The 413,070-nt window shown below is 57.8% G+C and carries 404 protein-coding genes, 3 tRNA genes, 6 pseudogenes and 1 riboswitch; of the genes and pseudogenes, 229 read left to right on the forward strand and 184 right to left on the reverse strand.

Annotated elements, in window-relative coordinates; translation table 11 throughout:
* The first annotated feature begins 525 nt into the window (after positions 1 to 525).
* Positions 526 to 936, forward strand: a complete 411-nt coding sequence (locus IE151_RS17675) for an abortive infection family protein (RefSeq protein WP_487343531.1) — start codon at positions 526 to 528, stop codon at positions 934 to 936.
* Between the two features lie 32 nt (positions 937 to 968).
* On the opposite strand, the gene IE151_RS02545 is transcribed toward IE151_RS17675, so the two are convergent.
* Positions 969 to 1,184 (reverse strand): hypothetical protein, encoded by a 216-nt coding sequence (locus IE151_RS02545; RefSeq protein ID WP_189487635.1) that lies wholly within the window; start codon positions 1,182 to 1,184, stop codon positions 969 to 971.
* Between the two features lie 15 nt (positions 1,185 to 1,199).
* On the opposite strand from IE151_RS02545, the pseudogene IE151_RS02550 reads away from it, so the two are divergent.
* Positions 1,200 to 1,314, forward strand: a pseudogene (locus IE151_RS02550) (transposase); the annotation flags it as partial.
* Between the two features lie 297 nt (positions 1,315 to 1,611).
* Positions 1,612 to 2,521 (forward strand): annotated as a pseudogene (locus IE151_RS02555) (HNH endonuclease).
* A gap of 1,033 nt (positions 2,522 to 3,554) precedes the next feature.
* Here the strand turns inward: IE151_RS02555 and IE151_RS02560 are convergent.
* A complete protein-coding gene (locus IE151_RS02560) occupies positions 3,555 to 4,598 on the reverse strand; it encodes an extracellular solute-binding protein (protein WP_189487637.1) in 1,044 nt (347 codons plus the stop codon).
* A 104-nt stretch (positions 4,599 to 4,702) separates the two neighbouring features.
* Between IE151_RS02560 and IE151_RS02565 the strand changes: the two genes are divergently transcribed.
* The 9 genes from IE151_RS02565 to IE151_RS02605 all read left to right on the forward strand — a co-directional run bounded on the left by IE151_RS02565 (position 4,703) and on the right by IE151_RS02605 (position 12,987).
* Positions 4,703 to 5,620, forward strand: a complete 918-nt coding sequence (locus IE151_RS02565; protein WP_189487639.1) for a LysR substrate-binding domain-containing protein — start codon at positions 4,703 to 4,705, stop codon at positions 5,618 to 5,620.
* A 159-nt stretch (positions 5,621 to 5,779) separates the two neighbouring features.
* Complete coding sequence (locus tag IE151_RS02570) at positions 5,780 to 7,135, forward strand: acyclic terpene utilization AtuA family protein (RefSeq protein ID WP_189487641.1); 1,356 nt, start codon at positions 5,780 to 5,782, stop codon at positions 7,133 to 7,135.
* Positions 7,132 to 7,452, forward strand: a complete 321-nt coding sequence (locus tag IE151_RS02575) for a DUF4387 domain-containing protein (protein WP_189487643.1) — start codon at positions 7,132 to 7,134, stop codon at positions 7,450 to 7,452. The genes IE151_RS02570 and IE151_RS02575 overlap by 4 nt, the downstream gene beginning before the upstream one ends.
* A gap of 14 nt (positions 7,453 to 7,466) precedes the next feature.
* Complete coding sequence (locus IE151_RS02580; RefSeq protein ID WP_189487646.1) at positions 7,467 to 8,531, forward strand: ABC transporter ATP-binding protein; 1,065 nt, start codon at positions 7,467 to 7,469, stop codon at positions 8,529 to 8,531.
* Complete coding sequence (locus IE151_RS02585; protein WP_189487648.1) at positions 8,528 to 9,382, forward strand: ABC transporter permease; 855 nt, start codon at positions 8,528 to 8,530, stop codon at positions 9,380 to 9,382. Before IE151_RS02580 ends, IE151_RS02585 begins: the two co-directional genes overlap by 4 nt.
* On the forward strand, positions 9,379 to 10,185 hold the full coding sequence (locus IE151_RS02590) for an ABC transporter permease (protein WP_189487650.1): 807 nt from the start codon (positions 9,379 to 9,381) through the stop codon (positions 10,183 to 10,185). Before IE151_RS02585 ends, IE151_RS02590 begins: the two co-directional genes overlap by 4 nt.
* Before the next feature lie 9 nt (positions 10,186 to 10,194).
* Positions 10,195 to 11,412 carry a CaiB/BaiF CoA transferase family protein gene (locus IE151_RS02595; protein WP_189487652.1) on the forward strand — a complete coding sequence of 406 codons (1,218 nt, stop codon included), beginning with the start codon at positions 10,195 to 10,197 and terminating at the stop codon, positions 11,410 to 11,412.
* Positions 11,413 to 11,419: 7 nt separating this feature from the next.
* Positions 11,420 to 12,574 (forward strand): thiolase family protein, encoded by a 1,155-nt coding sequence (locus tag IE151_RS02600; protein WP_189487654.1) that lies wholly within the window; start codon positions 11,420 to 11,422, stop codon positions 12,572 to 12,574.
* Complete coding sequence (locus IE151_RS02605; RefSeq protein WP_189487657.1) at positions 12,571 to 12,987, forward strand: Zn-ribbon domain-containing OB-fold protein; 417 nt, start codon at positions 12,571 to 12,573, stop codon at positions 12,985 to 12,987. The genes IE151_RS02600 and IE151_RS02605 overlap by 4 nt, the downstream gene beginning before the upstream one ends.
* Positions 12,988 to 13,217: 230 nt before the next feature.
* Here IE151_RS02605 and IE151_RS02610 read toward each other — a convergent pair whose 3' ends face one another.
* Together IE151_RS02610 and IE151_RS02615 are read right to left on the reverse strand one after the other, a co-directional pair.
* Positions 13,218 to 14,186 carry a TIGR03885 family FMN-dependent LLM class oxidoreductase gene (locus IE151_RS02610; protein ID WP_189487659.1) on the reverse strand — a complete coding sequence of 323 codons (969 nt, stop codon included), beginning with the start codon at positions 14,184 to 14,186 and terminating at the stop codon, positions 13,218 to 13,220.
* Between the two features lie 3 nt (positions 14,187 to 14,189).
* Complete coding sequence (locus IE151_RS02615; protein WP_189487661.1) at positions 14,190 to 14,564, reverse strand: sensory rhodopsin transducer; 375 nt, start codon at positions 14,562 to 14,564, stop codon at positions 14,190 to 14,192.
* A gap of 114 nt (positions 14,565 to 14,678) precedes the next feature.
* Between IE151_RS02615 and IE151_RS02620 the strand changes: the two genes are divergently transcribed.
* Together IE151_RS02620 and fucP are read left to right on the forward strand one after the other, a co-directional pair.
* Positions 14,679 to 16,277 carry an alpha-amylase family protein gene (locus tag IE151_RS02620; RefSeq protein ID WP_244636582.1) on the forward strand — a complete coding sequence of 533 codons (1,599 nt, stop codon included), beginning with the start codon at positions 14,679 to 14,681 and terminating at the stop codon, positions 16,275 to 16,277.
* A 127-nt stretch (positions 16,278 to 16,404) separates the two neighbouring features.
* Entirely contained in the window at positions 16,405 to 17,691 is a 1,287-nt protein-coding gene (fucP, locus tag IE151_RS02625; protein ID WP_189487666.1) for an L-fucose:H+ symporter permease, read from the forward strand.
* Positions 17,692 to 17,787: 96 nt separating this feature from the next.
* Here the strand turns inward: fucP and aztB are convergent, their stop codons facing one another.
* The 3 genes from aztB to IE151_RS02640 all read right to left on the reverse strand — a co-directional run bounded on the left by aztB (position 17,788) and on the right by IE151_RS02640 (position 20,299).
* Positions 17,788 to 18,663, reverse strand: a complete 876-nt coding sequence (gene aztB / locus IE151_RS02630; protein WP_189487668.1) for a zinc ABC transporter permease AztB — start codon at positions 18,661 to 18,663, stop codon at positions 17,788 to 17,790.
* Positions 18,664 to 19,476 carry a zinc ABC transporter ATP-binding protein AztA gene (gene aztA, locus IE151_RS02635; protein WP_189487670.1) on the reverse strand — a complete coding sequence of 271 codons (813 nt, stop codon included), beginning with the start codon at positions 19,474 to 19,476 and terminating at the stop codon, positions 18,664 to 18,666.
* Positions 19,477 to 19,546: 70 nt separating this feature from the next.
* The gene (locus IE151_RS02640; protein ID WP_189487671.1) at positions 19,547 to 20,299 is read right to left on the reverse strand and encodes an SDR family oxidoreductase; all 753 of its coding nucleotides are present in this window, start codon (positions 20,297 to 20,299) and stop codon (positions 19,547 to 19,549) included.
* Positions 20,300 to 20,426: 127 nt separating this feature from the next.
* Here IE151_RS02640 and IE151_RS02645 point away from each other — a divergent pair, with 127 nt between their 5' ends.
* Positions 20,427 to 20,588 carry a hypothetical protein gene (locus tag IE151_RS02645; protein WP_189487673.1) on the forward strand — a complete coding sequence of 54 codons (162 nt, stop codon included), beginning with the start codon at positions 20,427 to 20,429 and terminating at the stop codon, positions 20,586 to 20,588.
* Here IE151_RS02645 and IE151_RS02650 read toward each other — a convergent pair.
* Positions 20,585 to 21,301: a metallophosphoesterase family protein gene (locus IE151_RS02650; RefSeq protein WP_189487675.1), complete on the reverse strand. Its 717-nt coding sequence runs from the start codon at positions 21,299 to 21,301 to the stop codon at positions 20,585 to 20,587. The two genes, IE151_RS02645 and IE151_RS02650, sit on opposite strands and share 4 nt — an antisense overlap.
* Before the next feature lie 3 nt (positions 21,302 to 21,304).
* Entirely contained in the window at positions 21,305 to 22,138 is an 834-nt protein-coding gene (locus tag IE151_RS02655) for a nucleotidyltransferase family protein (RefSeq protein ID WP_244636583.1), read from the reverse strand.
* A 145-nt stretch (positions 22,139 to 22,283) separates the two neighbouring features.
* On the opposite strand from IE151_RS02655, the gene IE151_RS02660 reads away from it, so the two are divergent.
* Together IE151_RS02660 and tenA are read left to right on the forward strand one after the other, a co-directional pair.
* Entirely contained in the window at positions 22,284 to 23,315 is a 1,032-nt protein-coding gene (locus tag IE151_RS02660) for a serine hydrolase domain-containing protein (protein WP_189487677.1), read from the forward strand.
* A gap of 45 nt (positions 23,316 to 23,360) precedes the next feature.
* A riboswitch (TPP riboswitch) is annotated at positions 23,361 to 23,469 on the forward strand.
* Positions 23,470 to 23,508: 39 nt separating this feature from the next.
* The gene (gene tenA / locus IE151_RS02665; protein WP_189487679.1) at positions 23,509 to 24,177 is read left to right on the forward strand and encodes a thiaminase II; all 669 of its coding nucleotides are present in this window, start codon (positions 23,509 to 23,511) and stop codon (positions 24,175 to 24,177) included.
* Positions 24,178 to 24,238: 61 nt separating this feature from the next.
* Here tenA and IE151_RS02670 read toward each other — a convergent pair whose 3' ends face one another.
* The 6 genes from IE151_RS02670 to IE151_RS02695 all read right to left on the reverse strand — a co-directional run bounded on the left by IE151_RS02670 (position 24,239) and on the right by IE151_RS02695 (position 30,135).
* Positions 24,239 to 25,474 carry a saccharopine dehydrogenase family protein gene (locus IE151_RS02670; RefSeq protein WP_189487681.1) on the reverse strand — a complete coding sequence of 412 codons (1,236 nt, stop codon included), beginning with the start codon at positions 25,472 to 25,474 and terminating at the stop codon, positions 24,239 to 24,241.
* A gap of 49 nt (positions 25,475 to 25,523) precedes the next feature.
* Positions 25,524 to 26,621, reverse strand: coding sequence for a carboxynorspermidine decarboxylase (gene nspC / locus IE151_RS02675; RefSeq protein WP_189487683.1), 1,098 nt, complete (start codon positions 26,619 to 26,621; stop codon positions 25,524 to 25,526).
* Between the two features lie 278 nt (positions 26,622 to 26,899).
* Positions 26,900 to 27,421 carry a pyridoxamine 5'-phosphate oxidase family protein gene (locus IE151_RS02680; protein WP_189487685.1) on the reverse strand — a complete coding sequence of 174 codons (522 nt, stop codon included), beginning with the start codon at positions 27,419 to 27,421 and terminating at the stop codon, positions 26,900 to 26,902.
* Positions 27,422 to 27,441: 20 nt separating this feature from the next.
* Complete coding sequence (locus tag IE151_RS02685; RefSeq protein ID WP_189487687.1) at positions 27,442 to 28,002, reverse strand: DJ-1/PfpI/YhbO family deglycase/protease; 561 nt, start codon at positions 28,000 to 28,002, stop codon at positions 27,442 to 27,444.
* A 175-nt stretch (positions 28,003 to 28,177) separates the two neighbouring features.
* Positions 28,178 to 29,218: a dipeptidase gene (locus tag IE151_RS02690; RefSeq protein ID WP_189487689.1), complete on the reverse strand. Its 1,041-nt coding sequence runs from the start codon at positions 29,216 to 29,218 to the stop codon at positions 28,178 to 28,180.
* Between the two features lie 50 nt (positions 29,219 to 29,268).
* Positions 29,269 to 30,135, reverse strand: a complete 867-nt coding sequence (locus IE151_RS02695) for a D-amino-acid transaminase (RefSeq protein WP_189487691.1) — start codon at positions 30,133 to 30,135, stop codon at positions 29,269 to 29,271.
* Positions 30,136 to 30,597: 462 nt separating this feature from the next.
* Between IE151_RS02695 and IE151_RS02700 the strand changes: the two genes are divergently transcribed.
* From IE151_RS02700 to IE151_RS02725, 6 genes and pseudogenes are all read left to right on the forward strand, one after another.
* Entirely contained in the window at positions 30,598 to 30,912 is a 315-nt protein-coding gene (locus IE151_RS02700; protein ID WP_189487693.1) for a hypothetical protein, read from the forward strand.
* A gap of 110 nt (positions 30,913 to 31,022) precedes the next feature.
* Positions 31,023 to 34,796, forward strand: a complete 3,774-nt coding sequence (gene metH, locus IE151_RS02705; protein WP_189487702.1) for a methionine synthase — start codon at positions 31,023 to 31,025, stop codon at positions 34,794 to 34,796.
* A gap of 126 nt (positions 34,797 to 34,922) precedes the next feature.
* Positions 34,923 to 35,645: a DUF1428 domain-containing protein gene (locus IE151_RS02710; RefSeq protein WP_308430485.1), complete on the forward strand. Its 723-nt coding sequence runs from the start codon at positions 34,923 to 34,925 to the stop codon at positions 35,643 to 35,645.
* A gap of 142 nt (positions 35,646 to 35,787) precedes the next feature.
* Entirely contained in the window at positions 35,788 to 36,762 is a 975-nt protein-coding gene (locus IE151_RS02715; protein ID WP_189487704.1) for an ABC transporter substrate-binding protein, read from the forward strand.
* A 131-nt stretch (positions 36,763 to 36,893) separates the two neighbouring features.
* Positions 36,894 to 38,615: an ABC transporter permease gene (locus tag IE151_RS02720; RefSeq protein WP_189488318.1), complete on the forward strand. Its 1,722-nt coding sequence runs from the start codon at positions 36,894 to 36,896 to the stop codon at positions 38,613 to 38,615.
* 150 nt (positions 38,616 to 38,765) lie between these two features.
* Positions 38,766 to 39,149 (forward strand): annotated as a pseudogene (locus tag IE151_RS02725) (GNAT family N-acetyltransferase); the annotation flags it as partial.
* Here the strand turns inward: IE151_RS02725 and IE151_RS02730 are convergent.
* The 3 genes from IE151_RS02730 to IE151_RS02740 form a co-directional block, all read right to left on the reverse strand.
* The gene (locus IE151_RS02730) at positions 39,121 to 40,161 is read right to left on the reverse strand and encodes an ABC transporter ATP-binding protein (RefSeq protein ID WP_189487706.1); all 1,041 of its coding nucleotides are present in this window, start codon (positions 40,159 to 40,161) and stop codon (positions 39,121 to 39,123) included. The pseudogene IE151_RS02725 and the gene IE151_RS02730 overlap by 29 nt on opposite strands.
* 102 nt (positions 40,162 to 40,263) lie before the next feature.
* On the reverse strand, positions 40,264 to 41,037 hold the full coding sequence (locus tag IE151_RS02735; RefSeq protein WP_189487708.1) for a L,D-transpeptidase: 774 nt from the start codon (positions 41,035 to 41,037) through the stop codon (positions 40,264 to 40,266).
* 194 nt (positions 41,038 to 41,231) lie between these two features.
* Positions 41,232 to 43,889 (reverse strand): autotransporter family protein, encoded by a 2,658-nt coding sequence (locus tag IE151_RS02740; RefSeq protein ID WP_189487710.1) that lies wholly within the window; start codon positions 43,887 to 43,889, stop codon positions 41,232 to 41,234.
* A 214-nt stretch (positions 43,890 to 44,103) separates the two neighbouring features.
* On the opposite strand from IE151_RS02740, the gene guaD reads away from it, so the two are divergent.
* The gene (gene guaD, locus IE151_RS02745; protein WP_189487712.1) at positions 44,104 to 45,405 is read left to right on the forward strand and encodes a guanine deaminase; all 1,302 of its coding nucleotides are present in this window, start codon (positions 44,104 to 44,106) and stop codon (positions 45,403 to 45,405) included.
* Positions 45,406 to 45,443: 38 nt separating this feature from the next.
* On the opposite strand, the gene IE151_RS02750 is transcribed toward guaD, so the two are convergent.
* Together IE151_RS02750 and IE151_RS02755 are read right to left on the reverse strand one after the other, a co-directional pair.
* Positions 45,444 to 46,418: a WD40 repeat domain-containing protein gene (locus IE151_RS02750; protein ID WP_189487714.1), complete on the reverse strand. Its 975-nt coding sequence runs from the start codon at positions 46,416 to 46,418 to the stop codon at positions 45,444 to 45,446.
* Between the two features lie 6 nt (positions 46,419 to 46,424).
* On the reverse strand, positions 46,425 to 47,531 hold the full coding sequence (locus tag IE151_RS02755; protein ID WP_189487716.1) for a CobW family GTP-binding protein: 1,107 nt from the start codon (positions 47,529 to 47,531) through the stop codon (positions 46,425 to 46,427).
* Between the two features lie 230 nt (positions 47,532 to 47,761).
* On the opposite strand from IE151_RS02755, the gene IE151_RS02760 reads away from it, so the two are divergent.
* The 3 genes from IE151_RS02760 (at position 47,762) to IE151_RS02770 (ending at position 50,455) form a co-directional block, all read left to right on the forward strand.
* Positions 47,762 to 48,274, forward strand: coding sequence for a MarR family winged helix-turn-helix transcriptional regulator (locus tag IE151_RS02760; RefSeq protein WP_189487718.1), 513 nt, complete (start codon positions 47,762 to 47,764; stop codon positions 48,272 to 48,274).
* Positions 48,275 to 48,413: 139 nt separating this feature from the next.
* Positions 48,414 to 49,436, forward strand: coding sequence for a LacI family DNA-binding transcriptional regulator (locus tag IE151_RS02765; protein WP_189488319.1), 1,023 nt, complete (start codon positions 48,414 to 48,416; stop codon positions 49,434 to 49,436).
* A gap of 41 nt (positions 49,437 to 49,477) precedes the next feature.
* Complete coding sequence (locus IE151_RS02770; protein WP_189487720.1) at positions 49,478 to 50,455, forward strand: 2-hydroxyacid dehydrogenase; 978 nt, start codon at positions 49,478 to 49,480, stop codon at positions 50,453 to 50,455.
* Between the two features lie 301 nt (positions 50,456 to 50,756).
* Here the strand turns inward: IE151_RS02770 and IE151_RS02775 are convergent, their stop codons facing one another.
* Complete coding sequence (locus IE151_RS02775) at positions 50,757 to 51,533, reverse strand: gamma-glutamyl-gamma-aminobutyrate hydrolase family protein (RefSeq protein WP_189487722.1); 777 nt, start codon at positions 51,531 to 51,533, stop codon at positions 50,757 to 50,759.
* Positions 51,534 to 51,953: 420 nt separating this feature from the next.
* On the opposite strand from IE151_RS02775, the gene IE151_RS02780 reads away from it, so the two are divergent.
* The gene (locus IE151_RS02780; RefSeq protein WP_189487724.1) at positions 51,954 to 53,096 is read left to right on the forward strand and encodes a TRAP transporter substrate-binding protein; all 1,143 of its coding nucleotides are present in this window, start codon (positions 51,954 to 51,956) and stop codon (positions 53,094 to 53,096) included.
* Positions 53,097 to 53,172: 76 nt separating this feature from the next.
* On the opposite strand, the gene nhaA is transcribed toward IE151_RS02780, so the two are convergent.
* From nhaA to IE151_RS02795, 3 genes are all read right to left on the reverse strand, one after another.
* On the reverse strand, positions 53,173 to 54,384 hold the full coding sequence (gene nhaA, locus IE151_RS02785) for a Na+/H+ antiporter NhaA (protein ID WP_189487726.1): 1,212 nt from the start codon (positions 54,382 to 54,384) through the stop codon (positions 53,173 to 53,175).
* A 187-nt stretch (positions 54,385 to 54,571) separates the two neighbouring features.
* Positions 54,572 to 56,323 (reverse strand): TRAP transporter large permease, encoded by a 1,752-nt coding sequence (locus IE151_RS02790; protein ID WP_189487728.1) that lies wholly within the window; start codon positions 56,321 to 56,323, stop codon positions 54,572 to 54,574.
* Positions 56,320 to 56,892: a TRAP transporter small permease subunit gene (locus IE151_RS02795; RefSeq protein WP_189487730.1), complete on the reverse strand. Its 573-nt coding sequence runs from the start codon at positions 56,890 to 56,892 to the stop codon at positions 56,320 to 56,322. The genes IE151_RS02790 and IE151_RS02795 overlap by 4 nt, the downstream gene beginning before the upstream one ends.
* A 253-nt stretch (positions 56,893 to 57,145) precedes the next feature.
* On the opposite strand from IE151_RS02795, the gene IE151_RS02800 reads away from it, so the two are divergent.
* From IE151_RS02800 to IE151_RS02845, 10 genes are all read left to right on the forward strand, one after another.
* The gene (locus tag IE151_RS02800; RefSeq protein ID WP_189487732.1) at positions 57,146 to 59,458 is read left to right on the forward strand and encodes a putative bifunctional diguanylate cyclase/phosphodiesterase; all 2,313 of its coding nucleotides are present in this window, start codon (positions 57,146 to 57,148) and stop codon (positions 59,456 to 59,458) included.
* A gap of 118 nt (positions 59,459 to 59,576) precedes the next feature.
* A complete protein-coding gene (locus IE151_RS02805; RefSeq protein ID WP_189487734.1) occupies positions 59,577 to 60,311 on the forward strand; it encodes an N-acyl amino acid synthase FeeM domain-containing protein in 735 nt (244 codons plus the stop codon).
* 159 nt (positions 60,312 to 60,470) lie between these two features.
* Positions 60,471 to 60,698: an aa3-type cytochrome c oxidase subunit IV gene (locus IE151_RS02810; RefSeq protein WP_189487736.1), complete on the forward strand. Its 228-nt coding sequence runs from the start codon at positions 60,471 to 60,473 to the stop codon at positions 60,696 to 60,698.
* Between the two features lie 142 nt (positions 60,699 to 60,840).
* Complete coding sequence (locus IE151_RS02815; RefSeq protein ID WP_189487738.1) at positions 60,841 to 62,076, forward strand: Re/Si-specific NAD(P)(+) transhydrogenase subunit alpha; 1,236 nt, start codon at positions 60,841 to 60,843, stop codon at positions 62,074 to 62,076.
* Positions 62,076 to 62,492 carry a proton-translocating transhydrogenase family protein gene (locus tag IE151_RS02820; protein WP_189487740.1) on the forward strand — a complete coding sequence of 139 codons (417 nt, stop codon included), beginning with the start codon at positions 62,076 to 62,078 and terminating at the stop codon, positions 62,490 to 62,492. Before IE151_RS02815 ends, IE151_RS02820 begins: the two co-directional genes overlap by 1 nt.
* Before the next feature lie 6 nt (positions 62,493 to 62,498).
* Positions 62,499 to 63,899 (forward strand): NAD(P)(+) transhydrogenase (Re/Si-specific) subunit beta, encoded by a 1,401-nt coding sequence (locus IE151_RS02825; RefSeq protein ID WP_189487742.1) that lies wholly within the window; start codon positions 62,499 to 62,501, stop codon positions 63,897 to 63,899.
* 525 nt (positions 63,900 to 64,424) lie between these two features.
* Positions 64,425 to 65,582, forward strand: a complete 1,158-nt coding sequence (locus IE151_RS02830) for an efflux RND transporter periplasmic adaptor subunit (protein ID WP_189487744.1) — start codon at positions 64,425 to 64,427, stop codon at positions 65,580 to 65,582.
* A complete protein-coding gene (locus IE151_RS02835; protein WP_189487746.1) occupies positions 65,579 to 68,710 on the forward strand; it encodes an efflux RND transporter permease subunit in 3,132 nt (1,043 codons plus the stop codon). Before IE151_RS02830 ends, IE151_RS02835 begins: the two co-directional genes overlap by 4 nt.
* Positions 68,711 to 68,793: 83 nt before the next feature.
* Positions 68,794 to 69,282, forward strand: a complete 489-nt coding sequence (locus IE151_RS02840) for a MaoC family dehydratase (RefSeq protein ID WP_189487749.1) — start codon at positions 68,794 to 68,796, stop codon at positions 69,280 to 69,282.
* Between the two features lie 16 nt (positions 69,283 to 69,298).
* On the forward strand, positions 69,299 to 70,075 hold the full coding sequence (locus IE151_RS02845) for an SDR family NAD(P)-dependent oxidoreductase (protein WP_189487751.1): 777 nt from the start codon (positions 69,299 to 69,301) through the stop codon (positions 70,073 to 70,075).
* On the opposite strand, the gene IE151_RS02850 is transcribed toward IE151_RS02845, so the two are convergent.
* Complete coding sequence (locus IE151_RS02850; protein WP_189487753.1) at positions 70,076 to 70,246, reverse strand: hypothetical protein; 171 nt, start codon at positions 70,244 to 70,246, stop codon at positions 70,076 to 70,078.
* A 244-nt stretch (positions 70,247 to 70,490) separates the two neighbouring features.
* Here IE151_RS02850 and rpsU point away from each other — a divergent pair, with 244 nt between their 5' ends.
* Positions 70,491 to 70,727, forward strand: coding sequence for a 30S ribosomal protein S21 (rpsU, locus tag IE151_RS02855; protein WP_189487755.1), 237 nt, complete (start codon positions 70,491 to 70,493; stop codon positions 70,725 to 70,727).
* 227 nt (positions 70,728 to 70,954) lie between these two features.
* On the forward strand, positions 70,955 to 71,797 hold the full coding sequence (locus IE151_RS02860) for a tetratricopeptide repeat protein (RefSeq protein ID WP_382344732.1): 843 nt from the start codon (positions 70,955 to 70,957) through the stop codon (positions 71,795 to 71,797).
* 728 nt (positions 71,798 to 72,525) lie between these two features.
* Here the strand turns inward: IE151_RS02860 and IE151_RS02865 are convergent.
* Both IE151_RS02865 and deoC read right to left on the reverse strand, forming a co-directional pair.
* Positions 72,526 to 74,898, reverse strand: coding sequence for an aldehyde dehydrogenase family protein (locus IE151_RS02865; protein ID WP_189487757.1), 2,373 nt, complete (start codon positions 74,896 to 74,898; stop codon positions 72,526 to 72,528).
* Between the two features lie 4 nt (positions 74,899 to 74,902).
* Entirely contained in the window at positions 74,903 to 75,919 is a 1,017-nt protein-coding gene (deoC, locus tag IE151_RS02870) for a deoxyribose-phosphate aldolase (protein WP_189487759.1), read from the reverse strand.
* A 103-nt stretch (positions 75,920 to 76,022) separates the two neighbouring features.
* Here deoC and IE151_RS02875 point away from each other — a divergent pair, with 103 nt between their 5' ends.
* Entirely contained in the window at positions 76,023 to 77,006 is a 984-nt protein-coding gene (locus IE151_RS02875; RefSeq protein ID WP_189487761.1) for an aldo/keto reductase, read from the forward strand.
* Here IE151_RS02875 and IE151_RS02880 read toward each other — a convergent pair.
* The 7 genes from IE151_RS02880 to IE151_RS02910 form a co-directional block, all read right to left on the reverse strand.
* Entirely contained in the window at positions 77,003 to 77,758 is a 756-nt protein-coding gene (locus tag IE151_RS02880; protein ID WP_189487763.1) for an iron ABC transporter ATP-binding protein, read from the reverse strand. The two genes, IE151_RS02875 and IE151_RS02880, sit on opposite strands and share 4 nt — an antisense overlap.
* Entirely contained in the window at positions 77,755 to 78,681 is a 927-nt protein-coding gene (locus tag IE151_RS02885; RefSeq protein ID WP_189488321.1) for an iron chelate uptake ABC transporter family permease subunit, read from the reverse strand. The genes IE151_RS02880 and IE151_RS02885 overlap by 4 nt, the downstream gene beginning before the upstream one ends.
* Positions 78,682 to 78,715: 34 nt before the next feature.
* Complete coding sequence (locus IE151_RS02890; protein WP_189487766.1) at positions 78,716 to 79,678, reverse strand: ABC transporter permease; 963 nt, start codon at positions 79,676 to 79,678, stop codon at positions 78,716 to 78,718.
* Between the two features lie 71 nt (positions 79,679 to 79,749).
* The gene (locus tag IE151_RS02895; RefSeq protein ID WP_189487768.1) at positions 79,750 to 80,682 is read right to left on the reverse strand and encodes a siderophore ABC transporter substrate-binding protein; all 933 of its coding nucleotides are present in this window, start codon (positions 80,680 to 80,682) and stop codon (positions 79,750 to 79,752) included.
* Between the two features lie 115 nt (positions 80,683 to 80,797).
* Positions 80,798 to 81,556 carry a siderophore-interacting protein gene (locus tag IE151_RS02900; protein WP_189487770.1) on the reverse strand — a complete coding sequence of 253 codons (759 nt, stop codon included), beginning with the start codon at positions 81,554 to 81,556 and terminating at the stop codon, positions 80,798 to 80,800.
* A gap of 121 nt (positions 81,557 to 81,677) precedes the next feature.
* Positions 81,678 to 82,907: a lytic murein transglycosylase gene (locus tag IE151_RS02905; protein ID WP_189487772.1), complete on the reverse strand. Its 1,230-nt coding sequence runs from the start codon at positions 82,905 to 82,907 to the stop codon at positions 81,678 to 81,680.
* A 292-nt stretch (positions 82,908 to 83,199) separates the two neighbouring features.
* The gene (locus IE151_RS02910) at positions 83,200 to 83,667 is read right to left on the reverse strand and encodes an Hsp20 family protein (protein ID WP_189487774.1); all 468 of its coding nucleotides are present in this window, start codon (positions 83,665 to 83,667) and stop codon (positions 83,200 to 83,202) included.
* Between the two features lie 244 nt (positions 83,668 to 83,911).
* Between IE151_RS02910 and IE151_RS02915 the strand changes: the two genes are divergently transcribed.
* Complete coding sequence (locus IE151_RS02915) at positions 83,912 to 84,979, forward strand: alpha/beta hydrolase (RefSeq protein ID WP_189487776.1); 1,068 nt, start codon at positions 83,912 to 83,914, stop codon at positions 84,977 to 84,979.
* A 135-nt stretch (positions 84,980 to 85,114) separates the two neighbouring features.
* On the opposite strand, the gene hisN is transcribed toward IE151_RS02915, so the two are convergent.
* Both hisN and IE151_RS02925 read right to left on the reverse strand, forming a co-directional pair.
* Positions 85,115 to 85,888, reverse strand: coding sequence for a histidinol-phosphatase (gene hisN, locus IE151_RS02920; RefSeq protein WP_189488323.1), 774 nt, complete (start codon positions 85,886 to 85,888; stop codon positions 85,115 to 85,117).
* 260 nt (positions 85,889 to 86,148) lie between these two features.
* The gene (locus tag IE151_RS02925; RefSeq protein ID WP_189487778.1) at positions 86,149 to 87,039 is read right to left on the reverse strand and encodes an N-formylglutamate amidohydrolase; all 891 of its coding nucleotides are present in this window, start codon (positions 87,037 to 87,039) and stop codon (positions 86,149 to 86,151) included.
* A 232-nt stretch (positions 87,040 to 87,271) separates the two neighbouring features.
* Between IE151_RS02925 and cpdR the strand changes: the two genes are divergently transcribed.
* Positions 87,272 to 87,634, forward strand: a complete 363-nt coding sequence (gene cpdR, locus IE151_RS02930; protein ID WP_189487780.1) for a cell cycle two-component system response regulator CpdR — start codon at positions 87,272 to 87,274, stop codon at positions 87,632 to 87,634.
* A gap of 193 nt (positions 87,635 to 87,827) precedes the next feature.
* Positions 87,828 to 87,902, forward strand: a tRNA-Val gene (locus tag IE151_RS02935).
* 69 nt (positions 87,903 to 87,971) lie between these two features.
* On the opposite strand, the gene IE151_RS02940 is transcribed toward IE151_RS02935, so the two are convergent.
* The gene (locus IE151_RS02940; protein ID WP_244636585.1) at positions 87,972 to 89,651 is read right to left on the reverse strand and encodes an alpha/beta hydrolase; all 1,680 of its coding nucleotides are present in this window, start codon (positions 89,649 to 89,651) and stop codon (positions 87,972 to 87,974) included.
* Positions 89,652 to 89,755: 104 nt separating this feature from the next.
* On the opposite strand from IE151_RS02940, the gene IE151_RS02945 reads away from it, so the two are divergent.
* The 9 genes from IE151_RS02945 to IE151_RS02985 all read left to right on the forward strand — a co-directional run bounded on the left by IE151_RS02945 (position 89,756) and on the right by IE151_RS02985 (position 101,841).
* On the forward strand, positions 89,756 to 91,240 hold the full coding sequence (locus IE151_RS02945) for a protein adenylyltransferase SelO (protein ID WP_382344723.1): 1,485 nt from the start codon (positions 89,756 to 89,758) through the stop codon (positions 91,238 to 91,240).
* Between the two features lie 94 nt (positions 91,241 to 91,334).
* The gene (locus IE151_RS02950) at positions 91,335 to 92,813 is read left to right on the forward strand and encodes a phospholipase D-like domain-containing protein (protein ID WP_244636586.1); all 1,479 of its coding nucleotides are present in this window, start codon (positions 91,335 to 91,337) and stop codon (positions 92,811 to 92,813) included.
* Between the two features lie 38 nt (positions 92,814 to 92,851).
* On the forward strand, positions 92,852 to 93,175 hold the full coding sequence (locus IE151_RS02955) for a YnfA family protein (protein ID WP_189487787.1): 324 nt from the start codon (positions 92,852 to 92,854) through the stop codon (positions 93,173 to 93,175).
* A 181-nt stretch (positions 93,176 to 93,356) separates the two neighbouring features.
* Positions 93,357 to 95,591, forward strand: a complete 2,235-nt coding sequence (locus tag IE151_RS02960; RefSeq protein ID WP_189487789.1) for a FepA family TonB-dependent siderophore receptor — start codon at positions 93,357 to 93,359, stop codon at positions 95,589 to 95,591.
* Between the two features lie 156 nt (positions 95,592 to 95,747).
* Complete coding sequence (locus IE151_RS02965) at positions 95,748 to 96,914, forward strand: SGNH/GDSL hydrolase family protein (RefSeq protein ID WP_189487791.1); 1,167 nt, start codon at positions 95,748 to 95,750, stop codon at positions 96,912 to 96,914.
* A gap of 193 nt (positions 96,915 to 97,107) precedes the next feature.
* Positions 97,108 to 99,072, forward strand: a complete 1,965-nt coding sequence (locus IE151_RS02970; protein WP_189487793.1) for a 5'-nucleotidase C-terminal domain-containing protein — start codon at positions 97,108 to 97,110, stop codon at positions 99,070 to 99,072.
* A gap of 165 nt (positions 99,073 to 99,237) precedes the next feature.
* On the forward strand, positions 99,238 to 100,293 hold the full coding sequence (gene hemH, locus IE151_RS02975; protein ID WP_189487795.1) for a ferrochelatase: 1,056 nt from the start codon (positions 99,238 to 99,240) through the stop codon (positions 100,291 to 100,293).
* A 97-nt stretch (positions 100,294 to 100,390) separates the two neighbouring features.
* On the forward strand, positions 100,391 to 101,359 hold the full coding sequence (locus IE151_RS02980) for an SPFH domain-containing protein (protein ID WP_189487797.1): 969 nt from the start codon (positions 100,391 to 100,393) through the stop codon (positions 101,357 to 101,359).
* 8 nt (positions 101,360 to 101,367) lie between these two features.
* On the forward strand, positions 101,368 to 101,841 hold the full coding sequence (locus tag IE151_RS02985) for an NfeD family protein (protein ID WP_189487799.1): 474 nt from the start codon (positions 101,368 to 101,370) through the stop codon (positions 101,839 to 101,841).
* Here the strand turns inward: IE151_RS02985 and IE151_RS02990 are convergent.
* The 4 genes from IE151_RS02990 to IE151_RS03005 form a co-directional block, all read right to left on the reverse strand.
* On the reverse strand, positions 101,838 to 102,548 hold the full coding sequence (locus IE151_RS02990) for a DarT1-associated NADAR antitoxin family protein (protein ID WP_189487801.1): 711 nt from the start codon (positions 102,546 to 102,548) through the stop codon (positions 101,838 to 101,840). The two genes, IE151_RS02985 and IE151_RS02990, sit on opposite strands and share 4 nt — an antisense overlap.
* Positions 102,541 to 103,053 carry a DarT ssDNA thymidine ADP-ribosyltransferase family protein gene (locus IE151_RS02995; RefSeq protein ID WP_189487803.1) on the reverse strand — a complete coding sequence of 171 codons (513 nt, stop codon included), beginning with the start codon at positions 103,051 to 103,053 and terminating at the stop codon, positions 102,541 to 102,543. Before IE151_RS02995 ends, IE151_RS02990 begins: the two co-directional genes overlap by 8 nt.
* 136 nt (positions 103,054 to 103,189) lie before the next feature.
* On the reverse strand, positions 103,190 to 103,567 hold the full coding sequence (locus IE151_RS03000) for a DUF930 domain-containing protein (RefSeq protein ID WP_189487805.1): 378 nt from the start codon (positions 103,565 to 103,567) through the stop codon (positions 103,190 to 103,192).
* Between the two features lie 146 nt (positions 103,568 to 103,713).
* Positions 103,714 to 104,121 carry an RrF2 family transcriptional regulator gene (locus IE151_RS03005; protein WP_189487807.1) on the reverse strand — a complete coding sequence of 136 codons (408 nt, stop codon included), beginning with the start codon at positions 104,119 to 104,121 and terminating at the stop codon, positions 103,714 to 103,716.
* Between the two features lie 92 nt (positions 104,122 to 104,213).
* On the opposite strand from IE151_RS03005, the gene IE151_RS03010 reads away from it, so the two are divergent.
* Positions 104,214 to 105,146, forward strand: coding sequence for a DMT family transporter (locus IE151_RS03010; RefSeq protein WP_189487809.1), 933 nt, complete (start codon positions 104,214 to 104,216; stop codon positions 105,144 to 105,146).
* Between the two features lie 16 nt (positions 105,147 to 105,162).
* On the opposite strand, the gene IE151_RS03015 is transcribed toward IE151_RS03010, so the two are convergent.
* On the reverse strand, positions 105,163 to 106,146 hold the full coding sequence (locus IE151_RS03015) for a KpsF/GutQ family sugar-phosphate isomerase (protein ID WP_189487811.1): 984 nt from the start codon (positions 106,144 to 106,146) through the stop codon (positions 105,163 to 105,165).
* Between the two features lie 358 nt (positions 106,147 to 106,504).
* Between IE151_RS03015 and IE151_RS03020 the strand changes: the two genes are divergently transcribed.
* Positions 106,505 to 108,010 carry an outer membrane beta-barrel protein gene (locus IE151_RS03020; RefSeq protein ID WP_210310853.1) on the forward strand — a complete coding sequence of 502 codons (1,506 nt, stop codon included), beginning with the start codon at positions 106,505 to 106,507 and terminating at the stop codon, positions 108,008 to 108,010.
* On the opposite strand, the gene IE151_RS03025 is transcribed toward IE151_RS03020, so the two are convergent.
* Positions 107,994 to 109,064: a threonine aldolase family protein gene (locus IE151_RS03025; RefSeq protein ID WP_189487815.1), complete on the reverse strand. Its 1,071-nt coding sequence runs from the start codon at positions 109,062 to 109,064 to the stop codon at positions 107,994 to 107,996. The two genes, IE151_RS03020 and IE151_RS03025, sit on opposite strands and share 17 nt — an antisense overlap.
* Positions 109,065 to 109,476: 412 nt before the next feature.
* Between IE151_RS03025 and gltB the strand changes: the two genes are divergently transcribed.
* From gltB to IE151_RS03050, 5 genes are all read left to right on the forward strand, one after another.
* Positions 109,477 to 114,189 (forward strand): glutamate synthase large subunit, encoded by a 4,713-nt coding sequence (gltB, locus tag IE151_RS03030; RefSeq protein ID WP_189487817.1) that lies wholly within the window; start codon positions 109,477 to 109,479, stop codon positions 114,187 to 114,189.
* 85 nt (positions 114,190 to 114,274) lie between these two features.
* Positions 114,275 to 114,892 (forward strand): glutathione S-transferase family protein, encoded by a 618-nt coding sequence (locus tag IE151_RS03035; RefSeq protein ID WP_189487819.1) that lies wholly within the window; start codon positions 114,275 to 114,277, stop codon positions 114,890 to 114,892.
* On the forward strand, positions 114,885 to 116,339 hold the full coding sequence (locus IE151_RS03040) for a glutamate synthase subunit beta (RefSeq protein WP_189487822.1): 1,455 nt from the start codon (positions 114,885 to 114,887) through the stop codon (positions 116,337 to 116,339). Before IE151_RS03035 ends, IE151_RS03040 begins: the two co-directional genes overlap by 8 nt.
* 213 nt (positions 116,340 to 116,552) lie before the next feature.
* Entirely contained in the window at positions 116,553 to 118,007 is a 1,455-nt protein-coding gene (locus IE151_RS03045; protein WP_189487824.1) for an alanine/glycine:cation symporter family protein, read from the forward strand.
* Positions 118,008 to 118,125: 118 nt separating this feature from the next.
* Positions 118,126 to 119,373, forward strand: coding sequence for a mechanosensitive ion channel family protein (locus tag IE151_RS03050; RefSeq protein WP_189488325.1), 1,248 nt, complete (start codon positions 118,126 to 118,128; stop codon positions 119,371 to 119,373).
* Here the strand turns inward: IE151_RS03050 and IE151_RS03055 are convergent.
* Complete coding sequence (locus IE151_RS03055) at positions 119,336 to 119,701, reverse strand: PPC domain-containing DNA-binding protein (protein ID WP_189488326.1); 366 nt, start codon at positions 119,699 to 119,701, stop codon at positions 119,336 to 119,338. The two genes, IE151_RS03050 and IE151_RS03055, sit on opposite strands and share 38 nt — an antisense overlap.
* Before the next feature lie 37 nt (positions 119,702 to 119,738).
* Positions 119,739 to 120,248 (reverse strand): PPC domain-containing DNA-binding protein, encoded by a 510-nt coding sequence (locus IE151_RS03060; RefSeq protein WP_189488327.1) that lies wholly within the window; start codon positions 120,246 to 120,248, stop codon positions 119,739 to 119,741.
* Positions 120,249 to 120,561: 313 nt separating this feature from the next.
* Here IE151_RS03060 and IE151_RS03065 point away from each other — a divergent pair, with 313 nt between their 5' ends.
* Positions 120,562 to 121,032: an Lrp/AsnC family transcriptional regulator gene (locus tag IE151_RS03065; protein WP_189487826.1), complete on the forward strand. Its 471-nt coding sequence runs from the start codon at positions 120,562 to 120,564 to the stop codon at positions 121,030 to 121,032.
* A 121-nt stretch (positions 121,033 to 121,153) separates the two neighbouring features.
* Complete coding sequence (locus IE151_RS03070) at positions 121,154 to 121,858, forward strand: SDR family oxidoreductase (RefSeq protein ID WP_189487828.1); 705 nt, start codon at positions 121,154 to 121,156, stop codon at positions 121,856 to 121,858.
* A gap of 53 nt (positions 121,859 to 121,911) precedes the next feature.
* On the opposite strand, the gene IE151_RS03075 is transcribed toward IE151_RS03070, so the two are convergent.
* Positions 121,912 to 122,292, reverse strand: coding sequence for an Omp10 family outer membrane lipoprotein (locus IE151_RS03075; protein WP_244636587.1), 381 nt, complete (start codon positions 122,290 to 122,292; stop codon positions 121,912 to 121,914).
* Positions 122,293 to 122,807: 515 nt separating this feature from the next.
* On the opposite strand from IE151_RS03075, the gene IE151_RS03080 reads away from it, so the two are divergent.
* The 3 genes from IE151_RS03080 to IE151_RS03090 all read left to right on the forward strand — a co-directional run bounded on the left by IE151_RS03080 (position 122,808) and on the right by IE151_RS03090 (position 125,127).
* The gene (locus IE151_RS03080; RefSeq protein WP_189487830.1) at positions 122,808 to 124,220 is read left to right on the forward strand and encodes a PTS galactitol transporter subunit IIC; all 1,413 of its coding nucleotides are present in this window, start codon (positions 122,808 to 122,810) and stop codon (positions 124,218 to 124,220) included.
* A gap of 62 nt (positions 124,221 to 124,282) precedes the next feature.
* Positions 124,283 to 124,747, forward strand: a complete 465-nt coding sequence (locus tag IE151_RS03085) for a PTS sugar transporter subunit IIA (protein WP_189487832.1) — start codon at positions 124,283 to 124,285, stop codon at positions 124,745 to 124,747.
* Between the two features lie 92 nt (positions 124,748 to 124,839).
* On the forward strand, positions 124,840 to 125,127 hold the full coding sequence (locus tag IE151_RS03090; RefSeq protein WP_189487833.1) for a PTS sugar transporter subunit IIB: 288 nt from the start codon (positions 124,840 to 124,842) through the stop codon (positions 125,125 to 125,127).
* Between the two features lie 66 nt (positions 125,128 to 125,193).
* On the opposite strand, the gene IE151_RS03095 is transcribed toward IE151_RS03090, so the two are convergent.
* The 3 genes from IE151_RS03095 to IE151_RS03105 form a co-directional block, all read right to left on the reverse strand.
* Positions 125,194 to 126,642: a homospermidine synthase gene (locus tag IE151_RS03095; protein ID WP_189487835.1), complete on the reverse strand. Its 1,449-nt coding sequence runs from the start codon at positions 126,640 to 126,642 to the stop codon at positions 125,194 to 125,196.
* 84 nt (positions 126,643 to 126,726) lie between these two features.
* Positions 126,727 to 127,896 carry an aminodeoxychorismate synthase component I gene (locus IE151_RS03100; protein WP_189487837.1) on the reverse strand — a complete coding sequence of 390 codons (1,170 nt, stop codon included), beginning with the start codon at positions 127,894 to 127,896 and terminating at the stop codon, positions 126,727 to 126,729.
* The gene (locus IE151_RS03105) at positions 127,889 to 129,760 is read right to left on the reverse strand and encodes a M3 family oligoendopeptidase (protein WP_189487839.1); all 1,872 of its coding nucleotides are present in this window, start codon (positions 129,758 to 129,760) and stop codon (positions 127,889 to 127,891) included. Before IE151_RS03105 ends, IE151_RS03100 begins: the two co-directional genes overlap by 8 nt.
* A gap of 367 nt (positions 129,761 to 130,127) precedes the next feature.
* On the opposite strand from IE151_RS03105, the gene IE151_RS03110 reads away from it, so the two are divergent.
* Positions 130,128 to 131,918: a peptidoglycan L,D-endopeptidase MepK gene (locus IE151_RS03110; RefSeq protein WP_244636588.1), complete on the forward strand. Its 1,791-nt coding sequence runs from the start codon at positions 130,128 to 130,130 to the stop codon at positions 131,916 to 131,918.
* A 134-nt stretch (positions 131,919 to 132,052) separates the two neighbouring features.
* On the opposite strand, the gene IE151_RS03115 is transcribed toward IE151_RS03110, so the two are convergent.
* The 3 genes from IE151_RS03115 to IE151_RS03125 form a co-directional block, all read right to left on the reverse strand.
* Positions 132,053 to 132,853: a D-alanyl-D-alanine carboxypeptidase family protein gene (locus IE151_RS03115; RefSeq protein ID WP_189487840.1), complete on the reverse strand. Its 801-nt coding sequence runs from the start codon at positions 132,851 to 132,853 to the stop codon at positions 132,053 to 132,055.
* Between the two features lie 64 nt (positions 132,854 to 132,917).
* The gene (locus tag IE151_RS03120) at positions 132,918 to 133,550 is read right to left on the reverse strand and encodes a 2-dehydro-3-deoxy-phosphogluconate aldolase (RefSeq protein ID WP_189487842.1); all 633 of its coding nucleotides are present in this window, start codon (positions 133,548 to 133,550) and stop codon (positions 132,918 to 132,920) included.
* Between the two features lie 66 nt (positions 133,551 to 133,616).
* Entirely contained in the window at positions 133,617 to 134,222 is a 606-nt protein-coding gene (locus IE151_RS03125; protein WP_189487844.1) for an N-acetylmuramidase family protein, read from the reverse strand.
* A 160-nt stretch (positions 134,223 to 134,382) separates the two neighbouring features.
* Between IE151_RS03125 and trhO the strand changes: the two genes are divergently transcribed.
* The 4 genes from trhO (at position 134,383) to IE151_RS03145 (ending at position 137,361) form a co-directional block, all read left to right on the forward strand.
* Positions 134,383 to 135,309, forward strand: a complete 927-nt coding sequence (gene trhO / locus IE151_RS03130; RefSeq protein WP_189487846.1) for an oxygen-dependent tRNA uridine(34) hydroxylase TrhO — start codon at positions 134,383 to 134,385, stop codon at positions 135,307 to 135,309.
* A 160-nt stretch (positions 135,310 to 135,469) separates the two neighbouring features.
* On the forward strand, positions 135,470 to 136,186 hold the full coding sequence (locus tag IE151_RS03135) for a tellurite resistance TerB family protein (protein ID WP_189487848.1): 717 nt from the start codon (positions 135,470 to 135,472) through the stop codon (positions 136,184 to 136,186).
* Between the two features lie 264 nt (positions 136,187 to 136,450).
* Positions 136,451 to 137,134: a GNAT family N-acetyltransferase gene (locus tag IE151_RS03140; protein WP_189487851.1), complete on the forward strand. Its 684-nt coding sequence runs from the start codon at positions 136,451 to 136,453 to the stop codon at positions 137,132 to 137,134.
* Between the two features lie 38 nt (positions 137,135 to 137,172).
* Entirely contained in the window at positions 137,173 to 137,361 is a 189-nt protein-coding gene (locus tag IE151_RS03145) for a hypothetical protein (RefSeq protein ID WP_189487853.1), read from the forward strand.
* A 3-nt stretch (positions 137,362 to 137,364) separates the two neighbouring features.
* On the opposite strand, the gene IE151_RS03150 is transcribed toward IE151_RS03145, so the two are convergent.
* The 3 genes from IE151_RS03150 to IE151_RS03160 all read right to left on the reverse strand — a co-directional run bounded on the left by IE151_RS03150 (position 137,365) and on the right by IE151_RS03160 (position 140,087).
* Positions 137,365 to 138,447: a nickel/cobalt transporter gene (locus IE151_RS03150; RefSeq protein ID WP_244636589.1), complete on the reverse strand. Its 1,083-nt coding sequence runs from the start codon at positions 138,445 to 138,447 to the stop codon at positions 137,365 to 137,367.
* Complete coding sequence (locus IE151_RS03155) at positions 138,448 to 139,098, reverse strand: DUF1007 family protein (RefSeq protein WP_189487855.1); 651 nt, start codon at positions 139,096 to 139,098, stop codon at positions 138,448 to 138,450.
* A gap of 71 nt (positions 139,099 to 139,169) precedes the next feature.
* Positions 139,170 to 140,087 (reverse strand): LysR family transcriptional regulator, encoded by a 918-nt coding sequence (locus IE151_RS03160; protein ID WP_189487857.1) that lies wholly within the window; start codon positions 140,085 to 140,087, stop codon positions 139,170 to 139,172.
* Between the two features lie 695 nt (positions 140,088 to 140,782).
* On the opposite strand from IE151_RS03160, the gene IE151_RS03165 reads away from it, so the two are divergent.
* Complete coding sequence (locus tag IE151_RS03165) at positions 140,783 to 141,916, forward strand: type III PLP-dependent enzyme (RefSeq protein WP_189487858.1); 1,134 nt, start codon at positions 140,783 to 140,785, stop codon at positions 141,914 to 141,916.
* A 139-nt stretch (positions 141,917 to 142,055) separates the two neighbouring features.
* Positions 142,056 to 142,649: a GNAT family N-acetyltransferase gene (locus IE151_RS03170; RefSeq protein WP_189487859.1), complete on the forward strand. Its 594-nt coding sequence runs from the start codon at positions 142,056 to 142,058 to the stop codon at positions 142,647 to 142,649.
* A gap of 81 nt (positions 142,650 to 142,730) precedes the next feature.
* Here the strand turns inward: IE151_RS03170 and IE151_RS03175 are convergent, their stop codons facing one another.
* The 7 genes from IE151_RS03175 to flhA all read right to left on the reverse strand — a co-directional run bounded on the left by IE151_RS03175 (position 142,731) and on the right by flhA (position 147,903).
* A complete protein-coding gene (locus tag IE151_RS03175; protein WP_189487860.1) occupies positions 142,731 to 143,012 on the reverse strand; it encodes an SCP2 sterol-binding domain-containing protein in 282 nt (93 codons plus the stop codon).
* Positions 143,013 to 143,146: 134 nt separating this feature from the next.
* Positions 143,147 to 143,668, reverse strand: coding sequence for a hypothetical protein (locus tag IE151_RS03180; protein WP_189487861.1), 522 nt, complete (start codon positions 143,666 to 143,668; stop codon positions 143,147 to 143,149).
* Complete coding sequence (locus IE151_RS03185; RefSeq protein ID WP_244636590.1) at positions 143,665 to 144,081, reverse strand: hypothetical protein; 417 nt, start codon at positions 144,079 to 144,081, stop codon at positions 143,665 to 143,667. The genes IE151_RS03180 and IE151_RS03185 overlap by 4 nt, the downstream gene beginning before the upstream one ends.
* The gene (locus IE151_RS03190) at positions 144,078 to 144,623 is read right to left on the reverse strand and encodes a rod-binding protein (protein WP_189487862.1); all 546 of its coding nucleotides are present in this window, start codon (positions 144,621 to 144,623) and stop codon (positions 144,078 to 144,080) included. Before IE151_RS03190 ends, IE151_RS03185 begins: the two co-directional genes overlap by 4 nt.
* 39 nt (positions 144,624 to 144,662) lie before the next feature.
* Entirely contained in the window at positions 144,663 to 145,067 is a 405-nt protein-coding gene (locus IE151_RS03195) for a hypothetical protein (RefSeq protein ID WP_189487863.1), read from the reverse strand.
* The gene (fliR, locus tag IE151_RS03200; protein ID WP_189487865.1) at positions 145,067 to 145,819 is read right to left on the reverse strand and encodes a flagellar biosynthetic protein FliR; all 753 of its coding nucleotides are present in this window, start codon (positions 145,817 to 145,819) and stop codon (positions 145,067 to 145,069) included. The genes IE151_RS03195 and fliR overlap by 1 nt, the downstream gene beginning before the upstream one ends.
* Positions 145,816 to 147,903, reverse strand: a complete 2,088-nt coding sequence (gene flhA, locus IE151_RS03205; RefSeq protein WP_189487867.1) for a flagellar biosynthesis protein FlhA — start codon at positions 147,901 to 147,903, stop codon at positions 145,816 to 145,818. The genes fliR and flhA overlap by 4 nt, the downstream gene beginning before the upstream one ends.
* A 195-nt stretch (positions 147,904 to 148,098) precedes the next feature.
* Here flhA and IE151_RS03210 point away from each other — a divergent pair, with 195 nt between their 5' ends.
* Complete coding sequence (locus tag IE151_RS03210) at positions 148,099 to 148,806, forward strand: hypothetical protein (protein ID WP_189487869.1); 708 nt, start codon at positions 148,099 to 148,101, stop codon at positions 148,804 to 148,806.
* A 49-nt stretch (positions 148,807 to 148,855) separates the two neighbouring features.
* Here the strand turns inward: IE151_RS03210 and fliQ are convergent, their stop codons facing one another.
* The 28 genes from fliQ to IE151_RS03350 form a co-directional block, all read right to left on the reverse strand.
* Positions 148,856 to 149,122 (reverse strand): flagellar biosynthesis protein FliQ, encoded by a 267-nt coding sequence (fliQ, locus tag IE151_RS03215; RefSeq protein ID WP_189487871.1) that lies wholly within the window; start codon positions 149,120 to 149,122, stop codon positions 148,856 to 148,858.
* Positions 149,123 to 149,134: 12 nt separating this feature from the next.
* Entirely contained in the window at positions 149,135 to 149,557 is a 423-nt protein-coding gene (gene flgD, locus IE151_RS03220; RefSeq protein ID WP_189487873.1) for a flagellar hook assembly protein FlgD, read from the reverse strand.
* Between the two features lies 1 nt (position 149,558).
* Complete coding sequence (flbT, locus tag IE151_RS03225) at positions 149,559 to 149,990, reverse strand: flagellar biosynthesis repressor FlbT (RefSeq protein WP_189487876.1); 432 nt, start codon at positions 149,988 to 149,990, stop codon at positions 149,559 to 149,561.
* Positions 149,987 to 150,334, reverse strand: coding sequence for a flagellar biosynthesis regulator FlaF (gene flaF / locus IE151_RS03230; protein WP_189487878.1), 348 nt, complete (start codon positions 150,332 to 150,334; stop codon positions 149,987 to 149,989). Before flaF ends, flbT begins: the two co-directional genes overlap by 4 nt.
* Before the next feature lie 38 nt (positions 150,335 to 150,372).
* Positions 150,373 to 151,422, reverse strand: a complete 1,050-nt coding sequence (locus IE151_RS03235; RefSeq protein WP_189487880.1) for a flagellar hook-associated family protein — start codon at positions 151,420 to 151,422, stop codon at positions 150,373 to 150,375.
* 4 nt (positions 151,423 to 151,426) lie between these two features.
* On the reverse strand, positions 151,427 to 152,875 hold the full coding sequence (gene flgK / locus IE151_RS03240; RefSeq protein ID WP_189487882.1) for a flagellar hook-associated protein FlgK: 1,449 nt from the start codon (positions 152,873 to 152,875) through the stop codon (positions 151,427 to 151,429).
* A 36-nt stretch (positions 152,876 to 152,911) separates the two neighbouring features.
* Positions 152,912 to 154,081, reverse strand: a complete 1,170-nt coding sequence (locus tag IE151_RS03245) for a flagellar hook protein FlgE (protein WP_189487884.1) — start codon at positions 154,079 to 154,081, stop codon at positions 152,912 to 152,914.
* Positions 154,082 to 154,179: 98 nt separating this feature from the next.
* Entirely contained in the window at positions 154,180 to 154,857 is a 678-nt protein-coding gene (locus IE151_RS03250; RefSeq protein WP_189487886.1) for a response regulator transcription factor, read from the reverse strand.
* A gap of 197 nt (positions 154,858 to 155,054) precedes the next feature.
* A complete protein-coding gene (locus IE151_RS03255) occupies positions 155,055 to 155,615 on the reverse strand; it encodes a lytic transglycosylase domain-containing protein (protein WP_189487888.1) in 561 nt (186 codons plus the stop codon).
* A complete protein-coding gene (locus IE151_RS03260; protein WP_189487890.1) occupies positions 155,569 to 156,945 on the reverse strand; it encodes a flagellar hook-length control protein FliK in 1,377 nt (458 codons plus the stop codon). The genes IE151_RS03255 and IE151_RS03260 overlap by 47 nt, the downstream gene beginning before the upstream one ends.
* 1 nt (position 156,946) lies before the next feature.
* On the reverse strand, positions 156,947 to 158,131 hold the full coding sequence (locus tag IE151_RS03265; protein WP_189487892.1) for a chemotaxis protein: 1,185 nt from the start codon (positions 158,129 to 158,131) through the stop codon (positions 156,947 to 156,949).
* Positions 158,128 to 159,399 (reverse strand): MotB family protein, encoded by a 1,272-nt coding sequence (locus tag IE151_RS03270; RefSeq protein WP_189487893.1) that lies wholly within the window; start codon positions 159,397 to 159,399, stop codon positions 158,128 to 158,130. Before IE151_RS03270 ends, IE151_RS03265 begins: the two co-directional genes overlap by 4 nt.
* On the reverse strand, positions 159,396 to 160,043 hold the full coding sequence (locus IE151_RS03275) for a hypothetical protein (RefSeq protein WP_189487894.1): 648 nt from the start codon (positions 160,041 to 160,043) through the stop codon (positions 159,396 to 159,398). The genes IE151_RS03270 and IE151_RS03275 overlap by 4 nt, the downstream gene beginning before the upstream one ends.
* On the reverse strand, positions 160,040 to 161,692 hold the full coding sequence (fliF, locus tag IE151_RS03280) for a flagellar basal-body MS-ring/collar protein FliF (RefSeq protein ID WP_189487895.1): 1,653 nt from the start codon (positions 161,690 to 161,692) through the stop codon (positions 160,040 to 160,042). Before fliF ends, IE151_RS03275 begins: the two co-directional genes overlap by 4 nt.
* Positions 161,693 to 162,014: 322 nt before the next feature.
* Positions 162,015 to 162,770: a flagellar type III secretion system pore protein FliP gene (gene fliP / locus IE151_RS03285; RefSeq protein WP_189487896.1), complete on the reverse strand. Its 756-nt coding sequence runs from the start codon at positions 162,768 to 162,770 to the stop codon at positions 162,015 to 162,017.
* Positions 162,767 to 163,252, reverse strand: coding sequence for a flagellar basal body-associated FliL family protein (locus IE151_RS03290; RefSeq protein ID WP_189487898.1), 486 nt, complete (start codon positions 163,250 to 163,252; stop codon positions 162,767 to 162,769). Before IE151_RS03290 ends, fliP begins: the two co-directional genes overlap by 4 nt.
* Positions 163,253 to 163,266: 14 nt before the next feature.
* The gene (flgH, locus tag IE151_RS03295) at positions 163,267 to 163,971 is read right to left on the reverse strand and encodes a flagellar basal body L-ring protein FlgH (RefSeq protein WP_189487900.1); all 705 of its coding nucleotides are present in this window, start codon (positions 163,969 to 163,971) and stop codon (positions 163,267 to 163,269) included.
* Positions 163,968 to 164,474 (reverse strand): MotE family protein, encoded by a 507-nt coding sequence (locus IE151_RS03300; protein ID WP_189487902.1) that lies wholly within the window; start codon positions 164,472 to 164,474, stop codon positions 163,968 to 163,970. The genes flgH and IE151_RS03300 overlap by 4 nt, the downstream gene beginning before the upstream one ends.
* Before the next feature lie 15 nt (positions 164,475 to 164,489).
* Entirely contained in the window at positions 164,490 to 165,617 is a 1,128-nt protein-coding gene (locus IE151_RS03305) for a flagellar basal body P-ring protein FlgI (RefSeq protein ID WP_189487904.1), read from the reverse strand.
* Complete coding sequence (gene flgA, locus IE151_RS03310; RefSeq protein ID WP_189487906.1) at positions 165,614 to 166,069, reverse strand: flagellar basal body P-ring formation chaperone FlgA; 456 nt, start codon at positions 166,067 to 166,069, stop codon at positions 165,614 to 165,616. The genes IE151_RS03305 and flgA overlap by 4 nt, the downstream gene beginning before the upstream one ends.
* Before the next feature lie 4 nt (positions 166,070 to 166,073).
* On the reverse strand, positions 166,074 to 166,859 hold the full coding sequence (gene flgG / locus IE151_RS03315) for a flagellar basal-body rod protein FlgG (protein WP_189487908.1): 786 nt from the start codon (positions 166,857 to 166,859) through the stop codon (positions 166,074 to 166,076).
* Positions 166,860 to 166,871: 12 nt separating this feature from the next.
* The gene (gene fliE, locus IE151_RS03320) at positions 166,872 to 167,186 is read right to left on the reverse strand and encodes a flagellar hook-basal body complex protein FliE (protein ID WP_189487910.1); all 315 of its coding nucleotides are present in this window, start codon (positions 167,184 to 167,186) and stop codon (positions 166,872 to 166,874) included.
* A 2-nt stretch (positions 167,187 to 167,188) separates the two neighbouring features.
* Entirely contained in the window at positions 167,189 to 167,602 is a 414-nt protein-coding gene (gene flgC / locus IE151_RS03325) for a flagellar basal body rod protein FlgC (RefSeq protein WP_189487912.1), read from the reverse strand.
* Between the two features lie 3 nt (positions 167,603 to 167,605).
* Positions 167,606 to 167,989: a flagellar basal body rod protein FlgB gene (gene flgB, locus IE151_RS03330; protein WP_189487914.1), complete on the reverse strand. Its 384-nt coding sequence runs from the start codon at positions 167,987 to 167,989 to the stop codon at positions 167,606 to 167,608.
* Positions 167,990 to 168,083: 94 nt separating this feature from the next.
* Positions 168,084 to 168,671, reverse strand: a complete 588-nt coding sequence (locus IE151_RS03335; RefSeq protein WP_189487916.1) for an FAD-binding oxidoreductase/lyase — start codon at positions 168,669 to 168,671, stop codon at positions 168,084 to 168,086.
* Entirely contained in the window at positions 168,658 to 170,052 is a 1,395-nt protein-coding gene (fliI, locus tag IE151_RS03340) for a flagellar protein export ATPase FliI (protein WP_189487918.1), read from the reverse strand. The genes IE151_RS03335 and fliI overlap by 14 nt, the downstream gene beginning before the upstream one ends.
* Before the next feature lie 10 nt (positions 170,053 to 170,062).
* Positions 170,063 to 170,782, reverse strand: coding sequence for a flagellar basal-body rod protein FlgF (flgF, locus tag IE151_RS03345; protein WP_189487920.1), 720 nt, complete (start codon positions 170,780 to 170,782; stop codon positions 170,063 to 170,065).
* Between the two features lie 9 nt (positions 170,783 to 170,791).
* Positions 170,792 to 171,568 carry a DUF1217 domain-containing protein gene (locus IE151_RS03350; protein WP_189487921.1) on the reverse strand — a complete coding sequence of 259 codons (777 nt, stop codon included), beginning with the start codon at positions 171,566 to 171,568 and terminating at the stop codon, positions 170,792 to 170,794.
* A 147-nt stretch (positions 171,569 to 171,715) separates the two neighbouring features.
* Between IE151_RS03350 and motA the strand changes: the two genes are divergently transcribed.
* From motA to IE151_RS03380, 6 genes are all read left to right on the forward strand, one after another.
* The gene (gene motA, locus IE151_RS03355) at positions 171,716 to 172,600 is read left to right on the forward strand and encodes a flagellar motor stator protein MotA (RefSeq protein WP_189487924.1); all 885 of its coding nucleotides are present in this window, start codon (positions 171,716 to 171,718) and stop codon (positions 172,598 to 172,600) included.
* Entirely contained in the window at positions 172,597 to 173,556 is a 960-nt protein-coding gene (locus tag IE151_RS03360; RefSeq protein ID WP_189487925.1) for a FliM/FliN family flagellar motor switch protein, read from the forward strand. The genes motA and IE151_RS03360 overlap by 4 nt, the downstream gene beginning before the upstream one ends.
* A gap of 80 nt (positions 173,557 to 173,636) precedes the next feature.
* Positions 173,637 to 174,035 (forward strand): flagellar motor switch protein FliN, encoded by a 399-nt coding sequence (gene fliN, locus IE151_RS03365; RefSeq protein ID WP_189487927.1) that lies wholly within the window; start codon positions 173,637 to 173,639, stop codon positions 174,033 to 174,035.
* A 22-nt stretch (positions 174,036 to 174,057) separates the two neighbouring features.
* Complete coding sequence (locus IE151_RS03370) at positions 174,058 to 175,068, forward strand: FliG C-terminal domain-containing protein (RefSeq protein ID WP_189487929.1); 1,011 nt, start codon at positions 174,058 to 174,060, stop codon at positions 175,066 to 175,068.
* 78 nt (positions 175,069 to 175,146) lie between these two features.
* The gene (gene flhB / locus IE151_RS03375) at positions 175,147 to 176,226 is read left to right on the forward strand and encodes a flagellar biosynthesis protein FlhB (RefSeq protein ID WP_189487931.1); all 1,080 of its coding nucleotides are present in this window, start codon (positions 175,147 to 175,149) and stop codon (positions 176,224 to 176,226) included.
* Positions 176,227 to 176,235: 9 nt separating this feature from the next.
* Positions 176,236 to 176,694, forward strand: a complete 459-nt coding sequence (locus tag IE151_RS03380; RefSeq protein WP_189487933.1) for a hypothetical protein — start codon at positions 176,236 to 176,238, stop codon at positions 176,692 to 176,694.
* Positions 176,695 to 177,106: 412 nt separating this feature from the next.
* Here the strand turns inward: IE151_RS03380 and IE151_RS03385 are convergent, their stop codons facing one another.
* Complete coding sequence (locus IE151_RS03385) at positions 177,107 to 177,814, reverse strand: helix-turn-helix transcriptional regulator (RefSeq protein ID WP_244636591.1); 708 nt, start codon at positions 177,812 to 177,814, stop codon at positions 177,107 to 177,109.
* A gap of 11 nt (positions 177,815 to 177,825) precedes the next feature.
* Positions 177,826 to 178,488, reverse strand: a complete 663-nt coding sequence (locus tag IE151_RS03390; RefSeq protein ID WP_189487935.1) for a helix-turn-helix transcriptional regulator — start codon at positions 178,486 to 178,488, stop codon at positions 177,826 to 177,828.
* 412 nt (positions 178,489 to 178,900) lie between these two features.
* Between IE151_RS03390 and IE151_RS03395 the strand changes: the two genes are divergently transcribed.
* Positions 178,901 to 179,908 carry a zinc-binding alcohol dehydrogenase family protein gene (locus tag IE151_RS03395; RefSeq protein ID WP_189487937.1) on the forward strand — a complete coding sequence of 336 codons (1,008 nt, stop codon included), beginning with the start codon at positions 178,901 to 178,903 and terminating at the stop codon, positions 179,906 to 179,908.
* Positions 179,909 to 180,032: 124 nt separating this feature from the next.
* On the opposite strand, the gene IE151_RS03400 is transcribed toward IE151_RS03395, so the two are convergent.
* On the reverse strand, positions 180,033 to 180,599 hold the full coding sequence (locus IE151_RS03400; protein ID WP_189487939.1) for an NADPH-dependent FMN reductase: 567 nt from the start codon (positions 180,597 to 180,599) through the stop codon (positions 180,033 to 180,035).
* 93 nt (positions 180,600 to 180,692) lie between these two features.
* Between IE151_RS03400 and IE151_RS03405 the strand changes: the two genes are divergently transcribed.
* From IE151_RS03405 to IE151_RS03425, 5 genes are all read left to right on the forward strand, one after another.
* A complete protein-coding gene (locus tag IE151_RS03405; protein ID WP_189487941.1) occupies positions 180,693 to 181,079 on the forward strand; it encodes a winged helix-turn-helix transcriptional regulator in 387 nt (128 codons plus the stop codon).
* A gap of 110 nt (positions 181,080 to 181,189) precedes the next feature.
* The gene (locus tag IE151_RS03410) at positions 181,190 to 182,422 is read left to right on the forward strand and encodes a putative DNA modification/repair radical SAM protein (RefSeq protein WP_189487944.1); all 1,233 of its coding nucleotides are present in this window, start codon (positions 181,190 to 181,192) and stop codon (positions 182,420 to 182,422) included.
* On the forward strand, positions 182,419 to 183,897 hold the full coding sequence (locus tag IE151_RS03415) for a UdgX family uracil-DNA binding protein (protein WP_308430486.1): 1,479 nt from the start codon (positions 182,419 to 182,421) through the stop codon (positions 183,895 to 183,897). Before IE151_RS03410 ends, IE151_RS03415 begins: the two co-directional genes overlap by 4 nt.
* A 123-nt stretch (positions 183,898 to 184,020) precedes the next feature.
* On the forward strand, positions 184,021 to 185,196 hold the full coding sequence (locus IE151_RS03420; protein ID WP_189487946.1) for a M20 aminoacylase family protein: 1,176 nt from the start codon (positions 184,021 to 184,023) through the stop codon (positions 185,194 to 185,196).
* Between the two features lie 14 nt (positions 185,197 to 185,210).
* Positions 185,211 to 186,233 carry an Ldh family oxidoreductase gene (locus IE151_RS03425; RefSeq protein WP_189487951.1) on the forward strand — a complete coding sequence of 341 codons (1,023 nt, stop codon included), beginning with the start codon at positions 185,211 to 185,213 and terminating at the stop codon, positions 186,231 to 186,233.
* Positions 186,234 to 186,277: 44 nt separating this feature from the next.
* On the opposite strand, the gene IE151_RS03430 is transcribed toward IE151_RS03425, so the two are convergent.
* Positions 186,278 to 186,706, reverse strand: coding sequence for a DUF3597 domain-containing protein (locus tag IE151_RS03430; protein ID WP_189487953.1), 429 nt, complete (start codon positions 186,704 to 186,706; stop codon positions 186,278 to 186,280).
* A 438-nt stretch (positions 186,707 to 187,144) separates the two neighbouring features.
* Here IE151_RS03430 and IE151_RS03435 point away from each other — a divergent pair, with 438 nt between their 5' ends.
* Both IE151_RS03435 and IE151_RS03440 read left to right on the forward strand, forming a co-directional pair.
* On the forward strand, positions 187,145 to 187,342 hold the full coding sequence (locus IE151_RS03435; protein ID WP_189487955.1) for a hypothetical protein: 198 nt from the start codon (positions 187,145 to 187,147) through the stop codon (positions 187,340 to 187,342).
* A 145-nt stretch (positions 187,343 to 187,487) separates the two neighbouring features.
* Positions 187,488 to 188,102: a glycosyltransferase family 29 protein gene (locus IE151_RS03440; protein ID WP_189487956.1), complete on the forward strand. Its 615-nt coding sequence runs from the start codon at positions 187,488 to 187,490 to the stop codon at positions 188,100 to 188,102.
* A gap of 735 nt (positions 188,103 to 188,837) precedes the next feature.
* Here the strand turns inward: IE151_RS03440 and IE151_RS03445 are convergent.
* From IE151_RS03445 to IE151_RS03455, 3 genes are read right to left on the reverse strand one after another with little or no spacing between them, the layout of a single operon-like run.
* Positions 188,838 to 190,226: a CBASS cGAMP synthase gene (locus IE151_RS03445; RefSeq protein WP_189487958.1), complete on the reverse strand. Its 1,389-nt coding sequence runs from the start codon at positions 190,224 to 190,226 to the stop codon at positions 188,838 to 188,840.
* Positions 190,227 to 190,230: 4 nt separating this feature from the next.
* Positions 190,231 to 191,244, reverse strand: a complete 1,014-nt coding sequence (locus tag IE151_RS03450; protein WP_189487959.1) for a CBASS cGAMP-activated phospholipase — start codon at positions 191,242 to 191,244, stop codon at positions 190,231 to 190,233.
* Positions 191,245 to 191,273: 29 nt separating this feature from the next.
* Entirely contained in the window at positions 191,274 to 191,516 is a 243-nt protein-coding gene (locus tag IE151_RS03455; RefSeq protein ID WP_189487960.1) for a DUF2188 domain-containing protein, read from the reverse strand.
* A 101-nt stretch (positions 191,517 to 191,617) separates the two neighbouring features.
* Between IE151_RS03455 and IE151_RS03460 the strand changes: the two genes are divergently transcribed.
* From IE151_RS03460 to IE151_RS03490, 7 genes are read left to right on the forward strand one after another with little or no spacing between them, the layout of a single operon-like run.
* Positions 191,618 to 192,496, forward strand: a complete 879-nt coding sequence (locus tag IE151_RS03460) for a helix-turn-helix transcriptional regulator (protein ID WP_189487961.1) — start codon at positions 191,618 to 191,620, stop codon at positions 192,494 to 192,496.
* A gap of 55 nt (positions 192,497 to 192,551) precedes the next feature.
* Positions 192,552 to 194,090: a type I restriction-modification system subunit M gene (locus IE151_RS03465; RefSeq protein ID WP_189487962.1), complete on the forward strand. Its 1,539-nt coding sequence runs from the start codon at positions 192,552 to 192,554 to the stop codon at positions 194,088 to 194,090.
* Positions 194,087 to 195,268 (forward strand): restriction endonuclease subunit S, encoded by a 1,182-nt coding sequence (locus IE151_RS03470; RefSeq protein ID WP_189487963.1) that lies wholly within the window; start codon positions 194,087 to 194,089, stop codon positions 195,266 to 195,268. Before IE151_RS03465 ends, IE151_RS03470 begins: the two co-directional genes overlap by 4 nt.
* Before the next feature lie 2 nt (positions 195,269 to 195,270).
* On the forward strand, positions 195,271 to 196,077 hold the full coding sequence (locus IE151_RS03475) for a TIGR02391 family protein (RefSeq protein WP_189487964.1): 807 nt from the start codon (positions 195,271 to 195,273) through the stop codon (positions 196,075 to 196,077).
* Positions 196,074 to 196,904: a hypothetical protein gene (locus IE151_RS03480; protein WP_189487965.1), complete on the forward strand. Its 831-nt coding sequence runs from the start codon at positions 196,074 to 196,076 to the stop codon at positions 196,902 to 196,904. The genes IE151_RS03475 and IE151_RS03480 overlap by 4 nt, the downstream gene beginning before the upstream one ends.
* Positions 196,905 to 196,915: 11 nt before the next feature.
* Complete coding sequence (locus IE151_RS03485) at positions 196,916 to 199,015, forward strand: GmrSD restriction endonuclease domain-containing protein (RefSeq protein WP_189487966.1); 2,100 nt, start codon at positions 196,916 to 196,918, stop codon at positions 199,013 to 199,015.
* A complete protein-coding gene (locus tag IE151_RS03490; RefSeq protein WP_189487967.1) occupies positions 199,012 to 202,404 on the forward strand; it encodes a DEAD/DEAH box helicase family protein in 3,393 nt (1,130 codons plus the stop codon). The genes IE151_RS03485 and IE151_RS03490 overlap by 4 nt, the downstream gene beginning before the upstream one ends.
* A 224-nt stretch (positions 202,405 to 202,628) precedes the next feature.
* Here IE151_RS03490 and IE151_RS03495 read toward each other — a convergent pair whose 3' ends face one another.
* Positions 202,629 to 203,717 (reverse strand): hypothetical protein, encoded by a 1,089-nt coding sequence (locus IE151_RS03495; protein ID WP_189488386.1) that lies wholly within the window; start codon positions 203,715 to 203,717, stop codon positions 202,629 to 202,631.
* A gap of 634 nt (positions 203,718 to 204,351) precedes the next feature.
* On the opposite strand from IE151_RS03495, the gene IE151_RS03500 reads away from it, so the two are divergent.
* The 3 genes from IE151_RS03500 (at position 204,352) to IE151_RS03505 (ending at position 205,859) form a co-directional block, all read left to right on the forward strand.
* A complete protein-coding gene (locus IE151_RS03500; protein ID WP_189487968.1) occupies positions 204,352 to 204,882 on the forward strand; it encodes an antirestriction protein ArdA in 531 nt (176 codons plus the stop codon).
* Positions 204,883 to 205,075: 193 nt separating this feature from the next.
* On the forward strand, positions 205,076 to 205,291 hold the full coding sequence (locus IE151_RS17680; protein ID WP_244636592.1) for a transcriptional regulator domain-containing protein: 216 nt from the start codon (positions 205,076 to 205,078) through the stop codon (positions 205,289 to 205,291).
* Positions 205,230 to 205,859 carry a DUF2285 domain-containing protein gene (locus IE151_RS03505; protein ID WP_428978137.1) on the forward strand — a complete coding sequence of 210 codons (630 nt, stop codon included), beginning with the start codon at positions 205,230 to 205,232 and terminating at the stop codon, positions 205,857 to 205,859. Before IE151_RS17680 ends, IE151_RS03505 begins: the two co-directional genes overlap by 62 nt.
* A gap of 18 nt (positions 205,860 to 205,877) precedes the next feature.
* On the opposite strand, the gene IE151_RS03510 is transcribed toward IE151_RS03505, so the two are convergent.
* Positions 205,878 to 206,165 carry a DNA -binding domain-containing protein gene (locus tag IE151_RS03510; protein ID WP_189488339.1) on the reverse strand — a complete coding sequence of 96 codons (288 nt, stop codon included), beginning with the start codon at positions 206,163 to 206,165 and terminating at the stop codon, positions 205,878 to 205,880.
* A 465-nt stretch (positions 206,166 to 206,630) separates the two neighbouring features.
* Here IE151_RS03510 and IE151_RS03515 point away from each other — a divergent pair, with 465 nt between their 5' ends.
* The 8 genes and pseudogenes from IE151_RS03515 (at position 206,631) to IE151_RS03545 (ending at position 212,762) form a co-directional block, all read left to right on the forward strand.
* Complete coding sequence (locus IE151_RS03515; RefSeq protein ID WP_189487969.1) at positions 206,631 to 206,900, forward strand: helix-turn-helix transcriptional regulator; 270 nt, start codon at positions 206,631 to 206,633, stop codon at positions 206,898 to 206,900.
* Entirely contained in the window at positions 206,900 to 207,976 is a 1,077-nt protein-coding gene (locus IE151_RS03520) for a replication initiator protein A (protein WP_189487970.1), read from the forward strand. Before IE151_RS03515 ends, IE151_RS03520 begins: the two co-directional genes overlap by 1 nt.
* A gap of 58 nt (positions 207,977 to 208,034) precedes the next feature.
* Positions 208,035 to 208,553: a DUF2840 domain-containing protein gene (locus IE151_RS03525; protein WP_189487971.1), complete on the forward strand. Its 519-nt coding sequence runs from the start codon at positions 208,035 to 208,037 to the stop codon at positions 208,551 to 208,553.
* Positions 208,550 to 209,095 carry a S26 family signal peptidase gene (locus IE151_RS03530; RefSeq protein WP_189487973.1) on the forward strand — a complete coding sequence of 182 codons (546 nt, stop codon included), beginning with the start codon at positions 208,550 to 208,552 and terminating at the stop codon, positions 209,093 to 209,095. The genes IE151_RS03525 and IE151_RS03530 overlap by 4 nt, the downstream gene beginning before the upstream one ends.
* A gap of 34 nt (positions 209,096 to 209,129) precedes the next feature.
* Positions 209,130 to 209,465, forward strand: coding sequence for a DUF736 domain-containing protein (locus IE151_RS03535; RefSeq protein ID WP_189487975.1), 336 nt, complete (start codon positions 209,130 to 209,132; stop codon positions 209,463 to 209,465).
* Positions 209,462 to 210,394, forward strand: coding sequence for a lytic transglycosylase domain-containing protein (locus tag IE151_RS03540; protein WP_189487977.1), 933 nt, complete (start codon positions 209,462 to 209,464; stop codon positions 210,392 to 210,394). Before IE151_RS03535 ends, IE151_RS03540 begins: the two co-directional genes overlap by 4 nt.
* A 460-nt stretch (positions 210,395 to 210,854) precedes the next feature.
* Positions 210,855 to 211,355, forward strand: a pseudogene (locus IE151_RS17920) (relaxase/mobilization nuclease domain-containing protein); the annotation flags it as partial.
* 174 nt (positions 211,356 to 211,529) lie between these two features.
* On the forward strand, positions 211,530 to 212,762 hold the full coding sequence (locus IE151_RS03545; protein ID WP_280517234.1) for a DUF3363 domain-containing protein: 1,233 nt from the start codon (positions 211,530 to 211,532) through the stop codon (positions 212,760 to 212,762).
* A 112-nt stretch (positions 212,763 to 212,874) separates the two neighbouring features.
* Here IE151_RS03545 and IE151_RS03550 read toward each other — a convergent pair whose 3' ends face one another.
* From IE151_RS03550 to IE151_RS03560, 3 genes are read right to left on the reverse strand one after another with little or no spacing between them, the layout of a single operon-like run.
* Positions 212,875 to 213,396, reverse strand: coding sequence for a DUF5946 family protein (locus IE151_RS03550; protein ID WP_189487979.1), 522 nt, complete (start codon positions 213,394 to 213,396; stop codon positions 212,875 to 212,877).
* A gap of 32 nt (positions 213,397 to 213,428) precedes the next feature.
* Complete coding sequence (locus tag IE151_RS03555) at positions 213,429 to 214,139, reverse strand: DNA alkylation repair protein (protein WP_189487980.1); 711 nt, start codon at positions 214,137 to 214,139, stop codon at positions 213,429 to 213,431.
* 51 nt (positions 214,140 to 214,190) lie between these two features.
* Positions 214,191 to 215,054: a class D beta-lactamase gene (locus tag IE151_RS03560; protein WP_189487981.1), complete on the reverse strand. Its 864-nt coding sequence runs from the start codon at positions 215,052 to 215,054 to the stop codon at positions 214,191 to 214,193.
* 77 nt (positions 215,055 to 215,131) lie between these two features.
* Between IE151_RS03560 and IE151_RS17860 the strand changes: the two genes are divergently transcribed.
* The 6 genes from IE151_RS17860 to IE151_RS03580 all read left to right on the forward strand — a co-directional run bounded on the left by IE151_RS17860 (position 215,132) and on the right by IE151_RS03580 (position 217,825).
* Positions 215,132 to 215,308: a helix-turn-helix domain-containing protein gene (locus IE151_RS17860; protein ID WP_308430487.1), complete on the forward strand. Its 177-nt coding sequence runs from the start codon at positions 215,132 to 215,134 to the stop codon at positions 215,306 to 215,308.
* Positions 215,309 to 215,358: 50 nt separating this feature from the next.
* Positions 215,359 to 215,514: a hypothetical protein gene (locus IE151_RS17865; RefSeq protein ID WP_308430488.1), complete on the forward strand. Its 156-nt coding sequence runs from the start codon at positions 215,359 to 215,361 to the stop codon at positions 215,512 to 215,514.
* Positions 215,511 to 215,696 (forward strand): hypothetical protein, encoded by a 186-nt coding sequence (locus tag IE151_RS17870; RefSeq protein WP_308430489.1) that lies wholly within the window; start codon positions 215,511 to 215,513, stop codon positions 215,694 to 215,696. Before IE151_RS17865 ends, IE151_RS17870 begins: the two co-directional genes overlap by 4 nt.
* 114 nt (positions 215,697 to 215,810) lie before the next feature.
* Positions 215,811 to 216,758, forward strand: a complete 948-nt coding sequence (locus IE151_RS03570) for an aldo/keto reductase (protein ID WP_189487982.1) — start codon at positions 215,811 to 215,813, stop codon at positions 216,756 to 216,758.
* Positions 216,759 to 216,808: 50 nt separating this feature from the next.
* Positions 216,809 to 217,435, forward strand: coding sequence for a pyridoxamine 5'-phosphate oxidase family protein (locus IE151_RS03575; RefSeq protein WP_189487983.1), 627 nt, complete (start codon positions 216,809 to 216,811; stop codon positions 217,433 to 217,435).
* A gap of 63 nt (positions 217,436 to 217,498) precedes the next feature.
* Positions 217,499 to 217,825 (forward strand): hypothetical protein, encoded by a 327-nt coding sequence (locus tag IE151_RS03580; protein ID WP_189487984.1) that lies wholly within the window; start codon positions 217,499 to 217,501, stop codon positions 217,823 to 217,825.
* Positions 217,826 to 218,056: 231 nt separating this feature from the next.
* Here IE151_RS03580 and IE151_RS17685 read toward each other — a convergent pair whose 3' ends face one another.
* Complete coding sequence (locus IE151_RS17685; protein ID WP_244636613.1) at positions 218,057 to 218,389, reverse strand: hypothetical protein; 333 nt, start codon at positions 218,387 to 218,389, stop codon at positions 218,057 to 218,059.
* On the opposite strand from IE151_RS17685, the gene IE151_RS03585 reads away from it, so the two are divergent.
* Genes IE151_RS03585 through IE151_RS03610 form a run of 6 tightly spaced genes read left to right on the forward strand, consistent with a single transcriptional unit; the run spans position 218,309 to position 224,744 of the window.
* The gene (locus IE151_RS03585) at positions 218,309 to 219,820 is read left to right on the forward strand and encodes an ABC transporter ATP-binding protein (protein ID WP_244636608.1); all 1,512 of its coding nucleotides are present in this window, start codon (positions 218,309 to 218,311) and stop codon (positions 219,818 to 219,820) included. The genes IE151_RS17685 and IE151_RS03585 overlap by 81 nt on opposite strands.
* Positions 219,817 to 221,568 carry an ABC transporter ATP-binding protein gene (locus tag IE151_RS03590; protein WP_189487987.1) on the forward strand — a complete coding sequence of 584 codons (1,752 nt, stop codon included), beginning with the start codon at positions 219,817 to 219,819 and terminating at the stop codon, positions 221,566 to 221,568. Before IE151_RS03585 ends, IE151_RS03590 begins: the two co-directional genes overlap by 4 nt.
* Entirely contained in the window at positions 221,565 to 221,753 is a 189-nt protein-coding gene (locus IE151_RS03595) for a hypothetical protein (protein WP_189487988.1), read from the forward strand. The genes IE151_RS03590 and IE151_RS03595 overlap by 4 nt, the downstream gene beginning before the upstream one ends.
* Positions 221,750 to 222,883, forward strand: a complete 1,134-nt coding sequence (locus IE151_RS03600; RefSeq protein WP_189487990.1) for a FecCD family ABC transporter permease — start codon at positions 221,750 to 221,752, stop codon at positions 222,881 to 222,883. Before IE151_RS03595 ends, IE151_RS03600 begins: the two co-directional genes overlap by 4 nt.
* Positions 222,883 to 223,614, forward strand: coding sequence for an ABC transporter ATP-binding protein (locus tag IE151_RS03605; RefSeq protein WP_189487992.1), 732 nt, complete (start codon positions 222,883 to 222,885; stop codon positions 223,612 to 223,614). The genes IE151_RS03600 and IE151_RS03605 overlap by 1 nt, the downstream gene beginning before the upstream one ends.
* Positions 223,615 to 223,631: 17 nt before the next feature.
* On the forward strand, positions 223,632 to 224,744 hold the full coding sequence (locus IE151_RS03610) for an ABC transporter substrate-binding protein (protein WP_189487994.1): 1,113 nt from the start codon (positions 223,632 to 223,634) through the stop codon (positions 224,742 to 224,744).
* 63 nt (positions 224,745 to 224,807) lie between these two features.
* On the opposite strand, the gene IE151_RS03615 is transcribed toward IE151_RS03610, so the two are convergent.
* Positions 224,808 to 225,419 carry a TetR/AcrR family transcriptional regulator gene (locus tag IE151_RS03615; RefSeq protein WP_189487996.1) on the reverse strand — a complete coding sequence of 204 codons (612 nt, stop codon included), beginning with the start codon at positions 225,417 to 225,419 and terminating at the stop codon, positions 224,808 to 224,810.
* A 307-nt stretch (positions 225,420 to 225,726) separates the two neighbouring features.
* Here IE151_RS03615 and IE151_RS03620 point away from each other — a divergent pair, with 307 nt between their 5' ends.
* The 3 genes from IE151_RS03620 (at position 225,727) to IE151_RS03630 (ending at position 229,235) form a co-directional block, all read left to right on the forward strand.
* Positions 225,727 to 226,632: a LysR family transcriptional regulator gene (locus tag IE151_RS03620; RefSeq protein ID WP_244636609.1), complete on the forward strand. Its 906-nt coding sequence runs from the start codon at positions 225,727 to 225,729 to the stop codon at positions 226,630 to 226,632.
* Positions 226,633 to 226,762: 130 nt separating this feature from the next.
* On the forward strand, positions 226,763 to 228,751 hold the full coding sequence (locus IE151_RS03625) for a conjugal transfer protein TraG (protein ID WP_189487999.1): 1,989 nt from the start codon (positions 226,763 to 226,765) through the stop codon (positions 228,749 to 228,751).
* Between the two features lie 10 nt (positions 228,752 to 228,761).
* Complete coding sequence (locus tag IE151_RS03630; protein ID WP_189488001.1) at positions 228,762 to 229,235, forward strand: ribbon-helix-helix domain-containing protein; 474 nt, start codon at positions 228,762 to 228,764, stop codon at positions 229,233 to 229,235.
* Positions 229,236 to 229,297: 62 nt separating this feature from the next.
* Here IE151_RS03630 and IE151_RS03635 read toward each other — a convergent pair whose 3' ends face one another.
* Together IE151_RS03635 and IE151_RS03640 are read right to left on the reverse strand one after the other, a co-directional pair.
* A complete protein-coding gene (locus IE151_RS03635; protein WP_189488003.1) occupies positions 229,298 to 229,900 on the reverse strand; it encodes an NADPH-dependent FMN reductase in 603 nt (200 codons plus the stop codon).
* A gap of 28 nt (positions 229,901 to 229,928) precedes the next feature.
* Positions 229,929 to 231,125, reverse strand: a complete 1,197-nt coding sequence (locus IE151_RS03640) for an MFS transporter (RefSeq protein ID WP_189488005.1) — start codon at positions 231,123 to 231,125, stop codon at positions 229,929 to 229,931.
* Positions 231,126 to 231,231: 106 nt separating this feature from the next.
* On the opposite strand from IE151_RS03640, the gene IE151_RS03645 reads away from it, so the two are divergent.
* A complete protein-coding gene (locus IE151_RS03645; RefSeq protein ID WP_189488007.1) occupies positions 231,232 to 232,149 on the forward strand; it encodes a LysR substrate-binding domain-containing protein in 918 nt (305 codons plus the stop codon).
* Between the two features lie 116 nt (positions 232,150 to 232,265).
* On the opposite strand, the gene IE151_RS03650 is transcribed toward IE151_RS03645, so the two are convergent.
* Together IE151_RS03650 and IE151_RS03655 are read right to left on the reverse strand one after the other, a co-directional pair.
* Positions 232,266 to 232,610, reverse strand: coding sequence for a nuclear transport factor 2 family protein (locus IE151_RS03650; protein WP_189488009.1), 345 nt, complete (start codon positions 232,608 to 232,610; stop codon positions 232,266 to 232,268).
* Between the two features lie 91 nt (positions 232,611 to 232,701).
* A complete protein-coding gene (locus IE151_RS03655; RefSeq protein WP_189488011.1) occupies positions 232,702 to 233,007 on the reverse strand; it encodes an antibiotic biosynthesis monooxygenase family protein in 306 nt (101 codons plus the stop codon).
* 218 nt (positions 233,008 to 233,225) lie between these two features.
* On the opposite strand from IE151_RS03655, the gene sigJ reads away from it, so the two are divergent.
* Positions 233,226 to 234,161: an RNA polymerase sigma factor SigJ gene (gene sigJ, locus IE151_RS03660; protein ID WP_210310854.1), complete on the forward strand. Its 936-nt coding sequence runs from the start codon at positions 233,226 to 233,228 to the stop codon at positions 234,159 to 234,161.
* 47 nt (positions 234,162 to 234,208) lie between these two features.
* Here sigJ and IE151_RS03665 read toward each other — a convergent pair whose 3' ends face one another.
* Positions 234,209 to 234,442, reverse strand: a complete 234-nt coding sequence (locus IE151_RS03665; RefSeq protein ID WP_189488013.1) for a hypothetical protein — start codon at positions 234,440 to 234,442, stop codon at positions 234,209 to 234,211.
* Between the two features lie 133 nt (positions 234,443 to 234,575).
* On the opposite strand from IE151_RS03665, the gene trbB reads away from it, so the two are divergent.
* Genes trbB through IE151_RS03720 form a run of 11 tightly spaced genes read left to right on the forward strand, consistent with a single transcriptional unit; the run spans position 234,576 to position 244,134 of the window.
* Entirely contained in the window at positions 234,576 to 235,559 is a 984-nt protein-coding gene (trbB, locus tag IE151_RS03670) for a P-type conjugative transfer ATPase TrbB (RefSeq protein ID WP_189488015.1), read from the forward strand.
* The gene (locus IE151_RS03675; protein WP_189488017.1) at positions 235,556 to 235,888 is read left to right on the forward strand and encodes a TrbC/VirB2 family type IV secretion system protein; all 333 of its coding nucleotides are present in this window, start codon (positions 235,556 to 235,558) and stop codon (positions 235,886 to 235,888) included. The genes trbB and IE151_RS03675 overlap by 4 nt, the downstream gene beginning before the upstream one ends.
* Positions 235,888 to 236,169 (forward strand): VirB3 family type IV secretion system protein, encoded by a 282-nt coding sequence (locus IE151_RS03680; protein WP_189488020.1) that lies wholly within the window; start codon positions 235,888 to 235,890, stop codon positions 236,167 to 236,169. Before IE151_RS03675 ends, IE151_RS03680 begins: the two co-directional genes overlap by 1 nt.
* Positions 236,170 to 236,179: 10 nt before the next feature.
* Positions 236,180 to 238,672, forward strand: coding sequence for a conjugal transfer protein TrbE (gene trbE / locus IE151_RS03685; RefSeq protein WP_189488022.1), 2,493 nt, complete (start codon positions 236,180 to 236,182; stop codon positions 238,670 to 238,672).
* Positions 238,669 to 239,445 (forward strand): P-type conjugative transfer protein TrbJ, encoded by a 777-nt coding sequence (gene trbJ, locus IE151_RS03690; protein ID WP_189488024.1) that lies wholly within the window; start codon positions 238,669 to 238,671, stop codon positions 239,443 to 239,445. The genes trbE and trbJ overlap by 4 nt, the downstream gene beginning before the upstream one ends.
* A gap of 14 nt (positions 239,446 to 239,459) precedes the next feature.
* Positions 239,460 to 239,726 carry a putative entry exclusion protein TrbK-alt gene (gene trbK-alt, locus IE151_RS03695; RefSeq protein WP_189488026.1) on the forward strand — a complete coding sequence of 89 codons (267 nt, stop codon included), beginning with the start codon at positions 239,460 to 239,462 and terminating at the stop codon, positions 239,724 to 239,726.
* 2 nt (positions 239,727 to 239,728) lie between these two features.
* Complete coding sequence (gene trbL, locus IE151_RS03700) at positions 239,729 to 241,087, forward strand: P-type conjugative transfer protein TrbL (RefSeq protein ID WP_189488028.1); 1,359 nt, start codon at positions 239,729 to 239,731, stop codon at positions 241,085 to 241,087.
* A complete protein-coding gene (trbF, locus tag IE151_RS03705) occupies positions 241,084 to 241,773 on the forward strand; it encodes a conjugal transfer protein TrbF (RefSeq protein WP_147427848.1) in 690 nt (229 codons plus the stop codon). The genes trbL and trbF overlap by 4 nt, the downstream gene beginning before the upstream one ends.
* Positions 241,770 to 242,771 carry a P-type conjugative transfer protein TrbG gene (gene trbG, locus IE151_RS03710; protein ID WP_189488030.1) on the forward strand — a complete coding sequence of 334 codons (1,002 nt, stop codon included), beginning with the start codon at positions 241,770 to 241,772 and terminating at the stop codon, positions 242,769 to 242,771. The genes trbF and trbG overlap by 4 nt, the downstream gene beginning before the upstream one ends.
* Positions 242,768 to 243,904: a TraB/TrbI/VirB10 family type IV secretion system protein gene (locus IE151_RS03715; RefSeq protein WP_189488032.1), complete on the forward strand. Its 1,137-nt coding sequence runs from the start codon at positions 242,768 to 242,770 to the stop codon at positions 243,902 to 243,904. The genes trbG and IE151_RS03715 overlap by 4 nt, the downstream gene beginning before the upstream one ends.
* Positions 243,905 to 243,906: 2 nt before the next feature.
* Entirely contained in the window at positions 243,907 to 244,134 is a 228-nt protein-coding gene (locus IE151_RS03720; protein WP_189488034.1) for a DUF2274 domain-containing protein, read from the forward strand.
* Positions 244,135 to 244,390: 256 nt separating this feature from the next.
* Here the strand turns inward: IE151_RS03720 and IE151_RS03725 are convergent, their stop codons facing one another.
* Positions 244,391 to 244,720, reverse strand: coding sequence for a DMT family transporter (locus tag IE151_RS03725; RefSeq protein WP_189488036.1), 330 nt, complete (start codon positions 244,718 to 244,720; stop codon positions 244,391 to 244,393).
* Positions 244,721 to 244,771: 51 nt separating this feature from the next.
* Complete coding sequence (gstA, locus tag IE151_RS03730) at positions 244,772 to 245,398, reverse strand: glutathione transferase GstA (protein WP_189488038.1); 627 nt, start codon at positions 245,396 to 245,398, stop codon at positions 244,772 to 244,774.
* Between the two features lie 135 nt (positions 245,399 to 245,533).
* Between gstA and IE151_RS03735 the strand changes: the two genes are divergently transcribed.
* Positions 245,534 to 246,499 (forward strand): LysR family transcriptional regulator, encoded by a 966-nt coding sequence (locus tag IE151_RS03735; protein ID WP_244636593.1) that lies wholly within the window; start codon positions 245,534 to 245,536, stop codon positions 246,497 to 246,499.
* Positions 246,500 to 246,589: 90 nt separating this feature from the next.
* Here the strand turns inward: IE151_RS03735 and IE151_RS03740 are convergent, their stop codons facing one another.
* Positions 246,590 to 247,033, reverse strand: coding sequence for a MarR family winged helix-turn-helix transcriptional regulator (locus tag IE151_RS03740; protein ID WP_189488040.1), 444 nt, complete (start codon positions 247,031 to 247,033; stop codon positions 246,590 to 246,592).
* 81 nt (positions 247,034 to 247,114) lie between these two features.
* Between IE151_RS03740 and IE151_RS03745 the strand changes: the two genes are divergently transcribed.
* The gene (locus tag IE151_RS03745) at positions 247,115 to 247,426 is read left to right on the forward strand and encodes an antibiotic biosynthesis monooxygenase family protein (protein ID WP_189488042.1); all 312 of its coding nucleotides are present in this window, start codon (positions 247,115 to 247,117) and stop codon (positions 247,424 to 247,426) included.
* Between the two features lie 97 nt (positions 247,427 to 247,523).
* Complete coding sequence (locus IE151_RS03750) at positions 247,524 to 248,621, forward strand: hypothetical protein (protein ID WP_189488044.1); 1,098 nt, start codon at positions 247,524 to 247,526, stop codon at positions 248,619 to 248,621.
* Between the two features lie 168 nt (positions 248,622 to 248,789).
* Here IE151_RS03750 and IE151_RS17690 read toward each other — a convergent pair whose 3' ends face one another.
* A complete protein-coding gene (locus IE151_RS17690; RefSeq protein ID WP_244636594.1) occupies positions 248,790 to 249,104 on the reverse strand; it encodes a winged helix-turn-helix transcriptional regulator in 315 nt (104 codons plus the stop codon).
* A 142-nt stretch (positions 249,105 to 249,246) separates the two neighbouring features.
* Between IE151_RS17690 and IE151_RS03760 the strand changes: the two genes are divergently transcribed.
* Positions 249,247 to 249,963, forward strand: coding sequence for an SDR family NAD(P)-dependent oxidoreductase (locus IE151_RS03760; RefSeq protein ID WP_189488048.1), 717 nt, complete (start codon positions 249,247 to 249,249; stop codon positions 249,961 to 249,963).
* A gap of 242 nt (positions 249,964 to 250,205) precedes the next feature.
* Here the strand turns inward: IE151_RS03760 and IE151_RS03765 are convergent, their stop codons facing one another.
* The gene (locus IE151_RS03765) at positions 250,206 to 250,961 is read right to left on the reverse strand and encodes an SDR family NAD(P)-dependent oxidoreductase (protein WP_189488050.1); all 756 of its coding nucleotides are present in this window, start codon (positions 250,959 to 250,961) and stop codon (positions 250,206 to 250,208) included.
* A gap of 19 nt (positions 250,962 to 250,980) precedes the next feature.
* Here IE151_RS03765 and IE151_RS03770 point away from each other — a divergent pair, with 19 nt between their 5' ends.
* The 5 genes from IE151_RS03770 to IE151_RS03790 all read left to right on the forward strand — a co-directional run bounded on the left by IE151_RS03770 (position 250,981) and on the right by IE151_RS03790 (position 254,944).
* Positions 250,981 to 252,006 (forward strand): cupin domain-containing protein, encoded by a 1,026-nt coding sequence (locus tag IE151_RS03770; protein ID WP_308430490.1) that lies wholly within the window; start codon positions 250,981 to 250,983, stop codon positions 252,004 to 252,006.
* A gap of 220 nt (positions 252,007 to 252,226) precedes the next feature.
* Positions 252,227 to 252,544, forward strand: coding sequence for a hypothetical protein (locus IE151_RS03775; RefSeq protein ID WP_189488388.1), 318 nt, complete (start codon positions 252,227 to 252,229; stop codon positions 252,542 to 252,544).
* Positions 252,541 to 252,894 carry a toxin-antitoxin system TumE family protein gene (locus IE151_RS03780; protein WP_189488052.1) on the forward strand — a complete coding sequence of 118 codons (354 nt, stop codon included), beginning with the start codon at positions 252,541 to 252,543 and terminating at the stop codon, positions 252,892 to 252,894. Before IE151_RS03775 ends, IE151_RS03780 begins: the two co-directional genes overlap by 4 nt.
* Positions 252,891 to 253,289, forward strand: a complete 399-nt coding sequence (locus tag IE151_RS03785; RefSeq protein ID WP_189488054.1) for an HVO_A0114 family putative DNA-binding protein — start codon at positions 252,891 to 252,893, stop codon at positions 253,287 to 253,289. The genes IE151_RS03780 and IE151_RS03785 overlap by 4 nt, the downstream gene beginning before the upstream one ends.
* Entirely contained in the window at positions 253,286 to 254,944 is a 1,659-nt protein-coding gene (locus tag IE151_RS03790; RefSeq protein ID WP_189488057.1) for a recombinase family protein, read from the forward strand. The genes IE151_RS03785 and IE151_RS03790 overlap by 4 nt, the downstream gene beginning before the upstream one ends.
* Here the strand turns inward: IE151_RS03790 and IE151_RS03795 are convergent.
* Positions 254,915 to 254,991: transfer RNA gene (locus tag IE151_RS03795), tRNA-Arg, on the reverse strand. The two genes, IE151_RS03790 and IE151_RS03795, sit on opposite strands and share 30 nt — an antisense overlap.
* A 208-nt stretch (positions 254,992 to 255,199) precedes the next feature.
* The gene (locus tag IE151_RS03800) at positions 255,200 to 255,337 is read right to left on the reverse strand and encodes a hypothetical protein (protein WP_189488059.1); all 138 of its coding nucleotides are present in this window, start codon (positions 255,335 to 255,337) and stop codon (positions 255,200 to 255,202) included.
* Between the two features lie 119 nt (positions 255,338 to 255,456).
* On the opposite strand from IE151_RS03800, the gene IE151_RS03805 reads away from it, so the two are divergent.
* The 4 genes from IE151_RS03805 to IE151_RS03820 all read left to right on the forward strand — a co-directional run bounded on the left by IE151_RS03805 (position 255,457) and on the right by IE151_RS03820 (position 258,039).
* On the forward strand, positions 255,457 to 255,882 hold the full coding sequence (locus IE151_RS03805) for an organic hydroperoxide resistance protein (protein WP_189488061.1): 426 nt from the start codon (positions 255,457 to 255,459) through the stop codon (positions 255,880 to 255,882).
* 49 nt (positions 255,883 to 255,931) lie between these two features.
* A complete protein-coding gene (locus IE151_RS03810) occupies positions 255,932 to 256,423 on the forward strand; it encodes a MarR family winged helix-turn-helix transcriptional regulator (protein WP_189488063.1) in 492 nt (163 codons plus the stop codon).
* Positions 256,424 to 256,451: 28 nt separating this feature from the next.
* The gene (locus tag IE151_RS03815; RefSeq protein ID WP_189488065.1) at positions 256,452 to 257,168 is read left to right on the forward strand and encodes a nitroreductase; all 717 of its coding nucleotides are present in this window, start codon (positions 256,452 to 256,454) and stop codon (positions 257,166 to 257,168) included.
* A gap of 124 nt (positions 257,169 to 257,292) precedes the next feature.
* Positions 257,293 to 258,039 carry an NADPH-dependent F420 reductase gene (locus IE151_RS03820; protein ID WP_189488067.1) on the forward strand — a complete coding sequence of 249 codons (747 nt, stop codon included), beginning with the start codon at positions 257,293 to 257,295 and terminating at the stop codon, positions 258,037 to 258,039.
* A 99-nt stretch (positions 258,040 to 258,138) separates the two neighbouring features.
* On the opposite strand, the gene IE151_RS03825 is transcribed toward IE151_RS03820, so the two are convergent.
* The 3 genes from IE151_RS03825 to IE151_RS03835 form a co-directional block, all read right to left on the reverse strand.
* Complete coding sequence (locus IE151_RS03825; RefSeq protein WP_189488349.1) at positions 258,139 to 259,407, reverse strand: glycerate kinase type-2 family protein; 1,269 nt, start codon at positions 259,405 to 259,407, stop codon at positions 258,139 to 258,141.
* A gap of 132 nt (positions 259,408 to 259,539) precedes the next feature.
* Positions 259,540 to 260,124, reverse strand: a complete 585-nt coding sequence (locus IE151_RS03830) for an outer membrane protein (protein ID WP_189488068.1) — start codon at positions 260,122 to 260,124, stop codon at positions 259,540 to 259,542.
* Between the two features lie 129 nt (positions 260,125 to 260,253).
* On the reverse strand, positions 260,254 to 261,183 hold the full coding sequence (locus IE151_RS03835; protein ID WP_189488070.1) for a LysR family transcriptional regulator: 930 nt from the start codon (positions 261,181 to 261,183) through the stop codon (positions 260,254 to 260,256).
* Between the two features lie 320 nt (positions 261,184 to 261,503).
* On the opposite strand from IE151_RS03835, the gene ugpB reads away from it, so the two are divergent.
* The 5 genes from ugpB to blaOXA all read left to right on the forward strand — a co-directional run bounded on the left by ugpB (position 261,504) and on the right by blaOXA (position 266,607).
* On the forward strand, positions 261,504 to 262,826 hold the full coding sequence (ugpB, locus tag IE151_RS03840; protein WP_189488072.1) for a sn-glycerol-3-phosphate ABC transporter substrate-binding protein UgpB: 1,323 nt from the start codon (positions 261,504 to 261,506) through the stop codon (positions 262,824 to 262,826).
* 73 nt (positions 262,827 to 262,899) lie between these two features.
* Complete coding sequence (gene ugpA / locus IE151_RS03845) at positions 262,900 to 263,781, forward strand: sn-glycerol-3-phosphate ABC transporter permease UgpA (RefSeq protein WP_189488074.1); 882 nt, start codon at positions 262,900 to 262,902, stop codon at positions 263,779 to 263,781.
* Between the two features lie 8 nt (positions 263,782 to 263,789).
* Positions 263,790 to 264,626: a sn-glycerol-3-phosphate ABC transporter permease UgpE gene (gene ugpE, locus IE151_RS03850; RefSeq protein WP_189488351.1), complete on the forward strand. Its 837-nt coding sequence runs from the start codon at positions 263,790 to 263,792 to the stop codon at positions 264,624 to 264,626.
* A gap of 10 nt (positions 264,627 to 264,636) precedes the next feature.
* Complete coding sequence (gene ugpC / locus IE151_RS03855; protein ID WP_189488076.1) at positions 264,637 to 265,734, forward strand: sn-glycerol-3-phosphate ABC transporter ATP-binding protein UgpC; 1,098 nt, start codon at positions 264,637 to 264,639, stop codon at positions 265,732 to 265,734.
* Positions 265,735 to 265,806: 72 nt separating this feature from the next.
* Positions 265,807 to 266,607 (forward strand): class D beta-lactamase, encoded by an 801-nt coding sequence (blaOXA, locus tag IE151_RS03860; protein WP_189488078.1) that lies wholly within the window; start codon positions 265,807 to 265,809, stop codon positions 266,605 to 266,607.
* Between the two features lie 42 nt (positions 266,608 to 266,649).
* On the opposite strand, the gene galU is transcribed toward blaOXA, so the two are convergent.
* A complete protein-coding gene (gene galU / locus IE151_RS03865; RefSeq protein ID WP_189488353.1) occupies positions 266,650 to 267,537 on the reverse strand; it encodes a UTP--glucose-1-phosphate uridylyltransferase GalU in 888 nt (295 codons plus the stop codon).
* Between the two features lie 185 nt (positions 267,538 to 267,722).
* Between galU and aroA the strand changes: the two genes are divergently transcribed.
* Complete coding sequence (aroA, locus tag IE151_RS03870; RefSeq protein ID WP_189488080.1) at positions 267,723 to 268,982, forward strand: 3-phosphoshikimate 1-carboxyvinyltransferase; 1,260 nt, start codon at positions 267,723 to 267,725, stop codon at positions 268,980 to 268,982.
* A 3-nt stretch (positions 268,983 to 268,985) separates the two neighbouring features.
* On the opposite strand, the gene IE151_RS03875 is transcribed toward aroA, so the two are convergent.
* Both IE151_RS03875 and IE151_RS17925 read right to left on the reverse strand, forming a co-directional pair.
* Positions 268,986 to 269,234, reverse strand: coding sequence for a hypothetical protein (locus IE151_RS03875; protein WP_189488082.1), 249 nt, complete (start codon positions 269,232 to 269,234; stop codon positions 268,986 to 268,988).
* A gap of 66 nt (positions 269,235 to 269,300) precedes the next feature.
* Positions 269,301 to 269,555, reverse strand: a complete 255-nt coding sequence (locus tag IE151_RS17925; protein WP_382344733.1) for a DUF6894 family protein — start codon at positions 269,553 to 269,555, stop codon at positions 269,301 to 269,303.
* 253 nt (positions 269,556 to 269,808) lie between these two features.
* Between IE151_RS17925 and IE151_RS03880 the strand changes: the two genes are divergently transcribed.
* Positions 269,809 to 270,528 carry a Crp/Fnr family transcriptional regulator gene (locus IE151_RS03880; RefSeq protein ID WP_244636595.1) on the forward strand — a complete coding sequence of 240 codons (720 nt, stop codon included), beginning with the start codon at positions 269,809 to 269,811 and terminating at the stop codon, positions 270,526 to 270,528.
* A gap of 32 nt (positions 270,529 to 270,560) precedes the next feature.
* Here IE151_RS03880 and IE151_RS03885 read toward each other — a convergent pair whose 3' ends face one another.
* The 3 genes from IE151_RS03885 to IE151_RS03895 are packed head-to-tail and all read right to left on the reverse strand — an operon-like array spanning position 270,561 to position 273,525.
* Positions 270,561 to 271,331: an ABC transporter ATP-binding protein gene (locus IE151_RS03885; RefSeq protein WP_189488086.1), complete on the reverse strand. Its 771-nt coding sequence runs from the start codon at positions 271,329 to 271,331 to the stop codon at positions 270,561 to 270,563.
* Positions 271,325 to 272,392 carry a FecCD family ABC transporter permease gene (locus IE151_RS03890; protein ID WP_189488089.1) on the reverse strand — a complete coding sequence of 356 codons (1,068 nt, stop codon included), beginning with the start codon at positions 272,390 to 272,392 and terminating at the stop codon, positions 271,325 to 271,327. Before IE151_RS03890 ends, IE151_RS03885 begins: the two co-directional genes overlap by 7 nt.
* Before the next feature lie 5 nt (positions 272,393 to 272,397).
* Positions 272,398 to 273,525 carry an ABC transporter substrate-binding protein gene (locus tag IE151_RS03895; protein ID WP_189488091.1) on the reverse strand — a complete coding sequence of 376 codons (1,128 nt, stop codon included), beginning with the start codon at positions 273,523 to 273,525 and terminating at the stop codon, positions 272,398 to 272,400.
* A gap of 96 nt (positions 273,526 to 273,621) precedes the next feature.
* On the opposite strand from IE151_RS03895, the gene IE151_RS03900 reads away from it, so the two are divergent.
* Positions 273,622 to 274,416, forward strand: coding sequence for a class I SAM-dependent methyltransferase (locus IE151_RS03900; protein WP_189488093.1), 795 nt, complete (start codon positions 273,622 to 273,624; stop codon positions 274,414 to 274,416).
* A gap of 37 nt (positions 274,417 to 274,453) precedes the next feature.
* Here the strand turns inward: IE151_RS03900 and IE151_RS03905 are convergent, their stop codons facing one another.
* Both IE151_RS03905 and IE151_RS03910 read right to left on the reverse strand, forming a co-directional pair.
* Positions 274,454 to 275,656, reverse strand: a complete 1,203-nt coding sequence (locus IE151_RS03905) for an ABC transporter substrate-binding protein (RefSeq protein ID WP_210310855.1) — start codon at positions 275,654 to 275,656, stop codon at positions 274,454 to 274,456.
* A gap of 82 nt (positions 275,657 to 275,738) precedes the next feature.
* Positions 275,739 to 276,863 carry an anhydro-N-acetylmuramic acid kinase gene (locus IE151_RS03910; RefSeq protein WP_189488098.1) on the reverse strand — a complete coding sequence of 375 codons (1,125 nt, stop codon included), beginning with the start codon at positions 276,861 to 276,863 and terminating at the stop codon, positions 275,739 to 275,741.
* A gap of 134 nt (positions 276,864 to 276,997) precedes the next feature.
* Between IE151_RS03910 and IE151_RS03915 the strand changes: the two genes are divergently transcribed.
* On the forward strand, positions 276,998 to 277,189 hold the full coding sequence (locus tag IE151_RS03915; protein ID WP_189488100.1) for a hypothetical protein: 192 nt from the start codon (positions 276,998 to 277,000) through the stop codon (positions 277,187 to 277,189).
* 87 nt (positions 277,190 to 277,276) lie between these two features.
* Here IE151_RS03915 and IE151_RS03920 read toward each other — a convergent pair.
* Positions 277,277 to 277,353 (reverse strand) — tRNA-Met (locus IE151_RS03920).
* Between the two features lie 219 nt (positions 277,354 to 277,572).
* Between IE151_RS03920 and IE151_RS03925 the strand changes: the two genes are divergently transcribed.
* On the forward strand, positions 277,573 to 278,526 hold the full coding sequence (locus IE151_RS03925; protein ID WP_189488102.1) for a Gfo/Idh/MocA family protein: 954 nt from the start codon (positions 277,573 to 277,575) through the stop codon (positions 278,524 to 278,526).
* A gap of 16 nt (positions 278,527 to 278,542) precedes the next feature.
* Complete coding sequence (locus tag IE151_RS03930) at positions 278,543 to 279,181, forward strand: VOC family protein (protein ID WP_189488104.1); 639 nt, start codon at positions 278,543 to 278,545, stop codon at positions 279,179 to 279,181.
* A 45-nt stretch (positions 279,182 to 279,226) separates the two neighbouring features.
* Here IE151_RS03930 and mnmA read toward each other — a convergent pair whose 3' ends face one another.
* Positions 279,227 to 280,411 (reverse strand): tRNA 2-thiouridine(34) synthase MnmA, encoded by a 1,185-nt coding sequence (gene mnmA, locus IE151_RS03935; RefSeq protein WP_189488106.1) that lies wholly within the window; start codon positions 280,409 to 280,411, stop codon positions 279,227 to 279,229.
* Between the two features lie 372 nt (positions 280,412 to 280,783).
* Between mnmA and sciP the strand changes: the two genes are divergently transcribed.
* The gene (sciP, locus tag IE151_RS03940; protein ID WP_189488108.1) at positions 280,784 to 281,059 is read left to right on the forward strand and encodes a CtrA inhibitor SciP; all 276 of its coding nucleotides are present in this window, start codon (positions 280,784 to 280,786) and stop codon (positions 281,057 to 281,059) included.
* Between the two features lie 140 nt (positions 281,060 to 281,199).
* On the opposite strand, the gene IE151_RS03945 is transcribed toward sciP, so the two are convergent.
* Positions 281,200 to 281,577, reverse strand: coding sequence for a flagellar export protein FliJ (locus IE151_RS03945; RefSeq protein WP_189488110.1), 378 nt, complete (start codon positions 281,575 to 281,577; stop codon positions 281,200 to 281,202).
* A gap of 636 nt (positions 281,578 to 282,213) precedes the next feature.
* Between IE151_RS03945 and ctrA the strand changes: the two genes are divergently transcribed.
* Complete coding sequence (ctrA, locus tag IE151_RS03950) at positions 282,214 to 282,909, forward strand: response regulator transcription factor CtrA (protein ID WP_189488112.1); 696 nt, start codon at positions 282,214 to 282,216, stop codon at positions 282,907 to 282,909.
* A gap of 134 nt (positions 282,910 to 283,043) precedes the next feature.
* On the opposite strand, the gene chpT is transcribed toward ctrA, so the two are convergent.
* Positions 283,044 to 283,673 carry a histidine phosphotransferase ChpT gene (chpT, locus tag IE151_RS03955; RefSeq protein ID WP_189488114.1) on the reverse strand — a complete coding sequence of 210 codons (630 nt, stop codon included), beginning with the start codon at positions 283,671 to 283,673 and terminating at the stop codon, positions 283,044 to 283,046.
* A 349-nt stretch (positions 283,674 to 284,022) separates the two neighbouring features.
* Here chpT and IE151_RS03960 point away from each other — a divergent pair, with 349 nt between their 5' ends.
* Both IE151_RS03960 and IE151_RS03965 read left to right on the forward strand, forming a co-directional pair.
* Positions 284,023 to 284,544 carry a DUF1134 domain-containing protein gene (locus tag IE151_RS03960; RefSeq protein ID WP_244636610.1) on the forward strand — a complete coding sequence of 174 codons (522 nt, stop codon included), beginning with the start codon at positions 284,023 to 284,025 and terminating at the stop codon, positions 284,542 to 284,544.
* A 97-nt stretch (positions 284,545 to 284,641) separates the two neighbouring features.
* Positions 284,642 to 285,700: a coiled-coil domain-containing protein gene (locus IE151_RS03965; protein ID WP_189488118.1), complete on the forward strand. Its 1,059-nt coding sequence runs from the start codon at positions 284,642 to 284,644 to the stop codon at positions 285,698 to 285,700.
* 1 nt (position 285,701) lies between these two features.
* Here the strand turns inward: IE151_RS03965 and IE151_RS03970 are convergent, their stop codons facing one another.
* From IE151_RS03970 to IE151_RS03995, 6 genes are all read right to left on the reverse strand, one after another.
* Positions 285,702 to 286,496 carry a TrmH family RNA methyltransferase gene (locus tag IE151_RS03970; RefSeq protein WP_189488120.1) on the reverse strand — a complete coding sequence of 265 codons (795 nt, stop codon included), beginning with the start codon at positions 286,494 to 286,496 and terminating at the stop codon, positions 285,702 to 285,704.
* A gap of 120 nt (positions 286,497 to 286,616) precedes the next feature.
* The gene (locus IE151_RS03975) at positions 286,617 to 287,012 is read right to left on the reverse strand and encodes an ArsR/SmtB family transcription factor (RefSeq protein WP_189488122.1); all 396 of its coding nucleotides are present in this window, start codon (positions 287,010 to 287,012) and stop codon (positions 286,617 to 286,619) included.
* Between the two features lie 514 nt (positions 287,013 to 287,526).
* Entirely contained in the window at positions 287,527 to 288,288 is a 762-nt protein-coding gene (locus IE151_RS03980; protein WP_189488124.1) for a 3-hydroxyacyl-CoA dehydrogenase, read from the reverse strand.
* 25 nt (positions 288,289 to 288,313) lie between these two features.
* Positions 288,314 to 289,507, reverse strand: coding sequence for a choline ABC transporter ATP-binding protein (choV, locus tag IE151_RS03985; protein WP_189488126.1), 1,194 nt, complete (start codon positions 289,505 to 289,507; stop codon positions 288,314 to 288,316).
* Positions 289,504 to 290,361, reverse strand: a complete 858-nt coding sequence (gene choW / locus IE151_RS03990) for a choline ABC transporter permease subunit (protein ID WP_189488129.1) — start codon at positions 290,359 to 290,361, stop codon at positions 289,504 to 289,506. Before choW ends, choV begins: the two co-directional genes overlap by 4 nt.
* A 6-nt stretch (positions 290,362 to 290,367) precedes the next feature.
* Entirely contained in the window at positions 290,368 to 291,306 is a 939-nt protein-coding gene (locus tag IE151_RS03995) for a choline ABC transporter substrate-binding protein (protein ID WP_189488131.1), read from the reverse strand.
* A gap of 230 nt (positions 291,307 to 291,536) precedes the next feature.
* Between IE151_RS03995 and IE151_RS04000 the strand changes: the two genes are divergently transcribed.
* The 14 genes from IE151_RS04000 to IE151_RS04065 all read left to right on the forward strand — a co-directional run bounded on the left by IE151_RS04000 (position 291,537) and on the right by IE151_RS04065 (position 309,971).
* The gene (locus IE151_RS04000) at positions 291,537 to 292,649 is read left to right on the forward strand and encodes a DUF2333 family protein (RefSeq protein ID WP_189488133.1); all 1,113 of its coding nucleotides are present in this window, start codon (positions 291,537 to 291,539) and stop codon (positions 292,647 to 292,649) included.
* A 32-nt stretch (positions 292,650 to 292,681) separates the two neighbouring features.
* On the forward strand, positions 292,682 to 294,361 hold the full coding sequence (locus tag IE151_RS04005; protein ID WP_189488135.1) for a formate--tetrahydrofolate ligase: 1,680 nt from the start codon (positions 292,682 to 292,684) through the stop codon (positions 294,359 to 294,361).
* A 150-nt stretch (positions 294,362 to 294,511) separates the two neighbouring features.
* On the forward strand, positions 294,512 to 294,940 hold the full coding sequence (locus IE151_RS04010; RefSeq protein ID WP_189488136.1) for a MarR family winged helix-turn-helix transcriptional regulator: 429 nt from the start codon (positions 294,512 to 294,514) through the stop codon (positions 294,938 to 294,940).
* A 33-nt stretch (positions 294,941 to 294,973) separates the two neighbouring features.
* Positions 294,974 to 296,065: an HlyD family secretion protein gene (locus IE151_RS04015; RefSeq protein ID WP_189488139.1), complete on the forward strand. Its 1,092-nt coding sequence runs from the start codon at positions 294,974 to 294,976 to the stop codon at positions 296,063 to 296,065.
* 68 nt (positions 296,066 to 296,133) lie between these two features.
* A complete protein-coding gene (locus tag IE151_RS04020; RefSeq protein WP_189488141.1) occupies positions 296,134 to 297,672 on the forward strand; it encodes a DHA2 family efflux MFS transporter permease subunit in 1,539 nt (512 codons plus the stop codon).
* 268 nt (positions 297,673 to 297,940) lie between these two features.
* A complete protein-coding gene (locus tag IE151_RS04025; RefSeq protein ID WP_189488143.1) occupies positions 297,941 to 300,130 on the forward strand; it encodes an anthranilate synthase in 2,190 nt (729 codons plus the stop codon).
* 250 nt (positions 300,131 to 300,380) lie between these two features.
* The gene (locus tag IE151_RS04030) at positions 300,381 to 301,295 is read left to right on the forward strand and encodes a cation diffusion facilitator family transporter (protein WP_189488145.1); all 915 of its coding nucleotides are present in this window, start codon (positions 300,381 to 300,383) and stop codon (positions 301,293 to 301,295) included.
* Complete coding sequence (locus IE151_RS04035) at positions 301,295 to 302,371, forward strand: AbrB family transcriptional regulator (protein WP_189488147.1); 1,077 nt, start codon at positions 301,295 to 301,297, stop codon at positions 302,369 to 302,371. Before IE151_RS04030 ends, IE151_RS04035 begins: the two co-directional genes overlap by 1 nt.
* 106 nt (positions 302,372 to 302,477) lie before the next feature.
* On the forward strand, positions 302,478 to 303,059 hold the full coding sequence (locus IE151_RS04040) for an ATP-dependent Clp protease proteolytic subunit (RefSeq protein ID WP_189488149.1): 582 nt from the start codon (positions 302,478 to 302,480) through the stop codon (positions 303,057 to 303,059).
* 222 nt (positions 303,060 to 303,281) lie between these two features.
* Complete coding sequence (locus IE151_RS04045) at positions 303,282 to 304,478, forward strand: benzoate/H(+) symporter BenE family transporter (RefSeq protein ID WP_189488151.1); 1,197 nt, start codon at positions 303,282 to 303,284, stop codon at positions 304,476 to 304,478.
* Positions 304,479 to 304,780: 302 nt separating this feature from the next.
* Positions 304,781 to 306,469: a 2-isopropylmalate synthase gene (gene leuA / locus IE151_RS04050; RefSeq protein ID WP_244636611.1), complete on the forward strand. Its 1,689-nt coding sequence runs from the start codon at positions 304,781 to 304,783 to the stop codon at positions 306,467 to 306,469.
* Between the two features lie 268 nt (positions 306,470 to 306,737).
* The gene (locus IE151_RS04055; protein ID WP_189488153.1) at positions 306,738 to 308,483 is read left to right on the forward strand and encodes a tetratricopeptide repeat protein; all 1,746 of its coding nucleotides are present in this window, start codon (positions 306,738 to 306,740) and stop codon (positions 308,481 to 308,483) included.
* A 57-nt stretch (positions 308,484 to 308,540) separates the two neighbouring features.
* Positions 308,541 to 309,296 carry an alpha/beta fold hydrolase gene (locus tag IE151_RS04060; protein WP_189488155.1) on the forward strand — a complete coding sequence of 252 codons (756 nt, stop codon included), beginning with the start codon at positions 308,541 to 308,543 and terminating at the stop codon, positions 309,294 to 309,296.
* Positions 309,297 to 309,365: 69 nt separating this feature from the next.
* The gene (locus IE151_RS04065; protein WP_244636597.1) at positions 309,366 to 309,971 is read left to right on the forward strand and encodes a hypothetical protein; all 606 of its coding nucleotides are present in this window, start codon (positions 309,366 to 309,368) and stop codon (positions 309,969 to 309,971) included.
* Here IE151_RS04065 and IE151_RS04070 read toward each other — a convergent pair.
* Positions 309,963 to 310,868, reverse strand: coding sequence for a metallophosphoesterase family protein (locus tag IE151_RS04070; protein WP_189488157.1), 906 nt, complete (start codon positions 310,866 to 310,868; stop codon positions 309,963 to 309,965). The genes IE151_RS04065 and IE151_RS04070 overlap by 9 nt on opposite strands.
* A 117-nt stretch (positions 310,869 to 310,985) precedes the next feature.
* Between IE151_RS04070 and IE151_RS04075 the strand changes: the two genes are divergently transcribed.
* Entirely contained in the window at positions 310,986 to 311,444 is a 459-nt protein-coding gene (locus IE151_RS04075; RefSeq protein WP_189488159.1) for an NUDIX domain-containing protein, read from the forward strand.
* An 11-nt stretch (positions 311,445 to 311,455) separates the two neighbouring features.
* On the opposite strand, the gene IE151_RS04080 is transcribed toward IE151_RS04075, so the two are convergent.
* Positions 311,456 to 312,439, reverse strand: a complete 984-nt coding sequence (locus IE151_RS04080; RefSeq protein ID WP_189488161.1) for a glutathione S-transferase family protein — start codon at positions 312,437 to 312,439, stop codon at positions 311,456 to 311,458.
* A gap of 280 nt (positions 312,440 to 312,719) precedes the next feature.
* On the opposite strand from IE151_RS04080, the gene IE151_RS04085 reads away from it, so the two are divergent.
* Positions 312,720 to 313,232, forward strand: coding sequence for a GNAT family N-acetyltransferase (locus tag IE151_RS04085; RefSeq protein WP_189488163.1), 513 nt, complete (start codon positions 312,720 to 312,722; stop codon positions 313,230 to 313,232).
* 472 nt (positions 313,233 to 313,704) lie between these two features.
* On the opposite strand, the gene IE151_RS04090 is transcribed toward IE151_RS04085, so the two are convergent.
* From IE151_RS04090 to IE151_RS04105, 4 genes are read right to left on the reverse strand one after another with little or no spacing between them, the layout of a single operon-like run.
* Complete coding sequence (locus tag IE151_RS04090) at positions 313,705 to 315,753, reverse strand: hypothetical protein (RefSeq protein WP_189488165.1); 2,049 nt, start codon at positions 315,751 to 315,753, stop codon at positions 313,705 to 313,707.
* Positions 315,754 to 315,765: 12 nt separating this feature from the next.
* On the reverse strand, positions 315,766 to 318,588 hold the full coding sequence (locus IE151_RS04095) for a DUF4159 domain-containing protein (protein WP_189488361.1): 2,823 nt from the start codon (positions 318,586 to 318,588) through the stop codon (positions 315,766 to 315,768).
* Positions 318,588 to 319,490, reverse strand: coding sequence for a DUF58 domain-containing protein (locus IE151_RS04100; RefSeq protein WP_189488167.1), 903 nt, complete (start codon positions 319,488 to 319,490; stop codon positions 318,588 to 318,590). Before IE151_RS04100 ends, IE151_RS04095 begins: the two co-directional genes overlap by 1 nt.
* A gap of 10 nt (positions 319,491 to 319,500) precedes the next feature.
* Complete coding sequence (locus tag IE151_RS04105) at positions 319,501 to 320,508, reverse strand: AAA family ATPase (protein ID WP_189488169.1); 1,008 nt, start codon at positions 320,506 to 320,508, stop codon at positions 319,501 to 319,503.
* Between the two features lie 130 nt (positions 320,509 to 320,638).
* On the opposite strand from IE151_RS04105, the gene IE151_RS04110 reads away from it, so the two are divergent.
* From IE151_RS04110 to IE151_RS04125, 4 genes are all read left to right on the forward strand, one after another.
* Entirely contained in the window at positions 320,639 to 321,262 is a 624-nt protein-coding gene (locus tag IE151_RS04110) for a DUF1285 domain-containing protein (protein ID WP_189488369.1), read from the forward strand.
* Positions 321,259 to 321,894, forward strand: a complete 636-nt coding sequence (locus IE151_RS04115) for a CoA pyrophosphatase (protein WP_189488170.1) — start codon at positions 321,259 to 321,261, stop codon at positions 321,892 to 321,894. The genes IE151_RS04110 and IE151_RS04115 overlap by 4 nt, the downstream gene beginning before the upstream one ends.
* Entirely contained in the window at positions 321,891 to 323,150 is a 1,260-nt protein-coding gene (locus IE151_RS04120) for a CCA tRNA nucleotidyltransferase (protein ID WP_244636598.1), read from the forward strand. The genes IE151_RS04115 and IE151_RS04120 overlap by 4 nt, the downstream gene beginning before the upstream one ends.
* A 181-nt stretch (positions 323,151 to 323,331) precedes the next feature.
* The gene (locus IE151_RS04125) at positions 323,332 to 323,523 is read left to right on the forward strand and encodes a hypothetical protein (protein WP_189488171.1); all 192 of its coding nucleotides are present in this window, start codon (positions 323,332 to 323,334) and stop codon (positions 323,521 to 323,523) included.
* A gap of 69 nt (positions 323,524 to 323,592) precedes the next feature.
* Here IE151_RS04125 and IE151_RS04130 read toward each other — a convergent pair whose 3' ends face one another.
* Both IE151_RS04130 and hemF read right to left on the reverse strand, forming a co-directional pair.
* A complete protein-coding gene (locus tag IE151_RS04130) occupies positions 323,593 to 323,778 on the reverse strand; it encodes a DUF1059 domain-containing protein (RefSeq protein ID WP_189488172.1) in 186 nt (61 codons plus the stop codon).
* A 119-nt stretch (positions 323,779 to 323,897) separates the two neighbouring features.
* Positions 323,898 to 324,812 carry an oxygen-dependent coproporphyrinogen oxidase gene (gene hemF, locus IE151_RS04135; protein ID WP_189488173.1) on the reverse strand — a complete coding sequence of 305 codons (915 nt, stop codon included), beginning with the start codon at positions 324,810 to 324,812 and terminating at the stop codon, positions 323,898 to 323,900.
* 121 nt (positions 324,813 to 324,933) lie between these two features.
* Between hemF and IE151_RS04140 the strand changes: the two genes are divergently transcribed.
* Positions 324,934 to 325,191, forward strand: coding sequence for a hypothetical protein (locus IE151_RS04140; protein ID WP_189488174.1), 258 nt, complete (start codon positions 324,934 to 324,936; stop codon positions 325,189 to 325,191).
* A gap of 41 nt (positions 325,192 to 325,232) precedes the next feature.
* On the opposite strand, the gene IE151_RS04145 is transcribed toward IE151_RS04140, so the two are convergent.
* On the reverse strand, positions 325,233 to 325,721 hold the full coding sequence (locus tag IE151_RS04145; RefSeq protein WP_189488175.1) for a tRNA (cytidine(34)-2'-O)-methyltransferase: 489 nt from the start codon (positions 325,719 to 325,721) through the stop codon (positions 325,233 to 325,235).
* 394 nt (positions 325,722 to 326,115) lie between these two features.
* Here IE151_RS04145 and IE151_RS04150 point away from each other — a divergent pair, with 394 nt between their 5' ends.
* From IE151_RS04150 to IE151_RS04175, 6 genes are all read left to right on the forward strand, one after another.
* On the forward strand, positions 326,116 to 326,472 hold the full coding sequence (locus tag IE151_RS04150) for a hypothetical protein (protein ID WP_189488176.1): 357 nt from the start codon (positions 326,116 to 326,118) through the stop codon (positions 326,470 to 326,472).
* Between the two features lie 5 nt (positions 326,473 to 326,477).
* The gene (locus tag IE151_RS04155; RefSeq protein ID WP_189488177.1) at positions 326,478 to 328,328 is read left to right on the forward strand and encodes an ABC transporter ATP-binding protein; all 1,851 of its coding nucleotides are present in this window, start codon (positions 326,478 to 326,480) and stop codon (positions 328,326 to 328,328) included.
* 61 nt (positions 328,329 to 328,389) lie between these two features.
* On the forward strand, positions 328,390 to 330,258 hold the full coding sequence (locus IE151_RS04160) for an ABC transporter ATP-binding protein (protein ID WP_189488178.1): 1,869 nt from the start codon (positions 328,390 to 328,392) through the stop codon (positions 330,256 to 330,258).
* Positions 330,259 to 330,578: 320 nt separating this feature from the next.
* On the forward strand, positions 330,579 to 331,142 hold the full coding sequence (petA, locus tag IE151_RS04165) for a ubiquinol-cytochrome c reductase iron-sulfur subunit (protein WP_189488180.1): 564 nt from the start codon (positions 330,579 to 330,581) through the stop codon (positions 331,140 to 331,142).
* A gap of 114 nt (positions 331,143 to 331,256) precedes the next feature.
* A complete protein-coding gene (locus tag IE151_RS04170) occupies positions 331,257 to 332,546 on the forward strand; it encodes a cytochrome b (RefSeq protein WP_189488182.1) in 1,290 nt (429 codons plus the stop codon).
* Entirely contained in the window at positions 332,543 to 333,406 is an 864-nt protein-coding gene (locus IE151_RS04175; protein WP_382344724.1) for a cytochrome c1, read from the forward strand. The genes IE151_RS04170 and IE151_RS04175 overlap by 4 nt, the downstream gene beginning before the upstream one ends.
* Positions 333,407 to 333,447: 41 nt before the next feature.
* On the opposite strand, the gene IE151_RS17930 is transcribed toward IE151_RS04175, so the two are convergent.
* Entirely contained in the window at positions 333,448 to 333,726 is a 279-nt protein-coding gene (locus IE151_RS17930) for an FAD-binding protein (protein WP_189488375.1), read from the reverse strand.
* A gap of 259 nt (positions 333,727 to 333,985) precedes the next feature.
* Here IE151_RS17930 and ychF point away from each other — a divergent pair, with 259 nt between their 5' ends.
* Together ychF and IE151_RS04190 are read left to right on the forward strand one after the other, a co-directional pair.
* The gene (gene ychF, locus IE151_RS04185; protein WP_189488184.1) at positions 333,986 to 335,089 is read left to right on the forward strand and encodes a redox-regulated ATPase YchF; all 1,104 of its coding nucleotides are present in this window, start codon (positions 333,986 to 333,988) and stop codon (positions 335,087 to 335,089) included.
* Between the two features lie 111 nt (positions 335,090 to 335,200).
* A complete protein-coding gene (locus IE151_RS04190; protein ID WP_189488186.1) occupies positions 335,201 to 336,163 on the forward strand; it encodes a magnesium transporter CorA family protein in 963 nt (320 codons plus the stop codon).
* 18 nt (positions 336,164 to 336,181) lie between these two features.
* Here IE151_RS04190 and IE151_RS04195 read toward each other — a convergent pair whose 3' ends face one another.
* On the reverse strand, positions 336,182 to 337,273 hold the full coding sequence (locus IE151_RS04195) for a hypothetical protein (protein WP_189488188.1): 1,092 nt from the start codon (positions 337,271 to 337,273) through the stop codon (positions 336,182 to 336,184).
* Between the two features lie 185 nt (positions 337,274 to 337,458).
* Here IE151_RS04195 and IE151_RS04200 point away from each other — a divergent pair, with 185 nt between their 5' ends.
* Positions 337,459 to 337,920 carry a MaoC family dehydratase gene (locus IE151_RS04200; RefSeq protein WP_244636599.1) on the forward strand — a complete coding sequence of 154 codons (462 nt, stop codon included), beginning with the start codon at positions 337,459 to 337,461 and terminating at the stop codon, positions 337,918 to 337,920.
* A complete protein-coding gene (locus IE151_RS04205) occupies positions 337,917 to 338,357 on the forward strand; it encodes a MaoC family dehydratase (RefSeq protein ID WP_382344725.1) in 441 nt (146 codons plus the stop codon). The genes IE151_RS04200 and IE151_RS04205 overlap by 4 nt, the downstream gene beginning before the upstream one ends.
* A 198-nt stretch (positions 338,358 to 338,555) precedes the next feature.
* Here the strand turns inward: IE151_RS04205 and IE151_RS04210 are convergent, their stop codons facing one another.
* From IE151_RS04210 to IE151_RS04230, 5 genes are all read right to left on the reverse strand, one after another.
* Entirely contained in the window at positions 338,556 to 339,101 is a 546-nt protein-coding gene (locus IE151_RS04210; RefSeq protein WP_189488192.1) for an adenine phosphoribosyltransferase, read from the reverse strand.
* Positions 339,102 to 339,194: 93 nt separating this feature from the next.
* Positions 339,195 to 339,896, reverse strand: a complete 702-nt coding sequence (gene pth, locus IE151_RS04215; RefSeq protein ID WP_189488194.1) for an aminoacyl-tRNA hydrolase — start codon at positions 339,894 to 339,896, stop codon at positions 339,195 to 339,197.
* Positions 339,897 to 339,924: 28 nt separating this feature from the next.
* Positions 339,925 to 340,554 carry a 50S ribosomal protein L25/general stress protein Ctc gene (locus IE151_RS04220; protein ID WP_189488195.1) on the reverse strand — a complete coding sequence of 210 codons (630 nt, stop codon included), beginning with the start codon at positions 340,552 to 340,554 and terminating at the stop codon, positions 339,925 to 339,927.
* 190 nt (positions 340,555 to 340,744) lie between these two features.
* Positions 340,745 to 341,548: a ChbG/HpnK family deacetylase gene (locus IE151_RS04225; protein WP_189488196.1), complete on the reverse strand. Its 804-nt coding sequence runs from the start codon at positions 341,546 to 341,548 to the stop codon at positions 340,745 to 340,747.
* Positions 341,541 to 342,494 carry a glycosyltransferase family 2 protein gene (locus tag IE151_RS04230; protein WP_189488197.1) on the reverse strand — a complete coding sequence of 318 codons (954 nt, stop codon included), beginning with the start codon at positions 342,492 to 342,494 and terminating at the stop codon, positions 341,541 to 341,543. Before IE151_RS04230 ends, IE151_RS04225 begins: the two co-directional genes overlap by 8 nt.
* 251 nt (positions 342,495 to 342,745) lie before the next feature.
* Between IE151_RS04230 and IE151_RS04235 the strand changes: the two genes are divergently transcribed.
* Positions 342,746 to 343,144, forward strand: coding sequence for a GtrA family protein (locus tag IE151_RS04235; protein ID WP_189488198.1), 399 nt, complete (start codon positions 342,746 to 342,748; stop codon positions 343,142 to 343,144).
* Here IE151_RS04235 and IE151_RS04240 read toward each other — a convergent pair.
* From IE151_RS04240 to lgt, 7 genes are all read right to left on the reverse strand, one after another.
* Positions 343,141 to 344,781, reverse strand: a complete 1,641-nt coding sequence (locus IE151_RS04240) for a glycosyltransferase family 39 protein (RefSeq protein ID WP_189488199.1) — start codon at positions 344,779 to 344,781, stop codon at positions 343,141 to 343,143. The genes IE151_RS04235 and IE151_RS04240 overlap by 4 nt on opposite strands.
* Before the next feature lie 38 nt (positions 344,782 to 344,819).
* The gene (locus tag IE151_RS04245) at positions 344,820 to 345,752 is read right to left on the reverse strand and encodes a ribose-phosphate pyrophosphokinase (protein WP_189488200.1); all 933 of its coding nucleotides are present in this window, start codon (positions 345,750 to 345,752) and stop codon (positions 344,820 to 344,822) included.
* A gap of 189 nt (positions 345,753 to 345,941) precedes the next feature.
* Positions 345,942 to 346,592, reverse strand: a complete 651-nt coding sequence (locus IE151_RS04250) for a hypothetical protein (RefSeq protein WP_189488202.1) — start codon at positions 346,590 to 346,592, stop codon at positions 345,942 to 345,944.
* A gap of 26 nt (positions 346,593 to 346,618) precedes the next feature.
* Positions 346,619 to 347,770 carry a M24 family metallopeptidase gene (locus IE151_RS04255; protein ID WP_189488204.1) on the reverse strand — a complete coding sequence of 384 codons (1,152 nt, stop codon included), beginning with the start codon at positions 347,768 to 347,770 and terminating at the stop codon, positions 346,619 to 346,621.
* A gap of 25 nt (positions 347,771 to 347,795) precedes the next feature.
* Positions 347,796 to 348,587 (reverse strand): peptidoglycan editing factor PgeF, encoded by a 792-nt coding sequence (gene pgeF, locus IE151_RS04260; protein ID WP_189488206.1) that lies wholly within the window; start codon positions 348,585 to 348,587, stop codon positions 347,796 to 347,798.
* An 83-nt stretch (positions 348,588 to 348,670) separates the two neighbouring features.
* Positions 348,671 to 349,723: a class I SAM-dependent methyltransferase gene (locus IE151_RS04265; RefSeq protein ID WP_189488208.1), complete on the reverse strand. Its 1,053-nt coding sequence runs from the start codon at positions 349,721 to 349,723 to the stop codon at positions 348,671 to 348,673.
* Positions 349,720 to 350,544 carry a prolipoprotein diacylglyceryl transferase gene (gene lgt, locus IE151_RS04270; protein ID WP_189488377.1) on the reverse strand — a complete coding sequence of 275 codons (825 nt, stop codon included), beginning with the start codon at positions 350,542 to 350,544 and terminating at the stop codon, positions 349,720 to 349,722. Before lgt ends, IE151_RS04265 begins: the two co-directional genes overlap by 4 nt.
* Before the next feature lie 132 nt (positions 350,545 to 350,676).
* On the opposite strand from lgt, the gene IE151_RS04275 reads away from it, so the two are divergent.
* The 3 genes from IE151_RS04275 to IE151_RS04285 all read left to right on the forward strand — a co-directional run bounded on the left by IE151_RS04275 (position 350,677) and on the right by IE151_RS04285 (position 352,222).
* Positions 350,677 to 350,937: an accessory factor UbiK family protein gene (locus IE151_RS04275; protein ID WP_189488210.1), complete on the forward strand. Its 261-nt coding sequence runs from the start codon at positions 350,677 to 350,679 to the stop codon at positions 350,935 to 350,937.
* A gap of 422 nt (positions 350,938 to 351,359) precedes the next feature.
* The gene (locus tag IE151_RS04280) at positions 351,360 to 351,860 is read left to right on the forward strand and encodes a type III secretion system chaperone family protein (protein WP_189488212.1); all 501 of its coding nucleotides are present in this window, start codon (positions 351,360 to 351,362) and stop codon (positions 351,858 to 351,860) included.
* Positions 351,860 to 352,222 carry a tRNA-binding protein gene (locus tag IE151_RS04285; RefSeq protein WP_189488214.1) on the forward strand — a complete coding sequence of 121 codons (363 nt, stop codon included), beginning with the start codon at positions 351,860 to 351,862 and terminating at the stop codon, positions 352,220 to 352,222. The genes IE151_RS04280 and IE151_RS04285 overlap by 1 nt, the downstream gene beginning before the upstream one ends.
* A gap of 40 nt (positions 352,223 to 352,262) precedes the next feature.
* Here the strand turns inward: IE151_RS04285 and IE151_RS04290 are convergent, their stop codons facing one another.
* Positions 352,263 to 352,400 carry a hypothetical protein gene (locus tag IE151_RS04290; protein WP_189488216.1) on the reverse strand — a complete coding sequence of 46 codons (138 nt, stop codon included), beginning with the start codon at positions 352,398 to 352,400 and terminating at the stop codon, positions 352,263 to 352,265.
* A gap of 147 nt (positions 352,401 to 352,547) precedes the next feature.
* On the opposite strand from IE151_RS04290, the gene IE151_RS04295 reads away from it, so the two are divergent.
* Both IE151_RS04295 and copM read left to right on the forward strand, forming a co-directional pair.
* Positions 352,548 to 354,935: a heavy metal translocating P-type ATPase gene (locus IE151_RS04295; protein ID WP_189488217.1), complete on the forward strand. Its 2,388-nt coding sequence runs from the start codon at positions 352,548 to 352,550 to the stop codon at positions 354,933 to 354,935.
* A 12-nt stretch (positions 354,936 to 354,947) separates the two neighbouring features.
* Positions 354,948 to 355,307 carry a CopM family metallochaperone gene (gene copM / locus IE151_RS04300; protein ID WP_189488218.1) on the forward strand — a complete coding sequence of 120 codons (360 nt, stop codon included), beginning with the start codon at positions 354,948 to 354,950 and terminating at the stop codon, positions 355,305 to 355,307.
* A gap of 120 nt (positions 355,308 to 355,427) precedes the next feature.
* Here the strand turns inward: copM and IE151_RS04305 are convergent, their stop codons facing one another.
* The 3 genes from IE151_RS04305 to IE151_RS04315 all read right to left on the reverse strand — a co-directional run bounded on the left by IE151_RS04305 (position 355,428) and on the right by IE151_RS04315 (position 358,061).
* Positions 355,428 to 356,735, reverse strand: coding sequence for an ATP-binding protein (locus IE151_RS04305; RefSeq protein ID WP_189488378.1), 1,308 nt, complete (start codon positions 356,733 to 356,735; stop codon positions 355,428 to 355,430).
* Between the two features lie 103 nt (positions 356,736 to 356,838).
* The gene (locus IE151_RS04310; RefSeq protein ID WP_189488219.1) at positions 356,839 to 357,543 is read right to left on the reverse strand and encodes a response regulator; all 705 of its coding nucleotides are present in this window, start codon (positions 357,541 to 357,543) and stop codon (positions 356,839 to 356,841) included.
* A gap of 2 nt (positions 357,544 to 357,545) precedes the next feature.
* Positions 357,546 to 358,061: a MarR family winged helix-turn-helix transcriptional regulator gene (locus IE151_RS04315; protein WP_189488220.1), complete on the reverse strand. Its 516-nt coding sequence runs from the start codon at positions 358,059 to 358,061 to the stop codon at positions 357,546 to 357,548.
* A gap of 285 nt (positions 358,062 to 358,346) precedes the next feature.
* Here IE151_RS04315 and IE151_RS04320 point away from each other — a divergent pair, with 285 nt between their 5' ends.
* The 3 genes from IE151_RS04320 to IE151_RS04330 all read left to right on the forward strand — a co-directional run bounded on the left by IE151_RS04320 (position 358,347) and on the right by IE151_RS04330 (position 360,828).
* Complete coding sequence (locus IE151_RS04320) at positions 358,347 to 359,240, forward strand: branched-chain amino acid aminotransferase (RefSeq protein ID WP_189488221.1); 894 nt, start codon at positions 358,347 to 358,349, stop codon at positions 359,238 to 359,240.
* A 347-nt stretch (positions 359,241 to 359,587) separates the two neighbouring features.
* Positions 359,588 to 360,232: an MBL fold metallo-hydrolase gene (locus IE151_RS04325; RefSeq protein WP_189488222.1), complete on the forward strand. Its 645-nt coding sequence runs from the start codon at positions 359,588 to 359,590 to the stop codon at positions 360,230 to 360,232.
* Between the two features lie 116 nt (positions 360,233 to 360,348).
* Positions 360,349 to 360,828, forward strand: coding sequence for a Kazal-type serine protease inhibitor family protein (locus tag IE151_RS04330; protein ID WP_189488223.1), 480 nt, complete (start codon positions 360,349 to 360,351; stop codon positions 360,826 to 360,828).
* 81 nt (positions 360,829 to 360,909) lie between these two features.
* On the opposite strand, the gene IE151_RS04335 is transcribed toward IE151_RS04330, so the two are convergent.
* Positions 360,910 to 361,440 carry a penta-EF hand family protein gene (locus IE151_RS04335; RefSeq protein ID WP_189488226.1) on the reverse strand — a complete coding sequence of 177 codons (531 nt, stop codon included), beginning with the start codon at positions 361,438 to 361,440 and terminating at the stop codon, positions 360,910 to 360,912.
* Between the two features lie 130 nt (positions 361,441 to 361,570).
* Here IE151_RS04335 and IE151_RS04340 point away from each other — a divergent pair, with 130 nt between their 5' ends.
* Positions 361,571 to 361,969 (forward strand): DNA breaking-rejoining protein, encoded by a 399-nt coding sequence (locus IE151_RS04340; RefSeq protein WP_189488228.1) that lies wholly within the window; start codon positions 361,571 to 361,573, stop codon positions 361,967 to 361,969.
* Positions 361,970 to 361,972: 3 nt separating this feature from the next.
* On the opposite strand, the gene IE151_RS04345 is transcribed toward IE151_RS04340, so the two are convergent.
* Together IE151_RS04345 and uvrB are read right to left on the reverse strand one after the other, a co-directional pair.
* Positions 361,973 to 362,554, reverse strand: coding sequence for a DUF922 domain-containing Zn-dependent protease (locus IE151_RS04345; protein ID WP_189488230.1), 582 nt, complete (start codon positions 362,552 to 362,554; stop codon positions 361,973 to 361,975).
* Positions 362,555 to 363,048: 494 nt separating this feature from the next.
* Positions 363,049 to 365,802 (reverse strand): annotated as a pseudogene (gene uvrB / locus IE151_RS04350) (excinuclease ABC subunit UvrB); the annotation flags it as partial.
* Between the two features lie 220 nt (positions 365,803 to 366,022).
* On the opposite strand from uvrB, the gene IE151_RS04355 reads away from it, so the two are divergent.
* Both IE151_RS04355 and IE151_RS04360 read left to right on the forward strand, forming a co-directional pair.
* On the forward strand, positions 366,023 to 366,556 hold the full coding sequence (locus IE151_RS04355) for a hypothetical protein (protein ID WP_189488234.1): 534 nt from the start codon (positions 366,023 to 366,025) through the stop codon (positions 366,554 to 366,556).
* Between the two features lie 391 nt (positions 366,557 to 366,947).
* On the forward strand, positions 366,948 to 367,163 hold the full coding sequence (locus IE151_RS04360) for a cold-shock protein (RefSeq protein ID WP_189488236.1): 216 nt from the start codon (positions 366,948 to 366,950) through the stop codon (positions 367,161 to 367,163).
* Between the two features lie 362 nt (positions 367,164 to 367,525).
* On the opposite strand, the pseudogene IE151_RS04365 reads toward IE151_RS04360, so the two are convergent.
* Together IE151_RS04365 and IE151_RS04370 are read right to left on the reverse strand one after the other, a co-directional pair.
* Positions 367,526 to 368,661, reverse strand: a pseudogene (locus tag IE151_RS04365) (IS3 family transposase).
* A gap of 768 nt (positions 368,662 to 369,429) precedes the next feature.
* Positions 369,430 to 370,029 (reverse strand): TetR/AcrR family transcriptional regulator, encoded by a 600-nt coding sequence (locus IE151_RS04370; protein WP_189488238.1) that lies wholly within the window; start codon positions 370,027 to 370,029, stop codon positions 369,430 to 369,432.
* A gap of 404 nt (positions 370,030 to 370,433) precedes the next feature.
* On the opposite strand from IE151_RS04370, the gene IE151_RS04375 reads away from it, so the two are divergent.
* The 4 genes from IE151_RS04375 to IE151_RS04390 all read left to right on the forward strand — a co-directional run bounded on the left by IE151_RS04375 (position 370,434) and on the right by IE151_RS04390 (position 373,924).
* Positions 370,434 to 370,826 (forward strand): BA14K family protein, encoded by a 393-nt coding sequence (locus IE151_RS04375; RefSeq protein ID WP_189488239.1) that lies wholly within the window; start codon positions 370,434 to 370,436, stop codon positions 370,824 to 370,826.
* A 181-nt stretch (positions 370,827 to 371,007) separates the two neighbouring features.
* Complete coding sequence (locus IE151_RS04380; protein WP_189488241.1) at positions 371,008 to 372,228, forward strand: NAD-dependent epimerase/dehydratase family protein; 1,221 nt, start codon at positions 371,008 to 371,010, stop codon at positions 372,226 to 372,228.
* On the forward strand, positions 372,225 to 373,028 hold the full coding sequence (locus tag IE151_RS04385; protein WP_189488243.1) for a glycosyltransferase: 804 nt from the start codon (positions 372,225 to 372,227) through the stop codon (positions 373,026 to 373,028). The genes IE151_RS04380 and IE151_RS04385 overlap by 4 nt, the downstream gene beginning before the upstream one ends.
* Positions 373,025 to 373,924: an NAD-dependent epimerase/dehydratase family protein gene (locus IE151_RS04390; RefSeq protein WP_189488245.1), complete on the forward strand. Its 900-nt coding sequence runs from the start codon at positions 373,025 to 373,027 to the stop codon at positions 373,922 to 373,924. Before IE151_RS04385 ends, IE151_RS04390 begins: the two co-directional genes overlap by 4 nt.
* A gap of 61 nt (positions 373,925 to 373,985) precedes the next feature.
* Here the strand turns inward: IE151_RS04390 and nhaC are convergent, their stop codons facing one another.
* From nhaC to IE151_RS04410, 4 genes are all read right to left on the reverse strand, one after another.
* The gene (gene nhaC, locus IE151_RS04395; RefSeq protein WP_189488247.1) at positions 373,986 to 375,455 is read right to left on the reverse strand and encodes a Na+/H+ antiporter NhaC; all 1,470 of its coding nucleotides are present in this window, start codon (positions 375,453 to 375,455) and stop codon (positions 373,986 to 373,988) included.
* A 259-nt stretch (positions 375,456 to 375,714) separates the two neighbouring features.
* Positions 375,715 to 377,034, reverse strand: coding sequence for a hemolysin family protein (locus IE151_RS04400; protein ID WP_189488249.1), 1,320 nt, complete (start codon positions 377,032 to 377,034; stop codon positions 375,715 to 375,717).
* Between the two features lie 177 nt (positions 377,035 to 377,211).
* Positions 377,212 to 378,057: an extensin-like domain-containing protein gene (locus tag IE151_RS04405; protein WP_189488379.1), complete on the reverse strand. Its 846-nt coding sequence runs from the start codon at positions 378,055 to 378,057 to the stop codon at positions 377,212 to 377,214.
* Between the two features lie 361 nt (positions 378,058 to 378,418).
* Entirely contained in the window at positions 378,419 to 378,841 is a 423-nt protein-coding gene (locus tag IE151_RS04410; RefSeq protein WP_189488251.1) for a DUF3775 domain-containing protein, read from the reverse strand.
* Positions 378,842 to 379,104: 263 nt separating this feature from the next.
* Between IE151_RS04410 and greA the strand changes: the two genes are divergently transcribed.
* Genes greA through IE151_RS04425 form a run of 3 tightly spaced genes read left to right on the forward strand, consistent with a single transcriptional unit; the run spans position 379,105 to position 381,437 of the window.
* Entirely contained in the window at positions 379,105 to 379,578 is a 474-nt protein-coding gene (greA, locus tag IE151_RS04415) for a transcription elongation factor GreA (RefSeq protein WP_189488253.1), read from the forward strand.
* Positions 379,579 to 379,602: 24 nt separating this feature from the next.
* Positions 379,603 to 380,715, forward strand: a complete 1,113-nt coding sequence (locus IE151_RS04420) for a glycosyltransferase family 4 protein (protein ID WP_189488380.1) — start codon at positions 379,603 to 379,605, stop codon at positions 380,713 to 380,715.
* Positions 380,691 to 381,437, forward strand: coding sequence for a glycosyltransferase family 25 protein (locus tag IE151_RS04425; protein ID WP_244636601.1), 747 nt, complete (start codon positions 380,691 to 380,693; stop codon positions 381,435 to 381,437). Before IE151_RS04420 ends, IE151_RS04425 begins: the two co-directional genes overlap by 25 nt.
* 10 nt (positions 381,438 to 381,447) lie before the next feature.
* Here the strand turns inward: IE151_RS04425 and IE151_RS04430 are convergent, their stop codons facing one another.
* Positions 381,448 to 381,927 carry an Lrp/AsnC family transcriptional regulator gene (locus tag IE151_RS04430; RefSeq protein WP_189488257.1) on the reverse strand — a complete coding sequence of 160 codons (480 nt, stop codon included), beginning with the start codon at positions 381,925 to 381,927 and terminating at the stop codon, positions 381,448 to 381,450.
* 253 nt (positions 381,928 to 382,180) lie between these two features.
* On the opposite strand from IE151_RS04430, the gene trxB reads away from it, so the two are divergent.
* Both trxB and IE151_RS04440 read left to right on the forward strand, forming a co-directional pair.
* Complete coding sequence (trxB, locus tag IE151_RS04435; protein WP_189488259.1) at positions 382,181 to 383,155, forward strand: thioredoxin-disulfide reductase; 975 nt, start codon at positions 382,181 to 382,183, stop codon at positions 383,153 to 383,155.
* 150 nt (positions 383,156 to 383,305) lie between these two features.
* Positions 383,306 to 384,202, forward strand: a complete 897-nt coding sequence (locus IE151_RS04440) for a LysR family transcriptional regulator (protein ID WP_189488262.1) — start codon at positions 383,306 to 383,308, stop codon at positions 384,200 to 384,202.
* 726 nt (positions 384,203 to 384,928) lie between these two features.
* Here the strand turns inward: IE151_RS04440 and IE151_RS04445 are convergent.
* Positions 384,929 to 386,131 carry a pyridoxal phosphate-dependent aminotransferase gene (locus tag IE151_RS04445; RefSeq protein ID WP_189488263.1) on the reverse strand — a complete coding sequence of 401 codons (1,203 nt, stop codon included), beginning with the start codon at positions 386,129 to 386,131 and terminating at the stop codon, positions 384,929 to 384,931.
* 211 nt (positions 386,132 to 386,342) lie between these two features.
* On the opposite strand from IE151_RS04445, the gene IE151_RS04450 reads away from it, so the two are divergent.
* The 4 genes from IE151_RS04450 (at position 386,343) to IE151_RS04465 (ending at position 389,878) form a co-directional block, all read left to right on the forward strand.
* Positions 386,343 to 387,224, forward strand: a complete 882-nt coding sequence (locus tag IE151_RS04450) for an EAL domain-containing protein (protein WP_189488264.1) — start codon at positions 386,343 to 386,345, stop codon at positions 387,222 to 387,224.
* Positions 387,191 to 388,063 carry an EAL domain-containing protein gene (locus tag IE151_RS04455; RefSeq protein WP_189488265.1) on the forward strand — a complete coding sequence of 291 codons (873 nt, stop codon included), beginning with the start codon at positions 387,191 to 387,193 and terminating at the stop codon, positions 388,061 to 388,063. Before IE151_RS04450 ends, IE151_RS04455 begins: the two co-directional genes overlap by 34 nt.
* Before the next feature lie 239 nt (positions 388,064 to 388,302).
* Complete coding sequence (locus IE151_RS04460; protein WP_244636602.1) at positions 388,303 to 389,034, forward strand: lytic transglycosylase domain-containing protein; 732 nt, start codon at positions 388,303 to 388,305, stop codon at positions 389,032 to 389,034.
* A gap of 100 nt (positions 389,035 to 389,134) precedes the next feature.
* Complete coding sequence (locus IE151_RS04465) at positions 389,135 to 389,878, forward strand: glycosyltransferase family 25 protein (protein ID WP_189488266.1); 744 nt, start codon at positions 389,135 to 389,137, stop codon at positions 389,876 to 389,878.
* A gap of 80 nt (positions 389,879 to 389,958) precedes the next feature.
* Here the strand turns inward: IE151_RS04465 and carB are convergent, their stop codons facing one another.
* On the reverse strand, positions 389,959 to 393,441 hold the full coding sequence (gene carB, locus IE151_RS04470; RefSeq protein WP_189488271.1) for a carbamoyl-phosphate synthase large subunit: 3,483 nt from the start codon (positions 393,439 to 393,441) through the stop codon (positions 389,959 to 389,961).
* A gap of 409 nt (positions 393,442 to 393,850) precedes the next feature.
* Here carB and IE151_RS04475 point away from each other — a divergent pair, with 409 nt between their 5' ends.
* From IE151_RS04475 to ypfJ, 3 genes are all read left to right on the forward strand, one after another.
* Positions 393,851 to 394,813 (forward strand): phosphatase PAP2 family protein, encoded by a 963-nt coding sequence (locus tag IE151_RS04475; RefSeq protein WP_189488273.1) that lies wholly within the window; start codon positions 393,851 to 393,853, stop codon positions 394,811 to 394,813.
* Positions 394,814 to 394,920: 107 nt separating this feature from the next.
* Positions 394,921 to 396,126 (forward strand): MFS transporter, encoded by a 1,206-nt coding sequence (locus IE151_RS04480; RefSeq protein WP_189488275.1) that lies wholly within the window; start codon positions 394,921 to 394,923, stop codon positions 396,124 to 396,126.
* Between the two features lie 100 nt (positions 396,127 to 396,226).
* Positions 396,227 to 397,156 (forward strand): KPN_02809 family neutral zinc metallopeptidase, encoded by a 930-nt coding sequence (gene ypfJ, locus IE151_RS04485; protein ID WP_189488277.1) that lies wholly within the window; start codon positions 396,227 to 396,229, stop codon positions 397,154 to 397,156.
* A gap of 64 nt (positions 397,157 to 397,220) precedes the next feature.
* Here the strand turns inward: ypfJ and IE151_RS04490 are convergent, their stop codons facing one another.
* Together IE151_RS04490 and IE151_RS04495 are read right to left on the reverse strand one after the other, a co-directional pair.
* Positions 397,221 to 397,547, reverse strand: coding sequence for an Atu4866 domain-containing protein (locus IE151_RS04490; RefSeq protein ID WP_189488279.1), 327 nt, complete (start codon positions 397,545 to 397,547; stop codon positions 397,221 to 397,223).
* Entirely contained in the window at positions 397,547 to 398,275 is a 729-nt protein-coding gene (locus IE151_RS04495) for an SDR family oxidoreductase (RefSeq protein ID WP_189488281.1), read from the reverse strand. Before IE151_RS04495 ends, IE151_RS04490 begins: the two co-directional genes overlap by 1 nt.
* Before the next feature lie 97 nt (positions 398,276 to 398,372).
* On the opposite strand from IE151_RS04495, the gene IE151_RS04500 reads away from it, so the two are divergent.
* Entirely contained in the window at positions 398,373 to 399,296 is a 924-nt protein-coding gene (locus IE151_RS04500; protein WP_189488283.1) for a LysR family transcriptional regulator, read from the forward strand.
* 25 nt (positions 399,297 to 399,321) lie between these two features.
* Here IE151_RS04500 and carA read toward each other — a convergent pair whose 3' ends face one another.
* The gene (gene carA / locus IE151_RS04505; RefSeq protein WP_189488292.1) at positions 399,322 to 400,524 is read right to left on the reverse strand and encodes a glutamine-hydrolyzing carbamoyl-phosphate synthase small subunit; all 1,203 of its coding nucleotides are present in this window, start codon (positions 400,522 to 400,524) and stop codon (positions 399,322 to 399,324) included.
* 288 nt (positions 400,525 to 400,812) lie between these two features.
* Between carA and IE151_RS04510 the strand changes: the two genes are divergently transcribed.
* A complete protein-coding gene (locus IE151_RS04510; protein WP_189488294.1) occupies positions 400,813 to 401,262 on the forward strand; it encodes a GatB/YqeY domain-containing protein in 450 nt (149 codons plus the stop codon).
* A 59-nt stretch (positions 401,263 to 401,321) separates the two neighbouring features.
* Here the strand turns inward: IE151_RS04510 and IE151_RS04515 are convergent, their stop codons facing one another.
* The 3 genes from IE151_RS04515 to IE151_RS04525 form a co-directional block, all read right to left on the reverse strand.
* On the reverse strand, positions 401,322 to 401,606 hold the full coding sequence (locus IE151_RS04515) for a hypothetical protein (RefSeq protein WP_189488296.1): 285 nt from the start codon (positions 401,604 to 401,606) through the stop codon (positions 401,322 to 401,324).
* Positions 401,607 to 401,680: 74 nt separating this feature from the next.
* Positions 401,681 to 402,166: a sigma-70 family RNA polymerase sigma factor gene (locus IE151_RS04520; RefSeq protein WP_189488298.1), complete on the reverse strand. Its 486-nt coding sequence runs from the start codon at positions 402,164 to 402,166 to the stop codon at positions 401,681 to 401,683.
* 151 nt (positions 402,167 to 402,317) lie between these two features.
* Positions 402,318 to 403,049 carry a Crp/Fnr family transcriptional regulator gene (locus tag IE151_RS04525; protein WP_189488300.1) on the reverse strand — a complete coding sequence of 244 codons (732 nt, stop codon included), beginning with the start codon at positions 403,047 to 403,049 and terminating at the stop codon, positions 402,318 to 402,320.
* 576 nt (positions 403,050 to 403,625) lie between these two features.
* On the opposite strand from IE151_RS04525, the gene IE151_RS04530 reads away from it, so the two are divergent.
* Entirely contained in the window at positions 403,626 to 403,982 is a 357-nt protein-coding gene (locus IE151_RS04530) for a hypothetical protein (RefSeq protein WP_189488302.1), read from the forward strand.
* A gap of 322 nt (positions 403,983 to 404,304) precedes the next feature.
* Positions 404,305 to 405,480, forward strand: a complete 1,176-nt coding sequence (locus tag IE151_RS04535; RefSeq protein WP_189488304.1) for a zinc-dependent alcohol dehydrogenase — start codon at positions 404,305 to 404,307, stop codon at positions 405,478 to 405,480.
* A gap of 53 nt (positions 405,481 to 405,533) precedes the next feature.
* Here IE151_RS04535 and IE151_RS04540 read toward each other — a convergent pair whose 3' ends face one another.
* Positions 405,534 to 405,788 (reverse strand): hypothetical protein, encoded by a 255-nt coding sequence (locus IE151_RS04540; RefSeq protein ID WP_189488306.1) that lies wholly within the window; start codon positions 405,786 to 405,788, stop codon positions 405,534 to 405,536.
* A 180-nt stretch (positions 405,789 to 405,968) separates the two neighbouring features.
* Here IE151_RS04540 and IE151_RS04545 point away from each other — a divergent pair, with 180 nt between their 5' ends.
* The 5 genes from IE151_RS04545 (at position 405,969) to IE151_RS04565 (ending at position 412,256) form a co-directional block, all read left to right on the forward strand.
* Entirely contained in the window at positions 405,969 to 406,466 is a 498-nt protein-coding gene (locus tag IE151_RS04545) for a YciE/YciF ferroxidase family protein (protein ID WP_189488308.1), read from the forward strand.
* 192 nt (positions 406,467 to 406,658) lie between these two features.
* Positions 406,659 to 408,587, forward strand: coding sequence for a DNA primase (gene dnaG, locus IE151_RS04550; RefSeq protein ID WP_189488310.1), 1,929 nt, complete (start codon positions 406,659 to 406,661; stop codon positions 408,585 to 408,587).
* A gap of 297 nt (positions 408,588 to 408,884) precedes the next feature.
* Positions 408,885 to 410,900, forward strand: a complete 2,016-nt coding sequence (gene rpoD / locus IE151_RS04555) for an RNA polymerase sigma factor RpoD (RefSeq protein ID WP_189488312.1) — start codon at positions 408,885 to 408,887, stop codon at positions 410,898 to 410,900.
* 83 nt (positions 410,901 to 410,983) lie between these two features.
* Positions 410,984 to 411,274, forward strand: coding sequence for an HlyU family transcriptional regulator (locus IE151_RS04560; RefSeq protein WP_189488314.1), 291 nt, complete (start codon positions 410,984 to 410,986; stop codon positions 411,272 to 411,274).
* A 109-nt stretch (positions 411,275 to 411,383) separates the two neighbouring features.
* Positions 411,384 to 412,256: a lipid kinase gene (locus tag IE151_RS04565; protein WP_189488384.1), complete on the forward strand. Its 873-nt coding sequence runs from the start codon at positions 411,384 to 411,386 to the stop codon at positions 412,254 to 412,256.
* A gap of 55 nt (positions 412,257 to 412,311) precedes the next feature.
* Here IE151_RS04565 and IE151_RS04570 read toward each other — a convergent pair.
* A partial coding sequence (locus IE151_RS04570; RefSeq protein ID WP_210310856.1) for a hypothetical protein occupies positions 412,312 to 413,070 on the reverse strand: 759 nt, incomplete at its 5' end.

The raw sequence follows: 413,070 nt of genomic DNA on the forward strand, positions 1-413,070 counted from the left end.
CGGACGCAACAGCGCCGGGGCTTTTGTCGTGGGGAAGCCGTGCGCTCCTAGTGCGCCACCGCGACGGGAAATGCGACGCTTGGGAATAAGTCTCGGCCGAATAGCGCCCTACCCCACTGGCCGAAGGCCGGAGCGGCTTGCTACATGGATTATGGAGAGCGTGGCGAGGAAGCGACAATGGACCTAGACGACATACCAAGTTCGATACTGGACCAGGTAACCATGATGGAGGGCATCCTTATTGCCTCCGCAACGGGCGGTTCCGCCGACAATTGCATTTATGAACCTGCGTCGAGAATTCATGAGCACTACGGCAATCCGTGACCTGCTTCCGGCGTTTGTGCGTACGTACCGAAACTTGGATGCGTTCTGGACCTTTATCAAGAATGAGGCAGGCACCTATGCCGAACGCCGTCTGATCATCAGCGCCGCGTTCACGCCGGTCATCGACTACCTCGAAGGCAAAAATCTGCTCCCAGCGATCAGATTACATCGGACGCGTTGCAAACCTTTGACGCTGACGGTGTGCACGCAGTTTGGGGAAAAGCCATTGCTCGTAGAAACACTGATCCCGAAGGTGCAATCACAGTGGCCCGAACGTTGCTTGAGACTGTTTCCAAGCGCATTCTCGTTGAGACAGGCAAATCATATTCGGAAAAGGATGATCTGCCGAAGCTCTACAGCAACGCCGCGAAGGCGCTCAACCTTGCTCCCGATCAGCACACCGAGGAACCGATCAAGGCGATCTTAGGCGGTGCTATGAACCTCGTAAACGGGATTGGCACATTGCGAAATCGCTTATCCGATGCGCACGGTCGCGGAGGAAAACTGCCAGTGCGTCCGTCTCCTCGTCATGCCAGCCTCGCGGTTAACACGGCAGGGGCAATCGCTACCTTTCTGGTGGAGACACACTTAGATCGGCAGGAAAGGAAGTGAGGATGGGCGGCAGTTTGCCCGCCGCCGCATCGTCACTCGACGCCTACGTCGGCGTGGACACCGGAAATACCGGACATATCCAGCTTTGGCCGGATCGTCGGAGCCATCACGGTTGAGGCCATACCCTGAATATCAGCCATCAGCTTCGCCATGGTGGCGCGGGCTTTGTCGGCCTCCGCCTGCATGGTCTGGTTGAAGCTGACCTTGCCCCGTTGAAATAATCCATTTTGAAGTAAGCTCTGGCCCATTGAGAGGACCAGGCAATGAAGCGCAACCGTTTCTCGGACGAACAAAATCATCGGCATTCTGAAGGAGCACGAGGCAGGCACGCCGGTCTCGGAGCTTTGCCGCAAGCACGGCGTCAGCCAGTCGCATCTGCCTGATCCAGTATCAGGCGAGACGGCTCGTAGTTCCTGAAACCGTCGGTAGTGCGATCAGGCGATCTGCCTTACTAGTAGCGCCACGCGTACATCGCAGAACTCCGAAATCTTGCGCTGGAAATCGAGAGAGGAAGCAGCTTGATTTTCAGGATAGATTCGCATTCTTCGCCGACACCAGCGCCGGGGCGTGGCCTGCTAAGGCCACGTGGTAAACGAATTCTAAATTGTCGAACGATTTCATTTCGAAAGATGAAACGGATATTCCGCGGAGGCGTCGCTGTGCTAAGTGTCAAGCATGGGATTCGGAGTCTTTATTCATCGCTCAGATTCGATTTACGACGATAGCCCAGCGGAACAATCAGTTCCCGCGGCAATATCTCGGTCGCGTCCAAGCCTGTGTCGGGGATTGGATCGTCTATTATGAGCCACGCAAGGTCGTGGCAACGCGCGGCTATTTTGCTGTGGCTAAAATCGCCCAGGTTATCCCAGACCCGAAGGCATCCGGGATGTATCTGGCGCTGATCGAGCCAAACACTTATCTCGATTTCATCAATGCCGTTCCTTTCAGCGGGCCGGATGGTGTTATTGAGCGCGGTGTTTTGAATGAGGAGGGCCGGCTCTCCGGTAGAGCACAGGCGGCGGTGCGACCAATTTCCGTGGCAGATTTCAATCGCATTGTGTCGATTGGACTGGACGAGCGTGAACTCGAACTGCCTCGACTAGATGAAACGGTCGCGACGTTCTCAGGGGATGGGTTTGAAGAGGCAGCACAAGCCCCATTTATGTTTGAACAAGAGCGTGATCGCGTCATGCGACTTTCGTCGCGGATCGTTCGTAATAGGCTATTTCGCCGGCTCGTTCTGCAGGCCTATGATAAACGGTGTGCAATCACCGGCCTGAAGCTCATCAACGGCGGCGGGCGTGCTGAAGTTGATGCCGCGCATATCAGGCCTGTGGAGGCAAACGGGCCCGATATCCTTGCCAACGGCATCGCTCTCTCAGGCACTGCGCACTGGATGTTTGATCGGGGGCTTATCAGTTTGTCCGACGAGCTTGAAATCCTGATTTCGCGACAAGCGAACGACGCCGAAAGTATTCAAGGTCTGCTCAACAAGACCGGCAAAGCCATCGTGCCATCTCGACCATTCGAAAGGCCCCATCCACATTTTCTTCAATGGCACCGTGAAAATTGTTTCAAGCATTAAATTGGGCAGGAAAGACAAAAATTGGAGTTGGGTAAGTTCGTTCAGTTCAAAAATGGAGCGTACGATAACCGTGGTATTGTGGATGGTCGCTTCGTTGTTCGTTATCGAAACCGAGTAACTGGCAAAGAGAGTTACAAGGTGTGGACCGAAGAGGAACGTGCGAAATTCGATCGTAGCCAATATCGATGGCGATTGCAGGACCGGAGCAGTCAAATATACGAGCGAAATTATACGAGCGAAATCTCGCGGGAGAAACATTCAAAAGCTCGAGCCGAGAATTCGGGTTAAGCAGCGCGACGATTAGCCAGCTTTGCTAGGAGCAAGCCCGAAAAGAGAAGTTCGGCTCCAAGCGTTGAATATCGCTTTACACGCGGGACGGTTAAATAGGGCTACGCTACCGCATGAATAACCCTTTATTGTGCACCGGGGGCGGGGCGAGATGATCAAACCGAAACCCGCCTGATCAACCAGATGCGGGCCTTCTGCCTTGAGAGCCGGATCGCACTCCGCCGGGGCGAAGCTCTGTCCAAACTCGACCTGCTGCGACAGGTTCGTAAAGACTCGATCCAAATGACCTTTCGTCGGCGATGTAAGTCGCTCGCAGATACGGTTGCCGATCCACACCAATTGGAGCAACCTATGGGTGACATCTCCCGTGAGACCGATGCTATTGCTGGCCGAGCGAATAGGGTTCGGCGGCTCATGACGATCATCGGAGCATTGGGTGCGACCGCACTCGCGCCGCGATAGGCAACGGTCAGCAATTTCAAACAGCTCGCGATCCGGCTACGTCCCGTGCCGCGGGAATATCGATCGGCGGCCCGCAAAAAACTTTCCGGCATCACGGCTTATTCTTGAGTCGGGCAGCAACCTCTCGGCAAGAGGCGGGAATTATGCTGAGACGGACTGGCTCCCGAGTTGGGAAGATACGGGTCAAGTCCCGAAGAAACCCTCCTTGAAATAGAATGATCGACCAGGGGCTACGATTGCTGAGGGCGGAATTTTACATCCGCCATCAATAAAGTTTCGACGCTTATCTACGCGCAACGTTACGATTGAACGCCTCAATGACGGCGGCACGATTCTCGTTTATGTTGTTCCAGTCGGGCAGTGCAAGATCTTTGATTGTTCCTGTCGCTCCCCATGGCATCCGGGCTTTTGCGTTCTCGTTTAACTCAACGCCCTGCGTGGCTGGTCCAACAAAGATCCGCTCAGACATGCACTGAGCGGCATCTTCGCTGACTGCGAAATCGACAAATTGTTCTGCTGCTTCCTGATGAGGCGTGTTGGCGACAAGATGAATGCGAATATCTCCCCCGATTGCACCCCCTTCAGGAATGGCAAAATCAACCGAAAGCCCCTGGTCACGCATCGCGTAGACTGAGTTTGCGTAATGCGCTCCAATGATCGCTTCACCGCTCTGGAATAAGTTCGTTCCAGAGCCAGCAGTGTCAAAATATGCAGCCACCTGAAGGGTTCTCAACTCTTCGAGAACTGGATCAAGATCTGTAAGGTCGGCGTTTTTCTGCTTTGCCAGCTGTGCAAGAAAAGGCACCCCCATTGCGTTGGCGGGGCTGGGGAAGGTTACGGCGCCGGCGTAGTCGTCATTCCATAGGTCGGACCATTTTGTAGGGGCATTTTCCACTTCGTCGGTATTGTAGGCCAGGCCGACAGAGTAAAAGCCCGTGCTGAGGGCGAAAATCTTTCCTTCGCCATCCTTGTAGATCCCTTCATCAATCATCGCTTCAATGCCGGTGATCTTGGCAGGGTCGAGCGCAGCTACAACCTTTTGTGCCGCAGCTTGTTCTGAAACGCCGCCATCGAGCCATGCAACGTCGATCGCGGGCGCATTTTGTTGCTGGAGCAGCTTGCTGAGGGTGACACCCGATACGCCGGGTTCAGGGGTAACGCGGATCCCTGTTTTTTCTGTGAATGGCCCGATGATACAGGTTTGCATTGCGGCTCCCCACTCGCCGCCATATGTGGCGACGGTGATGGCTTCCTGTGCACTCGCTGGCATTGCCGCTGCGCATGACATCGCTCCAATTGAAGCAAACGCGATAGTACGAATTCCCATTATTTTACTCCCTTCGTTCTTTATTTTTATTAATCTGGAAATAGGTTACTTACAGGAGCGGGAACATCAAATAGCAATCTAGATAGCTGAGATAAAAAAAAGTTATGAACGTCAGGCAGCTCGAAGCATTTAGGACCATCATGGAGTTTGGCAGCTTCACCAGGGCTGCCGAGAAGTTAAATCTCACGCAGCCAGCAGTGAGCAAGCTGATCATGATATTGGAGGACAAGTGCGGCTTCCAATTGTTTCATCGACAAAAGAATGGTGTCGTGCCCACGGCAGAGGGTGAAATGCTCTTTGCCGAAGTCGAGCGTGTCTTCATGGGCATCGAGAGCATTTCTGCCCGCGCCAAAGCAATTCGAAGCTTCGACTATGGCGAAATCGACCTCGTAACATTTCCGTCGTTGGGAACCCGGGTTTTGCCGCCGATTTTGGCGAGCTTTCTAACGGGGAAGCATATGAAAGTGAACCTGTCGAGCAGAAACTCATGGCTTCTGGTCGACCGAGTAGCTTCGCAGGGTGTCGACGTCGGGTTTGGCATGGCCAAAATAGACCGGCCTGGAGTTCAGTTCTCCCTTATGTGTTCGATGAGCGCTGTTTGCATATTGCCAGTGGGTCATCGGCTGGCGGGCAAGAAATCTGTTTCCATACGTGACCTGGAAAATGAAAAACTCATTACTCTCGCGGACGAAGATGGGGCGCAGGTCGATATTGATCGCGCTTTTACAGAGAACGGAATTGCCCGGGAGGTCGTGCTTAAAGCGCAGCTTTCAGAAGCGATCTGTTCATTTGTGGCTTCGGGGCTGGGATGCGCCATCGTTGACCCTATTAGCACCGTCGGATTCCGGAAAGACGAACTTGTCGTTAAGCCACTGGCTGAGAATATCCGCCAGGATATCTGGATCGTCACGCCAAGCTTTAGAGAAGTATCCCTAAGCGCAAAGGCGTTGATTGGCCACGTACAGAAAGAGCTCCATTCGACGATCGCCACACTGGAGCAGTCTTTAAAAGCGGATCAGTGAGATCCAGAACGAGCAGACATATCAAAAAGTTATGTCTGAGATTTGAATCGGAATTTGACTTCGTAAGCTGATCGCGTTCTCTTTGCAGGAACAGTTGTCCGCAAACCTTAAGAAAAATGGTAATCTCAAGGTTTGATTTGCTTAAGAGGTTTCATCTCGATGAATAGTGAAGTGTCAATCACAGTATTGACTCCAACTGGTACTTTAGGCTACGGATTTGGCGCAGAGGCGCTCTCGCGCGGAATGTCACTGAATCCTGCGGTTATTGCCGTCGATGCAGGCTCGACCGATCCTGGACCTTCGTATCTTGGCTCGAACAAGCCACTGGTTTCGGACTACAGCATCCGCAAGGAGCTGAAGCAGCTGATATCTGAGGCGAAGAAAGCGGGAATCCCGCTTATTGTCGGGAGTGCCGGCGGCGCGGGAACCGGGCCTCAGGTCGATAGGACGGTCGCCCTGGTTCGGAGTATCGTGTCAGAGCTCGGCATCGAGCTTAAACTTGCCTGGATCTATGCGGACATTCCAATCGAACGAGCAAAGCAGGCCCTGAAACGCGGCGAGGTTCATGATTTCGAAGCGGGAACGCCGCTAACAGAAGCGCTGTTGGACCAAACCTGCAGCCTCGTTGCGCAAATGGGCCATGAGCCAATCTGCGATGCGCTCGAGAAAGGTGCGGAAGTTATTATCGCTGGCCGCGCTTGTGATGATTCTGTAATCGCGTCGTTTCCAATTTGGCGGGGAGCCGATCCAGCTCTTGCGATTCACATGGGTAAGATTCTCGAATGCGGTGCTTTTTCTGCCGAGCCCTTTGCAATGGATGTCATGCTGGGGACGCTGAAGAAAGACCACTTCATTCTCGAGCCTGGCAGCATTAACCGTCGCGCCTCGATTAAGTCCGTAGCCGCGCATTCGCTATATGAGAGAGAGAATCCTTTTCACCAAGGTGGTCCAGGTCACGTGATGGATCTTTCCAACTGTCAGTTCGAACAGGTTGGAGATCGGCAGGTGAAGGTGACCGGTGCTCGTATAGATGAGACTGAAGAGTACTTCGTAAAGCTGGAAGGTGCGCGCCTTGCTGGTTATCGCTCGATAGCAATTGCCGGAATGCGTTGCCCAACGCTGGTAGAAAACGTTGATACTATCCTCGAGGAAATTCGCGCGAGGGCAGTCGAGTATTTTGCTCCCGAGACCCCAATGATCACTTTCCACGTCTATGGACGGGACGGTGTAATGAAAGAACTCGAGACTGGGAAGCTCGAAGCTCGCGAGCTGGGATTGGTCATCGATATTGTCGCTGATAACCAGGAACTTGCTCACGCTGTCTGCCATCAGATCAGTGGCGGCCTCCTCCATTTCCATTATCCAGACGTGATTAATCCGTCCGGGAATCTCGCCTTTCCATACTCCCCGTCGGATATCGATGTCGGTCCGCACTATGAGTTTAGCGCTTATCACCTGATGAAGGTGTCATCGCCCTTAGAAATGTTTCCAGTACACATCGAGGACCTGAAATGAGTACAAGCGCACTCTTCGAAGTTGCCGATATCGTACGCAGTAAGAATGCAGGTCCCTACAGGATAACATTCGATGTCATGTTTACTGATCGTGCGAGATATGAACGCGTCCGCGACAGCGGCGGCTTGACCCCTGAGACGGTTGCCAAAGCCTACGGATTAGCAGCTTCACAAATATCGTCGTTCTTCCACGTCGAGCAGGCAATGGCGATAAAAGTCACCATCGTGCGGCCGCGTGCACAGGGGGCTGCCGGGGATGGTGATATGTATGGTTGCCAGCACCACGTCCCCCTAATGAAAATTCAGATCCCCGCTTAACCCAGGATTGTCCTATGGCCAGTTTCATCAGTGTAAGAAATTTGCGGAAACGTTATGGCGACTTCACAGCGCTGAAGGATGTATCGCTCGACGTTCACGAAGGCGAATTTCTAGCGCTTTTGGGACCCAGTGGCTGTGGGAAGACGACGCTTCTGAGATCTATTGCCGGTTTCATTGACGGGTTGCAGGGTGAAATCCTGCTCGACGGGAAATCGATGCGATATCTGCAGCCCAATCAAAGGCCTGTGAATACTGTCTTTCAAAATTACGCGCTTTTCCCCCATCTGACCGTGGGAGAAAATGTTGCCTATGGACCGAGACGAAATGGCCAGAAGAAAGCAGCTGCGGCTAAACTAGCAGATGAAAGTCTTGCCACTGTTGGCATGAAAGACTTCAAAGACAGGTATCCGTCACAACTTTCTGGCGGCCAGCAGCAGCGGGTGGCACTAGCGCGGGCGATTGCAAACAGGCCCAAGGTTCTGCTGCTTGACGAACCGCTTGGCGCACTTGACCTCAAGCTTCGAAAGCGAATGCAGATTGAGCTCAAGACCCTTCAACAGTCCCTGGGAATGACCTTCATCTTCGTCACTCATGATCAGGAGGAGGCGTTGGTCATGGCGGATCGGATCGCGGTGATGGAAGCTGGTGAGATCGTTCAGATTGGTACGGGCAGGGAGATTTATCATAATCCCGCTAGCCGCTACGTCGCCGATTTCATCGGCGACGCCAATCTTCTGGAGTGCAGGGAGATCGACGGGCATCTCGTTGCCGCTGGTGGCGCAGTCAAGGTAGAACGTTCCGAGGCCGACAGGACAGCGGCAAAAGCGATCTACCTGCTCCGCCCCGAGGCCATTCGTGTCTCACCCTATGAATCTTCAAGTGACAGCGAGAGTTTAAGCGTCGCCGGCCTTATACGAGACGTCGTCTTCGTAGGTAATTCCACGCGGCTGATCGTGAATGTGAACGATACCGAGTTCGTTTGCCAATTTCCTTCCGCTGCAACGGGCACACAATATGCCCCGGGGCAAAATGTGTTTCTCACATGGGCGAAAGATGCTGGTCAGGTGCTGTCACGATGAGGATCAGATCGTTCTGGGCAGCAATTCTCATAGCTCTGCCGCTGGCCTTTATGGCGGCGTTCTTTCTGGTGCCATTTTTGGTTACAGCCGTTACCAGCCTGCAGAATTCGGAGGGCGCGTGGACGCTCGATCATTATCGCAAGATCGTGGCTGATGGATATTACCCCGGCATCCTCTTTACGACGTTCAAGCTCTCGCTGATCTCCACGATCATATCGTTTTTGGTCGGTTATCCCATCGCCTATTACATTGTCTTCTACGTCAAAAGCAGAGGCATGCGCCGCCTTTGTTATCTTTTGGTGATCATGCCCCTTTTCACGAGCAATATCGTTCGTTCATTCGGCTGGCTCATTCTCCTGGGCCGACAGGGATTGGTAAATGATCTGTTGGTGGGGACTGGCGTCCTCGCCCGACCCATGCCGCTCTTGTTCAACGAGTTGGCCGTTGTGATCGGCCTGACCTACATTCTTGTGCCATTTATGGTGCTCACCGTATCAAGCGTTCTTCAGACCATAGACCGCTCGCTTTTCGAGGCCTCGCTCGATCTGGGCAGCACGCGCATATCCACCTTTTTTCACATTACGCTCCCGCTCAGTCTGCCAGGAGTAATCGCTGGTTCACTGATCGTATTCACGCTCGCAGTAAGCGCCTACGTCGTTCCGGCGATCATGAGTGGTGGTCGAGTTGCGGTCTTTGCGATGCCTATCTTCGACAATTACGCAACGCTGTTTAATTACAATTTTGGCGCAGCACTCGCGATAGCTCTCCTGGTCGTGACACTACTTCTTATCGCGCTCTATCTTCTCTTTATTGAGCGACGCTCAGCCGCAGGTACTGGAGGACGGTCATGAGATTTTTGGATCGTGCAGCACGTGCAGCGGTAATCATCATTGCCTGGCTAGGACTCGCGTTTCTGACTATCCCGCTGGCAATTATTGTTGGCGCGTCTTTCACCGAAACGGAGTTTCTCCAATTCCCACCGAGCGGGTTTACGCTCCGTTGGTACGCGCAGTTCCTGGAAGATTTCTCTTATCTGACGTCGATCGGGACAAGTGTCGCGATCGCTTCGGTCGCAACGGTTCTGTCTCTTCTGATCGGTGTCCTGACGGCGCTTGTTATCTCCAGGAGCAGCATCAAGGGTAGGCGAGCCCTCAATGCGATATTCATCGCGCCTTTGATCTTGCCAACGATCGTCATCGGGGCAGCGCTCCTGCAATATGCGAACGCTCTTGGCTTCGCCCGGACCTTCTTCGCACTGGCGGTTGGGCACACAGTGATCGTCGTGCCGTATGTATTGCGGACGGTGCTTGCCTCTCTCGAACGTTTTGACCAGTCGCTAGAGGAAGCCAGCTACGACCTGGGCGGCAATGCGGTTGATACGTTTTTCCTGATCACCTTGCCGATCATTAAGCCAGGCTTGGTGGCTGGTGGACTGTTCGCCTTCATCATTTCCTGGATCAATGTTGAACTCTCGATATTCAACGTCACTGCCGAACTGCAGCCAATTCCGGTGAAGCTGTTCAACTACGTCCAATACGCCGTCGATCCAATGCTCGCGGCAATTTCTGCTGCCACGATCTACGTGGCCATTATCGCAGTCCTGATACTCGATTGGTTCGTCGGCCTGGATCGTGTCGCTGAATCGCAAAAGTAAAAGTGGGGAATGATGTCTCAGAGACACAATGAAACGGAGCAATCCGCTCTCGGCGATCTTAAGGTGCTAGAGCTTGGCTCAATGCTTGCAGGCCCTTTTATCGGATCGATGCTTGGTGATTTTGGTGCGCAGGTCATCAAGGTCGAAAAACCCGGCAAACCGGATGCTCTGCGTGAATGGCCTCCCCATAAGGAAGAGGTCCCCTTGTGGTGGAAGACGATGGCGCGCAATAAACACGCCGTCACGCTCGATATCTCCCGTTCCGAAGGTCGAGAAATCGCGCTTCGTCTTATTGGCGAAAGCGATATTGTAATCGAGAATTTCCGTCCCGGAACACTGGAACGGTGGGGTCTGTCGCCGCTGGAACTTCGTGAATTATTTCCTAGGGTCATATGGGTTCGCGTAAGCGGTTGGGGGCAGAACGGACCTAAAAGCCAGGAAGGCGGATATGCCACGATTGCCGAAGCATTCTCCGGCCTCTCTTCGTTCACGGGACATCCAGATAAGGGACCTATGGTGTCGGCCTTTCCAATGGGCGACTATCTCGCAGGTATTTTTGGCGCATTTGGTGCACTGGCCGCCCTTCATCAGCGTGAAAAGACGGGTTCAGGTCAGATCATCGATGTTGCGCTTTATGAGCCCATTCTCCGCATCATCGAATCTCTCGTAGTCCGGTTCGATCAGACGGGCGTTGGAAAACCGCTTCTCGGCAATCAGATGGAAGAAGATGTTCCTCGCAACGTCTACCCTACGGCGGACGGAGGCGCGATTGCGATCAGTTGTGGCTCACAGAGCATCTATGAAGGGTTGGCGAATGCCATGGGGCGTCCTGATCTGATTGCGGATCCGCGTTTCAAAACTATGGCTCTCCGGGTTGAGAACCGTGACCTAATAGACAAGGAAGTCGCGGATTGGATGGTGGAACAATCGACTGCTGAAGCGCTCGAGCTATTGCGTGCGCACCGTGTCGTGGCCGGCAAGGTCAATCAGATACAGGATGTATTTTCAGATGCTCACGTCGCCGCGCGTGAGGCTATCGCCACGGTTGTCGACGCGCATCTCGGCAAAATACGGATGCCGGCGCCAACGCCAAAACTATCAGACACGCCTGGAAGCATACGATGGGCTGGACAAACTCCCGGAGAAGCGAACGAGGAAATTTTTTGCCAGCAATTGGGGCTGAATGTCGCCGAGTTGGAGCGGCTGCGGGAACTGAGGATAATTTGAGGATACGATGCAAAAGAATAGTCAAATCGGTATTGTTGGCTACGGTGCGACACAATACGAGAAAAAAACCAACCGGACCTTGTTCTCTTTCCTATCTGAGGCAGCACGTCACGCACTTGATAATGCAGGGCTGAAATTCTCTGATGTGGATGGGCTTGCGATTAGCTCGTTCGAGCTTCCGCCGGACAATACTGTCACAGCAGCGGAGCAGATGGGCCTGTCGATTTCCTGGGCCTATCTAGGTACTGCGGGCAGTGCCGGCCCCGTTGCCAGCATCATTAACGCGGTTCATGCTATCGAAAGCGGCCAGGCCACCACGGTTCTCTGTATCGCAGGCGACAATTACGATGTTGGTGGCCATTTCAAACTCATGGACAATTTTAGCCGCGGGTTGAAAAACTACGGTACGCCGCTGGGTTTCGGGGGAGCGAACGGACTTTTCGGCATCATTCAGCGTAAGCATATGGAAACCTACGGCACACGCGTTGAGGACCTTGGTCGAATTTCTGTCGGACAACGTCAGAGCGCGCAAAAGAACGATAGAGCTCTTTTACGTGGGGACATGACGATCGAGGATTACATAAACTCCCGGATGATCGCGGATCCTATTCGTCTTTACGACTGCGTTCTTCCCTGTGCGGGCGCGGAAGCGGTCATCGTTTCCAGTCTGGACCGGAGCAAGCCCGGGAAAGGCGTCAAGATCGTCACAGGATACGAGCAACACAACTATCCGCCGATGGAAATCGCTCCACTTGAAGGAGGCTGGTCACGGTTTGCAAAACGTTTGTATGACGATGCCGGCTACGGTCCGGAAGACATGGACTTTGTGCAGCTCTATGACGATTACCCGATCATGGTCGCGATCCAGCTGGAAGATCTGGGATTCTGCAAAAAAGGAGAAGTGAGCCAGTATCTGGCTGAAAACTCGTTCAATTGGGAAGGGTCTGTGCCTCTGAATACTGGGGGCGGGCAATTGTCTTGCGGCCAAGCTGGCATAGCCGGGGGGCTGCTCAGCGTCACTGAAGCCGTTCGCCAGCTTCGTGGTGAGGGTGAGGGCAGGCAGGTCAAGAATGCTTCGCGAGGTTTGGTCGCGGGCTATGGCATGGTTGGTTATGGGCATGGTCTTTCGGCAAGCACAATTGTACTGGAGAGCGTTCAATGACTGAATTTTTAGACCATCCACGCCCCTATGAGGACGAAGATAATCGTGCTTTCCTGACTGCCTGGCGAGACGAAGGCAAAATTCTTCTCCAGCGGGCCGTTGGCAGTAACAGGCCGTTCTTCTATCCACGCCCTATCTGTCCGTACACCGGCTCTTCTGAATTGGAATCATTCGAGGCCGAGGGAAAAGGGACAGTTGTTTCTTTCTCTCTCGTCAGGCGACCAAATCATCCGGCCTTCAATGACGAGGTTCCGATCGTTCTTGCGGAAATCGAGTTGCTCGAGGGTGCTACTATGCTTGCGCGGATCCTTACACATGACCCTGAATCCCTGATTTCGGGGGCGTCGGTCAGGACCATTAAGCAAGAAAGCGCGTCGAAATATCCCCTGCCTACGTTCGAGCTGATCTCATAAAAACTGAACGCCTCTATTGCTGGGGGGCAGATCTACCTGCTCCCCGCAGACTTCTGAATGGCCTGCATAGGTTCATCCACGTAGGTGCCCTTCGAGAGAACGCGGTTCATCTGCCGGTACTACAGCGGGCAGACAACGAGGCGAAGGATTGATCGCCCCGCTGCCATGACCGGGAACAAGTCGCTACCAGGGGGCACGTGGGCCAACTTGCGCACGGTTGAGCTGGAAAGCTAGATGCCCTTGAACTGTGGCAAAACCTTTTCGGCGAATGCCTTGATGAATTCCTGCTGATTGCGACCGACATTGTGCAGGAGCGCGCAATCGGCGCCCAGTTCGAATATCTGCTGAACCCAGTCCGCATGCTGTGACGGAGAAGGAGAGATAAGAACGCTTTCCTCCAGGTCTTCGATGCGTAGATGCTGCGTGGCGTCGTCGAACATCTGGGGCGAGTACAGTTCCGCCGCGATCGGAGCGGGTAGCGCATTGGTCTTCCATTGCTCGAGCGTATTGTGCTGCGCCTTTTCCAGATCATCGGCATAGGAAAGATGCACCTGGACGTGGATCGGTTTTTCTTCCCCTGCCCCTTCACGGAAAGCGTCGATAATGGCACGCAAACGGCTGGAAGGCATGTTGATAGTCGCCAGGCCATCCGCCCATCCACTTGCGCGATGCGCAGTTCCCAGACTGAGCGCTGCCGCGTAAATCGCCGGAGCCTGAGCCGGCAAAGTATAGAGGCGGGCATTTTCAAGCCGGTGAAAGCCTCGGGTCGTAACCTCTTCCCCGCGAAACAGCGCCCTGATAATCGCGACGCTTTCCTCCAGTCGCGCCACGCGCTCATCCTTCGCTGGCCAGCCAATACCAAAAGGCCGCTCATTCAACGCCTCGCCACTGCCCAGGATAATGGTCAGCCGGTCAGGATACATCGCTGCCAGGGTTGCGACCGCCTGTGCAATCAGAAGCGGATGATAGCGAATACCAATGGGCGTGGTGACAATTGAGAAGGGCAGGCGGCTTGCCTGCATTGCGGCACCAAGCCAAGACCATGCGAAGCCCGATTGGCCCTGTTTTGCGCCCCAGGGAGCAAGATGGTCAGACGACATTATGGCATCAAACCCTGCGGCTTCGGCCAATCGAACCAGATCGAGCAGCTCGGACGGAGCGAATTGCTCGTGAGAAGCGTGATAACCGATCTGCCTCATTGCTCAACCCTCGGAGTAGGCAATGGTTGTCATCAGTGCATTCTCAGCCTGGCGGCTGTCGAGGCGGGTGTGTTGGACCACGATCGGCTGGTCCGAGCGGAGGACGCAGGCATAGGGGGTATCGCGGGGAATGGGTTCGGGATCCTCCAGATCATTGAAGCGTAGATGCAGCGTGCGCCGGGCCGGAATTTCAACCTCGTAAGGCCCGGCAGGTTCGCGATCCGTGAAATAGATCATTAAATTTGCCTTGGCCGGAGTGTCGGCGCAGTTCAACAGGCAAGCAGCTTCATGGCTAGTAAGTTCGGGCGCGGGGCCGTGGCTCGTCGAAGGAATATAGCCTTCGGCAATGGCCCATATATGTTTTCCGAGCGGTTGCATTCCTGTCTCCCACAATGGTCGAAGAGGAACCGAGCTTGCCATTCGTTTGTTCCCAGGCAGGTGCAGCATTGTCGAAAGAGGCCGAACGTGCAGGAATATTGGTGGAAGCATGCCGTGATCTACGGCGTAGACGTGGAACGATTTTTTGATTCCAACAAGGACGGCGTGGGCGACTTTCCGGGTTTAACCGCCAAGCTGCCTTATCTTTCACGTCTGGGGGTGAATTGTATTTGGCTTTTACCTTTCTATGCGTCGTCGGACCAGGACAATGGCTATGATATTACCGATTACTATCGGATTGCGGAGAAATACGGCCAGCTTTCTGAGTTTCTCGAATTTATCCATCGTGCAGGAGAGCTGGGTATCCGTGTGGTCCTCGACCTTGTGGCACATCATACCTCCTCGGATCATCCGTGGTTTCAGGCGTCACGACACGATTCGGAATCCGTCTATCGTGATTACTATGTCTGGAGTGAGCATCCTCCCAGACCGGCGCCAGGAAAGGCGGCAATGTTCCCCGGCGAGGAGAACAGCATCTGGACTTTCGACAATGTTGCCGGCGCTTTTTACTACCACCGTTTCTACAGCTTCCAGCCCACCCTGAACCACCGAAATCCGCAAGTCCTGGAAGAATTGAAGCGGGTGGCGGATTTCTGGCTCAGCTTCGGCATTGCTGGCTTCCGCATTGATGCTGCATCCCATCTGGTCGAGAATCCGCTGGATCCGGCGGGGCAGGGAGATCCGTCGCACGCGGCGTTGCGCGAACTCTATGCGCACATAACGCGGCGCAAGCCGGACGCCATGGTGCTGGGGGAGGTGGATGAAGACGAAAACAAGCTCGCCAGCTTTTTCGACGGCGCTCAGTTGAACATGATGTTCAACTTCTTCCTGAACAATTACCTGATGCTTGCGCTTGCGACAGAAGATGCCCTCTCGTTACGGGAGGCGCTGTCGCGTCTGCCACCTGCGCCAGAGAACGGTCAATGGGCCAATTTCCTGCGCAATCTGGACGAGGCGGACCTCGAGCGGCTCGATGAGGAACAGAGGAACCGCGTTCTCGACCTGTTTGCGCCGCGTGACGAGATGCGGATTTACGGGCGCGGCATACGTCGACGTCTGGCGCCAATGTTAGAAGACGCGGCTCGGTTGCGCATGGCCTATAGTCTTCTCTTTGCCCTGCCGGGCGCGCCTATCGTGTGTTATGGCGATGAAATAGGTATGGGTGAAGATCTGCGGATCGAAGGGCGCAATGCGGTACGCTCGCCAATGCAATGGACGGCTGGGCGCAATGGCGGCTTTTCGGCGGCACCCAAGGCAGCCCTGGTCCAGCCGATGATCGAGGCAGGTCCTTACGGCTTTAACAATATCAATGCGGAGGCGCAGGACGGCGGCGAGGGTTCGCTGCTGGAACATCTGCGTATGCTTTCGGAAGTACGGCAGAAACATTCGCAGATTGGGCAGCGAGATTGGCAGGTCCTGGAGTGCGGGCAAGAAGCTGTGCTGGGGCTTGCTTGGCGCTCAGCGGAGGAGGACGTTCTGACGATCCACAACCTGTCTGGAAAAACCATGCAGGCTCGGGTCGAATTGAACGGCATAGGCAATAGTAAAGGGCTCCTGCCCCTATTGGGAGAAGAGGTGGAGGCTCCGCAGAATGGCGTGCTCCCCGTTACATTGAAGCCTTATGATTTTCGATGGCTGCGCTGGCCGCATTGATGTTCTTGCAATAGTGCATAGCAGGCATGCGCGCAGAATAGTATCTCGGTAGATGCCGAAAGCAATTCTTTCTGATTAAACCGGTTTGAAAATCGCGCCGCGGCACTTTGCGGCATCCACCCAATTTATGCCAAGAGGGTTTTCAGTTGGCAATTCCTCAAGCCAGGCCGCGGCGGCGCGCGGCAGCGGAGCAAATTATCGTTTCGCGCTCGTAGCACTGACGTCGCTGTTTTTCATGTGGGGCTTTATCACCTGCCTCAACGATATCCTCATCCCGCATCTGCGTAATGTCTTCCAACTCAACTACACGCAGTCAATGTTGATCCAGCTGTGCTTCTTCGGTGCGTATTTCCTTGTGTCGCTGCCGGCAGGTGCGCTGGTCAAGCGCATCAGCTATAAATGGGGCATCGTGGTTGGCCTCGCCATCGCCGCACTCGGCTGCCTCCTGTTTATCCCAGCGGCGAGCATACGCGTCTACGCGCTCTTCCTTGGCGCATTGTTCGTTCTGGCGACCGGCATCACCATTCTTCAGGTGGCTGCAAACCCTTATGTGACGGAACTCGGTTCACCGGAGACGGCAGCAAGTCGCCTCACCATGACACAAGCGTTCAATTCACTGGGAACGACGCTGGCGCCGATGTTCGGTTCGATGCTCATCCTCTCGGCGGCAGTATCGGGGATGGAAGGGGCGTCGCCTGACCAACTCGAAGCGCTGCGTGTAACGGAAGCCGACGCCGTCAAGTTTCCCTATCTCATTCTTGCTGCGGCCCTTCTGGTGCTGGCAGCAATTTTCGCAGCGTTGAAGCTGCCGCATGTCGAAGAGGAAGAAAACCACCAGACGACCGGGCAGGAGCGCTCTTCGGCTTTCGCGTATCCGCATCTCATCCTTGGCGCGATCGGCATTTTCGTCTATGTGGGCGCAGAGGTTGCCATTGGCAGTTTTCTCGTCAACTTTCTGGCCGAGCCGACAATTGCCGGTCTTTCAGAAGCGCAGGCAGCGAACTACGTTACCTATTACTGGGGTGGCGCGATGGTTGGTCGCTTCATCGGTGCTGTCGCCATGCGTTATATCGATGATGGCAAGGCGCTCGCATTTAACGCCGTCGTCGCCATTATCCTGCTGCTACTGACGATCTCGCTCTCCGGGCAGGTGGCAATGGGAACGATCCTGGCCATAGGTTTGTTCAACTCGATCATGTTCCCGACGATCTTCAGTCTGGCATTGCGCGGACTTGGCCGCCATACAAGCCAGGGCTCGGGTATCCTCTGCCTTGCTATTGTGGGCGGCGCGCTCCTGCCGGTCCTGCAGGGTCTTCTGGCCGATACCATAGGCATTCAGCATGCGTTCATCCTGCCGGTCGTCTGCTACCTTTACATAGCCTTCTACGGGCTGAAGGGGCATCGCCTTTCCTGACACAGGAGGAAGAGTTGAAAATAGACGAAGGCCCGGTGTTATGCCGGGCCTTTTTGTTTGCTGACGGAATAGGCGCTGAGCGCTTGACGGTTTCGTTCAGGCGGCCCGGTGATGGCGATTTGCGTTGCGGCTGCGGATGAGGCCCCGTGGCGCAACGATGATCGAGGCAAGATAGATCGCGCCAGCCGTCAGCACGATCGCCGGGCCGGATGGTAGCGCGATGTGATATGACAGAAGCAGACCTGCGATGCAGGAGATCATGCCGAAGCCGATGGCCAGCGCACACAACGGCGCTACTCTATTGACCCAGAAGCGGGCGCCAGCAGCAGGCAGCATCATCAGTCCGACCGAAAGTAATGTCCCGAGCGCTTGAAAGCCGCCGACGAGATTGAGCACGACGAGGGCAAGGAAGACGAAATGCACGGGCGTGCCGAGCCGCGAGACAGAGCGCAGGAAGAGCGGGTCCATGCATTCCGCGACGAGGGCGCGCCAGAATATGCCGAGCGCGACGATGGTGACGACGGTGATCAGGGTGATCAGAAACAGCGCGTCATCATTGAGTGCAAGCACTGTACCGAAAAGCACATGCATGAGATCGACGCTCGATCCGCGCAAAGAGATGATCATGACGCCTAATGCCAATGAAATCAGGTAGAAGGCTGCGAGCGAGGCATCCTCACGTTGGCTGGTGAGACGGGAAACGAGCCCGGAGCCGAGAGCCACGACCATGCCGGCGATCAACCCCCCGATGGTCATGGGTATGATTTGCAGGCCATAGAGCAGGAAGCCCGTAGCGGCACCCGGCAGAATGGCATGTGACATGGCATCGCCAGTCAGGCTCATGCGCCGCAGCATCAGAAAGACGCCCACCGGACAAGCGCTGATACAAAGCAGGAGCGAACCGAAGAGTGCACGCTGCATGAAAACATAGTCGGCAAAAGGCGCGACGAGAAAAGCGTGGAGCATGTTCATTCAGGCAGCGTCATGATGATGGTGATGCGCGGACCCATGTCCATGATCGTCGCGCGCATGTGCATGCTTTGACTCGGCTTCGCACCAGGGAGCATCTTCGTCCCATGCTTCGTGCAACGTGGAAGCGCGGAAGAGATTGTCCGGGGTCAGCGCGTCTGCTGTCTTTCCCCAGCTTACGAGGCTACGCGCCAAAAGCAGCGTTTCGGGAAAATGGCGCCGGACGAGTTCCAGATCGTGCACCACGACCATAACAGTACGACCACCGCGGTGCCAGCTCTGGATCAGTTCGATGAGATGCTGCAGCGTGCGCGCATCGACCGCGTTGAAGGGCTCGTCAAGAAGAATGATGGGCGCATCCTGCACGATAACACGAGCAAAGAGTGCGCGTTGCAGCTGACCTCCGGACAGCGTATCGAGATCGCGCTCCTCGAAGCCCTCAAGGCCAACCTCGCGGATGGCTCTGAGAATGGTGTCGTGATCTTCTCCGCTGAAACGGCGCAGAAGTCCTCGCTTGGGCCATAGACCCATCATTACAAGATCAACGACGCGGGCCGGAAACGAGCGATCCAGCTCCGATTGCTGCGGTAGATAGGCAACGTCGCGGCGAGCATGGCGGATGCAGGTACCCGACATTGGCTTCAGTACGCCGACAATGCCTTTGAGCAATGTCGACTTGCCCGAACCATTGCCACCAACGATGGCCGTCAACGAACCCTCGCGAACGACACCCGATAGATGATGAACTGCCGCCCGACTTTGATAGCCGAGCGTCAGATTGTCGAAGCGGATGCAATGTTGTTCTGCGGAAGTCACGCTGGTCTCACCAATGAATTTGTAATGTTGTTACATTACTTGGACGGTAGGCGCAATGGGAGGTGGATTGTCAATGTCCGCTGACCAGCCCGCCATCCACACGGATTGCGGAGCCGGTGAGATAGGAAGCCTGCTGACTGGCGAGGAAGGCAGCGACAGCACCGAATTCTTCCGGTTTACCGAAACGGCCTGCCGGAATTTGCGCGGCCGAGTTCTTTTCGATCGTTTCCAATGTTTCGTTAACGCGTTCGGCCCTGCCTTGATTGAGTTCGCGCAGGCGATCGGTTGCGATGCGACCGGGAAGGATCATGTTGACGGTAATGCCGCTTGCTGCAACCTCCGTCGCAAGGGTTTTCGACCAGCCTGCAATGGCGGCGCGCACGCCGTTCGAAAGCGCAAGCCCCGGAATGGGCTGCACCACGCCGGATGATGCTACGGTGATGATACGCCCCCATCTCCTTTCCAGCATTCGGGGAAGGGCCGCTTCGGTGATGGCAAAAAGCGACAAAGCCATGGTTTCGAAAGCTGACGCCCAAGCTTCCGTGTCTTGCCCCAGGGCCGGGCCAGCTTTAGGGCCGCCGGAGTTGTTGACGAGAATATCGATATCGAGTGTTTTCACCTCTTCGATGAGTGCCGCGACCGAGGCCTTGTCAGACAGATCGACGCTCACTGCCTTGGAAAAGATAGTCTGGATTTCGCCAATATTGCGTGCGGCACCGATGACTTCGACCCCCTCGGCGTGCAGCGCATTCGCGATGGCGCGCCCGAGGCCACGGCTTGCGCCGAGTACGAGTGCTTTCTTACCTTTGATCCCGAAATCCATCTTTATCTCCGTTCATCAGCTCTCTGCTTTTCGCATTGATGGCCTGCAAGCTTGTTTATTGCAACATGGCAGGGGAGAGCGCATCTAATGGGTCAGGGAGGCCAGTATAATTTCGGAGCTAGACACGATGTCTTACATTCGCAATTCGGGCCGTTTTTTCACGGAAGCTTTCGCGGTTCTGCGCGCGGCCACCGCGGCATCCGCTGCCGTTGAAGGACATCGGCGGCCCAAGGCCGCAGATCTCAAGACGCTCGGCATACGCGGCGACGCCTTCGACCATCTGCGTTAAAGCTCAAGAATAGCATAAGCGAGCCCCTCCGGCTTTTCGATATGTGCGGCGACATTGTAAACCGCCGCGCCTCCGGGCGTCTTGCCTCTGAACGCACCTCGGTGGGCGTGTCCATGCACAACGGCGGAGACCTTGAAACGGTCGATCGTTTCAGCAAGACGCGATGAGCCAAGGAACGGATAAATCTCCTTCGGTTCGCCTTCCACGGTTTCTGCGATTGGCGCGTAATGCAAGATCACCAAGGCGCGATCGCTGCGCACCTGGCGCATTGCGTTCTCCAGCCGCATGGTTTCGGCAACGCCTTCGGAGACCATGGCCTTGATGGCCGGTTCTCCGAACGAGCCAAGCATGAAACGTCCAAAACCGCCGGCAAAACCTTTAGCACCAACAAAGCCGACGCCGTTGATCTCAACCTGGCTGCCATCCAGGAGATTGACGCCTGCGCCTTTCAGCACCTTCACGACCTCCTCGACCTGTCCGCACTCATAATCATGATTGCCGAGAACAGCGACTTTAGGAATGGTACAGGTACGTAATTGCTCCGCGAGAAGCCTGGCCTCCTCTGGCTTGCCCAGATCGGTTAGATCGCCTGCCATCACGAGCACATCGGCTTTTGAGGAGACTTCCGCGAAAATGTCGCGATAATCCTTGCTGCCATCCTCCTTGATATGCAGATCGGCAATGGCAGCGACTTTCATCTTCGGTTTGGGCATAGATCAGATAGCCTCCCGGCTTTTCATCTTGTCGAGTTCCACCTCGGCACCGACATCGGCGAAGCCCCATTCCTTCACGTCAATATCGTAGTCGATGCGTGAGAACATGCGCCCGCGACAGACCTTCATCTGTGGCGGCGGCAATTCGCGTTGTGCCCTGACGCGGTCCAACAATTCATCGAGCAGCCAGGCGGGAACGCGGTCGCGCTCGGTTGGATATATCCAGCGGAAGTTCATGAGATGCATGAGCAGCACTTCCCAATGCACTTCCATGTGCGCGAGCAGGCGCTCCCAGTCGATCTGGTCGTGCGCTTTCAGGATCACGTGCACGATGTCAGCGCCGTCATAACGATGACGCAGCTGGATAAAGGCCTTCGACCAGATGAGTTCGGTAGGGCCGACGATCCAGAGCTTGTGGCCATACATTTCTATTTCGCGCGCATGGGTGAACCATTCGTCTCCGACCGGCATGGTGCCATTGGAGGAGGCAAAGATCACGTCGAAGAAATGCGGACCTTTGAACACCTTGCCCAACCAGCGGTCGTCCTCGATCTCGATCGAGTAACCCTTTTCCTTGAAATAAGCGAGAATGCGGGCGTAGTCGCCGGCCTTGCAGAATATGTCCAGATCTTTCGTTGGGCGTACAATCCCGGTATAGGCGCTGACGGCATAGGTGCCGGCGAGAAGATGCGGAATTTCGGAACGCGACAGTTCGGCGATCGCCTCCTGTACGAAGATTTTTGCCTCTTCGCCCTTCAGCGTCGGCTCTGCCTTCGCTTCCATGTGCGGTACGTCCGGTCGCTTGTCATTGTGAGCAGCCCTTGGTGCTGACGGCATCGACATTTCCTCGTTTCTGGTGAGAAGACAACCCTTGGTGCGCGGGAACGGTTCCGCTCTCTCAGCTGGTCACGCTTGCGTGAGATGGCATCGAAGTGAAGGCTCCGACGTTCTCTCGACGCAATCTGTCCTTTACGTTTCCGACATGGCACATTTGTTCACACGACGCGCATTCAGCGCAGCTCTTCTGACGGCACCGTTTCTGCCCCTCGCGGGGAGGACACTGGCGCAGGAGAATGCGGCGGCGTTCGAACCAGTGATCGAACGCGCCGAAGCGCTCGATCCTTTGAAGGTGATAATCGTCGCACGCCATGGGGAAACCATCGCGGAGCGCGGCTATCGCGGCCATACGGCCACCGAGTTGACCAATATCAAATCTGCGTCGAAATCCATCATGTCGGCATTGGTAGGCATCGCGATCCATAAGGGCGTGCTCGAAAGCCCCGACCAGAAGATAGCGCCCTTGCTCCCGGGCGATCTTCCTGACGATCCCGATCCGCGCATTCATGAAATAACGATCGGAAACCTGCTCTCGATGCAGGCGGGACTTGGACGTCTATCAGGGCCAAATTACGGACGCTGGGTTTCCAGTCGCAACTGGGTGCGTTTTGCACTCGAACAACCGTTCGATGACGAGCCGGGCGGCGACATGCTCTACTCGACGGCCTCGACACACCTGCTTTCGGCAATCCTGACAAAGCAGACGCAAAAATCCACCCTGGTGCTCGCGCGGGAATGGCTGGGCCGCCAGGAGGGCTTTCGCATCGGTTCCTGGGATCGCGATCCGCAGGGCATCTATCTCGGCGGTAACCAGATGGCCATGAGCGCTCGCTCGCTTCTCGCGTTCGGAGAAATTTATCGTAATGGAGGCAAAGCAAAAGATGGGACGCAGATCGTTTCGGCGGAGTGGATCGTAGAATCCTGGACCCGGCGCACCAATTCGCGTTTCACTGGCGATGGTTATGGCTATGGCTGGTTTTTGCGGGAGATGGCCGGACATGCCGTGCGTTATGGTTGGGGCTATGGCGGACAGATGCTCTATATCGTGCCCGGCCTGGATCTGGTGATTGTGATGACATCGGATGAGAACAATGCGTCTGCCCGGACCGGTCACCGCGACAGCCTGCATGCGCTTGCATCCGACATTATCAAGGCAGCAGAAGGCGCTAGATCGTGACTTCGCTGGCTGATTGACACGCCGCCCGAAATCCGGTTCCTTGCGCTTGTCTTGACGGGGAGCCGGTCATACTGGCTGAGATGGCATTGGAAATGCCGGACCCGCTGAACCTGATCCGGCTTGCACCGGCGTAGGAATCAAGCCGGTCGTTCAATGACCAGTTCCTCGCGTGCAGCCTTTTGCGAGGAATGAAATGCCCCAGCCCAGTTTCCAGACGTTAACGCAAGCTTGTTCCGCCGAATGGCGAGCCTACTGCCAACACTCCTTCGTTCAGCAATTGGCTGATGGTTCGTTACCCAAGGAAAGCTTTCAGCACTATCTGAAGCAGGATTATCTCTTCCTGATCCACTTTTCCCGTGCCTGGGCGCTCGCGATCTACAAGAGCCGCTCGCTTGCCGAGATGCGTGCTGCTCTCGATAGTTTGAAAACGATCATGGACGTCGAGCTGGGGCTGCATGTCGGTTATTGTCAAGCATGGGGCATTGCTGAGGATGCGCTGGAGACACTACCGGAAGCACGAGCGACCACGGCTTATACGCGTTACGTACTGGATACCGGACTGCGCGGCGATCTTCTCGATTTACACGTTGCGCTGGCGCCGTGCATCATCGGCTATGGCGTGATTGCCAAGTGGGTCGAAGCGCAGCCCGGTTTCGATGCTTCAAGCAATCCTTACGCATCGTGGGCTGCGATGTATGCGGGCGAGGATTATCAGAAGGCTATGAATGCCGAGCTCACGTGGCTGGACGGCCGGCTGGCCCATATATCTGACCAGCGGCTTGCGGAGCTTGCCAGGATTTTTGCCGAAGCTTCGCGGCTGGAGGCCGACTTCTGGCAGATGGGACTGGATCTGGCGGCCTGATTTTCAGACGAGAACGGCGCGGGATGAACCGCGCCGTTCTTTTTTCCGAGATAGTGGGAAATCAAAAGACGAGTGCTTCGTCTGTATCGCCATCCCTGATACGATTGGGCAGCCCCATCTCGTTCAGAAGGCCGAGGAATGGCTCGGGAGGCAGCTCCTCAACATTGGCCATCTTCTTGACGTCCCACAGGCCGTTGGCGATCAGCAGGGCGGCTGCTACCGGAGGCACGCCCGCCGTGTAGGAAATGCCCTGGCTGCCAACTTCGTTGTAGGCGTCCTTATGGTCCGCAACATTGTAGATGAAAATTTCCCGTGGCTTGCCGTCTTTCACGCCCTTCACCAGATCGCCGATGCAGGTTTTGCCGGTATAGTCGGGTGCAAGCGTGGACGGGTCCGGCAGCACGGCCTTGACGACCTTGAGCGGGACGACCTCCTGGCCTTCCGCCGTTTTGACTGGCTGCTCGGAAAGAAGGCCCAGATTCTTCAGAACGGTGAAAACGGTAATATAGCGTTCGCCAAAGCCCATCCAGAAGCGGATGTTGGGCACGCCCATGTTTTTCGACAGTGAGTGGATTTCGTCATGACCCGTCATGTAGGTCGTGCTCTTGCCGACGACGGGCAGGTCCCACTCCTGCCTGACCTCGAACATTTGGTTCGTGGCCCATTCGTTGTTCTGCCAGGAGTAGACCTGACCGGTGAACTCGCGGAAATTGATCTCAGGATCGAAGTTCGTCGCGAACCAGCGGCCGTGGCTGCCGGCGTTGACGTCGATGATGTCGATCGAATGGATCTCGTCGAAATAATTGCGTGACAGCGCAGCATAGGCATTGACGACGCCCGGGTCGAAGCCCGCGCCCAGAATGGCGGTGACGCCGGCCTTCTCACAGGCCTCGGCGCGCTTCCATTCATAATTGCCGTACCAGGGCGGTGTTTCACAAATCTTCAACGGGTCTTCGTGAATTGCCGTGTCGATATAAGCGGCGCCGGTCTCAATGCAGGACTGCAAAACAGACATATTGACGAAGGCCGAGCCGACGTTAATGACGATCTGCGCGCCGGTCTTTTCGATGAGGGCCTTGGTGGCTGCAATATCCATCGCATCCAGCGCGTGCGCTTCCAGAACGCCCTCTACCTTCATCGCTTTTTTCTCACGAACGGAAGCAATGATTTCGTGGCACTTCGCGACAGTGCGCGACGCGATATGGATATCGCCGAGCACGTCGTTATTCTGTGCTGCCTTGTGTACGACGACCTGCGCCACGCCACCTGCACCAATGATAAGGATATTGCGTTTCATTTAGCCATCAGCCCCCTTTGTGCTGCTTCCGTTTGTGTCCTCGTCCGCCTTAGGAAAGGCTGGAAACGAAGTCCTCGAATGGGAATTCGCGCACGACGCGCTCCGTCCCGTTCAGTTCCTTGACGACGATCGACGGCATCTGCACGCCGTTGAACCAGTTCTTCTTGACCATCGTATAGCCAGCAGTGTCCTGGAAGGAGAGGCGGTCGCCCACCTTCAACTCGCGGTCGAACTTGAACTCGCCGAATATGTCGCCAGCCAGACATGATTTGCCGCAGATCATGTAGCTCTCGTCCCCTTCGTTGGGCGCGAGCTTCGCAGTCTCGCGATAAATCAGAAGGTCGAGCAGATGTGCCTCTATGGAGGAATCGACGATTGCCAGCTTCTTGCCGTTGTAGAGCGTGTCCAGAACGGTGACTTCGAGTGTGGTAGACTGGGTAATCGATGCTTCACCGGGCTCCAGATAGACCTGCACGCCATACTTGTCTGCAAAGGCTTTGAGGCGGTCACAGAAGGCGTCGAGCGGATAGCCCTCGCCGGTGAAATGGATGCCGCCGCCAAGGCTTACCCATTTGACGCGTGACAGAAGCCCGCCGAATTTTTCCTCGATCTGAGAAAGCATTTGGTCGAACAGCGCGAAATCGCTGTTCTCGCAATTATTGTGGATCATGAAGCCGGAAATCTTGTCCAGAACCGCTTCGATCTCATCGGCATTCCACTCGCCGAGACGGGAGAAGGGACGCGCCGGATCTGCCAGATCGAAGGTCGAGGAAGAAACGCCCGGATTGAGACGCAGGCCACGCGCGATGCCGTTCGCCTTATCAGCAAAGCGGTTTAGCTGGCCGATGGAATTGAAGATGATCTTGTCGGCATGCGCAATGACCTCGTCGATTTCCGCGTCGGAATAGGCGACGCTGTAGGCGTGGGTTTCGCCGCCGAACTTGATCTTGCCAAGTTTGACCTCGTTGAGCGAGGAAGAGGTCGTGCCATCCATGTACTGCGACATAAGGTCAAAGACCGACCAGGTCGCGAAACATTTCAGCGCCAGCAGGGTCCGTGCGCCGGAGCGCTCCCGGACGTATTGCATTTTCTCCATGTTTTTCAGGAGTTTTTGCTTGTCGATCAGATAGTAAGGGGTCTGGATCATTCTGCCTTGCGCCACGTAAGATTACATTCTCTCTTGTCCGCGCCATTGCTGGCGCAGAGCTCAAGCGGCTGACGATGCCGGGAAATTTGCCCTTATCTATAAGTCATGACGTTGAAAAACAAGGGCTTGGGCAGGAGTTTCCCGATTGCTTGTCGCAGAGAAGCTAAGCTTATTCCATGAGAGCTTTATGAATACGCGCTGCAAACATTTCAAAAAGCTTCAGAAATGCGAAAACCGGGCAGCATTGCCCGGTTCCCTGATCCCCGCGTGGCTATGGGTCACATAACCGTGCGATTCTCTGCGAAATTGATATGGGTATGCACACCGACATCCGGCTCGTGATCATCGTCAAGATTTGCCTTGGCCATTTCCCACCCGAATTTCAACGTGGAGGATGAGGATGCCCAGATGGCCGCGTCGTCCAGCTTGAGCTGGATCATCGTCAGTTGAGGGTCATCCTTGCCGCCGTGGAACCAGGCGGCCACTATCGAGGACCAATATTTGTCGATATGCGACTGCGATTTGTTCTCGGCCAGGACGCCGGAAAGACATGCATGGTAATCATGATCCTTGCCGACAACGCAGAAATGGGCGCGATCCACCCCGCTCAGATGTCGCACGAGATCGCTGTCGCGTCGCGTGTAGAACCAGATCGATCCGGTCTCCTTTTCAATGAAGGGGGCCATGGGCTGCATGTGCATATGCGAACCTTCAATTCCAAGCATGCCGGCATGGACGTCCTCGATTTCATCCCAAAGCTGCTGTAGCGGGTCGTCGCGCGTTTCGCTCAGATTAACCATTGCTTCCTCCTTGAATAAAGTTAAGCCGCGTGGCGCTGGTGACGCCCTTCGCGCAGTTCCTCCACGATCTTGGCTACGAACGCCGGAAGATCCTTCGGATTGCGCGAGGTGATGATGCCTTGATCCGTGACGACTTCCTGATCGGTCCATTTCGCACCGGCGTTCACTAGATCGGTCTTGATCGAGGGGAAGGAAGTCATCTTGCGGTCACGCACGGCGTCGGCCTCGGCAAGAAGCCAGGGACCGTGGCAGATCGCGGCGATAACTTTTCCAGACTGCACGAATTCGTTGACGACGCGCATCGCATCCTTATCCATGCGCAACTTATCTGGATTGATCTGGCCGCCAGGAAGAACGAGCGCGTCATAATCGGTTATGTTCACATCGGATGCCTTAATATCGACACCCACCGTATCGCCCCAGTCGGTTTCGTCCCAACTCTTGATAGGATCGGTTTTCGGTGATGCGATGTGGACGGTCGCGCCCCTGTTTTTCAGTTCATCGAGCGGCACACGCAATTCGGAGCGCTCATAACCGTCGGTCGCGAGAATAAGAATCTTGGACTGCTCAATGAGGGGCATGGCATTTCCTTTCCGTTTCCGGTTGGTTGCGACACGCAGGACCCTTCTTCCTTCCGGTAGCTGAAGGGTTGCAAGGTCATCGATGTCGCGTCGTAACGGAGAGGCTGGGGTGGCCTCACCTATGCCGAACTAACGGAAGCCCGAAGCATTTCGTTCCTGAGGAAAAGCTTGGAACTTACTGCCCCCAGGTGCGGGCAAGAACCTTGATCCAGTTCTCATGGCCCAGCTTGCGCAGTTCCGCCTCGTTATAGCCGGAATCGCGAAGTGCCTCGATTAACTTCGGCAGATCGCTCGCGTTGCGCATGGCAGCGGGAATGGTCGTGCCATCGAAGTCGGAACCGAGGGCGACATGATCGATGCCGACGCGGTCGACGAGATAGTCGACGTGACGCACCAGCATTTCCAGCGGTGTATTGGCATCCTTGCGCCCGTCCTGGCGTAGAAAAAGCACCCCGAAATTGACGCCGACGAGGCCACCGGTCGCCTTGATGGCGTCCAGCTGGTCGTCGGTTAGATTGCGGCTGTGCGGGGTCAGGGCATGGACGTTTGAATGCGAGGCGACAAGCGGCGCATCGGAAAGGCGGGCGATATCCCAGAAACCCTGTTCGTTCATATGAGAAAGATCAATCATGATCTTAAGTTCGTTGCAGGTGCGTACAAGCGCACGGCCAATATCGGTCAGGCCGGGGCCGATCTGGGGTGTTGAAGGAAAGCGGAAAGGTACGCCGTAGGCGAAGATGTTCGGGCGGCTCCAGACGGGTCCGAGCGTGCGTAAACCGGCGCGGTGCAGGATATGGAGCGCGTCAAGATCGGGATCAATCGCTTCGGCACCTTCAATATGCATCACCGCTGCGAATGAGCCTGCTGCGATACAATTGCGGATGTCAGCGGCAGTAAGGCAGATTTTCAGCGCACCGAGCGAGCGCTTTTCGATACGCGCCAGGGTAGCCGCCATCGCCATCGTCGTGTTGAGTGCATCGCTCTGAAGCGGAGGCAGAAAGTCACCGTTATCGTCCGCCTTGCTGGTGGGAGACGGGACAAACATGGCGCAGAGGCCGCCGACCAGGCCGCCTTGTTTGGCCTTCGGCAAGTCAATGTGATAATCGGTCTTGCCGTTAATGAAGGCGATATCCTCATCCTGCTGACTGGATAGATGCATGCGCAGCAAAACGTCATTGTGACCGTCAAAAACGGGAATGATGGATTTGGTGCTCATGCTTTTTGTCCAATGCAGCTAGGGATGTTTCAGGAAGCTAACGCTCCGGCTCAGACGGCGGTTCGCTTGGCAAAGTCGATATAGAGTTCGCGAAGGCGCATTGCCAGCGGCCCGGGCTCTCCGTTGCCGATGGATTTTTCGTCGATCCTGACCACCGGCATGACGAAACTCGAGGCGCTGGTGACAAAGGCTTCCTTGGCCGCGAATGCTTCTTCCAGCGAAAAGGGCCGTTCTTCTATGGCAAGATTTTCTTCCGTGGCCAGTTCAAGCAATGCCAGACGCGTACAGCCGGGAAGCGTCTTTTGGCTATTGGCACGGGTGATGATCTTGTCGTCCGCGGTTACAATATAGGCGGTAGATGAACCCCCTTCGGTCACGAGTCCGTCGTCCTCAACCATCCACGCCTCCTGGCAACCGGCTTCTTTGGCAATCTGCTTGGCCAGGACCTGTGCAAGCAGGCAGGTGCTTTTGATATCACGGCGCGTCCAGCGCAGATCCGGCACGGACTTGACGGCGTAGCCGGTCTTGATAGCGACGTTCGAAACCATTTTCTCTTGAGTAAACATAGTCAGATTGGGTTTCATGTCGTCGGGATAGGTGAAATCGCGATCAGCGGTGCCGCGAGTGACCTGGAGATAGACCAGGCCTTCCTTCAACTTGTTCTTCTCGATAAGCTTGCGCTGGAGGTTTTCAATTTCTTCTTCGGAAAGATGAAGCTTGATGTTGATTTCGCCAGTCGAACGTTTGAGACGGGCCAGGTGCGATGCGCTGTCCACCAGTTTGCCGTCGATTACCGCCGCCACCTCATAAATTCCATCGCCGAACAGGTAGCCGCGATCGAAGATCGAGACGGATGCTTCGGATGCGGGGAGAAATGCGCCGTTGACATAGGCGATGCGAGTGTCGGCTTGCGGCATTTTGGACGAGGCTCCTGTCGGTTCTTTCACTGAAATGAGTATCGGTTCAAACCAGGACGATCAACATGAATGCTTTAATCTGGATGGATAAGCGGCGGGATAAGGATCCACGTAGATATCGCAGCTAGTCAGTTCGGCTGGATTTCGATGATATCCTGCGACCAAGGGGCGGGTACTGAAGCACGGATATTACAAGGGTAACGCCGGCTTCGGCACCGTGACGATGCCGGGGTCGCAGTGACGACCAAGAAAAAGGGCTTCGGCCAGAAGCTCGTCTTGCGTAACGACAAGGGGATTTCATGTTTTCTGGACGGAACGTGTTCAGTTCGAAGACGGAGGAACATGCCCGTCTCTCTTTTTTAAAACCCTGGATAGCGACAGTATCGCCTAGCAGGCTGCCGCTTCAGCGAGCGGATACCGTGGGACTGCCCAGTTGAGTAGAAGGTAATGGAAAAATAATCGATGAACAAAGATGAGACGTTTTATCACCATCCGTCACGACTTTTTGTTGATGGAGGTGCTGGAAACGACACTTATATTTTCAGGAATTATAGCAAGCACTATGAGTGGCATGCGGATGGACATGGGATCTCCTTCACGCACGGAGTGTCCAGAAAGAGTGTACATCTGATCAATGTCGAAAGCGTCAAGTTCAGCGATGATGGCCTTATATTGTCTCCCATTTGTGCGCTCGACACCGGCGAAGCAGGCGACGGTTCTGATGTCCATGCGAGCGCAGCTTCCATAGAAATAGGTGGGGCTTTGCCGTTCTGCTAAAGTGTGCCTCGTTGGATTGAGCGACCGTCGATGATGGAAGCTTGCATGAACTTGACATAAAGATATCTTTATGTGATTTTGCTGCTTTCTCATGAGAGTGGCGAATTCCTGTGTCTGCATCTGTCGATACCCTGTTTGGTCCCGTTGGCGAAAAATCCGACGGCAGTGAAATCCGCGCTGCTTTGGAAAAGGCCGCGCGGGAGCGCATCCTTATTCTCGACGGCGCGATGGGTACGCAGATTCAAGGCCTGCAATTCGGAGAAGAGGAATATAGGGGCTCCCGTTTTGAGAGCTGCGATTGCCACCAGAAGGGTAATAATGACCTTCTGACCCTGACCCAACCCAAGGCGATCGAGGAGATCCATTTCCGTTACGCGATGGCGGGGGCGGATATTCTGGAGACGAATACTTTTTCCTCCACGACTATCGCCCAGGCAGATTATGGCATGGAGGAGGCCGTCTACGACTTGAATCGTGACGGCGCACGTCTTGCCAAGCGTGCGGCGCGCCGGGCGGAAGACATTGACGGGAAGCGTCGTTTTGTTGCGGGTGCACTTGGGCCGACAAATCGTACCGCCTCTATTTCGCCGGACGTCAATAATCCGGGCTTTCGTGCCGTTACCTTCGACGAATTGCGTGTTGCCTATGCGGAGCAGATACGTGGTCTGATGGATGGTGGCGCCGATATCATCCTTATCGAGACGATTTTCGATACGTTGAACGCCAAAGCCGCAATCTTTGCTTGCCGTGAAATGTTCGCCGCCACCGGTGTCGAACTGCCGATCATGATTTCCGGTACGATCACTGACCTTTCCGGACGCACGCTGTCGGGCCAGACACCGTCTGCCTTCTGGTATTCCGTTGCGCATGCCAAGCCCTTCACAGTTGGTCTCAACTGTGCGCTGGGCGCTGCCGCGATGCGCGACCATCTGGCAGAAATCTCCGGTGTTGCCGGTACTTTCGTCTGTGCCTATCCGAACGCCGGTCTGCCGAACGAATTCGGCCAGTATGACGAAACGCCGCGCATGATGGCCGAGCAGGTGAAGGAATTCGCCAGGGACGGCCTCATCAACATCGTCGGCGGATGTTGCGGCTCAACGCCGGAACATATCGAAGCGCTCGCGAAGGTCGTTTCGCAATACAAGCCGCGCGAGGTGCCGAAGTTCAAGCCGCGCCTGCGTCTGGCTGGTCTCGAGCCTTTTGTGCTGACCGACGATATTCCCTTCGTCAATGTTGGCGAGCGTACGAACGTCACCGGATCGGCCAAATTCCGCAAGCTGGTAACCGCCAATGATTATGCCGCCGCGCTCGACGTGGCGCGTGATCAGGTGGAGAATGGCGCTCAGGTTATCGACATCAACATGGATGAGGGCCTGATCGATTCAAAGCAGGCGATGGTCGAGTATCTCAATCTCATCGCCGCGGAACCGGACATTGCCCGCGTGCCGATCATGATCGATTCTTCCAAGTGGGAGGTGATCGAGGCCGGCCTGAAATGCGTACAGGGCAAAGCGATCGTCAACTCTATCTCGCTGAAAGAAGGCGAGGACGCGTTCATTCATCAGGCCGAACTTGTGCGTGACTATGGCGCTGCCGTCGTGGTGATGGCCTTCGATGAAGCAGGACAGGCCGACACCGAAGATCGTAAGGTCGAAATTTGTACGCGGGCTTATGAAATTCTGACCGAGCGTGTCGGCATTCCGCCACAGGACATAATCTTCGACCCGAATATCTTCGCCGTGGCGACCGGTATTGAAGAACATAATAATTATGGCGTCGATTTCATCCAGGCGACGAAGCGCATCATCGACACGTTGCCTCACGTGCACGTTTCAGGCGGCGTTTCGAACCTGTCCTTCTCGTTCCGCGGCAATGAGCCGGTACGAGAGGCAATGCACGCCGTCTTCCTCTACCATGCCATCCAGGCCGGCATGGATATGGGCATCGTCAATGCAGGTCAGCTCGCCGTCTACGATTCCATCGAATCGGATCTACGCGAGGCCTGCGAGGATGTCGTTCTCAATCGCACGCCGGAAGCAACCGAGCGGATGCTGGAAATAGCCGAGCGCTTCCGCGGCAAGGGTGGTGGACAGGCGCGCGAAAAAGACCTCTCCTGGCGTGAGAAGCCCGTCAACGAGCGACTTTCGCATGCGCTGGTCAATGGCATTACTGAATATATCGAAGCCGATACTGAAGAGGCGCGCGCGGCGGCCGCCCGACCGCTGCATGTCATCGAAGGCCCGCTGATGGAGGGTATGAACATTGTCGGCGACCTGTTCGGTTCCGGCAAGATGTTCCTCCCACAGGTGGTGAAGTCTGCCCGCGTGATGAAGCAGGCAGTGGCCTATCTGTTGCCCTTCATGGAAGAAGAAAAACGCCTGATGGGCGGCACCGGAGAACGCAAGACTGCCGGCACCGTGTTGCTCGCAACGGTGAAGGGTGACGTGCACGACATTGGCAAGAATATTGTCGGCGTCGTTCTGGCCTGCAACAATTATGAGATCATCGATCTCGGCGTCATGGTGCCGAGCGCCAGGATTCTCGAAGTTGCACGTGAGCGAAATGTCGATATCATCGGACTTTCCGGTCTGATTACACCCTCGCTAGATGAGATGGTACATGTCGCTGCTGAAATGGAGCGCGAAAGTTTCGACGTTCCGCTTCTGATCGGCGGTGCAACAACCAGTCGCGTGCATACAGCGGTGAAGATCCATCCTAAATATGCGCGTTCACAGGCGGTCTATGTGCCGGATGCAAGTCGCGCAGTGAATGTCGTCTCGCAGCTTCTGTCGAACGATAATAAGGCTAGCTATGTACAGAGTGTTCGCGATGAATATGCAAAGGTAGCCGAAGGCCATGCCCGCAAGGAGGCTGACAAGCTGCGCCTTTCGCTCGAAAAGGCTCGGGAGAATGCGCATAAGTCGAACTGGGACGCCTATAAGCCGCATACGCCTTCCTTCCTTGGTACGCGTGTATTCCAGAATTGGGATCTGGAAGAGCTTTCCCGTTATATCGACTGGACGCCGTTCTTCCAGGCCTGGGAACTGAAGGGCCGCTATCCGGATTTGCTCGAGCACGAAACGCAAGGCGAGGCAGCCCGCGCGCTGTTTGCCGATGCGCAGGCAATGCTCAAGAAGATCGTCGATGAAAAATGGTTTGTGCCGAAGGCAGTTGTAGGCTTCTGGCCGGCCAATGCCATAGGCGACGATATCCGTCTCTTCGCGGACGATAATCGCAAGGAGGAGATCGCGACCTTCTTCACCCTGCGCCAGCAATTGTCGAAACGCGATGGCCGTCCGAACGTTGCGCTCTCCGATTTCGTCGCGCCGCTTGGCACCAAACCCGACTACGTTGGTGGCTTTGTCGTGACTGCCGGCATCGAGGAAGTGGCGATTGCCGAGAGGTTCGAGCGGGCCAATGATGATTACTCCTCGATTATGGTCAAGGCGTTGGCCGATCGTTTTGCGGAAGCTTTTGCCGAGCGTATGCATGAATATGTACGCAAGGAACTTTGGGGCTATGCGTCGGCTGAAGATCTGACGAATGAGGACCTTATCCGTGAACGCTACGATGGTATCCGCCCGGCGCCAGGTTATCCGGCGCAGCCCGATCACACTGAAAAAGTCACGCTCTTCAAGCTTCTGGGCGCCGAGAATGCGATCAATGTAACGCTAACGGAATCCTATGCCATGTGGCCCGGTTCGTCAGTGTCGGGCATCTATATTGCCGATCCCGAAAGCTATTATTTCGGCGTCGCAAAGGTCGAACGCGATCAGGTCGAAGATTATGCCTTGCGCAAAGGCATGGATATCTCAGAGGTTGAGCGCTGGCTCGGGCCGGTCCTTAATTATGACCCGGCGCAATACACTGAAGCGGCTGAGTAGCAGGGGTTGAGGGGGCGTGAAGGCGCCCCTTCTTTGTATTCTGAGCATAGTTATAAAAAATAACTATGCTATTGCAAAAGATAACCATGTGAGTCATTCTCCCGGCAGTTAAAGGGAGGAATGATAATGCTGGGATATGTAGAAGGGTTCGTGGCCGCAGTGCCGACGAGCAACAAGGATGCGTATATTGCGCATGCGACCAAGGCCGCTGGCTTTTTCAAGGAGTACGGCGTGACGCGAATGGTGGAATGCTGGGGCGACGACGTTCCGCATGGCAAGGTCACGGATTTTTATGACGCCGTGAAAGCCGAGGAGAATGAGACGATCATCTTCTCCTGGTTCGAGTATCCATCGAAACAGGCACGCGACGCAGCCATGAAGCAGATGATGGAAGATCCGCGCATGCAGGAGCTGAGTGACATGCCTTTCGATGGCAAGCGGATGATCTATGGCGGGTTTGCGCCTATCTTCGACAAACCTGCGGCCAATGGCGGGATGGGCTATGTCGACGGGTTTCTGCTCGCGGTTCCGGAAAAAAACAAGCAGGCCTATATCGACATGGCGGCAACCGCCGCCCAGGTGTTCTACGACCATGGCGCTACACGCATGGTCGAGAACTGGGGAGATGACGTACCAGACGGTGAAGTCACCTGGTACCGACGCGCAGTAAAGGCAGAGGAGGGTGAGAGCGTTCTGTTTTCGTGGATCGAGTGGCCGTCAAAAGAGGTGCGCGACAAGGGGCAGCAGGCTGTCATGCAGGACGAACGCATGAAGGATATGCCCCAAGAGATGCCTTTTGATGGCATGCGCATGATGTGGGGTGGTTTCAAGCCCGTACTCGACCTTTGATGCACGCATAAAATACCCCTGTTTTGCGCAATTGTTTCGAAGACGGAACTTTTGTCACAGAACCGTAACGTGCTAGGGCTAAGCGGAGGTCGATCCGGCGTCCGCTTAACCTGTGCGCCGAACGTTCATGGGGATGAAATTAATGCGTTCAGTCATTCTTGCTTCAGCTGTCCTTTTGGCCAGCACCGCTCTTTCGCAGGCTCAGGAAGGCAAGCTGCTGCTTTACACGAGCCAGCCCAACACCGATGCCCAGCAGACCATTGATGCTTTCAAGAAGGCTTATCCGAAGGTCGATGTCGAATTCGTGCGTGACGGTACGCCGAAGATCATGGCAAAGCTTCAGGCCGAAATTGCAGCTGGCCAGCCGCAGCCGGACGTCCTGTTGATCGCTGACAGCGTGACGATGGAGGGCCTCAAGAAGGACGACCGTCTCCTTGCTTATGCTGAAGCCAAGGTAGATGGTCTTGATGCTGCTCTCTACGACAAGGACAAGAGCTACTTCTCGACCAAGCTGATCACCACCGGCATCATCTATAACACCTCGGCTCCGATGAAGCCGGAAAGCTGGCTTGATCTTGCCAAGCCGGAAGCCAAGGGGCAGGTCACCATGCCGTCACCGCTCACCTCGGGTGCGGCGCTGATCCACACGGTGACTCTCACCAGCAACCTTTCCGAAGGCTGGGATTATTACAAGTCGCTCGCCGACAATGGTGCTCAGGCGGCAGGTGGCAATGGCGGCATTCTGACGGAAGTCGCTGGTGGCACGAAGCTGTACGGAATGATCGTTGATTACATGGCGATCCGCGAAAAAGCCAAGGGCGCACCCGTTGAGTTCGTGTTCCCGAAGGAAGGCGTTTCGGCGGTTACCGAGCCGGTTGCGATTCTCAAAACCGCGAAAAATCCAGAGGCTGCAAAGGCTTTCGTCGACTTCATCCTCTCCAAGGAAGGTCAGGAGCTTGCGGTTTCGCAGGGCTATATTCCAGCGCGCGCCGATGCTGGCCTGCCAGCTGGCTATCCGGAGCGTTCTGCCATCAAGGTTCTCTCCTACGATGCCGCAAAGGCTCTGACGGACGAAATGGCGAACAAGGAAAAGTTCGCCGAGACGATGGGCCAGTAAGCCGAATCGCCATTTAATAAACGAGCGGCGGTGCGAAAAGCATCGCCGCTCGTTGTTGCATCTGAACTGGACAAGCCTTTGCGCGCCTCGGGGCGATGGCTTCAAATATGCGGACCTTTACCGTGACGACTATGCCAAGCGAGCTTACCACTTTCGTTCCACAATCGCGCGCGCGACAACATCTGCGGCTGCGCAAGGCATGGGCGCTTCTTTTCGTCGTGGCGGTTGTGTTCGTGCTGTCGCTTATGCCGGTTTTGCGCCTGATACAGGAAGCTTTCTTTTCCGGCGGCACATGGAACCCCGACAATTTCACCGCGCAGCTTCAGCGTAATGCGACGCTGATTGCCGGGCTGCATACACTGGAAACATCGCTGTTTGGCGCATTGCTTTCTATGGTTATCGGCATGCCGCTGGCGGTCGCCACCACGATGACCGATATTCCGTGGCGACGGTCGCTGGGCTTTCTTCTGCTTCTCCCGCTGATGATCGCGCCGCAGGTGACGGCGTTGTCATGGATGCACGCCTTCGGACCGTCCAGCCCCTTGCTCAACATGCTGGGCATCGCGCCGCCCCCGGGGACGCCCAATCCGATAGCCGGACGCAATGGCATCATCCTGCTCTTCGGTGTTCAGCATGCCCCTATCGTCTTTATCACCATGCGGGCGGGGCTTGCCCGCATTCCTCGCGATCTGATTGAGGCGGCGCGCGTATCCGGAGCGCATCCGATCCGCGCACTTGCCACGATCACCTTTCCGCTGATCAGGCCCTATATGGTAGCAGCGTGTGCGCTTGCCTTCGTTTCGGGCGTCGGCAATTTCGGCATCCCCGCACTGCTCGGCATGCCGGTTAATTATTTCACGCTGCCGACGCTCGTTTATCAGCGCCTTGCGAGCTTCGGCCCCACTGTCTTGCCGCAGGTCGCCTCGCTTTCGGTGATGATTGGTGTGATCGCGCTGATGGGCGTGTTGCTGCAGTCGTTGGCCATGTCGAAGGCATCCTACCGTTTCACCATTGGTTCGCCCGTAAGGATCGCGCTCGGACGCTGGCGTTGGCCATTGGCTCTTCTTGCCTGGGCGGTTCTGGCGATAACGTTAATCGTGCCAGCTGTTGCGCTATTTGCGACATCGCTCGTTCCCTCCTTCGGCGTGCCGCTCAATGCGCAAACCGTAACGCTGTCGAACTATACCGAAATTCTGTTCAATCAGGCTTCGACACAACGGGCGCTGATTAATTCCACTATGCTGGCGGGAGGTGCCGCGATCGTGCTTGCCATCGGCGTCATTCCGCTGGTGCTGGCGATGGAAGGCTTGCCGAAGAAGCTTCTGCGCTTCATCGACGCTTCGGTTGAACTTCCTTATGCGCTGCCAGGTATCGTGCTGGCGCTCGCCTGCATTCTGCTTTTCCTGGCACCATTGCCGTTGATCGGAAGCCTTTATGCAACTGCCGCCATCATCTTCGTCGCCTATCTGATGCGCTTTTTCCCTTTGGCGCTGAAGCCGGTCGCAACCGCCATCAACCAGATGGCCAAGGATCTGGAAGAGGCGGCGGCGGTATCGGGAGCAGGACGAACGCGCCGCATCCTCACCATCGTGCTGCCCATCGTCGCCCCTTCTGCGATGGCTGCCGCGCTTCTCGTCTTCATGAGCGCGTTCAATGAGTTGACAGTTTCGGCCTTGCTCTGGTCAAGCCGAAACGAAACACTCGGTGTCATCCTGTTCAGCCTGGAGGAGGCAGGTCTTTCCCCACAGGCCGCAGCGCTTGGCATCGTCACCGTGATTGCGGTCGTCATCATTCTGATTGTTATTGATCGGCTGGGGCGCAAACTGCCGGACGGCATCCTCCCGTGGCGATAAGACCTGCACGCGAAGATGATCTGAACGCAATTTGCGATATTGAGGCCTCCGCTGCGGAGCTTTTCCGGCAGGTGCCCGCGCTTGCCTGGCTGGTTAACCAGGTTCAATCCACTGATCGTCACCTCGAGTTGATAAAGGCAGGGACGAACTTGGGTGATCGTCAATCAGGTCGATCAGCCGCTGGGCTTCCTCAGCGCCGAGTTCATCAACCGGGACCTGCACGTATGGGAACTATCTGTTGGTCTTGAGAACCAGCGCAGAGGATTGGGGCGTGCGCTCATGGAGCATGCCATTGCCGAGGCCGGAAAAAGACGCGTCGACGCCCTGACTCTCACAACTTTTCGCGACGTTCCGTGGAACGCGCCGTTCTATCAGCGGCTTGGATTTCACATTCTTGAAAATGATCAGTTGGATGCGAGACTACGCGCGACGCTTGAAGGCGAGGTGGCACATGGATTCCTCGCCGACACACGGTGCGCAATGCACCTGGCGCTGAATGCTCCGTCTATCGGGGCAGAATCCACCCATCCTTAACGGCAACGTATACCGCCGAGCCGGGGATGATGTTGGAGCGATTATCAATCAGCACTTCGGCATCCGTGCCGTCGATGCGCAGACGCAATTCGTGTACCGGGCCGCGATAGATCGATTGCACGACCGTTGCCGGTACGCCCGCCTCGGCGATGGAAAGGTCTTCGGGACGCAAAAGCACACGCACTTCGCCTTGACCTCCATAACCGCGGACGTCGAGTTCCTGTCCGGCTACCAGGATGCGCGCAGGCTTGTCACCGCCGCCTGCAATCTGCCTGGCAGGGACAAGACCGCCCCGACCGACGAAACGAGCCACGCTTTCGCGCCCTGGCGTCGTGTAGATTTCCTCAGGCGTGCCGAACTGAATGATCTCGCCCTTTTCCATGACGGCAATCTTGTCGGCCAGCGCCAGTGCCTCGGTCTGGTCGTGCGTGACATAGACCATAGTGGCGCCGGTGCGCTCGCGAATATCCCGCAGAGCCTCGACCATGGAGGCACGCAAATGCATGTCGAGATTGGCAAGGGGTTCGTCGAAGAGAATGATTCTGCTGTCGGCGATAAGACAGCGCGCCAACGCCACGCGCTGTCGCTGTCCGCCGGACAATTGTTCGATATTGCGACCTTCGAGGCCCTTGAGGCCAACGACGCCGAGCACTTCTTCGAGTTTGGCGGCTATCTTTTCGGCTGGCACTTTGCGGGTCTTGAGCGGGTAGACGATGTTTTCCGCAGCGTTCATGTGCGGCCAAAGCGCATAGGACTGAAAGACCACGCCTATGTGGCGCGCTTCCGGAGCGACGTGTTCCCGCTCGCTTGCCACGCAGCGATCGCCAAAATGGATGCTTCCTTCATCCGGCTGCTCAAACCCGGCGAGCAAACGTAGCAACGTCGTCTTTCCGCAGCCGGAAGGGCCGAGCAGTGCCGTGAACGAGCCCTGAGGCAGGTCGAGATTGATATGATCCAGCGCAACGGTTTTACCGAAGATCTTGGTCAGTTCGTGTACGCGGATATTGCTCATTGGCACTCGGTCTTGTCTACAATGGGAAATGCTCCGCCCGCTGCTAGCAGATGAAGTGCCGCCTGACTATCGATCATTTGTCACAGGATCATGACAAATGTATCATCCAACCACGATGGGGACCCGCTGTCCGTTGACGCGATTATAGAGATCAATGATGTCCTGGTTGATAAGGCGTACGCAGCCGGACGAGACGGCAGTGCCGATCGACCACCACTCCGGCGAGCCATGGACACGGTAGAGCGTGTCGCGTCCGTCCTTGAAGATATAGAGTGCGCGTGCACCCAACGGATTGGTGAGGCCGCCGGGCTGACCGCTGGCGAATTTCACGAGTTCAGGCTTGCGTGCGACCATTTCCGCTGGCGGAGTCCAGGTTGGCCAGATTTTCGAATATTGGATCTGCGCGCGTCCGTTCCAGGAGAAGCCGTCCTTGCCGATTCCGACGCCATAACGCACGGCTTCCCCGCCCGGCATCACCCAGTAGAGGAATTTCTCCTGCAAACGCACTACGATGGTGCCGGGGGCCTCGCCTGTTGGATCAACAACGATCTGCCTGCGCCATTTCGGGTCGATCTTCTGATAGGGGATCTCCGGCAAGGCAAAACCATTATCCGTCATTGCGGCGTACATGACATCGCTGCGCGTTACGTTCTTGTCGATGGAGATACGGGGACGGATCGAGCTTGTGCTCATCGTATCGACACGCTGCGGCGCAAGACCCGGCATGTCGGTGGGTTGCGACATCGCTGTCTGGAAATTGTGGAGGGCATCGGTGGGCGTGGTGCATCCCGCAAGGCTTGCCCCTGCAAGCCCCGCCAGAAAGTTACGGCGGGAGAGAAGAGCGGAAGGTGCTGCTTCAGACTCTGGATGCTGCATGACAAACCTCGAAAACCAACGCCGACGACCTTGCGCTCATGCATAAAGCGACATGAACACGGTAAACAGACATGGTTAAAAAGGTCTGAATCCTGAGGGCACGGCGGGGATGTGACCGGCGCATTCACCTTCGGCGTCACCACCCGCCCTCCTTGCGAGGGCGGGGGAAAGCGGGCGTTACGCGTTTCGGCGGATTACCACTTGAAGCTTAAACCCAGATTGCCACCGAAGGAGTCGCGATCTGAGCCATCCACGTCGAAGGTGTAGTCGACCTTGCCGAACAGTGAGGTTTTCTCGTTGAGATCGGCGGCAAAGCCGGCACCGATTTCAAGCGAGGTGCCTGAGAGATCGGTGAAAATGCGATCGGCATCCATCCTGACTTCGGCCCGGTCTTCGAAACTATGCCACAGGTTGAGCTCGAGATTGGGGCGGATGTGCGCGCCGCTCCAGAGCCGATCTCCCTCAAGTCGCAGGCCCAGACGGCCGGTAAAGCCATTATTATCGGGGAAGGCGATGGTCGAGATACGGTCGCTGGCACTATCGATCGACAAGTCCTGCCAGATCAGCTGTGCGTTCGGCAGCAATGCCCAATTCTCGTTCAACGAGAAGCGGTGTCCGCCTTCAAGCGACAACATCACACCACCGCCGTCAATATCGATACCTATGTCGCGTCGCGAATTCACCTCTCCGCCAAACCAGCTGTACATGGCAACCGCGTCGACATACCAGCCCTGCGGCGTAAAATGGGTAAAGGTCAGACCGAGGGAAGTAGCGTCGATGTCGAGCGTCCCGACGTCTAGATTGTTCCAGCCCATGGCGAAACCCTTGAGGTCGCCATCAAGCTTGGCATAGCCGCCGAAAAGACCAAGCTGGCTGCGCTGGCCGTTTTGCCATTCCCAACCCATAAGGTCGAGGCCGGCCTGGATACCGAAGAGGTCACCGTTGAGCGACGGCGAAGCCCCACCACTCCACGACGCATCAGTGGATTGACCGAAGACGCGACTCCACGCGACCGGTGCATGTCCGCTCGCCAGGAAGTCGCTCGAGCCGCGGCGCTCGTGAAAAGTGCCCAGTGTCGCCAAGGCCAGCTCATATGCGGCAGGCGGAATGGCTGCATAGGTAGGCGCTTCCACGCGATAGAGCGGGATGGGCTCGTAATGGGGTGCGGGTGCTTCCGGAGCAGGATTGTCAGGCGTTGGTGGCGGGGCAGGTGGTACCACCAGAACCGGTGCTGCGACCGATGCACCCGGGGTGGGCGGAGGCATGGTCACCGAGGCCACCGGAACAGGTGGGTTTACAACGCCAGGTGCCGGTGGGGGCGGAGGAGCCGGTTCAGGGGTCGGAACGACGGGATCGGTAGGGGCAACCGGAGGCGGTGGCGTGACAATACTGGAACGAAGATACCAGTTCTCAACGCTATCCGTTGTAACGCCGCCACGAAACAAGGCATAATCATAGGCGCCTGCCGAGACTGAACCGGAAAGGCCAAAGGCACCGGTCGCGGTGGTTCCTCCATTGATCGCCTCGACGACTAAAATGCCGTTGCCCGTTGTGAGGCCACCCGCACCGCCGACGTTCTGGACCGTGATCGCAGTCGAGCCTGTGGCAGCGCCATTGCTGATGACCAGCTTGTCCGAGGGCGAGGTATCATTACCCAGCACTGTCTGGAGAAGCAGTGACGCGCCATTGCCGACATAGTTGCCGGCGATAGTAAAGACATCACTGCTGCCAGAGCCGTTTCGCGTCAGATCGATGGTGCCGCTATTATTGATGGTGGCAAGTGCACCAGCCGTGAAGCTGGTGATGCCGCCTACGGTGCTTTCTGAGCCTACGAGGGTCGACCCTGCATCGATCGTCATCGTACCCGTTTGCGTGCCGGCGTCGCCGAGAACGAGCGTACCGTCAAAACCAAGCGTGGAACTATTCGTTACAACGACCGTCTCGAACTGTGAGAAGATGCTGGCGCGCGACAAGGTCACGTTGTTCAGGATCAAAGAGTCATCGCCGACATCGCCCGTCAGGGAGCTCAGGTTAGGCATGTTGGCGTCGGTCAAGCCAGTTAATCTTGCCGTATCATTGTCTGGCCCGAGCGTAATCGAGCCACCAACCGTGCCACCGCTCCAGTTCAACACATCGTCCTGATTTCCCATCAGGATACCATTGGCGACGGAACCGCCGGACAGATTGATAATATCGTTGCCGTTACTCAAGCTGATCCTGTTGCCGATCGAGCCACCGCTTATGGTGATCGTGTCATGGCCGAAACCTGCCGACAAGGTGCCGTCAATGATGCCGTCAGTCATGATATAGACGTTGTTGGCTGCCAGCAGCGATACCGACCCGATCTGTCCTCCGTGCTGTTCGCCATAATCACCGGATGAGAAATTGCCGACGATCCGCCCGCCATACATGTAGAACTCGTCCAGCGCCTCGCTCTGATTAAGCGAGCCGATGCTACCCCCATACATGATGAAAACGTCGATCCCGTCGCCCTGGTTGACCGCGCCTGTAATAGTACCGGAGTATATGATGATACTGTCCGCGCCGGGGCCGGAGGTGACATTACCCTCGATCGTGCCCGTGCTGCCTTCGGGAAATAGCAGCGTATTATTGCCGGAAGGCATGTTGAGATTGCCGGTCAAAATCCCGCTATCGCAGACATAGGAGTTGGGCACCCCCGGAACCGGGCCACAGGCCGCACTGGCTGCGGTCATCGCGGCCGGCGATACGAGCGCGCTCGCCGAGAGAAGCGCGAGCAACCGGGCTCTACTGGCGGATTGCCAAGAGGAAGGTATGCGGCACAAGGGCGCAGCGTAGGTGGTGCGCGCGCTATTTTCTATAGGCACTGTCATTCCTATCCCCCCTTGAGCTTACGGCTGACGGATGAAGACAAGTTTTGTCCCGGTACGCCTCTCCGATCCCGCCAGACCGCAACTACGCTCTTGCGCGAGGATGAAATCACGAAGTTAAAATGCAATCAACAAGTAGCTTTCGGATATAGCTAATATTGTAGGCTTGCGCTGCCTGTATTGCTATGCGAACCACGGAAGATCATTGGAAAGCCTCATGAACGACACCGTTATTCGCGGCAGGCTGCTGGCCTTTCACCGCCGTCCTGAACATGCGCAGGATCACGACGCCTATGTTTATGAAGAGAATGGCGCGATCCGCATACGCGATGGCCGCGTCATGTCGACCGGCAGTTTCGAGGCTCTTGGCCCGTTGCCGGACGGTATCCTCGTGCAGGATCACCGTCCCTATCTCCTCATGCCGGGCTTCATCGATTGTCACGCACATTTTCCGCAGGTGCAGATTATAGGATCATTCGGCGCCGAATTGCTCGACTGGTTGAACGAGTATACTTTCCCGGCCGAACTGGCTTATGGCGATCCGGTGCACGCCAGGACTATGGCGGCCGCCTTTCTCGATTCATTGATCCGCAATGGCACGACTAGTGTCGCGGCCTTCTGTTCGGTGCATCCGCAGTCGGTGCAAGCGTTCTTCGAAGCTGCGCATACACGCAATATGGCGACTGTCGCCGGCAAGGTGATGATGGATCGTAACGCGCCGGCTGGGCTGCTGGATACGGCGCAACGCGGTTATGACGAGACGCTTGCCCTGATTGAGGACTGGCATGGCAGGGGGCGGCAGAGTGTTGCGATCACGCCTCGTTTTGCGATTACTTCGACGCCCGCGCAACTGGAAGCGGCGTCGGCGCTGAAGGAACTCTACCCGGAGTGTCCCGTGCAGACGCATCTTTCGGAAAATCTGGACGAGATCCGACTTGCCGCAAATCTCTATCCACAGGATGAGGACTATCTCGGCGTTTACCAACGCTACGGCCTGCTCGGTGAGCGCACGCTTCTGGGACACTCGATCCATTTGTCGCCGCGCGAGATCGCTACGCTCGTGGAAAGCCGGTCGGTAGCAGTGTTCTGCCCGACGTCGAACCTGTTTCTTGGCTCCGGCCTGTTCGATTACAAGCGCAATCAGGCTCGCAACATGCGCATTGCCACGGCAACCGACATTGGCGGCGGGACGAGTTATTCCATGTTGAAGACGATGGATGAGGCTTACAAGATTGTCGCGCTACAAGGGCCGAAACTGTCGCCTCTGGAGAGTTTCTGGCAGATAACGCGCGGCAATGCCGAAGCGCTCTCTCTCGATAGCGAGCTTGGCACCCTGGAGACAGGAACCTACGCCGATATTGTCGTGCTGAATGCATCTGCAACGCCGGAAATGGCGTTGCGGATGCAAAGGGCGCAAACTTTGTCGGAAGAGCTTTTCGTGCTCCAAACCATGGGGGACGACCGTGCCGTCGCCGAGGTTTATCTAGCAGGCAGTGCCGCTAAATCTGCTATGTCCTAACCGCAGCAAACAAGTCCCCGTGCCGCTTTAACAGCGACTCAGGATGTTATATCGATCAGCCCGCAATCGCCTTCGGCGGAGCCGAAAACCAGTCGCATGCCTTTGGCATCCCAGGCCAGTGACGAAATTGCTCCCTTACCTTCGCGGCGAAGGAGGATTTCTTTTTGATCGGCGAAGCGTGCCGCAAGAATCATCCCGTCATCATAGCCAATTGCCACGACCTCCTCGGTCGGATGACATGCAACGGTGGTGACCATGCTGTTGCCGCGCGTGCCAAGCTCTAGCGGTGCTTTGCCCATTGGGCCGTCCTTCGTCAGGAACGGCCAGACAATAGCCGCAGGTGCGCCCGAGGTCGCCAGCCATTTACCTTTGTGGCTCCAGGACCAGGATTTTATCTTGGCCGGATAGCCGGACATGCGCATGTGCTTGCTGTCGGAAAGACGCCAGCCATGCAAGGCATTTTCCTGCATCGAGGTAACGAGGAAGGCGCCATCGGGAGAGAAGGTCGCGTTGGTATGCGCGCCCGCCCACTCGAGCTCGACTGGCTTGCTCTCCGTGCCCGGAAAATGCAGCGTTGTGCCATTATAGCGAGCAACGGCGAGACGCAGGCCCTTAGGCGCAAAGGCAATGCCCTCTGCCGTGCGCGGATGTGTAAGCTCCGTCGGGTTCTTGCCGGGAGCGAGCACATAGGCGTTGCGACCCGAAGCATAGCCGATGATCTTCTGCGGACCTGCTGCCACTGCCGAGATCCACTTGCGACCCAGTTCGGCAAGAGTGCTAGCCTCACCATCGGCTGCAACGGCGCAGACCTTGCCGTCTTCGCCACCGGTCAGCAGGCGGCTGCTGGCTGCATCGACGGTAGCGCAAAGCATCCCATCATGCACCGGCGTCGTCTTATGACCTCCAGCGAGACGGTGCACGGCACCGTCTGCCATGGCGAAGAAGGCATTGTTGGAAATAAAGCCAGCAGTCAGGCAATGGCCGTCGAGATCAAGGGGAGCAACTGTCGACATGAGAAATCAGGCGAGTTCGGTCGTTGCTTGGCAGGCTTCGAAGCCTTCCTTCAGTTTCTCGACGGGAAGGTCGCGGCCAATGAAGACGAGGCGGCTCTCGCGTTTCTCGTCATCCTTCCAGGCGCGCTGATGATCGCCCTCGATAATCATGTGCACGCCCTGTACCACATAGCGATCCGGGTCGTTTGCCAGCGCAATGATGCCTTTGAGGCGCAGAATATTGGGCCCGTGCAATTGCGTGATCTGCTGAATCCAGGGGAAGAACACGTTCGGAGCCAGTGCACCGGCCCGCAACGAAACCGATTTCACCGTTACATCGTGAATGTCGGAAGCATGGTGATGATGATCGTGGTCACAGTCAGGGCCGCAGACATGCTCATGGTGATGGTGCGTATGATCATGATGATCGTGATCGCAATCCGGTCCGCAAACATGATCATGGTCATGGTCATGGTCATGCGCATCCAGGAAATGCGGATCGTCCTCAAGCACGCGCTTCAGGTCGAATGCGCCGCGGTCCAGCACTTCGCCCAGGTCAATACCGGCGCGTTCTGTACGGTGAATGCGGGCCGATGGGTTAATCGCCCGCACCGTGGCTTCCACCTTCCGCAATTCTTCCTCGGTTACGAGATCGGTCTTGTTGATGACGACGACATCGGCGAAAGCGATCTGGTCTTCGGCTTCGCGGCTGTCCTTCAACCGCAGGGGCAGGTGCTTGGCATCCACCATTGCGACGACAGCGTCCAGCCGGGTTTTCGCCTTCACGTCATCATCCATGAAAAACGTCTGCGCGACAGGGACGGGATCGGCAAGCCCCGTGGTTTCCACGAGGATGGCGTCGAAACGGCCCGGGCGGCGCATCAGCCCTTCAACGACGCGGACCAGATCGCCCCGTACCGTACAGCAGATGCAGCCATTGTTCATTTCGTAGATTTCTTCGTCCGACTCGACGATCAGATCATTGTCGATACCGATTTCGCCGAACTCGTTGACGATCACCGCATAGCGCTTGCCATGGTTCTCACTCAGGATACGGTTGAGAAGCGTTGTCTTGCCGGTTCCGAGATAACCGGTCAAAACGGTGACCGGGATTTGTTCCTGCGAGGCGCTCATGATGTCATCCATTCGGAAAGTTTCGTTCTTTGCGCCTATATAGGCCGCCAGCTTCCAAAATGCACCAGCGTGAGACTCAGGAATTTTGAAGCGTCGTCAAATCGTGCGAACGTCATTCTGCTTGTGTGTCATCTCTCTGAAATGCAAGTCTGCCATTGGGATGCCGGCAAAGGGCTGTTTCCGGCAGTGGGACAAGGCCCCAAAAGGCGGCAAGAGAGGGAGTTTAGCGAATGGCGAAGTTCGAAAAAGGCATGGCGATGATCCGGCTGCAATCGGCGGCCCGCTTGTCGCGCACCGTTCTGGCAACGCGTCTTCTGGCGCATGGCTTCTATGCGGGACAGGATCAGATCATGCTGGCGCTCTTCGCCGAAAACGGTCAAACGCCCGGTCAACTGGCTGCGCGTCTCGGGGTTCGTCCGCCGACGATCACCAAGACCATCAATCGCCTGCAAAGCCAAGGTTTTCTCGAAAAGCGCGCCTCCGAGATCGATGCGCGGCAGGCCCACATCTTCCTGACCGAACGCGGCGCTGATGCGATCCGTGCCATTGAGAAATCTGTCTCGAAGACGGAAAAGCAGGCGCTGAAAGGCCTTGACAAGAAAGAGCTTAAGACGCTCGTCAAACTGCTCAGCCGTATCGAAAATAATCTCGTGCCGGACCGTAATCTGATCGTAGATGCGGGAGATGAGGTCGAGGAAGAAGCCCCTGTCGAAGAGCGTGAGCCGGAAGAAGTCGCCGGCTAAGGCCTTTTACCTCCGAAAGGCTGGGAAACGCCTTGATTCGGCTTGCATACTTGCCGTAACGCTGGAATTCATGTCTGATCGCCGCGCGTTTGATTTGCGCGGATGATTCAGACGAGTTGCAGATGGCGGGGAGGGCGAGCTGGCTCAGAAAATCAAGCTTTCGACGATTGCCGACACGCTCGGTGTCTCGACCGCGACGGTTTCGCTCGCCCTGAGGGATAGCCCGCTTGTCGCTGAATCCACACGTTTGCGTATCAAGGAGCACGCGCGCGCTATCGGCTATATTTATAATCGTCGCGCCGCCAGCCTGCGGACCTCGCGATCGGGAATTATTGGTGTCGTGGTTCATGATATTATGAACCCGTTCTTTGCCGAGATTCTGCGCTCCATTGAAACCGAACTGGATCGTAGCGGCCAGACTTTCCTGCTTTCCAACCATTATGACCAGCTGGAAAAGCAGCGCAATTTCCTTGACACGCTTTTGCAACTTGGCGCCGACGGCGTCATCATGTCTCCGGCCATAGGAACGCCTCCTGAAGATATTCAGATGGCGGAAGATAACGGTCTCCCGGCTGTACTGATCGCGCGTTCGGTGCCTGGCGTCGATGTACCTGTTTTTCGTGGCGATGACGCGTTTGGCACCGCGCTTGCAACCAATCATCTGATATCGCTTGGACATAGGCGCATTGCCATGATCGGGGGCACCGACCAGACCTCGACTGGCCGCGACCGGTATCAGGGTTATCTTTCGGCCATGAACTCGGCCGGGCTGCCGGTTGCGGCGCACTGGCGTATTCCAGGCCCCCGCACGAAGCAGGCCGGTTTCGAGGCGGCGACGCAGTTCCTGGCCTTCAAGGATCGTCCGACGGCGGTTGTGTGCTGGAACGATCTGGTGGCTATCGGTCTGATGAACGGGATTGCCCGAGCTGGCCTTGTGCCCGGCAAGGATATCGCTGTCACCGGCTATGACGATCTTGAGGAAGCCGCGATTGCAACACCGGCCCTGACTACCGTGTGGAACGGCCAACGCGAGGTCGGACGGCGGGCAGCGCGTGTGCTGCTTGATCGGCTCAACGGTGCGGTCGTCGAGACACATCAGGAACTAATCAAGCCGGAATTACATATCCGGCAATCCACCGCACGGCCCGTCAGCGACCGCTGAATCGACCGGGTCTTCTTCGAGAATCCCGAAAGGAACTAGCCTTGAGCCAAGACGCCCGCTCCACCGCTATCCTCGTTCCAGGCAAGCTGCACCCGCATGTGATCGATCGCCTTTCGCATGAATTTGAGCTCGTGCGTATAGACAGGTCCGACAAGGCGCTTATCACGCCCGAACTGGCGGCAAAGGTGCAAGGCATCGCCTCGGCAACGCTGATCTCGGCAGAGTTCATCGACGCGCTTCCCAAACTTGAAATCATTGCTCATTTCGGTGTCGGATACGATCCGGTCGATGCCGGACATGCGGCATCCAAAAATATCTGCGTGACGCATACGCCGGACGTGCTGAGCGACGAAGTTGCCGACACGGCGATAGGACTTCTACTCAACACGCTGCGTGAACTGCCGCAGGCGGAGGCATATTTGCGTGCGGGCCGGTGGGAGAAAGAGGGACCGTATCGCCTGACGGCGGGCAGTCTGCGAGGGCGCCGCGTCGGCATCTATGGTATGGGACGCATCGGGCTTGCGGTCGCCAGGCGTCTTGAGGGCTTCGGCGTGGAGATCAGTTATCACAATCGCCGTCAGGTTCCGGGCGTGGCCTATCTCTATCATCCGACCTTGCTGGATATGGCCCGTGCTGTCGACACGCTGATATGCGTTGTGCCGTCGACACCCGAGACAGAAAAAACGGTAGGAACTGAAATATTCACGGCACTTGGCCCGCAGGGTGTCTTCGTCAATGTCGGGCGCGGGGCGACCGTCGATGAAACTGCTCTGATTGAAGCGTTGAAGACCAGGACTATCCTGGCCGCCGGCCTCGACGTCTTTACGAATGAGCCGCATGTGCCGGAAGAACTTTTGGCTCTGGAGAATGCCAGCCTGTTGCCGCACGTCGCTTCGGCCTCCGTCAAGACGCGGACCATGATGGCCGATCTTGTCGTGGACAATCTCCTTAACTGGTTCACTGCCGGGCAGGCAATTACCGCCGTACCAGAAGCAAGAGATATTGGTCGCCGCAGATAATTCTACCTGCTCGGAAAATAGTGGTCTCGACATTGAGCCACCGGGTCCCGGGACATTTATATCCAAAGTGAAACGGATGATCGAGTTTTGCTCGATCACCGATGATGCCATCTGCGCTGCTCGGTTCATGCTGCCCTGACCATCCGCTCCGTCAGCGTGCCGAAGGCATACACGCTCACTCGCCGTATGCCAGCTATGTGGCGCAATCCTGATCGGTTCTCCCTTGCAAGCAGGAGTAACGTAAAGGGCTGGATGGAATGACCGGAAGCTAGAAGTGAGTGGCTGGCCTCCTGGTTCTAGCTCAGGCGAGCAGCCGTTCGGCTACTGTGGCGTTCTTGCGGGTGGCATAATCGCGTACTGCTGCGCCGAAAGCTTCAAAGATCTTGCGAGAAGCGTTGTCGCTTTCCGCCCAATATTCGGGATGCCATTGCACGCCGACAGCAAAACCCTTGGCGCCGACCACCGAAATTGCTTCGATCGTCCCGTCATCGGCCACAGCTTCCACTTGTAGGCGCTCTCCCAAGCGGCTGATCGCCTGACGATGTAATGAGTTGATCTTGATCGCGCCAGCACCGAAAATGCCGGCGAGGCAGCCGCCTTGTTTGATAATAACCTTCTGGCGAATAGAAAAACGTTCGTCCTGCGTCTCGCCTTCGGGCGCGCGATGGTCCCACATATCAGGGCCGTCCTGGATTTCGGTGGCCAGAGTCCCACCGAGCGCCACATTCATTTCCTGAATACCGCGGCAAATGGCAAGGAGCGGAATGCCGCGCTCGATCGCTCCCTTGATGAGCGGGAGGCTGGTCGCATCGCGTGCCGGATCATATGGGCCGTTTTCCTCGCTCGCATCGCCACCATATAGAGAGGGATGGACGTTGGACTTCGCCCCGGTGATCATGACACCTTGCACACATGAGAAGAGCGCATCGAAATCGACTTGTGCACCGAAGGACGGGATCAGGAGAGGCATGACGCCCGCGACATTCACGGCTGCCGCGAGATACTGGTTCGGCGAGGCATGCCAATCGTAATTTCCTGATTGAACGGTATCGGTCGGTACGGCGATGAAATTTTGCATGGTTGATACTCGGCAAGGGTCACTGCGATTGAATAGCGTAATGGGAACCGGCTGAAAATGACTTTCGGACAGTTCCGCGCCAAGAATTACTCCCTGCTGTCTCATACTAAAGTGCTAGAAGAGCCCGTCCCCGCATGCGCGTACGCAACGTATTAAAATATCTCGCCAATTAGCGTTGCGGAATCAAGCGCGACACCGGTCCGTCACGCGTATTGGAACAAAGCCTACTAGACGATCCAGTCGAAAAGCTCTTAATACTTCGAATGCCGAAGGTGCAGTGGAGGAGATTCTGCACGGCGGCTGTCGATGGCTTGGCGCCGAAAGGCACGGCATCGATGAAAGACGCTGGATCATCAAACCGCGCAGGCATGTTCTTCAAGGTGGGGCAGCAGGCGCATGGTTTCCGGAGGAGGGAAACACATGGATCGTCGTTCATTCTTCAAAAAGGCAGGCGTTGTTGGTGCTGGTGCCGTTGCTACGACTGCACTCGCCGCGCCCGCCATTGCGCAGGCCAATCCAAAAATCACCTGGCGCATCGCCTCATCCTTCCCCAAATCGCTCGACACGATCTATGGCGGCGGGGAAACCTTGTCCAAGATGGTTTCGGAAGCGACCGAGGGAAACTTTACCTTGCAGGTCTTTGCCGCCGGCGAACTTGTTCCAGGTTTGCAGGCGCTTGATGCTGCCCAGAACGGAACGGTGGAAGCCTGTCATACCGTTGCCTATTACTATACGGGCAAGGCCAAAACCTGGGCACTGGGCGCAGCCGTGCCTTTCGCGCTCAATCCCCGCGGCATGAATGCCTGGCTCTATCATGGCGATCGCGGCGGTGAAGGTTCACAACGCGGCATCGACGTGCTCAATGAATTCTATCACAAGAACGGCGTTCATGGGCTGCCTTGCGGCAATACGGGTACGCAGATGGGCGGCTGGTTCCGCAAGGAAATCAAGACGGTCGCTGATCTTCAGGGGCTCAAGATGCGTATTGCCGGTGTGGCAGGCGATATCATGGGCAAGCTGGGCGTAGTTCCTCAGCAGCTTGCGGGCGGCGACGTCTATCCCGCACTCGAACGTGGAACCATTGATGCAGCGGAATGGGTCGGTCCCTACGATGACGAGAAGCTCGGCTTCGTCAAGGTTGCGCCGAATTATTATTATCCCGGTTTCTGGGAAGGCGGCCCAACCGTCAACATGTTCTTCAACCAGGCCAAGTGGGACAGCCTGCCCGAGCATTACAAGTCTCTGCTTCAGACAGCCTGTCAGGCTGCCGATGCAGACATGCTCCAGAAATACGATTATCTGAATACCCGTGCGATCCGCACTCTGGTCAGCCAAGGCGCCAAGTTGCAGCCGTTCTCAAAGGAAATCATGGATGCTGCGTTCAAGGCATCGAATGAGTATTATGCCGAGCAGAGCGCGCAGAGCGAGGATTTCAAGAAGATCTGGGACGCGATCATCAAGTTCCGTGCGGAGTACTTCCTTTGGACGCAGATTGCTGACAGCCAGTTTGATACATATATGATGCAGCAACAGCGCGCCGGCACGTTGAAGGTTGACGGCTAAGCAGAAAATCCCGCTGAGAAGCTAAAAACCGCCCGGACTATCCGGGCGGTTTTTCATTGGAGGCATATCGAACCGATCAGGCCGAAACGGGACGTGGGGCTTCGCGCTTGGCGATGCGCAAGACGACATAGCCCAGAATGCCGGCGACGAAGGACCCCATCAGAATGCCAAGCTTGGCTTCGTCTTGCAGCAACGCGTCGTTGAAGGCGAGCAGGCTGATAAAGAGACTCATGGTGAAACCTATGCCGCAAAGAAGCGACACGCCCAACACCTGTGTCCAACTTGCGCCGGCAGGAAGGTCGGTGAAACCGGTCTTTACCATAAGCAATACGGCACCGAAGACGCCTATGACCTTGCCGATGAGCAATCCCATGGCGACACCCATCGTTACGGGAGCGACGAATGCTTCGCCCGTGAGGCCCGCAAAGGAAATGCCGGCATTGGCAAAGCCGAAGATCGGTATGATGATGAAGGCGACCGGTATGTGCAGCGCGTGTTCCAGCTTGTGCAGCGGAGAGACATCCTGAGAGGCTTCCGGCGCACCTGGGGTCAAGGTGATCGGAATTGTAAGTGCCAGGATCACGCCAGCAAGCGTCGCATGAACGCCGGAAAGCAGTACGAAAACCCAAAGGACCAGACCGCATGCAATATAGGGCAGGAGGGATTTTACGCCGCTTTTGTTGAGCGCGACAAGGGCTGCGATGGTTGCGGCAGCGCCCCCAAGCATGAGGAAGTTGAGGTCGCTCGTGTAGAAAACTGCAATAACGACAACGGCACCAAGATCATCGATGATGGCAAGGGCAGCCAAAAATACCTTGAGCGAGGCAGGTACGCGTGGGCCAAGCAGCGACAGCACACCTAGCGCGAATGCAATGTCAGTCGCAGCAGGAATAGCCCAGCCGTGTAGCGTACCTGGGTTATCATAGTTGAAAGCTACATATATCAGCGCCGGAATTGCCATGCCGCCCGCGGCCGCGGCGCCTGGCAGGAGCCGTCTTGTCCAGCTGGACAGTTGGCCGTCTAGCATCTCGCGCTTGATTTCAAGGCCGACGAGCAGAAAGAAGACGGCCATCAACGCGTCGTTGATCCAGTGGTGGAGGCTCAATGGCCCGACATAGGCATGCAGGGCCGAAAAATAGGCTTCTGCAAACGGAGAATTCGCCGTGATGATAGCGAGCGCGGCGACGGCCATCAGCAAAATGCCGCCGGACGCTTCGTTGTCGAGAAAGCGGCGAAGAGTAGAATTGATACGGCCTTTGCCTTGGCCGGGAGTCTGTGTCGAAGACATGCGTCTGCGCCCTCTTGGATAAAAGGTTTCGTTATTCTCCGTAAATTTGGGAAGCCCAAGGCGCACGCAGCACACGCCCATCAATCCTTTATAGAAACTAATCGGATGAAGGCCAACAAAAAACGGAGGAACTTGGCTCCCTTTTGCAAGGAAAACCCGCCTTCAGAACGTGAAGGCGGGTTCTCGTTTAATCGAAACTCGGCGGCTGCGAAAGGTCGGCAGGTGGCGTTCCCTGCTGCCCGCCATTATCGTTTGGCTGTGGTTCGCCGCCAAAGCTGGGCGGGCCCTCGAGTGGCGGTATGCCGAAGCTGGGTGCTTCTTCCGATCCGCCGCCGAAACCGGGGATCTGGATTTGGACGTCGCCCTCGTCGATAACCGGCCCCTTGTAATGCGTGACGATCTGGGGGAAGGCGATCGTGATTGCGACCATGAAAAGCTGTATGAACAGGAACGGCACCGCCCCCCAGTAGATGTCCGAAGACTTGACCGGTTCGATACGCTTCTTCGTGACGCGGTCGAGATAGGGAATTCTCGGCGCCACTGATCGGAGATAGAACAATGCAAAGCCGAATGGCGGGTGCATAAAGCTCGTTTGCATATTGATCGACAGAATGACGCCGAGCCAGATGAGGTCGATACCCATCGCATTTGCCGCCGGAACCAGCAGCGGCACGATGATGAAGGCCAGCTCGAAATAATCGAGGAAGAAGGCCAGGAAGAAGACCAATATGTTGACGATGATCAGGAAGCCGAGTTCGCCGCCGGGCAAGGAGGTCAGAAGATGCTCCACCCAGATATGGCCGTTCACGCCGTAGAAGGTGAGCGAGAATACGCGTGCGCCGATCAGAATGAACATGACGAAGGAGGAGAGCTTCACCGTGGTGATGAGCGCCGACTTTACCGATTCCAGACTAAGGCGACGCTTGGCTGCTGCCATCACCAGCGCGCCGACCGCGCCCATCGCACCGCCTTCTGTGGGGGTCGCAACGCCGAGGAAAATAGTGCCGAGCACGAGGAATACGAGCGCCAGCGGCGGTATCAGCACGATGATGACGCGTTGTGCCAATCTCGACATGATGCCTAAGTTGAACCATTCGTTCAGGACAGCCGCCAGATAGACGAAAAGGACGCCGATGAAGAAGCCCCAGACGTCAGCGCTGTCTCCCATCGTGCTATAGAAGAAATAGATGAAGCCCGTTATGACGAGCGCGCCGGCCAGGAGCCATAGAAGCAGCGACGTTACGCCGGAGCCTAGTGTACGGGCCTCGGGCGGCAGGGCTGGCAGGTGTTCCGGCTTGATCAGCGTCATGATGAAGACGTAGGTCATGTAGCACGCCACCAGCAGCAGAGCTGGGTAGAGCGCGCCCGCATACATATCGCCGACGGATCGTCCAAGCTGGTCGGCCATGACTATGAGAACGAGGGATGGCGGCATGATCTGCGCCAGCGTACCCGAGGCGGCAATGACACCCGTGGCTGTGCGTCTATTATAGCCGTAACGCATCATGATCGGCAGCGAGATGAGACCCATGGCGATCACCGATGCCGCCACCACTCCGGTGGTCGCGGCCAGAAGTGCTCCGACGAGCACAACCGCGTAGGCAAGACCGCCGCGGATCGGTCCGAAAAGCTGGCCGATCGTGTCGAGCAGGTCTTCGGCCATACCGGAACGTTCGAGAATGATGCCCATGAAGGTGAAGAACGGGATGGCGAGCATCGTCTCGTTCGACATTGTGCCCCATAAGCGTTCCGGCATCGCGTTGAGCAGGGGCCAGGACAGGTTGATATTGTCCGAAAGGGGGGCAAGCTCCACACCGATCAAGAAGAACAGCAATCCATTTGCCGCCAGTGCAAAGGCGACCGGATAGCCGAACAGCAAAAATATGATCAGCGAAGCGAACATGATCGGAGCCATGTTGTCGGCAATAAGCTGGATCATGCGCCCTTCTCCTCGGCGAGGAGCTCCGTACTGTCATCCAGGCTCTGCTCTTGCAGCGGATCCGGGAGATGGCCGCCCATGATGGCGATCTTTTTGATAATCTCGGAAACGCCTTGGGCGGTAAGCTGAATGAAGCCGAAGGCAAGGGCGAAACGCGCGGGCCACAGGATGAGGCCGCCGGTATTATTGGAGCGTTCGCCGGAATAATAGGCCTGCAGGAACCACGGCCATAGATAGTAGATCATCAGAAGACAGAATGGCATCAGGAAGAAAATATGGCCCAGAAGATCGATCCAGTGCTGGGTACGGCGTGTGCGGCTGCCATAAAACAGATCAATGCGAATATGTTCATTTTTCTTCAACGTATAGGCGGCCGCCAGCAGGAAGGCTGCGCCGAACAGATACCACTGAAGCTCTAGCCAGCCATTGGATGACATGTTGAAAGTCTTGCGGATGATCGCGTTGCCGGCGCTGACGAGCACGGCGACAAGAATGAGCCACGCGACAATCTTGCCTATAAAGGCGTTGATCCTGTCGATGGCATTGGACACGGCCAGCAAAGCTGTCACGTCTTACCTCCCCTTTATCTCCTTAACCTCGCGTTTTCGCACGAAGCCTCCATCGCTTGGCATAGCATCTCGGAGAACAAGGTCAAACGCGACTTTCGGCGAGGGGGAACGCAGGATCTGCAATCCTTCGTGAAGCATCGTATTTAAGGCGATTTTTACGAAAGCGCTTTACAGAATGCATGATGCGCAGTCTATTTATATAAGCTTTTCTTAATGAAAGGTTTGACGCTGGGCGCGTTAACTCGGGGATGGAATGGAAGCAAAAGAAAAGCGGGAATTGCCTCTCGACATCTACATACCCTTCGTCGAGTCGCTTTTCCGGGATGGAGCCTCCCTCATCATAGGCGTGTTTGCTCAGGCGATCACGGCGGCAATACTGTATCATAAGACCGGCCACCCAATCTACCTCGTCATTGGCGCGCTTCTGCTTGTCATCGGGGGCGCGCGTTATATTAGCGTCGTGCGTGTGCGCCGCCGTCCGCCGATGGAGGATCGTGTCGAGGCAACGCGACGCGAGGCCGTATATATAGTCGGCGGCGTTCTTCATGCCTTCATGCTCGGCATGTTGTGTTTCATCAGCGTCTACATCGTCAACGACGCATTTGCCGAAGTCGCGTCGATCGCCATCACCCTTGCATCTCTGAGCTCCGTTGCCGGACGGAACTATGGCTCGCAGGCGCTGGTCATGTTGCAGATCATCGCGGCATCTGGTCCGCTTTCGCTCGCTCTCATCATATCGGGCGATATATATAATATCGTGCTGGGTCTATTGTCTCTGCCGTTCCTCATCGCCGTCCGGCGTTTCGCAGCCGTGGCGCGCGGCGTACTGCTGACCGCACTTCTGGAAAAGCGCAAGGTGGGACGCTTGGCGGAGCGGTTCAACCGCGCCTTGAATACCATGTCCTATGGGCTGGTCATGATCGCGCCTGACGGGAAAGTCATAGTGGCCAATGCCGAGGCGGCTCGTCTTCTGGCATTCGCGAATCCCGAGGCTGCGGTCGGTCGCTCCCTGCATTCCCTTCTGACCCGTGGCGTTGCTGCGGGTTCACTGTCTTTGAAGAGCAGCCGAAAGCTTGAGCGTCACCTGGTCCAATCCCTTGCAAGCGGCAGCGATGAACGTATCGTCGTCACCTTTTCCGATGGACGCTGTCTCGAATTCGCGGCCCGCTCAGGCAATGGCGAGCTTGCGGTGATCACCTTCGAAGATGTTACGCAGCGGGTGCAGGCCGAAGAAAAAATACGTACGATCGCCCGCATCGATGGGCTTACCGGCTTGCCGAATCGGACCTATTTCCAGGAAATTGTCGGGACGGCGCTCAAGGCAGGCGATCCGAAACGGCTATGCGGACTGGTCCTCTTCGACCTCGACGATTTCAAAGGCGTGAACGACACACTCGGTCATCCGGTCGGCGACGGACTCATCCAGGCCGTCGGCAAGAGACTTTCAGCATTTTCCGGCAAGACGATCCGCATCAGTCGCTTTGGCGGCGACGAGTTCATGATCTACTTTGACGAGATTGAAAATCGCGAGCTCTTCGTTCAGACCGTCGACAGCATTTTCGGTCAGTTGCAAGGGGGCATCGACGCCTCCGGCCACTTCATCCATCTCCAGGCCAGCGCAGGCGCGGTGTGCCTGCCGGTGGATGGCGTCGATTTCGATAGCCTCGTTGTTAAGGCAGACCTCGCCCTGCACCGTGCCAAAACCGTAGGTAAAGGCAGCTGGCAGATGTTCGAAACGGATATGGACGAAGCCTTCCGTAATCGCCAGATCCGCAAAGCTGAGCTGCGCACAGCGGTAGAGACGGGCAGCTTGCGTGTCGTCTATCAGCCGATTGTATCTATCGAAAGTATGCGTATCGCGGGCTGTGAGGCGCTTTGCCGTTGGGATCATCCGGTGCACGGCGCTATTTCGCCTGCCGAGTTCATTCCGATGGCCGAGGAGATGGGTATCATTTCCGACATTACCGCCTTCATGCTGGATACCGCCTGTCGCGACTGCGTCAACTGGCCTTCCGAGCTTAATGTTTCGGTCAATCTGTCGGCACGCGACTTGCGCTCCTTCGAAATTGTCGGACGTGTGCGCGAAGTTCTGAAGAATACGCGTCTGGCGCCGGAGCGTCTGGAGCTGGAAGTTACCGAAACTGCCTTCATCGCGGACAAGAAGCTCAGCGACGAAGTCATCTCCCGGCTCAAGGAGCTGGGCGTCAAGATCGCGCTCGACGATTTCGGCACCGGCTATTCCAGCTTGAGCTATATTCACAAGCTGCCATTCGACAAGATCAAGATCGACCGCAGCTTCATCAGCGATATTCATAATAGCCGTCGATCGCTGGAACTGGTTCGGGGTATTATCACACTTTCGCGCAGTCTGGGTATGGAAGTGACGGTTGAAGGGGTGGAGACTTTCGAGCAGTTGAAGATTCTGCAAGCTCGCTCCCGTCCGGATTTGCTACAGGGCTTTCTGTTTGGTGCCGCCCTCACGGCAACCGGTATTTCCGCCATGTCACAAACACGTTGGTCGTTTGCGGATGACAGACGCAAAAAGTCGCTTGCGCTTAATAAGTGAGGCGTGAATAACTGGCGCAGCGAATCGGTGCGGTGCTGTGCGAATCTACGGATTTCAATGGGTTGGGGCTTGGCCTCGCCGTGCTCGATCATGAATCGATCAAGCCGGATGAGGGGTCATGAGGGGCGAGATCAAGCCAGTCACGGACGGTGCGATGTCGAACTTCGCACGCAACGTTTTCAGCGTGCTGGAGCGCACGGAATACCGTCGGTGCGAGCGTGGCGACGATCTCCACGATATTTATCGGCTCCGTTATAATTCCTACAAGAACGCTGATCTCGTTTCGGAATCGTCCGATCGCATGGTCTATGACGAATATGACGAAAAGCCCAACTGCTATAAGTTGGGCGTGTATATCGACGCGAACCTCGTTGGCACGATCCGGCTCCATGTCGTCAGCAAGGAACAGCCCTGGTCACCCTCCGTATCGGTGTATCCTGACATTTTAATTCCGCGTCTGGAGGCGGGCGAACGCTTCATTGACCCGAGCCGTTTTGCCGCTGATCTCGAATGGGCTCGCATCTATCCGCAAATTCCCTATCTCATATTGCGGCTCGCCGGCATGGCCTGTTTCTATTTCAACGCTCCTTATGTGATCTCCATGATCCGCGGCGATCATGTGGCTTTTTACAAGCGTATCTACAATTCGCGTCCCATAGGCACACCACGCAATTATGATGGCGTCATTAACACTGTCGCGCTTCTCTATGAAGCGGATGTGTTGGCGATTCAGCACGAGACGTTCAGCCGGTTTCCCTTTTTCCAATCGTCGGCGCGTGAGCAACGTATGCTTTTTTCGGCTCCGCCCGGAAGTCTGACCGGGCCACTGACAGTGATGCCGTCCTTGCCGTGACGGCGGTAGCGGCGTGCCCATATGCCGCATTTTCTCGATCCCCGTCTTGTGTTGCTCTGGAAGCCTGTCACAATCGACCGGCAATTCCAGGAAACTGGATATAATTGCTCGCGCCAGATGCGGCAGGGCAGAGTGAAACAGTAGGCCAAGGAGGATGGCATGGTGGATGATCGGCACGAGGGGCCGCTCGAACTTGGCGCAGAGATGGATTATTCCGAGCACGAGAAAACCTACAACATGTTTCTCGCCTTGGCGAAATGGGGCACGCTTTCAATTATCGCCCTTCTCGTCGCCATGGCTTTCGGCTTCTTCACTTCGGCAGGCTTTCTTTCTTCTCTGATCCTGTTTCTGCTCGTCATGGCGGTTGGCATGTCCCTGTTGCGCTAAGCCAGCGGCCGTCCGCCATGCCTTAAAGCGCGGCCAAACGTAGCAGCCTACGCCCTTGCGTTAGGACGACGATTCGATAAGTTGTCACCCCGCGCGCCTGCCGGGCTGGTTCGGCGCGTCCGCATGTTGAGGGGTTAGTTCATTGACACAGATCATTTTCGTCCCGCGCGAGACGGATATCGCAGAGGCGCGCGTTGCTGCGTCGGCAGATACCGTCAAGCGTCTGGCGGGACACGGGTTCGATATTATCGTAGAAAGCGGGGCTGGCACCCGTTCGCGCATTCCCGATGCAGAGTTTGAAAAAGCCGGTGCCAAAATCGGTGCCGCTGCCGATGCCGCCAAAGCCGATATTATTCTCAAGGTGCGCCGCCCCTCAGCCGCCGAAATAAAATCGTACAAATCGGGTGTCAGCGTCTTTGCGATCATGGACCCCTATGGCAACGAGGCCGAGCTTGCCGCGATAGCCAGGGGCGGGATCACCAGCTTTGGCATGGAGCTGATGCCGCGCATCACGCGCGCCCAGGTCATGGACGTGCTCTCCAGTCAGGCGAATCTTGCCGGTTATCGTGCCGTCATTGATGCGGCTGCCGAATATGACCGTGCCTTCCCCATGATGATGACGGCTGCCGGAACCGTGCCTGCCGCCAAAATCTTCATCATGGGTGCAGGTGTCGCGGGCTTGCAGGCCATCGCAACCGCCCGTCGTCTGGGTGCTGTTGTCACGGCGACAGACGTTCGCCCGGCAGCCAAGGAACAGGTTGCTTCGCTTGGCGCGAAGTTCATCGCCGTCGAGGACGAAGAGTTCAAGGCCGCCGAAACGGCAGGCGGTTATGCCAAGGAGATGTCCGCCGAGTATCAGGCGAAGCAGGCAGCACTCGTTGCCGAGCACATTGCCAAGCAGGACATCGTCATCACCACGGCACTCATTCCTGGCCGTCCCGCACCCAAGCTCGTGTCAGCCGCCATGGTCGCTTCGATGCGCGCTGGCTCCGTGCTTGTAGACCTCGCTGTCGAACGTGGGGGTAATGTCGAGGGCGTCGTTGCTGAGCAGGTCGCAACGACTGAAAACGGCGTCAAGATCGTCGGCCATGTCAATGTTGCCGGTCGCATTGCCGCGTCCGCCTCGCAGCTCTACGCGAAGAACCTGCTCGCCTTCCTTGAAACGATGATCGACAAGGAGGCGAAGAGTTTCGCCATCAACCGCGAGGACGAACTCGTCAAGGCCACGATGCTCACCGACGGTGGCGCTGTCGTCCATGAGCGCTTCGCGTCTGCCGCTGCTGCAAGTGCCAGCCCTGCCGTCGAGACGCCGGAGTTCGTATCTGAGCCGAAGGCAACCGCCCGAAAGAAGAAGACCAACGAGGGGAGCGCCAGCTAATGGACAAGTCCGTCATCCAACAGACGCTCGACCAGCTTGAGCTTTCCGTCGAGGCAGTCCGCACCGCCGTCGACAATGCCGTCATCGTAGATGGTGCAGCCGGTGCGGCGCACGCGCTGACTGGCGGAGCGGTCGACCCGTTCATCTTTCGTTTTGCGATTTTCGTGCTGGCGATTTTTGTCGGCTATTATGTCGTCTGGTCGGTCACACCCGCCTTGCATACGCCATTGATGGCCGTCACTAACGCCATTTCCTCGGTCATCGTCGTCGGCGCGCTCCTTGCCGTCGGTATCTCGGCGTCGGGCATGGCGACCGGCTTCGGCTTCGTCGCGCTGGTGCTCGCTGCGGTCAATATCTTCGGCGGGTTTCTCGTCACCCAGCGCATGCTGGCCATGTACAAGAAGAAGGACAAGTAAGATCCCATGAGCATGAACCTTGCTTCCTTCCTCTATCTCGTGTCGGGGATACTCTTCATCCTCGCCTTGCGTGGCCTCTCGCACCCGACCACCAGCCGCCAGGGCAATATTTATGGCATGGTTGGTATGGGTATCGCCATAATCACTACGCTGGCGCTCGCCCGTCCGAGCATTAGTGGTCTTGGCCTGATCATTCTCGGTCTCGCCATCGGCGGCGGTGCCGGTGCGCTGATAGCCAAGCGTATTGCAATGACGGCGATGCCGCAGCTTGTCGCGGCCTTCCATAGTCTTGTCGGCCTTGCTGCCGTTATGGTTGCGGCTGCTGCCGTCTACGCCCCGGAAAGCTTCGGCATCGGTGAGATCGGCAATATACATGCGCAGGCGCTGATCGAAATGTCGCTCGGCGTGGCCATTGGCGCCATCACCTTTACCGGCTCGGTCATTGCGTTCTTGAAGCTCGACGGACGCATGTCCGGCAAGCCGATCCTTCTGCCGGCTCGCCATCTGGTCAATGCCGTGCTGGGTGTTCTGCTCGTGGTCCTGATCGTGATGCTGGTCATGACACAAAGTACTACCGTCTTCTGGCTGATCGTCGCGGCATCGCTGCTTTTGGGTGTTCTGCTCATCATTCCGATCGGCGGCGCAGACATGCCGGTCGTCGTGTCCATGCTCAACTCCTATTCGGGCTGGGCCGCGGCAGCGCTTGGTTTCACGCTCGGTAATCTCGCGCTCATTATTACCGGGGCACTGGTCGGTTCCTCGGGTGCAATCCTGTCCTACATTATGTGTAAGGGCATGAATCGCTCCTTCATTTCCGTCATTCTCGGTGGCTTTGGCGGCGATGCTGCCGCTGCCGCGTCGGACGATGGTATCGAGCGTTCGGTTAAGCAGGGTTCGGCGGACGATGCAGCCTTTCTGATGAAGAACGCCTCGAAGGTCATCATCGTGCCAGGCTACGGCATGGCGGTTGCCCAGGCGCAGCATGCGCTGCGCGAAATGGCGGACACGCTTAAAGCGCACGGCGTCGAGGTGAAATATGCGATTCATCCGGTTGCAGGCCGTATGCCGGGCCATATGAACGTTCTTCTGGCGGAGGCAAACGTGCCGTATGACGAGGTTTTCGAACTCGAAGATATTAATTCGGAGTTCGCGCAAGCTGACGTGGCCTATGTCATTGGTGCCAATGACGTTACCAATCCCTCGGCCCGCGATGACAAGTCCTCGCCGATTTATGGTATGCCGATCCTTGACGTGGACAAGGCGCGCACCTGCCTCTTTGTGAAACGTTCTTTGGGTTCGGGTTACGCTGGCATCGATAACACGCTGTTCTACAAGGATGGTACGATGATGCTGCTCGGCGATGCCAAGAAAATGACGGAAGAGATCGTCAAGGCGCTGGCCGACTGATCTTTGTGCTAGCCAGCAAAAAAAAGCCCGGTCGCGGAAGCGCCGGGCTTTTTGACGTGAACGGTAACCAGTTCGGGGGATGAGGGGGCAGGTCACCGTTCACGCTGGTAGTTTCAAGGCCGGCGCGGCGAGAGGGGGAAGCCGCGGGCCTCTTGCGGGAGGTTGGTGCTTTCCTCGTCTCCCACATTGCCTCAAAAGTTATTTCCAAGCGTTTCGTTCCGGCGGGTCGCATAAAAATTTTATTTTTCTAATATTTTTTGCCCGTACGTCCCGCTTAGGGGATGATTTCGCAACCTTACAGAGATTTAATGATAAAGTGCGTGCCAGGGTGACGAGCCTTTGGCATAACGCAAAGACGTGATTTGTGCAGCACATCGCGCTGCGCCATTTGTGGGTGAGAATACTGAATTCGGCGACATTGGATGCACCGGATACTCCCCCCGGAAACGCGTTCAGCTCGCATTCAGGTAGATACGGATTGAATGCTTTGGCAAAAAGCATTCTGACGAAAGAACCGGAGCGGATATGACTGGCTCTAAAGCCACTGTTTTAAGCGTGATCACGGTGCTGTCCATGGCTGCCGCGGCGTATTTTGCCTACGAGGCGCGTGTTGCACCAGAGGCTGCTCCTGCTGTCCAGCGTGCCGGCGGTGGCAGCGCGGGGCCGGTCGCGGCCCGTGTCGTCGTGGCTCCCGTCCAGACAGGCCGCGTGGATAGTCGTTTGAGCGCTATCGGAACAGGCAGGGCGCTCAGCGCGGTTTCTCTCACGCCATTCTCTCCGGGTCGCATTACCGAGATCGTGGTCAAAGCTGGTGATAAAGTCGAGGCTGGCGACGTCATCGCGCGCCTGGACTCCGAAGTCGAGGAGATCGCGGTCGAAAAAGCGCAGGTCGTGCTGGACGATGCACAGGCAAAGGTGGAACGTGTCACACGCCTTCGCGCCAGTAATGCCATTTCTGCCGTCGAACTGACGACAGCCGAGCTTGAGCGGGCCAATGCTCGCCTTGCGCTTCAAGATGCGCAACTAGCGCTATCGCGTCGCACCGTGGTGGCTCCCGTGTCGGGTATTATCGGGATATTGCCTATCAACGCAGGCAATTATGTCACCAATTCTACCGAAATCGCCACGATTGACGATCGCTCCAAGGTCCTCGTTGATTTCTGGGTGGCGGAGCGCTTCGCCAATCAGATAGCACCTGGAGCCAAGGTCACAGCCACGCTGGTTGCGGACCCGACCGTCTCCGTCGATGGGTTCGTCAGCGCGGTCGATAGCAAACTCGATGAGCAAAGCCGTACGCTGCGCGTTCGTGCCGAACTCGATAATGCGGATGATCGCTTGCGCGCCGGTATGTCCTTTCGCATGGGTATGAGCTTTCCGGGCCAGGATTACCCTGCTGTGCCGCCGCTTGCCGTGCAATGGGGCGCAGAAGGCTCTTACGTCTGGGCGGTGCGCGATGAAAAAGCGACCCGCATCCCCGTCACGCTGGTGCAGCGCAATGCCGAGGCTGTTCTGGTGGCAGCTGAATTCCAGGACAACGAAATCATCGTGTCCGAAGGCGTTCAGTCCGTGCGCGAAGGTGGAGCCGTTAATATTATCGGCCGCGAGCAGCCAGTCGCGCCAGCTGCAACACCTGACGAAACGACTGCGGCCATCGAGGGTGTGCGGGAAGGGGTCCGCCAGTGAGCGTGGATCACAATCCGTCTGAGGCCGGCAAAGGCATTACAGCGCTTTTCGTTCGACGGCCGGTTCTGGCCTTTGTGATCAACGCACTGATCGTGGTAGCGGGCCTTGCCGCCTTTGCCGGCATCGAAATTCGCGAGCTGCCGGATGTGGATCGTCCCGTCGTGACCGTCAACACGACCTTCAACGGTGCCGCCGCTGAAACCGTCGACCGTGAAATAACGGCGCAGATCGAAGGCGCCGTCGCTCGTGTGCCGGGTTTGCAGTCTATTTCCTCGAGCTCTTCCTTTGGGCGTTCGCGCGTCACCATCGAGATGAGTGAGAGCGTCGATCTCGACGTCGCCGCTTCCGATATTCGGGATGCTGTGAGCCGTATCGTCAATCAGTTGCCGGAAGATGCCGATGAGGCGCGCATCGTCAAGGCGGATGCCAATGCCGACGCCATCATGCGTTTGGCCGTCACCGCCGATGACATGGCCATTGAGGATCTTTCCCTGCTCGTCGATGACGAGATTGTCGACGCGCTCTCCGCTGTGCCCGGCGTCGCCGATGTACAGATCTATGGCGATCGCGAAAAACTCTTTAACGTCGACATTGATCAGAACAAGCTGGCAAGCCTCGGCCTCACGGTGGCGGACCTGTCGGGCGTGCTGAATACCGTTTCGTTCGAACGGCCTGCTGGTGAGCTCGAAACGCGCGACCAGGCATTGGTCGTGCGCGCTATTTCTCCGGTGCAGACGCCGGAGGATTTCGAAAATCTGATCATCAAGGACAATGTGCGCCTGCGTGACGTCGCCACCGTCATCTTCAGTGGAGACCCGGGTTCTTCGTCGTTGCGGACAAACGGCAAAACCGGCGTGGGCCTTGGCATTATCCGCCAGGCGCAATCCAATACGCTCGACATCTCGGAAGGTGTTCGTGCCACTGTTGCGCAATTGCAGGAAACGCTGCCGGAAGGCATCCAGATAGGCGTATCCAGCGATGATGCGGTATTCATTCAGGGCGCGATTCACGAAGTCGAGATCGCTCTTGTTCTTGCCGTTTCGCTCGTTCTCGTCATCATCTACATTTTCTTGAGGGACTGGCGTGCAACTCTCATTCCTGGTCTGGCCATGCCGGTGTCGCTTATCGGTACGCTGGCGACCATCTATCTGACCGGCTTCTCCCTTAATATCCTGACGCTGCTTGCGCTGGTGCTTGCGACCGGTCTTGTCGTTGACGACGCCATCGTCGTGCTTGAAAACGTGGTGCGCCGTCGCAATGAGGGTATGGGGCCGCGTGCTGCTGCCGTCCTAGGTACGCAGGAAGTGTTCTTTGCCGTGCTCGCAACGACCGCAACCTTGGCTGCCGTGTTCATTCCGATTTCCTTTTTGCCAGGACAGACGGGCGGCCTGTTTCGCGAGTTCGGTTTCGTGCTCGCTATGTCGGTGCTCATCTCGTCCATCGTCGCGCTGTCGCTTTGTCCGATGCTTGCCTCGCGCTTCATGAAAGAAGCGCCGAAGGAGCATAGGGGTGGTGCCCTTGGCACAATTGGCGGCAAACTCGGCTCGTTTTACGCCCGCACGCTGCGTTTCGCGCTCAACATGCCCTGGCTAATCGTTGCTATTGCAGCCATTGTCGCCGTCGTGGCTTTCATGTCCTTCGGTCTCATCCGCCAGGAGCTGACGCCGACTGAGGATCGCTCCATGATCCTCATGCGCCTCAATGCGCCGCAGGGTGTTTCACTCGACTATACGACGGATCAGATCCGCAAGGTGGAAGCGATTCTGCAGCCCTATCGCGATAGCGGCGAGATTGTCTCGATCTTCGCCAATGGCGGTTCGGGCGGCAACAATAACAGCGCCTTCATGGTACTGGGCCTTGCCCCGTGGGGCGAGCGCGAACGCTCGCAACAGGAAATCGCGCAGGAAATCAATCGCAGGGTAAGTGCTGCACTTCCCGGAATTCGTGCTTTCACCATGCAGCCGAATTCGCTGGGCATTCGCGGGGCCGGTTCCGGCTTGCAATTTGCCATTGTCGGAGCAAGCTACGATCGTCTCAATGAAATCGCCACTGCGGTGCTGGCGGAGATGGAGAAGGACAATCGCTTCGATCGCCCGCGCCGTTCAGTCGACCCGACGCAGCCGCAGCTGTCCGTTACTGTCGACCGGGAGCGCGCCTCCGATCTTGGCATCAACATTACGAATTTCGCCGAATCGCTGCAATCGCTGCTGGATGGGCGCGAGGTGGTCGATGTCTATATCGGGGATCGTTCCTATCCGGTGAAGCTGGTTTCCACCAGCCATCCGATCAATGATCCGACTGATCTGGAAAACATCTTCCTGCTGGCAAAGGACGGGCGTTTCGTTCCAGTCTCTTCCATTGCGACGCTACGCGAGATCGCAGTGCCGCCGCAGCTCGCCCGCGAGGAGCAAGTGCGTGCCGTCGCTATCACGGCCGGTCTTTCGGGAGATTTTGCGCTCGGCGAGGCGCTAGCTACGGCGCGCTCGATTGCCGACGAGCATATGGGCCCCGGCTATCGTATCATCCCGCTTGCAGAGGCCAAGACGCTGGGCGAAACCAATTCTGCCATGTTTGCAGTCTTCGGTTTTGCGCTCATCATCATCCTTCTGGTTCTGGCCGCTCAGTTTGAAAGCTTCATCAGCGCCCTCATCATCATGGTGACCGTGCCGCTCGGTCTCGCCTGCGCCGTCTTCGCACTGCTCTGGACCAATACGAGCCTGAATGCCTATTCGCAGATCGGCCTCGTCCTGCTTATTGGCGTCATGTCGAAAAACGGCATTCTTATCGTAGAGTTCGCCAATCAGCTGCGTGACAAGGGTGCCAGTGTGCGCGAAGCGATCGAGCAGGCTGCCACGATCCGCCTGCGACCGGTCATGATGACAATGATCTGCACGATTTTGGGCGGTCTGCCGCTCATTCTGGCGACCGGTGCCGGGGCCGAAGCCCGCATTGCGCTTGGCTGGGTCATCGTCGGCGGCCTTGGTCTTGCGACGATCTCGACGCTCTACCTCACGCCGGTTGCCTATCTCCTGATCGCGCGGTTTGCAAAGCCGGCCGTCGAGGAGGAAGCGCGCCTCAAGCGAGAGATGCAGGAGGCTGCCTATCTCAACGTCGAACCGGCGGAGTAGGTTTGTCGGCCATTGGTCGAGGGTGACAAGCTGCTTCGGAAACGTTATGCGTCCCGGAGCAAGAAATCTTGGGGCGCATTTTCATGTCGATCAACAGTCTTCCTCCCGTCAGCCGCGAACAGATGCGCGCCAATCTGGGCCAGGAGGTCGGAGTTTCGTCCTGGCGCGCCGTCAGCCAGCAGATTATCGATCTTTTCGCCGATGCTACCGATGATCATCAGTTCATTCATGTCGATCCGGAGCGTGCGGCTGCCGAGACACCTTTCGGCGGAACGATCGCGCACGGGTTTCTAACGCTGTCACTTCTCTCCACGATGACCTATGAGACCTTGCCGCCGCTTGAAGGCTGTGAGGTCGGCATCAATTACGGTTTTGAACAGATACGTTTCGTTGCACCGGTCAAGGCGGGTGCGCGCATTCGGACCCGCTTCGTTCTTGCCAGCCTGAAGGAGCGCCCATCCGGTCTGGTCGAAATGACTTATGATGTCACAATTGAGATTGAAGGCTCTGCTAAACCCGCGCTCACGGCGCGTTGGATGACTATTGCCGCACCGCGTCGCGACGAGGGTTAAGGCGTTGAGTGACAGCATGAAGCGTTTCGAAAATCGGATTGTGATGATCACAGGTGCAAGCGGTGGAATTGGCTCTGTCGTTGCCGAACGCTTTGCTGCCGAAGGAGCTCGACTGGTTCTAAGTGGCACCGATGTTGAAACGCTCCAGGCCCTTGCTGACAGCCTGGATACGGAGGTTGCCTGCCTCGACGGCGATATTCGCGATCCGCAGACGGCCAAGCGTCTGTGCGAAACCGCGCTGAATCGCTTTGGTGGCTTGGATATCGCCATCAACAATGCCGGTATCGCCCATAGTTTCGTGCGCTTGCAGAATATCCCCGATGATGAAGCGGAGGCCGTCGTTGCTACTAATCTGATGGGCATTTTCTACTGCTTGCGTCACCAGATACCGCTCCTGTCAAAGGGGGTAAAGGCTGACGGCGAGGCAAGGGCCATCGTCAATATAGCTTCTGTTGCGGGGTTGCGCGGCATTCCGCGTCTGGCGCTCTACACGGCCGCCAAACATGGCGTCGTGGGACTGACCAAGGCCGTGGCTGCCGAAAATGCCGAGAAGAAAATCCGTATCAACGCAGTCTGCCCGGGCTTCACGCGCACACCAATGCTGAATTCCTATGTGGCGATGGCGGGCGCCACCTGTCCGAACGACATGCCGCTTCTTGCCGGTAAGCTGCCGATGAAGCGCGTTGCGGAAGTGGAGGAGGTCGTTGCAGCAATCTTGTTTGCCGCCGATCCCGCCAATGGCTTCATGACGGGACAGGCAATCGCGATTGATGGCGGCCTGACCGCCGTATGATCATTTCTTGGACGGCTTGTTGTCGTCCGGGCTCCCGGGAATCGATGTGATCACGTTGGATGCCGGATCGCTTGCAGGAAAGGTTTCCTCAAGCGCTTCGTCAAGATCGCTGTCCTGTTCAGCCTTGCTCTTCTTGTGTTCTTCATGTTTCTCGTCTTCGCGTCCTGACATGGTGAGTCTCCTGTGTTGAACTCGGAAGCAAAACGCGGAAGCGGCGGCAAAAGTTGCCGATGGGTGTCAGCCAATTGTGGGATAAGCACTGTGTGCCGGGAAATGCGGCGCTTTCGCATTTTCTATGATAGACAAGCGGGTCTGGTTCTGGTAATGGCAGCCAATTCGCAATGGCAGGTCCATTGCCTTTGCGGTCGAGTTGGCCGCGCAAGAGGTCCAACCTTTCTGAAAGACAGGAACGAACGTGCAGGTACTCGTCCGCGATAACAACGTTGATCAGGCGCTCCGCGCTCTCAAGAAGAAGATGCAGCGTGAAGGCATTTTCCGTGAAATGAAGCTGCGTGGTCATTATGAGAAGCCGTCTGTGAAGCGTGCTCGCGAAAAGGCTGAAGCTGTTCGCCGCGCTCGCAAGCTGGCTCGCAAGCGCGCACAGCGCGAAGGTCTCGTTGTCGGCCGCACCGCGACGGTTGCAGCGCGCTAAAAAACATGAGCGGGATGCTGCTGTGGCAGTTCCGGCCCGCTTTTGTCCATAGTTTGGTGCTTACAAGAGGTGGGGCGATTCGATTCGCGCCGCCTTTTGTTTTGTATAAGCGGTTTTCATGGTGCTCCATGCAACCGCTTCGACCTTGATCCGTTGGGACAAGCCGCCGTTGAGGGGTGATGGATCGGGGATCGGCATGTGGGGAAGTTGCTGACATGACAATGACGATGAATGGCATGAGTGTTTCTTATCGCCGCGGGCTCATGGGAGCGGTACTTCTTGGCTTTTTGCCCCTAGCTGCGTGCCAGAGCACCGGCCCGGTCGCCGATGTGGCCGCCATTGACACGGCTCAGGGCTCGCCGGAAAATATCGCTTCTCTCACCGCCGTCATCGATCGCGCTCCCGGTCAGCCGGAAGGCTACAATATTCGCGGCACAGCCTATGGTCGCGGCGGGCAGTACAAACAGGCGCTTGCCGATTTCGACAAGGCCTTGCAGCTCAATCCCAACTATTACCAGGCCTATGCCAATCGCGGTTTGATCCACCGCTACATGAACAACCAGAGCCAGGCCATCGCGGACTATACGCGCGCCATTCAGCTCAATCCAAACTATGATGTCGCTTATATAGGTCGCGGCAATGTTTACCGCCTTGCCGGGCAGATCGATCAGGCCTATGCAGATTTCCAGAAGGCGATCGAACTCGACACGACCGATCCGCGCGCCTATCACAATCGCGGTCTCATTCTGCAGCAGCGAGGCCAGCACGCGCAGGCGATCGACGATTTTTCCAAGGCTATTTCGCTGCGCCCGACTGCCCCGGAACCTTATAATGGCCGCGGCCTGTCCTATGCTGCACAAGGCGATGATGATAACGCCTTCACCGATTTCAACACCTCTATCCGGTTGAATGGCAGTATTGCCGAAAGTTGGGCTAATCAAGCGCTGATCTACGAACGCAAGGGCGATCGTGCCAAGGCGCAGAAATCCTATGCGCGCGCCGTGCAACTTGATCCGCAATATCAGCCTGCCAAGGATGGCCTGGCGCGAACAGGCGGCTCTGCCGGCTGATCGTTTAGTTTCAGCCTCTTGTCTGAGTGAAAATCGTGGATGGATTTCTCGCCCTTGCCGAAGCGGGCGAAAATATTTCGCAATAGTTTCAATGGAAAAGGCGGGGAGATCCTGCCTTCATCCCGTCGTTCATGCGCCGATTTATCCCACACCCCGCAGCCTGGCTTATTATCGTCCTCAGCACTTCTCGAGGGGCTCTGGTCTGCGCAGACGGATCTTGAGGGAAGGGCCGCTGGCGTACGCCGCTACTGCATGGGCTTCACGCACCCATGCCTTGAGCGGGACCAACGTACGGGACGCAAGCGGGTGACCGCGTCCGGCACCTTTTCCCAGGTCAGAGCGGGGAAAGGAAACGCTTCATCGTTCAGGCATGAGCGAAAGGGGGCAGCCGGATGAATAAAAGCGGCGCCGTCGGGCACGAGAGGTGCTTGCTCCCTTGCAGCGAACATGAGGCCTGTCTCACGACTTCCTCATTCATCCGCATACCGAGACGGGCTTCATGTCCCCCTCGCATTCATCGCCAAACACGGGAAGCCCGATGCTTTCCAGGGATTGGCGATCACCTTCCGGCCTTTCTCCCTCGCGCGGAAATCCGCTGCGGGGCAAAGCTGCTGCTTTCGGTGCAGCAATAAGGAACTCGTTTTCCTGTTCGCCGCCGCTCTCTCCTGGAGTGGGGTCGGTGCCGGTTCGAGGTAACGTAAAGCCGCAACCACGCAGGCAACAGCCGATCACGCTCCATAAGGTACCCAGATGCTCTTGCGCTTTACCGCGCGGCGCAGAAACTCCTCTCCTTCGGACGAACCGTCCAGCCAGTCGATCTGCATGCCGTAATCGGTGAAGATGCGCTTCAGATTTCCCGCCGACCTATTTTCCACCAGAGTGGCGAGGTCGGCGTCGCCGAATGCCCAGAGGCCATCGACATCGTCATGGTCGGCCAGGGTCTGTGCAAGAGCGGCACTCTTGCCTGTCACGATGTTGACCACGCCCGCAGGCACATCGGATGTTTCCAGCAGCGGGTAAAGATCGGTGGCGATGAGAGCGCTTTCTTCATGCGGCACGAGCACGACGCGATTACCCATCGCAAGGAGCGGTGTCATAAGGCTTACCGTCGAAAGCAACGGTGCTTCCGGCGGGCAGACGATGCCGGCCACGCCCAGCGCCTCCGGTTGAGAATAGACCAGCCCGCGCACTGGCGCTGCATGCACGTTACCTTCGAATTTGTCGGCGTAGGCCGCATAGGTGAAGAGGCGGGAAATTGCCGTCGCGATCTCGATATCCGCACTTTTGCGATTGCCGGAGAGTGCTTTCAGTCGCCGTGCAAATTCCTCGCCGCGGGCGGCAAGATTTTCTGCAAGATAGTAAAGCACCTGCGCGCGATTATGTGCGCTGGCCTTCGTCCAGGACTCGGCTTTTCGTGCAGCAGCCACCGCGTCGCGAATATCCTTGCGGCTTCCTTCTCCCACCTCTCCAGCCCGCTTGCCATCGGCATTGAGGATGGCGAAGGAAAGACCGGAATCGGGTCGCGTCTGTTTCCCGCCGATAAAGAGCTTCGGCGTACGGTCGATGGGCGGTAGCCCGTCGAACGCTTCCGGTTCAGCGGATTTTCGTCCGGGTGGAGCCTTGCGCGGTTTTGCGTTGATCCATGCTCTGGGTTTCAAATATTCAAAGCATCCCTCGCGTCCGCCTTCCACGCCGAAACCCGACTCCTTTTGCCCGCCAAAGCCGACTGCCGCGTCGAAACTATTGGCGCTGTTGATCCACACGACGCCTGCCTCGACGCGATTCGCCATGTCGAGAGCAACGTCGAGTGTCTGGCTCCAGATCGAGGCCGCCAGACCGTAGCGTGTATGATTGGCAAGCTGCGCTGCCTCGTCCGGCGTGCGGAAGGTCGTTGAAACGACAACCGGGCCGAAAATTTCCTCTGCCATCAGCGACGATGCGGGCGAGATGCCGCTCAATAGCGTCGGCGCGACATAAGCGTCGCCCGCGGCCTGGGGGGCTTGATGGAGCATCGCGCCTTCTCTTACCCCTTGCGCTATTAGTTCTTCGACGCGAACCTTGTCCCGGGCGGAAATCATGGCGCCAATATCGATGGACTTGTCGAGACTGTCGCCGGTACGCAAGGTCGCGAGGCGCTTTGCCAGCATACGGGTGAAGCGTTCTGCAATGGCTTCATGCATCAGCAGGCGTGAACCTGCGCAGCAGACCTCACCCTGGTTGAACCAGATTGAATCGACCACACCCTCTACGGCTGCATCGAGATCGGCATCGTCGAACACTATGAAGGGTGATTTTCCGCCTAGCTCCAGCGTCAGGGACTTTCCTGAACCCGCCGTTACCTCGCGGATCAGCCGCCCAACCGCCGTCGATCCGGTAAAGGCAATCTTATGAACGTCTGCATGTCGTACCAGTGCCTCGCCGGTCGTGCCATCGCCGGTGACGATATTGAGAACACCCCTTGGCAATCCCGCAGTTCGTGCCAGTCCGGCAAAGAACATAGCGGTCAATGACGTCTGCTCCGCAGGCTTCAGAACAACCGTGTTGCCGAGAGCAAGGGCAGGGGCGACCTTCCAGGCCAGCATCAGGAACGGAAAATTCCAGGGTACGATCTGGCCCACTACGCCAACTGGTGCGTGATCGGGGAACTCCTTGTCCTGAAGCTGGGCCCACCCGGCATGATGATAGAAATGACGTACGGCGAGCGGCACATCGATATCCCGTGCCTCACGAATCGGTTTGCCATTGTCTAGCGCCTCGATAATGGCAATCAACCGCGCGTGTCGCTGGATCGACCGCGCCAGTGCATAGAGATGGCGGGCGCGAGCGTGGCCGGAAAGGGCAGCCCATTTCTTCTGTGCCTTGTTTGCGGCCTTCACGGCCGCATCTATGTCAGCTGCCGTTCCCTGATTGATCGACGCGAGCACCTTTCCGCTAGCGGGTGCGACCGTGCCGAAGGCCGTCGCGCGTTCGTGGGCGGTGAAGCGGCCATCAATGAAATGACCGAAAGCATGGCCGTTCTTTTCCAGCCACTCGCGAGCCGGTTTTTCGCTCTCAGGAGCGGCAGCGTAATCCATGGTCTCGAAATATTCTTTGACGCTCATGGCCTCATCCGATCGCGTGGTGATGGAAGGTGGCATAACGGCCGGTGACATAATGCTCGAGCTGCCGCTCGATATCTGCAAGCAGGCTGGACGCGCCGATCCTGAAGAGATCCGGCTCGAGCCATTCGCGACCGAGTTCCTCCTTCATCAACACTTGCTGCGCCAATGCATCCTTTGCTGTGGAGATGCCGCCTGCTGGCTTATAGCCCACATATTGGCCGGTGCGCTCGAAATGCTGGCGGATGGCGCGCGCCATGACGAGCGTGACAGCCGGCGTGGCGTTCACGGCCTCCTTGCCTGTCGATGTCTTGATGAAATCGGCTCCGGCCATCATGCAGACATGTGAGGCTCTGGCGACGTTGGTCAATGTCTTCAGGTCGCCGGTCGCGAGAATAGCTTTTACATGCGCATCGCCGCACGCCTCGCGGAAGCCGCGCATTTCGTCGTAAAGCGCCTGCCAGTTCCCGGTCAGAACGTGCTCGCGGGTGATAACGATGTCGATCTCTCCAGCTCCATCCTTCACAGAGGATTCGATTTCCTTCAGCTTGATATCATACGACACGAGTCCGGCTGGAAACCCGGTCGAAACGGCGGCAACCGGCACCCCCGTTCCTTTCAACGCATCCACGGCGATTGCCACGAAACGATGATAGACGCACACGGCACCGGTTGTTACGCGCTCGCCCGCGAACCCAAGCATCTCGCGAATATCGGCGCGCAGCGGAGCGGCTGCCTTATCGCACAGACGCTTGACACGTTCGGCAGTGTCGTCGCCGTTCAGTGTCGTCAGATCGATGCAGGTCAGAGCCTTGAGAAGCCATGCAGCCTGAGCCTCGCCCTTTACCGACCGACGTCCGGCCAGACCTGCGACGCGCCGCTCTACGGCGGAACGATTGATATTCGTCGAGCGGACGAGACCTGGATCGAACGGCTCGATCCCGTTGCGCGGTCGGTGATTGTGCTTGCCAAGCGAAATTTTTTCGGCGGAAACGTCGTTCAAGAGGCTGTCCTCGTTGACCATCTTGCGCAGGATCCTATCATGTGGGCGACTTTGCGGTCATGTCCAGACCGACTTTTCCACCGCGCGCCGTCCGGCTGCGCAGCGTCACCCATGGAGAACTTATATGCAGTACAAGAAGCTCGGTTCCACCGGTCTGGATATTTCGGCCCTTTGCCTGGGCTGCATGACCTACGGTGTGCCTGAACGGGGAAATCACGAGTGGACGCTTGATGAGGAAAAGAGCCGCCCGCTCATCATCGAGGCGCTGGAAGCCGGCATCAACTTTCTCGATACGGCAAACATGTATTCAGACGGCACGTCCGAGGAGATTGTCGGCAAGGTGCTGAAGGAGGTCGCACGGCGTGACGAGATTGTGCTCGCCACCAAAGTCTACATGCGAATGCATGAGGGACCGAACGGTCAGGGCCTTTCGCGCAAGGCGATCCTTTCGGAGATCGATAATTCGCTTCGCCGCCTCGGTACGGATTATGTCGATCTCTACCAGATCCATCGCTGGGACTACGGGACGCCGGTCGAGGAGACGATGGAGGCGCTTCATGATGTGGTGAAGGCGGGCAAGGCGCGTTATATCGGCGCGTCTTCCATGTTCGCCTGGCAGTTTGCAAAGGCGCAGCATGTCGCCGAGCGCCATGGATGGACGAAGTTCATTTCGATGCAGAACCATGTCAGCTTGCTTTACCGTGAGGAAGAACGGGAAATGATCCCGCTTTGCATCGATCAGGGCGTCGGCATCATCCCATGGAGTCCGTTGGCGCGCGGCAAACTTGCGCGGGCATGGGAGGAGGAGGATACGGTCCGCAACAAGACTGACAAGGTCATCGCCAGCATGTATGACGCGACAAAGGACGCCGACAAGGCGGTGGTCGACGCAGTTGGAGCGGTCGCAGCGGCGCGAAATGTGCCGCGGGCGCAGGTTGCGCTGGCCTGGGTCATTCAGAAGAAGGGCATTTCCGCGCCAATCGTCGGAGCTTCCAAGCCAGGCCAGTTGGACGATGCGCTGGCTGCCGTTGAGCTTAAGCTTACCGATGACGAGATTGCAGCGCTTGAAGCGCCGTACGTGCCGCACGCAGTCGTGGGAATCAATTAGAAATAATTGACGATGCGCTTGCCGTCGAGTTCATGCACCGTCGTATCCACGCCGTAGATGGCGGCGAGAACCTCGGGGCAGATGATCTCGGCGGCTGTGCCGACATGAGCGAGCTTACCGTCCTTCATGGCCACGATTCGGTCGGCATAGGCCGAGGCAAAATTTATATCATGCAAAACCAGAATGATGGTCTTGTTCAGACTGTCGGCGGCATTGCGCAGCATCTTCATCATGCCGACGGCATGACGCATATCCAGATTGTTGAGCGGCTCGTCGAGCAGGATGTAATCAGTGTTCTGGCACAAGACCATTGCAATGAATGCGCGCTGGCGCTGTCCGCCGGATAATTCGTCGATGAAGCGATCCGCGAGCGGCTCGAGATCGAGCCAGCGCAAGGCCTCCTCTATGTGTTTGCCGTCTTCCTTGGTCAGGTGACCCTTTGAATAGGGATAGCGTCCGAAGGCAATGAGATCGCGTACGGAGAGCCTCGACAGGACCTGATTATCCTGCCGCAGTATGGAGATGTGGCGGGCGAGCTTGTCGCCGGGTGTTCTGGTCACATCCATCCCGGCAATCGTCACCGTGCCGGCCGTCATGGGCATGAGACGGGAAATCATTGACAGGAAAGTAGATTTGCCCGCGCCATTGGGACCGACGATGGCTGTTATGCCACCTGCGGGCAGTGTGAGATCGACACTATCGACCACCAGCGTATTGCCATAGGTTTTGCTTAGCGCTTTCGCTTCGATCATCGTGCATATCCCCGGACGAGCAGGAAGAGGAAGAACAGGCCGCCGACGAATTCAATCACCACGGCAAGCGCGGTATCGAAGGCGAGCAGTCTTTCGAGAATGAGTTGCCCGCCAACCAGCGTGATCGCCGCTATCATCGCTGCGGCTGGCAGCGTGTAGGCGTGCCTATGTGTGGGCATCGCCATGTAGGCGAGGTTGGCGACCAGCAAGCCGAAAAAGGTGACAGGGCCGACGAGGGCCGTGGAGACGGAAACGAGAATGGCGATCAGCGCCAGCGTGACGAGGGTGACGCGGCGGTGATTGAGACCCAGGTTGATAGCCGTGTCGCGTCCCAGTGCCATCACGTCATATACTCGGATATTGCGCCAGATGATAATCGAAACCGCCAGAACGATAAGGGCCGAAATCAGCAGCAAGTGCGTATTGCCCTTGTTGAAGCTGGCGAACAGGCGATCCTGCAGCACCACGAAGTCGTTCGGGTCAATGATGCGCGCCACCAACGCGGAAAGTGAGCGAAACAGGATGCCGAAGACGATGCCGACCAGCATCAACAGGTGCAGGCTGCGATTGCCGAAGCCAAGCAGCCAGGAATAGAGCAGGCCTGAAAAGGCGACCATGACGACCAGTTCGACAAGAAAACGCACGTTAGGATCAATGCTGGACGTGGCCGCAGCTCCCAGCTGGAAGACCAGCGCTGTTTGCAAGAGCGCGTAAAGTGCGTCGAAACCCATGATGGACGGGGTCAGTATACGGTTGTTGCTCAATGTTTGAAAAAGCACTGTCGAGAGGGCGATGGCATAGCCGACCAGGAGCATGGTGGCGATTTTGAGCCCGCGAAAAGGAAGAATGAAGCCCCAGCTGCCGCGTGCGTTCAGCGTCATGAAGAGCGCGATGACGAGAACGCAGCCGATGGCAAGCAGCATCAGGATGCGCGCCGGCGAGAAGAAGGAAGCGCGATCAGGCTGCACGAGGAGTGCTCCGCAATAGCATGAACAGGAAGATTGCGGCACCGACTACGCCCATCATTGTCCCGATGGGAATTTCGTATGGGTGAATGACGAGCCGTCCGGCGATGTCGCAGGCAAGGACGAGGGCGGCGCCGAAGATCGCTACCCAAGGTAGAGACCGGCGCATATTATCGCCGAAGAGCAGGCTTACGAGATTAGGCACGATCAGGCCGAGGAAAGGTACGACGCCGCAGGTGACGACGACGCAGGCCGTTACCATGGAGACGATGAAGAGTCCGAAAGCAGTTACGCGGCGATAGTTCAAGCCAAGATTGGTCGCAAAGGCTTCGCCCATTCCGGCCACTGTGAAGCGATCTGCGGCGAAATAGGCAAGACCGGTCAACGCAAAACCGATCCAGAGCAACTCATAGCGTCCCCGCAGAACACTGGAAAAATCGCCCATGGTCCAGGCAGCAATCGACTGCATCATGTCGAAGCGATAGGCGAAAAAGGTGGTTATGGCCGAGATCACGCCGCCCAGCATCAGGCCGACGAGCGGCACGATCAGTGGGGAGCGCAGCGGGATCTGGCGCAGAATGAAGAGGAAGAGCGAGGTTCCTGCGAGTGCGAAAGCACCGGCAACAAGCATGCGAGCGAAGACCGGCAGGTCGGGCATGACGAGCAGCACGAAAAGAATACCTAAGGATGCCGATTCGGTCGTTCCGGCCGTCGATGGTTCGACGAACTTGTTGCGCGCCAGCATCTGCATCAGGAGGCCGCAACAGGCCATTCCGGCTCCGGCCAGCACAAGCGCCAGGGTGCGCGGAACGCGGCTGATGACGAAGACGTCAAGCGCCTGGCTATTCGCGTTTCCGCTCAGGATTGCCCAAGGCGACACATCGCTCACGCCAACGAACAAGCTGATGAAAGCCAGAACAACGAGGACGGCGATGGCGGCAAGAATCTTGGGCATGAGGCTTTTCAATTGGCGAAACGGGCAAGTGCTCATCGCGCTCGCCCGTCGGCTTTAAAGCGGGTGCAGGGTCAGTTAGCAGCCTGCTTCTTGGCGACTGCTTCGCTCAGCTGGTCGACATTCTGCTGCAGCGCCTGAACGCCACCATTGACCGTGTACCAATTGGCGCTTTTTAGGTAGACGACATTGCCTTCCTGCCAGGCCTTTGTCTTGTGCACGATCTCGTTGTCGAGCATCTGCTGGGCAGACTGACCTTCGCGACCGATGGCGGCATCGCGATCAATGACGAGCAACCAGTCGGGATTGGTTTCAAGAATGAACTCGTTGGAGATAGCCTGGCCGTGATTGGCCTTTTCGTCCGTCTTGGCCGCGGGCTTGAAGCCATAATCTGAGTAGGCAACCCCGAAGCGCGAACCTTCGCCATAGGCACTCATCTTGCCGCCTGTGGTGAGAATGACAAGAGCCGTACCGGCATTTGCAGCGGAAGCCTTCAGATCGGCCGTGGTTTTCTCGAGCTTCTCGACCAGTTCTTTGGCTTCAGCCTGCTTGCCGAAGATTTCGCCGAGCTTTTGGACGTTGGCAACCGAACTGGCCAGGTAGTTCTTCGCATCGACCGTCAGATCGATCGTGGGAGCGATCTTGGCGAGATCATCATATTTTGCCGACGAGCGGCCTGCGACGACGATCAGGTCCGGCTCGGCAGCGTTGACCGCCTCATAGTCCGGTTCGAAGAAAGTGCCGATCTTCTCGTATTTCTTATCTTCATACTTCGCCAGATAGTCCGGCTTTGCGCCGCCCGGAACGCCCGCAACCTCGACGCCGAGTGCATCGAGCGTGTCGAGCGTTGCGAGGTCGAAGGTCAGCACCTTTGCTGGCTTGGCGGTCAGCTTGGTTTCACCCTTTGTATGAGTGACGACGAGTTCCTGAGCAAAGGTAGGAACGCTTGCACCAAGCGCGAGAGCGAGTGCACCGGCAAGGGCAAGGCTGTGACGATTGATTATCATGTAACTCTCCATTCGTTGTCTGAGCAACCATTGCCGACGAGGTAGGTCGTTGCTGTGCACTCATAAAAAGATGAGTAGCTATGTCAATTTAAAATGCGCGTCTAAGAGATTTCTCTTAGTCTTCCACGTGGTCGTGACCGCCAATGCGGCCGGGACGCCAGTAGCCTTCCGACGAAATCGCCGATTTTTCCATGCCCCGCGCCACGAGATTTTGCCGCTGGCGGCGAACATTACTGGTTTCGCCGATAATGTAGGCGTGCCCATTACCGGCAGGCAGTTCAAAATGGGCGATCGCATCGGCCATCAACTCGCTCGGGCGCGGCGCCGTGCCGCGATGCAGCCAGCGAATATTCGCGCTGGCCTTCGATGGCAGATCGATCTCGCCACTCTTGTCAGCCGTTTCAACAAAAACATGGAATTTGGCTGAGACAGGCGCGGTCTCAAGAATATGCGCGATGGCGGGAAGGCAGGTTTCGTCGCCTGTCATCAGGTGCCAGTCCGCACCTTCGCGCAGCCAGCAGTTGCCGCGTGGTCCTTTGGCCTCGATGGTTTCGCCTGACTTGACGTTGCTCGCCCATACCGGTGCTGGCGTGTCCCCATGCAGGAAGAAGTCGATGCTGATCTGGCCTTTTGCGGAATCGTAACCGCGGATTGTATAATCACGGCGGCCCGATGCGCCGTCGCCGAGAGGAAGAAACAGAACCAATGCCTGGCCAGGTTTGTAGCTTTCGCCTAGTTCGGTAATGTCGCGTGCCGTGAAAACCACGCGACGCATACTCGGTTCGACATTGAAACTCTCAACGACTTCCAATGTCCAACTACGAAGATTCGGGCGCCCTGATGGGCGGGTCGTTGGGGCTGGCATGTCAGTCATGGCTCTTCTTTCGGGTTTATATTTTAATCCTGAATAGAAGCATCATATTTTGAGCGCAAGCAAAACTTCCGCGCAAAAAGCCGGCTTTGCGAGCCGGCTTTCTTCATTCTCTGTTGGCAGATCAATTGGAACGCAATCGCTTCAGAACATCTTGGCTCGGGTGGCCGTTCGTATCCAGGCCTGTCCGGTTCTGGAAAGCCTTGATGGCCTCTCGAGAGGCGCTGCCAATCTTGCCGTCTACCGCTCCGTCATAATAGCCGAAGACCTTCAGACGCTGTTGCAATTCCTGCTTTTCGGCAAAGGACAGTTTGTCGAATGGACGGTTCCAATCATTGACCAAACCGCCGACGCCGGCAATTTCATCTGCCAGCAGGCCGACCGCAAGCGCGTAGGTATCGGCATTGTTATAGCGCTTCAAAACGAAGAAGTTCTTCGTCATCAGGAAGGCTGGGCCAGAACGGCCGTCCGGAACTTTCAGCTCCGCATTGCGATTGGCCGCAGGAAAAGCCTTGCCGGAGCGCGCACGCACCACACCCATGTTCTGCCATTGTGCGAGCGTGAGCGAACCTCCGGGGAACTTGCGCCCGCCTGGAAGCGAAACCTCGTAGCCCCAGCCTTCGCCGGAACGCCAACCATTCCTGGCAAGCAGATTGGCGGCCGTTGCAAGTGCATCGGGAACCGAGTTCCAGATGTCGCGGCGCCCGTCGCCGTCGGCGTCCACGGCATAAAGCTGATAGCTTGTGGGAATGAACTGCGTATGCCCCATGGCTCCGGCCCAGGAGCCGGTCAGGTGCGATTCGTCAATGTCCCCGGATTGAAGGATCTTCAACGCCGCGATCAGCTGTGTGCGACCGAACTTGGCGCGACGATTATCAGCGTAGGCAAGTGTCGCCAGCGAACGGACAACATTGCGCATCACGTCCTGTCTCTTGAGGATTTCGCCGTAATTGCTTTCCATCGACCAGATGGCGAGCAGGATGTGACGGTCCACGCCGTATTGACGCTCGATGCGATCGAGCCAGGGTTTGTACTGGCGAGCCATCTGACGGCCGATGGCGATGGAATGCTCGTTGATGCGATTGTCGAAATATTCCCAAGGCTCGGATCTGAATTCCGGCTGGTAGCGCGCCTTTTGCAGCACTTCCGGATCCGGGGCATCGACGCCGCGAAAAGCGCGATCAAACGTCCCACTGCTGATCCCGTTCTTGGCGGCAACCGATTTGAATTGGCCTACCCAGTTGCGGAAATTGGCATCGGCGAAGGCAGGAGCGGCCGAAAGCGCCATGCCCAGCGACAGTCCGGCGGCAATGAGATGACGGGCGGAGCGTCGGATGAGCGAACGAAGCTGCATGCATTCCTCCTTTTGCGCGCCGTGCCGATGGGGGCTGAACACGGAGAACCGACGCGCTCAAACGAATATTGCCACCGGATTTCGTCGAGAGCAGGGCTCCGTCCGGTGATTGCGAACCTCCAATGTGCCTGCAACGGGTTAGCAATTGGTTTACCATCACAAGCATGTGACTAAATTAACGTGCACCTGTGATGAGAATGCCAGAGTCTTGCCGGATGACAAGACGGAAATTCGGACGCAAAAACGCCCGCAAGTTGCGCTTGCGAGCGTTCGAGATCACGCGAAGACGGGCTTAGTGAGCGGTCTTGGCCTCGATCTGCTTGGTCTCTTCGGTTGAGTTGGTGCCGATCTCGATACGGCGCGGCTTCATTTCTTCCGGCACGTTGCGCGTCAGATCAATGTGAAGCAGTCCGTTACGGATGGTGGCGCCCGAAACCTCCACATGGTCGGCGAGCTGGAACCGGCGCTCGAAGGAGCGCGAAGCGATGCCGCGGTAGAGCAGTTCGCTTGTCTCGCTCGTTTCCTCGCTGCGTTCACCACGAATGGTCAATACATTGCGGTGCGCTTCGATGGAAAGATCGCTTTCGGCAAATCCAGCGACAGCCATGGAGATGCGATAGGCATCTTCACCCGTGCGCTCGATATTGTAGGGCGGGTAGCTCTGACCGTTCTCGGGCTGAGTCAGGTTGTCAAACATCGAGAAAAGACGATCGAAACCGACGGTGGAACGATAGAGGGGGGCAAAATCAACGTGACGCATTGGATTGTTCTCCACTTGAGCAACAGGTTAAGCGTTTGGCCTTCTGCGAAAACCCGACTGGGGCGTTTTCGTCTGGCCAGCAGTCCCGCCAAGGGCGACTGCAATCCTGATATGGTAGGAATTTTACAGGCTTCAAGAGGTGCGCATTAAGAGTGATATGTTTCTGGATAAGCGCCCGTTTCGGGTTTCTCTTCCACAGGCAAAGGCCTAGTTTGCCTCGGAAACGATGAGGATGATGACGGGAATGAGCGACGATAAGCAGGAATCGATTCTTCGTGAAATTCCGGAAAATCCTGTGCCGGAGGGTGGGGTCGCGGGATTCATCGAGACCGGGGACGGGACGCGGCTGCGGTTTGCGCGTTTTCGTGCCGCGGGCGAACCGTTCAAGGGAACGATCCTGCTTCTTCAGGGGCGCAACGAAGCGATCGAGAAATATTTCGAAACCATCGGCGATTTCTCCAAAGCTGGCTACGGCGTCATCGCCTTCGACTGGCGAGGGCAGGGCGGTTCCACCCGGCTGGTGACGAGCAGGCAAGGCTATGTAAGGCGCTTCGAGCATTTTGGCGACGATCTCGACGCCATCATTTCGCAGGTCGCACTTCCCGACGGACGCGGGCCGTTCTTCATCGTCGCGCATTCCAGCGGCGCGTTGGCCGCTATTCTTGCGTCGCCACGGCTGGCCAACCGGATCGAGCGCATGGTGCTGCTGGCGCCATTTCTCGAGCCGGTTGGATTGCCCGTCTCCAATGTTCTGGCGCGCCGTATCGCGCGCTTGGCGTGCTGGCTCGGCCTGGGTAAAATGGCGCTTACGCCAGCGGCGCCCGCTGGAACAGCCTTTCCTTTCGAGATCAACCGGGTGTCGCGCGATCCGAAACGCTATGAACGCAACAGCAAGCTGATGCGGGAATTCCCCGAGTTGTTCCTTGGCGGGGCTTCCGCCGCATGGGTCAACGCGGCTTTTAGGGCCATCGGAACGGTGAAATCGGAGAAATTCCTGAGGAATAATCGCATCCCGATGCTGATGCTTGCGCCGACCGAAGATAAGGTTGTCTCGGCGACTGCCATAGAGGCATATGCACGAACGTTGCGTTGCGCTTCATTCATCAGCATTGACGGTGCCTATCATGAGCTTGCGCAGGAAAGAAACGTCATGCGTGAACAGATGCTGGCGGCGGTCAAGGCCTTTTTGCCTGGAAGCCAATATGAGCCCGCGCAAAGCATGGAGCCGGACGATCTGCTCTATGCGGAGGCAGGAAAAATACAGAAAAAAGCCAAGAGATTCGGCAATCTTCACAGGTATATTTTCCGCTGAGGAAAATATCCTGATCGCTCCGAGTGATCAAAGTGCGCGCCTGGATTATGGTGGGTATAGGGGACATGCAAGCGTCAGCTAACCCACGAAAATCCCGTTGGTTGACTAAGCCGATGTCAGGTAGATCGACGCACGCTAACCCTTCAGCGCCTTCATTGCTGCTTCGTGCAATTGCGGCGTAGCGGCTGCGAGAATATCGCCGGCCTGTTCTGCTGGCGCTCCGTCCCAGGTCGTGATAACGCCGCCAGCCTGCTCAATGATCGGGATCATGGCAACAATATCATAAGGCTTGAGATCGGATTCCACGACGAGGTCGATCTGGCCGGCGGCAAGCATTGCATAGGCGTAGCAATCCGTTCCATAGCGAGCCAGCCGCACCTGCTTTTCAAGTGCCTGATAGCGGCCAATCTTGCCGTCGGCAAAAATGAACGGGGAGGTAGTGCACAGGGTTGCCTGAGCAAGGGCGGTCGTGCCGCGCGTTTTCAGGGTACGCCTGCCATGCGGGCCATAAAGTGCCGCGTCGGTATGGTCGGCGTGGAAGAACTCGCCAATATAGGGCTGAGTCATCATGCCGGCGATGGCGTCGCCCTTGTGGGTCAGGCCGATGAGCGTTCCCCACAGCGGCAGTCCGGAGATGAAGGCGCGCGTGCCATCGATCGGATCGATGACCCACATATGGTCAGCACCATCATTCACCATGCCATGCTCTTCGCCGAGGATGCCATGATCGGGAAATTCCTTGCGGATGATCGACACGATGGCGCGTTCCGCCTCGCGATCAGCTTCCGTAACTGGGTCGAACCCGCCTTCGAGCTTGTTCACGACGTTCAAGCTGTTGCGGAAACGCGGCAGGGTTTCCTTGCGCGCTGCGTCGGCCAGGCGTTGGAAAAAGGCGCGGTCGGGGAGCATGGAAGCTGTCACGATCGATCTCGCTATTGCATCGTTCAAGGTCGGTGCCGTTCTACACGAAGTTTCGCATGCTGCAACCGGGCAACAGGGTTCACGATGCTTCATTAGAAACTGCGCAAGTGCTTGACAATTAGGCGCTGCCTAATAAGGTGACAGGTGAGCGGCCTTGCCGTTCGTGCCCTTTGCGGGGCGTTTCCTCCTGACTTGACGCCGCCTTGCGCTTGGTTGCAGGGCGGTTTTTTTGTCCGGGTGGAACAATGTTACTCCGCGGCGAGAGGCAGGCCGTCGAGATAATCAAGCGGCAAGCTGACCAGTTCGCGAACGAACCAGGCAAGGTCCCTTTCCAGCCGCGTAAAATCGGCTGTCTTCTCGAAAGTCGTTTCGTTCAGATAGAGGCCACGGCTCATCTCGATCTGAAGCGCATGATATGCCTTTGAAGGCCTGCCATAATGCTCGGTGATGAAGCCGCCTGCATATGGCCGGTTGTAAGCCACGACATAGCCGAGTGACGAAAGCAGTGCGATGGCATGCTCGCGCAGCGCAGCCGAACAGGATGCGCCGAAACGGTCGCCGATGATAAAATCCGGCTTGGGAGCGTTATCGCCCGACTTGATCGTCGTCGGCATGGAATGGCAATCAATCAGGACGGCCGTGCCGTGCAGGGTGCGGGCCTCGGATAGAAGCGTCTTCAGTGTCTCGTGATAGGGGCGATAGATCGTGTCGATCCGGTCGAGTGCTTCGGAGAGCGGCAAGCGCGTATGATAGATGTCCTGCCCCTCGCCGACGAGACGGGGAACGGTGCCGAGACCGCTGGCAACCCGCATCGAGCGGATATTGGCGAAGGGCGGCACCGGCTCGTTGAACATGCGCGGGTCGAGTTCGAACGGCTCGCGGTTCACGTCGAGATAAGCGCGGGGAAAGTTGGCCACCACCAGCGGAGCGCCGGCCAGTTTTGCAGAAGCGTAAAGCTCGTCCACATAACAATCTTCGGATCGCCTGATCTGGCGAGCGTCGAGGCGGGCGAGGTCAAGGAAACGCTGCGGATAATGACGACCGCTATGGGGTGAACTGAACACGAAGGCGCTGCGCCGTCCACGAGGGAGAAGCACAGTAAAAGGCTCGATTGTGCGGAAATCGTCCTTGACGCTCATTCAATAAGTCAGCCGGTGCCTGAAACATGTCGCTTGGATCATTAGCCTGCCACTGCAAAGCGCATCTGTCCAGCAACAGATAGCCTAAATATGGGGGCGCATCGTTTCCTTGGGATGACGTTCACTTGATGTTTACCCTCGCTTTTACATATAAGAACAAATTAGCATCTTAATCCTGTTTCAGGACGTGTCGTGGGTAGCGCACGGTACAAGAAGATTCGGAACGGCAATCATGGCAAGAATTCTCCTGGCTGAAGACGACGAGGACATGCGTCGCTTTCTGGTCAAGGCCCTCGAAAGAGCCGGGCACGACGTCAGCGATTTCGACAATGGCGCGAGCGCCTATGGCAGGTTGCAGGAAGAGCCTTTCTCTCTTCTGCTGACCGATATCGTCATGCCGGAAATGGACGGCATCGAACTGGCGCGCCGCGCAACGGAGATCGACCCTGATCTCAAGGTCATGTTCATCACCGGCTTTGCCGCGGTCGCGCTTAATCCGGACTCGAAGGCGCCAGCGGACGCAAAGGTGCTTTCCAAGCCCTTCCATCTCCGCGATCTCGTCAACGAGGTCGAGAAGATGCTCCAGGCCGCCTGATCGTTCTTCGCCAGGATTTTTTGAAACCCGTTTGCGAGAAATCGCGACGGGTTTTTGTTTTCAACAGATGGCTTGGCGCGGAAAATCCACCTTTTCCGACAAGGTCGTTCGCCGACTGAAAGTTTTCTGGAATTTCATCATATTGGCTATTGACGGGAGAGCAGGGAATATGGTGTAAGCCCGTCCATCGAATGGGCGTGTAGCTCAGCGGGAGAGCACTACGTTGACATCGTAGGGGTCACAGGTTCAATCCCTGTCACGCCCACCATTCGGTCGCCCTTAAAAAATATACTAGCCTCGGGTATTTCCGTTCGCAGTATGGACGCAACTCCTGTTCCTATTCGGGCATGTCGTGGGCGAGTTTTTCCTTCAATGCCATGATCTGCGCCGGGTTCCAGCCTTGCGGGTCGGTGACGGCGATCCATGCATCGACATAGTGGGCAGGGGCATAGATGTGGCCGTAGCCGATAGGCGTGGTCGTGGCGGTGGCCATGTCGAGCAGCAATTGCAGGAAAGTGACGATCGGAAACCAGCGAACATTGGGCGAAACGTCCGGTCCGCGCGGTTCGCTCAGCCATGGTGGCGGTTGCCAGGCGTAGCTCGTGTTGAAGAAGACGATAGGGTCGCTGGCATATTGCAGATAGACCAGCCGCATGCGACCCCAATGGGTATCGGCGATCTCGGTCTGGTCCCGCTGATTGGTAAACCTGATGACCGCTCCGTCCCGGAAGCGCGGCAGCCAGGCCGGCGTTCCGGGCATTCGTTCCGAGGTTGCCATGTTCCAGGTCTTGCTGGTGAAGGGCGGGCCGCTCCACAGCGCGCCGTCGAACGGATCGGAGATCACGTCGAAGAGATCCGTCGAGAGATCGGAATTCATGGCGCCGAGGCTGAGACCATGCAGATAGAGCTTCGGACGCGTTTCCTGCGGCAAGGCCGTCCAATGCGTGTAAATCTTCGAAAAGAGCGCGCGGGCCTGCTCGGAGCCATAGGTCGGCTCGACAAGGAGGGCAAGCCAACTCGTGAGATAGGAATATTGTACGGAAACGGTCGCAACATCGCCGCGATGCAGATATTCGAGCGCCATATGACTGGCCGGATCCAGCCAGCCGGTGCCGGTTGGCGTGGCGATGACGAGAATGGAGCGCTCGAAACCGCCGATACGGATGAGCTCATCGAGGGCCAGTTGCGCGCGTTCGTCGACCGTGTCGCCTGAGCGCAGGCCGACATAGACGCGTAGCGGTTCCATGGCCGGTTGGCCGGTAAAGGCTTGCATCTCCTGCCGGGTGGGGCGCGAAGCGATGGCTGCGCGACCGGCCCGGCCAAGCTCGCTCCATTGCAGAAGGGACGCGGCACTGCCGGATTTGAGTGGATCGGTCGGCATGGCGATGTCGTCTTCTATCAGTGCATCAAAGCCGCGATAGGAAGAATCCAGCGCGCGCAGCGCTCCCTGCACCAGAACGCCGCTGCCGATCAGCCAGAAGAAGAGCAGCGTCAGGGCGGTACCTGCGAGAACCGCGACTTTGCGCGGGAGAATGGCCTTCAACCGAGTAGTATTGAAGCGCGCGACGAGCCTGAAGGCGCGCGCCAGCATGATGAGGACAAAGGCGACGAGAAGCGAGATCAGGCCGACAAGGAAGGGCCTGGCGCTTTCAACCGGTGCAAGTTCCATGCGGGCCCGCACGGAGTTCTGCCAGTCGGATGCAGCGTAAAGCAGGAGAATGGCCGCAAAAGCGCAAGTGATCAGGGTGAAAAGGTTGAGCCAGGGCACCAGCCATTGACGCCGCAGCGGCGGGATTTCCAGAAAGCGCCAGAGGGCGCGCAGAAAGACGCCAAGGCCGTAGCCACAGGCGAAAGCAACCCCGGAAAGAACGCCTTGGAATATGGCGTCTCGCGGCAGCAGGCTAGGCGTAAGCGAAGCCGCAAAGAATAACGCTCCGAACCAGATGCCCGCGCCGCACAGCGAGTTGCCGTACGCGAGAAACAGATCCCGTATCATGGTGACTATGCGCGTCGACATGCTGCTCCGAAGTCTTTTGATATATTTGCGCGCATTTGAAAACCGGTGGCTGGTAAAAGGCAAGGGAGGCAAGCCAATAAACTCGGGCCGGTCCTGACACTGCCGTGACGATACACTATATCAGAAGTATGAAACTCGATCTCTCGCATAGCTATGCCGCGCTTCCCGAGCGCTTCCACCGACCGGCCGTGTTGCAACCGGTTCCGGCGCCGCGGCTGATTGCGCTCAATGCACGGCTGGCGGAGCAACTGGGGCTGGATGCCGGATGGCTCTCCTCGGAGGAGGGCGTTGCCATGCTTGCAGGTTCGCGCATGCCAGCGGGGGTACAGCCGATCGCCGGCGCCTATGCCGGCCATCAGTTCGGAAATTTCGTGCCTCAGTTGGGCGACGGTCGAGCCATGCTTCTTGGCGAGGCGGTGACTAAGGATGGCAAGCGTTTCGATATTCAATTGAAGGGTGCGGGGCGCACGGCCTTCTCTCGCGGTGGCGACGGACGAGCTGCGCTCGGACCGGTGCTGCGCGAATATATCGTTTCGGAAGCGATGGCGCGGCTGGGTGTCCCGACCACACGTGCACTGGCGGCCGTGCTGTCGGGCGAAACGGTGGCGCGAGAACGTTTCCTGCCGGGTGCGATCTTCACCCGCGTAGCCGCCAGTCATATCCGCGTCGGCACGTTTCAGTTCTTCGCGGCGCGAGGGGATGTCGAGGCCATTCGGCTTCTGGCCGATCACGCAATCGAACGGCACTATCCGCTGGTGAAGACTGCGGAGCGGCCGTATCTCGCCTTTTTCGAGGCAGTGCGCGACGCGCAGGCAAGGCTGATCGCGCAGTGGATGCAGATCGGCTTCATTCATGGCGTGATGAACACCGACAATATGACCATTTCAGGCGAAACGATCGACTACGGTCCCTGCGCCTTCATGGACGAGTACCATCCCAGGAAGGTCTTTTCCTCCATCGACACACAGGGACGTTACGCCTTCGGCAATCAGCCACTGATCGGGCAGTGGAATCTGGCACGGCTTGCAGAAACCCTGCTGCCGCTGATCGATGACAATGAGGACGAGGCCCTGGAACTGGCACAGGGCGCGCTGTCGGGCTTCAATGCGGTTTTCCAGGAAGCTTACAATCGGGGTATGGCGCAAAAGATCGGGATAGCAGAGGTGCAGGAAGGCGATATGGATCTGCTGGGCGATCTGCTTGGCATCATGGCGGCTGAGGAAAGCGATTTCACGCTGTCTTTTCGGGGGCTGGCTGATGTGCTGGAAGACGAGAGCGGGGCGATCGCGCAAGGACTGTTCGGCGGACATTTTGCCGGGTGGGAAGTGCGCTGGCGCGACAGGCTCTCCAGGCAGGGAACGCCGGTTGAGGAAATCGCCATAGGGATGCGCGCGGCGAATCCGCTCTATATTCCGCGAAATCACCAGATTCAGGCGGTCATCGATGCAGCCGAGAACAATGATTTTGCGCCGTTCCACGCCTTGAATTCCGTTTTGCAAAAACCGTTCGAACGGCAAGAGGGCGCGGAGGCTTTCGCCGTGCCGCCGCAAAGACATGAGCGCGTCCTTCGCACGTTTTGCGGGACTTAAAATTTATCTGCATCCCTAACTGGTTCCGTGCATCCTATTGAGGCGTTTTATCGTTTATATGCGGCGCAACTCTTCGGGACGACAGGGGACTAAATTGAGCGAGCAGGACGAGCCGGCCTTCTCTGCCATTGAGGGAGAAAGCTGCTGGCGCTACGCACGCGCCGACAAAATGACCGTCATCGTCGATGCAGAAGATTATTTTGCTGCCGCCAAACATGCGATGTTGAGGGCAAAGCATAGTATAATGCTGATTGGCTGGGACTTCGACGCACGGGTCAAACTCGAACCCGAGAAGAAGACGATGAGGGGTCCGAACCGGATCGGGCAGCTTCTCAACTGGCTGGCGAAGCGCAAGCCAAACCTCGATATCTACTTGTTGAAATGGGATATAGGTACGCTGCTTGCGTTGGGGCGTGGGCAGACGCCACTCTTTATTCTCGACTGGATGACGAGCCGCAGTGTCCACCTGCGGCTCGATCATGCGCACCCGGCGCTGGCGGCGCATCACATGAAGCTTCTGGTAATCGACGACGTCATTGCGTTCTGCGGTGGCATCGACATGACGGAAGGACGGTGGGATACGCGGTTGCATCGCGAGCAGGAAGAGCAGCGCCGCACCATGTTCCGCGGCAAGCAGTTGATGCCCTGGCATGATGCTACCAGCTGCGTGACCGGCGAGGCGGCGAGTGCGCTGGGTGATCTGGCACGGGAACGCTGGCGCAGGGCAACCGGGGAGAATCTGACACCGCCGCCGACCGTGGCGCCGATCTGGTGCGACAATCTGGAAATGGATTTCGAGAATGTCGATATCGCAATCGCACGAACGATAGCGAGCTTCGATGATTACGAGCAGGTCAGCGAAATCGAATCGTTGAAGCTGCGGATGATCAAGTCGGCGCAAAAGACGCTTTATATCGAAAGCCAATATTTTGCCGCGCGCAAAATCGCCTACGCGCTTGCCGACAGGTTGCGCGAAGACAATCCGCCGGAAATCGTGCTGATCAATCCCTTGGGGGCGGATGGCTGGCTTGAAGCCAAAGTGATGGACTCGGCGAGACAGCGGCTCCTGAACATGCTGCGCGAGGCTGACCACAAGAAACGCTTCCGTGTATATTATCCGGTCAATGAGGCCCGCTCGCCGATCTATGTGCATGCCAAGATCATGATCGCAGATGATTGCTCGATGAAGATCGGTTCGGCCAATCTCAATAATCGCTCGATGGGTTATGATACTGAGTGTGATTTGATGATCTCTGCAAACCGGCAGGATGACGAGGCGGCCGTGCGCGAGGCTATTGCCAGATGTCGCAATGACCTGCTGGCCGAGCATCTTGGCAGCGATGAGGAAACCATTGCTGCTGCCATAACGCAGAAAGGACTGATCGGCGCGATCGAGGCGCTCCGGCAGGGCGCCAGGCGGCTTGAACCCTTGCCGGAAAGGGAGTTGAGCGACGATGAGAGGGCGATCGCCGAAACCGATCTGGTCGATCCGGAGCGACCGGTTACAGTTGGAATGCAGTTGTGGGATGTTGGGCGACGCATCATGCATCTGTCACGAAAAGGCAGTGCATGACCGCTTGCGCGCACTGCGCGTAGCTGCAATCTGAGACTATGAAGATCGCTGTCATCTATTTCTTTGCCGCCCTGGCTGAAATTGCCGGATGCTTTGCATTCTGGGCATGGTTACGTATGCATAAAACTGCGTTTTGGGTGGTTCCTGGGTTGGGATCGCTTATTGTTTTTGCATGGCTTCTTACGCTTGTTCCGACCGAGCATGCGGGCCGGGCTTATGCCGCCTACGGCGGTGTCTACATCACGGCGTCTCTGTTATGGCTTTGGTTTGCGGAAGGTTTTCGCCCGGATCGCTGGGATTTGACCGGTGGCGCAGTTGCGCTCTTGGGCGCGGCAATCATTCTTTTTGGGCCTCGTTCCTGAAAATGTGGCACATTGGCAACAAACTTGTGTGAAATGTTCATGTTTAAACACCTCGACCTGCATCTTCCCTTGCGGAAGTCTGCCTGAAAGCCTTAAGGCGGGTCACGATCATTGCGTGACCAACAGTAAGCCAAATCGCCGCTGAGCACGCTTCCTGAGTATCTAGAGGCGGGGGCTCTCAATGTCTGATTTCAAGTTCTATCTACGTCGTGCAACGGCGCTGTCTCTCTTGCTGGCTGCCACCGCGGGACCAATATCGGCTCAGGAAATGGCGGAGACGGACGATGAAGGGGAAATCACCCTTGATCGCATCATCGTTCTTTCGGCTGAAGAACAGCTGAAGCAGGCACCTGGCGTCTCGACCATCACGTCCGAGGATCTCGAAAAGCAGCCTGTCGCCAACGACCTGTCCGAAATCATCCGCAAGATGCCCGGTGTCAATCTGACCGGAACGACATCAAGCGGCCAACGAGGCAATCAACGTCAGATCGACATTCGCGGCATGGGGCCCGAAAACACACTCATCCTGATCGACGGCAAGCCGGTTCTGTCGCGCAACTCCGTTCGCATGGGACGAGCCGGTGAACGCGATTCGCGTGGGGATTCCAACTGGGTTCCTGCCGAAATGGTGGAGCGCATCGAGGTGCTGCGCGGTCCGGCGGCGGCGCGCTACGGATCAGGAGCATCAGGGGGTGTTGTCAATATCATCACCAAGCGTCCTGAAACGACCACCGGTCAGTTCTCGGTTTTCGGCTCCATGCCGCAGCATTCCGAGGAAGGCTATTCCATCAGGGCCAACGCGATGGTGGGCGGGCCAATCACGGACGTTCTTTCCTATCGCATCATCGCCAGCATCGCCAAGACGGATGCCGACGATCCTGATATCAACGCGGGTGCGACGCTCGATCCGACTGCGACACCTGCTGCCGGTCGCGAAGGCGTCGTCAACAAGGATTTGCGCGGTCTTCTGACATACGAGTTCGACGATCAGAACGTTTTCGACTTCGAGGCGGCATATAGCCGTCAGGGCAATATTTTCGCCGGTGACAGGCAATTGGCGAGCGTTACGGATTTGCTCGAAGAATTGGCCAATCAAGGTGCGGAAACCAATACGATGACGCGTACCACGCTGTCAGCGACGCATCGAGGTTTCTACGATTTCGCCGAGAGCAACAGTTATATTCAGTGGGAGCAAACCCGTAACACGCGCTTCGGTGAAGGGACGGCGGGGCGGTATGAGGGTGCCATTACGGATGATGCCAAAAAAGGCACGATAACACTCGACAACCTGACAGCGAAGAGCGAGTGGGACATTCCGTTGACGATGGGCTATGAGCAGAAGCTGACCCTTGGCGGCGAGTTTCGCGGCGAGTGGATGGAGGATGGCGTTTCGAACCAACTTGGCCTTGAGGAAAACGTCGTTATTCCGGGAACTGATACAGATCCCGAAAATCGCGACCCTAACACCAACGCCTGGATGTTCGGTCTCTATGCGGAAGATAATATTTATATCAACGACCGCCTCATTCTAACGCCTGGCCTGCGTGGCGATTATCATAGCGAATTCGGCGGCAATCTCAGCCCGAGCCTTAACGCTTCCTACCAGTTGAGCGAAAACCTTACACTCAAGGCAGGCATAGCAAGGGCATTCAAGGCGCCGAACCTGTTCCAGCTCAATCCGAATTACGTTTATTATACGCGGGGGAACGGTTGTCCCATCCCATATCCCACACAAGGCGGAGTGGGTTGCTATGTTGTCGGTAATCCGAATCTCGATCCTGAAACGTCGATCAACAAGGAAATCGGCCTCAATTATCACGACGATCTGGGCTGGAACGCAGGGGTCACCTATTTCCACAATGATTACAAGGATCGCATTGCCTCGGGATTGACACCGATAGACACGGCTGTTCCCGGTGCGCCCACAGGTTGGGTCTTTCGCTGGGAAAACGTGCCGGAAGCAGTGGTCTCGGGTCTTGAAGGCAATCTGAGCATCCCGGTTCTGGAAACTCTGACCTGGTCGACCAACGCGACCTATATGATTGAGTCGGAAAACAAGCAGAACGGCCAACCGCTTTCGCTGGTACCGGAGTACACGATCAACACTGCGCTCGACTGGCAGGCGCGCGAGGATCTGACGCTGACCCTTTCGGCAACCCATTACGGCAAGACACCATCGCCGACACTGACCGGAACCACGGGTGCAGCGGTAGAAAATCCGCTCGATCGCGACCCGTACACGGTCGTCAATGTGGGCTTGAAATATGATTACAACGACAATTTCCGCGTTTCGGCGGGTGTGACTAATGTGTTTGACGAGCGTCTATTCCGTGAAGGCAGCGGCAATGCCGCGGGCGCCAACACCTATAATGAACCGGGGCGCGCCTTCTATCTATCGGTGACAGGCTCTTTCTAGCCTCTGTCCGTTCGGGAGAAACGAAAAAGCCGCGGGCAAAACCGGTGGCTTTTTCGTTTCGAAACGAGATGATTTCGGATAGGCTTCGCACCGGTTGACAGAAAGGCGAAGCGTTCGATGGGCGGAGCGGGGATTCTGACGAAGGCAATGATGCGAATGGCGAAGATTTTTCTCGTCACGTTCGTCGCTCTGACGATTGCTGCAATGGCGGATATCGCAGCCCCCGTACTTGGAACCGCGCCTGCCTATGCGCAGGACGGATCCGGCCCGCGCAATTTTTTTCGCCGCCTGTTTGGCGGTCCGGGACGCGAACCGATCTACCGCGAAGATTTTGCGCCGCAAAGGCCCCAACGTGCGCAGCCGCGCCAGCGAACGCAACCGCCGCGCAATCGAAGCGCGCCGCGCTCTGCCGCCCCACGCCCGCCCGCCACGCCGGTGGTGGAGAAGCGAGAGGATGCCAAGAAAGTCCTTGTGATCGGTGATTTCATGGCCGGTGGCCTCGTCAGCGGCTTGAATGCGCTCTATGCGGAGAATCCGGGCGTGCGGATTGTCGGTTCCACGCAAGGCTCTTCCGGATTGGTGCGCGACGACTATTACGACTGGCCCAAGGAGTTGCAGACGATCGTCGAACACGAGAAGCCTGCCGCTCTCGTTATCATGCTGGGCGCCAATGATCGGCAGGATATGCAAGGACCGGGTGGCAGCCATGCGCGCGGCACCGAGGGTTGGACACGCGCCTATGAGCAGCGCGCCGAGCGCATTGGTCAAATAGCTCGTACGACCAATGTGCCGCTGGTCTGGGTCGGGCTGCCTTCCTTCCGGATCAGCGGGGCCAATCCCGATATTCTTGCACTGAACGACCTCTATCGTGACGCGGCGGCGGAAACCGGCGCCGAATTCGTGGACATATGGGAAGGCTTCGTCGACGAAAATGGCTCCTTTGTCATGGAGGGGCCGGACATGAACGGTCAGCCAGCTCGCTTGCGCGGTGCGGACGGCATCAATCTGACAGAAGCGGGCAAACGCAAGGTGGCGTTTTATGCCAAGGCGCCGCTTGACCGACTTCTGGGTAATGGCGTTGGAACTGGCGTTTCCGCACCCGTCGCTGCCGCGCAACCTGCCCGGCCCCAGAATCGGGCCATCGAACGTCTTGCACCGGTCTCGCTTTACGATCCTGCTTTCGAAGCCAAAGAGCTGATGGGCGAGACCGTGACGATCGGGCCAGAGATCCGCGGCGAGAGTGCGACGGAAAAGTTCCTGTTCGACGGTATTGCCGCCGATGCCCCCGAAGGGCGCGCGGATCATTTTCAGCGAAGGGGTTGATGCCGCACAAGTTGATGCCGCACAAATTGTGCGAAAGTGACGATCCTTGCTTGCCCCAACGTAACGAGAGTGAAACTCTCTGGCTTGAGATACAACCGACATGGAACACGGTTAGACAAATCTCTCGCGCCTCGGCAACGAGGATGAGGCGTGAGGATTCAGTATCCGGATGTGTGAAACAGGGGACAGATCGATGAAAACACTTCTTGCGGCAACCATGCTCGCAGTGTCCGGACTGGCGCTTTCGACTGCGCCGTCGCTTGCAGATTATGAACTGAGCATTCTGCATATCAATGATCTGCATTCGCGCATCGAGCAGATCAACAAGTATGATTCGACCTGTACGCCGAAGGAAAACGACGCTGGTGAATGCTTTGGCGGTATTGCACGAGTCGCGGCCAAGATCGCCGAGCGTAAGGCTGCACTCGAGGGAGAAGAGCGCAATGTCCTGGTGCTCGATGCGGGCGACCAGTTTCAAGGCTCGCTGTTCTACACGACCTACAAGGGCAAGGATGCTGCCGAGTTCATGAACGCGATCCAGCCCGACGCCATGGCGGTCGGCAATCATGAATTCGACGACGGTCCGCAGGGGCTTGCAGATTTCATTGCGGAGATCAAATTCCCGATCGTTTCCGGTAACACGAAGGTTGCGGATGCCGAAACGGAATTGGCAGGCAAGGTCAAGGAATGGGTGATCGCAGATAAGGGCGGCGAGAGGGTGGGCATTCTTTCGGTGCTGACCCCCGACACCGCCAATGTCGCGTCGCCCGGTCCGAATGTGACTTTTGAAGATGAGATCGATTATCTGAAAGGCGCTGTGGAGCGTATCCAGGCGGAAGGCGTCAACAAGATCGTGCTTCTGTCGCATGTGGGTTTCGTGCGCGATCAGCAGATTGCGGCGGCCGTGGATGGGATAGACGTCATCGTTGGCGGACATAGCCACACGTTGCTTTCCAACACGGAAGAAGGCGCGCCGAGCTATCCGACCAATGTGAAGAACCCTTCCGGCAAGGACGTGCCGATCGTGCAGGCTTATGCCTATTCGAAATATCTAGGCGAGCTGAACGTGACCTTCGATGACGAAGGTAATGTAACGCAGGCGGCCGGCGACACGATCCTGCTCGACAAGTCGGTGGAGCCGGATCAGACGATTGCTGCACGCGTGGCGGAACTTGCCAAGCCGATTGAAGAACTGAAAGGGCGTGTCGTGGCCAATTCGACTGCGCCAATCGATGGCAGCCGCGAAACCTGCCGTGCGCAGGAATGCGAGATGGGCAATCTCGTAGCCGACGCGCTGCTTGATCGCGTCAAGGACCAGGGAATTTCCATTGCCTTCCAGAACGGTGGCGGCTTGCGCGCCTCGATCGATGCTGGCGACGTGACGATGGGAGAAGTGCTGACCGTGCTGCCCTTCCAGAACACGCTCGCGACGTTCCAGCTCAAGGGCAAGGACATTGTCGCTTCGCTGGAATCAGGTGTCAGTGAAGTTGAAGAGGGCAAGGGGCGCTTTCCGCAAGTCGCGGGTCTGCAATACACCTTCGACATGAACAAGGCCCCCAATGAGGGCCGGATCAGCGACGTGAAGGTTAACGAGGGCGGCGAGTGGATCGCTATCGATCCTGAAAAATCCTATGGCGTCGTGACGAATAATTTCAATCGCAATGGCGGCGACGGCTACACGCTTTTCCGCGACAATGCGGAGAATGCTTACGATTACGGCCCGAACCTGGAAGAAGCCGTAGCAGCCTATCTGGCCAATAACACGCCTTACGCACCGAAGATCGACGGCCGCATCACCAAGATAGCTGCGGGCGAGCAGGCGCAAGCAGAAGCAGAAGCAGAAGCAGAAGCAGAAGCAGAAACGTCTCAGCCTTCCGCCGCACCGGCTGGAGAGCAATCTGAGTCCAGCGCTCCGGTTGCCACGCAAGAGCAGGCGACGGAAGCCGTAACGCAGGTCCAGGCCGATAGCGCTTCTGCTGAAGCCACGCCCGCCGCTGGCCAGAGCTACACGGTAAAGCCGGGCGATACGCTTTGGGATATCGCCGAAGCCACTTATGGCAATGGCGCCCTCTGGACGAAGATCCGTTCGGCTAATCCGCGGGTTTCGCCACGTCGTCTGCTTGTTGGTACCACGCTCGATATTCCATCCGCGAACTGACGCTATTCTCGATGAAAAGAAAATGCCGCCAGATGCGTCTGGCGGCATTTTCGCGCCCGTACCTGCGACAAAACATCCTCATCTTATGTTTTAAACCTGCGCTTCCGACATTGGAATCGGGCGCGCGGGTGATTAGATTGCGATTGTGAAATCGAGAGAAAATACATGCAGATGAAGACAGCCATAACCCGTACCGGCCTGGGGCCTGCACCGGTCGGCCATCCACACGTCAAGCCTGCCAAGGTGGGTATACTTCTGGCCAATCTGGGAACCCCCGACGGCACGGATTACTGGTCGATGTGGCGTTATCTGCGGGAATTTCTTTCCGACAAGCGCGTGATCGAGTTGCCTCGCCTTGTCTGGCAGCCGATCCTGCACACATTCGTGCTGACGACGCGACCGCAGAAATCGGGCGCCAATTACAGGACGATCTGGAACAACGAGAAAGACGAATCGCCGCTGCGCACCATCACGCGTGAGCAGGTCGAGGCGCTTCGCGAACGGCTCGCCGATCAGCCGGAGGTCGTTGTGGAATATGGCATGCGCTACGGCAGTCCCTCTATCGCCACAGCTGTAGCGCAATTGCAGGAGCAAGGCGCAGATCGCATCGTCTACTTCCCCCTCTATCCGCAATATTCCGCCACGACCACGGCGACGGCCAATGACCAGTTGTTCCGCGCGCTCATGAAGCTGCGCAATATGCCGGCCACGCGCACCGTTCCTGCCTATTATGACGAGCCTGCCTATATTGAGGCGCTGGCACATTCGGTGGAAGCCCATCTTGCGGCGCTTGATTTCGAGCCGGAGATGATCCTTGCCTCCTATCACGGTATTCCCAAGCGCTATTTCGAGGCGGGCGATCCTTATCATTGCCATTGCCACAAAACGACACGGCTTCTGCGCGAGCGATTGGGCTATGACGACAAGCGCCTGATCACGACCTTTCAGTCGCTGTTCGGCAAGGCGGAATGGATCAAGCCTTATACGGCTGCGACTGTTGAGAAGCTTGCACATGAAGGTGTGAAACGCATCGCGATCATCAACCCGGGATTTTCTGCCGATTGTATCGAGACGCTGGAGGAGATTGCGGGCGAAGTGCGGGATGAGTTTATTGAGGCAGGCGGCGAGAAGTTCGCGCATATTCCCTGTCTCAACGCCAGCGAAGGCGGCATGAACCTCATTGAGGCGCTGGTGCGTCGCGAGATGGCCGGGTGGGCTTAGAAAAACTAGGAATTTGAGCAAAACGAAGTGCTCTTTGCCTGAAAACATGCCATTACTGATGCTGATTTAAAGTCAATCGCATTTTGAGAGGGCAGGTATGTTTTCAGGTATCGATATTGGCATCTGGCTATTGGTGCTTCTGGCGGTCGTTCTGCTTTTTGCTGCCATCAAGACGGTGCCGCAGGGTCAGAATTACACAATTGAGCGTTTTGGACGTTACACAAAGACCTTGCAGCCGGGCCTCAATATCATCGTGCCGTTCTTCGATCGCGTGGGCGCCAAGCTCAACATGATGGAGCAGGTGCTGGATGTTCCGACGCAGGAGGTCATCACCCGCGACAATGCGACGGTCGAAGTCAACGGCGTTGCGTTCTATCAAATCCTGAACGCGCCCCAGGCTGCTTATCAGGTTACCAACCTGAACCACGCCATTCTCAACCTGACCATGACGAATATTCGTTCAGTCATGGGTTCCATGGATCTCGACGATCTCCTTTCCAACCGCGATGCAATCAACGAGCGTCTGTTGCGGGTCGTCGATGAGGCCTCGAACAGCTGGGGCATCAAGATCACCCGAGTCGAGATCAAGGATATCAATCCTCCGAAGAACCTCGTGGATTCCATGGCGCGTCAGATGATGGCCGAGCGTGAAAAGCGTGCGCAAATCCTGGAAGCGGAAGGTTTGAAGCAAGCGGAAATCCTGAAGGCGGAAGGCCGCCGCGAGGCAGCGTTCCGAGACGCTGAAGCGCGCGAACGTGCGGCGGAGGCCGAAGCACGCGCGACCGAAGTGGTGTCGCAGGCGATTTCCAGCGGAGATGCACAGGCCCTGAACTATTTCGTTGCCCAACAATACACCGAAGCGCTGGCAAAGATCGGCTCTGCGGGAAACAGTAAAATCGTACTGATGCCCCTGGAAGCTTCGTCGATTATCGGTTCCATCGGTGGCATCGGCGCACTCGCGCGCGAAGTATTCGGCGAGAATGCGCCAAGCGGCTCACCGGCTCCGCGTCCGTCGAGTAATCGTCCGCCGCGGGTGAAAAATACCTTTCCGCCGACAACGGAATAGGGTCAGTCATGATAACAAGCTGGATCGCAAGCCTCGGGGCCTGGAGCTGGATCACCTTTGGTCTGGTTCTTCTGGTGCTTGAAATTCTGGCGCCGGGTGTCTTCCTGCTCTGGATTGGTATCGCTGCGCTCATCGTAGGGATGGCATCATTGCTCTTGTGGGACATGGCCTTCTGGGTGTGGCAGGTACAGACGATCGTTTTTCTGGCCCTGACCTTCGTCTGTGTCTATGTCGGCAATCGCTATTTTCGCAGCTCCAGCCAAAAGAGCGACACACCTTATCTCAATGAACGCGTACGCCAGCTTGTGGGACGAACCGCTACGCTCGCGGAGCCGATTGAAAACGGAACGGGGCGTATACACATAGGCGACACGCTTTGGCGCGTGACTGGTCCCGATTTGCCGGAGGGTACGCGAGTGCGGGTAAAGGGTGTGGATGCCGATGGCACGACGCTGGTGGTGGAGGCGGAAGGTTCGTTCTAGCCGACACGCAGGCGCGCTTGCGCTATGTGGCGCTGTTCCGGTTCTGATGCCGCGTTTGTCTTCATGGCGGCGATGAAGGTCTGTGGCGTATGCATATACGCTTCGAGTTTTCCTTCGCGCATCAGTGAAACGAAGAGCGCGCATGACCGCGCCTGGCAATTGAAGGATTTGGCCGGATTGAACTCGATATCGGTGAAGCCGGCATATTGATAACGGCCGTCGATGCGCTCCTTGATCCAGTCCCGATGCTGGAAGATTGCCGTGAGATAGAGCCAGTCATAGAACACGGTTCTCGGTACCAACGGAAAATCATATCCATCGAACGTGAAGCTGGTGAGCTGACCTGACTCTTGCAGGCGCGGGTCGCGTTTCGCCTGCCGCGGTTCGACGTTGTACAGGTCGGTGAACGGGCCGCCTCGGGCGAACACCTTGCTTCCCTGAAAGGCGTTTTCGAGCGTCAACTCCCCAAAAGTGCTTTGGACGCGGAGATTGAACGCGCTGAGCTTTTGTCCGGCGCGCGTATCCGATTTGGACGAAATCTCCAGGAGGGGAGCGTAGCCGGCTCGTTCTGCTGCTGCGTGGAGAGAGGTGATATTCTTCCACTTCTGTGATTCCGCAAACCCCCCGGCCCATGGAATTTCGAAGCTGATCTGCCGGACGTAACCTTCCTGCTCCGGCACCGGAACGAATATCGGTCTCTCAGCCATCAGGCATCCCTATTAAATTCAACGGAATTATCGCCGGAACGAGGACCTCATATTTTTCAGCCTGAGCCAGCCGTGCCTTTATAGCAGGATCGCTCCAATCTGTCTTTGTGTACAGCACCTCGAAATCAACCATCGAATTGGCTTGATCGATTGAAACGGCTTCGACGCCATTTTTGTTCGCGACGTCATTGGTGAAAAGAACCCCTGGAATACTCAGAACGTCTCGCTTGATCTCCAGAAAGACTGACTGCGAGATGCGACTATCCTGCTTGGCCACATATTCCATCGGATGATTTTTGCGGAAGCAGAGATGGACATACTTGTCCATGTTTTTCCAACCGTCCGCGCTAATGCTCCACTCATTGCCGCCCGGCGCGGGAATTTTGATATCACGTTTTTCCAGCTCTGCACGCGGTAGCAGTCCACCAAGCTCACGGATTAGAGGGAGATTTTTCTTGTCGGTAAAATGGTAAAGGCGCGGGATTTCGTCAATGGTACTGATCATGTCGGGTGCTCCATACTGTTTTGAGGCACCCAACGTAAGAATAGGTAGATATACCTGCGATAGGTATATTTTACAGTTTACTTTTAATATTGCTAATAGGGAAGTTGCTCGATCGGCAGTGCAAGCGCTGACTATCTCAAGGATAGAGAAACAGGTTCGACCATTCCTCATGGGGAATGCGGCTGCCGATCCTGTAATTGAACGAGATCACATTCATGCGGTCCTCGCTCGTCTTGCACTCGTAGGAAAGGCGGTACCACTCGCCATTGCGGCGAAACACAGCTCCGGCTGCCATGACCTCGGTGGCAGTGCGTACCGGATTGGAGAAAGTGTAGGCGATAACCTTGTCGGCTTTTAAACGCTCCATGCCTTCAAGATCGCATCGCTGATCGAGTTGGTCCGTCTCGGTGAGATTTCGCAACTGCGTGATAGCTTTGGAATCAGCGGCGTGCAGGGGAGGTAGATGTATTGCGGCTAGAGCGAGGATAGTTAGAATAAGCTTATCGTACCGCATGTTTTTCAATCACAAATGGAAATAATTCGGATGGCCAGCGGTGGCCTGTCTGCCGGGTGATCTTTCTCTTATATGAGTTGGTCACCAATGGGGCAATGCCGCATTGTTGCTTATAAGGTGCATTACCTGTCCTGTTCGAGAAGCAATCAGATGAGTTTGGCGATTGTTGTTTTGCCCAACCGGCTGACGAGAAGCGCTTCTGCATCATTCAGGGCGCTGTCGACCTGGCCAAGCAATGCAATCTCGATCTTGCAGGTGGGCGGGTTCTCGTCGCCTTCGACCTCCAGCCGCAGGAAACGTTCGCCCAGCGCCTGATATACATCGGCCAGGGTGATTTCTTCCGGGGGACGCGTGAGCCGCCAACCTCCGGCATGTCCTTTTTCGGAGGTGACGAGGCCGTGCTCGCGCAGGGCGCCCAGTGTGCGCCGTACGACGACGGCATTTGTTCCGCTGTGGCTGGCAATGTCGCCGGAGGTGAGTGGTCGCGTCGGTGCCATGGCGGCGATATGAGCCAGCGCATGAAGAGCGAGGGAAAAGCGGCTATTTCGTTTCATCTAACTCCCGTTCAGATATTTTGTAACTTTAATTGTTGCGTGAAATATGTAACTACGATAGTTACATTATAGCACCGCTTGGAGATTTTGCCATGACTGATCGTGTCGCTCACACCGGGGCGTCCGCACCTACGCTTGCGGCCATTTTTTGCTTTAGTGCCGGTCCTGTCGGTTTTGCCGTGCAGAAATATCTGGCTATCTCGTTGAGCCCGGTTGTCGTTATTGCTGTACAAATGACTATAGGCGCCATCATTCTATGGACCATAGCCTTCATGCGCACCACGCAGGCCGTTCCACTGAAAACGAAATTGAAGGCGGTTGGCGTTGGCGCGCTGCATCCCGGCATTTTCATGATCATTTTTACGACGGCAAGCCGCCAGATGGATGGCGTAACGGCCAATCTTCTGGCCGCCCTGATGCCAGCGATTGTGGGCTTTCTTGCACGGATTTTCCTCGCAGAGCCGCTCAAGCTTTCCACCCTTGCAGGCATGGCTGTGAGCTTTGCCGGTCTTGTACTGGTGATCTCCGAAAGGAAGATGACGGGTGAGAGCACGCTCTATGGCTTTTTGCTTGCAGCACTCGGGTTCAGTTTCGCGGCCGCCGGGCAGATCGCCGGACGCGCGCTGCACACCCGGGTGCAGGTGCCGTGGCAGGTGGTGGCGACAATGCAGGTATCGGGCGCGGCTGGTATCGCGTGGCTCAGTGTGTTCGCCATCGGCGCGCAATTGGATCTTGCGGCAATTGCATCCGAATGGATTGCGTTTTCCTACATTGGCGCGGTCGTCATGGCAGCGGGTTATGCGGCGTATAATTTCGCGCTGTCGAGATTGCCGATTTTGCAACTCGGACTTCTCGCTGCGATCGGACCTGCGGTTGGCGCAATCTCTGCTGCAATCATCTTCGACAGCCCCATGGGGCTGCCCACGATGGCAGGCATTCTTGTCATCGTGACGGGGACAGCCTTGCCGAGCCTGCTTGGCTTCGCGCGGCATCGACAATCGGTCGCTCACGGTCGCAAACCGTGAGCGAATAGCCAGGATATCAGGCGACGCCGATGCGCAGAAGGTCGTGAAAGTGGACGACGCCGACCGGCTTGCCCTCTTCGACCACGACGAGCGCGCTGATCGACTTTTCGTTCAGCATGGCGAGGGCCGGACCTGCCAGAGTATCGGGTGTTGCTGTGCGGGGGTCGCGTGTCATCATCTCTTCGACCGTGAGCTTGGACATGTCGCGATGCAGGTTGCGGGTCAGATCACCATCGGTGACGATGCCGGCCAACTCACCATCTTCGCCCACCACCAGAATGCAGCCGAGCTTCTTCTTGGCAAGCACGAGGGCTGCTTCCGGCATCAGTGTTCCGGGCTTGACGATAGGCATCTCGTCGCCGACATGCATGATTTCGCCGATCTTGGTAAGATTGGCGCCGAGCTGGCCCCCCGGATGGAAAGTGCGGAAGTGATCGGCAGTAAAACCACGCGCTTCAAGAAGCGCGACGGCAAGCGCATCGCCCATCGCGAGCTGTAGCAGGGTAGAGGTCGTGGGCGCCAGGCCATTCGGGCAGGCTTCGGTTGCCTTGGGCAGCGCAAGAACGACATCCGCTGCGCGGCCAAGGGCAGATTCACGGCCCGAGGTGATGGCAATCAGTGGAATGGCAAAGCGACGCGAATAGGCCACGATGCCTTTGAGTTCCGCGGTTTCGCCCGACCACGACATGGCGACAATAACATCATCACGCGCAATCATACCGAGATCGCCGTGATTGGCTTCGGCAGGATGGACAAAGAAGGCGGGCGTGCCAGTGGAGGCGAGTGTCGCGGCGATCTTTGCGCCGACATGGCCGCTCTTGCCCACGCCGGTAATGATGACACGCCCGCGCACTTTGGAGAGCGCATCAAATGCCTGGCCGAAGCTATCGCCTAGTTCGTTATTGAAGGCTTCCATCATCTGCACGAGGCCAGCCTGTTCGGTGGAAAGGGTGCGGAGGGCAGAGGAAACGGCTGCCTGTTTTTCGTCGATTGTTGTCATGTGAATAGAATGCAATGCCTATGGGCATGGTCCGCACACGCAATGGGGGCCATGCATGGGGGTTCACAAGAAGACCGGGTTCGATCCGACGTAGTGAACCGCGTCTAGACCTTTTGCGACATTCTGTCCATTGCTCATTCGGATGAGCTGGGCTGCATAGACTAAGAGGCTGTTAACCACTCCCGTTTACATATCGGTAATCATAAACGGTGGTTGGGTTGCCGTGTCGCGTTGCGTTTCGATTTCCAGACGAGCATCTGTCTGCGTGCTGGCGTTGGCTTGCGCGGCATCATTTGCCTTGTCGGATGCACCTGCGGCTTTCTCTCAGCAACAGCAGACGCAGGATACGCGGTCCCAGATGCTGCGCGCTGAGCCATTGCCCGGCATAATCGCCGACCCGACATTGCCGCCAAAGGATTCGCTGCTGCGCGGTAGCATCGACCCGATCGTACCCGACACGACAATCGATCCGTTGACCGGCAGGACGCTCGGTGCGGATGCAGAGCGGCCGTTTCGACGCTCTGCCCAGAAGGAGGTAGCGGAAGAGGTTGCTGCCTCCCCCGGGAAGAGCGCGCAGAATGATGAAAATCCCGCCTCTGACATTGTGACCGGTGCGCTGCCGCCACGCGGGCCGGACGCCGCAGCGCGTGCAAGTCGTGTCCCGGCCGTCGGCCAGGACGAAAGCATGGAACAGGCACGTCGCGTGGGCGGTGACGATATCGCGCATGAGGAAAACCCTTTCGACCCGCTGGGTATTCGTGCCGGAAAATTCATTTTCTATCCTTCGATGGAGACGGGGATAGAAGCCTCGACCAATCCGTATCGCAACGCCGGAGGAGAAAGTGGCTCGCGTTCGATTTCAACCCTGCGCCTTCGTGCGCAATCCGACTGGGGCGAGCATGAAGCGCGTGCGGAAGGGTTCGCGACCTTCGAAAAGGATCTCTCAAGGGGGCGTGACGATATTCTGCGAGGCGGCTTTGATGCCTCGCTGCGCTACGATTTTATCGACGGATATGCGTTGAATGCCGGCGTAAACTGGCGCGCCGAACGCGAAACAGGCTCATCCGCAGCCGGACCGGCCGATATTGCAAACGATCCCTTGCGCCATGACATTACCGGTACGCTCGGCGTGAGCCGCGAGGTTGGTCATTTGCGGCTGGAAACTGAAGGCAAGGTCTTCCGCCAGATCTACGGCGATGCCGAATTGGGGGACGGCACGGTGCGCAGTCAGAAAGAGCGCAATTCCACGCTTGCGACCGCGCGTATCCGCGTCGGTTACGAGATTTCGCCAGCGCTTGTTCCGTTCGTGGAAGGGGAATTCGGAAAGCGCTATTATGACGAGCAAGGCGGAGACGATATGGACCGCGATGCCGATCGCTATGCGCTGCGCGGTGGAATCGCGGTCGATCTGGGTGAGAAGACCAAGGGCGAGATCGCGCTTGGCTGGCTGACAGAGCGCCCTGAAGATGACCGCTTGAGCGACGTTTCGGGCTTTTCGGTCGATGGACGGCTGGACTGGTCGCCGATGCGTGGGACGCTGGTTGGTCTTACGGGTTCGACGACCGTGGAATCCACGACGGCCTTCGGTGAAAGTGGATCGCTGCTTTATGCGTTGCGGCTCAATATCGAGCGGGAAGTACGCCATAATATCACGGCCGGGCTGACGCTTGGGGCCGACTGGCGCGATTATATCACGCAAGACGCGGGCGAGCAGAAGCTGCTCGCCGAACTGAGTGCAACTTGGTGGTTCAATCGCCAGCTCGGCCTGACCTCACGCCTGAGTCACGAGCGCTTCACCAGCGACCTTCCGGGGCGCGATTACGATTCGAACTCAATCTTTGTCGGCATCACTGCGCGGCGATAGCTTCAGCCCCGATCACCGCCGCAAACCGATCGATATCGTCCTGTGTCGTGGCAAAACTGGTGACGAAGCGGCAGACTGTTTCATCAGTAGAAACATTACCCTTGAGCTCCGGCGGCGTTTCCCAATCATAGAAGAACGCGCCGGCATTACGCAGGCGCTGGGCGAGGCTGTTTTCAAGGACGGCGAAAATCTCGTTTGCTTGCGGCTGGACGGTCAGGCGCATGCCGGGAGCGGCTTCGATGGCGCGCGCGAGGGCCTGACCCATCGCATTGGCGTGCCTTGCATTCTTGAGCCAAAGGTCATTGGCCAGATAGGCGTCGAACTGAGCGGCGATAAACCGGGTCTTGGAGAAGAGCTGTGCGGAGCGCTTCTGCAGCCAGCGTAGTTCTTCCGTGTGCGAGCGATCGAAAACCACGATAGCTTCAGCGCACCAGCAGCCATTCTTCGTCGCGCCGAAGGAAAGCAAGTCCACGCCACGCTTCCAGGTCATCTCGGCAGGCGAAACGTCAAGCGCGACCAGTGCATTGGCAAAGCGCGCGCCGTCCATATGTAGAGGCAGATTGTGCGACCGCGCGATAGCGGCGATGGCATCAAGCTCGTAAAGGCTGTAAACCGTGCCGGTTTCGCTGGATTGGGTAATGGTGATGCCTGCGGGGCGGCCCTGGTGAACAGAGGCGTTGGCAAGAGCGCTTACCGAGTCGGCCAGCATCTTGATATCCATCTTGCCGTTCTTGCCGGAAATCGGCGAAAGGCGCATCGAACCGGAGAGAAAATGCGGCGCGCCACATTCGTCAACGATGACGTGTGCTTCGTTATATGCGAAAATCACACCGCCAGGACGCTGGAATGAGGCGAGGGAAAGCGAATTGGCAGCCGTTCCGGTAGAGACAAAAAAAACGTCAAGGTCGCATTCGAAAATTTCACGCAGGCGGTCCGTGACTTTCAGATCAAGCTCGCCATTGCCATAACCTGCGGAAAACCCGCCGGCATGGCGGTTCAGATTTTCGGCGATGGCCGGATGACATCCAGCCCAGTTGTCGGAGGAAAAATGCATGGAAACGACCTCGATATTGGTATTTTTGGCAAGCTTTAAAGCAAAATGCAGTTCGAAGAAACTGTTTTAAGAAGTTGCGATTTGATTGCTAAACCGTCGAAAATGCGGTCCCCGATAAGGAAAAATCGTAGATCTGGCTCCAGACGAAATTATAATACGTTTAACTCGGACATTTTTAGCGTTTCGGTCTTGTGTGCAGAAGATTAATCTGTCATAGACGATTTAGGACAGCAAGGCTGTCTTAATTTGCCTCGTCGGGGAGCGTCGCAAGATTGGCCGCGCGCATTCAAGCAGCGTGAGGGTCGTTTTCCTTCCAGCACGGGGCTTTCGCAAGTTAAGATTATGACAGGCAGGAGCCTAACGGACCTGCCTGAATTGAGGTGCCTGACGGCAGAAAACAGGAGGAAAGGCGATGACGCACGTAACGCCATCTTTGACCCACGCAACCAATCTGGATGCAGTGGCCAAAACCGCCAAACCTCATACAGGTCTGCCGCCGCGACAAGGTCTCTATGATCCCCGCAACGAACATGACGGCTGCGGCGTAGGCTTCATTGCGCAACTCAAAAATATAAAGACGCACAAGATCATCGAAGATGGTCTGCAGATGCTGGAAAACCTGACGCATCGTGGAGCGGTGGGTGCTGATCCGCTGATGGGCGACGGTGCCGGCATGATGGTGCAGATCCCGCACCGCTTCTTCAAAGAAGAAATGGCGGAGCAGGGCGTTGGACTGCCCGAGCCGGGCCAGTATGGCGTCGGTTATCTCTTCATGCCGCGCGAGAAGGCGTTGTGCGAGCAGATCGAGACGATGATCGCCGAAGCCGTGCAGGCCGAAGGTCTGGTTCTGCTCGGCTTCCGCGATGTTCCGGTTGACAATTCGTCGCTGTCCAAAGCCCCCCACATCGCTGCTTCGGAACCTGTCCACCGCCAGGTGTTTATCGGTCGGGGTGCCGGCATCGAGACAGATGACGATTTCGAGCGTCGCCTGTTCATCCTGCGCAAGGTTATCTCGAACCGGGTCTATACAGAAAATAACGGCCAGGATAACGGCTTCTATACCGTCTCCATGTCGTGTCGTACGGTCGTCTACAAGGGCATGTTCCTGGCCTATCAGGTTGGTGCGTATTACAAAGACCTGAAGGATTCGCGTTTTGAAAGCGCCATCGCACTCGTGCACCAGCGCTTCTCGACCAATACTTTTCCTTCGTGGCGATTGGCTCATCCGTATCGCATGGTCGCGCATAATGGCGAGATCAACACGCTGCGCGGCAACGTCAACTGGATGGCGGCCCGCCAGGCGTCGGTCGATTCCGAACTGTTCGGCAATGACATCGCCAAGCTCTGGCCGATCTCCTACGAGGGCCAATCGGATACGGCCTGCTTCGACAATGCGCTCGAATTCCTTGTGCAGGGCGGCTATAGCCTCGCTCATGCGATGATGATGCTGATCCCGGAAGCCTGGGCTGGCAACAAACTCATGAGCGACGACCGCAGGGCATTCTACGAGTATCATGCGGCTCTCATGGAGCCGTGGGACGGTCCCGCAGCTGTCGTCTTTACCGATGGCCGCCAACTGGGCGCAACACTCGACCGCAACGGCCTGCGCCCCACGCGCTATGTCATCACCGATGATGATTATGTGATCGGTGCATCGGAAGCGGGCGTCGTGGTGGTTCCGGAAGAAAAGGTCGTGCGCAAGTGGCGCTTGCAGCCTGGTCGCATGCTTTTGCTCGATCTGGAGGAAGGTCGCATCATTTCCGATGATGAGATCAAGGCTGATATTGCGTCGCAGCATCCTTACAAGGACTGGCTCAACCGCACCCAGCTTATCCTGGAGGAACTGAACCCGGTAGAGCCGCGGGCACTGCGTCGCGACGTATCGCTGCTCGATCGCCAGCAGGCATTCGGCTATACTCAGGAGGATATCAAGTTCCTGCTGCCGCCTATGGCAACGACGGGTCAAGAAGCGTTAGGTTCGATGGGCACCGACACGCCGATTTCGGCAATGTCAGACAAGTCGAAGCTGCTCTACACCTATTTCAAGCAGAACTTCGCGCAGGTGACGAACCCGCCGATCGATCCAATCCGCGAAGAACTGGTGATGAGCCTTGTCTCCTTCATCGGCCCGCGCCCCAACATTTTCGACCTCGAAGGCTCGTCGCGCAAGAAGCGCCTGGAGGTGCGTCAACCGATCCTGACCAACGGCGATCTGGAAAAGATCCGTTCCATCGGGCATACGGAAGATCGTTTCGACACGAAGACGATCGATATCACCTATGCTGCTGCGGAGGGTGCGGCCGGTATGGCCGGTGCGCTTGAGCGTCTTTCCGAGCGTGCAGAAGCAGCCGTTGCCGGTGGCTATAATATCATCATCCTTTCCGATCGCCAGATGGGGCCTGACCGTATTGCTCTTCCGGCGCTGCTTGCCACCGCTGCCGTACATCACCACCTGATCCGTAAAGGGCTGCGCACTTCGGTTGGCCTCGTTGTGGAATCGGCGGAACCCCGCGAAATACATCACTTCGCCTGCCTTGCCGGTTATGGCGCGGAAGCCATCAACCCGTATCTCGCGTTCGACACGTTGCTTGATCTGCACGCCCGCAACCAGTTTCCGGAAGAGGTGCAGGCTGACGAGGTCGTACATCGCTATATCAAGGCGGTTGGCAAGGGGTTGCTGAAGGTCATGTCCAAGATGGGCATATCGACTTACCAGTCCTATTGCGGTGCGCAGATTTTTGATGCCGTTGGTCTGAGCTCGGAATTTGTCGAGAAATACTTCTTTGGCACGGCGACGACGATCGAAGGTGTGGGACTGGCGGAAATCGCGGAAGAAACCGTGGTGCGTCACATTGCTGCCTTCAGCCTCGACCCGGTGCTGCGCAATTCGCTCGAAATCGGCGGCGAATACATGTACCGCATTCGCGGCGAGGCGCATCTATGGACGCCGGACAATATCGCGAAGCTCCAGCATGCTGTGCGCAAGGGCTCATGGGAGACCTACAAGGAGTTTTCCGCCGAGGTTAACGACAAGAACGCCCGCGCGCAGGCGATCCGCGGTCTGTTCAAGATCAGAACGGCAGATGAAACCGGTCGCAAGCCTGTGTCGATTGATGAAGTCGAACCGGCAGCCGATATCGTCAAGCGCTTTGTGACCGGCGCAATGAGCTTCGGTTCGATCAGCCGTGAAGCGCATTCGACGCTGGCCATTGCGATGAACCAGATCGGCGGCAAGTCGAACACGGGTGAGGGAGGCGAGGAGCCGGACCGCTACCTGCCGCTGCGCGACGGCTCGCGCAATCCCGAACGTTCGGCAATCAAGCAGGTCGCCTCGGGCCGTTTCGGCGTGACGACGGAATATCTCGTCAATGCCGACATGATCCAGATCAAGGTGGCGCAAGGGGCAAAGCCCGGTGAGGGCGGACAGTTGCCGGGCCACAAGGTCGATGCGACCATTGCCAAGACGCGGCATTCAACGCCCGGTGTTGGCCTGATTTCACCACCCCCGCACCATGATATTTATTCGATCGAAGACCTGGCTCAGCTGATCTACGACCTGAAGAACGTCAACCCGGCCTCCGACATTTCCGTCAAGCTTGTCTCGGAAGTGGGGGTGGGGACGGTTGCGGCTGGCGTTGCCAAGGCGCGCGCCGACCATATCACGATCTCAGGCTTCGACGGTGGTACGGGCGCGAGCCCCCTGACTTCCATCAAGCATGCCGGTTCGCCATGGGAGATGGGCCTCGCCGAAACACACCAGACGCTCGTTCTGAACGGTCTGCGCTCACGTGTCGCGCTACAGGTCGATGGCGGTCTTCGTACCGGCCGCGACGTCATTATCGGTGCACTGCTTGGCGCCGACGAGTTCGGCTTCTCCACCGCGCCGCTGATTGCCGCCGGCTGCATCATGATGCGCAAGTGTCATCTCAATACTTGTCCCGTCGGCATTGCTACGCAGGACCCGGTGCTGCGCAAGCGTTTCAAGGGCGCGCCGGAGCACGTCGTGAACTATTTCTTCTATATAGCCGAAGAAGTGCGTGAAATCCTTGCCTCCATGGGCTTCACGCGTCTCGATGACATTATCGGCCAATCCGAATATCTCGCCAAGGAAGAGATGATTTCGATCTGGAAGGCAAAGGGTCTCGATTTCACGCGCATATTCCACAAGGTGGATGCACCGCGCGAAGCAGCTCGCTGGACCGAGCGCCAGCAACATCCGATTGATGACGTGCTCGATCGGAAATTGATCGAGCTCGCCAAGCCTGCGCTGGAATCGCGGCAGGCCGTGAAGATCGATCTGCCCATCACCAATGTCGACCGTTCCGCCGGGACCATGCTGTCGGGTGAGGTCGCCAAGCGTTTCGGCCACAAGGGGCTGCCCGAAGATACAATCTCGATCACCCTGCGCGGCACTGCCGGGCAATCCTTCGCCGCCTTCCTGGCGCGTGGCGTTTCTGTCGATCTGATCGGCGACGGCAATGATTATGTCGGCAAGGGACAATGCGGCGGTCGTATCGTCGTTCGTCCGCCGGAAAATACCCGCATCGAGCCGCACAACTCGATCATTGTCGGCAACACGGTCATGTACGGCGCTATTGCCGGTGAGAGCTACTTCCGTGGCGTTGCCGGTGAACGCTTCGCCGTGCGTAACTCCGGTGCCATTGCTGTCGTCGAGGGCGTCGGCGATCATGGCTGCGAATATATGACGGGCGGGATCGTGGTCGTCATCGGCCAGACGGGCCGCAACTTCGCAGCCGGCATGTCGGGCGGCGTCGCCTATGTGCTGGATGAGGCTGGCGATTTTGCTAATCGCTGCAACATGGCAATGGTCGAGCTGGAGCCGGTGCCGGAAGAAGATGACATTCTGGAAAAGCTGCATCACCATGGCGGCGATCTCATGCACAAGGGGCGCGTAGATGTGTCTGGAGACATGACCCGTCACGACGAGGAACGTCTGGTGCAACTGATCTCCAACCATCTCAAATATACGGGCTCCACCCGTGCAAAGGAGATTCTCGACGACTGGGCCAATTACCGCCCGAAATTCCGAAAAGTGATGCCGGTCGAATACCGTCGGGCGCTCGAGGAAATGGAACGCATGAAAATGGGACTGGCAGCGGAGTAGTTCCGCGACGTCGAACCGTTTCATCGTTCAGTCGGCCGCAGGGACCGGTGTTTCAATCACCGGTCGGCGGCGCGAGGAGAAAAGAATGGAAATCTTCGGAGACAAGATTTCGGGCAACTGCCTGAAGATCAAATATGCCGCCGATTATCTGGGACTCGACTATACCTGGATTGACGTCGATATCACCAGGGGCGAAAGCCGTACTGACGAGTTTCTGGCGCTGTCGCCGAATGGTCAGGTACCGGTGGTACGTTTGGCCGACGGCCGGGTATTGTCGCAGTCGAACGCTATTCTGCGCTATATTGCACATGGAACAGTGCTTTTACCGGACGAGCTTTTTGGCCAGGCGCTGATCGATCAGTGGCTTTTCTGGGAACAGTATAATCATGAGCCCAACGTTGCCGTTTGCCGCTTCGACATGATCTACAGGGGAAAGCGTGCGGATGAGCGCGACCCGGTGAAAGTGGCGAAGGGTGAGAAGGCACTAGATCTGATGGACAGACATCTGGAGAGCCGCGATTACTTCGTCTGCCAGCGGCTCACCATCGCCGATATCGCGCTGCTCGCCTACACGCGGCTGGCGCATGAAGGAGGCTTTCAGCTTGAGGGGAGGAATGCCCTGACGCGCTGGATTACCCGTTGCGAGCAAGACCTGCGGATTGCCTCGCATCACGAACAGAACAGGATCGCATCCCATGGGTAAGGTTACAGGTTTTCTCGAAATCGATCGTCAGGTGGCGAAGTATCAACCCGCCTCCGACCGCATTCGCCATTTCCGTGAATTCGCTCTGCCCATGTCGGAGAAAGAGGTCGAGAAACAGGCGGCGCGCTGCATGGATTGCGGCATCCCCTATTGCCATGGTCCCACAGGGTGTCCTGTTCACAACCAGATACCGGACTGGAACGATCTCGTTTATTCCAATGATTGGGAAGGAGCGATCCAGAATCTGCACTCGACGAACAATTTCCCCGAGTGGACCGGGCGCGTCTGCCCCGCTCCCTGCGAGGAAGCCTGTACGCTGAACCTTGAGGATGCACCGGTCGCAATCAAGACGATCGAGCAGGCGATTGCCGACAAGGCCTACCAGCTCGGCCTCATCCGGCCGCAACCTGCCGATCACAAGACCGGCAAGAAAGTTGCCGTTATTGGTTCGGGGCCTGCCGGCATGGCGGGTGCGCAGCAGCTTGCGCGCGCAGGTCACGAGGTGCATGTTTATGAACGCGAGAGCCGCCCCGGTGGGCTGCTGCGCTATGGCATTCCCGATTTCAAGATGGAGAAACATTTCATCGACCGCCGCGTCGAGCAGATGCAGGGAGAGGGCGTGACCTTCTTCTGCGGTGTCAACATCGGCGTCGACAAGAATACCGAGGACCTGCTCGCCGAATATGACGCTGTGCTTTACTGCGGCGGATCCGAGCGGCCGCGCCCCGCGGGCATTCCAGGCGTCGAACTGGACGGCGTTTATGATGCAATGCCTTATCTCGTGCAGCAGAACCGTCGTGTGGGTGGCGAAAACACCGATTCTGTTGCGTGGGCCATGGAGCCAATCTGGGCTGCCGGGAAGCATGTCGTGGTCGTGGGCGGTGGCGATACGGCGTCAGACTGCGTCGGGACGGCATTCCGCCAGGGGGCTGTGCGCGTGACGCAGCTCGATATTCGTCCGCAGCCTCCGGAAAAGGAGGACAAGCTGATGGTCTGGCCCTATTGGGCAACCAAGATGCGCGTTTCCTCAAGTCAGGCTGAGGGGGCGCATCGCGAGTTTCAGGTCGCAACGCTTGAGTTCATCGGTGACGACGGCGTGCTGACAGGCGTAAAATGCTGCGAGGTGGACGAGCGCCGCCGCCCGGTCCCCGGCACGGAATTCATCATCCGCGCGGACCTGGCTTTCGTGGCCATTGGTTTCCAGGGTGTGATGGAGACTGGCGTTCCGGCCGAAATGGCAGGCAAGCTGGAGATTGCGACGGATTCGCGCAAATCGATCAACGTCAAGGCCGATACCAAGAGCTACAAGACCAATGTGGAAAAACTCTTTGCCGCCGGGGACGTTCGCCGCGGGCAGTCGCTGGTGGTCTGGGCAATTCGCGAGGGCCGTCAGGCCGCCCGCGCCATCGATGAATTCATGATGGGGAGCTCGGTTCTGCCGCGTTGATAGAATAAACGTAATCAACATGTAAAACGCGCAGAATGGAAATATTCTGCGCGTTTTACATGGAATGAAGCCGGTTCTCCCTGTCGTTCCGAAGGCTATAGGCAGAGAATCCGGGTGAAGATATTTCATTTATTTTTCTTTGATTTATAAATTTCGGGATGCGAGGGATTATCCGTCCCATTCGCTCGGCCCGTCACACTGAAAGGATCCCCAATGGAGATGGTTTATTCCCTGTTCGGACTTGTCGACAGCTTCACCTGGGGCTGGTCGCTCATCCCGATACTCATTATTTTCGGTGTTTTCATAACCCTTATGACGGGTTTCGTTCAGTTCGAGTTCTTCGGTCGGATGTTCCGGGTTCTTTCGTCCAAGAACCAGAGCGCGGATCCGAACGCGATCAGCTCGCGGGCAGCCCTTTTAGTATCGGTTGGCGGTCGCGTTGGCGGGGGTAACATTGCGGGCGTCGCCGTCGCAATCACGTTGGGCGGACCGGGGGCTCTGTTCTGGATGTGGGCGGTTGCGCTGCTCGGCATGGCGACGAGCCTGGTCGAGGCTTCGCTGGCGCAGCTCTACAAGCGCTCCAACGGTGACGGAACATATCGCGGCGGCCCGGCGGCGTATATTATTCACGGGCTGGGTGTTGAATATAAATGGTTGGCGGTCTTCTATGCCATCTGCCTGATGGCGGCCTTCGCCTTTGGCTTCAACGCCTTCCAGGGTAACACCTTTGCAGGCGCCATTGATGAGAGCATGGGCGTTGACCGCCTGTGGAGCGGGGTGCTTCTCGCTATCCTCACCTGTTTCATCGTCTATGGCGGCATTCGACGCATCGCAAAGGCCGCCGACGTCATCATCCCGATCATGGCATTCATCTATATTGGTCTCGCACTTTTCGTGATCGCCGTGAATATTACCGCCGTTCCCGGCGTCCTGTGGAGCATCGTTGCGAATGCTTTCGGCCTGGAGCAGGCAGTTGGCGGAGGCGTTGGTGCGGCTCTTGCACAAGGGCTGCGTCGCGGTCTGTTTTCGAACGAGGCCGGCTTGGGCTCCACCCCCAATGTCGCGGCGACAGCCGATGTCCGCCATCCTATCAGCCAGGGCATCACGCAGTCCTTTTCCGTCTTCATCGATACAATGATCATCTGCTCCTGCACGGCCTTCATCATCTTGCTCAGCCCGGTCTATCAGCCCGGCGCGGAAGGTATAGACGGTATCGTGCTGACGCAGCAGTCACTCGTTGCATCGGTAGGTAACTGGTCTCAGTATTTCCTCACCTTCGCCATTCTTCTCTTCGCGTTCAGTTCCATTATCTATAATTATTATCTCGGCGAAACGGCATTGAAAGTCCTGACCAAAAACGTAACAGCGCTACACCTGCTGCGTCTGGCGGTTGTCGCAGTCGTCTTCCTTGGCGCCACCGCGCCGGGCGCCACCGCCGTCTTCTTCTTCTCGGATCCGTTGATGGGCGTCTTGGCCCTCGTCAATCTTATGGCGATCATGATGCTCTTTCCGACTGCGCTTCGTCTATTGCGGGATTTCCGTGCTCAGCTCAAAGCTGGTGTCGCGCGTCCCGTCTTCGATCCGGCTCGTTTTGCAGATCTCGACGTCGATACGTCGGCTTGGCCTTTCGCAACAAGCGAGGAGCATAAGGCGTCGATACAAAAATAGGGTGTCCCCTGACTATCAAAGGCGGCGAGGTTTGAATCTCGCCGTCTTTTTGCTAGGCATGGGCCGCAACAAAATGGCCCATGGCTACAGGAAATAACCCCGCTACATGATTTCGATGATAGAAGAGTTTTTAGCCAATCACCCGTGGGTGCTTACGATCATATCGCTTTGCGTCCTCGTTCTCGCAGCGCTCTTCGCCAATAATGTTTTCAAATCCGTTCTGCTTCGCGTACTGCATCGTCTGCTTGGACGTACCGCCTATGGGCGTGACGAGGAAATCCGTAAGCACGGGCTGATCGAGCGGTTGGCCAATATCGTGCCGGCCTTCGTCATCTTTACCGGTATCGCCATCGTTCCCGGCTTGCCGGAAGCGGTGGTGACGATCGTTCGCAATGTCGCGAATGCGTTTATCATTCTGACGCTCGCCATGGCGATCGGGGCGATGCTCAATATTGTCGATACGATCTATCATCGTCGCCCGGACGCCAGACTGAAGCCGATCAAGGGATATCTGCAGGTGGTGTCGATCGCGATCTACGTGATCGCGGCGTTGCTCATTATCGCCACGTTGATAGACCGTTCGCCGCTCATCCTGCTCTCCGGGCTAGGCGCCATGGCGGCAGTGCTCATTCTGGTTTTTCAGGACACGCTTCTTTCGCTGGTCGCAGGTATCCAGATATCCTCGACTGACATGGTACGGGTCGGCGACTGGATCGAGATGCCCGCCATGAATGCGGATGGCGATGTAATCGAGATCGCGCTGCATACGGTGAAGGTTCAGAACTTCGACAAGACGATCACCACGATCCCGATCCGCAAGCTGGTGACGGATTCCTTCAAGAATATGCGCGGCATGCAGGAATCGGGGGGGCGGCGTATCAAGCGCTCGATCCATATTGATCAATCATCCATCCGTTTTCTGGAGAAGGAGGATATGGAGAGGCTGACAGAGCTTGATCTGTTGCGCCCTTATCTCGAAACGAAGGTGGAAGAGATCACCCGCTGGAACGGCAAGTTGAACGGGAGCAGTGCGGCGCGTCTGGCCAATACCCGTCGGCTCACGAATATCGGTTGCTTCCGGGCTTATGTGCAGGCCTATCTGTCCTCGAACGCGGGGCTGCATAAGGGGATGATGCAGATGGTGCGCCAATTGCCGCCCGGCCCGGAAGGTCTGCCGATAGAGATCTATTGCTTTGCCAACACGATCGTCTGGACGCAATATGAAGCAGTCCAGGCGGATATGTTCGATCACCTGCTGGCCGTGCTTTCGGAGTTTGACCTGACCGTTTTTCAGAATCCGAGCGGGTCGGATTTCCGTAGCACTGTCTTCAGAGAACGGATTCAGGCAACCACTCTTCCAGCGTGACTTCGAAAGTCATGCAGATCGGATTGGATCCGGCAATGAAGGGACCGCCATAGACGTGGCCGTTCGTGTCGGCAACAACGCCGGTGAGAGAGGCCTTGAGCGAGCCATCCGGACGCTGGCGCACCTCGCCGGCAAGGCTGACGATTTCGACGGCTGGCCCCTCGATCTGGATGCAGCCGCCATCGGCACTCCCGATGCAAGCATCAACCAGACTGCCGAGGGCACCGCGCACGAAGGCATTCTTGAAGCCTTGCGCGAGGCAGAGCTTTTCCACGCCCTGCACCAGATCTTCGTTGGGGGCGATGCGGGCATAAGCCACGCGCCCCATGGCGCCGGATTCGACCGCCGTAAAGCTGCTTGCATTTTCAATGTTCATCACAGACTCCGTGCGGCTGGAGAAGCGGGATATTGGTTTCCGGGTCGTAGGCCTGGCGCAATTCAAATCCGTCGAGCGATGTGACCAGAGCGGAGATCGGGGCCGATCCGACAATGCAGCTCTCCGTCAGAATATGCCCGCCGCGAATATCACCGCGTTCCGTGCGAAGAACCGCGTGGCAGTGCACGAGTGGCGTGTTCTTCATGCTTTTGCCGAGCGTGGCGTTGCCGAAGATCATGTAGGCTCGCCCCGCATGAATGGGCCTGGTATAGGCAATGACTGCCTGGCCGGATGGATCAGGCGGCGCCACGCAATAATCAAGCGTCTCGAAAAGACCGCCGAGGATCGTCATGGACGCATTTCGGACGCCGGCCTCTGCCAATGGTCTCACCAACCCCTCGTAGAGTGACTGGCCCGGCAGCAGCGACAGGCGAATGTGCCGACTTGCCGTGGCGCTCATGCTCTGGATGCGAACAGGGTTGAACTGGCCTGGATGCATCAATGTGCGAGGACGTGGCAGTTGGGAACCCTTCTGCACGCGGACCTTGGGCAGCGGTGTCCGAGCGGGTTCGGCAAGATGGGCCGGAGATGGTGAAACCTCCGCGATGAGGCTTGAAGCGTGCACGCGATCCTCCCAGACGTATGAGCTTTCAATGTGAACCGTACCGTAGCGTACGGCCTTCAGAATTTCTTTCTGATCTCGCTGGGCGGCGCGGTGAGAGGCAGATAATAATTTTGAACTTCATATATTTGGCGATAAGATTTTCTTGAAAACGTTTCAGTGGAAAAATGATCGGGAGGAGAGTGGCCGAATGGGCAAAGCACTGGATCAGATCGATCGCAAAATCTTGAAGGAACTTGCCGCAGACGGTCGAATCACCAGCGGACAGCTCGCGGAACGCGTCGGTCTCTCGGCCAGCCCTTGCTGGCAGCGGGTGCGGCGGTTGGAAGAGGAGGGATATATCCGGGGTTATGCGGCACTTCTCGACCAGACGAAGCTGGGCCTGACAGAAACCGTGCTGATCGAGGTGACGCTTGAAAAGCACGATGACGACATTCTGCGAAAATTCGGCGAGGCGATGGCTTCCTACCCGGAAGTGCTGGAAGCCTATTTGACCACCGGCGAATATGATTATTTCATCAAGGTCGCGGTCGATGGCACTGCGGGGTACGAGGAATTCCTACGCAAGAAACTTTACAAGGTACCGGGCATTCGCCACTCACGCTCGGTATTCGCTCTCAAGTGCCTCAAGCAGAAGCCGTTCTACGTGCCGCAGAACTGAGCAGCTTTGGCAAATGTGCCGGTGGAATTCGAAATTTCTGCGCCGCTTGGCGGGATTTTACGGTTTCCAGGCCTCCCGCATTTGATTAGCGTGGCCGAAACAGCCTTGTGCGGAGAACATGATGCCAGCAGAGAAGGTAGCAATCATTACAGCCGGTGGGAGCGGCATGGGCGCCGCCACGGCGCGGCGTCTTGCCGCCGACGGGTTCAAGGTCGCTATCCTGTCCTCTTCCGGAAAAGGTGAAGCATTGGCCGGAGAGCTTAATGGCATCGGCGTCACGGGTTCAAATCAGTCGGTGGATGATCTGCAACGGCTCGTCAACCTTACGCTGGAGAAATGGGGGCGCGTGGATGCGCTGGTCAACAGTGCGGGGCACGGCCCTCGTGGGCCGGTTCTCGATATATCCGATGAGGAATGGCATAAGGGAATGGATACGTATTTCCTCAACGCCATCCGGCCGACCCGCCTCGTCGTGCCTGCAATGCAGGCACAGAAATCCGGTGTCATCGTCAATATATCGAGCGCATGGGCGTTCGAGCCAAGCGCAATGTTTCCGACCTCGGCCGTGTTTCGCGCGGGGCTTGCCTCTTTCACCAAGATATTTTCCGATGCTTACGCCGCAGACAATATTCGCATGAACAATGTGCTGCCCGGCTGGATAGACAGCCTGCCTGCAACCGAGGAACGCCGAGGGTCCGTTCCCTTGCAGCGCTATGGCAAGTCTGCGGAAATTGCGGCCACCGTGGCATTTCTCGTTTCCGAGGGGGCTGCCTATATTACGGGCCAGAATATCCGCGTCGATGGTGGCCTGACGCGCTCCGTTTGAAAAAAATGCCTGCGCCGCTTTCAGACGCAGGCATTCATTGATCGGCTACAATATCAGGCGCGACGGGTGAGAACGAAATTGTTGCCGTTGGCCAGTGTGCAGTTCATCTGACTATCGGAGACGAGAGCGCATGTTGCCTGCGTGTTCTGCTGGCTCTTGATCGAGTAGAAGGACAGGTCAATGGTGCGCGGATCACGCGGAGTATAATTGCCGGTGGTTAGAAGCTCGCCGGTTCCCTGCGTCCGCGATTCAAAGCGGCCATTGTTCAAAGTAGAGACCGCGACGCCATCTGCGCCCATCCAATTCCCGTCAAAAGGCGAGCGTTGCGGGGCAGGGTTGGCGCCCGGGCCCATGGAGACAGGACGCGAGGGGCCATCGCCCACACAGCCTGCAAGAGCCAGCGCAATAATTCCAAGCGGGATCAGTTTCTTCATCGGTTCGACTTCTCGTTTTCTTCGCGAGGCGCAGAGCGGGCATCGCTCGATTGGATGATTGCGTTTCGCACCTACTCGTTATCCAAGTCATTGCGCGGATTGCATCAAATTTCAAGCCGGAACGAAATGCTGTTGTTTGACGGAGTCGCTCTGACAAGGCGTGTATCAGCGAATTGTTCCGCGATTTCTGCTCAGTCCGCTCGTCCTCCTTCTACACGGATGGTCGGCAGGCCTGAATGCAAATTTAGGGGGAGGGATCTGTCCCCCGTTCTCTTCGCCACTGAAATGTGAGACGATGATGCTTCTCTAAAGCATTTACGATTTTGCTGTCTGCAATCGTTGCGTCGGCGGTTGACAAGTGCCGCAAGAGAGATATTAGACTTTCGTTCGTGAAGCGCAACAAATGTTCTGGGTGGAGCAGTTGCGCGGATTATGACGATTTTCGCAGTTCGCCGGGATATGAGTGGTGGCGTCTGCATCGGGATGAGGCGCGTCTTGCGCTTCGGGGGGGAAATATGGACGTCTTTTTGACTGGCCTGAAATCGGCCATTGATACACTCGGCGCAACTGTTCTGTTGCCGATCGTCATCTTTTTCATTGCACTGGTTCTGGGAGCAAAGGCGGGCAAGGCATTCCGCGCAGCGCTGACCGTCGGTGTTGCCTTCATAGGTATCAATCTGGTGCTTGGCCTCATGCTGACTTCGATCGGCGAAGTGGCTCAGGCTATTGTCACCAATACCGGCATTCAGCGTGACATTGTTGATGTTGGCTGGCCTTCGGCCGCAGCCATTGCCTTCGGCTCATCGGTCGGTCTCTGGGTTATCCCGGTTGGCATAGCCGTCAACGTGCTGCTGCTCGTCACGCGCATGACACGCACGCTCAATGTAGACGTCTGGAATTTCTGGCACTTCGCCTTCGTGGGTTCGCTGGCCGTTGCTGCAACCGACAGCCTGATCTACGGCATCGCGATTGCTGCGCTGGTTGCTGCCTTGTCGCTGCTCTTCGCCGATTGGTCGTCACGCGCGGTACAGCAGTTCTATGGTATTCCGGGCGTGTCTGTGCCGCATCTGGCATCGGCACAAATCCTGCCGATCGCCATCGTGCTGAACTGGATCATGGATCGCATTCCCGGCATCAACAAGATCAATATCAGCACCGAGACCATTGAGCGCCGCTTCGGCGTCTTCGGCGAGCCGGTCGTTCTGGGCCTGATCATCGGTCTGGTCCTCGGCGTCATCGCGTTCTACAATGCTGGCGATTTCGGCACGGTTCTCGCCAAGGTGCTCGGCACCGGCATGACGCTTGCTGCTGTCATGCTGCTTCTGCCACGCATGGTGAAGATTCTGATGGAAGGCCTTATGCCGGTTTCGGATGCGGCGCAGGAATTCGTGCGCAAGCGCGCTGGCGACCGCGAACTTCTCGTTGGTCTGGACTCCGCCATTCTCATAGGCCATCCAGCGGCAATCTCGTCGTCGCTGATCCTCGTTCCGATCGCCATCATTCTGTCGGTGATTCTGCCAGGTAACCGTGTCATCCTGTTTGCCGATCTCGCGGTCATTCCCTTCATCGTGGCGCTGACGGCTCCGCTCCTGAAGGGCAACGTATTCCGCATGGTCATCGTCGGCACCGTGACGCTGGCCGTCGGTTTCTATGTGGCAAATGCTCTTGCTCCGTTGTTCACGTCGGCTGCGGTTTCGTCCGGCTTCCAGATGCCTGCCAATGCGGTCCAGATCACCTCGGTAGTCGATGGTTTCCTCTGGATCCCGTATGTCATCATCAAGGCCCTGCAATGGCTCGGCGTCATCGGTATCGTCGTTCTGTTCGCTGTTCTTGCCGTTCTCTTCGGTCTCTACCGCGCCAATACGTTGGCCTGGGAACGTGCCGCAGGTGCGGAAGACGAACCCGCAGACGAAGCGACGAAGGCCTGAGGCCAGACAAACTTGCGCCGCCGTTCGTCGCGGCGGCGCATTCTTTTTGATGGAGAATGCATATGGCAACGAGCCTGATGGACTATCTCGACAAGGGTGCCGTGGTTGCAAAACTCGATGCCGGGAGCAGCGAAGAGGTCATTCGCGCGCTCGCAGCAAAGCTGGAAGCGCTCGGCTATGTGAAGCCCTCTTATGTGGAGGCAGTCCTCAAGCGCGAAGCTACCATGCCGACCGGTTTGCCTATGGGTGATGCGAAGCGAAATGTTGCCGTGCCACACACTGATCCGGAGCATGTTCTGAAGCCGGGCATCGCCCTTGCTACCCTCACCACGCCCGTGAATTTTGCGAATATGGAAGATCCGGACGAAGCCGTGCCGGTGTCGACTATCGTCATGCTGGCGCTGAATGACAAGGATGCACAGGTAGAGATGCTATCGACTATCATCGCCACCATTCAGGACGAGGCAATTATCGAGGCCTTTGCGGCCGCTCAAACGACGGAAGATGTTATCGCAGCCCTGAGCTAAAAACGTTGCTTATGGTCATAACGCTTTGTTTGATTGACCCAGCGACAGGGAATGCGTAACCGTTTCATGAAGATAACAAGGGAGCCATTTCCGTGGCAAAGCAAAAGACCATTCTCTTCGTCTGCGGGACGGGAGTAGCAACATCGACGGTTGCGAATACGAAGACCACCGAGGAAATGAAGAAGCGCGGCCTGACCTTCGAAGCCAAGCAGTGCAAGGCGAGTGAAGTGGCATCCCAGGCCGATGGTGCCGACTTGATCGTCGCCACGACCTTTTTGCCATCGACACCTTCTATCCCCGTGATCAAGGGTCTGGGCTTCCTGACAGGCATCGGTCTGGACAAGATTTACGACGACATCGAAGCGGAATTGCGCAAATAATTCTCTGATTCAGATGAAATGAAAAAGGCCGCGCGGTTTTCCGCCGCGGCCTTTTCATTGGCTCAATCAGAACTGGACAAGGACGTTCTTGAACTGCCAGGCGTCCCTCGTGTCGATGCGCTCCTTGAAGAGCTTGGCGCGATCGTCAAGCGGCGTCCAGTCCGTATAGTATCCTTTCAGCGTACCGAGATAGGGCCTCTGGATTTCCAGGCAACGGCGGAAGTCCATCTCGTCGGTCTCCACGATGCCGGCCTGGGGATTCTCCAACGCCCAGACCATGCCCGCGAGTACGGCGGATGAAACCTGAAGACCGGTCGCGTTCTGGTAGGGAGCGAGCTTTCTCGCCTCGGCAATCGTCAGCTGGGACCCATACCAGTAGGCATTCTTGTCGTGGCCGTAGAGCAGGACGCCAAGCTCATCCGATCCATCGACAATGTCCTTTTCGTCGAGCACACGTTGCGTTTTCTGAGCTTGGCCGCCATTGCCGAACATTTCGTGCAGGGAGAGAACGGCGTCGTTGCATGGATGATAGGCGTAGTGGCAGGTAGGGCGGTAGACTGTCTTTCCGGCCTGGTCCTTCACCGTGAAGAAATCCACGATCGAGATTGCTTCATTATGGGTAACCAGGAAGCCGTATTGCGCGCCATGCGTCGGACACCATGTGCGCACGCGCGTGTTCGCCCCGGGTTGCTCCAGATAGATCGCGTTTTTTGCGCCCTTTTTGAAGCTTTTGGCGTTTTTCGGCATCCATTTTTCATGCGTGCCCCAGCCGAGTTCGGCGGGCTGGAGACCTTCCGAGATGAAGCCCTCTACCGACCAGGTGTTCCAGAAGGTGTCGAAGGGCTTCGGCTTCCTGGTGCGCTGGGTGTCACGCTCGGCGATGTGAATTCCCTTCACGCCAACCGATTGCATCAGCGCGGCCCAACCTTCGCGATCGCCGACCGCGGGCACCTCGTGCTTAATCTCCAATTCCGTCGCGAGATCGAGCAGAGCCTGCTTGACGAACCAGGAGACCATGCCGGGATTGGCGCCACAGCACGAAACGGCCGTCGTGCCACCCGGGTTCTTGCGCTTTTCCTTGCGCACCGTTTCGCGCAAGGCATAATTCGTGCGGCTGGCATTATCGGCGCTTTCGTCGAAATAGAAGCCGGCCCATGGTTCGACGACCGTGTCGACATAAAGCACGTCCAGTTTGCGGCAGAGCTTCATCAGGTCGAGTGAAGAAGTGTCCACCGAGAGGTTGACGCAAAAGCCCTGACCCCGGCCGTCCTTCAGAAATGGTGTGAGCAGCGCCTTGTAATTGTCCTTGGTCACATGTTCCTGAACATAGGCGATGCCGCGTTCATCCAGCAGCGCACGGTCCTCATCGCGCGGGTCGATGACCACCATACGTTTCTTGTCGAACTTGAAATGACGCTCCAGCAAGGGGAGGGTGCCGCGCCCGATCGAGCCGAAGCCGATCATCACAAGAGGACCCATTATTTCGCCATAGATCGGCCATTTGCCTTGCGCCATTCTCAGGATTCTCCAGACTATTTCCTTCGCGGCCAAGAGTATCGAAGCCGCGTGAACATGAAAGAGCAATTTTACAGAAAAGATTTATGACAAGTCGGATTTATAACGGGCTGGAAAGAGTTCCACACCGGAAAACCGAGATTTGAGTAAACATTCGCGGTATTCGGCAGAACAGTCGGAATCGAAAACGATACCACCACCAACATTGAAGATGGCCCTGCCCGATTTATGCAGGGTGATGGTGCGTATGGCAACGTTGAAGCGCATCGGGCCATGTGGCGCGATCCAGCCGATTGCTCCACAATAGACATCGCGGGGGGCTGTTTCCAGTTCCCGCAGGATTTCCATTGCGCGGATTTTCGGCGCGCCAGTGACAGAGCCGCAGGGAAAAAGCGCGCGAAAGACATCTTCGATGGAAAGTCCTGGCAGGAGTTTCGCCCGTATGCGGCTGACCATCGTATGTATGGTGGGATATGTTTCGACCGTGAAGAGTTCAGGCACACAGAGCGTGCCAACCTCGGAAATGCGCGAGATGTCGTTGCGCAGGAGGTCGACGATCATCAGGTTCTCGGCCCGGTTCTTTTCGTCATTGCGCAGGGTTTCTTTTAGCGCAGCGTCCTCCGCTGTCGATTGTCCGCGCGAGATGGTACCCTTCATGGGCGAGGTCTCGATAAATCCGCTTTCGTCGATCTCGAAGAAAAGTTCGGGTGAGCGAGAGACGATCGCCGGGCCGCCAAGTTCCACGAGGGCACCGTAGCGGACGGGCTGGGGAGCAATAAGTGTTTCAAAAAGTGCTTCCGGTGCAAGATCGCACCGCGCATCAATCTGGAAAGCGAGATTGCCTTGATAGCAATTTCCAAGCGCGAGATGCCGGTGCAGCTTTGCAAACCGAGGAGCGTAGTCGGTTTCCGTCCAGGCGGGTGTCGCATCATAGAGGGTGCGATTGCTGGAGACCGAAACGGGTTCCGCTGGAGAATCGGCAGGGGCATCAAAAACGCCGAAGGAAAACAGCGGCACTTTCCGCTCACGCGGTAGAAGCGGCGCCAGCTTTGGTTCAAGAAGATAGCCCGCCTCATAGGAAAAATAGCCTGCCAGCCATTTTCCGTCTTTTCGCGCAGCATCCAGCCGGGCAAGTTCCGGAAAGAATTCTTCCGCGCTTCCGGCCTCGATCAGATCGAGCGGGGATGCAAAAAGGCGCGTCGTTTGCGCGATGTCATCCCGGAAAAGGACGCGCCTCAAAGGATTATCAGCCATTCGCTCCGCCGGAAATCTGCCGGTCGAGCTCTTCCAATTCATCGATCAGACCAGCGATCATGCCAAGACCGATCTGCCAGAAGCCGGGATCGGAGGCATCCAGCCCGAATGGCTCGAGCAATTCGGAGTGGTGCTTTGTGCCGCCCGCCCTGAGAAGTTCGAAATATTTGTCCTGGAAGCCGGCTTCGGCATTCTGGTAGACGCCATAAAGCGAGTTCACCAGGCAGTCGCCAAAGGCGTAGGCGTAGACATAGAACGGGGAGTGAATGAAGTGCGGGACGTAGGTCCAGAAAGTTTCATAGCCTTCGCCCAGATGGATTGAAGGACCAAGCGCTGCCTTCTGGGTCTCGAGCCAGAAACTCCCGATCTGCTCGGAAGTCAATTCACCCTCTCGGCGAGCGGTGTGGACTTTGCGTTCGAACTGGTAGAAGGCGATCTGGCGTACTACGGTGTTGAGCATGTCCTCCACCTTCTGCGCCAGCATGGCCTTCTTCTCGCGCGGGCTGGAAGCTTTGGCCAGCAGAGAACGGAAGGTGAGCATTTCACCAAATACAGAAGCAGTTTCGGCTAGCGTCAGCGGTGTAGAGGCCATCAGCGCACCCTGTTTGCCGGCCAGTACCTGGTGCACGCCATGACCCAGTTCGTGTGCGAGCGTCATCACGTCGCGCGGCTTTCCAAGATAGTTGAGCAACACATATGGGTGCGCGCTTGGAACGGTTGGATGAGCGAAAGCGCCGGGAGCCTTGCCGGTGCGGGTAGGTGCGTCGATCCAGTTCTCGTCGAAGAAGCGACGCGCAATATCTGCCATTTCGGGTGCAAAGCCCGCATAGGCCGACAAGACGGTCTCGCGTGCTTCATCCCAGCCGATGACACTGGTTGGCGTTTCCGGTAGCGGAGCGTTGCGATCCCAGAACTCCATGGTTTCCAAGCCGAGCCACTTGGCTTTCAGTGCGTAATAGCGGTGCGACAAGCGCGGGTAAGCCTCTTCGACAGCGTTTGCCAGCGCGTCAACGACTTCGCGCTCGACGCGATTGGCCAGATGGCGGGAATCAGCGATATCCTGGAAGCCTCTCCAGCGGTCCGAGATTTCCTTATCCTTGGCCAGCGTATTCGTAATATGAGTGAAGCTGCGCAGGTTCTTTTGGAAGGTTGCGATCAACGCCTTCGCCGCCGCCTCCCGTGCCTCGCGCTTCTCGGATTGCAGCTTGTTCAGTGTCGGCTCAAGAGGCAACTCCTGACCATCGACGTTGAAGCGCAGCTCCGCGAGATTTTCGTCGAACATGCGGTTCCAGGCACCGGAGCTCGTTACCGACTTGTCGAGAAAAAGCTGCTCCGTCCTGTCATCGAGCTGGTAGGGCTTGTCCTTGCGCAGATCGACAATCCAGGGCCGATAATGTCCGAAAGTCCGATCAATATCCATGGCGTCGTCGACAAGCGCATCATCGATGCGGTTGAGCTCGAGCGTAAAGAACAGGAGATGGCTTGATGCATCGGTCAGCTTTTCCTGGACATCGCCGTAGAGCTTGGCATGGCTGGGATTGCTGGTGTCGCCGAAATAGAGGAGGCCTGCGAAGGAGACGATGCGACCGAGCCGGTCTTCGATGGCCTCGTACGCCTTCATGGCGCGGCCAGGAGCACCGCTTTGAGCATTACGCATCGCGGCTTCCAGCTTGCCCTTCCATTCGATCTCGAAGTCGCTGCAGAGTTTACGGGCTGCGCCTAAATCCTCGACAAGCTTCGGGTCGTCGATGCCCGCATAGAGCGCGCTCAGGTCCCAGCTTGGTAGATCGCCCATCTCCGCGGCGTTCGCCAAGGCGGCTTCTGCAGGTGCATGAATAAAACGGCTTTCGGGTGGGCGGCGCATGAAAACTCCTTAAGTCCAATTGCTTTCGCTATAGCATGAGCATGGCGACTTGCCACAGGCGGCCATGCTCTTTGTGGCAGAAATAGGTTTGAATATGTAAGGTGCAAGCAGGGTTCTGAACGGTACGCCAGCGTCCAGAAAACCCTGTAATTATCACTATTAACTTGGTATTTACCTTAATAAGTACAAAATGACTCGATGGGTCTCACGTCATCGTGTTGGCGCATTTGGCCTTCAAATAACGGTCGTTGACCATTAAAACTTTAGTCGGGAAGATGCTTGCCCGCATGAAGATGTATGGGGACGCTTCGTTAAGGGTCTGAATTGTTTGCGTTTTGTATCTGACAACGACCAGCGGGAGAAGAGAATGTCCGCATGGACCTCTCGAATAGTGTGCTGGATGCTCGCAGCCGGCGCCTTGTTTTTCATGATTTCGGCCAGTCATGCCGAAACCCGCAGTCTCAAGCTCTACTTCATTCACACGAAGGAGAAAGCGGAGATTGTTTACAAGCGTAATGGTCGCGTCGATCCTGCGGGAATGCGTCAGATCAACCGTTTCCTGCGCGACTGGCGTCAGAACGAAAATGCCAATATGGACCCGCGCGTTCTGGATATTATCTGGAACGTCTATCGCGAGGTTGGCGCGCGCGATTATATTCATATTGTTTCCGCTTATCGTTCGCCAAAGACCAATGCCATGTTACGTTCGCGTTCCAGTGGCGTGGCAAAGAAGAGCCAGCACATGCTTGGTCACGCCATCGACTTCTTCATTCCAGGCGTTCCTTTGAAGAAGTTGCGTGACGCTGGCCTCAAATATGGCGGTGGCGGCGTCGGCTACTACCCCCGCTCCGGATCGCCCTTCGTTCACATGGATATCGGTAATGTGCGGCATTGGCCACGCATGAGCCGCAGTGAACTGGTTGCCGTGTTTCCCAAAGGCGGCACTTTGCACGTTCCCTCTGACGGCAAGCCCTTGCCCGGCTACGATGTCGCCATGGCGAATTACAAGAAGTATCAGAACAGCGGAACCATGATGGCCTCTGCCTCCTCATCGTCCGGCAGGGGGCGTGGCCTTCTTGCATCGCTCTTTGGCAGCGGCGGCGAGGAAGAAGAGGATATGGCCGAAACCGCGGTTGCAGCAGCTGCACCCAGTCGCGCTCGCTCTGCGCCTGCTCCGTCCGCGCCTGTTCCGGCTGAAGAAGTTGCAACGACTGTTCCTAACGTTGCGCCAACTCCGCTGGCGCGTCCGCAAATGCCGGGTGTTCCTGCTGCAACTCCGGCACCGGTTGCAGTTCCACCGGCCGATATTCCGGGTAATCAGCCTGCGCCTGTTGCTGAACAGCCCGCTTTGGTTGCTTCTTTGCCTGCCGCTGGCCCGATGCCGCTTGCTGCACCACGCGCCGCGCTGGCTGCCGTCAATGACGAGCAACAGGAGGCCGGTGGGGGCATGCTCGCTTTTGCCGGGGACAATGCGCGTATTCCACTCCCATCGCCGCGCCCCGAACTCGCGCGCCCTTCTCCAGAGGGCGGTACTGCGCGTGACGAGATTTCGCAGTTGCTTGCCATGGCCCAGACGGAAGTCGATGACGCGCCGGTTCCTGCCCAGCGTCCGGCACCTGCTCTGACCGTTCAGGCTCCACGCTCTGACGAGAAGGCCGAAAAGGGCGACAGCGTCGTCCTGGCGGCACTTTCACGGGATGTCGTTGGAGCTTCGCCGGCACCCAAGAACGAACCGCTCCAGCCTGCGAAAATGCTAGCCGGCGTTCCCAGCCGGGAAGCACCACCGACCTTGCCGGAAAGCACGCCGCAGCAAGTGGCTGCCTTGCGTGAGGAGCCTCGTCTCATTGCCAAACCTGCCAGCGCGCGGCCGGCGATCCGCAGCACGGCGAAGGGTGCACGCCCTGTCGCTGGCGAAAGCCGCCATGCCGCGAAACCGATCGTTGTCCCCGCTGATGGTTCCGATGCTCGCTGGGTGCTGGAAGGCAAACATGACGAGATGGTGAGCCAGCCTCCGGCAGACGCCCGTCGTGCCCGCGAAATAGTTCGTACCGCACCCAAGCAAGTCTACACGGCGGGCTTCCAGGCACCGAAGGACATCGACACTGCCCGCTTCAGTGGCAAGGCCGTGAATTTCATGTCCGTGGCGCGCTTCCAGTAGGTTAGCAAGCAATCCAGCCGCGCTGACCAAGATCCCGGCTGCGGCAACGCAACCGGGATCTTTTGTTTTATGCGAATGAGTTCCTTTGTGAGCTGCGCTTTGGCAGGTCGCGCGCGGAGCTGGATCGAAAACCGTTAAAACCGCACCGCGAGATAGCGATCAAGCAAGGCCCGCGTCAGCACTTCACGGGCCTTGACGCTTCTTTCCCCCATCACCACGACGATCAACCGGCGGCCATAGGCTCGTACAGAGGTGACGACATGGTAACCGGAGGCAGCCGTATAACCGGTCTTGATGCCGTTGACGCCGGGGTAGCCGCCAATGAGATCATTATGTCCCTCGATGCCGCGGCCTCGGAAGGTGAAGCTCTTCGTCGAGAAAAGACTGAAGCGGCTGGGAAAATCGCGCATGAGGGCGATTCCAAGTCGCGCCATGTCGCGCGCGGTCGTCACCTGGCCTGCCGCCGTCAGGCCGTTCGAGGTGGCAAAGATCGTGTTCCGCAACCCGAGCAGCTTGGCCCGGTTGGTCATGTAGCGGGCGAAACGGGCCTCATCTCCTGCAAGTGCCTCAGCAATTACGACGGTTGCATCATTGGCCGAGCGGATGGCAGTTGCCGTTACCGCCTCGCGGACGGAGATCGTGTCTCCAGGCGTCAGCCCCAGCTTGTATGAGGGGCGGCGTGCTGCTTCGGACGAAACGGGCAGACGATCTTCCCATCCGATGACGCCTTCGCGCAACGCCTCGAAGGTCATGTAGAGGGTCATCATCTTGGTGAGCGACGCCGGCCCGATCGGCGCATCGGCATTGCTCTCTTCCAGGACACGTCCGCTGGCTACGTCGATGACGATATGCGCTTGTTGGGCATGCGCCGGGCCTGTGGCGATGATGAGCAGAAGGAAGAAGGCAGCGTAGAACGGGCGAAGCAGTGACGACATTTCAAACTCCCGAGATGGCTGAGGACGGGCGCGCGAACGGCTATCTGGCCCTCTGGAACAGAAATCAGAGCTTGGCCGCGTCGCGGGCCAGCTGCGTAATCGCCTCCCAGTCCTTGGCAGCAACCAGCTTGTCAGGGGCAACCCAGGACCCGCCGACACAGACGACGTTCGGTAAAGACAGGTAGCTCGAAGCATTGGCGAGACTGACGCCACCGGTGGGGCAAAAGGAGATACCCGCGAAGGGCGAGGCGAGCGACTTGATGAAATCGGCGCCACCGGCTTGCTCCGCGGGAAAGAATTTCAGGAAGTCGAGACCTGCCTCGCGCGCCAACATGATTTCGCCCGGCGTGATCGCGCCCGGAAGCAGAGGCACGTCGTTGCCTTCAGCAGCCTTGAGGAGGGAAACGGTGACGCCGGGGCTCACGATGAATTTCGAACCCGCGCTGACAGCTTCGTCGAATTGCGACGGGGACAGGATCGTTCCGGCGCCTACGACGGCTTCCGGCACCTCGGCCGCAATCTTGCGGATGCAGTCCAGCGCGGCCTTCGTGCGCAGAGTTACTTCGATCAGTGGCAAGCCGCCGCTCGCCAGAGCGCGTGCCAGAGGCACGGCGTTTTCCAGGTCGTCGATCTTGATGACCGGCACGACCTTTTGCTGGCCGAGCAGAGATTTCATGCGGGCAGATCCGGATGTCATGCGTCGTTTTTCCTGTTCCTGATGCTGATTTTAATGAACTAGCAGATCATAACGACATCCCCAAGTCTATCGCGGGGCTCCTGTTGCGCGCTTCGCAAATCGCTCATGCGCGCGGGCCAGACGCAGATGGTAACTGTTCTTGCGATAGGCCGGACCGTTATAGGCGCGCGCAAAACCTTCCCAGTCGCGCCGTAAAAGCACCTTGTCCAGGTCATTGAAGGACAGGAAGCGCAGCATCAATCGCATCTGTCCTTCGAAGTTCTCGCATGCCTGATCCCGCAATTCCTGCACGCTGACAAAGCCAAGAACCTTCCAGTGAAATCCCATAACCTGTCCAACTCCCCAGGAGGTGGCGCTCAGCGCCGCAGTCTCGTTAAGGGCGCAGGCGCGTGCCAGCATACGCCAGCGGTCTTTCTGCTCCCTCGGATTGCGGATTGCGCCCGGACGGCTGGCGCTGAGGAACGCCGCGCGCGCAACCTGGCGATCTTCTGGTGCCAGCAGCCGGTCGAACCAATGCCCTTCGAAACGGATCAGCGGCTTCTTTCCGCCGTCGACCAATACATGTGTGCGGCCGCCGCTTTCTATGTCGATGATCGCGCGAAGCGTCTGCGCCTCATAGCCATATTCCGCTGCCAGCGTCTCGACCATTGCGATTTCTTCTTGAGTGAGCATTTCCTGTCTCCGTTATGATGGAGACATTGTCGCCGGAGGCTGAAAGGCGTGGATGAAATTCGTTCATGCGGAGACGCAAGGCGGGCCTGCCGAGGGATGAAAAACGCCTATTTCCGGGAAGCCTTGCGAAAAACAGAATTCGGGATTACACGCATGCGCCATGAACCAGTCCACGTCAAACGCCGATTTTCTCGTCGCCGCGCTCTATCGTTTTGCGGGTTTTTCCCGCTTTTCCGAGTTGCGCGAACCTCTTGCCGCCTTCTGTGAAGAAAAAGGTATCAAGGGCACGCTTCTGCTTGCGCACGAGGGGATCAACGGCACTGTGGCGGGTGCGGATGCGGCCATTCACGCGCTGGTCGACTGGTTGAATGCCGTGCCGGAGCTGAGCGGGATAGAGGTCAAGTATAGTCGCGCCGAGCTCATGCCTTTCTATCGGATGAAGGTGCGGCTCAAGAAAGAGATCGTCACGATGGGTGTCGAAGATATCGATCCAAGCAAGGACGTTGGCACCTACGTCGAAGCGCGTGACTGGAATGCGCTGCTTGCAGACCCCGATACGGTGGTGATCGACACCCGTAACGACTACGAAGTCGCCATAGGCACCTTCAAGAACGCCCTCAATCCAGACACTGAAACCTTCCGCGAGTTTCCCGACTGGGCAAAGGCGCGCAAGGAGGATTTCGAAGGCAAGAAGCTCGCCATGTTCTGTACGGGCGGAATTCGTTGCGAGAAGGCAACCGCTTTCATGCACAGGCTGGGGCTGAAAGAGGTGTATCATCTGAAGGGCGGCATCCTGAAATATCTTGAAGATGTGCCGCAGGAAGAAAGTTTGTGGCAGGGCGAGTGCTTCGTGTTTGACGAACGCGTCTCGCTCAAGCACGGCCTTGAGACAGGGGAGGCTACGCTCTGTCGTGCCTGCCGCCATCCACTGATGCCGGAGGAGAAGCTGTCGGCCCTCTTCGTGGAGGGCATATCATGCCCGCATTGCCATGATGAGCGTTCGGAAGAGGATCGCAGGCGTTTCGCAGAGCGCCAGAAGCAGGTAGAGCTCGCCGAAAAAGCCGGCAAGGCCCATATTGGCAGCTAAGCCAAGCTCCAGAAAAAGCGAACAGGTTTCAGCCCCGAAGCAGTATCTCATTTGCTTTCCTTGAAAGCGGCGTCCGCGAGGGTCATCTAAATGTCGCTTTCAACTGGTTCAAACGTGTCGGATTTTCCGGCTCGTAGAGCCTTCTAACCTGGAGATGCGGATGTTCGATCCTAAAAAGCTGCTCGGTGATTTTCTCGGTTCAAAGGTGCCCGGAATGCAGGGATCCGTTGGATCGAAAGCGGGGGATTTGACACAGCTGGCAAGGAATAATCCGTTGGCGACAGGTGCGATCGCTGCTGTATTACTGGGCACTAAAACGGGGCGTTCGCTGGGTGGGTCGGCGCTGAAACTGGGTGGTCTGGCCGCCGTTGCCGGTTTGGCTTACAAGGCCTACCAGCATTATCAGGCGGGCGAGAGACCGCAGACGCAGCCTAATCCGGCACAGGCTGAGCCTGAGCTTCTGCCGCCGCCAGCTGATACAAGTTTTCATCCGTCCATGGCCCCACAGGGCGAGGATGAATTTGCACTTTCTCTCGTGCGCGTGATGATTGCTGCTGCTAATGCTGATGGTCATATCGACGATGCAGAACGGGTGCATATCATGGGCAAGCTCGATGCGTCGGGCGTGGATGCAGAAGACAAGCAATTCATCGATGCAGAGATCGCCAAACCGCTCGATATCCATCAACTCGCGGCACAGGCTCAGACGGATGCGCAGAAAGTCGAGATTTACACTGCTGCCCGCCTGACAATCGACCCGGACGCACGCGCCGAACGCCGCTTTCTCGACGAATTGGCAACAGCGCTTAATCTTCCGGATGCGCTGACCGATCATGTCGATACGGCAGTAAAAGAACAACAAGAGATTGCTGTATAAATAAAATATAAGAACATTTTATTCTATGCACAATTCGATTTTATTCTGAGATGAAAAGTAACGACGAGTTAATCTGGCAATAGTACATTGGTGTTTCGAATCAGCTCTTCTCCTCCCAAGCGGATTCGACCCCTGACTTGAGCGGCCCCCTAAAGGCCGCTCATTTTTTATGCCGATTGCGCTAATCTTTTGGTCCAATACAGTTGATGCATTCTCATTTCACCTCGCTCAGTCATACAAGGAGGCGAACGACTGGAGGAACGAATGGCATCGCTTGAGGATAAGATTTTCGGGAAACCGCAGCGTCTGGTGCTGGCAGGACATTACGTGCGGCTCGAGCCGCTTGCTGCCCAGCATGGGGACGATCTCTTTGCCGCTTCGAGTGTCGCGGATGCGTCGGAGCGTTTTCGCTGGCTTTTCGAGGCAGCTTCAGATGACCGTGCGGTTTTCGACAAGTGGTTTGGCGGTGCGCTTGAATCCGTCGATCCTCTGTTCTTCGCCATTGTCGATGAGAAAAGCGGCAAGGCGCTGGGGCGTCAGGCGATCATGCGTATCGATGCCAAGAACGGCGTAGGTGAGATCGGCAATATCTACTGGGGGCCAGACCTGTCGCGCACGCGAGGCGCGACCGAGGCGCTTTATCTGACGGCACGCTATCTGTTCGATGACCTTGGCTACCGGCGCTTCGAGTGGAAGTGCAATAATCGCAACGAACCGTCCAAGCGCGCTGCGCAGCGTTTCGGTTTCACCTTCGAGGGCCTGTTCCGCCAACATCTGATAGTCAAGGGAGAGAATCGCGACACAGCCTGGTTCTCGATCATCGATAGCGAGTGGCCGGCGTTGAAGCAGGCCTATGAGGCATGGCTTTCTCCTGCCAATTTCGATGCAGAGGGAAAGCAGATTACGCGCCTGGAGGACTTGCGAAAGAAATTTCTCCAGTCAGAATAGACGGTGCAGCTATCTGGAGCTGCGGGAGGGATGCTGGCATGGATGAGAACAGCCGGAAAAGCGTGCTAGGCGCCGCCGTCGTTCTGGGCGGTTTCGGGAGCGTAGCCTATTTCCTGCCATCAATCATTCTGGGGCTTGGCGATGTGTCGCCCTTTCTCGGTGGCGCCGTTGCTCTTATCTTCGTCGCGGCCTTCTTTGGTATCTTCTGGCTGCGGGGGCGATACTAGGCTTCAGGCCGAAAGTGACGCGCTCAGAAGCAGCAAGCCAATAATCAGGACGAATGCAGCGCCGCCGATTTCGATTGTATGGTGGATCGCGGTGGAGATGTGGGGATTTGACGCTCGCGACAAGGCAAAACCTTTCACGCCGACGGCCATCATTGCCAGAGCTGCGACCGTGATGGCGGTGCCGAGCGACATGGCAAGCACCGAGAGCAGCCCACCGAGCCATAAGCCGTTCATGAAAGAAAAGGTCAGTACGATCAAGGCGCCGGAACAGGGTCGCAGGCCGACTGCCAGAAGCGCAGAGCCAGCTGCCCTCCAGTCCATCTTTTCGGAAGCGAATCGCGCGGGATCGATAGCATGTGCGACCCCGCAGGTAGTGCAGATCTCGCTCGCTTCACTTGTTGGCGCATCGCAGACAAAGCTGTTTGCCGAACGGGGAGTATTGGCGCAGGCGCGAAGCTGTGTGGCGGGCTGAAACGCGACTGCTGCGGAAAGAGAATGCGGGGCAGGGCGTCTTACCTCCCTCGTCAACAGCCAGTGGCGTACGAGCGGCGTTATTTTCTTGTAGAGCAGCCAGGCTCCGAAAAGCGTCACCATAGCGTAGCTGCAAACCTCGACGGCCCACGTTGCCTGTGTCATTCCGATGGAGAGCTTACGCAGGAAGAGGAAAGCTGCGCCGACCAACAGAACTGCGGTAAGACCCTGCAAAATTGCGGATATCACCGAGAGCAGGATACCCCGGCGCAAGGCGATTTCATTGGCCAGCATGTAAGATGATATCACTGCCTTGCCGTGGCCAGGGCCAGCGGCGTGGAATATGCCGTAGACGAAGGAGAGGCCGATCAGCGGCAGCAGCGCTGAATTGTCCTGACGCATCGCAGAGAGCGTCTGGCGCAGCATTCCGTAAAAGCTTTGCTGCTGCGTGTTGATCCAGTTGAGCAGCGGCGCGAACCAGCCGGTTGAAGGCAGCGTCGCTTCGTTGGAGCCGATGCCGAGCGAGCTCTGCGCATGCGCCATATGAGCGATTGCCGGAAGCATCATGGCAACTGCTATTAAAACCAGGAAACAGCGAATCGCGGCCGTCTTCATCTATTGCGTATCCTTGCAATCGAATTGGAACTTGGTGGCGAAAAGCTTCGACAGATCGTTGCCATTAGGATCGTTGAAAAACGCTTCCGTCAAGGAGCCCTGGTTCTGTGCGATAGCTTCATCCGGGTCCGGACGGACGACGGAGGTCGTGCAACGCGAAGGGAGGTCCTTCACCGCCATATTCGCGTCTTCAACGAAGTCGATGGCCGTATAGAAGGTAGGGTCGTAGACACCAAATTGCATCGTACCCTTCAGCGGCAAGATGTCTTGCGGCATGGATTCATACATGATGATAAGCTGGCCGTCCTGATAGAGCGCCTTCAAATCGTCGGGCGGGGCCATCTTTATTTCTTTGCCATCAACCGTGACGAACTGGAAATAGTCGAAGTCGCCGATGGAATCGTAGATCACTTTGGAGACTTCCGCCATCTCCTCCGGATCCAGCACATTGTCGCCGTTCTTGTCGAATTCGAGTATCACCGTTGAAGAGAAGAGGTCATCGAAGCGCCACAGGTGACGCAGCGAGCGGACGTTTTCACCCTCGAGCATCACGTCGAGACGCGCCTCCGCGAAGACATGCGGATGCGCGAAGGCAGGAGCTGGCGCGATCAGCACGGCAAGAAGCGCGACAAGGCGAAGGGCATGTCTCATGACGAGGGAAATTCTCCCGAACGGTTCACTGCTTCATTTCCCATGATGGGGGCGAAATTGGGACGCTGCCCTCAAAGCCCCGGTGGACATTGCTCTATTGGCTTGTTCTTGAACCAGTGCGCAAGGTAATCGACGAAGGTGCGAATCTTGGCCGGTAGATAGCGGCGATGCGGATAAACTGCGTATATCGCCGCCTCAGATTGGATGAATTCATCGAGCACGCTAACCAGAACGCCACTCTTGATCGCCGGAAAGGCAATGAAATCGGGCAGGTAGACAAATCCCAGGCCGGCAATGGCCGCCGATCGCGCGGCAAGCGGACTGTTAACCTCGATCGGGCCTGAAACGTTGACGGAGATCGGATCACCGTTTTCGTTGATGAAGGGCCAGTTGCCGAGCGTGCGGGCATTCGTGTCGATGATGCAGGGACGACCGGCGAGATCGCGCGGTTGTCGGGGCATTCCCGCTTGCTCGATCAGAGCCGGAGAAGCGCAGAGAACGCTGGAAAAGGGCGCCAGCTTCTTCGCGATCATCGAAGAGTCCTGGAGCCGGCTCAGACGAATCGCCACGTCGAATCCCTCCTCGACCAGATCCACGAAGCGATCGTCCAGCCGGATGTCGAGCACGATATCGGGATGGGCCAGGGCAAAATCGATAAGCGACTGGCCGATTGGCGCATCGGCGAAACTGCGCGAGGCGGAAACCTTGATGCGTCCGCCAATGCCGCCCGAGGTATCGCGCACGGCTTCCTGCAAACTATCGACCTCGCGGATAATCTCGGAGGCGCGCGCATAATATGTATGGCCTGCCTCCGTCAGAGAAAATTGTCTCGTCGTACGATTGAGGAGCAGGGCGCCCAATTCATCCTCCAGTTCACGCACATATTTGGAGAGCAGGGCCTTGGAACGTCCGATCTTGCGTGCGGCAGCGGAGAAGCCTTCCGCTTCGACGACGTCGATAAAGGCTCGCATGCGGGTGAGTGTGTCCATCGCAAGGTCTCCGTTCCGGGTCTTGGGGGCGCTGCGGCGGGCAGGACCGAATCATTACCGACACATTAGCGAGTGCAGCGCGGCAAGGCGATTAAATTGACCTGAACTCGCGTTCCATAAATAGGCCGAGAGCGTCATAAAATGGCGCAGAAATGACGCTGCCATGTCGCCGCCGTGACAGTGAGCAAGTTGCGCATTTTTTTTGCAGAATCCCGCAAAAACCTATTGATTCCGGTGAGCGTTTTTATTAAATCCCGGCTTGCCCAAAGTCGCACGTGCCTGTGGGTGTCCCCCGAGCTCCGGAATGGCGGAGAAATCGGGACGGTACCTGGGAGCTAACACGCCCAGTTGCTATATCGGCCAACCGACATAGCAAGGACATCTTGAAGCAACGACGGTGCGGGCCTTTCTAGTGTCTACCGGTTGTCCACAAACCGGGAATGCTGAAGAGGCACACCTTCATTGCCGTAGAGTGCGGTGGGAAATCCCCTCCAATATCTAGGCAGACAAAAGCGAACGCAGACCAGTTTCTGGCCTGGTTCAATCGCAACGCAGCATTGCATCCGCTTCGGTTTCTCCAACGGCCGTCTCGTGTGTTCTTGCAGCGTCATTGTCCACAAACGGAACGTACGTGATGCATGCCTTGCACCGTGCGGCCGGCCTATTGCACGCTCTTGCGGCAGATGGAGACTATGATGGCCACGCAGCGCATTCTTGATTTCATCGCAACCCGACGCCCTGACGGTCCCTGCATGGTTCTGGACCTCGATGTCGTGCGCGAAAATTACCGTGCCTTCGAAAAGGCACTGCCGGATTCGCGCATTTTTTATGCCGTCAAAGCCAATCCTGCGCCGGAAGTGCTGAAGCTGCTTGCCGATATGGGGTCTTCCTTCGATACAGCCTCGGTGGCGGAAATTGAAATGGCGCTGGATGCTGGTGCAACGCCGTCGCGTATTTCGTTTGGCAACACAATCAAGAAGGAGCGCGATATCGCGCGCGCCTATCAGCTCGGTATTCGCCTTTTTGCGGTGGACTGTGAAGCCGAAGTCGAGAAGGTTGCACGTTCCGCTCCCGGTTCTCGCGTATTCTGCCGCGTTCTGACCGATGGCGAAGGCGCTGAGTGGCCGCTGTCGCGCAAGTTCGGCTGTGTGCCGTCCATGGCTGTGGGCGTTCTGCGTCATGCCTACTCGCTGGGCCTCGACGCCTATGGCGTGTCATTCCATGTAGGCTCCCAGCAGACCGATCTTTCCGCCTGGGACCGTGCGCTAGGTGATGCCGAAATGGTCTTCAAGACCTTGGCGGACGAAGGTATCGTACTCAAGATGGTCAATATGGGCGGCGGATTCCCGACCCGTTATCTGAAGGATGTTCCTCAGGCGGAAGCCTATGGTCAGGCGATCTTCGGCTATCTGCGCAAGCACTTCGGCAATACGCTGCCGGAGACCATCATCGAGCCGGGGCGCGGCATGGTTGGGAATGCGGGGGTGGTGAAGACCGAGGTCGTGCTGATCTCGAAGAAGTCCGAGGACGATGACAAGCGCTGGATCTATCTCGATATCGGCAAATTCGGTGGTCTCGCCGAAACCATGGACGAGGCGATCCGCTACAAGATCGTTACGCCGCGCGATGGTGACGAACTGGCGCCATGCGTGCTTGCAGGCCCGACCTGCGATAGCGCGGACGTGCTCTATGAAAAGACGCCTTACCCGCTTCCACTTTCGCTCACCATTGGTGACGAAATCCTGATCGAAGGCACGGGCGCATATACCACGACTTATTCGGCCGTGGCGTTCAACGGTTTCGAACCGCTCCGATCCTACGTCATCTGAAGATGGTGCGCCGGCGAGGATACTGACCTCTCCAACCTGGCGCATCGCCTTCAGCACAGAGCAGGCCTGGCGCGCGTCGCGCGCGCCGGTGCTTCTGCCTGCGATTTTTACAACCCTTCGGCTAGTGGGAATTCATGCCATGACCACGCTTACCGAGCAGACCGCGCCGGTCAATTTCAACAATGATGCCGTCCTGATCCGTCAGGAAACAGCCGGCGATGTCGATGCGCGTGAGGCGCTGCTCGATCGCGCCATGGGTGCGAAGCGCACACGCAAATCATCTGAAAAGCTGCGCCGTGGGCGCTTGCCTGCCGAAGGCCTTGCACTTTCCGCGGTCAACGGCGCGGGGCGCCTGGTTGGCACGGTGCGCCTATGGCACGTCACCGCGAAGGGCGCGCATGGTCGTTCGCTCCTGTTGCTCGGGCCCCTGGCTGTCGAAGCGGAGGTAAAGGGCGCTGGCATCGGGTCATTGCTCATGCGCCATGCCATTACTCTTGCCGCACAGTTTGGTCATGACGCGATCATACTCGTAGGCGATGCTTCTTATTATTCTCGCTTCGGTTTTTCGGCCGAGTTGACTGGCAACCTTGCCATGCCGGGTCCGTTTGAGCGTTCACGCTTTCAGGCCCTTGAACTGACGAAAGACGCTCTTTCGGGCGTGCATGGCGTGTTGCGCGCCTGCGGCCATCGCAGCCAATCCCTGAAGCCAATGGCAGGCCGGAGGGCCGCCTGAGCTTTTCAAGCTTCTTTCGGGTCTGGAGATGCAGAAAGGGGGCCCATAGGCCACCTTTCTGTGTTTTCGTAGATGATGGAATCAGAGAACGCCGGCAAGCGCCATGGCAGCGGACATGTCGCCCTTGATCTTCATCTTTCCGGTCATAGCCGCGGTGGTAGGGTTCAAATCTCCAGCGACGATCTTTTCCAGATTGTCCTTCGAAACCTCGATCAGGCAGTCGGCATCGCTGTTTTCCGTGGACACGACTTCGCCGTCCAACACGATGACGCCATCGCTGCCGAGGTCCAGCTTGACATTCCTGGAAAAGCCACTGCCGTCGAGTTTCGACTGAATCTGGCTTGCAAGCGTTTCGATGCTCATTGTCGCTCCCTGTAATTCTTCGTCTGCCGATTATCCGGCTCAGCCAAAATAATGCATGAAGCCAATTGCCGCTCCATCACCGCAGCGGCATAATATTGACGTTTACGTCGATGTAAATTGAAAACGATATGTACTCAGTGAGATGCTGACGTGCTCGTCTCTGTCTGCGTCGAACGTGGCTTGTCACGCGCCATGCGATCGGCGCGCTGGTTGCGAATGTCGCCGCGTGCGAGATAGTCCACCTGCTCGACCAGCACATCGGCAATGAGTTCCGAATTGGTGCGGGCGTTGATCGATTCTTTCAAGCCGTTGCGCAGTGCATCGAGATCGACCGTCTTCGTTTGTTCGAAGTCGATCTGCGGGTTCGCGAATAGATAAGTGTGCAATTGATCCAGCAGCAAGGTATCGACCGGAATCGGCAATGCGCTTTTTGCCGTCTTGTCGACGATATAGGTGAAACGAGCCAGAAAATAGCCATTGATGCGGCCGTCACGTACGACTGGTACTGACATGATCTCCGTCTTCGCCGCCTCTCGTGCGCCGTGGGACGCGGGGGCGCTGGCACTTGCTGATGATCCCGCCGACCCGTAGGAATAGAACACAGCCCCCGCGGTGACGGCGCAGATCCAGACGGCGGCGATCAGGAGGCGGATCATGCCTCCTTCACCGCGCCGAATTCGTTGGCCGAGTAGGTGCCGTCGGCTTCGCTCCTCTCGATCGTGTCACGCAACAGCACCGCCACCTCGGTTACGGCCGTGATATGGGCGCGGATAACAGTCTCGTTTTCCTCGAGCTTGCGCTTGAGGCGCACGAGACCCGTTTCCAGCGCACCGTCAAGGTCGCTGGTTCCCATGTCTTTGATCGCGCGGTTGAGTTCGTAAAGGCAGCGGCTCTTGCGGGCATTGAAGGCACCGATATCGAAGTCGCGATTGGTGCGAAATGCATTGGTTTCTTCCTCGATCGTCCGCTCGACGCGCGCAAGGATCGAAAACAGTGCGCCATTGGCCTTCTCCGAGGAGGACCCGGCTGCTGCGACCGTTAGCTGATTGGAAGATGCGATCTCGTTCATGTCGCTTGCCTGCTGGTTTTGTTTATCGTTTCGGCATTACGCGGCTCGTCCAGCCCGCGCATGATTTCTGTCTGAATTTTGCTCACGAGCGCGTCAGAGCGAAGCGCCTCGCGGTCCTTATCGCCGATCGCGGAATCAACAATACCCATGACGGCGGTTTTGTTGCCTTCTTCATCGACCGTGTGGCCGTTGAGTACCTTCTCGGCGATGCCGATGCCGCCACCCCTGGCTATCGCATCGGCGATGTGCTCGGCCATCATGCCTTTCCACATATCGCCGGCAATTCCGCTGCCGTAGACCTGCTCGGCGTCCTTTGGCAGCATCGCCTGGACAAAGCTCTGCAGCACCATGGCTTCGAATTTCACGAAGCTTTCCGGGGCGGTCTTCTTCTCAGCGAGGCGTCCGACATTAAATGAGACCGAATTGCCGGAGGTGGCGGAGGATCGTGCCAGCGTCAGCTGTTCGCGTGCCTGTGCAGCCTTCGTCGGATCGGCGGCGCGCACCACATCCATCACGATGTCGCCGGGAGGGGAAATAGCCAAGACGCACGTCTCCTTGTTCGATGAAGCCATTATGACAGGTCAAACTTGTTTGAACCTTGCCGCGATTTTGACGCTCGTATTCTGGATGCGCTCAAGATTCTCGCACTCCTCGCGCTGTCGCTCCTCATTACGCCTTGCCTCGACCAGTTTTTCTTCCAGTCGTTCGGCACGACGTCGCACCGTTGCTCGTGTCTCGCCTTCAATGGCCGCAGCCTCGCCTTTCTGTACGCCACGCGCCGCGCATTCGTTAATGTGGCGGTAGTAGAGTTCCGGAAACAGCTGTGCGGTCGTGCCGCCTCGGTTTGCCTGTTCGATAAGCTGTCCTGCTTCCTTCTCCGCAGCCAGCTTTTGCGCAAGAAGTTGCCCCTGTCTTGCCGCATGCAGTTGTTCCACCTGACGCTGCAATTTGACGAGCCGGGCGAGCTTTCTGGGATCGTTGCGCATCACCGGCCTATCGTCGTCGGAATAAATGAATCGGCAGCAAGGGAGAGGAAAGTCGGAACTGCAAAATAAAGCAGCACAAGACCGCCCGCGATGACGAAGGGCAGGGAGATGAAGTAGATCGGGATTTGGGGTGTCAGCTTATTGATGAAGCCAATGGCGAGATTGACCAGCAGCCCATAGGCGATGAACGGACTGCCAAGACGCAGGGCCACCATGAAACTCTCCCCGAGCGTATCAGTAAGATCGATAAGCGACGCCCGTGTCGGGAAAATGCCCTGAAGCGGCGCGACGTCATAGGATGCAATCAGCGCACGAATGACTTCATGGTGGAAGTCGAAGGTAAAGAGAACGAGCAGAACGGAAAAGCTGATCAGCGTCGTTATGGCTGCTTGTGGCTCCGGTTCTTCGATCGCTGTGCCGACCATATTGTTGAAGCCCATGGTCATGGCAATTGCTGATCCCATGAACTGGATCGCCAGCAAATAGACGCGCGTCAGCAGACCGATCAGGCCCCCTATCATGATTTCAGATGCCATCAGAGGCAGGAGGATTGCGGGGCGCGAGTCAACAAAGGGCAGGATGCGGTTGGATAGCATCATGAGAATGGTCAGGCTTGCTGCCACCGCGATGAACAAGCGGATTTGCGCAGGCAGACGGATGCTTGAGAAGCCTGGCATCAGAAGAAAGCAGCTGCCGACGCGACAAAAAGCAATCATTGCCGCGAGAACGAGCTGCTCCAGGCTCGCATTCACGCGATCGATCCCATTACGGAGATTTCGACTCCCTTCGCGATTTCGACGTGGCTCAGCACCGGCAATGTCGGGAACATGCGCTCGATGATCATCCGGACATAGGGGCGCGCTTCCGGGGCGGTCACGATGGCGAAACGTTCGCCGGCATCCAGATGCGCGCGGATCGTCTGGTTCGCCTGCTGCCCGAATTCCTCGAGTTGACGCGGATCGATGTCGAATTCGCGCACTTCTCCCTTTGCATCGCGCTTGAGGCTTTGGTGAAAGGCAAGATCCCATCGATTACCGAGGCGCAGGACTTTGAGCACATTGTTCTCGGTGAGATCGCCGCAAATCTGCTGCGCCATGCGCATGCGTACATGTTCAACGATTTGCTCGGTGCGGCGCACGTGCGGGGCAATTTCTGCAATGGCTTCGATGATGAGGTGCAGATTTCGGATCGATACTCGCTCGGCCAGCAGCATTTTCAGAACGGCTTGCAGACCCGGATAAGAGATGTGGCTGGAGCAGATCTCGTCTGTCAGCTTGCGATATTCCGGATCGAGACGGTCGATCAGCGCCTTCATGTCCTTGTAGGAAAGAAGCTGCGGCAGGTTGTTGCGAATGACTTCCGAGAGATGTGTCAGCAGCACCGAAAGATTGTCTGCATAGGCGAATTGTTCGCGCTTCAGGTCTTCGATGAAGGCTTCCGGTACCGAATAGGCGCGCATGCCGAAGGCCGGTTCGCGTACTTCCTCGCCAGGGATTTGTGGGGTAGGGCGATTACCGAGCAAGACCATTACTTCCCCGACGCGCATTTGATATTCCGAGACCACCGAACCATGAATCTTGATGCGGTAGCCTTTTCCCGGAATGGCGAAATCGTCGGTCAGCTTCACCTCCGGCACGACGAATCCATATGCCACGGCGAACTTCTTGCGCATGCGGCCCATGCGATAGGTCAGCTCCTGATGCGAGGTCGAAAGACGCATGGAGAGCTGCTTGCCAATAACGAGTTCGACTTCCGGCGTCTTGAGCGAGGTCCTGATGGAGTTTTGCTCTTCATCGACTTTCTCGAGATTTTTCTGTCGAGCAATCTTGTCTTCTTCGGCTTTCGCGCGGGCAAGGCGTAGCGGCACGATATAGCCGATGAAGCCCATGATAACAGCCAGCGTCGCGAAGGGCAGAAAGGGCAGGCCAGGCATCAGTGCGAGGAATGTCAGCAGGGTTGCTGCGACGAAAAGCGCGCGTGGATAGGCGCCGAGCTGGCCAAAGACGGCCTTGTCGGCTGAGCCGCGGGTGCCGCCTTTGGAAACGAGCAGGCCTGAAGCCAATGAGATGATGAGCGCCGGAATCTGCGTCACAAGACCGTCGCCAACCGAAAGACGGACGTAGGCGTCAGCAGCTTGGCTCAGTTCCATGCCGTGGCGAAAATAGCCGATGATGATGCCGCCTACGATGTTGATCGCCGTGATGATGAGGCCGGCGATCGCATCGCCGCGTACGAATTTCGATGCGCCGTCCATCGAGCCGAAGAAGGAGCTTTCTTCTTCCAGTTCGCTGCGGCGTTTTTGCGCCTGCTTCTCGTCGATCAAGCCCGCAGAAAGATCAGCGTCGATCGACATCTGTTTTCCGGGAATGGCATCAAGGGTGAAGCGCGCGCCCACTTCAGCGATACGCGTGGCACCTTTGGTGATGACGATGAAATTGACGATGATCAGGATCATGAAGACGACGAGGCCGATTACGAAGTCGCCGCTCATCACGAGATTGGCAAAACCCGAGATCACATAGCCTGCCGCATGCGTGCCCTCCGCACCATGCGAAAGGATTACGCGGGTGGTGGCAATGTTGAGTGCCAGGCGCAGCATCGTGGCAATGAGCAAGACTGTTGGGAAGGACGAGAAGTCCAGCGGCCGGTCAATCCACAATGCGACCATTAGAATCAACACAGAGACGGCAATCGAGAAGGCCAGCCCCATATCGATCAGGAATGCTGGTATAGGCAGAAAAAGAACAGCCAGAATGACCACGATACCCAAGGCAAAGCCGATGTCGCGGCCGCTTTGTTGCGACTTGGGTGCGGTCAGAATATCGGCGATCGCCATGAGCCAGTCCTGTCATCTCGACGGAATTCCGCCTTTGGACCAGATTTCTAGCGACTCAAGCTTGCGCGAAGCGGGTGTGCCTCGATCGTAAAGATCGAGGGAATATCAGTATTAAAATCCAGATCAATAAATTTTCTGAAAATGAATAAATCAGGGATAAATGAAGGTATTTTTTTATTTCAGGTGGTAGACTAGATGTCTAAAAATAAATTTAATTCGATTTATAAGGGCGATATTCTTGTAAAATGTCATGACGGAAAGGTAACAAGCAGGGTCATCGCATTTGCTCAAAGCTTCGGCACTGGACCGTCAAAATACACGCATGCAGGAATTGCAAGCTCTTCCACAAGCATCATTGAAATGAGTGGCGCTGGCATCGGTGAAAATGGCTTGATGGAGCGGAATGCTCAGTATGTTTACGATGTTTTCCGGTGCAAGGATACTGAGGTTGCTGCTGGTGCAGCTGAAGCAGCCAGAATGATGATGGATAGGGCCAGATTTTGGAAGACCGGAACCGATGGAAGCCTGCTTAACGTCACCGGAAGCTTTAAAGATGGCCGCAGCAAACTCAGCGGCCCTGTTTCGTACAATATGTTTGGTGCGAAAGGGGCGGCCCGTGCCATTTTCTCAAGAGCAAAACTGAAAGATCGCGATAACACGAATCGTATTATTGATCGCTTGTATGATGGTGGATACTCATTCTTTTGTTCCGGCCACGTGGTTCTTTGCTATCAGATGGTTGCAGAACAGCTTGCCATACAAGGAGTTGTGAATTCAGAACTCAGAAATACGTTCAAGCTTGAAAGTCACGCCTATCAACCCGCTTATTTGTGGCACCGCCTCAAGAAAAGCCAAGCTTTTGATTTTGTCGGAACGTTTCAGAACGGTAAGAAAATCGCCTGATCGCTGGACGCGGATCCCTTAGTACATCGCTTCGTGAACGCGATCTTTATCAGAATCCGTTTTCGATCCGTTCGAAGATCAGATTCGTAAACGTGGATATTTGCGCGCCCATGAACGGTGCTGTCACGGCGATCATGAGGAAGATTGCTATGATCTTGGGAACGAAGGTTAGGGTAATTTCCTGCACCTGCGTCAAAGCCTGAATAAGTGCGATGCCTATGCCGACGAGCATTGCAGCGGCAACGGCAGGACCGGAGGCGGTGATGACGGTCCAGATTGCATATTGGACGATATCGAGCGCATCCGCCTCGTTCATGGATCAAGTGCCTCAGGCTTGTGCAGGCGAAATGGTGACGCCTGGCCCCACCGCGAGTTCGGCGCCTGTATCCAGGGTCGCGATCATGCCGTCGGAATAGAGTTTCACCGACTTGACGATGCCGGAGGTTTCTCCGTCAGCCGATGTCACCTTGAGACCGATGATGCTGCCAGCCTGCGACAACATCGATGACTGCATGATCTGATCGAGCTTGTTATTGGTCTGGATGGTCTGCTCAACCTGAGAAAAAGTGGCAAGCTGGGAGACGTATTGCGTAGCGTCCATCGGTGCTGTCGGATCCTGATTCTGCATCTGCGCGATGAGCAGTTTCAGAAAGGACTGGTAATCTACACTGGCAGCGGAAGCAGCTGACGTCGCATTGGCGGAACTTGTACTGTGGGTGCTGACGCCGGACGTCTGGGATACTGTCGTCATCTTACTCTCCAGCAACGGCGCGAAGGGCCGGTGTTTCATCGGTTTCGGTCACGACAGGCTCTTCGAAGCGATAGAGTGTACGAATTTGCTTCAACGCCTCATAGACATCGCCCTGTGCGACAAGAGCGTCTATATGCTTAAGACCAGCAAGGATTTCCGGCACCTTGATGGTGTGGAGAAGAACCGGAATGGACCGCTGGAACAGAGCTTTTGCCTGCTCACAATCATGCGGACTCATCATCATCACCTGCACGATGAAATAGAGCTGCTTGAGCGGTGTCGTTGCCTGCTCGGGCTGCATGACGTGATTTTCAAGCAGGAACTGGACATCGTTAAGAAATTCAAGCGAGGTCTTGCGATCCACGCGGATCACGGCACCGTTAACGTAGATTTTTTCGCCGGGTTTCAGCGATATCTTGATGCTTTTCTTCATTGGATGCCGTCGCGAATGATGCGTGAAATCTCGATGACGCCATCGTAATCTTCCGATCTGCCGGCACGAATGTCTTCAAGCGTCCGCACGACCCAGATGCCGATCGAAATCAGGTTGGCGCGAAGCTCCTTGGGCAGCGAATTGTCGCTCGTGCCGAGGTCTTCGATGAAGGTTGTCCAGAGTCGCATGGTGAAATGTGCGGCCTCTATTGTCGGCCGCGATGTGGCGCCCGTGCCCTTTGCATCCTGCAGCATTTCGATAGAGCGGTCGAGCAACTGGCGCTCACGCTCACGCGCATCAACCATGGAATCGGTCTGAACGTCGGCGTAGGAAAACTGATACAAGGGAGCGTCTCCGGTTCGGACGGGTGCGTGGATACGCATTATCTCAGGTGGTTGAGCAGGCTTAGATTTTGGATGCGCGCAGTAAGCGCATAAGCGACATCGATCTGTGTCAGGAGGTCATTTACCTTCGTGGCTGCCTCGTAAGGATCAACGGATTCCAGATCGAGGGTCATGGCTTGAAAGACCTGAACCTGGCTTTCAACGCGCGTTGATGCCGAGTTGACGCGATTCTGGATAATACCGGTGCGTGACTGCAGCTGGCCGATCTCGCCAACAACCCCGCCGAATTGCTCAAGACTGCGATCGGTGACTGCTTTCATCGCATCGGTCGAGAGAGGCGTGTCCGCCAGCAGAGTTATCGTGACCACACCCATCATCATCTGCCGAATGGCATCTTCATTGGCACTGACCGAAACATCCGCGGTTTCGTTCAGGCTGATTCGAGCGGAAATCAACTGGTCGCTGGCGCTCGATACATGCTCGCCCCAGCCATCGCCCATGAACAATTCGTTCACTTCCGTATCGACGAACGACACGATGTCTTCCGCTGGAATGGTGGCAACCTGAGGGTCATCCATTGCAAAACCGAAGCGGGTTTCAAAGGCCGTCTCGAAAGCTTGGCGTGCTTGCGAGTTTGGGTCATTGAAATCGGCGACCGGTTTGGCGTCGGTATTGATGCCCGCGAAGATAAACTGGCCATTAATGGAGGTGTTGAGGGCGTCCGTGAGCTGGGCGAGCGTGCTTTTCGCTTCGGCGGCAAGAACGGAGCGATGGACATTGCCGCCGGTCGCTGCCGTCAGCGTCGTCAGAAACTTTGTTGAGGCTTCCTGCGCAACGGTGAGGGAAGCCTGGGTTGCCTCAAGTCGATTGGTTGCCTGACTATTGGCATTCAGCAGACTATTCAGCCTGTCCGTATCACGTCGAAGCGAAACGGCCTGTCCGGTAGAGGCGCCAAGGGCCAGACCGACATCGGCGTGCCGGCCGAGCGTTGCTTCCTGCTGGTTCTGCACCAAGTCCTTTTGCATGCGCGACAGCGAGTAACGCAGGGCTTCGGAAATGGCGGATGAGGAGACGTAGGAAGCTTTCACGGGCTTATCTCACTGCTGCTAGGAGTTCGGCCAACATGGCATCGACGGTAGATATGATACGGGCGGTTGCGGAGTAGGAGTGTTCCAGATCGAGCAGTGTGGACATTTCCTGATCGATATTGACGCCGGTGGCAGAGGACAATGCGCTTGAGGCGTAATTGAGATAAGCGGCCTTGGTTTCTGCGGCGCTGTTTGCGCTTTTCCGGGCGCTTTCCAACCAGCCTACCGAAGAGCTGGCAAAATCTTCCAATCGCGTGCTGCTTTCGAGACCTGCGTCGGATGAAAATGCCCTCGGCTCATCAAGTGCATCGGACAAGGCGATCAAACGGTCGCTGAAGGAAGCTGCTCCAGTGTCGTTTTGCGTATGGTCCGCGCCATTCGCGCCGCCATCGCGTAATAATTCCGAATTGGCTTTATAGGCATCGTTGACCTTGATCTGACGTGAAAGGCCGGCGATCAAGGTTCCATCCGCCGGCAATTCTGGCGCGCCGTCCCACGTGAAGAGGCCGGTCAGGGCAGGATTACCGCTATTGGACGTTTCGGCGAATGCCGTAATGAGGCCGCGCGTGATCTCGTCAAGCTGGTTTTGCAAGGTAGGCGCCACCGTATCGCGCAACTGCAGCAGCCCCGCAATCGACCCTTGGGCGGTTGTGTTCGCGCCGGTGCCGGCGTCAAGCGCCACACCGTCGATATAGACGGCGTTTCCATCGACACCGGCGGCCAGTGTTTCGGAGCGCTCGAACGTCACACTGCGCGGGTTCGTTTCAAAAAGCATAGCGCCGCCGGATGTCATCACGACGAGATCGTTATCACCCCGCGTAATGGTCGAGACCGGCACGATATTGGCGATCTGCTTCAGCAGACCGTCGCGCTGATCCAGCGAATCCGACACATCTCGACCAGCGCGCGTCCCGTTGACGACCGCAGTATTCGCGTCCTTGAACTGCGTCAGCAATTCGTTGAGCGTGTCTACCTGATTTGCAATGTCGGCGTCGGCCTGTGTGCGCGTTGCCTGAACCGACGTGTTGGCATTGTTCAACGATTGGGCAAGTTGCGAAGCAGTTTCGACAACGGTGTCGCCCAATGTCTTATTGGAGGGCGTTGCGCCGTATAGGTCCAGCGCTTCGCGCAACTTGCCAATCAAGGCGCTGGCAGAGCTTGCATTATCTATGCCGTTGACACCGCTCATGAGCTTGTCGAGACCGGTCATCAACGCTTTCTGTCCCTCGTAGGACGATTGCGCCGTCAGATTTTGGCGCATCAGCTGCTCGTTGGCGGCGCGCTGGATCTGTATCAGGCGTGCACCGCCTGTTCCCTGACTGACGAGAACGCCGGAGCGACGCGCATAGTCTGCGTTTCCCTGGTTGGCAACATTCGTAGAAATGACCGAGGTCTGCCGAGAATTATTCAGCAGGGCCGATTGCGCGATGGAAAGTGCCGAGGAAAGGGACATATCTATATGCGTTCCGCTGAAAAGTTGCTCAGCCGGTTATCTCTTCAGATTGACGAGGACGTCCATCAGATCGGAGCCGGTCTGGAATACCTTGGAATTTGCCGTGTAGCTACGCTGCGATTCAATCATGTTGGTAAGTTCCTCGGCGATATCGACATTGGAATTTTCCAATGCGCCCGACTGGATCTGGCCGAAGGCGCCATCGCCGGGGATGCCAAAGCGGTACTCGCCTGAGTCCGTACCCTGCGTGAAGACATTACCGCTCTGCACCGAGAGCTGGTCCGGACTGTTCACGGTCGCAAGCTGGATCTGGTAGATCGCTTTGAAGGCACCGCTGGCGTAGTTGGCGTAGATCGTACCGTCCTTGCCGATCTCAATGGATTCTATCGCACTTGGCGCGTTGCCATCCGTGCTGAGATTCTGCACCTGAAAATCGGCCGCAAGCGTTGTCGATCCCGAAAGATCAATGGCGACGAGGTTGCCGCCGGGAACGTCAAACTCGATTGTCGCGCCATCCGCGATCCTGTGGGTTGTCGGGTCGAAGGTCAATGTCTGCGTTACTGCCGCGCCACCCTCGGGTGTTGCCGTCATCGTCCATTCGTCGACGCCAGCCGTCTTGGTGAATTCGACTGCGACCTTCACCTCGTTGCCGTAGCTGTCATACGTGGTCATCGAGGTGGAGTGCGTATCGCCGGCCACCGCATTGGATGGCAGGTTGAAAGACAGCTTGCCCTTCGTGCTCGCCGTCGCTTCCATGCCGTCGGTGGAAATCTTGACCTGGGTGAAATCATCGAGACTCGAGGCAATGCCGGTACCGGGCACGACGCCCATCAGGTAGTAACCCGCAGCGTTCACCAGGCGGCCTTCCGAATCCGGCACGAACGAACCGGCACGAGTCAGGAATTTCTGCTGTCCCGCAGCATCGGACACAACGAAGAAGCCATCGCCATTGACCGCAAGGTCCGTGGTTTGGGAGGTGAACCTGAGATCGCCTTGTTGTGCTATGGAGGTGCGAACCGTCGTATTGACGCCGCCAGATGTGTAGTCGCCACCTGCGCGCGGCATCAGCAAGGTAGAGAATTCGGTCGAGGCGCGCTTGTAGCCAGTCGTGCTGGAATTGGCGATGTTGTCTGCTACGGTTGAAAGGCGATTGGCCTGCGCGTTCATACCCGAAACGCCGGTCCGCATCATTCCGTAAAGGCTCATCGCCTATCTCCTGTCATCAACATATTCGGGCGTCATGCCCATCTCTCTGCGGAAAAGCTTATGCCAGCTGGCTTGCGCGAGGCTGGCGGAAAGCGGTTTCATTCCGCGCCGGTGGCAAGGCGATAGCCAAGGAAACGCTTCGAATCCACGGGGTCATAGCCCAGCTTCTGGCGCAGTTTCTTGCGCAGTTTGGAGATGTGGCTCTCCACCACATTTTCCTCGACCTCGTCGTCGAAGATGCCATAGATCGCGTTGAAAACCTGGGTCTTGGTAACGCGTCTGCCATTATTGGTGGCCAGATATTCAAGGATGCGACGTTCGCGGCGGGGAAGCGGCAGAACCTCACCGGAAATTTCCGGGTCGCGGCCATCCATGAAAACCCGTAATTCGCCGATGTCGAGAAAGTTCGTTTCTTCCTGCGCCCGGCGGCGTATCGCGGCAATGCGAGCGAGAATTTCTCGAACATGGACCGGTTTGCGCACAACGTCGTCCACGCCTGCCTCGAAAAGCTGCAGCGTGTTCTCCAGAGAGTTGCGATCGGACAACGCAATCATCGGAACCGAAATGCGATTTCGGATGGTGTGCGGATGAAGGTTCGCAACCGCGTCCTCACCCATCAGAATGGCACGTACCGAACGCAGATCGTCCGGAGCCACACTTTGGACCCATTCGCTGAATTCATTCGCCTTAAAACCGGCGCTTGCAACGCCTTCACTATCTAAAAGAGCGCCATAGCCCTCTTTGACGAGCTCGCGCTCCTCTACGATCACAATCATCAACTCGCCCCGAATCAGATGCCTTGTGGAATTAACGATTGGGTAACTCTCGACCCGAATCGGGGATACTGCGATTTTTCATATGTGTAATTTAGTGAGTCATGAATCGCTTAAGTTGCGTTGTGTCACAATCTGTGAATTGAAGCGGATTTCCGGGCGACGAGCGCGAAATGGCAGATTGACTCTTTTATGACTTTTCATGTGTCGCAAAAATTTTTTGCCTGCGCAGTCCATTCACCGAAGCCGCTCGCAACGAGATTGGTAATGACGCGACAGACATAACGTTTCTGAGCAGGGTCGTTGTCGGGTCCAGCATGGTAACGCGCTACCGCCATGGTCCAGTTGCCGTGACGCCCCACGAGCTCTTTCAGGAAGCGGGCTGCGTAGTCGACATTCAATGCAGGATCAAGCATGTCAGCAACCGAAGTGAAATGCTGAGAATGGTAGCGATGATTGATCTGCATGCAGCCGAGATCAATCAGGGTCTGGCCGCTTTCGCGCGCCGCATTGAAGGTCGAGATTGCGTCTGCCCTGCTTTTTGCAAATACCGCTTTTCCGTGGATATTCAGTGTGTTAGCTTGAAGGGACCCTCTGTTTCCTGTCTCAGTCAGACCCACGGCATAAAGAATCCCGGTTGGCACGCCGTAGCGTTTCGCAGCCCGTTCGATCTCACGTTCGCACGCGTTTCCGGCACTGTTTGCGGCAATAGAGTTAGATGTAGCGAGTGCTGTCAGACAGGCCAGAGCGCTCAGGACCATCGCCAGTTTGCGCAGTCTGCTCAGACGATGCGGCGATATTGCGCTCAACGCCCGATCTGTTTTCATGCTGCGACTGCTCATCGGAGCGCCCCTGTTGCGAGGTGAACTGCGTGTCATCATGGTTGGCGAAACCAGGGTGGCCCGCCTGTGATCCATCTGCCCTTGCCTGGCTTTGCTGCATGGCCTGCGGTGGCTGAACAGTTACGCCATCGACGTCGTAGCCCATTGATTGGAGTGCCTTTACCAGCGCATCGGAGTCCATGCTGAGCTGGCGGTAGGCCTCGACTGATTCGGTTTGAATTGCAACCTTTAGGTGAGAACCGCTCAGGTGAAGACTGGCTACCACTGCCCCGAGTTCGGCAGGATTTAGATTGACCTTGAGTAGGTGTGTCGCGGAAGACACGGTTGCCTGCCCCTGATGGACTTGCTGCGCGGGAACTGAGGCTGCGACAGGCTGGGTCAGCTGTGCCGAAAGCTGCTGGAGAAGGCCCGATGCAGTGTCGCCAAGGCGCTGCGGTGTGGGGATAGATTGGTTCGAAACGACCTCGATCTTGATCGGATCGCGCGGCGCTGGATCGTTCTTGAGGCTGCTGTCGAACGATAGACCGGTCGCTTGTCGCTGATTCTTCGCGAAATTTGGGCCGTTTCCGATTGCAGCGTTCGTGGCTTCACCGGTCTTGCCTGGCATTGCCAGCGTTTGCTGTGCGTCATTTGAGGCGGTCTGGTTCAATAGCGACGACAGGAAAATTCGGTCCTTCGATTCTGCGGTGTCCTTCCGTAATTCACGGATTGTGATGCGGAGACCGGGCATCTCGGAATTGCTGATGATGAGCGGAATCCGCGCTGACGCGTCAGCCCCGGCATCCACCGGAACATTCTGTTGCTCCGCGGTTATGGCGGCCGCGCTGCTTTGAATAGCGGATGGTTCTAGCTTCGCTGACTCAACCAGAAGGGAGTCGTTCAACTCGTCCTCGGCCTTTGTGTTCCCGGGCGTGATTTCGGCCTTGCCGAGAGGGGCGGCATTATGATCCGGTATCTCGAAACCTTGCGCATCACCCTTTTCTTTTTCGGTGCCATTTCCGCGCTCGGCAAAGCTGCGAGAGAGGCGCTCGACAAGAGAGGTCTTCGCGCCAAAGGTCGTTTCGCTCATCGTATCCTGCGCTGCGGTTTCGGTTGGAACGACATGTAACGAAGCGCGGCTTGCCGCATCTTGCCCTTTTTCCTTAAGAGCTTCCGCAAAGCCTTCGTCTGACCTCCGTTCGCCAGAACCTGATTTTGCGGGCACGGTAAACGCCGACAAGAGGTCCGTATTTCTGGTTACTGTCGGCATGTCATCTCCCCTCCAGCAGGCGGTCTATATCTGCCAGCATGGCGCGGCTTCGTTCGAGACGGGAATCGGGGGGCACGTCCCGAAGCGGGCGCGCTGGAGTCGTGTCCTCGACGATTACGGCGTCTAGCTGATCGGCTGGTTTGGCTGCCAGCGGCGGTGCGAGCATGGTTGCCGCAACATTGAGAGCCGCGTCCAGGAGGTGCCTATCATCGCGATTAAGTTTGTCGCGGTCGATAGCGTGCAGCCGCTCCATCGTCTCCTCGACATTCTCCATCGCTACCGAACTGACGGACGAATAAAGCTGCGCGCGCATGGCATCATGCTCGCCCGGTTCTTGTCCCGTCGTCTGCGCCTTTTCCGAGGCCATACGGGCAAGTTCGTTTTTCCCTTCTATGGCCGCGAACCGCGCCAGTTCCAGGAAGATATACTGGCGCCGCTCGAGACCCATTTCATTTGCCAGCTCGGCTATTTCAGAGAAGGCGATCTGGTCATCGAATTTCAGTACGCCATTGATAAAGCCGGAGGCGAACTGTCCAGCATAAGGTGAAAGAATGAAACGTCGTACATACTCGCTGGCGGCGTTGCGAAAACGCTCCGGGTCGTCCATCTGCAAGGAAAGATCAAGCGTGCGGCGCAAGGCGGCCTCTTCGATCAGCGTACCTGGAGCCAGTAACCTCGCCATATCAAGGTAGCGGGCGGCGTGCGCCTTATCGACCGAACTGACCAGGTTTCCCAGAAGGAGCGCCAGCGGTGCGCCGATTTCGGGCGCCAGCGACATCGGGTTGAATTTTAGCAGTGCCGGCAAAGCCGCCCCCGGGCGCCCCTCAGCATGGGCGCGAATGCCTTCTATAAGTGCTGGCGAAGCGATTGTCGGGTCGACCATCGGCAACAGCTCCGAGGCAGTTCGCGGATTGCCGCCGCTCATCGCGTAGACGAGAAGCGCGTACACGTTGCGCCGGTCCTTGAACTCTTGCGCTGTTGTTGCACGTAGCCGCGTATCTATCATTGCGAGCAGCTTGTTCTGCATCGGCATGACAGCATGGTCGCCATCTGCGATCCGGTCCTGCAGGTTCTGCAGCGACCGTACCATCTGATAAGGCTGGAGATCGTCATCGAGGCTCTCACTCGCCGCCAGCGGGAAGAGTGCGTATCCTAGAAGAAGGAGTGCAAGCGAAGCGGCCTTCATCCAGCGGGCTCCAGCAAAATCTCTATCCGGCGGTTGGCGGCGGCATAAGTGTCTTCGGGGATCTTGGGCTTGCGATCGGCGAAGCCGCGGATTTCCTTCACGCGCTGTTCACCCAGTCCGCCACGCACCAGCATGTAATAGGCCGATTGCGCGCGTGCGCTGGAAAGACGCCAATTATCGTAGGTCTCATTGCGGAAGGGGCGGGCATCGGTGTGGCCGCCGACCAGAATGTTTCCTGGATGGTTGACGAGCGTGGCCGCGATCTTTTCCATCGCCAGCACCAGTTCACGGCGTGGCACGGCCGAACCGATCTCGAACATGCCAAAATTCATCTGGTCGGTCAGCGAGATGGCGACGCCTTCTTCCGTGGCAACCACCGAGAGGCTCGATTTCAGTGCTTCCGAGTCCGACAGCGCAGCACTGAGTTCGGCGGCGATTTCCTGAGCAAGGGTTTCGGCCGAAATGAGACGTTGATTGAGAGCCGACGTTGGCTCCAGTGCGTTCTTGTCGATCGCGGCTTCGGCCTGTTCGATAGATGGAGCCGCGGCAGAAGCGATGTATTGCGTTTCCTCCTCTTCAGCTTTCACCTGTGCGGAGGTGTCCTGCCTTTCCAGCTCGGTAGGGGGGGTAGTCGTACCTTGCGTTGCAGCGCTTTCCACCGGAAACGTCTCTTCGATCTGCGCGTGGTTCATCTCGCGTGACCAGAAATCGGGTGCAAAGGGATCACGATAGCTTTCTCCGCCCGCAGCCCCGGTTGCAGGACCGGCAATCGAAGCGCCGCCATCGCCTTTGTCGGAAAGATTCTGCCGCATGCCGGTTTCGGCAGCGATTTCCGCCAGAACGGCATAGGGGTTGGAGAACAGATTGCCATCCGTGAACTGTTCGCTCGGTGAAAGATCTCCCACTGCTTCGGTGCCGGCGTCGCGGCGCAGACTGCTGCCCTTGGTCTGGAAGTTGTCAGTGCGCTCGGTCTTTGGCGTGCCTTCTTCCTCGTTTCCGTCGGTATTGTGCTTGAGCGTTTCCACGCCCTTGGTCCCGGCGGTTGGGTCCACGAGGCGCACCGGATTGAAATAGCTTGCTACCGAAGTCTTCGTCTCGTCGCTGGCGGCATTGATGAGCCACATGACGAGAAAGAAACACATCATCGCCGTCATGAAGTCGGCAAAGGCGATTTTCCACACCCCGCCATGATGCTCATGTTCGTCGTCATGTCCTCGACGAACGATGATGATTTCCTGATGATCGCGGTCCGGGTTTGGAAAGCTCATGAAAAAAGTCCCGAAAGCGTTTTCGACCACTCGCCAAGGCGTGTGCCGATAACTTGTCCATTGCAGGAAGCGGTAACGTCGAGGGTATCGGTTTCGCGCCAGACGATGGACCAGCCTTGGTTGGAAAGACGCATTTTGAGCACGGCTATCATATTGGCTGGCCCGCTGATCTCGATTCGCAGGGCGTTTTCATCGGCCATCAGCGTTTTCAAGGCAGGTATGAAAGCATTGAGGGCCTGTGCGTGTAGCGGTTCGGAAAGGGCCTGCACCAGCACTTGTCCGACCGCTCCACTTACGGTGTCGACGATGTGCTTTTCAAGAAAGCCGAGCTTGACGGCGATAAGATCCGCCTCCCGCTGCGCCGCTTCCAGTCGCAGCGCTTCGATCGCGGCTTCGTGCTCCTGCTGCCGGCCTGCAATTTGCGCCTGATATTCAGCCTCCAGTCGCTCATGCAGTAAGCTTTCTGCCTGGGTTACGGCATCGGCGATCAATGTCGCAATGTCTGGCTGCTTTGGCTTTGCAACTGTGTTCGGCTGGGCGGCGGCGCGGATGACATGGGACGAAGCTGGCGTGGAAGGCGTTACAGCGCCGGGTGTTCCAAAATCCGGAAGGAGTGCTGCCAGGCGTTGAGCGGCGGCGGTCATGCTACCTCCGTTGCGGCCCATTTGCGCAGGATCATCGCTGTGCGTTCTTCATTCAGCGTCACCATCTTGGTCAGTCGCTCCTGCGGATTGGGGCGAATTTTTGCCTTCAGATCGGCAACTTCCTTCGCTTCCTTCCTTGCCTCGGCGGCGGCAGCATCGGCAGGCGAGAGCGCAACCGCCGTACCAGGCGTCGCGCCATCGAGCGGATTGCTTTCAGCCTCGAAGGCGTCCGTCGAAGCCGCGATCTGAGCCGCTGGTTGCTGCGACAACGCCTTGATGACCGGGCGCACCCCCATGAACGTCACCAGGCCCGCAACGGCAATGAAGGCAAGCGCATTGATCATGGTGCTCAGATTATTATTGAGCATTGTCATCACGGTCGATGTTGCGGCAGAAGCTGTTTCGAACTCGTCGATGAAGGCGACCGAAGAAACGTTGACGACGTCACCGCGCTGTTCATTGAAGCCGGTGGCCGACGTAACAACTGCACGGATTTCATCCAGACGCTGCTGGCGCTGTTCCGGCGTTGCACTCTCGCCGAGGATTTCGTTCAAACGCGCTTCGTTGATGACAACCGCGATTGACATATTTTCCAGGGCATAGCCGTTGGAAACGGTCGCGACCCGCTTCGAGCTAAGTTCATAATTCGTGGTTTCTTCGCGGCGTTCGTTCTGTTCGCTGGTTTCCGGGCCTGCTCCGCCAGCCGGATCGGCCTCGGGCAGGTTCTGTTCGACGGTCGTGGGCGATGCGCCTTGGCGCTGATTGCTGTTTTCGTTGATGCGGGCCGTCTGGATCGAGCGCTCGACGCGCGATTCCGGATCGTAGATCATTTCTTCGATCTGGCGCTGATCAGTGTTGACGTTGGCGGCAACCGAGGCGCGGAAGTTTTCGGATCCCAGGTAGGGAAGGAGCGCGCGGCGGATGTTATCCTGGATCTGGTTTTCGACTTCCTTTTGCACGATCAGCGATCGTGCCGCGCCCGAGTTGGTCGGATCATCGCCTGATGCCAGCAAGGTGCCGGCGGAATCCAGCACCGTAACGTTCTCGGAGTTCAGACCCGGAACAGCGGCGGCGACCAGATGACGGATCGACATGGCGCTCTGCACCCCATTTACGCCTGTAGTGCGAATGACGACGGACGCGGTGGGCTGTTGGGCATCGCGGCGGAAGCTCGCGCGCTCCGGCATGACAAGATGCACGCGCGCGGCTTTTATTCCGCTGATCGATTGTAGCGTGCGAGCGATCTCGCCTTCCAGCGCTCGAACCCGAGTCACCTGCTGCATGAAGGAGGTCAGACCGAGCGAGCCGACATTGTCGAACAATTCGTAGCCCGCATTCGTGCTGGTGGGCAGTCCCTTTTCAGCTAGCAGCATGCGCGCCTGCGCGGTCTTGCCAACTGGAACCATAACGGTGGTGCCGCTGGAATCGACGTCGAAGCCGATGCCCGACTCCGAGAGCACCATCCCGATCTGGCTCACATCCGAGCGCTCCAGCCCGACGTAAAGGGTTTCATAGGCCGGTCGATTGAGAAACCAGGCTCCGAAGCCAATCACCAGAAATACGAAAGCGGCCACGCCGCCCATTATGGCGAGGCGCTGCGGACCGAAACTCTTCAGGTTCTCGGCTATCGTTTTCAACTGCTCGGGCACGGACGCAAATCTCCCCGTCTTCATTCCTGCATTGGCCCGATAGTCGAGATCGATTTTCGGATAGTACGATGCAGCAAGTCAAAGTCGTAGCGCGTCCTTGTGCAGCCGAATGGATACACGGCACGCGCCATGAAATGACATTAGGCTGCGAAGCTTGTGCGAGGGTGGTTTGGGAATGGGCTGTATACGCTAATCAGTGTACATTCTCTGTCAGAAGTGCAGACTTCAGCCGTTGAAACGTGCTTCGGGAAGAAGGCAGCAGGTCGTAGCCTGACCACGTGAATGCCCGAGAACGCCTGATTTCGTAAGTCCTGCGATCCGTCTAGCTGAAAGATCGGACCAAGGCCCCGACCAGCAGGTTCCAGCCGTCAATCAGTACGAAAAACAATATCTTGAATGGTAGAGAGACAACCGTGGGGGGCAGCATCATCATGCCCATTGCCATGGTGATCGTCGCAACGATCAGATCAATGATCAGGAAAGGTAGCACGACGAGAAAGCCGATTTCGAAACCGCGTCGGATTTCAGAGATCATGAAGGCCGGCACCAGCACGCGCAATTCGACAATTTCGCTTTCGGCTTGCGGCTGTGGCGCTGCCTCGTTGGCGTTGTCGCGTTCGGCGGCCAGATCGGCGAACAGGGCGAGGTCCTTTTCGCGTACATGCTGAAGCATGAAAGCGCGGAATGGCTCTGTGATCCGCTGAACGGCTTCGTCCTCCTGAATTTCATTGTTCATCAAGGGGCGTACCCCCTCCGTCCACGCGCGATCGAAGGTCGGCCCCATGACGTAAAAGGTCATGAAGAGGGAAAGGCTGATAAGAATGAGATTCGCAGGTGTTGATTGCAGGCCAATGCCAGCGCGCAAGATAGAAAAGGCAATGATGAAGCGCGTAAAGCTTGTCACCATGATGAGGATGCCGGGTGCCACCGAAAGCACGGTGAGCAGGCCGAACATTTGAATGATATAGCTGACGGTGGTGCCGTCAGTCTGACCGAAGGCCTGTCCGAGGTTCAGCTGAGCCTGGGCGCTGACAACGCTGAACCCGAGGACGGCAATGGAAAGGAAAAGCTTTTTCATTCGAGAATAAAGACCCGGATAAGCACGTCATTGATCGCGCCGTTGGAGCGTATGCGCACGCGCTCACGCAGCTCTGAGCGCATGTGCTGGAAGCCGCTCGCGCCCGAAATCTGGTGGAGCTTCAGGGTCCGAACAAAAGCAAGAAGATCCTGATGAGCGGTCGAAGCCGTTTCCACCGAGATCGTCTGTGGGCTGATAAGGGAAAGTTCGAGCCTGATCAGAACATTTGTCGGATCGGACAGATTGGTAATAATCGCTTCGAGCGGTGTGACCACCGAGGTCAACACAGGTGAAACAGCAGCCTGGGTGTTTTCCCCGCCAATCGCGTTCTCCGGGGGTGATACAGCATTGCGACCGAGGTAGTTGCCTGAGAGAAAACCGACGCCGACGGCAATTGCCGTCGCGGCAGTAAGTGCGGCGAGCTGCATGATTATGGATGGCGCGGATTTCTTCGGTGCTTCGACATTGTCTGCTGCCGGCATGGTTTTTCGATCCTTTAGAACGGCAGGACGTTGTCGAGGAACTGCTGGCCATAGGGTGGTTGCTGCACCTCGGTCAGCCGGCCGGTGCCGCCATAGGAGATGCGGGCTTCGGCAATCCGTTCATAGGCGATCGTATTGCGACCGCCAATATCGGTGGGCCGTACGATGCCTGCAATCGTCAGGACGCGCATTTCGGCATTGACCCGCACTTCCTGCGATCCCTGTATCAGAAGGTTGCCGTTTGGCAGGACTTCCGTCACGACGGCTGCGACCTGAAGATCAAGCGTTTCTGAACGCTTGATCTCGCCGGTTCCCTTGGAGGCGGTATCCGATGACATGTCCGCATCAAGCGATCCGGCAATGCCCGACCCGATCCAGGACCCCCCGAGACCCAAGCCGAGATTCTTGCTCGACATACGGTCGCGTTCGCTCTCGTTCTTGAAATTGGCGCGATCGTTGATCGAGATCAGAACCGTGAGGATATCGCCGACTTCCAGCGCGCGCGCATCGGTAAAGAAACGGCTCTGCTTGTCGGTCCAGAGAGAGAAGTTGTTGCTACGCGGAGCAGGCGGCTTTGGATAGGAATAGACCGAATTGACCGTTGGAACGGCACCTGACCCCACGGGCGACAGGGCCGGTGTGCGGCCGATTTCACGGTTCGGCGTCGTGCACCCCGCAAGGGCCGTGCAGGCGAGGGCGGCGATCAGAACACGGTTCATGACGGGTCTTTCTTGCTGGCAACAGAAGCCATTACGGTCGTGAGCCGCGCGGCGGCTTTCGCTTCCATCTCACTGAGTATCTGACCTGCCTGCTGCTCCTTCAGTTGCATCAAGATCGCAGCGGCCAGTTCATTGGGCAGTTCGGTCAGCTTGGCGGCAGCCGCATCGGCGCGCATTCTGGAATAGATGCCGACCACGCTCTGCTCCGCACGTGCGAGGAAAACTTCCCGACGCTTCAGCCATTGTTCGTATTCGGCGCGACGATCTTCCAGAAGCTTGATGCGGCTATCGATATCGGCACGCAGTTTCGTCAACTCTTCTTCCTGCAAGGCATAGCGCCGATCCCGTGCGGCATCGGCAATATTGCCGCAGAACCGGTCGATTTCAGATTGCTCCAGCGCATTGGCGACGGGCGTTTCCTCTATGAGGGCTTGCGCTGCGGCAGGAGAGAGTGCGAGCGCCAGGGCGGTGCCAAGAACTGCCATATTGATTTTCTTGTTCATGCCGTCTTCCTCCGGTTACTGCACGACAAGGTCGGCTTGCAGCGCGCCGGCCGTCTTGATGCCCTGGAGGATCGAGATGATGCCGTCCGGCTTGACACCGAGGCGGTTCAACCCGTCGACCAGTTCGTTGAGATTGGGGCCTTCGATGATCGCCATGTTGGCGTCATCCTGATCGACCTGGATGTCGGTGCTGGGTTCGATTACCGTTTCACCGAAAGAGAAGGCTTCCGGTTGGACCGCGCGCGGCATTTCGTTGATGCGAACGGTGAGCGCGCCATGGCTGACGGCAACGCGGGCAATCTTCACATTCTCGCCCATGACGATGGTGCCGCTGCGTTCATCGATGACGACGCGGGCGGGTGTATCCGTCTCGACCACGAGACCTTCCAGTTCGGCCCAGAAGCGTGCAGGGGAAACGCCGGATGGCTTCTTTACCTGAACGGTCCGCGCATCCTTCTCGCTTGCCACATTGCGACCGTAGCGACGCTTTGCATAGGCATTGATGGTGTCGGCTACCGAAACAGCGGTCGAAAAATCCGGATTACGTAGTTGCAACACGAGTGTGTCGAGGTTGCCGAAGCTGTCCGGGATCTTGCGCTCGACAATGGCGCCATTCGGCACGCGCCCGGTTGTTGGCACGCCCTGTGTGATTGTCTGGGCCGCGCCCTGTGCATTGAAGCCTGAGACGGAGACAGGTCCCTGCGCGACCGCGTATATGTCGCCATTCGCCGCCTTGAGAGGCGTCATCACCAGGACGCCGCCTTGTAGCGAGGTCGAATCGCCCATCGAGGCGACGGACACGTCGATGCGGGTTCCTGTCTCGACGAAAGGGGGCAACGTCGCCGTGACGATGACGGCCGCGACATTGCGCGCGCGCGCCCTGCCGCCTTCGGTTGCGACACCCAGATTCTCCAGCATGGCACGGATGGATTGTTCGGTGAATGGGGCGTTGCGAAGAGAATCGCCGCTGCCGTTGAGACCGATGACCAGGCCGTATCCGACGAGCTGGTTGTCACGGCCACTCTGGAGCATCGCAATATCCTTGATATGCGCACGCATACCCGAATTGAGATCGCCGCCCGCGGCAGACGGCACGACCAATGATAGCGAGACCACGAGGATGCTCAGAAGGCGGGCGATCATGCGCCGACCCTCACGGTGCCGTCGGCAAGCACCACGCCGTTGAAGGTTTGGCCGCTATCGGCGTTGCGCAACGTCACCATGTCGCCCGGCGATCCGTCCTGAAGCGCGACTGCCATGATGGTGATTGACAAAGCACCCCGCTCGTAGGTGACCTGAACCGGCCGGCCCTTGTTGACGGCATAGGCCTCGCGCAACATTGCCGGCACGATGAAACGGTTCGGCAGGATGGTCTTGTCGGCGATCTTGCCGGCAATCTGCGTAGCCTTAGTTACATAGGCGCGTACGTCGCGGTTCTGCTTGAGCTGAACGACGCGAATGTCGTTGGCCGTCACGGTCTGGCCTGGATAAATGACGCGATTAGTGACGATGACGCTTTCCTGCGCGATCGCGGAAGACGTGAAGCAAGCGGCTGCGATTGCCGCGATGAATGCGATTTTCGACAGCCGCTTCATGAGCTTACCTGATACCCTTGGAAACGACGGAAGCCATTTCGTCCGCCGCCTGGATGACCTTGGAATTCATTTCATAGGCGCGTTGCGCCGAAATCAGATCGGTGATTTCCTTTACCGGATCGACATTGGAATTTTCGAGATAGCCCTGGTTGATCGTGGCAAAGCCAACATCGCCGGGATCGCCGATAACCGCCGGACCCGAGGCCTCCGTTTCCCTGAAGAGGTTGTCGCCCATCGGTTGAAGGCCGGCCTCGTTGGCGAAGTTTGCTAGTTGCAACGTACCGATCTGCGTAAGCACTTCGTCTGCGCCCCGCGCATAGACGCCGCCGGTCTTGTTGAACACGACTTCGACGGTATTCTCCGGCACAGTTATGCCCGGCACGACGATGTTGCCGTCGAGCGTCACCAACTGGCCCGTCGCGTTGGTGTTGAAGGCGCCGGAACGGGTGTAGAACTCCTGGCCATCGGCTCCCTCAATCAGGAACCAGCCTTTGCCGGAAAGCGCAAGATCGAACTCGTTGCCGGTCGACGTGAGGGAACCCTGTGTGTGCACGTTGCGGATTGCGGCCGTCTTGACGCCGAGACCGATATGCGCACCTTCCGGAACGACATTGCCGTCACCGCGGTTCGGTACACCCTGAAGGCGCTCGGTCTGATAAAGCAGGTCCGAAAACTCAGCACGGGCGCGCTTGTAGCCGGTCGTGTTGATATTGGCGATGTTGTTGGCGATGACTTCCAGATTGGTCTGCTGAGCATTCATGCCGGTGGCGGCGATGGCGAGTGCTTTCATGGGTCAGGTCCTTCAGATCGCCATACGGCTGATTTCGAGATAAGCGTTCACGATCTTGTCGCGGATAGCGACGGCAGATTGCAGGGACTGCTCTGCGCTCATGATCGCATCGACGACCTGGCGTGTATCGGCGTCGCCCTGTAGCGCCTTAATCGACGTGGCCTCTGCCGCTTCGAGATTATTCACCGTCTTCATGGCGGTTTCGCTGAGCAATTGCCCGAAGCTGATGCCGCCTGACGGAGCAGAAACGTTGACGCTGTCGCGGGCCGAAACGATCGATTCCGACTTGAGCATGTCCGCGGTCAATGGTGCGATGGAAGAGATCATGCCTATGTCCTCAGGAGATCGATGGTCATGCTGATGAGTTCACGCGCAGTTTTGATGGTCTGCAGATTGGCCTCGTAGCCACGATTGGCTTCGCGCATGTCTGCCATCTCGACCAGCACGTTGACGTTCGGCACCTTCACGTAACCGCTCTCATCGGCGGCTGGATTGCCCGGGTCGTACTCGGTACGGAACGGCGCCATGTCGGGAGAAATATTGCTGACCTGAACAGGCGACCCGCCCATTGCGCGGTCTAGTTCCGCTGCAAAAGTTATGGTCTTGCGGCGATATGGATCGGAGCCGGGCGTCTCGCCGGTCGATTGCGCATTCGCAAGATTTTCCGAGACGATGCGCAGGCGTTCGGATTGCGCGGTCATGCCGGAAGCAGCGATCTTGGAGGCGGCGGTAATCGGATCCATCTATCAGCCCTTTGCCGTCGTCATCATCATCATGCGGTGGAAGGATTTCACGATCGCCGTGTTGAGTTGATATTCGCGGCGCACTTCGCCGGCCTTCATCAACTCGTTTTCGATCGAGACATTATTTCCGGAGGGCATCATCACCGGGTCGTCGGTCGGATGGGTCCGATAGTTCGCATCCGTCTGCCCGACGGGCAAAAGATGATTCGCGTTGGTCGTGCGCATCGAGACAGACGTATTATTGACGATGTTTTCGAACGGCTCGATATCGGTCGCGCGGTATTCGGGCGTATGGACATTGGCGATGTTGCTGGCCGTGGAGGCCTGCCGCACTGCCAGCCAGCGCGCCTGCTGTGAGGCGAGATCGAACAGATTGACCGGTTGCATGGAATATCCCTCTCAGTCTTGGTGGAGACTTTAGGGAGGTTGTCTTGCGCGAGCCTTGCGGGATGGTCAGCATCTGTGCCGGGAGGCCTACCGATCAATCGCCAGCCTTGATGCGTTCCCCATCGGTGGTGACCATGACCCAGCCCTTGCCATCATGCTCGAAATTGACCACTCGCCGGTCATCGGGCAGGCGCGAGCCACGGGCGACGAGGAAAAAGCCGGCATTGTCGCGCAAAAGTGCCCGCCCATTGGCAATGTCGACCAGGCGATAGGGGCGCGCTTGACCTTTACCGGGGAAAGGCTGCGTGGCCGCTTCCTGCTTCTGAGCATCGGTTAGCGCAGGCGCTATGCTTGCTGTCGCCATGGGATCGACAGCCGTCGTCAGTTGCTCGAAGGCCAGCGGGGAAAGATTGTGGATATCGGGGTCGGTAACCGGTGCCGGAATTTGCTGCTGGTGACCACTGAAGGCGATGATCCTGGCGCCGAAATCGTCCTGATTCAAGAAAATATACCATGGAAAGACGAAGGACCCGACGGCAAGCGCCAATCCTACGCCTTGAAGGGCCATGTCACCGCTGAACAATGCCGTTTTCTCGTCCATCGGCGTCGCTGCCATTCGGCGCTCGTCCAGCCAGGCCTGCAACTCATCGCTGCGTACGCGCAGTTCCTCATTGTTGGACATTGGAGGGCTCCGGGACACGTAGATAACGGGCAAGATCATTAAAAGGGTCGCGCGATGGAGGGTCTTGTGGAGACTGAACCAAGGCCTTGTAGATTTGCGGTACCTGGCGCACCGCCTGATCGAGGTCGGGATCGGCACCGGCCTGATAGGCGCCCATCAGGCGAATGTCGCGCGTTTCCTCGAACCGCGCGACCATTGCCTTGAGCTTGCCCACAAGGATGCGCTCCTCGTTTGACCAAGCCTTGTTGGCAAGGCGCGAGATGGAGGCGAGTGTGTCAATCGCCGGGAACCGGCCTTCCGAGGCGATGGCGCGGTCGAGGACCACGTGACCGTCGAGAATCCCCCGCACGGCGTCGGCGACCGGATCATTATGGTCGTCGCCATCGACCAGAACGGAAATGACAGCGGTAATCGAGCCTTTGCCTTCTTCGCCGGGGCCGGCACGTTCCAACAGTTGCGGCAATGCTGTGAAAACGGAGGCAGGATAACCACGTGCAACGGGCGGTTCGCCGGTAGCTGTTGCAACTTCCCGCAGCGCATGGGCAAATCGGGTAATTGAATCCAGGATGAGCAGCACACGTTCACCACGGTCACGGAAATATTCGGCAATCCGCATCGCCGTGTCAGGTGCGCGCCGCCGCATCATCGCGGCCTCGTCGCTGGTGGCGACAACGGCTACGGTCTTGCGCAAGTTCTTTGCCCCAAGCGTGTCTTCGAGAAATTCGCGCACTTCACGGCCACGTTCACCGACCATTCCGACCACGACCGTGTCAAACGCGTCGGCTGCCGCCAGCATGGCGAGCAGCGTGGATTTGCCGACACCGGAGCCAGCGAAGACGCCTATGCGTTGCCCGTAGCAGAGAGGCGTGAAGATATCGATCGCCCGTACGCCGGTACGAAAGCCCCGTTCGACACGTGCCCGTGCCAAGGCCGGCGGAGTGCCGTTGTTGGCGACGGCCTCGAGGTGAGGAACAAGCGGTGCGCCGCTGTCGACCGGACGTCCGAGAGCGTTGATGACCCGGCCTTTCCATTCGGGCGAAACCGGCAGCGCCAACGTGCCGCGTCGGAAGACCGGATCGCCAATGCGCGCGCAGCTTGCGCCATCATACGGCGCTATGGTCACGCGGTCGCGTTCGATGCCGACGACTTCGCCAATATGGCTGTCATCTTTCGAAATGTGCTCCACCAGATCGCCGATACTGACATTGGCAGGCATCCGGGAGAGTTCGTAATGGGTGGGTGAGATCGAGGAGATAGCCGCACCGAAGCGCAGCGGCTCGGATGCCTTGATTTCGGCAAACGCGCGTGCCAGCAAGGCAACGCGGCTTTCGCTTCCACCGGCGTCCTGAGCTTGCGGCAAGTCGGGCGACATTGCGTTCATTCAGCCAGCCTCAACCGCCCAGCGTCTTGATGGCATCGTCGAGCCGCGCTTCCGAATCGCGGTTCAGCGCGGCCGAGTTGTCGAAGGTGCGTTGCAGTGTGATAAGGCGAGTCAGTTCCAGTATCGGATTGACGTTTGCCTGCTCGAGATAGCCTTGCACAACGCCGGCATCTGCTTGATCGACAACCGGTTGCGGCGGGGTCTTCGGCACGATGCCGGAATTGCCGAAGCGCTCGAAATTGACGCCAGGTTCGAACTCCCAGACGCCGATTGCTCCGACTGCCACACCATTCTGACGGATCATGCCATCGGGTCCGACTTCGGGTGGCCCTCCAGCGGGGTTGAGCTGCAGCGGAGCACCACCTGCGTCCAATACCGGGTAGCCTTCTATGCTGACCAATTCGCCTTCCTGTAGCATGGAAAAGCGACCATCGCGGGTCATGACCATGCCAGCAGGTGTTTCGATGGCAAACCAGCCTTCGCCACGCACCGCGAAATCGAACGGATTATTGGTCTGTTCCAACGCGCCTTTCTGCATAGAAAGGAAGGTTTCGCCGGATGACGCAAATGCGACTTCCTGCTTGCCGAAGCCGACGACGAGATCCTCGAAGCGTACCTCGGTGGCGCGAAAGCCGGTTGTACTCATATTGGCAATGTTGTCGGCTATCGTCGATAGACGTTTGTCGAGCGCCAACTGCGAGGAAAGAGATACGTAAAGTCCGTTTTGCACTGGCTCGCCTCAGCGTCGCATGGATTGTAGTGCGAGAAGCACGTTGGTGGAAACGCCGAATTCCGCCGGCTGGCTGAAGAGGACTGCAACTGAACTGGCCGCGCTCGCGGTGCTCGGATTTGCCATTTCGTACATCGCGGTGAAGCGCTGGAGAAATTTCTCGAGTTTGACCGGATCTTTGAAATCATCGAGATCGATATGTTTTTTGAGATGGGCTGCCTGCTTGTCGATGTCGGTGGTGGCAAAGCTTTCGGGAAGCCCCAGTGCGGTACGCACGACCGTAGCCAGTACCCGATCCGCCAATATTTCGTAGTGGCTGGAGAGATCGGCTACATTGCGCTCGAAATAGAGCGCCAGGCGTACGCCCTCATTGCTATTGCCTGCATCCTGCTCGAGCGTCTGGCGCAGATACATGTCCACCGTGCCCTGACGCACTGTTGCGTCCTTCGTAACGTCGGCCCCGAACTGCTCGAAATTGAAGACTTTGACAAAATCCTTGAAACGCTTGTCAGTGAGCTGGTTGGCGAAAGCGTCGTTTTCCTGGATGCCCTCGGTTAGCGCCTTCCTGATGAACGCTTTCGCATAGGCCATATCTTCGAGGCCATGCGCCTTCATGGCGTACTGGTAGATGCGGTCATCCTCGAAGAAGTCATCGATGGATTTTATATTTTCAATGTTCTCAAGGTAGTAGGCAGTCTCTCGCTCGACCACAGGCTGACTCTGGATGCGCTCGATCGAGCGCGTCATGTTGCGCGAAATGATCTGGTAGCTGAGATAGGTGTCCATGCCGACGACCTTTTGCCTGGTTGCGTTGCGGGTAACCTAGAAAACCATGCTTGCGCGAAGCTGTCTGATCAACCGCTAATAGGTTTAAGGTTCACACAAGCCTCGACGCCTATGGTTCCGATCGAGATGTGAGGAAAGGGCAGTTTCGTGGGTATCATTATCGGACTTGTAGTGACGCTCGGTTGCGTCCTCGGCGGCTTCATGGCCATGGGCGGCCATCTGGAAGTGCTGATGCAGCCTTGGGAACTCGTCATCATCGGCGGCGCGGCACTCGGTACGTTCCTCGTCGCAAACGCTTTCTCGACCATCAAAGATACCGGCAGGGCCTGCATGGAGGCCTTGAAGTATGCGGTGCCGAAGCAAGGGGACTATCTTCAGACGCTCGGCGTTCTGCATTCGCTCGTGCGCGAAATGAAGAGCAAGACCAAATCCGAAGTCGAAGTACATATCGACAATCCGACAGAATCTCCGATTTTTCAGAACTACCCATACGTGATCAGGAACGGGGCGCTGACGCAGTTCATCTGTGACTATTGCCGCATCATCATGATGGGTAATGCCCGTCCGTATGAGGTTGAGGCGCTGATGGATGAGGAGATACACACGATCAAGGCCGATAAGCTGAAGCCGTATCACGCGCTTCAGGCGGTTGCCGACGGCTTGCCGGCGCTGGGCATCGTTGCCGCCGTTCTTGGTATAGTCAAGGCGATGGGTGCGCTCGATCAGTCGCCTGAACTGCTCGGCGGTCTGATCGGCGCTGCGCTCGTCGGCACCTTTCTCGGCATATTTCTTTCCTATTCTATTGTTGGCCCGATCGCCACGCAGGTCAAAACGGTACGTGAAAAGCAAAGCCGCATGTTCATCGTTGTGAAGCAGACGCTGATCGCGCACATGAACGGTGCATTGCCGCAGATCGCGATCGAGTTTGGCCGCAAGACGATCTCGGCATACGACCGCCCCTCCTTCGACGCGGTCGAGGAAAGCACGATGAACTCCGGTCCGCGTGAAGTCGAAATAGCGAAGGCCGCATGACAAGGAAGCAGGACAACGCCATCGCGCCACGCAGCGAAGCCGAGAAGCGGGCGCTTATCATCGAGCGACTTATCGGGGACACCGGCGAGCCAGGACAAATCGTGCGCGCGGCCCGCAAGATGGGGGAACGTGTTTTACCAAGTGTCTCGAAGACATTAGCCGAACTTTTGCCAGCTCCCGTTGAAATCGAGATTTCCGCGGTGGAAGTCACGCGTTTTTCAGAAGCACTTCGCGGTCTCAGCCAGTCAAGCGCGCTGTTGATCGCGGCGTCATCCTCTTCTCCCGATGCGCTCGTCATGCATCTGGAAGCGCAGGGCGTGGCCATTCTCGTTAACGCGCTGTTTGGCGGTGCGGTCGATGACGAAGTGGAGGTGCATGACAAGGCCCTGTCACCAACGGAGCTGGACGTCGCCTCGCTCATTTTCAAGCCTTTTGCCGAAGCGTTGAACGGCTCGGGCAAGCGAGCACTCGATCTCAAGATGCCGCTTCCCGAACCTATCAACGGGCAGGGCTTGAAAAAGCAGAGCTTACGCGACGGCCCAGCAGTGCATCTGGCATTAACGTTGACGCTCGGCGCCAATTCCGGCGTGCTGCACCTCTACATGCCGCAGCGTGTATTTCTGCAACATCGCGGCAACGCGATTGCCGACGAAGCTGGCAACGAGCCTAAGGAAGACTGGAGCGAAAAGTTTTCCGGCGAGATCAAACGCTCCAAGGTTTCGATGGAAGCACAGATCATGCTCGGTAGGCTGACATTGGCCCAGATCGCCGATTTTCACGCCGGGCAGGTCCTCCCACTGGATATTGGTGCGATGGAGAGCGTGCTGCTTAAGGCGGGATCCAGCAAGCTGTTTTCCTGCGAATTCGGCAAGCTGGGTGATCAATACACGGTACGTGTCCGTGAACCTTTCGATGCCGAACGCGACTTGATGAACGAGATTCTGACGCAGGACTGAGCCTTCGGCGTCGTTGATTTTAACGCAATTCCGCAACCCGTGTCCTTTTGCTGGAATTGCTCTGAATGGAGAATGAGAGGATGAGCAAGGCAACCGCCAAGCTGGCCCCAGAGGCAGCGGAAGAAACTGTTATTGCCTCTTCCGAAGAGAGCAAACAGGTCAACGCGGAAACCATCGAGGAATTGCAGGGCGTACTGCTCGAACAGCAGAAGCGCAGCGGTCGCGAGGAGCCACCGAAGAACGACCTGATCATGAATATTCCGGTCGAGGTGCAGATCGTGCTGGGCTCCACGACGATGTCAGTCTCTGAGCTCATGTCTTTGCAGAAGGGGGCAACCATCGCGCTCGACCGCCGCATAGGCGAACCCGTCGATGTTGTCGTCAATGGGCGTCGCATCGCACGCGGCGAGATTACGGTGCTCGAAAATGATCCGTCACGCTTCGGCATCCAGCTGATCGAAATTATCAGCGGTAATTAATTCTGGTTTGGAGACCCCCTCGATGACCGAGCAGACCCTTTCGCTGACGCGTTCGCAGAAGGCAGCCGTCGTGCTGGTCGCGATGGGCAAGCCCAATGCCAGCAAGCTTCTCAAATTCTTCAAACAGGACGAATTGAAATCGCTGGTCGATGCTGCGCGCGTGCTGCGCACCATTCCGCAGGCCGATCTCGAACGTATTGTTGCAGAGTTCGAGGAAGAGTTCGCGCAAGGGGCGGGATTGCTCGATTCGGCGGAACACATGGACAAGCTGCTCACCGACAATATGAGCAGCGAGGAAATGGACACGCTCATGGGGCGTGCTCGCCAACACACGACCGACCCGTCGCTCCTGTGGCGCGATGTAGAGCGTCTTCCTGCCGAACGTATTGGCGTTTTCTTGACCGGAGAGCATCCGCAGACCGCTGCACTGATCCTATCCAAGCTATCATCGTCAGTTGCGGCGAAGGTGCTGCTCACGATTGAAAAGCAGGTGCGTGGCGAAATCATGAAACGCATGGTTTCGCTCGCAGCCATTCCCGATGCGGCGCTGCGCATCGTCGAGAGTCAGTTGCGCAAGCGTCTCCTGGAACAGAAGGTACGCGATATTTCCGCGGGCCAGACCAAGCTTGCGAACCTGCTCAACGAACTGGAGAAGAATGAGCTCGACGAGATCATGGCCGATCTCGAGGCTGCCGGTGTCGATGATCTCGATGCGATCCGTTCGCGTCTCTTCTCGTTCGAAGATATTGGCAGCCTGACACAAAAAGCACGTGCGCTCCTTTTCGACAGCATCACGCCGGATCGTATCGCGCTTGCTCTTCGTGGCACGACGGTCGAGTTGGCGGACAGCGTATTGACGGCGATCAGTCAGCGTGCCCGCCGCATGGTGGAATCCGAACTGGGCGAGGATGCCGATTCCATTCGCGCAGAGGATGTAATGGCTGCACGCAAGGAAATCGCCTCACGCGCCATTTCGCTGTCGACGCAAGGGCTGATCGAGTTGCCTACCGCAGACGCGGAAGTTGCTGCTTGAGCGGCTGCTTCAAGCTGACAAGGGCCTCTCGCCCTTCAAAGGGCGGCTGCGCGCCATATCCCGGTTGCAGGAAATCTCATGTCGGATAGTGCCGATAAGGACAGCAAGACAGAAGAAGCGTCCGAGAAGAAGATTGGCGACGCGCTGGAGAAGGGGCAAACACCGTTCTCCAAGGAACTGCCTGCGTTTGCATCGCTTCTGGCGATTCTCGTCTTTTTCGTGTTTTTCATGTCCGGCAACGTGTTTTCACTGACCGAGTTCATGCAGAGTCTCATCGAGCGGCCCGAGGAATGGAGCCTGGCGACTGATCAGGATGCGGAGGCTCTCTATCGCGGTGTCGTCATGCAGATTGCCGCCGCTGTTGCCGCCCCCCTTATTCTTCTAGCATCCTTCAGTCTGTGTGCATCGCTGCTGCAAAACATGCCGAGCATGGTTCTGGAGCGTATCCGCCCGCAATGGTCACGCATTTCACTGACGAAGGGCCTGGGCCGCATGTTCGGCATGCAGGGCTTCGTCGAGTTTCTGAAATCGCTGGGCAAGATATTCGTCGCCGGTGCGGCCGTCTTTTTCGTGACGCGTGAAACGTGGCGCGAGCTTCTGCTAGGCATGATCACCAGTCCGATTGCATTTGTCGAAGTCATTCGCTCCAACGCAATCAGCATCATTGTCGCAATCCTGCTGGTCATGACGCTGATTGCCGGTGCCGATTTCTTCTGGTCCCGCTTCCACTGGCGCGCCGAACTGCGCATGACCAAGCAGGAGGTGAAGGACGAGCACAAGCTGGCCGAGGGGGACCCGATCATCAAGGCCCGGCTGCGTTCACTGGCTCGAGACCGGGCGCGCAATCGCATGATAAGCGCTGTGCCTAAGGCAACACTTATAATCGCCAACCCGACGCATTTTGCCATTGCGCTTCGCTATAAGCGCGAGGAGAACACAGCCCCGATGGTGGTTGCCAAGGGGCAGGACCTGGTTGCGCTGAAGATTCGCGAGATTGCGGAAGCCAATGACATTCCGGTTTTCGAGAACGTGGAGCTCGCGCGCTCCATGTACAAGCAGGTTTCGATTGATAAAGCTATCCCGACGCAGTTCTACCACGCCGTCGCAGAGCTGGTTCGCATTGTATACGCGGTCAAGCCGCAGTCAGTCGTTCGATAGGGGGAAGGGATGAGAGTTCAGGATTTTTCAGCGCCGCGCGAGGTCATCGTCGCCGAAGCGATCCGCCCCGTCGTCAGCGAACTGCGCATGGTCGAAGCGAGCGACTACATAGCCTTCATTCGCATGGAGCTGTTCGGCAATGTTGCCGATCTGATCGAGACGGCTGCCGAGCAATATTTCATGCCGGGTGTGCTTCGGATGGGGATCGGCGGCCAGGCACGAGCCGGCTGGGGGGCCGAACCGGAGATCGAGCTTGATCTTGAACTGCATCCCGGTGGCGTTTCGGTCTATTTCACGCTCGGCATGCGCGCCGATAGCGCCTTTGTCCGCATCAGCTATATCACTTTCGAAAACAACGAAGCTACACCGGAAGAGAACACGCGCTTTCTGGAGAGCGCATTGCTCCGCAGTCGCTTTGCACGCGCTTCGGGTGCGCCTGCGGTGCACATTGTGTCCCAGGCATTATGAGCCGAGTCCAGCTCGAAATGCCGTCACGGCTCGCGCCGCACGGTTGATAGGTGTGAGGGGCGTCAGTTCCGGGGAAGCCGGTTTTTACTTCCCCCGGAACTGACGCATTTCATGAGGGGAAGAGCGCATGTGGCCCGTAATCTCATGATTATGCGATGCTTCCACACGCGCTCGGGCATTGAAGCGGGGTTTGTCACGTCCCGCTCGAGCTGCGCACTGACTCGACCAGTGTGCAACCTGCCCTTTGCGTCTTCGATGTCACGGGAGCTCACCTGACCCCTCAACGCATGAGACGGATTATCCGCCGACGCGGGAGGGTGTGGAAAGTCTGGCGCGTTCTGGTCTGAAAAAAAAGAGAAATACCTGATTTCAAATAAAAAAATTATCTGAACCTGCGATTTTTATCCACGCCTTAATCTATCAGGCCAAGCCTCAAGGCTTTCGCCACTGCGTGTACACGGCTGACTGCATTGAGCTTGACCGTCGAATTGACGAGATACTGGTTTGCCGTGTGAACCGAAAGGCCAAGTTTCTTGGCGATATCCTCGCTGGTCTGGCCGTTGGCGGTAAGCTTCAGGCATTCGAGTTCGCGCTTCGACAGGCCAGGATGCTCGACCAGATCCTGGACAGGAAGGGAAGCGATAACCCGGAAGAGCGCGAAGCACTGCATGTGCAGGTCGCAGATGGCCTCGCGCGATAATTGCCATTGCGGGTCGAGAAACAGAAAATAACCGGTACGTCCGCGTTCGGCCTGAACGGGAAAAGCAAAGCCTGCACGACTTTCGACCAGCGAAGCTGCATGTATGCACACATCTGCACAGGGCAGGCCATCGCCCCAGCACAAAGGCAGCACCGATTCCAGACTATGCTGGATCATACGTTCCAGACCATGGGTTCCCAGGTTTTGCGGCGCCTTCTTCTCCCAACCATCGGTATCGAACAGCTGATCTGCCGCTTCCTTGCCATTGCTGGCGAACATGGAGAGGCACGCGAAACGGCGGATGCCGTGCTCCTGCGCAATCTCGCGGCAATGGCGATAGGCATCTGCGATCGTATGCAGATTGAACGCAGGTCCACTCTGACGTCGTCGGGTAGGGGTGGATTGCATGACTTGAGGCATTGTCAGCTCCCTCAGATCAAATTCGCGCGGATCGCCGTGGCGATAGCCATGGCGCGGTTGCTGGCAGAGAGCTTCTGCATGGCGTTCGACAAATAATTATTCACGGTATTGGCCGATACGGAAACGATAAGCGCTATGTCCTCGGTGGTCTTGCCCTCGGAAACCCAACGCAGACATTCGCGTTCGCGCTCCGAAAGAGCGGTGCTGCGATCTTGTGGCAAAGTCGCCTTGATGGACGACAGGATATAGGAACATTTCATCTGGGCGATCCGTATAAGATAATCGTCCATCGCGCCTGCATCTGAAGAAAACAACAGCAAATAGCGCTCCTTACCAGCCAGCAGCTGCAAGCAGCAATAATCGCCAACATGGCGATAGAGTGCGGGCGTAGCCTGGATCAGAGACGCATGAGGGCCGGTTTCGGCCGAATAAATCAGCGGCGCCTCGCCGGGCAGGGTAAGCTGATCCTGTTCGATAAGTGCCGGCAGAAAGCGCGCCTGCGCATGAAGCACGGCATCGTAGACCCAGCTTGCGGAAAGCACTTCGAGCATTGTGCGGCGACCATGCATGTGTGCGGAAAACAGCAGGTGGTGAACCGCTCCGCATTCTCTCGCGTGCTGGCTCAATGTTTCGCCAAGGTCGATTTGCGCCTGCTGGCCGGTTGCCGGACTCAAAAGACCTCGCTCCCGCTTGCAGCTGAGCAAAGCGACGTAGACGAATTATGCCAAATGGATAGCGATGTCAGTCCGGAAAATCCGCACTTTCGCCTTTCTTGATTAAACAAAACCTGAACTCCGACGGTCAAAAAAGACTGTCTCCCCTCGCCCTCAACCGGCGATTCCCTCACGAAATGTAACGCGCCTTATCAAACGAGGAAACCCACTCGCACGTTTCCACAGCGGCATGCACAGCCATTTCGCGACCCGCCGCATGAAGACGTGGAATTGCTGCCTTCGGCCAACGGGTATAATTCTCCTGAATGACCTTTTGACGAAATACCATTCAGAAAAATTGGATACGCAAACCCTACCATATTACGGGGCCCATAGGTTAGCGTTGCGAAAATCAAACGGGATGGAGACGATCATGAAAGCAGTCGGATACTACGAGAGCCTGCCGATAACAGATGACAAAGCGCTGATCGATGTCGAACTGGACAAACCGGAAGCCCGGGGGCGCGACCTGTTGGTCAAGGTCCATTCGGTTTCGGTCAATCCGGTCGATACGAAGGTGCGCAAGCGCGCGGCAGGCGAAGCGGGCAAGCCGAAAATTCTCGGTTTTGATGCAAGCGGCACGATCGAGGCGGTTGGGGAGGGCGTGACTGGCTATAGGGTCGGCGAGGAGGTTTTCTATGCCGGATCGATCGCCCGGTCCGGCACCAACGTGGAATATCATCTGGTGGATGAACGGATCGCGGGCAAAAAACCTGCATCGCTTTCCTTCCCGCAGGCTGCCGCAATGCCGCTGACGACGATCACCGCCTACGAGATGCTTTTTGAACGGCTCAAGATAAAAGACTCCGACAAGGGTAAAACGCTTCTCATAATCGGTGGGGCGGGTGGCGTGGGTTCCATGGCAATCCAGCTCGCAAGGAAACTGACCGACCTGACGATCATCGCAACCGCGTCACGCGATCAAAGCCGCAATTGGTGTAGGGAATTGGGTGCGCATCACGTCGTCGATCATGGGGAAAACATTGCCACTGGCGTAAAGGCGCTTGGGATCAATACAGTAGATTATATCTTCTCGATCACCCACACGGATAGACATTTCCCGGCCATCATCGAGTTGATTGCGCCACAGGGATGTTTCGGCCTGATCGATGACCCGGACGCGTTCGATGTGCGTCTGCTCAAGGGCAAATCCGTATCGCTTCATTGGGAATCGATGTTCACCCGTTCAGTATTCGGCACGCCTGACATGGAGCGTCAGCGCGAATTGCTCGATCAAGTATCCAAGATGGTCGATGCCGGCGAAATACGCACAACACTTTCCGAGGAGTATGGCAAGATCAGCGCAGCCAATCTCAAGCGCGCGCATGCTCAGCTTGAGAGCGGGCACTCTACGGGCAAGATCGTGTTGTCGGGTTTCTAAGCGAATGCTCGACCTTCCGGAAGCGAAGGACCGATGCGTGAAGCGGGCTGAAGAGTGCTCAGTTTGTCGTTGGTCTGCGGACCGAACCCTCCCCTGAGCGGGGAGGGCGGAACTCGGGCTGAAATCAGCTGCGAAGGCCCTTGAGAGCGTCCGACCAGCGATAGAGTTCCTTGATCGTGTCGGTTGCGCCCTGTGTGTTGAACTCGTTCGGCACGAACTCGCCGCCTTCATTGATGGACGCCGGGAAGTTCGGCACCATGATGCCTTCCGGAATTGGCATGAGCTTCAGTGCGGTGAGAATAGGCTTCGTGAGATGAGAAGCGCGCGCACCTGCCGTGCCGAAACCATAGCTCATGAAAGCGGCTGGCTTATAGTTCCACTCATTGTAGACGAGGTTCAGCGCGTTGATGAGCGCCGGCGTTGGGCCGCCATTATACTCAGGCGTGATGAAGATATAGGCATCGCCGCTCGCAACGCTCTTCGACCAGGCCTTGGTCGACTCATTTTCATATTGCGCCATACGTGGATGCTGCGGCTCATCATACATAGGCAGATTGAAATCGGCGAGGTCGACCAATTCCGGGCGGAATGTGCCGTCCTGCTTGGCGAAATCATAAAGCCACTTGCCAAAAACCGGGCCGACGCGGCCGGGACGGGTGCTGGCGACGATGATATTAAGCTGCAAAGTCACGGGAGTGCTCTTTTCTCGTTTGGGAGGATGCGGTATCAAACTGATACTGAGCTACCTAGGGGAAGACGCGAGAAGCTGCAAGAAGGCACATTGATGAAACCAGGTGACACAAATGTTCCCGAAGTCATGTCGGGTGGATGCGAGCGATTGGCTCCGGTTCTCTCGCGGATAGGCGATAAATGGACGGTGCTGGTCATCATCCTGCTGGGACGTCGTTCAATGCGTTTCAACGAATTGAAACGGCAGATCGGCAGCATCTCGCAACGCATGTTAACCTTTACATTACGGGGACTTGAGCGCGATGGGCTGGTAAAACGCACGGTGCAGGCGAGCGTACCTCCGCGTGTTGACTATGAACTCACTCCTCTTGGATTTTCACTGCTGGAACCGCTGCAACATCTCGGTAGCTGGGCGGTTGCCAATATGCCGGAGATCGAGGCATCGCAGGAAAGGTACGATGCGGAGGTTGAAGCCGCTTAACGGTGTGTAGCTAATGCGTTGACGCGCAATCAGCGGGGAAAGGTCTCCAGGCCCACTGATCGTGCTTGCCGATTGACATGGCTTGTTCCGGAACATAAAAGGAACAAACCATGAAAAAGACGCTCAAGGAAAGATTGGCGATCCTCTCGGATGCCGCGAAATACGATGCGTCGTGTGCATCGAGCAGCACAGCGAAGCGAGACTCGTCGCGCACTGGCGGGCTAGGTTCGACGGAGGGGTCAGGTATCTGCCATGCTTATGCGCCGGATGGCCGGTGCATCTCGCTTCTGAAAATACTGCTCACGAATTTCTGTATCTATGATTGCGCCTATTGCATTAACCGGTCTTCGAGCAATGTCGAGCGGGCTCGGTTTTCGGTCGAGGAAGTCGTCTGGCTTACGCTGGAATTCTATCGCCGCAATTATATTGAAGGGCTGTTCCTGTCTTCCGGCATCATCCGTTCGTCGGATCACACGATGGAGGAGATGGTGCGTGTCGCGCGTGATTTGCGCAATCGGCATAATTTCCGGGGCTATATCCACCTGAAGACCATTCCTGACGCCTCCGCCCATCTGATCGAGGAGGCGGGGCTTTATGCCGACCGTCTATCGATCAATATAGAGCTTGCGACCGACCAGGGCATCGGCCGATTCGCGCCGGAAAAGAAGCCGGCCAATATTCGTCGTTCCATGGCCGATCTGCGCTTGAAGATAGAAGAGGCGGGCGAGAAGACCCTGCGCACGAAGACGACGAAAAAGTTCGCGCCGGCTGGGCAAAGCACACAGATGATCGTGGGCGCTGACGACGCAGATGACAGGACCATTCTTTCGACCAGTTCACGTCTTTATGGTAGCTACGGGCTGAAACGCGTCTATTACTCGGCTTTCAGCCCGATCCCCGATTCTTCCGCCGCACTCCCGCTGATCAAGCCACCACTAATGCGCGAGCACCGGCTTTATCAGGCGGACTGGCTTTATCGTTTCTATGGCTTCGCCATCGACGAAATTGTCGCCGACCGTGGCGACGGCATGCTGGATCTGGACCTTGATCCGAAGCTTGCCTGGGCTCTCTCCAATCGCAGCCGTTTTCCGGTCGATATCAATCGCGCGGAAAAGGAGATGCTTTTGCGTGTGCCGGGCTTCGGGACGAAGAGCGTGCAGTCAATCCTTTCCAGCCGCCGTTTGCGTCGGTTGAGGCTCGACGACCTGGGGCGGCTGGGTGTCTCGATCAGAAAGGTGAAGGCCTTCATCACGTGCGAGGGGTGGTCACCGCACCGCGTGCTGGATCGCAGCGATCTTCGCGCCATGTTCGCGCCTGAGCCAAAACAGCTGGCACTGCTGTGAGGGAATGGGTTGAAATCCGCATCGGGAAAGATTGCTTCACGCAGTGGCGAACCGCAGCGCGCAGGCTCTTCATCCAGAACGTCGCGCCACATGAAATAGATTGGCGGTGCGCGCCGGGCGGGTTCGCCAGCGGATTGTTTGAGGAAGTTGCGCAGCAGTCACACGACCGGGGGCCTTCGCTATCGGGGCGGGAAGCACCGCATGTGCCATCTGCCTTTCTGGACCTGGCGGAGGTGATTTGTTGCCACTCAAGTCCCCTACGGCTTTCGCTGCTTTACCGGCTGCTCTGGCGTTTGCAGGAAGAAAAGAGGCTCTTGTCACTGATAACAGACCCCGATGTGCATGAGGCGCGGATGATGGCAAAGTCCGTTCGGCGCGACTGTCACAAAATGAAGGCCTTCTTACGCTTCAAGGAGGTGGGTGCTCCCGATCGTCGGCCGCGGCGCAGCTTCTTTGCATGGTTTGAACCGGATCATCATGTCGTGGCGCGCACGGCTCCGTTCTTTCAGCGCCGGTTCACCGATATGGACTGGGTGATCGCCACGCCCAAAGGGTCTGCGATCTGGAACGGGAAGGAGTTGAAACTTTCCGACGCGCCTCAGGCAAACCCCGGCATTGTCGATGAAACCGATGATCTATGGCGCACCTATTTCCGCAATATCTTCAATCCGGCCCGTCTCAAGATAAAGGCCATGCAAGCAGAGATGCCCAGGAAATACTGGAAGAACATGCCGGAGGCCGAGCTCATTCCGGAACTGATTTCGGGTGCAGAAGTTCGCGTCAGGGAGATGGCGCAAGCAATGGCGACGCAGCCGCCATTGCTTCACCACCGGATCAAGGAGGCTCAGGCCATGGCAACACCAAAGGCCAATGTTCTGAATGAGGGGCTTGAAGGCGTGCGGCAGGCGGCGGAGACGTGCACGCGTTGCCCGCTCTATTGCAACGCGACACAGACCGTTTTTGGTGAAGGACCGGAGAATGCCGGGACAATGTTGGTCGGGGAACAACCGGGTGATCAGGAGGATCTAACAGGCCGTCCCTTTGTCGGACCCGCGGGCAAGTTGCTCGAGGGAGTTCTGTCCGATGTCGGATTGAAGCGCGATAGACTCTATGTGACCAATGCCGTCAAACATTTCAAGTTTGAACCGCGCGGCAAGCGCCGTATTCATCAGAAGCCGAACATGAGCGAAATCAAGGCTTGCCGTTGGTGGCTGACGCAGGAACTTGAGTTGGTGCGGCCCAAGATCGTCGTTGCCATGGGGGCCACGGCTTTGTCTTCCTTGGTCGAGAAACGCTACAAACTTTCCGATCTGCGCGGCGAGGCGATGGAACGGGAAGATGGAGGGCAGCTTTTCGTCACCGTGCATCCGTCCTATCTTCTGCGGATTCCGGATCAAGGGAAAAAGCGCGAGGAGATGCAGCGGTTTCGGGATGATCTGGCCAAAATACGCGCTCTGGGTGAACGGGCGCCGTGAGTTTCTTTGGTCTATGGAACGTGGTGCTCAAGCGCCATTGATCGCAGCGTCAATCGTTCTATGCTTAGACGATTCTGAATTCGGACAAATCTCCTGCCCGCTGATCCCAAGGACCTGTTTGAAATGACCCTCTCCGCATTGCCGCTTGCCGATATCGCCGCCGAGGCGAAGGAATGGCGGCGCGATATTCATGCCAATCCCGAACTTCTCTTCGATCTACCCCGCACGGCGTCCCTGGTCGCCGAAAATCTCAAGGCTTTCGGTTGCGACGAAGTCGCCACCGGCGTGGCGACATCGGGCGTGGTCGGCGTCGTTCGCGGCCGAGGGGGAGCTGGCAAGACAATAGCGTTGCGCTGCGATATGGATGCGCTTCCAATCCATGAGCAGACGAACCTGCCATATGCGTCGAAGCGCCCTGGCTTCATGCATGCCTGCGGTCATGATGGGCACACAGCCATCCTGCTTGGCGCGGCAAAGGCACTGACGGCCAGTCGTGCTTTTTCCGGCACTGTCGTGCTGGTATTCCAGCCGGCGGAAGAAGGCGGCGCCGGTAGTCGCGTGATGCTGGAAGAGGGGCTGCTCGAACGTTTCGGCATCGAGGAAGTATATGGCATGCATAATCTTCCGGGTCTCGATGTCGGTTCCTTTTCCATTCGTCCCGGCGCGCTCATGGCTGCGGCGGACCGTTTCGTCGTCACTGTCGATGGTAAGGGAGGGCACGCGGCGTTTCCGCATCTTTGTGTCGATCCGGTACTGATCTCTTCGGAAATCACGGTCGCGGCACAGTCCATCGCGTCGCGTCTCGTCGATCCGCTGGATTCAGCAGTGCTTTCCATCACCTATTTCGAAACAGGCGGGGAGAATGCGCTGAACGTCATTCCGGCCACGGCGCGTTTCGGCGGAACGCTACGCACGCTCAGCCCCAGGACGCGCAAGGATGCGGAGCAACGCTTCCGTGATATCGTGGAAAAAACAGCGGCAATGCACGGCGCGCGTGCGACCGTGGACTGGCGCCCCGGCTATCCGGTAACGATCAACGATCCGGAGAAGACGAAGGTGGCGAGCGCTGCTGCCGCAAGAATAGCGACGGATGGCACAATCGGTGAATGCCCGCCCATGATGGGCGCCGAGGATTTCTCCTTCATGCTGGAAAAGCGCCCGGGTGCGATGATCTGGCTCGGAAATGGCCCTTCCGCCGACCTGCACAATCCGGGCTACGATTTCAACGACGACGCGATTCTGCCCGGCATCTCCTACTGGCTGAGCCTCGTCGCACAGGAAATGAAACCAGCAGCTTGATGCTCGAGGGAACAATGACAAGTACGACTGAAATCACACATCTCACCTTCGATGTGCTGGTCGATCTGCTGCGGAAAATTTTCGTGCGGCATGGCGTCAGTGAAACGACCGCGGCTATTCTGGCCGATAATTGCGCGCGTGCTGAACGCGACGGCTCCTTCAGTCACGGCATTTTCCGTGTACCCGGTTATATATCGACACTGAAGAGTGGCTGGGTAGACGGCAAGGCCCAGCCTGTGATCGAAGATGATGGAGCGGCGTTGATCCGGGTCGACGCAAGGAACGGCTTTACGCTGGCTGCCTCCGCGCTTGCTCGGCCCACACTATTGGAACGGGCGCGCGAGCAGGGGGTGGGCGTTCTCGCCATTCGCAATTCGCATCATTTCTCGGCACTGTGGCCGGATGTCGAACCTTTTGCCGATGAAGGGCTCGTGGCGCTTTCCTTCGTCAACTCCATGGCGGTGGTCGTGCCTCCAGGCGGAAAGAAAGCGATCTTCGGCACGAACCCCGTGGCGTTTGCAGCACCGCGAGCCGGCCAACCGCCATATGTCTTTGACCAGTCTTCGAGCGCGATTGCCAACGGCGATGTGCAAATCGCTGCGCGTGAGGGGCACAGCCTGCGCGAAGGCGCTGGCGTAGATCGCGATGGAAATCCGACCACCGATCCGAGAGCGGTGCTTGATGGCGGTGCTCTTTTGCCTTTCGGTGGCTACAAGGGCGCATCGATTGCGCTGATGGTGGAAATTCTGGCGGCGGCGCTGACAGGCGGAAACTTCTCTCGCGAAGTCGACTGGTCGCAGCATCCGGGAGCTCAGACGCCCTGTACCGGGCAGCTCTTCATCGTCATCGATCCCGCCCGTGGAGGTAACGGGCATTTTGCCGAGCGCGTTGCCGAGATCTGCGACCTGACCCGCGAGGCCGGTCAGGAACGCCTGCCGTCTGACCGGCGGTTCAGGACACGCGCCGAAACGGCAAGAACAGGTATCCCGATCAAGGCCAAGGATATGGCACTCTTGCAGGAATTGGTGAGCGAATAAGGAAAAGGCCGGGCAAACCCGGCCTTTTTTGTGTGTATAGAAACTTAGTCGAGCAGATTGGCAGGCACCTTGCCGCCATTTTCCGAAAGCTTTTTCAGAAGCTGCTTGTGCAGCCAGATATTCATCGTGGCGCTGTCGCTCTTGTCGCCGGTATAACCAAGTTCGTCAGCCAGCTCCTTGCGTTCTGCCAGGCTGGACTCCATGCCCAGTGCCTTCATCAGATCGACGATGGATTCACGCCAGTTGAGCTTCTGGCCTTTCGCCTTGACGGCGGCATCAAGGATGGCTTCCACATCTACCGGGGCACCAGCCGGTGCCGCGGACGGCGCAGACGTTGGGGCTGCGGACGGTGCAGAAGATGGTGCCGGCGCAGCGGTTGTCGTGCCGGCGGCAGACGTTCCTGCTTCCGCAGGTGCGGGGGCTGCATGTGCCTTGCCGAAGATCGCGCCCTTGATGCGGTCGAAAATACCCATGTTCTTTCCTCTCCTGTGTGCAGAGCTACCGCCATGGCAGACTCTGCGCTTTGCCAATCCTGACGGGGAAGCCTAACATCCGAATGAATGCCTAACAAGGTACTGGCATCGCTCCAAGAAAGCCGGGTTTGCTGGCCAGTCCCGCCCGTAGAAAGCATCTTTTTCCTGATATTGTGTAACGAAGATGACGGCTCGGCTGGCGGCCCGCCATGTGCGGGATGGCAACGATTTATCTAGGGCCGGCCATAGTCGGGTGACTCTTGAAATATAGAGGTTTTTCAAGCACGATGCGTAAGGGCAGACACGGATGCTTTGGGAGAGCCTCGTGTCGGTCGCTCGGAATGGAAGCGTGTGTTTTTCTTCTCGAGCAATGTTTCAGTCGTGAACTTTTTTCGCGCCGGCGCATTTTGCGCCAAGGCGAATGTGAGGAGAGACGCCATGACCATCTGGACGAGCTTGAAGGATTGGCTGCATATGCCGTCGACGGACTCCTTCGAGGCAGAGATGAACGCGCTGGACGGCGACCGGGACATTCTGCAGCCGGATTCTGCGCAGCAGGCAACCGCTCTACCCATGGGGATTTACCAGCCCTCTTCGACCGGCGAGCCGCAGTCGTCGTCCAGTAGCTTCGTCTGAGAACGCCTGGTCTTTGTCTCTCCTTTTGAGGGGCGAGCTTTCGCTTTCCATTTACTCTGGTAACGCTTTCGTGATATTGTCTGGCGGAAGAACGGGGGGATTCCCCCCCCCTTACATCCACCTACTGAAGGCCGTAATCGCCCCCATGACGCAAACTCTGCTGATCGTTGGAAACGGCGCTCTATCGCGCGACCTTTCCGCGATCGCGGAAGATGCTCAATATGTTATCCGGTTCAATGACGCCCGTCTGGATGACGGACGCAGCGGAACACGATGCGATCTCCTCATCCTGGCCAATGCCAACAAGCCCATGCAGCGGCGGTTGACCGATCCGGATTTTTTCGGCTCACCCGCCTTCAGTAACGCGCGCGAGATCATGCTGGTATACCATCCCGAGATCATCCGCCGCTATCACTGGCGCTCCAGCTTGCTCTCGCGCCTGAAGGGCAGGCGGGCCGACTGGACGATGCAGACGATCCAGGTGATCGGCAAAGCGGGTAAGGAAATCCGCATCATGCCGCCGCAATTCTATCTCGATAGCTGCCAGGAGCTCGGGCTGGATGAAAAAGCTATGCACTCCGTTGTTCCCAGCACGGGGTTTCTGGGCATCCGCTATGCCATCGACCGTTTTCCCGCGCAGGAATGGAGAATTCGGCTCTGCGGCTTTACCTGGGAAGGCTGGAAGCGCCACGCCTGGGATGGTGAACGCGCCTGGGTTCAGGCGCAGGCGGAAGCCGGGCGGGTGGAAATCATCTGTTGAACGTGCTTCGTCTTTGATGCGTTGACGCGCAGCCGCACCGGCCGCAGGAACAGATCCGCGTCGCGATTGAACAGAACCAGCGCGAAGCAGTTCCCCGGCATGAGAACGATCTGCCGCATCGCCGTCACGCACTCCGTTCCAGCGGCGGAACGTTACGAGGTTGGAGCCATCGCGTGATTCCAGAATAGCGTCTTGTAGAGGGCAAACGGCGGTATTTGGCGCGCCGCACCGGGTGATGATGACAACTTTGTCTACTCTATAGCCCTCTAAGGCATGGTTTGGTTGGAGGTCTGAGGTCGCGGCTCTGTATAGGAACTCACTGGTCAGGAGATTTCTTCGCTCATGTCAAAAGAGGAGCGATCCCCTGCGTTCGAATCCCTCCCGTTCCGCCAAACACCGCCGATTGCGCGATATTGCCGCCCATAGCCGCCGATCACCGCACAAGAATTTTCAGGTTTGCGGAAGTTGCCCCGCCGATAGCCCTCTATGGCACGATAAAAGGCAGGTTCTCACATTCCCACCGTGTGAGAACCTCTCACAGCAATCGCAGCCGATTGTCCGATAATATCCGCATATACGCACGGGCGTTCCACTATGCCTCCTCTGGAGGCAGCCCCAGGGCTCTCATGCGTTTGCTCTGTCCAGGTAAGAATAAAGAAAGAGGCTGATTTTGCTCATGCCATCCTTTGTTCAAGCCGATGCTTGCGATTATCGGTACAGCCGATCGGATTCTTGCTACCTTCTGCCGCGAAGGCGGACGTAGTCGGGCCTGGTGCCCGGGTTCCGGCGGGGCATGGTGATGCCCGCGATAGTGACAGGCACGCGTCGCATGGCGACGGTCTGGCTGCCGACCTTCACGACGCAGTCCATGTAGTGGGTGCCGCGGTAGGCCGAGCGTTCATTGGCCGTGAGGCCGAGCCCGGCAAAATGGCCAAGATCGTTCGTGTTCTCAGCCTCGCCGCCCTCATTGCGCACCATCCATGCGACGGAGCTGTTCGCCGGAAGCTGTCCCGGGTTCACGACCTCGAAATAGATGTCACAGTCCTTCGGTATCGGTCCGATCCGGTTCATGTCAGTGAACCGCCCGCCCTGCGGGTTGTTGCGAGAAACCGCCGTAACCCTGATCTCGGGCATCACCGACCTTACCGGCAGCCTCTTTGCCATTTCGACCAGCGCCTGCTGTCCCTCCGGCATAGGAAACAGATGCTCAAACGCCTCCTGCCAGATGTCGGCCGCGGCGAAGTCGGTTTCCGCCTCGCAGGCGCGGCTGGCAACGTCCAGCAGGTCAGATAGCGCACGGGTGAAGACTTGCATCTGCTGCGAGGACATCCGGACAAGGTTTTCATCAGGATCAACGGGATTAGGTACCTGCCAATCGTCCTCAAGGCGCTCGGTGATATGTTCGACGAGATCGCGCATAGCTTCATCATCGGCCAGAAGTTGGCCCAAGTCCCGCGCCGCTTCCGCAATCAGGACGGTTAGAAGGATTGACGAAGGCCGGTCGGTTTCAGCGAATTTGAGGGCGGCCCATGCCTTCAGATATCTGATCTGGCGTCGCACCTTGGCGCGCTCGATGTCATCGAACGAGTCGCGGAACCAGATATAGATGGCCTTCGGATCGCTGTCCTCCCAGCCATCACGGGTCGCAAGCGACCGCGCGTCCAAATCAGGTTCAAGATGATATGCAGGCACGTCGATATGGAAGTCGCCCTTGAACCGGATGCGCTCGCACCGGGGCTTGGACGGGGCGACCTCCAGAACGTCGTCCGGATTGTCCGCGGCATAGGCGACAAGACTGTCCCTGACGAAACCCTTCAGCGTTTGGGGATCGTGGTCTCCGTCGTCGCGCGTACCCTTCCACACATAATAGATACCGAGGTCGATATCGAACTCTTCGCCAAGGCGGACAGGGCGCGTCTGCGTTCCGAACTTATATGACCCCTGAAGCCAGGTGCGGATCGAATAGCCGCCCCTTTCGCGCAGGTCGGTCGTAAGGTGATCGGCTAAGGCGTTCCAGCGTTCCTGCTGTTCCTCGAACTGCTCGCTAGATGGCGTAATCCGCCGATGCAGCGTCTGCTTCTCCTTGTCGTTCGAGCTGTAAAAAAGTGATGATGCGGAACCCATAAAATCATCCCTTCAATGTATCGAGATTGTAGAAAGCAGGTGCTGGGGCTTGCCCTGACATTATTTCCTTCAGGAGGGGTGCGTTAAGCGCGGTCTGGACAGTGGCTTGCGCCAGACCCTTGATGGTTTTCTGGGCATCGGGTGTTGCCACGTCGAGCGCCAGATGGCGCTCCTGTTCTTTCGACTGCACCGCGTCAAGCCGCAGGTAGCGCTCGCCCAAACGGTGTCTCATCATAAAGTCGACGGAATGTTGCTGCGCAGCGATGATGACGCTGACAAGCCGCTGCTCGCGCATCCACCCGAAGGCGCCAAGCTCTCGGCCGTGCGCGTGGGCAAAAGAAAACTGCGCGGTAGTCGTGCCGATACTTAGCAGCCGAACTTGGCCAGCCGGTCTCTGAAAGAAGTGCTCGGCCTCATGTACGGCGAGCAAGTCGGGGGAGTTCGCGTAGAGCCCGCCGTCGGTGAACAGCGCGTCCCCGACTTCGGCGATAGGGAAGTAGGTGGGTGCCGCAGCGGTCGCCAAGGCGACATCGACGGCTTTCAGGTGCAGATCCCTGCGGAAATCCTCGTGATGCGGGGTCTTGAACATCTGCGGCCCGCCCTTAGTCAGGTTGACGGCCGGGACAATGACCGGATGTTTCAAATGACCAATGAGCGTATCGGCGCCCACGATACGGACGATGGTGTTCCTCAGGGCATCGGGTCGGTATTTCGGCTTCCACCAATAGCGGCACAGGTCAACAAGCGAGCCGGCAATACCTTGCGGCGCCGGACGGTCGGAAAAGATCGTGGTGCCGTCGTCCTCGAACGCTTTTTTGATGTCTTGGGCGGGTACTTCATTCGCCAGACCTAAGGCGATAATTCCTCCGACCGATGTGCCAGCGATCAGGTCAAAATGGCGGGCGATAGGGGCACCGTAGCTCTCTTCGAGTGCTGCGAGGACCGACGCCGTGTAAAGGCCGAGGTAGCCACCGCCGCTCAAGGAGAGGATCGTGAAGCGATCAGTTTGCGCGCTCATATCTGTTCTCCCCGTCCGGCGGCCGCTTCCTAATGTTTCTTGTCGCGCGGCGGGTTCGGGTCATGGCCAGGTGCAACCGTATCGGAATCCCGCCAACGGCCGTTGCGCCCTTGAATCCTCACTTCGCCGCCGCCCGCGTTTTCCACGACCTGCTTGGCCGCCCGTTCGGCATCCGCTTGCCGCTGATGGACGCTACTGGCCCGCTCCGCGCCGGCACCTTTCACGGCCCATCCCTTCGGATGTTTGACCACGTATCGGTCGTTCTTCGACATCACTCTCTCCAAATGCGTTGACGGCGATTCCCCCATGGGATAAGAAAGTATACGGGCAGCGTTTCACTGTCAATATAGTTACTATACGGATCGGAGCGCGCATGTCGGCTGGTAGCTCAGAGCTACGGTGGGGGGTCGAGCAACGGCTTGAGTTTATTGAGTTCCGCCTCTTCTGGGAGGGCGGCATCAACCGCTCAGACATCACCGGATTTTTCGGCGTATCGGTGCCGCAGGCGTCGAAGGACCTGACCCAGTACCAGGAGCTTGCGCCCGACAATGTGCGGTATGACCGCAGCGAGAAGCGCTACTTCGCGACCGAGTCGTTCAGGCCGCGCTTCCTGAAACCGGACGCGGATCGCTACCTTGCGCAACTTCTGTTTGCGGCTGACCCCGCTCTTCATGGCGACCGCACATGGCTGACCAATCCCCCGAGCGTGGATACCATGCCCGTGCCGCATCGCCGGGTGGACATCGCTGTCCTCCGTATGATCCTGGCTGCGGTCCGGGGCCAAGCCTCGGTTGAGGTTCTTTATCAGTCGATGAACGAGCAGCGGCCGGAGCCCCTTTGGCGGCGTATCAGCCCTCATGCCTTCGGCAGCGATGGCTTTCGCTGGCATGTCCGCGCGTTCTGTCACATCGACAACAGGTTCAAGGATTTCCTTCTGTCGCGATGCCTTGAGGCCCGATCGCTCGGGGAGTCTGCCGTGCGGCCTGAAGATGATAGGCAGTGGACGGATTTTTTTGACGTAGAACTTTCGCCGAATCCGAAGATCGGAGTGAACCAACGAAAGATAATCGCGCAAGATTACGGCATGCGCGGCGACAGTATTGCGATCCCGGTCAGGCGGGCGTTGCTCTACTACTTCAGAAAGCGGTTACGTCTGGACGTGGCGGATGTTCTCGATAATCCACACGAGACGCCCGTCGTCATCACCAATCGCGCGGAATTTGATGCAGCCTTGGCTGAGGCTATGAAGTGAAACGAGGAGACGTCGGCTTGAGGGGCAAGAACAATATTATGAAGTGGGACAAGTCATGCTGACCGGCGAAATCCGCAGCCAGATCGACAGCATCTGGAGCGACTTCTGGGCAGGCGGGGTCGCCAATCCGCTCTCCGTTATCGAGCAGATGACCTATCTGCTATTTATCAAGCGCTTGGACGACCTGCACACTCTCGAAGAGCGCAAGAGCCAGACGCTCAAGATTCCGATGGAGCGACGCATCTTCCCGGAAGGGCGGGACGACAAGGGCCGCCCCTACGAGGATCTTCGCTGGTCGTGGTTCAAGAACTTCGAGCCACGTGAGATGATGGACGTGGTCGACGAGCACGTCTTCCCGTTCCTGCGCGCTCTCAACGGCAGTCAGTCCAGCTACGGCAAGCTGATGCGCGACGCCCGGCTTGGGTTCTCCAATCCGGCACTTCTCGCGAAGGTGGTTGAGAAGCTCGATCGCATCCCGATGGAGGATCGCGACACCAAGGGCGATGTCTACGAGTACATGCTCGCGAAGATCGCGAGCGCTGGCCAGAACGGCCAGTTCCGCACGCCACGGCATATCATCCGGCTGATGGTCGAGATGACCGCGCCGAAGCCGACCGACGTGATCTGCGATCCTGCCGCTGGTACCTGCGGCTTCCTTGTTACCGCTGGTGAGTATCTTCGCGAAAAGCATCCTGAGTTAATGCGCGACCCCGCATTGCGGAAGCATTTCCACGAGGGTCTGTTTCACGGGTTTGATTTTGACACGACGATGTTGCGCATCGGCGCGATGAATATGACGCTGCACGGTGTCGAGAACCCAAATGTCACCTATCGCGACAGCCTGGCCGAGGACCATGCCGAGGACGCGGGTGCCTATTCCCTTGTGCTGGCGAATCCACCTTTCGCCGGGTCGCTCGATTACGAGGCGACCGCGAAGGATCTCCAGAAGATCGTCAAGACGAGAAAGACGGAGCTTCTGTTCATCGCGCTCTTCCTGCGTCTCCTGAAAACCGGCGGCAGGGCGGCGGTGATTGTGCCTGACGGCGTCCTGTTCGGTTCGTCCGGTGCGCACAAGGACATCCGCCGCATGCTTGTCGAGGACCACAAGCTCGATGCGGTCATCAAGCTGCCCTCGGGCGTGTTCCGTCCTTACGCGGGTGTGTCCACCGCAATCCTTCTCTTCACCAAGACGGGCGTCGGTGGCACCGAGAATGTCTGGTTCTATGACGTGGCGGCCGACGGTCTCAGCCTCGATGACAAGCGTGCGGAACTCTTACCGCCCGAAAAGCAGGGCCCGACACCTGCCCAGCCGCTAACCGAGGCAGAACACGAAAAGAACAATCTACCCGACGTCCTAGCCCGGTGGAGAAATATCGCCGCCGAGGCTGAGCGCCCCCGCACCGCGCAGAGCTTCTTGGTGCCGGTGGAGGATATCCGGGCTACGGGGTCATGGGACTTATCGCTCAACCGCTACAAGGAGGTGCAGCACGAAGAGGTCATCCACCAGTCTCCGCGTGAAATCATCGCAGATCTGCGTGCGATTGAGGCAGAAATCACCGCAGGTCTGGATCGGCTTGAGGAGATGCTGGGATGAATTGGCCGACGGTCCCGATTACTAAAGTTGCGCGGGTCGTAGGCGGCGCCACGCCCAAGACCGACAATCCCAACTTCTGGGACGGATGCATCGACTGGGCGACCCCGAAGGACTTGAGCAACCTTGGGCAAAAGTTCATTTCGTCGACGCCTCGTAAGATCACCGATGCAGGATTGAGGGGGTGTGCCGCAGAAGTCCTTCCCGCGGGATCGGTCCTTTTCTCGTCGCGGGCGCCAATCGGTCACATCGCAATCAACACTGTGCCGATGGCGACTAATCAGGGCTTCAAGAGCTTCGTTCCTGGTCCGGAATTGGACGCCAGTTTTCTGTATTGGTGGCTGGACACGAACCGAGAACGCTTGCAAGCCATGGGAACGGGCGCGACCTTCAAGGAGGTCTCGAAGGCAGTCGTCGAGCGCATAGAAATCCCCCTCCCGCCCTTGGACGAGCAGAGGCGGATTGCGGCGATACTGGATCAAGCGGATGTACTCCGTCGCCTCCGCGCTCGCGCCGTCGACAAGCTGAACACTCTCGGCCAAGCGATCTTTCATGAGATGTTCGAGGAAGCCCTGCAGGGCGATTTCTTCGAGTTCGGTCAGGCCGTCGAAGAGTTCCGCTACGGCACCTCCAACAAGTCCGGGGAAGCGGGCCTACCAACCCTGCGCATTCCGAATGTGATCGGCGGCGGCATCGACACAGCCGAGATCAAGACCGTCGAAGTGACCGGCGCCGAATTAGTACGACTTCGCCTGAGGGATGGCGATGTGCTTTTCGTCCGCACCAACGGGAACCCAGATTATGTGGGCCGATGTGCGGCGTTCTCGTTCGCAGCTGTTGCGGACTATGACGCTGACGCCGATTGGATTTTTGCCTCTTACCTAATCCGCGCGCGCCTGTCCGACCGCATCAACCCCGCATTTGCTAAGACCTTTTTTGCTTCACACGTGGGGCGTTCGGCCGTTCGCGAGCGATGCAAGACATCTGCCGGTCAATACAACATCAACACAGAGGGCTTGGCGTCATTACCCTTCCCTGACGTGCCAAGGCCGGATCAGGATAAATTCGCTGAGGTCCTTGCTGCCATTGAGCAAAACAGCGCTCCTATGAAGCGGTCGGCCGCGAAGATGAACGAGAAATTTGCCTCCCTCCAGCACCGCGCCTTCATGGGGGAGCTATAGCTATGTCCAATGTGCCGGCGCTCACAGATGCCCAGCTTGAGCAGGTTTCCCGCCTACTGGGTGACTGTGCGACCGGTTCGGAGATCACCCGTGTCCTGAACAGCCTGGGGTTGAACGACGTTTCAGGGGAAAGCACAAAGTGGCGGCGCCTCTATGGCACTTTCCTCCACTACCAGCGGCAGGACAGGGCAGCCAGCAAGCTGATCGATTTCATCCGCACCTTACTTGACCCTGCCGGATTCGTGGGGCGACCGGATGAGTTCGAGGCTGTGCGCCAGCAGCTGAACGCGGTCCTCGCCTTCGCCGGCTTGCAGTATGGCGAGGATGGAACATTCCGGCGGGCTACGGCGGCGCAGACCATCGAGCAGGCCCACCAGCGTGCCAAAACGCTGCAAGCCAAGTTCAGGGGCCGTCGCATCCACTCCGAGGTCGTCAAGTACTGCAAGCCCGAACTGCTACAGGATAACTATTTCCACGCCGTGTTCGAGGCTTCCAAGGGGCTCGCGCAGAGGATCAGGGAGCTGTCAGGTGAGGACGGCGACGGCGCGGCGCTGGTGGATAGAGTGTTCTCCATCGAGCGTCCAATGCTAGCCATCAACACGCTTCAGACGGAAACCGAACGGTCGGAGCACAATGGTTTTGCGTCGCTCCTGAAGGGATGCTTTGCGGCGGTGCGCAACCCCTTGGCGCATGAGCCAAAACTCCTGTGGAAAGGCGAAGACGACGCTGCTGATTATCTATCGTTGATATCTCTTCTGCATCGGAAGCTGGACGACTGCGCAAAGACCGGACTCGGGGGGATGCGATGAGAGGAGAAATTATCGGGGTTTGGTCGGAGACTTGGCGTGAAATCTGGTCGAAGCTGGCAAAACACCCGGACGCGCCGGAGGATTTGTTCTGCGAACTTTATCGGGAACTCGTCGGAGCTTTCGAAGTAGTCCCCGATGTAACAACGCTTGCTGATATTGTTGATCAATCCGACCAAGCCAGTTCAGCGTTTCGCAAGACGAAAGCCACTGCCTTCCGGGGCGAGCTTGCGCTCCTGGAGTTCATGGAGCGAGCGCATGGCATCGCTGCCGACCTTGGTGGCGATCCACTTGCCAACCGTTACTTCCTGCTGATCGATGCCTTTCTCGAAAAGTACAGCTTGCGCTACGACCTGCGCCGCCCGTTCAGTCTCAACCCGACGCTGAGCGGCGTGTTCGCTCGATTGATCCGCGACCTGAAGGAAGCGACCTCCCGCGACGCGGATCTCCATCCGCTTATGGTCGAGTTTGAGGAGTCCGTCCGCGACCTTCGCGCAGATCGCTCTCCGGGGCGGATAAAAACCTGTATCCAGAAACAGGTAAACTTGTTGGAGGCTATTGGTCAGCGCTGCCCTGGTGTCAGTGCCAACACGCTCGGCCAGATTTGTGACCAAGTTGGGACATGGCCTCATAACAAGGTCAAGGAGGCGATGAAGGGAATGTATGGCTTTGCTTCCGATTATCCTGGCATTCGACATGGCGGAAATGCAAACAATCGTCTTCGTGAAATAGAGATGCGTGATCTTGTAAGCGTTACCGTATTGCTTGCTGGCTTCACACCGTATCTGACCGATCTGCTAAATTCGGACAACATCTATCGGGGTGTGTAGGGGGCACGGAAATGAAGGCAACAGAAGCAGGGCTCCTCGCGTTTCTCAAGAAATCACCACAGTTCGTGATCCCGATCTACCAGAGGACCTATTCCTGGACCGAGCGTGAATGCCGCCAGCTCTGGGATGACATCATCCGCGCTGGAAGCGACGACGCGATATCCGTCCACTTCATCGGTTCCATCGTCTACATTGAGGCTGGGCTATCCCAAGTTTCGCATCAAGCGCCCCTGCTTGTCATAGACGGGCAGCAACGTCTGACAACCGTCACACTCCTGCTCGCGGCGCTTGCCGAGGCGTTGAGCGACGCTGAGCCGATTGATGGCTTCTCCGCCCGGAAGTTGCGCAACTATTACCTTCTGAACCCCGAGGAATCCGGAGAGCGGCACCACAAGCTTCTTCTGTCTCAGACCGACAAGGCGACACTTATGTCGATCGTTGGACAGAATGAGCCGCCGGTCGAACGCTCCCTTCGGGTCATGCAAAATCACGCGCTATTCAGGGATCTGATAGCGGCGCGCCAAGATAGCGTGACCGCAGTGTGCAAGGGCCTCGCTAAGCTCGTGGTTGTCGATATCGCGCTCAGTCGCGATCAGGACAATCCACAGCTCATTTTCGAGAGCATGAACTCCACGGGTCGCGAACTCAGCCAGGCCGACCTTATCCGAAATTTCATCCTTATGGGGTTGGAGCCCACTCTGCAGACCCGCCTCTATGAACAGTTTTGGCGGCCGATGGAGGTCTCGTTCGGGCAAGAGGCCTACAACACGCATTTTGACAGTTTCATGCGTCATTACCTGACCGTAAAGACCGGGGAGATTCCGCGGCTGGATGATGTTTACGAGGCTTTCAAAGGGCATGCTCGGTCGCCGAAGGTGGCTGATGCCGGCGTTGAGGTGCTCGTAAAGGATATCCGGGACTTCGCACGGTACTATTGCGCCATGGCCCTTGGAGCGGAAAGCGACAACGCCCTGAAGACAGCCTTCCACGACCTCCGGGAGCTCAAGGTCGATGTTGCGTATCCGTTCCTGCTGGAACTGTATCAGGATTATTCAACCGGACTGCTTGCCAAAGATGAGTTCCTGGAGGCTGTGCGGTTGATCGAAGCCTATGTATTTAGGCGCGCGATCTGCGCAATACCAACAAATTCTCTTAACAAGACGTTTGCTACGTTCACCAAGGCACTGAAGAAGGACCGGTATCTTGAAAGCATCAAAGCGCATTTCCTTCTAATGCCTTCTTATCGTCGCTTTCCAAGTGACGACGAGTTCAAGCGCGATATCCAGACGCGGGACCTATACAATTTCCGCAGCCGCAGCTACTGGCTGCGTCGATTCGAAAACCATGACCGGAAGGAACGGGTTCCCGTTGACGAGTACACGATTGAGCACATCATGCCTCAGAGCGAGCAGCTGTCGAGTGCATGGAAAGCCGCACTCGGTGACGAATGGGAGCGTGTTCATCAGACTTACCTTCATACGCTCGGCAATCTGACCCTCACGGGCTACAACTCTGAGTACAGCAATCGCTCGTTTAAGGAAAAGCGAGACATGCAAGGGGGCTTCAAGCAAAGCCCGCTTCGGGTCAACTCGGGGCTCGGTGAGCTGGAGGCATGGAACGAAGACACTATTCTGTCGCGCGCTTCGCAGCTGGCGGTGCAGGCGTCAGACGTTTGGCGGGCGCCACTGATTGCGGCCGATGTTCTCGCCGCATACCAACCAGAAACGGCGAAAGCCGCCGGATACTCCATCGAAGATCACCCTCATCTTCTGAATGCGCCCACGCGCGGTCTGTTCGATGCGTTCCGTACTGAGGTGTTGAAGCTTGATCCATGCGTAAGCGAAGAGTTTCTGAAGCTGTACGTCGCATACAAGGCGGAGACAAACTTCGTTGACGTTGTCCCTCAAGCGAAGCAACTACGCCTTTCCCTGAATATGGGCTTTGCCGAGATAAGCGATCCCCGAGGCATGTGCAAAGATGTCTCTGGCCTTGGCCGGTGGGGAAATGGCGATGTTGAAGTGCGTTTCAGTACACTCGACGAGCTCCCCTATATAATCGGCCTTGTTCGGCAATCCCTTGAGCGCCAGCTTGGAAATGGAGGCGATGCATGAGCCAATTCGCATTCCTTCAAGCTGAATTCGCTGAGGTGCACGAGCACGCCGTAAAAGCGGAAAAACTGGCGCTTTCGGACCCCCGCAGCGCCTGCTTCTACGCGCGGCTGGCGTTGGAGGTGGCGGTCAAGTGGATGTACCGTCATGATCGCGCGCTTCGGTCGCCCTATGAGACGACACTGTCCGCGCTGATCCACGAGCCGACCTTCAGGAAGCTTGTCGGTGACGCCCTGGTGGCCAAAGGGAAGGTGGTCAAAGACCTGGGTAACGCAGCCGTGCATGAAGCTAAACCCGTTGCACCCGCACGCGCCATCACTGCCGTTAGAGAGTTGTTCCATATCGCCTATTGGCTGGTCCGCACCTACGCGAAGGGCGCGAAACCGGCCGCCGCAGTCGCATTTTCGGCTGATGCGTTGCCGCATACCACTCAGGTGGAGGCGTCCACTCTCGGGAAGCTCAAGGAAATCGCGAGACGCTTCGAGGAGGCAGCCAGGGAACGAGAACGCGCCGAGCGACTGCGCCTGAAAAGCGACGGCGATCGGTTGAAGCTGGAGACCGAGATCAAGCGGCTTCAGGACGAGATCGCCAAGATCAAAAAGGCCAACCAGGCCGTGCCCGACAGGCACGACTACAATGAGGTGCAGACGCGGGACGCTTTCATCGACTTGCTGCTGGCGGAAGCTGGTTGGACGTTCACCAGACCAGGCCACGACACCGAGTGCCCCGTCACCGCCATGCCGAATGCCACGGGCGAGGGCTTCGTTGATTATGTGCTCTGGGGGGACGACGGACGACCGCTCGGCTTGGTCGAGGCGAAGCGCACCCGCCGAGATGCACGGGAAGGGCAGCGTCAGGCCGAACTGTACGCCGACGCGCTGGAGCGCCAGTTTGGGCAGCGGCCGATCATCTTCTATACCAACGGCTATGAGCACTGGATCTGGGATGACCGCCGCTATCCGCCGCGCCCTATCCAGGGTTTTCTCAAGAAGGATGAGCTGGAGCTTGCGATCCAGCGGCGTGCGACACGCAAGCCGCTGGCACCGGAGGATATCAACTCAAAGATTGTCGAGCGCTACTACCAGACCCGTGCCATTCGCCGGGTTGCGGAGGCTTTCGAGAAGGACAATCTGCGCAAGGCGTTGTTGGTCATGGCGACGGGCTCGGGCAAGACGCGCACTGTCATCGCACTTTCCGACCTGTTGATGCGCGCCAACTGGGCGAGACGCATCCTTTTCCTTGCTGATCGCGTCGCGCTCGTCAATCAGGCGTCGAACGCTTTCAAGGCGTTTCTGCCGCAGGCTTCTCCCGTGAACCTGGTCACCGACAAGGCTGCCCACGGACGGGTCTATGTTTCGACCTATCCGACCATGATGGGGCTGATTGACGAGACGAAAAGCGGAGTAAGGCGTTTCGGGCCGGGGCATTTCGACCTGATCGTTATCGATGAGGCGCATCGCTCGGTCTACCGGAAGTACAAGGCGATCTTCGACTACTTCGACAGCCTTCTGGTCGGCCTTACGGCGACTCCGAAGGATGAGGTCGACCGGGACACCTACGCGCTCTTCGATCTGGAACGCGGTATCCCCACTGACGCCTATGGGTTGGACGAGGCCGTCAGTGACGGCTTCCTCGTACCGCCCAAGGCTGTCTCCGTGCCGCTCAAGTTCCAGCGAGAGGGCATCAAATACGACGACCTCTCTGAAGAAGAGAAGGAGGCGTGGGACGCCATCGAATGGGACGAGGACGGTGCGATCCCGGACCGCGTTGAAGCGGCGGCCGTCAACAAGTGGCTGTTCAACGAGGACACCGTTGACAAGGTGCTTGAGCACGTCATGACCCATGGGCTGAAGGTCGCTGACGGCGACCGGCTGGGGAAGACCATCATCTTCGCCAAGAACCATGACCATGCCCAGTTCATCGCTGAACGCTTCGATGTGAACTATCCCCATCTCCAAGGGCGTTTTGCCCGCGTCATCGACTTCAAGACAGAATATGCCCAATCGCTGATTGACGATTTTTCGTCTGCGGACAAGGAACCTCACATCGCCATTTCGGTGGACATGCTCGATACCGGTATCGACGTCCCCGAGGTGGTCAACCTCGTCTTTTTCAAGATTGTTCGTTCGAAAACCAAGTTCTGGCAGATGATCGGGAGGGGAACGCGGCTGTGTCCTGACCTGTTCGGCATTGGTCAGCATAAGGAATATTTCTACGTCTTCGATTTCTGCCAGAATTTTGAATTCTTCAACCAGAACCCCGACTTATCCGAAGGATCATCTGGCGCTTCACTGAGCGAGCGCCTGTTTGCGACACGCGTCGACCTGATCGGCGAACTCGACAGACAACGGCATCCGGACGGCAATGATCCGGCCGCGGTGCTGCGGCGCGATGTTGTCGCCCAGCTTCGTGCCGAGGTAGACGGCATGAACGTCGAGAACTTCATCGTTCGACCCAAGCGGCGGATTGTTGAGAAGTACAGGGCCGACGAAGTCTGGTCGAAGCTGGGTCTGGACGAGCGCGCCGAGCTCATCGACCACATCGCCGGGCTTCCGTCTGCCGTAGTCGATGACGACATTTCCGCCAAGCAGTTCGATTACCTCATCCTGCAAACCCAGTTGGCGGTACTGCGGGCGCAGAAGGCATTTGCTGGCTATAAGAAGCGCATTGTCGATTTGGCGGCGGCGCTTGAAGAACTCGGCAATGTCCCGATGGTCGCGGTTGAGATGGCGTTTATCCTAGAGATTCAGACCGACGAGTTCTGGCAGGACGTGACGCCACCAATGTTGGAAACCATCCGCCGCCGTCTGCGGAGCCTTATCAAGCTCATCGAGCTGAGGAAGCGCCCGCACGTCTACACCGACTTCGAGGACGAAATCGGAGGTCCGACCGAGGTCGAGCTTCAAAGCGTCGCCGTCGGGACCGATATGCACCGTTTTCGTATGAAGGCCAGACACTTCCTGAAGGAGCATGAGAACCATATCGCGATTCAAAAGGTTCGCCGAAACGAGCCCCTGACAGCACAAGACCTGGCGGAGCTGGAACGCATCTTCATCGAAGCCGCTGTGGCGGCTCCCGAGGACTTGGAGCGGGTCCGCAATGATGGCGGGCTTGGGATTTTCGTCCGCTCTCTGGTCGGCCTCGACCGCGAGGCGGCAAAACACGCGTTCGATCGGTTCCAGTGCAAGCGAAAGCTGTCGGCCAATCAGATCGAATTTCTTAACATGATAATTGATTACCTTACGGACCGAGGCGTGATGGATCCGCGGCTCCTCTATGAGAGTCCTTTCACCGATTTCGATGCGATGGGGGTGGAAGGTGTTTTTGATAATGTGGGTGTTTCTGAGCTTATCAGTATCTTGGAGGAGGTTCGGCAGCGTGCGGCTGCTTGACGTATAATTGGCTCTGATAACTGAATGTGGTTGCGCTTCCATGCTTTCATGATGACCAAGCTGCCCTGTGTGACTTGTTCCGCGAGCGTGAAGGAGGTGGGATGAGCACATACGCCGAAATCTTCAGTTGGCCTCGGATACATCATAAGGAAGGCCTGCTTTCGAAAATTGCCAGCGCGCATTTGATGGCCGGCATGCGGCGAGAAGCGGACATCTGGTGGCTGTCAGCCAGCTCTGCCTTTGATTATGTCTCCTTTGGAGGGGTATAGAGGGTTATGGAGTAGGTATCGTGCCCATCGGTATCTCGCATGGCCCGGCAGACTACTTGGTGCCACCTGCCGGGCTGTGCGGATCCTGATGAGAACTATATCTTCCTTCTTCCAATCCGCAGGTGTCACCATCGCGTCGATGATCGGGTCGATTGCCTCATGGATCGAGCCGTAGGACAGCTTGGCGTCGGAGAACATATCGCCGGTCGGGATGTCCTCGGGGATGTTGTCGAAATCGTCCCGCTGTTCATTGACGTGCCCGTCGAGGAAATCACTCTCGATCAGAACGATATGATGGAAGCCGCCCACCGGATTGTTCTGTTCGGTCCGGGTCCGCAGATACCGGGCGGTGATGTTTTTGACGGGAGAGGACTTCGCACAGAACGCGATGGCGCTTTTGGGAAGATCGTAAACGGCGGCATCCAGCTGGTAGTGGGACAGCTTGAAGGTTTGAAATGTTCCCAGCGTGTCGCCCGAATGCGGATCGCGCTCTTCGACCTGAACAACCGGGGCAGCCGTAACGGTAGGCAGGTCTGAACGCTTCAGCGTTTCGACCTGATCTTCCGACTTCCAGTGGGATGTCAGAAACTCGAACTCGAAATCTCCCAGACGGCTTTCGAGGCCTACCAGTCTCTGGAGAAAGGCGACCAGCATCTGTTTCTTCAGAATAGGCGCCGAAAACAGATGGCTCAGTGTTTCGCCATGAGCGATTCGTGAGCGAGCCGTGTCCTTGAACTGCTCAAGCTGGATTAGCGTTCCGATGTCGCCCTCATTGCCGACAGACGATTTGAAATCGTCATAGTCGATCTGCTTTTGCGGCTCGGAATAGTGCATCTGGCGCCGAACGATGTCCGTTCCTTGACGAAAGGTGCTGTCGATCGACAAGGCAGCAAAATGATGAAAATACTGGATACGGCCGGCACCCTTGCACTGCCCGATCCCTGAGATCGGAAGGTCATCCTTATAGGATGTATCCTTCGTCAGAAACGCCTTGAGCTGATCGTCGCCAAGCCCACATCCGTTGTCCTTGCAGGACACCGCCATGGTCTCCCCATCCCCGAAAATATCGCTGGCTGAGAACTCGACCCGAATTTTAACACTCAGGTTTGGAGCCGATCCATCCCGGTGAGTTCGGATAAGAAAAGAGTCTATGGCGTTAGATATTATCTCTTCAAAAACGACATAGGGATTAGAACTTAATTTGGTATTTTTGATGCTTCCCCTGATGTCCAGCGTCATGTCAGTTTCAATCAATGCCCTGGGTGCCTTTGGAGGACACTTCTGGCCGCCACCTGGCTAGCAAGTCAAGCCGGTCCTCAGAAAACGCGACACTTCCTTTGGCGTGTCATGCAAGCGGCCTAGTGGTCAAGACTAAGCGATTTTGCTGATCATCCACTTTGCTTCACAACGCAATGTAGAAGCGCGTTCGCCTCCGGGCGGGCGTGGCTGCTGCCGCATGATCCTCAACAGGTTCGCTAAGGGCTTTGCCCTCGCGCCAGCAAGGTAAGTGAAACCGTCCGGGGCGGTATCCCCGGCCTTCCGCGCTTCGCTTGTGCAGGCCGGGTGATCCCCCTCCGCCCCGGCCGCCCTTGCTCGTTACTACCCCAGTCTCGGCGACGGCCAGAAGGACTGGCGCGGCGTTCCGCTTCGCTGACCTTCAGACCTGAGGATCAGAGACATGACCAACGTATGCGATAGCAGCACCCCCCGCATCTATGTTGCCTGCCTTGCAGCTTACAATAACGGCTTTCTGCATGGAGTTTGGATCGACGCGGATCAGAACGCTGACCAAATCCGGGACGAGATTGCCGCGATGCTTGCCCGTTCCCCTGTCGAGGACGCGGAGGAATACGCCATTCACGACTATGAGGGCTTCGAGGGCGGCAGCATCTCCGAATATGCCGGCATCGACAGCGTGGCGCGGATGGCCGCTTTCATTGCAGAGCATGGCGCACTCGGCGCGGGCCTTCTGGAGCAGTTCGGCGGCGACATGGACCAAGCCGAATCCACCTTGGAGGACTGCTATCATGGTCAGTTCGCCAGCCTTGCCGACTACATGGAGGAGCTGACCACCGAAAGCGTCACGGTCCCCGAGGCGCTGCGCTACTATGTCGATTGGGACGCGATGGCACGCGACGCCGAGATGGGCGGCGACCTGTTCACAATCGAGGCCGCGCACGGCGAAGTGCATGTGTTTTCCAACAGTTGAAAGCATGACTGCCTGTCGTCCTCATACGGACAGGCATCTCGAAAGCACCGGCTGTTTCCAAGCAAAAAACACCAAAGAATGATCGGGTTAGTCGCTCAAGGTATCTGCTTTTAGCTGCTTCTATATTCACAGTGATCCTTGAACCTCTCTTTGCCGGGCGCTGCCCAGCGTCCCGGCTTGGGGAGGTGACGCCATGCTCAGCATCGATTGGCGATCACCGGCGGCATACGGGTATGCGAAGCACATCCCTGCCGCTGGTTTCGCTTGGGAATACCTGCGCCGCAACGACGAATATCGTCAGGACTGCCAGACCATCGCATTGACCGGAGGGACAGCTGCCCGCGAACTTGAAGCGTTCGCGCATCGCTGGGGTTTGCGATTTCCCGTGCGATCCCGACGCGCCGCATGATCGGCAATTGCCGATCTGGAGTCCGCGCCTTCAACCGCAAGCCGTGATGTTGTCGCCGGTCGATCACAAGGACGACGACACCGAACCAGTATTGACGCTCGCGCATCTCGACGGCCTTGACCTGCGCCGCGCCGCCGATGGCTGGCACGGCATCTGGCAGGTGGATGGCGTCGCGCACCAATTCTGGCTGCCCGAGGCCGCGCCGGACGCTGCCGCTTTCTATGCCGTCACGCTGCCGATGGATGCTTTTTTGGAGCTTCGCGCTCACGCTGTCCGCCGTTTCTGGCGGTCTCTCAACCGCCGCGCGCCCGGTCCCGATTTCCGGGCGGTCCCCGCCCAGCTCCGGCAATGGCATATCCTCTCGCTGCGCGCGCTCGACGCCCGGCTGTATGGCGAGAGCTATCGCACCATTGCCGAAGTCTTGCTCGGCTTTCGAGGCACCAAAGAGGATTTTGAGAACGACCCACGCAAGAACAAGGCCCGCCGCCTGGTCGCGCATGGCATCAAGATGATGCGAGGCGATTATCGCCTGCTACTTCACTACCCGATCAAGCCCGGCAAGCGTTGATCCTGCTGGGCGTGGTCCTCACGCCTTATTGGCTGCGGCCTGCTCCAAAATCTTCCGATAACCTTCACGCGATAGCCATTGCGCGCGTTGGAGATGGCTTTGCCAGCAACGGCGAGTCCGAAGTTCCTCAGCGGCCGGATCACGGTGCAGCACGATCCGCGCGACTTCCTTCCAGTCCGCGCCCTCGGCCTTCGCATCCAGCAAACGCAGATAGGTGACGTAATGCCGTTCGTCATAGACGGTTATGGTGTCGCCGGTCGGCGCTTCATCGTCCACATCTGGATCGAGTTCGACGGGAACCCGCATAGTCATTCCCCGTATCCGAGAGAGCTTTGTCTGCGGTGCGCCCCCGCAAACGATTCTCTCTGACTCTTGGTGATCGGGGAGTTAGTAACCGTCACGAAACGGCCCCATGGCCTTTAGCTCGGAAAGCCTGTTGTATACGCCACAGGCTCCCCGACCATAGGTCAAGGAGTTGGTGCCGTTCTGGCTGGCACCGGCCATTCGTGAGGGGTTACTACGCCCCAGAGCAGCGCGTCTGCTCCGTTGCGATTCTTAACCTAACCGCGAGGGAATGTCTTCGCCTATTCAGCGCGGCAGGCGATGAGCCGCTGAAATCCCACACCAATTAGCCGCGCGACGACACCCCAAAGGGGGTGCCGCCAGCGCATAGACGCAAATGCGGCACGCTACGCGCCGCCAATCCCTCGCCATGGTTCGCCACAGTCCGCTGCCGCCCCCCGGCAGCCCAATCCCGACTGGAGGTGTTCCATGCCAAACCCGCTTGCGGGCCTGCCGCCGCGCCTGTTGCGCACCAAGGAAGCCGCGCGCTTCCTCGGCATATCCATCCGAACTCTTGAGAAACATCGCACTTATGGCACCGGTCCGACCTATCGAAAGGTCGGCGGGCGCGTCCTCTACACCGTCCGCGATCTGGAAGACTGGAGCGCGACCGGCGAGCGCAAATCCACTCGCGACAAGACCGCCGGCACCGTCTTTCCCGCGCGTCCGCTTACGCCCGAAGAACGGGGCGACTGCTGATGCTGCGCGAGGACGATCACGCCCCCGCGCAGCCGACCGAGGACAGCGAGCGCAGCCGCCTAGACCCCTTCGTGGTCGCAACGGGCGACGCGCCGCCGCGCGACCAGCGCGACTTGATGGAACGGCCGTTTTTCTCGCTGGCGAAGACCCCGCGCACCAAGTCGATTCTCTACAAGGCGGCCGACATAGAGGTGCAGGTGTTCGGAATGCCCGAGCACGGCATGGCGACCATATGGGACGCCGATGTGCTGATATGGGCGGCCTCGCAGATCGTTGCGGCCGAGAACAACGGCCTCACCACGTCGCGTTTTGTCCGGTTTACGCCCTACCATCTGTTGCGCGCCATCGGGCGGCCGACCGGCAATCATCAATACCGGCTTTTGAAAGCCGCGCTGGCGCGGCTGCAATCGACCGTCATCGCCACCTCCATTCGCAACGGCCCGCATTGGCGTCGCCGGCAATTCTCATGGATCAACGAGTGGGAGGAAATGACGACGCACGCCGGCCGCGTCGAGGGCATGGAGTTCGTTCTGCCCGAATGGTTCTACAACAGCGTCATCGACCGTTCGCTGGTCCTGACCATCGACCCGGCCTATTTCCGGCTGACTGGCGGCATCGAGCGATGGCTTTACCGCGTCGCCCGAAAGCACGCCGGGCACCAGCGCCATGGCTGGATTTTCGAGGTCGCGCACCTTCATCAGAAATCCGGCAGCCTCGCGCGGCCGTCCGACTTCGCGCTCGACCTGCGCCGGATCGCGGCCCGCCAGCAACTCCCCGGTTATCGGCTCCAGATCGAGCGGGAAGACAGCCGCGAGATGCTGCGCATCCGCCCCGATAATTCATCAACAGGCACTGTTGATAACCCTGTTAATGCCATCGGCAGATCAGGCGCACGGGGTATCGGCACATCAGGCGCACCACTATCGGCAGAACAGGCGCATGAGCCGCAGCTAACCCTCTGGCCTGAAAAGCGGAATCCGACCGCTAACTTATCTAACAGAGAATCTAACTCTTTTTCTTTGACGCGCGCGCAGGCGAAGCGTGGTGCGGGTTCTGCCCGAAGGGGCGAGCCATGACGGCCGCGCTCGACGCGCTGCGCCCGCGCAGCCCCCAGCACATCCCCGGAGACGAACAATGACCCGTCGCGCCCACCGCAGCGCGCACGGCCGTCCGCTGCCGGACGGGCCTGCGCCCTTCACCACATTGGTCGAGCTGACCTTCGACAAGCGCAAGGTCGAGCACTGGATACGGTTCGGGCGCAAGAGCTACGAGCAGATCATCGACCGCCGCCGCAGCGTCGTCGGCTTCGCGCCGGGCAGCGTCTTCGCTTTCGTGCGATGGGCGAAGGGCGAGCACGGCACTGTCGTTTCGCGCATCGACATTGTGCGCGCCATCGGTCGCGGCGAGCCGTTCCAGACATTGTCGTTCGTGCGCCCCGGCGGCGAAATCCTGCTGCGCCTCGATAACTGGGCGAAGGTGCAGCGCGCGCTTGCCGCTATCGACGCCGTGGAATCGCTCGGCCTCGATCCAGCCGACGCTTCGCCGGAGCATTGGCGGCACGTCCACAACCGGCTGACCGCCAATCTGGAGCCGCACGCCTACACCCCCGAGCGACATGCCGCGTGGCTTCACCGCCGAAGGATCGAGCCATGACGCGCCGCCGCACCCTCACGGTGACGGCGCTCGCCGTCCTCGGCATCGCCGCCGCCAGCGCCGTCGATTGGCCCATGAAACTCATCTGGAACGCGACGGCCAGCGCACCCATCGGCTTCTACACGGTCGAGCCGACCGACGCGCTCGACGTGCCCGAGCTGGTCGCCGTCATGCCGCCCGAACCGCTCGCCGTCTTCATGGCCGAGCGCGGTTATATCGCGCGCAGCGTCCCGCTGTTGAAGCGCGTCTTGGGCCTGCCGGGACAGCGGGTTTGCCGCACCGGCCGCACGATCACGGTGAACGGGATCGAGATGGGCGAGGCGCTGGAGCGCGACAGCCTCGGCCGCAATCTGCCCATCTGGCAGGGCTGCCGCGTCATCGGTGACGACCAGCTTTTCCTCATGAATTGGGAAGTCCGCGACAGCCTCGACGGCCGCTACTTCGGCCCAATTCCCGCAAGTTCCGTCATCGGCCGGGCGGTCCCGCTCTGGACCGATGAGGAAGGCGTCGGCCGCTACGAGTGGCGCGCGCCAACGCACTGAAATCACCCCCGAGAACCAACCACAGGAGATTTCCATGGCACTGATCGGCCAGTTCATCCGCACCGAAACCGGCTATTCCGGGCAGCTTCGTTCGTTCGGCCTCCAGGAGCAGCTTGTCATTGTTCCCGCCGAGCCGAGCGCCCTAAAGAACGCGCCCGACTACCGCGTGCATCTCGACAGCGAGGACGGCCCGGACGTTGGTCCCGCATGGAAAGACTCCAGCGAGAACGCTGGCGAGTTCCTATCCCTCAAACTGGACGGACCCATCTTCCCGTTTCCGATCCGCGCCAGATTGTTCCAGTCCAACGACGACCCTTCGTCTTGGGGCCTGCATTGGAAGCGCCCCCGCAAACGCGAGGATCAGGAATGAAGGCCGCGCGCGTCCGGCCAGCCATCCGGTCAAAGATCGGCATCCCTTTGTTCGCGGAAAAGCCGTCTCATCCCTCCGTCCCGCTTGGCGACCGGACGGCCGGCGCGCGCAGCGAAGGTCAGGGGCGGCCATCGGCCGGCGCTTGCGCCTTGCCCTTGACCGCAGCGAGCACGCTGGCAGGCTGGTGTCGAAGCGGACACAGGACTGCATGGCATTATGCCGTCCTGATACTGACCGGCGTGCTTTCCGTCTGCGCAGGATCGGGCGTCGCGGTCGCGCAACCCACGCCCGTCGAGCGCCCGGCCGCCGTCCATCCCCATGCGGCCCACATTGCAGAGGCGTCGCAGCGTTTCGGCATCCCCGAGCACTGGATTCGCGCTGTGCTGCGCGCTGAAAGCGCGGGCGACATGCACGCGATTTCGTCGGCCGGCGCGATGGGATTGATGCAGGTGATGCCCGCAACATGGGCCGAGCTACGTGGCCGCTACGGCCTCGGCCGCGATCCCTACGACCCGCGCGACAACATCCTCGCCGGCACGGCCTATCTGCGCGAAATGTTCGACCGCTATGGCAATGTCGCGGCGATGTTGGCAGCCTACAATGCCGGTCCCGGCCGCTATGACGAATACCTTGCAACCGGCCGCACTCTGCCGGCCGAGACGCGGGCCTACGTCGCCGCGCTCGCCCCGATCCTTGGCGGCGCGGCTCCATCGGGTGCGCCGTTGCAACCACCGGCACCGCTGCCCGATTGGCGCGAGGCTCCGCTGTTCGTCATGCGCCCGGACGACACGCGAGTTGCCGCCGCACCGCCGTCCGAGGTGCAAACAGGCGACGGCCGCGCTGCCGTTCCGGCGCGCGACCCCGCCCGTGCGGAGCCGCAGGACGGCAGCATTTTCGTGGCGAGCGCCAGCGACGGGGGAACGCCATGAGGGCGGCGTTCCCGCGCTCGGCGGCGCTGGTTTCGGCATCCGGTCGGGTAGGTTTGCGCCCGGCAGGATTCCCGGCAGGAGGGGCAGAAACGACAGAAAGGGCGGAGGGCAAGATTAAAGAAGACGGCACCATATCGGGCCGCTTCTGGAAATTATTGTTGTCTGCACACTGGTTAGGTGGCCGGTTCCGGCACCATGGTTTTGAGGGGTCGCGTGCCGCGATTTCGCGCAAAGCCTTGGGTTTGCAGGGTTTCGAGCGGCACCATAGGCCCATATCGGCCTGTTTTCGCCGACTTTGTCCGGAGTTGCGCCCTTGAGCGCCGACGACGAAAACCGCTTCCGACCGAAGCCCGGCCGCATCCGATCCGACACGCCAAAGGCCGGCAAGACCAAGAGCTTTTTCACGCAGGTCAAGAAGATCACCCGCCAGCATCAGGCGGCAGCCTCCCGCGATCCTTCCATGCCGCCATCCCCCCGCCAGTCATCGCCGGGCCGTTCCCGCGCCGTTGTCGCCAGCAGCAAGGGGGTAAAGCGCGGCCGGGGCGCGAGCTTCGTGCGCGCCCGGAATATCTCCGGCCATTGGCATCATCGCCAGCCCGGCAGCCGCCGCGTGATCGTCAAGCAGAGCAGCGTCCGGGCCGCGTGGAAGGGTGGACGCGCCCGCGCGCATCTGCGCTATGTCCAGCGCGACGGCACCTCGCGCGACGGCGAGCGGGGCCAGCTCTATTCGGCGACCGAGGACCGCGCCGATGGCGATGCCTTCCTTGATCGCGGCAAGGACGACCGCCACCAATTCAGATTCATCGTCTCGCCCGAGGATGGCGCGGAGCTATCGGACCTCACGGCCTACACCCGCGATTTCATGAAACAGGTGGAAGCCGACCTCGGCACGAAACTCGATTGGGTTGCGGTGAACCACTACAACACCGGCCATCCCCATGTGCATGTCATCGTCAACGGCCACGATGATATGGGCGGAGATCTGGTCATCAACGGCGACTATCTTTCCGCCGGCCTGCGCGAGCGCGCCAGCGAGCTTGCCAGTCTGGAACTCGGCCCCGTCACCGAGATCGAGCAGACCCGCAAGCTGTCGGCCGAAATCGACCAGGACCGTTTCACCCGGATCGACCGCGCCATGGTCGAGGAAGCCGACGCCCGTTTCCTCGACCTTCGCCATGAACCGGCAGAGCCGAGGCGGCAGTTCGAGCGCACCTTGCGCCTGCGCCGCCTTACCATGCTGGAGAAGATGGGGCTGGCGACCGCGCACGCGCCCGGCGTTTGGGAATTGAGCAAGGACATGGAGCCGGCCCTGCGCGAGCTAGGCGAGCGCGGCGACATTATCCGCACCATGCAGAAGGCGCTCGGCCCGGAGAGCGGCGAGCGCGATCCCATGAGCTTCCAAATCCATGACGGAGCGCCCGAGACGCCCATCGTCGGCCGCGTCGTGGACAAGCACCTGTCCGACGAGTTGGGGGAGAACCTGACAATCGTGGTGGACGGGATCGACGGGCGGACGCACCACATCGCCGGTATCGCGCCCGAGCGGCTGGAGGAAGCCCGCATCGGCAGCGTCATCCAGATCGGCCCGGCAGAGGTGACGGTCCGGCCGTCCGACCGCAGCATCACCGAAATCGCCGAGGACGGAATCTATCGGCCGAGCCGTCATCTGGAGCAGGCGAAATTCGAGGGCCGCGTCCCCGGCGGCGACTATGAGGGCCATGTCGATGCTCATGTCCGCCGGCTGGAGTCGCTGCGCCGGGCCGGGATCGTCGAGCGCATCGACGCCGATCAATGGCGCATCCCCGATGATCTGGTCAGCCGCGCCGCCGCCTATGACGCCGGCCGCGACCGGCAGGCCAGGGTTCGCGTCCTTTCTTCCGTCAATCTGGAGAGGCAGATCGGATCGGACGGCGCGACCTGGCTAGATCGACGATTGATCCATGGCGAGACGGCCGACCTTGCCCCGACCGGCTTCGGCCAGCAGGTGCGCGAGGCGATGGAGCAGCGCCGCGAGCATCACATTGAACAGGGCGACGCCACCCGCAGCCGGGATGGCCGCCTCTTCTACCGCCGGAATCTACTCGCCACGTTACGGGAGCGCGAGGTAGCGCGGGTCGGTTCGGAGATGGCGGAGAGCAAAGGGCTACCGTTTCGTGCCGCCACGGATGGCGAGAGCGTCAGTGGCAAGTTCACCGGCACGGTGCAGCTATCGAGCGGCAAGTTCGCAGTGGTTGAAAAGAGTTATGGATTCACCCTTGTCCCTTGGCGGCCAGTCATCGACCGCAAGCTGGGCCAGGAGGTGACAGGCATCGTCCAAGGCGGAGCGGTTTCGTGGCAGTTGGGACGTCAGAGGGGATTGAACATTTAGGATAGAAACCATTCACGCAACGCTCGAAGGCGGGAACGGATGGCACCGTTGGGAGCCTCGCACGCCGGAATCGCTCAACGCACCCGTGAAATGCGCACGCGCCAGGGCTAACCTATTCGCAGCCTTTTGAGCTCCTGCCTTCATCCGGCCCATCATCGATCCATCGCCGAATGTATTCATGATGCTCGGCGTAACCCTCCCAAGTCGTTTCCGCCCACTGGCGCACCTTATCGGCATGGCTTGGGGTTCCGGCAAAATCAACCACCTCGGCCACGGTGACGCGGAAGGCTTCGGGGGGCGCCAGTCGCCGAAGCGTTCCCTTATAGTGGGAGAAATCCAGCATTACGGCATTGGTCTGCATGGGTGAACCAGGCCGCTCAAGCTGCAGCATCAACCGTGCCAGATGGAGGCCAACGGACTGGATGGCACGCCGATCTTCTGCCGAACCCGGATGCTGGACGGCCCATGTATCGACCGTAAGGCGATGGACTGACCTCAAAGCTGCAGAACTGTACTCCGCCGCCAGCAGCTTGGTGAAGGCGGCGAAACATGCAGGTGAAGATTGCATATAGGCGTGGGTGGGGCCTTCCATATCGGGGAAGACTGCACCGCATCCAGCACAGCGTGTAGGCATGAAATGTTCTCGAAATACTGTCAAAGGCTGCGCTAGCGCTTATTTTTCTCCATGTATTGCGCGCGCTCATCTTTTGGCAGTTTTTCGGTTGCCATGCGCAGGCTGATGCGCGGCATGTGTTCCGCATGCTCGTCCAGAAACGCTATCAGTCTGGGCCGGTCGACCTGGCCTGCGGTCCGGAGCCATGATCCGATGGCTTTCTGAACATACTCATGCGGCTCATTGAGCAGCATTGCGCAGATTCGGAACGTGTCGCCGGTATCGCCGGCGCGAATGAAGAACCAAGTGGCCACGATCGCCGTGCGGCGCCGCCATGGATCAGGCGAGGCCGCCAACTCATTGAGAACATCCCTGGGTTTGTCCGCGAGCCAGCCGCCAATCACGTGTGGCGCTGCGCGATCGACGAGATCCCAGTTGTTTATCCGGTCGTGTCTGCGCAGATAGAGGTCGAACAATGCTTCGCGTGTGGCCGCATCTGTCTTTTTCGCGCGAGCCTGGAAATCCATGATGGCTACCGCCCCCATGCGTACCTCGTAATGGGGATCGTCCAGAAGCTGTTCGATCTCCGTGAGCGGCATGGCGGCGAACTTTTTTGCCACCGGAAATATCTTGCCGATGCTTACGCCCATCACTGACGTGTTCTCCAAACCGTCGGCGAAGAACCTCGAGACATCAGCAACCTGACCGGAATCGCTGATGCCTCGGAGAGCCCGTATGAACTCGGCTGCGGTTGGTTCGCTCATCTTGGACTCTCCCTGTTCACTTGTGCGGCTTATTCCGTTCCTGGTTCGAAATCAGATGTCGTTCGTCAACCCCGCATCCTGCAAAAGGCGGGTTGCGAAATCCTTCCGGAAGTCGCGGATCGAGCTGAAGGAAGGACCTGCGACATGCAGGGCAAATACCACCGGGGCGGCGTCCTCCCGGCTCAGATAGCCTGTGTACCAGCCAGAGAACGACCCGCTCGTGTCTTCCGGGTTATCGGGTCCCGAGCCGGTCTTGCCGTGAAGGGTGACGCTACCGAAGCTCCCCTCTTCGCTTGCGCCATCGAGCGCGTCGAGCGATGATTGCGCCACACCCAGATTGCCCGAGACCAGGGCCTGCAGAAAATCAACCTGCTCATTGACCGAGATCAGCAGCTCGCCCGTCAGCCAGAAATCGTCCGAGCCGTCCGGGGCTTCCGCGTTGCCGTAACCCCAATCCGAGAGCTGCTGGCGGTAGGCGACGCCACCGATTTCCAACGCCAGATCCTGGAAGTACCAGACCGATGACCGTGCAAACGCCGTGCCGAGGTCCTGGCTTTCCTGCCAGACATCGGGCCAGTGGCTGGCGGCCGGGCGTTCGAAGGCATCCCATTCGCGCCATGCATCCAGCGAGGGGGCAACGCCTGTCTCCAGGGCGATCACAAGGTTGGGGATCTTGAACGTCGAAAACGGCGTATGCCGGGTATCGAGATCACTCCCTTCAAGAACGTATTTCTCCCCGGTTTCCAGATCGTGCGCCAGAAATGACAGTGTCAGATGGTCGGTATCCGCTCTGTAGGGCGTCAGTTCGATTTGGTGTGTATCGGCAGCGGCATAGCTGGCGCTTGCCAGAACGAGTGTCGCAGCGGCCAGAGATGAAATGCCTGCGCGCAGGAAGCTGGAAAGGAGAGCAGTCATTGTTGTCGTCCAGTGATTGAAGGTTGATCGGAAGGGTGTAGGAGCACACGCAAAGGCATCTGGCCCGGCATGGTTTTGTGCCAAGACAAAAGTCGCGCCCTGACAGCGAAATTCTGGAGTCCGCCCTGGCCCTCATGCACGAGCGAGGACCGGAAGGACTGACCTTCGCCTCGCTGGCCGAGCGCACGGGCCTGTCGGCTGCCACCCTCGTGCAGCGGTTCGGCAGCAAGCCTGCCATGGTAAAGCGGCGCTGACGCAGTCGTGGGATCGGCTGCTGGAGGCGACTGAAGCGGCCATTGCGACAGTGGACAAGTCTCCAAAGGGGGCCGTGGAGCTGCTTGTTGCCCTCTCGGCAGATTATGGCGCAATCGACAGTTACGCCGACGGTCTCCTGATCCTGCGCGAGGACTTGCGCGACCCGGATCTACGGGCGCGCGGTAAAGCCTGGGAGACAGATTGAGCGCAGCACTTGGTGAGTGTCTTGCTGGTGCAGATCATCCGAACCCAACGCTGGGCAGGCTGATGGCTTCGCACTGGCAAGGTGCCTTGCTGTGGTGGAATTTCGACCAGGCGGTCGATGTCTCCATGTTCGTTGAAGAGAGCCTTTCCAGCTTCCTGGGGGCCTTGCGGCAGGGGGAATAGAGAGCATGGGTGCACGATTTTAGTTGAGGCTCGCGCCCGAAAGGGTAGACGCGACTCAGAAAATGACCAATAGTCAGTGACTATCCGTCACTTATGACTGAATTGAGGCGTTCAATGGAAACAGTTTCAATCGGCACCGTTCTGCGCACTTCAGCCTTAGGTCTTGGATGCATGGAATTTGGGACCCGGATTCCGGCCAATCGCGCTTTTGCCGTGCTGGACGCCTACTATGACGAAGGTGGTCGGTTCATCGACACCTCAAACAATTATGCTTTCTGGGCCCTCGGCGGAAAGGGCGGGGAAAGTGAGGAGGTTATTGGCGCGTGGCTTCGTGAGCGCGGGTGCCGAGACGAAATGGTCATCGCGACAAAGGTTGGCGCTCAACCGACTGAGCCAGGTGCCGGCCTGGAAAAGGCAGAGGGGCTTGGTGCCGTCACAATAGCGGCAGCCTGTGAGGCGAGTCTCTCGCGACTGGGGCTGGATGAAATTGATCTCTACTATGCGCACATAGACGATGAAGCCACGCCCCTGGAGGAAACACTGTTTGCGTTTGAGCAGCTTCGCCAGCGCGGTCTCGTTCGTGAAACCGCCTGCTCCAATTACTCTGTGGATCGTTTCAAGGCAGCTAGAGCCACATCTCTGGCCAAGGGTTGGCAACCCTATGCTGCGATCCAGCAGCGTCATTCGCTTCTGACGCCAAATGCTGATCACGATCTTGGGCTGCAAAGGACACTCGACGAGCGCCTGCGAGCCGAGCTCCGCACATCGGGCATTCCGCTCATAGCGTATTCGGCATTGCTCGGCGGCAGTTACGACAATGGCGTTTTGCCTCCGGGCTACCAAAGCGAACGTAATGCTCAAGTGCTCAGTGCGGTCCGCGAAACGGCCATCGAGATGGAAACCACACCCAATGAAATCGTTCTTGCAGCGTTGCTAGACTCGTCGTTTCCAATCGTTCCTCTGATTGCCAGTAGCGACCCGGACCGGATTCGAAAGCTGATGAAAGCTGCGGTCCTGAAATTATCAGAAGACAAGGTCAGGGTGTTGACGGCCGGCTGCTAGGGAGAGCCTTCAAGGCCAAACTTTGCCACCGGATTGAAGAGAGGAAAACCATGCACTCGAAGAAATTCCGACTTGTATCGGAAGAGCAGTTGCATGCCGTGTATGGTGTACCCGCTCCAGCTTCGTTGGCGAAGGAGGCCGATCATGTCCATGAGATCTATCGGCCATTCATCGAGCACGCGCCTTATGCTGTTCTGGCGACGTCAGGACCAAGTGGACTTGAAACCTCGCCGAGGGGCGATCCCGCCGGCCATCTGGTCGAGGTACTGGATCCCAATACGCTTCTCATGCCGGACCGGCGAGGCAACAACCGGATCGACAGCCTCCGGAATATCATTTCTGACCCTCGCATATCACTCTTGTTCCTGATCCCAGGCATAGGAGAGACCATACGTGTAAAAGGTCGTGCTGAGGTGATGATTGACCCAGAACTACTGGACCGCTTCGCCTTAGATGGTCGGAAGCCTCGGACCGTTCTGCGTATTCTCGTTGAGCGCGTGTTTTTTCAGTGTAGTCGAGCGCTGTTGCGCTCGAAATTATGGGATCCAGGAACGCATGTGGATCGAACCGCGCTTCCAAGCCCCGGCGCAATCCTGAGCGCGCTGTCTGCAGACGAGATCGACGGAGCGCGGTACGATATCGAGCTGCCAGATCGTCTGAAATCTACATTGTACTAAATCAAACAATAACTTGTCAGGCGCCGTCATTTCACAGGCGTGCGAAGCATTTGGACACGGATCATGATCCTGCGATCCCTACTGTGCGCTGCGTTGATCGTAGGGTTGAAACCAGAGTTGGTTAGGGCGAGCGAGACGCCCACAGCATGGCAGCTGGCGAAATGTCGGTTCTACGAAGAGACCTGGCGCGACATGCTCACGCATTTTGGGCCTGGTGCGCTGAGCGATGGGTTTATCGATCAGAACGAGCGCTTCATCGCCGCCCATTGCCTCGAACGGATCGAGGTCTGCCCGAAGTCAGAACACGATCTCGCCGTCGCCAACGCGTTGACGCTCGGCACGATGAACGGTGACGTTGGCGGTACGTTCCTACCATTCCGCTGCGACTGATCACGACCTCCCCTTTGCGAAGTCCATTCTCGGAAACGGGATATCTGCGATCATTAAATGACTAATAGTCATTGACTCTTGGTCATTATTCCGAGTACCAGAACTTGACGACGATGGTCAGGTTATCGGTATTGACGGTTTGCCCGTCAGATTCATGTGCTCGGCCACCTCGTCGCGAAATGCGAAGAGGAAACGAATATGACGGACGTGGCGGTTGCAACAACGGGCCCCTCAAACGAGACACATTTGTATCAGCAGTTGATACAGACGGGGCCGCTCAGCCGGCTGTTTCGACCCGTCATCCCAAAGCTTGCCATCTGCGCGACGTTGTCTGCCTTCGGCGCTGCGGCGGGGCTGCTGCCATACATCGCGATAGCGGAGATTGGACGGGCTGCACTGTCTGCGCCGAATTTGTCGCATGCCGCCATAACAGTTTGGGTCTGGGTCGGGATCGGAGTTGCCGGAGCGATCGCCCGGCTGATCTTGCTGTTCGCGTCCTCTCGCCTTGGCCACTACGCGGATGCACAGCTTCTGCATGATATTCGCGGCAAGCTTATCGCTCATCTCGCCGTCCTGCCGATCGGTTGGTTCCGTGCCTCGGGTTCGGGTGCGATCAAGAAGGTGATGACCGACGATCTGGAGGCCATGCACCAAATCATCGCTCATGCGCTCGGCGAGATCATCGGCGCCACTACGGCAATCCTCGTTGGTCTCGCCTACCTTGCCTGGGTGGACTGGCGCATGGCACTGGTCGTCGCGGCGACGCTGCTGCTGCTTTACGTGGCCTATCGTGCCGCGATGCGGTCGATGACTACGCACATGGCGCGGCTGTTCGAGACCGAGCAGAAGGTCAGCGCCGCCAGTGTCGAATATGCTGACGGCATTACGGTCGTGAAAACCTTCGGAACCGGCGGGCGGATTCTGAAGCGCTTTAACGATGCCGTTAGCGAAAACTCCGCCGCCATGAGCGCCTGGTTCGGCGAAACCCGCTACAGCTCCGCCTTCGCGCGCATCCTTTCCTCCGAAATGACGCTTTTGGGGGTCGTCGCGGCCTCCGGTCTCTGGATGATTCAGCATGACATGCTGGCGATGGCTGACCTGCTGCCGTTTCTCGTCGTGGGCATTGGTCTGCCCACCGCCGTTTCTCCTGCTATTCAAGGTTCGCAGGGTCTGAGAAAGGGGCGCATGGCGGCCGGAAATGTGGAGGCGATCCTGAAACGTGACGGTTTGCCGGAAGCGCGGCAGCCACGACTCCCCTCGGCATTCGATATCGAGTTCTCCGGCGTGAGTTTTTCGTATGACGGCTGCAACAACGTGATCGAAGATCTCTCGGCAGTCTGCCGGCCGGGGACCGTCACGGCGCTGGTCGGCCCATCGGGGGCGGGCAAGAGCACGCTCGCCAACTTAGTCCCGCGCTTCCATGACGTGACGAAAGGCGCAATTCGTATCGGTGGCATCGACATCCGCTCGATATCGAGCTCCACGCTGCTGTCATCGATGTCGCTGGTGTTCCAGGACGTCATCCTGCTGCGCGATACGGTCCTTGAAAACATCCGGGTCGCTCGTCCGCAAGCCGGTCTTGATGAAGTCATGGTCGCTGCCAAAGCCGCGCGTATTCATGATGTTATCGAGCGCATGGCGCAAGGATACGATACCTATCTCGGCGATGGTGCGGGGCTTTCTGGTGGTGAACGGCAGAGGCTGACGATTGCGCGTGCGATACTCTCCGGCGCGCCGATCGTAATCCTCGACGAAGCGACGTCCGCCCTCGATCCAGACAGTGAAACGGCCGTGCAGGAAGCCTTAGCCGAACTTGCGCGAGGCAAAACGGTGCTGGTGATCGCCCACCGTCTGCACACGATCAGGAGCGCCGATCAAATCCTGGTTCTGCAAAGTGGCCGCCTGGTTGAACAGGGCGATCATGACCAGCTTATCGCAAAAGGAGGGCTCTACGCCCGGATGTGGCTGGCTCAGGAGAAAGGAGCACCCCAATGATCCTCAATCTTTTCCGTCTCGGCTCCAATCCTGCCCTAGTTTATCGACTGGGAATACTCACGGCTCTACGTGCGCTCGTGCAGGGCATCCTGCTTGCCCTCCTGATTCCGATCTTTCACGCTCTTCTACAACCGCAGCCTGATTTTGCAGCCGCGGGACCTTGGCTCACCGGCGCTGCAGTTTGCCTGATCATCTATTGGCTGTTGAGTGCGATCGCGACGCCCGCTGGCTTCGCAGCGAGCATCGAACTGGGCGACAGCCTGCGTCATCGCGTTATGGAACATGTGACGCGCCTGCCACTCGGATGGTTCACGCCCGATCAGAAGGCTCGCTTGTCGCGAGCTGCTACCGTGGACACGACGGCGATCGGCCACCTCGCCGTCGAACTCGGCTCGCCCGCAATCACAGCGACCATCGTTCCGCTTTCAATCATTGTCATCAGTTTCTTCATCGACTGGCGGATGGCGCTCGTTTTTGCCGCGATCGCGCCGCTGGCCTTACTCACGCTGAAGCGTGCGGGAGACATTGCGTCCAAGGCCGACGAAGAACTCGACGCGGCATCAACGGAGTTGGCCGGACGCGCTATCGAACTGGGACAGGCCCAAATCGTGCTGCGCGCAGCGGGGCAAGCGGAAAGCGGCAGCGCCCGCATGCAAAGCGCCCTCGATGCGCACCGCGACGTCTATCGTGAAGGTCTCCGTCAATCGATGGTGCCGGATCTGACTTATACCGGGACCGTCACGCTGGGTTTCACCGCCATTTTGCTGCTCGGTGCCTGGCTGCTGACTTCGGGCGAGATCGGCTTAGCCGATGCGGTTGTCCTGCTGATCCTCGCCGTGCGGTTCATGGAGCCGCTGGGTGTCCAGATCGAGTTGATTGGTGCCCTTCGGGCCATGGATAATGCCGTTGCGCGTGTCCGGTCGATACTCGACACCAAGCCGCTTCCAGAAGCCCCGAAGCCTGTTCGTCATATCGAAGATGCTTCGATCAGCTTTGAGGATGTGACGTTCGGCTATAGCGATGCTCCCGCACTCGAAAAGGTCTCGTTCGACTGCGCGCCGGGCACGATGACAGCTCTTGTCGGACCTTCCGGTTCGGGCAAGACGACGGTCACGCGGCTTATCGCACGTTTCCATGACGTCGATAGTGGCACGATCCGCATTGGCGGGCATGATCTGCGCCAACTCGACAGCGTGGCTCTGATGGAAGAGATCGCTATCGTTTTCCAGGACGTCTACCTGTTCGACACGACGATCGAGGAGAACCTCCGCATCGCTCACCCCGAGGCGACGGAGGAGGAGTTCGCAGCTGCTGCTCGCGCAGCGCGGCTCAACGAAGTCGTCTCGCGCCTTCCGCATGGTTGGCAGACACGCGTTGGCGAAGGCGGCGCCCAGCTGTCAGGCGGGGAGCGCCAACGCGTATCGATCGCTCGAGCCTTCCTCAAGCAGGCAAGAATCGTCCTCATAGACGAGGCCAGTTCGGCGCTGGACCCGGAAAACGAGCGTGCCGTGGCCGAGGCGATAGCTAACCTGTCTAGCGACGGCCGTAGAACGGTGATCGTGATCGCTCACCGGCCGGTCACACTGGCGGCGGCCGACCAGGTGATCACGCTCGACAAGGGACGTGTCGTCGAAATCGGCTCGCCGGAGCATTTGCGCCAATCAGGCGGCGTGTTTGCCCGGCTCTTCTCCCAATATGAGTGTGCCCGTTCCTGGCGCATCGAAGCCACGGAAGGAGCCAGCCAATGACGATTTTCAAGGAAATGCGCGCACGCGTCACAATGAAGTCCGACCGCAACAACCTTGCCATCTCTGACACTAGCTTGCTGGTGCGCATAGCCGATGTGCCGCATGATTATGAGATCGCCGCGGTCGATGTGGTGGTTCATCTGCGTCCCGCCGATGAAGATTATCAGACGGTGGACCCAATATGAGTCGCGTCGATGATATTCCTGACGCTCAACACATTGCGTATGCTGGCGCCTCGGCCGAGGCCTTGGACGATGGGCGCTTGGTGGCTATCGAAAAGTGGACCGCTGCTGTCTTGGCCTTTCTGGGTGTGACGCTTTTTGCCGTTATTTTGGTGGGTATTTGCGCCGGACAATATTCTATCGCGCCTGCGACCGCTCTTGGTACCTTAACCGATAAATTGGGCGGAGGGGATCTGCTCGCTTCCGTCATGGGGGGTAGCGTGGCGCGGACAGAAATGGACGCGCGGATAGTTACGCTCGTGCGCGGCCCGCGCGTTTTGCTGGCTGCAGCTTGCGGTGCAGGCCTTGCAGTCGCGGGGGCCTCGTTGCAGGGCGTGTTCCGGAATCCGCTGGCAGCGCCGGAAATGCTGGGAGTCTCTGCAGGCGCGGCTCTGGGCGGAGCGGCGGCTATCCTACTAAGCCTTCCTGGTTTGCTGATGATCGGAAGTGCATTCACCTCCGGCATGATTGCGCTCCTCATCGTCGGGTCGATTGCTCGCGTCGAAGGGGGGACCGCCCCGACGAGCGTGATTCTCGCGGGCGTCATCGTAGGCGCGTTTTTCATGGCGCTCGTGTCGGTGACCCAGCTCTTTGCCGATCCTCATAACTCGCTTCCCGCAATCACGTTCTGGCTAATGGGTAGCTTTGCTTCAGCAAGCTGGGACCAGGTGGGAATAGCTTTGCCCGCCGTGTTCCTCGGGTGCGTTGTCCTTTGGCTGATGCGGTTTCGCATCAACGCTCTTTGTCTGGGCGAAGAAGAGGCCCGCACGCTCGGCATTCCCGTCGAACGCGACCGGTGGCTGGTTTTCATCTCGGTTGCGCTGATCGCCGCAGCGGTCGTTTCCGTCGCTGGAATTGTCGGCTGGGTTGGGATCGTCATTCCCCATGCTGCGCGGTTCCTCGTGGGGCACGATCACCGCATCCTTCTCCCAGCGTCCTGCCTCTTAGGTGCGAGCTATCTCTGCGCCGTGGACACGGTGGCACGCAGCGCAACGCCCGGTGAGATTCCGGTGGGAGTGCTGACTGCCCTCATTGGCGCTCCATTCATAGCCTGGATGCTTCGCAAAGCCCTGATGGGCAGGGGAATTGGCTAATGTTGCGGCTGAGCGATGCCGGCGTCCGCTTTGGCCAAAGATGGATATTCCGCAATCTGACCTTGAAGATCGATGACCTCACCTGCATCGCGCTTCTGGGGCCGAACGGGCGCGGCAAGACGACATTGCTGCGGGCGATTGCCGGATTTCAATTGTTGTCCGAAGGGGAGCGTTCAGGTCCTTTGGATGTGGGATATGTCCCGCAACTCGGCGGAAATCTGCTTTCATTTTCGGCCATCGAGATGGTCGTGATGGGGCGTTCCAGCGCCCTCGGTGTGTTCGGATCACCTCGAAAACAGGACTATCAGATCGCCCATGACGCTCTCGCTGAAGTCGGTCTGTTGAGCCTTGCATACCAGTCATTCGACAGGCTTTCGGGCGGAGAGCGTCAACTCGTGTTGGTCGCCCGGGCTCTGGCGAGCGGAGCCACAACGATCATTCTCGATGAACCCGCTTCCGCCCTCGATCTCGCCAATCAGAGCCGCCTACTGGGCATTATCCGCGATCTTAAGAAGCGTTCGCGTTTCACGCTCATCTTCAGCACGCACGTTCCCCAGCATGCTCTGCAAGTCGCCGACGAAACTGTGCTGATGCTTCCACAGGGGCAGACAGTTCAAGGTCGCAGCGCTGCGGTCCTGACTGAAACCAACATGACCGAGTTGTACGGAATCCCGGTATGCCGTGTACCGATGCCCGGTCAGGTTGACGCCGTCGTACCGATCTTCCGTTAAACTTGTCTGGTGACCATATGAAACTTTGGGCATTAAATCGCCGCGACCTGATGAAGTCGCTTGCGCTTGGCGTTGCCGGCTGTTTGGCAGGCGGTAAAGCACTGGCGAACGGCAATGAGTTATGTTTTGTCGATCTGGCCGGAACAGAACATATCCTAGACGCACCGGCGACGCGCATTGTCGATCTCGTCGTGCTGTCGGCATTCGTAATTGCGGCGCATGGAAATCCAGATCGTCTAGTCGCAGTGCATCCCCGTAACCGGGATGAGTTTGAACGCGGATTCCTGCACCGGATTTTTCCCTGTGTTCTGGACATCGATACCAGCATCATCGTCGGCTCCGACTTCAATCCCAATGTCGAGGCCGTGGCAAACTATGCGCCGGATGTCGTTCTGCAATGGGGAGACATGGGGACCAATTTGTTCGGGCCGCTTGAGAACGCCGGTCTCCGGGTAGCGAAATACCAGGAGGTCCCAGAGGGAGCCGATAAAACCATTGAGCGGCTTTTGTTAATGCTTGGGGCGATGATTGGAGATACGTCCCGTGCCGAAAGGCTGATCGCCTATCGACGGTCCGTTGCAGATAGGCTGGGGACGCTGACTGAAAGGCTCGCATCGGATGAGCGTCCTTCCACCATGATCTTAACGATTGCCGGCAGCAGCTTCTATGCATCCGGAGGCGGGGCTGACGGTACCTATTCGTTCTACCTCTATCAGGCTGGGGGAGTGAATGCCGCCGCAGACCTTCCGAACTTTGCCCAGGTCAGCGCGGAGCAGATCGCGGCCATGGAGCCTGACTACATTTTTCTGTTCAATGTCCCAGGCGTTTCTCCATCGAATGTTCTGGAGCATCCAATTCTGAGCTTGACGCCTGCGGCTCTCAACGATCGCGTTTATCTGATGCCGACAGGTTCACATCATTGGGGATCAGTAGGACCAGAAGATCCGCTGACGTCACTTTGGATGGCTGAGCTGCTGCATCCAAACCGTTCAGATTGGAATCTACGAAACGAGCTGGCAGTCACGTATCGCTCCATGTTCGGCCAAGCTTTTAGCGATGATGATCTTGACGAGGTTCTCCACGTCGCGGTCAATCGTAATAGCGCGGAATATGGGCGCTTCTTACCTTAGATAAGACCCTTTGGTTGCGCTCTTTTGGCCTCGATCCTCGACAGGACACGTAGCTTCGCATGCCTATGCAGCTAGTCCGACAACCCGCCAGCTTAACATCTCTATCTCGTTGATCAGTTTTCTCTTCGTGATCGGATTTGAGCTAAATATGAGATCATCAATCACGCCATGCAGCGCCGAATAAAGGTAGACGGCAACAAAACGGGGGCTACGGATAGACCATGCGCCGGACTGTTGACCTGAAGACAACAGCTCTTCCAAGGGGGATACTATTTTGCTGGTGAGGTTTCCGTTTGGTATTTGCGGATGCTTGTGGAACAACATATCCACCAAAGGCGGGTCATTCAGATAGCCATCCACGCTGGCCCCTACCCACGCCGCCAACCTCCCTGCGAAATCATCTTCGCTTTCGTTATTTATCTCAGCGCGAACCTTCCGAACATAATCCTCGACGAACCGCGATGCCAGCGCCGCATGAATATCTTCTTTCGAGTTGAAATAGATGTAAAAGGTACCTTTGGCGACTTTCGCGGCGTTGGTGATCTGGTCGACAGTAGTATGGTTCACGCCATGCTCGATGAACATGCGCTGAGCCGCATTCATAAGATCATCGCGTCGTTCTTCGGGGGGCTTTGTTCTTGGGCGCTTTGGACGCTGGGTATCGGCGGACGTCATCTGGAGCTTCTCCTGAAATGACTGGGGCACAGTCACCTTCAGTTCTATCTCACGGATCTGCGAGCGCATCAACGCGTAACACCGGAGCGACCTCGGACCGGTCCAAGAGGAATCTTCACGGATAGTTTAATGACTAACCGTCAGTCATAGTGTATGTTGGTTTGACAATTGGTCTCAGGCGCAGCGGCAACCTGCACGAAAACGACGACGGTATCGAACTATGAGGCGGCGTGTAAGGAAGCGCGGATATGAGGGCTCGTCAGCTTCTACGCTCGGAGAGCGCTCCTCCTTAGGAGGCCGCATACCGCTGGCGGCGCTGATTCAGACTGTCGCCGTCGCCGAACACCTAAACTTCCGCCACGCCGCTAACGCTCTTGGTGTGGCGCAATCCAGCGTTAGTGCGCGTGTAAAGGCACTGGAGGAAGAAATTGGCATACTCCTATTCGAGCGACACGCACGAGGTGTGCGGCTCACCGAAGCCGGTCGGCATTTCGTCAAGCAGATAGCGGCCGGCGTGGATCAACTGGACCATGCGGTGAAGACCGCAGGCATGGCGGCATCGGGAAAATCCGGTCGGCTTCGCATCGGCGTACCTGCCTTGATCCCGTGCAGCTTCCTTGCTGAGCTGATCGCGCGGTATCGCAACGACTACCCCGGCATCAACTTAGAGATAATCGAGGGTACGGCCCGCGATGCGGTGATGCGGCTCCGTGCCAACCGGTTGGACGTGGCATTTGTTGCCGGCACGCCCTATCTGTCCGATTGCCATACACGACCAATCTGGAGCGAACCACTGGTCGCCGTTTTGTCGGATGATCATCGTCTCGCCGGGCAGTCCACGATCACCTGGAACAGTCTTGTTGGCGAGACCTTCCTTGTCCGCCACGGCGGTACGGGACCGCAGATCCACGACCACATCATGTTGCGCTTTGCTGGACGCTGGCCTGCGCCGTCCATCCTGCGTTTCGATGTGGAGCGGGGCACACTGTTATCCATGGTCGGACAGGACTTCGGCATCACCATCGCCGGAGGGGCCACGGCGCTACAACCGATGAGCGGCATCGTGTTCCTGCCGATCGCGGATGAGCCGAAGCCCTTTACCTTTACCGGTGTCTGGTCACCGTTCAATCGCAGCGCCACGCTGAAAAATCTGCTCGATCTCGCGAGCAAGATGAGCCGTTCCGGGCGTGACGGCGATCGCTCGGCAGGATAGCGGTGAAGATAATCCATCCTATTTGCCGCCGATAGTGTCCGGCAGCCCTCCCGCAGCCTCTTCCCTGTTGCTTGTACCATTTTGCCTACTCTCTAATCGGCTCCGTCTCTTTTGCCGACTGGAGCCTGCATTGCGCGGAGGCCGAATCCTCTGGGGTCAGATCGCCGTAGTCTTCACCATCGTTCTGGTGATGACGTGCGCGGCGACACAATGGGTCGCCTTCCGTCTTGGTTTTCAGCCGCAGCTTGGAGCGCCATGGTTCGAGCTGGCGGGCCTGCCGGTCTATTATCCGCAGTCCTTCTTCTGGTGGTGGTTCTCGTTTGACGCCTATGCGCCCGCGATCTTCGTCGAGGGCGCGATCATCGCAGCCTCGGGCGGTTTGCTTGCCATTGCCGCCGCCATCCTCATGTCGATCATCCGAGCACGCGAGGCGCGCAACGTCGCTACCTATGGCTCGGCCCGATGGGCCGAGAACAGAGAAATCCGCGCGGCCGGATTGCTTGGCCCCGATGGCGTCGTGCTAGGCCGTCATGCCCAAGACTATCTGCGCCATGACGGTCCCGAGCATGTCCTATGCTTCGCCCCAACTCGCAGCGGCAAAGGCGTCGGGCTGGTGGTGCCGACCCTGCTGACATGGCCGGGAAGCTGCATCGTCCACGATATCAAGGGCGAGAACTGGACGCTGACGGCTGGCTTCCGTGCAAAGCACGGCCGCGTCCTGCTGTTCGATCCCACCAATGCCAGATCGTCCGCCTACAATCCGTTGCTGGAGGTGCGGCAAGGGGAATGGGAAGTCCGTGACGTGCAGAACATCGCGGATATTCTAGTCGATCCCGAAGGGAGCCTCGACAAGCGCAACCATTGGGAAAAGACCAGCCACAGCCTGCTCGTCGGCGCGATCCTGCATGTCCTCTATGCCGAGAAGGACAAGACTCTGGCGGGCGTCGCCAACTTCCTGTCCGACCCCCGCCGTCCGGTCGAAGTAACGCTTCGCGCGATGATGGACACGCCGCATCTCGCCGATGCCGGCGTTCATCCGGTCGTAGCGTCGGCAGCTCGGGAGTTGCTGAATAAAGCTGACAATGAACGATCCGGCGTGCTCAGCACCGCCATGTCGTTTCTCGGCCTCTACCGCGATCCTGTCGTGGCGCAGGTGACGGCGCGCTGCGACTGGCGGATTGCCGATCTGGTCGCCAGCGAAACGCCGGTGACACTCTACCTCGTCGTGCCGCCATCCGACATCAACCGCACAAAGCCGCTCATCCGCCTGATCCTCAACCAGATCGGCCGCAGGCTGACCGAGGAACTGAACACGTGCGGCGAGCGCCACCGCCTGCTGTTGATGTTGGACGAGTTTCCTGCGCTCGGCCGTCTCGACTTCTTCGAGAGCGCCCTAGCTTTTATGGCCGGCTACGGCCTCAAGTCTTTCTTGATCGCGCAGTCGCTCAATCAGATCGAACGCGCCTATGGGCCGAACAACGCCATTCTCGACAACTGCCATGTGCGTGTGAGCTTTGCCACTAACGACGAGCGCACGGCCAAGCGGGTGAGCGATGCGCTAGGAACCGCCACCGAACTGCGCGATTCCACTAACTATGCCGGGCATAGATTGGCCCCGTGGCTGGGGCATTTGATGGTTTCGCGACAAGAGACGGCCCGCCCGTTGATGACGCCGGGCGAGATCATGCAGCTCCCACCCACCGACGAGATCGTCATGGTGGCGGGCACGCCGCCTATTCGCGCCACCAAGGCCCGCTACTTCGAGGATGCTAGGTTTCAGGAACGCATCCTCACCCCGCCCGATCTGGTCTTCGCTCCGCTGGCGCCCAGCGCATCCGCCGATGACTGGTCCAGCCGCGTGGTCGCGGCGATGAGCTGTTCCACGGCCGACGCCGCAGACGCGGCCGAGAGCGATCCGGCCAATGCCGGTATCCGTCGCGAGCCGGAGCTGCCCGAGCATGAGGAAATCGTTGCCCTGCTGCCATCGCCCGAACAGGAGTTCAAGTTTCTGGACGACGAGCTGAACGTTGACGCGGCCAAGGCACGCGCCATGCGCCAGCGCATGAGGATGGTGGCGCGGCACGTGGCGATGAACCCCGATGACGAAATCGACCTTTGAGGATACCTCCATGGCAACCAGAACCCGTATGAACGTCTATTTCGATCCGGAGCTGCTGAAGCAGGTCGAAGCCTTGGCGCTGCGCCGCTCGCAGGCGCTTCGTCGCAATGTCTCGAAATCCGCCATCGTGGAAGCGGCGGTCATGTCTTATCTATCCGGCGAGTCCGCCGATCGACTTGAAGCGGCCATGTCGCGCCGCCTGGACAAGCTCGGCCGCCAGATCGACACGCTCGACCTGGACCTGGCCGTGCTCGGCGAGACGGTCGCGCTGTTCATCCATTTCTGGATGGCGATCACGCCGCCGCTTGCGGGAGCCACGCAATCCGCTGCCCGCGCCAAAGGCGCGGAGCGGTTCGAGGGCTTCATGCAGAATCTCGGCCGGCGTCTGGCGACCGGCGACAGGTTCCTCAAGGAGCTTTCGCGCGACATGATGCCCTTTACGCAAACTGCGACAGACTTTGGGGAGAACAGTAACAGGCGATGACGGCTTTGACCCCATTGCGGTCGTTCCGAACATCCGTGCACTTGCTGAAGAGCAGACGCTTCCTACGCCACCTGCTCGTGACGCATGGGCTGTTCTTGCCGAGCTGCCCCCAACGCGCGCATCCACCAGATGAGGTCGCCGATCATTGAGGTGGCGCTGACGTTCAGAAATTCGAAATCCTCAAGCCGCCGGTTACCGCTCGTAGTCGCCAGATACTGTTCCATGCCGATGTGGACGGCATTGCGAAGGGGGGCGAGTTGGAGCTCCACGCAGATGAGACGGAGTTGCTCGATGGCGCGTGCTGCGCCGACACCGCCATAGCCGAGAAACGCGGCAGGCTTACGGTTGAATTCGTGATAGGCATAGTCGAGTGCGTTCTTGAGCACGCCCGGGATGCTCCGGTTGTATTCCGCCGTGACGAAGATGAAGCCATCCATTTCGGCCACCTTTGCTGCCCATGCGCGGGCTTGGGCGCAGTGAGGTGGTGCATAGGCGGGAGAGGTTTCCTCTTCGAAGAACGGCATGGGGAAATCCCGTAGGTCGAGAGTTTCTGCATCGATCTCGGGGAACGCTTCGAGATGCTTGAGCAGCCACCGGGTCGGTTCGTCGGCATAACGTCCTTGGCGCGTGCTGCTGATGACGATGCCAATGCGAAGCTTTTTCATGTGGGAGTCCTTTCTGAATTGATACGCCTCATCCTTGGCGGGACAGCAGGCGGCCAAGGAGAAGGCAAAGCGCGACGAAGGCTGCCACGGCCGCGGTTCCGAGGAGGGTGGTGCCGGCCAGAAAGTCGGCCAGTCCCGCACTAAGCGGAGCGACGAACTGGCCAAGAAAGAGAGCGGTAGCGACACCACCGGTAAATCGCCCGTGCTTGGACCCAGGCGTCGAGGCAAGCACCAGTCCATTGACTGTAGGCAGCAGTAATCCTGTTGAGCATCCGGCGATGGCCATGCCGGCCAGAACCATGGAGTATTGACCGCCCACTGCGAGGAACTGCCCCACCGCGATCAGGACGAACGCAAGTGCCAGGATCGAGACTGGCCGCATTACCCGGCGAACGCGGCTGTAGAATGCAGCGGCAGTGCCCCCGGCAAACGTGCAGAGCGACAATGCATATCCGGCAAGAGTAGGATCGGCGACACCATTCGCGGCCAGATGAAACGGCAAGTGAACAGGGATGACGTAAAACAAGATCATCCCAACGAACGCGCTGACATAGGCGAGTACAACCTGCGGCCAAGCGACGGGAAAGGTGTCAGTACCGCCAGTGCGGGCGTCTCGTTGTCGACGAACCTTCGGCAGGAAGATAAAGAAGAGTGGCAGCAATAGCAGGGCGAGAAGGTAGGTGGCGAATGGCAGCCGCCAACTGATCGCGGCCAAAAGCCCGCCGAGCAAAAGAAAGATCATGCCGCCGAAGGATGACGCTGCTCCTTGAAGCCCGACTACACGATGTCGTTGGTCACCGGCATATAACGAGCCGATCAGCGTCAGCGTGCCGGTGCTAAAGCCAGCGATGGCCAATCCGAGGATCGCGCGGCTGATCAAGAGGACAGGCAGGCTCCACGCGTAGAGCCCGACCGAACCGGCAAGGGCAAAAAGCAGCGCCGAGCCAATCAGGACCTTGCGAGCCCCCAGGCTGTCCACGAGAGCACCCACCGGTGCGGCGGTCAACGCGATCACGAGCGCGGGCAAGGTCAGAGCGAATTGGGAAAGCAATCGTGCGTTTGGGATCTCACCGAAAGCGATCGACATGGCGGGCATGGATGGCGTGATCGCCGTAGCGGCCATGGCGGTGAGGCAACTGGCACCGAGAAGCCCGGCAAGCCTACCGATGCTATCGGGTTGGCCGAAAAAACCGGAAGGAACGTCCATCGCAGCTTTGGTGGTCATTGGTAGGTCCGCCGACGTTTGACTTGCCCATTGGTTAACCCACAGACACAATGGCGAGGTAGATGGCCAAAGGTGGCTTCTATGTTTCCGTATGTGGACGATGGCGATGATGAAGCTCAACGACCTGTTTTTCCTTGTTCAGGTGGTGGATCACGGCGGCTTTGCCGCGGCGTCGCGCGCGTTGGGTATCCCGAAGTCGAGCATCAGCAAACGTATCGCTGCGCTTGAGAACGATCTCGGCATTCGGCTCATCCATCGCACGACAAGGCGATTTGCCGTGACAGAAGCAGGGATAGGCTTTTATCGGCATGCCAAAGCGGCGCTGATCGAGGCGGAAGCGGCCGAGGAATTTGTTCGTGAGCAATTGGGCGAGCCGCGTGGGCTCGTCCGACTGACGGCGTCTGCAGCCATGGTTCAGATGGCACTTGCCGATCTGATACCAGAGGTCGCGGCGCTTTATCCCAGGATCCAGATCAGCCTGGTTACCACCAACCGCTACGTCGATCTGGTCCAGGAGAATTTTGATATAGCGATCCGTGCCCATCGGACCGATTTGCCGGATTCGGAATACGTTCAGAGGCGACTGGGTTTTTCACCAAACTATCTTGTGGCGTCGCCGGAGTATCTGTCGAAGCATGGCACGCCGCACGAGCCGGAGGACCTTCGCGGTCATCAGGGTATTCTCATCGACGGTACGCGTACGCATCAGCCGACCTGGCGACTGCGCCGGCAAGATGATGCCAGCGTCGACGTTTCGCTTATACCGAGGCTTTTCTCAGATGACCCCCTAGTGACCCTTAATGCGTCGCTCGCCGGTACTGCGATCGCGAACCTGCCGCATGGGTTGTGCTGGCCCTATATTCAAAATGGCAGGCTCGTCCGGCTTATGCCGGATTGGAGTGCAGGCGGCACGACAACGACGATCCTCATACCGCATCGTCGGGGTCAACTGCCCGCGGTCCGAGCCGTTGTCGATTACCTGGCGAAGGGCCTTGCGCAGAGAATGACCTTGAGCGCGTCCTGACGCCGGAGCGATACCGAATCAAGAAAGCAGTCCGCCTTCGTTATTCGCTTGCCGAAAGCTGACAGTCACCCTCCCACCCCATTTTGGCCCTGAGCCTTTAATGCAATTCTCAATGCCTAGTTTGCGAGAGTTTGCTGGTGCTGCACCAGCTTCCAGCTCTGTCCCTCCGCTCGATAGGTCGACGTGCAGAAACAGCGGTAAGGATCCGCGTTCCCGCGCCGGCCTTCCGCTGTATAGCCCAAGACAATGACGGTATCACCGGCTCGGCTAACCACGCGATCGCTCATCTTCACATCCGCCCAGCGCGGCGCGCCCTTGAGCCCTTCAATGATCGCGGAAACGTCCAGAACGCCCATGCCGGGGAAGACCATGAGGCAGGAGGGATCAAGCAGTTCATCGTAGGCGGAGATGCCCTCCAGCCACAAACGCTGCTCGGTTTTCCAGGCGATCTCATCGTCCATCTTGATGTCCTTGATTTCCGGTTTGCCATTTCAAATGGGGTTGGCGCACCTTGGGGCGTGCCAACCACCTTCAGAACTTCGTCCGTATTTCCTAGGCGCTATATTCACCGACGACATCATAAATGCCCGGAACCGGCTTGGCCAACCCTGCCAGTTTCTTGCCGAACTCGGCGGCAGCGGGATCGTTCTGGGTGGCTTGAACGTCCGCCGCGCTCGCCCATTTGGCGACGTTGACGATGCGTTTTCCGTCTTTGCTGGCCAGTAGCGTCACCGAGACAAAGCCCGGGCGCTTGCTGATCACCATATCGGTGGCGTCCTGAAGAATTTTCGCAACCTCGTCCTGCTTTCCTTCCTCAACCTCAAGGATGTTGACGAAGGTCACTTCACCGTTCGACATAACTAAGTCTCCATCTCCATGGCGCGGCACGGTTTGCGCCAGTTAAAAGCCGGGCTTACCAATCGAGCCCACACCTATGACGAGTGCGAGCAGGGAAATGTCAGTCGAGGCGGCCTGCACACGCAAAGTTTCCCCTGCTGACATTTGAGCTGCCTGGATCGTCATAGGCTTAAAGGGTGGCCCGGTGGGGCCGGGTCCGAATTGATAAGGCAGAAACAGTGACGTCGACCAATCGCGAGCTCATCGGGCATCCCAGCGATGATCCCGAGTTCCGAAAAGATGAAGCCGCTCTGATGGCGTTGGGGTACCGGCTGCTCGGAACCGTCGCCGATGCACAGGACGCAGTGCAGGAAACCTATGTGCGCTGGTACTCGCTCGGTCGCGAGGAGCGACAGGGCATTTCCGTTCCACTGGCCTGGAAACGGACGACGCTGACCCGCATCTGCTTTGACCGCCTCAAATCCTCTCAATACAAGCGGGAGGTCTATGTCGGCGAATGGTTGCCCGAACCGGTCCAAGGCGGTGAGTTCTGGGGCCTTGCCTCCAATCCCGCAGCGAATGCAGGATTGGGAACCTCAGAGAGCATCAGCGAGTCCATTTCAATGGCGCTGATGATCGTGCTCGACAAGATGACCCCACCTGAGCGGGTCAGCTTCATCCTGCACGACGTTTTCCAGTACACCTTCGAGGAAATCGCCGAAATCATCGGACGCACCCCACAGGCGTGCCGGCAATTGGCGTTCGCGGCGCGCAAGCGCTTGGGTGACCGGGCGCGAAGGCAATCGACATGGGAAGAGCATGCAAGACTCAACGAAGCGTTCAGAGCCGCCTGGCAGACGGGAAATGTCACAGCGCTGATCGCCCTCCTGGATGGCGACGCCGAGGCCATCACAGACGGCGGAGGGAAAACCGCGGCAGCAACCGAGCCATTGATCGGGTCTCATGCCATTGCCGAATTCTTTGCTGGAATTTTGGCACGTCAGCCCGATCTCCAGGTCGAGATCGCGACAGTCAATGGTGAGCCTGGCTTGATCGGCATGGCCGGCGACCAGATCATCTCGGTGATCTCGACTTCCGTGCGGAACGGGGTGATCCACAACATCTGGGCCATGCGCAATCCGGACAAATTGCGCGCCTGGTTCAAAGGCGACTAAGCCGCCCTTGTCCCCACACTGCCTGCTATCGGCCCATTAGCTCGCTATTATTCTCGCGGCGCCCTTGGAGCAAGGCTCAGGAGCCCGAGGAGTGCCAACGCCAATCCGATCCGGGGCGGCGCTGTGAGGCCATATCCGGCATCGATGCCCAGCCCTCCCGCCCAGGTGCCGACTGCAAGCCCAGTCGTGATGACCGAGGAATGAATCGCAATCACCATCGGGTCGGGGTGAGCGGCACGCATCACCCGCGCGGCCATGGCCGGGTTCCCAATATCACCCATCCTATTTACCGCCGTTCGCCGCCGATCACCGCACGCAGCTAGATACTTGTTGAACCAGCCCAATTCCGGGCTTTCTTAATCGACTCCGATCCGGGGATCGCCTGTCGCGTCCCTGCCAGAAGCCGGGGCCGACATGACCACCAATCACCAAAAACCGGAAGCCATTGCGCGCGGCGCGCGCATGTTACGCACCGCGCTCGGCACTGCCCTCGCGCGGTTTCTGGAAGACCCCGGCATCGTCGAAGTCCTCTTGAACCCGGACGGTCGCCTTTGGGTGGATCGGCTGTCCGAAGGGCTTTCCGACACAGGTGAGCGTCTGTCGCCCGCGACAAGCGAACGCATCGTGCGGCTCGTCGCGCATCATGTCGGCGTGGAGGTTCATGCCCGCAGCCCGCGCGTCTCGGCCGAACTGCCGGAGAGCGGCGAGAGGTTCGAGGGCCTTTTGCCGCCCGTGGTCGCTGCCCCCACCTTCGCAATCCGCAAGCCCGCCGTCGCGGTGTTCACGCTCGACGACTATGTGGCCGCCGGCATCATGTCCGCCGATCAGGCGGAAACGCTGCGCGAAGCCGTCGCAGCCCGCGCCAACATCCTTGTCGCGGGCGGCACCAGCACCGGCAAAACCACCCTGACCAACGCGCTGCTCGCCGAGGTTGCCAAGGGCGCGGATCGTGTCGTCATCATCGAGGACACCCGCGAGTTGCAATGCGCCGCGCCCAACCTTGTCGCCATGCGGACGAAAGACGGCGTGGCGACGCTTTCCGATCTGGTCCGTTCCTCGCTGCGCCTGCGCCCCGACCGCATCCCCATCGGCGAAGTGCGCGGATCGGAAGCCCTCGACCTTCTCAAAGCCTGGGGCACCGGCCATCCGGGCGGGATCGGCACCATCCATGCCGGCACCGGCATCGGCGCGCTCCGTCGCCTTGAACAGCTCATTCAAGAGGCTGTCGTCACCGTCCCGCGCGCGCTGATCGCCGAGACTATCGACCTTGTAGCCGTCCTTTCAGGGCGCGGTTCCGCGCGTCGGCTTGCCGAGCTTGCCCGTGTCGAGAGGCTGGGGCCGGACGGCGACTATCGCATCACCCCCGCCATCCAAACCAGCACAGGAAAACCCCAATGACCCGCACGCTCACGTGCGGCTATCGCTTCGCCGCGACCGCCGCATCCACCCTTGCCATCAGCCTCATGCTCGCGCCTGCCGCCCATGCGTCCGGTTCGTCGATGCCATGGGAAGCACCGCTCGAAACCGTCCTCCAGTCCATCGAGGGGCCGGTGGTCAAAGTCGTTGCTGTCATCATCATCGTCTTTACAGGCATCACGTTAGCGTTCGGCGACACCTCGGGCGGCGCTCGGCGGTTCATTCAGATCATTTTCGGCCTGTCCATCGCCTTCGCAGCGTCGAGCTTCTTCCTGTCGTTCTTCTCGTTCGGCGGCGGGGCGCTCGTTTGATGGCGGGTGGTCTCGAACAGCTCGACGCGGTGCCGGGCTTCACGATCCCGGTCCACCGGGCGCTGACCGAGCATATTCTGCTTGGCGGTGCACCGCGCTCCATCGCCATCATGAACGGGACGCTGGCCGGGGCCGTGGGCCTCGGCCTGCGCCTCTGGCTGGTCGGCGTCGTCATTTGGGCCATCGGCCATTTCGCGGCCGTGTGGGCGGCGAAACGCGATCCCCAATTCGTCGAGGTCGGGAGGCGGCATATCCGCATCCCCGGCCATCTGGCGGTGTGAGGGCGCGGCCATGATGAACCTTGCCGAATATCGCCGCACCGCCACCCGGCTCGCTGACTATCTGCCCTGGGCCGCGCTCGTTGGACAGGGCGTGGTGCTGAACAAGGACGGCAGTTTCCAGAGGACGGCGAAGTTTCGCGGTCCCGATCTGGATTCTTCTGTCGCCGCCGAGCTGGTCGCCGTCGCCGGCCGCATCAACAACGCCGTCCGCCGTCTCGGCTCCGGCTGGAGCATCTTCGTCGAGGCACAGCGCAGCGACGCCGCGACCTATCCCGACAGCACCTTTCCCGATCCCGCATCGGCGCTGGTCGATGCAGAGCGCAAGGCCGGTTTTGAGGAAGCGGATGCGCATTTCGTGTCCGGCTACTTCCTGACCTTCCTCTGGCTGCCCCCGGCCGAGGAAGCCGCCCGCACTGAGGCATGGCTCTACGAGGGCCGCGAGAAAACGGGCGTGGACCCGTGGGAAGTCCTGCGCGGCTTCATCGACCGCACCGACCGCGTGCTGGCCTTGCTCGACGGCTTCATGCCCGACTGCCATTGGATGGATGACGGCGCGACGCTGACCTATCTGCATTCGACCATTTCGACCAACCGGCATCGCGTGCGCGTGCCCGAGGTGCCCATGCACCTCGACGCGCTGCTCGCCGACCAGCCGTTGACCGGCGGGCTGGAGCCGCGCCTTGGCGACGCACATCTGCGCGTGCTGACCATCGTAGGCTTCCCGACCGCGACGACGCCCGGCCTGCTCGACGAAATGAACCGGCTGCCATTTCCCTATCGGTGGAGCACCCGCGCCATCCTCATGGACAAGACCGACGCAACCCGGCTGCTGAGCAAGATCAGGCGGCAATGGTTCGCCAAGCGCAAGAGCGTCGCCGCGATTCTGAAAGAGGTGATGACCAACGAGGCGTCCGCCCTTGTGGACACCGACGCCGCGAACAAGGCGCTCGACGCCGACATGGCGTTGCAGGAGCTTGGGGCGGACGTGGCGGGCATGGCCTATGTCACGGCGACCGTCACCGTTTGGGATGCCGACCCGCGCATCGCCGATGAGAAGCTGCGCCTGGTCGAGAAGATCGTTCAGGGCCGCGACTTCACCGCCATGGCCGAAACCGTCAACGCGGTTGACGCATGGCTCGGCAGCCTGCCCGGACACGCCTACGCGAATGTCCGCCAGCCGCCCATCAGCACTTTGAATCTCGCCCACATGATCCCGCTTTCAGCGGTGTGGGCGGGGCCGGAACGGGACGAGCATTTCGGCGACGCTCCATTGCTCTACGCTAGGACCGAAGGCTCAACCCCGTTCCGGTTGTCTTTGCATGTCGGCGACGTAGGCCACACCCTTGTCGTCGGTCCTACGGGGGCGGGCAAGAGCGTGCTGCTCGCCCTCATGGCCTTGCAGTTCCGGCGCTATGCAGGATCGCAGGTCTTTGCGTTTGACTTCGGCGGCTCGATCCGGGCGGCGACGCTCGCCATGGGCGGCGACTGGCACGATCTGGGCGGCGGGCTCACAGAAGGGGACGAGGCGTCCGTCTCGCTCCAGCCGCTTGCCCGCATCCACGATACCTATGAACGCGCATGGGCGGCGGACTGGATTGCGGCGATCCTCATGCGTGAAGGAATCGCCATCACGCCCGAGGTGAAGGAGCATCTTTGGACGGCGCTGACTTCGCTCGCCTCGGCCCCGGTCGAGGAACGCACGATCACGGGCCTCAGCGTTCTGCTGCAATCCAACGACCTGAAACAGGCGTTGCGCCCATTCTGCGTCGGCGGTGCCTATGGCCGGTTGCTCGACGCCGAGACCGAGCACTTGGGATCGGCGGACGTGCAGGCGTTCGAGATCGAGGGGCTGGTCGGGACCGGCGCGGCCCCGGCCGTGCTCGCCTATCTGTTCCATCGCATCGGCGACCGGCTGGACGGGCGGCCCACGCTGCTCATCATCGACGAGGGCTGGCTTGCGCTGGACGATGAAGGCTTCGCCGGCCAGCTCCGCGCATGGCTGAAAACGCTGCGCAAGAAGAACGCCAGCGTCATCTTCGCCACGCAAAGCCTGTCCGACATCGATAGCAGCAACATCGCGCCCGCGATTATCGAGAGCTGCCCGACGCGGCTCTTGCTGCCGAACGAGCGCGCCATCGAGCCGCAGATCACGGCCATCTATCGCCGCTTCGGCCTCAATGACAGGCAGATCGAAATCCTCGCACGGGCCACGCCCAAGCGGGATTACTACTGCCAAAGCCGCAGGGGCAATCGCCTGTTCGAACTGGGGCTGAGCGAAGTCGGCCTCGCGCTCTGCGCCGCATCCTCCAAATCCGACCAGACCGAAATCGCGCGCATCCGTGCCGAGCACGGCCGCGCCGGTTTCCTCGCCGGCTGGCTACGCCATCGCGGCGTCGAGTGGGCGGCCGACCTGATCCCGAACCTCACCAATCTTGCCGACCGGCCGGAATCCGCCGCGCCGGCCCGGCTCGATACCCACCCCACACAGGAGATTCTTCCATGACCTATCCCAAGATCGTTGGGGCCTCGGCCCTCGCGCTGGCGCTCGCCGTGCCCGTCGCGCTTTCGCCCATGCTGGCAAACCCGGCCCATGCGCAATTCGGCTTCGGCCGCATCGTCTATGACCCGAGCAACTACGCGCAGAACGTCCTCACGGCAGCGCGCACGCTCGAACAGATCAATAACCAGATCACCAGCCTCCAGAACGAGGCGCAGATGCTCATCAATCAGGCCCGCAACCTTGCGAGCCTGCCGCATAGCTCGCTCCAGCAGCTCCAGCAGAACGTCCAGCGCACGCAGCAGCTTCTCGGGCAGGCCCAAAATCTCGCGTTCGAGGTCGGCCAGATCGACCAGGCGTTCCAGAGCCAATACGGCAATGTCTCGCTTTCGGCGACCGACGCCCAGCTTGTCGCCGACGCGCGCGGCCGTTGGGAAAATACGGTTGGCGGTTTGCAGGACGCCATGCGCGTGCAGGCGGGCGTCGTCGGCAATATCGACAGCAACCGTGCCGAGATGGCCGCGCTTGTCGGCCAGAGCCAAGGCGCGACCGGCGCGCTGCAAGCCACGCAGGCAGGCAACCAGCTCCTTGCCCTCCAGTCACAGCAGCTTTCCGACCTGATCGCGGTCATCTCGGCGAACGGCCGTGCCGACGCGCTGACCGAGGCGGAGCGCGCGACCGCCGCCGAACAGGGTCGCATCCAGCGCGAGCGGTTTCTGACGCCCGGCACCGGCTACCAGCCGGGCAACGCGCAGATGTTCAGCAACGGCAACAACTGACCGGGAGGCCCGCCATGGACGGCAAGATGCTGGCCCGGCTCGGTGCCGTGGTGTTCATCGCCATCGCCGTGACAGTGACCGCGATCGACATGGCGCGGAAGGACGAGCCTTCCGCGCCACCCCCTGCGCCGGCCTTCCAGTCCCCGGCTGACCCCTTGCGCGGAACCCTGCGCCGTTGCCAGCAACTCGGCGAGGCAGCCGCAAACGATGCCGACTGCCTCGCCGCATGGGCGCAATCCCGTGACCGCTTCCTCGGCCGTGATCGCAGCGGGGCGCGCTGACCATGGGCAACACGGGCGTCATTGACAATTTCCTCGGGGTCTTCACCTCATACATCGACAGCGGTTTCGGGCTGCTCGGCGGCGAGGTCGCCTTCATCGCAACCACCCTGATCGTCATAGACGTGACGCTCGCCGCGCTCTTTTGGGCATGGGGCGCGGATGACGACATCATCGCCCGACTGGTCAAAAAGACGCTGTTCGTGGGCGTCTTCGCCTACATCATCGGCAATTGGAACAATTTAGCCCGGATCGTCTTCGAGAGCTTCGCCGGCCTCGGCCTCATGGCATCGGGGACGAGCTTTTCCGTTGCCGACCTTATGCGGCCGGGCCGTGTCGCGCAGACCGGCCTCGACGCCGGTCGCCCGTTGCTCGATTCCATTTCCGACCTGATGGGCTGGATCGCCTTTTTCGAGAACTTCATCCAGATCGCGTGCCTGCTGTTCGCATGGGCGCTGGTGGTGCTCGCGTTTTTCATCCTGGCGATCCAGCTTTTCGTCACGCTGATCGAATTCAAGCTGACGACGCTGGCAGGCTTCGTCCTCATCCCCTTCGGCCTGTTCGGCAAGACCGCGTTCATGGCCGAAAAGGTGCTCGGCAACGTGGTGTCGTCCGGCATCAAGGTCTTGGTGCTCGCCGTCATCATCGGCATCGGCAGCACCTTGTTTTCGCAATTCACGGCCGGCTTCGGCGGGGCAACCCCGACCATCGACGACGCCATGGCGATTGTGCTGGCAGCCCTGTCGCTGCTCGGCCTCGGCATCTTCGGACCCAGTATCGCCAACGGCATCGTCTCGGGCGGCCCGCAGCTCGGCGCGGGCGCGGCCGTGGGAACCGGGCTTGCCGTCGCAGGTGCAGGCGTCGCCGCTGGCGGCGGGGCCATGCTCGCCGCCAAGGGCGGTGCCGCCGCCCTGTCCGGCGGGGCCGCGGCCCTCCGCGGCGGCGCGACGGCCGCAGGCGCGGCAACCGCAGCCTATAGCGTCGGCGCGCTCGGCCAGACCGGCGCGGCCGGTGTTGCTTCCGGCCTTGGTGGTGTTGCCCGCGCAGCAGGCTCAGCCGCCGTCTCTCCCTTGAAGCGTGCCGTCTCGAAAGCCACCGAATCCGTCAAATCCAGCTTTTCCGGTGGCGCACGCGCGGCCTTCGATGTGACGGGCGGCAGCTCCACCATGGGCACGGTCGGCGGTGCAAGCGCCGCCCCGGCCGCATCATCCGCCCCGGCCGGCAGCCCTCCCGCTTGGGCGCAGCAGATGCGGCGCTCGCAGGCCATGAACCACGGCACGACCATGGCCGCCCATGCGGTGCGCTCCGGCGACAGCCACGGCTCCGGTTCCTCCATCAACCTTTCCGAAAGTGACCGCTCATGAGCATCTTCAAACGACCAGCAACCCATTACGGCAAATCGCCGGAACCCGAGACGCCCTATCAGAAGGCGGCGCAGGCATGGGACGAGCGTATCGGCTCGGCTCGTGTGCAGGCGAGGAACTGGCGGCTCATGGCCTTCGGCTCCCTTATCCTTTCGGCCGGCTTCGCCTCGGCTCTGGTCTGGCAGTCCGCACGCGGGACCGTGGTGCCTTGGGTGGTGCAAGTCGATAATCTAGGACAGGCGCAGACCGTCGCGCCTGCCAACGCCGACTATCGGCCGACTGATCCGCAGATCGCCTTCCATCTCGGCCGCTTCATCGAGCAGGTGCGCGCGATCCCGGCCGACGCGATCATTGTCCGTCAGAACTGGCTTCGCGCCTATGAGTGGACCACGGATCGCGGCGCGGCGGCGCTCAACGACTACGCCCGCGCCAATGATCCTTTTGCCAAGGTCGGCCGCCAGCAAGTCGCCGTCGAAGTGTCGAGCGTCATCCGGGCGTCCCCCAACAGCTTCCGCGTCGCGTGGACCGAACGCCATTTCGAGAACGGCCAGCTTTCCAGCACGGAACGATGGACGGCCATCCTCACCATCGTCATCCAGCCGCCGCGCGACGCCGAGCGTCTGCGCGCCAACCCGTTGGGAATCTACGTCAATGCGATTTCATGGTCGCGGGAGATGAGCCAATGAGGACGATCACCCGCACCCCGACAATTGCGGCCGTGCTGTTGTCAGTCACCATGCTGGCGGGCTGCGCCACGAACAGGACGCCGCAGTTCAGCTATGACGACAGCGTGCCGCCGCTGCCCACCGTGCAGGCGGCGGCAACAGACAATACGCCCCGGCCGCTGCATGTGCCCCCCGCATGGACCGTGGCGCGCGGCGGCACCGCCGCAGGCACGCCGACCGGCCGCGTCGAGAACGCCAACGCCGCCGCCCGCGTCGAGCCACGCCGGGAAGGCTACTACAACGCGATCCAGATTTATCCGTGGTCGGAAGGCGCGCTCTATCAGGTCTATGCCGCAGTCGGGCAGATCACGACGATCGCGCTGGAGCCGGGCGAAAGCCTGACAGGCGCGGGGCCGATTGCGGCGGGCGACACCACCCGCTGGATCATCGGCGACACGGAGAGTGGCAGCGGTGCGAACCGCCGCGTCCATATCCTCGTAAAGCCGACACGGCCGGACATTTCCACCAACCTTGTCGTCACCACCGACCGACGCATCTACATGATCGAGCTGCGCGCGCGGGAATCGCTCTACATGCCCGCCGTGGCATGGGCCTATCCCATACCGCCAGCAGGCCAGCGCCAGACCGTTCCGTCAGTGCCGATCATACCGGCCGAGGCTGCGCGGAACTATCGCTATGGGTTGCAGGTGCAGGGCGACAGCCCGCCGTGGCGGCCCGTCTCCGTCTTCGACGATGGCCGTCGCGTCTATGTCGTCTTCCCGGCCGGGATCGTGCAGGGTGAGATGCCGCCGATCTTCGTGCTCGGCTCCAATGGCGAACCGCAGATCGTCAACAGCCGGGTTCACCAGAACGTCCTGATCGTGGACCGCCTGTTTGGCGCGGCCGAGTTGCGCCTTGGCAGCGGCAACCGCCAGCAGACGGTCAGGATCGTCCGCATCAACCCGACGCAGGCGGCAGACGCGCAGCCCGCCAGCGCGACCGGAGGCTCCCCCTCATGACAGACACCATCAGCACCGACACCACCGCTCCCATGCGGCTGCGCGCCGAGCCGCCGCGCGTCACCCGCCTGTCCCGCAAGATGCTGGCAGGCGTCGGCGCTGTCGCGCTTCTCGGCATCGGGGGCGCGCTGATCTACGCGCTCCAGACCCGCGACGCGGGGCCGGGAAGCGAAGAACTTTATTCGACCGAGAACCGGCCCACGGCGGACGGCCTGTCCGGCCTGCCGCGCGACTATACCGGCCCGGTGCTCGGCCCCGCGCTGCCCGGCGACCTCGGCCGTCCGATCCTCGACGCGCAGAACAGGGGGCAGCCGGTTGCGCCGCCCGTCATGACGACGCCCGCCGTCGATCCCGAGGAAGAACGCCGCAGGGCCGAGGAAGAAGCCGCGCGCTTGAGCAATGTGTTCTTCCAGTCCGACCCGCGCACAGGAGCGCCGGTAGGAACGGCCATGCCCGGCCTTGCCGGTCTCGGCCTCGGCGGGCAGCCCGCGACACAGGATCGGCACACAGCTTTCCTCAATGGACCCGTGGACCGGCAGACGGTCGCGCCGGATCGCATCGCGCCGCCGGCATCGCCCTACATCCTTCAAGCCGGGGCTGTGATCCCGGCAGCGCTCATCACCGGCATCCGGTCGGACCTTCCGGGCCAGATCACCGCGCAGGTGACGGAGAACGTCTATGACAGCCCCACCGGCTCGCTGCTGCTGATTCCGCAGGGTACCCGCATCATCGGTCAATACGATGACGGCGTGACCTTCGGCCAACGCCGCGTCCTGCTGGTGTGGAATCGCCTGATCCTGCCGGGTGGCCGTTCCATCGTCCTTGAGCGCCTGCCGGGCGCGGACGCCAGCGGCTACGCCGGCCTTGAGGATGGCGTTGATTATCATTGGTGGGATCTGATGAAGGCCGCAGGGCTGTCCACGCTGCTTGCAGTCGGAACCGAACTTGCCACCAGCGACGAGGACCGGCTTATCCGGGCCATCCGCGACGGGGCGCAGGATACCGTCAATCAGGCCGGCCAGCAGATCGTGCAGCGCCAGTTGCAGGTCGCGCCCACGCTGACCATCCGGCCCGGTTTCCCGGTCAGGATCATCGTCACCCGCGACCTTGTGTTCGAGCCGGCAGGAGGTTGAGCATGACGAAGCTGAAACTCGGCCCGCTGCCCGACGACAAGGCCGTGAAGATCACCGTGGAGTTACCCGCTCAGCTTCACCGCGATCTGACCGCCTACGCCGAGGTGCTGGCCCGTGAAACCGGCCAGCCCGCCGCCGATCCCGTTAGGCTGATCGTGCCGATGCTGGAGCGGTTCATCGCCACGGATCGAGGGTTTTCTAAAGCGAGACGAACGCTGTCACAGAGCTAAGTCCAGCAGTTACCGACGCCATTGCGGACGATGCAGGCAGCAGGGTCGCTAGCCGAAAGCTGCCCTTGTGCCCGTCAATTTCTAACTCTACCTCACGCTGCGTACGGACTGGATAGCAACAACGACCAACGCCGCTCCGACAACAGCGACTGCTGCGTTCGGTTCGCCGTTGCCAAATGCCTAAGGATGCATCGCCGTATTCGCGCGCCAGCTTGCATCCGACGGATGCAAGCCATCGAATGCATCGCTCGTGCTGTTAGGTGGGTGCAAATCTGAGCGCAACGATGCCTGTAACGATCAACATGACGCCCACCAGCCGCATTATGCTAACCGCTTCGCCAAACAGCATGATGCCGAGCACTACGGTTCCGGCTGCTCCGATCCCGGTCCAGACAGCATAGGCGGAACCGACCGGCAGAATGTCCAGGACCCGGCCGAGTAGATAGACGAACGCGGCCAACAGAACGAGTGACAGGACCGTCCAGCCGGGCCGGGTATAGCCTTCGGAGAGTTTCATCGAGATCGCCCAGCCCACGTCAAGTAGGCCGGAGACGATCAGCAATAGCCAGGCTAGACTATGGCTCATGGCTTCCTCAAATGGCAATTTAGAGAAGGGTGGAGGTTCGTCTCTCGGTCGTCATCCCGTCGTCTTTGATCCTTCGGCACGCAGTGCCGCCAGCACCGCGGCACGGGTTCTGATCCGTCCAAGCAAGTCGCGCAGATGGGGGAAGCCGGAAAGATCGACACCGGTGAAATCCGACCAACCAACAACGGTGAACAGATAGGCATCGGCGACCGTGAAGGTCTTTCCGAGCAGGAACGGTCCGCCGGCTTGAAGGTGGCGCTCCACATGGGCCAGCCGCTCGCCGATCCTGGCACGAGCGACCTCTTGAGCCTGCGTCCCGTATTCGGGGTGAAACAGCCAAGGGCTAAACATCTTGTGCAGTTCAGTGGCGATGAAGTTGAGCCAGGATTGCAGCACGGCACGCTCGAGCGTGCCGTGCTGCGGAGCAAGCCCGCTGTCGGGCTTGAGGTCTGCGAGATACTGCACGATCGTAACGCCCTCCGTCAGCACCGTGCCCTGGTCGAGCACCAACGCGGGCACATACCCGTTCGGGCTCACCTCGGAATAGTCGTTGCCCGTTTCCGTGACATGGGGCGATGTCCTGATGTCGACGCGCACCAGTTCGAGCGGAATGGCGGCTTCATGGGCAACAATGAGAGGAGAGAGCGAGCAGGTCCCAGTGGCGTAGTAGAGCTTCATTGTTGGATCTTCCCCGTTTTGCGATCGAATGTTCGTAGGCTTGGAGCTAACCGTGAGAAGCTTACGGTGCTGCCCGCTGGTGTTTAGCAGCAGCGAAAACGCAACGCTCGTTGGGAATTTGCCAATGCTGATTGCATGACTGCAAGCGACAACCGTGCTATCTTCATCGTGATGGACGATTGGAATGAATTTCGGCTCGTGCTTGCAGTTCAACGGGCGACGAGCCTGACGGCTGCGGCGATTGCGCTCGGCGTCGATCATTCCACGGTGTTTCGCCGCCTCAAGGCATTGGAAGAACGGCTTGACGTGCGGCTTTTCGAGCGGCTTCCGGGCGGAACTTATCAAGCAACTGAGGCCGGCGCGCGGATGGCGGCCGGCGCGGAGCGCATGGAAGACGAGGCGTTGGCGCTTGATCGCGCCATATCGGGCCACGACCATCGGCTTCAGGGGCGTCTGAGGATCACCTCATCGGAAACACTCGCCTATAGCCGGCTGACGACATTTCTGGCTGCCTTCCGCCAAACTCATCCAGGGATCGTCGTGGAACTGACTGTCGACAATCGGGTGCTCAGCCTTTCGCGTCGCGAGGCCGACATCGCGCTTCGGCCGATCCGTCCCAAGGAAGGCGATCTATGGGGGCGCAAGCTGTCTGGCGTGGCCTGGGCACTCTATGCGGCTCCAGCCTATCTCGATACGACGGGTGGGCGCCTGTCGAGCGCAAGCGAGCTGGACCGCCACGCGCTTATCGGCTGGGAGGAAACAACCGCCGGAATCGGGGCCGCCGATTGGCTATCGCAGGCTGCTTCCCGCCAAAGAGTGGTCTACCGGACCAATAGTTTGATCAATCAGCTGGTTGCGGCCAAGTCGGGCGTCGGGGTGGCGCTTCTGCCGTGCTATCTTGGCGATAGCGAGCCGAGCCTGACAAGAGCGCTGCCAAAGCCGATCGCCCAATTGGAAGGCGAACTCTGGATCGTGACGCACGCCGACCTCAAAGGAACGGCGCGCGTGAGGGCATTCTTCGATCTCGTCGGTGAGGGCTTGGCGCGTGAGCGTAAGCTGTTCGAGGGAGAGCCAAGTCCCCCCAAACGCCCGGCAGGATAATCAGATTGCCTGCAGCCGGACGTGGGCACCACGCGGGGGGCTGAATTCGCGGTCGCCGGCCGGCATGACGCACGCCCCTCCTGCCCAGTTTTATAGTGAGAGTTCCAGTGATCGCTGAATCCGAAGTAGCAACCGGATCGACTGAGAAACCTCTTCAACGGAAAGGCCTTCGGCAACTCCGGCGAGCCATTCGCGTCGTGCCTTGTCGGCTTTGTCATAGATCTCCCGGCCCAGGGCGGTAGCGTCAAGCAAGGGAGCGCGCTTGTCTTTAGAGTTCTCGACCTTGCTCAATAGACCCTCTTGAACGAGGGCGTTTGTGACGCGTTGAACGGCCTGTCGTGTGACACCAGCCTCTCGGGCAAGTTCTGAGACTGTGTGGAGTCGATCGTGCCTCATAACAGCACCGAGTATCTGCCACCGAGCGCTTGTGAGGCCCAACTTCCCCACTACGCTATCGCCCGCCGCTAGCAGGCGCCCGTTTAGCCGGAACACCTCCAGCACCAAATGGCCGATATCTTCAGAGCTAGCCTTCATTGTAGGTGTCTTCCTGTGTGAATTTTGACAACATGTTGTCATTATGATTAGGATATATGAAAGTAGCAACAGGAGACCATTATGCCCGGCCCAAGCCTTTATCGGATCGATAAGTTTGTCGTTCCTCCGACTTCCCGTGACCGGTTCATGGAACGACTGAAAAAAACCCACGACGCCCTCGATCATGTTGATGGGTGTGAACAGAACCTCATATTGGAGCAGGTTGATGGAACGGGACGGTTCAACATTGTGACGTTCGTTCAATGGCGGGACGAGACAGCCTACCAGGCTGCCAAGAGTGCCGCCCAAGCTCGTCAAGCGGCGGACGGCTTCAATCCCGCACAATTCATGAAAGAGTTAGAGGTAGCCGCTGATCTGGCAATCTACCGATAGCGATAGTCTCCCTTTTACGCTCTTCCACCCCATAGCGGTCGCGAGAACGGGTATATTGCTGCGCCTATTGATGTCACTTTGCCCAAGATCGCGAAACATGGCAGCACTGGAGGTAAGGTTGATCCATCACAATTCTGTCCGCCCCGGGGAGCCGGCACAGATTTTTTCGATGCTCGATGGATATACCGGGGCAAACAATTTTCTTGGAACGGGTGATCCCAACGTTTGCCTTTTCGATGGTCGGTGGCGCATGTACCTGGGCGGGTTCCATCGAGGCTTCAAGAACAATTTGTTCGAGGCGACTTTACCACCGGGTATGGGGCCGGCCGAGACGACCGACTGGACCTTCACCAAGCAGGAAGGTGACCCGAAAAGTGCCAAGATGCTGGTGCCGCAGCCCCCAAAGGGCGCCTGGGACCATTATGGGCTTCACGAGCCCTGCCATGTGATTGGGCCCGTGAGTTCAGGCGACGAGCCTGTGCGGCGCATCTACTACACCGGCCGGGCTTCGTCGGAAACGACGGGCACGGAGGGCCAGTTCTCCATCGGTTTTCTGGAATGGAACCAGACCGGCTGGCAACGCCACCCCGAGCCGATAATGTCAGGTCGTGGAGAGATGCGGAGCGCCCTTGGCCCAAAGGTGATCTACGCGGACGAAAAATGGCGCATGTGGTTCCGGATGGCGCCGCACGAACCGGCCAAAGGTATCCCGCCACGCTCGCAGATATTTTATTCCGAGAGCGATGACGGCGTCACGAACTGGAGTGAGCCCACCCCTTTTTCGGAAGAAGCCGATCTTATCTCCCATGCCTATGTCACCCGGCTTGAGGACGGCTACTGCATGGTGCTCACCCGGGTGCCCAATCTCCATGGAGAAGACTTCTATCCACCCCAGCAGATATTGCTGAGCTTTTCAGCGACGCCCTCGGGGACCCCCGATGATTGGTCTGAACCGGTGCCGGTCCTGGACGCCGCTGGCGGCCCGGATTGGTATGCGGACGGCTTTTTCGGTTCGAGCATCGTTGAAATCAATGGGCGCCTCGAGATTTTCTTTACCGGCGTCGCCCGACATCGGACGTGGCTCGCGCGGGCCTTCGAGCGGCTTTTGCGCTTGCGCAAGCCACCAATCCCTGCGCCCTATTTCTTCTCGATAGGACGAATGACTATAGCGAGAGGCGGCGAGTCGCACCCATAGTGAGCGGCGGGTTATGCCGTTGTCGCCTCCGCAAGCGGACATTCCGCACCCCCCAGCCTCGCCGTTCCCGCATGCTGCGAACAAGCTGGGGCAGGTGCCGACCCCATTTCTGCCAATCGTTTACGCGGCCCAAGCTCTCGAAAGCTGCCATGCCAAAAAGGGTTCAGCTCAGTCTAACGCTGTGTCAAACTTGAGTCTGGCTCTCTCAATACGAATAAGGTTCTCGGCCACCCAAGTGCCAAGCGCCTTGACGGGAACAGTCATTTCCCTGCCGAGATCGCTTAAAGCATATTCTACGCTAGGTGGCTTGGTCGGATAGACAGTGCGCTCGACCAGGCCGTCGCGCTCAAGCCTCCGCAGTGTCAGTGCTAACATCCGCTGTGAAACACCCTCCACGCTGCGTTGCAGTGCGCTGAAGCGTTTCGGCCCATCCTCAAGTTCGATGGCGATCAGGATCGTCCACTTGTCGCCAATCTTACTCAATGCCTCCGACAATGGTCGGCAGTCGGTCGTATCAGGCTTGTTAGTTCGTTCCAAAAAAGTGCCTCCTTGGCCCAATGACCGTCCCACTATACTGAAGCTAACAAAGGGACCATGTCCTTTTAGGTAAGTATGGAGTTGATTTATGAAGCAGGTTGTCTTGATCACCGGCGGAACGCAGGGCATTGGTCTGGGGCTAGCCAAAGCCTTTATGGCACGGGGGGCCGAGGTCGCTGTCTGCGGGCGTTCGGACGGCCCTCTTGATGCCTTTTCCCGCGAGTTCCCTAAGGCGCTGGCCATCAAGGCGGATGTCACCATCGCTGAAGAACGAGCTGCAATGCTCGATGCGATGTACGATCGGTTCGGCCAGATGCACGTTCTGGTCAACAATGCCGGCCGATTTGTCGAACGTGACTTCCTGGCGGCCGATGCTGTAAATGGCCTTGCAGACGAAGTGGCACTCAACCTAACTGCACCCATCTCTCTCACAAGCGAGGTGCTCCAGCGTTGGCCAGCTCTGCAATCCATCATCTTCGTGTCGGCGGGCTTCGCATTGATTTCTCCCGCCCGGGCACCCACCTATGGAGCCGCAAAGGCGGGGCTTCACGGCTTTGCCGAAGGCTTGCGGCGACAACTTGCCCGCCATGGAACGCACGTCCTTGAACTGCTTCCTGGCATTACGGATACACCTGGAACCGCAACAGAAACGCGGAAGAAAATGACGACATCCGAGGTGGCCGAGATTACGCTTGAGGCTTTGGCCAAGAAGAAGCCAATGGCGCTCCCGGGGTCGATGAAGCTCCTTCCGACACTGCTGCGGATTGCACCGGAAGCCACCCGGCGCATGGTTGCCGAGATGTAGGGGGCCGCACCTCGCCGAATGCGTTTTCAGGTTAGGTGCACTCCCCATTCGAAGGTTTTGGATGTCTGCTTCTTGCGGTCCCTCGCGAAAAGCCGCCATTCTCCTTCCCACCCCATTTGGGGCGCCTCGCGGCCCGTGATTTGGCGGGCGGCTTCATTAGAGGGGGTGCGTCCACGTTATCTGTTGAACACAGGCATCAGGGGCATGGCCCGCCGACAGTTTGCCGGCGGACCTCAGTTCGACTACCAGGGGTAGGTTTCGTTGACCGAACCCGTGAAGGTGCCCGTTGGGTTTTCGCCGCTAAGGGCGACACGAACGGCTTCGGCAGCCCCTTGCTGCACCGTCTCGGTGCCTTCGTAATTGGTGAGCGCAGTGCTGGTGAAGCCCGGGGTCACTGCATTGACCTTTATACCTTCGGATTCGAGATCGATGGCAAAAGCCAGCGTAATGGCGTTGAGAGCGGTTTTGGAAGCACCATAGCCGGGGTTGAATGTCGCCCGGTAGGGATTGGGCGTGGAATTGATGGTGAGCGAGCCGAGGCTGCTTGAGACGTTGACGATGCGTGCGGCCTCCGATTTGCGCAACAGGGGAACGAAGGCCTGGGTGACGGCGAGGACGCCGAAGACATTGGTTTCCCATATGTTGCGCACTTCATCGACCGAAATCAGCGTCGCGCGCGAGCGCTGGATATAGTCGTGCATGGTCTCGCTTTCCGGGCCACTGGCTCGGGAGATGGCGGCATTGTTGATGAGGATGTCGAGGCGACCGAACCGCTGTTCGACTTGCGCGACGGCGGCATGAATCGATGCTTCATCGGTGACATCGAGCTGGATGGGATGAACATCGCCGTCAATGGCCTGGGCTGCCGCCTTGCCGCGGTCGAAATTGCGCGAGGCAAGCAATACCGTGAGTCCGCTGGTGGCGAGGTCCGTCGCTATCTGAAGCCCTATACCCTGATTGGCGCCGGTGACGAGTGCGATGCGTGAATTTTCAGTCATGGCATGATCCTGTTCTTGATTGACCGAACAGGAAATGGTCATAGGCGACCGGACGTTCTATATTCAGAAGTCCATGGAAATTTCGAATGAGTCCAGAATGGCTGATCCGCTTGCCCAGATTGTCAGTTTGCTGCAGCCTGGCGCGCCGTTTTCCAAATGCGTCACCGGCTCGGGCCCATGGCGAGTGAGACGGACGCAGTCGCCCAATCCCTATTACGTCGCCGTGCTCAAAGGGAGACTGCGTTACAGGGATCACCACAGCGGCGAGGTAATCGTCAATGCAGGCGACTTCATCCTCATTCCGTCGGCGCAGGACTTCATGATGTGGAGTGAGGCGCCCAGCAAAGACAGCGACATGGTGGTCGACCCGGTCATCCTGCCGGGAGGCGGGTATCGCGTCGGCAGTGTCGATGGTCCGATCGATATGCGGGCGCTGGTCGGTTACTGTATCTTTCAGTCCAACGATGCGGTCTTGCTGTCCTCGCTGCTGCCCAAACTGGTGGTCGTTCGTGGCGAGCACCGCTTGGCCATGCTGATGCAGTTGCTGGGCGAGGAGGCTGTGGGCAACAAGCCAGGGCGGGAGGTGGTGGTGCAGCATCTCCTTGAAGTCCTGCTGATCGAGGCGCTGCGGACAACAGCCGAACCTGACAACTCTCCGGGACTGCTGCGCGCCCTGTCGGACGAGCGGCTGGCCGTGGCGATAAGGGCTATGCATACAGAGCCCGATCGCGGCTGGACTGTAGCCGAACTGGCGCGGGAGGCGGCCTTGTCGCGATCAGGCTTCCATGAGCGGTTCCTAAGCGCAGTGGGAATGGCGCCGATGGAATATTTAACGGCCTGGCGGCTGGCTTTGGCCAAGGACCTGTTGCGCAAGCGAGAGGCGAGCGTGGGCGAAATCGCCCGGCAAGTTGGATACCGTTCCGCCAGCGCGTTCAGCGTGGCGTTCACGCGCGACGTAGGCGTGTCGCCGGCACGCTATGCGCGCGAGACTGCCGCGGCATTGCCCGGTACCGCGGCAGAGGAATTTGAAGGCGCCATCGCCTAAACGAGGAATGGGTTGCCGTGAACGTCGACTCTGACTGTGTTCGGGCCAAAAGAAGACAGTCCGCTGTCCACCCCAAACTCGCCATAGGCTTTATCCGCAGGGGTGCCGACAGCACATAGGCGCAAATGCGGCACGCTACAGGCCGCTGACTACCCTCCATGGTTCGCCTAATTCCGGGGCCTATCGCACCCCGGAATCTACCAGAACCAAGGAGGATTCCATGTGCGCAGAGCGCCGCCGCGCCCGCAAGGGGCGGCCACGACAGTCGATCCCCGAACTACTTCCCGACGATCTTTTCGACTATGCCGACGATCCCACGCCGGACGACCGGACGCGAGCCGGCGACGCGCCGCTTCTCGGCTCGGACGGCCAGAGGATGCGTGTCACGGACGATTGGCCAGCGGAGATTCCCGTTACCGAGGCTGAGATTGATGTGTTCGAGCGTTGGTTCGGCGATGTGTTCGACGAACTCTTGAACCCGAGAAAGCCGGATGACGGCTTGCAATTCCTATCACAAACTGATAGGAATAGGGCTTGAGCGGGCATCGTGATCCGGGCCTCGACACACTTCTGGACCTTGATGGACAGGTGCTCGTTGTCGAGCCCGAGGGCGGCCATTGGGTGAAGTTTGTCGTCACCCGCGTTCCGGCATCACCGGAGAAGCCGCACGGCCTCGATTACTCGCTCACGCTTCACGGGCCTTCGGGCGAACGGCTGGTCGGTTTCGACAACGCCCATCCGGCCGGCCGAGGCAGGAGGGGCGAGCCGATGGACCATCGGCATCGCCTCCAGACCGTGAAGCCCTACGCCTACGAGGATGCGGCCACGCTGCTGGCCGACTTCTGGCAGGCGGTGGACGCGGTGTTGAAGGAGCGAGGTGCCCTATGACTACATTGAAAGTCGGGATTGCCGACTACGAAGAAATGAAGGCCCGCACCATGCGGATCGCCAAAGGCGAGGAAAAGCCTGCGCCCGGCGATCCCAAGGTGTGGTTCACCTCGACGGAATCCTTTGCCAAGGTGTTGTCGGCCGGGAACCGCGAGTTGCTGCGCATCATCGCCGAGAAAGCCCCGGCGTCACTGGAGGAACTGGCGGAAATCACCGGCCGCGCCGGCTCCAATCTGTCACGCACCCTGAAAACGATGGAAAGCTATGGCCTTGTGCGGCTGGAGCCGGGGCATGGGCGCAAGCTCGCGCCCAAGGTGGTGCACGACCGCGTGGAGCTGGCGTTGCCCTTGATCGACCGTCCCAAGCCGAGGAAGGCTATGGGAGATCGGCCATGAACATGCACAGCCCAACCGTTACCGCCCGCGCCGCCCTCTATCTGCGCGTTTCGACCGCCCGGCAGGCCGAGCATGACATTTCTATTCCCGACCAGAAGCGGCAGGGCGAAGCCTATTGCGAGCGACGCGGCTATCAGCTGGTTGAGACTTATGTTGAACCGGGCGCAACCGCCACCAACGACAAGCGCCCCGAGTTCCAGCGCATGATCGAAGCGGGTACGTCCAAGCCCGCCCCCTTCGATATTGTCGTGGTACACTCGTTCAGTCGCTTCTTCCGCGATCACTTCGAGATGGAATTCTACGTTCGCAAGCTGGCGAAGAACGGCGTCAAGCTCGTGTCGATCACGCAGGAGATGGGCGATGATCCCATGCACCAGATGATGCGACAGATCATGGCACTTTTCGACGAGTATCAGTCCAAGGAAAACGCCAAGCACGTCCTGCGCGCCATGAACGAGAATGCCCGACAAGGCTTTTGGAACGGCGCACGACCACCCATCGGCTATCGCATCGTCGCGGCCGAGCAGCGCGGATCGAAGATCAAGAAGAAGCTGGAGATTGACCCACTGCACGCCGACACCGTGCGGCTGATCTATCGGCTCTATCTCGAAGGTGACGGCACGTCCGGCGCGATGGGCGTCAAGGCTATTGCCACCTATCTTAATGAGAGACGCTTCTTCACCCGTGACGGTGGGAAGTGGGGTCTAGCGCAAATCCACGCCATCCTGACCCGGACCACTTACATCGGCGAGCATAGGTTCAACACACGCTCGCATAAGAACCGGGAGAAGAAACCGGAGAGCGAGGTCGCCATCATGGAGGTGCCGCGCTTGATCGAGCGCGAGATATTCGACGCGGTGCAAGTGCGTTTGAAGTCGCGCGATCCTTTGGTAACACCCGCACGCGTTTCCAGCGGTCCCACGCTCCTGACGGGTATCTGTTTCTGCGCGAAATGCGGAGGTGCCATGACGCTACGCACTGGAAAGGGAAGCACTGGGCAGACATACCGATACTACACCTGCTCGACTAAGGCGCGGCAAGGCAAGACCGGCTGCAAGGGCCGCACGATCCCGATGGACAAGCTGGACAACCTTGTGGCCGATCACATCGGGGATCGATTGCTCCAGCCCAAGCGGCTGGAAACTATCCTCGCCAGCGTCATCGACCGCCGGCAGGAGCGCATCGAGCGCCGCGGCGAACACCTTGCCGAGCTTCACAGGCGAATCACGGAAACCGACCAGCGACTCGGCCGACTCTTTGACGCTATCGAAGCCGGTATGGTGGACAAGGACGACGCGATGGCCAAAGAGCGCATGGCGAGCCTAAGGGCTTTGCGGGATCAAGCTGCCGCCGACGCGGAACGCACACAGCTCGCGCTCGATAGTTCAGGCAACCAGGGCGTCAGTCCCGACATGCTCAAGGGGTTCGCCCGGAAGGCCCGTGAACGGATACGGCTCGATGATAGCGGTGATCGCCGCGACCACCTGCGCGCCCTAGCACAGCGTGTCGAGGTCGCCGACGATGAGGTTCGCATCATGGGATCGAAATCGGAGCTGCTACGAACGCTGGTCGCCGCTTCTAGCGCAGAAACGGCGGCGTTCGGCGTTCATAGTTCTGTACTGAAATGGCGCACCCGACACGATTCGAACGTGTGACCTTTGCCTTCGGAGGGCAACGCTCTATCCAGCTGAGCTACGGGTGCCGGAGCGAACAGGGATTCGCTCGAAATCGACCCGCATCTCATAACCGATGATGCTCTGGGCGGCAACGTATAAAATCCGCTTCTCCCCTTCGTCATTGCCATACGTTCTTACGCTCCAGCCAGGCCATGGCGCAGCCTCCGAAACTACGTCTGCGCAAAGAACCCTGGGTAGCTTGTGCGTGAAAAGCTCAGAAACGGCGTACGGCGGTCAAAAGTTCGAACTGCTTTCGGTCGACTTGGCGCTTTTCTTGTGCAGATAGGGCTCGTTGAACGACAGTTTTACGTCCGGTTCCTGCCGTTCAGTCTGTAGAATCGCCCCCGGCTGGCTGTCTTTTCGCTTCGCCATTCGCTGCTTAAACCCTTTGGAAGAAAATGATCCGAGCGATGACGTTTCCCTTGTTATTCAATGAAGCACCGTTATATAGTGCACTATATAATAGCGAATAAAATTGTAGGACGCTGCGCATGAATGCTTTGTATCAAACCCGGGTAGCAGCTGTCGGTGGCCGAAACGGTACCGTCCGCAGCGAGGATGGCGTTCTCGTCCTTTCCCTCGCAGTGCCGAAGGATCTTGGCGGCAAGGGTGGCGCCACGAACCCTGAGCAACTGTTCGCGGCGGGTTATGCGGCTTGCTTCGGAAATGCCGTCATCCATGTCACGCGTGCGCAAGTCGACAAGGTACGCGATGGAGATATCGAGGTGGTGGGTCAGGTCGGATTGAACCCGGACGGTCAAAACGGCTTCGCGCTTGCTGTGACGCTGGAGGTGGCTATCTCGGGTGTTGATCAGGGCAAGGCCGAAGAAATCGTACAGGCCGCGCACGCGGTTTGCCCGTATTCGAATGCGATTAAAGGGAATGTCGACGTCCAGTTCGTGGTCACCGCGCGATGATGGTTCCACAGCTCGAACATCGCATCGCCAGTCTGCGGAGGTCGCCATCATGCCGCGCATCGTGAAATCTTCCATCGGCGATCGGGTTGACGCGAAGGCGCTCTCGTCTTCGATTGGTGCGGGCAATGAACTGTCCTTCGCCTTGTACGGCGCCGCCAACCGCATGTTTCGGCTTCACAAGCCCTTCCTCGAGCCGCTTGGACTCACCTTCCCGCAATATCTCGTTCTGCTGGAACTGTTTGCGGGAACGCCGCGCACGGTGGGTGACCTTTGCGCCAAGCTCAGCATGGATACAGGCACTCTCACGCCACTTCTCAAGCGGCTCGAAGCGTCTGGCAAGGTCACTCGAACCCGGGACGTTGCCGATGAGCGCCGCGTCTTCGTGGATCTCACGTCGGAAGGGGAAGCGATACGCCAGCAGGTGCTGGCCATTAGTGGCCAGATCAGAAGCGCCTGCAAACTCGACGAGCAGGGCGTCTCCGACTTGAGGGGGACGCTTGATGCGCTCGCCTGGCCTGCCGACAGGTCCGGCGATCACTGACGCACACTGAATACTGAAGGAAACAGCTATGACCATGCATTCCAACAAACGCGAGTCCGAAGCCACGTTCGACGAAACTCTGTCGTTTCAAGAGGCGACCCGCATACGCCGCTCCATCCGCGGTTTTCTCGACAAGCCCGTTCCCGACAGCGTGATCCGTGAGGTTCTGAAGGATGCCCAGTACGCGCCATCCAACTGCAACACACAGCCGTGGAACACGCACATCGTCCGCGGCGAAAAGCTCAAGCAACTGTCCCAGCTTCTGCACGGCAAGAACGATGCCGGGGAGTTTAGCCCAGATTTCTCTTTTGACCAGAACGACTTTTACGGCGAATACCGCAAGCGTAATGACGCGCTGGGCAAGGCTTACTACGAGGCAATGAACGTCATGCGGGAGGACAAGGAGGGGAGGCGTCGCGTGGGCGCGATGAACTATTCGTTCTTCAATGCTCCACAAGCTGCGTTCCTGTTCATGCCGTCGTTTGGCGACAATGTGCGTGTCGCCGGTGACATGGGCATGTATGGCCAAACCTTCCTTCTGTCGCTTGCCGCACGCGGTCTGGGCGGCATCCCCCAAACTGCACTCGGATTCTTCGCCGGAACGATCCGCGAGTTCCTTGGCATTCCCGAAGAATTGAAGCTGCTGTTTGGTATCTCTTTCGGATACGTGGACGAGGCGGCACCCGGTAACCGCATCTACATGGACCGCGTTCCGGTCGATACGAGCGTGACCTTCCACGTCTGAGGCCCAAGGGCGCAGTAAGGTTCGCTTGCTGCGTCCTTCTCCACATCAATCATGGCAGCCATAGGGCTTTGCCGCACGGTCTGCCGCGTCTTCGGCTCGGACCGATCATGACGAGGATTAATTCATGAAGATCGGTATTCTCGGAACGGGCAACATCGGCAAGACGCTGGTGAAGACGCTCGGTGCGACTGGTCACGACATCAAGGTTGCCAACTCTCGCGGTCCCGAAACGATCGACGCCGACATTCTTGCGTCCGGTGCCCGCGCCGTGACGTCAGCCGAAGCGGTTGTCGGCGTCGACGTGGTGATACTGTCGACCCCGCTGGCGGCAATTCCACAGATCGCTCCCCTGTTCGCCGACGTGCCGACAGAAACTGTCGTGATCGACACGTCCAACTACTATCCCAGACGCGACGGCGAGATCGCTGCGATTGAAGCCGGGCAAACCGAAAGCGAGTGGGTCACGGGGCAACTTGGCCGTCCCATCGCCAAGGCCTGGAACGCCATCACCTCCGCCTCCTTCGCGCAAAAGGGTGCCCCAGCAGGAACGGCTGGGCGCATCGCTATTCCCGTTGCCGCCGATGGCAAGCGGGAGCGCGAAGTCGCAATGACACTGGTCGACGAGACTGGCCTCGATGCCGTTTATTCCGGGCCGCTTAGCGAGTCATGGCGCCAGCAGCCGGGCGCTCCTTGCTACTGCACAGACCTGACGCATGAGGAACTGGCCGACGCGTTGGCATCGGCGGAGCGGTCGCGTCTTCCCAAGCGCCGTGAACTGGCCATCGAGGCGATCATGGAACGGGTCGGCGACAGCACCACCAACCCCGACTCTGATTATGCCGTGCGATTGACACGCGCACTGTTCATGTGAGGGCAACCGCGGGGCCGGAGGGGCGGGGAGCCTGTAACGCCGTGAACCTAACCATGAAGCAGAGAATATTTATCCCGTCGTCCGGGCGCCAGGTTTTCGCTAGAGGATCAAAACCGCCCGGAAATCATTTACGTTCGTGCCGGTTGGTCCGGAAATCAGCAGATCGTCAAGTGCTTCGAAGGCGGCAAAACTGTCGTGTCGTGACAGAATTTTCCGAGGGTTCAGCCCGAGCTTCCGCAGGCGAGCGACGCTTTCGCCAAAAGAGAATGCACCCGCATTCTCTTCCGAACCGTCTATCCCGTCCGTATCGGCTGCAAGGCAGGCAATATTCAATCCCTGAGTCGAGATCGCAAATTGCAAGGCAAACTCGGTGTTGCGGCCTCCGCGTCCGTCACTACCTGAATCCAGTGTCACCGTGGTCTCTCCGCCTGACAGCAGAAGGACGGGCTTTGAGAAGGGACGGTTGCGAAGAGCGATTTCGCGGGCAATGGCGGCGTGGACCTTCGCGACTTCTTTCGCCTCGCCCTCAATAGCGTCCGACAAGATGACCGCCTCAATGCCGCGTGCTTTTGCCATTTCGGCTGCGGCTTCCAGCGATTGTCTTGCTGAAGCAATAAGATGCACCTCATTTCGTGCGAAAACAGGATCGTCTGGATATGGCGCCTCCGGTGATACTCGCTTAAGGAACGCCAGCACGTTCGGGGGCAGGTCGATCTTGAACTGTTCTATCGCATCGAGTGCGTCGGCGAGAGTGCTTGTGTCGGGAATGGTCGGACCGGACGCTACGAGAGCCGGCACGTCACCCGGAATATCCGAGATGATCAAGGACACGACCCTGGCTTTCGTCAGTGCGGCGAGCCTTCCGCCCTTTGTGCCGGAAAGCTGTTTGCGGATGGTGTTCATGGCCGATATTGGCGCACCCGATGCCAGAAGACTTCGGGCGACGGCAATTTCGTCCTCCAGCCGCAAGCCCTCGGGCGGGTCCGGCAACAACGCCGATCCCCCTCCTGATATCAGCGCGATGACCAGGTCGTCCGCATCCAGATCGGCTATGGCCGTCTTGAGCGCGCGCGCTGCAGAAATCCCGGCTTCATCCGGCACTGGATGCGCTGCCTCGAGGATTTTCACGGATTTTGTCGGACAGGCATATCCATATCGCGTGACAACGACGCCGGTGAGATCGCCCGACCAGATATCTTCCAGAACTGCGGCCATTTGGGCGCTGGCCTTACCGGCCCCAATCACCACCGTTCGACCGTTGCGGGGCCGCGAGGGGAGATGCTGTATCATGCGATGCCGCGGATCGGCAGCCGAAACCGCGGTGCGAAACAGGTCGCCAAGCAGATGCCGCGCTTCGGTCGGCGTCATAAGGGGCATGCGATTGCCCGTCTTTCGTGGCGCATGTCGATGCTCCTTCCGATGTGCTCGTCCATGGCCTGTAAAGTTGCCGATTACGACCGCTACCGCAATCGTAATCGTTCTGCTGCTCGATGGCCCTTGTCAGAAGCGGAAGTTCATTCCGGCCTTGACCGCGTGGCTGGTGACGTCAACGGGACGGCCGGTGGGCGTCTTGATATCGTCGAAACGGGACCGCTGATACTCGACCTTGATCGAGCGCCCTTCGCCAATAGATTGCTCGACGCCCGCGCCAAGTATCTTTGCCTCCTCCCAGGTGCCGCCGTCTCTGCTGCCGCGCATCTTGGCGAGGCCAAAGCCACCCGTTCCAAAGAGCAACGTGTCGCCCAGCGCAATGCCAGCCTTCAGCTTTGCAGCTCCGTTCCAGTCCTGTCGGACGACACCCTCGCTGGAATGCAGCTTTTGCCCACCTGCATGGCCAAGGTCCAGTTCGCCACCAACAACCAGCGGTCCGGCCTGATGGGTGAAACCTGCCTGAACACCTCCGGTCAGCGCGGTTCCGGATGTCATGTTGGGGAACCGACGCGACGCCACGCCCACATTCGCTCCGACGTAGGTACCGGAAAACCTGGCTTGCGACCCTCCAAGATCTTGAGCAGTGACGGGCACAGCACTGCCGATCAGGACGATTGCTGCCGCTGCGACGTAAGCAAAAGGTGAGAAAGCCATTTCGGTCTCCATGAAGCTTGGAATTGCCATGGAGTTGACGGTTAAAAGTTACTTAAAAGTTTCACGGGCAGTTCCATCGATCCGCTCGCTCCGAAAATGGTAAATAATTGGTTATGGGGCGCCAGACGACTATCCTGGCAGTGTCTCATCGGGATGGCGGTTTGCCGCACTGATTTCTGTCTTGATCCACTGAACGAAGTCTTCCGTCAGCGGCGTCTGGCGTTTCCCGTCAGGCACGACGACATAATAGGAATTCTGCGTCTTGAGCGGACTGTCGAAGACGGCGCAAAGACGCCCGCTGGCCAGTTCCGGTTCGATCAGGTAGCGGGGCAAGAGCGCAACGCCAATGCCGGCTGTGACTGCCTCGATCATCATCGAGAACTGATCGAAGCGATGACCGCGATAAAGCGCCTCGCTTTCCACGGCGTTTTGCTCGAACCAGAGGGCCCACGCCTTCGGACGCGTTGCGATGTGGATCAAAGGATGTTCGAGCAGATGTTCGGCACGTGCGATCTTGCGGCTGGCGAGAAAGCTGGGGCTGGCGACCGGGATCAGCATTTCGTCACAGAGGAATTCACACAGGGCATTGGCCCAGACGGGTTGGCCGTAGTGGATGGCAATGTCGAAGCTTTCCTCATCGAAACTGAAGGGGGCGGAGCGGGAGCTGACATCGATCAGCGTCCCGGGATGGATTTCCATGAATTGCGGCAGGCGGGGGATAAGCCAGCGACTGGCGAAGGTGGGCAGGGTGGCAATGGTCAGCGATGCCGGCGCATGCGAGGTCGCCATGGCGCGCAGCATCATTTCTTCCGTCTGGCCGAGCAGACGGCGCACGTGAGGCAGGAGATTACGTCCGGCCTGCGACAGCACCACGCGCTGGCGCACGCGCTCGAAAAGCATCTGGCCGAGTTGTTCTTCCAGAAGTCTGATCTGACGGCTGACGGCGCTCTGGGTCAGGCTGAGCTCTTCCGCCGCGCGCGTAAAACTTCCATGTCGGGCTGCGCATTCGAAAGCCTGCAGCATGGTGATGTCCGGGATCAGACGGCGTGAAAGCTTCATCAGGAATGCTCATCAAGTGGAGACAGAACGCCATGCGGCATGCCTGCGTTCATGTCATAATGTTTTGATCAAGTCCACTTGGAAACGGGCTTGATGGCGAGGATGCCATGGTAAGGATGCGCCTGAAATCGCCCTGGATGCGATTATAGAACAGAGTCCACAGGAATGGGGATAGGCCCGGTGCGGATCTCCGTGGTTTGCATTCCGACGTCTGTCACACGCCTGTCACGTAGAGTCGCAAAAGGATGATGCGTGCCCGGTCGCCTTTTCGCCATCATGGCAGGTGCGACCGCCTGTCATTCCGGACGAGAGACAAATCCATGCGATCGACGCTCAAGACCCTTCTTTTGGCTGCTGTTTCCGTGGCAGCCGTTTCCCCCGCCTTCGCTCAAACCGAAATCCAGTTCTGGCACGGCTTTAATGGCCGCCTGGCCGAGCTGCTGAACGCGCAGGTTGAAGAGTTCAACGGATCACAGAGTGACTATAAGGTTGTCGCGACACCGAAAGGCACTTATGCCGAAACGCTGAATGCCGGCATTGCTGCCTTCCGCGCCGGCGAACAGCCGCATATCCTTCAGGTTTTCGAAGTGGGCACGGCAACGATGATGGCCGCCAAGGGTGCCGTGAAGCCAGTTTACGAACTGATGGCTGAATCCGGTCTGCCTTTCGATCCGAAGAACTATCTCTCGCCGGTTGCCGGCTACTACACCAACACAGACAACCAGATGCTGTCGTTGCCATATAATTCCTCCACGCCGGTCATGTACGTGAACCGCGACGCTCTGGAAGAAGCCGGTATCGATCCTGACATTGATCTTTCGACTTGGGAAAAAGTCACCCCGGTGCTCGCCAAGCTGAAGCAAAGCGGCCGTTCGTGCGGCTTCACCACCAGCTGGATGAGCTGGATCCAGCTTGAAACCATGTCGGCGCTTCACAATATCGAATTTGCTACGAACGAAAACGGCTTCGGTGGCTTCGACACCGAACTCAAGTTCAACCAGCCGCTTCATGTCCAGCACATCTCGTTGCTCGGCGATTGGGCCAAGGAAGGCTATTTCCAGTATGGTGGCCGCAGCTCCGCAGCTGGCCCGCTATTCCGCTCTGGCGAATGTGCGATCTATACGGAATCGTCCGCTGGATATGCCGGCATCAAGTCGGAAGCCAAGTTCGACTTCGACGTGCGCCGCCTGCCTTATCATGAAGGCGTAGAGGGTGCTCCGCAAAATACCATTATCGGCGGCGCGTCGCTCTGGGCCATGTCGGGCAAAACCGCTGATGAGTACAAGGGTGTTGCTGCCTTCATGAACTTCCTGTCCTCCACGGATATTCAGGCAAAGTGGCATCAGGATACCGGCTATCTGCCGATCACCAATGCGGCTTATGAGAAGACCAAAGCCGACGGCTTCTATGAAAAGAATCCCGGCACCGACATCGCTATCCTGCAGATGACGGAGAAGGAACCTACCGCTATCTCCAAGGGGGTTCGCCTTGGTTTCTTCAGCCAGATCCGCGATATCGTCGATGAGGAACTCGAGGGTGTCTGGAATGGCTCGAAGACAGCTGAAGATGCTCTCAATACGGCCGTCGAACGCGGCAACGAGCAGCTACGCCGCTTTGAAAGCGCCAACAGCGCCGGCAACTAAACCGTAATTTTGTCAAAAACGCTGCCCGGTTTCGGCCGGGCAGCGATTTCGTATACAGAAACGAGTGGGAGCGATGGAAAAGCGCGTCACCTTTCCCAATAGCTGGCTCGCATGGGCGCTGATTGCTCCGCAGGTCATCATCACCTTGATCTTTTTCATCTGGCCGGCCTGGCAGGCAGTTTACCAATCCGCCTTCGTTCCGGACCCTTTCGGCTTCTCCAGCCAATTTGTCGGTTTCGGCAATTTCCGCTATCTTTTCGCAAGCCAGGTCTATCTGAATTCCTTCGTTACCACGGCAACCTTCAGCGCCCTGGTGACTTTTGCGTCGATGGGTTTTGCCCTGTTTTTCGCGGTTATGGTTGACCGGATCATCAAGGGCTCTACCACTTACCGCATGTTATTTCTGTGGCCTTACGCCGTTGCTCCAGCTGTAGCCGGCGTACTGTGGCTCTTCCTGTTTTCGCCGTCTATCGGCATTGTCAGCTATGGCCTGATGCAATTTGGCTATCGCTGGAACCACCTGGTGAATGGCGATGAGGCGATGCTCCTCGTCGTTCTGGCCAGCTCATGGAAGCAGATCAGCTATAATTTCCTGTTCTTTCTGGCGGGTTTGCAGGCAATACCCAAAAGTTTGATCGAAGCTGCCGCCATCGATGGGGCTAGTTTCTGGCGCCGTTTCTGGACGATCGTCTTTCCGCTTCTGTCACCAACGACGTTTTTCCTGCTCGTGGTCAACATTGTCTATGCCTTCTTCGACACGTTCGGCATCATCCATACCATGACCAGCGGTGGCCCGCAGCAGTCCACAACGACGTTGGTCTACAAGGTCTATGCTGACGGTTTTGTCGGCCAGGATCTGGGCTCGTCCTCGGCGCAATCGGTGGTGCTTCTCGTCATTGTTGGTCTGCTGACAATCATTCAGTTCAAATATATCGAGAGACGGGTGCATTACTGATGGACGGCATGGTCGAAAAACGCGGAGCGGGCTTCCTGCTCACGCATCTCTCGCTTCTGGTCGGCGTGCTGGTCATTTGCTTTCCGGTTTATATTGCGTTCGTGGCGGCCTCGCACACACATGCTGAAATCCTGTCGACACCAATGCCGCTTCTGCCGGGGCCACTGTTCTTCGACAATATCGGACGAGCCTTGTTCCACGGTACGCAGGTGCCCGTCTGGTTGATGCTGTTCAATTCGCTGGTCATGGCGCTCGGCATCACCATCGGAAAGATAGTGATCTCGCTGACTTCTGCCTATGCGATCGTCTACTTCCGGTTTCCGCTTCGAATGTTCTTCTTCTGGATGATCTTCATGACGCTGATGCTGCCCGTCGAGGTGCGCATCGTGCCGACTTTCGAAGTGGTGGCGAGCCTCGGCATGCTCAACAGTTATTCCGGGCTGATCTTTCCGCTCATTGCCTCGGCAACCGCGACGTTTCTGTTCCGCCAAGTCTTTCTGACAATCCCGGACGAGATGGTGGAAGCTGCGCGTATCGACGGGGCGGGACCGGTGCGTTTCTTCTTCGATATTCTGATTCCGATGTCGCGCACGAATATTGCCGCTCTTTTCGTGATCCTCTTCATCTATGGCTGGAACCAGTATCTGTGGCCGATGCTTGTGACCACGCGTCCGGAATTCAACACAGTCATCATGGGCCTCAACCACATGATCCCGCGCTCGGACGATTATGGCGACTGGCCGCTTGTCATGTCGACGGCGATCCTGGCGATGCTGCCGCCGCTCGTCGTGGTGGTGCTGATGCAGCGCCTTTTCGTCAAAGGCCTGGTCGAGAGCGAGAAATAAGGAAAAGACAATGGCAAAGATCAGTCTTTCGGACGTACGCAAGTCCTATGCGGGCAATCAGGTCATTCATGGCCTGTCCGTGGAAATTCAGGATGGTGAATTGATCGTCATCGTCGGGCCGTCGGGCTGCGGCAAGTCGACACTTCTGCGTATGGTGGCCGGTCTTGAGGGGATTACGCAGGGCGAGGTCGCGATCGATGGGCGTGTCGTCAACAAGCTGGAGCCCCGCGAGCGCGATATTGCGATGGTCTTCCAGAATTATGCGCTCTATCCGCATATGTCGGTCTTCGACAATATGGCTTATGGCTTGAAAATCGCCAAATTGCCGAAAGCCGAGATCAAGGCGCGAGTGGCGGACGCGGCCAAACTCTTGCAGCTCGAGCCTTATCTGGAGCGCAAGCCCCGCCAGCTCTCAGGCGGCCAGCGCCAGCGTGTCGCGATGGGACGTGCCATTGTCCGCAAGCCAAAGGTTTTTCTGTTCGACGAACCCCTCTCGAATCTCGACGCGAAATTGCGGGTCGCCATGCGTCTGGAAATCAAGAGCCTGCAGCGCAAGCTCGGTACGACCTCGCTTTACGTGACGCATGACCAAGTCGAAGCGATGACGCTTGCAGATCGGCTGATCGTCATGAATGCAGGCGTTGCCGAACAGATCGGCACGCCGCTCGAGCTCTATAATGATCCGCAAACAGTTTTCGTTGCGGGTTTCATGGGGTCGCCTTCAATGAACTTCCTGACCACGGCGTCGATGGAGGAAAAGGTTCTGCTGGCAGGGCAGGCGATCGCCAGTCGGGTGCATCTCAAAGATGTTACGGTCGGGGTGCGCGCTGAACATCTGACGATCGCCCCGGCGGGTACTGGTCTTCAGGCAGTAGTGGGTTTTGCCGAACCGCTGGGGGCCGAAACGCTCGTGCATGTCACGGTTGGGAGCGGAGAAAAGCTGACGTTGAAGATCAGTGGGGCCGATGTCGTTCCAGAACCAGGGACAACTATTGGTATCGTCGCTGATCTTAGCCGCATCTATCTCTTCGACATTAAAGGCAAGCGTGTGCGCCTGACAGCCGTGGAAAAGGACGCGCCACCAACTGTGATTCAGCCTGTGGCCTGACACGGTCTCGCCACATAGACGTTGGATCAAGGTCCGGGGATTTACCCGGGCCTTCCAATTTTCGGATATTAAATGAGAATTCTCTTTTCTACTGCCGCCGTTCTGCTTGCCACGGCTTTTCACGCAAAGGCAGCTCATATCTGCACCATTATTGCCGATGTCGCCGATGATTCCATCGTTGCGCAGACAGGTGATTGCAACACGCAGGTCACACCTGCCTCGACGTTCAAGGTGCCGCTCGCGTTGATCGGGTTCGACAGCGGATTTCTCACCTCCGAGCATGAGCCGGTGTTATCGCCGGAGAAGGGGGATCCCGGTTACGGCGGCGACGCCTGGAGACGCGAGAACGATCCGAAGTCCTGGCTGGAGTTTTCGGTGGTCTGGTATTCGCAGCGCATCACGCGTGAGCTGGGGGCAGAGCGTCTTACGCAATATTTGAGGGCTTGGAATTACGGAAACACGGATTTCTCCGGCGACCAGGGCAAAGACAATGGCCTGGAGCGCGCCTGGATTGCTTCCTCGTTGAAGGTTTCTCCGAAGGAACAGGTGCGTTTCCTCGGCGCGCTGGTACGCAACGAGTTGAAAGCTACGCCTGAGGCGATGGTGCAGACACGCAATATCATGCAGCAGTGGGACTCGGCCGATGGTTGGACCATAAAGGGCAAGACCGGCATGGCCTATCCGCGCAAACCCGATTACAGCTTCGATTATGCGCGCGCCTATGGCTGGTTCGTCGGTTGGGCCGAGAAGGACGGCAAGACCTATACCTTCGCGCGACTTTTGCAGAACGACAAGAAAGACCAACCAACGCCGAGCAATGTTGCGCGCGGCGAGATACTCCGAGACTTTTCGAAGCTGCTGACAACGAATTAAGATCAGTGAGCGCTGCAACGGATGTTGCGGCGCCCCGGTCTGTCAGCGGTGCGTGATTTCAAGGCCCCGTGCATGCAGCTCGTCAATTAGATCCTGACCGATATCGCTGCGGTCCAGCGCATAGAAGATATTGGCAGCGAGGAAGCCGACCTTGGCGCCGCAGTCGAAGGATTGCCCCGAATATTTCACGCCGTGGAAATCCTGCTTGGTCATTAGGGATTGCATGGCGTCCGTCAGCTGGATTTCCCCGCCGGCACCTTTCGCCTGCTTGGCCAGAAGTGAAAATATTTGCGGCTGGAGAATGTAGCGGCCTGAAATGATAAGGTTGGAGGGTGCATCCGCAGGGGCTGGTTTTTCGACCATCGCCGTTATGCGAAAGGCATCGTCGTTTCCTTCGCCGCGTCCGATGACGCCGTAGGAGCTGACGCTTTCAGGGGCCACTTCCTCGACCGCGACGATATTGCCGCCCTTTTTCTCATAAGCTTCCATCATCTGCTTCAAGACACCGCGCTCGCTCTTGAAGAGCATATCCGGCAGGAGCAGTGCAAAGGGTTCCGTGCCGACAATGTCCCGTGCGCACCAGACGGCGTGGCCGAGGCCAAGTGGTTCCTGCTGACGGGTAAAGCTTGTCTGACCTGCCGATGGGAGATCGGCCTGAAGGAGTGCCAGGGCTTCCACCTTGCCACGATCTTCCAACGTGCGTTCCAGCTCGTACTGCTTGTCGAAATGGTCCTCGATGACACCCTTGTTGCGACCAGTGACGAAAACAAAATGTTCAATACCGGCTTCACGTGCCTCGTCCACCGCATATTGGATGACGGGGCGATCAACGACTGTCAGCATCTCCTTCGGTACCGATTTGGTGGCAGGCAGGAAGCGAGTGCCGAGACCGGCAACAGGAAAAACAGCGGTACGGACGCGTTTGGACAAGATGATGACCTGTAAATTGTTGCGTGGATAGGCAAGATGATCACGTTTGCCGCCGGGAAGCAAATGCGGTGGGGCGTCGCGTTTCATATGCGGGATTGATTAAACATGAATGACCGCTCTTGCATGCACCGTCGGAATCCTGTCTGACTGCGCTTCGACCGACGCCTCTGACATGATGATATACCATGACCTATCTCGACCGCTCGACGCTTGACGTTCTGCCCGTTTCCGCCCCGCTACGCGGTCGTGCAGTGCCGCCAGGTTCGAAATCCATCACCAATCGGGCATTGCTCGTTGCTGCTTTCGCGGTCGGGACCAGCCGCCTCACAGGCGCTTTGAAGAGTGACGACACGATCTACATGGCGGAAGCCTTGCGGGCGATGGGCATCGCTGTCGAAGAGCCGGACGAGACTACCTTCGTCGTGACCGGGAAGGGCCTTCTGCAAGCGCCGGCTGAGCCTCTTTTTCTTGGTAATGCCGGGACGGCGACGCGCTTTCTGACCGCCGCCGCTGCTTGTGTCGATGGAAGCGTAATCGTCGATGGCGACGAACATATGCGCAAACGTCCGATCCGCCCATTGGTGGATGCCCTGTCATCGCTGGGCGTCGATATAGAGGCACCGAGCAATTGCCCTCCGGTTACAATCCGCGGCAGGGGCGCGTTTCCTTCCGGCCGTATCGAGATCGATGGGGGACTTTCGAGCCAGTACGTCTCGGCATTGTTGATGGCCGCCGTTTGCGCGGATGGTCCCGTGAAAGTCGCATTGACCGGCAACGAAATAGGAGCGCGCGGCTATATCGATCTGACGCTTGCGGTTATGCGGGCTTTCGGTGCGACGGTCGAGCAAGTGGAGGAGGGTGTGTGGCGCGTGCAGCCGGGCAGCTATCGCGCCGCGGATTTTCATATAGAACCGGACGCGTCCGCCGCGACCTATCTCTGGGCTGCGGAGATTCTCACCGGCGGCAAGATCGATCTGGGCGTTGCAGCGCCTGATTTCACGCAGCCGGACGCCAAGGCCCATGAACTGATCGCGCAATTTCCAAACATGCCAGCAGTGATTGACGGATCGCAGATGCAGGATGCGGTGCCGACGCTTGCCGTACTTGCCGCGTTCAACAATAATCCCGTACGCTTTGTTGGCATTGCCAATCTACGCGTTAAGGAATGCGATCGCGTCAACGCGCTGTCGAGCAACCTTTCGCGTATTCGGGAAGGCCTTGGCCGGGAGGAAGGCGATGACCTCATTGTGGCGGGCAATCCTGCTCTTGCAGGGCAACGCCTACCCGCGTCGATAGATACATTTGCGGATCATCGGATTGCGATGAGCTTTGCGCTCGCTGGCCTGAAGATCGATGGTATCACCATCGAAAACCCCGGCTGCGTCGCAAAGACATTTCCGGGATATTGGGATGTAATGGAAAAGCTGGGCGTCAGGTACGGCTGAGGGTCAGGCCGGAGACGCGTTGGTCTGGCGTCTCGTATCGACGTCGAAATGTACGCCAGCATTTCGTTCGATTGCGGCGGCGGCGATCAGGTCGATTAATTGGCGATCCGAAAGTCTGCACTCAGGTTGGGCTTTGCGGACTTCCGAAAGAGCCTGCCGCATGGAGAGAGGCCAAGCCGATTTCTGATGCCTGAGCACGTATTGGATGATCGTATGATCTAGTGAGCGGTGCGCCGCTGATCTGGAATCCATGTCCGCCCCTCGAGGTTCTTAGGAAAGACATTGGCACCTTTCATCGTTGAATTGCGATAACAAATGTTAACCGTTTGTCGCTTCGTCGGACCAGAATGACTTCAAGATGCAGCGGGCTTCGAAAATATAATGCCCTGTTTCATCACGAACCTTTACGCAATAAACAGCGCCGTTTTCCTCGTCAGGAGCCTCGTCGCGGAAAAGATCTGAAAGAAGCTTCAAGGACTCCCTGCGGATTCTTTGTTCGGAGGGAACATTCTGTCCCTCCTCATCCAGGGTGAATGTCTCCCCCTTGTACAAATCGAAAAAATACCGGGACATATGGCTTGAGCCTTCTCGGAAACGCACCTTTTCGACAATTCCCCGGTGTGGTTCGAAGTTCCCGATTAAATTGGGCTTGCGGTTATGATGCAGTGACTTAACAAATGTTAGCGCCAACTGTATGGCATCGTCTTACTTCCAACCGCACGCTGAAATTCGACTCGCGTCGGAGACCTCATCCTGCGAACTATTTTCTCTGATCGTTCGCTCCCTGGAAAGGTCGCTTGGTCAGGTCATGGCTGGAGATTATTGTGTGCTGACGCCTCTGTTTCTCAATCTCGCACGTCATGATTTTGTCAGCGATGAGGAAAAGGCGATTCTTGTGGAGGCGATGTCGCACCGCAAGGAGTTCGCCGTCGGGCAGGATATCGTCTCTGTGGGTAGTCGCCCGACCTATAGTTCCGTTCTACTTGCCGGTTTTGCCGCGCGCTACAAGCTTCTCGCTGACGGTGGTCGCCAGATAACGGCCTTGCACATACCAGGCGATTTCGTCGATTTGCACGCTTTTCTGCTCAAGACGATGGATCATGGCATCGTTGCGCTTTCGCCATGCCAGGTGGCCTATGCGGAGCATTCCGACCTGAAGGAAATTACCGAGAAGGCGCCGCATCTGACGCGGCTTCTCTGGCTCGACACGCTGATAGATGGCGCGATTCATCGCGAGTGGATCGTGGCCATGGGCAGGCGCGCGAAAAAGTCGCATCTGGCCCATTTGATCTGCGAGTTATTCGTGCGTCTGGAAGCCGTTAATCTGACGAATGGCATGACCTTTCACTTCCCCATTTCACAGGCGGAAATGGCGGACGCACTGGGTTTGTCCGTCGTGCACATGAACCGTGTGATCCAGGGACTTCGCCGGGAGGGGCTGATAAGCTGGGTCAACCAGTCGGTTTCGATTCTCGACTGGAAAAAACTGCAGGAACTGGCCGAGTTCGACCAGACCTATCTCAGCATGAAACGTGAGCCGCGCTGATTAACAGGGGCATCTGCGTGGTTCCGATTTTGTTAGCTGAAACTCTGCATGTGGCGCGCATTGTCGACGGTGACAAAGGGAAGTCCTCGCGAACAGGTTTCGATGCGGGCGTCGATGGCATAGACGTCTCGCAGCATCTCCGCCGTAATAACTTTTTCAGTCTTGCCGCTCTTCACCATATGCCCGTTTCGAATGACGATGGTATTCTCGCAATAGCGCAGAGCCTGGGAGAGATCATGCAGCGCTATGATGACGATCATGCCGTTGCGCTTTGCCAGGGATGATACGAAAGAGAGAACCTCCACCTGTCGATGCAGGTCGAGCGCGGAGGTTGGCTCGTCCATTAGGAGCACCTCCGGCTTACGCACCAATGCCTGCGCCAGCGAGACAAGTTGGCGCTGCCCGCCTGAGAGGTCGCCAAGATTGCGGAAGGCGAGATCATGAATGCGCAGTGCGTGCAGGATGTTGTCAATCTCGCGCAACTCGCTGTCGTCTACGCTCCACCCATGTCCCTGCTTGCAAGCGAGCAATATGGATTCGTAAACACTCAAAACCGCGTTTGCGCTCGTATCCTGCGGCATGTAGCAGATGGCCTTGTCGCCTCGGCCGGAGCCTTTCAGGACTACATTGCCTTCACCCTTGATAAGGCCGGCGATACGACGGAACAATGTGGATTTGCCCGCTGCATTTGGGCCGATTACGGCCGTCAGACTGCCCGTTTCGAGGTCGGGCAAGGTGACGGCGCTCAATACGATCTTGCGGCCGTATGCAGCTCCGACATTTTGAAGAGACAGGCTTACCATGCGCGTTTCCTGCTGGAGAAAATCAGAACGAAGAAGAATGGCACGCCGACGAGTGCGGTGATGACGCCGATCGGCAGGATTGCGCCCGGAATCAGGATCTTGCTGAGGACGGATGTTGCTGACAAGAGCAGCGCTCCGGCAAGCAGTGAAGCAGGAAGGAAGAAGCGCTGGTCCTCGCCGACGATCATGCGGGCGATGTGCGGTCCGACGAGACCGACAAAGCCGATCGTGCCGACAAAGGAAACTGGAACGGCTGCAAGCAAGCTGACCGTGAGCATTGTCTGGAGGCGCAGGCGCCGGACATTAATGCCCATGCTGGCGGCCTTGTCATCGCCGAGGCGCAGCGCCGTGAGCGCCCACGCCTGCTTCATGAAAACCGGCACAGTAACGGCGATGATGGCAAAGGTTATGTAGACCTTCTCCCATGTCGCCTTCGTCAGGCTGCCCATGGTCCAGAAGACGACTGCCGCAAGAGCTTGTTCCGATGCCAGATATTCGAGAAAGGAGAGGGCGGCATTGAAGGTGAAGACCAGCGCGATGCCCAGAAGCACTATTGTCTCGACCGTGACCCCTCGCATGGTGGAGGCAAAATGAATGAAAAGGGCTGCCGCCACTGCCATGAGGAAAGCGTTGATTGGCACCATGTAATGAATGGCGATAGGAAAAATAGCCACACCGCCAACCAGGGCAAGCGCAGCACCGAAGCTTGCGGCGGCTGAAATCCCGAGCGTGAAGGGGCTGGCCAGCGGATTGGCAAGGATCGTCTGCATCTGTGCGCCGGCAACCGAAAGCGACGCGCCGACGGTGATTGCCATCAGCGCTATCGGCATACGGATATCCCAGATCACAACCCGCAGCTGCGTGCTCGCCGTTGAAGGCGAGAGGATCGTGGAAATGACTTCGCTCAGGCTGTAATTGGCCGGTCCGAGCGCCATATCCGCCGAAACAGTGAAAGTCAGGCCGATGAGCAGGCCGAAGATGATCAGGATGCGGCGTGCGACAAGGGCGCGATACTGATCGCGCCCTGCTATTTGGGTGGTTTCCGCAGTGATTTGCGCCATGGGAACTAGTCCTTCAGCGAGACGAAGAAGCCCGGTTTATAAGGCAGCGGCAGGAAGCGTTGATGCAATTCCTTGAAGGTCGTTTCCGGATCGAGATCCTCGAACAGGTCCGGGTGCAGCCACTTGGCGATTTCCTGGATTGCGACAAACTGGTAGGGGTTATTATAGAACTGATGCCATATCGCGTGGACGTTCTTGTCTTCGACGGCCTTGACGCCTGTGAACGCAGGACGTTTGGTCAGGTTCTCAAGCTTGCGCTCCGCTTCCTCCACATCTGCGCCATACCCCACGCCGACCCAGTTGCCGCCCGGCACATAATTCTCCCAGCTTCCGCCCGTGATGATGATCTGATCCGGGTTGGAAGCAATGATCTGTTCGGGATTTACGGTTCCGAAAGTTCCCGGGATGATTGCCTTGGCCATGTTAATGCCGCCAGCAAGTTCGACCATCTTGCCGAAATTCTCGTCGCCGAAAGACATGCAGCAATCTTCGGAATACCCCCCCGCGCGTTCCATGAAGACGAGCGGCCTCTCGGGCTTCGCTTTTTCAAGAACATCTGTCACGCGCTTGATCGCGCCTGCGCGGAACTTGATGAATTCCGCTGCAACCTTTTCCTTACCGAGCAACTCGCCCATAATGCGCATGCTCGGTTCGGTGTTTTCCATTGGCTTCTCGCGAAAGTCGACATAAACCAGCGGAATGCCGACCTTGTCGAGCTTCTCGATATATCCGGCTTCTTCGGTGGCCGTCTTGGCGTCGATATTCATGAGCACGACATCGGGCTGCAGCGAAACAGCCTGCTCAATATCGAATGTTCCCTCTTTCATACCGCCAAAGGTTGGCAGCGTGGCGATGTCGGGATATTTGGCGAGATAGGCGTCATACGTTTCCGGATCGGCCTTTGGCAGATCATCGCGCCAGCCGACGACATGCTTGAACGGATTATCCTTATCCAGCACAGCGAGGAAGTAAATCTGACGGCCTTCGCCGAGGATTATGTTGTCGACCGGGGCATCCACTTCGACCTCGCGTCCGGCCACATCTTTGATTGTGACTTTTTCGGCATAGGCGGTGAGAATTGTTGAAGCGATCAGACCAGCGGCGACGAGGCCGGCTTTTGCTAGGCTGCACATTCGTGCATTCCTCCAGTGAAAAACTGATCACGCATTAGTGAATTATGACGGTCAAGTTTTATCTTTTAAACCTATTCCAAACTGGAATCCGGCTGCATGTCCTCCCTCTCAAATTACGATATCCGTGACGAAATACGCGCTTACTGGTCCGAACGCGCTGCGACCTTTGATCTGTCGCCGGGGCATGAAATTTTTTCGGAGGCGGAACGCCAAGCCTGGCAGGCCTTGATCCTGAAACATCTGGGGCCGGGTGAGGGACGTCGCGCGCTCGATCTTGCTTCCGGTACCGGCGTGATTTCGCATCTGATGGACGATCTGGGCTTCCAGGTGACGGGCCTCGACTGGTCAGAAGAAATGCTGGCGCTTGCGCGGGAAAAGGCAGGGAAGCGTGGACGTTCTATCCGTTTTCTGCACGGAGACGCTGAACGTTGCATGGAGCCGGATGCCTCCTATGACGTCATCATCTGCCGCCATCTTGTCTGGACTCTGATTGATCCCAAAGCTTGCTTTGTCGAATGGTTGCGCGTTCTCAAGCCGGGTGGAAAAGTGCTCGTCATTGATGGTGACTTCGTCAATGTCGGGCGTCTCGAAACCATGTTGCAGGTGCTAGGGCGGCTTGTTGCCCGGGTTCGTCAATCTCCGTCCGAAACTACCGCTCAGGCGGAGATGAAGCAGCGTTTCAATGCGATTCTCAGCCAGGTGCATTTCTCTCAGGGCGCGCGCGCCAACGATGTCGCGGCACTCATGGCTGAAGCAGGTTTCTCCAGCGTTGCGATTGATCAGGATATGAAAGCCGTTCACCGGGAGCAAGCCAAGCATATGGGCATATTGAGAGGGCTGGCGCGGCAGGTGCAGCACCGTTACGCGGTCGTCGGCACCAAGCCTTCATGAAAGAAAGGCCCGAATCTTCCGATCGGGCCTTTCATGGTCATTGCACCAACGGGCAGTCACCCTTGTCCATGGGACGATAGACTTCGTCGCCCGGGACGGTTTGTAGAACTTTGAAATAATCCCACTCGCCTTCCGATTCGGAGGGCGTCTTGACCTGCATCAGATACATGTCGTGCACCATGCGCCCATCCGCACGCAGCTTGCCGCCCTTGGCAAAGGCGTCGTTGACGGGCATTTCGCGCATCTTGTCCACGACGGCCTTGGCGTCGTCCGTGGCCGTTTCCTCGATTGCCTTGAGATAGTGCTTTACAGCCGAGTAGCTACCGACCTGCAGCATGCTTGGTCTTTTGCCCGTTCGCTCCATATAGGCCTTGGCGAAGGCGCGACTATCTTCGTCGCGATCAGCATCCCAACCATCGGCAAAGACGAGATTCTGTGCTGCCTCAAGGCCAAGAGCATGGATCTCGGTGGGGAACATCATCATGGCCGTCAAGGCCTGTCCTCCGGTCGTCAGACCGAATTCCTGTGCCTGTTTGATGCCGGTTGCCGTATCTACCCCCGCATTGGCAAGCGCCACGACCTTTGCGCCTGAAGACTGCGCCTGCAGAACATAGGACGAGAAATCACTGCTGCCCAATGGATGGCGGACTGCTCCGGTTATGGTGCCGCCGTTCTCCTCGACGACGGTCTTGACCGAGTTCTCCAGCGCGTGGCCGAACGCATAGTCCACGGTTATGAAATACCAGCTGTCGCCGAGCGTCTGCACACCGTATTTGCCCATGGTGCGGGCGAGCGAATAGGTATCATATGTCCAGTGCGCGGTCGTTGGCGAGCAGGCCGCACCGGTAAGTTGCTCCGCACCACCGCCCGAAATCAACAGAGCGACGTTTTTCTGCTTGGTGATTTCCTGAAGGGCGAGGGCGACTGAAGATGTAGGCACATCAACGATGGCATCGACATTTTGTTCGTCGATCCATCTGTTCGCGAGGGTCGAGCCGACGTCTGGTTTGTTCTGATGATCGCCGAAAATAAGTTCGATCGGCTTTCCGCCTACCTGCCCGTTGACTTCTTCTATAGCGATCTTCACCGCTTCTACAGAACCCATCCCGGTCGCATCGGCATAAGCGCCGCTCATGTCGTTCATAACGGCAATGACGACCTTGTCGTCAGAAATTTCCGCCATGGCGGGCGCGACTGGTAGGGCTAAAACACTTCCGCATATCCATGTGGCAATTCTCATCTTATCCTCCCTGATTGATGAGATGGTCATTCGGAATGCACTGCTATTTTCTTCCTCTCTTTATTGTTGCGTTTGGATGATCCTAAATGATTGCCTTGTGCGCAAGCCTGCCGCCGCATTGCGGCGCTTTGACGCCGGTAGTGGTGGGAAAGCTGAGCGGCAGGTCACGGATAGAGCGAAGCGCCAGATGCGCGAAACACTCCGCCTCGATCGCATCGCCACGCAAGCCGACTGCATCTGATTGCACGACTTCTACCTTCGCGCGCCTCTCGATTTCCTTCATCATTTGTGGGTTCTTTCGTCCGCCGCCGCAAACGATCACGCGTGTCGGGCGCTGCGGCAAGAGGTCGAGCGCCTTGCTGACCGCGCCTGCCGTGAAGGCCGTCAGCGTTGCGGCGCCATCGGCGAGATCCAGGCCATCCGCCATGGAAGCCGGGAAATCGAAGCGATCGAGAGATTTCGGAAAGGCTCTGGACAGATAGGGATGGGCGAGAAGCCGCTCCAGGCGTTCTTCATCCACGCTTCCGCCTGCGGCAATCCGGCCGTCGACGTCCATCTCACCCGCCGAATGTGCGCGGATCCAGTCATTGACGGGCGCATTGGCTGGCCCGGTGTCGAAGGCATACATGTTCTCGCCATCCGCCCAGGTAATATTGGCGACGCCTCCGAGATTGAGAATTGCCGTGTCGCGCCCCGCATTCACCTTGCCGAGGAGCGCCTTGTGATAAATTGGCGCAAGAGGCGCACCTTGACCGCCGGCGTCAATATCTGCCGTGCGGAAATCATAGACGACATCGGCGCCCACAATGTCCGCCACGATCCGGCCGTCGCCAAGCTGGCGGGTTTTGCCGCGCACGCCGTCATGCGGTGCCCTGTGCAGAACGGTCTGGCCGTGGAAGCCTACGGCCGCAATATCTGATGGCTTGAAACCGTGCTCGTTCAGGAAGGTGGCAACCGCTTCGCCCTGCGCCTTCGACAGGGCAATTTCAGCCTGCCGGAAAATGTCGGGCTCCGGCCCTTCGAACTGCCACCGAACCGCGGCTGCAAGCGTGTCGCGCAACAGGCTCCGGATTTCCTGCGCATAAGGCGCAAATCCCCAGGGGCCAAATTTTTCTATCGTCTCGCCATTGGTCTTGATCATGGCGATGTCGATGTGTCCGTCGAGAACGGTGCCGGTCATCAGGCCGACAGCCCATGCAGGCTTCATATACTGCTCCAGTCATAGACGGCAAATCATGCGTCCTGCGCGGACTTTGAATGAAATGCATCGGATTTTGCAAGCGTTAGACGAGGAACCGTGACGGGAAAACGCGGTTGTCTTACGTGGAAAGGAGCAAGATCATGATCGAGAACAAACGTTTTCGCGGCGCACAAAAGCACGAGCCGCATCCTGAAGACGATACGTTGCGAGATTTCGACCAGAATGCCGACATGGAGCCGCCAGAGCCATATGGTCTCACGCGTCCGGCCCGCAGAAACACGGAGGCAACGGAGGAGTCGGAAGGGCAGAACCCACCACGGACGCCTGAATAGCGGATCGAATCGTCTCTATGCGATACAGAGTTTTGCCAGAACGTTAAAAGCCTGCATAGGCGACAGGATTCGGGAAATCTGTATTGATGGTAGCGGGAGAGGGACTTGAACCCCCGACACGCGGATTATGATTCCGCTGCTCTAACCACCTGAGCTACCCCGCCACATTGCGCCGGCGAAGATTTCAGAAACATCGCCGTTGCTCGGTGTGCGCGGATATAAGGGGCGGGCACTGGGCCTGTCAAGCGGCTCATCGGAGTTTGTGCAAGTTTTCGCGAATTGCATGTGGGTGCGTGGCAGAATGCAGCCAGCGGACGGCTTCGGGCTTGAGTTCCAGAAGCGTCGGGGCTAAGTCTGCGCCATCGGAATTGGCATGGAAATTCATGAAACCGCGTATTGCAGTTCTCGGCTGCGGCTACTGGGGTAGCAATCATATCCGCACGCTCAAGTCTCTCGGCGCGCTTTACGCGGTTGCCGACGCCAACCAGGCGCGAGCATCTGCCTTTGCGGTCGAGCATGAATGCCTGACCTTTTCGCCCGACGTTCTGATCGAGCGAAAAGACGTCGATGCCATTGTCATGGCCTTGCCCGCGCAATTTCATGCCGAGTTTGCCATTCGCGCTGTCGAAGCCGGCAAGGATGTGCTGGTTGAGAAGCCGATCGCGCTTACGGTCCCGGATGCGCGGCGCGCGGTCGACCGTGCGCATGAGCTTGGCCGCATCTTCATGGTGGGGCACGTGCTGCGCTATCATCCTGCCTTCGAGAAACTGAAGGAACTGGTGGATGCAGGCGAACTTGGGAAGATCGGCTATATTCACTCGCACCGGCTGGGTCTTGGCAAATTCCATATGGAGAATGATGCGCTGTGGGATCTCGCGCCGCATGATCTTTCCATGATTCTTGCTATCACCGGCGAGGCGCCTGTCGAGGTCCACGGGCAAGGCGCGGCCTTGCTTGATCATCTGAGTGATTTCACGCATCTTCACATGCGCTTTCCAAACGGGCTGAAGAGCCATTTGTTCGCTTCGCGGCTCAATCCTTACCGTGAACGCCGTTTGAGCGTCGTGGGCGAAAAGGCGATGGCGGTTTTCGACGACATGGAGCCCTGGGACAGGAAGCTTGCGATCTATCGCCATGCCATCTGGCAGGACCATGGCCAATGGGCCTTCTCGCAGAAGGATGCCGATTATCCGGTGGTCGAACAGGGCATGCCGCTGACGCGCGAGCTGGAACATTTCATCCATTGCATACAGACCCGTGAAGAACCACGTACAGGTGGCGAAGAAGCCGTGCGTGTTCTGGAAATCCTGACTGCGGGCACAATCAAGCATAACTGACAACGGAGCGGGCAATATGCTGAAGCTCGATCATATCGCGGTCATCGCACCGTCGCTGGAAGAGGGCGCGGCCCATATTCGTGCGCAACTCGGTATCGAAATGCCTAAGGGCGGCGAGCATCCGCAAATGGGGACGCATAATCTGCTGCTCCGATTGGGCGACGACGTTTTCCTGGAAGTCATAGCAATTAATCCGGATGCGCCGAAACCGGCGCGTGCACGTTGGTTCGGCCTGGATGACCAGCACAGCGTGCGTCGCGCCTGGGACGACGGCCGGCGTTTGCGCGGCTGGGTTTCGCAGACAGATGAACTGAACCGGTTATTGCGCGAGCATGGCGATCTTCTCGGCGAAAAAATCCATGTGACACGCGGCAATCTTGAATGGGATTTTGCCGTTCGTGCGGACGGAGAAATTCCTGCCGATGGTGTTCTTTCACCGGTAATGGACTGGGGTGCGCGCGGCAACCCGGCCATCAATATGCCCGATCTTGGCGCAAGGCTTATCGGATTCGAGATCGAACACCCGGAGCCGGAAAAGGTACAGGCGCTTTATACGCGCATCGGCATCGAAAACCCGCCGATTGTGTCTCGAGGTGACAGGCTAAGCTATCGCGCGTTCATTGAAACGCCGGGTGGTTTGAAGACGCTGACATAAAGAAGCCGGGGCAACGCCCGGCTTTCATGTCTTTGGATGCAAGGATTACTCTGCTGCGACGGCACTTGCCATGAGACGGGCAAGCATGGCCTCCGACTGTGGATTGCGCTCAGAGCGTTCGATGAAGCCGCCACCCATGACGCGCGCAGTATTCGTATCATCCGAATAGAGTACGCAAGCCTGGCCGGGAGCCACGCCGCTTTCGCCTTCGGAAAGCTCTACCCAGGTTTGGCCGTTGCGGTGGTGGAGTTGCACCGGCTGCGGACCACGCGTTGAGCGCACCTTTGAATAAAGTTCTACGCCTTCCGCCGGAACTTCGCTCAGCGGGTAGTCGCCCAGCCAGTTGACATTGCGCAGGTAGAGCTTGTGCGTGGCAAGGGCTTCCTTCGGGCCGACGATGACGCGCGCATTGTCGGCGTCGAGATAGACGACATAGAGTGGTTCGCCGCAAGCAACGCCGATGCCACGGCGCTGTCCTACCGTATAGCGGATGATGCCTTCGTGACGGCCGAGGACGCGTCCGTCAATATGCACGATGTCGCCCGGATTGGCAGCCTTGGGCTTCAGGCGGGCGATAATATCGGAATACTTGCCCTGCGGGACGAAGCAGATGTCCTGACTGTCGGCCTTCTTGGCGACGGTCAGGCCCATTTCCTCGGCGATCTTGCGTACTTCCGGCTTGGGCATGCCGCCGAGCGGAAAGCGCAGGTAGTCGATCTGCTCCTGCGTCGTGGCGAACAGAAAATAACTCTGGTCGCGATCGGCATCGACAGGACGGTACATGGCACGATGCGCACCATTTGGGGCGGAGCGGATGTAATGGCCGGTTGCAAGGGCATCGGCGCCAAGATCGCGGGCGGTCTGCAGGAGATCCGCAAACTTGACGGTCTGATTGCACGAGACGCACGGTATGGGCGTTTCACCAGCAACGTAGGATTCGGTGAAGGGATCAATCACAGCTTCCTTGAAACGACGCTCGTAATCCAGAACGTAGTGGGGGATGCCAAGTGTTTCCGAGACGCGCTTGGCGTCGGCAATATCCTGACCCGCGCAGCAGGAGCCTGCACGGTGCGTGGCAGCGCCATGGTCGTAAAGCTGGAGCGTCACGCCGACAACGTCATAGCCCTCGCGTTTGAGAATGCCAGCCACGACGGAGGAATCAACGCCACCAGACATGGCGACGACGACGCGTGTATCTTCCGGACGGCCGGGAAGGTCTAGGCTGTTCATTCTCTACAAGGTCCGTTTGTGCATGTGAGATCAAGCGAATTGGCTATGCACGCAATATAGTGCATGGCACTCGAAAGCGCCACAGCCGCGGCTTCGCGAAAATTCAGCGCTTTTTTGCATTATTTTGATCGCAATTCGAGAAAAATTTTAACTATCTGATTTTTATACATTTTTTGTTTCGCGCATTGGTCTGAAACGGAAATCTGGCATGAAGATGGCGCTTTGAGGGCACAGAAAACGGCAAATAAGATCAGAGTCTAAACGTGGATTCAGGAATCTTACCCAAGCCTTACCAACGGCTTAGCTAATTTTTAAAGCTGTCAGAATAACTTGGTCTCGATTGCGTCAGTGTAGTTTTGCGTAGAGAGTAGTATGACGGATCTTATTAGACCTCGCGTCAAGTATGTCATCGGGCCCGACGGCAGCCCGTTGACTATAGCAGACTTGCCGCCGAGCAATACCCGTCGCTGGGTCATTCGCCGGAAAGCCGAGGTCGTCGCAGCCGTTCGAGGCGGGTTGCTCAGCCTGGAGGAAGCTTGTCAACGTTACAAGCTGACCGTCGAGGAGTTCATCTCCTGGCAGGCCTCCATCGATGAGCACGGTCTTGCCGGGCTGCGGACCACGCGGATCCAGCAGTACAGGCACTGAGACAGTCTGAAAGAAAAAAGGGTGGCACTTCGGTGCCACCCTTTTTTGCGTCTGCAACTCGCAAGTCTATCTCTCAACTTGCAGGTAAAAAAAACCGGACATTGCTGCCCGGCTGTCTTTCGTCAAAAAATTTCTGTCAATCAGCCGATCATCATCGAACGCTGTGGAGCAACGGGCTCCTTGATCTTGGTATCGCGTAGTTCGAGTAGCTCCGCGCGGGCAAGCTCGGTTTCGGCCTCATTGAGGGAAGCTTCTGCGGCAGCTTTCTGCTCCATCAGTTCGGCTTGCGAGGTCTTGAGATTATCGCGTCTCGTGCGCGCGGCTTTTGCGAAAGTCGGATAGGCGAAGTGATTGACATCAGTAATGCCCGCCTTCTTTTCCTCATGCGAAATCTGCGCGTCAAGCTCAGCCGCCATGCGGTCAAACTCGCCTATCATCAGATCGAGCTGCGCCATCTGCCGGCGCTTTTCCTTGACCTGAAACTGTTTCAGCCGGACCAGATTTTCCCGCATCTTCATGACCTTACTCCCCTTGCGATAGCCTCCGCAGAGCGGGCGGATCGCGTTACGCATACTCAACACGTTAACGAGAACCCTCAACCGTTAACGTTACCCGTCAAATTCAGGCCGAACACGGCCCGATGGACATATTGTTGACCTAAATTACTCAACGATCCGTTAGTTCTTCGATATATAGAAGTAAAACCAGATGCTTGAGTCATTTAGCTTCAACGAAGCTTCAGTCGCTATCATTTCCCAATGTCGTAAACAGATTGCAAATTTCCGTTATTTTTTTGTGAAATTAAGAAACTGTGCATATTCGAAAACAAAGTCCTAACTTTTCAGGGCTTTGGTAACCATTTGTTTACGCGCATTGTTAATCATAAGGACAACGCCTTAAAGCGTGGTGAATCTCAACGTCGGTAGCCTATCGACGCCTCCAATCGATTGACCAAACGCCGAAAGGTGCTGTGGCGCGATCGCGTTCAATTCGGCTTTCCGGGGATAGAGATTTATCCCCCTTGAAATTCGATGCAAACAAGCGGTTGCCAAGCAGAATCAGATTTTGTTAACCATTCGGAGGCAACCTCCGAATCAGGCAATCGCAGCGCCGGTTGGGGACATGATACGACCGACGCTCAAAAGGGGATAGAGATGCGAGTTCTGCTGATTGAAGATGACAGTGCGACCGCACAGAGCATCGAGTTGATGCTTAAGTCCGAGAACTTCAATGTCTATACCACTGACCTTGGTGAAGAAGGCATCGAAATCGGCAAGCTCTATGACTACGATGCCATTCTCCTCGACCTGAACCTGCCGGACATGTCCGGTTATGAAGTGCTGCGCACGCTGCGCCTTTCGAAGGTCAAGACCCCGGTTCTCATCCTTTCCGGCATGACCGGTATTGAAGACAAGGTGCGTGGCCTGGGCTTCGGCGCGGATGATTACATGACCAAGCCGTTCCACAAGGACGAGCTGGTTGCACGGATTCATGCTGTCGTTCGCCGCTCCAAGGGCCATGCCCAGTCGGTCATCACCACTGGCGATCTTGTCGTCAATCTCGATGCCAAGACCGTGGAAGTCGCTGGCCAGCGCGTTCATCTCACCGGTAAAGAATACCAGATGCTGGAGCTTCTTTCGCTCCGCAAGGGTACGACCCTTACCAAGGAAATGTTCCTCAATCACCTTTATGGCGGCATGGACGAGCCGGAATTGAAGATCATCGACGTCTTCATCTGCAAGTTGCGTAAGAAGCTCGATGCTGCTTCGGGGGGGCAGCCCTACATCGAAACCGTCTGGGGACGCGGCTACGTGTTGCGCGAACCGGAAGAGGTTCGCGCCGCCGGCTAAGCTTGTCGCCCAATGCTGAAATTGCAGAACCGTCGGTGCATGCCGGCGGTTTTTTTGTTTATGGGCTTTAAGCATATATAATAAAGAACCCCGCCAACGGGAGCAGGCGGGGCGTTGTCCTTCGACGGGAAGAATCAGGCAGCGGTGAAGGTCACGTCGTCGGCAGTTGCATTGATCGAGATGGTCATGCCGCATTCCTGTGCCATCAGAAGGGTGTAATAGGCCTGTATCGAATGCGCGTCGATGCCTTCCTCCGGGCGTTCGCCCGCGTGCAGCGCAAGGAATTTCGGTGGCACCCTGACCATAGCCCCCGAAGCCCGGATGATGAAACGCGGCTCGCCGGCATTGTCCTCAAGCTTGACCTCGATTTTGCCGCCGCGGGGGATGGCACCACCGGCGATGAGAAGAAGATTAAGGAGCAACTTGACCTTGTTCTTCGGCAGCAATGAACGCGGGCCGGACCATACAAGCTCCGGCTTCTCGTTCTGGAAATAGGCTTCAGCCACGCCTTGGGCATCGCCTGTATCGATCTGCATACCGGCCGAGCCGGCAGCGCCAAAGGAGATACGGGCAAATTGCAGCTTGGCCGAGGCATTACGCGCACTAGCCCGGATCAGATTCATCGCGTCTTCGTCGGCCCCGCCTTCGTCCAGCAGTTCCAGACCATTATTGATCGCGCCGACCGGCGAAATGATGTCATGGCACACTTTGCTACAAAGCAACGCTGCGAGATCGGGAGCGCTGAGGTTCAGAATGTCGGACATCAGTATTTTCCTTCGAGGTGGCCATCGGGCCTATATGTGGCGAACCAGGCCGTGGACCCGGCAAATCATCATGCGTTGATACAAGAGAGGCGATACCCTGATCAACAGGCGCGAACGCGTCGGTTTTTGCGTTTTCCGCACCGATTTCGGCCGGTCAGGAGACGCATCTCCAGTTGAGGCGCGGATGCTTAATAAATAGCAAAGAATTCCCGGATAAATTTAAAGCAGGTTATCGCGGCACTGCGTCTGCGCGACCGTCGCGTACGAGTTTTTGAATTGGAGCATGAATATGAACATCCAGCGGTTCTTCCAATGGGCGTTGCGGCCGACGCTTTTGGCTGCTTTCGCAATGGCGATCCTGGTGCAGGGGGCGGTGGGGGCACGCGCCAACCAGTATTCATCGCAGGAAATCGTTGATGCGGGCCACAACTTCTTCGGCTCGACCTCCGGCGGGCTGGCCCAGCTCGTCGAACGCGTTTTCCAAAGCTACGGCATGCCGAACGGCTATGTGCTCGGTGAAGAGGGTGGGGGGGCCTTCTTCGTTGGCGCGACCTACGGCGAAGGCCAGCTGCATACAAAAAATGCTGGCGACTATCGCGTCTACTGGCAGGGTCCTTCCTTTGGCGTCGATGTCGGCGGTCAGGGCTCGCGCGTCATGATGCTCGTTTATAATCTCAACGATGTCAGCGCGCTCTATCATCGCTATGTAGGTGTTTCGGGAGCGGCTTATGTCATTGCAGGCTTTGGCTTCAACGTGTTGCGATACGGCGACACGCTGATTGTTCCAATCCGCACCGGTGTGGGCGCACGTCTTGGCGTTAACGTCAATTATCTGAAGCTTACCCAGGGACCGACCTGGAATCCCTTCTGATTGACGTCACAGAAAATGCAAATCCAGTCTTTCGGCTAGGCCGGAGGCTGGATTTTTGCCATTGTGGCAGCATGCTTGAGCCTGTGAGGGTGGTTCCTTGATCTATTTCGCGCTCTATTTCGGCCTGGGTTTTCTTCTTGCCGTGCTGCTCGTGACGTTCGTCATGCCGGCCTACCGTCGGCGGATCGAAGCGAAAGCCTTCCGTCGGTTCCGCGACACGATGCCGGTGAGTTTCGAAGAGGTGCAGGCGGAACGCGATCGCCTTCGCGCTGAGCATGCCATGGCGGTGCGCAAACTTGAGATTACGTCTTCAAAAGCGTCGGAAAAGAGCCGTCTGCTTGCCTTGGAGCTGGAGCGCGACCGGAGCGAGCGTACCCGGATAGAGCGTGTTCTCGATCAGTCTCGCAGTCTTATCGCCGATCTGGAGGGGGCTGAAGCATCTGCCGCCACCGCGCTGGCCGATGCGCGAGCCCGGATCGATGCGACCGCGAACGAAGCCGAGCGATTGAAACGGGAAATTGCTGAGCGCACTGAGCAATTATCACGCTTCGAGCGCCTTTATGAGGAGGCAAGCCTGGCCTGTGCAGATTTGAAGATCAGCCTGGCGTCCCGGGAAAGCGAGATCGACCGGCTCAACGCACAGGCAAGCATGATGAAAAAGCAGTCGCGCGAGATCAGCAAGACGCATAATGAGACGGTGAACGAGATCCAGGGGCTTGAACTGGCCAAAGCATCGGCCGAACTGCGCGTCAAGCAACTGGAGGAGAAGCTTCAGGGGATGATGAGTAAATTGGCGGATACGGAAGAACGTCTGGAGCGGCGCGATCGAGATTATGCGCTTCTGAAGGGCGAGAATACAGCGAGCGCGGATGTTGACGCACGTATTGCTGCGCTTGAAGCTGATCGTGCGCATCTCGAGGCGCAATTGCTTGCCTTGCGTCAGGCGGGGGACGCGGCCAGCAGCTCCGCAGGAGACGGGAAATTGCGCGAAGAGTTGTCGAAAATGGCGGCGCAGATGGTGCAGTTGACGGCACTACTCGAAGGCGAGGCCACCCCGCTTGCGGCCATTCTCGAGAAAGCGGACGCAGATCAGCCCGGAGCACCACCCAGTATCGCAGCTCGCGTCGCCGCACTGCGCCAAAAAGCGAAGGCCTGATCTATCCGTAAAGATGATGCAGCGCGATGGCGCTGGCGGTTGCTACGTTGAGACTGTCGAAATCCTGGCGCATGTCTATTCGCACCGTCGTCATTTTGGCCATCAGTTCGCCTGGCAATCCGGCACCTTCGGTCCCGAGGTAAAGTGCCGTGCGACCGGTGCGGTTCAATTGCCTGAGAGATAAAGCGCCGGAAGGACTGAGCGCGAGCTGCGTAAAGCCGAACCGGGAAAGCGACATATGCATCTCGAGCTCGTCTTCCACATGCACGAAGGGCACCTTTAACGCGGCCCCTACCGAAACACGGATCGCCTTGCGATAAAGCGGATCGCAGCATGTTTTATCGAGCAGGATCGCATCCGCACCGAAGGCAGCGGCATTGCGAAAGATCGCGCCCATATTGTCATGATTGGCGATGTTGACCAGACAAAGCACCAGCGCGTTTTCAGGAAGCGCGCTTAACGCGGCATCAGCGTCCTCCGCAGTTCGCCTTCCGCCAATGGCGAGAAGGCCGCGGTGGACATTGAACCCCGCGACGGCATCCAGAACCGACTGTGGCACTACATAAACGGGGAAATCATCGTCGAGCTTCTGAATGATATCGGCAATCCCGGGCAGCTTCCTGTCCAGCACCAGAAGTGAGTACGCTTCGAACCGACTAGAGGAAAACAGGACATTGAGGACGACCCGTCCTTCAGCTACGAATTTTCCCTGCCGGCCAACGAGGTCACGTTCACGAATATTGACGTAGTCTGCCAGCCTCGCATCAGTAGGGTCGGTAATGGGGATGATGGCCACGTTATCTTGCCCGCCTCGTAATCGTTCGAGAGCTCTTGCCAGAGATGAGTGCCACGGTCCAGATGTCGTGAAGCAGCCCGACCTACGGATCGGGCCGCTTGGTTGGATTTGAAGGCGACGCTAGCCGCGAACGCCAGGGCGCTTTCTGGGCGCCTCATCGAGATCAGACTTGGTATTTCGGGCAGTGTGCAGGGTTTCCACCTTCTGCGTATGCGCCTGATCCTCAGTCATATCATAGTAGTTTTCGAGGACGTCCATGATCGCCTTTACCACTGGAGAATCGCAGCGGTAATAAATCAGCTGGCGGTCACGGCGCGTTTCCACGAGCTTGTTCGTACGAAGCTTGGCGAGATGCTGAGAAAGAGCCGATTGGCTCAGCTCAACAGCTTCGGAGAGATCCCCTACGCAAAACTCGTCCTCAAGAAGGTGACGCATGATGTGCAGGCGCTTTTCGTTGCCGAGCATCGTCAAAATCTGTGCGGCAGTATCGATATCGCCTTGAGTTTTAGAGGTCATGGTGATCCTCGCGCTCCTCGTGCAATAACCGTTCCGGTGAACGATCAAGCTTGTTGAAGTTCCTTTATCAATTTCGCGTATTAGTAGTCAATGCTATAATCTACAACCTTGCATTAATACTAAATCACAGGAATGCGAGAGATTTTCAATATTCAATTGTACACGAATGGCCGAAATTCTTCCGGTCTGTTTGCGGAGGAACACATTTCCAGCATGTGCGGCCCGCATCAGCATCAGTTCCAAGCAGCAATTCACAATTAATGCCCTAAAAGGGCTAGTCTCTATGTTCCAGTGCGCGAAAAGTCTCTGACAACGCTCAAGCTTCCCAACAGGGATCGAGGGTCGCGCTGTTTAAGATTGAAGTTTCAATAGCTACTAATGTATGGTTTGTGAACTAGTCCAAATTGGGTAGACCGGGCATTTTTGTACGGTAGGGGACAAAAGTTGCAGCCGCGTGACTTTTCCGCCACGCGCCGCATAAAACGTTTTAATTGTGCAAACCGGGTGGGATCTTCTATTTCGGCCCCATGCGGATAGCGCCATCCAGTCGTATGACTTCGCCGTTCAGCATCTGGTTTTCGATGATGCTGATTGCCAGTTGCGCATATTCTTCGGGCTTCCCCAAGCGTGGTGGGAAGGGGACTTGTTGGCCGAGCGAATCCTGCGCTTCCTGAGGCAGAGAGGCCATCATGGGTGTGGTGAAAATGCCTGGCGCGATGGTCATGACGCGAATGCCTGCGCGTGAGAGATCACGGGCAATCGGCAAGGTCATGGCAGCAACGGCACCTTTCGATGCGGAATAAGCGGCCTGTCCGATCTGACCGTCAAAAGCTGCAACGGAAGCTGTCGAGATGATCACGCCGCGCTCACCGCCTTCCAGCGGCTCCAGCGTTTCGCAGGCTGCCGCCATGAGACGGATCATATTGAAGCTGCCGACGACATTGACTGTCAGCACTTTTTGAAACGCGTCAAGTGGGTGCGGCCCATCCCGACCGGTGGTTTTCTTTGCAAGTACGATGCCAGCGCAGTTGATGAGAAGACGTGGCGCGCCAAGCGTTTCCACTATCGAAGCGACAGCCGCTTCACCCTGTTCGGCGTTGGTGACGTCGCAGGGAACGGCAAGACCGCCAAGGCGTGCTGCCACATGATTGACCCGTTCCGCGTTCAGGTCGATGAGAGCGACTTTTGCACCTCTGTCGGCCAAGGCGGTAGCGGTCGCTTCCCCCAGACCAGAGCCCGCTCCGGTGACAATTGCCGTGACGCCTTCGATCTTCATGCTTTTCTCCTCCAGGAAAACGGAACTAGCCGCCGCGCGTCTCCCGTCGTACGATGGCTTTCAAAACTGCTTCGATCGAAACCGCGCCCATGAGGCGGTTGTCGCGATCCATAATAGCGATCGGTGCTGCTCCCGCATGATGCATGGCAAGCACCACCTTCCGCAGGGATGTTTCCGGCGTGGCAACGAAGATCCCGGGCGCTGCCGGCCATTCCTGCGGATCGACATCGCACGGAATGATCGTGGCGGCGTCGCCGTCGAGCTTAGCGGCCTCTATGCGGCGATCAATATCTAGCGAGACAAATGCCCTGTGCGCAGTATCGAGCCAGAGCCTGTCATTCTCGGCGTCCAGGTCGCGCCAGTCCGTCATGATATTCCACGCGGTGAGGAAGGAGAGTGGATTGACGCTTGCGATGAACTCGCGCACGTAATCATTGGCCGGACTGAGAACGATCTCCTCCGGCGCACCGTTCTGGATGAGACGCCCATCCTGCATGATCGAGATGCGGTTGCCGAGCTTCAGCGCCTCGTCGAGATCGTGACTGACGAAAAGGATCGTTTTCTTCAGGCGGTTCTGCAGGTCAAGAAGATCGTCCTGCAATTTGGCCCGGATCAGCGGATCGAGAGCTGAAAAGGGCTCGTCCATCAAAAGGATCGGTGCATGTGTGGCGAGGGCGCGAGCAAGTCCCACGCGCTGCTGCATGCCTCCCGAAAGCTCATGCGCATATTTTTCGCGCCATTGGGTGAGGCCGACGAGATCGAGTTGTTCTTCGACACGTTCGCGCCGCTGCCGTTGTGGCAGTCCGGAGAATTCAAGACCGAGTGCTACATTGTCGGCGACCGTACGCCAGGGAAGCAGCGCGAACTGCTGGAAGACCATCGCCACGTCGTTGCGACGAATAGCGCGCAAACGTTTTTCGTCACAGCGCGCTGTGTCAACCAGACCATCCGAGCCGTTGACCAGAACCTTGCCGCGCGTGGGCGCGTTCAGGCGGTTGACCGTGCGCAGCAGTGTTGACTTGCCGGAGCCGGAGAGCCCCATCAGTACCGATATCTCGCCTGGCTGGATGCTGAGCGAGACATTGGCGCAACCGACGACGGCGCGCGCCTGCGCTGCGATTTCGTCGCGGGTCTTGCCCTGATCGAGCAGGCTGAGTGCGCGTGCTGGATCGTCGGAAAAGACGACATCGATGTCCCGGAACTCGATTGCGGCCGTCACGGCTTTCGCCTCCGCTGGGGCAGGCGGCTGATGCGATCAAGCATGATCGCCAGGATAACGATTGAAAGACCTGCCTCAAGGCCAAGCGGCACGTTGACCGTATTCAGTGCCCGCACTACCGGCTTACCCAGACCATCGGCGCCGATGAGCGCAGCGATGACGACCATGGAAAGGCAGAGCATGATGCATTGCGTCAGGCCAGCCATAATGGTCGGCGCGGCAGACGGCAGCTCCACCTTCCAAAGCAGTTGGCGCTTGGTCGCGCCGAAGGCCCGCCCGGCTTCGAGGAGGGGCGCCGGCACACTGTGGATGCCGAGATAGGTGAGCCTGATCGGCGCGGGGGCTGCAAAGATCACGGTGACGATGAGACCGGGTGCTATGCCCAGGCCAAACAGAATCAGCACCGGGATAAGATAGACAAAAGTCGGCATCGTCTGCATCAGATCGAGGATAGGCTGCAGCATGGCGTAAACACGCGGTCTATGCGCGGCCCATATGCCGATCGGCACACCGATCGCCATTGAAGCAAAAGCTGCGGAGACGACAAGCACCAGTGTTTGAAGCGTCTCTTCCCATAGCCCCTGATTAAGGATGAAGAGCAACCCGAGGGCGGTTCCGGCCGCCAGCCACAGCGAACGCTGGAGCGCGTAAGCAAGAGCGGCGATCAGCGCGATCATCATAACGGGCGGTACCGAGACGAGCAAATCGATAACACCGTCGAGCACGCCGCGAAGGCCACTCGAGAGCGCATCAAAGGCCCATCCGAGATTGGAGGCGAGGGCGTCGAACGCGAGTTTGCCCCAGCGTCCGACTGGAATTTTTTCCGCCGCTATCAGGTCGCTGATCGGGTCCACTACGCGTTAGAGCCCAAGCTCTTCGCGTAATGCTGCCACCGCGTCTTCGCCGTCAAAGGTTGTTACCCCGTCTACCCAGGGCGCAAATGCGTCCGGATTGGCGGCCAGCCATTCCTTGGCCGCATCTTCCGGGTCCGCGCCGTCATTAAGGATTTTGCCCATGATCTCATTTTCCATTGCCAATGAAAATTTCAGCTGCGTGAAGAATCTCCCGACATTGGCGCACTCGCTCACATAACCGGAGCGGGTCGCGGTATGCACGGTTGCGCCGCCCAGATTAGGACCAAACACCTCGTCACCCCCTTCAAGATAGGTCATCTTGAAATTCGCGTTCATCGGATGCGGCTCCCAACCGAGGAAAACGATTGGCTTTTCATTCTGAATGGCGCGTTGCAGCGATGAAACCATACCCGCCTCCGAACTTTCGACCAGCTTGAAGCCTTTCAGGTCGAACTTGCCCTCGTCGATCATGCTCTGGATCAGCCGATTGCCGTCATTGCCCGCTTCGATGCCGTAGATTTCACCACCCAACTGGTCCTTGAACTTGGCAATATCGGCAAAGGTCTTGAGACCCGCCTCATAGGTATAGGTGGGAACCGCCAGCGTATATTTCGCGCCTTCTAGGTTGGCACCCAGATCATCGACGGTTTTTGCATCGAGATAGGGCTTTATATCTGCGGCCATGGTAGGCTGCCAGTTGCCGAGGAAGACGTCGATGTCGTTCTTGGCAAGCGACTGAAAGGTTACAGGTACGGAGAGCATCTCCGTTTCAGGCTCGTAGCCCAAGGTCTTGAGCACGACGCTCGCCGTTGCGGTCGTCGCGGTTATATCTGTCCAACCGACATCCGAGAATCGTACGACCTTGCAGGATTCCGCTTCGGCAGCGAGAGCCGGCGACGCGAGGGGCAGGGCGGCGGCGATTAGAAGGGCGAGGCGTTTGGGCATCGGTCGGCTCCGGTTTCGCATTAGACGCTGCAAAGAGATTGCGCGCCATTTGGTTCCGGTTGTGGGTCATGCGGCATTAAGAGTCCAGAATGATGGCTCTGCCGCCCACAAAAAATGCCCCTTTACTTGTCGATCATGTGAATCCCGCAATGAAAATCGCAAGCACAGGTGGAGATAACGCGCGGAAACGTCTATCTGAATGGAACGTCACCAGATGAAGGGCCTTGTGAATGGACGCGTTCAAGGAGTTTCTCTACAGCGCCGGTCAGCTTCTCAAGCGGGCTGTCGCCTGGCCTTTCCGGGCACTCTATCATATTTTTCTCCGCCTTGGTTGGATATGGCGCGGTTTGGTTGCTGCCGTTCTGGCGCTTGGTATCTTCCTTTACGGCTATTTTCTGGTGCAGACGCAGGTTTGGACGAATTTCGAACCAGACTATGTGGAGCGCTATAATTTCTCGGCCAGCAACGCCAATGCTGCGCAAGCTACTCAGCCAGCGCAGGCGGTTGAAACCGGCGATGCGGCGATCAAGACCTGTGCACCCTCTGCCGTCGTGAACGTTACGGCCGATCTGATCGACTTCAACGTCAATCAGAACGCCTGGATCTCCTCCATGCTGCTTTACCGGCTGGGTTTCTTCGGCATGGACTGGGACGACACGCCTTTTATGGACAACAAGGCGTCCTTCCAGCGCGGTGTCAATCAGGCGATCCGCCGCGTCACGGTCGAACTTGTCGATACGCTTGGGCGCGTGCGTGGCACTTCGCAGATCGACAATAATTTGCAGTCGGCCCGTGGCAATATGCAATATGACGAGTACAGCTGGTATTTCGGGCTGAGCCCGTTTGGCTTCAAGACGCCGACGCCGAGCTTCCATCGTCAGGCGATCCAGGATTTGCGCGCCTTCAACGCGCGCCTTGAGCAATGCCTCGTCGTGTTTGACGCGCGGTCGGATAATCTCGTCCAGCTCTTCGACCGCATTGCGAGCGATATTGGTTCGACGTCCGATATTCTCAGCAGCCAGATTCAGAATAACAGCCGTGGACCATTCGACACGCGCGCCGACGATCGCTTCTGGTTCGCCTATGGTCAGCTTTATGGCTATTACGGAATTCTGAGAGCGGCTCGCGCCGATTTCGACGTTGTGGTTCGCCAGCGCGACCTTGATCGTATCTGGACGGCAATGGATCAACAGCTGCGTGCGGGCCTGAACCTGCAGCCATGGATTGTTTCCAACGGTCCTGAGGATGGCTGGTTCATGCCCTCTCACCTGGCAAATATCGGCTTTCACCTTCTGCGTTTCCGCTCCAATCTCGTGGAAATGCGCTCGATCCTCGATCGATAAAATCAACCAAAAGACTATGAGGGACAAAGAGCGTGGCGGAAGATAAAAGCGATATTGAAATCGCGCGTGGCGCGTCGTTGAAGCCTATACAGGAAATCGGCGAGGCTTTGGGAATTCCGCCTGCCTCGTTGCTTCCCTACGGCCATGACAAAGCGAAGATTTCCGCCTCGTTCCTGGGTTCCCTTCAAGATCGCGAAGATGGCAAGCTGATCCTCGTCACGGCGATCAACCCGACGCCCGCAGGCGAGGGCAAGACGACGACCACCGTGGGCCTTGGTGACGGTCTGCGCCGAATTGGTGAGAATGCGTTGATCTGTGTGCGCGAACCGTCGCTCGGCCCCTGCTTCGGCATGAAAGGCGGGGCGGCAGGCGGCGGCTATGCCCAGGTCGTGCCGATGGAGGAAATCAACCTCCATTTTACCGGTGATTTTCACGCGATTACGACGGCGCATAATCTGCTTGCGGCCATGATCGACAATCATATCTACTGGGGCAATGCTCTGGATATCGATCCGCGACGTGTTACCTGGCGCCGGGTGATGGATATGAACGATCGCGCCTTGCGTGGCGTGGTGACCTCGCTGGGTGGCGTCTCCAATGGCTTTCCGCGCGAAACGGGTTTCGATATCACCGTTGCGTCGGAAATCATGGCTATCCTCTGCCTTGCCAGCGATCCGGCCGATCTCGAAAAGCGGTTGGGCGATATTGTCATCGGCTATCGTTATGACAAGAGTGCCGTCTACGCCCGGGATCTGAATGCGGATGGAGCCATGGCGGTTGTTCTGAAGGAAGCCATACAGCCCAATCTGGTCCAGACCATAGAGAACACGCCTGCATTCGTGCATGGGGGGCCTTTCGCCAACATCGCCCATGGCTGCAATTCGGTCATCGCTACAAAGGCAGCCTTGAAGCTTGCCGACTACGTCGTGACGGAAGCGGGCTTCGGCGCCGATCTCGGCGCAGAAAAATTCTTCAATATCAAATGCCGCAAAGCGGGCTTGCGACCTGCCGCTTCGGTTATTGTCGCCACAGTGCGTGCCTTGAAGATGAATGGCGGCGTTGCAAAGGAAGCGCTCGGAGCCGAAGATATTTCAGCGGTTCAGAAGGGATGTTCGAATCTTGGCCGTCATATCGAAAACGTCAGGCAGTTCGGTGTGCCGGTCATCGTTGCAATCAACCATTTCCACACGGACACTGATGCCGAAATCGACGTGGTAAAGGCATATACGGCCTCGCTTGGGGAAGAAGCAATCGTGTGCCGTCACTGGGCACATGGCTCGGCTGGCATTGAGGAGCTGGCGCACAAGGTTGTCGCGGTCGCAAATTCCGGCAAAGCCGATTTCACGCCGCTCTATCGCGACGAGATCAGCTTGTTCGACAAAATCGAAACGGTGGTGAAGCGCATCTATCATGGTGCGGAAGTCGCCGCGGATGCGCGCGTTCGCGATCAATTGGCGGAGTGGGAGAAGGCTGGTTACGGGCATCTGCCTGTCTGCATGGCCAAGACGCAATATTCCTTCTCGACCAATCCTGCCCTGCGTGGCGCGCCTTCCGGGCACATCGTGCCCGTGCGAGAGGTCCGGCTTTCCGCCGGTGCGGGCTTCGTCGTCGCGATCTGCGGCGAGGTGATGACAATGCCCGGTCTACCGCGTCATCCTGCCGCTGAACGCATACGGCTTGATGCAGAAGGTCGGATCGAAGGGCTCTTCTAGCTTCCTCAATCTCTGAACCAGATTCGAAAAGCGGCGTAGCGTTCCGACCTGCGTCGCTTTTTCGTTCCGCTTTGTCGACCTTGCAGAATTGCATGGTTGCGCTGCAAAATCACGATTGCGTTATAAGCCTGCTCATTATAATGGATGCGTATGAATTGCTGGAAAGAAAAAAGTTTCGCTGCGCTCATCTTCGACGCCAACCGCCTTCTGCATAAGCGGTTCGAGGCGCGGATTGCTACGCATGGATTATCCGCGGCGCAATGGCGCCTGCTGGCCAGCCTCGTGCAGGAAGAAGGTGCTGCGCAAGCGCGCCTCGCCCAGCTGCTTGATATTGAGCCGATTTCCGTTTCGCGCCTCCTTGACCGGATGGAAAGGGGCGGCTGGATAGAGCGGCGCCCGCATCCGGAAGACCGTCGCATGCGCCTGATCTATGCGACGGATCAGGGGCGCGAGGCTTTCGCCGAAATCAAGGCAGTCGCCGCATCGGTCTATGAGGAGGCCCTTGAGGGTCTCAGCGCCCAGGACCGGGAAACGATGCTGACTGCGCTCGCCACGGTGAACGGAAATCTGAACGAGTAGAAGCGCCTGTCGGCTGCTTGAGGAAGAATGACGATGAACGCCATTTCAAAGATCGAAGAAGATCAGGCTGTAAATGCTCCAGCTAAGAAAAGAGGCAAGGGCCGCAAAGCTCTGTTTATGCTGGCGTTGCCGCTTGTTCTTGCTGTCGGCGGTGGCTACGTCTGGGTCACCGGCGGCCGTTTTCAGGAGACGGAGAATGCCAATCTCAAGCAGGTTCGCATCAACGTTGCGGCTGAAATCGGCGGGCGTGTTGTGGAAGTGGCTGTGCAGGACGGGCAGGAAGTGAGGAAGGGGGATCTGCTCTTTGCGGTTGATGCCGAACCCTATCGCATAGCATTGGCCGAGGCCGAAGCATCGCTTGCTTCTGCGCGTCTCAGCGTCGAACAGTTACGCGCAGCTTATGGGCAGGCCAAGGCGCAACTCGCCTCCGCACAGAGCGACCTTACCTTTGCGCGCGCGCAGTCCGAACGCGAGAACTCGCTTCTGGCGCGCGGTGTTTCGACCCATTCCAGCGCGGATCAAGCTACGCGCGACCTGGCGCGTGCAACGCAGGCCGTAAGCGTCGCGCAACAAGCACTCGATGGCGCAGCCGCCGCTCTTGGTGGTAATCCGGATTCGCCCGTCGATCAGCATCCGAGTGTGCTGGCCGCGAAAGCCGCGCTCGACAAGGCGCAATATCAACTCGATCATACGGTCGTTCACGCTTCTGCCGACGGCATTGTTTACCAGGCCTCCTCCTTCCGCGAGGGCCAGTTCGTTAATGCCGGCACGTCGACCTTCGCTCTGGTGGAGACGCAGCACAGCTGGATCGATGCCAATTTCAAGGAAACGCAACTCACGCATATGCAGGTTGGTCAGCCGGCGGAGCTTGAACTTGACGTCTATCCGGGGCGCAAATTAGAGGCGGAAGTGACGTCGATTGGTGCCGGAACAGGGGCGGAGTTTTCCCTGCTTCCGGCGCAGAACGCGACCGGCAACTGGGTCAAGGTCACGCAGCGTATCCCCGTTCGCGTTGAACTGAAGGATCCGGATGAGGCAATCATTCTGCGCACAGGTATGAGCGCCACCGTCACCGTCGATACTGGCGTGGCTCGCGGTTTCAAGAGTCTTTTCAACTGGTTCTGACACTGTCCGAAAACTCGATTCAATAAGTTCATGCGGCGCATAATCTTTGTGCTGCGGAGAATAAGCATATGAGTGCGAGCGCAACTTCCGCATCCGATGCCCCCGTTTTGCGGCGTGGGCTCATCACCATTTCGGTGATGCTTGCTACCATCATGCAGGTGCTCGACACGACCATCGCCAATGTCGCTCTGCCCGACATGGTAGGTGATCTGGACGCCTCGCAGGATACGATCAACTGGGTGCTGACGTCCTATATCGTTGCAGCCGCCATTGCCACGCCTGTGACGGGATGGCTTGCCGACCGCTTTGGCCGACGTGAACTTTTCCTCACCTGCATTGTCGGCTTCACTGCAACGTCGCTTATGTGCGGCATGGCCTGGAGCCTGCCGTCCATGGTGGGCTTTCGCCTTCTGCAAGGTCTGTTCGGCGCTTCTATCGTTCCGTTGTCGCAAACCTTCCTGCTGGATATCAACCCGAAGGAAAAGCATGGCCAGGCAATGGCGATGTGGGGTGCCGGCATCATGGTCGGCCCGATCATCGGTCCGACGCTGGGCGGTTGGCTCACCGAGACGCTCGGCTGGCGCTGGGTCTTTCTCGTCAACCTGCCCATCGGCATCATCGCGTTTCTCGGTTGCGTGACTTCGCTTCCCGCTGTTGCCAGGCGCGCGCGCGGCTTCGACTTCTTTGGCTTTGCCATGCTGTCGCTTGGCGTCGGCGCCCTGCAGCTCATGCTGGATCGGGGAGCGGAGGTGGACTGGTTTTCGGCAGTGGAAATTTGGATCGAGCTTGGCCTGTGCCTCACCGGTTTCTGGGTTTTCACCATGCATCTGGCGATGAATCGCGACACGTTCATCGACCCGAAAATCTTCGCCGACCGCAACTTCCTGACGGGCCTCGTCTTCATCTTCATCATCGGCATCATTCTTCTCGCAAGCCTTGCCTTGCTTCCGCCAATGCTGTCGAAGCTGTTCAACCATCCCACGATCCTGACGGGTCTCGTCATGGCCCCGCGCGGCGTCGGCACGATGATCTCGATGATTCTCGTGGGGCGGCTGGTGCAGCTCATCGACGCGCGTGTCCTGGTTGTTGCGGGGTTGTCGCTGACTTCGCTTTCTCTTTATATGATGAGCGGGTTTTCGCCGCAGATGGACGATCACCTCATCATCTGGTCCGGCGTCATCCAGGGGCTTGGCCTGGGGCTTGTCTTCGTTCCTCTGTCCACGGTCGCTTTCGCCACGCTCCCGTCAAATTTTCGTACCGACGCGGCGAGTTTGTTCTCTCTTGTACGGAATCTGGGTTCCTCCATCGGTATCTCGATGGTCACCGTTCTTTTGACGCGCAATACGCAGATCAACCATTCCGAACTGTCGCAGTTCGTCAATCCGTTCAACCCGAATCTGCGGGCGCTCTCGCCTCAGGCGGCACAGGGCGATCCGTCGGCACTGTCGACGATTGACCAACTCGTCAATCAACAGGCGCTGATGATTTCTTACGTAAACGATTTCAAGCTGATGATGGTAGTTACCCTTTGTGCAATCCCGCTTGCCTTACTCCTGCGCAAGCCGAAGGCAAGTGCAGGCGAAGCCCCGCAGGTGCATATGGATTAGGAGTGCCGGTAGTCCGCGTCGCTCTACATTACTGGCAGGAATTATGCATGTTTTCCCGATTGCGCTCTCCCTTTCCTCGCGCTATGACTTCGCCCATGAACACACGTATCGCAAATAGCAAGCTTTGGTGGTGGGGTCGCTGACAGCGGCTCGACTTACTTGCATGTGCGCGTAAGAAATCAGGCCGCTACGGAATATCCGGGCGGCTTTTTGTTTGACGCGAGAAGACCTTCCCCGGACCCAGGCATCATGATCGAGAGGGAATGGCATGGCAACTCAGCAGGATATGGTACAGCCCCACGCATTCGAAACGGACGGTGGCGTTCGCGTCGAACGCACGCGTCGGAACGTGACGTATGCGAATGCACTGGACAGCTATATCGACGGATTGAACGAGCGTCGCGGCGCGGTCTTTTCATCCAATTACGAATATCCTGGCCGCTATACCCGGTGGGATGCGGCCATCATCGATCCGCCGCTAGTCATTTCCTCGCGCGGTCGCGTATTGCGCATCGAGGCTTTGAATGTCCGAGGCGAACAGTTGCTGAAGGGTATTGTCCCGGTTGTCACAGGGCTTGAAGCGGTCAGCGTCACCGAACAAGGTGCGACGAAACTCATCATTTCGATCGCCGAGCCGGAAGGTCCGGTACTGGAAGAAGAGCGTTCGCGGGTTCCCTCCGTTTTCAGTGTGCTGCGCGCTGTTGTTTCGCTCTTCAAGTCGCCTGAAGACGGAAATCTCGGACTCTACGGCGCCTTCGGCTATGATCTGGCCTTCCAGTTCGATCCGATTGCTCTGAAGCTTGATCGGAAGGAAAGCCAGCGCGATCTCGTGCTTTACCTGCCGGACGAAGTGTTGGTGGTCGATCATTATCAGGCGTTGGCCTGGGTCGATGCCTATGAATTTTCCGGTGACACCTTCGATACGAAGGGACATGCGCGCGGCGGTGCTTCCGAACCTTTCCGCAAGGCCGAAAGCATTCCGGCAACCGGTGATCACAGACCGGGTGAGTTTGCCCGTCTCGTAGACAAGGCCAAGGAAAGCTTCAAGCGCGGCGATCTTTTCGAGGTCGTGCCGGGGCAGATGTTTTACGAGCGCGTCGAGAACAAGCCGTCTGACATTTCGCGCAAGTTGAAAAGTATCAATCCGTCGCCCTATTCCTTCTTCATCAATCTGGGTGAGCAGGAATATCTGATTGGAGCCTCGCCGGAAATGTTCGTGCGGGTCAATGGCCGGCGCGTCGAGACCTGCCCGATTTCCGGTACCATCAAACGCGGCCGCGATGCCATTGAGGACAGCGAGCAGATACTCAAGCTGCTCAACTCGAAAAAGGACGAGTCCGAACTCACCATGTGTTCGGACGTCGATCGCAACGACAAGTCCAGAGTATGCGAGCCGGGTTCTGTGCGTGTCATCGGCCGTCGTCAGATCGAAATCTATTCGCGCCTGATCCACACTGTGGATCATATAGAAGGGCGTCTGCGTGAAGGCATGGATGCGTTCGATGCCTTTCTCTCGCATGCCTGGGCCGTTACCGTAACGGGTGCGCCGAAGCTCTGGGCGATGCGTTTTATCGAGAACCATGAGAAAAGCGCGCGTGCCTGGTATGGCGGTGCTATCGGCATGGTCAATTTCAACGGCGATATGAATACGGGACTGACGCTGCGCACCATCCGCATTCAGGATGGTATCGGCGAGGTGCGGGCAGGGGCGACGCTTCTGCACGATTCCGACCCGATGGAAGAAGAACGGGAAACCGAGCTGAAGGCATCGGCTATGCTGACGGCGATCAGGGAGGCAGGCGTGCAGGAAAAGAGTGCTGCTCAGGCAACCAAGGAAAAACCCGGTGAAGGCGTTTCGATCCTGTTGATCGATCACGAGGATTCATTCGTGCATACGCTTGCCAATTATTTCCGCCAGACCGGTGCACAGGTCACGACTGTGCGCCCCCCGCTGACCGACGCGGTGTTCGAGAGTGTCAATCCTGATCTCGTTGTGCTGTCGCCTGGACCCGGCTCCCCGACCGATTTCGACTGCAAGACCTCGATCCGCCAGGCACGTGCGCGCAATCTGCCGATCTTCGGTGTTTGCCTCGGCCTCCAGGCGCTGGCGGAAGCTTATGGCGGCGAGCTGCGGCATCTGCACGTGCCGATGCATGGCAAGCCCTCCCGCATCCGCATCGTCGATCCGGGAATCGTCTTTGCCGGCCTGCCGCAGGAGGTCACCGTGGGACGTTATCATTCGATTTTTGCAGATAGTGAGCGTCTGCCCTCGGAGTTCGTGGTGACGGCGGAAACGGCAGACGGTGTTATCATGGGCATAGAGCATAAGTCGGAGCCGGTTGCGGCTGTGCAATTCCACCCTGAATCGATCATGACGCTCGGTCAGGATGCCGGCATGAAGATGATCGAGAACGTCGTCGCGAATCTGCCGAAGCTGGCTAGGCGCAAGGCGGCGTGAGATCATGTCTGTCAGGGTCTGTTAACCCTGCGCGATGATGGGGAGGAACTGGCCAAGCCCAGCATCCCCATCACTGCGCCAGCTCAACCCCGCCTTCTCGTTAGGGGTACCGGGGTGATTTTCTTACGAATGGCTAAACCCAGACGCGGCGAGCAGTGCACCTGCCGCGTAGCAGCTTTTCGCGTTGAACTTCTTGTGTTCGGGCGGACAAAAGCCTAGCAAGCGCTCATTGACTTGCACGAGGGAAGACATGTCCGAGGCCAACCAAACAGTTCAGCGGCTCGCGCTTTGGTCTATTGCCGTCGGAATTATCGTCCTGGCCTTGAAGACCTTCGCCTGGTGGCTTACCGGGTCGATCGCGCTCTATTCAGACGCTCTGGAATCCATCGTCAATGTCGTGGCCTCGCTGGCAGCCTGGTATGCTATTCGCGTCAGCCACATGCCAGCCGACAAGGACCATCCGTTCGGTCATCACAAGGCGGAGTATTTTTCTGCCGTGCTTGAAGGCGTGCTGATCGTTCTCGCGGCGCTCCTCATCCTCATGGAGGTTTGGAAAGCGTGGCAGATCCCGGCTGTCGCACTCGATCAGCCATGGGAAGGCATGGCGGTGAATAGCCTTGCCACTGCTGTGAATTTCTTCTGGGCGCAGGTCCTGCTTCGTGCCGGTCGCAAGCATCGTTCACCAGCCCTGAGCGCTGATGGACGCCACATCATGACGGACGTGGTCACGTCCGTCGGTGTCCTGGCAGGCCTCATCGGCGCGGTTCTTACAGGGTGGCTTGTCCTCGACACGTTGCTGGCGCTCGTCGTTGCACTCAACATTCTCTGGCAGGGCGGGCATGTCATCGCCTCCTCCCTGAACGGCCTGATGGATGCGGCGGTCGATACCGAAGATCACATGAAGATCCGCGATATTATTTCGGCCAATGCTGAAGGCGCGCTGGAGGTGCACGACCTGAAGACCCGTATCGCGGGGCGAGCGACCTTCATCGAATTTCATCTGGTTGTGGATGCTGGCATGACCGTTGGTGACGCGCATGTCATCTGTGACCGGATTGAAGCGGCGCTCGAAGCCGAGATCGAGGATGCACGCATTCATATCCATGTCGAACCGGAGGAGGAGGCGAAGCTTCCACCCGGTACAAGCGCGGTGCCTTTTGCCTGATGAAAACGCCTGAAGCGAAAGAAGCAGGCCTGCCTTTGCCTCAAGTGCTTTTCCGCTGGCTGCTCTTGCTGACGCTTTCGGGCGCAATAGCTTATGGTGTCGACAGCATGGGCTTGCCAGCTGCCTTGCTGCTCGGACCGCTGGTGGCGGGCATCATTGTCAGCTGCAGCAATCTTGGTATTTCGCTGAACAAGCACGCGTTCACCTTCGGGCAGGTGGTCGTAGGGATTTCCGTTTCGGTGGTGTTAAACGGAGCGTTCTTCTCGGCCTTCTGGAGCGATGGCTTGCTGGTCGCCATGGTTGTTATCGCGACCGTTGCTGCAAGCAGCCTGCTTGGCTGGCTTCTGTCGCGCACTCGCGTACTACCCGGAACCACTGGCGTCTGGGGATCTTCGCCGGGAGCCGCCAGCGTCATGGTTCTTATGGCGGGCGAATTCGGCGCGGACATGCGTCTTGTAGCCTTTATGCAATATTTGCGCGTCATCATCGTCACGGTGGCTGCTGCATTCGTTGCAAGCTTATGGGTAACACCCGGTGCTTCCGCCGCGCCTGTCCATCATTTCTTTGCGCCCATCCATGTCGGGACGGTCGCACTTACGCTTGTCGTGGCCTTGATCGCCGCCTATGTCGCGCGCCTGCTGCGCCTGCCTGCCGCGTCCTTCCTTGGCCCCTTCTTCTTCGGCGGCCTGCTGCATCTCACGGGCTGGATTTCCTACGAAGTGCCGGAACTGCTGCTTGGTCTTTCCTATGCGTTGATTGGCTGGACCATCGGCCTGAAATTCGAACGCGACGTACTGCTTTACGCGATGCGGAGGCTGCCGCATATTCTGGCTGCCATCATTGCGTTGCTGCTATTTTCCGGGTCGCTCGCCGTGCTGCTGGTCTATGCCCTTGAGATAGACCTGCTGACCGCCTACCTGGCAACCAGCCCAGGCGGGCTGGATTCAGTGGCAATCATTGCTGCCGCGTCGAAAAGCGTCGATCTCACTTTCGTCATGGCGATCCAGACGGCTCGCTTTCTTTTCCTACTGGCCTTCGGTCCGGCTATCTCGCGTTTCGTCGCTGCCCGCAGCTAACAGCTCTTTCCTGCGAGAGGGGCTTGTGCTCCATTGTGCTTCGTCAGACTTAGGCCTATCTACGATTCCCACGATTGCAGATGAATCACTCCAGCGGAGATATTTCATGAACGAAGACGACGACGACAAGAAATCGGAACTGACGCTCGGCAAGGAAACCGAAGCCAATCTGTTCAAGTCGCGGTCGATTTTCATCTATGGCGGCATCACGCAGGAGTTGGCGCAGAAGGTATGCTCGCAACTTGTGGCACTTGCGGCCGCAAGCGACGATGACATCCGCATCTTCGTCAATTCACCGGGCGGTCACGTCGAGTCTGGCGACTCCATCCACGACATGATCAAGTTCATCAAGCCGCGCGTCTGGGTGATTGGTTCAGGCTGGGTAGCGTCGGCCGGTGCGCTCATCTACATCGCGGCGGAACAGGATTATCGTCTGTGCCTGCCGAACACGCGCTTCCTGCTGCATCAACCCTCGGGCGGCACGCGCGGCATGGTATCGGATATCGAAATCCAGGCGCGCGAGATCATCAAGATGAACCAGCGCCTCATCAAGCTTTTCGCTGCGGCGACCGGGCAGCCCTATGATCGCGTCGAGAAAGACATGGATCGCGATTACTGGCTTTCTGCCGAAGAGGCGAAGGAGTATGGTCTCGTCTCGCGCATCATCACGTCGCAAGCCGAAATCTGATCCGGTGAGCATCGAGCTGAACAGCCCGTCGGCTCACCGCCGGCGGGCTGTTTCGCGTATCGTATCGTTTGTCTGGCTGCAATGAGTGCTGGGCAGATGAGCGGAGCGTAGCTGCCGCAACGAAAGATGGGTATTGGCCTGACGGCTTGCGCTTGCCATTGGCGGCAAATTTTGGTCTGCCTTTAATATTGCCCCCGCAATTTCATTGCCTCGAGTCCCGCCATGCTGAAAGACCTCTCGCCGCAAAGCCTGTTCATGGGTTGCCTTACCGCTTTCGTCGGCTTTGCAAGCTCGTTCGCAGTTGTCCTTGCGGGTCTGCGCGCTGTAGGGGCTTCTGAGGCACAGGCCGCGTCCGGCCTTATGGCGCTATCGATCACGATGGGGCTATGCGCCATCGTCGTGAGCTTTGCGACGCGCCTTCCAGTCAGTATCGCATGGTCGACGCCCGGTGCTGCTCTCCTGGTGGCGACCGGCGCCGTTACGGGCGGGTTTCCCGTCGCAGTCGGGGCCTTCATCATCTGTTCCGTTCTGATTGTCATCGCCGGACTGTTCCGTCCGCTGGGCCGCGCTGTTGCCAGCATTCCTGCGCCTCTGGCCAATGCCATGCTTGCGGGTGTCATTCTTGGTCTCTGCTTTGCACCGGTGCGCGCGATTGCGGAAAGCCCGGCTCTTGGCCTCCCCATCGTTCTGGCGTGGATCGTCGTTGGAGCTTTCAACCGCCTTTTTGCCGTTCCGGCCGCGCTTCTTGCCTTCGTACTGGTGCTGATTTTTGGCGTCGATATTCCGGACGGCTCGTTTGCGCGCCTGTCGCAATCGCTGTTTGCCGCGCCGGAGTTCGTGCTGCCTGCATTTTCCCTGACCGGTCTGATTTCGATCGCGCTGCCGCTTTTCATCGTCACCATGGCGTCGCAGAATATTCCCGGCATTGCAGTTCTTAAAGTGAACGATTATAAGCCGGTGCCGGGTCCGCTCTTTGCTGCCACCGGTCTCTTCTCTCTACTCGCTGCGCCGTTTGGCGGGCATGCCGTCAATCTGGCGGCCATCACCGCTGCCATGTGCGCTGGTCCGGATGCGCATGCCGATCCCAAGCGGCGCTACTGGGCCGCAATCATTGGCGGTGTCGGCTACGTGATCTTCGGCCTGCTTGCCGGAGGTGTCACAGCCTTTGTATCGCTAGCGCCCGCGATTCTTATAGAAGCGGTTGCAGGACTGGCGCTTGTCGGCGCTTTTTCCGGCTCTGTCGTCGCTGCATTCCGTGAGCCGGAAACACGCGAGGCAGCAGCCATCACCTTCCTCGTTACGGCATCGGGCGTTGCTTTCGCCGGCATCTCGGGAGCATTCTGGGGCTTGGTCGGCGGCGGCTTGATGATGGCGCTTTCGCAAGGCATTTCCCGCCTGCGCACGAAAAACAAAGCTTGATCGAGATTTTTTTGCAAAAGTTGCGCTTGTCAGCGCAAAAATCCTTCTGTAGGAATTGCGCCATGATGATTTCGCGCCGCTCCCAGAATTGGACGACTGCCCCGGTTTTCACCGGCGAGGCTTTGCGTGCGCCTGCATCTCTCCTTCTACTTGGCCTTATCCGCGACCGTCGGGTCCGATAAGGGGCGCCCGGTGGTCGATACTGCCGCATCGCTCCTTGCCGCCAAACCGCCACCGAAATCCAGATTTTAAGGCCGTCATGACGCGTTAAGCGCGCGGTCGGGAGAGATGAAATGAACGATATGGTTTCCGCACGAGCACCCAAGGGCATGCCCTTCGCTTCCACGAAGTATCAAGCCTATCCAAAGATCGACATAGCCGATCGCATCTGGCCATCCAAACGTATCGAGAAGGCGCCGATCTGGTGTTCGGTGGATTTGCGCGACGGCAACCAGGCGCTGGTCGATCCTATGGGGCATGACCGCAAGGAGCGCATGTTCAAGCTCCTGCTCGACATGGGCTTCAAGGAAATCGAGATTGGTTTCCCCTCCGCCTCACAAACCGATTTCGACTTCGCCCGCTGGGCGATAGAACGCGGCGGCGTTCCCGAAGACGTGTCGATGCAGGTCCTGGTGCAGTGCCGTCCAGAACTGATCACGCGTACCTTCGAGTCGTTGGAAGGCGCGAACAATCCGATCGTGCATTTCTACAATTCGACGTCGGAATTGCAGCGCCGTGTCGTCTTCGCCAAGGATGTCGTCGGTATCAAGCGAATTGCCACCGACGCTGCCAAGATGATCGTCGACATGGCTGCCAAAGCTGGCGGCGGCTATCGTTTCCAGTATTCTCCGGAGAGCTTCACGGGGACGGAACTCGAAGTCGCATTGGAGATTTGCAACGCAGTTACCGAGATCATCAAGCCGACCGCGGAAAACAAGCTCATCATCAACCTGCCGTCTACGGTGGAGATGGCAACGCCCAACATCTATGCCGACCAGATCGAATGGATGTGCCGCAATCTCGACAATCGAGAGAACCTGATCATCTCGCTGCATCCGCACAATGATCGGGGTACCGGCATTGCGGCCACCGAACTCGGTCTGATGGCAGGTGCGGATCGCGTTGAAGGTACGCTGTTTGGAAATGGCGAACGCACCGGCAATGTAGACGTCGTGACGCTGGCCCTGAACATGTACACGCAGGGCGTCGATCCCGAATTGGACTGCTCGGATATTACGCGCATGAAGGAAGTCTACGAATATTCCAACCAGTTGATCATTCCGGAGCGCCATCCCTATGTGGGAGAACTGGTTTATACGGCTTTCTCAGGTTCCCATCAGGACGCGATCAACAAGGGTATGAAGGCCATAAAGACGGCTAATAAGCCCTTGTGGGAAGTCCCCTATCTCCCGATCGATCCGAAAGATGTCGGACGTTCCTATGAGGCGATCATCCGCATCAATTCGCAGTCGGGCAAGGGCGGGATCGCCTATATTCTGCAGGCCGATTATGGTATCAACCTGCCGCGCAAGTTGCAGGTTGAGTTTCGTGAGGATATCCAGACGATCACTGATCGGGATGGTCGCGAACTGCCCGCCAAGGCTATCTATGAGCGTTTCATGGAGGTCTATGTCGAGCAGCCGAATACTCGTCTGAAATTCATTGATCACCATAGCTATCCCGCCCGGGACGACCGCAACCGTCGCGTCGTCGAAGCGACGATTTCGGATGGTGGAATTGAGAAGCAGATCACGGGTGAGGGCACTGGTCCCATCGATGCTTTCGTGAACGCCTTGTCAAACCATCTCGGGACAGATTTTTCGGTTGCCGATTATGCCGAGCACTCGCTCCAGCATGGCTCGAATGCTGCTGCCATTTCCTACGTAGAGCTGGAGAAGGATGGCAAACGCGTCTTCGGCGCCGGAATAAACACGAATATTTCCGCAGCCTCTTTGGCTGCCATCGTGTCGGCGGTTAATCGTACCATCTGACGCGCATTTCACAGAGAGTTCAACGCGGCGGGAGGGAAACCTCCCGCTTTTTTTTGACGAGGCCCGCACCTACGACAAATGGATAGGTTGCAACATTTTTGGGATCAAAACTATAAGCAGTTTCTGTCCTTTCGCGGGCGGGTATTCATACTAGACTGGCTTCGTACAGGATTCGGTGCGTCGCCGAACCGGGCGGAAATGCTATCATTAGTGAAGTGCGAAACCTTGAGCTTGTTGCCTTGAAGCCACGCAGTCAGATGGTGTTGCTGTGACGGATCGAATCCCTTCGGCGAACGAAATTGGTGATGCTTTGCAAAAGGTCCTCACCAGCACGATTTTCAGCCGGTCAGAGCGGGCGCGACATCTCCTGAAGCATCTGGTCGACAAAGAACAGGCAGGCGAGACGGATCAACTGAAGGGATTTTGCCTGGCGATCGACGTGTTCGGGCGCAGTGCCGATTTTGATCCGGCGTCGGATGCAGTGGTGCGTGTGCAGATGGGACGCCTGCGCGATCTTGTTGTACAGTACTACGCTGATGAGGGACGTGGGGACCCGGTACAGATCATTCTGTCTCGCGGCACATATGTGCCTTCTTACAAATATAATGTTGCGGCACATTTGCAGCCAGAAGATGAGCCTGCCTCGCCAGGGGTGGCAGGGCATGTTTCTGCGGCGGGAGCCGCCGATGGCGCAGCGAAAATCGCGTTCATCCCGCCTGAGGCGACGGAAAAGGTCAAGCGCCGTAGCATGTTCGCTCTCGCCGCGATAGCTGTTGGCGCGATCGCTGTGGCGATGGCGTTGTCGCCCGGACTCGACAAGCGCCAGGCCTCATCAAGATGGGCTCTCTCCCCGATCGAAGAGACGGGAAGTCGGACATTATACATGCTCGACGATCTTCCAACCGTCACTCTTATCGCTCCCGATAAGTCGAAAGCCGTGCAAACGGTGGCTATGACCCTTCGGCGGGCAATTTCGTCCTTCGATACTCTCTCATTCAAACAGGACAGCGGTAGTGGGGTGTCCACAGGAAGAATGGACTTCCACGTGCGGCTCCTGAATTGGCCGCAGGGCAACGAGGTTATTGCCGAACTTGTTTACGGGCCGATGAATGAGGTGCTTTTTTCACGGAGCTTCGCCTATGCTCTTTCCCAGAAAGAGCTGAATGATCGCGTTGCGTCGATGATGACGGAAACCGGTCCGGCAACCGGGGCAATCTACAGATTCCTTGAGAACCGTCGGCTGACCTCCGGCGTCACCTACTGCATAAGCCTCAACGACGCATTTTATCAGATGTCGAACCAGACGACGTTTGATGCTGCCTATAGGTGTCTGACCAGGGCGATGAAGGAAGGCTCGCGCTCGCCTCTTGTGCTTTCGGAACTATCGGCACTCATCGCGAAGAGCGTCGTCGATGGTTATGCAAAAGACGATGATCTGGATTTTGACGATGCCGTGGCCATGGCGCGCAAGGCGGTCTTACGCGGCCCAACAAGTCCATATGCGCATCGGGCCTATGGCTTCGTACACGCGATGTTGGGGCAGCGCGATATCTCCGAATTCTGGATGAAGCGTGCATATGAACTTAACATCTTCGACCTCAGCATGGCTGCCGCCTATGGCTATTCGCTCATCAACAGCGGAAAGTATGAAGAAGGCAAAAAACTGCTGGGACGCTCGCTCATCTATTCGAGCGCGCATCCGGCGTGGTGGGAATATTCTTACTTCGTTGGTTCCTTCATGACCGGGGACTGGACGGACGCCTATAATGTCAGCCAGTTGATGAAGACCTCGGACCGTCCCCGACATATCGCCGCTGTCATCATCATGGCGCATCGCAATGGCGACGAGGAGATGGTGCGACGTTATTTGCGCAAACTCGAAACGGTCGAGCCGCACGCGATCCAAAATCCCGAGCTGCTTTTTGCGCCAGATGACACGCGGCGTGAGACAGCCCTTCTTGTCGAAGCATTACGCGAGGCTGGAACCGGAGTTCTCCACTCGGTGCAACAGTGACGGAAGGTCTATCTAAGGGCTATCGACTCTTCTAGTCTCTCTGCGGGAGGAAACCGGATGCTGGATTTCAGAGCGTGGGGAGACCGAGCTTCGGGCAAGGTGCCTTTGGTTCTTTTGCATGGCTTCGGGGGGAGTGCGGGGGACTGGAGCAGGATTGCGGAAGCGCTTTCGAAGGATGTTCCGATTCTCGCCTTCGACCTGCCAGGTCATGGCGCGTCGTTGCACCTGGAGAAGACGGGCGTAAAAGCCTCCGCGTCGGCGGTGCTCGAAGCCCTGGATAAACTGAGCATCCCGTCTTTTCATCTAGCGGGTCATTCGATGGGAGGGGCGGCAGCAGCTCTGATTGCGCTTCAGAAGCCGGATCATGTCCGTAGCCTCACGCTTCTTGCGCCAGGTGGCTTCGGGCCGGACATTGCTTCCGGTCTGCTCGCCTCATACGCGAAGGCAACTACCTTGCAAGAGTTGCGCGAGGTATCTGCTGCCATGCATGCATCTGCCAACCCGCCGTCGGAGGAGATGTTGCAACGCCAACTGGCCATGCGGGCGCAGCCTGGTCAGGTCGAGGCGCTGGTTTCTCTCGAGAAACGGCTGTCGAAAGAGGGCAAACAGGGCGAACTCGACCGGGATGTGTTGGCGGAACTGCCAATGCCGCTTCATGTCCTCTGGGGGGATGTCGATTCCGTTGTGACATTTTCGCAGACCGATGATCTTCCCGAAGGGATGACTTTGCATGTGCTCAGAGGGTGCGGGCACATGTTGATAGACGAAGCGCCGGATCTGATTACCCAGATATTGCAGGAAATCACGGGCTGAACGCCTTCATTACGCCGCTTTCCGGCCTTCAATTGCCCGTTCACCAACTGTTAACCGTGAGAGCGTGTCGTGAGTGAACAAGCCAGAGAGTTCGACAAGCCGCTGTCACCGCTGCGCGCCGCCATGCGCGAGGTTCGCAATGCCGCTGCCGAACGTGATGACGTCGTCGTCGAAATGCGCGAGGCGCAGTTCATGCGGCTCGAAATGCTCGTTGCCGAACTGGAGCCGGTTCTCGCGGACGTTCCTGACGACCTTGACTGGTTCGATTTCGCGCTTTCCAATGGTGAAAAGCCGCGTTTCTGGATCGATGCGGTCGCCCATGTTTCGCTCGGGCGCGACAAGCGTACGCTGCGTTTTTTGAAGGATACCCGGGCCGGTCGAATCGTTCTCGCTGAAAGCGCCGATATTTCTGCGATTGCGAAGGTGGTAACACGTTACATTGCGGATCGCATGGTCGAGCGTCAGCGCCTGATCCATGGTGAGCCGGTCGGTGTCAAGCAGGGTTCTCTCAAGAAGGACTCCGCGCAAGTGTCCTCAACCGAGTTCCGGAGAAGCCGCATGTCGGTCACGGCAGCGTTCGGTCTTGTACTGTGCGGCCTCATCATCGGGCTGCTTATGGCCACCGGCCTCTTCTGGGACAGGGTCGAACCGGTCCTGCGATATTACCTAGGCTAGCTCGAAAGTCTGCTTGCTGAGATCGACAGATTGCAGTGCAGTGCCAGCCAGGCCGCGTCGCAGAAGTTCGATCGTCCATTCACCGCGTTTGCCGTCGATGGTAACGAGATTGAACTGCGACGCCGGCCTGTTCGAGTTTGCTGATTGACCGGCTGCTGCAACGCCGATCACCGGGATTTTTCCATCCAGCCCATCTATATGATAGAGGCTGGGCTCATGCGAGTGGCCGTGCAGAATGAGCTCCGCACCGTGCTTGCGCATCACCTTCTGAAACCGGGCTATGCCAAAGAGACGCTTGTGCTGTGGCACTGCTTCTCGTACTGGCGGGTGGTGGATGAGAATGACGCGGCAAAGTCCCTGTGCTTTGGTTTCGTCCAGAATCTTGCTCAGGCGCTCGGCCTGCCCCGATTTGAAATTGCCGGAGGCCATGAAAGGCGCGGTCGCATTTGCCGAGGTCACGCCGATGATCGCGACATTGTCGCGGACGCGAAGATAGGGAAAGCTGTCGCGGCGCAACGTGCCCGTTGGTTTGTCGCCCGTCATGTAAGGCGCCCACGCCTTGCAGATCTTGTCAAAAGCTCCGGGTACGTAGGCGTCGTGATTGCCTGCCACCACGGACACGAAATCCCCGGCGCCGACTTCTGCCAGCCACTGCCTGGCCAACTCGATTTCCATGTCGAGCGCCAGGTTGACGAGATCGCCGGTAATGGCGATATGATGCGGGGTATGCGCGCGAATATCGCTCAGCAGATGATCAATAATGCCGTCGTGCAGATATTTGCGCCGATTGCGCTGCCAGTTGAAATATCCGGTGATCCGTTTGGACATAAGCTCCCGATAGCTGATATCCGGGAGAGGGCCGAGGTGAACGTCTGAAAGATGCGCAAGTCGAAACATGAATTGGTTATGACAGGTTAATCGGGTTGCAACAATGCGTGATCACGAGGCTTTTTGCTACGGACTCCCGTGTCACCTACGCATATCTGCCTTATCCTGTAGCATGTCGAGGTGACCATGGACTTAAAGCGATTGCGCGGACGCTTGTTTCACCTCTGGTTTCTCCTGTCGCGTCCAATGACGCTCGGGGTGCGCGTCGTGGTGCATGATCGCGAGAAAGACGCCCTCCTGCTCGTGCGCCACACCTATGTCGGCGGGTGGCACCTCCCCGGAGGAGGGGTTGATCCTGGCGAGACGATGGTTGAGGCAGCCCGTCGGGAGGTGCTGGAGGAGACCGGGCTTGAAATTCGGGCGCTTTCGCTCGTTTCCACGCATCTCAACACAGCGGCAAGCAGGCGCGACCATGTGCTCGTCTATCTCGCGCATGACTTTTCCGGTGCGCCGAGAGCGCAGCAGGCAGAGATCGCCGAGCTTGGCTTCTTTGCGCTCACCAATTTGCCGACGGAAACAACCATCGCCACACGCCGGCGCATTGCCGAGATTTTCGACGGCGTGCCTGGCTCGGACCATTGGTAGGCGGGTAACGACTAACCTTCCAGCTTGTCGCGCAGGTGCGGCGCATCAAGATCAAGCTCAGGTCCCTTCGGCACGACACCCGTCGGGTTGATCGTCTTGTGGGAGCCGTAATAATGATGCTTGATATGCGTGAAATCCACCGTCTCGGCCACGCCCGGTATCTGATAGAGATCGCGCAGATATGCCGACAAGGCCGGGTAGTCGGCGATGCGACGAAGATTGCACTTGAAATGACCGACATAGACGGCGTCGAAACGCACCAACGTCGTAAACAGGCGGATATCGGCCTCGGTCAGTTGCCCGCCAACCAGGTAGCGATGTTTCGCAAGATGCGCATCCAGCGTATCAAGCCGTGCGAAAAGCGCATCGAAAGCCTCCTCATAAGCCTTCTGCGTAGTCGCGAAACCGGCCTTGTAGACGCCATTGTTCACCGGTTCATAGATGCGCTCGTTCATGGCATCTATTTCGTCGCGGAGGCTCATGGGCGAAAGATCGACTGCCGCGTCGCCCCATGCATCGAAAGCAGAGTTGAGCATGCGGATAATTTCCGCAGATTCGTTTGAGACGATGGTTTCCGTCTTCTTGTCCCAGAGCACTGGTACGGTCACGCGGCCCGAATAATTTGGGTCGGCCTTCAAATAGAGCTGATAGAGATAATTCAGGCTGTAAAGCTGATCGCCTGTCGCGCCCTCAGTTTGGTCGAAGGTCCAGCCATTCTCACCCATATGATAATGCACGACTGAAACGTCGATCGCATCTTCCAGCTTCTTGAGCTTTCTGACGATCAGAGTGCGGTGGGCCCAGGGGCAGGCAAGCGAAACATAAAGGTGATAGCGGCCCGGCTCGGCCTGAAAGCCGCGCTCACGCCCTTCGATCGGTTTGCCATCGCTGGTGATCCAGTCGCGAAACTGAGCCTTCGACCGCTCAAAGCGACCTCCGCTCTTCGAGGTGTCGTACCATTTATCCTGCCAGATACCGTCGACCAGTAAGCCCATGTCATTCTCCTTTTCTTGAGAAGCAAGTTGGCGATTGAAGGGTTCCAACGCAACCGGTCTCTATGGAGACAGTGCGTTCAAGGGCAAGCTCTGCGAAAAATGCATCGGCTGTACAATTTTTGATGACGCGGCGGAAAAACAATGATAGCGGCAATTACATGCTACATTTGATCATCCAGACCGGCTGCGAACGACGACGAACCTGACTTGCGCTTTGATGCGCAACGCCTTGTCGCGCCCTGAGATCAGGGCCTTTGCATGCCCTTGCGGATGATAAAACATGACCCCCGATGCCATCGCCTATGTGGCGGAAACACCTGCGCACGACGCCGAGATCGATCTTATCCATCATCATGCCTTTGGGCCTGGCCGCTTCACGCGCGCTGCGTCGAAAATTCGCGAGAACGGCCCTCATGACCGTTCGCTCTCATTCGTCACCCTGCATCAGGGGCATGTGATCGCTTCTGTTCGCCTTGTACCGATCGGCGCCGGGAAAGGCAGGGGCTTGATGCTCGGGCCGTTGGCGGTGTGCCCGGAGTTCAAGAACCTCGGCATTGGACGCAAGCTCATGGTCATCGCGATGGAGGCGGCCAAGGCTGCCGGACATGGCGTTATAATTCTGGTCGGCGACCCGCCCTATTATGGCCCTTTCGGTTATGTCAAAATCCCCGCAGGCCAGGTCCAAATGCCGTTCCCTGTCAATCCGGAGCGGCTGCTTGCCTATGAGATCATCCCTGGCGCGATGGCCAAGCTGACAGGTCCGATGGACCATGCGTTCATGTTCGACAGTTAAGGTACGTGGATGAATTTCCGCAGCTGAATCTTTTAAAAGCATCGAAATCAAGCGCTTGTCATTTTTATTCCAGGTGTTGGGGCGCAATCCATTCACACCTTGCGGGCGTGAGGGATACTCTTCATGCGCTTGGGGTATATGGTGTGCACCCGGACACCTGATGCGCTGAAAAAGCGGATGCATGCGGATTAGCGACCCGTATGCAGGAAGGCCGCGACATGTGAGCCTGACAAACTCACCAGTCAATGCTTTCGAACCGTTCAGGGCATGTGGAAGCATGCGAGAATACAATGAAATGAACGGGCCACATGCCCTGACTCCATTTCATCCTTTCCCCGCCCGAGCCAGATCGATGGCTCCACATAAGGGGAAGCGAACAACCGCGCGGCAAAAGCCGTAGCGGATTTTTCTGCTGCGCTCGAGCCAATCCTCAGCGAACTACTGGAATTTACCAGGAGGCGGGGAGCCAGGTTCAGCGCCCCTCGCGATACCACATTGCGCCCATAGCCAGAAGCAAGATGCCAAGACCTGCAAAGCCTGCGAATAGCGGGATGGAGCGCACCGAACGCAACACGGTATCGCCGGTAGGCTTGAGCGCCAGACGGTTTTCGGTCGAGGCATTGGCGACGTTGCGGATCGGGATCAGGTCCGGCACGGCGTTTTCGATCCGCGTGGCGATACCATAGGTGTTTTCAACGGTGGGCTGAAGAATGCTGGTTGTCGAGATCATGTCGGCGAATTCGGGGGCATTGACAGGACCGACATGTGCCAAGGTGTTCAGATTGCCATTCGCAATGCGATAAAGCCCGATTTCCGACACGTCCAGCTGGGCGGTGAACAACCCTTCCTTTTCCTTCGCCAAGGTCACGCGTCGTGTTTCTCCGCCGGGCGTAATGATTTCCGCATGCTCGGCATTGTCGGCCATTGTCTGGCGGCGGATCGACAGGGTCATGCCGTCGCCTGCTGCGGTCAATCGTTCTTCTTCCAGTTCCGGCTCCTTCATCAGCCAGTGTGCTACACGGCGATAGAGCGCCGCATAGGGACCGCCGCCTTCAAAGCCGCGCGCCCAAAGCCAACCCTGATCCGACAGTAGCATGCCAACGCGGCCTTCGCCGATGCGCGACAAGAGCAATAGAGGATTGTTCGCCCCTTGCATGACGACGTCCCCTTGCGGGTTGGCGATCTGGATCAGACGGAACCATCGGCTCCACTCGGGCGGTGACGCCATAGCGCCTTCGAGATCCCGGGTTACAGGGTGGCGTTTGCCGAGATCGGTCAGTTCCGGGCGGAACGGTTCTTCGATCACTCCACCGGTGGGCTGGCCGGGCAAGGCAGGGAAAAGTGGCGTTCGGGAAATCGAGTCCTCGCCCGCATATTCGGGACCCGCCGCAACCAGCAGAGCGCCGCCGTTCTGCACATACTCCGCGATATAATCGTAATAGAGCAGTGGCAGCACGTCGCGGTGCTGATAACGATCGAAGATGATAAGGTCAAAGTCGCCGATCTTCTCGACGAAAAGCTCGCGCGTCGGAAAGGCAATAAGCGACAGCTCGCTGATCGGCGTGCCGTCCTGCCTTTCCGGGGGGCGTAAAATGGTAAAATGCACCAGATCGACGGAGGTGTCTGATTTCAGCAAATTGCGCCACGTCCGTTCGCCTGCGTGAGGCTCGCCGGAAACCAGAAGAACGCGTAAATTTTCGCGGATGCCGTCAACCAGCGCAATGGTACGGTTGTTGGTATCGGTCAGTTCGCCCGGAACCGGGTCGACTTCCAGTTCGACAATATTGCGGCCCGCATTCGGCACCAGGATTTCCAGCGCTGATTCCTCACCGATATCGGCACTTTCTGTTGTGATCGGTTCGCCGTTGATGGAGACACGGACATTGACGGAGCCGGTCTCGCCTTCCGCGCCCAATACGCGATAAGTCATGTAAAGCGGATTGTTGACGAGACCGAAGCGTGGCGCCTGTTCGAAGCGCACACGTCGATCGATCTCACCCTCGCGTCCGGTGATCAAGGCATGCAACGGGGCCGGAAACTCGAAATTCTCCCCCGGTACGTCATGGACCTGACCGTCGGTGATCATGATCGCACCGCCAACACGCGACGGCGGGACGTCGCGCAGCGCATTGTTCAATGTTTCGAAAAGCCGCGTTTGCGTGCCACTCGCGCCTGCCTGCTGCGTCAATTCGACGACACGCGCCTCGAATTCCGGAAAGCGCGCCAGTTTTTCCTGAATATTGGCGAGCGTCCGATCCGTCTGTGCGTCCCGCCCGTCTATCGTCTGGCTCTGGCTGCGGTCAACGACGATAGCAACTACGCTCTTCAGCGGATCGCGCTCCTCCTGCATGACGACCGGATTGAACAAGGCAAGGGCAAGCGCCGCGGCCGCAATCAGCCGCACCCAGGCGCCGCGCTTGCGCATGATGAGGCTTGCAAGCACGAAGAGCGCAACGGGCACCAGCAAAAACCCGAGCGTCGTTGGCGAAAAGAACGGTTCGAAGGAGAGTGTCCAGTTCATGGGCGCTGGTCCTTACTGGCCGAGCCGTTCGAGCAGGGCGGGCACATGCACCTGATCGGATTTGTAATTGCCGGTCAGCATATACATGACGATATTGATGCCGACACGGTAGGCGTAAACGCGCTGCATGGGATCGGCAGGTACAGTCGGGAAAAGCGGCTGACCGCTCTCATCCATGGCCCAGGCTCCGGCAAAGTCATTTGCCGTGATCATGATCGGCGATACTCCGTCGCCGGTGTTCACCGGCCGCGTCGAGCTTTGTGACTGCGGCACGCTGGCTTCCACCCAAAGCGGCCCGCCATCATAGCGGCCGGGGAAGGAGCGTAAGATATAGAAGGCCTTGGTCAACACATGATCATCTGGCACCGGCTCCAGCGGCGGTACGCTGAGATTGGCAAGGATGTCGCGAAGGCGCTGGGTTGCCGGGCTCACGGCATTTGAATCGAACCCCGCGGAATATTGATCGCGCGTATCGAACAGGACGGAGCCGCCTTGCTTCATATATGCGTCTATGCGGGCAATCGCCGCGTCGGAAGGCATGTCCGCATCCGGATCGATAGGCCAGTAGAGCAGAGGGTAGAAGGCAAGCTCGTCGGTCGCAATATCCACTTCCTGTGGATTTCCAGGTTCAAGCGCCGTCTTTGCTGTGAGATAGCGGGAAAGGCCGTAAAGACCGGCGCGGCTGGTATTGTCCAGCTCCGCATTGCCGGTGCGCACGTAAGCCAGCCGGGTCTTGGTGACGGCCTCGATGGCAGTAGCACCGTCGATTTCCTGCACCGGATGAGCCGGTTGCGCCTGCGCCAGGCTATGTTCGCTGCCAGAGGCGCCATAGGCGATGCCCGCCAGCAAGAGGATGGAGGCAGTTTTAACCGGGCGGGCGAAGCGATGGCGCAGGCCACCGAGCCAGAGTACGATCAGCGTGTCGAGCGCCAGAAGCAGAAGCGCCGCCGCGAAAAGATAAGGACGCAGGTCCATTGCCCTTTCGGTCCCGAGCTGAATACGCTCCGCGGAACTTGCAGCTTGCGGCACGTTCAAGCGTGCGAAACGCGACGAGGTATCAAGCAGATTATGCGCCACATAGCCATCTGCTGTTCCATAGAAGCCGGGCGGGTTTTCACGCGTCACGGGCACTGCCCCGTCTCCGACTGCAAGCGGGCGGGCGTCGGGGCCCGGCGCGGTCAACTGGCCATCGGCGGAAACCAGGCGGTAAGGCGCCAGCGTACCACTGGCTGGCGATGCATCTGCTCCCGTCGAGCGCCGGGCGATCTGCGTCAGACGCTGCAGCATCTCTACGAAGGTTCCCGAGATTGGCAGGTTGGACCAGCGCGCATCGGCCGTCGTATGGAAGAGCACCAGCGTTCCCTGGCCGCGTTTCGCGCCGGTAATGAGTGGTGTACCGTCGGCAAGCCGTGCCCAGCTGCGTGCGCTCAGGTCGGGCGTCGGCTCGGCCAGAACCTGGCGCGTAACGGTGACTTCGTTGCTGACAGCGAGACTGCTGAAAGGGCTGTCAGGGGCGAACTCCGCGAGTGCCTGCGGCTCCGTCCAGGACAGCGTTCCACCGAGAGAGCGCTCTCCCCGGCGCAATCGAACCGGCAGAAGATCGGTGTCGGTATCGGCTGCGGCAAGGCGCGGTCCGGCGAACTGGACGAGCATGCCGCCTTTTTCGACCCAATCGGAAAGCGCTGCATGCGCGCTTTCGGGAAGCGCACCAATATCAGCCATGATGATGATCGACGGGTCGCGCTCGATCAGCTGTGGGACGGCGCGATTGAGATCGGGATTTTGCGGCTCTATCAGATCGGCGAAGGGAGCCATGGCTTCGCGCAAATAATAGAGCGGCGAGAGCAGGGGCTGTCCCGCATCATTGGGCGTCTGCGATAACAGGCCCACGCGGCGGCGTTGCGCATTCTCGTCCTGCAAGCGCACGGCTGCCGCCTGATTAGCGCCTTCGACTGCAATTTGCGCAAACTCGTTGCGCAGTTCGAAGGGAACATCGAAACTTGCCGAAGCGCGCTCTTCACCCACTCCGAACGAAAGCTGTGTCTCGGCAATGGGGCGGCCTTGCGTGTCGGAAGCAATAAGCGTCACGGTGCGAGGGGCGCTACCGAGACGGATAGCCTCGACCGAAAAACCGGACGCCGCATTGGTGGCATTGATGAGACCGACCGGATTGCTGTTGCCGGCTGAAGCCCAGATGACACGGGCGGGATCGAGGGAAAAGAGTTGGCTGAATGCCGCTTCGTCATCAGTGGCGGCAAGATCGTCGGCGATGATCGCGAGGTTGACGCTTGCTTCCTGCGCCAGTGCGCTAGTGAGACGCTCGAAGGCAGCAGGGCGATCGACGGGAATAGGACGCGGTTCGGCAGCATTCAGGCGTTCGACCGCCTGCGTCGGTGTGAAGGGTCCGACGTCGGCATTCTCGGCTTCCGCGGTAAGCGACACGTAAACGGGAAGGTCGGCATTGCGTGCCTCGCCTACGAGATCGTTTGCGGTTTCGATACGCGCATCCCAGTCCGGGGCGGAGGCCCAGCCATTATCGATCACCAGAGCTAACGCACCACCTTCGAGTGCTGCGCTTTCACGCGGATTATAGACTGGATTCGTCAGCGCCAGGATGACGATCGCGGCCATGAGCATACGCAGAAGTGTCAGCCACCATGGGCTCTGGTGTGGCGTTTCCTCATGTTTGCGCAAGCGTGCCAGGATTTTAAGCGGAGGAAACACTTCCGTCTGCGGACGCGGGGGCGTCAGGCGCAGCAGCCACCAGATAACCGGAAGCGCGACAAGGCCCGCCAGAAGAGCAGGTGCGCCAAACGAGAGAGGGAGCCAGCTCATCATCGCGCGCCATCTCCGCCATCGGCCAAGGCCAGGTGCAGATGCATCAGCGCTTCGGATGCGGGCCGGTCCGTGTGATGCACGCGATAACTCCAGCCCAGACGGCGGCAGAATTCGGCCAATGTCTGGCGTCGCGCGAGATAGAGATTACGATAATCTTCTAGCAATGTTTCGGCGCGTCCGAGCGTCAGGCGCGCACCATCTTCCGGGTCGACAAATTCCGTGCGGCCATTGTAAGGGAAGCTCTCTTCTGCCGGATCGGCGATCTCGACGAGATGCGCTCTGACGCTATGGCGTGACAGCACTTGCAGCCACGCGATCGTCTCTTCCGGTGCGTCGAGGAAATCACCAGCCAGGATGACGTCGCAGTTGCGGCGGATCGTCGTAAGATCGGGCCGTTCTACGTTTTCCGGTGCATTGGCGATACGAGCTGCAAGACGTTCTGCGCCGTTGTGACTTGCGAAGGGCTCGGTTAGCCCCGGCCAGCCGATGCGTTCGCCGCCACGCGACAGAAGCTCGGCCATGGCCAGGATCAGCACGATGGCGCGCGATTGCTTCGAAACCAATGCGCCTTTGGACTTGTAGAGCATTGATGGCGAGAAATCCGCCCAAAGCCATACCGTATGCGCGGCCTCCCATTCGCGGTCGCGAATATAGGTATGATCATCACGCGCGGAGCGGCGCCAGTCGATGCGGACCTGCGACTCGCCTTCGACATAGGGACGGAACTGCCAGAAATTTTCACCGATGCCGCGGCGTCTGCGACCATGCCAACCTGCAAGAACCGTATTGGCGACGCGACGGGCATCGACCAGCAGGTCAGGCACAAGCAGGGCACGCTGGCGTGCGCGGGCGAGGGCATCGCTGACGAGTGCGGGGGCGGTTGCTTCGCCTATGGCCATAAGCGGTACCCTAGCCCTGCTCGCGAACGAGCGTGCGGATGACGTCCGAAACGCTCATACCTTCGGCGCGCGCCGCAAAGGTCAGGGCCATGCGATGTTGCAGGACAGGTTCAGCCAGCGCATGCACGTCATCGATCGAGGGGGCAAGGCGGCCGTCGTAAAGCGCGCGCGCGCGGCTGCACAGCATCAGCGACTGGCCGGCACGGGGACCGGGACCCCAGGCTACGTGCTTATCGGTATGCTCGTTGCCGTGGCCGGGGCGCGCGGCACGCACGAGCGAAAGGATGGCGTCGACGACGCTTTCGGGAACCGGCATGTGGCGGATCAGCGACTGGACGGCGATCAGGCGGCTGGAATCCAGAACGCTTTCGGCCTCCGCGTCGTGGGCACCGGTGGTTTCCAGTAGAATGCGGCGCTCTGCGTCGAGTTCGGGATAATCGACGTTGACCTGCAAAAGAAAGCGGTCAAGCTGAGCTTCCGGGAGCGGATAGGTGCCTTCCTGCTCCAGCGGGTTCTGCGTTGCGAGCACGTGAAAAGGATGCGGCAGGTCGTAGCGCAGACCCCCGACCGTGACATGGCGCTCCTGCATCGCCTGCAACAGAGCCGACTGTGTGCGCGGGCTGGCACGGTTGATCTCGTCGGCCATCAAAAGCTGGGTGAAGACCGGCCCGGCGATGAAGCGGAAGGAACGCTTGCCGGTCTCGTCCTGCTCCAGCACTTCGGAGCCCAGAATATCGGAAGGCATGAGATCGGGCGTGAACTGAATGCGGCTTGCGTTGAGGCCGAGCACGGTGCCTAGCGTTTCCACCAGCTTCGTCTTGGCAAGCCCTGGAACGCCGACCAGGAGCGCGTGGCCGCTGGCGAGGATGGCGATCATGGTCTGCTCGACGACGCTCTCCTGACCGAAAATCACCTTGCCCACGGCTTCGCGCACCTTGGCAAGTTCACCCAGAGCGGCTTCGGCCTGCGCAATCATTTCCTTGTCCGTGAGGCCCTTTTCGGTGATTGCGGTGTTCATGCGCGCTCGCGTCCTTGTTTAGGATTGAAGAGTGAGGCTAGCATTGCGCATCGCCCCCGTTAAGTGCCCGATCTGCAGATAGAACCATCTCTCTACTGACTTTTGTGACAAGAGTGACTATTTCGTGGCCATGACCGATCGTAATCGTAACAAAGGTTTGAAAGAGGCTGTCGACCCTGCGGGGCTTGCGAGCCTGCTTTCACGCGCCAGCCGTGCGCAGAAGGGGCCTGCGCCCGTCGAAAAGTGGAACCCGCAACACTGCGGCAAGATCGATATGGAAATCCGCGCCGATGGAAGCTGGTTTTATATGGGGACTCCGATCGGCAGGCCGGCACTGGTTGAGCTTTTCTCCAGCGTATTGCGGAAGGACGAGGACGGCATAACCTATCTGGTCACGCCGGTGGAGAAGGTGGAAATTCGCGTTGCGGATGCGCATTTCATCGGCGTCGAAATGCACGTCGACGGTGACGGGAGCGGCCGAAGGCTGACCGTGCGCACCAATGTCGGCGATGTGGTGGAGATCGGCAGGGATAATCCTTTGCGTTTTGTCATTGGCGAGGAAACGGGCGGGCTGAAACCCTATCTTCTCGTGCGCGGACGGCTGGAGGCGCTATTGTCGCGTGCGCTTACCTACGAATTGGTCTCGCTTGGCGAAGAGATCGAAGTTGACGGTCGCGACATGTTCGCCATCCGCAGTGGCGGCGAGGTTTTCGCGATCATGCCGGCGGATGAACTGAATAGGTTGTCGGGATGAACGATACGGTTTTCGATGCACCTTTTTCCATGGATGAGTTTCGGCGCCGGCTCGGCGCTGCCGATTTTTCCAGTCGATCCGATCCCTATGGCGATCACAGCCTCAACCCTGGAACGGCGAAAATCCTGACCCGGCGCAAGCTGGTCGATGCGGCCGTGCTTGTGCCCGTCGTCGAACGAGAAAATGGAACTTCGCTCATCCTTACCAAGCGAACCGAGACGCTGCGCAGTCATTCCGGCCAGATCGCTTTTCCCGGCGGTCGTGTCGATCCGGAAGATGCGACCATACGCGATGCCGCCCTGCGCGAAACCGAGGAGGAAATCGGCGTCGATCGGCTGCTGATCGAGGTGATCGCCGATCTTCCGATCTATGTCACAGGCTCTGGCTATTCGATCACGCCCGTCGTTGGCGTTGTCCAGCCGGACTACGTACCGGTTCTAAACGAAGACGAGGTGGCGGATCTGTTCGAAGTGCCGCTTTCGTTCCTCATGGATGCCAGCAATCACGAACGTTCAAGCCTCATCTGGCAGGAGCGTGAACGCTTCTTCCACGTGATGCAGTATCAGGAACGCTATATCTGGGGGGCTACCGCCGGCATCATCCATATGCTCTATGAAAGGCTTTATGCGTGACTATGATGATCGGCGACCGCGCGCCCTGGCTCCAGGACAAAAACTTACAAACACTTCTGGCCATCCTGAGCGAAAGCGGAGAGGAGGCGCGCGTCGTCGGCGGGGCGGTGCGCAATGCGCTGATGGGCGAGCCCGTGCACGAAGTGGATATTGCTTCGACGACCTTGCCGGAGGAAACGGTCGCACGTGCCGGGAAAGCAGGGTTCAAAGCGGTCCCGACGGGCATTGAGCATGGCACGGTCACGGTGGTCATCGATGGCACGCCATACGAAGTTACGACGCTACGCTCGGACGTCGAAACTGACGGGCGTCATGCCAAGGTGAAATTCAGCCGCGACTGGGAAGCGGATGCAAGGCGTCGCGATTTTACGATCAATGCCCTCTATCTTGATCGGAAGGGGCAGGTCCATGACCATGTTGGCGGCGCGGCAGATATCGAAACGAGGACTTTGCGCTTCATCGGCGATCCGGGTGAGCGTATCGAGGAAGATTTCTTGCGTATCCTGCGTTTCTTTCGCTTCTTCGCCCGGTATGGATCGGGTCGTCCGGATGCCGAAGGTCTGAAGGCCTGTGCCCGGTTGAAAAGCGGTCTGACAAGACTTTCGGTCGAGCGCGTCTGGGCGGAACTTTCGAAATTGCTCGCAGCGCCGGATCCGTCGCGCGCCATCCTGTGGATGCGTCAGACGAGTGTACTGACGGCCATTCTACCCGAAAGCGAGAAGTGGGGCATCGATGCCTTTGCCGGTCTGATCGAGACCGAGAGAACGCTCCATTCGGAGCCGGATATACTCCTGCGCCTGATGGCGATCGTGCCGCCTGACGAGGCCCGCATGGTTGCATTGGCCCGCAGGCTGAAAATGTCCAAGCGGGATGAAAAACGACTCGCCAGCTGGGCGTTGACGCCATCGCCGACTGCCGATCTTGGCAGGAGCGGTCTGGCAAAGATGCTCTATCGTGGCGATCCCCAAGCTTTGCGGGATCGTATCATGCTGGCCTATTCCTCCGCACGTTCAGCCGCTGCAAACGATCTTTCGCGGGTTGCGGAAGCCGGGCAAAGGCTGGAGCAAGTCCGCATGGCGCAAACATGGGAAAATCCGGTCTTCCCGGTCTCCGGCGCCGATCTGCTTGAGGCGGGGTTCGTGCGGGGAAAGCCATTGGGAGATGTCCTCAAACGTCTCGAAGAGAGATGGATCGACAGTGGCTTTACATTAACAAAAGACGATCTTCTCGAGGAAGCATACAAGGATAGAAAGTAAAAATCAGCACAAAGAAACATATTCTATTAGAGTAAAAAGGTTTTTTCTTTAGCATTGCCCGGTTCAGGCTGTTTCCCGAAAGGTTTTGACGAAGAATAGCGTCGCTGCCAGTTTTCGACGCGCGGTCGACATCTCCTCCCGTCGATCGCGTTATCTATCATCGAAAATGGGTGTAATATTGATGATCTCTTCTCTTAAATATTCGTTTGGGTTGACGGCCGTTCTGCTTCTCGCCGGATGCGAAACGGGTAGACACGATAATCTCGATCTCGATTTCAAAAAACCGGTTTCCTCACAATGGAACCGGCCCGGCCATCATGAAAAAACATTCTTCGAGAAGCGCGAGGAAATGCGCTTTTATGGCGCCGATTGATTTGCAGTCATAGACAAAGGCCTCGCGGCTTGCGCGAGGCCTTTTGTTTTTCTCCGGAATGCACGTGGATCAGGCGGCGCTTGCCTTGTTGACGATACGCGAGCGGATGGCTTCGACCATGGTTTCGCGTATGATCGTTTCACCGTGCGTATCCCGCATATGTTCGACGGCCTTGCGGATCACTTCCGCCTCGTCCTCGTGACGCGCGTGAAACGGACATCCGGGAACCAGCGTGCCGCAATGAAATTCCTTCATTGTCTTTCTCCAATCCTTTGATGCGAACGAACTCTTCGAGCCGTACGCCCGCCTGGTTTTCTATACAATGAGCATTTCCAATGGTTGAAAACGCGCCGTGCTCCGCGAGAGTTCCGCATTTAGGGCCAGCGCACCGCCGGCGGGAGCGATGAAAGGATCGAGTTGACATTACCGCCCGTTTTCAACCCGAAGATCGTACCACGGTCATAGAGCAGGTTGAATTCGACATAGCGTCCACGCCGGATAAGCTGTTCTTCACGGTCGGCTTCGGTCCAGCTTTCATTGAAATTCTTGCGAACAAGCATGTCGTAGACGAGCATGAAAGAGCGCCCGACATCCTGCACGAAACGGAAATCGGCATCCCAGCCGCCCCTCTCTTCCGGCGCCTTTTGCCAGTCGAAGAAGATGCCGCCAATGCCGCGCGGTTCCTGGCGATGGGGCAGGTAGAAATATTCGTCACACCATTCCTTCATGCGCGGATAGTCGCCAATGCCCGGATGCTTCTCGCATGCGAAGCGCATAGCCTTGTGAAAGAGCACATTATCGGGATCATCCTGGTTGCGGCGTCGGTCAAGCATGGGTGTCAGATCGGCGCCTCCACCGAACCACTGGCGCGTGGTGACCACCATGCGCGTGTTCATGTGAACGGCCGGCACGTTCGGATTCCAGGGATGAGCGATCAGCGAAATGCCCGATGCCCAGAAACGGGGGTCCTCGTTGGCCCCTGGTATCTGATTGCGAAACTCCGGCGAGAATTCACCGTAGACGGTGGAGGTATGGACGCCGACCTTCTCGAAAACGCGACCATGCATAATCGACATGACGCCTCCTCCTCCCCGGCCTTCATCGCGTGCCCAGGGGGTGCGCTCGAAGGAGCCGGGCATCCATGAGGAGTGCTCGCCGGTCACGTCCTGTTCTATCGTTTCGAATTTCGTGCAGATCTGATCGCGCAGGGATTCGAACCAGGCGGTCGCGGTCGCTTTCTTGGCTTCTATGTCGGCGGGCAGACCGGGGGCAATGTCAGGGCGTTCCATGCGCTCGTTCTTCTTTCTCATGCGTGTTCAAGACTGTGTCTATTAACCATGGCGGACAAAAGACTCGTCTTTTTGTAGAATGCGACTTAAACTTTTGCTTGAACGGGTCAAGGAGACGAAAGTGCGCACCCCGTCAAGACCACCGCTTAACAGTCTGAAACAGAGTATGGAAGCAGCCCGCGAAAATGGCAGCAATGCCAAGCGGGATGGATTCGTGCGTGAAACCTTCATCCTTGCGCGTCCGCAGGCCCGCGAGAAGGCGCGCGAATGCTTCGAACGTTGGCCCAGGCCGGCCTACTGGACCGAGATTGAAAGCTGGTTCGAGCGTCCTGGCGATGTTATCGAGTTCACGATCAGGCGCCTGCCGACGGCGGACTGATTTCTCAAATTCTCTGGCGCAAATTAGTGGAAGTTGCGGGCCTAGTCAGGAGCGGCAGAGAACGTGTCTCCGATCTGCCTGATGGCTTCGCCTGTCACCATCGCTGCGCTGATGGCCAGGTTGAGGGAGCGGCCGCCTCCTGGCATGGGAATCGTCAAACGTGCATCGGCAAGAGCGTGCACTTGATCGGGCAGGCCTTTCGATTCCCGACCGAACAGGAGAACGTCGTCGGAACGGAATTCAAAATGCGTATAGGGCAGGGAAGCTTTCGTGGAGAGAATGACCAGTCGGCGCCCCTCGGTTTTCCGCCAGGCTTCGAAAGCGTCGAAGTCGATGTGGCGGGTGAGTGAAGCCAGCTCCAGATAATCCATCCCGGCGCGTTTCAGGTTCCGGTCGGAGACGTCGAATCCTGCCGGCTCGATAATATCCAGTGCAATGCCGAGACAAGCTGCCATGCGTAGCAACGTGCCGGTATTACCGGCAATGTCAGGCTGGAAGAGGGCAAGGCGGATGTTGCGGTGTTCTGTCATGGGCTAAGCTTTTCGTTTTGCGGAAATCGGGTGACCAGACGCAGCCTTCATTCCTGCCGAAGACGCACCTGTTGCATCTGCGCAACAAAATCGCGTTTCTGCCCGGCTGAAAAGAAAGCAGGGTAGTCACTTTTCGCGAATGGGCGTATAAGGCTCATCATTGTCAACCGTCAGTGCGGTGTGCGTTCATTTCAGATGCACAAGGACGTGCTGATTATCCCAACCCGATGCATCGTCTTTCGATGCAGCAGTCTACAGGAGGCGAAGAAATGCGACCATTTCATATTGTGTTCGTTCGGCGCCTCTCACCCATTGTGGGCGGCTTCTGATCGGCGGATTGGGTTAGACTTTTTCGCGCCTCGATAGAGCGCGTTCTGCTTCCAGCAAATAGTCATTGCTCCAGTCCCGCCGGATTAAACCCTCCGGACTGCTTGGGATTGCGACAATGACTCTCCTTCAAAAAGACGCTTTGGCGTCGAAACAACATTACCATTATGCCGCGCGGATCGTGCATGACGATCCGCAGCGCATCGCTTTCGAGATTCTTCATGGGATCAGACGCGAGGAATTGCAAAAGGCGCACCGCGTCCGTCTACCGGACGTTTCGCCGGAGAATGCAATTTTCGTCGTCTCGTCAAATGCTTGGCATGTTCGCCTGGCTAGAAGAATCAAAGCGGTTCTTGGCCTGCCGTGGCGGGCTTTGAAGCACAATAAGAAACAGGTGCGGCAACGCGCAGAAATGATTGGATAAGAGCCATGTTTTCCTGGTTTGAACGACGATTGGATCCGTTTCCTTCGGAAGCACCGGTGGTGCCGACGAAGAAGCTGTTTGCCTTCATATGGCATTATGCAAAGCCGGCGTGGCCCTGGTTGCTTCTGCTCGGCCTCATGTCGATGGGCATCGCGATTGCCGAGGCTGCACTCTACAGCTTCCTTGGCAATATCGTGGATTGGCTGGCGACAGCCGACCGCACCACCTTTCTGGCCGACGAGAGCTGGCGACTGATCGGGATGGGCGCGCTGGTTCTGGTGGGACTGCCGCTGATGGGTGCCGTCCACACGATGACGATGCATCAGACGCTGGCCGGCAATTTCGGCATGATCGCGCGCTGGAAGATGCACCGCTACCTGCTGCGCCACTCGATGACCTTCTTCGCCAACGAGTTTGCGGGACGGGTCTCGACCAAGGTGATGCAGACTGCACTTGCCATTCGCGAAGTCGCGCTGAAGATCATCGACGTGTTCGTCTATGCGATCAGTTTTGTGCTGGCGATGCTTTTCACCGTTGCGTCGGCCGATTTGCGTCTTGTCGTGCCGCTGCTCTTCTGGCTCCTGGTCTATCTTGCCATACTCGCCTATTTCGTGCCGCGGCTGGCCAGGCTTGCGCAGGAGCAGGCGGATGCACGCTCGTTGATGACGGGGCGTATCGTCGACAGCTACACGAATATCACGACGATCAAGCTTTTTTCCCACGCGGGACGCGAGGAAACCTATGCGCGTGACGGCATGAACCTGTTCCTCGGAACGGTACACCGCCAGATGCGCAAGATTTCAGGCTTCAACATCCTGATCGATATCAACAACGCCTTCGTGGTTTTTGCCACGGCAGCACTGGGCATCTATTTCTGGATGACGGGTTCGGTTACCACGGGTGCGGTTGCGGTCGCCATCGGTCTTTCAATGCGCGTCAACGGAATGTCGCAATGGATCATGTGGGAGGTGACTTCGCTGTTTGAAAACATCGGCACCGTCTATGACGGCATGTCGATGATGACAAAGCATCACGACGTGGTCGATGCCAGGGACGCGCCTGCCTTGAAAGCACAGGAGGGTGGTATCGTCTACGAGAACGTGCGTTTTCACTACGGCAAGAACAAGGGCGTTATCGACGATCTGTCGCTGGTCATCAAGCCTGGTGAGAAGGTCGGTCTGGTCGGGCGCTCGGGTGCGGGCAAAACCACGCTGGTCAACCTGCTCTTGCGGTTTTTCGACCTGGAGAAGGGCAGGATCTCGATCGATGGTCAGGATATCGCGTCGGTGACGCAGGAATCGCTGCGCGCGCAGATTGGCATGGTGACGCAGGACACATCTCTGCTGCATCGTACGATCCGTGAGAACATCGCCTATGGTCATCCCGGCGCTTCCGACGACGAAATCATTGCGGCGGCCAAGCGGGCGAATGCCTGGGACTTCATCGAGGGTTTGACCGACATGCATGGCAAGACCGGTCTTGATGCACAGGTGGGCGAACGAGGCGTGAAGCTTTCGGGCGGACAACGCCAACGTATCGCGATTGCCCGCGTATTCCTGAAAAATGCGCCAATCCTCGTTCTCGACGAGGCGACGTCGGCGCTGGATTCAGAGGTCGAAGTGGCTATCCAGGAGAACCTGTTCTCGCTGATGCAGGGCAAGACGGTGATTGCAATCGCACACCGGCTTTCCACGCTGACCGAGATGGATCGCCTGATCATCATGGACAAGGGTAAGATCGTGGAACAAGGATCGCATGACGAACTTGTTGCCACTGGCGGCATTTATGCCCATCTCTGGGCGAGACAATCCGGCGGCTTCATTCTGGATGAGCCGCAGGAACAGGCGGCAGAATGAAATGACGATGCGGGCGGCGCGAGTCGCCCGCTTTTCCCTGCAAACAGAAAGCGGATGAGACATGGAGAGCGACGAGATCGAGCAAAAGGGATTTCTGCGTCGCTTCGAAACGATAATCGACCCTTATGCCGATCCGGGCAGGGCTGTTCTGCCGAAGGATGCGATTCCGTTCATCCTCTATTTTGCCAGGCAGGCCAAAGGGCCTTTCACGGTCCTGCTCATCATAGGCGGCCTGGTTGGTCTGGTTGATGCCGCTCTTTACTGGTCACTTGGCTGGTTGATCGACTTGCTTGATGGATCAAGCCCGCAAACGCTGTTTGCCGATCACGGCTGGCAGTTGCTCGGCATGGCGATGTTGCTGGTCATCATTCGCCCACTCATCATGATCGGGGCGGCCATCATCGAGCTGCAGATGATCTCGCCTGCCTTTTTTGCGCTCGTTCGCTGGCAGAGTTTCAAACGTGTGATCGAACAGCCCTACAGCTTCTATCAAAATGATTTTGCGGGCCGTATCTCCACGAAGATCATGCAGGGTGGCGAGTCGGTCGGCGATTTCATCATCAACATCTTGCAGACCATGTGGTCGTTCCTGACCTTCGTGGTGCTGACGATCTCCATTCTTGCCACCGTCGATCCCTGGATGGGTGTTATCGTGGCGATGTGGATGGGCGCCTATGTCTGGGTGGCAAGGATATTGCTCCCCGAGGTCCGGCAAGCCGGCAAGAACCGCGCAGACCAGAGATCGGTCTTTACAGGCAGGATGGTCGATGCCTTTACCAACATCGTAGCAGTCAAGCTGTTTGACAGCGGACGCCACGAGCATGGCTATATTCGCGAAGGACAAAACGGGCTGCTCCAGGCGGTTCGGCGTTTGGGGCGCGCCATCACAAGGGTGCGCGGTGCTGTCGGTATTATCAACGGCTTTATGATGGCGCTGATCGGCGCGCTCGCTGTCTACCGCTGGACCCTGGGACAAGCGAGCCCCGGCGAAATTGCTGCCGCCATGGGGCTGGTTTTCCGACTCAACCAGATGTCGGGCTGGATGATGTTTAATATTAACGGGCTGATCCGTGATTTCGGCACCATTCAGGATGCTACGAGCACGATTTCCGTCGATCCTGCCATCAAGGACAAGCCGAAGGCAAAAGAGCTTTCGCGCGTGGAGGGCGACCTTCGTTTTGATTCGGTCGATTTCCATTATGGCAAGGGCGCTGGGATTTTCGAGAAGCTCGATCTTCATGTGAGACCGAAGGAGCGCGTCGCATTGGTCGGTCCATCGGGAGCTGGCAAGACGACCATCGTTAATCTAGCGCTTCGTCTGTTCGACGTTGAAAGCGGGCGGGTGACGATAGACGGCCATGACGTGCGCGACGTCACGCAATCGAGCCTGCGCGCGCAGTTTGGCGTTGTCAGCCAGGAGCCAATGCTGATGCACCGCTCGATTCGAGATAATATTGCCTATGGCAAGCCGGAAGCATCCGACGAGGAAATCATTGCCGCGGCAAAAAAGGCGAGGGCTCATGATTTTATTCTGGGAGTTTCCGATCCGAAAGGGCGCAAAGGCTACGACGCGCATGTGGGCGAGCGGGGTGTGAAGCTTTCAGGTGGACAGCGCCAGCGCATCGCGATTGCGCGCATGATCCTGAAGGACGCGCCGATCCTCATCTTGGACGAGGCGACGTCCGCTCTGGACTCGGAAGTCGAAGCGGCAATCCAGGAAAATCTCGCCGACATGATGGAGGGACGCACGGTTATTGCAATCGCACACCGGCTCTCGACCATCGCAGCTCTTGATCGTCTGATCGTGCTCGACAAGGGCCGGATCGTCGAGGAAGGAAGCCATGAAGAGCTGGTGGCGAAGAATGGTCTCTATGCTCGCCTTTGGAAGCGCCAGTCCGGCGGGTTCCTCGCGCAGGCGGCGGCAGAGTAATCTGACAGGCTGGCAATTTGGCTGCTGCCGTTTGCGAAAGAACGAGCACAAGAGGTTTCCGATTCGGAGTCAGATTGTGCAGCGCATAGGTGTTTCGGCGAGCTTGGCGCGTGTCGCGCGCTTCAGATCCAAGCAAACTCTGCAAAACCCGCTCTCTGCCCTGCGTCAATCTGCCCGACCCAGCCTCTGCGACGCTGTCAGGGCTTGACGGATGCGTGAAAGCAAACTCTGATTGTGTAAATCTCTGCCGAGTGCCGGTGGAGACGGAGGGAGCGGGTTGAGGAGCCCGTGGCACGCTGAGGCAGGAGGACCCAAGCGCTGTGAGTACCGACGATAAAGTTGACCCAGGCCGACGCGATTTTCTTTATATCGCAACCGGTGCTGCCGCCGCAGTGGGGGCAGCCGGCGTCGCCTGGCCATTCATCGATCAGATGCGCCCCGATGCATCGACGCTGGCGCTCGCCACCGTCGAGATCGATGTTTCAGCCCTGGAGCCAGGCATGTCGCTGACGGCGAAATGGCGTGGCAAGCCGATCTTCATCCGTAATCGCACCGAAAAAGAACTCGAGGAAGCGCGAGCCGTGCAGCTCTCCGAGCTGAAGGACCCGATTGCCCGAAACGAGAATCTGGCTCCGGATGCGGAGGCGACGGATCTCGATCGCTCGGCGGGAGAGGGTAAGGAAAACTGGATCGTCATGGTCGGCTCCTGCACGCATCTCGGTTGCGTTCCACTTGGTCAGGCAGGCGATTTCAACGGTTGGTTCTGCCCCTGTCACGGATCTCACTACGATACGGCGGGGCGTATTCGTAAAGGGCCGGCGCCGACAAATCTTCTGGTCCCGACATTCGAATTCATTTCCGACACGACGATTCGCATCGGTTAGGGCAGCGCGGTTTCTCGCGCGCCAGCAATGCATCGTTTCGATAGTAAAAAGCGGTGACGACGGGGAGGATACCTCGAAACCGCACTCCGGCCAGACAGGCAGAGGGGGACATTCATGAGCAGTGGACACTCGACCTACACGCCCAAGACGGGCATCGAACGCTGGTTCGACGCCCGTATGCCGCTGCCGCGGCTGGTGCATGATTCCTTCGTGTCCTACCCGGTGCCGCGCAACCTGAACTATGCCTATACGTTCGGCGGCATTCTGGCGATCATGCTGGTGGCGCAGATCATCACCGGTGTGGTTCTCGCCATGCATTACGCGGCCAGCACGGGCGTGGCGTTCAATTCCGTCGAGAAGATCATGCGCGACGTGAACTCCGGCTGGCTGTTGCGCTATATGCACTCCAATGGCGCGTCCTTCTTCTTTATCGCCGTTTATATCCACATATTCCGCGGCCTTTATTACGGCTCCTACAAGGCGCCCCGCGAGCTGCTCTGGATCCTGGGCTGCATCATCTATCTCCTGATGATGGCGACGGCCTTCATGGGCTACGTGCTGCCTTGGGGACAGATGAGCTTCTGGGGTGCGACCGTTATCACTGGTTTCTTCACCGCCATTCCGCTGGTGGGGGAATGGATCCAGCAGCTTCTGCTTGGCGGATTTGCGGTCGATAATCCGACCCTCAACCGCTTCTTCTCGCTGCACTATCTCTTGCCTTTCATGATCGCCGGCGTCGTGGTGCTCCATATCTGGGCACTGCACGTGACAGGGCAGACAAACCCGACAGGCATCGAGATCAAGGCCAAGACCGACACGCTGCCCTTCACGCCTTACGCGACCATCAAGGACGCCTTCGGGATGATCGTGTTTCTCGCGGTCTTTGCCTATTTCATCTTCTACATTCCGAATTATCTCGGTCATCCCGACAATTACATCGAAGCAAATTCGCTCAAGACGCCGGCCCATATTGTGCCGGAATGGTACTTCCTGCCCTTCTACGCGATCCTGCGTGCCGTAACCTTCAACATTGGGCCGATCGATTCCAAGCTCGGTGGCGTGCTTGCCATGTTTGGCGCGATCGCGGTGCTGTTTTTCGTGCCGTGGCTGGACACGTCGAAGGTTCGCTCTGCTGTCTATCGTCCGCTCTACAAGTTCTTCTTTTGGCTTTTCGCGTTCAACGCGCTGTTTCTGGGCTGGTTGGGATCACGCCCGGCGGAGGGTGTCTATGTTGTGCTGTCGCAGGCATCATCGCTGTTCTATTTCGCCTTCTTCCTGATCATCATGCCGGTATTAGGTCTGATCGAGACGCCTAAACGCATTCCAAACTCGATCACCGAAGCTGTGTTGGAGAAAAACCGCAGGACGACGCCCGAAAACGTCGAGCGCGTGGGAGCGGAATGATGCTGAAATTCAAATATGCCGCTTTGGCACTCCTTGGCTTCAGCCTGCTTGGTGCGCCGGTCTCAGCTCAGGAAGAGGCGGAGGGCGAGCACGCCACGCCGCATTATCCTCTGAAGAAGCCGGAACCGATCGACTGGTCCTTCGCTGGCCCTTTCGGCACGTTCGATAAGGGGCAGCTGCAGCGCGGCTTCAAGGTCTATCGCGAAGTCTGCTCGGCCTGCCATTCGATGAGCCTCGTCTCGTTCCGCACTCTGGAGGGATTGGGCTATACCGAGGGGCAGATTCGTACGATCGCGGGTGAATATGAGATTGAGGACGGTCCAAATGCCGACGGCGAGATGTTTACGCGCGCAGGTATACCATCCGACTATTTTCCGTCGCCCTACCCGAATGCCGAAGCGGCAGCAGCGTCCAACAATGGTGCAGCACCACCGGATTTCTCGCTGATTGCAAAGGCGCGCACCGTGGAGCGTGGCTTCCCGACCTTCGTCTACGACATCTTCACCCAGTACGCGGAAGGCGGACCGGATTATATTCATAATCTGCTGACGAGCTACGGCGAGGAGGCGCCGGCCCATGTGGAGATCGCCGAAGGCACGTATTACAATCCGGCCTTCATAGCGGGTCCAGCACTCGCCATGGCGCAACCAATCCAGGACGACCAGGTCACGTATGATGACGGCAGCCCGCAGACGGTCGAGCAATATTCGCGCGATGTCTCGGCCTTCCTCATGTGGGCGGCAGAACCGCATCTGGAAGCGCGCAAGGCCTTGGGCTTCAAAGTGATGCTCTTCCTTGGTCTGCTGGGCGTGCTGCTTTATCTGACCAAGCGTCGTGTCTGGTCAAATGTCGAGCATTGATTGCGAGCAGGGGCCGGTGCATTGCCACCGGCCTTGCGATATCATTTGAAGACGATGAGAGCGCCAGCGGAAATCAGCAATGTGCAGAGCCAGCCGATCAGAACGCCTTCGCTGACTTTGTGTGCGAGCTGCACATTCAATGTGTCGTTAAAGTGTTTTTCATGGCTGCCATTCGCAGAGTACACCGCCGAAATGCCACCTTGAGCGTAAGTGGACGCGGAAGCGTTTGAACTGAACCTGCGAGCGACCAGAACAGATTTTCTGTCTGCAACGGAAAGCGCTAAGATTTGTCCTGCTAGTCCACTGCCTAATACAATCAGATCATATTGATTTTTTAACTGGTCGGATTCGCCCGTGGAAAATCTCGAAAATCTATAATTTCTTTAATTTATTATATTTGAAATTATCTTTTATTATTGGTTCGCGAATAATCCACGCGCAGATATGCTCTTGTAAACGTTGGGTTGCAGGGATGCTAAAGTGGTGCAGGGTGATACGAAATGGTGAGAGGGTTGACGCCGCTTGTCCGGTGGCCCATAGCCTGCGACAAGATTTTCCAGTTGCGACAAGGCTTCATCCATGGGTTTTCAATGCGGTATCGTCGGCCTGCCGAATGTCGGCAAGTCCACACTGTTCAATGCGCTGACCAAGACGGCGGCAGCACAGGCCGCGAACTATCCGTTCTGCACCATCGAGCCGAATACGGGTGAAGTGGCCGTGCCGGATCCGCGCCTGAAGAAGCTGGCTGACACCGCCAAATCCAAGGAAATAATCCCGACCCGTATCTCCTTCGTGGACATTGCCGGCCTCGTGCGGGGGGCTTCGAAGGGCGAAGGTCTTGGTAACCAGTTCCTTGCCAATATTCGTGAAGTCGATGCTATCGTACATGTGCTGCGTTGCTTTGAGGACGACGATATTACTCATGTCGAAGGCCGCATCAATCCGGTAGCCGATGCAGAGGTGGTCGAAACCGAGCTGATGCTGGCTGATCTGGAAAGCATCGAGCGCCGTATCGTGCAGATGCGCAAGCGCGCGCAACTGAAAGACAAGGAAGCGCTAGCAACAGTTCCGGTAATGGAGCGTGTGCTGGAACTTCTGCAGGACGGCAAGCCTGCGCGTCTTCTCCTGAAGGAATTCGCTCCAGATGAGATTGCGATCCTGAACGGGCTCAACCTGCTGACCTCTCATCCTGTTCTCTACGTGTGCAATGTCTCGGAAGGCGAAGCCGCCACCGGCAATGCGCACACCAGGGCCGTCGAGGAGATGGCCGCCAATCAAGGTGCAGGCACTGTTGTCATTTCCGCCGCCATCGAGGCGGAGGTCGCGCAATTGCCGGAAGAGGATGCGCAGGAGTTCCTGAAGGATCTTGGCCTCGAAGAGCCCGGCCTGGATAAGCTGATCCGCGCTGGCTATGACCTCCTGCATCTCATCACCTATTTCACGGTCGGCCCGAAGGAATGCCGTGCCTGGACGATCCGCGTCGGCACCAAGGCTCCGCAGGCCGCGGGTGTGATCCATACGGATTTCGAGCGCGGCTTTATTCGTGCCCAGACCATTTCCTATAATGATTTTGTCACACTGGGCGGCGAAGTCGCAGCCAAGGAAGCTGGCAAGGCGCGCGATGAAGGCAAGGAATACGTTGTGCAGGATGGCGACGTGCTCATGTTCAAGTTCAATACATAGGCTGATGAACGACCGCGCTCTTCCGACGTCGCTTCGACGGGAGTATCCCGACAAGGCCGGCGCTGGACGGTTTATGCCATTTCTAAGGTATACGATATGGAAGGGTGATAAATGCTTCAGGCCTATGTCGTTTCTGGTGGCAAGCTAGTTCCTACCCCTCTTGAGGAGGGCGTAAGGCCTGTCTGGATCGACCTCTTCAACCCCTCCGAAGAGTCTATGCGTACGGCGGAAGTTGCCGTGCCACACATAGAGGTGCCGACGCGCGACGAGATGGAAGAGATCGAGCTCTCTTCCCGCCTCTACGTCTATCAGGGTGCCATTTATCTAACCGCTGTTTTGCCCACGAAAGCCGATACGGATCAGCCCGAACTCGTGCCGATCACCTTCGTGCTTTCCGGGCAGCAATTGGTGACGATACGTTTTCACGAGCCCAAGGCTCTGATGACTTTCGCGCAGCGCACGCAGTTCACGACCATTGCATGCAATGATGGCGAGGACATTCTGATCGGTCTTCTGGAATCGATCATTGAGCATCTGGCCGACCATCTTGAGCGGGTCGGGCGCGAGATCGATCTTGTCGGTCGTGTGATCTTCAACAAGGCCGTCGGTCATTCCTCCAAGCGCAATGACGAGCTTCTTTCGGTACTTCATCAGATCGGCGCCAAGGAGGAATTTGCCTCGCGGATGCGTGAAAGCCTCACCACTCTCGTCCGCCTGCCACCTTTCCTGCTGGTACAGCCCGGGCGTTCCAAGGAAAACAAAGGGCGGCTGAAGTCCGTATCACGCGATATGGATGCGCTGGTGCGCCACGCCGACTTCCTTTCGCAAAAGGTTGCGTTTTTGCTCGACGCGACCCTCGGCATGATCGGAGTTGAACAGAACGCGATCATCAAGATAGTCTCGGTTGCCGCCGTCGTCTTTCTGCCGCCGACGCTCGTCGCCTCGATTTACGGCATGAACTTCGACATTATGCCCGAGTTGAAATGGGCGCTTGGCTATCCAATGGCGCTCGGCATGATGGCGGTTGCGGCGATCTTGCCCTATCTCTATTTCAAGAAGAAAGGCTGGCTCTAGCAGCCAGCCGCCCTCTGTTCAAAGGCGGACAGGGGGTAACCTGTCGCGCATCTTCGCTGGCAGAAGCTTCAGTGCCTGTGCGCGGAAGAATTGCCAGCCAATGCCGATCGTCAGAACAATTATGCCGACAATCAACATTGTCACGTAAGCCATGAAATCCGGCGCTGTGTCGTTGTAGAGCAGTGTCCCGATTGAGATGCCGAGTGACAGCAGGCCCGATGTAACAAAGGCGCGGCGGTCGATGAGAACACCGATTCCCATGAAACAGGCAACAATAGCGATGACGAGGAGCGGCTCTTTGCCATAGAGCACCGTTTCAATGCTCGCATCATGCAGCGCAGGTGAGAGAGTAAAGGACAGCATGGAGCCGAGCAAAGCCGGTGCGGTGATCAGGTGCAGCCAGAAGGCTACATCGGAGCGCCGGGTGACACGAAGGCGATCCGAAAGATCAAATCGCATCGCGAGCGTAAAGAGAGCCAGCGCGGTGACGAGCGCGAGCGACGACATCGCCAGGGGGTGATCGTCGACCATCTGTGGCAGGCCATAGATCATGTCGATCAGCTTCAGCATCGCCACAAAGACAGAGGCAAAAATTCCGGTCAGGATGATGCCAAGCGCGATCGGCGTCTTGTAACGCAGATAATAGGGTAGAAGAAGAACTGGAACGGTGAGGACCATGGCCAGCATTCGGCTCAACGCCTCGTCCAATCCAGCGGTTTCGACAGAATACAACGTCAAACCAGCCGCGCTGACAAACAGGGTGAACAGGACGGACAGCACGACCGCCGGGAGTGCAAGACGCTGCCGCCTCACCAGAATCTCGCTCAGCAGCACACTGGCCAGAATGCCGCCGTATGGTCCTGACACGCCCCAGATGCCGAGGAGGCCAATCACGACGCCGATGGTAATCAAAATATCGTGGAAGCCCCGCACAAAGCGCGGCGCCTCGGTTTCCTCGACTGCCGGCCATTCATCATCGTGCCATGCGCGTAAAGTTTCCGGCTGGGGTCCGAGTTTTTCTTCCAGAAACGGTTCCAGCGTTCGAGCCTGCTCATGGCTGATCAGATTTCGATCCGCCGCACTGGCGAGCGCATTCCTTAAATCGGTCATTAGTGGCTTCCGGTTGTTATACCGCCGCATGTGCAATGATTTTGGTGCGCCGCGCAACAAGGGTTGCGACCGCTCTGGAACCAAGCCGTCTTAAAAGGAACGCAGAACAGCGTCGTCCGGGCAATTTTATCTTGAAGGGTAAAGCGCATCCCGCCATTGTGTGGAGGACAAAATCAGGATGTGCTGTGACGAAAACATTTGCCTATGAGGACCTGCAGCCCGGCGTCCGTATCTCGCTTGGGACGAAGAAGGTCGAAGCCGCAGAGATTATCGAATTTGCCAGCGAATTCGATCCGCAGCCGATGCATCTGGATGAGGAGGCTGGAAAAGCGAGCATTCTTGGCGGGTTGTCGGCGTCCGGCTGGCACACGGCTTCGATGTTCATGCGCCTTTTCTGTGACGGATTGTTGCTGAACTCGACCGGGCAGGGATCGCCGGGCCTCGACTATGCGCGGTGGAAGAAACCCGTTCTGGCTGGCGATACGCTTGAAGCCTTTGTTACCGCAGTTGAGGCGCGGCTGTTGAAATCGCGCCCCGGTGTCGGGGTGGTCACGCTTGAAGGCGAAATGATTAATCAGGAGGGCGAAGTGGTCATGGAACTGCGCAACGCCGTTATGTTCCGCACGCGCGCGGGCGCCGCAGCATGACACAAGACATGTTCCGCATGGACGAGCGTATTCTGCTCGGCAAACATCTGTTTACCGCTGACGATATCATCCGCTTTGCCACGAAATTCGATCCGCAGATTTTTCACCTCGACGAAGAGGCGGCAAAGCAAAGCGTTCTCGGCGGCCTGTGTGCTTCCGGCTGGCATACTGCCTCGCTTTGGATGCGCTACAACCTCGCCGCAATGCGGAGCGAGCCGGGGCCGCAATTCGGCCCTTCGCCAGGGATCAAGAACTTGAAATGGATCAAGCCTGCCTATGCCGGCAGCACCGTCACCTATTATCGCACCTCGAAGGCAATCCGGCCGTTGGCCAGCCGCCCTGGCTGGAGCATGCTGACCGGATTGGCGGAAGCCGAAAACCAGGATGGGGAGCTGATCTTGTCCTTCGAGACGGCGGTGCTGGTGAGGATGGCCTAGATAAGGGAGGGGAGACAGGCTCTCAACGGATGGGGCTTGCTTCTTTACGTTTCTGCGCGAGATCATGACGGCAGCAAGCGGTTACAATGCCGGCCTGTATATTACCGAGAACGGCCGCTGGGTCTTGGCGCCAGGCGAAGTCTTTCGAAAAGCTTCGCGTGTCTGTTTTGTGGCGCAATCGAGGAATGGATTTGTTGCTCAATCGCCTTCGAAGGACAGGAGCGTATGGACGGGAACACCCAACGCTTCGAGCTTCCTGCGGCCCCCGAGATCCGGCAAGTCGATGACGAAGCAGGCCGCGACGATTTCGGCGCCAAGCTGGTTTAGGAGTTTGGCAGCGGCTTCCGCCGTGCCACCCGTAGCAATCAGGTCGTCTACGAGAATAACGCGTTCGCCTGGTTTGACCGCGTCCTTGTGCATCTCCATTTCGTCGATGCCGTATTCCAGACTATAGGCAACGCGGACCGTTTCATGCGGTAGCTTGCCCTTCTTGCGGATCGGAACGAATCCGGACGAGGTCTGGTGCGCTATGGCGCCACCCAGGATGAAGCCGCGCGCCTCGATACCGGCGATCTTGTCGACCTTGGAACCAGCAAAGGGTTGCACCATTTCGTCGACGGTGCGGCGGAAGGCGCGAGCATCGCCAAGCAGCGTGGTAATATCGCGGAACTGGACGCCAGGCCTCGGATAATCCGGAATGGTGCGGATGGCGTTGAGCAGCGTCTGTTGCAGCGGAGAGTTCATCGATATTTCCCGGATGATTACGCACAAGGTTCTAACGTGGCTTTGCAACCGCGCCAATGCCTAACACGGCATTGTCTCATTGAAGGATGGAAATCAGCTTTTTTTGGACAGAAGTTTTGCAAGCATTTCCGCCATGGGTCCTTTTGTAGGGATTTCGATCTGCGGCTTGTTGCTGCGGGCTTGGCGAATGTGGCTCTGCTTCTTGGCTTCGGGTTTGGTCGTGTCGGCGGCTTTGCCGTTCAGCGACAGCTTGTTGAGAAAGCCGGCTGCGTCGTCCTTGACCAGAAGCTCGACATGATCGGCCATGGCATCGAGCAGGGGAGCAAGCCATTCCTGATCGGCCTTGGCAAAATCGCCCAGTACATGATTGTGTACGCGTGTCTTGTCGCCTGGATGGCCGATGCCGATACGCACGCGCTGATAATCCGCGCCGCAATGCGCGTCGAGCGACTTGATGCCGTTGTGACCGCCGGAACCGCCACCGCGCTTCACGCGCACCTTGCCGGGCGCAAGGTCCAACTCGTCGTAGAAGACGGTGAGAGCGTCGTTGCCGAGCTTGTAAAAGCGCATCGCCTCACCGACGGATTGGCCGGACAAGTTCATATAGGTGAGGGGTTTGATGAGAAGGATCTTTTCGCCGCCAATGCGACCTTCGGCGATATCCGCCTGAAACTTCCTGGACCAGGAGGAAAATCCATGGCGGCGCGCAATTGCGTCCGCCGCCATGAAACCGACATTGTGCCGGTTGTTTTCATATTGAGCACCCGGATTGCCGAGCCCTGCGAAAATCAGCATGGCATCATTCTCCGGGTGGTCGCCAGTCTTAGTCTTCCGACTTTTCGTCAGCTGCTTCTTCGCCTTCGGCAGCGTCGTCGGCCGCGAGCGGGAGCGTGCTGGTGATGGTGGCGATGGTGAAGTCGCGGTCTGAGATGACCGGCGTCACACCCTTAGGCAGCTTGACAGCCGAGATGTGAACCGAATCGCCGATGTCGAGGCCGGTAAGATCGACAGTGATCGCTTCAGGAATGTCATTGGCTGCGCAGAGAAATTCAACATCGTGACGAACGATATTGAGCGCGCCGCCGCGCTTCAGGCCAGGCGACTTTTCTTCGTTCTCGAAATGGACCGGAACGGCAACCGTAACGGTGGTATTTTTCGAAACGCGCAGGAAATCGACGTGGACCAGCGTGTCGCGGACCGGATCGAGCTGGTAGTCCTTCGGAAGAACCTGGTACTTCTTGCCGCCCGCAATGATGGTTGCGATGGTGGTTTTGAAACCGCCGGCGTGCAGACGCAGCGTGGTTTCCTTGGCAGGGATAGCAATGGAAATCGGTTCCTGCTTGTCACCATAGATGACAGCCGGAATCTTGCCGTCGCGACGAAGAGCACGGGAGGACCCCTTACCAACCCGTTCGCGCGTCTCGGCCTGGAGCTCATAGGTATCGTGGCTCATGGCTTGACCTTTCAAGTGTTACTGGAGCATCCGCAGAGGGCTTCTGTGCCTTCTGAGAACGGAAAGTGCTGTGCAGGGATGAAATCCGCGCCGATGCGCTTTCGGCCGCGTTGCCTCCAAGGGTGTCTACGCGGTTGGCGGCTCTATAGCAGAATGTCCGGGAAGTGCAAGGTTCGGGGCGCGATTTGCCTTAGAGAGCGGCGTAATTTCCGTTCAGAAGGACGTTGAACTCGGTCTGGCGTGCTTCAACGAAGACGTCGCGCTGGCGCAGCAGGTCATCGACGTAACCAGGATGGCACATGACGACGGCGTCGGAGGGGGCATTTCTTTGCAAACCACGGAGCATGGGCTCGAAATTCCGCCCTTCCTGCCAATCGTAGAAGCCGCAAAGCGGGCCGCGTATCTCATAGCCGTAGCGGCTGACTGCATCCTCGAAGCCAAGAGCGAGAAAGCTCGCAAAGGCAATTTTAGTGCGGATGCTGGTTGATGTTGCGCCTGCGAATGTCGGAGCGCCGCGCAACCAAGGGCGGCTGCTGTCAGCCCATTGTGCTGCGCGTTTCGCAAACCAGCGCCGAACGGGCGGCAGAAAATGCACGTGCTGATGGCCATCAATATAATGCGGAGCATGTCCCATATACTGCGTGAAGGCATCGAGCTGCGCATCGAGCTCTGTATGAATCGCATCGTCGAACTTACGCGTGAAAAGGGTCGCCGCAATAAGCGAGCGTAGATCCGGCATGTTTCCATGGCGCGCAAGGAGCGGATTGCTCGAAAGCGGCGCGAAGTCGGTGAGCGTCATGTGAAGACCGACCTGTGCCCCGGGGCGCTCGATTTCCCGCAAGGCGGCGACTTCGCTTTTCCACTCGGGGAACAGCGTCATGCAGCCGGTACCGGAAATTTTTCCTGCCTTTATCAGCGTGCGAATTCCGGCACTAATGCCGTGCGACAAGGCGTAGTCATCCGCAAGGAGAAGCAACTTACGATCCTCAGCCATCGATATTGTCCGAGCGATGGATCTTGCGGATAAGATAGAGTGGCCGGTTCTTCGATTCCGCAATACTGACCCAGACATATTCTCCCAACAGACCAAGCAGAGCCAGATTGAGGCCGCCAAGTACCGTGATCGCAACGATCAGACTGGGATAGCCTGGAACCGACGTACCGTAGAAGAACACCTCGAAGATAATCTTTATACCGTAGAAAATGCCGAAAAGCCCGGTCAGGGCACCGAACGCGGAAACAATCCGGAGGGGTAGTGCCGAGAACGACGTGATGCCCTCAAGCGAAAGACCAAGCAGTGAAAGCTTGGACCATTTTGTCGCTCCGCCGATGCGTGCGTCGGGCGTATAGGGCAGGCCCTTCTGGCGGAAGCCCGTCCAGGCGTAAAGCCCCTTATTGAAACGGCGGCGATCACGCACCGTCAGCAATGCATCCACGACATTACGCCGCATGATACGGAAATCGCCTGCGTTTTCGGGCATTTGAAAGCGCTGGCGAAAGTTGATGAGCCAGTAGAAGGCCCGCCCGGCCACTTCCTTCTTCAGCGACTCGGCGCGTCGATCGTCGCGAATAGTATAAACGACATCGAGATCGTCATCGGTAATGATCTCTTCGATCATCGCAAGGCAAACGGACATTGGATGCTGCATGTCCGCGTCGATCATGAGAACGTAGTCACCCTTCGCATGTTCAAGTCCGGCAAAAAGGGCCATTTCCTTGCCGAAATTGCGCGAGAGCTCGATGATCGACCATTGGCCGGTCATCGTCATGGAGAAACGTTCGATGGATGTGTCGCGGCTGCCGTCATCGACGAAGACTGTTTCCATATCCAGACCAAAACGGGTCTTGATGATTTTTTCCAGCTCCGTCGTGAATTGAGCGAAATGCGGCGCAGCTTCGCTTTCGTTCAAAAATGGTACGACGAGGGAGAGAAGGGGCATCAAGGTCTCCGGGGCGCAAGTTCAGGTCGCGGGTCTCCCTGTCCAGTGCATGATGATATAAGGCCGGCTGCCTATCCAGCCTATATGGATATTTGTCAATGAGCTTAAGCCCGGAGGGCGTGCGACTTGTGTGACGGCTTCTATAAAGGATTGTGCGGTAGTAACGCAATTGAGACAAACATTCCCCTATGTCCATAGGAATTTTCTGTCAGAACTGACAATTGTACGAAACGGATTGAAACTCTGTGATTATGAAATCCGCTCCAAAGGGGCTGCACGGAAAGATCCTGCGCTTCGGTATTGTAGGAATCGGGAACACGCTCGTTGATCTGAGCATATTTGCGCTTCTTACCCTGGTTGGAATATGGGCCCTGCCGGCAAATATCCTTTCATGGGGGGTAGCTGTCTCGATCTCCTACTGGGTCAACTCCCGCTGGTCTTTCGAGCGCGATGTCGAGATCGGCGATCGTAGCTCGTTTCTGCGCTTCGTCAGCCTGGGCGCACTGATTTCGCTGGGCGTTTCATCCGGGTTCATCGTTTTTGCGAGCGGCTTGATCGGCATATGGCCCGCGAAGATCATTGGCACGATCGTTGCGGCGGTTTTGAACTTCCTCGCGTCGCGATGGGCGATCGAAGGGCGTTTGCGCTAGTTTGCTGGCTGCGCTGGAACAATCCAGATCAGGAATGGCCAATCGCTGGTGCCATCGGTTCCCTTGATCGTGATGCTTTGCGGCTGTGTTCCTGTCGGTAGCAAGGCTTGAACCTGTGCCGCGCACCAGGTCGCGCCGTCGTTGCGGCAGATGCCGATGGTGCCGGACGCGCGGATCGTATCGAGGCTGGCGTAATCCTTCACGTGAACCAGGTTGTTTTCCATGATCACGTATGGATCGAAACGGGAGTAAAAGGCCGCAGCATTGACGAAAACGCGTTCCCCCACCAGAGCAGGCGCCGGTGTTCTTCCGCCGTGTGTTGCCCACATCTCATCGACCTGGGCGACCAATTCTTCAAGCGGCGCCATTGCATTGGAGACATCGAGGCGGCTGGCATAATCGCGTAGAAACGGCGTCAGGGCCAGAAGAAGGGCAAAGAAGCTAGCGACGAAAAAGAGTGGTTTCCTGAATTGCGTACGGCGAAGGCCCTCCGGCACCAGAAGCGCGAGCAGAACGGCAAAGGGCGTGTAGAACGGCAGGGCCCAGACGCTGGAAATCTCAGCCTGTACGCCGATACCCAGGATAAGCGTCAGGATTGTAGGCAGGATTGCGAAAGAGAGAAGGGCTCGGCCTTCCACCGTGCGCAGCAGACCTTCAGGCTTGATGCGGGATAAAATAGGGCGGGCGTCGGTGACGCGCGTATTGATCAGCAGGAGAAGCGCCGCACCGGGCAGGATATAAAGCGGTATGCTTGCCAGGAAGGAAAGTGCATATTCCGCGACATCCGCAAGGCCGCCGCCGCCTTGCTCAGCAGCATAGGTTATCGGCAGGAAGTCGTTACGTATCAGCCAGAGAATGTGCCCGGCGACTGTCGCGAAGAAGGTCACCGCCGTAACGAAGCCAAAGGCGGAGAAGAGGACGGGACGCGCGTCCTTGTCGAACAGGGCATGCAGAAAAAGTGCTCCAAGAAGTACGGCAGAGTGGTACTTCGTCAGCATGGCTGCCCCGGCGAGAGCACCGAGGATCACGGCGTCGTACAGCTTCCGCTTTTCCAGGCCGCGCAGATAGAACAGGAAAGCTGCGGCCCAGATCGGCGTCATGGCCGAACTGGCATTGTACTTGATAGCCAAGAACGTCATGGGCGGTAGCATCATTGCCACCAGCACCGCAAGTAGTGCCAGGCTTTGATCGCCATAGCGAAGAGCGATGCGCCAGATAGCGAGGAGCGTCAGACCGGAGCTGACCGCAGACAGGAGATAATAGGTTCCGCTCCCGCGTTCGAACACGGAAAACCAGACGGCCGTCACCCAGCCGAAGAACGGCGGATGTTTGGCATTGCCCCATTGCCAGAGCATACCCCATGCATAATTTTCGACCATATCGCCATGCCGGTCGAGATTGATGCGAGACAGGTCTGCATACAAGGCGAAAGCGACCACGAAGAGCGCGATGGCGGCGGGCGCATACCAGTTTTTTACCTTGGGGGAGCTTGAGCTGGCTTCGCTATGGATCAAGACAATCGCTGCCTGTACGAGAGTAAAAATTGCTGGAACGGGCTTTAAACTGCCGGAGCTATAACCGAGCAGGCCTAAAATATGCAAGCGTAGTGCAAAACCGTCCATAGAAAAGGCGGGCATCTCTGCCCGCCCTCATCAAATCTGGACCCTTGCGTAGATTAGTCGAACAGGCTCGAAACGGACTGCTCGGAAGCCGTCCGCGAAATAGCCTCACCGATCAGGTCGGCGATCGACAGGATACGAATGTTCTTTACGGCGCGAATTTCGTCTGTCGGCTGAATGGAGTCGGTGATGACCAGCTCCTTCAGCTTGGACTTAGCGATACGCTTGAATGCCGCCCCCGACAGAACACCATGCGTAATATAAGCTGTGACGCTCGTTGCGCCGTTGTTGAGCAGGGCCTCGGCTGCGTTGCAAAGCGTACCGCCGGAATCGACAATATCATCGATGAGCAGGCAATCCTTGCCGTGGACGCTACCAATAACGTTCATTACTTCCGATTCGCCGGGGCGCTCGCGACGCTTGTCAACGATGGCAAGTTGCGCATCTATGCGCTTGGCGAGCGAACGTGCGCGAACCACGCCGCCAACGTCGGGCGAGACGACCATGACATTGGCTAGCTCATTGTGCGTACGCACGTCGCGGGCCATGACCGGCACAGCGTAGAGATTGTCGGTCGGGATGTCGAAGAAGCCCTGGATCTGGCCGGCGTGCAGGTCGAGCGTCAGAACGCGGTCGGCACCGGCCTCGGTGATCAGATTGGCGACCAGCTTGGCCGAGATGGGCGTGCGGCCCGAAGTGCGACGATCCTGACGCGCATAGCCGAAATAAGGCAGGACGGCAGTGATACGGCGTGCTGACGAACGACGGAAAGCGTCGATCATGATCAGCATTTCCATCAGGTGGTCGTTTGCAGGATAGGAGGTCGACTGGAGGATGAAGACGTCCTCGCCGCGTACGTTCTCCTGAATTTCGAAGAAGATCTCGTCGTCTGCGAAACGTCTGGCCGATGCCTGACCGAGTGGAATGTTGAGATAACGCGCTACGGCTTCCGCCAGCACCTTATTGGAATTTCCCGCGAAAAGTTTCATGAAATATCCTCGGCGCTGTGGCCTAATCCGATGATGTGCGGGCTTTTAATCCTCCCTCTCGGTAATTCAACCCTTTGGCACAAGATTCTGCGCATGTGAATGAAATTTCGTGTGCTGTCGGTTGATAAGTGGTGCGTAAAGCGCACAGATTCGCGATATTGGTGTGGCGGGCGTGAATGCAACTTCCATTCAGGGCGCCGCCGCGTATGTGCTGCTCGGGAGCCAGCGGATCAGCCCCTCGACGGTTTCGTCCGCGACGCGCTGCATGAGTTCGGGCGGGACTAGGTCCCAAACATCCGTCGTTGCCGCATTGCTGCCAGCCTCTGCCGGCGCGCTTTGCGTTCCCATCAGGCGATGAAGCTCTCTTCCCTCGCTGTCGATAAGTTCCCACACATATGCAACTTTGACGCTCGCCTCTTGCTGCACAGCCGAGAGCTGCCCCAGCATCGTCAATCCTGCATCTGCATCCGCGGTCACGAAAACCAGGTGGCGTGGTGGGGCCTGGGCATAAAGACGTTCGATCAGAAACGTGATATTGTCGGAGGGCATCGTCAATAAAGGCATCAACCGTATACGCTCCGGTTTCTCCTGATGGGAAACCAGGAGGGCCGATGCCGTCTGCTGCAAGGCAAGTGCCGAGGTGGTCTGCGTGTCCCGTATCGGCTTGTCCGGCGACAAGAGGTTGGCGAAGACACCGGATGTTCGCGCAAGGCTTCTTGCGGAGCCTTCCCTTGCCCCTGACGGCGAAAGGAGTTCGTCGGTGCTTGTGCACGCGGCAGGCAGTGCGCCTATAATGACCAGAACAAAACCAATCCGCACCCGAAAACGCCGACTGGCCATGGCCATCTCCTTATGTTGGCGCTCCCTTACCGCACGATAAGCTCCATCCCGTGGCGGGAGAGCCGACGCGGCGCGGAATCGGTCGTCACGTAGGTGCGACCTAGCGTCATCGCCGTATTGCTCTCCGAATCCATGATGATCATGTGCGCGAAAAGGGTCATATTCGGGACGATTATCTCAGGATTCGCCTGATAGAACATGGGCATATCCATCCAGGATGGGCTGAATCTCGCGCCGACGGAATAGCCGCATGCATTGAGGCGATGCTTGGAAAGTTCGTGAGCCTCCAGCGCCTTGGCGTGAGCATCGAATACATCGCCGAACGTATTGCCGGAGACCATCGCTTTTTCGACTGCCGTGAGCGCGGCGACCGCTGCCTCATAGAGTTCCTGGTGGCGTTTCGTCGCCTTGCCGGTCAGAACGGTTTGCATCATCGGCGCATGGTAGTGATGGAAAACGCCCGCCCATTCCAGCGTCAGCTGGTCGTTTTCCATAAGCTGGCGGCGACCGGCCTTATAGCGGCAAAGCAGGGCGTCAGCACCCGAGCCGATGATGAACTCATTGGCCGGGTAGTCGCCGCCGCCTGCAAAGATCGCGCCCTGCATGGCGGCCAGGATCTGCCCCTCATCGGCACCCTCTTTGACGAGCGAAAGCGCTGCGTCGAAGGCATCGTCGGAGAGTTCGGCGGCACGTTCTGCCTTGGCAATTTCGGCGGAACTTTTGACGACGCGCAGCCGCGAAACAATGTCGGAGCCATCGACCAGCTTGCAGAAGCTGGCGAGTTTTTCTTCAAGCTTGCGGCCATTGGCGGCGGTGAGGCCGTGTGTGTCGAACTCAACGCCTACGCGCATGCCAAGCAGGTCGAGATCGGTCAGAAGGTCCTGCAGGTCGTTGACCGGATTGGCTCCATCGCGGTCGGTCCAAAGGACGATGTTGTCGATGATGGAGGTATGGCGCGCCTGACGCAGATCGGCAGAGCGCGTCAAAAGTACCATCGAGCCGTCGGCCTTTACGACGAGGCACTGGAAAAAACAGAAGCCAAACGTATCGAAGCCGGTCAGCCAGTACATGCTCTCCTGGGCGAAGAGCAGCATGGCGTCGAGCTTCTTTTCAGCCATTTCCATGACCAGCCGGTCGCGTCGGGCGTCGAATTCAGAACGTTCGAAATGCAGAGCCATGGGAAGTCTCCAGAACGGTTGGTGGTCAGGCTTGAATGGAAATCGCGGAAATCTGGCGGCCATAATCCGGCTCGCTGCGATGTGTGGTTCGGCGGTAGGAGAAAAACAGTTCTTCCTCCGCATAGGTGCAGCGGCCAAGCTGAGACCCCTGCACACCGGCGGCGTTCAGACGATCCACCGTATAGGCGTTCAGATCGAAAAGCGCGTGGCCGAGCTTGTCCGAGGCGATGAAATAACGCTGGTTTTCAGGCTTGTCGGCACAGAAGCGCTGGACGAATTCAGGACCGACTTCGTAATTCTTCTGGCTGATCGAAGGTCCGAGTACGGCGATGATCCTGTCGCGCCTGGCACCCAGAATCTCCATGGCGTCGATTGTCGCTTCGAGAACGCCGGTGAGGGCACCTTTCCAGCCCGCATGGGCGGCGCCGATGATACCAGCCCCCGGTTCGGCGAAGAGAATGGGGCCGCAGTCGGCCGAGGTCGCGCCCAGCGCGAGGCCGGGAATTTTCGTCACGAGCGCGTCGGCCCTTGGACGCTCTCCGTCGAATGGTTTTTCAACTATGACGACATCGGGGGAATGGACCTGATAGAGCGAAAGAAATGCCTGCGGCTCCACCCCCATCCATTGCGCGACGCGACGGCGGTTTTCCTTGACGGCGGCAGCGTCGTCATTGGAGCCGATGCCGATATTAAGGCCGCGATAGATGCCTTGGGATACGCCGCCTTGGCGGGTGAAAAAGCCATGACGAATGCCATTTGCGGCGAGCGCGGCAAGTTCCGGCGCAAGTACCGGGCAAGGTGAAACTGCTGATTCCATATCCGCTTTTTCTCCTGCCGGTGGCCCATGCGTCAAGCACCTTGACCTATCGGGGGGCTGCTGCCAAGAGTGGTCGAAGCGATTTAGCCCGCGTCGAAGACCGGAAGATTCCTGCCTGGGGCACTCACTGCCATCACCTTGAACAGCGTACCCATCTGATCAGGACCCGCCAGCCGCTCGACCTCGCTGCGGAGAGCTTCACGCCGTTCCTCGGAGGCATTTGCGCCGAGTTGCCCGGCACGTTCCAAAAGTCCCATGCCGAGCAGGAAATCCGCCTGCGTGATCGTCTTTGCCCGCAAGCCGGCCTGGCGGCACACGGTTTCGAGTGCTTCGAAATCCACATGCGATGTCAGGTCGGCTTCACCGGGCCGCTCCAGAACCGGGAAAAATTGATGACGATGCACCGCTTGCAGCGTGTCGCCAATGCCGGACGTCCGGTGGCCATAGTCGAAGAACAAAGCGACGCCGCCATGCGTCTTCAGATGTATTGCGATCTTCGCCATCAGCGCAGTTCGGGCAGGAGCTACCTCGAGAATATCCCCTTCGTTCGCCCCAGCCTTCGAAATATTGTCCAGCGTGTTGGGGCCTATGGCGAAAGCCAGAGTTTCATCGGTGATCGTGACGAGACGCTCATGCCATCGCGATTGATGCAGCACGTATTGCCGGATCGGGACCGCGTCGAACAATTCATTGCCGATAATTACCAACGGCTGGGCAGGCAGCTTCGTTACGTCTTCAATCCATCGGATCGCTTCGGCGGCAGTGCCCAATGTCCGACGCTGCACTTCCCGCAAGCGCGGGCTGGTCTCGATCATGGCGATGTCGCGATCGAGCAGTGGCGAGCGCAAGCGTGCGAGAGTGCGCAGCATGTCCTTCATCAGCGTCCCGCGACCCGGCCCGATTTCGGCAAATGTCGCAGGAGCACTCCAGGCGCTCGCAAGCCAGACGCCCGCAAGCTCACCGAACATCTGGCTGACTTCCGGCGCGGTGGTGAAATCGCCATTTGTGCCGAAAGGCTGGCGCGTCGTGTAATAACCGTCCCGTGGATCGAAAAGGCAAAGCGACATGTAGGTCGCGACGCTCATCGGTCCGGTCTCGACGATCATTTCGCGGATGCGGCGCTCCAATGCGTTCATGCCATACGTTTCCGCAGGCTCCAGCCCATGGCAGCGAGACCCGCCAGCACCATCGGCACGGACAACACCATCCCCATAGTAAGCCAGTTTCCCGCGAGATAGCCGATCTGGGCATCCGGTTCGCGGAAGAATTCAGCCGCAATACGCGACAGCCCGTAGCCGAACACGAAGGTCCCGGCGATGAAGCCGGGTCTCTTCAGACGTTTTGCAGCGAAGATCAGGACGATGAGCACGATGAAAAGCACGAAACCTTCGAGGAAAGCTTCGTAGAGCTGGCTGGGATGACGCGGGATCGGCCCGCCGGTAGGGAATATTACGCCCCAGGAGTGGTCGGTCGGGCGGCCCCAGAGTTCCGAGTTGATGAAATTGGCGATACGCACGAGGCCGAGCGCCACCGGAACGCCTGCCGCAACAACGTCGAACATGGTCCAAACCGGAATTTTGCGTGAGCGCGCGAAGAAGATCATGGCCAGAGTCGTGCCGAGAAAGCCGCCATGGAAGGACATGCCACCTTCCCAGACCTTGAAGATGTCAAGCGGGTTGGCAAGGTAGCGGGGCAGGTCATAGAACAGTATATAGCCGACGCGCCCGCCCAGGACGACACCGATCGCGGCCCACATGACGAAATCGTCAATGTCGAGCTTTTGCGGCCGTGGCTGCCCGGCAAGCCAGAGCGCATCGTTGGAAACCAGCCGCTTTGCATACCACCATGCAAACAGAATGCCCACAATATAGCCGACACCATACCAGTGGATGGCGATCGGGCCGAGTTGAAGCGCAATCGGGCTAATGTCGGGAAACGCGAGCGCAGTCATCGGCATCAGGGAAAGATCGGACAAGCGGCACAACTCCTTCACAAAATTTGGCTAGACGAAAGCCATGGGCCGCCTGCAAAATGCTTGCATTCGTGCGCCCGCGTCATTACCTGAACGCTTAAACGGAGAGCATATGCCATGGCAACCGGACCCAACCGTATTCTGGACGATTTCGCCAAGCTGATGACCGATGCCGCCGGTGCGGCGCAAGGTGTAAAGCGCGAAGCCGAGACCGTCTTCAAAGCGCAGGCCGAGAAGCTTCTCAATTCGATGGATATTGTGAAGCGCGAGGAGTTTGACGCGATACGCGACATGGCCATTAAGGCACGCGCCGAAAACGAGCGCCTTGAAGCGCGCATTGCCGAACTTGAAGCCAAGCTTGCGGAGCAGTCTAAGTAGCCTGATTCTTCTTCGCGAATAGAAATCGGCCGGGTCGCAAGATCCGGCTTTTTCTTTAGCCCGGGAAAAATAGCCTGTGGATAGAAATTATCCCGAAATATTTCATTAATCTTTTCCACAAGCGCAGGCTGAAAAAAGTGCTTTACGCTGAATCCCTTACACGGTTTCGACGTTTTGTTGCGATGTCCATATCCACACGGAAAAAGCGTAACGGCGAAAAAGGGGGTGGCGCTGAGACTCTCCATCAATACACTGAAATTACAGCATGATTCGAAGTGATTCATCGCGGGGAAAAGTGGATCACATGGCCGCCAAGGGGATAGATTTGGCGGGTCGTGCCGGGGTTTTCGAAGTGTAGTCGTGCGTAAAATGAAAAATGCGGAACGCCGTGAGGCGAGGCCCGCGAACAAGCAGGAAATTCGATGGAACTTCTCGAAATTGAATACGCACGCGATTGCCACCCGGTCGATGTCATCGAGCAGGTCGCCAATAATAATGAATGGTCTTTCGAGCGTGTCGGCGATGATGAGATTTCCATCATGGTCACTGGCAACTGGACGGAATATCACGTCTCCTTCTCCTGGATGGAGGAGTTCGAGGTCATCCACCTGGCTTGCGCCTTTGATATCAAGGTGCCGGAAGCCCGTACGCTTGAAACCATGCGCTTGCTCTCGCTGATCAACGAACAGCTCCTGTTCGGTCATTTCGATCTTTGGGAATCCGAAGGCGCGATCATGTTTCGACAGTCGTTGCTTCTTGCAGGTGGCGCCGATCCGACGAGCCAGCAGGTCGAGGTTCTGCTTTCCAGCGCCCTGCAGGCGTGCGAATGTTACTTCCAGGCCTTTCAATTCACGGCTTGGTCGAATGTGTCGGCACGTGACGCCCTGGCAAGCGTCCTGTTTGAAACACATGGAAACGCGTGATGCATAAGCTGCAGACGGAACGTAAGGACGAGATCGTCTACGCGGAGTTCGAGAAGGTCGATATCCGCGTCGGCACGGTGGTTGAGGCCGAACCATATCCGGAAGCACGCAAACCTTCGATCAAGCTGAAGATTGATTTCGGCGGCGAGATCGGCATCAAGCGCTCATCGGCGCAGATTACGAAGCATTATACACCAGAGGCGCTGGTCGGACGGCAGGTGCTGGCAGTCGTCAACTTCCCGCCGCGCCAGATCGGCAAGTTCATTTCGGAAGTGCTGACGCTGGGCGTGCCGGACGCTGAAGGCGAGGTCGTGCTGATGAAGCCAGACCTCGCGGTTCCGAATGGCGGCGGATTGTTCTAGCCAACGCGCTTGAAACAGGTCCGCTTTTCCGCCGTCTGTTCTAGAGAGGCTCCGGCCAGGCTCCGCCAGCTTCTGCGGCTCCAAACAGGTTCAGCCAAAGGTCGTTCAACCCCTGATCTATCGGGGCGTCATCAGTGACGGGCTGTATCTCTGGATTTTCTATCTCATTGTTTTCCATGTAAATTTCCCTTTCATACAGGTGCTATAGTGACGCGGGACGCGGCTTCGACATAGCCCGTATAAATGCTGGCATAATTAGCGCTTGACCTTCCAGTCACTGGAAGCCCTACAACTTATCCGGACGGAACAAGTTCGAGGTAGGGCAATGCAAAAAGACGCTACACATTCATCTTGCTCAGCGCCTGAGGAACGGCCCGGCACTGGAAGCTGTTGCAGCCACCACGCTGCGGTTCATGCGGTGCATGAGGAGATCGATCCGGTCTGTGGCATGAGCGTCGATCCAGCGACAGCGAAGCATGTTTCCTTGTTAGACGGCAGGAAGGTTTATTTCTGCTCAGGTGGCTGCAAGACCAAATTCGAGGCTGAGCCGGAAAAATACCGGAATGGCCCGCCAAACCAGGAGCCTATGCCGAAAGGTACGCTCTACACCTGCCCGATGGATCCGGAAATCGTGCAGGAGGGGCCCGGTACATGTCCGATCTGTGGCATGGCTCTCGAACCGATGGGTATTCCCACTGCCGATGCGGGGCCCAATCCGGAGCTGGTCGATTTTACGCGCCGCTTCTGGATCAGTGCCGGTCTCGCTATTCCACTCTTCATCATTGCCATGGCGCCGATGGTCGGATTGCCGCTGCGCAACTGGCTTGGCGAACGCACGTCGCAATGGCTCGAGCTTGTGCTGGCGACACCGATCGTATTGTGGGCGGCAAAGCCCTTCTTCGAGCGCGGCTGGGCATCCATTCGCAACCGGTCGCCCAACATGTTCACGCTGATTGCCATTGGCGTCGCGGCCGCCTACGGTTTCAGCGTTTTTGCGCTCCTTTTCCCTGATTTTCTCCCGCACGGCTTTGCCGGGCATGGCGGTTCGGCTCCCGTTTATTTCGAGGCGGCGGGCGTCATTGTCGCGTTGGTCTTTGCCGGTCAGGTGATGGAGCTGAAAGCGCGTGAGCGCACTGGTTCAGCCATTCGGGCATTGCTCGACCTTTCGCCCAAGACGGCAAGGTGGCTCGCCGATGACAATCATGAGCAGGACGTCCCGCTTGAAGAGATCAGGGTTGGCGACCGGCTGCGCGTGCGTCCGGGCGAGAGTGTACCGGTTGATGGCGTAATCGAAGAGGGGGCATCTTCGGTCGATGAATCGCTGGTGACGGGTGAGAGTCTCGCGATCGAAAAGGTCGTCGGCTCTGCCGTGACTGGGGGAACGCTGAACCAGCGTGGCAGCTTCGTCATGCGGGCCGAGAAGGTGGGGAGCGAAACCTTGCTTGCACGCATCGTCGAAATGGTGGCGTCGGCGCAGCGGTCGCGGGCGCCGATCCAGTCCATGGTAGATCGCGTCTCACGGATATTCGTCCCGACGGTTGTTGCGTTCTCTGTGCTTGCCTTCGCGATCTGGTGGCTGGTCGGACCGGAGCCAACGCTTTCGCATGCTCTGGTGGCAGCGATTTCCGTCCTCATCATTGCTTGCCCCTGTGCGCTCGGCCTTGCCACGCCAATGTCGATCATGACAGCAACGGGCAGGGGAGCGCAGGCAGGCGTACTTATCCGCAATGCCGAAGCTCTCGAACGCCTGAGCAATGTCGATACGCTGATTGTCGACAAGACAGGGACGCTTACCACCGGCAAGCCTGCTTTGACGGAAGTCGTTGCGCTCGATGGCAATGAAGAGGCGCTGCTTGAAATTGCCTCCGCGCTCGAGGCAGGTTCCGAGCATCCGCTGGCGGACGCCATCCTCAAGGGCGCGCGGGACCGGAACATAAAGATACAACCGACACAGGCGTTCGAGGCAATAACCGGCATGGGCGTTACGGGGAGGGTTGATGAGCTTGCCGTGGCGTTGGGAAACAAGGCGCTGATGGATAGGCTCCGGGTCGAAACCGCATCGCTTGCCGATCAGGTATTCGCATTGCAGGAAAAGGGCCGCACTGCAATGTATGTCGCGGTTGACGGGAAGCTTGCAGGCCTGGTTGCAGTGGCCGATACGGTGCGCCGCGAAGCACGCGAGGTGATCCGCACGCTGCAAGGCCATGGCTTGAAAATCGTCATGGCGACGGGTGACAATTCCCGAACGGCTGCGGCGGTTGCGCGGGAACTCGGGATCGACGCGGTGTACGCTGACTTGCAGCCGCAGGACAAGCTGGAGCTGGTCGAAACCCTTCGTTCCGAGGGGGCGAGAGTGGCTATGGCGGGCGACGGCGTCAATGATGCGCCGGCCTTGAGTGCTGCCGATGTCGGGATCGCCATGGGAACGGGGGCCGACGTGGCTATCGAGAGCGCAGGCCTGACCCTGCTTCAGGGCGATCTTGCGGCCGTTCTTCGGGCGCGGCTGCTGGCGGAGAAAACCATGCGCAATATTCGCCAGAATCTCGTCTTCGCCTTCGGGTACAACGCGCTCGGCGTTCCAATCGCGGCAGGCGTCCTCTATCCGGCCTTCGGCCTGCTTTTGTCGCCAATGCTGGCTGCACTTGCCATGAGCCTGTCTTCGGTTTCCGTCATCGCGAACGCTTTGCGTCTGCGCGCCGTTTCGCTGAAATAATGGGAGGTTTCCATGAATAAACTCGTTCTCGTACTGCTGCTTTCGGTTTCATCGGGTCTTGCTTTCGCTCAGGACCATGCAGGACATGGCGGGCATCAGGCGGCGCCCGCCGAAAGCCCGTCCACCGCGCAATACAAGGCGCAGATGGACAGGATGCATAAAGCTATGATGGGCATCGACTATACGGGAGATGCCGATATCGACTTTGCCCGCGGAATGATCCCGCACCATCAGGCAGCTATTGATATGGCCCGGACTGTCCTGGAACATGGGAGGGACCCGGAAATTCGCAAGCTGGCAGAAGAGATCGTGGCTGCACAGGAAGCCGAGATTGCACAGCTGGAGGCCTGGTTGAAGGCGCATGAGGATTGAGAAACCATGCATGGGTGTTTGATCCGGAATAGGACCGTTAATGTTCGGATAACAAGGAAAATAAGCGTCATAGCTCAGGCGTGTAAAAACGCTGAGGAGTGTCTCATGCGCTCCTGGTAATCAGGCTGGTACCCTTACCTTCGCCCGCAATCCGCCCAAAGGGCTGTCTTCGAGAAGGATGTCGCCTCCGTGGCTGCGGGCGACGTCGCGCGCGATGGAAAGGCCTAGTCCCGTCCCGGACGCATCGAGGTTGCGGGCTTCATCCAGGCGCAGGAATGGTTTGAAAACATCCTCGCGACGGCTTTCGGGAACGCCTGGACCGTCATCGTCTATGATAATGGTCAGGATTCCATTCTGCAGCTTTGCGTCCATCTGCACATTTTGGGCGTAACGGAAGGCGTTTCCAACCAGATTGTGCAGCAAGCGCGAAAAAGCGTTCGGGCGCACATGAATATCGTCTATGTCGCCAATATGGGCGATGAAACCGCGCTCACGCATCGCGGCCTCGTCTTCGAAGCGGGCGACGCATTCCTGCAGGCTGAAATCGCCAATATCTTCCTCCGCTTCGGCGCGCGCGAAGGATAAGTAGCCTTCGAGCATCGTCTGCATGTCATCGATATCCTTGTTGAGCGCCTTCAGATCGAGCTGCGAGCCGGACAAAGCCAGTTCGAGCTTGAAGCGAGTGAGGATTGTGCGCAGGTCGTGGCTGACGCCGGAGAGCATGGTAGTACGCTGCTCGATTTGGCGCTCGATGCGCTGGCGCATCTGAATAAAGGCGGCACCGGCCCGCCGCACTTCATCTGCGCCGCGCGGCTTGAAATCACCAGCAGGCCGTCCTTTGCCGAAATCCTCTGCTGCTTCCGCCAGCTGTAGGATCGGCTTGATCTGGTTGCGCAGGAAGGGGACCGCGATCAGCAAGAGTACGAGCGACGTTCCGACCATCCAGAGCAGGAAGATATGCGTATTGGATGCATAGGCCTGGCTGCGGCGCGCAAAAACGCGCAGGACCTGGTTTTCAAGCTTAATGCGGATTTCCACGATGTTCGAGTTGCCGACCGTATCCAGCCAGAAGGGGCGGTTGATCTGGCTCGTGATCTCTGAAGATAAAATGCCGTCCAGGATCGAGAAGAAGGGCTTAGGGCTTGGCGGAGGCAGTGGATCGTTCGGCAAAAGATCGATCTTCAGACCAAGTCGCTCCTGGGCGATGCGGACCATGTTTGCATGGTCGCGGTCGTTCGGGTACGTTTCGATCATGTCGATGATGGCGGCAATGTCCCGCGTTACGGCTGCTGAAAGGCGCTGCGTCACCGTTTGCCAGTGACGCTCCATGAACATGAAGGCAATGACCGATTGCAGCAGGATCATCGGCGCGATGACAATGATCAAAGACCGCGCGTAGAGCCGCTTTGGCATGAAACGTGTCAGCATATGGCCAGCACGTCGTGCGAAACGGCGCAGACGCCATGTCAGATCCTGGCGACGCGGTGGCGGCGGCGAGGAACGCGATGCCTGATCTTCGGCGATTTCTGCCTTACTCAACACTCAGTCTGTATCCGATGCCGCGAACCGTTTGCAGCCAGACGGGATTGGCGGGATCGCGTTCGATCTTGCGCCGCAAACGATTGATTTGCACGTCGATGGTACGCTCACCCACCTCGACATTTCCAGTCACAAGTTCATGTCTGGGGATGGTTTCGCCCGCCCGCTCAGCAAAGATGACGAGGATTTCCTGTTCGCGATCCGTCAACTTGATGACCTCGGGTCCTTTTTTGAGCTCCCGGCGCGCAATGTTGAACGTGTACGGACCGAAAACCATCTGCTCGAGCTTCGGCGTCGTCTGGTTGCCCCCACGGCGTAAAATATTATTGATGCGCAGAACTAGCTCGCGCGGGTCGAACGGCTTTGGCAGATAGTCATCCGCGCCAGCCTCAAGGCCCATGATGCGCGCATCTGTCTCAGACAATGCCGTCAGCATAAGGATCGGAACATCGCGGGTTTCGCGGAGGGATCGAGTTAGCTCCACGCCGCTTTCGCCCGGCATCATGACGTCGAGTACGATGAGATCGAACTCGAAGCCAGCGAGCTGGCGGCGCGCTTCGCCGGCTTCTGCGGCCACGGAAATGCGGAAACCCTGTTCGGAAAGAAACTGACGCAGGAGATTACGAATACGCGTATCGTCGTCGACGACGAGTATATGCGGTGCATCGTCATCAAGAAGCGCTGGCTTTTCAGTCATGTTCAATCCTCATGCATCTGCGGCACTGCCTTTGGCGCCTGCTGTTGCCCGTCTGTCACCATAGCACCAAGAAAGCGCTCGATGGCAGCCCGTTCTTCTGTCGTCATGCCGGTCAATGCTGTGCGGATGCGGCGCGACTGTGGCCGCGCCAGCTCAAGTGCGAGATTTCGTCCCTTTTGCGTGGGATAAAGTTCGCGCTGGCGGCGATCAGTGGTGCCCTGGATCTGTAGAATATGGCCGCTGTCAATGAGTTGTTTCAGAACGCGCGACAAGCTCTGCTTGGTGATGCGCAAGACGTCGAGCAGTTCGGCAACCGTCAATCCGGGCTTGCGGTTGACGAAATGCAATACGCGATGGTGCGCTCGCCCGAACTCGTAATCTGTTAGAATAACGTCCGGATCCGACGTAAAATCGCGATAGGCAAAGTAGATCAGCTCGATCAGATCGAAGTCGATGCCCTCGTGCCGGGTGAGCGGAGAGCGGACGGGTTCGTCAATTTTGCTTGCCAGCGGTTTCATGCGGTGCCTTGCGATCCTGTTACGAGCCAGCCCATAGCCCAACCTCATTGAAATAATAAGCCAACAACGAAATTATGTCAGCGATATTGACATAGTTTGGCATGTAGTGGTAACTTTTGACAAGCTTTTCGCTTTCTGGCGAATGAAAAGACAAGCTTAGGCGGCTTTTCTGGAACTTCCTTGAAATTTTACGTGAAAAGCGCAATTGAAAAGCGCCCTTAAGGAGTTGAGGGTGCAGTTGAACATTATGCTTGCGGGATGAGGACCCGCAGAAAGAAGGCAATCATGGCTTCGGTTCCATTCGATCAACTCGACGGCTACATCTGGATGAACGGCGAATTCGTGAAGTGGGCAGATGCAAAGGTGCATGTGCTGACGCACGGTCTCCACTATGCCAGTTCGGTGTTCGAAGGTGAGCGGGCCTATGGCGGTGAGATTTTCAAGCTGAACGAGCACACGGAGCGTCTGCATGAATCGGCGAGGTTGCTCGGATTCACCATTCCGTATTCGGTCGAAACGCTGAACAGGGCGTGCATCGACTTGCTTGCCAGGCAGGGCTTCGAAGATGCCTATGTTCGTCCGATCGCCTGGCGCGGTTCGGAGATGATGGGTGTTTCGGCGCAGAGCAATCGTATCAATGTTGCCATCGCCATCTGGCAGTGGCCTAGCTATTTCGACCCGGCGCAGAAGCTCAAGGGCATTCGTCTCGATATTGCCGAATTCCGTCGCCCCGATCCACGTACTGCGCCCAGCCGCTCCAAGGCCGCGGGCCTCTACATGATTTGTACGCTGTCCAAGCATGCCGCGGAAGACAAGGGCTATTCGGATGCGCTGATGCTCGACTGGCGTGGTCAGGTTGCCGAAGCGACGGGCGCCAATGTGTTTTTCGTCAAGGACGGCAAGCTCCATACGCCGACCCCGGATTGCTTCCTGGATGGCATCACACGTCGCACGGTAATCGGTCTTGCCAGGGATCGCGGCATCGAAGTGATCGAGCGCGCGATTCTTCCCGAGGAAATGGCTGGCTTCGACGAGTGCTTCCTTACCGGGACAGCTGCCGAGGTGACGCCTGTTTCGGAAATCGGGCCTTATAAGTTCACCGTCGGATCAGTCGGAACGGCACTGATGAATGATTATAATAATGCCGTTCGTCCGAAGCAGGCGATTGCAGCCGAGTAAGCGCGACGTGAAATCTTGTTCGACTTGCCGCCGCCGTGAATGGCGGCGGTTGGGTTTTAGCGCAAAATTGATGCAATTGCACAAATAACAGGCTTGGCAATATTTTGTGCAAAATTGGTGCAAATTCGGGCTTGCCAGCTTTAGAAAAAACCTTATGTTGAAAGCAACAGATTGAAGCATTTCGCGAGAATGAAGCAAATAGCTTCCCCGTAGTGCAGATGTTTCAGCACAAATGTGCTGTCCGGATCAGGTTCGTAATATGGCTCGAACCTCATTTAGCCCAGGTCGTTTACGACCTGGGTTTTTTTCTGTTACGGCTGTTCATCTTAATTTTTTCAGGTCATGTCATGAGCAAGCTTGGCGGCGTCATTGTTCCCGTTACCCCCATCCAGCAGAACTGCACGATCCTCTTCGATGAGGAGACGAAGAAAGGCATCGTGATCGATCCGGGTGGCGACGTTCCGCAGATACTTTCCGTTATCAATGAAAAGGGTATCGAGATTGGCGCTATCTGGCTGACGCATGGTCATCTGGACCATGCTGGCGGCGCGATGGAGCTCAAGGAAGCGCTGGGCGTCGATATAGTCGGCCCGCACAAGGATGACGTGCCCCTTCTGCAGCGCATTGAGGACAGCGCCCGAAATTTCGGTTTTGATGGAATGCGCAATTGCACGCCCGACCGGTTCCTTGAGGAAGGGGAGACGGTTTCTTTTGGCGCGCACGTTTTCGAGGTGCTGCATTGCCCGGGACATGCGCCGGGACACGTTGTCTATTTCAATAGGGCTGCATCCTTCGCGCATATGGGCGACGTGCTGTTCAATGGCTCTATCGGCCGCACTGACCTGCCGGGTGGAGATATGGACACGCTGCTGGCTTCTATCCGCGACAAGATTCTACCGCTGGGTGACGAAGTGAGTTTCATCTGCGGGCACGGTCCGGGAAGCCGTATTGGCGACGAGCGCCGGACGAACCCATTTCTGGGTAGCCTGTAACGTCTCAAAACAGGCAGGTTAAGCATATTGATGGAGGGACGCTGGCGCTTGCCCTCACGCCAGCGTATCATATTGGCAGACGCGTTCGTGTCATCCAATCTGGAGGGAGAGGGTTCATGCCAACCAAGTTGAAAATCGCCGGTGCACTCGCTGTGCTTTCCGGCCTGTTTCTTGTCGGTTGTACGGCTGTGGTGGTAGAAGAAGGTGGGCCGCCGCCCCCGCGGCCAGGTTGGGACCGTCCCGATCGTCCTGGACCGGGCATCTGCACACGCGAATATGCGCCCGTCTGCGGCGTTCGTGGCGGACGCGAGCGCACTTTCCCGAATTCATGTGAAGCCCGCAATTCCGGGTACCGCGTGGCGCATGGCGGCTCCTGCGGCCGTCCCGATCGTCCGGGGGCCGGCGGCCCGGGCTGGGGCAGCCCCGACAGACCGGGGCGCCCGGATCGGCCTGGAAGACCAGATCGGCCGCAAATGTGCACGCAGGAATATCGTCCGGTATGTGCCGTGCGCGCTGGGCGTGACCGTACCTTCCCGAATTCCTGCGTCGCACAGAGCGAAGGCTATCGTGTCGTACGCAACGGCGAGTGTCGTTAAGTCTCATTGCCAAGGAGAAAAAGCCGCGCTGACTGAAGAAGCGCGGCTTTTTCATTGGAAAGGGCAGGGAAACTCCTTCGACTATAGCTCCATCTTTCCTTCATCCTGCATCGGACGAGACTGGCGTGGCCAATCATGCGGCTTGCCCTGATGCGATTCGGGACCGTGATGCCAGCGATGAGCGTCACCATGGTGAGGGACTTTCCGCCGCATCTCGCGCCACTCCCGGCGCTCGAGTTTTCCGTCATCATTGCGATCGAAGAGGGCGAAGCGCTTCTGCTGATGACGCTCGATTTCAGCCAGCGTCACGATGCCGTCGCCGTCAATATCGAGGCGGCGCGTCATGCGATCGGCTGCGCGCTTGGCCTGTTGCTTCAGGGCGAACTTCTCGAGTTCCTCGTGCGAAAGCTTGCCGTCGCCATTCATATCGGCGGATTTCAGAGCGCCGAGGCGCCGTTCACCAAATTGTTCCCTGGAGACATGAGTGCGCTTGGGTTGTTCCTGCCTGGCTGCCCTTTCATTCGGGGCAGGCTGCGGCTGGGCTTGTGCAAAGGCGAGAGTTCCGGCCGCAAACGAAAGAGCGGCGATGGCTGGCAGGACGATTTTCTTCATAAGGTTTCACTCCTTCTTATAAAGTCAACCTGCCAGCGGCAGGCTTACCGAAGGGTGGCGGGCGGATTAAACTTTGGTAATTGGACGAAACAGGCTAGGGTGATCCCAGACAAGCAAAAGGATGCAGTCTTTGAACCTACGTACCGGACTGCTCTCGCTGCTATTCACCATGAGCGCCTGCATGACCACCGTCGCGATGGAGACGCCGCAACTCGTTGCCTTTCCAGCGGGTGAGAGTGCAACGGCAATCAGAGACAGGCTCTCTGGCGAGGATTCTACGTCGTATAGCCTTGAGGCGAAGAAAGGTCAGACGCTCAATGTGCGTCTCGCGACCGATAATAGCAGCAACTATTTCAATATTCGACGCGAGGGAGCGGATGGTGCGCTTTTCATCGGGTCACAGGAGGGGCGTCCTGCCGCTCTCAAGATCACGCAGGATGGAATGTATCTCATCGACGTCTATCTGATGCGCAGCGCTGCCCGCCGCGGCGAAAGTGCGCGGTTTACACTTAACGTTGCCGTCGAATAGCCCCTAGGGCCCGTTTACGAGATCGAGAATCAATTGGTGCACCGCGCCGCCATCGGTGAACTCGGCGCGGTCGAATTCACGGCTTCTTTGCCGTTGCTCGGCGGAAAGCTGAGCAAGACGCTGTTGCAGGGTCTGGCGAATCTTCTGGCATTTAGGATCATTCTCCGCACGCAGGCCGACGCTATAGCTTTCAATGGCCTTCACCATGTCGAGAATGTGCTCGCCATGCACCCGCTCATGTTTTTCGACGCCCGCCATGAAGCGCTCCCAACTTGGTCGCAGCAGGAAGGGCTGGGTGCCTGAAGCTTCGGGCCAGGTATAGATGATCGTCAGATTGGGGCGGGCCGAAGCAAGAACGCATGACCCGTCCGCCTGCGGGCGGTAATCGCGCCGCCATGTGAGGTCGAAGGTCGTATGAGCGATGGTGCGACCGACACTGGCTTTCGGTCCACGCTCACCGATCGACTGATAAAGCGCAAAACCGGTCGATCCGTTCACGGCATAGGTTTCGATCCGCTCCTTCGGCGACCAGGCGAAGGCTGGCAGGGGAGACAAGAGCAGGGCGGCGAGAAGAAGGAGGCGCATGCGCGCATTCTTATCAGCTCGGACTGGTGCGTCCAGCGTTTCGTTGCTCCGTACATTAGCTGCGTAGTCTGTCGGCAGCCCGCCGTGATGCTGGACTTTGGTTCGTTTCCGACGGAACTCACAATTGCAGGCGCTGCCGAATGGTTAAAGACTGCGGGAGACATTGATCCGATTTGTGAACGCACAGGACGATCGAGAAGCAAGGTTCACGAGGAAATTGCTAACGAGGATCGTCGAGGCGCTGAGTGATCTCTTGTGCTGACGACTTTGCCGGGGCGTCACCGTCCCGGTCGTCCAGTTTTGCCCTTGCCACGCCCTTTTCGCTTCTCGTCTGCCGGATCCTCATATGAGCCGACGCCAGGCCGGGCACGCTTCATCGGTCGCACGTCGTCAGCATTGTTGCCCGTATTCTGCGCGGGGACGGATTTGTCGTCCTGCAGCGGCGAGTAGCGCTTCCCGGTCTGTGGCGTGGCTGGCGCGGGCTTTTCCGGCCTTGCACCACGCATAGGCTTTTCAGTGCGACCGACGGTCATCTCGTCCAGCGTGTTCTTGCGGAACAGCGACTTGTCTCCGCTGCGGTGAGGCCGGGTGCCGTCGGCACCCATTTCATCAAGCTCCGGCTTGGCGAACAAGATATTGGACGGTTCGTCGCGGGGACTGCCTTCCAGCACTTCGTTGGCATCATCATTGCCTTCAATGACGCGATGCTTTGGCACGCCTTTATTATGCTGGCCCTTCCTGCGACCGGAGACGGGACTTTCCAGCTCGACCTCACGCGCCATCGGGTCGTCGGAGATCGCCAGTTCCGTTTCGCGCAGTCGCTTGACCTCGTCGCGCAAGCGGGCGGCTTCCTCGAAATTGAGATCGGAAGCGGCAGCCAGCATCGCTTTTTCCAGATGCTCCAGGTGGGCCTTCAGATTGTTGCCCACCATCGCGCCGCTTTGCGAGAATCCGGAAATGTCGGGTCGCACATGGTCTTTCTCGTAGTAGGAATCGAGAATGTCGGCGATCTGCGACTTCACGCTCTCCGGCGTGATCCCGTGTGCTTCGTTGTAGGCCATCTGCTTTTCGCGACGCCGCGCCGTCTCTTCCATGGCGCGCTGCATCGAGCCGGTAATCTGGTCGGCATAGAGAACGACCCGACCATCAACGTTGCGGGCAGCACGGCCGATGGTCTGGATGAGCGAGGTTTCCGAACGAAGGAAGCCTTCCTTGTCTGCGTCGAGAATGGCCACGAAGCCGCATTCCGGAATATCCAGGCCTTCGCGCAGCAGATTGATGCCGACCAGCACGTCGAACGCACCAAGACGCAAGTCGCGGAGGATTTCTATCCGCTCCAGCGTGTCTATGTCGGAATGCATGTAACGCACGCGCACGCCCTGCTCGTGCAGATATTCGGTCAGGTCTTCGGCCATGCGCTTGGTAAGCACGGTGCAAAGCGTGCGATAGCCCTTGCGCGTCGTTTCGCGGATTTCGCCCAGAACATCGTCTACCTGCGTCTTGGCAGGTCGGATCTCGACCTCGGGATCGATCAGGCCGGTGGGACGAATGACCTGCTCGGCAAAAACGCCACCGGCCTCTTCCATTTCCCAGGAACCAGGTGTTGCCGAAACCGCCACAGTGTTCGGGCGCATCGCGTCCCATTCCTCGAAACGCAGCGGGCGGTTGTCCATGCAGGAGGGCAGGCGGAAGCCATATTCGGCCAGCGTGGCCTTGCGGCGGAAGTCGCCGCGATACATGCCGCCGATCTGCGGAACGGTGACGTGGCTTTCGTCGACGAAGAGAATGGCATTGTCCGGCACATATTCGAACAAAGTTGGCGGCGGATCGCCGGGATTGCGGCCGGTGAGATAGCGCGAATAGTTTTCGATGCCGGCGCAGGAGCCGGTGGCTTCCAGCATTTCCAGATCGAAGCGGGTGCGTTGCTCAAGCCGCTGTGCTTCAAGGAGGCGCCCCGCCTTTTCAAGCTCGGCAAGCCGCTGCTTCAATTCGGCCTTGATCGAGGCAATGGCCTGATTGAGCGTCGGGCGCGGCGTCACATAGTGCGAGTTGGCATAAATCTTCACCTGTTCGAGATCGCCCGTCTTTTTGCCGGTGAGCGGATCGAACTCCGTGATCTGCTCGATCTCGTCGCCAAACAACGAGATGCGCCATGCGGCGTCTTCCAAGTGGGCCGGAAAGATTTCGATCGTATCGCCGCGGACACGAAAGGAGCCGCGGACGAAATTCATGTCCTGCCGCTTATATTGTTGCGCGACGAGATCGGCCAGAAGCGCGCGCTGGTCTAGCCGGTCCCCCACTTTCATCTGGAAGGTCATGGCAGTATAGGTTTCGACCGAGCCGATACCGTAGATGCAGGAGACGGACGCCACGATTACCACATCATCGCGCTCCAGCAGGGCGCGCGTCGCGGCGTGACGCATGCGGTCGATCTGTTCGTTGATCGAGCTTTCCTTCTCGATATAGGTGTCGGAACGCGGGACGTAGGCTTCGGGCTGGTAGTAGTCGTAATAGGAAACGAAATATTCCACGGCGTTGTCGGGGAAGAATTTCTTGAATTCCCCGTAAAGCTGTGCGGCAAGCGTCTTGTTCGGTGCGAGAATGATCGCGGGACGTTGCGTCTCCTCGATGATCTTGGCCATGGTAAATGTCTTGCCGGAGCCGGTAACGCCAAGCAGCACCTGGCTGCGCTCGTCATTCTTCAATCCTTCGACCAGATCGGCAATTGCCGTCGGTTGATCGCCTGACGGCTTGAATTCGGAGGCCATGCGGAAGGGAATGCCACCTTCCGACTTTTCCGGACGTGCAGGCCGGTGCGGCGTCCAGGCGACACCGCCGCGCAAGTTGGGGTCGCCTGCCTCGATCAGATCGGCCAGCGCCTGCACGGTCGCGGTGACGCCAGCACCAAACGCAGGCGTGCCTTCGAGACTGGCGCCCGCTTTCTTCTTTTTCTTGTTGGCCTTCGTGTGCTCTTCGAGCAGCTTTTCGGCCTCTTCGAGGCTGATGTCGAGACCTGCTACAGGATTAAGGCCTGCGGCAGCGCGTTCGCGCGCCGTGGCCGCTCCGCCCATCGAGGTTCCGCGCGCGGTGCGGGCAGCTTTGTCCGACTTGGCGGCGGGCGTCTTCGGCTTTTTCGCGGCAGGAGCAGGCTTGGCCGCTTCATCCTCGATCTGCTTTGCCCAGTCGGCGATCGAGCCTTCCAGCGGGTTGCCAGTGAGCCCCGGCTGTGGCGCTTCGCCAAAGCCGTTGGAAACTGCACTATCGTCGGACGTCTTGTACGACTCATTCTTGTTGGAGCGGGATTTCGGGGCCATGTGCGGAATATGGCGTGTCGTACGGGAAATTCAACGCATCTTTTCATGTCTCGCAGCAGATGTCGCAAAGGCGATGTTTACCGTCTCGGCGTTGTTTGCTGGCGCCGGCGAGAGCCTCGTGCGATACTGCTGCGGGCTGCCGGGGTTAAGAGTAATGACGATACGCAAAGCGCTTGGCGCAGGTGCAATATTGATATCGAGCGCTCTGGCGAGTCTTGCGGGACCGCTTATGGAGCCTATCGCTCCGAGCGCCCCGAACCACGCGCTCCTCGTCCATAACTGCCACGGCCAGCCAATGATGGGCTTCGTGCCCGAGTACGGGCGTGATCTCTACCATGCGCATGACGCCGATTGTCAGCCGGTTATCCTCAATGGGGGCCAGCCCGATGGCCGCACCCGACCGCTCGTTCCGCAGCAGCAGAGACGGGTCGAGCCAAAGACAGAGCAGCGTTTGAAGCCGCAGCCGCGGCGGCCGGAGCAACGCTACAGCGATTGCCACCGCAATGTAAGAACGCACCATGTGCCGGGGTTCAATCGCCCTGTTGCTCACCGGCATGTCGGACGTAATTGTCGGATCGAGATTTATGAAAGGGTTCGGGAACCGCAGGAGGCGCTGCCGCAACGGCCGTTACGACCGGGCGGTGCGTGTGTGCAGCGCGGGTCGGTGCGCTACTGCGAGGGACGGTAGCACAAGTCTATCGGGAGCAATTGTATCTTTAGCTGAATCATTGTTTAGACCTATTCTTGAGAAACCCGGGAGATCCTCCCGTAATTCCGCCCCTTTTTCAGAACAGATTTTCCCGATGCTACTCGCCGTAGAAAAACACTGCAATCGGTGCAAAGTTTCGCTTGTGATAATCAAAAAAATAGGGGAACATTCCGGCCTCGGGCATTTGCCGGCCCGGAGAGTGGAATGGCATGGGGTAAGCATTCGCATGAGCGAAAGACCTGACGAACTGGCGCAGAAGAGGGGCCTGGCATCCCCCGGGACGGCAGCGGACTATTTCTTCTCCCCGAGTAAAGACCGATCCAAACCGGCCGCGAGGCCAGCATGAAACTTATGGGAGAAGGAGTTCCCCATGGCTGAGACTGGGATTGTAAAATTCTTCAACACCGACAAGGGTTTTGGCTTCATCAAGCCGGACAATGGCGGTGCCGATATCTTCGTACATATTTCCGCCGTTCAGGCTTCTGGCTTGCAGGGGCTATCGGAAAATCAGAAAGTTTCCTTCGACACCGAGCCGGATCGCCGCGGCAAGGGCCCGAAGGCAGTTAACCTCCAGGTTGACGGCTAATGAAGGCAGCCGTGGCTGGGCTGAGGTCCACGCGGCTGATCATGCGAGCCTGAGCTCCGTGAAGATATCGTTTTCCGAGTGAAACGATCATGGATTTTCTGCGCCGGTCGGCAAAGGCTGGCGCAGTCATGTTTTCCGGTTCTGATTGGTCGCCGGATATGCCAAAACTGAAGCGCCGGTGTGGGGAACATCGGCGCTTTTGTTTTTGCTGGGACGGAGCGGTTTGAAACACGCGCGTAATCTCCGTGGCGGTGCATCGCATCGACAATCCCCTAAAACCGCCTGTTGAGATCGTGACTGCCGGGGCACACGGCACATTCCCCCCATTGCCTGTTCCTTAATGCTGACCTTGCCCGCAAGTTTTATCCAGTTTTGAGTTCGCTCCAGCGGTTTTGGGTTGCTGTATTTGGGGCGGTAGCGGCGGGTTGCGGTGCGGAGGCATTTTCGCTGCGCACCGCAACCCGTCGCGGGTTTATGGTCTGGGCGAATTCTGCAGGTCAGCCAGCCGAGGCCAGAGTGTGATCGGTTATCGTTATAATCGCTGCGCCAGTTTAAAAGCGCTGATCGGGCATGGGTCAGTGACGAGAAGAGAGTTTCATTCAAGAACTCGTCTCGCAGGCGCCCATTGAAGCTTTCGATGAAGGCGTTCTGGATCGGTTTGCCCGGTGCGATGTAGTGCCATTCCCCCTCGGTCGGGTCCGTCCATTGCAGGATCGCGTTGCTGGTGAACTCGCTGCCATTGTCGCTGACGATCATCTTCGGTTTACCGCGCTCCTCGATGATCCGATCCAGCTCATGGGCAACCCGCAGGCCGGAAAGGGACGTATCGGCGACGAGGCCCAGGCATTCCCTGTGCAATCATCGACGACCGTCAGAACCTGGAACCTGCGACCATCGGTGAGTTGATCCGACACGAAGTCCAGCCACCAGCGATCATTGGCGGCAAGCGGGATCAGCATCGGCGCTCGGGTGCCGATCGCTCGCTTGCGGCCACCGCGCTTGCGCACTGTCAGCTTCTCTTCCCGATAGAGCCGCTTGTGGTTCACAAGGTGACCCTCACGCCTGAGTAGCACATGAAGGCGCCGATATCCGAAGCGGCGGCGTTCATGCGCCAGCGCCTTCATCCGTTCGCGAAGGTCGTGGTCATCGCTGCGCCTGGTTGCGTAACGGATCGTCATTCGGCAAAAGCCGATGGCTTTACACGCCCGCCGCTCGCTCATCCGATGTTGGTTCATCAGATGCGCGACAGCTCTCCGCTTGGCTGCGGGCGTCACCACTTCTTTCCCAAAAGGTCTTTTAAAGCAGCATTGTCCAGCATCGCATCCGCCAAGAGCCGCTTGGCTTCGGACACGTCCATGTCGCCGAACTTGGCCTTCCACTTGTAGATGCTGGCATCGCTGACGCCGTGCTTGCGGCAAAGCTCCGAGACCGGTGTGCCTGCCTCGTGCTCCTTCAGAATGCCGATGATTTGTTCGTCCGAGAAATGGTTGCGCTTCATTCCTGGTCCTCTTAATGGACCAGAGCTTACTTCAAAATGGATTATTTCAACGGGGCAAGGTCACACACGCTTTGGCGCCATGCGGCTGCCAAGGATAGCTTAGGCGCTTCCTTCTCATCGGAGTCGGGCAAATCGATTGAGATCAGGAGCTGGCGAACAGTGTCCATTACCATGCGTGTCAATGAGCTGTCCGTATGTTCGACCGGCACTCGGCTTGTCAGGGAAAGCAAACCGCGGCTCGGCTGGTGCGCGCCTTCTGCGCGTCAGCACTTGAACAGCCTGTGCGGGCGTGGATGAATTTCCGCAGCTGAATTTTTTAAAAGCATCGAAATCAAGCGCTTGTCATTTTTATTCCAGGTGTTGGGGCGCAATCCATTCACACCTTGCGGGCGTGAGGGATACTCTCCCTGCGCTTGGGGTATATGGTGTGCACCCGGACACCTGATGCGCTGAAAAAGCGGATGCATGCGGATTAGCGACCCGTATGCAGGAAGGCCGCGACATGAGAGCCTGACAAACTCACCAGTCAATGCTTTCGAACCGTTCAGGGCATGTGGAAGCATGCGAGAATACAATGAAATGAACGGGCCACATGCCCTGACTCCATTTCATCCTTTCCCCGCCCGAGCCAGATCGATGGCTCCACATAAGGGGAAGCGAACAACCGCGCGGCAAAAGCCGTAGCGGATTTTTCTGCTGCGCTCGAGCCAATCCGGATCTGTTCAGTTGCCGCTTCGAGGGTAAAGATCAAGCCATTGCGACCAAGGATCAGGGAGTCGTTGTCCCAACCACCAGCCCGTCGATCACCAGATCGATCGACGCAAGGAGCAGTTCGTCTTCCTCAAGGGAGTCGGTCAAAAGCAGATGCCAGTTCAGTGTCATGAGAAGACGAGCGGCGGCGTGCAGGTCGCGGGATGGCGCAATGTCGCCGCGCTTTTGCGCGCGCTCCAGAACACGCATGGGGTATTGCAGGCGAAAAGGTATGATCTCATCCTTGAGAAGAGCGAGCGCGCGCGGGTCCTGCTGAGCCTCGGCGATCAGGCCGCGAAGTGCCATTCCGGAAGCCGTGTCGCGCCAGCCCGTAAAGAGGTTGCGACAAAGCTGATGCAATTCGTCACGCAAGCATCCGGTCTCTTCTATCGACAGAAGGTTCTCGCTCTCTGTGTCGAATATTTCGTGGATCAGGCCTGCCTTGTGCTTCCACCAGCGATAGATCGTCGGCTTGCTCGCGCCGGCGCGGCGTGCAACGGCATCTATCGAAAAGGCGGCATAGCCATCAGTTCGCAGCAAGGTCGTTGCTGCATCAATGACGGCGCGCTGGCTCTGCGGGTTTCGGACAGGCCCAATAGAGTATCTGCTTCTCTCCATGCGCAACGTTCCTCCTCCATTGCGTACGTCTTCTTTTTGAGCGTCTAGCCGACTCCTCAATCGGCTTGAGCACGCAGAGATTAGCAGGATCGGTTCGAACTGGAAGCGCAAGATGCGTGAATGATTCATGTGGAAGGCGATCACATTTCGCATCGCATTGTTTCCTATGGACGGAGGAAACATCAAAAAGCATCATTAAGCCATTATTAAACCGAGGAATTTCTTGCGGCGGCAATTCTCGCGCGTTTCGTTGCGTAAACGTTGAGGAGGAACCCTCGCCGTATTTCGTCCGTTTTTTGCGCACTGATAGTGTTCATGCTGCATTCAGAATGAGCGATCTAAAAATGCAGTCAGAGGTTTCCCGCTGCCGAACGGCGCGGATCAGGGAGCGAAGGAGTGCTCACATGAACAATTGGATCAAAACGAGTGTTTTGTCTGCTGCGGCCGCTTCAATGCTTATGGTGAGCTTGCCGGCTGCGGAAGCCCGCGACCATTGGCATCGTCATCATCATCGCGGCGGTGGCGATGCCGTTGCCGCCGGTGTGATCGGTCTTGCCACAGGTGCCATTATCGGTGGAATGGTGGCTAATTCCGGACCCCGTTATGTCGAGGAACGCCGTTATTACGAGGCGCCCCCGCGCTACTATCGCCCGGCACCGCGTCCGGTCTATCGGACGTATGAACCGTGGACCCGCGAATGGTACCGTTATTGCGGCAATCGTTACCGCAGCTTCAATCCGAGCACCGGTACGTTTGTAGGATATGACGGGATTGAACGGTTCTGTGAAGCGAACTGACCTGTTGAAATAGATCTTTGAAAAGCGGCTCTTCGGAGTCGCTTTTTGCTTTTGTGGGGGCAAGTGCGCATTGTCGTTCAAATTGTCATAAAAGAAGATTAGCTTCGTCGGCAATAAGTTCACGAGCGCAGGCGGCTGCGTCGAGATCGGCCTGGCAGGGCACTGAAACGGGAGAGTTCTTATGAAGATTGCAGTTCTGGGTGGCGATGGTTTCGTCGGTTGGCCGACCTCCTTGCATCTTTCCGACCAGGGACATGAAGTTCATATACTCGACAATCTCTCCCGGCGCTGGATAGACACGGAGCTAGGCGTTCAGTCACTGACGCCGATGGATTCAATCCAGGAACGCACGCGCGTCTGGCACGAGGTGACCGGGCGCCGCATTCATTTCCATCTGCTGGATCTGGCACGCGATTACGATCTGCTGAAGGGGTGGCTGGCAGAGCATAAGCCGGATGCCATCGTACATTTTGCCGAGCAGCGCGCCGCACCTTATTCGATGAAAAGCGACCGCCACAAGAATTACACTGTCAACAACAACGTCAACGCGACCCATAATCTGCTCAACGCGCTTGTCGAGACCGGCATAGATGCGCATCTCGTGCATCTTGGCACGATGGGTGTCTATGGCTACTCGACGATTGGCGCAGCTATTCCGGAAGGCTATCTGCCGGTCGGCATAGAAACGATGTCGGGAGATACGGTTACGCAGGAAATCCTCTATCCGTCGAACCCCGGCTCGATCTATCACATGACAAAATGCCTGGATCAGCTTCTCTTTGCCTTCTATGCGAAGAATGACGGACTGCGCATCACCGATCTGCATCAGGGGATCGTCTGGGGCACTCACACCGAACAGACGCGCCGTCACGAACAGCTCATCAATCGCTTCGACTATGATGGCGATTATGGCACGGTACTGAACCGTTTCCTCATTCAGGCGGCTATCGGCTATCCACTGACCGTACATGGCACGGGTGGTCAGACGCGCGCCTTCATTCATATTCAGGACTCGGTTCGCTGCATCGACATCGCCTTGCAGAACGCGCCGAAGGCAGGGGAGAAGGTCAAGATCTTCAACCAGATGACGGAAACGCACCGGGTACGCGATCTGGCCGAGATGGTCGGGAAGATCGCTGGAGCGAAAGTTTCCTATTTGCCGAACCCGCGCAAGGAAGCGGCTGAGAACGATCTCGTTGTCAAGAATGAGCAGTTTCTGGCGCTCGGTCTCAACCCGATCACTCTGAAGGAAGGACTGCTCGGCGAAGTGATCGACGTGGCGAAGAAATATGCGTATCGCGTTGACCGTAGCCGCGTTCCCGCCGTTTCTGCCTGGACGAAGGACATCGCCAGAACCATCGATCGAGATCCCGAAGGCAAGCGTCTGAAGAGCGTTTCGTGAGCCGTTTCGCTTATGTGACGCTGGTGACCAATGCCGAATATGCGCTCGGCGCCAAGGCATTGATCAACTCCCTCAAGATGACGGGAACGCAGGCTGATATCGCCGTGCTGCACACGGGCGGGGTTGCCGATAGTGACCTCGCCATGCTGCGGGCGACCGGCGCGACGCTGGTGGAAGGCTCTTTGCTTGAGACAAGCGATGAATTCAATCAGCGCCACCAGAGAGACCGGCTTCACGCCAATGCGCCCTTCACCAGAGGCAACAAGCCGGCCTTTCACACGCCGCTCGATAATTTCGTCAAGCTTCGGCTCTGGGAGATGCAGCACTATGAGACCTGCGTCTTTCTCGACGCCGATACGGTCGTGATGCGGAATATCGACCGGCTTTTTGCCTATCCGCAATTTTCCGCAGCGCCCAATGTGTATGAAAGCCTTGCCGATTTCCACCGGATGAACTCGGGCGTGTTCGTTGCGAAGCCTTCGGCTGTAACGTTTCGCGCCATGATGGCTGCGCTCGATACGACCGGCGCATTCTGGCCTCGCACCGACCAGACTTTCCTGCAACATTTCTTTCCGCAGTGGCACGGCCTGCCGGTGTTCGACAACATGCTGCAATATGTCTGGTTCAACATGCCGGAACTGTGGGACTGGGCTTCGGTCAATGTCGTGCATTTTCAGTATGAGAAGCCGTGGCAGGACGAGCATCCCAAAGCTGAAAAGCTTCAGCCGCTGATCGATATCTGGCGCAGCTTCGAGCAGGGGCGCGCGCCTGATCCGGCGACACTGCGTAATCCGGGATGAGGAGACAGCGCGTTCTGATTTTGGGCGGAACAGGCCTTGTCGGGCGCTTCGTCGTTGAGAACTGCCTCGCGGGGGGATACGATGTTTCTGTCATGGGCCGCACGCCGCCGGCCGCTGGCATGTTTTCGAATGATATTGATTTTCGTCCCGGTATTCTTGATCCCGACGCACGGCCGGACAGGTTGTTCGATGGCGTCTCGTACGTCGTGCATGCAGCCTTCCAGCATGCGCCGGGCAAATACCGAGGCGGTGAGGGCGATGATCCGCATGGTTTCTGGCGCGCCAATGTCGACGGTTCGGTTGCTCTTCTGGAAGCTGCGAAACGTGCGTGTGTGAAGCGCTTCGTTTTTCTTTCAAGCCGTGCGGCCTATCCGCCAGTTGCGCCGGGCGTCATTCTTGACGAGATAATGGTGGGCGAACCGGCATCCTTTTATGGCAAGACCAAGCTGGTGGTAGAGCAAAAGCTTGCGCAGCTACGCGAAGATGGTTTCCTCGGCATCAGCCTGCGTATCACCGGCGTTTACGGTGCACACAGGTTAGGGGCCCGGCATAAGTGGGAACAGCTTTTTGACGATTATCTGTGCGGGCGCAAAATAATCCCGCGTGCCGCAACGGAAGTGCACGGCGAGGATGTTGCTTCCGCCGTCGGCCTCATGCTGGAACTGCCGGAAGAGAAAATCGAGCATAATCTCTATAATGTGTCGGACATGGTGCTCGATCTGCATGATCTTCTGGCAATCGTCAAGGACGGCACCGGATCGCACGTGCCGCTTCCGGTGCGTTCAGAGGCGGGCGGGATAAATGCCATGAAGACCGAGCGTTTGCGGAAGCTTGGATGGGTTCCTGGCGGCGAGAACAGGCTTCGTGAGCGCGTCATGGCGTTGATCTCGAGCTGAGGAGAGGCAGGCCTTGGGCGTGCCTCCACCTCGGTTGCATTGAGCCTGATCTTGCGAATGCTTAGCTCGTCTCGGCAATCAACATGATCGCATCATCATCGCTTGCCCATTGTGCGACTTCCTCTTCGCTGGCGCGCGGAGAATAAATGCCCAGCGCGGCATAGGCTGTGCCGATGAGCGGCGCGCTCCAGCATGCGACGGAGGCAGGAATATAGAGCAGGTAATCCAGATTATCGACAGTTGCGAGGCCAAGCGCGGCAATGACATAGGCGCCTCCGGCGTTCCACGGGATAAGCGGAGACATGAGCGTGCCGCCTTCCTCGATGGCGCGCGACAGGTTGAGCGTCGAATAACGCATTCCGCGATAGACGGGCGCAAACATTCGGCCAGGCAGTGCGACGGAAAGATAAGGATCTCCCGCAACCGCATTGGTCGTGAGAGACGCAAGGACGGCGCTGAGATGGACCATGGCGAAGCCGCGAACGCGTCCGATTAACGCTTTCATGACCGTCTCGAGGCAGCCGGTCCGCTCAAGGGCCCCGCCTAGCGAAATCGCAAAAAGAATTAATGAAACCGTCCACATCATCGATTGCAGACCGCCGCGGTTGAGGAGCTTGTCAACCTCGATTACGCCCGTCGAAATCTCATAGCCGTCAGCTGGGAATGTGAAAAGCGCTTTCAGTGTTTCGCCCTGAAAGACCATCGCGAGTACGGCGCCGGCAATAACGCCGGCAAAAAGTGACGGAATCGGCGGATAGCGGCGAATTGCCAGCACCATGACCAGAAGCGGCGGCAGTAGAAATATCAGCGAGATCTGGAAGTTAGCTTCAAGAGAAGCCGTTATAGTCTCGATGCGATCGAAGGCGATGGTGCTGTCATCGATCATCGCGAATCCGACATAGAGATAAACGAGACCGGCAAGCATCATGGCTGGGATCGTGCTGGGGATAAGATTGCGGATGTGTGAGAATATATCGACGCCGCAGACTGAAGAGGCAAGATTCGTCGTATCGGAAAGCGGAGAGACCTTGTCACCGAAGAAGGCGCCGGAAACGATTGCGCCAGCCGTCCAGTAGACGGGTATGCCGAAGCCGCTGCCGATCCCCATCAGCGCGAGGCCAACTGTTCCGACTGTTCCCCAGGATGTGCCGAGCGCAACCGAAACGATCGCGCACAGGATCATGGCCGCGAAAAGAAAGACGCTCGGCGAGAGCATATTCAGACCGTAATAGATCAGCGTCGGCACAGTCCCGCTTGCAATCCATGTCGCTATGATCATGCCGACCATGAAGAGGACTCCGATGGCTGGCAATGAGACGTTGATGACCTTGAACATGCCAGCACGGATGTCCAGCCAGCCCAGGCCGTTCAGCCTCCCGACGACCGCAGTTATCGCAATGCCGATCGCCAGTGGAATATGAGGCGTGAAATTACCGAAGTAGAAGATCTGGAGCCCCAGGATGGCAAGCGTCGCAATGATGGGAACCAGAGCCATCGGCAAGGATGGCGAGCGATAATCCAAGCTCTGCATAATGAAAAATCCAAGTCTTAAATAAATGCGGCAGGCATATCAGGAGGAATGCGGGCCGGGGGACGAGTATGCGAAAAATTGAACTCAAATAGTCGATTCGAAAATAGCAGAAACAAGTTACGGCCAGCAGCAATATTGCCCCTGATCGGCCTTGATCCTTCTTTCGCTAAACCATCACAGCATCAGGCACAAGCCATGGTCTTGTTCGGGAAGGGAAAATCTGTGAGATGCCCTGACCACGCCGTGATCCTCTCGCGGTCTAGCGAAGAGGGCGCAGTTGCGCCTCCCGGTGAGGAATGGCGCTTCTGCTTGCCAGAACCTTGTCGATACGGCGGCCGTCCAGGTCGATGATCTCGAAACGCCAGCCGTTGATATTGGCGATTTCGCCTGTCTTTGGCAGACGATGCAAATGGGAAAGCAGGAAGCCCGCCAGCGTGTCATAATCGCGGTTCTTCGGCAGCTCTATGCCCAGAAGGTCCGCTATTTCGTCGGCTGGCATATAACCAGCTAGCAGCCAGCTGCCATCCTCACGTTCGAATGCGGCAACGTCATCTTCTTCTAGATCGGAACGGAAGACGCCGGCAATCGCCTCCAGAATATCCGCGGGTGTTACCATTCCTTCGAAATGTCCATATTCGTCATGGACGAGAGCCACTGGAATTTCCGCGTTCTTGAGTGTTTCGAGAACGGTCAACGCGTCCGCCTGATCATGGACGACGGGTGCGGCGCGCACATGTTTTTCCCGGTCGAAGGCTTTGCCTTCCAGAAGGTCGATCAGGGCTTCGCGGACGGTAACAACGCCGATCATCTCATCGACGCTGCCATTGCCGGCAGGAAGGCGGGCGTGGCCGGCTTCCATCAATTGGGTGCGGATGGTCTCATCGTCGGCATCGACATTAAGCCAGGTTACGTCGGTGCGGGGGGTCATCACACCCCGCACTGCGCGATCTGCAAGACGCATGACGCCTGTGATGAGACGACGCTCGTCAGATTCGAGAACGCCGGCGCTTTCAGCTTCCGCGATCAGCATCTGGATTTCCTCGTCAGTCACCTTTTCTTCGGTGTCCTTCTTGGCGCCGATCAGCTTCAGGACGCCGCGGCCGGAAACATCGAGGAGCCAGACGACGGGGGCACCAATGCGCGCCAGCATCCGCATGGCAGGAGCCACCTTGCATGCAACGCCTTCGGGGTTGCGCAATGCCAGTTGCTTGGGAACGAGCTCGCCAATGATAAGTGAGCCGTAAGTTATAAGAGCGACAACAAAGCCCACACCGAGCGGTTCCGCAATGCGCGCGGGCAGACCGATTTCGGTGAACATGGCCCCGGCGCGTATGCCGAGAGTGGCCCCTGAGAAAGCACCCGAAAGTACGCCGACCAGCGTGATGCCGATCTGGACGCTGGAAAGGAAGCGGCCTGGATTTTCGGAAAGCTCAAGGGCTGCGCGCGCGCCGGCCATGTTCTTTTCGGCAAGCGCCTTGAGCCTTCCCTGGCGGGAAGAGACAACCGCAAGCTCACTCATCGCGAGGACGCCGTTGACGATGATGAGGGCTATGACAGCAGCGATTTCAACGTAAATCATGGGATCTTCTGAAAGAGAATGGACGATCCTACCATCACGTGTGCTCCAGAGGAAAGCGTAAATCCGGTTTAGGTTTAGAGCACATTTCTCAAAAGGGCTTGATTGCTGGGAAACAGATTCAAGTTCTTCATGCAACGAATCGCTTTTCGTTCATAACCCACTGGTAACGGATTCGTTTCAGCGGCAGGCGCGATAGCCGTTCCGGCGACTCTTCAAATCGAAATGGAAGTGGTTCCAATGGTCGGCATTGTAACCCGGGCCGAGCACGGTGGAGAAGTATGAGCAGGCGTCACCGCGAACATTATTGAGCAGCGAGCGCTGGCGAAAGGCAAACAGGCCCGGCTTTCGAACATTGATGTCACGACCATTGTTCAGTTCGATACGCATGACGTCGAGGGCATTGCCTTTCGAATGCTCGGAGGCAACTGCCGTGCCTCGGATCTTGCGGCAAGAATAACTCGAGCCCTGGTGGATTGCCTTGACACCCGAGAGATAACGCGTCCGCGCGGCAGGTGCGAGGTCGCTTTTCGTCCATTGCGCGAAGGCAAGCGCCATCTGGCAGTTGAGCGTGGCCGCTGGCTTCATGGAAATGCCGCCCGACAAGCCGCTGACTTTCACAGGCCACGCGACACCACATCCGCCGCCATCATTGATTGGCGCAATATCCGTATACTGGACGCCGACGCGTTTCAGTTCCCGCCGGCACGCCAGCTCGCTCTGCGGCATGGCTCCGCTTTGTTCGCGTGGCAGTTCCATACGTGGATAGGCAACCGTGCGCATCTGCGGATTGGAGGGTACGAGACGCTGGAGCCCGCGCCCGGTATTCGCGGCAGAAGCCAGTTGGACCGGCTCTTGAGGCTCGATCGCAGCGGGAGGGGGAGGCGTTTGCGCCACAGGCTCCGGGTCCGGTGCCGTTGCAAACTCTTCTTCGGCCTGCGTAAGCTGGTTGGCCTGGTCATCGAGCGAGACAGGCGCGCCTGACGAAGACGGCAGGGTCGCTTCGTAGGACGAGGGCGTGCTCATGGCATAAGCGGGAGCAGGAACGGGAGCAGGAGGGATAGCCAAAGGCGCCGACGGAACGGGGGCGCCTGGACGCACAATGCTCGAAGTCGTGCCAAGCGCGATTTGCGGCCGGATGTCGAGCGCACTTTCCGTGCTGCAGCTTGTCAGGACCAGCGCCGAAACGAGGGCAAACCCGACGCCAGCAGCGCAATGCCTCTTGGTTTTTTCAATGCTGGATGTCCGGAAAGCCGGCATGGATGCGCTCCGCGCCTCAGCGCGACCCAGATGGTGCGCCCGTTGACAAGATCATCTTAAGCTAATGGAAAAATGGTAAAGGAAAGGTCACCGAACGCGGCGCCTTTTGGGGCCATTTCAAGGCAGATCAGGCACCGATAGCTTCGAGGCCGGCCTCAAGATGATCGTCCAGCATTGGAAGCGACAGCAGATAATCAGGGATGCGACGCAGGTTGCGCCGACGGGCTTCCACAAGCGCGTCTTCCCATTCGTCGGGGGTAAAATCTCCGCGACCGATCCAGACGATTGCCAGCAGTTCAAGCCGCTGATCGACGTTGAGATCGGAAATCAGTCCGCGTAATTCGCTGGCGCGAAGGTCGTCCTGCTCTTCTTCAGCAAGTCCGTCGTGACGATGGGTTTCGTGGAAGTCGTCATCCACTTCCGTGTCGTGTTCATAACCGGCGTCGAAGTCCGATCGCAACTCAGCGCCGACCGCCCGCGCCTTCAGGATCAGGTCTCTGATTTCGTCCGTCTTCAGCGAAAGTTCGAACTCGCGATCCTGCTTTTGCATGGTGCTCCTCCCCGGAAACCCTGCGTCGGCCTCTTCTTCTCCCTGCTCCCGACGCTGAAACTATAACGTAGCGGCTGACATTTGTCGCGCGAGTTTAAATCTCGCGCATTTTGCCATGGAAAATAGCAATATCATTGCTATATTCAGCTGATTCAGGCAGCGGTTTCGTCGGCTCAGTATGTCGTCGGACCGTTTTGTTTTTGTGTAGCGCCTGGATTGTCGAACAAAGCTGCGGGGGTAACCGCAGAAGGAAGGTCCGAGTCATGAATAAGGTTCCGATGACCATTTCCGGGCACGCCGCGCTCACCGAAGAGTTGCGTTGGCGCCAGCAGGAAGAGCGTCCTCGCATCATCGATGCCATCTCCGAAGCACGTGCGCATGGCGACCTCTCGGAAAACGCTGAATATCATGCTGCCAAGGAAAGCCAGAGCCTCAACGAAGGCCGTATCAATGAACTTGAAGACCTTATCGCGCGTGCGGAAGTGATCGATGTATCAAAGCTGTCGGGCGACACGGTCAAGTTTGGTGCAACGGTGACGTTGATCGATGAAGATACCGAGGAAGAAAAGAAGTATCAGATCGTCGGCGATCAGGAAGCCGACGTGAAAGCGGGCAAGATTTCTGTTAGCTCACCAATTGCGCGCGCGCTGATCGGCAAGGCCGTCGGCGACAGCATCGAGGTGAACGCACCCGGCGGCGCCCGCGGCTATGAAATCGAAAAAATCGATTTCATCTGATCATCGCATTTTCCATTGAACAGTATGAATTCGAGCGCGCGGCCAACCTCCTCCTATAGCAACCCCGCTGCGGTTGAGGTGGTCGCGCCGAATTTCAAGAAGCGGCTTTCCGGTGTGACCAGCACCGTCGTGCAGCTTGTGCCGGTTCAGCGTCGCCGTCTCAACATTGCGACGCTTGCACCAGAGGGCGCTTTACCCGATCATTTGCCGAGAATCCGATTTCGCGATCTTCTCTCCTTCTGGAGGAAGCCTGCCGGTCGTCCATTCCGCATCTGGCACGCACGCCGGAACGTAGAGATGATCTTCGGACTATTGCTGCGCGACATCCTGCGCATGCCGCTGCGAATCGTGTTTACATCGGCGGCGCAACGCGACCACAAGCCATTTACGAAATGGCTGATAGCGCGCATGGATGCGGTGATCGCAACCAGCCGCCGCTCGGGCAGTTTTCTGAAAGTTCCGCATACGGTAATCATGCATGGCACGGATCTGGAGCGATTTTCGCCTCCGGAGAATCGTGCCGCCGAATTTGCCAAAGCCAATATTCCGGGGCGTTATGCCATCGGCTGTTTCGGACGTGTGCGTCACCAGAAGGGTACTGACCTTTTCGTCAACGCGATGATCGCGCTGTTGCCGCAATATCCTGACTGGACGGCGGTCGTCACGGGCCGCGTGACGGCTGAACACAAGCCTTTCGAAAATGAGTTGAAGCGCAGGATTACAGCCGCGGGGTTGCAGGACCGTATTCTGCTGCTGGGCGAGGTTGACGATGTTCTTGTCTGGTACAAGCGCATATCGCTTTATGTTGCGCCATCGCGTAACGAAGGTTTCGGGTTGACGCCGATAGAGGCGATGGCAGCTGGTGTGCCCGTGGTGGCCTCCGATGCGGGAGCCTATGCCGAGCAGATCAAAGAGGGGGAGACGGGCGCTGTCGTGCCTGCGGGCGACGGTAACGCGCTCGTGAACAAGATTAAACCCTATTTCGATGATCCAACATTGTGCGAGAGGCATGGTGAGGCTGCAACTCGCCATGTCCATCAGGCGTTCACGCTTCAGCGCGAGGCTGAAGCAATCGAGCGCATCTATGTGGATCTTTGGGCCAGGGGAAGCATTTGGAACGGGTCGAAGCCTTCGTAATCCACCTGAAGCGCGCCACGCGGCGCGCCTCCCAGGTCGAAAAGCTCAAGCTGCAATCTCCGGTACTGCTGCATGTGCTGGATGCCGTCGATGCTCAGACAATGCCTGAAGAGCTAGTGCGTCAGCATTTTCAGGATCATCTTTTCTCGCCAAACTATCCGTTTGTCTTGCAGAATACGGAGATTGCCTGTTTCCTCTCACATCGTAGGGCGTGGCAGGCAATCATCGACAATGACCTCGAGGCCGGTCTGGTCATAGAAGACGACGTTGATCTGCATCCGCAATTTGCGGAAGCCTTCGAGAAAGCTGTCTCGATCCTGAAGCCCAGCGACTATATCCGCTTCCCGCGCTACGGGCGCGGAGAGGAGCCTGTCAGGCATCTCCTGCGCGGTGATATTTCCATTTTTGCTCCCCGGCTTCCCGGGCTCGGCATGCAGGCCACGTTGATCGGTCGGCAGGCAGCGCACGCGCTTCTTGACGCGACTGAAAAGTTTGACCGCCCGGTAGATACGATGATCCAGATGCACTGGATCCATGGCGCACGCGTGCTCACCGTGCGCCCGATCTGCATCAGCGAAGTTCATCAACAGCTCGGCGGTACGGTGGTGCAGAAGAAGCGGCAGCCGCTTCTCTACCGCCTCAATCACGAGATTGGCCGACCGTTCTATCGTCTGCAAATCTGGCTGATGAGCAAGATGCGTCGCGCGGCTGCGCGTGGCTAATGCCAGAGTGCTATTCGTCCCCGATGGCGACGACGCCCTTGTCCTTCACCTGACGGATGGTGAGAGCCGTGCGGACGGTATCGACGTTTGGAGAAGAAGTCAGTTCTTCGATGACGAAACTCTGGAAGGTAGCCAGATCAGCCGCCACGCAATGCAGCATGAAATCGGATTCGCCCGAAACCATCCAGGCACCTCGGACGATGGGCCAACGCTGCGTCAGCTCGGCAAAGGCTTTGAGTTCAGCATCGGACTGATGCTGCAAGCCCACAAGGCAAAAGGCTACGACGTCCAGGCCGAGGGCAGGGCTGTTGAGCAATGCCCGGTAACCCCGGATTATGCCGGTGTCTTCGAGGCGCTTGACCCGGCGCAAGCAAGGCGGAGCAGAAATACCGACGCGTTTGGACAAGTCGACATTGGTGATGCGACCGTCCCGCTGTAATTCTCGAAGAATTTTCCAGTCGATGGCATCAAGATCGGCTTTTACCGGCATGTGGCTCCATTCCGCCGTGACAGGCGCAAGAATCGTTTCTCTGACGATAGACTATTGAAACAATCATGTCTGGCCATAGTTCACAGCTTTCCACGGTCGATTTTAGCCTAATCGGTGCATTTTTCTGCTTCTTCCACTAAGTTAGAGAAGAAACAGGGGAACGTTTTCGCCATTTGAGCGAAAATTTTGACGCCCTATATATCCTGCTGATTCAGGCGTCCAGTGGTCGCCCCCGCACAAGGTTTTGAAGAGAATGAGCGCACGACACGCACCTGTCCTGATCATAGGCTCCGGACCCGCCGGCTATACTGCCGCCATTTATGCCGCACGCGCGATGCTCAAGCCCTTGCTGATCACGGGTATGCAGCAGGGCGGCCAGCTTACCATCACCACGGATGTCGAAAACTATCCGGGCTTTGCCGAGCCGATCCAGGGGCCGTGGCTCATGGAGCAGATGCAGAAGCAGGCCGAGCATGTCGGCACCGAAATTGTCTTCGATCTGATCGTCAAGGCCGAGCTCGACGTTCGTCCTTTCCGCCTCACCGCAGATTCAGGCCAGGTTTATACGTGCGACGCCTTGATCATTGCGACGGGCGCACAGGCCAAGTGGCTGGGCCTGCCAAGCGAGCAAACCTTCATGGGGTTCGGCGTTTCGGCTTGTGCGACCTGCGACGGTTTCTTCTATCGCGGCAAGGATGTCGTGGTGGTTGGCGGCGGTAACACGGCCGTGGAAGAAGCGCTCTACCTTGCCAACATCGCAAGCCATGTCACGCTCGTGCATCGCCGCGACGAGCTGCGCGCCGAACGTATCTTACAGGAGCGCCTCAAGGCGACGAAGAATGTCAGCTTCGTATGGAATTCGTCGGTTGAGGAAATTATCGGCGAACCTGCAAAGACCCCTATGCCTGCCTCGGTCAACGGGGTGCGCCTGAAGAACAATGTGACAGGCGAAACCACCGAGCTTGAAACCCATGGGGTGTTCGTGGCGATCGGTCATTCGCCTGCCGTGAGCCTGTTTGAAGGTCAGCTCAAGCAGAAGAATGGCGGCTATCTCTGGACCGAGCCGGGCTCCACGCGCACCAATATTCCGGGCGTGTTCGCAGCAGGTGACGTTGCTGACGATGTTTATCGCCAGGCGGTGACGGCGGCCGGTCTCGGCTGCATGGCGGCGCTTGAAGCCGAGCGCTATGTGGCCGAACTGGAGCTGCATCGCGATGCAGCTGAATAGTCGCGTCATTGCGTCGCATATGTGCCTTGCAAAATTGCATGGCTGGGATACGATTGCTATTCAGGTTTGAATTATAACAAGCATTGGAAAGACAAGGGAAAACCGGTCCACCAATGCTCGCCCATGCTGAATTGAGAGAGGGGGAGGTTAATGTCGCTCGACTGGGACAAGCTGCGCGTTTTCCACGCAGCAGCTGAAGCAGGTTCGTTCACCCACGCGGCAGAAACGCTTAACCTCTCGCAATCGGCAATTTCGCGTCAGGTCAGTGCGCTGGAACACGATGTGGGCGTACCGCTGTTTCATCGTCACGCGCGAGGGTTGGTGCTGACGGAGCAGGGAGAGATCCTTTTTCGCACCGCGCATGATGTTCTGCTTAAGCTGGAAAACGTCAAGAACCGCCTTACCGAGTCAAAGGATCGCCCCTCGGGTATCTTGCGCGTCAGCACCACGGTCGGTCTTGGCACCGGCTGGCTGACGGAGCGCGTTCACGAGTTCGTGGAGCTTTATCCGGATATCCAGCTGCAGCTCGTCTTCTCCAACGAGGAGCTGGATTTAACAATGCGCCAGGCAGATTGTGCGCTGCGCCTGCGTCAGCCGCAACAGCCGGATCTCATCCAGCGCAAGCTGTTCACCATGCACCTGCATCTCTTCGCAGGCCCCTCATATCTGGAGCGCTACGGAAAACCGAAGGCGCTGGCGGAGCTGGATAAACACCGTATCATCACCTTTGGTGAACCCGTGCCAGCGTTTCTCCGCGAATTGAATTCGCTCGAAACGATCGGTCTGCCGGAGGGTGAGCGGCGGCATGCGACGGTGCAGATCAACGATCTCATGTCGATGCGCCGGGTGGTAAAGCGCGGCGTGGGAATAGCGCTTCTTCCGGGCTATATGGCGGACAAGGACAAGGAACTGGTGCGGATTCTGCCGGAAATCGCCGTGCCGCACTTCGATACGTATTTCTGCTATCCTGAAGCGATGAAGAATCAGGCCAAGCTCAAGGCGTTCCGTGACTTCGTTTTCGCCAAGGCGCGAAACTGGGCCTATTGATCGCTCTTTCGCGATAAAGATCGTTATGCCGAGGGCCCAGCGCTGTCGGCATTTCTTTTGAGAGGGCAGACTTGGCTTTATGATTGCCGCAAGATGGAACTGTAACAGCAATATGACAGGCATTGTGCTAAACATTTATGCAGCCATGCATTAATGCATGTCTGAAATGCGAGCTGAGCGCTTGTTTATTGGGCAGATAAGGAGGATATAAAGATCATCTTTCAGGCGCGTTCCTCCTCCCATTGGCGCCTGTTAGTGTTCCCCTCTGGAGTTTTTGCCTTAATTGGCACTCCACACTTATAGCCGGATCCTTCGATCCGGCTTTTTTTTTGGTCATGTCGGGAAAATGCCGCTGGCTTACGGACGTCAAGCCGGTGAATGAACAGCGCTCCTGACCCGGAGCACCTAGGCTTCTGGATTCAACCCACCTCTGAGTATGCTGATTTCACGCGATGTAACCCTATGTAACCTATGCGATTGAACGTTCTGCCACTAAAGTTAGAGGAAGGACGCGGGTTGCGAAGATGGGGGCATCGTTCGTCACCTACCAGTTACCTGGCGCGTCCGCTTTTCCGTTGCTCTTGTGGCGGTGGATTCTCGGTTGCCGCGCTCCAGCGGCTGACTGGTGCGGTGTCATCTGACATCGCACCTTTTTCTTTTCAGTGTTCTGAAAAAAAGGCCGGGAATTGTTTCCCGGCCTTCTAGTGCGATCGGTTGGTCAAAGGATCAGCGCAGCGATGCACAGAACCGTTGAATACGCTTGCATGCTTCCTCGAGCAGGGCTTCCGACGTCGCATAGGAGATTCGAAAATTCGGGCCGAGTCCGAAAGCCGAACCGTGAACGACGGCAACGCCTTCTGCTTCCAGCAATTCCGAAACGAAATCAGCGTCGGTTTCGATAATCTTGCCTGCTTCCGTCTTCTTGCCGATCAATTCGGCACAGGAAGGGTACACGTAGAAGGCTCCTTGAGGCGTTGGGCAGCTTATTCCCTTGGCCTGGTTCAGCATCGAAACGACGAGATCGCGGCGCCCCTGGAAGATCGTCTTGTTCTTCTGAATAAAATCCTGCGGCCCGTTGAGAGCCTCGACCGCCGCCCACTGCGCGATCGAGCAAGCGCCCGAGGTTTGCTGACCCTGGATCATGTCCATCGCCTTGATCAGCTGGAGCGGGCCCGCCGCGTAGCCGATACGCCAGCCGGTCATGGAATAGGCCTTGGAGACGCCGTTCATCGTCAGCGTCCGATCGTATAGTTTTGGCTCGACTTCCGCGATCGTCTTGAAGGTGAACTCGCCATAAACAAGATGTTCGTAAATGTCGTCTGTGAGAATCCAGACCTGCGGATGCTTGAGAAGCACCGCAGCGATTTCACGTAGCTCGGCTTCCGTGTAGGCAGCACCCGACGGGTTGGACGGGGAGTTGAGGATCAGCCATTTGGTTTTCGGCGTAATGACGGCGTCAAGTGCTGCGCCACTGAGCTTGAAGCTTTCTTCAATGCGTGTTTCCGCAAAGACGGTCTTGCCGCCACACAGCGCCACCATCTCCGGGTAGCTGACCCAATAGGGGCTTGGGATAACGACCTCGTCGCCTTCGTTCAGCGTTGCCATGAGCGCGTTGAAGAGAATCTGCTTGCCGCCGGTTGCCGCGATGGTCTGCTCTGGCTTGTAGTCGAGATTGTTCTCGCGCTTGAACTTGGCAGCGATCGCTTCGCGCAGCTGGGGAATACCGGCAACGGGCGTGTATTTTGTCTCGCCACGATTGATCGCGTCGATGGCAGCTGCCTTCACATTGTCCGGTGTATCAAAATCCGGTTCGCCCGCGCCAAGGCTGATCACGTCGCGGCCTTTCGCTTTCAGTTCGCGTGCTTTCTGCGAAACGGCAATGGTTGCGGAGGGCTTTACGCGCGAAAGAGCGTCAGCGAGGAAGGCCATATCGTAATACTCCCGGAAGACATGGAAAACGGACGGCGTGTTGTTGCGCAATTACTGCCGGCGTGCAAGTCCGCTCTGGCTTTGGAGAGGCGGTTACGTATGGTCCAGCCGTTAACCTGCTTCTAAAACTTGTCAGGGACTTTATGTCGGAGTGCAACAACCAAATGGTGGCGTGTCACCGGCCATCGCGTGAGACGTGAGGCAGGCTTGGATGAATGCCAATGACAGGCTCGAAATGCGGCGCGCACCGGACGGTACATATTTCGCGTCGACGACGAAATACGCTTTACACACAGCGCTGCAGCCAATTTTCCTGGTCGAGGAGGAAAAACTGGTCTGCGTTGCCTATGAGGCGTTGGTGCGCGCCTCTGATCCCACGCAAATGGCCAGCGAAACATTTTTCGAAAATTTGCCGCGTCACGAACGCCATGTCGTCGAACGGGTAACGCGCGAAATTCATCTTCGTAATGCAGCTGCCTATCTCGGGCACGGGAAGGGCATTTTCATCAATTTCAATCCGGCTCTGTTTAATTTGCCGAACATTGAAACAAGTTTGATCGAAGACCTTCAGGAATTGGCAACCACGGCGGAAGTTTTAGCAGGGAATGTTGTTTGCGAGATAACGGAACAGAAAGTTTCCGCGCCAAAGATGCTCACAGGCATTGTCACCGCCATGAGGCAGGCGGGCTTCGCCATCGCCGTTGATGATTTTGGCGCGGACCAGTCCGACCTGGAACGCGTCAGGATCGTCGATCCGGATGTGGTGAAGTTCGATGGAGCATGGGTTCAGGCTCGTATGTCGTCTCCGGAAGGAAGGCGGCACCTGACTGGACAGGTGACAGCCTTCCGTGAGGACGGGAGGCTGGTTCTGCTCGAGGGTATCGAACAGAACTGGCAGATCGAAGCTGCGGCAGAGGCAGGTGCCCAATTGTTGCAGGGATTTGGACTGGCACGACCGCAAGTGGTGCCCGCCCAATTCCCCGGCAGCATCGGATACAAGAATAAATTCAAGGCGGTCGCAAAAAGAACCGTCGAAACAGGTGAGGCAAAGACAATAAAATGGAACATAAGGCCACGCTCTCAGAGCGGGTGAACGAGGCCATATTTGTCGACGAAATCGGTCTTCGATACTCCCGTTACAACGACGTCGTTCTGAAGACGTCGTTCCTGCCAATCTTCGAACGTCGAGCCGACCTGCTCGTGCCGATCGGTGTAGAGGGGCTCGCTGCTCCCTTCATCAAGGGCGATCAGATCAAGACGGAAGATTTCTTCAAATCCATCCCGAAAGAGGATGCGCTTTTCATAGAGACGGTTCTCGCACGTCTTCATCTAGAGAATTTCCGCAATCTCTATTCGCCGGAACTCAGCCTCTATCTCAACTATGATCCGAGCGTTGAAGATCTAGAGTTTGAGACACTGGCGGTCTTGGGGCAGGGGCTGCAACAGACGGAAATAGGTGCGCTACCCTCTTCAATGGTCGTGGAAATCACCGGTGCACGGTCTATGGGCGACGGATATCTGAAAAGCGTCCAGGAGCGCTTGCGGACCATGGGTATAGGTCTTGCCATCGACGACTTCGGCGCGCGCCATGCCACGGCTGATCGTGTGGCGCTGCTGCGTCCCGATGTCGTTAAGATCGACGGCGACTGGTTTCGCGAGGTCATCAAGCGCGATGAAACCGTACGATTGTTTGCGCCCACGGTGGAATCCTTCCGAGCACTTGGCGCGCATGTTCTGGTCGAAAGCGTGGAGACGCCGGACGAACTGGCAGCAGCCCTTGAGGCAGGCGTCGATTACATCCAGGGACACGTTCTTGAGCCGGCAGCTCTTGCAGGGAGTGTTTATCCATACGAATCCAGCTCAATCGCCGAGATGCTCTCCAGAGCGGGCGCGTCGGAAGAGGTTGTTGCCCGATTCGCCGTCAGGCGCTGAGATCAACTTCCATTTCAAGATGAAACAACAAAATGTTCGAGAATGTGGCGGGAGCGCCACATTCTCGCCCATCGCCGTTGATTAATGAACCAAACCCACGCTATCACCTGCCTGATTTACAGGTGCAAGTGCCTGTTTTGCGTTGTTTGGAAGCTGGTTAGCCGGCCCTTGAGATGGAAGGACGAAACCCATGACCATGTCGAGCCGCATCTCCGTCGCAACAGCACGGGCAATGTGACATGATCTTTGCGCAACGATCCTTCGTCTTCAGCTCTCTCGCGCTCACTCTTCTCGTCACCGGCTGCCAGACCAGCAGCGACAATCTGAAGGCCGGTGTTACAGCTTCCGACAAGAAAGTCGCTGTTGAAACCGCCACGGCCGCGGATGGTTCCCAGGTCGCCATGGCCTCCACAGCGGAATCAATTGCTTTACCCGAGGTCGCGATGGTGCCTTATCCGCGCCCGGACGGTACAGCACTGGCTTCAACGCAAGCCATTGCTGGAAATGCCTATGCCTCGCCAACACAGCAGGCGAATGCTGCCCTGGCAGCGGTTGCAGCGGCGACGCCGACCGAAAACGCGTTGAGCGCAGCACCAGCAGCTGGCACTGTTGCGCCGCGCAGCCCCGAACTGGATTCGCTTATCAGTAAATATGCTTCACTCTACCAGATTCCTGAAACGCTGCTGCGTCGCGTCGTTCATCGCGAAAGCCGTTTCGATCCAGGCGCGCGAAACGGCCCCTATTGGGGCTTGATGCAGATACGCCACGACACGGCGAAGGGTATGGGCTACCAGGGCGACGCAAAGGGGTTGCTCGACGCTGAAACCAACCTGCGTTATGCGGGCAAATATCTCCGCGGTGCTTATATTACGGCGGAAGGCAATCCCGATCAGGCAGTCAAGTTTTATAGCCGCGGCTATTACTATGACGCGAAACGCAAAGGCTTGCTCAAGATTACCGGATTGCGCTGAGACTTTTCTGTTCTAGCCGTTATAAATACGTCATGCGAGGCACCGTTTGGTGCCTTCTTTGTTGCAACCACGTCCCTTGGACGCCTGCCAAGGCAGCTTCATGAGCATACCGATCTACGTCATCAATCTTAAAGGTTCGACGGCTCGATGGGAGGCGGTCAGCGCCAGTGCAGCCAGTGTCGGTGCTTCATTGAAGCGAGTTGAAGCGGTGGACGGCCGGCAACTCCTTCAGGAGCATTGGCGTGACTTCGACGGCCAGCACTTTCTTCGCTGGCACGGACGCACGCCGCTCGGTTCGGAATATGGCTGCTACATGAGCCACTTGAAAGCGCTGGAGCAGATCGTCGCGAATCGTGATCCATTCGCGGTCATTCTCGAGGACGATGCGCGTTTCGAACCCGATTTCGCCGAACGTGTAGAGGCGATCGTCTCGATTGGTCCGCAGATCGGGATCGTCAAGTTCTTCAATCATCGCATGCGCGGTTTCGTGCCTAAGCTACGCACGGCGAGGGGCGACAGGCTCGGACGCTGCCTGCACGGGCCGCTGGGTTCGGCGCTTGGTTACCTTGTTACCTGCGAGACTGCGTCGAAACTGCTGAGTGGGCTAAGACCGATGCAATTGCCCTACGACATCGCGCTTGGGCGCTACTGGATCTATCAAGTGCCGTTTCATACAACGGAATTCCCTTTGGTTACGCCTGATCGGACGGGGACGGAGACCACGATTGGAACGCGGGAGGTTTATCGAAAGACCAAGCTTCCGAAGTTCAAAAGGCTGGGTGCGTTGAAATTCCGTGCCTGTGACTATATTCGCGGAGTTTGGGGCGCGTTGCGTAGGCGTTGATGCGGGCGGTTATGGAAACGGCCTGACGTGAAAAAGCCGGCCATGGAGGCCGGCATTTTCATTTTGCATTTCGCTGCGGATCAGAAATATTCCTGTAACGAGCGAACTTCGAGCGAGCCGGCTTTGAGAGCGGCAATCGCATCGACGGCAGCGCCAGCTCCGGCCATAGTCGTGTAATAGGGAACCTTCTGCATCAGCGTGGCACGGCGCAGCGACTTGGAATCCGACACTGCTTTCTGACCGTCCGTCGTGTTGAAGACGAGCTGGACCTGACGGTTGCGGATCGCGTCCTCGACATGCGGGCGGCCTTCCAGAACCTTGTTGATCTTCTGCGCATTGATGCCGTTGTCGGCGAGAAAGCGCTGCGTTCCGCCTGTGGCGATGACGCCGAAGCCAAGATCGGCGAGCTTGCGCACGGCTTCCAGCACCAGCGGCTTGTCCTCATCCCGGACCGAAACGAAGACGTTACCTTCGCGCGGCAATTCGACGCCGGCGCCGAGCTGCGATTTGGCAAAAGCCAGTGCGTAGTCGCGGTCGAGGCCCATGACTTCGCCGGTCGAACGCATCTCCGGGCCGAGCAGGGTGTCGACGCCGGGGAAACGGGCAAACGGGAAGACCGCTTCTTTGACGGCGATGTGGCCGAGATCGCTGATATCGGGCTTGGTGCCGTAATGTGCGAAGGCCTCGTCGAGGGTCTCGCCAGCCATGATGCGCGAGGCGATCTTGGCGATCGGGCGACCGACCGTCTTGGCAACGAAAGGAACGGTGCGAGAAGCACGCGGATTGACTTCCAGAACGTAGATCGTTCCGTCCTTGATGGCGTATTGTACATTCATCAGGCCGCCGACGTTGAGCGCTTTGGCAAGCGCTGCGGTCTGCCGCTCCAGTTCCTCGACCATCTCCTTCGGGAGCGAATGGACCGGAAGCGAGCAAGCGCTGTCGCCTGAATGGATACCGGCTTCCTCGATATGCTCCATGATGCCGGAGACGTACACGTCCTTGCCGTCGCAGAGACAGTCGACGTCTACTTCGATCGCTCCAGAGAGGTAGGTGTCGAATAGCAGCGGGTTCTTGCCAAGCAACGTGTTGATCTGGCCGGTCTTGTCATTCGGGTAGCGCTGCTTGATATCTTCCGGCACCAGACCGGGAACAGTATCGAGCAGGTAGCTTTGCAGCATCGATTCCGAATGGATGATCTGCATGGCGCGGCCACCCAGAACATAAGACGGACGTACGACCAGCGGGAAACCGAGTTCTCCGGCAACGAGACGCGCCTGCTCCACCGAATAGGCGATGCCATTCTTCGGCTGGGTCAGATCGAGCTTCAGAAGCAGCTTCTGGAAGCGGTCGCGATCTTCGGCGAGGTCGATTGCGTCCGGAGAAGTGCCGAGGATCGGAATGCCGTTCTTTTCGAGTGCTTCGGCAAGCTTCAGCGGGGTCTGGCCACCAAACTGGACGATGACGCCGTGCAGTTCGCCATTCGACTGTTCTGCGCGCAGGATCTCGATGACATCCTCAGCGGTCAGCGGCTCGAAATAAAGGCGGTCGGAAGTATCGTAGTCGGTCGAGACGGTTTCCGGATTGCAATTGATCATGATGGCTTCGTAACCTGCATCGCGCAGGGCGAAGGCCGCATGGCAGCAGCAATAATCGAACTCGATGCCCTGACCGATACGGTTCGGGCCGCCGCCCAGAATGACGACCTTCTTACGATCCGAGATTTGCGCTTCGGAGCGAGTCTGGCCGGCGAGCGGCTTCTCGTAGGTCGAGTACATATAGGCGGTCGGCGAGGCAAACTCGGCAGCGCAGGTGTCTATGCGCTTGTAGACCGGGCGGACGTCCAGGCCATTGCGCAGCTCCGCGACTTCCTTGGGGCGCTTGCCGGAAAGGGTTGCAAGGCGGGCGTCGGAAAAGCCCATCGCCTTGAGCATGCGCAGATTTTCAGCATCTTCGGGCAGACCGTGCGCACGTACACGCTCTTCCAGCTGGATGATCTTCTCGATCTGTTTGAGAAACCAGGGATCGATCTTGCACATCTGGTGTACGTCTTCGACCGGCGTACCCATGCGGATGGCCTGGGCAACCATACGCAGACGGTCGGGCGTCGGTGTGCCGAGTGCAGCGCGAATGGCGTTCTTGTCGCTGCTTTCCTCCTGCGATGCGAGGCCGGGAATTTCGATCTCATCAAGACCGGTGAGGCCGGTTTCGAGACCGCGCAGAGCCTTCTGCAGGCTTTCCGGGAAGGTGCGGCCGATGGCCATGACTTCGCCGACGGATTTCATCGCAGTGGTGAGCACGGGCGAAGCGCCAGGAAATTTTTCGAAGGCGAAACGCGGGATCTTGGTCACAACATAGTCGATAGAGGGTTCGAACGAAGCAGGCGTTGCGCCGCCGGTAATATCGTTGTCGAGTTCATCGAGCGTATAGCCAACTGCAAGCTTTGCCGCGATTTTTGCAATCGGAAAACCCGTGGCCTTGGAGGCAAGTGCGGAAGAGCGCGAAACACGCGGGTTCATTTCGATGACGACAAGGCGACCCGTGTCTGGGTTGACGGCGAACTGGACATTCGAACCGCCGGTCTCCACGCCAATCTCGCGTAGAACCGCGATCGAGGCGTTGCGCATGATCTGATATTCCTTGTCGGTCAGCGTGAGAGCTGGCGCGACGGTGATGGAATCGCCCGTATGAACGCCCATCGGGTCAATGTTTTCGATCGAGCAGATGATGATGCAATTGTCCGCGCGGTCGCGAACAACTTCCATCTCATACTCCTTCCAGCCAAGGACTGATTCTTCGATCAACACTTCCGTGGTTGGAGAGGCGTCGAGGCCCGAGGCGATAATCTCGAAGAACTCCTCGCGATTGTAGGCGATGCCGCCACCGGTGCCGCCCATGGTGAAGGACGGGCGAATGATGGCCGGGAGGCCAACTTCGTCGAGCGCGCGCGCAGCCTGCGCCATCGCATGCGCGACATAGCGCTGCTTGCGATCGCTCTCGCCGAGGTTCCACTTGGTCTCCAGGGCGTCAAGTTCCGCGTCAGGAGCGCCCGAGGCCTTCAGTTCGGCGCGTTCGGCCTCATGCTTCTTGCGATCGGCGTCCTTTACTTCCGTCGCATTGGCCAGCATCGATTTCGGTGTTTCGAGGCCGATCTTGGCCATGGCTTCGCGGAAGAGGGCGCGATCTTCTGCCTTGTCGATAGCTTCGGCATTGGCACCGATCATCTGCACATTGTAACGATCGAGCACGCCCATGCGGCGCAGCGACAGGGCCGTGTTGAGCGCCGTCTGCCCACCCATCGTGGGCAGGAGCGCATCTGGCCGTTCCTTTGCAATGATCTTGGCAACGACTTCCGGCGTGATCGGTTCGATGTAAGTCGCGTCGGCCAGTTCCGGATCGGTCATGATCGTCGCCGGGTTCGAGTTGACCAGAATGACGCGGTAACCTTCTTCCTTCAGCGCCTTACAAGCTTGGGTGCCCGAATAGTCGAACTCGCAAGCCTGCCCGATAACGATAGGCCCGGCACCGATGATGAGAATGGATTTGAGGTCATCGCGTCTGGGCATGGGTCTATCCGTTCGTTCTTGCGCAAACAGCGGCCAAGGTGTGCTGCACCGGGCCGTTGGCGGGAAGAGTCAATTGTGAGGCTAGGTGGGCCTTATAGGCAATGTGAGGGGCGTATGAAAGCCCTAATGTCGCGTTTTGCACGATTGTAGCGATGCGTCTTCGCCGGTCGCTCGGGAAAGCGAAGACGAACCGGTCAAATTTGGAAGAAAACCTACATCGTAAGTAAATCCGTGAAGGATATTGACGGACGCGATCGTCTTTTTCAATGGATCTGATTTTATGAAGATTTTTCCCCGGGGTGCGCTGGATATTCAAGGATGTATCGCTCAAGAGCCTCAAAGAAATGCGGCTCGGGGCGCCTCTGGAGAGAACGCTGCGATATACTCGCTGATTTACGCTTATGCGGCAATGAGCTTTCTTATTTCGTATGAGATCGGACTTACACCTCTCTACGATATGCTATCCTTCATCTATAGCATCCTGCTCTACACCGGGATCATGTTTCCGCTCGGCCTCGCGGTGGCAGTCACTGGACGGAAGCTGTTTTCCCTCGGAGATCGATTTTCGATCTCGCGTGTCCTCTTGGCACGAGGCGCACGCAATATTTTCCGGTCGCTCCCCCTTTGGATTTCCTATGCCATCTTCATGGGGGCGTTCGTTGGCATAAAGAAAGCGCTACCCTTTCTGCATGACGAGCAATTCCCGTTTGATCGGTGGCTCGCCGACGTCGACCGCTTCCTGTTCGGCATCGATCCATGGGAACTGGCGCACGCATTATTGCCTGCGTCCATATTCTTGAATGCGCTTGAGCTGAACTATTACTTCGTCTGGTTCGCAACGATGTTCGCGTGCATATTCTATTTCGGATCGTCTGCTACGCCGAGGGACCTGCGGCAGCGCTTCTATCTCGTCTCGTGCGTTACCTGGATCATATGCGGGAATTTTCTTGCCGGCCTGCTCCTTTCGGCAGGGCCGATCTTTTACGGGGAGGTGACGGGGGATAATGCGCGCTTTGCCGAGATGCTGGGGCTTGTCGCGGGCGAGGCGGGCGGATATTCCACGCTGGCAATCAAGAATTACCTGTGGGACCTGCATGTCTCTGGCGCATCGGGGCTGGGCAATGGAATTTCCGCCTTTCCAAGTCTTCACGTCGGAATATCGACCGTGAACTGGCTTTTCATCCGCGAGGTGTTTCCCCGCCTGGGCATAATCGTCGGGATCAACGTCCTGGTGATATGGTTCAGCTCCGTCTATCTCGGCTGGCATTATGCAATAGATGGAATTGTATCGATCGGCTTTGCGTTGGCCATATACTGGTTCGCGCGGTATTTTTCCGCCCGCCATGTGCGATATGCTGGCAAAGAGGTCTAGTCCGTCTGGTCCAACGGGCATGTCGCTGGGGAATGGACAATTTCATAGGCTGAGCCTATGAACCCGTCAGCCGTTCACGAAATCGAGAGGATGGCGCGGAGTTTTTCATGAGCGACACGACCATCCAGCAACCACGCGTGGTAGAAGTGACCACCTATTCGGTGATTTTCGCCGTCAGCTTCTGCCACATGCTCAACGACATCATGCAGTCGTTAATTGCAGCGATCTATCCGATGCTGAAAACCGACTATAATCTCGATTTCTGGCAGATCGGTCTCTTGACGCTTGCGTTCCAGATCACCGCTTCTCTTTTGCAGCCGGTCGTCGGCATCGTCACCGACAAGCGCCCCATGGCCTATTCACTGCCCGTCGGCATGGGCGCAACCTTCCTTGGTTTGCTGCTGCTTGCCAACGCGCATTCGTATGGCGTCCTTGTCGTCGGTGCATCGATGGTCGGTATTGGCTCGGCGATCTTCCATCCGGAATCTTCGCGGGTCGCGCGCATGGCTTCCGGCGGGCGTTATGGCTTCGCGCAGTCCGTGTTTCAGGTGGGCGGCAATTTCGGGCAAGCGATCGGGCCACTCCTGGCAGCATTTATCGTTGTGCCGAACGGACAGGGCAGTGTCGCCTGGTTTTCGGTCATGGCGTTCCTCGGCATGCTGATCCTGACCTGGATCGCGCGGTGGTACAAGCGCACCAGCATCGCTGCCCGCGCCAAGAAGAAGGTCGCGCCTGCTGTCAGCCTGCCACGCAACACTGTTGTGACGGCGCTGATCATTCTGGCCATCCTGACCTTCTCGAAGAACATCTACATGGCCAGCATCACCAGCTATTACACGTTCTATACGATCGAGCGTTTTGGCGTGGACGTGCAGCAGAGCCAGATCCTTCTGTTCCTGTTCCTCGGTGCGGCGGCGGCCGGTACGCTGCTTGGCGGGCCGATCGGCGACCGCTTTGGCTCGAAGGTAGTGATCTGGTTTTCAATTCTCGGTGTGTTGCCCTTCACGCTGGCCATGCCTTACGCGAATCTTCAGGTGACGATCCTATTATCGATCATCGTCGGCTTCATCATAGCTTCGTCTTTCCCGGCCATCATCGTCTTTGCGCAGGAGCTTGTACCGGGGCGCGTGGGCATGATCGCCGGCATCTTCTTCGGTTTTGCGTTCGGCATGGGTGGCATCGCTGCCGCCGTACTCGGTGTGTTGGCAGACGAGTACGGCATCGAGTTCGTTTACGCGATCTGCGCCTTCCTGCCCGCGCTTGGCCTGCTGACTATTTTCCTACCCAGCAACAAGGCTTTGCAGGCAAGTTAAGAATACAAATATACTGTGACTTGCGCCGCCTGATCGGATAGCATCAAGCTGATCAGGCGGCTTTTTTTGTGCCGCGAGTTTGCGGATGGATGGGGTCACGATGCAGTGGAAAGGCCGTAGGCAAAGCACCAATGTCAAGGATGTACGCGGTTCCGGCGGAGGCGGCAACTTCGGGCGCGGGCCGCAGTTTCGCATTCCTATGGGCGGTGGCGGCGGGCCGCGCCGAGCAGGTGCTGGCGGGATATCCGGTATCGTCATTCTGGTGATCCTGTTCTTTGCGCTGCGTGCATGCGGCATCGATCCCATGGCTATTCTTGCCGGCGACCCGGCTTTCGTTCCGGGTGGTCAGCAGCAGACCCAAACACAGGGCAATCAGCAGGGTAGGCCTGCAAATGACGAGGCGTCACAGTTCGTTTCCACCGTTCTGGCCGAAACCGAAGATGTCTGGAACGGCATTTTCCAGTCCCTTGGCCAGACCTATCGGGAACCGACGCTGGTTATTTTCTCCGGTCAGGTGCAGTCGGCCTGCGGCTATGCTTCGGCGGCCTCCGGACCGTTCTATTGCCCCGGCGATCAGCAGGTCTATATTGATCTATCCTTCTATGACCAGATGGAGCGGCAACTCGGCGCTGGCGGCGATTTTGCACAAGCCTATGTCGTTGCGCACGAGGTCGGCCATCACGTGCAGAACCTGATCGGCATCCTGCCGCAGTTCAACCAAGCGCGCCGCAACATGGGCGAAGCGCAGGCCAACGAGATGTCGGTGCGTGTAGAATTGCAGGCCGATTGCTTCGCGGGCGTCTGGGCCTATTACACCGAGCGCAAGGGCCTGCTCGATCCGGGCGATGTCGAAGAGGCGCTGAATGCCGCGCACCAGATCGGCGATGACACGATCCAGCGGCGGACGCAGGGCTATGTCGTGCCGGAAAGCTTTAGCCACGGCACTTCGGAGCAACGCATGCGCTGGTTCAATGCGGGTATGCAGGGCGGGCGTATTGATGCCTGCGACACGTTCAATAATCCGATCTGACTGGAAGCGGAGTGGAAAGGCAGGAGGCCTTTGCTCCTCCTGCCTCGGTTCTCATCAGAGGCCTTCAGTCAGGCGCACGGCGCAAGATCATGCCTCCATGGTAGAGAACGTCATCAATGAAATCGCCGTCCGCAGTAAAGCCGGTATCGTCCCAATATTCGATATGATCGCCGGTGATCTCGTAACGTCCTCGATAGGCGCTCTCACGCGTACCGCGGGCCTCGTCATAGCGCCCGTTCGGCAGCAATTCGTGTCGAACATAGCCGTCTTCCGTAACCCATAGCCCCACATATGGGTGAGGGTGGTTTTTCGTTGTCTGGTCGCTTGCCATCGTCGTGCTCGAAATTGTTACGAAAATAACGCTCGTGAAGAAGTAGAGAAGCGTGCGCATCAGTGCATCGCCCGTGTGGGACGCACGACGATCTCGCTGACATCGACGTCGTCGGGTTGCTCGAGCGCATAGCGTACAGCTCTTCCGATTGCATCTGGTTGAAGTGCGATGGCGCGGTAACTCGTCATTGCCTCGGCGGCAACGGGATCGGTAATAGTGCTGGCCAACTCGCTCTCCACGACGCCAGGATGAATGCAGGTGACGCGAATATCCTGATTTTCCTGCCGCAATCCATCCGAAATGGCGCGCACTGCATATTTAGTAGCGCAGTAGACGGCAGCGGTCGGAGAGACGCTCAACGCGCCGATGGAGGCGATGTTGACGATGTGGCCCGAGCCTCGGGCGATCATTTCCGGCAGAACGGCGGCAATGCCATGGAGCACGCCGTTGATATTGACATTGATCATGCGATGCCATTCATCGACCTTCAGCGACGCCATCAATGAAAGCGGCATAATGCCCGCATTATTGATGATGACGTCAATGCGCCCGAAGATATTGCGCGCAGCCTCGGCAAACGCGATGACATCGTCGGGATCGACTACGTCAAGCTTCCGGAATTCGACAGTGCCGCCGGCGGCTCGGATTTCCGTGGCGAGTATATCCAAGCGGTCCGTGCGGCGCGCGCCCAGCATGAGGGTACAGCCGGCCTTTGCGAGTTCGCGGGCAATCCCCGAACCAATGCCGCTGGAGGCACCGGTGATGAGAACGACTTTATCGAGAGGCATGTTTTCTTCCTTCTGTTGGCTTGAACAGAAGGTAAAGCCACGGCATTATTTCGATAAGATGCCTAGTTCTTTATAGAGAGGTAAGGAAAACTAACCAATGTCTCCGGATCTGAATGCGCTTTCCGTTTTCGTTCTCGTGGCGGAGCTTCGAAGCTTCCGTGGCACTGCGGAGCGTCTCGGCGTAACGCGTCCTGCGGTCAGCCAGTCAATACAGCGGCTGGAAGAGACGCTTGGTCTGGCATTGGTTCGGCGGACGACGCGCAGCGTCAGTCTGACGGAAGAAGGACAGAGGCTCTATGACGACGTCGCTCCGGCTGTTGCGGATCTAAGGGCGGCGATTTCCTCGGCCGGCGAATTGCGGGCCCACCCCAGGGGGCAGTTGCGCCTTGCCGTTTCTTCGATCGCGGAAACATTTCTGTCAGGAAAATTACTGGCGGAGTTCGGCAGGGCAAATGCGGACGTGCAAATCGATGTAACCGTTACCGATGAGGAATTCGACATTGTCGCGGAAGGTTACGACGCTGGCGTCCGGCTCGGAGAAGTCATTGCACAGGACATGATTGCGGTGCCCGTTTCCCCGCAACAGCGACAGGTGGCGGTGTGCACACCGGCCTATCTTGCGACGTATGGCACGCCGCAGCACCCGCGGGAACTGGCCAAACATCGCTGTATCGGCTGGCGTCCCGCACCGCTTGCAGCACCCTATCGATGGGAATTTGAAGAGAATGGAAGGGAATTCGCTGTTTCGGTTGAACCGGAGTATACGACAAACGATATGGCGCTGATGGTCAAGCTCGCCCTCGCAGATGCCGGCATCGCATTCGGTATGGAGGAAACCTTCCGGCCCAATCTCCAGAACGGACAGCTCGTGCCATTGTTGGGCAAATACTGCCCGAGGTTCTCAGGCTTCTATCTTTACTATCCCAACCGCCGCAACCTCGCGCCGAAGATGCGAGCGCTGCTTGATCATATCAGGCGGGCAAGGCTGACGGCGGAAAAGAATATCCCGCCGCTCGGGTGACGCGGCGGGGACAGGAACGGCTAAATCAAGCGTGCTCGGGGAGGGCTTCTTCTCCCTTGCGCTCGCGGATCAGATTGATGAAGCGACGGAAAAGATAGTGTGAGTCCTGCGGACCGGGCGAAGCTTCCGGGTGATGCTGCACCGAGAAGACAGGGGCTCCGGTGAGTGCGATGCCGCAATTCGTGTTGTCAAACAATGAGATGTGCGTTTCTTCAACGCCAGTCGGAAGCGAGGCCGAATCCACGGCAAACCCGTGGTTCATCGAGACGATCTCGACCTTGCCGGTCGTGTGATCCTTGACCGGATGATTGGCGCCGTGGTGACCTTGGTGCATCTTCATGGTCTTCGCGCCGAGCGCGAGCGCCAGCATCTGGTGTCCGAGGCAGATGCCGAAAAGCGGAATTTTCCTGGCGATCAGTTCCTTGATGACAGGCACGGCATATTCACCGGTAGCTTCCGGATCGCCGGGTCCATTGGAAAGAAACACGCCATCGGGATTGAGGGCCAGGATGTCTTCGGCAGAGGTCTTGGCCGGTACGATGGTGATCTTGGCTCCCAGGCCGGCGATGAGACGCAGAATGTTGCGCTTGACACCATAATCAATGGCGACGACATGCATCAACGGTTCGTCCTGCTGGGCATAGCCTTCATTCCACACCCACGGCTTTTCGGTCCAGGACATGGACTGGCCGGAGGTTACTTCCTTGGCAAGATCCAAACCGACGAGGCCGGACCAGGCTTTTGCCTTTGTCTTCAACGCTTCAACGTCGAACTTGCCGTCCGGAGCGTGAGCAATGACGGCGTTCGGTGCACCCTTTTCGCGGATGAGCGCAGTCAGCGCACGGGTGTCGATGCCGGTCAGGGCGATGACCCCGCGACGTTTCAGCCAGCTGTCGAGATCATTTGCTGCACGATAGTTAGACGGATCGGTGACTTCGGCGCGAAATACGGCCCCGACGGCCCCCGCGCGATTTGCCGGATGTAAATCCTCGAGGTCTTCGCCATTTGCTCCGACATTGCCGATATGTGGAAAGGTGAAGGTGACGATCTGGCCCGCATAGGATGGATCGGTCAGAATTTCCTGATAGCCAGTGAGCGCGGTGTTGAAACAGACTTCCGCGACGGCTTCGCCGGTTGCGCCGAGGCCCTTGCCTTCGATGACCGTGCCATCTGCGAGAACGAGAAGGGCGGTCGGCTTTTCGACTGTCCAGGGGCTGACGTTGGCCATGACGGCTCTCCAAATCGCTATTTGCGAGCTAACGGTCAGCGCCCTTGCATTTATCCGGCTTAAGGGCCATATGGCGCGACACGACACGGGTGTCCCGTAAGCGGAAACCCGTGCAAGGCTCGAATTGGTTGTGCAAGCCCGACACATAGGCCAAGCTATCCAACGGGTCAAGAACACGACCGCCTGTCTCTGTAAAAATTAACGGATGCCAGAAACGATTAGCCGGACGGGATCGTTTTCTTTTCGAGTTCTGGTAACAATGGGCGGCTTGAGCTTAGGAGCATAAAAATGCGCGAGCAGATTGCAGCAGCTTTGAACACCGCTATGCGGGCAAAGGATAAAGAACGGACGGCAACGCTGCGTCTCATCAACGCGGCCATTCAGGATCGCGACATTGCCAATCGCGGCGCTGGCAAGGATCCGGTAAGCACCGAGGATATTATGCTCATCCTTGCCAAGATGGTAAAGCAGCGCGAGGAGTCGGCCAAGGCCTTTGAGGATGGCGGACGCCTTGAGCTTGCAGAGCAGGAACGCAAGGAGATTGCGGTCATTCGCGAATTCATGCCGAAACAGATGGGCGAGGAAGATATGCGCAATGTCTGTTCGAAGGTCATCGCGGAAACCGGGGCTGGCGGCCTGCGCGACATGGGCAAGTGCATGAACGCGTTGAAGGAGCGCTACCCGGGACAGATGGATTTCTCCAAGGCCAGTGGTGTGGTGAAATCGCTTCTTAATTGACAGGCAGCCTGCTTGTCGCACAGTAAACAATGACCGCTCGGAAACCTTCGAGCGGTCATTTAACTGAGAGACGCATCATTGCTGACGGAGTGAAGACCCTCGGTCACCGGATGAATGCGGAAATAGTGGGAGGCTCTCTGTCCTTCTTGCGTCAGAGAGTAGGAAAGGTCCTTCCAACGCCGATCCATTTCGGATTTCACAAGTCCCCGCATCATCAGCGTGTCGATCGTGAACTGATCAACACCGGGAATATGCCGCACAGGTACGATACAGGCGCTCATGTGCATGATGGCGTAGATTTCCTCTGCGCTCAGTGTGTGAAACCCGTTAGCATGGCCTGCCATGACAGACTTCCCTGTATATTGGAACCGTGAGCACCCGGGCAACGCAACCGAGGTATCATGCTGACCCAGCTCGATCAGCCAAGAATGCCAGTCAGCCTTGCCCGCGCTCTGTTGACACGGCTCTTAACAGTGCCGATCGCACAGCCCCTTTTTTGGGCCGCGCTTTCATAACTCATGTCGTCAAAGACGATATCGGACAGAGCATCACGATAATGTCGGGGCAAATCGTCCATCGCAGTCAAAACTTCCGACTGAGCAAGCGACCATTCCTGAGCGGGTGCGGTGGTGGCGGTGATTCCGACATCCCCGTCGAGAAGACATAGCTGACGCTTCTCTACTCGATAACGGTTGTAGAACGTGTTTCGCATGATGGTGAAGAGCCAGGACTTCAGACGCGTTCCCGGCGTAAAGGTCTGAAGGCTCGCCATGGCCTTCAAAAGCGTATCCTGAACCAGATCCTCCACGTCATTCGGGTTAGCGTAAAAACGCCGGGCGAAGTGATGCATCGCCGGCATAAGCTCAATTATTTCTCTTTTAACAGGGTCGTATGCGGAATCCATCGGACAAGCCTTCATATAGGAGAGCTCACCGCCCGACTGGTCGTGCAGGCCGAAGAGCTACCACTGAGCTGATTCACGTATGTAAAGGCAATGGGGAGCGATCTTGATCGTTCCGGTACGGTAACGCACGGAAGCAGCGGGATGCCAAACCTCAGGCGTAGCAGGTTCCCAACAGCGGGCCGATCAATCGTCCGAACTCCCTCTCCGGAGCGCCGTAGGCATCACCTACGAATTCCTCCAGTCCGGCTCGATCCCGGATGATGATCAGGCCGCGTTCGTTGCGGATCATCCTTTTTCCTTCAAGAACGTGAACAGCCGTCGTGACGCTTGGCCGCCGCACACTTAACAATGAAGAAATAAACTCATGCGTAAGCGGAATTTCGTCGCCGTCCAGGCGGTCGTGGCACATTAGCAGCCATCGGGCCAGACGAACGTCAACTTGCGAATTGATATTGCACAAGGCTGTGTAGGCAATTTGCGATGCGAGCGTCTGAAGATAACGTGCCAGAACATTGGCGAAGCAGGAATATTGGGTGATCGCGCTGCGCAGCGCGCCCGCTGGAATACGAAAGCCATCGCCGTCTATCTGCATGAGTATGTCGTGCGGGCTGACTGTTCCGCCCACGCCTGCGGCGGTCGGGGCGAAGCCATCGCGTCCCAGTATGCCTGTTTCAGCACGTTTGGTGTTCGCAGAGACGGTAACCACCGACGCGACGCCGCTCGACAGGAAATAGACGTAATCTATGTCATGCCCCGCAGACGCTATGACAAATCCCCGCGGAAGATGCACATATTCGAGCTCTTCCTTTATTAGGGAAATCTCATTTGATGGCAAAAACGCAAGGAGTCGGTTCCTGAATGAGCGTTGGGATATGTCCTGCATGGGTCTCGCTGATAACGGCGGATTCTCAGACGATCGGCTTCGAAGGCATAGGCCCGTCCGACGGTTGATCCTCTATAGCACCCTGTTTTTGCGAGAGATTTTGGGTACGCTAGCAGACATTGGAGTGTGGCTTTTCACGCTTTCCAGGAACGCTTGTTCTGCGCGTCGAAATAGATTGAGAGATGAAACGTGTTGTCGACAACTGCAAATATCTCGAGGAGTTCTTGTGGCTCACGGAGGACATCTTGGCATGACTTGAAAAGTCTCCCATTGGACGGCTTATCAATATGGCGTCTTTTCCGTTCACACGCTTTTGTGCGTAAGCGACGAAAAAATGTTTCGTAGCTGCTGTCAGGGCGCTGGACATGGCGCCTCCTTCCCTTCAAGGAGGCAGAACGCCCCGGCGAAGGCAAAGTTTTCGAGCAATGCGCGAGACGTCCGGACGGATTGGAGCGCGCTGTCGGCAAGCAAGTATGATGGAACTCATATGTGCGCCCTCTGTTCGCTGCCTTGATCTCAAAAGTAATCCGTCGCCGGGCGCGATGCAGCTGAAGATGAATCGCCGGGACAAGTAATGTGCAAAGCCTAAAATACATTTCTCAATATGAGGGTAAGCACCTTCTGGTAGTCGGGAACGAAAATTTTGTCGTTCGCGAGACGGAGCGTGCGCTGCATGATCTCAAGGTCGGCGGCTTACGCCAAACCTTGTCCCTGCCGCCGGATCTCCACAAGATCGACGGAGCAATTCTCGATGCTTCGCTTCCAGCAGCGCAATTGTTTGAAATCGCAACCAGGCTCGACGAGCACGGCGTTCCCTATGTCTTTGCGTTGAACGCAGTGCCCTCTCAAAGCGATTTCAGTGGCTTCGTATTCGCTGCGGAAAGTGGCAACCTGGACCGAATCGCGCAGAGCCTTTTCGCCTCTGCCGGTTAGAGTGGTCTGGAGTTGAGGGGATTAGTTTCCAACGATTCCAGAATAGACCGCGATCAGAAGATAAAGACAAAAACCGACGGCAACGAAGGCAGCCAGGAAGATAACCAGGCCTTTTCCAGCCGTGGCGCGGCGCTTGGCCTCACTTATGGATGTTACCGATTGATCCAGGCCGGGTTCATTTTGCGGATCCGTTGGCACGAGCAAGCTCCACTATTTTGCCGATACTCATCAAAACGTTCGCAGCACATTAGTTCCCATCGGACTTTCCGGGAAACTTCCTGCTCGGGCTGGTGTTGGAAGCCAGACGAAAATGGAGGCACCGATGAAAGCACTGACCTGGCATGGAAAAGGCGACATACGCTGTGAGATGGTTGATGATCCCGTAATCGAGCAGGATGACGACGTGATCATAAAGGTTTGTGCCTGCGCCATATGTGGATCGGACCTGCATCTGATGGACGGCTACATGCCTACCATGCAAAGTGGCGATGTTCTGGGCCACGAATCCATGGGAGAGGTGGTCGAGGTTGGGAAGGGACACTCGAAGTTCAAGGTCGGCGATCGCGTCGTCGTTCCCTTCAATCTGGCGTGCGGCCAATGCTATTTCTGCCAGCGTCAACTCTATTCACTCTGCGACCGCTCGAACCGGAACGCGGAGGTTGCCATCAAGGCGATGGGACATTCGCCTTCAGGGCTGCTTGGCTATTCGCATATGCTCGGCGGGTATGCCGGCGGACAAGCGGAGTATCTGCGCGTGCCTTATGCTAGCGTCGGTCCTATCGCGGTTCCCGACTATCTGACGGACGAGCAGGCGCTGTTTCTGTCGGACATCTTTCCGACAGGCTTCATGGCAGCTGAAAATGCGAACATTGAATCAGGTGATACCGTCGCTATCTGGGGGTGCGGGCCGGTAGGGCAGTTTGCAATTCAGAGTGCATGGATGTTGGGCGCTGGACGCGTCATTGCCATTGACGGTGTCCCGGAGAGATTGGAAATGGCGCGCAGCCATGGCCGTGCTGAGATACTCGATTTCGGGGAAGTCGATATTTACGAAGCATTGATGGAAATGACGGATGGCCGCGGACCAGACAGTTGCATCGATTGCGTTGGCACAGAAGCGGCTTCTGGAGCTTCCGTGGATTCCGCTCTCGACAAGGTAAAAGCGGCGCTCTTCATGGGAACGGATCGTCCTCATGTCTTGCGCCAGGCGATCATGTGCTGCCGCAAGGGCGGGACGATCTCGGTGCCGGGCGTTTATGTAGGGCTTCTCGATCACGTGCCTTTCGGAGCCGCAATGAACAAGGGATTGACCTTTCGAATGGGCCAGACGCATACGCATCGCTATCTGGAACCATTGATGAGGCGGGTCGTCGAAGGCGAAATCGATCCGACATTCGTCATCACGCACCGGGCGGATCTGGAGCAGGGGCCTGAGCTCTACAAGAAGTTCCGGGACAAGCAAGATGGGTGTGTCAAAGTGGTGATGAAGCCCTGGTAGCTTTGAAGGAGATGTCAGGCTCCGAGGGCTTTACCCGTCTGACATCTCGCCGGCTAGGTTCTGACGCGTTCTCTGACGGCTTCGAGAATATTCTCGATTTCCCGGTAGGCCGCGTTCTGAACAGCTATTGCCTCGACATTCACCGCGCCCGGATCCTCCTGATGATCGGGCGCATCGAGCAATTGCTCTATCTTGCTCAGGATCGCGCTTTCCTGCCCCCGTTCAACCTCGGCTTCCAAGAGGGCGAGGACTATGTCGCGTAGCGCGTTCAGACGTCCCTCGAGTTTCAGATTGTCTTCGCGCGGCATCCTGCTTCTCCCGATTTCACACATGTCGCATTCAACTGCTTGAGGGGAAAAGGTTGCAGAACGTCCAAGTGCCTTTTGTACGCCTGCGTACACAGAAGGTGCGGCCACCTACACTTCGGGAACGGGCGCTCTTCCAAATCCGTTTGGTGGTCACCCAAGGCATCCCAGAAGGAGACGGAAATGGCTAAGGAAAAGACGCTTGATGATCTCTTCCTCGACACGCTCAAAGATATCTACTACGCCGAGCGCAAGATATTGAAGGCACTGCCCAAGATGGCGCGAGCAGCAGAGGAGCCAAAGCTCAAGGCTGCCTTCGAGAAGCATCGGGACCAAACGGAAGGGCATATTGAACGGCTGCAACAGGTATTCGAGCTCATGGGCAAGGCTGCTCGGGGCAAGACCTGCGACGCGATTGAAGGCATCATCTCCGAAGGCGAAGAAATCATGGAAGAGTTCAAAGGCACGGCAGCCCTCGACGCCGGTCTTATTTCGTCCGCCCAAGCCGTAGAGCACTACGAAATCACCCGTTACGGCACGCTCAAGCGGTGGGCTGAAACGCTTGGGATGAACGACGCCGCCAAGCTTCTTGCACAAACCCTTGCCGAGGAATCCAAGACCGACGAAGACCTGACAATGCTGGCCGACAAGGCTGCCAATGCGAAGGCCAAAGCCGCCTAGAGCAAGTAAGCTCGGAAGTTCTCAAGGGCGTGTGGTTATCGAGGTGACCAGCGCCCTTTCCATTTGCATCGAGTGTGATCCCCCCGGAGGGGCAGGGCGACTGTGAATAGCGGATATAAGCCGCATGATTTCGTAAATAGCGGTCGCTCCTTGCGCCTCGGCGCTGTAATGTGCGCTCGAAAGAGAGCAAGAATGCGTTTTCCTCCCGCTTTTCTCGATGAGATACGCGACCGGGTGCCAATATCGGCAGTCGTGGGTTCGCGTGTGTCCTGGGACAAACGCAAGACCAACTCTTCGCGTGGCGATTATTGGGCCTGTTGCCCGTTCCATGGCGAGAAGTCGCCCAGCTTTCACTGCGAAGATCGCAAGGGCCGTTATCACTGCTTTGGCTGCGGAGTGTCGGGCGATCATTTTCGATTCCTGACAGAGCTCGATGGCATGTCATTTCCCGAGGCGGTTGAAAGAGTGGCCGACATGGCCGGCATTGCCATGCCTCAACCCGATCCTGAAATGGAAAAGCGTGAGCGGCACCGCGCCAGCCTGCATGACGTGATGGAGATGGCGACGCAGTTCTTCCAGGAGAAGCTGCAATCGTCCGATGGCGCCAAGGCGCGCGCCTATCTGCGGGAACGCGGTCTGACGCCTGCAACGCAGCAGGCTTTCCGGCTGGGCTTCATCCCTGAGGGACGCAATGCACTGAAGGAATTTCTCGCCTCCAAGGGCGTGGAAAAGGAACAGATCGAGGCGTGCGGCCTTGTTCGTCACGGCCCGGACATTGCTGTGTCCTACGACTGGTTCCGCGACCGCATCATGTTCCCGATCCCGGATTCGCGTGGACGCATCATCGCCTTTGGCGGCCGGGCGATGGCACAGGATGCTTTGGCGAAATACATGAATTCGCCGGACACGGAGCTCTTTCACAAGGGGCAGGTGCTTTACAATTTCGCTCGGGCACGAACGGCAGCGCAAAAAGTGGGCACGCTGATCGCGGTCGAGGGCTATATGGATGTGATCGCTCTGGCGCAGGCCGGTTTCGAGCATGCCGTAGCACCGCTCGGAACAGCGTTGACAGAAGACCAGCTTGGTCTTTTGTGGCGCGTGACGTCGGAGCCGATTTTGTGCTTTGATGGCGATCAGGCCGGCCAGCGCGCCGCATGGCGTGCTGCGGATCTGGCATTGCCGATGGTTGCGGCGGGTAAGACCGTGCGTTTTGCGATGCTGCCCGATGGAAAAGACCCAGACGATCTGGTGCGCGACGGCGGACCTAGCGCATTTCAGGACGTTCTGGCCGATGCGCGGCCACTTGCCGATATCTTGTGGATGCGCGAGACGCAGACGGCAACCTTCGATACACCGGAAAAACGCGCGGCTCTGGAAGGAAGGCTGCGCGAAATTACGAGCAAAATCCGCGACGAGGATGTGCGCAGGCATTATCAGCAGGAAATGCAGAACCGTGCCCGTGACTTCTTCGGAGCAAGTCAGCGGCAGGGCCAGTATAAGGCCAGAGGACAGGGTGGTTTCCAGCGCGGCGAGGGCTACCGGCGCAGCGGCGGGGCAGCAGCACCCGGCAGGCTAGCGGTTTCGGAGCGGTTGTCGCGCTCAACCATCGTCAGTCGTTCAAGCGGCATGTCGGTGCGCGAAGCGGTGATTACCGTATCGCTGATCAATCATCCACGCCTGATCGACATGGATTTCGACCGCGCCGAGCGCCTCGATCTGGCAGATGCCGATCTCAAGCGGCTGCATGGGTGCGTGATCGATGCATTGGCCCACGGTGTCGCGTTCGAGCGGGAGCCACTGATCGAAGCCATCGTGAATGCCGGACTGGACGATGTGTTGCAGAAGGCGATCCTGCTGGTGCGGCGTGCGCGCCTCTGGTTCGCGCTTGAGGATGCGGCATTCGAGGATGCAAAAACCGGCTTCGAGCAAGCGCTGAGCTTGCATCTGAGCCGGCGCACTCTACATAAGGAACTGAAAGCGGCCGAAATGGCCCTCGTCAGCGATTATACCGAGGAGAATTATCTCCACATGCTGGAAATCCAGTCACAGATTCGCGAGACGGAGGCAACGGAAGCGCTGATCGAAGGCTTCGGACTTCTTTCGGGCCGTGTAGGAAAGTGAACCTCGCCAAATGATTCGTTTTTTGAGGCGAATCACAGAAATGCGCTTGACCTTCGGCATATTTAGCGGAATCAGGACAGTTTCATGTCTGATTACGATATAGTTGCGAATTGAGGCGCATATTGGAACCAGTACACGGGGATAAGCCGGCACTGATGATCGTCACATTCGTGCCACGATTTGAAACACGGTTAATCGGGCTTTAACGTTGCACCGGTTAGTCCCCACCGCAGAGCAATGATCCCGACCGATTCGTCGGTTTCGAGGAACCCTCCGGCTGCTTGGAGAAGCGAAAGCATGGCAACTAAGGAAAAGGAAGAGGTCGAGAACGAACGCGAGGGCACAACTGATGGCCCGCTTCTCGACCTATCCGACAGCGCCGTAAAGCGCATGATCAAGGCCGCGAAGAAACGCGGTTACGTGACCATGGATGAGCTGAATGCCGTTCTGCCTTCGGAAGAAGTTACTTCCGAACAGATCGAGGACACCATGTCCATGCTCTCCGACATGGGTATCACGGTGGTCGAAGACGACGAGGCGGCCGAGGAGCAGGAGAGTTCCGACGACGCGGAGGAAGAATCCACCGAGCTTGCGGAAACGACCGGCACTGCCGTTGCAACGACGACGAAGAAAGAGCCGACCGATCGTACCGACGACCCGGTGCGCATGTATCTGCGCGAGATGGGGGCTGTCGAGCTTCTGTCGCGCGAAGGCGAAATCGCCATTGCCAAGCGTATCGAGGCCGGTCGCGAGACGATGATTGCCGGGCTATGCGAAAGCCCGCTGACCTTCCAGGCCATCATCATCTGGCGTGAAGACCTGAATGACGCGAAGATACTGTTGCGCGAGATCATCGATCTCGAAGCGACCTATGCAGGTCCCGAAGCCAAGCAGGCTCCGGTGATCGAGCGTACGGAAGAAGAAACGAAGCCGCAGGCCGACGACAAGCCACGCCGCCGCGGTCGTGACGAGGAAGACGATATCACCAATGTCGGCGGCGAAAGCGCCGTCGAGGAAGATGACGAGGACGAAGACGAGGCCAATCTGTCGCTTGCCGCGATGGAAGCCGAACTGCGTCCACAGGTGATGGCAACGCTGGACTTCATCGCCGACACCTACAAGAAGCTGCGCAAGCTGCAGGATCAGGATGTCGAGAACCAGCTCTCGGACGGCGATGCGCTGACCGCTAACGAGCAGGTGCGCCGCAAGGAGCTGAAGGACGAGCTGATCAAGGCAGTGAAGTCGCTGTCGCTGAACAATGCCCGTATCGAAGCACTGGTCGAGCAGCTCTACGATATCAACAAGCGCCTGATGCAGAACGAAGGCAAGCTGCTCCGCCTTTCGGAGAGCCATGGCGTGCGACGCGAAGAATTCCTGCGCGAATATCAGGGTTCGGAACTTGATCCGGACTGGCTGGCGCGCCTCGCTCAGGGCGGCAAGCCTAGCTGGACGAAGCTTGCCGAAAAGGACGCCAAGAAAGTTGCCGATCTGCGTTCGGAGATCCAGTATCTCGCAACCGAGACGGGTATTTCGATCGGCGAATTCCGCAAGATCGTCAATCAGGTGCAGAAGGGCGAGCGTGAAGCAACGATCGCCAAGAAGGAGATGGTCGAGGCAAATTTGCGTCTCGTGATCTCGATCGCCAAGAAATACACGAATCGTGGCTTGCAGTTCCTCGACCTGATCCAGGAAGGCAATATCGGCCTGATGAAGGCCGTCGACAAGTTCGAGTATCGTCGCGGCTACAAGTTCTCGACCTACGCGACCTGGTGGATCCGTCAGGCGATCACCCGTTCCATCGCCGACCAGGCGCGTACGATCCGTATCCCGGTGCACATGATCGAAACGATCAACAAGATCGTTCGTACCTCGCGCCAGATGCTGCACGAGATCGGCCGCGAGCCAACGCCGGAAGAACTGGCCGAGAAGCTCGCCATGCCACTCGAGAAGGTCAGGAAGGTCCTGAAGATCGCCAAGGAGCCGATCAGCCTTGAGACGCCGGTGGGTGACGAGGAGGATTCACACCTCGGCGATTTCATCGAGGACAAGAACGCGCTTCTGCCAATCGACGCTGCCATCCAGGCCAATCTGCGGGAAACAACGACCCGCGTTCTGGCTTCGCTCACGCCTCGCGAGGAGCGCGTGCTTCGTATGCGTTTCGGCATAGGCATGAACACCGATCACACGCTTGAAGAAGTAGGCCAGCAATTTTCGGTGACGCGTGAGCGTATCCGGCAGATCGAGGCGAAGGCACTGCGCAAGCTCAAGCATCCGAGCCGCTCCAGAAAGCTGCGCTCGTTCCTCGACAGCTGATCGCAAACGAATGGATAAGAAAACGCCCGGCCTTGTGTGCCGGGCGTTTTCGTTTGATATGTTGGAAAATCATGGAGAAAAGCATGTCATTCCTGAAAAGATTGTTCGGAGGCGGAGAAGCAAAGCCAGCGGCATTGAAAGAACATCGCGGCGACCCCGTGGAGTACAATGGCTTCACCATCATTCCGACGCCTTTCAACGAAGGCGGGCAGCATCAGGTATGCGCGCTCATTACCAAGGAAGTTAGTGGGGAGATGAAGAAGCATCGTCTGATCCGGGCGGACAAGTTTCCCTCGCTGGACGATGCGATTGCGGTGTCGACTCGCAAGGCTCAGCAGATGATCGACGAACAGGGTGAGAGCATCTTCCGCTAGTTCGGACTCGCCTCGGTATAAGCGTTTGCTTATTCATCGTCTTGTAACCTTGCGGCGTAGTACCATCTAATCCAGACACGGATTTGTGAACAAAGGTTACTGCATGTCGATGACAGGTAAGAAGGCGCTGATGATGGTCAATCCGCGTGCGCGCCGCGGAGATGGCTCGGTGGCTTCGGCGACGGGAATCCTGCGGCATGCGGGCATCGAGGCGATTGAGGCGAAGCCCGGACCGGACGAAACGCTTTCCGACTTGATCCGGCAAAACGCGAACAAGATCGACCTCGTCGTCATCGGTGGGGGCGATGGTTCGCTCAACGCCGCCGCCCAGGGGCTTGTCGATACGAAGTTGCCCTTCGGCGTCTTGCCGATGGGGACAGCCAATGACTTTGCCCGCACCATGGGCATGCAACCCGACATTGACGCAGCAGCTCGTATCATCGCGGCTGGCAAGACGCAGAAAATCGATCTCGGCGAAGCCAATGGTCACTATTTCTTCAATGTCGCGAGCATTGGTTTTAGCGCCGAGCTTGCCAAGGAGTTGACCGAGGACGCCAAGAAAAAATGGGGTGTGCTTGGCTACGGCCTCGTATCTGCGCGTCTTCTGGCAGGCTCGCGCCTGTTTACCGCAACGCTTGAGCATGACGGGACGGTAGAAAAATTCCGCACCATGCAGATCGCGGTTGGCAATGGCCGCCATTATGGTGGTGGCATGACGGTGCATGAAAGCGCAACTGCCGATGATGGCAAGCTCGATTTCTACAGCCTTGAAATCGACCACTGGTGGCGCTTGCTGGCGCTGCTTCCATCGCTACGGAAAGGTACTCAGGGAAAATGGGATGATGTGCGCGCTTTTGCGACCAAGGAGTTGACCCTGCGCACCAGCCGCCCGCGCGACGTTAATCTGGATGGCGATCTCAAAACGCAAACGCCCGTGACCTTCAAAGTGCACGAAAAGGTACTGGACGTGTTCGTAGCATAAGCTGTCAACCGCGGATGGTAGAAAGGCCCCAAGCGGGGCCTTTCAATCAGCAATATCAGGCAGCCGTCTGATATTCGAGAATTGGCATCGACAGATCTAGCTGAACGTCGCCTACGAGCGAATCCGTCACGGTCGCATCGGCTTTGGCTGCTGCTACGCCCTCTTCTAGGGTGATAAACGCCGTATTGTGCGAGCGGAACATGTGGAGGAGCGTGGCAAAAATACCCTTCTTGTCCCCGAAGTTCATCTGATGTGCGGCGGAGCAGGTCTGAATACCCATGTTTTCTGTACCTTTATCGGTTGTTTCTGATTGAGTGGGAGCGACTGGGGAAGGTTCTTCAGTGGAGGAAGTGTCGTCGTCTCTTTTGAGACCATCCAAAAACGACTGGACACCTTCCTTGATCCATGAGGGCAAGAACGAGGCGTCTTCATCGGCGTCAGCTGCCGCTGCCTCGTCTGCGATACGCGTCTCTTCAGCGATGCGTGCAGCTTCTGCCTCGTCTGCGACACGCTGTGCTTCAGCGGCGGCAGCAGCTTCGTCTGCGACACGCTGTGCTTCAGCGGCGGCAGCAGCTTCGTCGGCAACACGCTGTGCTTCAGCGGCAGCAGCAGCTTCGTCGGCAACGCGCTTTTCTTCAGCGGCGGCAGCAGCTTCGTCAGCAACGCGCTTTTCTTCAGCGGCGGCAGCAGCTTCGTCGGCAACGCGCTGTGCTTCAGCGGCAGCAGCAGCTTCGTCAGCAACGCGCTTTTCTTCAGCGGCGGCAGCAGCTTCGTCGGCAACGCGCTGTGCTTCAGCGGCAGCAGCAGCTTCGTC

Source organism: Limoniibacter endophyticus, assembly GCF_014652835.1.
Lineage (GTDB): Bacteria > Pseudomonadota > Alphaproteobacteria > Rhizobiales > Rhizobiaceae > Limoniibacter > Limoniibacter endophyticus.

Coding starts and splice junctions, on each gene's coding strand:
- IE151_RS02545 (WP_189487635.1), bottom strand. CDS start 1,184: ATGGGCCAGAGCTTACTTCAAAATGGATTATTTCAACGGGGCAAGGTC.
- IE151_RS02560 (WP_189487637.1), bottom strand. CDS start 4,598: ATGGGAATTCGTACTATCGCGTTTGCTTCAATTGGAGCGATGTCATGC.
- IE151_RS02565 (WP_189487639.1), top strand. CDS start 4,703: ATGAACGTCAGGCAGCTCGAAGCATTTAGGACCATCATGGAGTTTGGC.
- IE151_RS02570 (WP_189487641.1), top strand. CDS start 5,780: ATGAATAGTGAAGTGTCAATCACAGTATTGACTCCAACTGGTACTTTA.
- IE151_RS02575 (WP_189487643.1), top strand. CDS start 7,132: ATGAGTACAAGCGCACTCTTCGAAGTTGCCGATATCGTACGCAGTAAG.
- IE151_RS02580 (WP_189487646.1), top strand. CDS start 7,467: ATGGCCAGTTTCATCAGTGTAAGAAATTTGCGGAAACGTTATGGCGAC.
- IE151_RS02585 (WP_189487648.1), top strand. CDS start 8,528: ATGAGGATCAGATCGTTCTGGGCAGCAATTCTCATAGCTCTGCCGCTG.
- IE151_RS02590 (WP_189487650.1), top strand. CDS start 9,379: ATGAGATTTTTGGATCGTGCAGCACGTGCAGCGGTAATCATCATTGCC.
- IE151_RS02595 (WP_189487652.1), top strand. CDS start 10,195: ATGATGTCTCAGAGACACAATGAAACGGAGCAATCCGCTCTCGGCGAT.
- IE151_RS02600 (WP_189487654.1), top strand. CDS start 11,420: ATGCAAAAGAATAGTCAAATCGGTATTGTTGGCTACGGTGCGACACAA.
- IE151_RS02605 (WP_189487657.1), top strand. CDS start 12,571: ATGACTGAATTTTTAGACCATCCACGCCCCTATGAGGACGAAGATAAT.
- IE151_RS02610 (WP_189487659.1), bottom strand. CDS start 14,186: ATGAGGCAGATCGGTTATCACGCTTCTCACGAGCAATTCGCTCCGTCC.
- IE151_RS02615 (WP_189487661.1), bottom strand. CDS start 14,564: ATGCAACCGCTCGGAAAACATATATGGGCCATTGCCGAAGGCTATATT.
- fucP (WP_189487666.1), top strand. CDS start 16,405: ATGCCAAGAGGGTTTTCAGTTGGCAATTCCTCAAGCCAGGCCGCGGCG.
- aztB (WP_189487668.1), bottom strand. CDS start 18,663: ATGAACATGCTCCACGCTTTTCTCGTCGCGCCTTTTGCCGACTATGTT.
- IE151_RS02640 (WP_189487671.1), bottom strand. CDS start 20,299: ATGGATTTCGGGATCAAAGGTAAGAAAGCACTCGTACTCGGCGCAAGC.
- IE151_RS02645 (WP_189487673.1), top strand. CDS start 20,427: ATGTCTTACATTCGCAATTCGGGCCGTTTTTTCACGGAAGCTTTCGCG.
- IE151_RS02650 (WP_189487675.1), bottom strand. CDS start 21,301: ATGCCCAAACCGAAGATGAAAGTCGCTGCCATTGCCGATCTGCATATC.
- IE151_RS02655 (WP_244636583.1), bottom strand. CDS start 22,138: ATGCCGTCAGCACCAAGGGCTGCTCACAATGACAAGCGACCGGACGTA.
- IE151_RS02660 (WP_189487677.1), top strand. CDS start 22,284: ATGGCACATTTGTTCACACGACGCGCATTCAGCGCAGCTCTTCTGACG.
- tenA (WP_189487679.1), top strand. CDS start 23,509: ATGCCCCAGCCCAGTTTCCAGACGTTAACGCAAGCTTGTTCCGCCGAA.
- IE151_RS02670 (WP_189487681.1), bottom strand. CDS start 25,474: ATGAAACGCAATATCCTTATCATTGGTGCAGGTGGCGTGGCGCAGGTC.
- nspC (WP_189487683.1), bottom strand. CDS start 26,621: ATGATCCAGACCCCTTACTATCTGATCGACAAGCAAAAACTCCTGAAA.
- IE151_RS02680 (WP_189487685.1), bottom strand. CDS start 27,421: ATGGTTAATCTGAGCGAAACGCGCGACGACCCGCTACAGCAGCTTTGG.
- IE151_RS02685 (WP_189487687.1), bottom strand. CDS start 28,002: ATGCCCCTCATTGAGCAGTCCAAGATTCTTATTCTCGCGACCGACGGT.
- IE151_RS02690 (WP_189487689.1), bottom strand. CDS start 29,218: ATGAGCACCAAATCCATCATTCCCGTTTTTGACGGTCACAATGACGTT.
- IE151_RS02695 (WP_189487691.1), bottom strand. CDS start 30,135: ATGCCGCAAGCCGACACTCGCATCGCCTATGTCAACGGCGCATTTCTC.
- IE151_RS02700 (WP_189487693.1), top strand. CDS start 30,598: ATGAACAAAGATGAGACGTTTTATCACCATCCGTCACGACTTTTTGTT.
- IE151_RS02710 (WP_308430485.1), top strand. CDS start 34,923: ATGCTGGGATATGTAGAAGGGTTCGTGGCCGCAGTGCCGACGAGCAAC.
- IE151_RS02715 (WP_189487704.1), top strand. CDS start 35,788: ATGCGTTCAGTCATTCTTGCTTCAGCTGTCCTTTTGGCCAGCACCGCT.
- IE151_RS02720 (WP_189488318.1), top strand. CDS start 36,894: ATGCCAAGCGAGCTTACCACTTTCGTTCCACAATCGCGCGCGCGACAA.
- IE151_RS02730 (WP_189487706.1), bottom strand. CDS start 40,161: ATGAGCAATATCCGCGTACACGAACTGACCAAGATCTTCGGTAAAACC.
- IE151_RS02735 (WP_189487708.1), bottom strand. CDS start 41,037: ATGCAGCATCCAGAGTCTGAAGCAGCACCTTCCGCTCTTCTCTCCCGC.
- IE151_RS02740 (WP_189487710.1), bottom strand. CDS start 43,889: ATGACAGTGCCTATAGAAAATAGCGCGCGCACCACCTACGCTGCGCCC.
- guaD (WP_189487712.1), top strand. CDS start 44,104: ATGAACGACACCGTTATTCGCGGCAGGCTGCTGGCCTTTCACCGCCGT.
- IE151_RS02750 (WP_189487714.1), bottom strand. CDS start 46,418: ATGTCGACAGTTGCTCCCCTTGATCTCGACGGCCATTGCCTGACTGCT.
- IE151_RS02755 (WP_189487716.1), bottom strand. CDS start 47,531: ATGAGCGCCTCGCAGGAACAAATCCCGGTCACCGTTTTGACCGGTTAT.
- IE151_RS02760 (WP_189487718.1), top strand. CDS start 47,762: ATGGCGAAGTTCGAAAAAGGCATGGCGATGATCCGGCTGCAATCGGCG.
- IE151_RS02775 (WP_189487722.1), bottom strand. CDS start 51,533: ATGCAAAATTTCATCGCCGTACCGACCGATACCGTTCAATCAGGAAAT.
- IE151_RS02780 (WP_189487724.1), top strand. CDS start 51,954: ATGGATCGTCGTTCATTCTTCAAAAAGGCAGGCGTTGTTGGTGCTGGT.
- nhaA (WP_189487726.1), bottom strand. CDS start 54,384: ATGTCTTCGACACAGACTCCCGGCCAAGGCAAAGGCCGTATCAATTCT.
- IE151_RS02790 (WP_189487728.1), bottom strand. CDS start 56,323: ATGATCCAGCTTATTGCCGACAACATGGCTCCGATCATGTTCGCTTCG.
- IE151_RS02800 (WP_189487732.1), top strand. CDS start 57,146: ATGGAAGCAAAAGAAAAGCGGGAATTGCCTCTCGACATCTACATACCC.
- IE151_RS02805 (WP_189487734.1), top strand. CDS start 59,577: ATGAGGGGCGAGATCAAGCCAGTCACGGACGGTGCGATGTCGAACTTC.
- IE151_RS02810 (WP_189487736.1), top strand. CDS start 60,471: ATGGTGGATGATCGGCACGAGGGGCCGCTCGAACTTGGCGCAGAGATG.
- IE151_RS02820 (WP_189487740.1), top strand. CDS start 62,076: ATGGACAAGTCCGTCATCCAACAGACGCTCGACCAGCTTGAGCTTTCC.
- IE151_RS02825 (WP_189487742.1), top strand. CDS start 62,499: ATGAGCATGAACCTTGCTTCCTTCCTCTATCTCGTGTCGGGGATACTC.
- IE151_RS02830 (WP_189487744.1), top strand. CDS start 64,425: ATGACTGGCTCTAAAGCCACTGTTTTAAGCGTGATCACGGTGCTGTCC.
- IE151_RS02840 (WP_189487749.1), top strand. CDS start 68,794: ATGTCGATCAACAGTCTTCCTCCCGTCAGCCGCGAACAGATGCGCGCC.
- IE151_RS02845 (WP_189487751.1), top strand. CDS start 69,299: ATGAAGCGTTTCGAAAATCGGATTGTGATGATCACAGGTGCAAGCGGT.
- IE151_RS02850 (WP_189487753.1), bottom strand. CDS start 70,246: ATGTCAGGACGCGAAGACGAGAAACATGAAGAACACAAGAAGAGCAAG.
- IE151_RS02860 (WP_382344732.1), top strand. CDS start 70,955: ATGAATGGCATGAGTGTTTCTTATCGCCGCGGGCTCATGGGAGCGGTA.
- IE151_RS02865 (WP_189487757.1), bottom strand. CDS start 74,898: ATGAGCGTCAAAGAATATTTCGAGACCATGGATTACGCTGCCGCTCCT.
- deoC (WP_189487759.1), bottom strand. CDS start 75,919: ATGGTCAACGAGGACAGCCTCTTGAACGACGTTTCCGCCGAAAAAATT.
- IE151_RS02875 (WP_189487761.1), top strand. CDS start 76,023: ATGCAGTACAAGAAGCTCGGTTCCACCGGTCTGGATATTTCGGCCCTT.
- IE151_RS02880 (WP_189487763.1), bottom strand. CDS start 77,758: ATGATCGAAGCGAAAGCGCTAAGCAAAACCTATGGCAATACGCTGGTG.
- IE151_RS02885 (WP_189488321.1), bottom strand. CDS start 78,681: ATGCTGCTTGCCATCGGCTGCGTTCTCGTCATCGCGCTCTTCATGACG.
- IE151_RS02890 (WP_189487766.1), bottom strand. CDS start 79,678: ATGCCCAAGATTCTTGCCGCCATCGCCGTCCTCGTTGTTCTGGCTTTC.
- IE151_RS02895 (WP_189487768.1), bottom strand. CDS start 80,682: ATGATAATCAATCGTCACAGCCTTGCCCTTGCCGGTGCACTCGCTCTC.
- IE151_RS02900 (WP_189487770.1), bottom strand. CDS start 81,556: ATGACTGACATGCCAGCCCCAACGACCCGCCCATCAGGGCGCCCGAAT.
- IE151_RS02905 (WP_189487772.1), bottom strand. CDS start 82,907: ATGCAGCTTCGTTCGCTCATCCGACGCTCCGCCCGTCATCTCATTGCC.
- IE151_RS02910 (WP_189487774.1), bottom strand. CDS start 83,667: ATGCGTCACGTTGATTTTGCCCCCCTCTATCGTTCCACCGTCGGTTTC.
- IE151_RS02915 (WP_189487776.1), top strand. CDS start 83,912: ATGAGCGACGATAAGCAGGAATCGATTCTTCGTGAAATTCCGGAAAAT.
- hisN (WP_189488323.1), bottom strand. CDS start 85,888: ATGCTCCCCGACCGCGCCTTTTTCCAACGCCTGGCCGACGCAGCGCGC.
- IE151_RS02925 (WP_189487778.1), bottom strand. CDS start 87,039: ATGAGCGTCAAGGACGATTTCCGCACAATCGAGCCTTTTACTGTGCTT.
- cpdR (WP_189487780.1), top strand. CDS start 87,272: ATGGCAAGAATTCTCCTGGCTGAAGACGACGAGGACATGCGTCGCTTT.
- IE151_RS02940 (WP_244636585.1), bottom strand. CDS start 89,651: ATGTCGACGCGCATAGTCACCATGATACGGGATCTGTTTCTCGCGTAC.
- IE151_RS02955 (WP_189487787.1), top strand. CDS start 92,852: ATGAAGATCGCTGTCATCTATTTCTTTGCCGCCCTGGCTGAAATTGCC.
- IE151_RS02960 (WP_189487789.1), top strand. CDS start 93,357: ATGTCTGATTTCAAGTTCTATCTACGTCGTGCAACGGCGCTGTCTCTC.
- IE151_RS02965 (WP_189487791.1), top strand. CDS start 95,748: ATGGCGAAGATTTTTCTCGTCACGTTCGTCGCTCTGACGATTGCTGCA.
- IE151_RS02970 (WP_189487793.1), top strand. CDS start 97,108: ATGAAAACACTTCTTGCGGCAACCATGCTCGCAGTGTCCGGACTGGCG.
- hemH (WP_189487795.1), top strand. CDS start 99,238: ATGCAGATGAAGACAGCCATAACCCGTACCGGCCTGGGGCCTGCACCG.
- IE151_RS02980 (WP_189487797.1), top strand. CDS start 100,391: ATGTTTTCAGGTATCGATATTGGCATCTGGCTATTGGTGCTTCTGGCG.
- IE151_RS02985 (WP_189487799.1), top strand. CDS start 101,368: ATGATAACAAGCTGGATCGCAAGCCTCGGGGCCTGGAGCTGGATCACC.
- IE151_RS02990 (WP_189487801.1), bottom strand. CDS start 102,548: ATGGCTGAGAGACCGATATTCGTTCCGGTGCCGGAGCAGGAAGGTTAC.
- IE151_RS02995 (WP_189487803.1), bottom strand. CDS start 103,053: ATGATCAGTACCATTGACGAAATCCCGCGCCTTTACCATTTTACCGAC.
- IE151_RS03000 (WP_189487805.1), bottom strand. CDS start 103,567: ATGCGGTACGATAAGCTTATTCTAACTATCCTCGCTCTAGCCGCAATA.
- IE151_RS03005 (WP_189487807.1), bottom strand. CDS start 104,121: ATGAAACGAAATAGCCGCTTTTCCCTCGCTCTTCATGCGCTGGCTCAT.
- IE151_RS03010 (WP_189487809.1), top strand. CDS start 104,214: ATGACTGATCGTGTCGCTCACACCGGGGCGTCCGCACCTACGCTTGCG.
- IE151_RS03015 (WP_189487811.1), bottom strand. CDS start 106,146: ATGACAACAATCGACGAAAAACAGGCAGCCGTTTCCTCTGCCCTCCGC.
- IE151_RS03020 (WP_210310853.1), top strand. CDS start 106,505: ATGCTGCGCGCTGAGCCATTGCCCGGCATAATCGCCGACCCGACATTG.
- IE151_RS03025 (WP_189487815.1), bottom strand. CDS start 109,064: ATGCATTTTTCCTCCGACAACTGGGCTGGATGTCATCCGGCCATCGCC.
- gltB (WP_189487817.1), top strand. CDS start 109,477: ATGACGCACGTAACGCCATCTTTGACCCACGCAACCAATCTGGATGCA.
- IE151_RS03035 (WP_189487819.1), top strand. CDS start 114,275: ATGGAAATCTTCGGAGACAAGATTTCGGGCAACTGCCTGAAGATCAAA.
- IE151_RS03040 (WP_189487822.1), top strand. CDS start 114,885: ATGGGTAAGGTTACAGGTTTTCTCGAAATCGATCGTCAGGTGGCGAAG.
- IE151_RS03045 (WP_189487824.1), top strand. CDS start 116,553: ATGGAGATGGTTTATTCCCTGTTCGGACTTGTCGACAGCTTCACCTGG.
- IE151_RS03055 (WP_189488326.1), bottom strand. CDS start 119,701: ATGGGGCGCGTGGCTTATGCCCGCATCGCCCCCAACGAAGATCTGGTG.
- IE151_RS03060 (WP_189488327.1), bottom strand. CDS start 120,248: ATGCATCCAGGCCAGTTCAACCCTGTTCGCATCCAGAGCATGAGCGCC.
- IE151_RS03065 (WP_189487826.1), top strand. CDS start 120,562: ATGGGCAAAGCACTGGATCAGATCGATCGCAAAATCTTGAAGGAACTT.
- IE151_RS03070 (WP_189487828.1), top strand. CDS start 121,154: ATGCCAGCAGAGAAGGTAGCAATCATTACAGCCGGTGGGAGCGGCATG.
- IE151_RS03075 (WP_244636587.1), bottom strand. CDS start 122,292: ATGAAGAAACTGATCCCGCTTGGAATTATTGCGCTGGCTCTTGCAGGC.
- IE151_RS03080 (WP_189487830.1), top strand. CDS start 122,808: ATGGACGTCTTTTTGACTGGCCTGAAATCGGCCATTGATACACTCGGC.
- IE151_RS03085 (WP_189487832.1), top strand. CDS start 124,283: ATGGCAACGAGCCTGATGGACTATCTCGACAAGGGTGCCGTGGTTGCA.
- IE151_RS03095 (WP_189487835.1), bottom strand. CDS start 126,642: ATGGCGCAAGGCAAATGGCCGATCTATGGCGAAATAATGGGTCCTCTT.
- IE151_RS03100 (WP_189487837.1), bottom strand. CDS start 127,896: ATGGCTGATAATCCTTTGAGGCGCGTCCTTTTCCGGGATGACATCGCG.
- IE151_RS03105 (WP_189487839.1), bottom strand. CDS start 129,760: ATGCGCCGCCCACCCGAAAGCCGTTTTATTCATGCACCTGCAGAAGCC.
- IE151_RS03110 (WP_244636588.1), top strand. CDS start 130,128: ATGTCCGCATGGACCTCTCGAATAGTGTGCTGGATGCTCGCAGCCGGC.
- IE151_RS03115 (WP_189487840.1), bottom strand. CDS start 132,853: ATGTCGTCACTGCTTCGCCCGTTCTACGCTGCCTTCTTCCTTCTGCTC.
- IE151_RS03120 (WP_189487842.1), bottom strand. CDS start 133,550: ATGACATCCGGATCTGCCCGCATGAAATCTCTGCTCGGCCAGCAAAAG.
- IE151_RS03125 (WP_189487844.1), bottom strand. CDS start 134,222: ATGCTCACTCAAGAAGAAATCGCAATGGTCGAGACGCTGGCAGCGGAA.
- trhO (WP_189487846.1), top strand. CDS start 134,383: ATGAACCAGTCCACGTCAAACGCCGATTTTCTCGTCGCCGCGCTCTAT.
- IE151_RS03135 (WP_189487848.1), top strand. CDS start 135,470: ATGTTCGATCCTAAAAAGCTGCTCGGTGATTTTCTCGGTTCAAAGGTG.
- IE151_RS03140 (WP_189487851.1), top strand. CDS start 136,451: ATGGCATCGCTTGAGGATAAGATTTTCGGGAAACCGCAGCGTCTGGTG.
- IE151_RS03145 (WP_189487853.1), top strand. CDS start 137,173: ATGGATGAGAACAGCCGGAAAAGCGTGCTAGGCGCCGCCGTCGTTCTG.
- IE151_RS03150 (WP_244636589.1), bottom strand. CDS start 138,447: ATGAAGACGGCCGCGATTCGCTGTTTCCTGGTTTTAATAGCAGTTGCC.
- IE151_RS03155 (WP_189487855.1), bottom strand. CDS start 139,098: ATGAGACATGCCCTTCGCCTTGTCGCGCTTCTTGCCGTGCTGATCGCG.
- IE151_RS03160 (WP_189487857.1), bottom strand. CDS start 140,087: ATGGACACACTCACCCGCATGCGAGCCTTTATCGACGTCGTCGAAGCG.
- IE151_RS03165 (WP_189487858.1), top strand. CDS start 140,783: ATGGCCACGCAGCGCATTCTTGATTTCATCGCAACCCGACGCCCTGAC.
- IE151_RS03170 (WP_189487859.1), top strand. CDS start 142,056: ATGACCACGCTTACCGAGCAGACCGCGCCGGTCAATTTCAACAATGAT.
- IE151_RS03175 (WP_189487860.1), bottom strand. CDS start 143,012: ATGAGCATCGAAACGCTTGCAAGCCAGATTCAGTCGAAACTCGACGGC.
- IE151_RS03180 (WP_189487861.1), bottom strand. CDS start 143,668: ATGATCCGCCTCCTGATCGCCGCCGTCTGGATCTGCGCCGTCACCGCG.
- IE151_RS03185 (WP_244636590.1), bottom strand. CDS start 144,081: ATGAACGAGATCGCATCTTCCAATCAGCTAACGGTCGCAGCAGCCGGG.
- IE151_RS03195 (WP_189487863.1), bottom strand. CDS start 145,067: ATGCGCAACGATCCCAGAAAGCTCGCCCGGCTCGTCAAATTGCAGCGT.
- flhA (WP_189487867.1), bottom strand. CDS start 147,903: ATGGCGATCGCCGATATTCTGACCGCACCCAAGTCGCAACAAAGCGGC.
- IE151_RS03210 (WP_189487869.1), top strand. CDS start 148,099: ATGTCTAAAAATAAATTTAATTCGATTTATAAGGGCGATATTCTTGTA.
- fliQ (WP_189487871.1), bottom strand. CDS start 149,122: ATGAACGAGGCGGATGCGCTCGATATCGTCCAATATGCAATCTGGACC.
- flgD (WP_189487873.1), bottom strand. CDS start 149,557: ATGACGACAGTATCCCAGACGTCCGGCGTCAGCACCCACAGTACAAGT.
- flbT (WP_189487876.1), bottom strand. CDS start 149,990: ATGAAGAAAAGCATCAAGATATCGCTGAAACCCGGCGAAAAAATCTAC.
- flgK (WP_189487882.1), bottom strand. CDS start 152,875: ATGTCCCTTTCCTCGGCACTTTCCATCGCGCAATCGGCCCTGCTGAAT.
- IE151_RS03245 (WP_189487884.1), bottom strand. CDS start 154,081: ATGAGCCTTTACGGAATGATGCGGACCGGCGTTTCGGGTATGAACGCG.
- IE151_RS03250 (WP_189487886.1), bottom strand. CDS start 154,857: ATGATTGTGATCGTAGAGGAGCGCGAGCTCGTCAAAGAGGGCTATGGC.
- IE151_RS03255 (WP_189487888.1), bottom strand. CDS start 155,615: ATGGTCCTGAGCGCTCTGGCCTGTCTGACAGCACTCGCTACATCTAAC.
- IE151_RS03260 (WP_189487890.1), bottom strand. CDS start 156,945: ATGCCGACAGTAACCAGAAATACGGACCTCTTGTCGGCGTTTACCGTG.
- IE151_RS03265 (WP_189487892.1), bottom strand. CDS start 158,131: ATGAAGGCCGCTTCGCTTGCACTCCTTCTTCTAGGATACGCACTCTTC.
- IE151_RS03270 (WP_189487893.1), bottom strand. CDS start 159,399: ATGAGCTTTCCAAACCCGGACCGCGATCATCAGGAAATCATCATCGTT.
- IE151_RS03275 (WP_189487894.1), bottom strand. CDS start 160,043: ATGACCGCCGCCGCTCAACGCCTGGCAGCACTCCTTCCGGATTTTGGA.
- fliP (WP_189487896.1), bottom strand. CDS start 162,770: ATGAAAAAGCTTTTCCTTTCCATTGCCGTCCTCGGGTTCAGCGTTGTC.
- IE151_RS03290 (WP_189487898.1), bottom strand. CDS start 163,252: ATGCCGGCAGCAGACAATGTCGAAGCACCGAAGAAATCCGCGCCATCC.
- flgH (WP_189487900.1), bottom strand. CDS start 163,971: ATGAACCGTGTTCTGATCGCCGCCCTCGCCTGCACGGCCCTTGCGGGG.
- IE151_RS03300 (WP_189487902.1), bottom strand. CDS start 164,474: ATGAACAAGAAAATCAATATGGCAGTTCTTGGCACCGCCCTGGCGCTC.
- IE151_RS03305 (WP_189487904.1), bottom strand. CDS start 165,617: ATGATCGCCCGCCTTCTGAGCATCCTCGTGGTCTCGCTATCATTGGTC.
- flgA (WP_189487906.1), bottom strand. CDS start 166,069: ATGAAGCGGCTGTCGAAAATCGCATTCATCGCGGCAATCGCAGCCGCT.
- flgG (WP_189487908.1), bottom strand. CDS start 166,859: ATGAAAGCACTCGCCATCGCCGCCACCGGCATGAATGCTCAGCAGACC.
- fliE (WP_189487910.1), bottom strand. CDS start 167,186: ATGATCTCTTCCATCGCACCATTGACCGCGGACATGCTCAAGTCGGAA.
- flgC (WP_189487912.1), bottom strand. CDS start 167,602: ATGGATCCGATTACCGCCGCCTCCAAGATCGCTGCTTCCGGCATGACC.
- flgB (WP_189487914.1), bottom strand. CDS start 167,989: ATGCAACCGGTCAATCTGTTCGATCTCGCCTCACAGCAGGCGCGCTGG.
- IE151_RS03335 (WP_189487916.1), bottom strand. CDS start 168,671: ATGTCCAACAATGAGGAACTGCGCGTACGCAGCGATGAGTTGCAGGCC.
- fliI (WP_189487918.1), bottom strand. CDS start 170,052: ATGAACGCAATGTCGCCCGACTTGCCGCAAGCTCAGGACGCCGGTGGA.
- IE151_RS03350 (WP_189487921.1), bottom strand. CDS start 171,568: ATGGACACCTATCTCAGCTACCAGATCATTTCGCGCAACATGACGCGC.
- IE151_RS03360 (WP_189487925.1), top strand. CDS start 172,597: ATGACAAGGAAGCAGGACAACGCCATCGCGCCACGCAGCGAAGCCGAG.
- fliN (WP_189487927.1), top strand. CDS start 173,637: ATGAGCAAGGCAACCGCCAAGCTGGCCCCAGAGGCAGCGGAAGAAACT.
- IE151_RS03370 (WP_189487929.1), top strand. CDS start 174,058: ATGACCGAGCAGACCCTTTCGCTGACGCGTTCGCAGAAGGCAGCCGTC.
- flhB (WP_189487931.1), top strand. CDS start 175,147: ATGTCGGATAGTGCCGATAAGGACAGCAAGACAGAAGAAGCGTCCGAG.
- IE151_RS03380 (WP_189487933.1), top strand. CDS start 176,236: ATGAGAGTTCAGGATTTTTCAGCGCCGCGCGAGGTCATCGTCGCCGAA.
- IE151_RS03385 (WP_244636591.1), bottom strand. CDS start 177,814: ATGCCTCAAGTCATGCAATCCACCCCTACCCGACGACGTCAGAGTGGA.
- IE151_RS03395 (WP_189487937.1), top strand. CDS start 178,901: ATGAAAGCAGTCGGATACTACGAGAGCCTGCCGATAACAGATGACAAA.
- IE151_RS03405 (WP_189487941.1), top strand. CDS start 180,693: ATGAAACCAGGTGACACAAATGTTCCCGAAGTCATGTCGGGTGGATGC.
- IE151_RS03410 (WP_189487944.1), top strand. CDS start 181,190: ATGAAAAAGACGCTCAAGGAAAGATTGGCGATCCTCTCGGATGCCGCG.
- IE151_RS03420 (WP_189487946.1), top strand. CDS start 184,021: ATGACCCTCTCCGCATTGCCGCTTGCCGATATCGCCGCCGAGGCGAAG.
- IE151_RS03425 (WP_189487951.1), top strand. CDS start 185,211: ATGACAAGTACGACTGAAATCACACATCTCACCTTCGATGTGCTGGTC.
- IE151_RS03430 (WP_189487953.1), bottom strand. CDS start 186,706: ATGGGTATTTTCGACCGCATCAAGGGCGCGATCTTCGGCAAGGCACAT.
- IE151_RS03435 (WP_189487955.1), top strand. CDS start 187,145: ATGACCATCTGGACGAGCTTGAAGGATTGGCTGCATATGCCGTCGACG.
- IE151_RS03440 (WP_189487956.1), top strand. CDS start 187,488: ATGACGCAAACTCTGCTGATCGTTGGAAACGGCGCTCTATCGCGCGAC.
- IE151_RS03445 (WP_189487958.1), bottom strand. CDS start 190,226: ATGGGTTCCGCATCATCACTTTTTTACAGCTCGAACGACAAGGAGAAG.
- IE151_RS03450 (WP_189487959.1), bottom strand. CDS start 191,244: ATGAGCGCGCAAACTGATCGCTTCACGATCCTCTCCTTGAGCGGCGGT.
- IE151_RS03455 (WP_189487960.1), bottom strand. CDS start 191,516: ATGTCGAAGAACGACCGATACGTGGTCAAACATCCGAAGGGATGGGCC.
- IE151_RS03460 (WP_189487961.1), top strand. CDS start 191,618: ATGTCGGCTGGTAGCTCAGAGCTACGGTGGGGGGTCGAGCAACGGCTT.
- IE151_RS03465 (WP_189487962.1), top strand. CDS start 192,552: ATGCTGACCGGCGAAATCCGCAGCCAGATCGACAGCATCTGGAGCGAC.
- IE151_RS03470 (WP_189487963.1), top strand. CDS start 194,087: ATGAATTGGCCGACGGTCCCGATTACTAAAGTTGCGCGGGTCGTAGGC.
- IE151_RS03475 (WP_189487964.1), top strand. CDS start 195,271: ATGTCCAATGTGCCGGCGCTCACAGATGCCCAGCTTGAGCAGGTTTCC.
- IE151_RS03480 (WP_189487965.1), top strand. CDS start 196,074: ATGAGAGGAGAAATTATCGGGGTTTGGTCGGAGACTTGGCGTGAAATC.
- IE151_RS03485 (WP_189487966.1), top strand. CDS start 196,916: ATGAAGGCAACAGAAGCAGGGCTCCTCGCGTTTCTCAAGAAATCACCA.
- IE151_RS03490 (WP_189487967.1), top strand. CDS start 199,012: ATGAGCCAATTCGCATTCCTTCAAGCTGAATTCGCTGAGGTGCACGAG.
- IE151_RS03495 (WP_189488386.1), bottom strand. CDS start 203,717: ATGGCGGTGTCCTGCAAGGACAACGGATGTGGGCTTGGCGACGATCAG.
- IE151_RS03500 (WP_189487968.1), top strand. CDS start 204,352: ATGACCAACGTATGCGATAGCAGCACCCCCCGCATCTATGTTGCCTGC.
- IE151_RS17680 (WP_244636592.1), top strand. CDS start 205,076: ATGCTCAGCATCGATTGGCGATCACCGGCGGCATACGGGTATGCGAAG.
- IE151_RS03510 (WP_189488339.1), bottom strand. CDS start 206,165: ATGCGGGTTCCCGTCGAACTCGATCCAGATGTGGACGATGAAGCGCCG.
- IE151_RS03515 (WP_189487969.1), top strand. CDS start 206,631: ATGCCAAACCCGCTTGCGGGCCTGCCGCCGCGCCTGTTGCGCACCAAG.
- IE151_RS03520 (WP_189487970.1), top strand. CDS start 206,900: ATGCTGCGCGAGGACGATCACGCCCCCGCGCAGCCGACCGAGGACAGC.
- IE151_RS03525 (WP_189487971.1), top strand. CDS start 208,035: ATGACCCGTCGCGCCCACCGCAGCGCGCACGGCCGTCCGCTGCCGGAC.
- IE151_RS03530 (WP_189487973.1), top strand. CDS start 208,550: ATGACGCGCCGCCGCACCCTCACGGTGACGGCGCTCGCCGTCCTCGGC.
- IE151_RS03535 (WP_189487975.1), top strand. CDS start 209,130: ATGGCACTGATCGGCCAGTTCATCCGCACCGAAACCGGCTATTCCGGG.
- IE151_RS03540 (WP_189487977.1), top strand. CDS start 209,462: ATGAAGGCCGCGCGCGTCCGGCCAGCCATCCGGTCAAAGATCGGCATC.
- IE151_RS03545 (WP_280517234.1), top strand. CDS start 211,530: ATGGTCGAGGAAGCCGACGCCCGTTTCCTCGACCTTCGCCATGAACCG.
- IE151_RS03550 (WP_189487979.1), bottom strand. CDS start 213,396: ATGCCTACACGCTGTGCTGGATGCGGTGCAGTCTTCCCCGATATGGAA.
- IE151_RS03555 (WP_189487980.1), bottom strand. CDS start 214,139: ATGAGCGAACCAACCGCAGCCGAGTTCATACGGGCTCTCCGAGGCATC.
- IE151_RS03560 (WP_189487981.1), bottom strand. CDS start 215,054: ATGACTGCTCTCCTTTCCAGCTTCCTGCGCGCAGGCATTTCATCTCTG.
- IE151_RS03570 (WP_189487982.1), top strand. CDS start 215,811: ATGGAAACAGTTTCAATCGGCACCGTTCTGCGCACTTCAGCCTTAGGT.
- IE151_RS03575 (WP_189487983.1), top strand. CDS start 216,809: ATGCACTCGAAGAAATTCCGACTTGTATCGGAAGAGCAGTTGCATGCC.
- IE151_RS03580 (WP_189487984.1), top strand. CDS start 217,499: ATGATCCTGCGATCCCTACTGTGCGCTGCGTTGATCGTAGGGTTGAAA.
- IE151_RS17685 (WP_244636613.1), bottom strand. CDS start 218,389: ATGAGCGATAAGCTTGCCGCGAATATCATGCAGAAGCTGTGCATCCGC.
- IE151_RS03590 (WP_189487987.1), top strand. CDS start 219,817: ATGATCCTCAATCTTTTCCGTCTCGGCTCCAATCCTGCCCTAGTTTAT.
- IE151_RS03595 (WP_189487988.1), top strand. CDS start 221,565: ATGACGATTTTCAAGGAAATGCGCGCACGCGTCACAATGAAGTCCGAC.
- IE151_RS03600 (WP_189487990.1), top strand. CDS start 221,750: ATGAGTCGCGTCGATGATATTCCTGACGCTCAACACATTGCGTATGCT.
- IE151_RS03605 (WP_189487992.1), top strand. CDS start 222,883: ATGTTGCGGCTGAGCGATGCCGGCGTCCGCTTTGGCCAAAGATGGATA.
- IE151_RS03610 (WP_189487994.1), top strand. CDS start 223,632: ATGAAACTTTGGGCATTAAATCGCCGCGACCTGATGAAGTCGCTTGCG.
- IE151_RS03615 (WP_189487996.1), bottom strand. CDS start 225,419: ATGACGTCCGCCGATACCCAGCGTCCAAAGCGCCCAAGAACAAAGCCC.
- IE151_RS03630 (WP_189488001.1), top strand. CDS start 228,762: ATGGCAACCAGAACCCGTATGAACGTCTATTTCGATCCGGAGCTGCTG.
- IE151_RS03635 (WP_189488003.1), bottom strand. CDS start 229,900: ATGAAAAAGCTTCGCATTGGCATCGTCATCAGCAGCACGCGCCAAGGA.
- IE151_RS03640 (WP_189488005.1), bottom strand. CDS start 231,125: ATGACCACCAAAGCTGCGATGGACGTTCCTTCCGGTTTTTTCGGCCAA.
- IE151_RS03645 (WP_189488007.1), top strand. CDS start 231,232: ATGATGAAGCTCAACGACCTGTTTTTCCTTGTTCAGGTGGTGGATCAC.
- IE151_RS03650 (WP_189488009.1), bottom strand. CDS start 232,610: ATGGACGATGAGATCGCCTGGAAAACCGAGCAGCGTTTGTGGCTGGAG.
- IE151_RS03655 (WP_189488011.1), bottom strand. CDS start 233,007: ATGTCGAACGGTGAAGTGACCTTCGTCAACATCCTTGAGGTTGAGGAA.
- IE151_RS03665 (WP_189488013.1), bottom strand. CDS start 234,442: ATGGGTGATATTGGGAACCCGGCCATGGCCGCGCGGGTGATGCGTGCC.
- trbB (WP_189488015.1), top strand. CDS start 234,576: ATGACCACCAATCACCAAAAACCGGAAGCCATTGCGCGCGGCGCGCGC.
- IE151_RS03675 (WP_189488017.1), top strand. CDS start 235,556: ATGACCCGCACGCTCACGTGCGGCTATCGCTTCGCCGCGACCGCCGCA.
- IE151_RS03680 (WP_189488020.1), top strand. CDS start 235,888: ATGGCGGGTGGTCTCGAACAGCTCGACGCGGTGCCGGGCTTCACGATC.
- trbE (WP_189488022.1), top strand. CDS start 236,180: ATGATGAACCTTGCCGAATATCGCCGCACCGCCACCCGGCTCGCTGAC.
- trbJ (WP_189488024.1), top strand. CDS start 238,669: ATGACCTATCCCAAGATCGTTGGGGCCTCGGCCCTCGCGCTGGCGCTC.
- trbK-alt (WP_189488026.1), top strand. CDS start 239,460: ATGGACGGCAAGATGCTGGCCCGGCTCGGTGCCGTGGTGTTCATCGCC.
- trbL (WP_189488028.1), top strand. CDS start 239,729: ATGGGCAACACGGGCGTCATTGACAATTTCCTCGGGGTCTTCACCTCA.
- trbF (WP_147427848.1), top strand. CDS start 241,084: ATGAGCATCTTCAAACGACCAGCAACCCATTACGGCAAATCGCCGGAA.
- trbG (WP_189488030.1), top strand. CDS start 241,770: ATGAGGACGATCACCCGCACCCCGACAATTGCGGCCGTGCTGTTGTCA.
- IE151_RS03715 (WP_189488032.1), top strand. CDS start 242,768: ATGACAGACACCATCAGCACCGACACCACCGCTCCCATGCGGCTGCGC.
- IE151_RS03720 (WP_189488034.1), top strand. CDS start 243,907: ATGACGAAGCTGAAACTCGGCCCGCTGCCCGACGACAAGGCCGTGAAG.
- IE151_RS03725 (WP_189488036.1), bottom strand. CDS start 244,720: ATGAGCCATAGTCTAGCCTGGCTATTGCTGATCGTCTCCGGCCTACTT.
- gstA (WP_189488038.1), bottom strand. CDS start 245,398: ATGAAGCTCTACTACGCCACTGGGACCTGCTCGCTCTCTCCTCTCATT.
- IE151_RS03735 (WP_244636593.1), top strand. CDS start 245,534: ATGACTGCAAGCGACAACCGTGCTATCTTCATCGTGATGGACGATTGG.
- IE151_RS03740 (WP_189488040.1), bottom strand. CDS start 247,033: ATGAAGGCTAGCTCTGAAGATATCGGCCATTTGGTGCTGGAGGTGTTC.
- IE151_RS03745 (WP_189488042.1), top strand. CDS start 247,115: ATGCCCGGCCCAAGCCTTTATCGGATCGATAAGTTTGTCGTTCCTCCG.
- IE151_RS03750 (WP_189488044.1), top strand. CDS start 247,524: ATGGCAGCACTGGAGGTAAGGTTGATCCATCACAATTCTGTCCGCCCC.
- IE151_RS03760 (WP_189488048.1), top strand. CDS start 249,247: ATGAAGCAGGTTGTCTTGATCACCGGCGGAACGCAGGGCATTGGTCTG.
- IE151_RS03765 (WP_189488050.1), bottom strand. CDS start 250,961: ATGACTGAAAATTCACGCATCGCACTCGTCACCGGCGCCAATCAGGGT.
- IE151_RS03775 (WP_189488388.1), top strand. CDS start 252,227: ATGTGCGCAGAGCGCCGCCGCGCCCGCAAGGGGCGGCCACGACAGTCG.
- IE151_RS03785 (WP_189488054.1), top strand. CDS start 252,891: ATGACTACATTGAAAGTCGGGATTGCCGACTACGAAGAAATGAAGGCC.
- IE151_RS03790 (WP_189488057.1), top strand. CDS start 253,286: ATGAACATGCACAGCCCAACCGTTACCGCCCGCGCCGCCCTCTATCTG.
- IE151_RS03800 (WP_189488059.1), bottom strand. CDS start 255,337: ATGGCGAAGCGAAAAGACAGCCAGCCGGGGGCGATTCTACAGACTGAA.
- IE151_RS03805 (WP_189488061.1), top strand. CDS start 255,457: ATGAATGCTTTGTATCAAACCCGGGTAGCAGCTGTCGGTGGCCGAAAC.
- IE151_RS03810 (WP_189488063.1), top strand. CDS start 255,932: ATGCCGCGCATCGTGAAATCTTCCATCGGCGATCGGGTTGACGCGAAG.
- IE151_RS03815 (WP_189488065.1), top strand. CDS start 256,452: ATGACCATGCATTCCAACAAACGCGAGTCCGAAGCCACGTTCGACGAA.
- IE151_RS03820 (WP_189488067.1), top strand. CDS start 257,293: ATGAAGATCGGTATTCTCGGAACGGGCAACATCGGCAAGACGCTGGTG.
- IE151_RS03825 (WP_189488349.1), bottom strand. CDS start 259,407: ATGACGCCGACCGAAGCGCGGCATCTGCTTGGCGACCTGTTTCGCACC.
- IE151_RS03830 (WP_189488068.1), bottom strand. CDS start 260,124: ATGGCTTTCTCACCTTTTGCTTACGTCGCAGCGGCAGCAATCGTCCTG.
- IE151_RS03835 (WP_189488070.1), bottom strand. CDS start 261,183: ATGAAGCTTTCACGCCGTCTGATCCCGGACATCACCATGCTGCAGGCT.
- ugpB (WP_189488072.1), top strand. CDS start 261,504: ATGCGATCGACGCTCAAGACCCTTCTTTTGGCTGCTGTTTCCGTGGCA.
- ugpA (WP_189488074.1), top strand. CDS start 262,900: ATGGAAAAGCGCGTCACCTTTCCCAATAGCTGGCTCGCATGGGCGCTG.
- ugpE (WP_189488351.1), top strand. CDS start 263,790: ATGGTCGAAAAACGCGGAGCGGGCTTCCTGCTCACGCATCTCTCGCTT.
- ugpC (WP_189488076.1), top strand. CDS start 264,637: ATGGCAAAGATCAGTCTTTCGGACGTACGCAAGTCCTATGCGGGCAAT.
- blaOXA (WP_189488078.1), top strand. CDS start 265,807: ATGAGAATTCTCTTTTCTACTGCCGCCGTTCTGCTTGCCACGGCTTTT.
- aroA (WP_189488080.1), top strand. CDS start 267,723: ATGACCTATCTCGACCGCTCGACGCTTGACGTTCTGCCCGTTTCCGCC.
- IE151_RS03875 (WP_189488082.1), bottom strand. CDS start 269,234: ATGGATTCCAGATCAGCGGCGCACCGCTCACTAGATCATACGATCATC.
- IE151_RS17925 (WP_382344733.1), bottom strand. CDS start 269,555: ATGTCCCGGTATTTTTTCGATTTGTACAAGGGGGAGACATTCACCCTG.
- IE151_RS03885 (WP_189488086.1), bottom strand. CDS start 271,331: ATGGTAAGCCTGTCTCTTCAAAATGTCGGAGCTGCATACGGCCGCAAG.
- IE151_RS03890 (WP_189488089.1), bottom strand. CDS start 272,392: ATGGCGCAAATCACTGCGGAAACCACCCAAATAGCAGGGCGCGATCAG.
- IE151_RS03895 (WP_189488091.1), bottom strand. CDS start 273,525: ATGTGCAGCCTAGCAAAAGCCGGCCTCGTCGCCGCTGGTCTGATCGCT.
- IE151_RS03900 (WP_189488093.1), top strand. CDS start 273,622: ATGTCCTCCCTCTCAAATTACGATATCCGTGACGAAATACGCGCTTAC.
- IE151_RS03905 (WP_210310855.1), bottom strand. CDS start 275,656: ATGAGAATTGCCACATGGATATGCGGAAGTGTTTTAGCCCTACCAGTC.
- IE151_RS03910 (WP_189488098.1), bottom strand. CDS start 276,863: ATGAAGCCTGCATGGGCTGTCGGCCTGATGACCGGCACCGTTCTCGAC.
- IE151_RS03915 (WP_189488100.1), top strand. CDS start 276,998: ATGATCGAGAACAAACGTTTTCGCGGCGCACAAAAGCACGAGCCGCAT.
- IE151_RS03925 (WP_189488102.1), top strand. CDS start 277,573: ATGAAACCGCGTATTGCAGTTCTCGGCTGCGGCTACTGGGGTAGCAAT.
- IE151_RS03930 (WP_189488104.1), top strand. CDS start 278,543: ATGCTGAAGCTCGATCATATCGCGGTCATCGCACCGTCGCTGGAAGAG.
- mnmA (WP_189488106.1), bottom strand. CDS start 280,411: ATGAACAGCCTAGACCTTCCCGGCCGTCCGGAAGATACACGCGTCGTC.
- sciP (WP_189488108.1), top strand. CDS start 280,784: ATGACGGATCTTATTAGACCTCGCGTCAAGTATGTCATCGGGCCCGAC.
- IE151_RS03945 (WP_189488110.1), bottom strand. CDS start 281,577: ATGAAGATGCGGGAAAATCTGGTCCGGCTGAAACAGTTTCAGGTCAAG.
- ctrA (WP_189488112.1), top strand. CDS start 282,214: ATGCGAGTTCTGCTGATTGAAGATGACAGTGCGACCGCACAGAGCATC.
- chpT (WP_189488114.1), bottom strand. CDS start 283,673: ATGTCCGACATTCTGAACCTCAGCGCTCCCGATCTCGCAGCGTTGCTT.
- IE151_RS03960 (WP_244636610.1), top strand. CDS start 284,023: ATGGCGATCCTGGTGCAGGGGGCGGTGGGGGCACGCGCCAACCAGTAT.
- IE151_RS03975 (WP_189488122.1), bottom strand. CDS start 287,012: ATGACCTCTAAAACTCAAGGCGATATCGATACTGCCGCACAGATTTTG.
- IE151_RS03980 (WP_189488124.1), bottom strand. CDS start 288,288: ATGAAGATCGAAGGCGTCACGGCAATTGTCACCGGAGCGGGCTCTGGT.
- IE151_RS03995 (WP_189488131.1), bottom strand. CDS start 291,306: ATGCCCAAACGCCTCGCCCTTCTAATCGCCGCCGCCCTGCCCCTCGCG.
- IE151_RS04000 (WP_189488133.1), top strand. CDS start 291,537: ATGGACGCGTTCAAGGAGTTTCTCTACAGCGCCGGTCAGCTTCTCAAG.
- IE151_RS04010 (WP_189488136.1), top strand. CDS start 294,512: ATGAATTGCTGGAAAGAAAAAAGTTTCGCTGCGCTCATCTTCGACGCC.
- IE151_RS04015 (WP_189488139.1), top strand. CDS start 294,974: ATGAACGCCATTTCAAAGATCGAAGAAGATCAGGCTGTAAATGCTCCA.
- IE151_RS04020 (WP_189488141.1), top strand. CDS start 296,134: ATGAGTGCGAGCGCAACTTCCGCATCCGATGCCCCCGTTTTGCGGCGT.
- IE151_RS04025 (WP_189488143.1), top strand. CDS start 297,941: ATGGCAACTCAGCAGGATATGGTACAGCCCCACGCATTCGAAACGGAC.
- IE151_RS04030 (WP_189488145.1), top strand. CDS start 300,381: ATGTCCGAGGCCAACCAAACAGTTCAGCGGCTCGCGCTTTGGTCTATT.
- IE151_RS04035 (WP_189488147.1), top strand. CDS start 301,295: ATGAAAACGCCTGAAGCGAAAGAAGCAGGCCTGCCTTTGCCTCAAGTG.
- IE151_RS04040 (WP_189488149.1), top strand. CDS start 302,478: ATGAACGAAGACGACGACGACAAGAAATCGGAACTGACGCTCGGCAAG.
- IE151_RS04045 (WP_189488151.1), top strand. CDS start 303,282: ATGCTGAAAGACCTCTCGCCGCAAAGCCTGTTCATGGGTTGCCTTACC.
- leuA (WP_244636611.1), top strand. CDS start 304,781: ATGGTTTCCGCACGAGCACCCAAGGGCATGCCCTTCGCTTCCACGAAG.
- IE151_RS04060 (WP_189488155.1), top strand. CDS start 308,541: ATGCTGGATTTCAGAGCGTGGGGAGACCGAGCTTCGGGCAAGGTGCCT.
- IE151_RS04070 (WP_189488157.1), bottom strand. CDS start 310,868: ATGTTTCGACTTGCGCATCTTTCAGACGTTCACCTCGGCCCTCTCCCG.
- IE151_RS04075 (WP_189488159.1), top strand. CDS start 310,986: ATGGACTTAAAGCGATTGCGCGGACGCTTGTTTCACCTCTGGTTTCTC.
- IE151_RS04080 (WP_189488161.1), bottom strand. CDS start 312,439: ATGGGCTTACTGGTCGACGGTATCTGGCAGGATAAATGGTACGACACC.
- IE151_RS04085 (WP_189488163.1), top strand. CDS start 312,720: ATGACCCCCGATGCCATCGCCTATGTGGCGGAAACACCTGCGCACGAC.
- IE151_RS04090 (WP_189488165.1), bottom strand. CDS start 315,753: ATGAACTGGACACTCTCCTTCGAACCGTTCTTTTCGCCAACGACGCTC.
- IE151_RS04095 (WP_189488361.1), bottom strand. CDS start 318,588: ATGAGCTGGCTCCCTCTCTCGTTTGGCGCACCTGCTCTTCTGGCGGGC.
- IE151_RS04100 (WP_189488167.1), bottom strand. CDS start 319,490: ATGGCCATAGGCGAAGCAACCGCCCCCGCACTCGTCAGCGATGCCCTC.
- IE151_RS04105 (WP_189488169.1), bottom strand. CDS start 320,508: ATGAACACCGCAATCACCGAAAAGGGCCTCACGGACAAGGAAATGATT.
- IE151_RS04110 (WP_189488369.1), top strand. CDS start 320,639: ATGACCGATCGTAATCGTAACAAAGGTTTGAAAGAGGCTGTCGACCCT.
- IE151_RS04115 (WP_189488170.1), top strand. CDS start 321,259: ATGAACGATACGGTTTTCGATGCACCTTTTTCCATGGATGAGTTTCGG.
- IE151_RS04125 (WP_189488171.1), top strand. CDS start 323,332: ATGATCTCTTCTCTTAAATATTCGTTTGGGTTGACGGCCGTTCTGCTT.
- IE151_RS04130 (WP_189488172.1), bottom strand. CDS start 323,778: ATGAAGGAATTTCATTGCGGCACGCTGGTTCCCGGATGTCCGTTTCAC.
- hemF (WP_189488173.1), bottom strand. CDS start 324,812: ATGGAACGCCCTGACATTGCCCCCGGTCTGCCCGCCGACATAGAAGCC.
- IE151_RS04145 (WP_189488175.1), bottom strand. CDS start 325,721: ATGACAGAACACCGCAACATCCGCCTTGCCCTCTTCCAGCCTGACATT.
- IE151_RS04155 (WP_189488177.1), top strand. CDS start 326,478: ATGTTTTCCTGGTTTGAACGACGATTGGATCCGTTTCCTTCGGAAGCA.
- IE151_RS04160 (WP_189488178.1), top strand. CDS start 328,390: ATGGAGAGCGACGAGATCGAGCAAAAGGGATTTCTGCGTCGCTTCGAA.
- IE151_RS04170 (WP_189488182.1), top strand. CDS start 331,257: ATGAGCAGTGGACACTCGACCTACACGCCCAAGACGGGCATCGAACGC.
- IE151_RS04175 (WP_382344724.1), top strand. CDS start 332,543: ATGATGCTGAAATTCAAATATGCCGCTTTGGCACTCCTTGGCTTCAGC.
- ychF (WP_189488184.1), top strand. CDS start 333,986: ATGGGTTTTCAATGCGGTATCGTCGGCCTGCCGAATGTCGGCAAGTCC.
- IE151_RS04190 (WP_189488186.1), top strand. CDS start 335,201: ATGCTTCAGGCCTATGTCGTTTCTGGTGGCAAGCTAGTTCCTACCCCT.
- IE151_RS04195 (WP_189488188.1), bottom strand. CDS start 337,273: ATGACCGATTTAAGGAATGCGCTCGCCAGTGCGGCGGATCGAAATCTG.
- IE151_RS04205 (WP_382344725.1), top strand. CDS start 337,917: ATGACACAAGACATGTTCCGCATGGACGAGCGTATTCTGCTCGGCAAA.
- IE151_RS04210 (WP_189488192.1), bottom strand. CDS start 339,101: ATGAACTCTCCGCTGCAACAGACGCTGCTCAACGCCATCCGCACCATT.
- pth (WP_189488194.1), bottom strand. CDS start 339,896: ATGCTGATTTTCGCAGGGCTCGGCAATCCGGGTGCTCAATATGAAAAC.
- IE151_RS04220 (WP_189488195.1), bottom strand. CDS start 340,554: ATGAGCCACGATACCTATGAGCTCCAGGCCGAGACGCGCGAACGGGTT.
- IE151_RS04225 (WP_189488196.1), bottom strand. CDS start 341,548: ATGGCTGAGGATCGTAAGTTGCTTCTCCTTGCGGATGACTACGCCTTG.
- IE151_RS04230 (WP_189488197.1), bottom strand. CDS start 342,494: ATGCCCCTTCTCTCCCTCGTCGTACCATTTTTGAACGAAAGCGAAGCT.
- IE151_RS04235 (WP_189488198.1), top strand. CDS start 342,746: ATGAAATCCGCTCCAAAGGGGCTGCACGGAAAGATCCTGCGCTTCGGT.
- IE151_RS04240 (WP_189488199.1), bottom strand. CDS start 344,781: ATGCCCGCCTTTTCTATGGACGGTTTTGCACTACGCTTGCATATTTTA.
- IE151_RS04245 (WP_189488200.1), bottom strand. CDS start 345,752: ATGAAACTTTTCGCGGGAAATTCCAATAAGGTGCTGGCGGAAGCCGTA.
- IE151_RS04250 (WP_189488202.1), bottom strand. CDS start 346,592: ATGGCCAGTCGGCGTTTTCGGGTGCGGATTGGTTTTGTTCTGGTCATT.
- IE151_RS04255 (WP_189488204.1), bottom strand. CDS start 347,770: ATGGCTCTGCATTTCGAACGTTCTGAATTCGACGCCCGACGCGACCGG.
- pgeF (WP_189488206.1), bottom strand. CDS start 348,587: ATGGAATCAGCAGTTTCACCTTGCCCGGTACTTGCGCCGGAACTTGCC.
- IE151_RS04265 (WP_189488208.1), bottom strand. CDS start 349,723: ATGAACGCATTGGAGCGCCGCATCCGCGAAATGATCGTCGAGACCGGA.
- lgt (WP_189488377.1), bottom strand. CDS start 350,544: ATGCCGATGACTGCGCTCGCGTTTCCCGACATTAGCCCGATTGCGCTT.
- IE151_RS04275 (WP_189488210.1), top strand. CDS start 350,677: ATGGCAACCGGACCCAACCGTATTCTGGACGATTTCGCCAAGCTGATG.
- IE151_RS04280 (WP_189488212.1), top strand. CDS start 351,360: ATGGAACTTCTCGAAATTGAATACGCACGCGATTGCCACCCGGTCGAT.
- IE151_RS04285 (WP_189488214.1), top strand. CDS start 351,860: ATGCATAAGCTGCAGACGGAACGTAAGGACGAGATCGTCTACGCGGAG.
- IE151_RS04290 (WP_189488216.1), bottom strand. CDS start 352,400: ATGGAAAACAATGAGATAGAAAATCCAGAGATACAGCCCGTCACTGAT.
- IE151_RS04295 (WP_189488217.1), top strand. CDS start 352,548: ATGCAAAAAGACGCTACACATTCATCTTGCTCAGCGCCTGAGGAACGG.
- copM (WP_189488218.1), top strand. CDS start 354,948: ATGAATAAACTCGTTCTCGTACTGCTGCTTTCGGTTTCATCGGGTCTT.
- IE151_RS04305 (WP_189488378.1), bottom strand. CDS start 356,735: ATGCTGACACGTTTCATGCCAAAGCGGCTCTACGCGCGGTCTTTGATC.
- IE151_RS04310 (WP_189488219.1), bottom strand. CDS start 357,543: ATGACTGAAAAGCCAGCGCTTCTTGATGACGATGCACCGCATATACTC.
- IE151_RS04315 (WP_189488220.1), bottom strand. CDS start 358,061: ATGAAACCGCTGGCAAGCAAAATTGACGAACCCGTCCGCTCTCCGCTC.
- IE151_RS04320 (WP_189488221.1), top strand. CDS start 358,347: ATGGCTTCGGTTCCATTCGATCAACTCGACGGCTACATCTGGATGAAC.
- IE151_RS04325 (WP_189488222.1), top strand. CDS start 359,588: ATGAGCAAGCTTGGCGGCGTCATTGTTCCCGTTACCCCCATCCAGCAG.
- IE151_RS04330 (WP_189488223.1), top strand. CDS start 360,349: ATGCCAACCAAGTTGAAAATCGCCGGTGCACTCGCTGTGCTTTCCGGC.
- IE151_RS04335 (WP_189488226.1), bottom strand. CDS start 361,440: ATGAAGAAAATCGTCCTGCCAGCCATCGCCGCTCTTTCGTTTGCGGCC.
- IE151_RS04345 (WP_189488230.1), bottom strand. CDS start 362,554: ATGCGCCTCCTTCTTCTCGCCGCCCTGCTCTTGTCTCCCCTGCCAGCC.
- IE151_RS04355 (WP_189488234.1), top strand. CDS start 366,023: ATGACGATACGCAAAGCGCTTGGCGCAGGTGCAATATTGATATCGAGC.
- IE151_RS04360 (WP_189488236.1), top strand. CDS start 366,948: ATGGCTGAGACTGGGATTGTAAAATTCTTCAACACCGACAAGGGTTTT.
- IE151_RS04370 (WP_189488238.1), bottom strand. CDS start 370,029: ATGGAGAGAAGCAGATACTCTATTGGGCCTGTCCGAAACCCGCAGAGC.
- IE151_RS04375 (WP_189488239.1), top strand. CDS start 370,434: ATGAACAATTGGATCAAAACGAGTGTTTTGTCTGCTGCGGCCGCTTCA.
- IE151_RS04380 (WP_189488241.1), top strand. CDS start 371,008: ATGAAGATTGCAGTTCTGGGTGGCGATGGTTTCGTCGGTTGGCCGACC.
- IE151_RS04390 (WP_189488245.1), top strand. CDS start 373,025: ATGAGGAGACAGCGCGTTCTGATTTTGGGCGGAACAGGCCTTGTCGGG.
- nhaC (WP_189488247.1), bottom strand. CDS start 375,455: ATGCAGAGCTTGGATTATCGCTCGCCATCCTTGCCGATGGCTCTGGTT.
- IE151_RS04400 (WP_189488249.1), bottom strand. CDS start 377,034: ATGATTTACGTTGAAATCGCTGCTGTCATAGCCCTCATCATCGTCAAC.
- IE151_RS04405 (WP_189488379.1), bottom strand. CDS start 378,057: ATGAGCACGCCCTCGTCCTACGAAGCGACCCTGCCGTCTTCGTCAGGC.
- IE151_RS04410 (WP_189488251.1), bottom strand. CDS start 378,841: ATGCAAAAGCAGGATCGCGAGTTCGAACTTTCGCTGAAGACGGACGAA.
- greA (WP_189488253.1), top strand. CDS start 379,105: ATGAATAAGGTTCCGATGACCATTTCCGGGCACGCCGCGCTCACCGAA.
- IE151_RS04420 (WP_189488380.1), top strand. CDS start 379,603: ATGAATTCGAGCGCGCGGCCAACCTCCTCCTATAGCAACCCCGCTGCG.
- IE151_RS04430 (WP_189488257.1), bottom strand. CDS start 381,927: ATGCCGGTAAAAGCCGATCTTGATGCCATCGACTGGAAAATTCTTCGA.
- trxB (WP_189488259.1), top strand. CDS start 382,181: ATGAGCGCACGACACGCACCTGTCCTGATCATAGGCTCCGGACCCGCC.
- IE151_RS04440 (WP_189488262.1), top strand. CDS start 383,306: ATGTCGCTCGACTGGGACAAGCTGCGCGTTTTCCACGCAGCAGCTGAA.
- IE151_RS04445 (WP_189488263.1), bottom strand. CDS start 386,131: ATGGCCTTCCTCGCTGACGCTCTTTCGCGCGTAAAGCCCTCCGCAACC.
- IE151_RS04450 (WP_189488264.1), top strand. CDS start 386,343: ATGAATGCCAATGACAGGCTCGAAATGCGGCGCGCACCGGACGGTACA.
- IE151_RS04455 (WP_189488265.1), top strand. CDS start 387,191: ATGGAACATAAGGCCACGCTCTCAGAGCGGGTGAACGAGGCCATATTT.
- IE151_RS04460 (WP_244636602.1), top strand. CDS start 388,303: ATGATCTTTGCGCAACGATCCTTCGTCTTCAGCTCTCTCGCGCTCACT.
- IE151_RS04465 (WP_189488266.1), top strand. CDS start 389,135: ATGAGCATACCGATCTACGTCATCAATCTTAAAGGTTCGACGGCTCGA.
- carB (WP_189488271.1), bottom strand. CDS start 393,441: ATGCCCAGACGCGATGACCTCAAATCCATTCTCATCATCGGTGCCGGG.
- IE151_RS04475 (WP_189488273.1), top strand. CDS start 393,851: ATGAGCTTTCTTATTTCGTATGAGATCGGACTTACACCTCTCTACGAT.
- IE151_RS04480 (WP_189488275.1), top strand. CDS start 394,921: ATGAGCGACACGACCATCCAGCAACCACGCGTGGTAGAAGTGACCACC.
- ypfJ (WP_189488277.1), top strand. CDS start 396,227: ATGCAGTGGAAAGGCCGTAGGCAAAGCACCAATGTCAAGGATGTACGC.
- IE151_RS04490 (WP_189488279.1), bottom strand. CDS start 397,547: ATGCGCACGCTTCTCTACTTCTTCACGAGCGTTATTTTCGTAACAATT.
- IE151_RS04495 (WP_189488281.1), bottom strand. CDS start 398,275: ATGCCTCTCGATAAAGTCGTTCTCATCACCGGTGCCTCCAGCGGCATT.
- IE151_RS04500 (WP_189488283.1), top strand. CDS start 398,373: ATGTCTCCGGATCTGAATGCGCTTTCCGTTTTCGTTCTCGTGGCGGAG.
- carA (WP_189488292.1), bottom strand. CDS start 400,524: ATGGCCAACGTCAGCCCCTGGACAGTCGAAAAGCCGACCGCCCTTCTC.
- IE151_RS04510 (WP_189488294.1), top strand. CDS start 400,813: ATGCGCGAGCAGATTGCAGCAGCTTTGAACACCGCTATGCGGGCAAAG.
- IE151_RS04515 (WP_189488296.1), bottom strand. CDS start 401,606: ATGGCAGGCCATGCTAACGGGTTTCACACACTGAGCGCAGAGGAAATC.
- IE151_RS04520 (WP_189488298.1), bottom strand. CDS start 402,166: ATGGATTCCGCATACGACCCTGTTAAAAGAGAAATAATTGAGCTTATG.
- IE151_RS04525 (WP_189488300.1), bottom strand. CDS start 403,049: ATGCAGGACATATCCCAACGCTCATTCAGGAACCGACTCCTTGCGTTT.
- IE151_RS04535 (WP_189488304.1), top strand. CDS start 404,305: ATGAAAGCACTGACCTGGCATGGAAAAGGCGACATACGCTGTGAGATG.
- IE151_RS04540 (WP_189488306.1), bottom strand. CDS start 405,788: ATGCCGCGCGAAGACAATCTGAAACTCGAGGGACGTCTGAACGCGCTA.
- IE151_RS04545 (WP_189488308.1), top strand. CDS start 405,969: ATGGCTAAGGAAAAGACGCTTGATGATCTCTTCCTCGACACGCTCAAA.
- dnaG (WP_189488310.1), top strand. CDS start 406,659: ATGCGTTTTCCTCCCGCTTTTCTCGATGAGATACGCGACCGGGTGCCA.
- rpoD (WP_189488312.1), top strand. CDS start 408,885: ATGGCAACTAAGGAAAAGGAAGAGGTCGAGAACGAACGCGAGGGCACA.
- IE151_RS04560 (WP_189488314.1), top strand. CDS start 410,984: ATGTCATTCCTGAAAAGATTGTTCGGAGGCGGAGAAGCAAAGCCAGCG.
- IE151_RS04565 (WP_189488384.1), top strand. CDS start 411,384: ATGACAGGTAAGAAGGCGCTGATGATGGTCAATCCGCGTGCGCGCCGC.